This window comes from Agrobacterium sp. BT-220-3 (genome assembly GCF_025910175.1).
GTDB classification, from domain to species: domain Bacteria; phylum Pseudomonadota; class Alphaproteobacteria; order Rhizobiales; family Rhizobiaceae; genus Agrobacterium; species Agrobacterium oryzihabitans.
This window is the reverse complement of record NZ_JAPAIX010000001.1, coordinates 55857-510280: the sequence shown is the minus strand read 5'-3', so window position 1 is coordinate 510280 and position 454424 is coordinate 55857. Positions and strand designations below refer to the sequence as shown.

Genomic DNA, 454424 nt, shown 5'->3' with positions numbered 1-454424 from the left:
CGCGAACAGCGGGGCACGGTCGAGCTGGCCGTGAATGGTCATTTCCGGCACGTGCTTGTGGGTAAGCGTTAGACCATAGAGGAAATTATTGGCGCTGATCGCGTCGTCCCGGCTCTGGTCTTCCATCTGCGCAATCATCTGCTTGCCGCCGCCGGTGTAACCGGAGACCGCATTGACGCTGACGGGATAACCGTCCGGCAGGATGCCGCCAGCGCGCAGCGGACGCAGGAGGCCGATGGCGCCGGTCGGATAGCAGCCCGGATTGGCGACGAAACGGGCGGAACGGACCTTCTCGCCCTGTTCCTTGTCCATTTCGGCAAAACCGTAAGCCCAGTCCTTGTGAACGCGATAGGCGGTCGAGGTGTCGATGATGCGGACATTGTTGTTGCCGGCCACCATCGAGACAGCTTCCCGTGAGGCATCATCCGGCAGGCAGAGGATCGAAATGTCGGCGTTGTTGAGCATATCCTCGCGCATCGCCGCATTGCGGCGCTCAGCTTCGGGAATTGACAGCAGCTCGATATCGCGGCGATCAGCAAGGCGCGTGCGGATCTGCAGACCCGTTGTGCCGTGTTCGCCATCGATGAAGATCTTCGCTGTCATGTCCTTGTCCTGACTTTTCAAAGGGTTGCGAGGGTAATCGGAATCAGTTCTGTAAGTGCCGTTTTCTGTGTCAGCCAGCCTTCGCCAGCCGCTCGGCACGCAGGCCAAGCATATACATCGCAACGGTGGCTCCGGCAATGGCGGTAATATCCGCATGGTCGTAAGCGGGTGCCACCTCCACCACATCGGAACCGCGAATATCGAGCTGGCCGAGCCCGCGCAGAACGGACAATATCTTGGCGCTGGTCGGTCCGCCCGCGACAGGCGTGCCGGTTCCCGGTGCGAAGGCTGGATCGAGGCAGTCGATATCGAAGGTGAGATAGGCCGGCATGCCCGCCGTGTGCTTGACGATCAGCGAGGCGATGTCGCTTGCCCGCATCTCTTCCACCTCGTAGCCATGGAGAATGCGGATGCCGAAATCCTCCGGCGCGTGGGTGCGGATACCGATCTGGATGGAGCGGTCGGGATCGATCAGGCCATCGCGGGCGGCACGCGCCACGAAGGAACCGTGGTCGATGCGCTTGCCATCGTCAAACCAGGTGTCCTGATGGGCATCGAACTGCACCAGCGCCATTGGGCCGTGCTTTGCCACATGCGCCTTCAGAAGCGGCCAGGTGATGAAATGGTCGCCGCCGAGCGTCAGCAGGTAATCCGTCTTGGAGATGATCCGGCGCGCTTCCTTTTCGATCGTGTCGGGCGTTTTCCAGTGATTGCCGTAGTCGAGCAGGCAATCGCCGTAATCAATGGTCGGCATATGGGCGAAGAGATCGCGCGCGAAGGGATATTGCGGATCATTGTCGAAAATTGCCGAAGCCCGGCGGATCGCCTGTGGCCCGAAGCGCGCACCCGGCCGGTTGGAGGTCGCCGCATCGAAAGGAATGCCCCAGACGGCCGTCGATACGCCCTTGAGGTTCTTGGTATATTTGCGCCGCATGAAGGAAAGGACGCCCGCATGGGTCGGATCGGTCGCAGCCGATGTCAGCGCTGCGGCGGTAAAGGCATGGTCGATGGTTTTGGACGGCATTGATCACCCCATTGCGATTTGCGCCGAGGTTGCTGTCTTCCTGCTGAAAAAACAAGGGAGGAGACAATGAAAAAAGGCGGAGCCGAAGCCCCGCCTTTCGAAGTTCTGAACGAACAGTTCGGATAAGCGATTAACGCTTGGAGAACTGGAACGAACGGCGGGCCTTGGCCTTACCGTACTTCTTACGCTCGACAACGCGGCTGTCGCGGGTCAGGAAGCCACCCTTCTTCAGAACGGAGCGCAGGCCCGGTTCGAAGTAGGTGAGAGCCTTGGAAACACCGTGACGAACTGCACCGGCCTGGCCGGAAAGACCGCCGCCTGCAACCGTCGCAATGATGTCGAACTGACCGGAGCGGGCAGCTGCGACCAGCGGCTGCTGGAGGATCATCTGCAGAACAGGACGTGCGAAATACGTGGTGAAATCGCGGCCGTTGATGATGATCTTGCCAGAACCGGCCTTCACCCATACGCGGGCTACGGCGTTCTTGCGCTTGCCGGTCGCGTAGGAGCGGCCGAGGGTATCAACCTTGCGGACGTGCACGGGAGCCGAAGCTTCCGATGCCGGGGCGAGGTCTTTCAGAGAGGAAAGATCGGCCATTATCAGGCGCTCCTTACGTTCTTCTTGTTAAGCGCGGCCACGTCGAGAACGGTGGGCTGCTGTGCTTCGTGCGGATGGTTCGAGCCGGCGTAAACGCGCAGGTTCTTCATCTGGCGACGGCCGAGCGGGCCGCGCGGGATCATGCGCTCGATGGCCTTTTCAACGACGCGCTCCGGGAAGCGGCCTTCGATGATCTGGCGAGCCGTACGCTCCTTGATGCCACCCGGGTGACCGGTGTGCCAGTAATACTTCTTGTCGGAGTACTTGTTGCCGGTGAAGGCAATCTTTTCCGCGTTGATGACGATGACGTTGTCGCCATCATCGACGTGGGGGGTGTAGGTGGCCTTGTGCTTGCCGCGCAGGCGGGTTGCAACGATGGTGGCGAGGCGACCAACAACGAGGCCTTCGGCGTCGATGATGACCCACTTCTTCTCCACCTCAGCAGGCTTCTGAACGAAAGTAGACATGGATTTCACTTTCTAACGTGGACCCGTCATCCTCTTTTAAACAAGAGCATACGGGCGTTTCTTGTTGCTTGGTTTGGTCACCCGAAGGCGACCGCAAATGACCATATTCCTTTTGGAATCCGATCTGGCGCGCTTATACGGTGTGCTGGATGAAGCGTCAATATCGCGAATTTGGACGACGGTAAAAATAAACCAATAAAAACAATTGGTTATTTGTGTGGTATTATTTTACCCCACCTGCATGGTCGATTTTATCCCAGCCGCATGACCAGAACACCCGCCGCGATGATGCCGCCGGCGAGATAACGCCAGATGCTGGCGCGTTCTTTCAGGATCACGACGGAGATAACCAGCGCAAACAGAATAGAGGTTTCGCGAAGGGCCGCAACGACGGCGACGGGGGCCTTGGTCATGGCGTAGAGCGCCAGCCCATAGGAGAGAATGGAGCCGCCACCGCCGATAAGACCGCGCCACCAGTTGCGCCGGACATGCGCCGCGACGGCACTTGCTCCACGCTGGTAAAAAGCAAAACCGAACAGCAGCACGGGCGGTAGAAGCGACATCCACAGCGTATAGGAAATCGCATTGCCGGAAAGCCGTGCACCGACACCATCGACGAAGGTGTAGGAGGCGATCACGAAGGCATTGATGAGCGCAAGGATAATCGCCTTGCCGCCGCCGCGCCGCGCCTCGAAGGCGAGCGTCAATATGCCGCCGGATATGATGGCGATGCCGGCAAGCGCAAGCGGGCTCAGAACCTCGCTCAGGAAAAGACTGCTTGTCGCCGCAACGATGAGCGGCGCCACCCCGCGCATGACGGGATAAACGAGGCCGATATCGCCGATCGTATAGGCAGCCGCAACAAGCCGGAAATAGGCAAACTGTAAAAAGGCCGAGGCGATCAGAAAGGGAATGGCCACTGTCGCGGGAAACGGCAGAAAAGGCAGGAAAGGCAAAGAGCAGGCTGCAGCCCCCGCGGCAATCAGCGAGGCATCGAGCGATTTGTCGGAACCGGATTTGACCAGTGCATTCCAGCCGGCATGCAGTATCGCGCCCAGGAGCACCAGAAAAAGAATGTCAATTGTCACAATAGAGACTCGCTCGCGGGCTATTCTGGGCAACCTACAGCATCAGCTTGAAAACCGGAATCCATTTTCGATGAAGGTGATGCGCAATGCTGATCGTCTGAAAGTGGGCGCAGGGAGCCGCCGGATCGCTCTTTGCAGGATGCGGCCATTTTACGGATTGCGACACGCGTCAAGTTTCGGATTTGTGCATGTTGCGAGGCAGGGCGGGTAGCTTTTGCGTCACACGATGTCTGACCCTGCTCATGAATTCATCCGCGAAACAGCCGCACCGGCGTCGGATGCACGGCTCGCCGCTCTATGGCGGAGCGTTTTTTCCTCAAAAGATGGTCTTTTTTGCCGCCTCTTCAGGCTGAAATTCGCATTGGTTTCCGGCCCAAGGGTGTATCAATTGAATGCCGGTATTGATGCCAAAACTGAAAAGGAATTTCATGAACTTACTGAATGGTTGACTGCAACGTTTCAGATTTGGATATCGATAGATTTGCAGAATAACTTTCTGAAAATTAGATTTGCCTAATTCATCGGTGAACGGAATGAAAACAAACAGGACACGAAGTGCGCATTAAATGCACGCAAATGTTGTTATCGCAAGCATTCCTTCCGATACGCGCCATTTTGAAAACTGGATTGAAATACTCAATACAACTGCAGTTGGCGCATTTTTGTGAAATCATTTTGCGTGAAAAAAATCTGCCGTTTCAGGCAGGGAACATCGGCGTGGTCATGATTTTCAGACGGGCAGGGGTTCAAGAGAGCGACAGCGCTTCCTAGATGTGAATGACCGCCGCAGGGAACGCCGCCAGTATTGCTCATGCGGGAAACGCGATGCTTCCTGTGGCTCTCCAACCTGAAGTGCGGGCTGGGGGCCTGAAATCAACCGATGTGCCAGAGGGATAAGTTGACATGCAGCATGATACTTACGAGCCGGATTACATCAGAAAAATCCTGACGGATGTCAGCACCATCGCTTTGCTTGGCGCTTCGCCAAACCCGGACCGCCCGAGCCATGGCGTGATGCGCTTTCTCCTCTCCAAGGGTTACCGCGTTTTCCCGGTCAATCCCGGTCAGGCCGGCAAGGAGATATTGGGGCAGAAGGTCCATGCCCGGCTTGCCGATATTCCCGAGCCGGTGGATATGGTCGATGTTTTCCGCGCACCGGAATATCTGTCTGCAATCGTCGAGGAGGCGATATTGCTGCCGCAGCGCCCGAAGGTGATCTGGGGCCAGCTTTCCGTGCGAGACGACAATGCCGCGGCCAAGGCCGAAGCCTACGGCATAGACGTGGTGATGGACCGTTGCCCCGCAATTGAGTATCCGCGTCTCAATATTGTGCGATAGTTGGTACACATTGGACTTATCATTTGGCGGCAAGGCATTATGATCCCTCCAAAATTTCATTGGAGGAAACATTATGTCGAGCAGCAATCCCGGTTTTTCAACGCTGGCCGTGCACGCAGGCGCGCAGCCTGATCCGACCACCGGCGCGCGCGCGACGCCTATCTATCAGACGACGGCCTATGCCTTCCGTGATGCCGATCACGCTGCCGCGCTGTTCGGATTGAAAGAGTTCGGCAATATCTACACGCGCATCATGAACCCCACCCAGGCGGTTCTGGAAGAACGTGTCGCAGCCCTCGAGGGCGGCACGGCGGCACTCGCCGTCGCATCCGGTCACGCCGCTCAATTGCTCGTCTTCCACACGCTGCTGCAACATGGGGACAACTTCATTTCCGCCCGCCAGCTTTATGGCGGCTCCATCAATCAGTTCGGCCATGCCTTCAAGGGCTTCGACTGGCAGGTGCGCTGGGCCGATGCGACCGACCCGGCCAGTTTCGAACGGCAGATCGATGAGCGCACGCGCGCCATCTTCATCGAAAGCCTCGCCAATCCCGGCGGCACTTTCGTGGATATCGCCGCAATCGCCGATGTCGCCCACCGGCATGGCCTTCCGCTCATCGTCGACAACACCATGGCCAGCCCCTATCTGCTGCGGCCGCTGGAGCATGGTGCGGATATCGTGCTGCATTCGCTGACGAAATTCCTCGGCGGCCATGGCAATTCCATGGGCGGCATCATTGTCGACGGCGGCACCTTCGACTGGTCGGCGACGGACAGATATCCGGCGCTCTCCCAGCCCCGTCCGGAATATTCAGGCGTCGTGCTGCACCAGACCTTCGGCAATTTCGCTTTCGCCATCGCCTGCCGCGTGCTTGGCTTGCGCGATCTTGGCCCGGCGATCTCGCCCTTCAATGCCTTCCTCATCCTCACCGGCATAGAAACCCTGCCGCTGCGCGTTCAGCGCCACTCCGACAATGCGCTGGCCGTCGCCAAATGGCTGAAGGCGCATCCGAAGGTCGGCTGGGTGCATTATGCCGGGCTGGAAGACAGCGACAACTATGCCATCCAGCAGCATTATTCGCCAAAGGGGGCAGGCTCCGTCTTCACCTTCGGCATCAAGGGCGGTTATGCCGCCGGCAAGGCGCTGGTGGAAGGTCTGCAGCTTTTCTCCCATCTCGCCAATATCGGCGATACACGCTCGCTGGTCATCCATCCGGCTTCCACGACACATGCGCAGCTGACACCGGAACAGCAGACGGCGGCAGGTGCCGGACCGGATGTCGTGCGCCTGTCGATCGGCATCGAGGACGTCAAGGATATCATCGCCGATCTCGAACAATCGCTTTCGAAGATTTGAGGGCCGGGGTCATCATGACGAATTTTCTGACATTCGATGATGTCTCGGCCGAGGTGGAACACGGCGCGCCTGCGCCGGAAAGGCTGATTTCCGGCGATCCGAAATTCACCACATGGAATCTGGAGGAGGCGCCCGGCGGCATCTATGCCGGCATCTGGCAGTCCACGCCCGGCAAATGGCGTGTGGTTTATGACGAATGGGAATATTTCAGCATTCTGGAGGGCCACTCGATCCTGACCGAGGATGGTGGCGAGCCGCGCCACCTGAAGCCGGGCGACAGGCTGATCCTGCGGCCGGGCTTTGCGGGCACCTGGGAGGTCGTGGAAACGACGCGTAAGGATTATGTCATCCGGCTGTAGGGGCCGGATGATTGATAAATTCGTCAGCTAGGAGAGGCCATTTCCGAAATTGCTGTCACCAGCTGAGATCGAGCCGCTCCAGGCCGTGGAAATGATAGACATCCTTGACCCTGGGCGGCTTGGCGATCTTCAGGCCCGGCAGGCGCTTGAAAAGCAGGGGCAGGGCAAGGTTCAGTTCCAGCCTTGCCAGCGGCGCGCCGATGCAGAAATGGATGCCGGCGCCGAAGGAGACGTTGGCGCCCTCATTCCGGTCCGGCCTGAAGGCCAGCGGATCGGAGAACTTGGCCGGATCGAGATTGGCTGCCGCCAGAATGAGGCTGACCTTGTCGCCGCGTTTGAATTCCACGCCGTCGATCTCGATCGGCTCCAGAACCCAGCGCTGGAAGATATGGACGGGTGCGCAGATTCGCAGCGTCTCCTCCACCGTGCGTTCCGTGGCCGTCTCGTCGTGGAACAGGGCATCCGGGGAAATGCCGCTTTCCAGAATGATGCGCACGGAATTGCCGATCTGGTGCACGGTTGCCTCGTGCCCGGCATTCAATAGAACGATGGTGGTGGAGATGAGCTCGTCGTCGGTGAGATACTGGCCCTTATGTTCCGTGTGGATCATGTGGCTCAGGAGATCGTCCTTCGGCTCCGCCCGCCGCTCGGCAATCACGCTGCGCACATAGTCCGAGAATTCAAGGGCCGCCTTGTCGGCCAGAAGCTCGTCCTCGGGGGTGCGCTTGAACATGTACATGCCGACATAGGCATGCGACCATTTCAGCAGCTGCGGGCCCATCTCCTCGGGAATGCCGATCATCCGCGCGATCATCGTCACCGGAATGATGTCGGCATAGGAAGAGAGGAGTTCCGTCTCGCCGTTCCGTTCGAAGGCGTCGATCAGGCGGTTGGCGAGTTCCTCGATTTCCGGCTTCATCTTGTCGACATGCCGCGACACGAAGGCGCGGTTGATGAGCGTGCGCAGGCGGGTGTGTTCCGGCGGTTCCAGTTCCAGCAGCGAATGCTGCTCGGCGGCATCAAAATGCTTCACATGGTCCTGCGGCTGCGGAAGGCCTATTTCCTCGCGGCTCGCCACATGCAGGATCTGCCGTCCGAACCGGCGGTCGCGCAGAAGGGCGCTGACATGGTCGTATCCGGTGAAGAACCATTGCCGCTGTTCTTCCCAGTAGAAGGTGGGACACTCCGCATGCAGGGCGGCATAGACCGGGTTCGGGTCGTTGTAGAAGGCCGGATCGCGGGCGTTGAGCGAAACGCGGCGTGTGGCAGGGTCGATTTTGAGAAAGGGAAATGTCGCTGTCATGCCCATGGTTTATTCCGCACTTGATGCTTTTGGAAGGGCATGAAAAAGCCCTTCATCGTGTTTTCTGACTGTCACCGTGTGGTTACCTTGTCACCGGCTGGCGATGGCCGATATCCGGTTCAGTGCCGCGACCTGCCGGTCGGCATTGTTGTCCATCGGGTTTTCGTCCCGGTCGGGAGAGGGCACGACGACATTGGCTGAATTGACGTGGAGGACGGTTCTGTTGCGGCCGGCTTTCTTTGCCGCATAGAGCGCGCGGTCGGCCTCGGTCATCATCACGCTCAGGTCGGCATCCCTGATCGTGGCTTCGGATATGCCGACACTCGTCGTAACCTCGATGCTTTCGCCACGCGCAGTGATCTTCGACTGGCGCAGATTGCTGCGGATGGCTTCCGCCAGCGTCACCGTGCTGGAAGGGCTTTCCACTTCCGCCACCAGCGCGAACTCCTCACCGCCCATCCTGACGAAAAGGCCGCGATCGCCGATGACGCGCTGCGCCATCGTGCAGAAATGCACGAGAACCGCGTCACCGGACTGGTGGCCATACTTGTCGTTGATCTTCTTGAAGTGGTCGATGTCGAACAGCACCAGCGCCACATAGCGGTCGGAGGCCGGCGAGCGCTTTTTGATGCGGTCGAATTCCTCCAGAAGGCCGCGCCGGTTGAGAACGCCGGTCAGATGATCGGTCATGGCGAGCCGGTGAAGACGAATTTCCGTGTCCTCCATGATGATCTTGGCGCTGAGCATGATGATGGCCGTGAAGCCGAGCATGCCGGAAATGGAGAGCGCCGACGTCATGGGGATGGCATTTGGAATCGCGGCATTGGCCGGGATGACGATGGATGCGACAAGCGCTCCGGCAAAAGCCTGCAGTATCAGGATCGTGGCCAGTACTTTCCGGCTGCGCGTTGCGCGCGCCCTGCTGGCCAGAAGGACACCGGCGAGCATGAAATAGCCCGTGGCCGCGCTGGCATGATAGAGCAGGATGCGGGCGACCATGTCTTCGCGCACGGGCGGCACGAGCATTCCGGCGACCCACAGCAGGGCCGGAATTGCAATCCAGCCGCCGAGTTTCCGCTGCTCCAGGCATAACAGGCCCGCGAGCCAGAAACCGAAGGCGGACAGCGCCAGCGTATTGCCGACCTGAATGGATAGAAAACTGGAAATATCCCCGCGAAACGCCACCATCACCGTGCCGAAGCCTGTGGCGAGGAAGCCGGCGGCGAAGTAGAGATTATGCCGGCGGGAAGGGCGGTGCAGCCACAGCGTTCCCAAAAGCACGGCAAGGGTGAACGTTTCCGCCGCCCACAGTAGCGTGCTCGTCTTTGCATCCAGCATTGCAAAATCCTATCTGCGCCATCATGCGGTAAAAGCGGGCTCTTTCGCACGAGGTGCGTTATGCCCGCTGGAATTGTTGAGCTGCCATTTCGCCTCAGGGAGGCTCCCGTCCCCTGTTGGAAACCGGAAATTCGCGGCCGCAGTATCAGCCGCAAATACCTAACGAGTTCTTGCCGGTAAGAAGTTATATCTGTGCATGACCACCGGTTTTTATGTCTGCGCTCCGTCCCTGTGAAAAATAATGCCGTTGAGGGAGAGTGGTCCTGCGGGCGCCGGGCAGTTCGAAGTCGCTGCCCGCACCGGCGGCAAAGGCCTGCAATCGCTGTTGAGCCGTTAAGGATATGCGGCTTCGTGTCTTGAAGTACGGGGCAGGGACACTCTATGTAGGGAGAATGAAGGTTAGAAGTGATTCCGGAGCGGTTTTTCGCGAAGGGCAGAGTTTGACAAAGGACGGACATGAAAAATCCAGTTGATACCGCCATGGCTCTGGTGCCGATGGTCGTAGAGCAGACCAATCGCGGCGAACGCTCCTACGACATATTTTCCCGTCTTCTCAAGGAACGCATCATTTTCCTCACCGGTCCGGTGGAAGACCAGATGGCTTCGCTCGTTTGCGCGCAGCTGCTTTTCCTCGAGGCTGAGAACCCCAAAAAGGAAATCGCGCTCTACATCAATTCGCCGGGTGGCGTCGTGACCGCCGGCATGGCGATCTACGATACGATGCAGTTCATCCGCCCTGCGGTTTCCACGCTCTGCGTGGGCCAGGCCGCATCCATGGGTTCGCTGCTTCTGGCCGCTGGCGAGAAGGGAATGCGCTTTGCAACCCCGAACGCCCGCATCATGGTTCACCAGCCTTCCGGCGGTTTCCAGGGCCAGGCTTCGGACATCGAGCGTCACGCCCGTGACATAATCAAGATGAAACGTCGCCTTAATGAAGTCTACGTGAAGCACACCGGCCGCACGCTCGAAGAGGTTGAAAAAACCCTTGATCGCGACCACTTCATGGATGCAGACGAGGCGAAGGACTGGGGTGTGATCGACAAGATCCTCACCTCGCGCCAGGAAATGGAAGGCGCCGCCGCGAATTGAGGCGCGATGCTTTTTTGACGTTTGTTTAACCCCGGAAAGTAATTTCGGGGCTTTCAACCGGAACAGAAAGCGATATTAGTGTATATAAAGGCTGTGTTGAATTTTTATGACGTGGCCTTTGGTTTGATGGGGAATTCGTTGCAGCCGGTTGTCAGCTCCTGTATCTGATACGGCTAGTACCCCGGGAAACGAGGCGGATACGGTGATGCACCCCAAGGGCTGCCGTATCGGCGGGCGGTAAGTTGACCGCGATCCGTTTGGCGGACCTGCGGCGTGCTGGAAGGAAAGAGATATGAGCAAAGTCAGCGGCAGCAACGGCGGCGACTCTAAAAATACACTCTATTGTTCATTCTGCGGCAAGAGCCAGCACGAAGTCCGGAAACTCATTGCCGGGCCGACAGTATTCATCTGCGATGAATGCGTCGAATTGTGCATGGACATCATCCGCGAGGAGAACAAGACGTCGATGGTGAAGTCGCGCGAGGGTGTTCCCACCCCGCAGGACATCATCAAGATCCTCGACGAATATGTCATCGGCCAGAAACAGGCGAAGAAAATCCTGTCTGTTGCCGTTCACAACCATTACAAGCGCCTCGCGCACGCCTCCAAGAACGGCGATGTCGAGCTTGCGAAGTCGAACATCATGCTCGTCGGTCCGACGGGTTGCGGCAAGACCTATCTTGCCCAGACGCTCGCCCGCATCATCGACGTTCCCTTCACCATGGCGGATGCAACGACGCTGACCGAAGCCGGTTATGTCGGCGAGGACGTGGAAAACATCATCCTGAAGCTGCTGCAGTCTGCGGATTACAATGTCGAACGCGCCCAGCGCGGCATCGTCTATATCGACGAAGTCGACAAGATTTCCCGTAAGTCGGACAACCCGTCCATCACGCGTGACGTGTCGGGCGAGGGTGTCCAGCAGGCTCTTCTGAAGATCATGGAAGGCACGGTCGCTTCCGTGCCGCCGCAGGGCGGCCGCAAGCATCCGCAGCAGGAATTCCTGCAAGTGGATACGACCAACATCCTGTTCATCTGCGGCGGCGCCTTTGCCGGCCTCGACAAGATCATCTCGGCCAGGGGTGAAAAGACCTCGATCGGCTTCGGTGCCACCGTCAAGGCGGAAGACGATCGTCGCGTCGGCGAAGTGCTGCGCGAACTTGAGCCGGAAGATCTGGTGAAGTTCGGCCTCATCCCGGAATTCATCGGCCGTCTGCCGGTTCTGGCGACGCTGGAAGATCTCGACGAGGATGCGCTGATCCAGATCCTGTCGGAACCGAAGAACGCGCTGGTCAAGCAGTATCAGCGCCTGTTCGAGATGGAAGATGTGGAATTGACCTTCCACGAGGACGCGCTGCGCGAGATCGCCCGCAAGGCAATCACCCGCAAGACCGGTGCCCGGGGCCTGCGCTCGATCATGGAGAAGATCCTTCTGGATACCATGTTCGAACTGCCGACGCTGGAAGGCGTGCGCGAGGTTGTGATCTCCAACGATGTCGTCAGCGGCGTTGCTCGTCCGCTCTACATCTATGCGGATCGTCAGGAAGAAAAGACCAACGTTTCCGCCTGATAGGCTGATCCGGTCTGGTGTGAATTGGAAGGCCCGCACCCGTGCGGGCCTTTTCTGTTGGGCCAGGGTGTGAAACTTGCGCCTAACTTGGCTGAGTCCGATTTTGCGTTTGGAGCGGATTGCGCTTTGCTGATAAAGTCTTACAACTGATTTGCAGCGCGATATGACGGAAATGTGAATTACCGTCGGCGACCCGGTTCCTGGCCTTCAAGGATAACCGGAAATGTCGGGAGTAATGGCCGGCGCTGGGTTTTGTTGAATTTTACGGTCTTGCCGCTGCGCGGGGCCGTCTCTTCCGGCGACTTGAAATCGGTGTTTCGAAACTCCACTTTCAGTCTCGAGAAATGAATATGCCGGACGCCCCAAGACGTCCTGCAAAGTGTCCCGAAAGGGACCATGGAAAGGAAATGATATGACGAACATCACGTCTGCGGCATCTGGCGGTACCTATCCGGTACTTCCCCTGCGCGACATTGTCGTTTTCCCGCATATGATCGTTCCCCTGTTCGTCGGGCGGGAAAAATCCATTCGCGCGCTCGAGGAAGTCATGGGTTCGGACAAGCAGATCATGCTTGTCACCCAGATCAACGCCAGCGATGACGATCCAACCCCGGACGCCATCCACAAGGTCGGCACGGTTGCCAATGTTCTCCAGCTCCTGAAGCTGCCCGATGGCACTGTCAAGGTTCTGGTGGAAGGCAAGGGCCGCGCCCAGATCGATGAATATACCGGCCGCGAGGATTTCTACGAAGCCTCCGCGACTCCGCTGCAGGAGCCTGCCGAAGATCCCGTCGAGATCGAGGCGCTGTCGCGTTCCGTCGTTTCGGAATTCGAGAGCTATGTGAAGCTCAACAAGAAGATCTCGCCCGAGGTTGTCGGCGCTGCCGGTCAGATCGACGATTATTCGAAGCTGGCCGATACGGTCGCTTCGCACCTGTCGATCAAGATCACCGAAAAGCAGGAAATGCTGGAAACCGTCAGCGTGAAGCAGCGGCTTGAAAAGGCGCTCGGCTTCATGGAAGGCGAAATTTCCGTGCTTCAGGTCGAGAAGCGTATCCGCTCGCGCGTCAAGCGCCAGATGGAGAAGACGCAGCGCGAATATTATCTGAACGAACAGATGAAGGCGATCCAGAAGGAACTCGGCGACGGCGAAGATGGCCGGGACGAGATGGCCGAACTGGAAGAGCGCATCGCCAAGACCAAGCTTTCCAAGGAGGCCAAGGACAAGGCCGAGGCGGAAATGAAGAAGCTTCGCCAGATGAGCCCGATGTCTGCGGAAGCGACTGTCGTGCGCAACTATCTGGACTGGCTGCTGGGTCTGCCATGGGGCAAGAAGTCGAAGATCAAGACCGACCTCAACGCCGCCGAGACCATCCTCGATCAGGATCATTTCGGTCTGGACAAGGTCAAGGAGCGTATCGTCGAGTATCTGGCAGTGCAGGCGCGCGCCACCAAGATCCGTGGCCCCATCCTGTGCCTCGTCGGCCCTCCTGGCGTCGGCAAGACCTCGCTCGCCAAGTCGATCGCCAAGGCGACCGGCCGCGAATATGTGCGCATGGCGCTGGGTGGCGTCCGTGACGAGGCGGAAATCCGCGGTCACCGCCGTACCTATATCGGCTCCATGCCGGGCAAGATCGTCCAGTCGATGAAGAAGGCCAAGAAGGCGAACCCGCTCTTCCTGCTTGACGAAATCGACAAGATGGGCATGGATTTCCGTGGCGACCCGTCGTCTGCCCTGCTGGAGGTTCTCGATCCGGAACAGAACTCCACCTTCATGGACCACTACCTTGAAGTGGAATACGACCTGTCCGACGTGATGTTCGTGACCACGGCCAACACGCTGAACATTCCGGGTCCCCTGATGGACCGTATGGAAGTGATCCGCATCGCCGGTTACACGGAAGACGAAAAGCGCGAAATCGCCAAGCGTCACCTGTTGCCGAAGGCGATCAAGGAACATGCCCTGCGTCCGGAAGAGTTCTCGGTCAGCGATGACGCTCTGATGATCGTGATCCAGCAATACACCCGCGAGGCGGGCGTGCGCAGCTTTGAGCGCGAGTTGATGAAGCTCGCACGAAAGGCCGTGACCGAGATCATCAAGGGCAAGGTCAAGTCCGTGGAAGTCACCGCAGCCAATGTTCCGGATTATCTGGGCGTTCCGCGGTTCCGCCACGGCGAGGCCGAGCGCGAGGATCAGGTCGGTGTCGTCACCGGTCTTGCCTGGACGGAAGTCGGCGGTGAGCTGCTCACCATCGAAGGCGTGATGATGCCGGGCAAGGGCCGCATGACGGTGACCGGCAACCTCAAGGAAGTGATGAAGGAATCCATTTCGGCAGCGGCATCCTATGTCCGTTCGCGCGCCGTGGATTTCGGCATCGAGCCGCCGCGTTTCGACAAGAGCGACATCCACGTCCACGTTCCGGAAGGGGCAACCCCGAAGGACGGACCGTCCGCCGGTGTTGCCATGGCAACCGCCATCGTCTCCATCATGACCGGCATTCCGGTCTCCAAGGATGTGGCGATGACGGGCGAGATCACCCTGCGTGGTCGCGTGCTGCCTATTGGCGGCCTGAAGGAAAAGCTGCTTGCAGCGCTTCGTGGCGGCATCAAGAAGGTGCTGATCCCGGAAGAGAACGCCAAGGATCTGGCGGAGATTCCGGACAATGTGAAGAACGAGATGGAAATCATCCCGGTTTCGCGCATGGGCGAGGTCATCGAACACGCGCTGCTTCGCAAGCCGGAGCCCATCGAGTGGGACGGCAGCATCGAAACGCCTGTCATCGCCACCGTTGAGGGTGTCGACGAAGGCGGGCAGACGATCGCGCATTGATCAAGGCATCGACGCGGAGGCCGGAATCGGTTTTCGCAAAAGGTGATGCATAGAATCAATGCGTTAGGTGCCGGAAGGCACAGGCGGCGCTTCGGCCCGCGCAAGTGATGCCAATTTGGCACGAATATGTGGAAGGCCGGCAGAAATGTCGGCCTTTTTTGTGAAAAAAATCACAGACCCCTTGTTTTTCAGGCGATTCCAGCGCTTTTGGGTTGCTGCGCGTGGATGTAAACGTATTCTGCGCCGGCTTAATTCCGAGTCGTTTCAAACCATTGAAAGGGGTGGAAACATGAACAAGAACGAGCTCGTCTCTGCTGTTGCCGAAAAGGCTGGTCTCACGAAGGCAGATGCTGCTTCCGCTGTTGATGCCGTATTCGAAACCGTACAGAACGAACTGAAGAGCGGTGGCGACATCCGTCTCGCTGGCTTCGGCAGCTTCTCCGTTAGCCGCCGTGAAGCCTCCAAGGGCCGTAACCCTTCCACGGGTGCTGAAGTCGATATCCCGGCTCGCAACGTGCCGAAGTTTTCCGCAGGCAAGGGCCTGAAGGACGCTGTCAACTCGTAAGGTTTCCGGAAAGCCGTGACGCCCGGCGGCGGACGTGCGGCTTTTCAGGTTCACGAGGAAACATGTTTTGACGCCCTGACGCCATCATGCCGGCCCGAAAACCGGGCGGCTCTTCGAAAAGCTCTTTTCGGACAGCCCAGTTTTTCAACCGGCAGGATGATAATTGAAAGTAGGGGAGCGCGCCTGTGTAGCCCCCATCCGGTCACACGGCGTTCCGATACGCGGAATGTGCGCATAAACAAGAAAGCCCGGCCTTTATGGTCGGGCTTTTTGATTCCAACATGAAATGTCATGCCACTGTCATGTCTTTGACGCAGAAGCCATGGGGTGTTTCTGGACCCAAGGGGGATTACAATGGCGTTCCGATTTTCTCACATGGCTTTGACCGCTGCTCTGCTCACATCCGCAGCCTTTCCGGCTGTGGCCGAGCCGGTATTCAACCGCATCGCATCGTTTCCGGTGGCGAAGAACCTTCCCGCGGACAAGGACGCCAAGTCCGTCACATCCGCTGAAATCGTCACTGCCAGCGAAGACGGCAAGACGCTGATCTATTCGGACAGCCCGCTTGGCGGCATCGGCTTCATCGACATCACGGACGCCAAGGCTCCCAAGGCCAGCGGCGCTTTGCTGCTTGAAGGCGAGCCGACCTCGGTTGCCGCTGCAGGCGTCAAGGTTCTGGCCGGCGTCAATACGTCGGAAAACCGCGCCAAGCCCTCCGGCAAGCTGGTCACGGTCGATATCGCCACCAAGAAGATTGAAGCAAGCTGCGATCTCGGCGGTCAGCCCGATTCGGTTGCCGTTTCCCCCGACAAGACCTTTGCCGCTATCGCGATCGAAAACGAGCGCGACGAAGAGGTGAACGAAGGCGCCCTGCCGCAGATGCCTGCCGGTTATCTGGTCACCGTTGGCCTGAAAAACGGTGTTGCCGACTGTGCGACGCTGAAGAAGATCGAACTGACCGGCCTTGCTGAAATTGCCCCGGAAGATCCGGAGCCGGAATTCGTGTCGATCAACGCCAATGGCGAGATCGCGCTCACGCTGCAGGAAAACAACCACATCGTCATCATCGACGGCAAGACCGGCACGGTGAAGACGCATTTCTCCGCCGGCAAGGTCGATCTGGAAGGCATCGATACGAAGTCCGACGGCCAGCTGAAGTTCACTGACAAGCAGGAAGGCCGCAAGCGCGAGCCCGACGCCGTGAAGTGGCTGGACAATGACCGTATCGTCATCGCCAATGAAGGTGACTGGCAGGGCGGTTCGCGCGGCTTCACCATCTTCGACAAGACCGGCAAGCTCCTCTATGAAGCCGGCTCCTCGCTCGAACATGCGGTCGCGGCCATCGGCCACTATCCGGAAAAGCGCTCCAAGGCCAAGGGCATCGAGCCGGAAGGCCTGGAAGCGGCGACATTCGGCGACCAGAAGTATTTCTTCGTTCTTTCCGAGCGTGGCTCCATCGTCGCGGTCTACAAGGACACCGGAAAAGAGCCGGAACTGACGCAGCTTCTGCCGTCTGGCATTTCGCCGGAAGGCGCTGTCGCCATCCCGTCGCGCAATCTTTTCGTGACCGCGAACGAGGTCGATCTGGTTGAGGATGGCGGCGCCCGTTCGCACGTCATGATCTATGAGCGCGCTGAAGGCACGGCTGCCTATCCGCAGCTCGTCTCCGCCACCGTCGACGGCGCGCCGATCGGCTGGGGTGCTCTCTCCGGTCTGGTCGGCGATGCCGAGAAGCCCGGCATTCTCTATGCCGTGTCCGACTCGGTCTATGGCAACCAGCCGTCGATCTTCACCATCGATGCGACGAAGAAGCCTGCCACCATCACCAGCGTCCTGCGCATCAAGCGTGACGGTATCGCAGCCCAGAAACTCGACATCGAAGGCATCACGCTCGATGGCAAGGGTGGCTTCTGGCTCGCTTCGGAAGGCGATAGCGCCAAGCTCGTCCCGCATGCGCTCTACAACGTCAACGCCAAGGGCGAGATCAAGGCTGAAATCGCTCTGCCGAAGGAACTGCTGGCCGGTGACACCCGCTTCGGTTTTGAAGGCGTGACCATGATCGGCAAGGGCGACGACGCCACGCTGTGGATGGCCGTGCAGCGCGAATGGGGAACGGACGAGAAGGGCTTCGTCAAGCTCGTCTCCTACAATCCGAAGTCCAAGGAATGGGGCGCCGTGCGTTACCCGCTCGACAAGACCGAGGCAGGCTGGATTGGCCTTTCCGAAATCACCGCCCAGGGCGAGCATGTGTATATCGTCGAGCGCGATAACCAGATCGGCGAGAAGGCAAAGATTAAGAAGCTCTACCGCGTTGCGATCGCCGACCTGAAGCCGGGCAAGATCGGCGGGGAGCTGCCGCTGGTGGCCAAGCAGGAAGCGCATGACTTCCTGCCCGACCTCAAGGCCCAGACCAATGGTTATGTCGTCGATAAGCTGGAAGGCTTCACCTTCGACAAGGCGGGAACGGCCTATGCCGTCACCGACAATGACGGCGTCGACGATTCTTCCGGTGAAACGCTGTTCTTCACTGTCGATCTGAAGGCGATCAACTGATCCTTCCAAATGACATCGAAAATGAGAAAAGCCGGGCATGAGCCCGGCTTTTTTATGCGGCAGAGGCAACCCTTGTACGGAGGTGCCTGTCTGGCGCGATGTTTCGCAATGCAGGCCGTCAAACCGGCATTGCCACTTTGCTATCGGTCATCGGGGGATTGTCCGGGGGGACGCCAGGCAAAAGCCGCGAACCGATCGCAAAGGATCACCGCCCCATGGAATTCTTGCTTTTGGGAGTATTGTCTTTTTCCGAGTCCTGCTGGACCCAGCGGAAAAAAATATAAACAGGCAGCGCAATAAGCGCGAGTGTTACAAACGCGTCGACCATGGTTTCATCCATTATTTCTGCCGCTCATCATGAAACGGCTCGAAAACATTGCCTGAAATCCCTTTAAAAAGTCTGAATCTGCTTATTTTCCCGTATGTTGCAAGGTGGCACACAGACCGGAAGCCATTGTCGGAATGTGAAACATCCGTGCCGATTTGGACTAGGTGGAAATCGAAAAAAGCGATTCCGACGCCCAGAACGTCAATCCGGCCGCAATAGGCCAGATTGCAGCGGGCAGGGGATGATTCTCAATGCCGGAAATTCGCGGCAAAGAAAAACGTGTTCCGAACAATGTCCGGTCTAACTGCCTGGAAACTTGGAGAGTTTGGAAAATGGTGGGCGATGAGAGACTCGAACTCCCGACATCCTCGGTGTAAACGAGGCGCTCTACCAACTGAGCTAATCGCCCTTCGCGTCCTGCGGATCATGTCCGCCGCGTCGGTGGCCGTGATGTATTCGGATCGGAAAAAAACCGCAAGGGCTTTTATGAAGTTTTTTTGTTTTTTTTCCGGGTCGTATTTTCCCATGTGCGTGGCGGACGGCCAAAAGGCTGGAACTGCGGGCTTTTTGGCAAAAACAGAAGCCGCAGCCAGCGCGAACGACGCACGGGAATCTTCCTGCGGACGCCCGCGGCTGTGGACAAGATTTTTGTTTTCGTTAGGAAAAGCCCGCAAAACAAGGCGTTTGCCGGAACGCCTATCAATGGCCTTCAGGTTTTTCCCGATCAAAATGAAAAAGCTTATTCTTTTGTCGTGAAACCTGCTTGACACCCCCGCACGAACGCCGTAGTTAGCCGCTCAACGAACAGCCGAGGCTGGTTCGTACGGCGGGGCAAGGTCCTGTCCGTCAGGATAAGCGGGTGTAGCTCAGTTGGTTAGAGTGCCGGCCTGTCACGCCGGAGGTCGCGGGTTCGAGCCCCGTCACTCGCGCCATCCTGTTCCTCGGAAAAACGCAGATGAATGTCTGTGGAGCGCGGGTGTAGCTCAGTCGGTTAGAGTGCCGGCCTGTCACGCCGGAGGTCGCGGGTTCGAGCCCCGTCACTCGCGCCATTTCTCTTCCTGAAATGTCTCCTTTGAAAGCTGAATTGACGCGCTGTTTGCGCGGCTCGTTATTGTCCATTTCGGACCCTGATTCCCGCGTTCCCAAGCGCGATTTTTCCTGCCATTTATACTCAAGTTTCGATTGGTGCAGATCGTCACTTCGTTGCCATTTTGACGTAAAATTCGTGTGACTTTTTTGCGGTTGCGTCGTTCAATCGATTATTATTGTATTTGAGGGGCTTAGGTCGGAATTGTGGCCCAAATTTGCGTCAATTCCGGCAATATTGTTGCCAATCAATGCGGCAGGTGTCTTGAAATGGTGCCTAAACTCTTGCAGAGAGGGCGCGGCTGCGCTAACCACTTTGGCGTTGCAACATATTTGTCCGCTCTTTGAGACTTAATGTCACAAAGGCAGGTCCGGCACCCGGCCGGACAGGGAAGAGACCATGACTGAACTCCTCAGTTCCTACATTCCGATCGCAATCTTCATCGGTATCGCTCTCGTCATCGGCCTGGCGCTTCTCATTGCGCCCTTTGCGGTCGCCTACAAGGCGCCAGACCCGGAAAAGCTCTCTGCTTTCGAGTGCGGTTTCAACGCCTTCGACGATGCCCGCATGAAGTTCGATATCCGCTTTTATCTGGTGTCGATCCTCTTCATCATCTTCGATCTGGAAGTCGCCTTCCTGTTCCCCTGGGCGGTGTCTTTCGGCGAGATGGGCTGGTTCGGTTTCTGGTCGATGATGGTGTTCCTTCTCGTCCTCACCATCGGCTTTATCTATGAGTGGAAGAAGGGAGCGCTGGAATGGGCATGAGCCAGAACAACAGCACGCTCGTTGCGCCGCAGCCGAAGGGGATCATCGATCCCTCGACCGGCAAGCCGGTTGGCAGCAACGATGCCTACTTCACGGAAATCAATGACGAACTGGCCGACAAGGGCTTTCTCGTCACCTCGACCGACGAGCTGATCACCTGGGCGCGCACCGGTTCCCTGATGTGGATGCAGTTCGGTCTCGCCTGCTGCGCCGTCGAAGGCCTGATGCAGGCGTCCGGTCCGCGTTATGACATGGAGCGCTTCGGTGTCGCCCCGCGCGCCTCACCGCGCCAGTCGGACGTGATGATCGTCGCCGGCACGCTGACCAACAAGATGGCGCCGGCTCTGCGCAAGGTCTATGACCAGATGCCTGAGCCGCGTTACGTCATCTCCATGGGTTCCTGTGCCAATGGCGGCGGTTATTATCACTATTCCTACGCTGTCGTGCGCGGCTGCGACCGCGTCGTGCCGGTGGATATCTACGTTCCGGGCTGTCCCCCCACGGCGGAGGCGCTGCTTTACGGCGTGCTTCTGCTGCAGAAGAAGATTCGTCGTACCGGTACGATCGAGCGCTAAGGGCAAAGGACGGATTAAGAATGAGCGAAGCTCTCAACGATCTTGCTGCTTACGTTAAGGAAGCGCGCGGTTCCCTCGTGGTGTCGGCCGATATCGCCTATGGCGAACTGACGCTGAACACGACGCCTGAAAGTGTGATCGCGCTTTTGACCTTCCTGCGTGACGACGTGCAGTGCGGTTTTGTCAACATCATCGACATTTGTGGCGTTGACTGGCCGCAGCGCGAAAAGCGTTTCGATGTCGTCTATCACCTGCTGTCGCCACGCCAGAACCTGCGCGTCCGCATCAAATTGCAGGTAGCGGAAGACGAGGGCGTGCCGTCTTCGACCTCCGTTTACATGGGTGCCGAGTGGTTCGAGCGCGAAGCCTGGGACATGTATGGCATTCCGTTCGAAGGCCACAAGGACCTTCGCCGTATCCTCACGGATTACGGTTTCGAAGGCCATCCGCTGCGCAAGGATTTTCCGGTTACCGGCTTTGTGGAAGTACGTTACGATGACGTGCTGAAACGGGTTCTTTATGAACCGGTCGAACTGAAGCAGGAATTCCGCAACTTCGATTTCCTCTCCCCATGGGAAGGAACCGAATATGTTCTCCCGGGTGACGAAAAGGCCAAGCAATGAGCCAAGCCCCCGCGACAGAGCATGCGCAATGTCTTTGCGGCGCCGTCGGCTTCAACGCCGTCATCGGTGCCCGTGAATTTGGCGTTTGCCATTGCTCCATGTGCCGCCGCTGGTCCGGCGGTGCGTTTCTGGCTGTCGAATGCGCTGATATCTCCGTCGAAAACGAAGAGAACCTCGGCGTCTATTCCTCGTCGGAATGGGGTGAGCGCTGCTTCTGCAAGACCTGCGGCAGCACGCTGATGTGGCGTTCCAAGGACGGCAAGCATTTTGCCGTTTCGCTGCAGGCTTTCGACAACCCTTCCAGTTTCAAGTTCGCGTCGCAGATTTTCACGGATGAGAAGCCTTCGAGCTATTCTTTCGCCGAAACCACGCAGAACATGACCGGCCCCGAATTCATCGCCATGATCACCTCGGCGGAGCACTAGAATGACTGAGCATAACGTCCGCAATTTCACGATCAACTTCGGTCCGGAACATCCGTCCGCGCACGGCGTGCTGCGTCTGGTTCTGGAACTGGACGGCGAAATCGTCGAGCGCGTCGATCCGCATATCGGTCTTCTGCATCGCGGCACCGAAAAGCTGATCGAGACCAAGACCTATCTGCAGGCCGTTCCCTATTTCGACCGTCTCGACTACGTCGCGCCGATGAACCAGGAACATGCTTTCGCGCTCGCCGTCGAAAAGCTCCTCGGCCTCGAAATCCCGATGCGCGGCCAGCTGATCCGCGTTCTTTATTCGGAAATCGGCCGCATCCTGTCGCACATCATGAACGTGACGACGCAGGCCATGGACGTCGGCGCGATGACGCCGCCGGTCTGGGGCTTCGAAGAACGCGAAAAGCTGATGGTGTTCTATGAGCGCGCCTGCGGCGCCCGCATGCACTCGGCCTATGTTCGTCCGGGCGGCGTGCATCAGGACCTGCCGCCGGAACTGGTCGATGATATCGGCAAGTGGTGCGACCCGTTCCTCACCGTTCTCGACAATATCGAGGGCCTGCTGACCGACAACCGTATCTACAAGCAGCGTAACGTCGATATCGGCGTCGTCTCGCTTGAAGACGCCTTCGCCTGGGGTTTCACGGGCGTGATGGTGCGCGGCTCGGGCGCTGCCTGGGATTTGCGCCGCGCGCAGCCCTATGAGTGCTATTCCGATCTCGAATTCGACATTCCCGTCGGCAAGAACGGCGACTGCTACGATCGTTACCTGATCCGCATGCAGGAAATGCGCGAATCCGTAAAGATCATGAAGCAGTGCGTTGATCTTCTGTCCGGCAAGCACCGCATCGGCCCGGTCTCCTCGCTCGATGGCAAGGTGGTTCCGCCGAAGCGTGGCGAGATGAAGCGTTCGATGGAAGCGCTGATCCACCACTTCAAGCTCTACACCGAAGGTTATCATGTTCCGGCCGGCGAAGTTTACGCCGCCGTCGAAGCGCCGAAGGGCGAGTTCGGCGTTTACGTGGTCGCAGACGGTTCGAACAAGCCCTATCGCTGCAAGATCCGCGCTCCGGGTTACGCACACCTGCAGGCTATGGATTTCCTGTGCAAGGGCCATCAGCTTGCCGACGTTACAGCCGTTCTCGGCTCCCTCGACATCGTGTTCGGGGAGGTCGACCGCTGATGCGTCTGCCGCTCGCCATTCCGGCTTTTCTTGCTGCGATGTCGACCCCCGTTCTCGCCCAGACCGCGACGGACGAGGGCGGCGTATCGCTGTCGAGCGGCGGCGGTTCCACCATCAAGCAGCTTCTGTCTTCGGGATTCGAGATCAAGGCCTCGGTTCCCAATGGCAGCAAGTTCATCGTGTTCATGCAGAAAGACAAGGCGGCTTACGCCTGCGAATTCGTCACGGTGGCGAGATCGCGTTGTGAGACGTTAAACTGAAAAGGCGTGAGGAAGTATGTCCGTTCGTCGACTAGCCGAAGATCAGTTCCAGCCCGTGGCATTTGCCTTCAACCAGGAAAACACTGCCTGGGCTGAGAAGACGATCAAGAAATATCCCGAGGGACGCCAGCAATCGGCGGTCATCCCGCTGCTCATGCGTGCGCAGGAGCAGGACGGCTGGGTTACCCGCGCCGCCATCGAAAAGATCGCCGACATGCTGGATATGGCCTATATCCGCGTCATGGAAGTGGCGACCTTTTATACCCAGTTCCAGCTGAAGCCGGTTGGCACGCGCGCCCACGTTCAGGTCTGCGGCACCACGCCCTGCATGCTGCGTGGCTCGGAAGCGCTGATGGATGTCTGCCGCAAGAAGATCCACCACGATCCGCTGCACACCAATGAGAGCGGCACGCTCTCCTGGGAAGAAGTGGAATGTCAGGGCGCCTGCGTCAACGCGCCGATGGTCATCATCTTCAAGGATGCCTATGAGGACCTGACGCCAGAGCGTCTGGAAGAAATCATCGACACGTTCGAAGCGGGCAAGGGCGACACCGTCAAGACCGGCCCGCAGATCGACCGTCACGAGTCGGTTCCAGTCGGTGGACTGACGACGCTGACGGAAGAGATCAAGCCGGATCGTTCCAATCTCGACAAGCCGGCCGAAGTGCCTGCGGAAGCCGCACCGGTTCCGCCGTCCAATGCCGCCAAGCCGAAGACCGATGCGCCGGAGACCGATCCGAAGCTGAAGACGCCCGCAAACGAGCCGAAGGCTGCGGAAGCCAACGTCAAGGCCGCCGAAAAGGAAGCTTCAGGATCTGCGAAGCCGTCGCTCGATTCCAAGGATCGTCCGGCCGGCATCGAAAAGCCCGCCACGCCCGACGACCTGAAGCTTATTTCCGGCGTCGGTCCGAAGATCGAAGGCACGCTGCATGAGCTCGGCATCTTCACCTTCGCGCAGGTCGCGGGCTGGAAGAAGGCCGAATGCGACTGGGTTGACGGTTATCTGAATTTCAAGGGCCGCATCGAACGCGACGAGTGGATCAAGCAGGCCGAGGCGCTCGCCAAGGGTGGCGAAGCCGAGTATATCAGGGTCTTCGGCAAGAAGCCGCGGTAAGAGGTGAAGCATGTTAAAAGATCAGGATCGCATCTTTACCAATCTCTACGGCCTCAAGGACAAGTCCCTGAAGGGCGTGAGAGCGCGCGGCCATTGGGACGGCACCAAGCAGATCATCGAAAAGGGCCGTGACTGGATCATCAACGAGATGAAGGCATCAGGCCTTCGCGGTCGCGGCGGGGCTGGCTTCCCGACGGGTCTCAAGTGGTCCTTCATGCCTAAGGAAAATGACGGCCGCCCGCATTATCTCGTCGTCAACGCCGATGAATCCGAGCCCGGCACCTGCAAGGACCGCGAAATCCTGCGCAACGATCCGCATACGCTGATCGAAGGCTGCGTGATCGCCGGTTTCGCCATGGGCGCGCATACCGCCTATATCTACGTTCGCGGCGAATATATGCGCGAGCGTGAGGCGCTGCAGGCGGCCATCGACGAGTGCTACGATGCCGGCCTGCTCGGCAAGAACAACAAGAACGGCTGGGATTTCGACATCTACGTCCATCATGGCGCGGGTGCCTATATCTGCGGCGAAGAGACGGCTCTGCTCGAAAGCCTCGAAGGCAAGAAGGGCCAGCCGCGCCTGAAGCCGCCGTTCCCGGCCAATATGGGTCTTTACGGCTGCCCGACGACCGTCAACAACGTTGAATCGATCGCCGTTGCGCCGACCATCCTGCGTCGCGGCGCTGCATGGTTCTCGTCCATCGGCCGTCCGAACAATGTCGGCACCAAGCTGTTCATGGTGTCAGGCCATGTTGAGCGTCCCTGCACCTTCGAAGATGCGCTGGGCCTGTCCTTCCGTGAGCTGATCGAGCGCCATTGCGGTGGCATTCGCGGCGGTTGGGACAATCTGCTCGGCGTCATCCCCGGCGGCGCATCCTGCCCCATCGTTCGCGGTGAGGACATGAAGGACGCCATCATGGATTTTGACGGCATGCGCGAAGTGAAGTCTTCCTTCGGCACCGGCGGCATGATCGTCATGGACAAGTCCACCGACGTCATCAAGGCGATTGCCCGCATCGCGGCCTTCTTCAAGCATGAAAGCTGCGGCCAGTGCACGCCGTGCCGCGAAGGCACCGGCTGGATGTGGCGCGTGCTGGAGCGCATGGTCAAGGGCAATGCCCAGAAGCGCGAAATCGACATGCTGTTCGAAGTGACGAAGCAGATCGAAGGCCACACCATCTGTGCGCTCGGCGACGCCGCCGCATGGCCGGTACAGGCGCTGATCCGCAATTTCCGTCCGGAAATCGAAAAGCGCATCGACCAATATACCTACAGGGCCATGGATGATGGCGCTGTTCTGGAAGCCGCTGAATAAGCATAGAAGGCTTCGAGCGGAGCCGGAATTTTCCGGCCTCGCGACACCATGAAGCGTCTGGCAGACGACACGAGTGCCGGGCGTGATTAAGGATTTGTTGCGGACCGTGTGAGACATGGGACGAACAGGCAACAGGACGTAAGTAGGACCATGGCAAAGCTCAAGGTTGACGGTAAAGAGATCGAGGTTCCGGATCATTTCACGCTGTTGCAGGCGTGCGAGGAGGCTGGTGCCGAAGTTCCGCGCTTTTGTTTTCATGAGCGCTTGTCGGTCGCGGGTAACTGCCGCATGTGTCTCATCGAGGTGAAGGGCGGACCGCCCAAGCCTGCCGCATCCTGCGCCATGGGCGTTCGCGACGTTCGCGGCGGCCCGAACGGCGAATTGCCTGAGGTTTTCACCAACACGCCGATGGTCAAGAAGGCCCGCGAAGGCGTGATGGAATTCCTGCTCATCAATCACCCGCTTGATTGCCCGATCTGCGACCAGGGCGGTGAATGCGACCTGCAGGACCAGGCCATGGCCTTCGGTATCGCCGGTTCGCGTTACGCAGAAAACAAGCGCGCGGTTGAAGACAAATATATCGGACCGCTCGTCAAGACGGTCATGAACCGCTGCATTCACTGCACGCGCTGCGTCCGTTTCACCACGGAAGTGGCCGGCATTGCCGAACTGGGCCTCATCGGCCGCGGTGAAGATGCGGAAATCACCACCTATCTCGAGCAGGCCATGACCTCGGAGCTGCAGGGCAACGTTGTTGACCTCTGCCCGGTCGGCGCGCTCACCTCCAAGCCTTTCGCTTTCACCGCCCGTCCGTGGGAACTGAACAAGACCGAAACCATCGACGTGATGGACGCGCTCGGTTCGGCCATCCGCGTCGATACCCGTGGCCGCGAAGTCATGCGCGTCATGCCGCGTGTCAACGAGGCGATCAACGAAGAGTGGATTTCCGACAAGAGCCGTTTCATCTGGGACGGCCTGAAGACACAGCGTCTCGACCGCCCGTACGTCCGCAAGGATGGCCGCCTGCAGCCTGCAAGCTGGGGTGAAGCCTTTGGTGCGATCAAGCAGGCGGTTGCCGCAACATCCGGCAGCAAGATCGGCGCAATTGCCGGCGATCTGGCCTCCGTTGAAGAAATGTTCGCGCTGAAGTCGCTTCTGGCGTCGCTCGGCTCGGCCAATGTCGATTGCCGTCAGGATGGCGCTGCACTCGATCCGTCGCTCGGCCGCGCCAGCTACCTGTTCAACTCCACCATCGAAGGTATCGAACAGGCCGACGCCCTGCTGATCGTTGGTTCCAACCCGCGCTACGAAGCGGCCGTGCTCAACGCCCGCATCCGCAAGCGCTGGCGTCGCGGCGGTTTCCCGATCGGCGTGATCGGTGAAGCCGGCGAGCTTCGCTACAATTACGAATATCTCGGTTCCGGCGCTGAAACGCTGTCCGACTTGGCCAACGGTTCGCACAGCTTCGTCGACAAGCTGAAGTCCGCCAAGAACCCGCTGATCATCATCGGCCAGGGTGCTCTGGCGCGCGCCGATGGTGCAACCGTACTGGCTGCCGCCGCCAAGCTCGCTACCTCGGTAGGTGCTGTCACCGAAGAGTGGAACGGTTTCTCGGTTCTGCACACCGCTGCTGCCCGCGTTGGCGGTCTCGATATCGGCTTCGTGCCGGGCGAGGGCGGTGTTGCCGCCGCTGACATGGTCGCGTCCATGGACGTTCTCTTCCTGCTCGGCGCCGATGAACTCGACCTCTCCAACAAGGGCGCCAAGTTCACTGTCTATATCGGCAGCCACGGCGACCAGGGCGCGATGAACGCCGACGTTATCCTTCCGGGTGCGGCCTATACTGAAAAATCCGGTATCTGGGTCAACACCGAAGGCCGCGTGCAGCTGGGCAACCGCGCCGGTTTCGCACCGGGCGAAGCCCGCGAAGACTGGGCGATCCTGCGTGCGCTTTCCGATGTTCTCGGCAAGAAGCTGCCGTTCGATTCGCTGTCGGCGCTCCGCGGCCAGCTCTATGTCGCGCATCCGCATCTTGCGGAAACAGACGAGATTGTAGCCGGCAAGGCCACGGATATCGAAGCGCTGGCTGCCAAGACCGGCTCGCTCAACAAGTCGGCGTTTGCCTCGCCGGTTAAAGACTTTTATTTGACGAACCCGATTGCGCGCGCATCCGCCGTCATGGCCGAGTGCTCCGCATTGGCCCGCAACAATTTCCAGGCTGCGGCAGAGTAAGGGTAGGGGATTTATGGAACAGTTTTTCTGGAGCTACGTCTGGCCCGCGCTGATCATGGTCGGCCAGTCCCTGCTGCTTCTCGTTTGCCTTCTGGTGGCCATCGCCTTCCTGCTGCTCGCCGACCGCAAGGTCTGGGCGGCCGTGCAGCTGCGCCGTGGTCCGAACGTCGTTGGTCCCTTCGGTCTCTTCCAGTCCTTCGCCGACCTTTTGAAGTTCATCCTCAAGGAACCCGTCATTCCGGCGGGTGCCAACAAGGCCGTCTTCCTTCTGGCGCCGCTGGTTGCCGTAACGCTGGCGCTCGCCACCTACGCGGTCATTCCCTTCAACGAAGGCTGGGTCGTTGCCAATATCAATGTCGGCATTCTCTATATCTTCGCGATTTCGTCGCTCGAAGTATACGGTATCATCATGGGCGGCTGGGCTTCGAACTCGAAGTACCCGTTCCTTGGCGCTCTGCGTTCGGCAGCACAGATGGTGTCCTACGAAGTGTCGATCGGCCTCGTCATCGTCACCGTTCTGCTCTGCGTCGGTTCGCTGAACCTGACGGACATCGTTCTGGCCCAGAAGACCGGCCTCGGCACCATGCTCGGCCTGCCGGCCTCGTTCCTTGACTGGCACTGGCTGTCGCTGTTCCCGATGTTCATCGTGTTCTTCATTTCGGGCCTTGCCGAAACCAACCGTCCGCCCTTCGACCTTCCGGAAGCGGAATCGGAACTGGTCGCCGGTCACATGGTCGAATATGGCTCCACGCCTTACATGATGTTCATGCTCGGCGAATATGCTGCGATCGTCCTGATCTGCTGCCTGACGACGATCCTGTTCATGGGCGGCTGGCTGCCGATCGTGGATGTGTGGTTCCTCAACTGGGTTCCGGGCATCGTCTGGTTCGCGCTGAAGGGCTGCATGGTCTTCTTCATGATCGCTCTGACCAAGGCTTTCGTTCCGCGTTACCGTTATGACCAGCTCATGCGTCTCGGCTGGAAGGTGTTCCTGCCTCTGTCGCTCGCCATGGTCGTTATTGTTGCATTCGTATTGAAGCTGACGGGGTGGGCCGGTTGATGTCCGTACTCCTCGCTCAGAAATCTGGAGACTGAGATGGCAAGCCTCTCCCAAGCCGTCAATTCACTGTTCCTCAAGGAGTTCGTGGGCGCGATCCTGCTCACGATGCGTCACTTCTTCAAACAGAAGGCGACGGTGAACTATCCTTTCGAAAAGGGTCCGGTCTCTCCGCGCTTCCGCGGCGAACATGCGCTCCGCCGTTATCCGAACGGTGAAGAACGCTGCATCGCCTGCAAGCTGTGTGAAGCTATCTGTCCCGCTCAGGCGATCACCATCGAAGCCGGCCCGCGCCGCAACGACGGCACCCGCCGCACGGTGCGTTACGACATCGACATGGTGAAGTGCATCTATTGCGGTTTCTGCCAGGAAGCCTGCCCGGTGGATGCCATCGTCGAAGGCCCGAACTTCGAATTCGCGACGGAAACCCGCGAGGAGCTTTATTTCGACAAGCAGAAGCTTCTCGACAACGGCGACCGCTGGGAGCGTGAAATCGCGCGCAACCTCGCACTGGATGCGCCTTACCGTTAAGGCGCAACCGTCTTTCCGGGGGAGACCCCGGAAAACGATGAAAAGTAAAATGCCTGCGCGGTTTTCGCCGGCGGGGACGAAACGGGTGAGGGGCCTTCGGGCCATCTTTGCCCGATGAGGACAAGAAGGCACCAACATGGGTCTGCACGCTGTATTCTTTTATATATTCGCTTTCGTCGCCGTGGCGTCTGCGTTCATGGTCATCGCATCGAAGAACCCTGTTCATTCGGTGCTGTTTCTGATTTTGACCTTCTTCAACGCAGCCGCGCTGTTCCTGCTGACGGGCGCCGAGTTCCTCGGCATGATCCTGCTGGTGGTTTATGTCGGCGCCGTGGCGGTGCTCTTCCTCTTCGTCGTCATGATGCTGGATGTGGATTTCGCGGAGCTGCGCTCCGGCGTGCTGCAATATGCCCCGGTCGGCGCACTGATCGGTGTGATCCTTGCGGCTGAGCTGATCGTCGTTGTCGGCGGCAGCGTGCTTAACCCGCAGGCGGCGAAATCGATCACCATGCCGATCCCGCCGGTCACCGAGCGCACCAACACCGCAGCCCTCGGCGACGTGCTCTATACCAATTACGTCTACTTCTTCCAGCTCGCCGGTCTCGTGTTGCTGGTGGCCATGATCGGCGCCATCGTGCTGACGCTGCGTCATCGCACCGACATCAAGCGGCAGGACATCTCCACCCAGGTCGGCCGTGACCCGAAGACCGCCGTTACCACGGTCAAGGTCAAGCCGGGCCAGGGCATCTGAAGGGCGAACGGATCCAAGGAAACAGAATATGGAAATCGGTCTTTCCCACTACCTGACGGTCAGCGCGATCCTCTTCACGATCGGCATCTTCGGCATCTTCCTCAACCGGAAGAACGTCATCGTCATCCTCATGTCGATCGAGCTTATCCTGCTTGCGGTCAACATCAACATGGTGGCGTTTTCGGCTTTCCTGAACGACATTGTCGGCCAGGTCTTCGCCTTGTTCATTCTGACCGTTGCAGCCGCCGAAGCGGCCATCGGCCTTGCAATACTCGTTGTCTTCTACCGCAACCGCGGATCGATCGCCGTCGAAGACGTCAATATGATGAAGGGCTGATAAGGCTATGATCTACAAGGCTATCGTCTTTCTTCCCCTGATCGGCTTCCTGATCGCCGGCCTGTTCGGCCGTTCGATCGGCGCCAAGGCTTCGGAATATGTCACCACCGGTCTGATGATCGTGGTCGCCATCCTGTCCTGGATCGTGTTCTTCACCGTCGCGCTTGCCCATGGCGAGCCGGGCGAGGTGATCAAGGTCACCGTGCTGCGCTGGATCCAGTCCGGCGGCATCGACGTCGAATGGGCATTCCGCATCGACACGCTGACGGCCGTCATGTTCGTCGTCGTCAACACGGTCTCGACGCTGGTGCACCTCTATTCGATCGGATACATGCACCACGATCCGCATCGTCCGCGTTTCTTTGCCTATCTGTCGCTCTTCACCTTCGCCATGTTGATGCTGGTGACCTCCGACAACCTGCTGCAGATGTTCTTTGGCTGGGAAGGCGTGGGTCTGGCGTCCTATCTGCTGATCGGCTTCTGGTTCAAGAAGCCATCCGCATCTGCTGCCGCCATGAAGGCCTTCATCGTCAACCGCGTCGGTGACTTCGGCTTCATTCTCGGCATTGGCGGCGTCTTCGTGCTGTTCGGCTCGATCAATTTCGAGACCATCTTCGCTGCCGCCAGCACCTATCTGCCGGCTGAAGGTGCCGCTTCCACCGAAACCGTCATCAACCTGTTCGGCATGCAGCTGGACAAGGCCAATGCGATGACGGGCGTCTGCCTGCTGCTCTTCATGGGCGCCATGGGTAAGTCGGCGCAGTTCCTGCTGCACACCTGGCTGCCGGACGCGATGGAAGGCCCGACCCCGGTGTCTGCCCTCATTCACGCCGCAACCATGGTCACCGCCGGCGTCTTCCTCGTCGCCCGCATGTCGCCGCTGTTTGAACTGTCGCATGATGCGCTGACTGTCGTGACGCTGATCGGCGCGATCACCGCCTTCTTTGCGGCGACCGTCGGCCTCGTGCAGAACGACATCAAGCGCGTCATCGCTTATTCGACCTGCTCGCAGCTCGGTTACATGTTCGTGGCGCTTGGCGTCGGCGCTTATGGCGCGGCCGTGTTCCACCTCTTCACGCACGCCTTCTTCAAGGCTCTGCTGTTCTTGTGCGCCGGCTCGGTCATCCATGCCGTCGATGGCGAGCAGGACATGCGTTACATGGGCGGCCTGCGCAAGCATATCCCCATTACCTTCTGGACCATGACCGTTGGCACTCTGGCGCTGACCGGCGTCGGTATTCCGGGCACGATGATCGGTTTTGCCGGCTTCTTCTCGAAGGACGTCATCATCGAATCCGCTTATGCTTCGCATTCGGTTCTCTCGGGCGTCGCCTTCACGCTGCTGGTCATCGCGGCCCTGTTCACCAGCTTCTATTCCTGGCGTCTGGCCTTCATGACCTTCTTCGGAAAGCCGCGCGCTTCGGCTGACGTCATGCACCATGTGCATGAATCGCCGATGGTCATGCTGATCCCGCTCTTCATCCTCACCGTCGGCGCAATCTTTGCCGGTGTGGCCTTCGAAGGTTACTTCTTCGGCGAGGAATATGCGGAATTCTGGAAGGGGGCCTTGTTCACGCTTCCCGGAAATGAAATCCTTGAGGAATTCCACCACGTTCCGCTGTGGGTCAAGTGGAGCCCGTTCTTCGCCATGGCGCTTGGTTTCGTGACCGCATGGTACATGTATATCAAGTCGCCCGAGACGCCGAAGCGTCTGGCCGAGACCCATCGTGGCCTCTACCAGTTCCTTCTCAACAAGTGGTACTTCGACGAACTCTACGACTTCCTCTTCGTTCGTTCCGCAAAGGCGCTTGGCCGCTTCCTGTGGAAGAAGGGCGACGTCGCCGTCATCGACCATTATGGACCGAACGGCATTGCAGCGCGTGTGGTTGACGTGACCAACCGCATGGTCCGCCTGCAATCCGGTTACCTTTATCATTATGCCTTTGCGATGCTGATCGGCATCGCGGCGCTTGTCACCTGGATGATGCTCGGGAGTGCCCTCTGATGACCGATTGGCCCATTCTTTCAACGGTCACCTTTCTGCCGCTCGTCGGCGTGGTGCTCTTGCTCTTGACCAATGAGAACGGCCCCTTCGGTCGCCGCAACATTCTCAACGTCTCGCTGCTGACGACCGTTTTCACCTTCCTGGTGTCACTGTTCATCTGGATCGGTTTCGATAATTCGAACCCCGGTTTCCAGATGGTGGAAAAGCACGCCTGGTTCGGCAACATCGCCGCTTACCATCTGGGCGTCGACGGCATCTCCATGCTGTTCGTCATCCTCACCACTTTCCTCATGCCCTTCTGCGTGCTGGCAAGCTGGGATTCGATTGAAAAGCGCATCAAGGAATACATGATCGCCTTCCTGCTTCTGGAAGTCGTCATGATCGGCGTCTTCGTGGCGCTGGATACGGTTCTCTTTTACGTCTTCTTCGAAGCGACGCTGATCCCGATGTTCATCATCATCGGCGTCTGGGGCGGCAAGGATCGCGTCTACGCCTCCTACAAGTTCTTCCTCTACACGCTGCTCGGCTCGGTTCTGACCATGCTCGCCATCATGGCGATGTACTGGCAGTCCGGCACGACTGATATGACGGAACTTCTGAAATACGGCTTCCCGGCTGGTATGCAGACCTGGCTGTGGCTTGCCTGTTTCGCGGCCTTCTCGGTCAAGATGCCGATGTGGCCGGTGCACACCTGGCTGCCGGATGCCCACGTTCAGGCGCCGACCGCCGGTTCGGTCATCCTTGCCGGCGTCATGCTGAAGCTCGGCGGTTACGGTTTCATCCGTTTCTCGCTGTCGATGTTCCCGTTGGCATCGGATTATTTCGCACCCTTCGTCTTCACGCTGTCGGTTCTGGCCATCATCTACACCTCGCTGGTGGCAATGATGCAGGACGACATCAAGAAGCTGATCGCCTATTCTTCCGTTGCCCACATGGGTTACGTCACGATGGGCATCTTCGCCGCCAACGTTCAGGGCGTGCAGGGCGCGATCTTCCAGATGCTGTCGCACGGTATCGTCTCGGGCGCGCTCTTCCTCTGCGTCGGCGTTGTCTATGACCGGCTGCACACTCGCGAGATTTCGGCCTATGGCGGCCTCGTGAACAACATGCCGAAATATGCCGTTGCTTTCATGATCTTCACCATGGCCAATGTCGGTCTGCCCGGCACGTCAGGCTTTGTCGGTGAATTCCTGACGCTGATCGGCGTATTCCGGGCCAACACGCTGGTCGCGCTGTTTGCGGCAACCGGCGTCATCCTCTCGGCCGCTTATGCGCTGTGGCTTTATCGCCGCGTGATTTTCGGCGCGCTCGAGAAGGAAAGCCTGAAGGCGATGCTCGATCTGTCGACCCGCGAAAAGGTCATCCTTTATCCGCTGGTCGTCCTGACGATCTTCTTCGGGGTCTACCCGGCGCCGGTGTTCGATGCCACCGCCGCATCGGTTGATCTTCTGGTAAACAACTATACGGCTGCATTGCAGGCGGCGCAAAATGTTGCGCTCACTATGAATTGACGACAGGACCCGTTGGACATGACCGCTGAAATCCTTTTTGCCAGTCTGCACATCGCGACGCCCGAGCTGATCCTTGCGGTCGGCGCGCTGGCGCTGCTCATGATTGGCGTCTTCTCGGGCGACAAGTCGACAACGACGGTCACGGGCCTTTCCGTTGCCCTGCTGCTCGTCGTCGGTCTCTGGATCGTCTTTGCGCCCGCTTCGGGTGTGGCCTTCGGCGGCGTTTACGTCGCCGATGCCTTCGGTAACTTCATGAAGGTGCTGGCGCTGATCGGCTCGATCACCGCCATGATCCTTTCTGTCGGCCAGGGCCGTTTCGAACCGGTCGGCCGGTTCGAATATCCGGTGCTTCTGGTTCTCGCGACCCTCGGCATCCTGCTGATGATCTCGGCCAACAACCTGATATCGCTCTATATGGCGCTGGAACTGCAGTCGCTTGCGCTCTACGTCGTCTGCGCCATCAACCGGGAAAGCCTGCGCTCCACCGAAGCGGGCCTGAAATATTTCGTTCTCGGCGCGCTCTCCTCGGGGATGCTGCTTTATGGCATGTCGCTGGTTTACGGCTTCACCGGCAATACCGGCTTTACCGAAATCGCCCAGGTTCTGACGGCAGAGACCCGTTCGCTCGGCCTCGTTTTCGGTCTGGTCTTTGTTCTCGCCGGTCTGGCATTCAAGATCTCCGCCGTGCCGTTCCACATGTGGACGCCGGATGTCTATGAAGGCGCGCCGACCCCGGTCACGGCCTTCCTGTCCGCGGCCCCCAAGATTGGCGCCATGGCGATCTTCGTTCGCATTGTCATTGATGCTTTCCAGCCGGTTTTTGCCGACTGGCAGCAGATCGTCGTCTTCATCTCCATCGCTTCCATGCTGCTCGGCTCGTTTGCCGCGATCGGCCAGAAGAACATCAAGCGACTGATGGCCTATTCCTCCATCGGTCACATGGGTTACGCGCTTGTGGGTCTGGCGGCGGGTACGGAAGCTGGTGTTTCGGGCGTCATTCTCTACATGACCATCTACATGGTCATGACGCTTGGCACCTTCGCCTGCATTCTCTCCATGCGCCGCAAGGAAATCGGCAATGTGGAGACTGTCGAGGATCTGGCCGGGCTTTCCTCGACCAACCCGTTCATGGCGGTTGTGCTGACGATCCTGATGTTCTCGCTTGCCGGCATCCCGCCGCTCGCCGGCTTCTTCGGCAAGTATTACGTCTTCCTCGCCGCCATCGAAGCCAAGCTCTACCCGCTCGCCGTCATCGGCGCGATCGGTTCGGTCGTCGGCGCGTATTATTATATCCGCGTCGTCAAGGTCATGTGGTTCGATGAGGCCAAGGGCAGCTTCGAGCGTCCGGCCGGCGAACTGAAAATCGTTTATGCGCTTTCGGGACTGTTCGTCGTCGCCTTCATCGTCTTTGGCGGTGCGCTCGGCAATGCGGTCACGGTCGCAGCAAAGACGTTCTTTTGACCAATACGCACAGGCATACGGGCCGGATGTCCATCGATGACTTCCGGCACGAAGCGATGGTGGAAACACCATCGACCAATATAGAATGTTTTGCCCGGGCGCGGGCGGGCGATGGCGGCAATCTGTGGATCACCGCCATCCGCCAGACCGGCGGGCGCGGCCGTCGCGGCCGGCCGTGGGTTTCAGAGCCCGGCAATCTCTACGCCTCGCTTCTCCTGATCGATCCCGCACCGATGGACCGCATCGGGTCTTTGCCGCTTGCCTTTGCGCTGGCCGTTTACCGCGCCATCCGCGCGGTTTTGCCGACCGGCGGTGAGCCGCTCGAGATCAAATGGCCGAATGACGTGCTGATTGGTCGTCAAAAAACCTGCGGCATTTTGATGGAGGCGGAGCTTCTGCCGGACGGACGGCGCGCCATCGTCATCGGTATCGGCATCAATATCGCCCACAAGCCGGAAAACCCGCTTTATCCCGTCACCATGCTGTCCGAACACGGTGCTTCCTGTTCACCCGACGAACTCTTCGCCCATCTTTTCCGCGAAACGGCGGATGTGCTGGCGGGCTGGGATGAGGGCAGGGGTGTGGCTGGTGTCATGACAGGCTGGCGGGCAGCCGCCTGCGGTATCGGCGAACATATCACCGTCAACTTCCCCGATCGCTCGATCGGCGGGCGTTTCGTCGGAATTGATGATAATGGTTATCTGCTGCTGGACGAGGATGAGGGCGCAAGACGCTCCATCGCCGCCGGCGACGTCTTTTTCGGATGAGGTGCGCGGTGCGGGCTGGACGCCCGCGCCGAACCGCATCCCACAGGTTGGAGCTTTCCTGCAGCTCTTGAAAAGCAGGGTGGCAGACCGGCTCCGCATCGGCCCGGTCGATCAGATGGTTTAACAGGTCCGATGCTGGTAACCGGCGCGGGGCGCGGCAGATCGCCGTCGCTCGCGCGCTCTCGTGAATGGATAAGAAGAATAATGGCTAAACAGGACGAACTGGTATTTCTGCCGCTTGGCGGCGTCGGTGAAATCGGCATGAATCTGGCGCTTTACGGATACGGTCCAGCAAGCAAGCGCGAATGGATCATGGTGGATTGCGGTGTGACCTTTGCCGGTCTCGATCTGCCGGGGGTCGATCTGGTTCTGCCCGACATCAGCTACATCGCCGAGCAGAAGAAGAACCTCAAAGGCATCATCATCACCCACGCTCATGAGGACCATTACGGCGCGCTGAACGATCTGTGGCCGGGCCTCAACGTGCCCGTCTATGCCTCGGGTTTCACCGCCGGCATGCTGGAGGCGAAGCGCGCCTATGAAGGCTCCCGCGCCGAGATCCCGGTGACGCCTTTCAAGGCGGGCGATCGCATCAATGTCGGTCCCTTCGAAATCGAGGCCGTCGGCGTCAATCACTCCATCCCGGAGCCGATGTCGTTGGTCATCCGCACGCCGCTCGGCAATGTCATCCACACGGGCGACTGGAAGATCGACGAAGCGCCGTCGCTCGGTCCGTTGACGGATGAGGCCCGCTTCCGCGCCATCGGTGAAGAGGGCGTGCTGGCGCTGATGTGCGACAGCACCAACTCGCTCCGCGACGGCGTGTCTCCGTCGGAACACGAAGTCTCCGAAGGTTTGCGGCAGATCATCGAAAATGCCGAGGGCCGCGTGGCCATCACCACCTTCTCCTCCAATGTCGGGCGTATCCGTTCCATCGCGCAGGCTGCAGAAGCGGCGGGCCGCGAGGTGCTGCTGCTCGGCTCGTCGCTGAAGCGCGTCGTCAACGTCTCGCAGGATCTCGGCATCATGGAAGGTATCAAGCCGTTCCTGGCCGAAGACGAATATGGCTATATCCCGCGCAACAAGGTCGTCGTCATTCTCACCGGCTCTCAGGGCGAGCCACGCGCGGCCCTTGCCAAGCTGTCGCGTGACGAGATGCGCAATGTGGCGCTTGCCGCCGGGGACACGGTCGTGTTTTCCTCGCGCGCCATTCCCGGCAACGAAAAGGCAATCATCGAGATCAAGAACGGCCTGATAGAGCAGGGTGTCCACATCGTCACGGACAATGAGGCTCTGGTCCACGTTTCCGGCCATCCGCGCCGCAACGAGCTTCTGAAGATGTATGAATGGACGAAGCCGCAGATCGTCGTGCCGGTGCATGGCGAGGCCGCTCATCTGGTGGCGCAGAAGGAACTGGCCGAACAGGCCGGCATTTCGCAGGTGCCGAAGGTTCGCAACGGCAATGTTCTGCGTCTGGCACCCGGTCCTGCGGAAGTCATCGACGATGCACCGCATGGCCGCGTCTTCAAGGATGGCAATCTCATCGGCGATATGGACGAGATGGGCATCTCCAACCGTCGCAAGCTTTCCTTCGCTGGCCATGTGTCCGTCAATGTGGTGCTGGACAGCCGTTATGACTTCCTCGGCGATCCTGATGTCGTGCCTTTCGGCCTGCCGGAATTCGATGACGAAGGCGAGGATATGGAAGATACGCTTTATGACGCCGTTCTCGGCGCTGTGGAGAGCATTCCCCGCGCCCGTCGCAAGGATCTGGAACTGCTGCGCGAGGCGGTTCGCCGCGCCGTGCGCGCTGCCGCCAACCAGACCTGGGGCAAGAAGCCGATCGTGACGGTTTTCGTAACGAAGGTCTGAGCCGGGGAGGCGCTGTACCTTTCAAACAGCTGCGTCGCGTCATATCCGGGTTGATCCGGATATGACGTGGCAACTGTTTCCCGCTTCTTCCTGTGGCTTTTTGCGCTTCTGGCAGGGAAGTGATTCCGGTTTACGGATGAATGCGTTACAAGGAACGCACATGCAGGGAGGATGTCATGCCGCTTCTTTCGGTCTTCGCCATTTATTTCATCGTCTGGTGGACGGTTCTTTTCGTCGTGCTGCCGATCGGCCTTCGTACCCAGGCGGAAGACGGAGACGTGGCGCTGGGCACCGTCGCAAGCGCACCGTCGCGGTTCAGGGGCGGCCGCGTCGTTTTGTTGACCACCCTGATATCGGCCCTGATCTGCGGCATCTGGTACGGCGGATCCTGGTGGTTCGGCGTCAGCCTTGATGACCTGCCGAGAATTATTCCCGTTTACGACTGACGCATCGGAAGCCTGTCGGCACCCATAGCAGACGTTCTCTTCCCCTCATTCCTGTGCCTGTCACATGAATCCAGCCGACGCGCGTCCGCGCGGAGAGAGCGTCCTTTTCAGCCCAAAGACTTGGGCTGACTGGGCCCCTGTGACAAGCAAAGGAATAAGGGAAAGAGGCAGAGTAAAAATCCTCACATGTCAGCACCCCGGCGCGGCAAGCGGCGCACCGAACACTGTCATAAGGATGTCATCTCCATCGTGCACACAGCATGGACGTATCGGACGGCTGATTCACCGTCACAATTTAACCGGAATAACGAGCCGGGGGTTGGTCGCGTCTATGAATCAAAAAAAAACAAGGCTTTTCAGCCTTGTTTTTCAGGTTTCGCGTGATCTGTAACCGTTACCGGGGCAGCGAACGAGCGCGCCTAAGATCTGATCCTCCCAAGACTGACCGCGAAAACGACAAGAATTTAGACTTCCTGCCTCTTTTGTAAGCTAAAGCTAGCTTAATCACCCATGCTTGTCATCTCATTTTTTGCATATTTGTTACAGTCGGCAAAAAATTCCCTGTGGTGCAATTTGTCGCACCGGAACAAGAATAATATTTCGACCAAAGCGTTTTGACGCGAATTAGCTATCGCGAAAATGCCATGAAATCGCCTTGAGCGCTCTTTTCATGGCGGGTTTTCTTCTTGGCGGGAAACGGCTATGTACGGCGCCAATATCCCTCTATTCGGGGCGATTCCCGCGCATATGCGCGTTGTCGCCAATATCAATGGAAGCCGTCATGCGTCTTAGCCGTTATTTCATGCCCATCCTGAAGGAAAACCCCAAGGAAGCGGAGATCGTCTCCCACCGCCTGATGCTGCGTGCGGGCATGATCCGGCAGCAATCGGCTGGCATTTATTCCTGGCTGCCGCTCGGCAAACGTGTGCTGGACAAGGTCAACAGGATCATCCGGCAGGAGCAGGACCGCTCCGGCGCCATCGAGCTTCTGATGCCGACGCTGCAATCGGCCGAGCTCTGGCAGGAAAGCGGCCGTTATGATGACTACGGCAAGGAAATGCTGCGCATCAAGGACCGTCAGGACCGCCAGATGCTCTATGGTCCCACCAACGAGGAGATGATCACCGACATCTTCCGTTCCTATGTGAAGTCCTACAAGAACCTGCCGCTCAACCTCTACCATATCCAGCTGAAGTTCCGCGACGAGGTTCGCCCGCGTTTCGGCACCATGCGTTCGCGCGAGTTCCTGATGAAGGACGCCTATTCCTTCGATCTGACCAAGGAAGACGCGATCCACTCCTATAACAAGATGTTCGTGGCTTATCTGCGCACCTTCGAGCGCCTTGGCCTGCGCGCCATTCCCATGCGCGCCGATACCGGCCCGATTGGCGGCAACCACAGCCATGAATTCATCATTCTGGCTGATACCGGCGAATCCGAAGTTTTCTGCCACAAGAGCTTCCTCGACCGCGCCATCCCGGCTGAAAATACCGATTTCGACGATGTCGCGGCGCTTCAGGGCGTTTTCGACGAGTGGACGGCCGATTATGCCGCCACCTCCGAAATGCACGACGAAGCCGCCTATGACGCCATTCCCGATGGCGAGCGCCTTTCCGCGCGCGGTATCGAAGTCGGCCACATCTTCTATTTCGGCACCAAATATTCCGAGCCGATGGGCGCGAAAGTGCAGGGCAAGGATGGCAAGGAACACCCCGTCCACATGGGTTCCTATGGCATCGGGCCGACACGCCTTGTTCCCGCCATCATTGAAGCATCGCATGACGAGAACGGAATCATCTGGCCTGCTTCGGTTGCTCCGTTCGATGTTGTCATCATCAACATGAAGGCTGGCGACGAGGCCTGTGATGCGGCTTGCGAAAAGCTGTATTACTCGCTGTCCAACGCCGGCAAGGATGTTCTTTACGACGACACCGACGACCGCGCCGGCCAGAAGTTTGCCACCGCCGACCTCATCGGCGTGCCGTTGCAGATCATCGTCGGACCGCGTTCGGTCGCGAATGGCGAGGTCGAAGTGAAGAACCGCAAGACCGGCGAACGTGAAACCGTCACAATCGAGGCGGCAATGAACAGGGTGCTTGGCTAAGCACGAACGGAAAGATGGGAGCGGCCTTCATCCGAAGACCGCTCCAGTTTTAGAGCGCATGCCGCAGAGATTGGGACCGGTCTTTGAAAAGACCGATCTTGCAAGGTGAGATCAGGGAGACGAAATGGCAAAAGCCGAGGCTGACAAGGGTGCGGCTCCTTCCGCCCGGGAAAAAACCGCCCGGCCGTTTTCCGCTTTCGAGCGCATGGTGGCGTGGCGCTATCTGCGATCGCGGCGCAAGGAAGCGTTCATTTCCGTCATCGCCGGCTTTTCCTTCGTCGGCATCATGCTGGGCGTCGCGACGCTCATCATCGTCATGGCGGTGATGAACGGTTTCCGCACCGAGCTGATTTCCCGCATTCTCGGCATCAACGGCCACATGATCGTCCAGCCGATCGACCAGCCCTTCAATAATTATGATGAGCTGGCGAAGAAGTTCGCTGCCGTTCCGGGCGTCACCATGGCCCTGCCGCTGGTGGAGGGACAGACCCTTGCTTCCGGTCGCGGCGGTGCAGGCTCCGGCGCGCTGGTGCGCGGTGTGCGTCAGGAAGACATCGACAAGATCAAGGAAGTCTCAACCAACATCAAGACCGGCGATCTCGTCGGCTTCATGGCGGGCGACGGAGTTCTGGTCGGCTCAAGGCTTGCCGCGCAGCTCGGCGTGACGGCGGGTGACGATATCACCCTCATTTCGCCGGAAGGCGATGTGACGCCGATGGGTGTCAATCCACGCGTCAAATCCTACAAAATATCGGGCGTCTTCGAGATCGGTATGTCGGAATATGACGCCTCGATGATCTATATGCCGCTTTCCGAAGCCCAGCTTTATTTCAATGCCGACGGTATCGTGCAGTCCATAGAGCTTTATGTCAGCCGTCCTGATGATGTCGACGGCATCCGGCCGCTGGTGGAGCAGGCGGCCGAACGGCAGATCTATATCACCGACTGGCGACAGCGAAACCAGACCTTCTTCTCCGCCCTGCAGGTGGAAAGAAACGTCATGTTCATGATCCTCACCCTCATCGTTCTGGTGGCGGCGCTCAACATCATTTCCGGCCTCATCATGCTGGTGAAGGACAAGGGTAGCGATATCGCCATTCTGCGCACCATGGGCGCCAGTTCCGGCGCCGTCATGCGCATCTTCTTCATGACGGGGGCGGCGATCGGCACGGTCGGCACCTTTGCCGGCGTGGCGCTCGGCGTCATCGTCTGCCTCAACGTGGAATCCATCCGGCAGTTCTTCTCCTGGGTATCCGGCACGGTGCTGTTTGATCCTCAGCTGTATTTCCTCAGCCAGCTGCCGGCCGAAATGGATTTGAGCGAGACCATTACCGTCGTCATCATGGCGCTGACGCTTTCTTTCCTGGCAACGATCTTTCCAGCATGGCGGGCTTCCAAGCTCGATCCGGTGCAGGCCCTGCGTTACGAATAAGGACCGCTTCGCAATATGGCAAAAAAAACAGTGCTGCGGCTTACCGGCGTCGAGAGGACCTATGGTCAGGGCGAGACGTCGCTTTCCATTCTGCGCAAGGCCGATTTTGAACTGAAGAGCGGCGAGATGGTGGCACTTGTCGCCCCCTCGGGAACCGGCAAATCCACGCTGCTGCATCTGGCGGGGCTTCTCGAGCATCCCGATGCCGGCGAGGTCTTCATCAACGGTGCGCCCTGCAATGGGCTGGGCGACGAAACCCGCACGGCGATCCGTCGCAGCGATATCGGCTTCGTCTACCAGTTCCATCACCTGCTGCCGGAATTTTCGGCGGTGGAGAATGTAATGATGCCGCAGCTCATCGCCGGTCTGACGCAGGCTGAGGCCCGCAAGCGCGCCAGCGCGCTGCTTGACTATATGCGCGTCGGTCATCGCGGCGAACATCGCCCGGCGGAACTTTCAGGCGGTGAACAACAGCGTGTGGCCATTGCGCGCGCAGTCGCCAATGCGCCGCTTCTGCTGCTCGCAGATGAGCCGACCGGCAACCTCGACCCCGAGACCGCGCATTATGTGTTCGATGCGCTGGAAGCGCTGGTGCGCCAGTCCGGTCTTGCAGCACTGATCGCCACCCATAATCACGATCTCGCCAACCGCATGGACCGTCGCGTGACGCTCGCCGAAGGGAAGATCGTCGATTTCTGATCGTCACTGCATAGGGCGATCATTGCGACGCCCGGTGCGATCCGTACCGAACCGGTGAGTCTCTCCACCCTGCGTCGGCCAGACTGTCGCTCGCTCTTCCACAACTGATTTTTTCCGAACCCGGAGGTTTTTTTGCCTCCGGTTTTTTTGCTTTGGAGTCAGGGACTTGCCGATAACGCCAACGGAACCGCGGCCGATTCTCTCGCGTTAGCAAGAGGAACATCAGCAGAACCCTGTTGACAATAGAACGAAATGAGAACAAAGTTGGAACATAACGAGTAAGGAGAGACCAATGACTGATTTCATCCGTGACGTTGCCGCTTTCGCTTCCATCGCTGTCTTCGTTGCCAGCTTTTCGGTGATCCTCACTGCCCTGTGAAGGACGCACCGGCGCAGAAGCCTGTATAGAGGCCGCAAGGCTGTGGACTTTGAGCGCCGGAAATCGGAAAATCGCCCCCTCGATTCAGAATGACAGGACGATGTTATGGGCGATACGGTTGTGCGTGGAGAAAACTCTGACGGAACGCTGAAAACGCCGGGTTTCGTCCATCTGCGGGTCCATTCCGCTTACTCCCTGCTTGAGGGGGCGCTACCCCTCAAGAAAATCATGTCCAAGGCCGTTGCTGACGGCCAGCCGGCCATTGCCATCACCGACACCAACAATCTTTTCGTTGCGCTGGAATTTTCCGAAAAGGCGCGCGATGAGGGTCTGCAGCCGATCATCGGCTGCCAGGTATCGATCGACATGCAGGATGCGGCGGATGATCGCCGCAACCATAACAGCCACCTCGCAAAACTTCCCGCCATCGTGCTTCTGGCGGCCGATGCTGAAGGTTACGAGCGGCTGGTGGATCTGATCAGCCGTGCCTATCTGGAGGGTGAAAGCGGAGGCCAGTCCGTGCATATTACCCGCGCGTGGCTGGAGGAAGCCTCCAATGCAGGGTTGATCGTGCTGACGGGGGCCTCGGGTGGTCCTGTTGATATGGCCCTCAAGGAAGGGCATGCATCCCAGGCAAAAGAACGTCTGATAACGCTGAAGTCGCTCTTCGGTGACAGGCTTTACATCGAATTGCAGCGCCAGTCCGGTTATGACCGCGCCCATGAGCGGCGTATGATCGGGCTTGCTTACGAACACGATATTCCGCTTGTCGCCACCAATGAGGCGTTCTTTCCTTCAAAGGCCGATTACGAGGCGCATGATGCGTTGATGGCGGTGGCGCATAACGCCATCGTTTCCGATGACAGCCGGTTTCGCCTGACCCCCGACCATTATCTGAAAAGCCGCGAGGAAATGACGGCGCTGTTTGCCGACATTCCCGAGGCGCTGGAAAACACCATCGAGATTGCGCTCCGCTGCTCCTACGTGCTGAAAAAACGCGGGCCGATCCTGCCGCGTTTCACCGGCGCCAGCGACGATCCGGAGGCTGCGGAGCACGCCGAAACCGAGGAGCTTCGTCGACAGGCTGTCGAGGGGCTGGATCAGCGGCTCGCCGCGCTCGGCATGTCGCCCGGCTATACGGAGCAGGATTATCGCGAGAGACTGGATTTCGAGCTCGGCGTCATCTCGCGCATGAAGTTCCCCGGTTACTTCCTGATTGTTGCCGACTTCATCAAATGGGCCAAGCAGCAGGATATTCCGGTCGGTCCCGGCCGCGGTTCGGGTGCCGGCTCGCTCGTTGCCTATGCACTCACCATCACTGACGTCGATCCCCTGCGCTTCTCGCTGCTGTTCGAACGCTTCCTCAATCCCGAACGCGTATCGATGCCCGACTTCGATATCGACTTCTGCCAGGATCGCCGCGAAGAGGTGATCCGTTACGTGCAGCGCAAATATGGCCGCGAGCAGGTGGCGCAGATCATCACCTTCGGTTCGCTGCAGGCGCGCGCGGCCTTGCGCGACGTCGGCCGCGTGCTGGAAATGCCCTATGGGCAGGTGGACAAGATCTGCAAGCTCGTGCCCAACAACCCGGCCAATCCGACACCATTGTCGAAAGCCATCGAGGAAGAACCGCGTCTGCAGGAAGAAGCGGACAAGGAACCGGTCGTCGCCCGTCTGCTTGATATCGCCCAGAAGATCGAAGGGCTTTACCGGCACGCATCCACCCATGCTGCCGGTATCGTCATCGGCGACCGGCCGCTATCGAAGCTCGTGCCGATGTATCGCGATCCGCGCTCCGACATGCCGGTCACGCAATTCAACATGAAATGGGTGGAAAGCGCCGGTCTGGTCAAATTCGACTTTCTCGGCCTGAAGACGCTGACGGTGCTGAAGGTGGCGGTGGATTTCGTTGCCAAGCGCGGCATCAAGGTCGATCTCGCCGCAATTCCGCTCGATGACGCCAAAACCTACGAGATGTTGTCGCGCGGCGAGACCATCGGCGTGTTCCAGGTGGAAAGTGCCGGCATGCGCAAGGCGCTGATCGGCATGCGCCCGGACTGCATCGAGGATATCATCGCGCTGGTGGCGCTCTATCGTCCGGGACCGATGGAGAATATCCCGGTCTATAATGCCCGCAAGCATGGCGAGGAGGAGCTGGAGTCCATCCATCCGACCATCGACCATCTCTTGAAGGAAACGCAGGGCGTTATCGTCTATCAGGAACAGGTGATGCAGATCGCCCAGGTGCTCTCCGGTTACTCGCTCGGCGAGGCCGATCTTCTGCGCCGCGCCATGGGCAAGAAGATCAAGGAGGAGATGGACAAGCAGCGCGAACGTTTCGTTGATGGCGCCATCAAGAACGGCGTGTCGAAGCCGCAGGCCGACACCATCTTCGACCTTCTGGCGAAATTCGCCAATTACGGCTTCAACAAGAGCCACGCAGCCGCTTACGCCATCGTTTCCTATCAGACCGCTTATATGAAGGCGCATTATTCGGTGGAGTTCCTTGCGGCCTCCATGACGCTTGATATGGCGAATACGGATAAGCTCAACGATTTCCGGCAGGATGCCGGCCGCCTCGGCATCGAGATCGTCGCACCTTCCGTGCAAACCTCCTTCCGCCAGTTCGAGACGGGCGAAAACCGCATCTATTATTCGCTGGCCGCCATCAAGGGCGTGGGCGAGGGGGCGGTGGAGCACATCGTCACTGTTCGCGGCGACAAGCCGTTTACGAGCCTTGAGGATTTCTGCCTGCGGATCGATCCGAAGCAGATCAACCGGCGTGTGTTGGAAAGCCTCATCAATGCCGGCGGTTTCGATTGTTTCGGTCGCGACCGTGCCGAGATGATCGGCGGTCTGGACCGGATCATCGGTTATTCGCAGCGCGCGCAGGAAAGCCGTGTCACCGGCCAGTCGGACATGTTCGGCTCAGGCGGCGCAAGCGGTCCGGAAAAGCTCGTGCTGCCCGCCTTCCAGCCCTGGCTCGCTTCGGAAAAGCTGCTGCGCGAATATCAGGTACTCGGCTTTTACCTCACCGCCCATCCGCTCGATACCTATCGGCCGGTCCTGGAGAAATTGCGGGTACAGAATTTCGCCGATTTTTCAGCGGCGGTGAAGCAGGGCGCAACCGCCGGGCGTCTGGCCGGCACGGTCACGGGCAAGCAGGAGCGCAAGACCCGCACCGGCAACAAGATGGGAATCGTCACCTTCTCGGATGCCTCCGGCCAATATGAGGCTGTGCTGTTTTCCGAAGGGCTCGGCCAGTTCCGTGATCTGCTCGAGGTGGGCAAATCGCTGGTCATCACCGTTCAGGCCGAAGAGCGACCGGAAGGCATCGGTCTTCGCATCCAGACGGCGCAATCGCTGGAGGAGAAATCCGTGCAGATGCAGAAGGCTCTGCGCGTTTACGTGCGCGATTCCGGCCCGCTGAAAACCGTCGCCAGGCACCTCAACACGAAGGGTGACGGATCGGTCTATTTTATCGTCATCAAGGATGAAGGCAGTCGCGAGATCGAGGTGGAACTGACGGAGAAATACCGCATTTCGCCGGAAATCGCCGCAGCACTTCGCTCCGCTCCCGGCATTGTTGATGTCGAGCTGGTGTGAGGCCTCGATCGCTTGCAGCCTGCTCAGACCGGCCCTTCCCTGGTCACGGTGATGAAGTCCGTTCCAGCGCCTGTCTCCATCTGGTGACTGAGGTCGGAAACGGTGATCGAGCTGCCCGTTGAAAGCTCCTTTTCGATGCGGGCACGGATGTCGGCCGGTATGTCAAGGCGGCCGAGCACGGCGCTCAGCTGGTCGAAGCCGCCGGGAGCCTCGGTAACGGTAATGCCCAGCCGCTTGCGGGCAGCGGCCGGCAGGTGGTTTTCCAGCGTCAAGCCGTTCCATTCGGCGGTGCCCTTCGCGCGGTCCACCGAAACGGCCTCGAAGAAATGGGTTCCAAGCGCCACTTCAGGATCCTTGATGTCGATGGCGGCTTCGAACAGCGGCTTGAAATCCTGCCGCACCATGATCTGGCCGCTCAGTGGATGGTCTTCACCGGCGGAAGCATAAAGCGCCGTTACGAAAGTATCCGTCAGAAGCGGTCCGGTGGTTTTCAGGCCTTTCCAGCGCTTGAACCCGTTAATGGCGCTGATCGTCATCTCTCCGGCATAACCATCCGCTGAACCGGCATCGAAACCAAGTCGGGTCAGCAAGGCCTGAATATCCATCACCTTTTCCCGCTCACCGCGCCGGGTGATGAGGATTCGCAAGGGCGAAGATTCCTTACCCTTTGCGGTCGTTTTGAGAGCCGGCTTGAGAGAATGCGTCTTTTCATTGACGGCGACCTCGACCGCACCCAGTGCGGCATCGAATGTCGCCGGGCGCAACTCGACATCGGAGAGCAGCAGCTCGCCGTCACCGCCATCCTCTCGCGGCTCAAACAGCGCCGGATGCTGCACGAAGCGCAGCGAGACCGGCCGGTCGGTGATGATGACGTGCACGCCGCGTTGTGTGTCGCCGAAGAGTGACTTCGCGAATTTGGAGGGCAGGCGCACGCAGCCATGCGAGGCCGGATAATTCGGCACCTTGCCTTCGTGGAGTGCTACGCCCGACCATGTCAGCCGCTGCATGAAGGGCATGGGGGCGGCCGAGTAGATATTGGATTCGTGGTATTTACGCTTTTCCAGAATGGAAAATATGCCGCTCGGCGTCTCATGTCCGGCCTTGCCGGTGGAGACTTTAGATGTGGCGATGATCTCGCCGTTTTCATAAAGCGCCAGCGACTGATCGTTTTTCGAAACGACGATCTGCAGGGACTTGCTGTCGGCGGCGAGCGCCGGAAAGGCAAGAATGCTGGCCGACAACATGCCGGTCAGAAAACAGAGGCGAAGGGACATGACGCAATACACCACATGCACAAAACTTGCTTCACTCAACCACGCGAAGTTTAATGAAGTTTAAGGATGCGCCAGTTGCAGCATCACTAATTTGTGTAAAAGCTTAAATAAACGCGCGTCATTCGCTGAGAGCGGCGTCGGCATGCGCAGTCCTCACTTGCGTGTGCCGAAAGTGTAGCCGGTCTCGACGCTGCCCTTGCCGAACTTGTCGCGCAGCTTGTCCATGGCCGCTTCCGCCGCTGCCCGGCGCTCAGCCTGTCTGTCGACGAGATCGGGAGGATCGGCAAGCCCTCCATCGCGCAGATCGCTGACGCCGATACCGATCAGCCGGAACTTGGTGCCGTCGGTTTCTTTTTCCAGCAGCGAAAGACCGGTGCGGAATATCCGGTCGGCAAGCTGGGTAGGGTCATCAAGCCTGCGGTTGCGGGTGCGGCTCTTGAAGTCGGCCGTCTTCATTTTCAGCACCACCGTCTGGCCTGAAATGCCGTTCTTCTTCAGCCGCCAGGCGACTTTTTCGGACAGGGAGCGCAGGATCGGGACGAGGTCATCGTGCCGGGAAATATCGTTGAAGAAAGTGGTCTCGGACGACACGCTTTTGGCCGGGTCATTGTTGTGCACATGACGCTCGTCTATGCCGCGTGAGAGCCGGAAGAGCCTCTGCCCCATCACGCCGTAGCGGCGCATCAGATCGCCTTCCTCCATCTCCTGCAGCTGGCCCACCATGCGGATGCCGTCCGCCTCCAGCGTTGCCGCAAATGCCTTTCCCACGCCCCAGATGGTGGTGACAGGCCGCGTCGCCAAGAAGGAAAGCGCCTCGGCTTCGCCGATTACCGAAAAGCCACGCGGCTTTTTGAGGTCAGAAGCGACCTTGGCCAGAAACTTGCAATAGGACAGGCCGGCCGAGACCGTTACGCCGACCTCTTTTTCCACCCGCTTGGCGAATTTCGCCAGCACGCGCGCCGGCGGATCATGGTGCAGCCTTTCGGTTCCGGAAAGGTCAAGAAATGCCTCATCTATGGAAATCGGCTGCACGAGCGGCGTCAATTCCTGCATCATGGACCTGATCTCGCGCCCGACGCGGCTGTATTTTTCCATGTCCGGCTTGATGACCACCGCATCCGGGCAGGCTTCCAGCGCCTTGAACATCGGCATGGCGGAACGCACGCCCTGAATGCGGGCAATGTAGCAGGCGGTGGAAACCACACCGCGCTTGCCACCGCCAACGATGACCGGCTTGTCGGCAAGTTCGGGATTGTCCCGTTTTTCGACGGAGGCGTAAAAGGCGTCGCAATCGATATGGGCGATGCTGAGATCATAGAGTTCGTCATGGTAGACGAGACGCGGGCTGCCGCAGGCGCGGCAACGCCTCAGGCCCGCTGGCTGGCCCGCCAGACAGTCACGGCAAAAACCGGGATCATAGTGGTGCGACGTGGGCATGGACCGAAAACAAAACAAGAACGTTGCCGACCATACTCCGGTGGTGACCTTGGCTCAAGTGGTCGGCCTGTCAATACATGCCTGAATCCAGCCCAGGCCCGGAAAAATGGTGCCAGGCGGCGGCCACCGTCTCGGGAGAGGTATCCGTCGCGGCACAGAAGGCCATGAGGTCGGGCTCGTGGCTCATCAGGAAATCGGTGAGGCCCGCCAGAAAGCCGGGATCGTGGGCGGCCTGACGCAGCATGTTGGCCTGCAATCCGCTCAGCGCCAGAAAACGCGCCAGCATGTCCGGCTCGTTTGCCAGCCAGCCAAGTATGGCGGCCGCCGTTTCTTGCGGATCTTTGCCGGCATCGTCTTTGTTTTTTGGATCTCGCAGCATTTCTCTACCGAAGTTACCTATTTTGAAACCAAATCCATCTAGCCTTGCGCAACAAATGGACGATGGAATCGGTTCTCTGACACCCTATATGTCTGGATGAAGGTTTCAAAGCGAAACGGGGACTGCTCACCATGCCCAAGCAGGTCATGATAGTCGAAGATAACGAGCTGAACATGAAGCTCTTTCGCGACCTGATCGAGGCGTCTGGCTATACGACGATCCAGACACGCAACGGCATGGAAGCGCTGGACCTTGCCCGCAAGCACCGCCCGGACCTCATTCTCATGGATATTCAGCTGCCGGAGGTTTCCGGGCTGGAGGTGACCAAGTGGCTGAAGGAGGATGACGAGCTGCATGTCATTCCGGTCATCGCGGTCACTGCGTTTGCCATGAAGGGCGATGAGGAACGCATTCGTCAGGGCGGATGTGAGGCCTATGTGTCGAAGCCGATCTCCGTTCCGAAATTCATCGAAATCATCAAGACATATCTTGGCGATGCATAAGGCGACTGGGGAACTGTTATGACGGCGAGAGTTCTGGTTGTTGACGACATACCCGCAAACGTCAAGCTTCTCGAGGCGCGGCTTCTGGCGGAATATTTCGACGTCGTCACCGCCGAGGATGGCTTCAAGGCGCTGGCGATCTGCGACGATGAACAGGTCGATATCATCCTGCTCGACATCATGATGCCGGGCATGGACGGTTTCGAGGTGTGCGAACGCCTGAAGGCCAACCCCAAAACGGCGCATATCCCGGTCGTCATGGTCACCGCGCTCGATCAGCCGTCAGACCGCGTGCGCGGCCTGAAAGCGGGCGCCGACGATTTTCTGACCAAACCGGTCAACGACCTCCAGCTGATTGCCCGTGTCAAAAGCCTGGTGCGCCTCAAGGCCGTCAGTGACGAATTGCGGATGCGCGCCGAAACGGCAAGGCAGATCGGCATCGAGGAGATGCTGCGCAGCGATGGTCTCATGCAGACGCCAGGCCGTGTGCTCGTCGCAGATGGCCGTGCCAGCTCGCAGGAGCGCATTGTCAGGGCGCTGAAGCCGGTTGCCGAGGTCGATGCCGTCACTGAGCCGCAGGCGGCACTGCTGAAGGCAGCGAGCAACCCCTTCGAGCTCGTCATCGTCAATTCCAATTTCGAAGATTACGATCCGCTGCGATTGTGCTCGCAGCTTCGGTCTCTGGAGCGCACCCGTTTTCTGCCGCTGCTTCTGGTGGCGGAGCAGGGGGCGGACGATATGGTTTCGCGCGCACTCGATCTCGGTGTGAACGATTACATTCTCCGCCCGATCGATCCCAACGAACTTGTCGCCCGGTCGCTCACGCAGATCAGGCGCAAGCGCTATAACGAGCATCTGCGGCTCAATCTCCAGCATACGATGGAACTTGCCATCGTCGATGGGCTGACAGGTCTCAATAATCGCCGTTATCTCGACAGTCATCTCAAGATACTTTTCGACCGCGCCGCCGTTCGTGGCCGCCCGATCTCCATCTGCATGACCGACATAGACCGTTTCAAGCTGGTCAACGATACCTATGGCCATGATGTTGGTGACGAAGTCCTGCGGGAGTTTTCAGCGCGTATCCGCAGCACGGTGCGCGGCGCCGATCTCGCCTGCCGTTATGGCGGGGAAGAATTCGTGGTCGTCATGCCGGATACGCCGATGGAGCTGGCGGCAAGCGTTGCCGAGCGCCTTCGGGCAATCGTCGAGGACAAGCCTTTTTACGTGCGTTCCATCGATCGCGAACTGAGCATTACCGCTTCACTGGGCATCGCCACCAGTAAAGGTGCCTTCGGCACGCCTGACGAACTCTTGAAACAGGCCGACAGGGCGCTCTACGAAGCAAAGGGCGCCGGACGCAACCGGGTTGTGGCAGCTGCGGCCTGACGGCCCCAGACTCCACTTTACGTGGAGAATTCATGCGCCTTTTTTTCTTGTGCTGCGTACTGGCAATAGCCGCATAACGAATTTTAGGAGGGCCTCGATAGGTCCCAAGCCCCTGACGCGGCCTGTATTTTATCTTCTTGCAATGAAGGCGTGAAAGTAAGCAGGGTTAATAGAGTTCAAGTTGAAAAATACGTTGAATTCAATCTCTCAGGGAACTATAGTGTGCCAGCTTGGTATATTTAACCATGTTTTCGAGGTGATGTATCTCTGGCTTAAGAATTTGTTGATTTTTATTTTACTTCTGCGCACACTCCCTATTGAGAGTAACAGTTCTTCCGGCGGGTTTTCCGTCTTGTGATGATGGAATGATGGCGGTTGACACCGCCGCGATTTCGCTCGTCAGGGGCTGGTATTGCGTAGTTCGAATGCCCCATGATGCTCAGGTCCGCCGCATCTCCTGAATCGTGGGGTCGGTCGGCTGACGATGTCCGAATCGGTTCCTCGTGCCGTAATCACATCGTTGGCCGACCGCCTTATCCCTCAAAATCCGTCTGCTTGTAACGCGCCTTTAGAGGAGTGTTCTCTTACGCTGCATTCGTGCGACGGAAGCTTTCGCGACACAGAGGGCTTCCGGCACCCATCGCGCGTCACCTTGTGGTCTCGTCACCGGCTTGGCTTGGAATGGCGGGGAAGGGGCCTTCAGCAAATCCTGCCCTGCGATGCCCGTACGAATAAGAGTTCGGCTGGATTTGCCCTAGCGCACAAACAAAAAACGCGCCCGTTGGGCGCGCTTTTACCGGAGAACCCGATCAAGAATTACTTGATCTTGGTTTCCTTGAATTCAACGTGCTTGCGTACAACCGGGTCGTACTTCGTCTTCGTCATCTTGTCCGTGAACGTACGGCTGTTCTTGGTGGTGACGTAGAAGGTACCGGTGTCGGCTGTCGACAGCAGCTTGATCTTGATTGTTGTAGCTTTCGCCATGGTCGTCCTGCCTTTAAACAAAAGAGAAGCCACAGGCGCTTCTCACCTCGGCTAAATCTGGCGCGAAACTACGTATCGCGCCTGAAAAGTCAAGTCTGTTTTGCCCGGAAAACAAAACGGAAGGCATAAAGCACCACGTAAAGCCCGAAAAACACGGCGAGCGCCCAGGCGAAGCCATCGGTGCCGGCGACATCCATGGAAATGCCCACGGCCTGTGGTCCTGCTATCGTGCCCATGGCGTAACAGAAGATGAAGGCGGCATTGGCGGCCACGAGATCTGCACCTTTCAGGCGCGATCCGAGGTGCGTGAGGCCGACGGTATACATGCCGGATACGAGGCCGCCCCAGAACAGCAGCAGGGCCGCCACGAGGATCCAGCTGTCCACCAGCAGGGGAAGCGCCAACGTGCCGCAAACGCCCGCAAAGGCCATCAGCGCGAGCATCGTGCGCCGGTCCTTCATCCGGTCCGAAAGCAGGCCGATCGGTATCTGGAAGACCATGTTGCCGATGCCCATCACGGTCAGCAGAAGTGCGGCCTGTGATTCGTTGAAGCCTTCACGCGTCGCATAGATCGGAAAGAGCGACAGGCCGCCCGCCTGCACCGAGCCGAAGACAAAAGCCGCAGCGGACGCCATCGGCACCAGCCAGACATAACGGATGAAATGGTGGTTGGGCCGCTCGTCCAGCTCCGGGCTCTCGCCGCGCGCCAGATAGATCGGGATCGCCGCCAGCAGGATGATCGCCGCGCCGACCAGGAAGGGCAGGATGCCCTCGCTGCCGACCACGGAAAACAATAGCGGGCCGACAGCAAAGCCGACCGCAAGTCCGGTGGCGTAGATGCCGAGAACCATGCCGCGTTTTTTCGGCGGCGCTGTCATGTTGATCCAGTATTCGGAAAGGATGAACAGCGTGGTGGTTGCGCCATGGAAGACGATTCGCAGCGGAAACCACATCCAGAAGGCGTCGGCGAAATAGAAACAGAGCGCACTCAGGGCCGAAACGACGACCGCAAACAGCATCGTTCGCGCCACGCCGAAATCATGGGCGATCTTGGTGGTCACCGGCGCTGCCATCATCGCGGCGACGCCGGCCATCGCCGAGTTCACGCCGATCATGGTGGAGGAGATGCCACGCTTCTCAAGGATGATCGACAGGAGCGGCAGGCCAAGACCGATGGCGACACCGACCGCACTGATGGCGGAAATCGCGGCGATCAGTGAGGGCCAGTGAATGGCATCCGCTTCGCATTTCATTTGTGACATAACGGCCTTTATACAAACTCTTGAATGAATCGGCCGTGGCGCGTGAAATAGAGCCGCGCGGGGCTGTCAAAGGGCAGTGAGGGATCACCTATCATGAGTTTTGTGACATCTTCGAGAACCGTGCGCGTGATTTTCGGCATGTTCAGACCGGAAAGGTCATTCATGTCAAGCCATTGCACATTGTGCAACTCGTCGGAATCTCGGGTTAGCCGGGTATCCAGCCGCAATTCGTCGGCATAACAGCAAAAAAATCGGGTGTCGTAACGCCTGATATTGCCGGGCGGGGTGATGGCGCGCGCCACATATCGGAAACAGGAAAGATCCGGACCGCCCTTATCGAGCCCGATATCCACGCCGGTTTCCTCGACAAGTTCGCGGGCGGCGGCAAGCGCCAGTGCTCTTGCCCCGGCAATGCTCAGGCGGCGCGCCGCAGAGACTGTCAGGCTGTTGATGACAGCGGGGTGCAGATCGCTTGAGAAGGGCAGGGCGTGGTCGCGCGGATCGCGTTTGCCGCCGGGAAAGACGTAAGCGCCCGGCATGAAGACATGGGCGCTGCTGCGCTGGCCCATCAGCACCCGGAGAGCTGGGCCGGAACGGTCGAACAGGATAATGGAGGCGGCATCGCGCGGACGCATCTGTGTGCTCGCCGCTCCGGTATTCGTGGGACGCTGGGGCACGTGAAAGTTCCCGCCCGCGGTCAGTGGGAGGAGCCGTCTATCTGCGCCTTTGGCTGCTTTCCGTCAAAGCCGTGCATCTTAAGCGCCCATTGCAGGCCGATGACGCCACCCTTGATCGGCTGCAGCGTCAAAAGGGCAGCGAGAATGGTGATCGGCACCCAGATGGCGAAATGCACCCACATGGGAACGGAAAACACCATGTCCGTCATCATGAAACCGCCGACGGCGATATGGCCGATGATGACGATGGAGATGTAGGGCGGCAAATCATCGGAACGGTGGTGATGCATTTCCTCACCACAGGCCGCACAATTATCCACCGGCTTCAGGAAAGCGCGAAACAGGCGGCCGCTGCCGCAGGCCGGGCAGCGGTTCGCCATACCCCGCATGATGGAGCGTCCAAGCGGCCGCTCCGCACTGTTGTCGCCGAAGGTGACCGTTTCCGAGCTCTGATGTGCACTCATCCTTAAGTCCTTCTCCCGTTTCCTTCTACCGCCTGCCGCGGTCTTGTTAGCGTCGCCGGCCTAACGTCGCCTTCTGGGCGGCCGTGTTCCGGGCTTTGCGGCAGGACGCGATGTCCGCCGGCCCGCCTTGTGGAACGACCGGGTGCCGACCGGCATCTTGCGCCCAGGGCTCAGCATATCAAAACGCAGCGCACCCGCCAGTGGCACCGCTTCCGCGAGCCGCACCTGAACCGTGTCGCCGAGTTGATAACCGAGACCCGTCTTTTCCCCCGTCAGAGCCTGATGCGCCTCGTCGTAAAGGAAATAGTCGGTTCCGAGTGTAGATATAGGAACAAACCCGTCCGCGCCAAACTGCGGCAGCGCGACAAATAGTCCCGCCTTGGTGACACCGCCGACGCGGCCCTCGAACTCTTCACCCACCCGTTCGGAAAGATGATGCGCGATCAGCCGGTTGACGGTGTCGCGCTCGGCCGCCATGGCGCGCCGCTCGAAGGTGGAGATTTCGGCGGCGATATCATCAAGCGTCGCCTCTTCCTGCGGGGTGATGCCGCCTTCGCCGAGCCCCAGCGACCCCACCAGCGCACGGTGCACGATCAGATCGGCATAACGGCGGATCGGCGAGGTGAAATGCGCGTATTTCATCAGGTTGAGGCCGAAATGGCCGATATTTTCCGGGCTGTAGATCGCCTGGCTCTGGCTGCGCAGCACCATTTCGTTGACCATGATCTGGTGCGGCGTGTCGAGTGCGCGTGCCAGAATGCCGTTGAAGGAATTGGCGCGCATGGCCACACCCTTGGCCATGGATATGCCGATGGTGCCGAGGAATTCGCGCAGCACCTCCTGCTTGGAGAGCGTCGGCGCGTCATGCACGCGGTAGACCAGCGGCTGCTTTTTCTTTTCAAGCGTCTCGGCGGCGGCGACATTCGCCTGGATCATCATTTCCTCGATCAGCTTGTGCGCGTCGAGGCGTTCGGGAATGACGACCTTGTCCACCGTGCCGTCGGGCCTGAGCTGAATCTTGCGCTCCGGCATGTCGAGTTCCAGCGGCTGGCGGCGGTCGCGGCCGCGCTTCATCACGGCGTAGGCGTGCCAAAGCGGCTTCAGGATCGGCTCCAGCAGTGTGCCGGTCTTGTCGTCCGGGCGGCCGTCGATTGCTGCCTGGGCCTGCTGGTAGGAAAGCTTGGCAGCACTCTTCATCATGATGCGATGGAAGGTATGGCCCGCCTTGCGGCCTTCCTTCGAGAAGGTCATGCGTACGGCAAGGGCAGGGCGGTCGACGCCTTCCTTCAGCGAGCAGAGATCATTGGAAATGCGCTCCGGCAGCATCGGCACGACGCGATCCGGGAAATAGACGGAGTTGCCGCGCTTCAGCGCCTCGCGGTCGAGCGGCGCGCCTGATCGCACATACCAGGAGACATCGGCGATTGCGACGGTGACGATGACGCCATCAGGGTTGTCGGGCGATGTATCCGGTTCGGCATAGACCGCGTCGTCATGGTCCTTGGCGTCGGCCGGATCGATGGTGATGAGCGGCAGGTCGCGCCAGTCCTCGCGGTGCGACATGGTTGCGGGTTTGGCAGCGTCCGCTTCGGCCAGAGCATTCGAAGGGAAGATGTGCGGAATGCCGTGGGCATGGATCGCGATCATCGAGATCGCCTTTTCCGAGGCGACTGAGCCGACGACAGACAGAACCTTCGCGCGCGTCAGGCCGTAACGGCCGCTATTGCGTGAGGTTTCCACCTCGATCAGATCGCCGTCCTTGGCGTCGCCGACACCATCGGGGTCGATGACCATTTCCTCGCCGCGCCGGTCGATCGGCATCAGGCGTCCGCCGCCGCCTTCCGTCTGCTTGAACACGCCGAGCAGCGCGTTCTGGCGAGGGTCGATGAGCTTCACGACACGGGCGGTATAGGCCGGGCCGACGCTGTCCTTGGAGGGGAAGATCTTTGCCAGAATGCGGTCGCCGAGACCGGCCGCCGGGGCTTTCTTGCCGCGATCCTGCGAGGACTGGCGGATGAGCACGGCAGGTGCCGCGCCCATATCTTCCGGCCATTCCGCCGGCCTGCCAATCAATTCGCCATCCTTGTCGCGGGTGGTGATGTCGAGAACCGTAACGGGCGGCAGGCCACCCGGCCGCGTCAGCGTCTTGCGGCTCTTCTGCACCATGCCGTCGTTTTCAAGCTCCTTCAGCAGCGCCTTGAGAACAACGCGGTCGTCCCCCTTCAGCCCGAAAGCCTTGGCGATTTCGCGTTTGGAGGCCTGCTGCGGATGGTCTGCGATAAATTTCAGCAGCACTTCGCGGGAAGGCACCTCGCCATGGATGATGCCTTCACCTTCGTTCACCCGCTTGCCGCGCCCGGTGCGTCCGAAGCCGTCGCTGGCGGAACCCTGTTTCTGACGCGGCGCCTTGCTCACTCTGCTGCCTTCTTGGATTTGGCTGCGGCCTTCGGCTTGGCAGCCGTCTTGCTCTTGGTCGCGGCCTTGGCTTTCGTCGCCTTCGGCTTTGCGGCGGCATCGCCATCGGCCTTCTTGGCGGCAGGTTTCTTGGCCTTGGCGGGCTTGCCGCCGGTTCCGGTCTTGGCGATGCGCTCGGCGATCAGCACCAGGGACTCGTCCAGCGTCACCGACGCCGGGTCCTGCCCCTTTGGAATGGTGGCGTTGACCTTGCCCCAGTTGACGTAAGCACCATAACGCCCGTCGCGGACGGTAATCGGACCGCCATCAGGGTGGTCGCCCAGTTCCTTCAAGGCGGCAGGTGTGCCGCTGCGGCCGCGTCCCGGTCCCTTGCTCTGCTTTTCGGCAATCACGGTCACGGCGCGGTTGAGACCGATCGAGAACACGTCCTCGATGCTTTCAAGGCTCGCATAGGAACCGTCATGCAACAGGAAAGGTCCGTAGCGGCCGAGGCCGGCGGAAATCATCTTAGCCGTTTCCGGATGTTTGCCAATATCGCGCGGCAGATTGATGAGCGCCAAGGCCTTTTCGTGGTCGATGTCCTCAGGCTTCCAGCCCTTGGGCAGCGAAGAGCGCTTGGCTTCCTTGCCGTCGCCGCGCTGGATATAGGGTCCGAAACGGCCCGAGCGCAGCGTCAACTCTTCACCGGTCATCGGATCGGCGCCGAGCGCCTTCGGCTCGTTCGAGGCCGCAGCTTCGGCTTCCGAACCATCGGAGGTGAGCTGGCGCGTATAGTTGCATTCAGGATAGTTCGAGCAACCGACGAAAGCGCCATATTTGCCGAGCTTCAGCGAAAGATTGCCGGTGCCGCAAACCTGACAGATGCGCGGATCGGAACCGTCCTCGCGCTTGGGGAATACGAGCGGGGCCAGAACCTCGTTCAGCGCATCCAGCACGTTGGTGACGCGCAATTCCTTGGTGTCTTCGATCTGCGCGAAGAAATCCTTCCAGAAATCGCGCAGCACCTGCTTCCAGTCCAACTCACCAGCGGAAATACGGTCGAGCTTTTCTTCGAGAGCGGCGGTGAAGTCGTATTCGACATATTTGGAGAAGAAGCTTTCGAGGAAAGCCGTCACCAGTCGTCCGCGCGAATGCGGGATGAGCTTGCGCTTGTCGACAATGATATATTCGCGGTCGCTCAGCGTCTTCAGCGTCGCCGCATAGGTGGAAGGACGGCCGATGCCGAGTTCTTCCATCTTCTTGATGAGCGATGCTTCCGAATAACGCGGCGGCGGCTCGGTAAAGTGCTGGCTGGCGTTGATCTTCTGCTTGGCGAGGTTCTCGCGCGCATTGATCGGCGGCAGACGGCCTTCGTCGTCACCGTCGTCGCTCTGTTCGCCGTCTTCCTTCTGGTCGGTATACGCGGCGATAAAGCCGTCGAAGCGGATCACCGAACCGACGGCACGAAGACCGGCCTTTTCGCCGTTCTTGTCGGCAAGAATTTCCACCGTGGTACGTTCGATTTCGGCAGATGCCATCTGGCTTGCAATGCCGCGCTTCCAGATCAGGTCGTAAAGACGCAGCTGGTCGGCATCAAGGTAACGCTTCACCTGATCCGGCGTGCGGTTGAAATCGGTCGGGCGGATCGCCTCGTGCGCTTCCTGGGCGTTCTTTGCCTTCGTTGAATAGAAGCGCGCCTTTTCCGGCACATAGCGGTCGCCGAACTGCTCGCCGATGGCGCGGCGTGCGGCGTCGATCGCTTCCGGCGCCATCTGCACGCCGTCGGTACGCATATAGGTGATCAGACCGACGGTCTCGCCGCCGATATCGATACCTTCATAAAGCTTCTGCGCCACCTGCATGGTGCGCGAGGCGGAAAAGCCCATGCGTGAAGACGCCGCCTGCTGCAACGTCGAGGTCGTGAAGGGAGGGCCGGGATTGCGCTTGACGGGCTTTGCCTCGACGGTGTCGACTACATAGGTCGCACCTTCGAGCAGCGCCTTCAGGCGGTTGGCGTCCTCACCGGTCTTGATCGAGCGGCTTTGCAGGCGCTTGCCATCGGCGGAAACCAGCTTGGCTTCGAACTCGTCACCGCGCGGTGTCTTCAAAAGCGCGCTGATGTTCCAGTATTCCTCGGAGACGAAACGTTCGATCTCGGATTCACGATCGCAGACGAGACGCAATGCAACGGACTGCACGCGGCCGGCCGAGCGGGCGCCGGGCAGCTTGCGCCACAACACCGGCGACAGGTTGAAGCCGACGAGATAATCGAGCGCGCGGCGGGCAAGATAGGCGTCGACCAGTGGAATGTCGATGTCGCGTGGGTTCGCCATCGCATCCAGCACCGCCTTTTTGGTGATGGCGTTGAAGACCACGCGCTTCACCGGCTTGTCGCCGAGAACGCGCTTCTTCTTCAAAAGATCGAGCACATGCCAGGAAATCGCTTCGCCCTCGCGATCCGGGTCGGTTGCGAGAAACAGGCCGTCGGAGGATTTCACCGCGTCGGCAATGTCCTTCATGCGCTTGGCGGACGCGCTATCGACCTCCCAGGACATTTCGAAGTCCTGGTCGGGCAGCACCGATCCGTCCTTGGCAGGAAGGTCCCGGACGTGGCCAAAAGATGCAAGAACCTTGTAGCCGGGACCAAGATACTTGTTGATCGTCTTGGCTTTGGCCGGAGATTCTACGACGACGACATTCATATTTTTTTCTCTGGGAACTGGTCCGTTAACATAGCCGGGTTGCAACCGAATGCTGCAACAAGGCCTCTTTATAATTCGACATGGACAGGTAATGCGCGCGGGTCAAGAGGCAAGGCCGATTTTATCGCTCCAAGGCGGGTGCAACCTATGGATAATCTATCGTTGTATTGCAATCTTTGGTAAATTGGTTATAGTGACCAACATGATTTGAATCTACTTAATGCCGTTTGTTTCAGATTGAATTTCCAGGATAGATATATGGTCCCGAACGCGACAAACAATAATGCCGATAATGAAGGGACCAGAGAGAACTTGGCTTACATTCGCCAGATGCTGGCGGAACTGCGCCAGGTCGCCAGCCGCGAGGGAGCAGATATGCTCTGCTACCTGATCGAGATGGCCTATGTCGAAGTCGGTGACATCCAGAGCGGACGACGCAAGCTCTCAATCCGCGACGAAGAGCGAAATCCGACCCCCGGCATGCCGGTTTAGTCGCCCGGCTATATCAAGTTCCAGCAGCACCAGATGAACGGTGGCGGCGGAAAAACCCGTGTGACGGATGATATCGTCCGTTTCCACGGGCGAGGGACCGAGAGCGGCTGCGATGATGCTGCGCTCGTCGTCCCCTGGTGGTGACATCTCGATGTCGGATCTCGGTTCCTCGACCTTTCGCTCATACGGCAATTGCGGCTCCATCAGCGGCCGCAGCGCATCGAGAATATCTGAAGCCCCCGTCGTCAGCATCGCGCCTTCCTTGATCAGCCGGTTGGTGCCTTCGCAGCGTGCATCGAGTGGCGAGCCCGGCACGGCGAAAACGAGCCGCCCCGCTTCGCCGGCAAGCCGCGCCGTGATCAGCGAACCCGAACGCTCCGCCGCTTCCACGATGACGACACCGAGGGAGACGCCTGATATCAGCCGGTTGCGGCGGGGAAAATCCCGTGCGCGCGGTTCCCAGCCAAAGGGCATTTCGCTGATGGTCGCCCCGCCCTGATCGTATATGTCCTGCAGCAGCCCGAAATTTTCCTGCGGGTAGGGACGGTCGAGGCCGCCCGCCAGCATGGCGACTGTTCCGGTTGCAAGGCTTGCCCGATGTGCGGCCGCGTCTATGCCACGCGCCAGTCCCGAAGCGATTGTATAACCGGCCCTGCCGCAGTCGCGCGACAGCATCGCGGCGAATTTCGCGCCGTTGATGGAGGCATTGCGTGATCCGACAATGCCGACACAGGGTCTTGTTGCGGTGGATGCCGACCCCTTCATGGCGATCAGCGGCGGCGCGCCGTCCAGATGCCGCAAGGCGGGTGGATAGTCAGGCTCACCAATGCCGACGAAACGCGCGCCGAATCTTTCAGCCGTTTCGATTTCGCCTTCCGCTTCCGCCAGCGTGGCGATGCGCGGGCTGCGCAATGAACCGCCGCGCCTTGAAAGCTCGGGCAGGGCATCGAGCGCCTTTTCGGCACTGCCGAAATGATTGATGAGTTCGCGGAAGGTGACGGGACCGATATTGTCGCTGCGGATCAGCCGCAGCCAGGCGACCCGCTGCCGGGCGGAAAGCTCTATGCCCTGCCGTGTCGTTTCCTCATGCGGCATGACATATCCTTAAAGACTGGCCTTAGCCTTTTTGCCCGATCCGGCTTTCCGTACCGGCCAGAAGCCGCGATATGTTCTCGCGATGTTTCCACCAGGAAATGGCGCTCAGCACCGTTACCAGCAGCGCCGTCTTTTCAGGTCCGAGTATCCAGAGCGCCACGGGAATGACCAGCATGGCAAGCAGCGCTGACAGCGAGGAATAACGGGTGATGAAAGCGGTCGCGAGCCAGATCAGCGCAAAGGCCAGCATCATTAGCGGTGCTGCGCCTAAAAGTACGCCGATATAGACGGCCACACCCTTGCCGCCCTTGAAACCGAGCCACACTGGAAACAGGTGCCCGAGAAAGGCGAAGAAACCGGCGACCAGCGACGCTTCGTAGCCCCAGAGCGCATTGGCAACCAGGACGGCCGCGGTGCCCTTCAGCGCATCGAGCAGCAAAGTCGCTGCGGCGAGCTTCTTGTTGCCGGTGCGCAGAACGTTGGTTGCGCCGATATTGCCGGAACCAATTTTGCGCACATCCCCCAGCCCGGCCATGCGGGTGAGAAGGAGGCCGAAGGGTATCGAACCGAACAGATAGCCGATCAGCGCCGCAAGCGCGAGAAGGGCAGGCGCCGTCTGCCAGTCAGTCAAAGCACTCATTCAAACGTCCCCTCTGTCGCGCCGGCTGCGTGATCTCTGTCGTGTTCTTATGCCAAGGAATGAACGGCTTTGCCAGCCACATAAGTGGCCACAGCGCGACCGCTGAAACGGGCGTCCTCGAACGGCGTGTTCTTGGATTTCGACACCAGCTGTTCCCGCGTGACGAGCCATGGTTCATCGAGGTCGATCAGGGTGATATCGGCTTTCGCACCGACTTTAAGCGTTCCCGCATCCAGACCGAAGATTTTCGCCGGACGGGTGGAAAGCGCATCGATCAGCCGCATCAGCGGAACCTCGCCGCTGTGGTGGAGCCGCAGCGCCGCAACCAGCATGGTTTCCAGCCCCACAGCACCGCTTGCCGCGTCCGAAAAGGGCAGGCGTTTGGTGTCCACATCCTGCGGATCGTGCGAAGAGACGATGATGTCGATCGTGCCGTCTTTCAGCGCTTCCACCATGGCCTTGCGATCGTCTTCGGCGCGCAGCGGCGGCGAGAGCTTGAAGAAGGTACGGTATTCGCCAATATCATTCTCATTGAGCGTCAGATGGTTGATTGAGATGCCACAGGTCGCCTTGACGCCCCGCTGCCGGGCGACACGGATCGCTTCGGCCGATTCCGGCACGGAAATCTTGGCGGCGTGATAGATCGCCTGCGTCAGACCGGCAATGCGCAGGTCGCGCTCGAGAGGGATGATCTCGGCTTCCTTCGGAATGCCTGACAGACCGAGCCAGCTTGCGAAAAGCCCCTCATTCATGTCGCCGCCACCGATATATTTGTCGCGGGTCTCGAGCGCGATCACCGCACCCAGTTCGCGCGCATAGGTCATGGCGCGGCGCAGGACCAGCGTGTCGGAAAGCGCCTTGCGGCCATTGGTGAAGGCCACCGCACCGGCTTCCTTCAGCATGCCGATCTCGGTCATTTCCTCGCCCCTGAGGCCTTTGGTCAGCGCCGCCGAGGGATGAACATTGACAATCGCCTTGTCGCGCGCCGTCTTTTTCACATATTCGACCAGCGCGATATCGTCGATGACAGGATCAGTGTCCGGCATGACGATGATGCTGGTAACGCCGCCGGCCGCTGCCGCGCGCGAGGCGGATTCGATCGTTTCGCGGTGCTCGCCGCCCGGTTCGCCAACGAAGACCCGGGCGTCCACCAGACCGGGAACGGCCACCAGCCCCTTGCAGTCGCGAACCGTCGCACCTTCGGGAGCACCCTGATTGTGAGCATCCCTGCCGGACGCGAGGATCGTGCCGTCAGCACCGATGATGACGCTGCCGGCCTCGTCCAGATTGCGGGAGGGATCGACGATGCGGAGGTTCTTGAGAACGGTTACGGCACTCATACGCGCTCACCCTGATTTTGCGAGACAAGCAGGGTTTCCATGACGGCCATACGCACGGCAACCCCCATTTCCACCTGGCTTTCGATGACGCTCTGCGGACCATCGGCCACTTCGGAAGCGATTTCGACGCCACGGTTCATCGGGCCGGGATGCATGACCAGCGCATCTTCCTTCGCCGCCTTCAGCTTTTCGGCATCGAGACCGTAATAATGGAAATATTCACGCACCGAAGGCACGAAGGAGCCGGACATGCGCTCGCGCTGCAGGCGCAGCATCATCACCACATCGGCGTTCTTCAGCCCTTCCTTCATGTCGTGGAAGACCTCGACGCTCATGTCGCGGATACCGGAGGGAAGAAGCGTGGCGGGGGCGACGACGCGCACGCGCGCGCCCATCTGGTTGAGCAGGATGATGTTGGAGCGGGCAACGCGTGAATGCAGCACGTCGCCGCAGATCGCCACCGTGATGCCGGACAGTTCGCCCTTGGCGCGGCGGATGGTCAGTGCGTCGAGCAGCGCCTGCGTAGGGTGCTCATGCTGGCCGTCTCCGGCATTGACGACGGAGCAGGTGACCTTCTGCGCGAGAAGGGCTGCCGCACCGGCGGAAGAATGGCGCACGACCAGCACATCCGGGCGCATGGCGTTCAGGGTCATCGCCGTATCGATCAGCGTTTCGCCCTTCTTCACCGAGGAGTTGCCCACCGACATGTTCATGACATCGGCGCCGAGACGTTTTCCGGCAAGCTCGAAGGAGGATTGCGTGCGCGTCGAGGCTTCAAAGAACAGGTTGATCTGCGTGAGGCCCCGGAGCGTCGAGGTCTTTTTCTCGCGCTGGCGGCTGATTTTCACCGCCTCGTCGGCCTTGTCGAGAAGCAGGGTTATATCCTGATGGGAAAGCCCCTTGATGCCGAGGAGATGGCGATGGGGGAAGAAGACCATGCGGTTTGCCTCCTGACGGGCGTCGCATTTTCCCGTGAAAATGCCCGGAACGCCCGAATGCTGATCCGTGCGCTCCATTCGCTGTGAACACGCCGGTGGAGTGCCGCGGAATTCGGTCCTGCGCTCTATAGAGATTGCTTGCCGCAGGGGCAAGCACCCGTGAACCCCTGAAATGAAAACATGGCGATGTTTCCCCAGCGCGCGAGAAAAAGTGGACTATCTGACCGCGTTTGAGCGAATGTCAGATGATGCCATGCTTTCTCAAAAGCGCCTGCTCGTCGCCCGAAGCCCAGCCGAAAACTTTAGGATTCCCGTCCAGATTCTGGACAAAGTAGTGAACATCGAAATCGATTGCGACATCCGACTGGCTTTTGGGGGCAAAGGTCGCCGTCCAGGCAACATGGGCGACGCAATGATGTTCATCGATGGGAGAGAGGTGGATATTGCGTATCCGCATCTCCTTCGTTCCTATCGCCCGATAGCGCTCATAACCCTTTGTCATGACCTGCCTCAGTTGCGCGTCATTCTTTCCGGTCATCACTCCTGAAGGGGAAGCGGCGATGAAGTCTGACGCATAGAGGGATGCGACCTCTTCCATATCCATGTGGCCGTTGAGCGACCTGTTGAAAAACCGCTCGTATCGCTCGAAGAGCTTTCTTACACCGGCCTCCATGGTTTCCTCCCTGCGCAGCCTTCCAATAAGTTGCGAACCGAAAAAGCCTGCCGAAAGTTCCACGTCGGGTAATGGCTTATGCATAATATTCGACATATGCGATGATTGGGTTTCAGCCAGATCACGCAATCGCTCCAGGCGGAGTGGAATCGCCATGTGCAGAGCCCGATATTGAAGTGGCTGAGGGGGTCGTCGCTTGTCTTACATCAAGGCGCCGGACATCCTTTTTTGGGCGCTGATGGCATGCGCGGTCCTTGTGGGATTTCGATTGGAAGGCTTCTCATCCGCCATGCGGGCCACTCTTCGCCGAGGCTCGTGCGAGGCACGGTATCCGGCTTCCTCATGGCGCTGTCCCTCGGTCTTGCCGGAAACGTGTTCGGCATTTTCTAGACCGGTCCTGAAAAATGCTGAAAGCGGGGGTTTAATCGTCTCAATCGCTTCCTGTGGGCGGGATTATGCAATATCACCCCCCTATGCAATTCCAGTAAAAAACAGCTAGAAGCAGTGGATGACCCAGAATTCCCGGACAGAAGAAACGCTCGCCGAACTGAACCAGCCCAGCCTCTGGTCCGGTATCAATGCCTATCGTTCCGACCCGCTGATCGTCGACCTCACCTCTGGCCTGTCCCGCAATCTGAGAGAAGAGTTCGACCAGCTCGGGCGATACGTGACCTCGCATGAGGCGCAGGAACTGGCGCGCATGGCCAACCAGGGCGTGCCGCAGCTGCACACCCACGGCCCGCGCGGCGAACGTCTCGATCAGGTGGAGTTCCACCCCGCATGGCACGCGCTGATGCGCCGCTCCATGTCATCGGGCCTTCATTCCAGCGTCTGGGAAAATCTGGCCGAAACGCGCGGCAATGAACACAAGGCCCGCGCCACCAAGTTCTATCTGACCTCGCAGCTCGAGGCCGGGCACCTCTGCCCGCTGACGATGACCAGCGCCTCCGTCGCCGCCATCATGACCTCGCCGCGCGTGCAGAAGGAATGGGTGCCGAAGATCCTGTCGCGCAAATATGATTCCTCGCAGAAGCCGGGGCTGCAGAAAACCGCCGTGACCATCGGCATGGGCATGACGGAAAAGCAGGGCGGCACGGATGTGCGCGCCAACCGCACCACGGCGGAGCGGGTGGGCGAGGGCATCTATCGCCTGTCCGGCCACAAGTGGTTCCTGTCCGCGCCGATGAGCGACGGTTTTGTGATGCTGGCCCAGATGGGCGACGGCATGGGCTGCTTCCTGGTGCCGCGTTATCTGGAAGATGGTTCGAAGAACGGTCTGCATTTCCAGCGCCTCAAGGACAAGCTCGGCAACCGCTCCAACGCCTCTGCCGAGGTCGAGTTTACCGATGCTTTCGGTTATATTCTCGGCGATCCCGGCAGCGGGGTGCGCACCATCCTCGACATGGTGACGCTGACGCGGCTCGACTGTGCGCTCGCATCGGCCGGCATGATGCGTGCCTCGCTCGCGGAAGCTGTGCATTTCGCCCGCGGCCGTTCGGTTTTCGGCAAGATGCTGGTCAGCCAGCCGATCATGACGCGTGTTCTTGCCGACATGGCGCTGGATGTCGCCGCCGCGACGGCGCTTTCCTTCCGGCTGGCGTCGGCCTTCGATGCCGCGCGTAACAATCCGGCGGAAGCCGCCTATGCACGGGTCATGACGCCGATCGTGAAATACTGGTGCTGCAAGATCGCGCCCGCGCTGATTTACGAGGCCATGGAATGCCTCGGTGGCAACGGTTATGTCGAAGAGCGGCCAATTGCCCGCCACTATCGCGAAGCGCCTGTCAACGCCATCTGGGAAGGCTCCGGCAACGTCATGGCGCTGGATGTGCTGCGGGTTCTTCAGCGTGGCAAGGATCTGTTCGATCTCGTCTTCCAGACGCTCGAGCGGGATCTTGGGCCTGCCGGCAAAAAGACCACCGACGTCCTGCGTGCCGCAATCGCCCTTGCCGAGCGCGATGAGGGGGCTGCCCGCCTGCTGGTCGAGCAGTTCGCGCTCGCTGCGGCCGCTGCCGAGCTTTGCCGGCTGGGTGCCGGCAAGATAGCCGACGCGTTCCTGGAGACCCGTCTTGCGGGCGGCTGGCGCCACACTTACGGCATGCTCGATTCCCGCTTCGATCCAAATTATATTATCGATCTTCTGTATCCGCCCGCGTCCTGAGCGACGAAGGGGTGGATGACGGTTGTTGCATTCCCGGCGGGAGGGGGCTCGGATTTGAAAAAAAGCGGTGGCATGGAGCGTGCTTTGATCTGTCGTGACAGCGTCGCGTGTCGATGCGCGGCAATGGAGGGTGGCTGCAGATGCTGACGTTTCGTTCCGCCCGCCTGGAAGATGAGGATGCGCTTTACGCCATAAGTCTTGCAACCGGGGACGCCGGGGAAGACGCGACGCCGCTCTACCGTGACGGCCGCATGGTGGGTCATATCTATTCCGCACCTTACCTGCATCTCTGGCCCGATGCGGTATTTGTGGCGGAGGATGAGGAAGGTGTGTGCGGTTATATCGCCGGCACGCTTGATACGGCCTTGCACGAAGCGCGTCTGGAAGAGGAGTGGTGGCCGCATCTGCGCGCCCTTTACCCCGACCCCGGCGGTGACCAGCAGACATGGGACGCCGACCAGCGCCGCGCCCATTTCATCCACCACCCGCGCCGCACACCCACCTGGCTCACCGACCCGTTTCCGGCCCACATCCACATGAACCTTCTACCGCGCACGCAGGGCAAGGGCGGCGGCACACGGCTTTTGTCGCGCTGGCTGGACATGGCAAGGCAAAACAACGTCTACGGCATCCATCTTGGTGCCAGTGAGCGCAACGCTGCGGGCATGCGCTTTTGGGAAACGCGCGGCTTCAAGCGTCTCGACAGCCACGAGACACCCGGCACCGTGTGGTTCGGCATGGCGCTGGAATAGAAGCTGAGGATAACGCTATCCACGTTGCTTCAATATCGCCGCGGCGACCGCCACTTCGGTTCCGGCGAGACCGGTCGAGCAAAAAAGAGTGGTTGCATCGGCGCTTCGGTGCCACGGCGTGTTTGCAGCAATGATTGACGCCAGATCTTCGACCCGTTCTTCGTGGCTTGTTCCCGACAGAAAGAATGGAGAAGCGTAGGCTCGCATCTGTTCGGGGGAATCGGTCGCGATACGATGCGCCATTTTCGCGACATCCAGATCGATTTCATGGCCTTCAATGGTTTTGGGACCAACGGTGTTGATATGGGCGCCCGGCTTTAAATCCTTCGCACGAAGAACGGGCATTGAACTGCTTGTCGCACAAATGACGATATCGGCACCGCGAACGGCTTCTGCGACACTGTCGACAGCTTCAATATCGAGGCCGAGATACCGCTGCATCTCCTCCGCGAAAGCTTTGCGATTTGCTTCGCTGCGGCTATAGACCCGAACATGCGAGAGCCGCCGCACCGCTGCCGCTGCGACAAGTTGCATTCGTGCCTGCAAACCGCTTCCGACAACGCCGGCTGTGGTTGCATCCACGTCACTGAGGTGTCGAATGGCGACGCCGCCGATTGCGCCGGTGCGAATCGCGCCAAGCTTCTCTCCGATGACGATGCCTTCCAGCTTGGCAGTTTCCGTCGACCAGACCGCGACGATCTGCGAGTGGTGACTGCCATTGAAAGTGTCGTAGACGCGAAAGCCGGCAATCGGCGCGCTGTCCTGAACGCCTCCCACGGTAAAAACGAGATCGCCTTTACCGGGAAAGGTGACGTGGTGCCGTGGCGGCGAGATCATTCGGCCCTGCGCCTTTTGCCGCATGGCAATTTCCACCGCGTCGATGGCGATCTGCATGATGGCGCCGCCGGTCAAATCCTCATCCGTCAATATTGTCGTCATGGCGTTTTCCTTCAAGGCCTCGCAACCTAAAATAACAAGCAAAGTTGAGGTCAAGCCGCCCTTCTGAAAAATCTTCTGTTGCCTCCACCCCTGTCATCCACAGGAACCTTCTCCCCGGCCGCTCCGCTGCATTGTCCTTGTCTTCATGCTTTGTTAACCCCTTGGGTCAGGCCTTTTAAACGACGGGTAGAAAAGCATGCTGGCGACCGCAGAGGTGATTTCAGCCGACACACCGGAAAAGCGCGTCAAGGATCGCGCCGCGACCGAGAAGGCGATTTTTAACGCCGCGCGGTCGCTTCTGGCGGAAGAGGGTTTTCAGGGTTTCGGCATCAATGCCGTTGCCCGTCGCGCCGGCTGCGACAAGCAGCTCATCTATCGCTATTTCGGTGGTCTCGACGGCCTGATCGAGGCGATCGGCGAGGATCTTGGCTCCTGGGTGAAGGATCGCATTCCCGAAGATACCGGCGGCATGTTCCTTCTGACCTATGGCGATCTCATGGAAAAGCTGGCGCTTTATTTCATGGATGCGCTGCGCAGCGATCCTCTCGTCTGCAAGATCATTGCCTGGGAAGTATCGGATGGCTCGCCGCAGGTCAGGCAGCTGGCCGAAGCCCGTGCCAAATCGCTCGGCAAATGGCTGGAGCGCATGCGCGGTTCGCTGGCGGCGCCGAAGGGTGTGGATACTGCGGCCGTCAACGCCGTGTTGTTTGCCGCCATCCAGCATCTTGTCATTTCCGCTGCAACCAGCGGCCAGTTCGCCGGCGTACCGCTTAAATCCGATCGTGACTGGGACAAGATCACGACCGCCGTCAAACGGCTCGTGCGCGGCGTTTACGGCTGAAACCGCTTCGAGGGGCGGGGATACTTGTCGCCCTTGAAGGGCAGTCAGCGATTAAGGAAAAATCAGCCATGTTTTCACCGGCGGGCAACCGTCCGGCATCTCTGTCCGTTGCCTTGGGTCACACGCTTGTCCACAGACCCGGGCCGCCAGCGTTAACCATAATGACAGCTTTCATTTGCGTCGCCATGCCTGCCGGTCCAGTGTGAATTAACGAAGTGTTAACCATGCGCAATGATTGCGCATAAGGGAGCCGCAAGTGAGCCGCTGGACAGCTTTAGGCGTCATGATGACGTTTTTTGTTATGCTGCCGTTGGATATCGACGCGCCGGCGCTGAACCTTTGCCTGATGGCTCTGGTGCGCTGGGCGGTGCTTGCCGGCATCCCCGACACGGTATTTGGCGGGGAACAGGCGGCATGAAGTGGTTTCTGATCCTCTGGGCCGGTCCCGTCGCATTGCTGGGCAGCTGGTACTGGCTTTCCTACTACGACATGAGCTTCGGTTTTTATATGCTGACGCGCGAAACACATGATCTGGTGTTTCAGGTTTATGGCAATATTCTCGGCCTGCCGCCCGAAAGCCTGCCGCCGCTCGTCGCGCGCGCCATAGCGGTCGACAGCCTGATCGTTTTTGCGATCCTTGCTTTCCGCAGGAGAAAGCGGATTGCCGCCTGGTGGCGTGACCGTCAGTCGGTCGCGCGGGCGAGTGCGGAGAGCCTGTCCAGCGCGCCCTGAAGAATGAAACTCGCGGCCGCCGAATCGATGCGTTCGGCCCTCTTGGCGCGTGATACGTCCATTTCCAGAAGCGCACGCTCGGCGGCAACGGTGGAAAGCCGCTCATCCCAGAAAATGAAGGGCAGGGCAGTTTTTTCGCCCATGGTGCGCACGAAGGCGCGCGTCGCCTGTACGCGCGGCCCGGCTGAGCCGTCCATGTTCATAGGCAGGCCGATGATGAAGGCGGCCACCTTCTCCTTCTCGGCAAAGGCCAGCAGTACTTCGGCGTCCTGCGTGAATTTTACCCGCTTGAGGACGGGGCGCGGTGTCGCGAAACGCCGCGACAGGTCCGACATGGCAAGCCCGATGGTTTTAGTGCCAAGGTCGAGGCCGGCAATCGCCTGTGCGGGCTGAAGCGTTTCCGCAAGTTCCTCGATGGTGAGTATCGCCATGTCGCGCGCTGCCTTATCGTTTGCGGACGAATTCGGTGCGCAGCACCAGACCCTTGACCGTCTCGTGCCTGCAATCGATCTCTTCCGGGTTTTCGGTCAGTCGGATCGATTTGATGACGGTGCCCTGCTTGATGACCGTGTTGGTACCCTTGACCTTCAGATCCTTGATCAGCGTCACCTGGTCGCCATCCGCAAGCACATTGCCTGCCGCATCGCGGACTTCGTTGGCACGCGCGGCCTCCGCGGCCAGTTCGGAAGCGGGCCGCCATTCGCCCGTTGCCTCGTCATACACGTAATCGTCATTATCCGCGGCCATTGTCGCCTCTCTGAAATATCGGTAGTGCGGTGTTCAGGCCGTCCAGAGCGCATCCGGTTTGAACGGGACTGCTGGACGTACTCTAGACCTTTGATTTTACGCATTTTCCGGACGTAAAACCGCTACACACTTTTACTGGAAATGCTCTATGTCATAATATACGGGCAATACAAAGGAGAACTTCCCATGAAAATCACCTGGCTCGGCCATTCCGCCTTCCGCCTCGAAAACGGCAGCGCGAAGATCCTCATCGACCCGTTTTTCACCGGCAATCCCGGTTTTGCCGGGCAGGACGGAAAGACGGCGGCCGAAGGCATTACCCATATTCTCCTGACCCACGGCCACGGCGACCATGTGGGGGATACCGTCCAGCTTGCCCGCGAAACGGGCACGACAGTACTTGCCAATGCCGATCTCGCCGCCTGGCTTTCCACCAAGGGCGTGGCGAAGGTCGATATGGGCAATACCGGCGGCACCGTGCATTTCGATGGTTTTTCCGTCACCTTCACCAATGCGCTGCATTCCTCGGCCCAGATCACCGAGGATGGCGTTTCGCATTCGCTCGGCAACGCCAATGGCCTGATGCTGCATTTCGAAGACGGCCCGGCCGTCTATCACATGGGCGATACGGATATCTTTTCGGACATGAAGCTGATCAACGAGTTGCATCAGCCGGATATCGGCCTGGTGCCCATCGGTGACCGCTTCACCATGGGTGGGGCTGTGGCGGCACTGGCCTGCCAGCGCTTCTTCAAGTTCGAAAATGTCATCCCCTGCCATTACGGTTCCTTCCCGATCATCGACCAGACGCCGGAGAAGTTCGTGGCCGGCATGGAGGGGTCGGAAGCGCGCGTCCATACGCCGAAGGCCGGCGATACATTGTCCTTCTGAAGCTCCATTCAGGCATGTCGCCGCAGCAAAACCGTTCCACAGTTTGGTGCGACATGTTTTCTACCGTTGCGAATGGCGGGCATGGTCATTATAGCGGGTAGGAAAATTCCTACCGGAGTAAAACCATGTCCGTCGATCTCGCCACCGTAAAGCGCGTTGCGCGCCTTGCCCGTATCGCTGTCAGCGAAGAAGAAGCACAGAATATGCTCGGCCAGCTGAACGGCATACTCGGTTTCGTGGAGCAGCTTTCGGAAGTGAATGTCGACGGCGTCGAGCCCATGACCTCCGTGACGCCGGTGGAAATGAAAAAACGTGCCGACGTGGTGACCGACGGCAACAAGGCGGAAGACATCGTCGCCAATGCGCCCGCGACCGACCGGGACTTCTTCATGGTTCCGAAAGTGGTCGAATAGTCCGACCGCCGTTTGCCGCCCGATTTTTCCAAGATTTCGAAAGCCGTTGCCGACCATGACCGACCTGACGAGCCTGACCATTGCCGAAGCCCGCGAAAAGCTGAAGGCGAAAGAGTTTTCCGCCCTTGAGCTGACCGACGCCTATCTCTCCGCCATCGATGCGGCGAATGGCGCGCTGAACGCCTATGTCGTAACCACGCCTGAAAAGGCGCGCGACATGGCGAAAGCCTCCGATGGCCGCATCGCCGCAGGCACGGCGGGTGAACTGGAAGGCGTTCCGCTTGGCGTGAAGGACCTTTTCGCCACCCGCGACGTGCACACGCAGGCATGTTCGCATGTTCTCGACGGCTTCAAGCCGAAATACGAATCCACCGTCACCCAGAACCTCTGGGATCAGGGCGCCGTCATGCTCGGCAAGCTGAACATGGACGAATTCGCCATGGGTTCGTCCAATGAAAACTCCTGGTACGGACCGGCGATCAACCCGTGGCGTGCCAACGGTTCCGAGCAGAAGCTCGTGCCGGGCGGCTCCTCCGGTGGTTCGGCCGCAGCCGTTGCCGCGCATCTGTGCGCAGGTGCCACCGCCACCGACACCGGCGGCTCCATCCGCCAGCCCGCAGCCTTCACCGGCACCGTCGGCATCAAGCCAACCTATGGCCGCTGCTCGCGTTTCGGCATCGTCGCTTATGCTTCCTCGCTCGATCAGGCCGGCCCGATCGCCCGTGACGTGCGCGACGCGGCGATCCTGCTCAAGACCATGGCAAGCGTCGATGCGAAGGATACGACTTCCGTCGACCTGCCGGTGCCGGATTACGAAAAGGCCATCGGCCAGTCGCTGAAGGGCCTGAAGATCGGTATCCCCAGGGAATACCGCGTCGACGGCATGCCGGAGGAAATCGAAAAGCTCTGGGCCAAGGGCGTCGAGTGGCTGCGCGATGCCGGTGCCGAGGTGGTCGATATCTCGCTGCCGCACACCAAATACGCGCTGCCCGCCTATTACATCGTCGCGCCCGCAGAAGCTTCTTCCAACCTCGCCCGTTATGACGGCGTGCGTTACGGCCTTCGCGTCGACGGCAAGGACATTGCCGACATGTACGAGAAGAGCCGTGCCGCCGGTTTCGGCAAGGAAGTACAGCGCCGCATCATGGTCGGCACCTATGTGCTTTCGGCCGGTTATTACGACGCCTATTACCTGAAGGCGCAGAAGGTTCGCACGCTCATCAAGCGCGATTTCGAAAACGTCTTCCATGAGGGCGTCGACGCCATCCTGGCGCCCATCACCCCGTCTTCCGCCTTTGCGGTGGGTGATGAGGAACTCGCTTCCGATCCGGTGAAGATGTATCTTCAGGACGTCTTTACGATCACCGTCAACATGGCCGGCCTTCCGGGCCTTTCGGTGCCCGCCGGTCTTGACGGCAAGGGTCTGCCGCTCGGCCTGCAGCTTATCGGCAAGCCGTTCGAGGAAGAAACCCTGTTCAAGACGGCCCACGCGATCGAACAGGCTGCCGGTAAGTTCACCCCCGCCAAGTGGTGGTGACCCATCTAACCAGAGTTAGAAATCGGACGGGCGGCATCCAATGCCGCCCGTTTGTTTTTCATCGATTGTCCAGCTCACCCCGCACGAGTTCCAGCCCACGCGTGGTGATGCGATAAGGCTTGCCGCTGGAAGAGGCGATGGCCCTCTTCCGTTTCAGTTTGCGGAAGGTAAGCAGATCGAGGCCGCTGAAAATCCAGCCGTCGCGCGTATAGAGCGCGAGTTTCTCGATTTTGCGGTCGTCGTCTCGAGTAAGTTCAATTCTGCCACCCTGGGCGAGCAGGTGAAGAATGCGCTGTTCGGCGCGGGAAATGTCCATTTTCGGAAATCCGGTCGGCGTCTTCTAGACGCGTGAAAACAAACCCGGGTGCCGTTAAGGCATCCGGCTCGGTTTCATCTGGCCCGGCGCGCAAGAAACTTGCGGGCAGGGCCTTTACCAGGACTCCGATTGAGCGAACATAAAAACTCCAGAATTGCTTTTTTGGGTTAGCGGGCAAAATCAGCGCGGTCAAGTCCGTCGAAATTTTCGCATCCGCCGTCACCGTGGCGGTCGCCCAGATCGATATTGCGCGTCAAGGCTGCCGCTGGCCGAATCGCACCACCGATGCTTTACTCCTTAAGGCCATGGAGGGCGCGGCTTGATCGTCATTCGCAATGCATATCAGCAGGAAGCGGAGGTTCTGGCGGCCATCGGACTCAGGTCTTGGCGGCAGGCAACAATGGCGCTCGGCATCACCACGACGCTTTACGAGAATGCGGCCAGTGCCTTTTCCAATTTCACCCGCTCGTCATGGCTTGCCATCCGCGTGGCGGAATTCGGTGGTGCGGTCGCCGGATGGGCGGCGCGGGAACATTTCGACGAGACGATTTCCGATTTCTGGATCGACCCGGATTTTCAGCGGAAACGGGTCGGCAGCTTCCTTTTGGCTGACATGGAACGGCTGATAGAGGGAAGGGGTTTCGACACCATCCGTCTTGAAACCCACGCCCAGAACGAACCGGCCGTCGCCTTCTTCAGGCATCACGGCTATAGCGTTCGCTGGCTCTCCATTTCATATGCGGTAAAGCTTGATCGCGACGTGCAGTCGGTGGGTCTGCAAAAGCAGCTCGTCGAGGTCGAGAGCGGTCTTTACGGCACGGAATTCTGAGAGAGCGCGCCGAGGCCATTCACAAGCCGCATCGGCCAATCCGGCATGATGACGAGGGATGCGACAAGGCCCACCTGTACCACAATGATGGATATCAGGATGCTGCGGAACGGCTCCTTGCGCGTTTTATGCCGCAGCAGGCGTTGCGCCGAGATCGCGCCGAAGCTGCCACCGGCAAAAGCGAGCCACAACAGGGTGCTTTCGCGAACGCGCCATTCGCTGTTTCTCGCCGCCCGCTTGTCCAGCCAATAGACAAGAAAGACGAAAAGATTGAAGGCGATATAGATCGTGAGGCAGAGAGCGATCATCGTCATGGTGTGAATAGATATTGGGAACGGTAAAAAACACGTATGCTGCTGTGCCGAAAATCCGGTGCTTGGCGCGACAGGGCGCAACATGTCTTGCGCCCGCGCGCCATTTGTTCTACCCACCAGAGCCAAAGAACCCGTATATCGTGAGCTTCAGATGACCCTTGTAGACGTGCGCACTCCCGACCCGAAACGTTTCATTCCCGGCGCCACCGGCGATTGGGAAATCGTGATCGGCATGGAGGTACACGCGCAGGTTCTCTCCAATTCCAAGCTGTTTTCCGGTGCATCGACCACTTTCGGCAATGCGCCGAATGCCAACGTGTCGCTGGTGGATGCCGCCATGCCCGGCATGCTTCCCGTCATCAACGAGGAATGCGTCCGCCAGGCTGTGCGCACCGGCCTCGGTCTGAAGGCGAAGATCAACAACCGTTCGATCTTCGACCGCAAGAACTACTTCTATCCGGATTTGCCGCAGGGCTACCAGATTTCGCAGTTCAAGGACCCGATCGTCGGTGAGGGCACCATCACCATTTCGCTGGGTCCGGACCGTCAGGGCAATTTCGAGGATATCGAGATCGGCATCGAGCGCCTGCATCTGGAGCAGGACGCCGGCAAGTCCATGCACGACCAGCACCCGACCATGTCCTTCGTGGACCTGAACCGTTCGGGCGTGGCGCTGATGGAAATCGTTTCCAAGCCGGACATGCGCTCGTCGGATGAGGCCAAGGCCTATCTGACCAAGCTGCGCTCCATCGTGCGTTACCTCGGCACCTGCGACGGCAACATGGATGAAGGCTCGATGCGCGCCGACGTCAACGTCTCCGTGCGCCGCCCGGGTGAGGGTTTCGGCACGCGCTGCGAAATCAAGAACGTCAACTCCATCCGCTTCGTCGGCCAGGCCATCGAATATGAGGCACGCCGCCAGATCGCCATTCTGGAAGATGGCGGCGTCATCGATCAGGAAACCCGCCTGTTCGATCCCGGCAAGGGCGAGACGCGGTCCATGCGCTCCAAGGAAGACGCGCATGACTATCGTTATTTCCCCGATCCGGACCTGCTGCCGCTCGAATTCGACGATGCTTTCGTCGAAGCGCTGAAGGTCGATCTGCCTGAGCTTCCCGACGACAAGAAGGCCCGTTTCGTGGCCGATCTCGGCCTGTCGGTCTATGACGCCTCGATCCTCGTTTCGGAAAAGGCGATTGCCGATTATTACGAGGCCGTCGCCGCCGGCCGTGATCCGAAGGCCGCCGCCAACTGGGTCATCAACGATCTTCTCGGTGCGCTCAACAAATCAGGCAAGGACATCGAGACAACGCCGGTTTCGCCGGAACAGCTCGGCGGCATCATCGATCTCATCAAGGCCGAGACCATTTCTGGCAAGATCGCCAAGGACCTGTTCGAAATCGTCTGGAACGAGGGCGGCAATCCCGCCGAAATCGTCGAGACGCGCGGCATGAAGCAGGTGACGGATACCGGCGCCATCGAAAAGGCCGTGGACGAGATCATCGCCGCAAACCCGGATCAGGTCGAGAAGGTCAAGGCAAAGCCGACACTCGCCGGCTGGTTCGTCGGTCAGGTGATGAAGGCGACGGGCGGCAAGGCCAACCCGCAGGCGGTGCAGGCGCTGGTGAAGGCCAAGCTTGGTATCGAGGAAGAGTAAGCGGACGCTGCCTTGTGCTCTGGTAACGGCATAGAGGTTCCGTCATCCCGGCCTTGAGCCGGGATCCAGCCAGCCCAAGTCCTTGGGTTGAAAAGACTCTTTTCGCCGTGCAGACGCACGGCGGCTGGATGCCGGATCATTCTCGGGCTTGTTCCGGGGACCGGCATGACGGAAATAATGGTTTTAGCCCGGATTATCCCGATTAAACCACACAGTGGTGCGAGCCGAGGATGACGTCGAGCACAGAGGACTGACATCACTTCTGCCGGGAATTAACGCCCGGCATTTCTGTTTTTCGACGGAGCCCATCATGTTTTTCATCCGCACGGCAAGTCTGAGAGACATCGAGCCGGTACGCACCTTGCTCGCCGCGACCTGGCACGCCACTTATGACGCGATCTACGGCGCCGACAAGGTGAAGGAGCTGATTGCCGCATGGCATTCGCCGCAGGCCATGAAGGACCGTATCGAGAAAAAGGGCGGCGAGTTTCTTGTGGCCGATGATGGCCGGCGGATCGGCGGCATGGCCTATGGTTCGATGTCCACCAAGATGGCGAAGACGGCCCTGCTGCACCAGCTTTATGTGGCCCCGGAATTTCAGCGGCAGGGTGTCGGCCGCGATCTCTTCGCCGAACTCGAAACCTGCTTTCCGGATGCGGAAATCATGCGTCTGGAAGTCGAACCTAAAAATACTGTCGCAATCGCCTTTTATGAAGGCGTCGGATTTGTCGAGGTCGACCGAATCGAGCGCATGGCGGGCATCGAAGGTCTGCCCGGCATCGTTATGGAAAAGAGCCTGACCCGATGAATACGACATTGCAGAAGCTGATAATCCGCACGGCACGTGAAAACGATCTTCCGGCGCTCGCAGCCATTTTTGCCGCCGACGAGATCGGCGGGCACGGCGATACGGCCGACGAATCGGCGCAGCCTGACTATCTCGCCGCTTTCCGCGCCATCGAGGCATCGCCAAGCGAAACACTCTATGTGGCGGAACTGGATGGCGAGGTGGTCGGCACCTTTCAGACGGCCATCCTCACCAAGCTTGTTGGGCGAGGGGCAAAGTCTATGGTGATCGAGGCGGTACAGACGCGCTCCGACATGCGCGGCCGCGGTATCGGCGCGGTGATGATCAATTATTGCCTTGAGGAAGCCCGCCGTCAGGGAATGAATTCCGCCCAGCTCACCTCCAACATGGCCCGGCTGGACGCGCATCGCTTCTATGAGCGGCTGGGTTTCGAGAAGCGGCATTTAGGCTTCAGGATGAAGCTGAAATAGCGCGGATATATCTCGAAATGCTGGACAATTGACGCGGGTGGCGGCATAAGCTTGTCTTGTGCCATGCGATCTAAAATCGCTGCGGCGCATTCAAGCCCGAGGAACGCATAATGAAGACTCTCCTGACGCAAATCTTCACCTGGTGGAATGGCCAGACGATTGGAACGCGGTTTCACACCTGGCGTTTTGGCAAGAAAGTCGGTCAGGACGAGTTGGGCAACACCTATTACGAAGGCGGCACCACTTCCTGGGGCATGCCGCGCCGCTGGGTGATCTATAATGGTTATGCCGAAGCCTCGGCGATTCCGCCTGGCTGGCACGGCTGGATGCACTACCGCACCGACGTGCCGCCGAGCCAGGAAACCTACGTTGCCCGCGAGTGGCAGAAGCCGCACCAGTCGAACCTTACCGGCACATCTAAGGCGTACCGCCCTCAGGGATCGCTGGCCGTGGCTGGCGAGCGTCCGCGCGTGACCGGCGACTACGACGCCTGGACACCCGGCAATTAAGCATCTTGTGATGCGCGGTGTTGTGCAAAACACCGCGCTTGCATCCGGCCTCACCGGTTTTTGCCACATTCCGCCCTTAGGCGTTGATCCGGTCGGCAGTTCGACACAGGCAAATATTTGGAGACATATCGTATGAGGAAAATCACGCGGGATCGTTCTTTGCGTGCGCTGACAGTCTCGCTGTTTGCAGCGGTCTCTGCTGTCATCCTCATTTCGCCCGTTTCTGCTGCTCGTCTCGAAAACCGCGTGGCGGTGTTTTCCGGCATCGACAAGATCACCGGCCGCATCACTTCCTTCGATGTCTATATCGATGAGACCGTGCAGTTCGGCGCGCTTCAGGTCACGCCGAAAGTCTGTTATTCCCGTGACCAGACCGAAACCCAGAAGATCGACGCCTTCATCGAGGTGGATGAGATCACCCTCGATCGTAAGATCAAGCGGATTTTCACGGGCTGGATGTTTGCCGACAGCCCCGGCCTCAACGCCGTGGAACACCCGATCTACGACGTGTGGCTGACGGGCTGCAAGCAGGACTCGGACGTTCCCGCTCCCTCTACGGCAAGCAAATAACCTAACGTAAAGTCTTCAGAATTGCAGGCTGGGCCGGTTGACGGCAAGGTCGAGCATTTTCGCATAATCCTGCTTCGGCACGTCGATTGCGCCGAATGTCTTGAGATGCTCTGTCGTGAATTGGGTATCGAGCAGTACGAAGCCGCTCGTTCTTAGCCGCTCCACCAGATGCACGAGGCAGATCTTCGAGGCATTGGTGCGGCGGGAAAACATGCTTTCGCCGAAGAAGGCGGCCCCGAGCGAGACACCGTAAAGACCGCCGACAAGCTCCTTGCCTTCCCAGGCCTCGACGCTGTGGGCATGGCCGATCTGGTGCAGCTCGGTATAAAGCGTGCGAATGGTGGTGTTGATCCAGGTGCTCGGCCTGTCCGGCGCTTCCGCTGCACATCCGGCCATCACCGCTTCGAAGGCGGTGTTGAAGCGTATTTCGAACGGCTTCTTGCGCATCGCCTTGGCGAGGCTTTTGGAAATGTGAAAATCATTGAGCGGGATGATGCCCCGCATTTCCGGCTCGACCCAGAAAAGCTCCGGATCATCCGCCGAATCGGCCATGGGAAACAGGCCGGCGGAATAGGCGCGCAGCAGAATATCGACCGTTATGCCGTTATTTCTGCTGCGCCGCCCAGCCATATCGTCTTAGTGAGACGCGTCACCGGCCAGATATTTTTCCAGCCAGTGAATATCGTAATCGCCGTTCAGAATATCCTCATTCTGGAGAAGATCCTGGAAAAGCGGCAGCGTGGTCTTGATGCCGTCGACGACGAATTCGTCGAGCGCCCGACGCAGGCGGCGAATGCATTCGTCACGGTCGCGACCGTGAACGATCAGCTTGCCGATCATGCTGTCATAATAGGGCGGGATCTTGTAGCCCTGATAGGCGCCTGAATCGACGCGCACGCCAAGGCCGCCCGGCGTGTGGAAGTAGGTCAGCGTGCCCGGAGAGGGAACGAAGGTGCGCGGGTCTTCGGCATTGATACGGCATTCGATGGCATGGCCATGGAATTCGATATCCGCCTGCGTGACCGACAGGCCCTGGCCGGAAGCGACCCTGATCTGTTCCTGCACGAGATCCATACCGGTGATGGCTTCCGTTACCGGATGCTCCACCTGAAGACGGGTGTTCATTTCGATGAAATAGAACTCGCCGTTTTCATAGAGGAACTCGATGGTGCCAGCGCCGCGATATTTCAGCTTGCGCATGGCGCTCGCGCAGATCTCGCCGATCTTCATGCGCTGCTCGACTGTCAGTGCCGGTGAATTGGCTTCTTCCAGCACCTTCTGGTGACGGCGCTGGAGCGAGCAATCGCGTTCGCCGAGGTGAACGGCATTGCCTTCACCATCGCCGAAAACCTGCACTTCGATATGGCGCGGCTTGCCGAGGTATTTTTCCATGTAGACGGCGTCGTTGCCGAAGGCTGCTGCCGCTTCGGAGCGGGCCGTCGCAACGGCCTCTTCCAGATCGGCTTCGGTCTTCGCCACCTTCATGCCGCGACCACCGCCGCCCGCCGTCGCCTTGATGAGGACCGGGAAACCGATCGTCCGGGCGATTTCGAGCGCGTTTTCAGGCTTCACTTCGCCATCGGAGCCGGGAACCACGGGAATGCCGAGTTCCTGCGCCGTCTGCTTGGCGGTGATCTTGTCGCCCATGATGCGGATATGTTCGGCGGTCGGTCCGATGAAGGTGATGCCGTGCGCGTCGAGAATATCGGCGAACTTGGCATTTTCCGACAGGAAGCCGTAACCGGGGTGAACAGCGTCCGCACCGGTGATTTCGCAGGCCGCAACGATCTGGTGGATGTTGAGGTAGCTGTCACGCGAGGGCGGCGGGCCGATGCACACGCTTTCGTCGGCAAGGCGCACATGCATGGCGTCCGCGTCGGCCGTGGAATGCACGGCCACCGTCGGAATGCCAAGCTCCTTGGCGGCGCGCAGGACACGTAGCGCGATCTCGCCGCGGTTGGCTATGAGGATCTTCGAAACCATGCTGAACCGCCTTTATTCGATGACCACGAGGGCTTCGCCATACTCCACGGGCTGAGCGTCGTTGACGACGATTTCCACGACCTTGCCGGACTTGGGAGCCGGGATCTGGTTCATGGTCTTCATGGCTTCGACGATGAGGATGGTCTGGCCTTCCTTGACGGTTGCACCCACTTCGATGAAGGGACGTGCGCCCGGGGCAGGCGACAGGTAGACCGTGCCGACCATCGGCGAGGACACGGTGTTGGCCGGGTTGCGGGCCGGTGCTGCGGCCGCAGCCGGCGCAGCAGGTGCCGCAATTGCGGGCGCGGCGGCCGGGGCAGGTGCCGGCGCATAAGCGGCGGGCGCTGCTGCATAGACCGTGGCGGGAGCGGGAGCGGCGCGGGAAACGCGGATGCGCAGGTCTTCCTGCTCCACTTCGATTTCCGAAAGGTCGGTATCGTTGAGGATATTCGCGAGCTCGCGGATCAGTTCCTTGTCGATACCCTGTTTCTTTTCAGACATGACAAACCCTATTCTTTGTTTCTTTTTATGCCGTGATGTTCTTCAGCGCATGAAGCGCCATGATATATCCGTATGGTCCGAAACCGCAGACCATGCCCTTTGCGGCGAGTGATACCATCGATTTGTGACGGAACTCTTCCCGCGCGTGGATATTGGAAATGTGCACTTCCACGACCGGCGTGGAAATCGCGCGAATGGCGTCGTGCAGGGCGATGGAGGTGTGGCTGTAGGCGCCGGGATTGATGACGACGCCCGCCGCGCGCTCGCCAGCCTCATGCAACCAGTCCACGAGCACACCTTCGTGGTTGGACTGGCGGAATTCCACTGCGAAACCGAGATCGGCACCAGCCGCAAGACAATCATTCTCGATGTCCTTCAGCGTCTTGCCACCATAGATACCCGGTTCCCTTTTTCCCAGCATGTTGAGATTGGGGCCATTGATGACGATGATGATGTTGCTCATTCACGTTTCCATAAGAAAATCAGCGACACCTATAGACTGCGCAGCCGTCAAGGAAAAGCCCCCGCAAGCCGTAAAGCGCCGGCTTGTCCGGCATCTCACAGGGAATACAGGGGCTTTTTGCGCAATCAGGAGCAGGTGGCCTTTCCACAGCTGCGCATATTGGCGATTTTTTCCATCAGAGGGTCCGCACCCACAGCCCCGAAAACGGCTTCGTCGCCGACGATATAGGACGGCGTGCCGGTGATGCCGAGGCTGTTGGCGAGCTTGTAGGTTTCCTGAACCTGCGCGTCGTTGGGGTTTTCCGCCATCGATTTGCGGATATCGGCTTCCTTGAGGCCAAGCGACGTCGCGACCTCCATTGCGCTTTCCTCATTCGCCCGTCCGCGCCCGCCAAGCAGGGTGCGCTGGAATTCGGGATATTTGGCAGGCGCAAGCAGCTTCACGGCGTTGGAGACGCGATGCGCTGCGACCGATTCCGGACCGAGGATCGGGAATTCCTTAAGAACGACGCGCACCTTCTTGTCCGTCTTCAGAATATTGTCCATGTCGCCCATGGCGCGTTTGCAATAGCCGCAATTATAGTCGAAAAACTCGACCAGCGTGACGTCGCCGTCCGGATTGCCAAGCGCCAGATCGTATTTCGATTCGAAGATCGTCTTCTTGTTGTCGGCCACCGCTTCCGCCGCCTTGGCGTTGCGGGCCGCATATTGCTTGCGTTCAAGCGCGTCCTGAACCTCAAGCATGATTTCGGGGTTCTCGATCAGATATTGCTTGATGAACTCGCCCATTTCCTTCTTCTGCTGCTCGTCCAGCGCGTGGGCGGGCAGAGAAGCGAAAACCGTCGAAAGGGCCGTCACGCTGGCGAGAAGGGTGGAACGGAGAAGATGCGCCATATCGGTCCTCATACTGTGCGGCCAGTGCCTCATGAATATTATGATGGCAATTACCTTACTTTAAGCCAAATGCCATACGCCAAAAATAGTTGTCCGCATTATGGTCGCATGATTGTGAAGATTGTGATTCTGCGGCAAGTCTCTGAAATACGGTTCAGGAAAGAGCATGCCCTTGATAACGATGTCGAAGCGGAGCGCAGTCGAACCCTTTCACGCCATGGACATCCTGGCGGAAGCGAACCGGCGCAGGCAGGCGGGACGCCCCGTCATTTCCATGGCCGTCGGCCAGCCGTCCCATCCCGCGCCAAAGGCCTCGCTGGAAGCCGCGCAGGAGGCGCTGAAACATGGGCGCATCGGCTATACCGACGCGCTGGGCTTGCGTGAACTGCGCGAAGCGATCGCCGGCCACTACCGGCTGCGCCATCAGATCGCGGTCGATCCGGCCCGCATCGCCGTGACCACCGGCTCCTCCGCCGCCTTCAATCTTGCTTTTCTCAGCCTCTTCGATGCCGGTGATTATGTCGCGATAGCAAGGCCTGGCTATCCCGCCTATCGCAATATTCTAAAAGCGCTCGGCCTCAATGTCGTCGAAGTACCGGTAACGGCGGAAACCGGCTACACACTGACACCGGCCAGTCTGGAGCGGGCGGAAACCAGGGCGGGTTGCAAGCTGACGGGCGTGCTTCTGGCAAGCCCGGCCAATCCGACTGGCACGGTCACGGGCCGTGAGGCGCTGAAGCGGCTGGCCAGCTATTGCGAAAGCCGCGACATGGCCTTCATTTCCGACGAGATCTATCACGGTCTCACTTTTGTCGGCGAAGAGACGAGTGCGCTCGAAATCACCGACAATGCCGTGATCATCAATTCCTTCTCGAAATATTATTGCATGACCGGCTGGCGTATCGGTTGGATGGTCCTGCCGGAAAATCTGGTCCGGCCGGTCGAGTGTCTCGCCCAGAGCCTCTATATTTCACCACCCGAGCTGTCACAGCTGGCGGCAACCGCAGCCTTTTCGGCGGCGGAAGAGCTGGATGTTTACAAGGAAACATATCGCACCAACCGTGATTTCCTGATGGCGCGCCTGCCGGAAATCGGCCTGCCGCTGGCATCCCCCATGGATGGTGCTTTTTACGCCTATGTCGATACCAGCCGTTTTTCCAACGACAGCATGGATTTTGCCAAACGCATGCTGGCGGAGATCGACGTGGCGGCGACGCCGGGCATGGATTTCGACCCCGAGGAGGGCCACCGCGCTCTGCGCATTTCCTATGCGGGTTCGGTGTCGGATATCGCCGAGGCCGTAGGACGTATCGCCGGCTGGTTGAAATAAGCCACCGGATTTGCCCTCTTCGTGAGGGATCAGGCGGGTGTGCAGCCGAAGGTGCTGTTAAACGCCTTTTCGCCTTTTGTGGTGAAGGTCAGCACGCGGCCGTTTCCGCGCCGAAGCCAGTCGCGCTGCTGCATGGCTTCCAGAAGCGAAGCGCCAAGCCCCCCGCCGAGATGATGCCGGCGTTCGCTCCAGTCCAGGCAATGCAGGCAGACCGGGCGTCGGGCCTTTTCCAGCAGCGATAGATCGATGCCGAAGCTTGAAAAGAAATCACGTCCGCTGTCTGTCAGTGCAGGATCGTCTCCCGAAGTCACGAGCCCGTTTGCGGTAATGGTGGCAAGCAGCGCCACGCCGCTTTCCCCGGCCAGATGGTCGTAACAGATACGCGCTTCGCGAAGCGCCTTGTCCTTTGGTCCGGTGCGGACGCGCACCGCACCCGTGCGCTGGGCAAGGCCCATCAGCGCTTCCAGAACCTGCGCCACATCCTCGTCGGAAAGACGGAAGTAGCGATGCCGGCCCTGTTTTTCCATGATTAGCAATTGCGCGTCGGAGAGTTTCGCCAGATGCCCGCTGGCGGTCTGCAGGGTAACGCCTGCAGCCTCGGCAAGCTCGCTTGCCGTTAGCGCGCGACCATCCATCAGCGCCGTCAATATGTTGGCGCGGGCAGGGTCGCCGATCAGCGCGGCGACATTGGCGATCAAGGGTCCGTCTTTCATAGTTCGATGATAGCCGAAGCATTGGAGTAGGGCAACGGCATAAAAGGAGAGGCAGAACATGAGGAAACCGACGATGCTGACCTGTTTCATCCGCTACGAGATCGACCCCTTCAAGGTCGATGCTTTCGATCAATATGCCCGTAACTGGGGTGAAGCCATACCGCGCTGCGGGGCCGATCTGATCGGCTATTACGCCCCGAAGGAGGGATCGAACACGATCGCCTACGGTGTCTATAATATTGAGAGCCTCGCCGCTTACGAGGCCTACAGGGCGAGGCTTGCCGCCGACCCGGCCGGGCGGGAGAATTATGAATTTGCACGGCGCGAGCAATTCATCCGCCGCGAAGACAGGCTTTTCCTGCGTCTGGCGTCGGCGCCGCATGGCGGAGGTGAACGATGATCGCGGTCATCTTCGAGGTCTGGCCGGCTGAAGGCGAGAAACAGCACTATCTCGATATCGCCGCCAGCCTGCGCACCGAGCTCGAAACCATTGACGGCTTCGTGTCCGTCGAGCGGTTTCAGAGCATCAGCAATCCGGACAAGATGCTCTCTCTGTCATTCTTCAGGGATGAGGAGGCGGTAAAGGCATGGCGCAACACCGCACCACACCGCGCAGCCCAGGCGCTGGGACGCTCCGACGTCTTTTCGGACTACCGCCTGCGTATCGCCGCCGTGATGCGGGATTACGGTCTGCGGGAGAGGGAAGAGGCCCCGACTGACAGCAGGCACGTCCATGCCGCGAATGCGCAAGTGCAGCGCTGAAATGCCTTCAGTTTTTCTTCACGCCGCGCCAAGGCTTTCTGGTTCGAACTCGCTTGCGAAACCCGCTATAGATGGGTGGATTGTGGGTGGAGAATGGCCGCCAAGCGGCCGTTCGCCCGATTGGAAACGGAGAGAAGAAAGATGTCGACAGAAAAAGTGGCGATTGTGACGGCAGGTGGCAGCGGCATGGGGGCTGCCGTGGCGAAACGTCTGGCCGCGGACGGCTACAAGCTCGCAATCCTGTCGTCATCCGGCAAAGGAGAAGCGCTGGCGAAGGAACTTGGCGGTATCGGCCTCACCGGCTCCAACCAGTCCAATGACGATCTCCAGCGCCTTACGGATCTGGCGCTCGAAAAATTCGGCCGCATCGATGTGCTGGTCAACAGTGCAGGCCATGGCCCACGCGCCTCCATCCTTGATATCACCGATGAGCAATGGCACACGGGTCTTGATGTCTATCTCATGAACGTCATTCGCCCGACGCGGATCGTGGCTCCGGTCATGGTCAAACAGAAGGCAGGCGCGATCGTCAATATTTCGACCGCCTGGGCTTTCGAGCCGAGCAGCATGTTCCCGACCTCTGCCGTCTTCCGCGCCGGTCTCGCCTCCTACACCAAGATTTTCTCCGATACCTATGCGGCCGACAATGTGCGCATGAACAATGTGCTGCCCGGCTGGATCGACAGCCTGCCGGCGACGGAAGAACGCCGCGAGAGCGTGCCGATGCAGCGATACGGCAAGAGCGAGGAGATCGCCGCCACCGTGGCCTTCCTCGCTTCGGAAGGGGCCGGATACATCACCGGCCAGAACATCCGCGTCGATGGCGGCCTGACGCGGTCCGTGTAACGGGCGGGTATCCTCGCCCCTCATCCCTGTGACAAGCACAGGGATGAGGAAAGGAGAGCAGCTACAAAAAGCAGGGTCTCTCAACCGACGCAATTAGCGGCTCAAGCATAGAAATCGCTCGTTATTACACCACCAAAAGCAAAACGCCCGCAACATGGTTGCGGGCGTTTTTTAATCCAGTTTCTTCTCTCAGAAGAAGCCCTTGCGCTGCCACCAGCCGCCCTTGCGCGGCTTCGGCTCATCACCATCAGGGCTTGCGGGCGCACCGGAAGAGGTAACCACCGGCTCGGAACTGGAGACATTGCTGCCCCGGTTCGCACGGACTTTTTCTTCGCTCGCGGGTGCTTCCGGCTCAGAAGAGAGATCGGCCGAAGCTTCACCGACTTCCTCGATGGCGACATCGACGACGGTCGCTTCGACGATTGCCGGCTCAACGACCACCGGCTCGACCGTTTCGACGGCTTCTGCCTTCGGTGCCTCTTCCGTTTCCGTCTTGGCCTTGGCCTTGCGGGTGCGGCGCGGCTTCTTCGGCGCTTCCTCTTCAACGGTGTCGGCGACAACGCCTTCCACTACGGCGGCAGCTGTAGGCTCTTCGGCGACCGCAGCTACAGCGGGAACCTCTTCGCCTTCACCTTCCGTCTCGCCTTCGTCGCCGGCTTCCGCGCCTGCAGCATCCAGAGCCTCGTCTTCGGCACGATTGCGGCGACCGCCGCGCTTGCCGCGACGACGGCGCTTGCGCTTGCCATCCTCATCGGAATTTGCAGCTTCGCTTACGCCGTTTTCATCGGCTTCAGCTCCGGCGTCATCGGTTTCGACGTTATCGTCGTCATCCGAATCGTCGCCTTCGTTTCCGGCCTCGGCATCAAGCGTGTTGTTCTGTTCGTTTTGTCCGCCCTTGCCACGACGGCGACGACGACGCTTGCGCTTGCGCTTGCCGTCCTCACCATTGTCGCTTTGCTGCTGCTGGCGCGGTTCGGAGCTCTGGACCTTGACGATTTCTTCCTCGTCTTCGTCCTCTTCCACCTCGGCGACAAAATCGTCTTCCTCTTCCACGAAGTTCGGAAGCATCTGGATGAGGCTTTCGATCTTCACCGGATTTTCAACGGCTTCGCCGCGATCAATGGCGAAATGCTGCGCGCCGACGCTCGAATCGGCGGCGATGATGATCGACACGCCGAATCGGCCTTCATAATCGACGATCGTGCCGCGCTTGTGGTTGAGCAGGTAAAGCGCCGTTTCCGGCGTCGTCCTTACGGTGATGTTGTGCGTGGTATTGCGCAGCAGATATTCCTCGATGCCGCGCAGAACATGCAGCGCGATGGAGGATTCCGAGCGCACATGGCCCGTGCCGCCGCAATGCTGGCAGACCTGCGTGGTCGATTCCAGCACGGAAGCGCGGATGCGCTGGCGCGACATTTCCAAGAGGCCGAAATGCGAGATACGGCCGACCTGGATGCGTGCGCGGTCGTTCTTCAGGCAATCCTTGAGCTTCTTCTCGACAGCGCGATTGTTGCGCTTTTCTTCCATGTCGATGAAGTCGATGACGACGAGGCCGGCAAGGTCGCGAAGACGCAATTGCCGTGCAACTTCTTCCGCTGCCTCGAGGTTGGTCGTCAGCGCCGTTTCCTCGATGGAATGCTCGCGGGTCGAACGGCCCGAGTTCACGTCGATGGAAACCAGTGCTTCGGTCTGGTTGATGATGAGGTAACCGCCCGATTTCAGCGTCACCTGCGGCTGCAGCATGCGGTCGAGCTGGGCTTCGATGCCGGAGCGCGAGAAAATCGGGTGAATGTCGCGGTAAGGCTGAACCACCTTGGCGTGGCTCGGCATCAGCATCTTCATGAAGTCTTTCGCTTCACGATAGCCTTCCTCGCCGGAAACGATGATCTCGCTGATATCCTTGTTGTAGAGATCGCGGATCGAACGCTTGATGAGCGAGCCTTCCTCGTAAACGAGGCAGGGAGCCGTGGAATTCAGCGTCAGGGTGCGAACGTTTTCCCACAGGCGCATCAGATATTCGAAGTCGCGCTTGATCTCGACGCGGGTACGGTTGGCGCCTGCGGTGCGCAGAATGACGCCCATGCCCTGCGGAACTTCCAGATCGCGCGCGATTTCCTTCAGGCGCTTGCGGTCCGTCGGCTGGGTGATCTTGCGGGAAATGCCGCCGCCACGTGCCGTATTCGGCATCAGCACGGAATAACGGCCGGCCAGCGACAGATAGGTGGTGAGTGCGGCACCCTTGTTGCCGCGTTCTTCCTTGGCGACCTGCACCAGAAGGATCTGGCGGCGCTTGATGACTTCCTGGATGCGGTACTGCTTGCGCGGCTTGCGGGCGACGCGATCGGGAACCTCCTCCATGGCGTCTTCGGCGCCAACGGATTCGATCACTTCCTTTTCGTGATGATCGTCATCATCGTCGTCGTCATCATCGTCATTGCCGCGACGAAGGCCTTCGACTTCCTCGGAAATCGTATCGGTATCGACCATGGCGGCCATTTCGCCGCCGGTGCTGCCATCTTCCTCGGAAGAAGCTTCAGCGGTTTCGGCTGCGATTTCTTCAGCGGTCTTCTTCTTGGCGCGGGGGCGGCGGGTACGCTTCTTCGGCTTTTCTTCCTCGGCGGGCGCGTCTTCGGCGACAGTCTCGACGGCTGCGACGGCTGTTTCCTCGGATACGGCCTCGGCGGCGGGCGCGGCATCTTCCGTCACCACGGTCTCCGTGGCTTCGCTGACGGCGACAATGCCGACATCGGGCTGGTCAACCTGCGAAAGGTCGATGGCCGGCGCGCCGGGTTCGGGGGTGTCGGCCGATTCGAAGTCGTCGCTGCGGCGATGATCCTCGGCTTCCGCCTTCAAGAGGGCCTGACGGTCGGCAAGCGGAATCTGGTAGTAGTCCGGGTGGATTTCCGCAAAAGCGAGAAAGCCGTGGCGGTTTCCACCGTAATCGACGAATGCCGCCTGAAGGGAGGGTTCAACCCGCGTGACCTTGGCAAGGTAGATGTTGCCGCGGATCTGTTTCTTGTGCTCCGATTCAAAATCGAATTCTTCGATCCGGTTCCCACGGACAACGACTACGCGTGTCTCCTCTTCGTGGGAGGCGTCGATAAGCATTTTGTCTGCCATGTAAGCTGTGCTCCTCGGCGCAGCCTTGTTTTATACGAGAACAGGCCCGCCATGAGGACGGGCCTTTCATATGAGTGCAAGGATGTGCCGGAAATGAAGTCTCCAGCCGGGCCTCTGTAAACTGGCAGCATCCGGACCGACGGCGAGGCGCTTGGCCTGCTCCTGGTATCCGGTTCATGTGAAAACTGCTGCGACATCATTGGCCAGGCGGAACGACAATAATATATAGACCCCTTGGGGTCCGATGAATTTGCTCTCCTCAGAGCGGCGGTGGCATGACCACCGGGTAGGTCTCCGGCCACGGCCGGAATTGATCCAGTTTCAGGATAAATGTAACGACGGCAGATGATTGCCCGATTTGCAGCGCCAGCGTCTTTTTCGATTGGCAGCCGGCGGGCATCTATCCCGTCAACACTTTTAACCCTCCCGCGTGTTGTATGTTTTCTCTGTCATAATAGCAATAGGCTGGCTAAATATGCCATATTATTGGTGGAATTTCCGGGTTAATAATTGGTTCACCAACGCCTGCGATTGTGGGGCGCAAACGCGAAAACAATCGTCCGGCGTGGTCGAAACGGTGCCGTTCCCGGCGCTTTTCCGCCCCATTTATCGAAAACGACTGAAATACGGAATTTCTTGAAGACCATGAATTTCACGCGCAGCGCAGCGATATTCCGTGGGGCAGGGCCGTTTGGCGCGCGAATCGCGCGGATTGCGGGCGCCTTCTCATTTCTTGTCGCCGCATATGTTTCCGCCGCTCCCGCAGCCTTTGCCGTCGAACCGCTTGTCGTCCATCAGGCGCGCATCATCGGCGACGAGGCGCGTACCCGCATCGTCCTCGATTTTGCCGAGGAGCCGGAATTCGACGTCCACTATCTCGATTCGCCCGCCCGCATCGTCGTGGACTTTCCCGCGGTGAATTTCGCCTTTCCCGCCTCCGATTTCAAACCGACAGGCCTTTTTTCCGACATCCGCTTCGGCAGCATGGGGCAAAACAGCGCCCGTATCGTGCTGACGGCGAAAAAGCCGGTTCAGGTGGCGGTTGCAGAAACGAAGAAGGGCGAAGATGGCGCCTCTTTCCGTTTCGTGCTGGATACGGAGATCACCACCAAGGGTAAATTCGCCGAACTGGTGAAGGAGCAGCAATGGCAGGTGCCAGCGCCCGTCACCACGGCCGCGATCAGCCCCGGCGATAAGACATCGCGCCAGGCGGAATTCGTCATTGCGGTCGATGCCGGCCATGGCGGCATCGACGCCGGTGCTACGGGCGGTGTGACCGGCACGGAAGAAAAAGTCATCACGCTGAACTTTGCCAGGGAACTTGCGGAACGGCTGAACCGTGAGCCCGGCATCAAGGCGTTCCTGACCCGTGATGCCGATACCTTTCTTGCCCTCTCCGAACGCGTGACGATCGCCCGGCAGAACAATGCCAACCTGTTCATCTCGGTGCATGCCGATACCCTGAAGCAGAAGGGCATCCGTGGCGCGACCGTCTATACATTGTCCGACCGCGCCTCGGACAGGCAGGCGCAGGAACTGGCGGAGCGAGAAAACAAGTCCGACCAGATTGCCGGCGTGGCCGCCTCCACCGAGCCGCCGGAAGTCGCCGATATCCTGCTCGATTTTACCCGCCGCGAAACCCAGGCCTTTTCGGTGACGCTGGCCGAAAACATCGTGTCTTCCTTCGAGGGGCAGGTCGGCCTCATCAACAATCCGCATCGTTATGCCGGTTTCATGGTGCTGCGCGCCCATGACGTGCCCTCTGTTCTGCTGGAGCTCGGTTTTCTCTCCAATGCGGAAGACGAAAAACTGCTTCTCGATGGCGAATGGCGCAAGAAGGTGGCCGACAGGCTGGCAACGGCGGTCGGACGATACCGCGCCAAGGCCATGGCGAACGGTGGCTGAAGCGCCAGTCGGCGGTACAATGATCCTGTTGCCGCCGTGCCGCTTGCGCCCGAAAAGCTGTTCAATTCTTTGACCTTGCGGACGATTAAGGCCTCGAAGCCCTATTTTACTCACATTCGCCGCGTTACTCGGGAAGCGGATTCGGTGGCAATCCGCGAAGCGACACAGACGCGATTGCGGTGGTTGGCCCGGTAACATATCGGCGAATGCTACAGTATCCGGCTTGTCATCGAAGGTATGGTGTGCAAAACGGCACGCGATATGCAAAGATGCGCCCGTATATCGTCGGGCGTTGATGGTTACGATTCGAATTATCGGTAGCTTGGTATGATCAGACTGATTGGATATTTTTTCGGCTTGGCCAGCGTGCTCTTCCTGTGCGCCGCCGCCGCCGGTGCAATTTATTTGCACGGCGTGACGAAGGACCTGCCGGATTATGCAGTTCTGAGCACGTATGAGCCGCCGGTGACGACCCGCGTGCACGCCGGCAACGGCGCGCTGATGGCGGAATACGCCCATGAGAAGCGCCTGTTCCTGCCGATCCAGGCCATCCCCGACCGGGTGAAGGCCGCTTTCCTTTCGGCGGAAGACAAGAATTTTTACAACCATCCGGGTGTCGACGTCTTTGGTCTCGGCCGCGCCATTCTCGTCAATATCCAGAATCTCGGCTCCGGCCGTCGTCCGGTCGGCGCGTCCACCATCACCCAGCAGGTGGCGAAGAACTTCCTGCTGACCAACGACCAGACCATCGACCGCAAGCTCAAGGAAGCCATTCTTTCCTTCCGCATCGAGCAGACCTACTCCAAGGATAAGATCCTCGAGCTCTACCTCAACGAGATCTTTTTCGGCCTGAATTCCTACGGCATTGCCGGTGCGGCGCTCACCTATTTCAACAAATCGGTGACGGAACTGACGATTGCGGAGACCGCCTATCTCGCATCGCTGCCGAAGGGACCGGCCAACTACCACCCGATCCGTCGCGAAAAGGCTGCTCTGGAGCGCCGCGACTGGGTGATCGATCGCATGGCTGAAAACGGCTACATCACCGTCGCCGACGCCACTGACGCCAAAAAACAGCCGCTCGGCGTCAATCTGCGCCGTGGCGGCGCTCATATTTTCGCGTCCGACTATTTCGCAGAGGAAGTCCGCCGCCAGATCGTCGAGAAATACGGCGAGGAAGCGCTTCTCGAAGGCGGGCTGTCGGTTCGCACATCTTTCGATCCGCAGATCCAGATGGAGGCCCGCAAGGCGCTTCAGGACGGTCTCGTTCAATATGACGAGCGCCGTGGCTTCCGTGGAGCCGCCGAAAAGATCGAGACTGCCGGCGACTGGACGGCCGCCCTTGCCAAGGTGAAGGGCCTTCGCGACGTTCCTGAATGGAAGGTTGCAGTCGTGCTCGCCGTTGCTGCCGATGGCGTCGATATCGGCGTACAGGCGGATACGGAGACGGAAGACGGTGACAAGCGCACGCGCGGTCACATCTCCGCTGAAAACATGCGCTGGGCCTATCGCGATGCGACCGGCAAAAAGGCGACCGCCAAGTCGCCGGTCGGTGTTCTCTCGGTGGGAGACGTCGTTTATGCGCAGCCGCTTTCCAATTCCGGTAACGAATACCGCCTGCGCCAGCCGCCGAAAGTGCAGGGTGGCATGGTGGTGATGGATCCGCATACCGGCCGCGTTCTGGCCATGGTCGGCGGCTTCTCCTACGCGCAGTCGGAATTCAACCGCTCCACGCAGGCGATGCGTCAGCCGGGTTCCTCCTTCAAGCCGTTCATCTACGCGGCCGCGCTCGACAACGGCTATACGCCGGCATCGGTCATTCTCGATGCGCCGATCGAAGTCGTTTCGGGCGGTCAGGTCTGGAAGCCACAGAATTACGGCGGGGGTTCCGCCGGTCCGTCGACCCTGCGTCTCGGCATCGAAAAATCCAGAAACCTTATGACCGTGCGCCTCGCGCAGGACATGGGCATGAATCTGGTGGCGGAATATGCCGAACGCTTCGGTATCTACGACAAGATGCCGCCGCTTCTGGCAATGTCGCTCGGTTCGGGTGAAACCACTGTCATGCGCATGGTTTCGGCCTATTCGGTCATTGCCAATGGCGGCAAGCAGATCAAGCCGACGCTGATCGACCGCATCCAGGACCGTTACGGCAAGACGATCTTCCGGCACGAGGAGCGCGCCTGCGAGGGCTGCAACGCCACCAGCTGGCAAAATCAGGATGAGCCGGTCATCGTCGACAATCGCGAGCAGGTTCTCGACCCGATGACCGCTTACCAGACGACCTCCATGCTGGAAGGCGTCGTCCAGCGTGGTACCGCGGCAGGCAAGATCAAGGTCGATCTGCCGGTCGCCGGCAAGACGGGCACCACCAACGATGAAAAGGATGCCTGGTTCGTCGGTTACACGCCGGACATGGTCGCTGGTCTCTATATCGGTTTCGATTCGCCGGCACCTCTTGGTCGCGGCGGCACGGGCGGTTCGCTGTCGGCGCCGATCTTCGGTGAATTCATCGCCGATGCGGTCAAGCATATGGAGCCGAGCAAGTTCATCGTGCCCGCTGGCATGAACTTCGTCGCCGTCAACCGCAAGACCGGCATGGCGGCGGTTGAAGGGGAACCTGATACCATCATGGAAGCCTTCAAGCCCGGCACTGGGCCTGCTTCCAGCTTCTCGGTGATCGGCGCGGAAGGTTACATGTCGCAGGAAGATATTCTGAAGACCTCGCCGCAGGCCCAGCAGGCCATCACTGGCGGTGGCGGCGGTCTTTATTGATCCCAGTCGTGGAGTTTGGCGGGGGCGCGGGTCTTTACATCCGCGCCCCCCGCATTTATTTGAGCAACGAGTTTCAATGAAGGTGAAGAACCAGCGAAATGCGCAATGAAATCGTGAATGTAGTCGACGAAATCAAGCAGGCCATAAGCCTGCTGAGGAGGCATCTTTGACTGGGACCAGGCGATAAGACGGCTGGACTGGTTGAATAACAAGGCAGAGGACCCGACCCTCTGGAACGATGCCTCAGAGGCCCAGAAACTGATGCGCGAGCGCCAGCAGCTGGATGACAGCATCAATGGCGTGAAGGCGCTTGAGCAGCAGCTCAGGGACAATATCGAGCTGATCGAACTCGGCGAGATGGAAGGCGACGACGAAATCGTCAAGGACGCCGAGGACTCGCTGAAAGCGCTGAAGAGCGAGGCGAACCGCCGTCAGGTGGAAGCCATGCTTTCGGGCGAGGCCGATGGCAACGATACCTATCTCGAAGTGCACTCCGGCGCCGGCGGCACGGAAAGCCAGGACTGGGCGAACATGCTGCTGCGCATGTATACCCGCTGGGCGGACCGTGAAGGTTTCAAGGTCGAGGTGCTGGAAGTTCACGACGGCGAAGAGGCCGGCATCAAATCCGCGACAATCCTCGTCAAGGGCCACAATGCCTTCGGCTGGTTGAAGACGGAATCCGGCGTCCACCGGCTGGTCCGTATTTCGCCCTATGACAGCAATGCGCGTCGCCACACATCGTTCTCCTCCGTCTGGGTCTACCCAGTGGTTGATGATTCGATCCAGATCGATGTCAACGAAAGCGATTGCCGCATCGATACCTATCGTTCGTCCGGTGCGGGCGGCCAGCACGTCAACACCACCGATTCGGCCGTGCGCATTACGCATATTCCGACCGGTATCGCGGTTGCCTGCCAGCAGGAACGCTCGCAGCACAAGAACCGCGCCAAGGCGTGGGACATGCTGCGCGCCCGCCTTTACGAGGTGGAGTTGCAGAAGCGGGAAGAGGCAGCCAATGCACAGGCCGCTTCCAAGACCGATATCGGCTGGGGCCACCAGATCCGTTCCTACGTTCTGCAGCCTTACCAGCTGGTCAAGGACCTGCGCACCGGCGTGGAAAGCACAGCACCCGGCAACGTACTGGACGGTGACCTGAACGAGTTCATGGAAGCTGCTCTCGCTCACCGCATCAGCGGCGGCGCGGACGTGGAAGTGGCTGATATCGACTAAGACGCTGCAATGCGTTGATTGAAATTGCCCCTCGCAAACCCATTGCGAGGGGTTTTTCGTTGGAGGAGATGCATGAAACAGGCGCTTTATATCGTCGACGTCCAGCCAAGCTTCAATCCGCCAGCTTCGCTGGTGGCGGACATAACCGCTCTTGCCGCCACCATGCCGAGCGTCGCCAGCGTCGAGCGCCATGATGAGAGCGTGACACCTTTCGAGCGGCAACTGGGCTGGAAGCCGGGCAGGGATGACTGCTCGCTGGTTCAGGCGGATCGGATATTCATCAAGCACGGTTATGCGCCGCCAAGGGAAGCGGTCGACCATCTCCTGTCCCTGAAGGTCGAGAGGGTGCTGGTCTGCGGTATTCAGGCTGATACCTGCGTGCTGGCGGCCGGTTTCGCGTTTTTCGACGCGGGACTTCACCCTACGCTTCTGCCGTGGCTGACGGTTGGTTCAAGCCTCGACCGCAGCGGCGAACTCGGCGCCAGATTATGGAAACATCATTTCGGCGCAGTTCTTTCCGGGCCGCATGAGCTTAAACCGGACGGGCTCTAGCCGTCAGTTCGAGGCTTTCTCGATCTTCATCTCGCCAAGCTCGTCGATCAGGATCGTCCAGCTTTCCGTTTCGTTGGCCATTGGGTCGGTTTTCAGATAAACGGTCACGAACAGGCCGGGTGAGGCGGATGCGCCGTTCGAGCTTTCCGGACGAATATCCGTAACGTAGGATTTCATCTGGTTGAACTCTTCCAGCTCGACATTTTCGAGGAGATTGGGTCCGTCGGCGGTAAAGACGATGCGCTGCAGGTAGACCTTCGCCGTACCGTCCCCCTGGCGAATTGCAACCACCTTGTAATAACCGCGTGTCGGCGCAGCTGGCGGCGGCCGCAGCTGGCCGTCAGCGCCTTTCACCGGTTCCAGATTCTGCTCTTCCCACATGCCGCTGCTGACGACGAAGATCGCCGAGACCGGCAAGGCGTCGATCGCCTCCGTCTGCGCCCGTGCGGAAAGCACGGCGGTGGCGAGAAAGAGAGTGGCAAGGATCGGTGTTTTCAGGTGCATGGCTATTGTCGGTCGTTGGCGTCAATTGTTGAATTGTTCGGCGAGAACCCGGTCGGACCACGAACGGTCCGGGTCCGAGAGAATTCTGGCCGTTCTGTCCTGCGACTGCGCAATCCGCACATGGCGCACGGATTTCACCTCCGTATGGTCGGCCACCGCGTTCACCGGGCGCTTGTCACGCTCCAGAACATGAATGTCGACCGTCACCTTGTTCGGCAAAAGCGCACCGCGCCAGCGCCTTGGCCGGAACGCGCTGACGGGGGTAAGCGCCAGAAGTGGTGATTCGAGCGGCAGGATCGGCCCATGGGCGGAGAAATTATAGGCTGTCGACCCCGCAGGCGTCGCCACCATCATGCCGTCGCAGATCAGCTCTTCCAGCCGAACCTTGCCATCCACCTCGACACGAAGCTTGGCGGCCTGATGTGACTGCCGGAAGAGGCTCACCTCATTCATGGCGAGTGCCGTAAACTCGTCGCCATCGGAATCCGTCGTCGTCATGCGCAGCGGGTGAAAATCATTGCCCGTCGCCACCGCGATGCGTTCACGCAGGCCTTCCACGCGGTAGTCATTCATCAAAAAACCGACCGATCCACGGTTCATGCCGTAGACGCGTCTACCGGAATTCATGGTCTCGTTGAGGATCTGCAGCATGAAGCCGTCGCCGCCGAGCGCCACGATCACCTCGGCTTCCTCGAAAGGCGCGTTGCCGTAAGCCGTTTTCAGCTCCTCCATCGCCATCTGCGCCTCTTCTGATGCAGATGCGACGAAGGATAGTGAATGGGTAGAATGCGACATCCGCTTCCCTCGACAACGACACAAACCGCAACCGGCCTGTGACAGATGTTCTAACCTGTTGAAGCGACTTGCAATCTCCAGACCGGGACGGGCACGGTCGCTTGCAAGCCACAAGACCCGTCCTTGGTACATGAAGACAGCGGCTCGCCACAAGGCCTTTCGGGCGGGCAGGCGTTCGCCTTTCTCACCCAAGGCCGGTCCACAGCTTCTTGATTTATCGTCTCGGAGAAAGGGTTGCGATGCGGGGCGGCCTGAGGCAGTTTGCGCAAAGCAGGCGGAATGACGAATGGCAGGAGATGGGTGTGGTACTGAACTACAATATCTACGATGTCTTTACCGAGACCAGAATGGCGGGAAACCCGCTGGCGGTCATGTATGACGCGGATGATCTCGATCAGGTGACGATGCAGGCGATCGCCCGGGAAATGAACCTTTCCGAGACCGTTTTCGTCAATCGTTCGGGTAACCCGGCCCATGCGGCGTCGCTGCGTATCTTTACACCTTCGGGGGAACTGCCCTTCGCCGGCCATCCGACCGTCGGTGCGGCGGTTGCGATCGCCGAGCGTAATCGCGGCGAAGACGATGACGATATCGACATGGTCTGCGTGCTGGAGGAGCAGGTGGGCCCGGTGCGCTGTGCGGTGAAGATGCGCGCCGGCGCGGTCAGCTTTGCCGAATTCGACCTGCCGCGCAAATCCTCGCGCGTCGACCTGCCGCTCGATCATACAGCACTTGCCGACGCGCTGGGTGTCAGCGAAGGCCATCTCGGCTTTGAAAACCACGTCCCGTCGATCTGGACGGCGGGCGTGCCGTTCCTGCTCGTGCCGCTGCACAACATCGCCGCTATCAGCGACATGGATTTTGACGCCAATCTGTGGCTGCGCACCGCGCCGCTGGTCGAGGGACGCCTGGCGGCGGTCTATATCTACTGTCGCGGCGGCGTCAATCATGCGGCGAAATTCCATGCCCGCATGTTCTCGCCGGATATGGGCATTTCGGAAGACCCTGCCACCGGCTCGGCCGTCGCTGCACTCTCGGGTGCCATCCATCATTTCGACGGCCTGACCGACGGTCATTATCCCATCCTGGTGGAGCAGGGCGTGGAGATGGAGCGGCCGTCCCACATCCACCTGCGCATGGACATCAAGGACGGCGAAATCGCCCGCGCCCGCATCGGCGGCCACGCGGTTCGGGTCGCATCTGGCACATTCGAGATTTGATTTGAAGGCAACCGGCTGAACTCCAGTCTAAATCCGCCTGCGAGCCAAAATGAAAAACCCCGGTCATGACCGGGGTTTTATTGTTTCTACTCGCACCAGAGATCAGTTGAACCGACCTGCCGCATGGGCAAGCATCGTATAGACCTTGCCGGTATCGGAGGTGAGGTAGGACTGGGTAACACTCCGGTCGCGGTCGGTGCGCGCCACATCGGCGAGCAGCTTTTCGAAATCGGTGATGTAGCGGTCCACGGCGGTGCGGAATTCGGCTTCCCGCTCGTATTTGCGCTTGATCTCGTCAAACGTCGTCTGGCCCTTCAGCGTGTAGAGGCGGCGGGTGAAGACGTCGCGCTCGCCGCGCTGGTACCGGCGCCACAGTTCCACGGACGCATCGTGATCGATGGCGCGGGCAATGTCGACGGACAGCGAGTTCAGCGATTCGACCATGTGGCGCGGATTGCGGGTGTCGGCCGCACGGGTCGGCTGCTGCTCAGTGTTGGCGCGCGGTGTGGACGCTGCTGGCGTTTCCTGTGACGCGCCGCGCAGCAGATCGCTGATCCAGCCGCCACCTTCTTCGCGACGTCCGGCAGGCGCTGTTGCCGTCTGCGACGGGGCAGGTGCCTGACGGTTTTCGACCTGGCGGTTCTCAAGCGGCAGCGTACCGCGCAATGCAGGTGCGGCGGCAGTCTGCGGCTGCGCCGGGCGCTGCTGTACCGGAGCGGCTGCTGCCGGCTGCGGACGCGTCTCGGCGCGGCGCTCGGCGGCTGGCTGGGTCGCTGCGATGGCGCGGGCCACCGGTTCGGAGACTTCCATCTGGTGGGTCGAACGACCGACGAGCTGGGAAATATCCTGCAAGGCCTTGATCTGCTCGGAAACGGCGCGGCGCATGGCGGCAGCGCTTTCCTTGGCCTCTTCCGGCAGGTCGAATGCGCCGCGCTTCAGTTCCGCACGCGTCGCATCCAGCTCGCGGCGGATGTCGTGGCTGGAGCGACGGATTTCGTCCGTTGCACCGGCGAAGCGGTTGACAGCTTCCTCTACGGCCTGACGCAGCGTCTCCTTGAGGTTCGCGGCGGCGGCATTGGATTTCTCCGATGCACTGCCCAGAAGATTGTCGACTTCCGAAAGCGAGGATTCGACGCCGCCACGCAGGCGGTTGACGAGTTCGTCGGAATATTTCTGCGCGTCGGACAGCGTGCTTTCGATCGAGCGGCTGGCATCCTGACCGGCGGCAAGCAGGGCCCCCCGCATGGTCTGTGCGGCCGAGCGGGCGCGCTGTTCGGTCTCATCGAGCGAACGGCCGATATCGGTGAAGGATGCCTGCAGATTGTCGCGCAGATTGCCGGCAACGTTCTGAGAGCGTTCTTCGGCATCGTTGAGCGTGGTTTCCACAACGCCGACGACGTTGCGCATGGCGCTTTCGATCTCCTCGGAGCGCTTGACGAGACCGACGGACAGGCTGCGAAGCGCGTCCTGACGTTCTTCCAGCGTGCCGACGAGGCTCGACTGTGCCGCGTTGAGCAGTTCGGATGCCTGGCTCAACACCTTCGAATGTTCCTCGAAGCGTCCGACGATACCGGCAACCTGCGCCAGTGTCTGGCCGGAAATATTCGACAGACGGTCGATCTTTCCTTCGAGCAGACGGCTGGAGCTGGACACCATGTCGGCGGCCTGCGAGGCGCTATCGGAGAAGCGGGTCGCCGATGCGTTCAGCGCTTCGTCTGCCGTGCCGAATTCCTGCGCGGCGCGCTCGACAGCGGAGTTGAAGTTGGTTGCCGACTGTTCGACGATTTCGGCCATGCTGTTATGGGTCTGCGACAGCATGTCGGTGCTCTGGCGGGTGGCGGCAACGAGCTTGTTGGCCGCATCGCTGCCCGCACGGGCGTATTTGTCGATACCCTGCTCGACGGCATCCGCCATGGCGGTATGGGTCTGCGACAGCATATCCGTGCTCTGGCGGGTGGCCGCGACAAGCTTGCTTGCCGCATCCGTACCGGCATTGGCGTAATCGCTGATCGCCTGTTCCACCATGCCGACCATGCCGCTGTTGCTCTGCGACAGGAGTTCGGCGCTCTGCTGGGCGGCGGAAACGATCTTTTCGGCGGCTTCGCGACCGATGGTGGCGTATTCGTCGACCACCGGCTTTGCCTTCTCCTCGATGAGGCGAGACAGTTCCGCGGAACGGCTGGCCAGCATCGAGTTGAGCTCGCGGGTACGGTTGTCCAGCGCCGAGCGGATGGATTCGCCGCGTGCGTCGAGGGCTGATTCGACGCCGGTCAGTGTCTCGGAAATGACTCCGACCTGCGACCGCACGACTGCTTCAGCCTCGGCAACCTTGTTGACGATGATGTTGCCGGCCTCGGAGAAGGTCTGGGCGACAGCGGCGGCCTGGCCGGAAAGGCGCGTCTGCGCATCCGAAATGCGGTTGACGATCTCGCCGGACCGCTCCTCGATAGCCTTGGTGAAGGCCTCGTTCTGCGCCTGCACCTGCTCTGCGAATTCCGAGCCGGATTTGGCGAGAAGGGACGTGGAACGGGTAGCCTCTTCGCCGATGCTCTGGGTGGCGGAGATGACCGCGCCACGCAGGCTGACGGCGAGATCGCTCGCCTTGCCTTCAATGGTGCGGTTGACGTTTTCGAGACCGATCGTCAGCGCGCGGTCCATGGTGCCGAGGCGCTCGTCGATGCGGGCCGAGCCGGCATCGAAGGTTTCCGCCAGACGGTTGGTGCGGCTTTCGAAGGTGTCACTGACGCGTATCGCCTGCTCGTCCAGAATGCCGGTGATGCGCTGAGCCGCGTCATCGCTGGTGCGGGCAAAGGCGGCAGTCTTGTCTTCCAGCGCATCGGCAAAGCGACGGCCGGCATCTTCGATCGAGGTGTTGACGTTGCCGAGATCGCTCGAAACGCGCTCCTGCAGCGTACCGAGCGAGGTCTCGATGCGCGCGCCGGTCTCGTCGAGCCTGCCTGCGACGCTTCCAATCGAGGTTTCGATCCGCGAGGAGAGCGCATCCGTCGCGCCGCCGATTTCGCGGGCAGCTTCGCCGATCTTGACGGCGATATCGCCGGCGCTGTTGCGAAGACGCTCTTCCAGCGTCGCCGCACTGCCGTCAATCGCCTTCTGCAAGGTTTCCTGCTGGGTCTCAAGCGAGAGTTCGAGCATGCTGGCGCTCGATGCGACCGTGGTGCCGATCATCATCGCCTGCTCGGAAAGCATGTCACCCATCTGGGTGGTTGCCGAACTCAAGGTTGCGGCGAGATCCGCCTGACGCTGGTCGAGCGCGGTGCGGATATCCTCATGCGACTGCGAGAGATTGCTTTCGAGGCGGGAAACGCCTTCTTCCACCGTCTGCGCAAAACGGCTGCTGCCGTCTTCCACGACGCTTTCGATACGGTTGGCTGCGCCCGAGACGCTCTGCTCGATCAGGCCGCTATTACGCTCAAGCGAGCCGGCAATGCGTTCAGCCTGCGAACCGAGCATGGTCTCCAGCCGCTCATGCCCGCTGGCAAGTGCGTTTTCTAGCGTGAAGGCAGTCGATTCCAGTCGCTGGCCTACGCCGGCTGCTGCCAGCGAAAGCGAGGCGGTTCTGGCGTCCATGGCCTCGGCGATCCGCTCCTCGACACCCGAAATCGTCATGTCGAGCGCCATGGTGCGGCTGTCGAGCGCATCCGCGATACGTTCTTCCGCGCCGGAGACGATACCGGAGAGGGCAGCTGTACGGCTGTCCAATGCGCCGGCAATACGGTCCTCAACCCCGGAAACAGCCGTATGAATTGCGGCGGTGCGGCCATCGAGAATATCGGCGATCTTTTCTTCGACACCGGAGAAGCTCATGTCGAGCGCCATGGTGCGGCTGTCGAGCACATCCGTGATCCGCTCTTCCGCACCGGAAACGACGTTCTTGAGGGCATCCGTGCGGCTGTCGAGTGCGCCGGCAATGCGGGTCTCGGCACCGGCTACCAGCTCGCCAAGGGCGGCCGTGCGGGTGTCGAGCGCTTCGGTGATTTTTTCCTCGGCACCGGAAAACGCCATGTCGAGCGCCATGGTCCGGCTGTCGAGCGCATCTGCGATGCGTTCTTCCGCCCCGGAAACCACGGCGTTGAGCGCTGCCGTGCGGCCATCCAGCGTTTCTGCGATACGGGTCTCGGCACCGGCGACGACATCGCCGAAGGTGGCGGTGCGGCTGTCGAGCGCGCCCGCGATCTTCTCTTCAGCACTGGCGACAATGCCGGTCAGCGCGGAGGTGCGGTTGTCCAGCGTCTCGGAAAGTCTTTCCTCGACATTGGCGAAGGTCATGTCCAGCGACAGCGTGCGGCTGTCCATCGTGTCGGCAATGCGTTCCTCTACGCCGGAAATTGCGCTGGAAAGAGCGGCCGTACGGCCATCGAGAGTTTCGGCGATACGGTTTTCGGCGCCTGATACAACGTCATGAAGGGCAGCCGTGCGGCTTTCCAGCGTGTCGGAAATGCGGTCCTCGATGCCGGAAACGGCACCGGTGATGGCGGCAGCCCGGGTTTCGAGCGTTTCCGAAAGACGGCGCTCGACATCGGCGACGACATTGTTGATTGCGGCTGCGCGTTCATCAAGCATCGCGGCAAGACGTTCGGCCGTGCCGGAGACCGAGCCGGTGATGGCCAGCGAACGGCTTGCAAGTGCCTCGTCGAAACGGTCCTGGCTGGCCGAAAGCGCGCCGAACAGGGCGTTGCTGCGCTCCGCCAGTACGCCGTCGATCTTCTCGTGCGAATAGGCAAAGGCATTGGTGATGTCGGTGGTGCGCTGGCTGATCGCGTCGCTGAACTCGCGGGTGCGGGTTTCAAGCGCGCTTTCGAGCATTTCCTGACCCGTGCCCAGTGCGGTTGCAAGGGCAAGCGACTGATCGGTCATGGTGGTGCCGATGCGCTCAAGACCGCTGGTCAGCATGGTGTCGAGGGCTTCGGAACCGCCGGCAACGGTTTCGTTGATCCGGGCAAGGCTTTCCATCAGCTTGCTGTCGAGGCTGCCTGCGCGCTGGTCGAAGGCGCTGGCGAAATCTGCGACATGCTCGTCAAAGGCGGAATTGACCTGGCCAACCGTTGCCTGCAGCCGTTCCTCATAGAGGCCGGAGCGAAGATCGAGATCCATGATCGCATCGTCAGCCGTGCTCTGCAGGCTCTGGCGGAAGGAGAGACCCTTTTCTTCAAGCGTCGTGGAGAGCTTGTCGAGCACGGTATCCAGAGAACCGCCGATGATCTGCTGGCCGCGATCGATATTGCGGTTGAGTTCCAGCGTGCGGGTGGACAGCGTCTCATTGAGCTGGCGGGTACGTTCCTCCAGCGCGCTGTTGAGGCTTTCCGCACCGCTGTCGAGCGTCGAAGCATGGATGGCGAAGCGTTCGAGCAGAACTTCGCCGCGCTCATCGATCGTCGAGGTGAGGTTATGCAGGCGCATGTCGAATTCGTTCGACAGGGTCGAGCCTGATGTATTCAGCGCCTGCAGCAGGTTTTCTGTCTTGGCGGCAATCAGGCTGCCCATTGCTTCGGTGGAGGCGCGTGATTTTTCGAGCAGCGCGGCCGAGCGCGTGTCGATCATCGAGGCGAAGGCCTCACCGCTGGTGGCAAGCCGCATCGAAAGCTCTTCGCCGACGATGGAAAGCTCTTCCTTGATCTGTTCCTGCGCGCCGATAATGGACGAGCGGATGCGCTCTGCATGGTTGACGATGGCGTCGCGTTCGGCCGTCAGTTCCTGCACGAGGCTGCGGACGCGCAATTCATTGTCGGCGTAGCTGCGCTCAAGTGCATTAACTTCCGAATGGACCAGCGTTTCGAGTTCCGTCGCCCGCGCAATCGTGCGCTCGATCCCGTCATTCATCGCCGAGACTTCGCGGCGAACCGCCTGGCCGACGGACATGATCCGGTCGGACGCAACGGTTTCTGGCTCCGCAAGGCGAAGGGCGACTTCAGCCATGGAACGGGCGGCGTTGCGCAGGTCACGGGCACGCGCCATCATGATCGCGAAGGCGAAGAACAGCATCACCGGCACGATGATGCCGACGATGATGGCCATCAGGCCGGGAATTGCGGTGAGGTCGGCAAGCGAACCGATGTTCCACAGCGCATTGCCATAAAGCAGATGCGCGATGCCGAGGCCGCCGAGCGCCCAGATCACCGACATGATCGTCGCGTTTCTGAGCGCGCCGCCGATCGAGCCGCCTTCGAGCGACTTCAGGATCATGGCCGGGCTGCGCTTGGAGCCGTCATTTGCCGCTTCCAGATTGGGCGATTTCGGTGCCTGTTCGGCAGGCGCGCGTGCGGCGTCCGGAGCAGGGGTCTGTCTGCTGGCTTCCTTCAATCTGGCCTCCGGCTGCTTTGGCGCTGTCGTTTTCCGCGATTCCGGCTTTTCTTCGAAAGCACCGAGCTGCAAGGCGTCTTCCAACGCCTGAAATGCAGTCTCGTCGACAGAGTCGCTGATCTTGTTGTTCGCCATGCGGTTACGCCTCGTTACACATACGCCCGGCTTCATGCCGTTGACCACTTGCATTCAGCAAGCGGACTGCCGCCATCATGCCAGCGGAACATTATCCCTCAGGAGAGAACAATTCCGCCATTACCAAATCCCGAATTGCTGGTGGTCCAGCTTTCGGGCGAAATTACATCACTGTGCCGCAATAACAAAGCTTGAGCTCAAGCCTCGCAGGAGCGGCAGTACCGTAGTGACACATTTAGGTGTTCGAAACAATTAATGCGGATTTACGGCAGCGGCGAAGTGTCGGCTTTTTAACAGTTTTTAAACCTGAGTTTCACGCTGAACGCCTTGTTTCGCATAAGTTTAACATAAATTAACCATAGCAGAAGATTTTCGCCTGCGTCACGCCGTAATTTAAGCCGATAGCACCGGCTTCAATGCGTAAATACGACACAGATGTGACACGAAACAGGAAACGGCGAGACAAGGAATTTCAGCCATGGCAGCGGTCAGTATTGCTTTCGAAGCTCCGGATAATTGCGGCGGCGCGCCGCTCGCCACGAAGAAGCCGATCGATTTCGATCATCTCGCCCGCCAGACCATGGGCGACAAGGATCTGGAAATCGAGGTGCTGCAACTGTTCAGCCGCAATGCCCGCGCCGCCCTGCATGAAATCGCCGATGCAGACGACAAGACTGTCAGGGCGACGGCCCACCGTCTGAAGGGGGCAGCACAGGCTGTCGGTGCCTCCGCCGTGGCCACAGCCGCCGCATCTGTGGAGGATGCTGGCAAGGACAGCGCGGCGGTCGCAAAGCTCGCAGCAGCCATCGTGGAAGCGGAAAACTTCATCCTCAAGCTCTGCCGCTGAGGCGGGGTCGATCAATTTTGCGGTTTTGTGAGGCCGGTTGCGCGTGGCGCCCTTGAAGCGGGTTGCCAAGCCGAACCGGCCTTTCTATGTGTTTAGAACAGTTCTTAGATCACATTTTGGATTTCCGGCATGACAAAACTGACCATCGTTGCCTTTGACGGCACGCCCCATGAACTCGACGTGAGCAACGGTTCCACCGTCATGGAGAATGCCGTGCGCAACTCCATTCCCGGCATCGATGCGGAATGCGGCGGCGCCTGTGCGTGCGCGACCTGTCATGTCTATGTGGACGATGCATGGGCGGAGCGCGTCGGCGGGCCCGAACCGATGGAAGAGGACATGCTGGATTTCGCCTTCGATGTGCGCCCGACGTCGCGTCTTTCCTGTCAGATCAAGATGAGCGACGAGTTTGACGGCCTTGTCGTTCACGTTCCCGAGCGCCAGGGCTGAAAACCCTCGGCATTGCCTGACGCAGAAAAAGCCCCGCTCACCTGGTAGCGGGGAGCGGGGCGAGGCGGGTACGCAGCATGCAGGCGAGGGAGGAAACACCTGCGAGCCCTCAAGTGCGCACCGGGAGAACCGGAGACGGTTAAAACGCCCGACCCGCTGCGGGCAGCGACCGTTCCAAACCGTATGAGCAAGCTACAATGAGTCTCGGCGACCGCACCATGACGAGAATTCACGGGTGAGATCGGACATGACGTTACGTCATGTCCGTTGCGTCCGGTGGGTTTGGATAGGGGAGGACGAGAGGCGGATCAGCGGCGATTCTGGCCCTGTTCGAGCCGGTTTTTCAAAAGCCGCGTCATGCGGGCATCGAAATTTTTCGATTCCACCACATCAAAGCGCATCTGGTCCCTGTCGTGCTCATCCATCACCGTCTGGGTGATCTTGCCGACCATTTCCTGCAGCGTCTCGCAGTTTTTCTGCGGGCGAAGCGCCGTCAACTGTCTTTCGAGCGTGCGGGCATGGGTGCGGGCGATTTCCGCGTGGCGTTCCTCGTGGCGCTTGATATCGGCAAGCAGCGTGTCCCAGATGAAGGCCAGCTCCGCCGTGGTGCGGCGGCGATTTTTCCATTGCGGCAAAAGGATGCGGGTGTTCAGAACCACTTTCGCCGTTCCCACGCTGCAAAGCCCGTTCTTCTCGACATAGGTGAGTTCGCCGCCGAATTTGATTTCCGTCGCACCGGGATGCCGCGCGCCGGTATTGCGGGTGAGCGGACCGTGTTTCGAAAGCTGCTGATCTAGGTCGGCTGCGGTTTTGCCGCTGATCGAAAAATACGAATAGGTCTTGCGAACGATGGTTTCGGAAAAAGCCGATCCGGGCAGGGAAATGGCCAATGCGGCCGCGGCAGCGGCGCAAAGAGCGCGTGATGATTTGGTCATGACCCGGCCTTCCGGTTGAACTTGAAAAACGTTTGCTGCATAGGCGGAGCGGAACTTATAAGAATTGGCATAACACTCCGTTATTCCCGAAAGGCGCGTGTTACGTGATAACAGCCGGCAGCAATGTGTGGCAAGCGGCCCATGGTCGCTCCCTGAAACTTGATGGGCGTGGCCGTATTATGGCCATCGTCAACGCGACACCCGATTCCTTTTCCGACGGCGGCCGTTATCTCGCCCTCGATGCGGCCTTTTCCCATGCGCTGACCTGCGTGGAAGAGGGTGCGGATATTATCGATATCGGCGGCGAATCCACCCGTCCCGGCGCGGTGAACGTAACGGAAGGCGAGGAGCAGGACCGGGTGCTGCCCGTCATCGAGAAGCTTCGCCGCGAGACGGATGTTCTGATTTCCGTCGACACCTACCGCGCATCGACCGCAAGGCGCGCGATCGAGGCAGGCGCACATATCGTCAACGATGTCTTCGGCCTGCAGAAGGATGCGGAGATGGCGGGCGTGATCGCTGCCGCGCGTGCGGGCGTCTGCATCATGCATACCGGCCGCGACAGGCAGAAGCTTGCCGACGTTATCGAGGACCAGTTCGAATTCCTCAATCACTCACTGGAAATCGCCGGCGATGCTGGTATTGCCCGCGACGCCGTCGTCCTCGATCCCGGTTTCGGTTTCGCCAAGGACGAGGGGGAAAATGTCGAGCTGATGGCGCGTTTTGGTGAATTGGCGGCTTTCGGCCTCCCGGTTCTCGCCGGCACGTCGCGCAAGCGTTTCATCGGGTCGCTGACGGGTAGGGATGCGGCCCCGGAACGCGATATCGGAACAGCAGCGACAACGGCGATCCTCAGACTGGCGGGTGCTTCGATTTTTCGGGTGCACAATGTCGCCGCGACACGCGATGCGCTGGCAATCGCCGATGCGGTTCTTGCCAAAGCCTCGGCAAAGGCCGATGCCTAGATCAACAGTACCGGAACGCCATACGCCGGAAAAGCGCGGCGTCCCGGCAAAACACCCCTGCCATGGAGGCGATGCGATGAGCCGCTACACCATCATTCTGAAAAACTGTTCTTTTTTCGCCCGTCATGGCCTTCTCGAGCAGGAGGAGGTGCTGGGCCAGCGCTTTTTCGTCGATGCCGAGATGGAGGTCGAAGCGGGTGACGCTCTGGAAACCGACGATATCGAAAATACCGTCGATTACGGCGTGGCCTTCGCCGTCATCGAGAAAATCGTCGTCGGCCAGCGCCGTTATCTGATCGAAGCTCTGGCCAATGACATCTGCAAGGCTCTGCGCGAGCGTTATCCGCAAATCGTCTGGTTGCGGATCACGGTGCGCAAACCCTCCGCGCCCGTTCCCGGCATTCTGGATTATGCACAGGTGAGCGTTGAACACCGTGCCTGACAGAATGACGATCGCCGCATTGGGCCTGGGCGGCAATATCGGCGATCCCGCCGTCGCGATGGCGAGAGCCCTTGGTGAACTGGATGCACATGGCGACTGCCGCGTGCTGGCCGTCTCCGGGCTTTACCGCACGCCGCCCTGGGGCAAGACGGACCAGGCGGATTTCTTCAATTGCTGTGCGCTGGTCGAAACCTTGCTTTCAGCACCGGCGCTGCTGCAATTATGCCTCGACATCGAAAGGGGCATGAAGCGGGTGAGGACGGAACGCTGGGGTCCTCGCACCATCGATATCGATGTGCTGACCTATGGCGATGAAACTATCGTTACGGAAAGCATCGAAGTGCCACATCCGCGCATGACGGAACGTGCTTTCGTGCTGATGCCGCTTGCCGATATCGCGCCCGATCTCGAGGTCAAGGACAAGCCCGTGCGGGAATGGCTGCGGCAGGCGGACAAGACAGGAATAGTCCGCGCAAACGAAAAACGGGAGTGGTGGACACTCCCGCTCGGTGATGGGTAAGGGGCAGTTGCTCTTACGGCTTGATCGAGCCGACGGCCATCTGGTCGATGTCGCGTGCCAGCGTCACGCCGATCACCGGGATCATCTGGTCGGCGACCTTGACCGAAATGGTGATGTTCATCGAATTGTCGCTTGAGACGCGGGCGACCATCGCACCGTTGAGCTTGGCGCGGTTGATGCCGACAACGACCTTGTCGCCGCTGACCTGTCCGGAGGTGATGTCCAGACCCTTGCCGGTGGCGCCATCAAGGAACTTGCCCTCGTAAGAGTTGCCCTTCTGGCTGATGACCGCGGACATGGGCTGGCTGAAAACGCCGACGCGGCAGGTTCCGCCGAGCTTGATGCCGGTCTGCTTGTCGTCGAGCGGTTCGCCCGTCAGGTCGCAGGTGAATTTGGTGCCCTTGTATTTGCCGGCGACGATTTCGCCCGGGCCTTTCCAGCTTCCGGCAACGGAGCGGAAAAATACGTCGTCGCGATCGCGCGATGCGGCATGGACGTCAGACATGCCGAAGCCGGCGCTGACGGACAATATGGCGGCAAGTCCGCCCACAAGCGAAAAGAAGCGCGAATACATGATACTTTCCCCGGCGAAGAAGCCTGTTCGATAGGCTGCAATCTACCGGCGGAATGGTTAATGCTTGGTTTATTTCGACCTAATTTGCGGCTTCATCCGTAACCTTTTGATCCGCATATGCCCTTTGGATCAGGCTTTTCCACCGGTTTTTCCGCCACCCAGATCGGGCGTCAGGTCGGACATGAAGTCGCCTATTCCGGGTCGCTTCACCGCCCTGAACGGCAGCGGACGGCAAAGATCCATCGCTGCTATGCCGATTCGCGCCGTCATCAGGCCATTGATGACGCCTTCGCCCAGACGGGCGGAGAGTTTAGAGGCAAGACCATGGCCGAGAACCTGCTGCGCAAGCCCGTCACCCACGGCGATTGAACCCGTAACGGCGAGATGGGCGACCACGTCCCGTAACAGCCGCAGCATGCCGAGCGTACCAGGACGGCCGCCGTATAGTTCCGCCATGGCGCGCACCAGCCTTGTTACTTCGAACAGCACATAGGCGAGATCGACCACCGCGCGCGGGCTGACCGCGGTGACGACGGAGACGCGTTTGGAGGAGTTGAGGATCAGCGCGCGCGCCTGCCGGTCGAGCGGCACCAGCAATTCGCGTTCGGCAAGATCGATCAGATGCGGACCGTCAATCACATCGTTTTCGGTATCCTTCAGCGCAGCGCGCCCCTTTGCGGTCTCGGCACGGTGTGACAGGACCGCATTGAGGCGGGTGATGATGGCGCGCGCGGGCTTGGGGCTCTTGTCCAGGCTCGCCGTCTCGGCATCCGCCTTCAGGGATTGCACGGCGTTCAGCCGCATGATGCCGAAGACCTCCCGTCCGACGAGAACGAGGACCGCAAAAAGCGCGACGAGGAGGGCGATGCTTGCCGTGTAACCCAGCCAGTCGGAGCGGGAGAAAAGATTGCGGATAAGCTGATCCGCCCAAAGGCCGAAGGCGAGCGAAAACAGAACGCCGATTGCCCCGAGAGCAAGCTTGCCGAAGGAAAAGCGGCTCTTTTTCGGCGTCGCAATCGGCAGGGCTGCGGCATCGATCTCCTCCGGTGCCAGAAAGGGGTCATCCTCGTCTGGCGTCAGTGAAATCTCGGTGTCGAAGCTGCGTGGCGCACGTTTCTGCGCAACGGACGGGCGTGCCGTCTCTTCCGTTTCGAGCGTGAAAGCCGCCGGGCGGCGTGCCTGCGGATCGTTTGGTGTGGGAGCCTTCATGCGAGCTTGTCTCCAAACAGGAACTGCATGGCGCGGTCGAGCCTTATATGGGGAACGGAAAGCCTGATGCCACCGCTGCCCGGCTCGTCAATATTGGGCGGGCGGAAACGCACGACATTGACGTCGGGAAGCGTCGCCTTGTCGCCATCCCTGTCGATGCTGCGAAAAAGCGGCTCGGGATCCTCCGGCAGGTCGCCGGGAAAGATCGCAGTCTTGCGGTTGCCGTCGAAGGTCTCGCCATTAATTGTCTCACCGGCCATTGGCGTGCCAACGATGACCGGAAGGTCGTGACCATCCTGCCGCACGGTCGCTTCCCGCGTGGCGCGCACGGAAGCCAGCGCCATGACCTCGATGCCGGCGCCGTTCATGCCGATTGTAGTGATGGCGCGGTCCACCAGCCGGCGGGTCAACCGCTCCAGCCGGTCATGGCTCTCGTGATGCAGATGGTCGGCCTTGGTGGCGGCAATCAGTACCTTGTCGATGCGCCTGCCAAGCAGTGAAGACAGCAGGCTGTTGGTGCCGGGGCGGAAACAGGCGAGAACATCCCCCAGCGCCCGTTCCAGATCCTGCACCGCCTCGGGACCGCGATTGACCGCCTGGAGCGTGTCGATCAGCACGATCTGCCGGTCGAGACGGGCGAAATGCTCACGGAAGAAGGGTTTGACGACGATAGACTTATAGGCGTCGTAGCGCCGCTCCATCATGGCGCGCAGCGATCCTTTGGGCGCTTTCTCATCCGTAAGGCCGGGCAGGGGTGCGAAAGTCAGCGCCGGCGATCCTTCCAGATCCCCCGGCATCAAAAGACGCCCCGGCGGCAGAGTGGAGAGAGATCTTTCGTCGGATTTGCAGGCTTTCAGATAGGCTGCGAAACTTTCAGCCAGACGTCGCGCCGTCATCTCGTCGGCAGGGGCGTTGATATCGAGAGACGAAGCGATCGCCAGCCATTCCTGCGCCAGCTCGGAACGGATGCCGGTCCCGGCGAGCGCGACGGTCGCGTCGCTGAAGCCCTTGTAATCCTGCGACAGGAGCGGCAGGTCGAGCAGCCATTCGCCGGGATAGTCGACGATATCGATGGAAAGCTTGCCGGCGGAAAACCAACGGCCCCACCCGCTGGCGCTCTGGTAATCCAGCGTGATGCGCAGTTCGGATATTGCCCGCGTCGAATCTGGCCAGAGTCGGTCGCGCACCAGCGCCTGAATATGATCCTCATATTGAAAACGGGGAATGGCATCGTCCGGCTGCGGCTCCAGCCGCACATTCGAGACGCGCCCCGACCGCATGGCTTCAAACAGCGGCAGGCGGCCGCCGTTCAGAAGATTATGGACGAGGGAGGAAATGAAAACCGTCTTGCCCGCCCGCGAAAGGCCGGTAACGCCAAGCCGCAATGTTGGATTGGTGAGGGTGCTCGCACGATCGGCCAGATTGTCGAACGCGATGAGCGCACTGTCCGTCAGGGACGTAAGAGAAGGCGGCAATGGCAGTTTCCCTGCTGTGTTTCACGGTCACGGCTGCAATATAGGATGGCGCGGCTGCCCAAAAAAGAAGCGAGCCGGCGGATTTTCCACGACATAACTTTAGCCCGGCAATTGTTCGCGGTAGCCGCTACTTGCCCGGCGAGAGGAAATCGACGAGCCGCCAGCGATTCTTGCCATTGCCGGCGCTATCGTCATGATCGAGCACGGCAAGCCCCGATGTGGGAAAACCGGAAGGCAGGGCGGCGTGCAGCAGATCCTCGCCGATCATCGCCTCAAGCGTTGCCTCCATGGTGGGATTGTGCCCGACCAGCATCACGGACTGCACATCCGTTTGCGCGGCGATGAGGGAGAGATAGGTTTCGCTGCGCGCATTGTACATCTCATCGATATAGGCGATGTCGATGCCCTCGTTGAAGGCCCGCTGCCAGGCTTGCGTGGTCTGCCGGCAGCGAGCGGCCGTGGAGGACAGGAGCACGTCCGGACGGTAGTGCCGGTCGGCGGAAAGGTCGGCGATAATCTCCGCCTCGGCGAAACCCGCCTCGTTCAATCCTCGGTCGAAATCACGCTCTCCCGGTGCCGCCCAGGCGGCTTTGGCGTGGCGCAGAAGATAAACTCGCTTCAGGGGAGAATCTGTCAAGGGCGGGGACCGGCGTTCGAAACTCTGGAGGCACGGTCCGAATGTTACAGGATAGGCTCACGGGACCGCAAGTCCTCTTTCCTGTTAGCAAGTCGCGTCTAAGTGATCGAAGAAGAGATCGCTTCCACGCCAATAAAGGATAAAAATTAGTCATTTAGATGATTTTTATGTCAGTTTTAAAAATGCCTGAAAACTGATCTGTAGACTTGAACCGGCCTATATCATTGGAGTATACACCGCCGCATTGAGATGTTCTTCGAGGAGAATCGCGTTGAGTGAGAAGATCGATCTTAGCAAATATGTACTCTCGGAAGACGACGAGTTCATGAATGCCAGCCAGCGTGCCTACTTCCGCGCGAAGCTGGTCGCCTGGAAAAACGACATCCTTAGAGAAGCGCGCGAGACCCTCGGACATCTCGCTGAAGAAAGCGCCAACCACCCCGATCTCGCCGACCGGGCTTCTTCAGAAACAGACAGGGCTATCGAACTTCGCGCCCGGGACCGCCAGCGCAAGCTGATCTCAAAGATCGACGCGGCCCTTCAGCGGATCGAAGACGGCACCTACGGTTACTGTGAGGAAACGGGTGAGCCTATCGGCCTCAAGCGTCTTGACGCCCGCCCGATAGCGACCCTTTCCATCGAGGCACAGGAACGTCACGAGCGTCGCGAAAAAGTCTATCGCGACGAATAGGACGGAGCGTTGTCCGGTCGCCACGGTGAACCGGTCAGCCAATGGGATGCGAATGAGTAAGGGCACGGAATTGCTTCCGTGCCCTTTTTTCTGCGTTGAAATCACATCTGCCGAGAGTGTCAGCGGTCGCGAGTGACTGAAAGCTCGCCAAAGATACGCGCCATTTCCTTCTGCATGTCACCATCCGGAGTGGTGCCGGTAACCGGCGGCGAGACGGGCTGGGTCTTCGGCTGCTGTTCCGGGGCGACTGCAATTTCCGGTTCTTTCTCCGCATCCTTGCTCTTGGCGATCTCCGCCTCGAGAAAGCTTTCGAAATCGCTGGCAAGGTCATCGGAAAATTTGGGCTCGGCGTCAGAGGCGGTGACGGCTGGGTTTTCAGGCTTGGGCGGGAAGGGCGCCGGTGGCGTATTCTCTCCCGGTTTCAGCCCGGGAAGAACGCGCTCTCGCGCAGCGTCGAGAAAATCAGCGGCGGTCGATTGGTCGATAGCAGGTTCCCGAGCGGCAAAAACCGGCGGCGCAAGCACCGTCGGACGCTCCTCTGGCGCCTTCGCCTGCGCGACAACAGGCGGTGCAACCGGGGCCGGGGCAGGCACGAAAGGCTCAGCTTTTCGCTGTTCGGTTCGTTCTGCGGCCATATCCAGCGAGGCGGCGGCAATTGGCAAAACGGCGGCTGCCGGTGCGGCCACGGAGACCGGCGGCGGCACGGGGCGGGCGATCTCCCTCTCGGGCACGGCCTGCCTTACCGGCGGCGCAGGCTCACGTGCAACTGAAGGTGTTGCGGGAACCGGTTGCGGCGGGGCCAAGGGGCGCGGCGGCGGGGGCGTGGGCGATGCCGCGGCAGGCGCGGGGCGAGGCGCCGGGGCAGGCTGTTCAGGCCGTTGCGCCTGCCTTATGGGTTCTTCCGTTACGGAAGCGGGTGCAACAGCCGACACAGGCTGCTGTTGAGGCAAGGCGGGGCGGCGTTCCTGCGGGATCGACGGCTCGGCTCTTTTCTGTTCGTTTTCCTGGCGTGGCAGCGCCTTTAATTCCGGCTCCTGAACATCCCTGACGATCGGGATTGCGCCGATACCGCTTTCGATGACGATGTCAGTCGGGCCGCCGATCATCACCAGATGTTCGACATTGTCGCGACGCACCAGCACGAGACGGCGGCGCGCATCCACAGCCGTCGCATCGAGAACCTGCAGGCGCGGCTGCCGATTGCGTCCACCGCGGATAAAGGGGGCCGAGCCGCTGCGCCTGCGCAAAAGCCACAGGGCGATCGCCAGAACAAGCAGCGCCACACCCACACCGACAACAGCGACGATGAGATTGTTTCCATAGGTGCCGATAAAATCATCCATCATGGAGATCATCCCTTCAGATTTTTTCGAGCAATTAATATTGCCGTGGTTCTTATAGTGTGAACGTTAAGCAGGAAAAGACGATTTTTTTGGGCGCGATACAAGGTTTATTCATCTCGCCCCACAGGATCGCCGCATCATCCAGACAGACGCCACCAAAGTGCCATATGTTGTCCTTCAATGCTGAGGGACAATGAAGGTTGCAATTCTTCAGCCGGAGGAGCCATCAAAAATGTCCGGGAAGCTACCCATCACTACGCTTCTTGTACGAGGTTTCATTTTTGTTGTTTTCGCCTGGCTGCCGGTCTTTGCATTCCCACATCTGGCTGCAATGGCAGATGACAACGCGTCAGAAAACGCTGCAAGCATGACGGAGTTCGTAGGAGACAATCCATCCTGCATCGATTTCACGGACGGGTGCTCGGTTTGCACGGTCGCGGAGGGCAATATTGTCTGCTCCGCACCGCGCATTCAATGTCAGGTGAAGCCACTGACGTGCACTCGGCAATAGGCGTTGAGACTTTTACGTCTTTTGAGCCGTTTCTCTGTGCGTTTTTAAGCCTTTGTGTCCCAGCGGAGCTTTTTGATGGCCAAGCGAGTTGCTACAAGAAATTCTGCTGCCCGATTCCGTCTGGGAAACGTGGCTGACCGAATGACGACCTGCAGGACTGCGAGGCCAAGATGACACGGGTGCGCGAGACAAGCGACAACGACCTTCCGCTGGTGGACAGGCGTGCCCGTTCCGGCACGGTTTTGCGCATCCTGCTTCTGGCGCTGGTGCTGATCGCAGCGGCGGCCGCTTTCGTCTATTTCAAGGATTCGCTCGAAAACGAAATCGTGCTCGGCATTCTCGGCGTGCTGGCGATGATGGGCATCTTCTTTCTGGTGTCGTCGATCATCGGTTTCATCGAGGTCATGCCGCAGTCGCAATCGGACGGGCTTGCCCGCCGTTTCCTGTCGGCCCACCCGGAAGGCACGCTGATTACCGATGCCAAGGGGCATATGGTCTATGCCAACGCCACCTATTGCCGCATGAGCGGCACCACCAAGGCGAGCGATATCCAGAGCCTCGAGACGCTCCTGTCACGCAGCCGGGAATCCACCGAAGCGCTTTATCGCCTCATCAATGTTCTGCGTGAAGGCCGCGACGGTTACGAGGAATTCCGGCTGCTGAAACCGCTTGGAGATGTCGCAGGTGCGGGACCGCACTGGTACCGGCTCAAAGGCCGCGTGCTGAAGGATGCGAGCGGCGAGGGCCTGCATGTTTTCCAGATCGCCGATATCACCCCCGAGCGGGAAGATCAGGAGCGATTTTTCCGCGAATTGCAGAACGCCATCGACTATCTCGACCATGCGCCGGCCGGTTTCTTCTCCGCCGGCCGCAAGGGCGAAATCGTCTATCTGAACGCCACCCTGTCCGAATGGCTCGGCATCGATCTCGCGCAGTTTTCTCCCGGCTCGATGACGGTGTCGGATATTGTCGCCGGTGAAGGCATGGCGTTGATCGAATCGGTCCATCCTCAGGGCTCGGCAAAGCGCACGGAAATACTTGATCTCGACATGCGCCGGGTCAACGGCCAGAGCATGCCGGCCCGCCTCGTGCATCAGGTTACTGCAAAGGACGGTGCGCCGGGCGAGAGCCGGACCATCGTCCTGATGCGTCCGAAGGGGCAGGAGGATACCGAATCGTCCTCGGCCATGCGCTTCACGCGTTTCTTTAACAACACACCGATGGCGATTGCCTCGCTCGACGGCGAAGGCCGCATTCTGCGCATCAACGCGCCCTTCCTCAAGCTGTTCTCCGGCGTCGTCGGACGTGACGATATTGATCGCGGCATAGCACTCGAAACCATCATTCACGACAATGAGAAGCCGCGTCTGGAGCAGGCGCTGGCCGAAGCCAAGGACCGTCAGGGCGACATCGCCCCGTTCGATTCCCGCCATCCGAGCGACGAGGGCCGGCATTTCCGTTTCTATGTCAACGCCGTCATCGATCAGGATGACGAGGCGCCGGAAGAAGTGGCGATCGTTTATGCCATAGAGGTGACCGAGCAGAAGGCGCTCGAAACCCAGATGGCGCAGACGCAGAAGATGAATGCCGTCGGCACGCTGGCGGGCGGTATCGCCCACGACTTCAACAACGTGCTGACCGCCATCCTGCTCTCGTCCGACCATCTGCTTCTGCAGGCGCGGCCGGCCGATCCAAGCTTTGCCGACCTCATGGAGATCAAGCGCAACGCCAACCGCGCCGCGGTGCTGGTGCGACAGCTTCTCGCCTTCTCGCGCAAGCAGACCATGCGTCCGGCAATCCTCAATCTGACCGATGTGATCGGTGATCTGCGGATGCTGGTAGACCGGCTGATCTCCGGCACCAACGTCAAGCTGGAAGTGGATTATGGCCGCGATCTCTGGCCGGTGAAGACCGACCTGTCGCAATTCGAGCAGGTGCTCATCAATCTTTGCGTCAATGCGCGCGACGCCATGCCGGAAGGCGGCAAGATCACCGTCCGGACGCGAAACGTCGAGGCGAAGGAAATTGCCGCGCTTGGCCGACCCGAATTCCCGGCGGAAGACATGGTCATGATCGAAGTCGCCGATAACGGCACCGGCATTCCGCCTGAGATCATGGACAAGATCTTCGAGCCCTTCTTCACGACGAAGGAAGTCGGCAAGGGCACCGGTCTGGGTCTGTCGATGGTCTATGGCATCGTCAAGCAGTCGGGTGGCTATATCTACCCCGAATCGGAAGTGGGCAAAGGCACCGCATTCCGCATCTACCTGCCGCGCCATGTGGTGGAAGTGGTTGCCGGCCAGCAAACCGGTCAGGCGGCGCTCACGCCAGTGGCAGCCCCTGAGCCTGTGAAGGAAGAGCCGCTCGATCTGACCGGCAATTCCGCCGTCGTCCTTCTGGTGGAAGACGAGGAGGCGGTGCGGCGCGGCGGCAAGCGCATGCTTGAGACTCGCGGTTACACCGTGCACGAGGCGGGATCCGGCACCGAGGCGCTGGAGGTGATGGAAGAGCTGGAAGGCAAGGTCGACATCGTCGTATCTGATGTGGTGATGCCGGAAATGGATGGTCCCTCGCTCCTGAGGGAGCTGCGCAAATCCTATCCCGACCTGAAATTCATCTTCGTTTCGGGTTATGCCGAGGACGCCTTTGCAAAGAACCTGCCGGCGGACGCCAAGTTCGGCTTCCTGCCGAAGCCCTTCTCTCTGAAGCAGCTGGCGATCGCCGTTCGCGAAATGCTCGACGAAAAGGAATGACGGCAGCCTGCAGGGCGATGCGGCATGGGCTCGCCGTCGCTGCCGGTTGCCGCACGCCTTTTCGTCAGGTCTGAAAAACGCGCCGATACGCCTGTTTCGCATCCGCGCTACCCATACCTGCCGCTACATCGCACTTTTCCAGCGGTTTGCCTCTTCGCAAACGCAATAGTGATTGCACCGTTTCGCAAGGGGCTTAAAATCGCATCTTAACGACCTAGATATGAAGAGGCGAAGTTCTCCCTCCTGGCAAAGAACTGTCGGTTTGAGAACGGTTTGGAGAATGATGAAAGATGATCGCTAGGCCGATCTACATGCAGGGCGAGGGCGAAGGGGAAGATGGCGGTACGAACCGCGGAACTTCCGTTATTACCCGCGTCAAGCCGAAGACGAAAAGACCGAATTTGTACCGTGTTCTTTTACTGAATGACGACTACACTCCCATGGAGTTCGTCATCCATATTCTGGAGCGTTTTTTCCAGAAGGATCGCGAAGCGGCGACCCGCATCATGCTGCACGTGCACCAGCACGGCGTAGGAGAATGCGGGGTGTTTACATATGAGGTCGCAGAGACGAAAGTAAGCCAGGTCATGGATTTCGCCCGACAGCACCAGCATCCGCTGCAATGCGTCATGGAAAAGAAATGAGGATCGCAACGTGCCAACTTTTTCCCCAAGTCTCGAGAAGGCGCTGCACCAGGCACTGACCTTTGCAAATGAGCGTCATCACGAATATGCGACGCTTGAACATCTCCTTCTGGCGCTGATCGACGACGCGGATGCCGCCGCCGTGATGGGCGCCTGCAACGTCGATCTCGATGCGCTGCGCAAGACCGTCAGCGATTACGTCGACAATGAACTGACCAACCTCGTCACCGGTTACGACGAGGATTCCAAGCCCACATCCGGCTTCCAGCGGGTTATTCAGCGGGCTGTCATTCATGTACAATCGTCCGGCCGCGAGGAAGTGACTGGCGCAAACGTGCTTGTGGCCATTTTCGCCGAGCGCGAAAGCCATGCCGCCTATTTCCTGCAGGAGCAGGAGATGACCCGTTACGATGCGGTCAACTACATCTCCCATGGTATCGGCAAGCGTCCGGGCACGTCGCAGACGCGCACGCCGCGCGGCGCCGATGAGCCCGAAAGCGAAAGCAAGGCGAGCCGTAGCAACCCCGAGGAAGAGGGATCTTCCGCCAAGAAGCAGCAGGATGCGCTGAAGGCCTATTGCGTCAACCTCAACGACAAGGCGAGGAACGGCAAGATCGACCCGCTGATCGGCCGCCATGAAGAGGTCAACCGCACCATCCAGATCCTCTGCCGTCGCTCCAAGAACAACCCGCTTTATGTGGGTGATCCCGGCGTGGGCAAGACCGCCATCGCCGAAGGCCTCGCCAAGCGGATCGTCGAAGGCAAGGTGCCGGAGGCTCTCGCCAACGACACGATCTTCTCGCTCGATATGGGCACGCTGCTGGCCGGAACCCGTTATCGCGGTGATTTCGAGGAGCGTCTGAAGCAGGTCGTCAAGGAACTCGAGGAGTTTCCGGGCGCGGTTCTGTTCATCGACGAAATCCACACCGTCATCGGTGCGGGTGCCACCTCCGGCGGCGCGATGGATGCATCGAACCTGCTGAAGCCGGCCCTGTCTTCGGGCGCGATCCGCTGCATCGGTTCGACCACCTACAAGGAGTACCGCCAGTTCTTCGAAAAGGACCGCGCACTCGTGCGTCGTTTCCAGAAGATCGACGTCAACGAGCCTTCCATCGATGATGCGATCGCGATTATGAAGGGGCTGAAGCCTTACTTTGAGGATTATCATCACCTCAGATATTCCAATGAGGCGATCAAGGCTGCCGTCGAACTGTCGGCCCGCTACATTTCCGACCGCAAGCTGCCGGACAAGGCGATCGATGTGATCGACGAGACCGGTGCGGCGCAGATGCTGCTGCCGGCTTCCAAGCGCCGCAAGCTGATCACGGAGCGGGAAATCGAGGCAACCATCGCGACGATGGCCCGTATTCCCCCGAAGACGGTTTCCAAGGATGACGAGATGGTTCTCGCCAACCTCGAAAAGGAACTGCGCTCGGTCGTTTACGGTCAGGACATCGCCATCGAGGCGCTTGCCACCGCCATCAAGCTGGCACGCGCCGGCCTGCGCGAACCCAACAAGCCGATCGGCTCCTATGTCTTCTCCGGCCCGACGGGCGTGGGCAAGACGGAAGTGGCCAAGCAGCTTGCCGCCTCGCTCGGTGTCGAGATGCTGCGTTTCGACATGTCGGAATATATGGAACGCCATACCGTGTCGCGTCTGCTCGGCGCACCTCCCGGTTATGTCGGCTTCGATCAGGGCGGTCTGCTGACCGACGGCGTCGACCAGCATCCGCATTCCGTGGTGCTGCTGGACGAGATCGAGAAGGCGCATCCGGATATCTACAACATCCTGTTGCAGGTGATGGACCACGGCTCGCTGACCGACCATAACGGCAAGAAGATCGACTTCCGCAACGTCATCCTCATCATGACGACCAATGCGGGTGCTTCCGAGATGGCGAAATCCGCCATCGGTTTCGGTTCTTCGCGCCGCACGGGTGAGGATGAAGAGGCGATCAATCGTCTGTTCACGCCGGAATTCCGCAACCGTCTGGATGCGATCATTCCGTTCTCGCCGCTGCCGACCGCCGTCATCCACAAGGTGGTGCAGAAGTTCGTCATGCAGCTGGAGACGCAGCTCTCCGAGCGGAATGTCACCTTCGATCTGCATGAGGACGCGGTTTCCTGGCTGGCGGAAAAGGGTTACGACGAAAAGATGGGCGCTCGCCCGCTGTCTCGCGTCATCCAGGAAAACATCAAGAAGCCGCTCGCCAACGAAATCCTCTTCGGCAAGCTCAAGAAGGGCGGTGTCGTCAGCGTCACCGTCGGCAAGAAGGACGATGGCTCCGACGGCCTCATACTCGACGTTCTGCCCGAGACTGCGCCCGTGAAGCCGAAGCCGGAGGCGGAGCTCAAGGCCGCAAAGTCGCCGGGCAAGGCTTCGAAGGGCAAGGCGAAACCTGCCTCGAAGGCTGCCAAGGCCAATGAGGAGGCGGATGTTCTGGTTGCCGAGGCGGACAAGGCTGACGAAGAGAACAAGCCGCGCCGCAAGGCCAATACGGTGCCGAAAGTGCCGAAGAAGAAATGATCGCGGTCTTTCGATCGATAAACCGATGCCGGGCGAAAGCCCGGCATTTTCATGTATAGTGGATCAGCAATGCAGACTGCCGACAGCGATGCCATCCCCCTGCGTGGCTGGTTTTTCAGGGGAATGCGGGGCATATTTTCGTTACCCTCGCTCATTCTCATGACATCCTTTGTCGGTTTCAGCGCCTTCGCGCTGGAATCGGGCGTGGCACGCGGCGAAGCGGTGTTCATGACGCTGACGATCTGGGCCCTGCCGGCCAAGATGATCCTGATCGGCTCCATGGTCGGCGGCGCCAATCTCGCCGCCTGTTTTCTGGCCGTGACGCTGTCATCGGTGCGGATGATGCCGATGGTCGCCTCCATCGTTCCGGAAATGCGCGGCGCGAAGACGCCGACATGGATATTGCTGTTTCTTTCCCATTTCGTTGCGATCACGGCCTGGGTCTTCGCCACGCAGAATCTCTCGAAAGTGCCGCGTGAGGCGCGAGCTGCCTGGTTTGCCGGTTTCGGCATTACGCTTACCGTCGTCAACGCCGTCATCGTCGGTCTTTGTTACGGCGTCGTTGCTGCCTTTCCGCCGCTGGTCGCAGGCGTCCTGTTCTTCCTCACGCCCGTTTATTTCGTGGCGTCGATCTGGGCGTCAGCCCGCCATTCCGTCGTCAAGGTCGCCTTTGTCATCGGTGTGATCGCAGGCCCGGTCTTTGCGGTGATCGCACCTGAATTCGACATTCTCTATGCCGGCATCGGCGGCGGGACCGCGGCCTATCTGATAGATCGATTTGTCTTCCGACGCAGGATCAAACCCGTCTCACCGGAGAGCGAGCCATGATGACCGAAAACTGGTGGGCGCCCTATCTCTTCATCGCGATTGCCGGCTGGCTGGCGACCGATCTCTGGCGCTGGCTCGGCGTTCTCGCCGGCAACCGGCTGAAGGAAGATTCCGAGGCGCTTCACTGGGTGAGGGCGGTCGCCACCGCACTCGTCATGGCCGTTACCGCAAAGCTGATCGTATTCCCGACGGGATCGCTCGAAGCGTCACCGCTATGGCTGCGCATCGGAGCGGCGACGCTCGGTTTCATCGCATTCCTGTTGGCCGGCCAGCGCGTCATCGTCGGCGTGGCCGTGCCGATCCTGCTTCTGGCCGGCGGATTATTCGCGCTTGGTTTTTAATACTCCCCTTATCCGAATATTAAGCCCGTTGCCGTAATGTGCCGCTGACTAAACAGGGGCCAATTCCATGCGGCTATTTGCGGCAGAACGTTTTGTACTTGGCGTGGTCGCCACATTATTCCTCGTGGATGCGGCACTGATCGCTGTCAAAGGCATCAGGGTAGACTATGTCGGGTATTTTATATGCAGCCTGGCGGGAGCGGGCGTTTTCCTCCTCGGTCAATTCTATCGCAAGAGCGGACGTGATCTTCGCATCGCTGCCGCCCTCATTTCAGGCGGACTGTTCATCCTGTTTACGCTTGTCGCGTCCGTTTTTAACTACATGTTTCTGCCTGTCGCTTTTCCGACGATTGATCATGTGCTTTTCCGCGTGGATGCGGCCTTCGGTTACAGCTGGGCGGGTATCGTCCTGTGGGCGGCGACACACCCATGGGTCGGAACAATCCTGTTCATGGTCTATGCGACATCGCTTCCGCAGCTTCTGGTGGTCGTGATCACGCTCGGTTTTACCGGCAAGGAGCGGATGCTGCACCATTTCCTCGTCACGGGAGTGCTGGGCGCATGTGCAAGCATCGTTTTCTGGATATTCTTCCCGACATTCGGCCCTTCTGCCTATGTGCAGGTACCGCAATGGGTATCTCAGACTATCCCTCTGGCCGTCGGGAATACCTACGGGCAGGAGTTGGTCCGTCTTACAACTGAGGGCGTGGTCTATTTGTCGCCCAAAGACGTGCTGGGGCTGATCGGATTTCCGTCATTTCACATCTTCATGGCAGCAATGTCCGTCTGGTTCGTGCCGCGCCACTGGGTGGTGATGGCGGTGATCCTGCCGATCAACCTCTTGATGCCGCTGGCCGTTCTCGTCCAGGGCGGACATCATCTTTCGGATGTTTTCGGCGGTCTCGTCGCTTTTGTCATCGTCTGTGCCGGTTCGGCCCGCCTGCTCAACTGGCTTTCGTCAAGGGAACGGGCAGGGGATGCGGCAAGCTCTCCTGCTCGGATCGTCGCAGCGGAATAATCGCCACGAGTTTCGCCCGCGCGGGCTTCCGCAATAAGCCAGTCCGACAGGATGCGGGCCGAAGCTGTCATTTCTTCCGCCTCGATCAGCCAGTAATATTTGTCCGAATCGGCTGCCCGATCGAAAAGCACCGTCAATTGACCTTCGGCGATTTCGTCGTGAAGAAGTGCGGTCGGGCAAAGGCCGATACCCTGTCCATCCTTAAGCGCCGTCACCAGAAGATTGAAATCCGCAAAGATGGGGCCAGCACGCTTTGGCAGGGATAGGCCCTCAATTGCCAGCCACCCCCGCCACGCCATCTCGCTATCGTCATGCAGCAATTCTGCCCGCAGCAGGCTCGAGACGTCATCGAAGGGCCCGGATGTCGCGATGTAGGCAGGCGCGCATGTCGGATGTGTCTCGGCGCTGAAGAGCGCCACGGCTTTCTGCGCAGGGGCTGGGCCGTGTACGATCGTGAGATCGGCTTGCGTTGCGTTATCCCTGCCGGAATAGCTGATCGAAACCTGTATGTCGGGATGCAGTGCCCGGAAGCGGGGAAGGCGCGGTGTCAGAAAATGCGCCACCACCGAAGGCAGGCTTGCGAGATGGACGGTCATGCGGTCGCGGCCCTGGCTGATCCGCTGCGCGCCGGCGGCGATCTGCCGCAAACTATCCGAGACGGTAATGCCGAATTCCCGGCCCGCCGGGGTGAGCCTGACGCCTCTTGCATGGCGCTCAAAAAGGGGCACACCCAGCCACGCCTCCAGATTGCGCACATGCTGGCTGACGGCAGTCGCCGTCATGCCGAGTTCGACCGCGGCCAAAGAAAAGCTTGTTCTTCTGGCGGCGGCTTCAAAAGCGCGGAGGGTGGCGAGTGGTGGCAGTTTCATGATCCGCAAGGGTAAGTAAGACTTGGTCTGAGCGCAAGAAAAACCCATCTTGTCAGTTGGGCGTTCATGCCGCAATTTCGCGCCGACATCTACATCGCTCCGAGGATTTCATGACCCCTATGCCTGCCGCCGAGCCCTTTGACGCCGCCGCGCGCCGCGCTGTCCGTCCCGTCGTCGTTTATCCGAACGGCACGCTTGAGACACCCGACCTTGCGCTTCTGGAGAAGGCAAAGGGACCTATGGAGAAGATCGGCGAGGTCATCGTGCCGCCGCGTGACGGCCGCAGCTTCAACGTGCCGAAGGGGCATTTCTTCCGCATCGTCAGCATCGATGGGCCGCAGGTGGGGGATCTGAACCTCTGGAACGCCCATGATCTGACGGAACGCTTTTTCAGCGGCAAGACCCGCGCCCTGCATGCCACCCATGTCTGCGTCGGCAACCGGCTGTGGAGCAACCTGCCGTCCTTGCGGCCAATCGCGACCATCACCCATGATACGCTCTCATGGTATGGCTGGGACGAGGATGGTGGCGGCGTGCATGACGTGATCGGCACCCGTTGTGATCCCTATACCAACAGGCTTCTGAGCGGTGGCGATTACCACCATTGCTGCCATTCGAACCTCACCAATGCGCTGGCCTCGGCCAAGGGCCTGTCATTCGGCGAGGCGGAACCGCATGTGCATGATGTGCTGAATGTCTTCATGTGCACGGGTTTCACCCGCGACACGCATCAATATTTCATGAAGGCCAGCCCGGTGCGGCCGGGCGACTATCTGGAACTCTTCGCGGAAATCGATCTCATCGGCGCACTTTCCGCTTGCCCAGGCGGCGATTGCGGTTCCAGCCATTCCAGCGATGCGGTCCCGTGCTATCCCCTGAAGGTGGAGATATTCCGGCCGGATATGGCGGTGCTTGAAGGTTGGCCATGGCCGGAAAGGAACGCCTATCGTCCTGTGGACTGATGGTAGGTACCGCCGTCGTCATGCCGGACTAGATCCGGCATCCAGCCACGGCGCATCTGCGCCGTGAAGGGAGTCTTTTGCGCTCAATGACTTGATCTTGCTTGACCCCGGATCTGGTCCGGGGTGACGGTGTGCGGATGCCGCTGTTCTGCCAAACGCGCAGGCGTCTCGGCACCCGTCACGAAGCAAGCGCCGCCTTTATCTTCTCCGCATGGGCCTTCAGCACCTCACCATCGGCCATCGCGCCGGAATGAGGCCTCAGCGGCTCGCCTTCCTTGCGCGGAATGACGTGGAAATGCAGGTGGAACACGGTCTGGCCGGCCGCCGGTTCGTTGAACTGGGCGATGAAGACGCCATCTGCATCGAAGGCTTCCTTGGCCGCCACGGCCAGTTTCTGCACCACGGGGATGGTTCTCGCCAGCACTTCCGGGTCGGCATCGAGCAGGTTGCGGGAGCCGGTCTTGGGAACGACGAGCAGGTGGCCGGGGGCCTGTGGCATCACATCCATGAAGGCCAGCGTATGTTCGTCCTCGTAAAGCTTGTGGCTCGGAATTTCGCCGCGCAGGATTTTCGCGAAGATATTGTTGTCGTCATAAGCGCTGGCCGTCATCGGTGATCTCCTCATCGCGGACTATGCGTCCGGTTCCTGTTCCTGTCTCTCGCCCTTGCGGAAGGGCGTGTGGTCTTCCAGATAGTCGCCGATATGCTCGACTTCTTCGCGCTCGCGCTGAAGATAGTCGGCAATGGCGCGGCGCAGACCCGGGTGAACGATGAAATGCGCCGAATGGGTGGTGACGGGCACATAACCGCGCGCCAGCTTGTGCTCGCCCTGCGCACCCGCTTCCACCCGCTTCAAACCCTTCGCCAGCGCGAAGTCGATCGCCTGATGGTAGCAGACCTCGAAATGCAAAAACGGATGATCCTCGATGCAGCCCCAGTGGCGGCCATAAAGCGCATCCGAGCCGATGAAATTGATCGCGCCGGCAATATAGCGCCCCTCGCGTTTCGCCATCACCAGCAGCACATCATCGGCCATACGCTCGCCGATCAGCGAATAAAACTCCCGCGTCAGATAGGGCCGGCCCCATTTGCGGCCGCCGGTATCCATATAGAAGGCGAAAAACTGGTCCCAGATATCCTCGGTCAGGTCGCTTCCGGTCAGCCAGTCGATTTCGATGCCGTTTTCCAGCGCCGCGCGGCGTTCCTTTTTCAGCCCCTTGCGCTTGCGCGATGAAAGGGCGTCGAGAAAATCATCGTGGTCGCGATAACCGTCATTGATGAAATGAAACTGTTGGTCGGTCCTGTGCAGGAAATCGCGCGGCAGAAGGGCGGAAAGATCGCTCTCTTCCAGAAATGTGACATGTGCCGAGGAGACGCCGATCTTTTCAGTCACCTGCGCGAGACCGGAGGCCAGTAACGCCTTGAAGCGTGTCTCGTCTTCGTTTTCCGAAACGAGCAGCCGTGGCCCGGTTGCCGGTGTGAAGGGCACTGAACATTGCAGTTTCGGGTAATAGTGCCCACCCGCCCGCTCAAAGGCATCCGCCCAGCCATGGTCGAAGACATATTCGCCCTTGCTGTGGTTCTTCAGATAGGCAGGTATTGCCCCAACCAGCGCGCCGGACGCGTTTTCGAGAAGCAGATGGTGTCCAAGCCAACCGGTCTTGGCAGTCGCTGACCCGGAATCCTCCATGGAGGATAAAAATTCGTGGGAAATAAATGGGTTGTAATATTTACCTAATGTATTGCGCGATGTTCCGGAAAGCCGCTTCCAGCTTTCCGGATCGATATCCCCAAGGGACTGCGCAACGCGTATGGAATAGTCTTCTGTCATGCCGTGGCGGAGGGGTTCTCTCTCGGGTCGAAACCTTCGAATGTCATCTGGTCCGCATATTTATAGGTAGTCTCGCGCGCATTTTCATCCCTGACCGTCCAGGTAATTACCGGAAGCCCAAGTTTTCTCTGCGCCTCGATGAAGCTGTTGGGCAGATGACCCCAATGATAGGAGATGAAATCGATCCCGGTTTGCATCGCCTCGTCATGTTTGAAGAAGTCTTCCGGCTTGTCGCCCTCGGCGGTCAGCCCGAGCGGCCAGGGCGAGCCCGCCGCCTTCAGGTCCTTGAGGAGATGATGGTCGAAGCTCATCAGCGCCACATGGCCCTTGTAACCCTCGAGGTCCTCCAGCACCGCTTCGGCAAAACCGTCATCGACGCCTTCGCCCTCGCGACCTTTCAGCTCGATCACCAGCGGCACCTTGCCCGCGCAAAGCGTCAGAAGCTGCTTCAGCGTCGGGATACGGTCCTTGGTCTGGCCAACGGAGAGGAGAGACAATTCACCGGAGGTATGTTCGCGCACGTCGCCCTTGATACCCGTCAGCCGGGCCATGTCGTCGTCGTGAAAAATGACGGGCACGCTGTCGGCTGCCAGCTGCACGTCGCATTCAATGGCGAAACCGGCCTCGATGGCGCGGGAAAAGGCCGAAAGCGTGTTTTCCCAGACCGCCTTGTTCAGATCGTGATAACCGCGATGGGCGACGGGCTCGGCCGTCAGCCAGGAGAGTTTAAGGGTCATGCTTCGATTTCCAGGATGGCGTCGATCTCGACGGCGGCATTGAAGGGCAGGCAGGCCATGCCGACAGCGGCGCGGGCATGCTTGCCGGCATCGCCGAGAACATTGGCGAGAAGATTGGACGCGCCATTGATGACGAGATGCTGTTCGACGAATTCCGGAACGGAGGCAACGAAGCCATTCAGCTTGATGACGCGGCGGATTTTCGAGAGGTCGCCATTCAATGCGGCCTTGACCTGTGCGAGAATGTTGACGGCGCAAAGTTCGGCGGCGCGCTGGGCGCCTGGCACGTCAACATCGCGGCCAACAAGACCCGTCACCGCAATCTTGCCTGATTCCATCGGCAGTTGACCCGATACATAAAGAAGATTGCCGCTGATGGTGAACGGAACGTAGTTTGCGGCTGGTGCTGCCGCTACGGGAAGCGTAAAGCCAAGTTCCTTGAGGCGGCCTTCGATGACGTCCGACATTTTCGTCTCCGGTTTTGTTGTAAATCCTTCAAGAATCCGGCATTCAGAAGATGTTGATCCAAAAGCCGGGCGGTTGCTTGTACAATATGAGCGGTGAGTCCAACAGGAGATATTGCATGTTTGTCAGGACGCTTGGTTTCGTTGCCGCAACAGGGCTTATGACCGGCCTGTCGAACGCTGCCAATGCCTTGCCCGTCACGGTTCCGGATCTCGTTGCGCACCGCGCCATCTACGATCTCGAACTCAAGGATGCGTCCGACCGCTCCGGCATCGAGGGCATGACGGGCCGCATGGTCTATGAATTCACCGGCTCCGCCTGTCAGGGCTACAAGACGGACTTCCGTTTCGTGACGCAGATCAACACCGGCGACGCGGTCCGCATGACCGACCAGCAGACGACGACCTTCGAAGACCTGACAGCAAAGAAGTTCACCTTCGAGACCAAGTCCTACACGGACGACAAGCTGGACAAGGAAGTGCAGGGGGCCGCAGTCGACAGCAGTGAGGGCGTGAAGGTCGATCTGACCCGCCCGGACGCCCGTCAGGTCAGTCTCGTCACCAGCGAATTTCCGACGGAACATATGGTCCAGGTCATCGAGCATGCCAGACAGGGAAAGCGCATCTTCGAATCCCGCATTTTCGACGGTTCGGATGACGGCGATGAAAGTCTGATCACCTCCACGCTTGTCGGCAAGTCGCAAATGCCGAAGGATGGCGACGCCGAGGCCGGCAAGGCGGGCGATTTCGCCAAGGCCGCATTCTGGCCGGTGACGATCGCCTATTACAACGACAAGACGGGTACGGATGCGCTGCCGATCTACCGCATGTCATTCAAACTTTACGAAAACGGAATCACCCGCGATCTGACGATGGATTACGGCGATTTCGTTCTGACCGGCAAGCTCGCGAAGCTTGATATTCTCAAGCCGGAAACCTGCGAAAACAAGCCGGTTCGCTGAAAGGCGGGCCATTCGCGCGGTTTTTTCGCATAAATGCTTGCTTTTTATCTGTGGCGACTGTATGCGCCTCACCATTCCACACGCGAAGCTTGGGATGTTCCGGGAGAAATCCGGTTCGTTCCGCCCGGTGGTATCGATGAAAATCGGTGCTGTTCGCTTCGCGGGGGTTAAACCGGAAAAGGAGTAACAAGGCATGGCATTGCCCGATTTTTCTATGCGCCAGCTTCTGGAAGCTGGTGTTCACTTCGGCCACCAGACGCACCGCTGGAACCCGAAGATGAAGCCGTACATCTTCGGCGACCGTAACAACATCCACATCATCGACCTGGCTCAGACCGTTCCGATGCTGTCGCGCGCCCTTCAGGTCGTGTCCGACACCGTTGCCCGTGGTGGCCGCGTTCTGTTCGTCGGCACCAAGCGTCAGGCGTCCGAAATCATCGCCGACAGCGCGAAGCGTTCGGCCCAGTACTACGTCAACTCCCGCTGGCTCGGCGGCATGATGACCAACTGGAAGACCATCTCCAACTCGATCCAGCGCCTGCGCAAGGTCGACGAGATCCTGAACTCGGAAGCTTCCGGCTACTCCAAGAAGGAACGCCTGAACCTTGAGCGCGAGCGCGAAAAGCTTGAAAAGGCTCTCGGCGGTATCCGCGATATGGGCGGCGTTCCGGACCTGATGTTCATCATCGACACCAACAAGGAAAAGATCGCGATCGAAGAAGCCAAGCGTCTTGGCATTCCGGTCGTTGCGATCATCGACAGCAACTGCGATCCGGATCACATCGACTACCCGATCCCGGGTAACGACGATGCTTCACGCGCCATCTCGCTCTATTGCGACCTGATCGCCCGCGCTGCCATCGACGGTATCGCACGTCAGCAGGGCGCTTCCGGCCGCGACATCGGCGCTTCGGAAGAAGCTCCGATCGAGCCCGCGCTCGAAGACGAGGCTGGCGCCTGATCTAGGCCCTGTCTGGCGGCGATTTCTTGATCGCCGTCTCCTCGACCAGGATATGACAAGGCCGTCAAAGACCTTCAATGGGTTGACGGCCTTGTTCGTTTCATACCGCTCCGCCAGGTTTTTTAGAGAAGCGTTGGCGTCCGATGTGGTTGAAACGGAAGGCAGTCTTCATAACGCTGTCACACTTCGGCGGCACCCATCATTTCGATGCATGGAGACGCCGCAGCACTTGGGAATGCGCATGCCCCTTTCCTGAAATCCTCTCCGGTTTCAAAGGGTGTGCGGCCGGGTACAGTCATCACCCAGAACTTCGGCACGGCAAATTCCGCCGGCTGACCGATCGAACCGATAAGAGGCAAACAATGACCGAAATCACAGCCGCAATGGTGAAGGAACTGCGCGAAAAGTCAGGCGCAGGCATGATGGACTGCAAGAAGGCTCTTGCTGAGACCAATGGCGACATGGAAGCGGCGATCGACTGGCTGCGCGCCAAGGGCATCGCAAAGGCCGACAAGAAGTCCGGCCGCACGGCTGCCGAAGGTCTGGTCGGCGTTGCCACCATGGGTCACAAGGCTGTCGTTGTCGAACTCAACTCCGAAACCGACTTCGTTGCCCGTAACGATGCGTTCCAGGACCTTATCCGCGGTATCGCCCAGGTTGCCCTCACCACCAACGGCACCGTTGACGCTGTTTCCGCTGCCACCTATCCGGCAACCGGCAAGTCCGTTGCAGACAGCATCAAGGACGCCATCGCCACCATCGGCGAAAACATGACGCTGCGCCGCTCGGCTGCGCTCGAAGTCGAGCACGGCGTTGTCGCGACCTACATCCACAATGCTGCCGGCGACGGCATCGGCAAGCTCGGCGTTCTCGTTGCCCTGAAGTCGGTTGGCGACAAGGCTGTCCTGAACTCCATCGGCCGCCAGGTTGCCATGCACATTGCTGCGACCAACCCGCTCGCCATCCGCGCTGAAGAAGTCGACGCCGCCGTTGCTGAGCGCGAGCGTAACGTCTTCATCGAACAGGCCCGCGAATCCGGCAAGCCGGAAGCCATCATCGAAAAGATGGTTGATGGCCGCATGCGCAAGTTCTTCGAAGAAGTCGCCCTTCTGTCGCAGGCTTTCGTCATCAACCCGGACCTGACCGTCGGCGCTGCCATCAAGGAAGCCGAAAAGGAAGCCGGTGCGGCGATCGAAGTGACGGGCATGGTTCGCCTGCTGCTCGGCGAAGGCGTCGAGAAGGAAGAAAGCGATTTCGCAGCAGAAGTCGCCGCAGTCGCCAAGGGCTGATTATATTTACCCAATCTTGGGAAAACGGGAGGGCATCGCGTGACAACGCGGTGCCCTTCGTGTATCCGCGTTTCGGTTACATTTCCGAGGAGTCATGATGTCTTCCAAGCCGATCTACAAACGTGTTCTTCTCAAGGCTTCCGGTGAAGCCCTCATGGGCGATCAGGGTTTCGGTATCGATGTGGCGGTGGCCGACCGGATTGCCTCCGACATCGCCGAAGCAAGGGCGATGGGCGTTGAAGTCGGCGTCGTCGTCGGCGGCGGCAATATTTTCCGCGGCGTCGCCGTGGCATCCAAGGGCGGCGACCGCGTCACCGGCGACCATATGGGCATGCTGGCGACCGTCATCAACGCGCTGGCGCTCGCAACGTCGCTGCGCAAGCTCAGCATCGACACCGTCGTTCTCTCCGCAATTGCCATGCCTGAAATCTGTGAAAGCTTTTCGCAGCGTGCAGCTCTTCATCATCTCGCGCAAGGCCGCGTGGTGATTTTTGCCGGCGGCACGGGCAATCCCTTCTTCACCACCGATTCCGCCGCAGCGCTGCGCGCCGCGGAAATGGGCGCGGAAGCCATCTTCAAGGGCACCCAGGTGGATGGCATATATTCGGCCGATCCGAAGAAGGATCCGACAGCCACCCGCTTCGACGAGCTCACCCATAGCGAAGTGCTTGGCAAGGGTCTGGCGGTCATGGATATCGCGGCTGTTGCGCTCGCCCGCGAAAACCACATCCCGATCATCGTTTTCTCGATCCACGAGAAGGGCGGTTTCGCGCAGATATTGACCGGCGGTGGCCGCAAGACCATCGTGCACGACAAGTAATCAAGAAAAGATGCCGCCCCTCGGGGCGAATTCCGGCCGGAACGGCCGACAGAGATGGAGTATCAAGATGAGTGGTATTGACCTCAACGATATCAAGCGCCGCATGGATGGCGCCATCAATGCGTTCAAGAGCGATATCGCATCGCTGCGCACCGGCCGTGCTTCGGCCAACATTCTCGATCCGGTGACCATCGAGGCCTATGGCTCGCGCGTACCGCTCAACCAGGTCGCAAACATCACCGTTCCGGAGCCGCGCATGCTCGGCGTCAATATCTGGGACAAGTCGATGGTCAATGCCGTCGACCGTGCGATCCGCGAATCCAATCTCGGCCTCAACCCGATCGTTGACGGCCAGAACCTCAGAATTCCGCTGCCCGAGCTCAACGAAGAGCGCCGCAAATCGCTCGTCAAAGTGGCCCATGATTATGCCGAAAAGTCCAAGGTGGCGATTCGCCATGTTCGTCGTGACGGCATGGATGGTCTGAAAAAAGCCGAAAAGGACGGTGACATCGGTCAGGACGAAAGCCGTGGCCAGTCTGAAAAGGTCCAGAAAATGACCGACGACACGATTTCGGAAATTGACCGCTTGCTTGGCGAGAAGGAAAAGGAAATCATGCAGGTCTGATATCGCTTTGCGATAGACCTGTATTTTATTCGTTTTAATTCCGCACTGCCTGTTACTGGATCGATATGCCGACGACGACACGTTCCTCCATACCCGAGCACGTCGCCATCATCATGGATGGCAATGGACGCTGGGCAAAACAGCGCGGTCTTCCGCGCGTGATGGGGCATCGCCGCGGGGTGGAGGCCGTGCGCGAGACCGTGCGTGCGGCGGGCGATTGCGGTATCCGCTATCTCACGCTATTCGCCTTCTCGTCGGAAAACTGGCGCAGGCCGGAATCCGAGGTCAGCGACCTGATGGGCCTTTTAAAGGCGTTCATCCGGCGCGACCTTGCGGAACTTCATCGCGAAAACGTCCGTGTCCGGATCATCGGTGACCGGCAGGGGCTGAAAAACGATATACGCAGCCTTCTTGAAGAAGCCGAACAGATGACCGCGGGCAACACCAAGCTGACGCTGGTGATCGCCTTCAATTATGGCAGCCGCGATGAGATTACCCGCGCAACGATGGCGATCGCCCGCGATGTCGCCGAGGGCCGGCTGGACGTGGCATCGATCACGCCCGAGATGATTTCGGCGCGACTTGACACGTCCGGAATACCGGATCCTGATCTGATCATCCGCACCAGCGGTGAGGAGCGTCTGTCGAATTTCCTGCTTTGGCAGGCGGCCTACTCCGAATTCCTGTTCATTCCGGAATATTGGCCCGACTTCGACCGCCAGCTGTTTTTCTCCGCAATCGAGCAATATGCATCGCGTGACCGCCGCTTTGGCGCGATCGCCGAGCAGGTTGCCGTGGCAGGCGCCTGATGAGCCGTGAACTCAGACTGCGGATCGTGTCCGCAATTGTCATGGCGGCGGTCATATTGGCCGCGACCTGGTATGGCGGCATTCTGTTCCGCATCGTGGCCGGTCTCCTGGCGATCCTCATCTATTATGAATGGTCGAAGATCACCCGCCTGTCGGAAACTAATTCCACCGGCAATGCCTGGGGCTGGTTTGCGGTCGCTGTCATCGCCGGCAATACGATTTTCGGCGAGCCTTCGCTCGATCTGCCGCTGCTCTCGGGCTTTACGCTGACCGCAGCCTTGTTTCCCGTTCTGCGCGGCAGGAACTGGTGGCTGGTGGGCGGCATCGTTTACGCGGGCCTGAGCGGCATATCGCTTGCGGCCATTCGTGGCGACGAACTGACCGGTTTCGTCTCCATCCTGTTTATCTTTGCGGTCGTCTGGTCGACGGATATTCTTGCTTATTTCGTCGGACGCGCCATTGGCGGGCCGAAGCTTGCGCCGGCGATCTCGCCGGGCAAGACCTGGTCGGGCGCGATAGGTGGTGCAGTGGCCGCATTGATCGGGGGAGGCGCCGTGTCGCTCGCCTATCACGGCAGGATAAGCCTGCTCGTGCTGGGGCTTGCTCTCATCCTTTCGGTATTCAGCCAGATCGGCGACCTCTTCGAATCCTTCGTGAAACGACGGTTCCAGGTCAAGGATTCCAGCCATCTCATTCCCGGCCACGGCGGCTTCATGGACCGGGTTGACGGTCTTGTTTTCGCCTGCTTTACGGTATTCCTCATTGCTTTCGTGCATGCAGCGGCAACCGGCGACGTACCCGGCTCGGGTGGTGGTCTCTTGCCGGGATTCTAAGCGGCGCGAAAGGTCATGAAATAAAGGGCAGATTGTCATGAACACAGTAATGGCGGCGACCGGCTTTCTGACCGGCTATATAGTGCCCTTCATCCTGGTGCTTTCCCTGCTCGTTTTCGTCCATGAGATGGGCCACTACCTCGTCGGACGCTGGAGCGGCATCCGTTCCACAGCCTTTTCCATCGGTTTCGGCCCTGAGCTGATCGGCTTTACCGACCGGCACGGCACAAGATGGAAGATTTCCGCGATCCCGCTTGGCGGCTACGTGAAGTTCTTCGGCGACGAAGATGCGGCCAGCAAGCCGGATAGTTCCGGCCTGTCGCATATGTCGCTGGAGGAGAGGGCGCAGACGCTTTCCGGCGCCAAGCTGTGGAAAAGGGCGGCGACCGTTGCTGCCGGCCCAATCGCCAACTTCATTCTCGCCATCCTCATCTTCGCGGTCCTCTTCGGTGTCTATGGCCGGATGATCGCCGATCCGGTCGTGGCCGAAGTGCGTGAAAACAGCGCGGCCGCCGCAGCCGGCATACACCCCGGCGACCGTCTGATGGCGATCGACGGTGAAAAGATGACAACCTTCGAGGATGTCCGCCGTTATGTCGGTATCCGGCCGGGCACGCCGATCACCGTGACGGTCGAAAGATCGGGCGAAGAGCTTAAGCTGCCGATGGTACCGACTCGCACGGAAACCACCGACCAGTTCGGCAACAAGCTGGAAATGGGTATTATCGGTATCGTCACCGACCAAAGCAGCGGCAATTTCCGCCATATCGAATATTCGCCGTCGCAGGCGTTGCTCGAGGGCGTGCGCGAAACGGGCCACGTCATCACCGGCACCTTCAACTATATCGGCAACCTCGTCACCGGGCGCATGAACGCCGATCAGCTCGGCGGTCCCGTCCGTGTGGCGCAGGCGTCGGGCCAGATGGCGACACTCGGCATTTCGGCCGTTATCCAGCTGGCCGCCGTTCTTTCCGTGTCGATTGGTCTTCTGAACCTGATGCCTGTCCCGGTTCTGGATGGCGGGCATCTGGTGTTTTATGCAATCGAGGCCATCCGCGGCAGGCCGCTCGGCGCCGGTGCGCAGGAGGTGGCTTTCCGTATCGGCATGATGATGATTTTGGGTCTTATGGTTTTTGCAACATGGAATGATATCAGCAGCTTGATCGGCTGAGGATAGTGTTTTAACGGTTTTGTTAGGGACTTGTTTACCCTGTTTTTATGCCGAAGTGGCGAATGAGCCACTCTGGATCACGAAGTAAACAGAATTTAACGTTCTGACTTGCTTGTAGGGGAAAAGCAGGTAAAACGACGCACATGGCCGGAGTCGGGTTCCGCCCGCTGAGGGACAACGTAAAAAGGTAAGAATTGAAATGAAGGCTGGTTCAAGGTTTTTGAACGCTGTGTCGGCGGTTGCGCTGTCTGCTGGTGTTTCTTCGGTTGCGGGCCTCGGCGTGCTTGCCTCTGCTGGCGTTGCAAATGCAGCTGTCATCAGCAGGATCGATGTTCGCGGGGCCGAGAGGTCCGGTGCGGACTCCGTGCGTTCCAACATCACCATTGCGCCGGGTAAGAACTTTTCCAATTCGGACATCGATGAATCGGTGAAGCGTCTTTACGCCACCGGTTACTTCTCGAATGTCTCCATGCGCGTTTCCGGTAGCACGCTGGTCGTGACGGTGAACGAAAACCAGCTGGTCAACCAGGTGGTCTTCAACGGCAACCGCAAGATCAAGGACGACAAGCTGGCCGGCATCGTGCAGACCCAGCCGCTCGGTCCGTTCAACCAGGCTATCGTGACTGCGGATATTGCCCGCATCAAGGAAGCCTACGGTGCCATCGGTCGTAGCGACGTCGAAATCACCACCCAGACCGTTTCTGTCGGTCAGGGCCGCGTGAACATCGCTTTCGTCATCAACGAAGGTGAGCGCACCAAGATCGGCCGCATCGATTTCGTTGGCAACAATGCCTACAGCGACGGACGTCTTGCCGCCGTCATCAACACCAAGAAGTCTAACATGCTGTCGTTCCTGACGCGTAAGGACGTTTATAACGAGGACAAGCTGCGCGCCGACGAAGAGGCGCTGCGCCAGTTCTACTACAACCGCGGTTATGCCGACTTCCGGGTCGTGTCTTCCGAGGCTGTGCTGGACGAGTCCAAGAACGAATACACCATCTCGATCACCGTCGATGAAGGCCAGCGTTACGATTTCGGCAATGTCGCCGTCGAATCGACCGTGCCGGGCGTTGATGGTTCCGAATTGCAGGGTCTCGTTGAAACCCGCCAGGGCGCAAGCTACAGCGCCAAGGAAGTTCAGCAGACCATGGAAGCGATTTCCAAGCGCGTTGCCGGCGAAGGTTATCCCTTTGCCCGCGTAACGCCGCGCGGCGACCGCGACATGTCCGGCAACACCATCGGTGTGACCTACATTGTCGATCAGGGCGAGCGCGCCTATGTCGAGCGTATCGAAATCCGCGGCAACACCCGCACGCGCGACTACGTCATTCGCCGCGAGTTCGATATTTCCGAAGGCGATGCTTTCAACCAGACGGTCATCACGGCGGCAAAGCGTCGTCTTGAAGCGCTCGGTTACTTCTCCAAGGTCAATATCTCGACCGCCGGCGGCAGCGCGCCTGACCGTGTCGTCATCGTTGTCGATGTTGAAGACCAGTCCACGGGTTCGTTCGGTATCGGTGCAGGTTACTCGCAGAACGACGGCGTGCTGCTTGAAGCATCCATCGAAGAGAAGAATTTCCTCGGTCGCGGCCAGTACATCCGTCTTGCCGCCGGTGCGGGTGAAGATGATGCACGCAGTTACACGCTGTCCTTCACCGAGCCGTATTTCCTCGGCTACCGTCTGGCTGCAGGCTTCGATCTGTTCAAGAGCCAGAGCCGCAGCGAAGACTATTACGATTACGATGAGCAGGGCTTCGCGCTGCGCGTAACCGCGCCGATCACCGAGAACCTCTCGACGACGTTCAAATACACCTACAAGCAGCTCAACTACGATGGTGAGGGCGATTGGGAAACCGGCAGCAATCTTGCCGAACCCTATAAGGCTCTGATCCGTGGCGGTGACTGGACGCAGTCCATCATCTCGAACACGCTGAACTACAATACGCTCGATGACCGCAACATGCCGCGCGAAGGCTGGCAGGCTGCCCTGACGAACGAATTTGCAGGTCTCGGCGGCGATTCGGAATACTACAAGATCTACGCCAAGGCGCGCTTCTACTACACGCTGTCGGACGAGTACGATGTCATCGGCTCGCTCACCGGTCAGGCGGGTCACGTTGTTCCGACGGGCGACAATCTGCTGGTATTCGATCAGTTCAAGTTTGGCGGCCGTCAGGTTCGCGGCTTCAAGAACGATGGTATCGGTCCGCGCATTGGCAACGACTCCATCGGCGGCACGACCTACTTCGCGGCTTCCGCAGAAGTTACGGCCCCGATGCCTGGTGTTCCGGAAGATTTCGGCCTGCGTCTCGCTGGCTTCGTCGATGCCGGTACGCTGTACGGCAACAAGGTTGCAAACAGCGCAGGTGTTAAGGACGACAACTCCATCCGCGCATCCGCCGGTATCGGTGTGATGTGGGCGTCGCCCTTCGGCCCGATCCGCGTCGACTATGCCGTTCCGATCGCCAAGGAAGACTACGACGAGGAACAGCGTTTCCGGTTTGGCATGTCCAACACTTTCTGATATCGGCAGTCCAGAACTGCAACTTTGAACGTTCTGGAGTTTCCGGCTAATGGAATACAATGCCTTTTTTCCGCCCCACGATGGACTGCGATTGAAAGATATCGCAGACCGTTTTGGGGCGGAACTGTCTGACGACACGGCAGGAGAGCGGATCATAAGATCCGTTTCCCCGGTCTACCGGGCAAAGTCCGACCAGCTCTGCTATATTCTCACCCGCAAGAATCGCGATGAACTGCAGACCTGCGAGGCTGGCGCCGTCATTTGTGACGCCGCGCTAAAGGATATGGTTCCGTCCCACATGCCGGCGCTGATATCGAAAAACCCCCACACGCTCTTTGCACAGATCGGTGCCTTGCTGCATCCAGCCGCCATGCGCCCCGCGACGATTGCGCCAATGGAAGGTGAAATCTCCAGTGCCGCGCATGTCGATCCTTCCGCGAAGCTGGAAGCGGGCGTGATCGTCGAGCCGCTCGCTATAATCGGCGCCGGCGCCCATATCGGTGCGGGCACGCGGATCGGCCCGGGTGTCATTATCGGGCCGGATGTACAGGTGGGCCGCGATTGCACCATTGCCGGCGGCGCGAGCATCCTTGCTTCTCTCATCGGCAACAATGTGATCATCCACAACGGCGCCCGCATCGGCCAGGATGGCTTCGGTTACGCGCCCGGTCCGCGCGGCATGCTGAAGATCGTCCAGATTGGCCGTGTCATCATTCAGGACAATGTCGAGATCGGCGCCAATACCACCATCGACCGCGGCACCATGGATGACACTGTCATCGGCGAAGGTACGAAGATCGATAACCAGGTCCAGATCGGCCACAACGTGCGTATCGGCCGCCATTGCGGCATCGTCAGCAAAGTCGGTATCGCGGGTAGCACCCGTATCGGCGACGGTGTGATGATCGGCGGTGCGGCGGGCATCAATGGCCATATCAACATCGGCGACGGCGTGCAGATCGCGGCGATGAGCGGTGTGGTCGCGGACGTACCGGCAGGCGCGCGCTACGGCGGAACGCCTGCACGTCCGATGAAATATTTCCTGCGCGACATGGCCGAAATTCTGGCACGCGCTGAAGGGCGTGATAAAAAAACAGGAGAAAAAAAAGATGACTGAAGAAACTAAGACGACGCTCGGCGCGGCTGACATTCTGGAAGTCATGAAGCTTTTGCCGCATCGTTACCCGTTCCTGCTCATCGACAAGATCATCGAGATCGATGGTAATAATTCGGCGATTGGCATCAAGAATGTGACGGTCAACGAGCCGCATTTCACCGGTCATTTCCCGGACCGCCCGATCATGCCGGGTGTTCTGATCGTTGAAGCCATGGCCCAGACCGCAGGTGCGATCTGCGCCCGCAGCCAGGGTGAGGGTGGTTATCTCGTCTATTTCATGACCATCGACAATGCGCGCTTCCGCAGACCCGTCGTTCCCGGCGATCGTCTGGAAATCCACGTGGTCAAGCAGCGCCAGCGCGGCAATGTCTTCAAATTCCATTGCGAGGCAAAGGTGGACGGCGTGCTGGTGGCGGAAGCCGATGTCGGCGCGATGATGATCCCCGAGGACCAGCAATGAGCACGATCGCGGCTTCGGCCAGAATTCACCCGACCGCCGTTGTCGAAGACGGCGCGGTTATCGGTGAAAATGTCGTCATCGGCGCCCTGAGCTATGTCGGCGCGAAAGTCACGCTGCACGACGACGTCAAGCTGCACAATCATGCCGTCGTCTCCGGTCTGACCGTCATCGGCCGTGGTTCGGTCATCCATCCAATGGCGGTTATCGGCGGCACGCCGCAGGCGGTACGTCACGACGGCTCGGAAACGACGCTTGAGATCGGTGAACGCTGCATCATGCGCGAAGGCGTGACGATGAATGCCGGCAGCTCCGATGGCAGCGGCAAGACGATTGTCGGCGACGACAATCTATTCCTCGCCAATTCGCATGTAGCGCATGATTGCCGTCTCGGCAGCCATATCATCCTGTCCAACAATGTGATGCTGGCGGGACATGTGACCATCGAGGACCGCGCCATTCTGGGCGGCGGCTGCGCCGTGCACCAGTTCACCCGCATCGGTCGTCAGGCCTTCATCGGCGGGCTGTCGGCAGTCAATTACGACGTCATTCCCTATGGCATGTTGAACGGCAATCCCGGCATTCTCGGTGGCCTCAACGTCGTCGGCATGACACGCGCCGGTATAGACCGTGCGGATATCCACAAGGTCAGGCGCGTCTTCAAGCAGATATTCGAAGGCGAAGGCGCGATCCGCGCCAATGCGGCCGCGATCGACCGCGCGGAATATCTGGACTGCCCCCAGGTCATCGAAATCCTCGACTTCATCGGTGCGGATAGCGACCGCGCGCTCTCCTCGCCAAACCGGGGCAAGTGAGCCGTGGCAGGCGGCGGGCGTCTCGCCATCGTGGCCGGCAGCGGCCAGCTGCCGCTCTATGTGGCAGCTGCCGCGCGCGAGATGGGCGAAAACCCCTTCATTGTGCGGTTGCGCGATGATTCCCGCTTCGACTGGACGGGTTTCGACAATGCCGTGATCAGTGTCGGCGATGTCGCCGGGCTTGGTCGTCTGCTGCGTGACAACCAGGTAGACCGCGTCGTGCTTTCCGGCGCCGTTGCGCGGCGTCCGGAATGGCGTGAAATTCGCCCCACGGTTGGCATCGTGCTGAAATTGCCATCCATCGTGCGGACCCTGCTTTCGGGCGGAGATGACGCTGTTCTGCAGATGGTCATCAAGGTTATCGGCACGCTCGGCGCAAAGGTCATCGGCGCCCATGAGATCGCCCCCGGCCTGCTTGCCACGATAGGTGCTTTCGGTGCGCAGAAACCGGCCGAAGATGATCTGCGCGACATACGCAAGGCGGCTCAGGCGGCGCTTGCGCTTGGCACGCTTGATGTCGGGCAGGGTGCTGTCTCCGTCGGTGGCCGCATCGTGGCGCTGGAAGGCGTTGAGGGAACCGACGCTATGCTGGCGCGTGTCGCAGCGCTGCGCGCCGAGGGCCGCATCTCGCCCCGCCGCAGGGGCGTGCTGGTCAAGCTCTGCAAGCCACAGCAGGATATCCGCGCCGACCTGCCGACCATCGGTATCGAAACGGTGGAGAATGCGCAGAAAGCCGGGCTGGCGGGCATCGCTGTCGAAGCTGGACGGGCGCTGGTGCTCGACCGCGAAGAGATGTTGAAAGCCGCCGATCAGGCGGGCATATTCGTCTGCGGTATCGATACGTCACTGGGTGAAGACATGGTAGGCGGAGACATGGCGGGATGACGGCAACGTTGAAAGTGGCGGTCATAGCCGGCGAGGTCTCCGGCGACCTTCTGGGCGCGGATCTGATCCGTTCCCTGAAAGCCCGGTATGATGGATCCATCGAGCTGATTGGCGTCGGCGGCGAGACGCTGGAAGCGCAAGGTCTGGTCTCGCTGTTTGATTATTCCGAGCTTTCCATCATGGGGTTTACGCAGGTCCTCAAAAAACTGCCGAAGCTCATTTCGCGGATCAACCAGACTGCGCAGGCAATCATTGCCGCAAGGCCGGATGTCCTGCTGATTATCGACAGCCCGGATTTCACCCATCGCGTCGCGAAAAAAGTCCGCAAACAATTGCCGCATCTGCCGGTCGTCAATTATGTCTGCCCGAGCGTGTGGGCGTGGAAGGAATATCGCGCCACCGCGATGTTGTCCTATGTCGATCACGTTCTCGCCCTGCTACCCTTCGAGCCGGAGGCGATGCGGCGTCTCGGCGGCCCGCCGACAACCTTTGTCGGCCATCGCCTGAGCGTGGATCACGATGTGCTCTCCGTGCGGCAGAGACGGGTGGAGCGGCCGCTTCCCGCCAATGGCGAACCGAAAACCATTCTTCTCCTGCCGGGGTCACGCTCCACCGAAACGACGCGGCTGATGGAGCCGTTTCAGGAGGCTGCAAAAGCCTATGTCGAGCGCAACGGCCCGACGAGGTTTCTGTTGCCCACCGTGCCGCGGCAGGAGGCCCGCATCCGCGAATTGGCGGCGGCATGGCCGCAGGAAATCAGGCCAGAAATCGGCATTGATCCCGCTTTTAAATGGAATGCTTTCGCTGCTGCCGACGCGGCGATTGCGGCCTCTGGCACCGTTATTCTCGAACTCGCGCTCGCCGGCGTGCCAACCATCTCGGTTTACAAGACCGACTGGATTTTCACGATGCTGAGCAAGCGGGTGAAAACCTGGACGGGCGCGCTTCCGAACCTGATCGCCGATTATGTCGTCGTGCCGGAATATTTCAATGAGGTGGTACGGGCAGGGTCGATGCTGCGCTGGGCCGAGCGGCTCTCATCCGACACCACCGAGCGTTGGGCGATGCTGGAAGGTTATGCCCTGGTACAGGAGCGCCTGCGCACCGATGTGCCCCCGGGCGAAACCGGCGCCCTTATCCTTCTCGATGTTCTGAACAGCCGCAAACAGCGAGGCTGAGCCGGCAGCGATCTTGTCTGGCTCTTACTGGACGTCGGGCCGGACAGGGTGCTGCTTCTTCTCGATGGTCGTATCCAATAAAAAAGGCCGGCGGATAAAACCCGCCGGCCTTTTGATATTGGACTATTTCCCGGCTTAACGCTTGGAAACCGGAACGTAATCGCGCTTGCCGGCGCCCGTGTAGAGCTGACGCGGACGACCGATGCGCTGCTGCGGGTCTTCGATCATTTCGTTCCACTGCGCGATCCAGCCGACGGTGCGTGCAAGTGCAAACAGCACGGTGAACATGGTCGTGGGGAAGCCGAGCGCCTTCAGCGTGATACCCGAATAGAAGTCGACGTTCGGGTAAAGCTTCTTTTCGACGAAATAAGGATCGGAAAGGGCGATCTTTTCCAGTTCCAGCGCGACCTGCATGATCGGATCGTCGGAGTTGCCGGTGGCTTCCAGCACTTCGTACATCGTCTTCTGCATGATCTTGGCGCGCGGGTCGTAGTTCTTGTAGACGCGGTGGCCAAAGCCCATCAGGCGGAACGGATCGTTCTTGTCCTTGGCGCGGGCGATGTATTCGGGAATACGATCAACCGTGCCGATTTCGTTGAGCATGTTGAGCGCCGCTTCGTTGGCGCCGCCATGTGCGGGACCCCAAAGGCAGGCGATGCCCGCTGCAATACAGGCGAAGGGGTTCGCACCCGACGAACCTGCAAGACGCACCGTGGAGGTGGACGCATTCTGCTCGTGATCGGCATGCAGGATGAAGATGCGGTCCATGGCGCGGGCCAGAACCGGATCGACCTTGTACTCTTCGCAAGGCACGGCAAAGCACATGTGCAGGAAGTTGGAGGCGTAATCGAGATCGTTCTTCGGGTAAACGAAGGGCTGGCCGATATGGTACTTGTAGGCCATGGCGGCGATCGTCGGCATTTTCGCGATCATGCGCAGGGAGGCGACCATGCGCTGGTGCGGATCGGTAATGTCGGTCGAGTCGTGATAGAAGGCCGAGAGAGCACCGACCGTGCCGCACATGACGGCCATCGGATGCGCGTCGCGACGGTATCCGGTGAAGAAGCGGCTCATCTGCTCATGCACCATGGTGTGGCGTGTAACGCGGGTGTCGAAGTCCTTCTTCTGTGCAGCCGTCGGCAATTCGCCGTAAAGCAGCAGATAGCAGGTTTCCAGGAAGTCGCCCTGTTCGGCGAGCTGCTCGATGGGGAAGCCACGATGCAGCAGAACGCCCTCGTCACCATCGATATAGGTGATCTTGGATTCGCAGGAGGCCGTCGACGTGAAACCCGGGTCATAAGTGAAAGAGCCCGTGTGCTTGTACAGCGTGGCGATATCGACGACGCTTGGTCCAATCGTGCCTTCCCTGACCGGGAGTTCGACCTGTTTTTCGCCAAGTGTCACTGTAGCGCTTTTTTCCGTCATACTGATCCTCCGAAAACATGCGGGTGGGGGCGTTGAGACACGCCCCGCGGTTAAGCGTCTACCGATTAGCTATATGATCCTTGCGCAGATGCCAAGCTATCCGAAGGTCAAATTGTGCATTGCGGCAAACGCAATCGGGTTGCTCCGGGCTTTCCCGGCGATAGCAATTCAATCTCGGTCAACGCACCGTTAAAGGAAAGGATTGCAATCCCTCGCGCCTGCCTGCAAACCTGTTTCCAGTGCGGCAAGGGGCGGCGCAGATTGCTTGGTCAAGGGGAAAAACAGCATTTCGGATATGCCGAAACGTTGCAGGGCAGCTTGCCCGGCACGCGCGATATTCTGTTTCCTCTTCGCCGGACAAGCGATGCCACGACATACGATACGCCCGCCATCGTTCCTGCCCGAAATCTCAAACATACCCTCACGGAAAAAATAGCCGCATGGGTGGCTGAAGAGCGCGCTTTCGGCCACGATTTTCTTTTCATTCCCGTCTTTATCGGTTGTGGCGCGGTCCTGTGGTTTTCTCTTGATGCCGCGCCGTCGTCGCTGGTTCTGGCTCTCGCTTTTGTGCTTGTCGCAGGTCTGGCGCTCATCGTCAGATATACTACCGGCTTCATGTCGGTGGCCTGCAGTCTTTGCACTTTTGTTTTGCTCGGCATGCTTCTGGCCGATTTTGAGACCCGGCGGGCGGGAACGGTGGTGCTGGACACGCCCGTCACCACCACCATCACCGGTACGGTTGCGCGCCGGGAGGTCGATGCGCGCGGCTACCGGCGATATGTGGTTCGGCTGACGGCGACGGAAGCGCCGACATTGTCACGTCCGCCACAGACGATTTCGGTGCTTTCACGCGGCGGCGGGCAACCGGCGGCACTTGGCGCCACCATTCGCGGCAAGGTGCGCCTTTCGCCGCCATCCGGCCCGGCCTTGCCGGGACTGAACGACTTCGCCTTCGCCTCCTATTTCAAAGGAGTAGGGGCGACCGGTTTCTTCTACAAACCGCCGCAAACGCTTCCGCCACTCGCGGGTGACGTCAAGGCCGAAACTGGCTGGCTCGAACGGGCCGATATGTGGCTTTACGGACTTCGCAGCGCGATTGCCGAGCGCATACGCTTAACCATCGGCGATGATGCCGGCGCCTTCGCCGCCTCCATCGTCACCGATGAGAGACAGGCAATATCGGCGGAGACGATGGAGGCGCTGCGGCTCTCCGGCCTTGCCCATATCGTTGCGATATCGGGGCTTAACATGGCGCTGGCGTCTGGCATTTTCTTCGTTGGCCTGAGACTGGCTTTCAGCCTGTTTCCGGCCTTTGCACAGCGCTGGCCCGTCAAGAAGATCGCGGCCTTCGCAGCATTGCTGATGACGCTCGCCTATTATCTCATTTCCGGCTTTGCCGTCTCGGCCGAACGCGCCTGGCTGATGATGTCGGTGATGCTGATCGCGGTTCTGTTCGACCAACCGTCACTCAGCCTCAGAAATGTTGCTCTTTCCGCTCTGGTCATTCTTATCTTTTCGCCATCGGAAATCATGGGGCCGAGCTTCCAGATGTCATTTGCGGCCACCATTGCGCTTGTTTCCGCCTATGCCTTCTGGAGCCGCTGGCGCATTGATCGCGACCGTCTGTTCATCGGGCGCAAACCGGCATGGATGGCGGTAACGGGAACGGTGGGCGCGGTCATCGGCGGTGTTGTCACGACGTCTCTGATCGGTGGCCTTTCGACGGCGATCTATTCGGCCGAACATTTTCACCGTGTCACCACCTATGGACTTTTCGCCAATCTGGCCGCCATGCCGCTCATGTCATTGATCGTCATGCCATTCGGCCTTCTCGCCATGCTACTGATGCCCTTCGGGCTCGATGCGCCGTTCCTGAAGATAATGGGGTATGGCATGGCTCTCGTCATCGAGGTTGCCAATGAGGTGGCGTCGTGGGGCGGCAGCGCGGCGACGGGCCGCCCGCATGGCTGGTTCATCGGTATTGCCTCGCTGGGTTTCCTGTTGCTGACTTTGTTGCGCAGCCGGTTGGCCCTTCTCGGTATCCCGGTTCTGCTTTTCGCTTTCGGCCTGTCGGCGGCAACAGCCTCCCGCGATCCGCCGGATCTGCTGGTGCACGAGGACGGCGAGCTGGTGGCGATGGTGGAGGATGGCAAGGTCTTCACAACCAAAGCGCGGCCACCGGACTTTGTTTATGGCCAGTGGCAGAGAGCGCTGTTGCTGCCGGAAAAACCCGTGCCACCGGTGCTTCTGGCGGCGGAGGCAACCGTGAGCAATGCCGTCTCGGGCCCCAAAACGAAGCTGACGCCTAAAGAGATCGCGGCGGTGACAAGGGAGATGACCGCTGCACTGAGAGATGCCGAGACTGGTGTTTTTACCTGCAGGAAAGGCGTATGGTGCGCAGCGCGCGCCGGCAGCGGCGAGTGGATCATCGTTCTGGAAGACGGCCGCTTTGCCGGGACGGCCTGCGATATCGCCGATATCATTGTTGTTTCCCGCAGAACCTCTTTCTCACAGTGCCGCTCCGGCGCGTTCCTGCTCAATCGTAACATACTGCGACGTATCGGCTCGGTGGAAATAGACTTTGCCAATATGGACCAGGCAGGCGTGGTGGGACGGCTGCGTGCCGCAATCTCCGGAACGGACAGGCCGTGGAGCGAACATCGTTATTACGACTGGAAAAGCGGCCGTTTTGATCACGAGGTGCCGGACGCCGTCAACAGGCTGCTGGCGACGTCAGAATGAGCCGCCAGCTTGGTTCATCAGGCCTTGGCGCGCAGATCCTCGGTCAATTGGCCGATCCCGCCGATTTCCTCTTCATGCGCCGTGTCGCGCCAGGTCTCCTTCAAACCGGCCTCATACCACTCACGCATGGCGGGCAGGGCGAGCAGCCTTTCGTAATAGCTCTTCGCCGCGGGCGAAAGATCCGCCCCGTAGGTCTGGAACCGGAATGCGACCGGGCAGAAGAAGGCGTCGACCGCCGTGAATTTCGCGCCGGCAAGATATGGTCCGCCAAATTTCGCAAAACCTTCGCTCCAGAGCGCATCGATGCGTTTGATATCGGCCGCAAGTCCGGCATCGCCACCTTTCGGCTTTACCCTTATGCCGACCGACATGGGATAGAGATTACGCAGCGAGGAGAAGCCCGCATGCATCTCACTGGCCGCCGAGCGTGACCAGCCTCTTGCCTGCTTGTCGCTTGCCCAGACGCCCTGATGTCTTTCGGCAAGATATTCCGCAATCGAAAGCGTTTCCCATACCGTGAAGCCTTCGTCGACGAGGCAGGGCACTTTGCCGGTTGGTGAAAACGAGGAAAAGGACACGCCTTCACCGAACGGAACCAGTTTTTCATCGAAGGCGATACCAAGCGTGCGCATCAACACCCACGGCCGCAACGACCAGGAAGAATAGTTCTTGTTGGCTACATAAAGATCGTACATGGCGTATCTCCCGGATATGACGCGCATTTCTATACCTGCCGGACGTCCACGGAATATCGAAAATAATCCATGGCTCCCATAAGCCGTATTGATGAATGGCAGGGCGCGAGCATGGACGGCAGTACCCCGTCAATATCACCACTTGGAGACGGCGGAAATTCATCACGCGACGCGATGGCGAAAATTCAATCTTATAAAAACGTTGGCAGAAGTTCCGGCGCTGATCGCGGTCAATTGCGCATGCATCGCTTCGCTATATAGACGGAAATATCGGTATGAAAATTGGATCAGTTTCTAAAAGGCGTCGATCCTGAAGGTCGCAGAGTATCGCTTTCTACCGCAAAATCATGGCCTGCTCCGGACCAGCCTTCACACTTATGCAACAGACGTCACCTTCCGATGACGCCTGCTGAAAACTGAACCATGTCCGGTCCCTTATGATCAATGATAGCGGCGGATCAGCCCAACCAGCTTGCCCTGAATCTTAACCCGGTCCGGTCCGAAGATGCGGGTTTCATAGGCTGGGTTTGCTGCCTCCAGCGCGATGGATGCGCCCTTGCGGCGGAAGCGCTTCAGCGTTGCTTCCTCGTCATCCACCAGCGCCACGACGATATCGCCCGGATTGGCGGTGTTGCCGTTGCGGATGATGACGGTATCGCCGTCGAAAATGCCGGCCTCGATCATCGAATCGCCCTTGACCTCAAGCGCGTAATGTTCGCCGGTGCCCAGCATGTCCACCGGAACGGCAACATCATGGGTGTTGTTCTGGATGGCGGAAATCGGCACGCCGGCGGCGATGCGGCCCATGACCGGCACGGTGACAGCCCCGCCGAAATCATTGGCAGGCGCCTTGGGGGCAGGGGCGGGTTCCGGCGCCTTCGGTTTGCCGAGACTGCCTTCGATGACGCTTGGCGAAAAGCCGCGCTGCGGCCTTGCCCCGGGCGTATAGGCCTCCGGCAGCTTGATGACTTCCAGCGCCCTCGCTCTATTAGGTAGCCGGCGAATAAATCCGCGCTCTTCGAGGGCGGTGATCAGCCTGTGGATGCCGGATTTCGAGGCAAGATCGAGTGCGTCCTTCATTTCATCGAAGGAGGGCGGCACGCCGGACTCTTTCATTCGTTCATGAATGAAGAGAAGCAATTCCTGCTGTTTGCGCGTGAGCATGAGGAAAACACCCTTGAGAATCGTAGTGGAAGTCGCGAAACAAATACAGAACGAACACTATATGTTCCATATGTGTTCTGCAATCCCCTAAAATTTCGTGAAGCAGCTATCTGTTGTTTTGATGATTTGCCTCATTGCCCGCATTTGTGCTTTTCTTCGGTCCGAACCGTTGCGGCCTGGGACTGGCCACGCCGCCAGCAGGAAAAAATAATGACGAAACCCGCAAGCGTCGATCATCTCGTTCTGCCCGTGCAGGCTCTCGGAATCGCTGAAAAGCGCCTTGGCGCTCTCGGTTTCACGGTTGCACCGGAGGCTCTTCATCCCTTCGGCACGCAGAACGCCTGTGTTTTTTTCGCTGACGGAACCTATCTGGAACCGCTCGCGATTGCTAATTCGGCTAAATATAATGCCTCCGTGGAGAAGGGGGATGTGTTCACCGGCAGGGATCAGGCCTTCCGGCAGCGTGATAGACAGGAGGGTTTTTCGGCGCTCGTGGCCCGAACCGATGATGCCTTTGGCGATCATGACAGGTTTGCGATCTCCGGCCTCTCGGCAGGCGATGTCTTCGAGTTTTCGCGGCCTCTCCGGATGCCGGACGGTTCGCAGGGTGAGGCGGCGTTTCGGCTTGCTTTTGCGGCGAGCGGATCGGCTGAGGATTTCTTTTTGTTCAGTTGCCAGCGGCTACAGGCCCTGCCGGGCGACCGCACTGCGCTGGAGCGTCATGCCAACGGGGTCTCTGGCCTCAGCGAAATAGTCCTGTTTTCCGGCGGCGATGCAAAGGCGGCGCGCCTGATCGAAACGGTGTTTGGCTGTGAAGGCACGATATCTCCGGATGGTGATATGGTTTTCGTGACCGGCAATGCGCGCATCAGATTGACCGGAAAACCGGTTTTCGGCGGGCATGCCATGAGTGCTTCGGATTGGAGCGACGGCGGATTGTGCGGCGCGGGCATCGTCTTTCTGTCACACGATCTTGCCGTGACAGAAGCGGTGCTTGCTGCTAATGGCGTGTCCTGCGCAAAAGCGGGCGGCCGCCTGGTGGTGCCCGCGGCACCCGGTCAGGGCGTAACATTCGCCTTCGAGGAAAAATGATGAGCGTTACGAACAATCTCAAAGTCACCGCCGGCGATGGCGCCAGCAAGGTTTTCTTCTCCAATTCTGAGCGGTTTTCGCTGATTGCCGGCCCCTGCCAGATGGAAAGCCGGGAACATGCCTTCATGATCGCCGGTGTCCTGAAGGAGCTTTGCGACAAGCTGGGAATAGGGCTTGTCTACAAATCCTCTTTCGACAAGGCGAACCGCACCTCGCTTTCCGGCAAACGCGGCATCGGCCTTGAGAGCGCGATGCAGGTTTTCGCCGATCTCAAGAAGGAATTCGGCTTTCCGGTTCTGACCGACATTCACACCGAAGAGCAATGCGCCATCGTGTCCGAAGTGGTGGACGTGCTGCAGATCCCGGCCTTTCTCAGCCGCCAGACCGATCTTCTCGTCGCCGCCGCCAAGACGGGCCGTGTCATCAACGTCAAGAAGGGCCAGTTCCTGGCGCCCTGGGACATGAAGAACGTGCTTGCCAAGCTCAATGAGAGCGGCAATCCGAATGTGCTCCTGTGCGAGCGCGGCGCTTCCTTCGGATACAACACGCTGGTTTCCGACATGCGCTCCCTGCCCATCATGGCATCGCTTGGCGCGCCGGTCGTGTTTGACGCGACCCATTCGGTGCAGCAGCCGGGCGGGCAGGGTGGCTCCACGGGCGGCCAGCGCGAATTCGTCGAGACTTTGGCGCGGGCGGCCGTTGCGGTGGGCGTGGCCGGCCTCTTCATCGAGACCCATGAGGACCCGGACAATGCGCCGTCCGACGGCCCCAACATGGTCCACCTGAAGGACATGCCGAAACTCCTCGAAAAGCTTCTGGCTTTCGACGCCATTACCAAAGCCTGAGGGCTGGCCGCTGCGGCGGGCGCCGTTCGCGCCAATCGATTTTAATGGCGGGCGGGCCGTTTCCGCCGTCCGCCGTCATTGTAATTTCTTCGCCATCGTCTAAGACAGGCGACGGAAAATATCTGTTCCATTCCCAAGGGAGAGACCATGACTGCCATTACCGATATCATCGCGCGCGAAATCCTCGACAGCCGCGGCAATCCGACCGTTGAAGTCGACGTTTATCTCGAAGACGGCTCCATGGGCCGCGCCGCCGTTCCGTCCGGCGCCTCCACCGGCGCGCATGAAGCGGTTGAGCTGCGTGATGGCGGCAAGCGTTATCTCGGCAAGGGCGTGGAAAAGGCGGTTGAAGCCGTCAATACCGAAATCTTCGACGCCATCGGCGGTTTCGATGCCGAAAACCAGATCCAGATCGACCAGACAATGATCGCGCTCGACGGCACGCCGAACAAGTCGCGCATCGGCGCCAACGCCATCCTCGGCGTTTCGCTCGCCGTTGCCAAGGCTGCCGCTGAAGCCTCCGGCCTGCCGCTTTACCGTTATGTCGGCGGCCCCAACGCACATCTGCTGCCGGTTCCGATGATGAACATCATCAATGGCGGCGCGCATGCCGACAACCCGATCGACTTCCAGGAATTCATGATCCTGCCGGTCGGCGCAGAAAACATCCGCGAAGCCGTGCGCATGGGTTCGGAAGTCTTCCATACGCTGAAGAAAGAACTGGCCGCGCAGGGCCATAACACCAATGTCGGCGACGAGGGCGGTTTCGCACCGGGTCTCGAAAGCGCGCCCGCCGCGCTCGATTTCATCATGAAGTCGATCGAAAAGGCCGGTTACCGCCCGGGCGATGACATGTTCGTCGGTCTCGACTGTGCATCGACCGAATTCTTCAAGGACGGAAAATACGTTCTTGAAGGCGAAGGCCGCACGCTCGAGCCAGGCGCAATGGCTGAATATCTGGCTGAACTCGTTGCCAAATATCCGATCATTTCCATCGAAGACGGCATGGCTGAAGACGACTGGGAAGGCTGGAAGACGCTGACCGATCTCGTTGGCAACAAGTGCCAGCTCGTCGGCGACGATCTCTTCGTCACCAATTCCGCACGCCTTCGCGACGGCATCAAGATGGGTGTGGCCAACTCCATCCTCGTCAAGGTCAACCAGATCGGTTCGCTTTCCGAGACGCTGGATGCGGTCGAAACGGCGCACAAGGCCGGCTATACCGCGGTCATGTCGCACCGCTCCGGCGAGACGGAAGATTCCACCATCGCCGATCTCGCAGTCGCCACCAACTGCGGTCAGATCAAGACTGGCTCGCTTGCCCGTTCTGACCGGCTCGCAAAGTACAACCAGCTGATCCGCATCGAGGAAATGCTGGGCCCGCAGGCCGCTTACGCCGGCCGTTCGATCCTGCGCGGTTAATTCCGGCAATATTGGTTGTGATGCGGCCCGCCGCCTTGGCGGGCTCATTCAGGGGCGAGCGGTAGCATCCGCATTCCGTCACCCCGGACCCGATCCGGGGTCCAGCGCGATCAAGTCCTTGATCGCGAAAGACTCTCCCCACAGCGCAGACGCGCTGTGGCTGGATGCCGGATCAAGTCCGGCATGACGAGGGTTCTTTTGACGTCGCTGCCATTCTTAGCCCGCCCTCCGGCGGGCTTTTTTGCGCCTATTAGCCAAAGACAATTTAAGGTCAACGGATAGTTAAACAATCAGCCTTAATCTCGAGACTCAAAGGTTATGCGTTTTAAGGCTTCTCTCCGGCATGTGGACCAGACATCATAAAAAGAGACGATTCGGCCGTTTGATCGTTCCGGCCATCACGATCGCTTTTCTTTCATATTTCGGCTATCATTCCATCCATGGCGACTTCGGCCTTCAGGCGACGGAGCGGCTGGAGCGGCAGCGTATCACCCGTACCGCGGAGCTTGCCAAGCTGACCCAGGCCCGTGTTGCGCTGGAGCGGCAGGTGGAATTGCTGAGCGACGGCTCGCTGGAACGGGACATGATCGATGAGATTTCCCGTTACCAGTTGAATATGTCCCGCACGGACGAAATCGTCATCATGAACACCTATTTCTAATTAACCGAAATCAAGTTAATTAATCTTTTGTGATTTATTCACAGCATCTTAGCGTGAATATGTGCCATGCGTTTAAAGCATTGCTGCATGGCATTTTCTTGCATATGGTACGCGCCACTCTATCCATTCAAACGGCAACTCAGGGAGGGATGAATGGCGCCGCGAAAAACCGCGTCCGTATCCGGCCGAAAGACAACGGCAAAGGCTTCAACCGAATTCACCGGTAAGAACAGCCCGGACTTTTCGAAGGAAGAAGAGCTTCACGCCTACCGTGAAATGCTTTTGATCCGCCGTTTCGAGGAAAAGGCCGGCCAGCTCTATGGCATGGGCTTCATCGGTGGTTTCTGTCACCTCTACATCGGTCAGGAAGCTGTCGTTGTCGGCATGCAGATGTCGCAGAAGGAAGGCGATCAGGTCATCACCGCTTACCGCGACCACGGCCACATGCTTGCTCTGGGCATGAGCGCGCGTGGCGTCATGGCCGAGTTGACCGGCCGCAAGGGCGGCCTGTCGAAAGGCAAGGGCGGCTCGATGCACATGTTCTCCAAGGAGAAGCATTTCTACGGCGGCCACGGCATCGTCGGTGCGCAGGTTTCTCTCGGAACCGGTCTCGCTTTCGCCAACCGCTATCGCGGTAACGACAATGTCTCCGTGACCTATTTCGGTGACGGCGCCGCCAACCAGGGTCAGGTCTACGAGAGCTTCAACATGGCCGCTCTCTGGAAGTTGCCGATCATCTATATCGTTGAAAACAACCGCTACGCCATGGGCACGTCGACCGCCCGCGCCACCGCCCAGTCGAACTATTCGCTGCGCGGCCAGTCCTTCGGCATTCCCGGCATCCAGGTGGATGGCATGGACGTGCGCGCCGTCAAGGCCGCCGCCGATCAGGCGCTGGAACATTGCCGTTCCGGCAAGGGTCCGATCATTCTGGAAATGCTGACCTACCGTTACCGTGGTCACTCCATGTCCGACCCGGCGAAATACCGTTCGAAAGACGAAGTGCAGAAGATGCGCTCCGAACATGACCCGATCGAGCAGGTCAAGGCACGGCTTCTGGAGCAGGGCTGGGCAAGCGAAGACGAACTCAAGGCCATCGACAAGGATGTCCGTGATATCGTCGCCGACAGCGCAGACTTCGCCCAGAACGACCCAGAGCCGGATGTATCCGAACTCTACACCGACATTCTGCTCTGATCGGGAAAGGGAAACCCATGCCAGTAGAAATTCTTATGCCCGCCCTTTCCCCGACCATGGAGGAAGGCACGCTTTCCAAATGGCTTAAAAAGGAAGGCGACAAGGTCACCTCCGGCGACGTGATCGCCGAGATCGAGACCGACAAGGCGACCATGGAAGTGGAAGCCGTGGATGAAGGCGTCATCGGCAAGCTGCTGATCGATGCCGGCACCGAAGGCGTCAAGGTCAATACGGCTATTGCCGTGCTTCTCCAGGATGGCGAAAGCGCCGACGACATTTCTTCTTCCGCCAAGAAAGAAGAGCCAAAGGCCGAAGCCGCAAATTCCGATTCGGATGCGGCAGGTGGCAAGACCCGCGAAGCAACCGAGGAGCCGAGCGCTGCCAAGGAAGCCGCCAAGGTTCCGGCAGCACCCAAGATCGAAGTCGCTGCCGATCCGGATATTCCGGCCGGTACGGAAATGGTGATGACGACGGTGCGTGAAGCGCTGCGCGACGCCATGGCCGAAGAAATGCGCGCCGACGAAAAAGTTTTCGTCATGGGTGAAGAAGTCGCCGAATATCAGGGCGCCTACAAGATCACCCAGGGCCTGTTGCAGGAATTCGGCGAGCGCCGCGTCATCGATACCCCGATCACCGAACACGGTTTTGCCGGTATCGGCGTCGGTGCGGCGATGACGGGTCTGCGGCCCATCGTCGAATTCATGACCTTCAACTTCGCCATGCAGGCGATCGACCAGATCGTCAACTCGGCGGCGAAGACGCTTTACATGTCGGGCGGCCAGATGGGCGCACCGATGGTGTTCCGTGGCCCCTCGGGTGCCGCTGCCCGCGTCGGCGCTCAGCATTCGCAATGTTACGCCGCCTGGTACAGCCATATTCCGGGTCTCAAGGTCGTCATGCCCTATACGGCTGCCGACGCCAAGGGTCTCCTGAAGGCAGCCATCCGCGATCCGAACCCGGTCATCTTCCTTGAGAATGAAATTCTCTACGGCCAGAGCTTCGAAGTTCCGAAGCTCGATGATTTCGTGCTGCCGATCGGCAAGGCGCGCATTCATCGCAAGGGCAAGGATGCGACCATCGTTTCCTTCGGCATCGGCATGACCTATGCCATCAAGGCGGTTGCGGAGCTCGAAAAGCTCGGCATCGACGTCGAACTGATCGATCTGCGCACCATCCGCCCGATGGATCTGCCCACCGTCATCGAATCGGTCAAGAAGACCGGTCGTCTGGTCACGGTCGAGGAAGGTTTCCCGCAGTCATCGGTCGGTGACTTCATCGCCAACCAGGTCATGCGCGCCGCTTTCGACTATCTCGATGCGCCGATCCTGACGATCGCCGGCAAGGATGTTCCGATGCCTTACGCGGCAAACCTCGAAAAGCTGGCTCTGCCGAACGTCGATGAAGTCGTTCAGGCCGTCAAAACCGTCTGCTACAAGTAAGGGGAGGCGTTTCGATGCCGATAAACATCACCATGCCTGCCCTTTCTCCGACGATGGAAGAGGGCAATCTGGCCAAGTGGCTGGTCAAGGAAGGCGACAAGGTCGCACCCGGTGACGTGATCGCCGAGATCGAGACCGATAAGGCGACCATGGAAGTGGAAGCCGTTGACGAAGGCACGGTCGCCAAGCTGGTCGTTCCCGCAGGCACCGAAGCGGTCAAGGTCAACGCCCTGATCGCCATTCTCGCCGCCGATGGCGAGGATGTGGCCGAGGCGGCGAAGGGCGGCGCTGCCGCTCCCGCCAAGGCCGAGGCTCCGAAGCAGGAAGCTGTAAAGGCTGAAGCGCCGAAGGAAGAATCTGCCCCGGCCAAGGCTGAAAAGCCAGCCGCCGATCAGGCTGCCGCATCGTCCACGCCGGCTCCGGTCGCAAAGTCCGGCGAGCGCATCTTCGCTTCGCCGCTTGCCCGCCGTCTCGCCAAGGAAGCCGGTCTCGACCTTTCGGCCGTTTCCGGTTCCGGCCCGCATGGCCGTATCGTCAAGACCGATGTGGAAAAGGCTGCGGCTTCCGGTGGTGCGAAGGCCGCACCAGCTGCTGCTGCATCCGCAGGCGCACCGGCTCCGGCCCTCGCCAAGGGCCAGTCGGACGAAGCCGTTCTCAAGCTGTTCGAACAGGGTTCTTACGAGCTGGTGCCGCATGACGGCATGCGCAAGGTCATCGCCAAGCGTCTGGTCGAATCCAAGCAGACGGTTCCGCATTTCTACGTTTCGGTGGATTGCGAGCTCGATACGCTTCTGGCGCTGCGCGCCCAGCTCAACGCCGCTGCCCCCGAAAAGGACGGCAAGCCGGCCTACAAGCTTTCGGTCAACGACATGGTCATCAAGGCGCTGGCTCTTGCGCTGCGTGACGTGCCTGACGCCAACGTCTCCTGGACGGAAAGCGCCATGGTCAAGCACAAGCATTCGGATGTCGGCGTTGCCGTTTCCATTCCGGGTGGCCTGATCACGCCGATCATCCGCAAGGCGGAAGAGAAGTCGCTCTCCACCATCTCCAACGAGATGAAGGACTATGGCAAGCGTGCGAAAGAGCGCAAGCTGAAGCCCGAGGAGTATCAGGGCGGTACGACGGCCGTGTCCAATATGGGCATGATGGGCGTCAAGAGCTTCTCCGCCGTCATCAACCCGCCGCATGCCACCATTCTGGCGGTCGGCGCGGGCGAAGAGCGCGCTGTCGTGAAGAATGGCGAGATCAAGATCGCCAACGTCATGACGGTCACGCTTTCCACCGACCACCGCTGCGTCGATGGCGCGCTCGGAGCCGAACTGATCGGCGCCTTCAAGCGCTACATCGAAAACCCGATGGGCATGCTGGTTTGATCGGAGAGTGAGATGGTGAAGTCGGTCCTCTGCTTTGGCGATTCCCTGACATGGGGATCTGATGCGGAAACGGGTGGCCGGCACAGCCATGACGATCTTTGGCCGAGCGTCTTGCAAAAGGCGCTCGGGCCTGATGTGCATGTGATCCACGAAGGGCTGGGCGGCCGCACCACCGCCTATGATGACCACACCGCTGATTGCGACCGCAACGGCGCAAGGCTTCTGCCGACACTTCTGCACAGTCATGCGCCGCTCGATCTGGTCATCATCATGCTCGGCACCAACGACTTGAAGCCGGCGATCCATGGCTCGGCCATCGTGGCGATGAAGGGTGTGGAGCGGCTGGTGAAACTGGTGCGAAACCATGTGTGGCAGGTGCCGGACTGGGACGTGCCGGATGTTTTGATCGTCGCGCCGCCGCAACTGTGCGAAACGGCCAACCCTTTCATGGGCGCGATCTTTCGTGATGCGATCGATGAATCGGCCATGCTGGCTTCGGTTTACCGGGACCTTGCCGACGACCTCGATTGCGGTTTTTTCGATGCCGGCTCCGTTGCCCGCACGACGCCGGTGGACGGCGTTCATCTCGATGCTGAAAACACGAGGGCCATCGGCCGCGGGCTGGAGCCCGTCGTCCGCATGATGCTCGGACTTTGACAACAATTCTCGTTTCGGAACGGCATGCCGTGACCCGATAAGACAAGGCAGGACACCTATGGCTCAATCTTATGACGTCATCATCATCGGTTCGGGACCGGGCGGTTATATTGCCGCGATCCGTGCAGCCCAGCTCGGCATGAAGGTTGCGGTGGTCGAGCGCGAACACCTTGCCGGCATCTGCTCCAACTGGGGCTGCATTCCGACCAAGGCGCTGCTGCGCACCGCCGATGTCATGCATACCGCCACCCACGCCAAGGATTACGGCCTGACGCTCGAAGGCTCGATCAAGCCTGACGTGAAGGCGATCGTCGCGCGTTCGCGCGGCATTGCCGCGCGCATGAACAACGGCGTCGGCTTTTTGTTCAAGAAGAACAAGGTCGATATCATCTGGGGTGAAGCGAAAATTACCAAGCCGGGCGAAATCGTCGTCGGCAAGTCCACCAAGCCGGTGGTTCAGCCGCAGGGTCCCGTGCCGAAGAACACGCTGGGCGAGGGCACTTACACTGCCAAGCACATCATCGTCGCTACAGGCGCCCGCCCGCGCGCGCTGCCCGGCATTGAGCCGGATGGCAAGCTGATCTGGACCTATTTCGAGGCGATGAAGCCGGAAGAACTGCCAAAGTCGCTGCTCGTCATGGGCTCGGGCGCGATCGGCATCGAGTTCGCCAGCTTCTACCGCACCATGGGCGTCGACGTTACCGTCGTCGAAATCATGAGCCAGGTGATGCCGGTCGAGGATGCGGAAATTTCCACCTTCGCCAAGAAGCAACTCGAAAAGCAGGGCATGAAAATCCATCTGGAAACCAAGGTTTCCAAGGTGGAGAAGGGTGCGAACTCCATCACCGCGACGCTCGAGAAGAAGGACGGTTCTTCCGAGAAGATCACCGCTGACCGGATGATTTCGGCCGTCGGCGTCGTCGCCAATATCGAAGGTATCGGCCTCGAGGCAGCGGGCGTGAAGACGGATCGCGGCTTCATTGTCATCGACGGTTACGGCAAGACCAACGTACCTGGTATCTATGCCATCGGTGATGTCGCCGGCCCGCCGCTGCTTGCTCACAAGGCAGAGCATGAGGCCGTCATCTGCGTCGAAAAGATCGCCGGTCTGCCGAATGTCCACCCGATGGACAAGCTCAAGATTCCCGGCTGCACCTATTGCAACCCGCAGGTCGCCTCGGTCGGTCTCACCGAAGCCAAGGCGAAGGAACAGGGCCGCGATATCCGCGTCGGCCGCTTCTCCTTTGCAGCAAACGGCAAGGCCGTGGCGCTCGGCGAAGATCAGGGCATGGTCAAGACCATTTTCGACAAGAAGACGGGTGAGTTGCTCGGCGCGCACATGGTTGGTGCGGAAGTCACCGAACTCATTCAGGGCTTCGTTGTTGCGATGAACCTCGAGACCACTGAAGAAGACCTGATGCACACGATCTTCCCGCATCCGACCATTTCGGAGTCGATGAAGGAAAGCGTGCTCGACGCCTATGGGCGTGTGCTGAACGCATAAGTGCTCCGTGATACCCGGCATTGTCTAACCTTGCCGGGTGTCCCATATGTCTCGATGCAGGCCGCTCAAGGGGCCGGTTCTTTCAGGGAGCGTGGGAATGGAAAGTGTAGGCTGGATTGCAGCAATCATCATCGGCGGTCTGGCCGGCTGGCTTGCAGGAAAACTCATGGACATGCGTTTCGGCATCTTCATGAACATCGTTCTTGGCATCGTCGGTTCGGTCGTCGCGGTTGCGGTACTGAGAACCTTCGACGTTTTCGTCCAGGACAGCAGGCTCGGTTATTTCGTAACGTCCTTCATCGGTGCCAGCCTGTTGCTGTTTGTGGCAAAGCTGGTACGTCGCTGACAAGGCTTCGTGCCCGGAAGGGGCTTACGCTTTTTCTGGAATTGTTCTAAAGCATCGCGTCAATAAGTGTGATGGTCGCGGCAAGCGATAGAAGCAGGTTTCTTATGGTCACTATTCTCGACAGGACTTCGTCCGAAGAAAAGCGTATCCGCCACCCGGAAAAGGCCCATCGGCCGGATACCGAGGTGATGCGCAAGCCGGAATGGATTCGCGTCAAGGCGCCGACATCCAAGGGCTACCACGAGACGCGCGAACTGGTGCGCAGCCACAAGCTGGTAACGGTATGCGAGGAAGCCGGCTGTCCGAATATCGGCGAATGCTGGGAGAAGAAACACGCGACCTTCATGATCATGGGTGAGATCTGCACCCGTGCCTGCGCCTTCTGCAACGTCGCGACCGGCAAGCCCAATCCGCTCGATATGGATGAGCCGGAAAACGTCGCCAAGGCCGTCAAGCAGATGGGCCTTTCCCACGTCGTCATCACGTCGGTAGACCGTGACGACCTCGCCGATGGCGGTGCTGAGCATTTTGAGAAAGTGATCTGGGCGATCCGTGCGGCATCTCCCAATACGACCATCGAAATTCTGACACCCGACTTCCTGAAGAAGCCGGGTGCGCTGGAACGGGTCGTTGCCGCCAAGCCCGATGTCTTCAACCACAACATGGAAACTGTTCCGGGCAATTACCTCACGGTTCGCCCCGGCGCGCGTTATTTCCACTCCGTGCGCCTGTTGCAGCGCGTCAAGGAACTGGATCCCACCATGTTCACCAAATCAGGCATCATGGTCGGCCTCGGTGAAGAGCGCAATGAAGTGCTGCAGCTGATGGACGATCTGCGCAGCGCCGACGTGGACTTCCTGACCATCGGCCAATATCTGCAGCCGACCCGCAAGCACCACAAGGTCGAGGCCTTCGTGACGCCGGAGGAATTCAAGTCCTACGAGACCGTGGCTTACACCAAGGGCTTCCTGATGGTGTCTTCCAGCCCGCTGACCCGCTCTTCCCACCATGCCGGCGACGATTTCGAGCGCCTGCGCGCGGCCCGCGAGAAGAAGCTTCTGGCGGCTGCAGAGTAAGAGGCGGGTATTGCGCACCAGCGGTGCAATCACTCTCCGCCGTCATCCTCGCCCCTGAGGCGAGGATCCATAAGCTGCTGAAGAGGTGGATCCTCGGGTCGAGCCCGAGGATGACGCCGAATGGAGGTGAGGCTTGTGATGAAACCCCAGCCACCTGTTCCGGCTTTCACCTGAACTCAGACCACAGCCTTCTCCGGCCGATGCGCCCGCATGCACAATATAACGCTCAGCACCACCGAGCAGATCGCCACGACCTCGATCAGTGTGGGGCCACGGCCTTCCCATAGAAAACCGTAAAGCAGCGCAAACAGCGTTTCGAACAGGATCATCTGCCCGACCATGGTGAGCGGCAGCATGCGGCTCATGCGGTTCCAGAAGGCATTGCCGAGAATGGAGGCGGTGAAGCCGAGACCAGCGGCGATGGCCATGAAGTGCAGCCATTCCCCTGAACTATGGCTTTCACCGCCGAAAGCGAAGGCCGGGATTGCGAGCACCAGCGCGAGCCCGCCCGTCACCACGCCCGTCATCATGTTCCAGTCATCGGCGCTCACATCATGAAGACGCGACAGCCAGCGGGCATTGCCAACCGCAAAGGCCGTCCAAGAGGCGAGCGCGCCCAGCGCACAGGCCAGTCCCACGAGACGCGAGACATCCAGCCCCGCATCGTTTTCCGTCAGCGATTGCCAGGAAATGCCGATAATGCCGATAGCGCCGAAGGCAAGCGACGGCCACAGCCGCCTGAGCGACACCGCGCCGTGATCGCGACTGCCGATGATGGTGACGGCAACCGGCAGGAAACCGATGATGATCGAGGTGAAGGCGACACCGCTCAATTTCACCGCCGTCGATATAAAGACATAATAGGCGATGTTGCCGATCATGCTCAGCCAGCCGAGCGCGATCCACTCCCGCGCGCCGAAATGGGCCGACACCCGTTTCAGGCGCGGTCCGATGATGATCAGCGAAATCAGCCCGTAGGTCAGGTAGCGGGCCGTCGACAATTGCAGGGCGGAAAAATCCGGTACGAGTTTCGGGGCAAGGAATATCCCTCCCCACAGCGCACCCGCCAATATGCCGTAAAAAACCCCGAGGCTTGTCTTGTTCATGTCATGTCACATCCGCATTCACGATTATCCGCGATGTGCCACAGCCCATTGCGGCTGTCTTGACAAAAACTCCTGACCCAAGATGTCTGGTGGTTTCAGTGCAGTCCGAAGGCCCGGCGATAGGCGGCGGGCGTTTCGCCCATCGCGTTGCGCATGGCGCGCGTCAGCGCCGTCTGGTCGGAAAAACCGGCCTGCAAGGCAATTTCGGCAATCGGCAGCGTGGATTGGCGCAGCAATGCGCAGACCTTGTCCATGCGCAACTCGGCAAGCCAGCGGTGAGGGGAGAGGCCGAACTCTTCGAGAAACAGCGCATGCAGGCGGCTCTCGCTGATTGCGGCACAGGCTGCGAGCATCTCGATGGTCCAGGGGAAGAATGGTTCCGCCTTGACGACGGCAGCGAGCGCTTGCAGGCGGCGGCGGATATCGGTTTTTTCAGTCGCAAGGCTATCGACCAGCAGCGGCGCCCAAAGCCCGGCAATATCGTCGCGCGGCCCATCCGATCCGATGACGCTGCGCATATAGGCGATCAATTGCCTCGTATCCTGCGCAACATCGAGAAAAGGCGCGTGGGCGAATCGCTCAAGCGTCTGCTCTGGAACCGTGCCTTCGTCGATATCGACCACCAGCGAGTGGTTGCTTGCCGTCGCTTCCTGGGTGTGCAGAGCGCCGCTATGAATGAAGACACCGCGCCCGGTGGAAAGTTCGTCCTGCCGTCCCGCCACGTCGATCTGCAGACGCCCAGACAGCGGAAGAACGATCTGCACGAAGCCGTGCCGTTCCTTCGGTCTTTCTTCCCTGTAGGTTCTGATATCGGCGGTTGCGGCCATCATGACGCTGTCGTTTCCATCGTGCAAAGAAATGGCCGCATCGAAAAGCGGCCATTTCCATTTTTTGATTATGACATCGTCTTGAAGATTGGGCCAGCCGGCTTTATCGGTCAGCCTTGCTTGCGCCTAACAGTCTTCCTTGGCGGTCGATTCGCCGCGTTTGCGCTTGCGCAGAACCGGCTTGTTCTCTCTCGCTTCGCATTTCGCGACGTCGATCAGGTAGGCAAGCACGGGCATGCCGTTCATCGATGCGAGTTGCTTGGCGGATTCGAGAAGGTTGATGATGTTGGAAAAATCGTCCATCGGCTCACTCAGTGGCTCAAAGCGGTTATGGGCTCGAAGCGGTTATGTCGGGTCTGAACCCAAAGATGAATACGCAGGGCAAAATCGGGAGGTCCCGGCGCGTTTGCATCCAATGGGTGTAATATTAGTGGCAATTAAATAGCAATCCCTGCGAGGGAGTTGCAATAGTCAATTTTCCGTAACTGCCATGCGCAACCACGATATCGCTCAAGCGGGAGATATCGCATTGGCAGCACCATGTTCCAGCGGTCAGAACGAGGTTTACGCGATGCCGCACTATCTTGATAGAGCCGAAGACGCAGCAAAGATCATTGCGAGTGCAAAACGCATCATGGTCGTCGGCTGCTCGGGCGGCGGCAAGTCGACGCTTTCGCAGAAGCTCGCAGCCGCCTTCGGACTTCGCTACATTTCCATGGATCGTGAAATTTTCTGGCTGCCCGGCTGGCAGGCGCGCCCGCGTGAGGAACAGCGGCAGAGGATAGCCGCCATCATCACCGAAGAGCGCTGGCTGATGGATGGCAGCAATCCATCGTCTTTCGACATGCGGCTTCCGATATCCGACATTGTCCTCTGGGTGCGCATGCCGCGCTGGCTCTGCCTGTGGGGCGCGATCAGCCGGGCGATCAAGGGTTATGGCAAGGCGCGACCCGAAATGGCGGAGGGATGCCCCGAAAGGATTGACGTCGATTTCCTGCGCTATATCTGGAATTTCGAACGCCGCCACGCCCCGATCTTCGAGCAGAATTTCGCGCTTTATGGGCAGGGTGTGCCGGTATTTCAGCTGAAAAGCCGAAAACAGTTTCGTCGCCTTCTTGATCTTCTGCATATCGAGGATTAACTGCCGCTCATGCCACAGTTCGAAACGCATCGCCTTGTAAAACACTCACCTGACCGCATGTACGACCTCGTCGCCGATGTGGAGAAGTATCCGCAGTTTCTGCCGCTTTGCGAGGCGCTGACCGTCCGCTCACGCAAGGAACGGGACGGAAAGGTGTTGCTGGTGGCGGATATGACGGTCGGCTACAAGGCCCTCCGCGAGACCTTCACCACGCAGGTGCTGCTGAACCCTGCCGAGCGCGCCATCGATGTCAAATATATCGACGGACCTTTCAAATATCTCGACAATCGCTGGCGTTTCGAAGCCACCGAAGATGGTGGTTCGGCCATTCATTTCTTCATCGACTATGAATTCAAGAACCGTCTGCTCGGTGCGGTCATGGGCTCGATGTTCGACAGGGCATTCCGCATGTTCGCGGAAGCCTTCGAAACCCGCGCCGATAAAATTTACGCGGATCCGGCCTGATCAAGGGCAATCAGCATCTCAAGCGCTGTCCTGACCGTCGCAAGACGGATTTCCGTGCGGCCAATCTCGCCGTAACGCATTTCATGATGCAGGATTTTGCCGCTGCGTGCCCTGGCGGCCAAATGCACCAGCCCCACCGGTTTATCAGCCGAACCGCCGCCCGGACCGGCAATGCCGGTTACGGCCACGGAAAAATCCGCCCGTGAACGGAACAGGGCGCCATGCGCCATCTGCAACGCGGTCTGCCGGGATACCGCGCCGAATGTCGTCAGCGTCTCTGCCCCAACCCCAAGCATGTCCATCTTGGCCTGGTTCGTATAGGTGACGAAACCGCGGTCAACGACAGCGGAAGAGCCGGCAATTTCGGTCAGCGCACCGGCGATCAGGCCGCCCGTGCAGCTTTCTGCCGTGGAGACCATGAAGCCGCCGGCGGTAAAGTCGGAAATGATCCGCCGTGCCAGCTCTTCTATATCCGCGGGAAACAGGCTCATAGCGGTCTGCCCGTGTAGACCACGGTGGCAGTGGCAATCGCTGCGATACCTTCCCGACGCCCAACAAAACCGATCGTCTCGTTGGTGGTCGCCTTGACCGAGCAGCGCTCCAGCGCGATGCCAAGCATGTCGGAAAGCGCCTCCCTCATGGCCTGCCGGTGCGGACCGATGCGCGGTGCTTCGGCAATCAGCGAAACATCGGCATTCATGATTGTGCCGCCATTGTCACGCACCACCTTGGCCGCGTGTTCGAGGAAGATGCGCGAAGCGGCACCTTTCCATTGCGGATCGGAGGGCGGGAAATGGTCGCCTATGTCGCCCGCACCGCAGGTGGCGAGCAGGGCATCCGTCAGCGCATGCAGCGCCACATCGGCATCCGAATGGCCCTTGAGTTTCTGGTCGTGCTCGATGAACACGCCGCACAGCGTCACACCGTCGCCGGGCTCCAGCTGATGCACATCGTAACCATTGCCGGTGCGCACGTCAGGCATTGCATGGGAAAGCTTTTCATCAGCCATGGCGATATCCCGCTTCAGAGTGAGTTTCACATTGTCGACCGAGCCTTCGGTCAGCGTCACGGCCAATCCCGCCCATTCGGCGATCGACGCGTCATCGGTAAAATCCGTCTTGCCCGCAGAGGCGGCAGCGCGATGCGCGGCAAGAATTTCCCCAAAGTCGAAACTCTGCGGTGTCTGCGCCGCATAAAGGCCCTGCCTGGAAACCGTTTCCACAACGAGATCGCCTGCGCCGCGCTTCAGCGTATCGGTGACGGGCAGGGCTGGCAGAACGCCGACTGCGCCCGCCCTGTGCAGGGCCATGATGCGCTCCAGCATGTCCACGGCGACGAAAGGCCGCACCGCATCCTGGATCATCACATGCGTCAGGTCCTGCGAAGCCAGCGCCGCCAGTCCGGCCAGCACCGATTGCTGGCGTGTCGCGCCGCCCGTGACGGTGACGATCCGTTCTCCGGCATTCAGCCGTTCAAGGATCGGCGACAGGAGCGCTGCGTCGTCCGCATGGATGACGACGGCGATCGGGGAGGTGTCTGCCCAGCCAAGAAAGATCGACAATGTATGCTCGATCACGGCCTTGCCGCCGATCGGACGATATTGTTTCGGACCTTCCTCGGGGGAGCCGGCCCTTTCGCCGCGTCCTGCGGCGACGATGACGATGCCGAGTTTCATAGTACTTTCCTGCATTGGTCTTATGCTTTGTGCGCAACCCTTAATGGTTGACAGTCCTGCTCTAGCGTTTCAAAACCCGGATGGCCAGCCCGATAAGATGCGCATTCACCCTGCATGCCGCAGGATCGCCCGTCATTGCATGTCACGAACCTGCACAATTCGCCGCCGACCGCAAAACAGGCAGGCAACCACGCAGCAAATAAAAGATGCAACCCTCTAAAAGTGCTTGGCAACTGCGCAAACACTGTCTAAAAATAATGCAAATAACCCTTCTGCATGAAAGATCATCAGTTGCCCCTTCCACAGTTGTCAGAACCGTTTAGCATCGGCTCAGTCAAGATCCGTAATCGCGCGGTGCTGGCACCCATGTCAGGCGTGACGGATATGCCGTTCCGGCAGCTTGCCTGGCGGTATGGCGCGGGCCTCGTCGTCACGGAAATGGTGGCAAGCCGCGAACTCGTCGCTAACAGGGGCGAATCCTGGGCGCGGCTGAAAAATGCCGGCATGGTTCCGCATATGGTCCAGCTTGCCGGGCGCGAAGCACACTTCATGGCTGAGGCGGCGAAGATCGCGACCGACAATGGCGCGGGGATAATCGATATCAATATGGGCTGCCCGGCCAAGAAGGTGACGGGCGGTTATTCCGGTTCGGCTCTGATGCGCGATCCCGATCACGCCCTGTCGTTGATCGAGGCGACCGTCGGCGCGGTCGATGTGCCCGTGACGCTGAAGATGCGGCTCGGCTGGGATGAAAACACCATCAATGCGCCGGAGATCGCCCGTCGCGCCGAGGAAGCAGGCGTTCAGCTCATCACCATTCACGGCCGTACCCGCATGCAGTTTTATGAGGGACGGGCGGACTGGAACGCCATTCGCGCCGTGCGCGAGGTGATTTCCGTGCCGCTGATCGCCAATGGCGATGTCGAGACCGCAGAAGATGCGCGCGAAATCCTGCGCCGGTCCGGCGCGGATGCCGTCATGGTCGGTCGCGGCGCGCAGGGCCAGCCCTGGCTGCCGGCGGTGCTGGCGGGACATGCTGCGCCGCATCGCGCGGAGATTGCCGATATCGCTGTCGAACATTACGACATGATGCTGGAATTTTATGGAAGGGAAGCCGGTCTCAGGCATGCCCGCAAACATCTGGGCTGGTATCTCGACCGTTTCGCGCCTGAGATCGCCACGCCCGACAAGGCTAAAATCATGACATCGCGCGATACGGGGGAAGTGGCGGATCTGCTGCGCTCCGCCCTTTGCGACACTGCGGGCAAAGAAGCCGCAAGGAAGGCCGCATGAGCGCTGACAAACACAGCCCGGCAGATGCGAATCCGCTCGCCATGGCGGTTCTGAACGCGGTGCAGAACCCCGTCATCCTGGTGGATGCCGAAGGTTTCATCGCTTTTGCCAATTGGGAAGCCGAAGCCTTTTTCGGGGCGAGCGCCTCCCATCTCGCGCGCTACCGCGTTTCCACCTTCATTCCCTTCGGCAGCCCGTTGCTGGCACTGATCGATCAGGTGCGGGAGCGCCGTGCGCCGGTCAATGAATATCGCGTCGATCTGAGTTCGCCGCGTCTCGGCCAGGACAAGCTGGTTGATCTCTACGTTGCACCCGTTGTCAGCGAACCGGGATCGGTGGTCGTCGTCTTCCAGGAAAGGTCGATGGCCGACAAGATTGACCGGCAATTGACCCACCGGGCGGCAGCGCGCTCCGTTACCGGCCTTGCCTCGATGCTGGCACATGAGATCAAGAACCCGCTTTCGGGTATTCGTGGTGCCGCCCAGCTTCTGGAGACATCCGTTGCCGACGAGGATCGGGCGCTGACGCGACTGATCTGCGACGAGACCGACCGGATCGTTTCGCTGGTCGATCGCATGGAGGTGTTTTCCGACGAGCGGCCGGTGGACCGCGTGCCGGTCAACATTCATTCCGTGCTCGACCATGTGAAGGCGATCGCCAAGGCCGGTTTTGCCCGCAACATCAAGATTTCGGAAAATTACGATCCGTCGCTGCCGCCTGTTTATGCCAATCGCGACCAGCTGGTGCAGGTCTTCCTCAATCTGGTGAAGAATGCGGCTGAAGCCGTGGGCAACCAGCCGGATGGCGAAATCGTGCTGACGACGGCCTATCGTCCCGGCATGCGGCTTTCGGTTGCCGGCAGCCGTGAGCGCATCTCGCTGCCGCTCGAATTCTGCGTGCATGACAACGGCCCGGGCGTTCCGGCCGATCTCCTGCCGCATCTTTTTGATCCCTTCATCACCACCAAGACGAATGGTTCGGGCCTTGGTTTGGCGCTTGTCGCCAAGCTTATCGGCGCCCATGGCGGCATTGTCGAATGCGACAGCCAGAACCATCGCACGACCTTCCGCGTATTGATGCCCGTCTCGCCGGAAGTGGCGCTGGACGACAGCACTTTGCCGAACTCGACAGGAAATGACCCATGACAGCTACTATCCTCGTCGCCGATGATGATGCCGCAATCCGCACGGTTCTGAACCAGGCGCTGAGCCGTGCCGGTTACGACGTACGCATTACCTCCAATGCCGCAACGCTCTGGCGCTGGGTTTCGGCGGGCGAGGGCGATCTGGTGGTGACCGATGTCGTGATGCCGGATGAAAACGCCTTCGATCTTCTGCCGCGCATCAAGAAGGCGCGCCCGGACCTGCCGGTTCTGGTGATGAGCGCGCAGAACACCTTTATGACGGCAATCAAGGCCTCGGAAAAGGGCGCTTACGATTACCTGCCCAAGCCCTTCGACCTGACGGAGCTGATCGCCATCATCGGCCGCGCTTTGTCGGAGCCGAAGCGCAAACCGGCCAAGCTGGATGACGACATGCAGGACGGCATGCCGCTGGTTGGCCGCTCGGCGGCGATGCAGGAGATCTATCGCGTTCTGGCCCGTCTGATGCAGACCGATCTGACGCTGATGATCACCGGCGAATCCGGCACCGGCAAGGAGCTGGTGGCGCGGGCGCTGCATGATTACGGCAAGCGCCGCAATGGCCCCTTCGTCGCCATCAACATGGCGGCTATCCCGCGCGATCTGATCGAATCGGAACTTTTCGGCCATGAGAAGGGTGCCTTCACGGGTGCGCAGAACCGCTCGACCGGCCGTTTCGAGCAGGCCGAGGGCGGCACGCTGTTTCTCGACGAAATCGGCGATATGCCGATGGACGCCCAGACGCGCCTGCTGCGCGTGTTGCAGCAGGGCGAATATACGACGGTGGGCGGGCGCACGCCGATCCGCACCGATGTTCGCATCGTCGCCGCCACCAACAAGGACTTGAAGCAGTCCATCAACCAGGGTCTTTTCCGCGAAGATCTCTATTATCGCCTGAACGTGGTGCCGCTGCGGCTGCCGCCGCTGCGCGACCGGGCCGAAGACATTCCCGATCTTGTGCGCCATTTCATCCAGACGGGTGAGAAGGAGGGTCTGGAAGGCAAGCGTTTCGAGACCGAGGCGCTGGAGGTCATGAAGGCCTATGCCTGGCCGGGCAACGTGCGCGAACTGGAAAACCTAATCCGCCGGCTGATGGCGCTTTATCCGCAGGAAGTCATCACCCGCGAGATCATCGAGCAGGAATTGCAGTCTGATGTTCCAGATAGCCCGCTCGACAAGATGGCCGTCCGTACCGGCTCGCTCAGCATTTCGCAGGCGGTCGAGGAAAACATGCGGGATTATTTCGCAAGTTTTGGTGATGGCCTGCCGCCGCCCGGTCTTTACGACCGCGTGCTGCGTGAGCTGGAATATCCATTGATCCTCGCCGCCCTGACTGCGACACGCGGCAACCAGATCAAGGCTGCCGATCTTCTTGGCCTCAACCGCAATACGCTGCGCAAGAAAATCCGCGAGCTTGGCGTTTCCGTCTATCGCAGTTCCCGTCCAAGCTGAGAATGTTGACAAGGCCGCATTTGTCGTTGCATTTTCGCCACATTGTGTTGCTTGGAAAACACTAGAAGGGAGAGAGATTCGCCAATTTGCGGCGAGCCTCACCTGACTTCGGAAATGTGGTGCTGGCTGGCCAGCGATTGGGAGTAGTGCATGCGGAAACCCGCCGCCGAAAACACCGTTGCCGACGACGCAGCGGGAATGGTGGTTGCCGATCGCAGGATGTCTTTCGCTCTGCCGGGGCTGGTGCTCGCCGGCATTGCTCTTGTTTGCGCTATTGTGACACTTTTCGTGCTGCTGGGCGTCACGCCCATTGCACCGACATCGAATGTCGTCATCGCCTCGGTGGTCATCAATTCGATCTTCGTGATCGGGCTGATCTTTCTCATCGGCCGGGAAATCAACCGCCTGCTGAAGGCGCGCAAAAAGGGCAGGGCAGCAGCGCGATTGCATGTGCGCATCGTCGTGCTTTTCTCCATCGTGGCGATTACGCCCGCCGTTCTCGTCGCCATCTTCGCCAGTCTGACGCTGAATGTCGGTCTCGACCGCTGGTTTGCGCTGCGCACCCAGTCTATCGTGGATTCTTCCAGCAATATTGCCCAGGCCTATATGATGGAGAATGCCGGTTATCTTCAGGGACAGACACTGTCGATGGCCACCGACCTTGATCGCAACCGGGCTCTTTTCTATCTCGATCGCACCGGTTTCGTTGATCTCATGACCCGCCAGGCCAAGGGCCGCGGCCTGCTTGGCGCGTTTCTTGTGCAGGAGGACGGCGACGCCGTCGCGCAGGCCGACATCAAGACGGAAAAGCCGCTTCCAGCCATTCCGCATGATGCGCTTGAAAAGGCCGCAGCCGGCCAACCAACCCTTATTCCGCCTGGTATCACCAACCTCGTCGGCGCCATCATCAAGCTCGAAGGCATCAGCGGCACCTTCCTTTACACCGTGCGCGCCGTCGATCCCAAGGTGATGGGCGCGATGCGGCTGATGGAAGAGAACCGTGCCGAATACAAGGCAATGGAGGCGGGCCGTGCGCCGCTGCAGATCGCCTTCGCCATCCTTTATCTCGGTTTCGCGCTGATTGTGCTTCTCGCCGCCATCTGGACGGCGATTGCTGTCGCCGACCGTATCGTGCGCCCGATCCGCCTTCTCATCAGCGCCGCCGACAGTGTCGCCACCGGCAACATGCATGTGCTGGTTCCCGTGCGCGCCGTCGACGGCGACGTCGGCCGCCTGTCGCGGACCTTCAACAAGATGGTTTCGGAACTGCGCAGCCAGCAGGAGCAGATCATCGAGGCTAAGGACGATATCGACGACCGCCGCCGCTTCATCGAAGCCGTGCTATCGGGTGTCACCGCCGCCGTTATCGGTGTTGATGAAAACCGCAGGATCACTATCGTCAATCCCTCAGGAGAAGAGTTCCTGGCGCAGACCTCCGAGCAGCTGATCGGCGCGCAGCTTTCGGAGATCGCGCCTGAAATCGAACAGGTCGTGACCGAGGCCAATACTTGGGCGCGTGGCAACTTCCGCAAGCAGATCAACATTATGCGGCGCGGCAAGGAACGGACACTCAATGTCCAGGTGACCCGCGAGGATGCCCGTGACAGCCGCGATAGCTACGTCATCACGCTCGACGATATCACAGATCTCGTCATCGCCCAGCGCTCGACCGCATGGTCGGACGTCGCGCGGCGTATTGCTCACGAGATCAAGAACCCGCTGACGCCGATCCAGCTTTCCGCCGAACGCATCAAGCGCCGTTTCGGCAAGCAGATTGACGAGAGCGACCGCGCCATTTTCGATCAGTGTACGGACACCATCGTCCGGCAGGTCGGTGATATCGGCAGGATGGTGGATGAATTCTCGGCCTTTGCGCGCATGCCGAAGCCGACGAAGGAGAAGTCGGACCTGCGTTCGATTTTGAAGGACGCGGCATTCCTGCGCGAAATCAGCGCCGCGGACACCAAATTCTCAACGGAACTGGGCGACATTCCGCTGGAGGGCATGTTCGATGCCCGCATGCTGGGACAGGCGTTCGGCAATCTCATCAAGAACGCGACGGAAGCCATCGAGGCGGTGGAAGGCGAAAAGCGGCCGGGCAAGATTCTGGTGCGCGCATCCTTCGACGAGGCCAATTCCCGTTTTGTGGCTGACATCATCGACAATGGCCGCGGCCTTCCCGTCGAGAACCGCCACCGCATTCTCGAACCCTATATGACGATGCGGGACAAGGGCACGGGCCTCGGCCTCGCCATCGTCAAGAAGATCATCGAAGAGCATGGCGGGTATCTTGAACTTCACGATGCTCCGCCGGAGTTCGACCATGGCCATGGCGCCATGATCCGAGTGCTGCTGCCCTATATCGAGGCGGTCGGCGGCGAAAATAACAAGGAAGCAGCATATGGCGTCTGATATTCTGGTCGTGGATGACGAGGCGGACATTCGCGAAATCGTAGCGGGCATTCTCTCCGATGAGGGCCACGAGACGCGCATGGCGTTCGACAGCGACAGTGCGCTGGCCGCAATTTCGGAGCGCGTGCCGCGCCTGATCTTTCTCGATATCTGGATGCAGGGCTCAAAGCTCGACGGTCTGGCGTTGCTCGATGAGATCAAGAGCCGCCATCCCGAAATTCCGGTTGTCATGATTTCCGGTCACGGCAACATCGAAACCGCCGTCAACGCCATCAAGCGCGGTGCCTTCGATTTCATCGAAAAGCCCTTCAAGGCAGACCGCCTGATCCTGATCGCCGAGCGGGCGCTGGAAAACTCCAAGCTGAAGCGCGAGGTCCAGGAACTCAAGAAGCGCACCGGCGATGCCGTTGAACTCGTCGGCGCGTCACTTGCAGTTTCCCAGCTTCGCCAGACCATCGACAGGGTAGCGCCCACCAACAGCCGCATCATGATCCTCGGGCCGTCCGGTTCCGGCAAGGAGCTGGTTGCGCGCATGGTGCACAAGAAATCCTCGCGCGCCACCGGACCCTTCGTGGCCCTGAACGCCGCGACGATCACCCCGGACCGCATGGAGATCGCGCTCTTCGGCACGGAAGGCCTGCCGGGGCAGCCACGCAAGGTGGGCGCTCTGGAAGAGGCCCATCGTGGCGTTCTTTATCTCGACGAAGTCGGCGAGATGCCGCGTGAGACGCAGAACAAGATCCTGCGCGTTTTGGTCGATCAGCAGTTCGAGCGCGTCGGTGGCGGCAAGCGGGTCAAGGTGGATGTACGCATCATTTCCTCGACCGCCCACCACCTTGAAAGCCTGATCGCCGAAGGCCAGTTCCGCGAGGATCTCTATCACCGTCTCGCCGTCGTGCCGGTGAAGGTTCCGGCGCTGTCCGAGCGGCGCGAGGATATTCCCTTCCTCGTTGACATGTTCATGCGGCAGATTTCCGAACAGGCCGGCATCCGCCCGCGCAAGATCGGCGACGATGCCATGGCGGTTCTCCAGACGCATGACTGGCCGGGCAATATCCGCCAGCTCCGCAACAATATCGAACGGCTGATGATCCTCGCGCGTCCCGAGGGCGGCGAGGCGCCCATCTCGGCCGACATGCTGCCGGCCGATATTGGCGACATGCTTCCGAAGATTTCGGCGCAGGGCGACCAGCACATCATGACCCTGCCGCTGCGTGAAGCCCGCGAAATGTTCGAACGTGACTATCTGGTCGCCCAGATCAATCGCTTCGGTGGCAATATTTCGCGCACGGCGGAATTTGTCGGCATGGAAAGATCAGCGCTGCATCGCAAACTGAAATCTCTCGGGGTATAAGAAACCAAGGCGCATCGCCGTAACCGATTATTCCGTCAGAGAGACAGCATGAAAGTCATCATTTGCGGCGCAGGGCAGGTGGGTTACGGCATTGCCGAACAATTGTCGCGTGAGGATAATGAGGTATCGGTCATCGATACCGCCGCGCCGCTCATTACCGCCATCACCGAGACGCTGGATGTGCGCGGTTATGTCGGCCATGGGGCGCATCCCGACATGCTGGCGAAGGCGGGTGCCGACCAGGCCGACATGATCATCGCCGTGACCCTGCATGACGAGATCAACATCGTCGCCTGCGAGGTGGCGCATGCGCTCTTCAGCGTTCCGACCAAGATTGCCCGCATCCGCGACCAGAGCTATCTGAAGCCGGAATATGCCGATCTCTTCAGCCGCGAGAACATGTCGATCGACGTCACGATTTCCCCGGAAGTCGAAGTCGGCAAGATGGTGCTGCGCCGCATCGCCTTTCCGGGCGCCACCGATGTCGTGCGTTTCGCCGACGATACGATCTTCATGCTGGCGATCGAATGCATGGAGGACTGCCCGGTCATCAACACGCCGCTGCAGCAGCTTTCCAACCTGTTTCCGGACCTGATCGCGACGGTGGTGGGCGTCTACCGCAACGGCATCCTCAAGGTCGCGCATTCCTCCGAGCAACTGCGGGTCGGTGACCTTGCCTATGTTATCTGTCAGCGCCAGCATGCCCGCCGCACCTTGAGCCTCTTCGGCCATGAGGAACAGGAGGCGCAGCGCATCGTGATCGCGGGTGCAGGCAATATCGGCCACTTCGTTGCCCGCAAGATCGAGGAGTTGCAGCCGAAGACGCGGGTAAAGATCATCGAGGCGGATCGCGACAGGGCGATTGCCGCATCGGAACAGCTCAGCAACACCATCGTCATGCATGGTTCGGCGCTTGATCAGAAAATTCTGATGCAGGCCGATATTCAGGATGCAGATCTGATCGTGACGCTCACCAATAACGACCAGACCAATATTCTGGCAGCGGTGATGGCCAAGCAGCTCGGCTGCAAATCCAACCTCGCCCTGCTGAACAGCTCGTCCTTCCATGAGGTTGCGGCTTCACTCGGTCTCGATGCCTATATCAACCCCCGGGCCGTCACCATTTCACGCGTGCTCCAGCACGTGCGCAAGGGGCGCATCCGTTCGGTTTACGCCGTCCAGCGCGGGTCGGCGGAGGTGATCGAGGCGGAGGCGCTGGAGACATCGCCGCTGGTGGGGCAGTCCTTCCGTGACATCGACATGCCTGATGGCGTGCGCATCGGCGCGATCTATCGCGACGGTGTGGTGATCCGCCCGGACGGCAGCACGAAAATCAAGGCGAAGGACCGCGTCGTGCTGTTTGCATCCGCCGATGCGGTGCGCGACGTGGAACAACTTTTCCGTGTTTCGATACAATATTTCTGACTGTCCCGAATTGAACATGCGGGTCAATACTCGTACTCATTCGGCTGTTTTGACCGTTGCGGAACGGAACATGATTTGATACCAGAGTTTGAGGTCGGCGAAGCGGGGGACAAGACTTGGCCGGCTTATTATTGATGGATTATTTTCCGGTATCCCTGCCGGCAAAAAAGAAAGAAGCGGCGCCATGGCGGAACGTTCTCAAAACCTTCAGGATCTCTTCCTCAATACCGTTCGTAAGCAAAAGATCTCGCTCACGATTTTTCTGATCAACGGCGTCAAGCTGACCGGCGTTGTCACCTCCTTCGACAATTTCTGCGTGCTTTTGCGCCGTGACGGTCATTCGCAGCTGGTCTACAAGCATGCGATCTCCACCATCATGCCCGGCCAGCCGATGCAGATGTTCGAGAGCGAAGAAGGCGCAGCCTGATCAGGCTCCTGCGACGGTATCTTCACCATAAGCTGACCCGGACCGGGAACATTTCCGGTCTCGTCAGGTTTATTCCCAAGGCCGTCCGCGCCGATGCGGTCGGCCGCGATGTTCTTTCTGGATAAGGCTGAGCCCATTTCGACGCGAGACACCTCGAACGAATCGATCATTCCGGAGCAGGAGAAGCGCCGCGACGACATGCGCGCCGTGGTTCTCGTACCGGTTCTCAAGCAGCAACGCGAAAACCGCGACGCGGCGGCGGCCCCGGCTACCGCCAGCCGGTCTGTCGAAGCAAAGCTTGAGGAAGCAAAGGGTCTCGCGCTCGCCATCGACCTGGAGGTGACTCAAGGCCTGATCGTGCCGGTCAACCAGCCGCGCCCCGCAACGCTCTTCGGAACAGGCAAGATCGAGGAAATCGGCCATCTTCTGGATGAGACGGATTCCGGCCTCGTGATCGTTGATCATCCCCTGACGCCGGTGCAGCAGCGCAATCTCGAAAAACAGTGGAATTGCAAGGTCATCGACCGCACGGGTCTGATCCTCGAAATCTTCGGCCGCCGCGCCTCCACCAAGGAAGGTACGCTGCAGGTCGATCTTGCGCATCTGAATTACCAGAAGGGCCGCCTCGTCAGAAGCTGGACCCACCTTGAACGCCAGCGCGGTGGTGCAGGCTTCATGGGCGGTCCGGGTGAAACGCAGATCGAGGCCGACAGACGCTTGCTGCAGGATCGCATCGTCAAGCTTGAGAAGGAGCTTGAGCAGGTGGTTCGCACCCGCCAGCTTCACCGCGCCAAGCGCCGCAAGGTGCCGCATCCGATCGTAGCACTGGTCGGCTACACCAACGCCGGTAAATCCACGCTGTTCAACCGCATCACGGGTGCCGGTGTTCTGGCGGAGGACATGCTGTTCGCTACGCTTGATCCGACATTGCGCCGCATGAAGCTGCCGCATGGCCGCACCGTCATTTTGTCGGATACGGTGGGCTTCATCTCCGATCTGCCGACGCATCTTGTCGCCGCTTTCCGTGCAACGCTTGAAGAGGTGCTCGAAGCCGATCTCGTTCTGCATGTGCGCGACATGTCCGATCCTGACAATGCCGCCCAGTCGGCCGACGTGCTGCGCATTCTCGGCGATCTCGGCATTGACGAGAAGGAAGCCGAAAAGCGTATCATCGAGGTGTGGAACAAGGTTGACCGTCTCGAGCCGGAAGCGCATGACGCCATCATCGAGCGCGCCGAAGGCCGCTCCAACATCCGCGCCGTTTCGGCCGTCACGGGCGAGGGCGTCGATGCCCTGATGGACGAGATTTCGGCGCGTCTGTCCGGCGTCCTGACGGAAACGACCGTTGTCCTCTCCGTCGAGCAATTGCCGCTGATCTCCTGGGTCTACAGCAACTCCATCGTCGATAACCGTGAAGACCATGAGGACGGCTCGGTTGCGCTGGATGTACGCCTATCGGAAGCGCAGGCCTCCGAACTGGAACGGAAGCTTGGCAAGGCGACCATCCGCGAGCGCGAAGACTGGGAGCAGTAAGCGCTTGGACCCCGGACTAAATCCGGGGTGACGGTTGCGGATGCTGCGCTGCTGCCAGATGCATTCCCCAATCATAAGGGAGGTGCTGTGCCTTCCCGGGTTCACTGCATATCCGACTGATCAGCACGAGACCGTATCGAGCGACCGTTCGATGCGTTTTGCCGCCTGCCACAGGTCTTCCATTCTCTCAAGGCTCGCTTCTTCAAGCGTCTCGCCGTTTTCGGTGAGCGACGTCTCGATGTGATTGAAACGCCTGCGGAATTTCGTATTGGTGCCGCGAAGCGCATTTTCCGGATCGGCCTTGACGTGGCGGCCGATATTGACCAGCGCGAAAATGAGATCGCCGAGTTCGTCCGAGACCTTCTCCGGCTTTCCCTCCGCCAGCGCCTCACGCAGTTCGGCGATTTCCTCCTCGATCTTGTCGAGAATGGGAGCGGGATCCGACCAGTCGAAACCGGCGCGTGCGGCCTGTTCCTGCAGCTTCAGGGCCTCAGTGAGCGCCGGCTGGCTGCGCTGCACGCCGCCCAGAAAGCCCGCCTTGAAATCCTCGGTAATACCCCGGCGCGCACGGCGCTCCGCACGCTCGCGTTTTTCCTCGGCCTTGATCTGGTCCCATTGCAGCTTGACGCTGTCAGGCGTATCGGCGTCCGATACGGCAAAGACATGCGGATGGCGGCGGATCATCTTTGAGGTGACGGCCTCAACCACGTCACCAAAGGCGAATTCGCCCCTTTCCTCGGCAATGCGGGAATGGAAGACCACCTGCAGCAACAGGTCACCCAGTTCGTCGCAAAGATCGTCCATATCCTTGCGCTCGATGGCGTCGGCGACTTCGTAGGCCTCTTCGATCGTATAGGGCTTGATCGTCTCGAAGGTCTGGACGACATCCCAGGGGCAACCGGTTTCGGGCTGGCGCAGGGCTTGCATGATCTCGATCAGGCGGGAAATATCCTTCGAGGCTTCCATATGTCTCAAACCTTCATTCTTTGTTTTCATGCTTTTCCAGAGGGAAAACCGTCTGGAAAAGCTCTAGTTCAGCGGAATATCGTTGCTGCTCTTCGATGACTGATAGCTGGTGGACAGATCGTCATAGGCGGCCTTGATCCGGGCTGTCTGCGCCTTCAGCGCGGTTTTCAGCGGATCGTCTTCGCTCTCCACCAGATCGGCGATGAAGAAAGAGTTCCAGAAGGCGTTGTTGCGGCGATATCCGCCCGGCTCCAGCCCGAAAACTTCCTTCAAGATCTTAAGGTCGTGCGGGATCGCGAAAGCATCGCGGGAATCCTCGTGGCTGAAGAAGGAATAGAAATTGTCGAAGCCGGCCCAGGTGATGGCGGACATGCACATGGTGCAGGGTTCGTGGGTCGAAAGGAAAATCAGCTCCTTCGTGTTCGGCTTTTCTCCCAGCTCGTAAAACCGCTTCAGCGCATGCACTTCGCCGTGCCAGAGCGGGTTTTCGAGCTCGTTATTCGTCTCCGCGATCACCAGCGACAGGTCGGATTTGCGCAGGATAGCCGCACCGAAAACCTTGTTGCCGAGGCTGACGCCGCGCGCCGTCAAGGGCAGGATATCGTGTTCGATGACATCGAGAAGACGGGCGGCGATGCTGGAGCTTGTCAAGGGTCTGATCCTTCGTCCCGCCTTAGGGAAAAGCGGTTTTTGCCTGGAGAAATCGACGAAAATTGTCTCTCCTTGTTCGGCGCGAGCACCTCGTTTGTCAAGGGATTCTCATGGGATTTCGAGGCCTTTGACAGGGGCGTAACAGGTGTGCCGGTTTGTTTTCCTCCAAAACGGGGGTCTTCGAGAAATAAAAATCCAGGTGTCGGAAAGGCTTGAATTTCTGTTTCTTCAATCTTGTGCGGCAATGCGGGATAAATGCCCGATGCACAACGAACATGAGTTTTCCGCCGCCGGCGACCGCCTTTCGACCTTCCCCGCTTTCTTCCGGGTTGAGGGCAGGCAGGTGGCTGTTTTCGGAAATGGTGATGAGGCTTTCGCAAAGGTCAGGCTTCTTGCCAACACCAATGCGCATATCGTCGCCTATGCCGATGAGCCGGAAGAGGATTTCGCGCGCTATCTGCGTGAGAAGGGCATTGATCATCGGGCGCTTGGCTTTTCCAGCCGGCTGATCGATGGCGCAACGCTGGTTTTTGCCGCAACGGGCGACGACGTGCTGGACCGCGAGATTGTCTCAGCCGCGCGCGCAAAGAAAATCCCTGCCAATGCGGTGGATCAGCCGGAATTCTGCGATTTCTTCACGCCGGCACTCGTCGCCCGTGCGCCTGTCGCCATCGCGATCGGCACCGAAGGGGCAGGGCCGGTTCTTGCCCAGATGATCCGTGCACGCATCGACCAGATGCTGTCGCCGTCGCTCGGCAAGCTTGCGCGTCTTGCCGTGCAATATCGTGACGCGGCCGAGCAGAATGTCCCCAAGGGTGCCTTGCGGCGCAATTTCTGGCGCCGGTTCTTCTCCGGCCAGGTCGCGGATGCGGTCGCTCTAGGCGATACATCCTCCGCTCGTGAAGCCGCTGACCGGTTGCTGCAATCGCCCGAGCGCAGCGAAGGACGCGTCTGGCTTGTCGGTGCTGGCCCGGGTGCGGAAGATTTGCTGACGCTGCGTGCGCAGCGCGTTCTGATGGAAGCCGACGTCATTGTCTATGATGCGCTGGTGCCGCAGGCAATCGTTGACATGGGCCGCCGCGACGCCGAGCGGCTGTCCGTCGGCAAGCGCAAGGGTTGCCACAGCAAGTCGCAGGACGAAATCAACCGCCTGCTGGTGCGCCTGGGCAAAGATGGCAGGCGCGTTGTCCGTCTCAAATCCGGTGATCCGCTGGTCTATGGCCGCGCAGGTGAGGAAATGTCGGCGCTGCGCGATGCTGGTATCGGTTACGAGATCGTTCCGGGCATTACGTCGGCTTTCGCCGCCGCTGCGGATTTCGAATTGCCGTTGACGCTGCGCGGTGTCGCTTCGTCACTGATTTTCACCACCGGCCACGACCTGACCGGCGATGTCCTGCCGGACTGGGCGCGGCTTGCCGTCTCCGGTGCGACGATTGCCGTCTACATGGGCCGCAGCGTTGCAGCGTCGGTCGCGACAAGGCTGATCGAGGCAGGTCTCGGTGTGGAAACGACGGTCGCCGTCATCGAAAATGCCAGCCGCGCGGATCGCCGTCTGCTGCATGGCACATTGAACGATCTGCCCGACCTCGAGCATCGCGATGAGCTGACCGGCCCGGTCATGGTCATCATCGGCGATGCGGTGGCGGGCGCCAATTTCGACAGATCCGAGGCGCTTGCGCTTGCTGTGAAGCCGGCTAGCCTCAAAAGGGAGTATGCAAATGGTTGACAAGGTTTTGACCGCCAACCGTCTGGGCGATGGCATCGCCGTCTGGCTCGACGCCAATGGCGAATGGACGGAGAACCTGCAGGGCGCAATCGTCGCGCGCCATGCGGAGGCTGTCGCCTCGTTCGAAGAAATCGGCAAGCGCGACTTCTCCGCCAACAAGGTCGTTGACGTCGCCATCGTCGATGTCGTGGAGGAGAATGGCAAGCTCTGGCCGACGCGGCTTCGCGAGCGCATTCGCGCCGCTGGCCCCACCATGCACTATGCCGCCGGTTACAAGCCGGCCGATGCAGCATTCATCGCAGTCTGAGGAAGAAGATGTACCGTTACGACGAGTTCGATCACGCATTTGTTGAAGGCCGCGTGGCGCAGTTTCGCGATCAGGTCGAGCGCCGGCTGTCCGGCGAGCTGGCCGAGGACGCATTCAAGCCGCTGCGCCTGATGAACGGCGTCTATCTCCAGCTGCATGCTTATATGCTGCGCGTCGCCATTCCCTACGGTACGCTGAATTCGAAGCAGATGCGGATGCTGGCCCATATCGCTCGTAAATACGACCGGGGTTACGGCCACTTCACCACCCGCCAGAACATCCAGTACAACTGGCCGCGCCTGTCCGACACGCCGGATATCCTGTCCGAACTGGCAAGTGTGGAAATGCATGCGCTGCAGACCTCCGGCAACTGCATTCGCAACGTGACCGCCGATCATTTCGCCGGTGCTGCCGCAGACGAAGTCGCCGATCCGCGTCCTTATGCGGAAATCCTGCGCCAATGGTCTTCCGTGCATCCGGAATTCTCGTTCCTGCCGCGTAAGTTCAAGATCGCGGTGACGGGCGCCGAGCGCGACCGCGCCGCCATTCAGGTTCACGATATCGGCCTGCACCTGAAAAAGAACGACAAGGGCGAGATCGGTTTTGCCGTTTATGTCGGCGGTGGGCAGGGCCGTACGCCGATGATCGCCAAGAAGATCCGCGACTTCCTGCCGGAAGAGGATCTGCTGTCCTACACCACGGCGATCATGCGCGTTTATAATCTGCACGGCCGTCGCGACAACAAATACAAGGCGCGTATCAAGATACTCGTGCACGAAACCGGTGCGGAAGAACTGGCCCGCCAGGTTGAGGTGGAATTCGCGGAACTGAAAAACACCGAATTGAAGCTGCCGGATGCGGATATCGCGGCCATCACCGCCTATTTCGCGCCGCCAGCATTGCAGAACCGTCCCGAAGGCTGGGAAAGCCTCGCGCGCTGGAAACGGGCGGATGAGGGTTTTGCCCGCTTCGTCGAGCAGAACGTCGCGCCGCACAAGCATCCCGATTACGGCATGGTGACGATCTCGCTGAAGCCGATCGGTGGCATTCCGGGCGATGCGACCGACGAACAGATGGAACTCGTCGCCGATATTGCCGCCGAATATGCCTTCGACGAAATCCGCATCAGCCACGAGCAGAACATCATCCTGCCGCATGTGGCGCTTGCCGATCTCGAGCCCGTCTATCGCGCCCTTGTGGGCGCGGGGCTCGCCACCGCCAATGCCGGGCTCATCACCGATATCATTGCCTGTCCCGGGCTGGACTATTGCGCGCTTGCCAATGCGCGCTCCATTCCGGTGGCGCAGGAAATCTCCACCCGTTTCGGCGCACCGGAGCGTCAGGCGGAAATCGGCGAATTGAAGATCAAGATTTCCGGCTGCATCAATGCCTGCGGCCACCACCATGTCGGCCATATCGGCCTTCTCGGCGTGGAAAAAAAGGGTGCCGAACTCTACCAGATCACGCTTGGCGGATCGGGTGATGAAAACACCTCCATCGGCGAGATCATCGGCCGTGGTTTTGAGCCGGAAAAGGTGACGGACGCGGTGGAAACCATCGTTGACACCTATCTGGGCTTGCGCCTTTCGAAGGAGGAAAACTTCCTCGAAGCCTATCGCCGCGTCGGACCGCAGCCATTCAAGGATGCGCTCTACGGTTCCGCTGCAGAAGCCGCCTGAGGAGATTGCCATGACGAAAATATGGAACCGCGACGGCTTCGTGGAAAACGATCCCTGGGTGATTGAAACGGAGGAAGTGAAGGCGACAGCCGAGCAAAAGCCGGTACTGCCGCTTGCCGATTTCCTCGTGCGTGCCGCTGAAAGCAACGATATCGGCCTCGGCGTTCTGATCGCTCCGGCTGACGATGTCACCCAGCTTGAGCCCTATCTGGACCGCGTCGACCTTGTCGCCGTCAGCTTTCCGGCCTTCAATGACGGCCGTGGTTTCAGCCACGCCTCGCTGCTGCGCAGCCGTCTTGATTTTGCGGGCGAGGTGAGGGCGGTTGGCGATGTGCTGATCGACCAGGTGCCGCTGATGCTGCGCACGGGCTTTACCAGCTTTGCGGTGACGAACGCGACGGCGATCCGCCGTCTCTCCGAAAATCGCCTCCCGGAAATTTCGGTCTATTACCAGCCGACGGCCCGCCCGGCTGCTGGCGGAGAGGCTTATAGCTGGCGTCGTCGTGCGGCCGGTTGACGCATGATGCGAGAAATATGAGTTTTAAATACATATTTCCTGCGCACATGGCAGTATTGACATTCTCATGCCTTCAAACGGCGACAAAAATGGTATAATTGCCCGGTCGGAGAATGTCGCTTATCGAATAGGAATGGACGGAACCTGAAATGAACGCGCCAGCCAAGACGGAAGATTTCGCGATCAAGATACCTGATGGTGTTTACGCCGAGACGGTTTTATCGGTGGAGCACTATACCGATCACCTGTTCCGTTTCCGCATGACACGTCCGGCCGGCTTCCGTTTCCGTTCCGGCGAATTCGCCATGATCGGCTTGATGGTTGGTGAAAAGCCGATCTATCGCGCCTATTCCATCGCCAGCCCCGCCTGGGACGAGGAACTGGAATTCTTCTCGATCAAGGTTCCGGATGGTCCGCTGACCTCGCATCTTCAGGCGATCAAGCCCGGGGATACCGTTTTGATGCGCAAGAAGCCGACAGGCACGCTGGTTCTCGATGCGCTGACACCCGGCAGACGGCTTTATATGTTCTCGACCGGCACCGGCATCGCGCCTTTCGCGAGCCTGATCCGCGACCCGGAAACCTATGAGAAGTTCGAGGAGGTCATCCTCACCCATACCTGCCGCGATGTGGCCGAGCTGAAATACGGCTTCGATCTGGTTGAGGAAATCCGTAACCACGAATTCCTGAACGAGATCGTCGGCGACAAGCTCAAGCACTATGCAACGGTCACCCGCGAAGATTACCCCTTCAAGGGCCGTATCACCACGCTGATCGAAAACGGCAAGCTGTTTGCGGATCTGGGTGTTCCGGCACTCGATCCCGAGATCGATCGCGGCATGATCTGCGGTTCTTCGGCCATGTTGAAGGACACCAAGGAACTGCTTGAAAAGGCCGGCCTTACCGAAGGCGCCAACAACAAACCCGCGGAGTTCGTGATCGAGCGCGCTTTCGTCGGATGACGTCGAATTTCTTTTGCAGACGAATAAAACAGGAGGCCGCAAGGCCTCCTTTTTGTTTCAGGGGTCGGTTGCGGTGTTGGGGCGGCAATTCAACGGGCTGGAACATCCTGCGGCGATCGCGCGTTAGCTTTCAAACGAAACCGAACCGACGAAGTCGCCCAATGAAAAAAACTGGAACAATCCGCACCTCAATCATCGCCGTCACGGCGGGATTTTTCGCCGCGATGCCTGCAGCCGCCGACGAAAGCTCCTTCCTGTCGTCGCTGGAAGGCAAATGGACTGGCAAGGGAACGGTGATCACCCGCATCGGCATGCCACCCATCAATGTCAATTGCACATTGAGTTCCGACGCAAAGGCGACGGCGTTGCGCATGTCGGGCACCTGTCGTGGTCTCGTGGTTGTAAGACGCGCTATCGCTGCTGATCTTGCCGCCACCGGCGCGCGTTACAGCGGCACCTATACCGGCCCCTCCGGTCGTCCTTCGGCGCTGGCCGGCAACCGCCAGGGAAATGCGATCAATCTCACCGTCCGCTGGAACCGCGAAATCAATGGCGACCGCGTCGCGGCCATGACCATCGAAAAGGTCGGTGACAACGGCCTGCGGCTGCGCACCACCGACAAGGACGGCAGGACCGGCAAGACGGTGGTGACAAGCGATATCCGGCTTGTGCGCTGATCGGCGTCCCTTAACCGGTCCCGGAATGGTACTGTCTCAGGAGACGTTGGCAATATCCGCCACGGTTTTATTGCGCCCGCTATTCTTGGAACGGTAAAGTGCCGCATCGGCGCGGGCATAGGCTGATGAAAAGTCTTCGCCCGGACGTATCGACGTCAGCCCGAAACTGGCGGTCACGGGAACATCCGCTGGAAAATCCAAAAACAGCGCAGGCACGCCCTGGCGGATTTTTTCAACCAGCGCCGTTGCCTCCGCAATGTCCGGGCGGGCCATGAACAGCGCAAATTCCTCTCCGCCCATTCGTCCCGCCATATCATCGGCACCGACGAAACCGCGAATATGATCGGCAAAACGACGGATCACCTCGTCGCCCGTCGCATGGCCGAAACGGTCGTTGATCGCCTTGAAGCGGTCGAGGTCGGTCACGACCACGATTCCTCGTTCGCCGCGGGGCCGGGCCGTCCTTGCCATGACGCCTTCCTCGAAACCGCGACGGTTGAAGAGGCCAGTCAGGAAATCATATCGCGCCTGCCGCTGCAGTTCGCCGGCAAGATCGGCCGAGACTATCAGAAGCGTCAGGATACCGCTTGCGATCATGCCGGTCGGCGTACCGATCGACAGGACGATGATGAAGGCCGCGTCGGAAATCTCACCGCCGGATCGCGCAAGCCAGGCGGCGACTGCAACGCTCGTGATATAAATGCCAAAGACGGTCATGGCCCAGCGGACGGTTCGCCCGACGCCCGTCGCCCGCCTCAACGTATGCACGATGATGCCGACCAACGCCGCATCGGCAATGGCCGTCATCATTCGCGAGGCCATGCGCCATTCCACGAGCTGGAAAGCCCAGACCACAAGAATGAACAGGGTGGAAATGATCCATACGATCGCAACACTATTGCTGTTGCGTTTTGCCCGCAGACGAAAACCCCAAGCCAGCAGTGCGAAACTGCCGATCGAGGCATGGCAGGCGAGCATGGCCGTCAGCGATTGATGATCGGGAAACAATCCGCCAACAATGCGCAGCCCGTGGCCGATGGCTGACGACATGAAGGACAGGGCCCAGATCATGGCGTGTTGCTTCAGCCCGAAATGCCGCCAAGCGACCAGCAGCGCCACGCCAAAAAGCAGGCTCACGACAACGATGCTCAGCGATGTGACGACGGTAGAAAGCATAGCCGGATTTAAGGGCCGCGGATGAACAAAGCTTTACGGCGAAAGCCCTTATATCTTCGCCTTCGCATGAATTTCAATCCCGCTTCTTTACCCGTGCATGGAGCATTTCCAGGAAAAGTGGCCACCGGTTTTCCGTCCGGAAATGCGACAAAATAAAAAGTTAGGGTGTTTTTCGTGATCCGAAGAAAAGCGAAAACGCTCAAACGAGGCTGTCGGCAATGCAGATGCTTAGCTGAATTCGAGCAGCAGAGGGCAATGATCCGAGACTTCCGGCTGTCTCACGACATTGAAGTGATCGACCTTCACGGCCGGGTTGACCAGCATGTAATCCGCATAACGGTTCTGTTTGGCGTAATGTGATGTCCGCGTGTCGGTGAAGCCGCGTGTCGTGACGAGTTCGACAAGATCCAGCTCTTTCAGCACCGCGAATGTCTCGCTGTCAGGCAGAACATTAAAATCGCCGCAGACGATGACCCTGTCGCCATCTTCCATAATGTTTTTGACAAGCTGAACGAGGCGCTTTGCCTGCGCCAGACGGGCAGGGCTGTCGTATTTGCCATCGAGGTCCCGCAGCCCGTGCATATGGGCGATGACGGCTGGCTGGCCGGCCACGAAATCAAAGACACGGATGGCATGGCCGGTGCGTGACCTTGGGTGATCGCCGTATCCGTCGGCGGAGAAAGCGCCGTGCACGAAACCCTGGGTCTGCGCGACAATGGCAATGGATTTGCGCACGAAGGTCGCCAGCCCCCATTGGGAGGGATAACTGATCTCACCATGAAAGAGATCGCCCTGCGCCGCCGGGCAGAAGATTGCCAGATGATCAGGCAAGGCTTCGGCGACGTCACGCAGAAAATTCGCCCGCTGCGGCAGGTCAATGCCGTGATCGCGATAGGTCAGCCACTCCTGCGTGGCCGCCGGAGTATGAATGACTTCCTGCAGGCACAGAATATCGGGGGCGGATGCAGTGAGATAAGAAACAAGCTCGTCGTGGAGTTTGCCACCCCAGCCGTTCAGGCAGATCAGACGCATTTCCTCTCCATGGCCAAGGATTTCACGAACCGGTTTAGCATGGAACGAGGAGCGATCAATCGTGCCTCCCTTTCCTCGAAGCCGGAAACCTTGCAGGTGAGATATGAAAGAATGGATCGTTCTTTACGCAGGCTGCTGAGCCTCTCGACCCTCATCCTCGGGCTTGACCCGAGGATGAGGGTGAGTGTCTGGAGATATTTGCCCATTACTCTAGGCCCGGATTGCTCCGGGCCTTCGTATGTTGGTTTGTACTGATGCCTTATTCAGCGGCTTCGGCGTAAGCTTCCATCGGCGGGCAGGTGCAGATGAGGTTGCGGTCGCCATAGACATTGTCGATGCGGTTGACCGGCGACCAGTACTTGTCGATGCGGAAGGCGCCGGGCGGGAAGCAGCCCTTTTCGCGGCTATAGGGACGATCCCACTCGCCGACGAGGTCTTCCACCGTATGCGGGGCGTTCTTCAGCGGATTATTGGTCTTGTCCGCACGGCCTTCCTCGATGTCGCGGGCTTCCTCACGGATCGCCAGCATGGCATCGCAGAAACGGTCGATTTCCGCCTTGGTCTCGGATTCCGTCGGCTCGATCATCAGCGTGCCGGCAACCGGCCAGCTCATGGTCGGCGCGTGGAAACCGCAGTCGATGAGGCGCTTTGCAACATCGTCCACCGTCACACCGCAGCTATCCGCCAAGGGCCGGGTGTCGATGATGCACTCATGCGCCACACGTCCCGTTTCGGACTTGTAGAGCACGTCGTAAGCGCCCTTCAGCCGCTCAGCAATGTAGTTGGCGTTGAGGATCGCAACCTTGGTCGCCTGCGTCAGCCCTTCGCCGCCCATCATCAGGCAATAGCTCCAGGAGATTGGCAGGATCGAGGGCGAGCCGAAGGGGGCAGCCGAAACCGCACCCTCGCGACCGTCCGTCGAAGGATGGCCGGGAAGATAGGGGGCAAGATGCGCCTTGACGCCGATCGGCCCCATGCCGGGGCCGCCGCCGCCATGCGGAATGCAGAAGGTCTTGTGCAGGTTGAGATGCGAAACATCAGAACCGATATCACCGGGACGGGCAAGGCCGACCATGGCGTTCATATTGGCGCCGTCGAGATAGACCTGACCGCCATGCTTGTGGGTGATCTCGCAGATCTCGCGAACCGTCTCCTCGAACACGCCGTGGGTGGACGGATAGGTGATCATGCAGCACGAGAGGTTTTCCGCATACTGCTCTGCTTTTGCACGGAAATCATCGATATCGATGTCGCCATTGTCCCGCACCTTCACCGGCACGACTTTCATGCCGACCATCTGCGCCGAGGCAGGGTTGGTGCCATGCGCCGAGGTGGGAATGAGGCAGACGTCACGATGGGTGCCGCCATTGGCGAGGTGGTAGTTGCGGATGGTCAGAAGCCCGGCATATTCCCCCTGCGCGCCGGAATTTGGCTGCATGGAGAAGGCGTCATAACCGGTGACCGAGCACAGCTTTTCGGAGAGATCGTCGATCATTTCCTTGTAGCCGAGCGCCTGATTGGCCGGTGCGAAGGGGTGGATGTCGGAGAATTCCGGCCAGGTGATCGGCAGCATCTCCGCAGTTGCGTTCAGCTTCATGGTGCAGGAACCGAGCGGGATCATCGAGCGGTCGAGCGCGAGATCACGGTCCGAAAGGCGGCGGATGTAACGGGTCATCTCGCTTTCGGCACGGTTCATGTGGAAGATCGGATGCGTCATGTACTGGCTGGTGCGCAGCAGCTCTTTCGGAAGGCGATATTCCGGCTCGAAATCCGAGATCGAGAAATTGCCGCCAAATGCGCGCCACACGGCTTCCAGCGTTGCCGGGCGTGTGCGCTCGTCAAGGCTCATGCCGATCTTGGTCGCGCCCACCTTGCGCAGGTTCACGCCTTCGGCAACAGCCGAGCGCAGGATGACGCCCTGCATGTGACCGACTTCGACGGTGATCGTATCGAAGAAGGTCTCCGGCTCGATGGTGTAGCCGAGCTTTTCCAGCCCCTTGGCCATCAGCACGGCCTTCTGGTGGGTTTGCTGGGCAATCGCCTTGATACCCTGCGGGCCATGGAAGACGCCATACATCGAGGCCATAACGGCCAAGAGCACCTGCGCCGTGCAGATGTTGGAGGTGGCCTTTTCGCGGCGGATATGCTGTTCGCGTGTCTGCAGCGACAGGCGATAGGCGCGGTTGCCACGCGCATCGACCGAAACGCCGACCAGACGGCCGGGCATGGAGCGCTTATGCGCATCCTTCACGGACATATAGGCAGCATGCGGGCCACCGTAACCGACCGGAACGCCGAAACGCTGCGAAGTGCCGATGGCGATATCCGCGCCCATTTCACCTGGAGACTTCAACAGCGTCAGCGCCAGGAGATCGGCTGCAACGGCGGCGATGGCGCCGGTCTGGTGCAGGCGGGAAATCAGACCGGAGAAATCGCTGACATGGCCGTGGGTGCCCGGATACTGGAAGATCGCGCCGAACACGTCGACCGGGTCGAGATCGGTGAACGGGTTGCCGACGATCACCTTCCAACCAAGCGGGGCCGCGCGGGTCTCGATCAGCGCGATGGTCTGCGGATGGCAATTGGCATCCACGAAGAAGGCGGTCGCCTTGGACTTGGCGACGCGCTGGCACATGGCCATGGCTTCGGCAGCCGCCGTCGCTTCATCGAGCAGCGATGCGTTGGCGACATCGAGGCCGGTCAGATCGCAGACCATGGTCTGGTAGTTCAGCAGCGCCTCAAGACGGCCCTGGCTGATTTCCGGCTGGTAGGGCGTATAGGCGGTGTACCAGGCCGGATTTTCCAGAATATTGCGCTGGATGACCGGCGGCGTGATCGTGCCGTAATAACCCTGACCGATCAGCGAGGTCAGCACCTGGTTCTTGTTGGCCGTTTCGCGCAGGCGGTCGAGCGCCTCGCGTTCGGTCAGCGCAGCACCCCAGGTCAGCGGTACCTTCTGGCGGATGGAGGAGGGAACGGTGGCGTCGATGAGGGCGTCGAGGCTCTTGTAGCCGATGACCTTCAGCATCTCCGCCATTTCCGACGGCGACGGCCCGATGTGACGCCGGTTGGCGAAATCATAGGGCTGATAGTCGGTGAAATGGAATTCTGTGGGCGTCGTCATTACGCGATCAGCTCCTTGTAGGCTGCCTCGTCGAGCAGCGTATCGGCATCTGCGGCGTTTGAGAGCTTCAGCTTGAAGAACCAGCCGGCACCCTGCGGATCGGAATTGACCAGCGAGGGATCGTCGACAATGGCCTGGTTGATTTCCACCACTTCGCCATCCAGCGGACAATAGACATCGGAAGCCGCCTTGACGGATTCAACGGTCGCCGCGTCGCCATCCTTGGAGAAGGTGGCGCCCACTTCCGGCAATTCGACAAAAACGAGATCGCCAAGCTGTTCAGCGGCGTGGCTGGTGATGCCAACGGTGGCGATATCGCCTTCGAACTTCAGCCATTCGTGTTCTGCGGTAAATTTCAGCATCGTATTTTCTCCGGAGATGGGATGAAGATTATCGTTTGTAGGTGGGCTTGATGAAGGGCAGGGCAGCGACGGTGACGGGCAGATATTTGCCGCGCACTTCCGCAAAGGCAGCCGTGCCGGGAGCAGCGTGGGAAACAGGCACGTAACCCATGGCGACGGGACCTTCAACCGAAGGACCGAAACCGCCCGAGGTCACTTCACCGATCTCTGTCTTGCCTTCGGCATCCGCAAACAGCTTCGAATGGCCGCGCACCGGCGCCTTGCCTTCCGGCTTCAGGCCGACGCGACGGCGCGATGTGCCGTCTTTCAGCTCGCCGAGAATGCGTTTCGCACCCGGAAAACCGCCTTCGCGATCGCCACCGGCGCGGCGCGCCTTCTGGATCGCCCATTCGAGCGAAGCTTCGATGGGGGAGGTCGTGGTGTCGATGTCATTGCCATAAAGACAAAGGCCGGCTTCCAGACGCAGGCTGTCACGCGCGCCAAGACCGATCGGCTCGCAATCGGGATGTTCGAGCAGGGCCTTGGCAATCTCTTCCGCCTTTGCGGCGGGCACGGAAATCTCAAAACCGTCCTCACCGGAATAACCGGAGCGGGAAACGATGCAGGGAACATCGTGCAGCGGAACTTCCAGCACGTCCATGAACTTCATTTCAGATACGCCTGCCCACAGTTCGGCCAGAACTGCTTCAGCGCGCGGTCCCTGAAGAGCGATCAGCGCCCGATCATCGAGCAGGGTAATTTCACACTCATCGGAAAGATGCGCCTTCATATGGGCGACATCGGCGTCCTTGCAGGCCGCGTTGACGACGACAAAAAGATGATCGCCGCGATTGGTGATCATCAGGTCGTCCAGGATGCAGCCGTTCTCATCGGTGAAGAAACCGTAGCGCTGGCGGCCTTCCTTGAGACCGAGAATATCGACAGGCACCAGCTTTTCCAGTGCAAGCGCTGCGTCGGGATTGTTGCCGGACTTCGCCTTCACGATCACCTGGCCCATGTGGGATACGTCGAACAGGCCGGCGGAGGTACGGGTCTGAAGATGCTCCTTCAGAACGCCCGCCGGATATTGCACCGGCATGTCGTAACCGGCGAATGGCACCATGCGGGCGCCAAGCGAAAGATGCAGGGAATGCAACGGCGTGATGTCAAGCTCGGCGGTATCGTCCAAGGACGCCTCCAGGGTTGCGCGAAAAACCGCGCGGGCTCAGGTCATGGCGTGAAAAACACGCCGGGTTCAAGAGCCCCCTCTGTCCTTGTCGCCTGAGATTGTTATCCCTTCGGCGAGCCGTCCTTATGAAAGGTGGCTTCTCTCCAGAGTTCCGTCATCACCGCTGGTCCTTTTGCCTGAGAGTTTCCGGGGCGGTTGCTCCTTCGGCACCGCATTGAAGCGGCTTCTCCCAATGGTGATGCGACGCTCATTATCTGCGAAGCCCCGCTGTTGGCAAGGACCAAATGACGCATCTGAACAGATTCTTGCTCCATCTGCGCCATCGCCACCGAAAGACGCAGTCAATCGTTTGGAGGCGGTGTGCCATCAGTCTGATTTTTTCTCCGGCAGGCCCTTTCGTTTTGTCGATGCCAGTTCATCAAGTTCCTTTTCTGTCATGGACTTCTCCATGCTTTTTGAAGCACCTTGTAAACTGGATTTTTTGACTTCGCCGCGTTTTGCGGCCAGTGCCGCACCTGCTGCTTTCTGTTGCGCTTTCGACTTGGCTGGCATGTTGGATCCTCCTTCCGGAACGGTCTTGTCGCGAGGGAAATGTTGCGCTCCAACGATGGTTCCCTTCGAGAGGTTGGGGCTGCGGCAAAATTCCCCTTTGAAATCGGCGAGAAAGAGGGGTATCGCGAGAATATGGACGTAAATCGAAAACGACGGCTGGCAGGGGTGGAGAAAATGCTTCGCATTTTCTGTGCAGCCCTGATGTTGTCGCTCGGTTTCGCGCACAAGCCTGCACTTGCCGCCGCCCCGGAAGTCGTGCTCGATGAGAGTTACCGGCTGCCGGACGGAACCTTTGCCGAGATTTGTCTGGGCCACAGCGGTGGGGTGAATGCCTCGCATGCCAAGGATGGCCCCGCCCATTCCAGCGACGCAATCCTGTTTTGTGAGGCGTGCCTGCTGGCCTCATCCATTCTTGTACCGGTCCCCGATGCGGCGGGCTGGCTCAGAACAGAATTCGCCTGGCTCGAAAATCGCTTATCCGCGGAGTGGACTTTCCGCTCGGTCCTGACGATCCGCAAACCGGCTGCACGCGGCCCGCCATCCCTGTCCGCCTGATCTCCTCGTTTCACAGGATCATCGCCGCCGGCTGGCGGCAAGCAATGGCTGCACTGCTTTATTGGCATCAGTCGCAAGGACAAGACACATGAAAACCACCAAGATCATCACCTGCACTCTGTTCATGGCCTCCGTCTCGACGGCACAAGCTTTCGCTCACGCGACCTTCGTTGACGGTTCGGCCGAACAGGACAGTACCATCGTTGCGGCACTTCAGGTGCCGCATGGTTGCGATGGCGGACTTGCCACCACCGAAGTGCAGATCAAGCTGCCGGAAGGCTTCATTTCCGCCAAGCCACAGCCAAAGGCCGGCTGGGAACTGGAGATCATCAAGGGCGACTATCAGAAGGCCTACAAGAACCACAGCAAGGAGATCAAAAGCGGGCCGGTCGAAATCCGCTGGAAAGGCGGCAACCTGCCGGACGAGTTCTACGACACCTTTGCCGTGCAGGGAAAAATTTCCGGCATAGAGGCGGGGCAGGACCTGCCCTTCAAGGTGACGCAGCTTTGCGGCGACAAGGGCAAGGTTTCGTGGGATGAGGTGGCGGCCGCTGGTGTCGATCCTCATTCGCTGAAAAGCCCGGCTCCGACCATCCGTGTTACCGAAAAGGCCCATGCTGGCGGACATGATCACTCTGCCATGGCTATGGCCATGGATATGGATGTCGTAAAGGCCGGCAGCCTCGAACTCTCCGCCGGCACGACAAAGGCGATGCTGCCGGGTCAGCCCGTTGGCGGCGGTTACGTGACGATCAAGAATACCGGTGACAGTGACGACAAGCTGATTGGCGTCGAATCCCCAGCCGCCGGCCGTGCCGAAATTCACGAAATGGCCATGGTCAACGACGTCATGAAGATGCGCAAGCTGGATGACGGCGTCGTCATTCCCGCCGGCCAGACCGTGGAGTTGAAGCCGGGCGGCCTGCACATGATGTTCTTCAACGTGAAGAAGCCTTTTGCCGAAGGCGACAAGGTGCCGGTAACACTGATCTTTGAAAAGGCCGGCAAGGTCGAGATCGTGCTTTCCGCCGGCTCGGCCAAGGGCGATGCTCACCAGCATAATTGATAACTAAAAAACGGCTACCGGAACGCGTGACAAGTCCGGTAGCCGCAAGCTTTTTAGATTATGTCCTTGCTTTCAGCGCCGTGACGGAAAAGGCGTGATGGCCATCGCCTCCGTGATTTTTCCGGCATTCGGTGAGAAATATTTAGAAAAACAGCCTGACATCAGCCTGAATGCAAAAGCGGAACATTAGATGTGTCAGATATAAGAGGTAAGATTAGAATATTCACATATCGATTTGATTTGGATTGATATTTTCCGCATGGGTTGCGGCGTTGTTTTCCTCATAGGCTTCCACGGCCTGATCGAGTGTCGCCTGTCGTTCGTGACGCTGGCTGGCGACTGTCAGGAAATAAAGCGTCAGGGCGGGCGGCTTGATCGCCGTCATCAGGGATCTGAGCTGGAAGTCGTCTCCATGTTCCGCCTTGCGCGCCAGTTCGTGAATGGCCTCTTCAACCTCAGTTCTGCGCGGTACGCGCTGCGAAGGCTTCACGGCCTCAAGCGCATAGGCAGCCGTATTTGCTGAAACGGAAAGAACCTGTGTCATCCAACCTCCGGCCATCTTCGCCGACCTCTTAAAGAACGGAGATTAGCATCTGCGCCTTGTTGGAAGGCTAAATCGCGCAGCTGTAATTTAATCGTATTTTAATGGACGAAAGTGCCGGACAAAGGGGTTTCGCGTGCCGTTTCTATGGTCTAGAAATGCATCGGACAGCCCGGTCCGGCAATTTCCTCCGGAGACAATCCCTCATGGTGAATATCGTTCTCGTCGCCGCAGGCGGCGCAATCGGTTCCGTATTCCGTTATCTGGTCGGTGTCTGGAGTGTGCGGCTGGCGGGGCCGAACTTTCCCTGGGGAACGCTGGCGGTCAATGTGGCCGGGTCGTTCCTGATCGGTCTTTTGGTCGAGCTTGTGGCAAGGCGTCTCAATGCGTCGATGGAAATGCGGCTGTTCCTCGTCACCGGCGTGCTCGGCGGGTTCACCACCTTTTCGTCCTTTTCGCTCGATGCGGTTGCGCTTTTTGAACGCGGCGCGCTCGGTCTTTCGGCCGTTTACGTCATTACAAGTCTTGTGGTTTCCATAGCCGCGGTTTTCGCCGGGCTGGCCTTGGGCCGCAGTTTGTTCTAAAGGCTTGATCCAAACGGCGCGCCGGAGATATGGGCGTGCGATCAAGACAGAGAGACTGGAAATTTCATGGCAGGTATCGAGCATATCAAGGTCGAGGCCGACGAGGCCGGTATGCGCCTCGATCGCTGGTTCAAGATTCACTATCCGGGTTTGGGTTTCGGGCAATTGCAGAAGCTGTTGCGCTCCGGACAGGTGCGCGTGGATGGCGGCCGGGTAAAGACGGATGCGAGAGTGCAGCCGGGACAGATGGTGCGCGTGCCGCCGGTCGATTCCGACCTCAGGGTCAAAAGCGGACCGATCGGGTCGAGGGACCTCAAACATTCCGAAGACGCAGAGCTTCTGGCGCGCATGCTCCTGCATGAGGACGACAAGGTTTTTGTTTTCAACAAGCCGGCCGGCATTGCCGTTCAGGGCGGCTCCGGCGTCAACCGCCACATCGACGGACTTCTGGAGGCCTGGACCAGCCCGAAGGGCGAAAAGCCGCGTCTGGTGCACCGCCTCGACCGCGACACCTCCGGCGTGTTGGTGGTCGCCCGCACCCGGGGCGCTGCGCAGAAGCTGACGGCCGCCTTCCGCGAGCGGGATACCAAGAAGACCTATTGGGCACTGGTCAAGGGCGTTCCGCGCAAGCATCAGGACAAGATTTCCACCTGGCTGGTCAAGGAACAGACGGCGGACGGCGACCGCATGCGCATTGCCAAGCACGGCGAGGAGGGGGCGGATCACGCCATTTCCTATTACCGTGTCATCGATACCGCCGCGCAGAACCTCGCCTGGCTGGAGATGGAGCCCTATACCGGCCGTACCCACCAGCTGCGCGTCCACGCCCTGCATATGGGACACCCGATCATCGGCGATCCGAAATATTATATCGACGATCCGAACTGGGACTTTCCGGGCGGCATCCAGAAGCGCCTGCATCTGCATGCGCGCCATATCGACATTCCGCATCCGAATGGCGGCCGGCTTCGCGTCAGCGCGCCTTTGCCGCCGCATATGGTACAGACTTGGAACTTGCTCGGTCTAGACGTGGCCGATGGCGACAGGGAAGACTAAAAGTTGATGAAACTCGTTCTTTTCGATTGCGATGGCACGCTGGTGGATAGTGCGGGTCTCATCCATGCCGTCATGTCCGATACCTTCGCCGATTTCGGAAAGCCGCGTCCGGATATCTCGCAGACCAAGGCGATCATCGGCCTGACGCTCGATATCGCCATCGCCCGCATGCTCGGCAAGACGCATGTGGATGACGAGGCGCTGGCGATGACGCAGCGCTACAAGGAAATCTATCATCCGGTCCGCGCCCGTCCGGGCATGATCGAACCGCTTTTCGACGGCATCGCCGCGCTGATCGACACGCTTTCGAAGCGGGACGATGTGCTGATCGGAGCGGTCACCGGCAAAGGCCGTCGCGGCCTGACCCATATTCTCGAAACGCATGGTTTTACCGATCATTTCATTGTGTCGCGCACGGCGGATGATTGTCCTTCCAAACCACATCCGGCCATGGTGATGGAATGCTGCCATGAAACCGGCATGGTTCCGGCCGACACTGTCGTCATCGGCGATGCGATCTACGACATGCAGATGGCCAAGGCTGCGGGCGCGAAAGCAATTGGCGTCGCCTGGGGATATGCGTCGGTCGATGACCTCTGGAAGGCCGGCGCCGATGCGGTTGTCAGCCACCCGTGCGAAATTTCGGCCTATGTTCCCGCCGATATTCCTGAATGACCCTTTCTATTCGACTGATGAGGACGTGCCATGCGTGATCTCCTGAACGACCTTACGGAGGGCCTGAGCCATCCCGATCCGATCCTGCGCGCGCAAATCCAGATGCAGAAGCCTTTGCCGAAGCGCTTCTATAAGGATGTCACCGTCGCGGAAGCCGAAGATGGCGGCTTCACCATCCTCCTCGATGGCAAGCCGTTGCGCACACCCGCCAAGAAGCCGCTCATCGTGCCGTCAAAGGCGCTTGCCGGCCTGCTTCGCGATGAATGGGATGCGCAGAAGGACGTCGTCAATCCGGTGGTCATGCCCGTATCCCGGCATGTGAACACGGCCATTGACGGTGTCGCCAACGACACCCAGGCCGTTTTTGAGGATATACTCCGGTTCTCCTCATCCGATCTTCTGTGCTACCGCGCCGGCGATCCGGCCGCACTGGTTCAACGCCAGACGGACCATTGGGATCCTGTGCTTGACTGGGCAGCCAATGTGCTTGGCGCGCGCTTTATCCTTGTTGAAGGCGTCATGCATCGCGAGCAGCCGAAGGAGGCCATCGCCGCCTTTTCCGTCACGCTCAGAAAATACGATAAGCCGATCGCGCTTGCCGCCCTGCACACCATGACGTCGCTGACCGGCTCCGCCATTCTGGCGCTGGCGCTGGCGGAAGGAGAGCTGACGCTCGAGGAAACCTGGGCGCTGGCACATCTTGATGAGGACTGGACCGCCGAGCAATGGGGCGAGGACGAGGAGGCGCTGGAGCGCCGCACCGTCAGGCTCATCGACATGCGCGCGGCCCTCAATGTTCTCGAGGCGCTGAAGAGCGCGTCTTAACGCTTTTCTAACCCTGATATCAGAACATGCGGTTACCTCACGTTAGGGGAGCCGCAGATCATGATCATAATGCTGAAACGCCTTGGCATCGTTGTGCTGGCGTGTTTCACGCTCATGTCTTTCAGGCTTGAACCGGAAGCGACCAATGCCGACCGGCTGCTTTACGATGTGCGCGGCGCATTTGTCGCGGCAAGGCCCGATGTCGCGCCGGCGCTGATGCAATCCATTCATGCGCAGGTGCAAAACGCCATCAAGACGACGGCGCGCGGCGAAATCAGACCGCGCGTGGTGCTGACCATCCGCCTCGCTTCCGTCACGCGCGGCCCATTTCTCTTCGGAGAACGGGCATCCGCCAAGGTCATCGTGCGCGCCGCCGCCGTGGCGACGGGTGAGGTAATCGCCGAAGCCAAATTCACCGCTACCGTCGTCAGCTTCGACAACCGGTCGATCGAGCAGGAACTTGCCTATGGCGTTGCGGAACGTGTCATCCGCGAGTTCCGGCTGAGCCGGCCCGGTCCGACAACGCTCGCGACGGCATTGTTTCCGTGAACCGCAGCGGAAACCTGAAGATAAAAGAGAGCAGGGAATCCTGCTCCAAGACTGACTACAGACACCGAGAGCCTACACCGGCTTTTTAAGAAGACCGGTGGCCAGGGCTTGGAAGGCCTCGACAGCCTTCGGCAGAACTTTCTCGGGCTTGTCGCTGGCAGCAATCCACAGCGCGGCATTGAGCGCGGCGCCACTTAGAAGTCGGGCCGCAGCTTCCGCGTCGACTGGTTTGAGGATTCCCTGCTCGATCAGCCGTTGTACCGTCCGCTTTGTTACCTGCAGGCAATTGTTCTGGCTGGGCCATTGCGACGGATCGCCGAGTACCGCCGGCCCGTCGAGCAGAACGATACGTTGCACTTCCGGATCAAGCGCCATCTCGATATAGGCGACACCTTCAGCCAGCAAACCCTGCCAATCGTCTCCCGCGCGTGCCCCGATTTCCTGGGCGCGTGACGCCATTTCAGAATCAATCTGATTGACGGCTGCGGCCAGAAGGCCCCGTTTATCCCCGAAATTATGATAGAGCGCGCCCCGCGTCAGACCGACTTCTGCGGTCAACTCGTCCATGGATGCAGCCGCATATCCTTTTTCGGCAAAGATCTTGCGCGCAGCTGCGATCAGCCTTGCGCGGTTCTCCTCCATTGTCTCGGCCCGTCGTCTCGCCATCGGCTCCTCAAATTCACATGCATCACGTATATGAACTTGACATACGGCGTGTATGTCAGCTATTTCACATACACACCGTATATGGAATGAGGCAGCTTGTGAAGCTTTGAAAAGCTCTGTTGCGCTCATCGGTGCAAATTCAATCATGAAAAAGAGAGATTCAAAATGACTGAGCGCGAAGCAATTTTTCCCGCAAACAGACACGCTCTTTACGAGGAGCATGGTTACTCGGCCGCTATCCGGTCCGGCGACCTTGTATTCGTTTCAGGCCAGGTTGGCAGCCTTTCCGATGGGACGCCAGAGCCCGATTTTGAACGTCAGGTCCAGCTGGCTTTCTCAAATCTCAAGGCGACGCTGGAAGCGGCCGGCTGCACATTCGACGATATTGTCGATATAACGACGTTCCACACGGACCCCGAAAACCAGTTCGGGACCATCATGGCCGTCAAGCAGCAGATTTTCAGCAAAAAGCCTTACCCGAACTGGACGGCAATCGGCGTCAACTGGCTCGCCGGTTTCGATTTCGAGATCAAGGTCATCGCCCGCATACCGGCAGGCGCATAATTCCTATGTCGGGAAACCTCTGCGAGACGGTGTTCTGAAAACGCCGTCAAGCCGCCGTTCTTCTACCCTTCAACCAAGCCGCTCGGCATGCCATCTCAAATGGTCATCCATGAAGGTGGAGATGAAATAATAGGAGTGGTCATAACGCTCGTGCATGCGCAGTGTCAGGCCGATCTCCGTGCCCTTGATCGCTTCTTCGAACAACCAGGGCCGCAGCCCGTTTTCAAGGAAACTATCGGCTTTGCCCTGGTCGATCAGGAATTCAGGAAAACGGGCGCCGTCCTCGACCAGCGAGCAGGCGTCATATTGCCGCCATGCGGCCGGGTCCGTGCCGAGATATTTTTCCAGCGCCGGTTCGGACCAGTCGGCGGAGGAGGGCGCGACGATGGGAGCAAAGGCGGAGCAGCTTCTGAAGCGGTCGGGGTTCTTCAGGGCAATGGTCATGGCGCCATGCCCTCCCATCGAATGGCCGAAAATGGCCTGGCGGCTCATATCCGCGCGGAAATGCTGGCCGATGAAGGCCGGCAGCTCTTCCGTCACGTAGCTGTACATGCGGTAATGCTCGGACCATGGCTCCTGCGTGGCGTCGAGATAAAAACCGGCGCCCTTGCCCATCTGCCAGTTGGTCAGCTCGTCAGGCACGTCATTGCCACGCGGGCTGGTATCCGGGCAGACGACGATGAGCCCGAGTTCGGAAGCCATGCGGCGATATTCACCCTTTTCCATGACATTGGCGTGGGTGCAGGTGAGGCCGGAGAGATACCAGACAACCGGGCAGGGCTCCTGGATCGCCTTTGGCGGCACGTAAACCGCAAAGGTCATCTCGCAGTTCAGGGTTTCGGATGCGTGCGAAAATACGCCCTGCATGCCGCCAAAGGCCGTATTTTGCGAAATGATGTTCATGAAGCCATTCCCTTGAGAAGATTTCCGTTCAGCCTGCAAGCGAGACTGCGGCATTGACCGCCGCCGCAACCAGAACCGTGTTGAAGAAAAAGGAGACGATGGAGTGCAGCAGCGTGACCTTGCGCATGGCGGTCGTGGTCACCCCCACATCCGATGTCTGTGCCGTCATGCCGATCACCACCGAAAAATAGAGGAAGTCGTAACCGCAAGGCTCTTTCGTTGCCGGAAAATCCATGCCGCCGCGATGCTGGCGCTTGCCGTCTACCGTGGTCGGCCTCCAGTAAAGATGAGCGTAATGCATGGCCGTCATGGTGTGGATCGTCAGCCATCCGAAGATCACGGAGGCGAAGGCGATGAGCAGCGTCCAGACAGTTTCGCCGCTATGGTTGAGCGCCTGAAACAGCGACACGACGGCGACGCCGACCGCAAGCAGCGTGATTGCAATGATGGCGATTGCGGGCAGGTCGTCGCTGTCAGCGTGGGCTTTCAGATGCTGCGCCGTCAGTCCCGGCAGGTGAAAGGCGGCAAGCGTCAGATAGGTCAGGAAAAACAGAACCGCAGCGACCTCGATGGCGAGCGACGGTGCCAGCGTCAAGGCAAGGGCAAGGCCCAGGGCTCCAGCCAGAAAAGCGATGACGAAGGGTTTATGGCGGCGATAGACGTTGCTTCTCGGGGTGGCCGGGGTCATGGGCTGCGCCTTTCTGTTTGCGCGCTCATTTTTTGACACGGCGGCAGAAACGGTCAAGCGTCTCCAGAAAGGCGGAACGGTCGCGCGGCGAAAAAGCCGCATTATATCCCTTGCTCTCGCCGGTTTCGCGCAAATGAGCGCCAAGATCGCGCATCGCCGTCGCCATGCCGATATTGGACGGATCGAAAACGCGGCCCGTCGGCCCCGTCACCAGCGCGCCCTTGGCAACGCAACGCCCGGCCAGCGGCACATCGGCAGTGATGACGATATCGTTTTCACCCGCATGGTCGGCGATCCAGTCGTCGGCGGCATCGAAACCCGCAGATACGATGACGTTTTTCACCATCGGATCCCGCGAGGGGCGCAAACCGGAATTGGCGACGAAGGTCACTTCCAGCCCATGCCGTTCCGCCACCTTCAGTATCTCCGGTTTCACGGGGCAGGCATCGGCATCGACATAGATCTGCGGATTTTGCGACATGGATACTCTTTGCGGATAATTTCTGCGTCGCTTTTAAGGGTAAACGCCCCGATTACCAAGCCCGTTATCTTCGAAAATATGGCGCGAGGCACAACAGGGCAGACGCTTGCGGCCACCACGCAATTCGCATACGTTCACTTTATGTTCTTTCTTGAGGGGGTGTCACATGCTGGAAGAATTCATCGTGCAGGCAAAAACCAACACCTATGTGGGCGGCGGCGACAAATCCCCGACACCCACTCGCCCCGGCGCGCAAGATCTGGCCTATCAGGACGGGGACTGGCGTTATCTCGATAGCTATTTCGGCGGAACCGACTTCATCGGCCAGGAAGTCGTCTGGCATCGGGGTGTTCCGCTGTGGGCCATGAGCTATTACGGCCGCATCATCCGCCCCGAGACGATGGACGCCGGTGTGGCGGGCAGGGTGATCCAGCGCTCGCTTTCTGCGCTTTACGGGGAAGGGCGCTTCCTCGGCGGCTTCACCCATCAGGTCGAAGACATGATCTATGTCGACACCAATGAGGGTGAGTTCCGGTCTTTCACTGGCGTCGAACGGATTTATCGGGAAGGTATAGAGGCCTACCGGCTTGACTATCATGGCGGGATCATAAAGCCGTAGAGCAGAGGAATTGCCGTGGACAGGGACTGCAATGGCAAATGGCGACGCTCAATATTTCAAGGCGACACTCTATTTTGACAACGAACCCGCGATCTCGGGTTTGACTCTGACTGAGGCATGGGGCGAGGAAGGATATGAATGCGAACCGTTGAGCGAAAAGGGCGTCTTTGACGGCCTGCGCGGGTCGACCAGGGTTTTTGTTGGCGCGCCCGAGCCGGTAATGGCACCGGTTCCACCGGCCCAATATCCGGCGGTCGCGCAGACCAATATCGACTGGTCAAAGACCTTTTGCGTCGATGCGAAAGCGGCATATGACGATTTCCGCCATGCGACGCACCAATGCGAGTTCAGGTTCCTCATCATGGCGGATGAGAATGATCCCGAAATCGCGCATAACGAAATAGTCTCAACCCTGCTCGGCATCCATCAGGTCGCTCCGATGCGGGCCGTTGCGCTGCATTATCTCGATATGATCGTTGGCCGCACCAATCTTGACGACTATCTCAACTATGCAAACAGTCATCTGGATCAACCGCAGCAAATGGCGGAGATGCTGGCCTTCGGAGCCTTTGTGACGGAGGAGGCAGGAGCAATCAGATCATGGACAACGGGTCTGGAACATTTCGGCCAGACGAACCTGATTCTTGACACTTCGAAGGTAGAGGCGACCGAGGTGCTTCTCACCATATTCGGCCTCGGCCATCTCGTCGTCAACGGGAGGCGCTTTGCAGCCGGTGAAGCCATCACGTCCTATGATCTTCTCGCTCGGTTCGAAGCTGCGGAGCTGGACGGACGGCCCATGCTGCGCATCGTCAGGCATGAGGCCGGCGAGAATACCCCGTCATAACGTGCAGAGCGAGCGGACGGGACGATGACGGATCATCGTCCCATTGCATCTTTCAAATCAGCCAGGCTGCTTTGTCTTGCGCAGATAGGGAAGAACCGTGTCGTAGGAGCCGAAACGGGCAATCGCATCCTCGTTTGAAACGGCGGCGGTAATGATGACATCCTCGCCCTGCTTCCAGTTGGCCGGCGTCGCCACCTGGTGTTTCGATGTCAGCTGGATGGAATCGATAGCGCGGAGGATTTCCTCGAAGTTGCGGCCAGTGGTCATCGGGTAGGTGAGGACCAGCTTGATCTTCTTGTCGGGGCCGATGACGAAGACGGAGCGCACGGTGGCGTTGTCTGCCGGTGTGCGGCCTTCGGAGCTTTCGCCAGCGCCTGCCGGCAGCATGTCATAGAGCTTGGCCACCTTCAGGTCCTTGTCGCCGATCAGCGGATAGTCGACGTTGAAGCCGGTGGCCGTGCGGATGTCGTTCTTCCACTTCTCATGGCTCTCGACCGGATCGACCGAAATGCCGATGATCTTGACGCCGCGCTTTTCGAATTCCGGCTGCAGGCCACCCATCGCGCCGAGCTCCGTTGTGCAGACCGGCGTGAAATTCTTGGGATGCGAAAACAGGACCGCCCAGCCGTCGCCGATCCAGTCGTGGAAGCTCACCGGGCCATGCGTGGTCTCGGCGGTGAAATCGGGTGCGATGTCGTTGATACGAAGGCTCATCTTTGGGTTTCTCCCTAATGATTTGAACTGAAATACTGAAGTTTTTCGGCAATCCGTGTCCGGCGCAGGAGCTTAGAGTTTTTGCGTGAATTGGCCAGCCTTTTCATCGGATGCGCGTCGTCTCCTTGATTGATATAGGTGGGTAAAGCCGCACGCCAATGACATATCCCGGCAATGTGTGCGAATTGTCTTCGCGCAGGCATCCGCCAATTCTGATGCCGCATACCTGACGCCGGAACGGCCCAACATATGCCGAATTGCAGGGACAGACTTCGCCCGGCAATTCCCAGCCGTTTCCCAAAAGACGCGATGGAGAACAGCAATGACGATCACGATCACCGCTTTCGAAAATTCACCCGATGGCGGCAAGGGTCTGGCGCGCGATATGCGCGTGCGCTGGGCATTGGAGGAGGTGAGGGCGCCTTACGACGTGCGTCTCGTTTCCTTCAAGGCAATGCGGGAGCCTGCGCACCTGGCGCTTCAGCCATTCGGACAGATACCGACCTATCAAGAGGGCGATCTTGCGCTGTTCGAATCCGGCGCGATCGTGTTCCACATAGCCGAACGACATACCGGACTGTTGCCGGTGGATGCGGATGCACGGGCGCGCGCGATAACATGGATGTTCGCAGCCCTCAGCACGATGGAGCCGCCAATCGTCGAGCGCTTTGTTGCCGGATACGTGGAAAGGGACAGGAGCTGGCACGATGAACGCCTGCTCTTGGTCGATGAACGCATTCGCAAACGGCTTCGCGAATTATCCAGGCGCCTCGGCGAGGCGGACTGGCTCGACGGCGCATTCAGCGCGGGTGACCTTATGATGGTGTCGGTTCTACAGAGGATAAGAAGTTCAGGCATCCTCGACGAATATCCGAACCTTTCAGCCTATGTGGCCCGTGGCGAGGCGCGCCCCGCCTATCAGCGCGCCTTCGCCGATCAACTGGCGGTTTTCAAGGCCGCCTCGTCACGCTGAACTTTTCCGCATCTCACCAGAATATCATCAGCGACGGTGGCGAGTGGTGCCGTGGCGTCGATGATCGTCGCATTACCAGAATGCTTCCAGGCTGCCGGCTACCCAATCCGGCCGAGTGGAAAGCGAGGAGAGGGGGCCTTCTTCATTTCTGGATTATGCGTCTGGAACCTTTGCTGCGTGGGCAGCATGCCATTCGGATTTCAAAATCGCATAGATGAATTCGTCTCCCCACTGCCCATTGAAACGATCGTTTTGGACAAGATGTGCTTCCCTGCGCATTTTCAGCCGTTCGACAATCCCGATGGAGCCATGATTGAGCGTGTCGAGCCGTGCAAAAATCCTGTGGCACCCCAGCTGATTGAAACCGAGATCCATGATGGCGCGCACAGCTTCTGTCGCATAACCCTTGCCGGAGAAAGAAGGGTTGAAGATATAACCGACTTCGAGTTGCAGAGCATCTTTACTGGCGATTTTCAGGAGTACTTCGCCAAGCAGCATCGCATCCTCTTGACGCACGACCGCCAGTCGCAAAGTGTCGCCATCTTTCGAGAAAGGAGCTGAAAGCAATTCGGCAAACTGCACTGCAAGCGCATCTGGCAGAGGCGGAGATGTGTAGAGAAACCGATAGACGTCGTCGCGCCCATGGTAATCGGCGTAGGATGACAAATCGTCGGGCTGGAACGGACGCAGGGTGAGACGATCGGTATGTATGGGCAAGAGGATTGCAGTGTTCATTGGTACTCGCATTCAAAGGCGGAAGACCAAGGCTATTTGGGATCCGGAACGAGAGAAACAAGTCCGCAATTCATTCGCTCTTGCGGGTGCGCTATCGGCTGACGCCGGGCAAGCTGGCAATCCGCTTGTCGTTAGGGTGCTTCCATTCTTGCGAGCGCCTTATATCCAATAGTCGCATAAGATAGATTATGGAACTAAATTGCCTTTGGAAGCCTCGCGTTTCAAGCCTTAAGACCTTTCAGAAACCTCAGGCGATCGTCCTGTTGCGGGCCAAAATATCCGCCAGATCGTTCCCTGCGATACCTGAGTGTCCCTTGCACCACGATATGTCCACATTGGGATTACGAAGCAGCAAGCGATCCACATTCCGCCACAAGGTTCCATCTGGTATCTGCCGTTTCCGCGCTCGCGAATTGGGGTTGATGCGTTTCCACCCGTTGGTCCTCCAGATTTCGCGCCAGCGATGACAACCCTCGACGACATGGGCGGAGTCCGTCCAAAGCCTGGCCGTCCGGCCTGGCGCATGGGCATCCAGCCACAAAAGCGCATTCATGACCGCCATCACTTCAAACGCATTATTTGTCAGTCCGGTTTCCATTCCTCGCGCGGCATGAAACTGCTGCTCGGCTTCAAACACGACGAATGCCCAGCTTCCCAATTGTGCAACCGGGTCGTATGAACCATCCGTGTAAATTTCAAGTGCTGCGGTCATCGAACTCGTTTTCCCGCATCAACGCGGCATTCGTGCAAAACCTTTCGCCAGAATTGGTCCGGTTGGTCTGCCTGTCGGCGATCCGCCTGCCTGCTCAAGTGTAATTTCGTAGAGCTGGTCGCTTCTCGGTGTTGGCAATACCGGCCCTTCAAGACGTGCGGATCGAACACCGTCGATCAGGCCGAGCGAAACGGGCCCAACCTCTCTGGATGGCAACGTCCATAGCTGGATCGTCTTGTCCTGCGGCACGGCAAAATCAGCCAGCATCCGCAAGGTCGCCTTTTCGTTTCCGAAATCCTCGACCACGGCTTGAACCTCTCCCGCCTCGTTGAGAAGGACTGCGATCACCAGCGGCTCCGCTGTGCGCGTCAGACTGAAGGTCAACCCGGCCGCAAGAACGACGGTTGCGGCAATGGCGGAAATCGCAATCGATCGCCATCCGTTTCGTTTATTGTCGTTTGCGGTGCGGATAGGCCTATTGGTCGTGGATTTCTCCTGCGGCGGCAAACGGCTTTCGATATTGTTCCATAATTCACCGTTGACGGCGGCAGGCTCAACGCCGGTATCGAGCGGCAGAAAGCGCTCGCGGCTTTTAGCGATTGCCGCCCGCAATTCGCCGTCGCGTTCCATGGCCGCTTCGATAGCTTCAGCGTCCGACGCCTCAAGCAGCCCCAATACATAGTCATCGGCGATGGCGGGAATGTCTTTGCGATCGAATCTCATGCCATGCACTCCCGGAGTGCCGAAAGCCCTCGCCTTATCCAGGATTTCGTCGTCCCGAGCGGAGCACGCAACCGGCCGGCAATTTCGCCGTGGGAATATCCGGCGACGTAAGCCATTAAGATGCCTTGTCTTTTTGTCTCATCAAGTGCACCGAGACATTCATAGAGGCGCGAGTTCCTGTCGAGTTTCTGCCATGCGGCAATCACCTCGTCCGCCTGTTCACTGTCGCGAAGCGTTTCAACATCCTGCACGGCGAGTTCACGCCTGCCGTCGCGCAGAAGATTGAGCGCCCGGTTTCTGACGATGGCGTAAATCCAGCCGCGTGCCGAACCATGGTCCGCTTTATACTGGTGCGCATGCGTCCAGATGCGCACGAAGCTCTCCTGCACCACCTCCTCCGCCAGTTCCCTGCGCTTGACGATACGCTCTGCCACCGCGATCAACCGCCCTGCCTCACGGTCGAAAATAGCGCGCAATGCGTTTCGGTCGCCCCTAGCACAGGCGGCGAGCGCCCTGTCGAGATCGTCCGGCACGGAGCCCATACGCATGCAAAACCTTTCGAGTTCAGACCGCAAGCCACAGTTGGCTTTGGCATAATACCCATAGCGCGACGATATGGATGCATGCGGCAGATATTTTTTTGCCTGCTGCATCCAAACGCATCATCCCGCGTGTCTTTATTGTTGGAAGCGTCGAAAACCAAAGGCTGGACGGCTTCCAAACGGATCAACGCACGGGAGAAAGACATGAAACCTATCCTCTTCACTCTGATCGCCTCGGCCGCTTTCGCAGCAACGGCGAGCGTCGCAATTTCAGCACCGGTCCTTGGATTGACCGGCGACAAGACGCTGGTGATGTTCGATACCGAAAAGCCGGCCGTCACCAAGACGATGGATGTCACCGGCGTCGACAAGCTCGTCGGAATCGATTTTCGCCCGGGCAGCAAGACCGTCATCGGCGTAACGCCGGATCATCGCATCGTCTCCATCGATCTTGAGACCGGCGCGGCAACCGAAGTGGCCAAGATGGACAAGATGCTGACCGTAACCGAAGCCCCGGTCGTCGTCGATTTCAACCCCATGGCGGATCGTCTGCGCTTCATGACCGGCACGACCAATCACCGCGTTCATCCCGATACGGGCGCGGTCACGGTCGATGGCGCACTCGCCTTCGAAGACGGCGACATGCACAAGGGAGAGACACCCAATATTGTCGCCGCCGCCTATACCAATTCCATCGGCAAGCCGGAAAAAACGGCCATGTACAATATTGATGCCACCATCGGCGCACTGGTCCAGCAGACAAAGCCGAACGACGGCACATTGAAAGCCATCGGCAAGCTTGGCCTCAAGGAGAAGCCGGCGACTTACGCATTCGATATCCACGGCGAGGAAGGCGGCAAGAACACTGCCTATCTGGCCGCAGGCAATAGTCTCTACACCGTCAATCTGGAAACCGGCGCGGCAACCGAAGTCGGTACAATCACGGGTGCAGACAAGGGCCTGCGCGACATGACGGTTCTTCCCGCAATGTGATTTGCAATCGCGGGCTCTGAATAACTCAAAAAAAGAAGGCTGGCCCCGTTTTCGGACCAGCCTTTTTTATTAAGCCGTTCTGGCCGGTCACATCTTCGGAAGCAGAACCTTGTCGATGACGTGAATGACGCCGTTCGACTGCTTGACATCCGCGATGGTGACATGCGCCACGCCGCCCATCTCGTCGGTCAGCGTGATCTTGCCCATGCTTTCCTTGGCTTTCAGAATGCAGCCGCCAACGGTCTTGACGTCATGCGTACCCTTGTCGTCCTTGATCATCTTTTCGATGGTCTTGGACATGGCATCGGCTGCCACGACATGGCAGGTGAGAATCTTCGTAAGCTGGGCCTTGTTTTCCGGCTTCAGCAAGGTTTCAACAGTGCCCTTGGGCAGCGCCGCAAAGGCTTCGTTGGTGGGAGCAAAGACCGTGAAAGGCCCCTTCCCCTGAAGCGTTTCAACAAGGCCCGCGGCCTTGACCGCTGCGACCAATGTTGTGTGGTCCTTGGAATTCATCGCATTTTCAACGATGTTCTTGTTGTCATACATGGCAGCGCCGCCCACCATTGGATTGGCGGCAAATGCGCTGGCGGAGATGGCGGACACGATTGTTGCGAGTGCAAGCGTGCGTATCGTGGACCTGATCATCGTAATTTCCTCTTGTTCGGTTGCCCCGACGCTCGATACGCGCCTCCTCGGGCTGGCACTCCATAATCGGAGCAAGACAAGATACGAGACGGTCACGGAAAGAGTTTCAGCCGATCCGATTCTTTGAAAACTTATTCTCGCCCTACAGGGTGCGCCGCCCCCTCGCCCATCAGATCGACCCCAATGAAACGCGCTTCTCAAGCTCGGCCGCCTCTTCCTTGCGTTCGCTGTAGCGGTCCGTGAGATAGGCTGAGGCGTCACGCGTCAGCAGGGTGAATTTCACCAGCTCTTCGCAGACGTCGACAACACGGTCGTAATAGGATGACGGCTTCATCCGGCCTTCAGCATCAAATTCCTGATAGGCTCTGGCCACCGATGACTGGTTGGGAATGGTGATCATCCGCATCCATCGTCCGAGAATGCGCATCTGGTTCACGGCATTGAATGACTGGCTGCCGCCGGAAACCTCCATCACGGCGAGCGTCTTGCCCTGTGTCGGGCGGACCGATCCGACAGAAAGCGGAATCCAGTCGATCTGCGACTTCATGATGCCGGTCATCGCGCCATGGCGCTCCGGGCTCACCCACAGCTGACCTTCGGACCACAATGACAGCTCGCGCAGTTCCTGTACCTTCGGGTGGCTCACGGGCGCTTCATCGGGTAGTGGCAGGCCTTTCGGATCGAATATCCGGACCTCGCACCCGAACCTTTCAAGCAACAGTCCTGCTTCAAAGGCGAGTAAACGGCTGTAGGATACCTCGCGAAGCGAGCCGTAGAGGATGAGGATGCGGGGCTTGTGGGTCGAGGAGGCCGGACGCAGTGCATCGAGATTGATCTCGTGCAGATGCTCGCCTTTCAGTGCGGGGAATGTGTCAGGCAATTCGCTTTCCTTCCTGATCGAGGACCTGCTCGCCATCCTCCTTGAAGAATGGCCCCTTGAAGCTGTCTGGCAGGATATCAAGCACGACCTCGGAAGGGCGTGCGAGCCTGGTGCCGAGCGGTGTCACCACGAAGGGACGATTGATGAGGATCGGCGTGCCGATCATGGCATCGAGCAACTGGTCATCGGTAAGGTCCGGATTGTCGAGACCCAGTTCGGCATAGGGCGTCCCCTTCTCGCGGATGGCTGCTCGAACGCTCAGGCCAGCATCCGCGATCATCGTCGCGAGTTCTTCACGCGTCGGCGGCTCCCGCAGATATTCGATCACCTTCGGTTCGATCCCGGCGGCGCGGATCAGCGCCAGCGTGTTGCGCGACGTCCCGCAGGACGGATTGTGATAGATAGTGATATCCATGCTCATTGCCTTTCGGTGATTGTCTTTCGGGAAGCATTGGGGCGGGAAACAGCGGGGGCAGCCTCATACCAGTCCTTCGAGCGGTTGACGATCCAGACGACCGAGAGCATGACCGGAACCTCGATGAGAACGCCGACAACGGTTGCCAGCGCCGCGCCCGATTGAAAACCGAACAGGCTGATGGCGGCCGCGACCGCGAGTTCGAAGAAGTTGCTGGCGCCGATCAGCGCAGATGGACCGGCAACGCAATGCCGTTCGCCGGTCATGCGGTTCAAAAGATAGGCAAGCCCGGAGTTCAGATAGACCTGGATCAGGATCGGGATGGCGAGCAGACCGATGACGGCCGGCTGCGCGATGATCTGCTCGCCCTGAAAAGCGAAGAGAAGAACCAGCGTTGCAAGCAGCGCCACCAGCGAAAACGGATGCAGCCTGGCAAGAACGCGATCCAGCACCTCTGAAGTGCCATCCGCCATGAGCCGCTGCCTGATGACCTGCGCGAGAATGACGGGCACGACGATATAGAGCGCAACGGACAGAACGAGCGTGTCCCATGGAACCGTGATTGCCGACAGACCAAGCAGCAGACCCACAATTGGAGCAAATGCGATGACCATGATCGCATCATTGAGCGCGACCTGCGAGAGCGTGAACAGCGGCTCGCCCTTTGTCAGATTGCTCCAGACGAAGACCATGGCCGTGCAGGGTGCTGCTGCAAGAATGATCAGCCCGGCAATGTAGGAATCGATCTGGCCGGCGGGAAGATAGGGGCGGAAAAGCCAGCCGATGAAAAGCCAGCCCAGAAGCGCCATCGAGAACGGCTTGACGGCCCAGTTGATGAACAATGTGACGCCGATGCCCCGCCAGTAGCTGCCGACCTGCGCAAGAGACCGGAAATCGATCTTGAGCAGCATTGGAATGATCATCAGCCAGATCAGTATCGCGACGGGGATATTGACCCTGGCGATCTCTGCCGCACCGATAGCCTGGAAGGCGCCGGGCATCAGATGACCGAGGGCGACACCGACGATGATGCACAGAAACACCCAGACGGTGAGATAACGTTCGAACATTGACATCATGCGGACTTTCGTTGCGTCGTTGCTGAGGAAGGAAAGCGCCCTGCTGTCGTTCCCTCGCCTTTGCCTATGGGGGAAAATAGAGCGAGCGGAATCGCGCGTACGCAGGGTGCGCACGTTAAGGACATCGTCGATCATGGTCTTGATCCGTGGTTAGGTCGGCGGCCTGGTAGATTTCACGAGCGGCTGGCCTCCGGGCTGCAGCAGGGTGTGAGTTCGGCGATGAGCGGAGCACAGAGTTCCGTCGAGCCGCCGCAACAATCCTTCAGCAGAAACAGGGTCAGTGCACGCAGGCCATCAAGATCGGCCCGGTAGATGATCGACCGGCTTTGCCGCTCGCTCTTGACCAGCCCTGCCCGCGACAGTGTGGCAAGATGTGCCGACATCGTGTTCTGGGGAATGTCGATGAGACGCGCCAGTTCACCCGCCGGAACACCTTCCGGCTCGTGGCGCACGAGAAGCCGGAACGTTTCCAGTCGAGTGGATTGGGCCAAGGCGCCGAGCGCCGTTATCGCAATGCTGTTATCCATATATCTAGAATAACGGATATATTACATCTGTCAACAGCGGGGCTTTCGATATCTGCCTCATGGGCGGCGGCAGGTCAGAATGAAGCGCCGATAAACATAGGTGCGCAGCCTGTTGCGCAGGTTGGCATTCTTCCGCTGCGCTTTTGCGATCGGGTCATGGGAGTGGAGTTCGATGTTGGTAAAACCGGCATCAGTCAGAAGCGGCGTCAGCATTGCGGGCCGCAGCCCCTGCCCGAACGGAAGCGCCTTCATGATTACGGCGTGGTGATCGCTCTGGGCGCCGTCATAGTTCCTGTCGGCTCCCGCCAGGCGGTCGATAAGCCAGATCAACTGGCTAGCAAAGCGCCCCGCCGGTTTTGGCCTTGCCCAGTCACCATCGAAGAACAGCAGGCGACCGCCCGGACGAAGCAGCCTGAACCACTCGCGGAAGGCCGTCTCGGGCTTAGTCAACGTCCAGACCAGGTGCCGGCAGATGATCGCATCATAGGACTGGTCGGGTTCCATGGTGTTTTCAGCATCCGCCATGATGAAACGCAGCCTCGTTTTTCCGGCATGTTTCGCTCGCGCCACGGACAGCATCGCTTCTGAAAAATCCAGCGCCGTGACGTCGTGGCCGAGATCGTGAATGAGCCGTGTCACCTCGCCCGTGCCGCAGGCCAGTTCAAGGATGCGCTTCGGTTCCGTGCCCAGCAGATCCCTGATCGGCTTTTGCCATGCGTCGGCCTCCGGGCCGGCCGCAATCCTGTGTCCAAAGGCCAGATCGAAAGTCTCGGATCTTTTCGACCAATAATCCCGAATTTCCTCCTTCAGATCGAAATTGCCGCCATCCATCGTTTGATCCTCTATGTGCTGCATCTTGTTTTTGTATTGATGAAATGGTCAGTCGGACGTGTCGAACAGAGCGTTGAGCGTGGCGACCGTCATGGCGATTGCGACGCCCGGCCAGATCATCAGGCTCGGATGGTCGAAGATAAAAACGCGATATTCGAAGAGCATGGAGCCCCAGTCGGGCTTTGATGGATCTGCTCCAAGGCCGATAAAGGCGAGCGAGGCGTAAGCTGTGACCGCAAAACCCGCCTGATTGCCGGTATGGGTCACCATCAGCGGCAGAATGTTCGGCAGAAGATGGCGGATGATCATCCGGAATGGCGGCACGCCCAGGGCTTCCGCCGCATGGACAAAGGTTTGCCCAAGCACGCGCTGGCTGAGGGAATGGGCAAAGAGGGCCGTCGGCCCTATGCCGGCAAGGCCAAGCGCCAGTCCCGCCGTCATCGGCGTGAGACCGAAAACCGCCGCCGTTGTCAGCGCGATGATCAGCGTCGGAACGGTGATGAAGAATTCGCAGCAGCGCAGCAATGCGCGCTCCTTCCAGCCCCCCAGCACCGCAGCGCTGGTGCCGAGCAATGTGCCACCGGTAAAGGCGATGAAGCCGACCGAAAAAACCACCAGCGCCGTGCGCCATCCCCCCGCCATGATGCGGGAAAAAAGGTCGCGGCCGAGGTGATCGGTTCCAAGCAGATGGCTCGCCGTTACACCCGAATGACGGGCAAGAATATCCACCGCATCCGGATCATAGGGCTGCCAGAAGGTGCTCAGGAGCAGAAACAAGAGCAATGCGGCAAGTGCAAGATATCGGATCATCAGGCAAGCCGCGGATCAAGAAAGCGTTGAAGTATCTGAACGATCAGGTTCATGACGAGCAGCCACAGCGCAATGACCATGACATAGGCCTGCAGGACCATCTGGTCGCGAACCGCGATGCTCTGCACGAGAAACTGGCTGAGACCCGGAAGATTGAAGAGAATTTCCATGGTCGCCGTCGAGCCGATCACCCAGCCCGCCTCGGAGCGCACCGCCGAAAGCAAGGCGTAGAACGCGCCGCGATGCGCGTGACGCCAGAGCGCCTGCCGGCGCGAAAGTCCCTTGGCGAGAGCGGTGCGGAAATAGGGCTGCCGCATGGTTTCAATCATGTCTCGCCGATAGACGCGCGCAAAGACGGCGGCCGAATGCGAGGCTATCAACATGACGGGCAGCACGATCGCAATAGCGTCGGTCGCGAAAGGACGGATCCATCGCAGCTGGACGCCGAGAACCCAGAGCAGAACGAGCCCCAGCCAGAAGCCCGGAACGGCCTGGACGAAGACTGAAAATATGCGGCTTGCACGATCGGCAATGCCACCCGGCCGCGCCGCCGCGAAGAAACCGATCGGCACCGCAACGACGATGGCGATCAGCATGCCGGAAAGGCCGAGCAGGAGCGAAACGGGAAGACGCTCGCGAAACTCCGCAAAAACGGGTTCGCCGGTGCGGAAGGACCGCCCCCAGTCACCGGTGACGAAATCCGCAAGCCAGTGCAGATAACGCAGAAGAAGGGGGCGATCGAGGCCCCATTCTTCCTTAAGCGCAGCAACGGTTTCACCCGTTGCCGAAAGATTCCATACACGGATGGCAATTTGCACCGGATCGGCAGGCATCAGGGCAATAAGCGTGAAGGATGCGAGCGACAGCGCAAGCATTGCCAACGCCGAGCGTATGCCGAACCGGAGCAATTGCATCAGAATTACCTGGCCTCGCCGATATCGGCGCGCAGGACATAATAGTCCGAACCCCAGGGCTCATAATTCTGCAGCCGCTTCGAGAGACCCACATACCAGACCGGAGAAACCAGGAAGGAGGCCGGGACGTCCTTGAACAGTTTTGCCTGAGCATCGAGAGCAATTGCAGCCCGCTCTTTGGCCTCGCCCGCCACAGCAAAGCGATCAAGGATGGCGTCGAAATCCGCAGAGGCATATTTCGCATAGTTGAGCGAAGCGCCGCTGCGCAGCATCGAATTGAGGAAGAAGGCCGGATCGCCATTCGGCGCGGTGTGTTGCGCCCAGAGCGCGATATCGAACTCGCCGGCGGCCGCCACATCCTGAATGTTTTCCACAACCTTCGTGTCAAGCTGGATGCCAACCCTGGCAAGCTGCGCCTTTACGACAGGCAGCATGGTAACGAGGTCCGGACGCTGCGGATAGGTGATGGCGAGAAGGCGCAGCGGCGCGCCGTCCTTCGTGCGGTTCCCTGCCCCGTCCCTGACCCATCCGGCTTCATCGAGAAGCGCTTCGGCTTTTTTTATGTCGGTCGGACGCGGCTGTTTTCCGGCGAAGGGGAAGTAGGCGGCATAGGCGCCGGTAGCCGGTTCACCGCCGTTAATGGCGGCCGCCAGTTCCCTGCGATCGAAAGTCAGGTCAAGCGCCTCACGCACCTTGATATCGGTGGTAATCGGCCTTTTGGTATTGAGGAAGGCGAGATATTGATAACCGACCGGAAACGACTTGATCGTCAGATCCGGATTGGTTTGCAGCCGCTTCACGACTTCCGAGGGCAGCCCGAAGGCGAGGTCCAGCTCACCCGCCTCCAGCGCAAGTGTCATGCTCTGCGCATCACCGAACCTGCGAAAGTCGACCGGAGAACGGGAACCGGCGTCAGCAAAATGGGTGTTCGGCGCGAGTTTCAGCGATGTATCCGCCTTGAAATCCGCGATCTGATACGGTCCGGTGAACAGAGCACGGCCATCGGCGGCAGTCGTATAGGCAACCAGCGGCCACTCCGCAAACAGCGCCTGCAGGAAGGACACCGGTTTCTCCGTCGTGATATCGAGCGTCAGTGCATCGACTGCCTTGAAGCCAAGCTTTCCACCTGTCGCAAGCGCCGCCTTGTTGGTTGCGAAAGTATGCTCGAATCCGGCCGCAAGGGCTGCTGCCGTTACGGCAGAACCATCGGAGAAGGTACGGTCCGGTTTCAGCGTCACGGTCCAGGTCAAGTCGCCGGTGCGTTCTGCTTTCTCGGCAAGGTCAGGCACAAGCCGTCCATCTTTGTCGACGGTAAAGAGGTTCTCTCCCACACCGTGACTGACGAGCGCCCAGCCATTGGAACCCTTTGCGGGATCAAGGCCACTTGTGATGTAGGTGGCGCCGACGCGCAAGGGTTCGGTGGCCAGCGCATTGCCCGCCACTCCCGTAATGAAAGCCGCGAGCCCGGCTGCCGCCAGACGCGAAATGCTCTTTGCCGACATTATGTTTCCTCTCATGCTATTCGGATAGATTGCGCAGCCGCTGCTTGCGGCCGGTCGGGTGATAGGCGAAATCGTCGACGACACACCCGCCAAGCAGGTGTTCGGCAACGATGCGATCGACAGCCTCCTCGGTAACGCCGCCGTAATAGGTGCCTTCGGGAAAGACCTGCATGACCGGTGCAAGGTTGCAGGGGCCAAGACAGGTCGATTTGGCCGTCATGGTGCCATCGCCGGTAACCCGAAGCTTCTGCCGTTCCTGCTGGTTGCGCAGATGTCCCCAGATCGCGTCAGCACCGGCCGAATTACACGGGGCGCCCTGACAGACGAGCACGCGGCGCTTCTGCGCAGGCACCAGCGACCCCTCGCCCGCCGGACGTACCGAGGATGAAAGATCGAGCGCCTGCGCCGTTCCGGCGAGGTCTTCGAGAAGGCGCGCCATGAGGGTGCTTGCGGTAGGGCTCGCGGTTATCGAGAGCGACGGCCACGGGCGCGGGTCCGCTGCCCGCCATCGTTTCAGGGTCTTGGTCAGCCAGTTTTGAAAGCTGGGCTCGAGTGGCAGCATGAGCGGCACGAGGAGGAGATTGCCGACACCCTCATCGATGAGCGCACCGAGCGCTTCGCGCAGGGACGGCGTGCCCTGTTCGGTGAATGCAACGCGAACGGTTCTCGCTCCGCGCAGCTGGCCAGCCAGCGTCGCGAGACGCTGCATGTCCTGGTGCGGCGCCGCTGCGAAAGCCGATTTGGCGACGAGCAGCACGGCGTCTGGCTGAGAGGGCTCTCGATGGATTGGTTGAGTTTCGGTTGTCACAATGCCTCATTCACGAGGCGGCAACGAAAATGACGGGCCTCCGGCCGAAATGCCGGAAACAGCCATCATTCCCATGGCACCCCCCGACCACGGAATTACAATATGTCAGGCAGGTCTCCTGGCTTGCGGGTCAAAGCCACCTCACCCGTCTTCCCGGCATTGTTGCCAGTGACTTCGTGGGCGATTGGCTCACCGCTTACAGTTGCGGGACAGCTCCGGGTCTTCACCGGATTCCCTCTTAGCTTCCACCGGGTGGCGGAAGAACCATGACGGAGCGAACCTACACTGCCGCAGGCCGCTGTCAACCGCCTGCGCCGCAAGTGAACACGCTACGCAAGTCTCCTTCGTCCAATCAATTGTTACGTTATAAAGTTACATACACTTGGTTTTATTTGCTGGTCAAGCCCATGTTTTACGATGCGATATCGAATTGGCGCACCCACCGCCGTCATCGCGCGGAAACCAAAAATAAAAAGGAAGATATGATCTATATAAAATATAATTATATCAATGCTTAAAGAAAACAACATAAAGTAATTTATAATTCACCGGAGGCCTCCCGGCGTCGCAATTCAAGCTCTTCACTGTAGCGCCTGAGGGTGTGGCTCTCCGTCAGCAGGCCAACCGGGCGGTTTTCTATCTTGTCGTTGACGACAACCAGCGCTTCGCTTTCCGTGGCATCGAAAGCCGCCGCCGCCTGCCGCGCATTCATCGTCGGCAGCAACACATCATTCTTGTAGTGAAGATAGGTTTCGAGACTGATCTTGCTCGGGTCGCGATCCATCGGATCGGCGTAGATTTCCGGTACGAGGACGATGCCGGCATAGCGCCCGTCATCATGCGTCATGATCACCCGCTGCGTTGATCCCAGTGGAAACTTCTCCTTGAAGGCTGGAAGCCCCATGCTGACATTGGCCTTGCGTATATCGGCACGCATCATCTTGCCCACGGTCAAGTCGCGGATCCAGCCAATGTCATGGGCGCTGCGAATGCTTTCGCCTCTGAGGTGGAAGCGCCAGGTGGCGAAGGAGTAACCGAAGGTGGTGCGCACCACGAGCGAGGTGGTGATGACGGCGGCAAGCACCAGAGCCGTGATCTGGAAGTCTCCGGTCAATTCCAGCGCCAGAAACGTCATCGTCAGCGGACCGCCGATAATGGCGGCGGCAAAGGCGCTCATGCCGATCACGGCATAGACGATGGGTGCTGTCGAGCCATAACCGATATAGGGGGCGCAAAGCGCGAAAATCTTTCCGAGCAGGGAGCCCATGAACAGCGAGGCGAAAAACAGGCCGCCACGGAAATTAGAACCGATGGAAATGGCGCTGGCCGCCGCCTTAAGCACGAATAGCCCGGCCAGCCCGTAGATCGTCAATTCGGCATCGATATTGAGATGCAGCGCACCATGGCCACTGGACAGGACCTGCGGTGAAATAAGCGCGAGGGCACCGACAGCCACGCCCCCCATCGCCGGACGCAGCCAGCCCGGAATGGCGCTTTTGCGCGCCGTCTCTTCGATGAAGGACACCGTCTGCATCAGCGCGATTCCGATCGCCGCGCACACGACGCCCAGAAAGATGGCGGGCACGTAGTCCGCCGGCGTTACACGGCTGGCATCGACGATATCGATGGAGAGGCCGTGGCCGCCAATAAGCCCGATGACGGTGGCTGCGACGAGCGCCGATACGATGAGCGGCGCAAGCGTCACGACGGTATAGGTGCCGATGATGAGTTCGATGGCGTAAAAAGCTCCTGTCAGAGGGGCGTTGAAGGCCGCCGCTATCGCACCCGCAGCACCACAGCCAACGAGGATACGCATGTCCCCTCGCCTCAGTTTCAGCTTGATGCCGATCTTGGAGGCGACGCCACTGGCGATCTGCGTATAACCCGCCTCCAGCCCCACTGATGCACCAAAGCCGTTGGAGACGATGTTCTGCACGCAGACGATGATGCTGTCCGTCAGCGACAGACGGCCGCCATGCAGCGCATTCGCCTCGATCGGGTCGACCATCGGTTTTTTGCGAGTTTTGGAGAGAATGAAGATGATGATGCCAAGCACGATGCCGCCGATGATCGGCCCGGCCAGTACGATCGGGCCGGAGAGATCGCTGCTGCTCAAGCGCTCGACGCCATAGACCAGAACATGCAGCGCCGTGCTCAAGGCGCCGATCAGCGCCACCAGGAGGCCCGCAGCGATGCCGATGAGAACGGCGAGAGCCACCAGCCCCAGTTCTCCGCGCCGGAACATCGCCCGCAGGCGGCTGGCGCGCAGATTGTCGAAGAAGCTCGCCATACTGGGTGCACGGAAAGGCCGGGTCGACATGCTGTTCCTTTTCAGGCGGTATTAGGGCGCTTCAATCTCGATCTCGACTTCGAAACGCATCTGATCGTAAGCCGGTTCAACATGATCAGGCGTTTCACGCATCACCGTGTCATAATCGAGCGGAATGTGCATATGGGTCAAGATCGCCCTTTTGGGTGCAAATCTTTCAATCCATCCGAGCGCCTGTTCCAGCGAAAGATGGCTGGGGTGATAGCGGTGTTGCAGCGCATCGATGACGAGAATATCGAGGCCGGCAAGCTTCGGCAGGGTCTCAATCGGAAAATCGCTGACATCGGTGCAATAGGCGACATCGCCGATCCGAAAGCCGAGCGAATGCACGTCGCCATGCTGCTGCATATGCACTCTGAAAGGTATCGGCCCGCCTGCCCCGTCGACGATCAACGTCGCGTCGATATCGGCGATGATCCGCGGCTCCACGATGGGCGGATAGCTGCTGCCCGGCGGTGTCTCAAGGCAATAGGCAAAACCATCCCAGATGCGCGCCATGGTGACGGGGTCGGCATAGATCGGAATGCGGTTTTTCTGGATGGCGAAATAGATGCGCAGATCGTCAATGCCGTGCAGGTGGTCCGCATGGGCATGGGTGTAAAGCACGGCATCGACCGCCTCCACCTTCGCCGCGATCATCTGCTCGCGAAAATCAGGGCCGGTATCGATGACGACGGTGGTCTTGCCGCCATCGGGTCCGATCTGCTCCACCATGAAGGCCGTGCGCGTGCGCCGGTTTTTGGGGTTCTCGGGGTCGCAGGCGCCCCAGTCGCCGTTGATGCGCGGTACGCCGGGTGACGACGCGCATCCGAGAACCGTGAAGCGGCGACGGTAGATTGCCACGCCTACACCCTTGTCATTTTCGAAAAGCAGCGGAAGGCATTCTCTGTGGTGATTTCAGCCATGCGCTCGAAGGAAATGCCATGCACCTCAGCCAGAACCTCAGCCGTGTTGACCACATAGGAGGGCTCATTGCGTTTGCCGCGCCAGCGCTTCGGCGCAAGATAGGGCGCATCCGTTTCAACGAGCAGCCTGTCCAGCGGCACTGTAGCGGCGATGTCGCGGATATCCTGCGATTTCGGGAAGGTCAGAATGCCGGAAAAGGACACGTAACCGCCAAGTTCAACGCCCGTTTTCGCGAGATCAGGACCGGCGGAAAAGCAGTGCAGGATGAAGGGAAACGCCCCCTTCTCACTCTCCGCGCGCAAAATCGCAGCCATGTCCTCATCGGCACTACGGCTGTGGATGACAAGCGGAAGCTTCGTCCTTCTTGCCGCCTCGATGTGGCGAAGGAGGCCGGTCTTCTGGTCTTCCGGCTTCTGCGTATCGTAGAAATAATCCAGCCCCGCCTCGCCGATCGCCACGATCTTGTCGTGGCTCTCGGCAAGCCGCACGAGGTCGTCGGCCGAAATATCCAGCTCCTCGGCCGCGCTGTTGGGATGTGTGCCGACCGAGCAGAAGACCGACGGATATTTTTCCGTGATTTTCAAAAGCTTCGGCAGGCGGCGCACCCGTGTCGAGATCGTCACCATCTGGCTGACGCCCGACGCGTGGGCGCGGGCGATGATATCGTCGCGCTCAGCCTCAAAATCGGGAAAATCCAGATGGCAATGCGTATCGATCAGCATGGGTGTCGCCTTCACGCTTCCGGTGCGACGTAACGCGGGAAGACGGGCTTGGGTGCCTCAAGCGGCGTGCCCGGAACCAGACGGCCCGCTTCGCCGAGTGCTGCAAAATCACGTTTATCGGCAGGGGCCGCAACGAGATCAAGCAGCTTCTCGCAGGACTCCGGCATGAAGGGCTGCAGGAGAATGCCGATCTGGCGCACGACTTCCGCCGTAACGTAAAGCACGGTGCCCATACGCTCCGGATCGGTCTTCTTCAGCGCCCACGGCTCCTGCGACGCGAAATAGCGGTCGGTTTCCGAGACGACGGCAATGATGGCCGCAAGCGCGCGATGGATGAGCTGCTTGCCCATCTCCTCGCGGCAAATCTCAAGCAGCCCGTCGGCGGAGGCGAGCATCGCCTTGTCTTCATCCGTCAACGCGCCGGGCGTCGGGATCTGGCCGTCGCAATTCTTGACGATCATCGACAGCGAACGGCTCGCCAGATTGCCGATGCCATTGGCAAGATCGGCATTGATGCGGGTGGCGATGCCCTCTTCGCTGTAGCTGCCATCCTGGCCGAAGGAGACTTCGCGCAGGAAGAAGTAGCGGACCTGATCGAGACCGAAATGGCTGACCAGATTGACCGGATCGACGACATTGCCGAGCGACTTCGACATCTTCTCGCCCTTGTTGAGCAGGAAGCCGTGCGCATACACCCGCTTGGGCAGCGGCAGCTTGGCGCTCATCAAAAAGGCCGGCCAATAGACCGCGTGGAAGCGGATGATGTCCTTGCCGATGATATGCACGTCGGCCGGCCAATATTTCGCGCGCGGACCGTTCTTGTCTTCGATGTAACCCGTCGCGGTAATGTAGTTGGTCAGCGCATCGACCCAGACATACATGACGTGCTTCGGGTCGTTCGGAACCTTGATACCCCAATCGAAGGTGGTTCGGGAAATCGACAGGTCCTTGAGGCCGGATTTGACGAAAGAAATGATTTCATTGCGCCGTTCCGCCGGACCAATGAAATCCGGGTTATCCTCGTAGAGCTTCAGCAGCTTCTCCTGATATTCGGAGAGCTTGAAGAAATAACTTGCCTCTTCCACCCATTCGACGGGCGTGCCCTGCGGCCCGTAACGAACGCCGTCGGCGCGCACTTCCGTCTCGTCCTCGCCGTAATAGGCCTCGTCGCGCACGGAATACCAGCCGGCATAGCTGTCCTTGTAGATGTCGCCGCTATCGGCCATCAGGTTCCAGATATTGCGCGAAGTCTCGTGATGACGCTCTTCCGTGGTGCGGATGAAATCGTCGTTCGAGGCGTTGAGCAGTTTGCCCATTTCGCGAAACTGGTCGGAGTTGCGCTGCGCCAGTTCTTCGGGCGAAATGCCTTCTGCCCGCGCCGTCTGCTGCATCTTCTGGCCGTGTTCGTCGGTGCCGGTCAGGAAGAACACATCCATTCCGTCCAGGCGCTGAAAGCGTGCCATGGCGTCCGTCGCGATCAGCTCATAGGCATGGCCGATATGCGGCTTGCCGTTAGGATAGGAGATCGCGGTGGTGATGTAGAAGGGTGTCTTGTCTGTCATGACGGTCTATCGACTTTACAGGCTGTTTTTTGGATAGACCGCTCTTAAACCATTGTTCGCAGCAGCGAAAGAAAAAGCGTACGTTTTGTACGATGGCTCGCAGACAAAGTGGAGTTGGCGAGCGCTTGGCATTCGCACTACCGTCACCCCGGACTTGATCCGGGGTCCAGCAGCGATCAAGTCCTTGATCGCGAAAGACTCATTCTCCACCGCGCAGACGCGCCGCGGCTGGATGACGGATCAAATCCTGCATGACGGAGGAGACGTTTCCGTATCGGTAAAATCGTACGTTTCGGACGATTTCCTGTCTTCAAACGCCGCGAATATCTTCCAGAATGGAAAGCACCATCTGCTTCTTGTCGAGATTATAGGCTTGCGCCACGGTAATGCGTTCCGAAAGCGTAGACGAAAGCCGCGCATGTCTTTCCGCCGCAGCGATATCGCCCGCCATCGCCGCCGACCGCGCCCGATCCATCAACTCTTCCGTCACGTGCTCCATGAAGAAGCCGAGAACGATATCGCCATCCTTCTGCGCCAGAACTTCGGCGAGTTTGTGCATCTGCTTGCGCACCCCCGGCCCCTCCGCCGTCATGACCGAGGCGAAGGCCTCGACGATATCGGAGCCGCCGTAATTCATCAGCTTGAGCGCCTGCGCGACGCTGCCCTTGGAGCCGGCAAGCAGGGCATCGCGTTTTTCGCCGGTGGCATTGATGCCCAGATGCTCGAGGGACTGCACCATATCTCCATCCGAAAGCGGCAGCAGCCGGAGCGGCATGCAGCGCGAGCGTATGGTCGGCAGCAATTTGCCCGGCGCATGCGACAGGACAAGGAACATCGCCCGCTTGGGCGGCTCTTCCAGTATCTTCAGGATGGCGTTTGCGGCATTGCGATTGAGATCGTCAGCCGGATCGATGATGACGATCCGCCAGTTGCCGGTGCCCGATGTCTGCGAGAAGAAATGCCCTGCCCGCCGCACCTCATCCACCGTGATGGCGGATTTCACCCGGCCGGTCTTTTCATCCACCGGGCGGGTGAGATGCAGGAGATTATGCGACGCGCCGGAGGTGATCTGTCGGCTGACGAGCGATTCCGGATCGGGATCGGCCAGGAAATCCGGTGCGGAGGCAGGATCGGGATGGGTGAGCACGTGATTGGCAAAACGGAAGGCGAGCGTCGCCTTGCCGATGCCTTCCGGCCCCTCGATCAGAATGGCATGGTGGCCCTTGCCGGAGCGATAGGACTGCGCCAGAAACGCCTCCGCCTCGCCATGGCCGAAGAGCTTCGTGTTCTGCTGTGGCGCGATTGCGCCGTCGAGAACGCCCTGAACCTCACTCATGCCTGGCACTCGCCGCAGTCCCAAGCCGCTCAAGCATAGGCTCCACGAACGACATGACGTCTCCGGCGACCTTTTCTTCCGGCTGGTCGGCATTGACGATCCGACAGCGACGCGGCTCTGCAAGCGCGATATCCAGATAGGCTTCCCGCCGCTTCTCGTGGGTCTCAATTTCCTCTTTTTCGAACCGGTCTGGCGCAGCGCCCTCATCCGCACGTTTCCTGGCGCGGGCCAGCCCCTTTTCGGCGGCGATGTCGAAGATCAGCGTCAGTTCCGGCACGACGCCGTCGATCGCAACCCGTTGCAGCGTCTCGATGAAATCCGGCTCCAGATTGCCGGTCGTGCCCTGATAGACACGGGAGGAATCAAGAAACCGGTCGCAGAGCACGATCGCGCCCTTCTCCAGTGCCGGGCGAATGACCTCCTCGACATGATCATTGCGCGCCGCCGCAAACAGAATCGCCTCCATGCGTACGCCGAAGGATTCCGCCGCACCGGAAAGCAGAACGTGGCGAACGGCCTCCGCCCCCGGCGAACCGCCCGGTTCGCGCGTCACAACCACCTCGAAACCACGGCCGCGAAGCGCCTCGGCAAGCGTGCGAATCTGCGTCGACTTGCCGGCGCCTTCGCCGCCTTCGAAGCTGATGAACAATCCGGTCTTTTCGGCCAATGTCACGTCCTGTGAGGAATTCTCAGAAATATTGAAATGCCTGTTTACAGCATCGAAGCGAAAAGTGTGAAGCGCTTTTCAGAAAATCCGGTGGCTGAACAAAAGCATAGGAAAGCTGTGGTTTGCGGAAGAGGCCTCAAAGCCAGAACAGCAGCAATTCCTTGAGCGCACCTGCCGCATTCTGGGTCAGCGTGCCCTTGCCGACGGCTGCCTTGGTATAAAGCGGCACTTCCCGCAACAGCCGTTCGCCTGAAAAAACCTTGAGCGTTGCGACATTCGCGCCAACGTCGAGTGGTGCATTGAGCGGCCAGCGATAGACGATCCGCCCCGAAATACGTTCCGGATTATTGGCCGGCACCAGCACGCTGACATCCTCCTTCGGCGAAAGATCGATATGGGAGACATCGCCGCCATAGACGCTGACGGAGCCAACGGCTTCATCCCTCGCAAAAAGATGGCGTTTTTCGAAGGCCGTCAGCCCCCAGTCCACCACCCGGCGAGCCTCTTCCTGCCGCGTCTTGTCATCGACGATTCCCGCCATCGCCAGATAGACCCGGCGACCCTCACGTTCCGCCGAAACGACGGCCGCAAAGCCGCTGCCTTCCGCAAAACCGAGGCCAAGACCGTCTATGCCGTTGCCCAATAGCGAGTTCTTGTTGCGCTGGAAAATGCGGTTCCATTCGAAATCCGGCTTGACGAAAAGCCCGTAGCGATCCGGATAGGTATCGTGCAGATGCTGGGCGAGACGGACCATATCCCTGGCGCTCGTCTGGTTGCCCGGATCGGGAAGGCCCGTTGAATTGGCAAAAGTGCTGCGGTTCATGCCAAGCTCGCCCGCCCGCACTGTCATGCGCTTGGCAAATGCCGGGTCGGAACCCGCCATGCCCTCGGCGATGATGATGCAGCCGTCATTGGCGTTCTGCACGATAATCCCGGTCAGGAGATCATTGATGCTGACGGAGGATTTCAGCGCTGCGAACATGGTCGAGGTTCGCGAGGGCGCGCCACCCGTGCGCCAGGCATATTCCGATACCGGATAAGGCGTCTCGGGCGTCACCTGCCCTTTCGACAGCGCATCCAGAACCACCTCCACCGTCATCAGCTTGGCAAGTGAAGCGGGCGGAAAGGACTGGTTTTCGTTCTGGGAAAGAAGCACCGTGCCGGTCTCGGCATCGATCATATAGGCCTGTTCGGCCTTGGCGATGAAAGGTGCAGTTTGCGATTGCGCCGGATTACCACTGAAAAACGCAAACGCCGCCGCTGCCGCGACCGGGAGAAAAGAGCGATGAATGGCCTTGCGCATGAAACCGCCCAGCTTTCCCTGCCGCAACCCGCCGCTCGCGACGAAAACGCAAGTCAGCCATAAACTCTTCATACCGTCAGCGTGTTTTCGCCTGCTGACGCTTCACATGGGCGAGTATGGAATCCTCATTCAGCGCTCCACGATCGACGAGCACGCTCTCGAACGCACGTGAGGTCCTGGAAACTGTAGCAGATTCCTCGGAATAAGCGGCTGCATATTTGGAAGATGGGGTTGGCACGCGCAGATAATTGCCGCCGGGTGCTGCCGGCTCACGCATGAAATTGCCTTCCGGGCGCTCGGCCAGGAACGGACCGATTTCCGGCAGGATTGCAAATTGTTCGAAGGCCGGTGCCGGGCCATTGACCAGCGGCATGGCCTGGAGCGCCGCATTCCTCTTGGAACCCACCAGCGCCGTCTGCGTGGAACCGCCGTAATTGGGGTTGGACGTCGGAGCCGGCACGAAATTCGGGGAAGCCGAAGCCACCATGACGCCGGTCGCAATCTGCCCTTCCGGCGCAACACCCGGCGAACGCGAGCCCTTCGGAATATAGGACGCCATCAGATAAGGCATGTCGTGCCCATCAAGCGGCGCGCGGCCGGCATATTGCACCCGCACATTCGCCGTTCCGGTTGCCTTCATATCAAGAAGGTCAGCCGTCTTGCTGGAAACGTCGATCAGGCGGCCCTCATGGAAGGGTCCGCGATCGTTGACGCGCACCAGAACCGAAGCGCCGTTCTCCATATTGGTGATGCGCGCATAGCTCGGCAGGGGAAATGTCGGATGTGCGGCGGAAAGATGTTCCTTGTCGTAGACCTCGCCATTCGCCGTCAGGCGACCGTGGAAAGCGGAACCGTACCAGGACGCAAGTCCGGTCTTGTTGTAACCCGGCTCTTCTTTCGGAAAATAACGACGGCCCTTGACGGTATAGGCGTTGCCGACAAGCTCGCGCCCGCCGCCTTTGGGGATGCTTTTTCCGTCTGCCACACGCGGGCTGGCTTTGACGCCATATTCGGATTCGGAAAAATATTCCTTGCTGCGCTTTGGCTTCGGCTTGGTATCGGAGGTGGTTGAACACGACGCTGTCGCGGCGCAAAGCACGGAAATTGCTAGCCACTTCGCACCCGATCTGGTGCTGATGCCGAGTTTCTTGACCGTAGAATTCAAATCGTCTGCCCCACGCTGCTTACAGGCTCGGAGAACCGTACCCTCTTCCGCTTCGATTGCTTTGCCCCTGCCATCGAAGCACCTAACAGTCGCTTAATCTTGTGCATAACGTGGCGAAAATGCGAACGACTTCTGCAAAATCGATAAAATTGTAACGAACGTGGTTAATGATTTATGTCTTTTGGAGGGCGTTGAATACGCGCTTTACCCCTCATAGAAGCCCTTTCCTGCTTCAGGTCCCCTACGGAACAAACGGATTGTCACCGCGTTTCCTCCCCGCAAACAACCAAGCTTCCGCCGGTTTTCGGCTGAGGGAGGAAACATGATCAAGTCATTAAAAGCTACGGGTCTAGCGCTCGGTATCGCCCTGGTGTCCATTACCGCCCCTATCCCGGCAGGCGCGCAGGACATGGAGTTGAGAATCGGCCCCGATGGCGTCCGCCCGGTCATCCGAGATCGTGACAGGGACGTGGACCGCCGTGGCCCGCCCCGCATGCGCGGCTGCAGCGAACGCGAAGCCCGCGCCGCCGCCCGCGAGGCCGGCCTCCGCGACCCGGAAGTCGTGCGCGTCACTCCCGGCCGGGTCGTGGTCCAGGGCTTCACCCGTCGAGGGCCGGACCGGATCACCTTCGCGAATGAACGTGGTTGTCCGGAAATCTGACGACATATGAAGTTTGGAGCCCGCCGAAAAGGCGGGTTTCTTCTTCCCTGATGATGATGCAAGGCCATTTCCGAGATCAATTGATGCTTCTGCGCCTGTAATGAGCGATCACGAGCCATGCTGTACCGAGTGAAACAACGCCTGCGAAGAAGCTCGTCAAAGCAAGATAAACCGGACGCGATTTTAGCTGTGCCGTTTTCTCGCTCAGGGTATTGATGATCGTCGAAACAGATGACGATGATACGGGTTCCCACCCTTCTTCAATGCGGGCTAACCTTGCTCCATAAACGAAAAGGCTGAGTTCCGGTGCTCCTGGGTCAAGGTTTTCGGCAGAAAGTCCGATTTCCGTATAGTTGAATGAGCCACCTCTCATACCCTTGGTCCACTCATCGCACCGCCAGCATCCGCCCTCACCTTTGCTGCGCCAGTCTTCAACCCACTCCCAAACATTACCGCCCTGTTGGCGAGTGCCGTAGTAACTTTCCGATGCTGCAAATGCATCAACCCTGCTCACGAAGTAAGGCGTCCCCTCGCCTAACTGTTCACGTAAAGTATAGTTCGCCCCCGTCAGCATTCGCTCCGACGCCGGTTTCGGGGGGATGTCTGATTTTGTTGGATACTTGAAATATCGGCGAAGCTCAGCGTTGTAGTAAGCCGCCTTGTACCACTCATCGTCGCTTGGAATAAAAAATTTGGCGCCGAGGTTTCGAGTCGGCAAGCGCGAGCTATCAAATGACGCCATTGGGGCGGGAAAGACGCGGGTGTCATATGCACCGGTCTTTTCGTCTCCTTCAGTGGTACCCAGCTCCTGTCTGCCGGTCGCAGCGCGACCGTAATGCAGCCAGTTTGCCATACGGGCAAGATCAAACCACGAGACATAGGTTACAGGCCTTGTCTCCCAGCCTGGCTTTGATCGATATCTGGCTTTGCCATCTTCGGATATTTTCTCCAAGCCACCAACAACTCCGGTCTGCATATCGGCCTTGAAGAGGCCAAAAGTGTCGCCTTCGCTCGCAACCGCGTTCAGGAATTCCGCATATTCCTGATTGGATAGCTCGTACTTTCCTATGTCAAAATCATACTCGACGCGCCCGCGGCCCGTTCTCGGATCATCCGGATTTCCTGTGTCGCCGACACGGACAAACTCGTATTGTTTAAACGGGGCGTCAGGAGATTTTACGAATTCTGGCACCAGCGGGCTAATTCGCGAGGCCACCCGAAAGCCGATGCTGGAGATGGTCACATCAGGATATTCTGTATCCACATATTCCGACCTGACAGCCGCGGCAGGTAGCAGCAACGATCCTCCCAGCGCTATGCGCTGGCCTCCGATCGGATCCTCTACCCATTCCAGGGCATTGCCTGCTTGTCCCACCGTTCCGCTGGCAGAACGTGCCGTATCGGCCTCCCGTGCCGATATCAGGTGCGGGAACGGCGCAGCCCAATGGCCATTGAAGTAATTTGCGGATGATGGCCCAACACCGGCGGGCGGCAATTCATTTCCGGTGACATAGCGGCGCAGCTTGCTTTCGGCAGGGTCGAAGAACGCGGCCTGACGCCACTCTGCACAATTTGGCAACCAGTATTGTGCGCCCTTATTTCTTACCCATTTCGCGGTATCATATGCGCCGTTGGAATCGTCACCTTCCGTGGCACCTAAACCAGCAGGTTTCAGCGGCTCTCCGTAGTGCATCCAATTCGCATATCTGACAGTGGAGTACCAGCTCACGAATGTCACTGGAAGGTCAGCATATCCGGGTTTTGGTGCATACCTAAAGCCTCCGCGCTCGCCCTCTCTTAATATCCCACCCCAAAAATGTGTCTCCATCATCGGTGAAAACAGCCGATAGGGGTCATCCAGGGCGGCCACCGCATTCAGAAATTCGGCATATTCAGTATTTGTGGTTTCTGATTTCGCCATCGCGAAGTCGCCGCTAACGCGGCCACACGATGATCCATCGCCACCATCGCGTATCACCACCATCTGAGATGCTTTTGCGCTCGATTCACTACCGTTGAAGGTCAGATAAAACAAAGCAATAAAAGCCGAATATGCAAATATATTCATTAATATCTCGAATATATATCAAAATAAAATAATAAAAATCTGGGTGAACTAGTAACCCAAAAGGGTTACGATAGTCAACGCCCAAGAATTGCCTTCCATTTCGTTGGAAAACCGTGGAGCAGGATCGGATCGTTATTGATTTTTCCACTGTCATCAACATCGACCACCCGAACGAGTGGCTGGCGCCTTCTGATGCGGTGAAATGCGTCAATGCGCTTACATTCGCCGCATCGATAGTACAAAACGTCACGGAAACCGTTGGGACAGATGATCCGGAACCGTTTGAGTACAAAGGTTGAATAGGAAAAGTATGATGTAAAATGGCAGATGGGGTGGGATTCGAACCCACGGTACGCTCTCACGCACGCCGGTTTTCAAGACCGGTTCCTTAAACCACTCGGACACCCATCCATCGGTGGTGAGGCTTTATAGCGGTTTGAAAATGGCCGTCAATCCCGCTGGCGCAAGCCCGCGTCCTCCTCCTGTTGCCAAGCTGTAAATCATTGCCCAGGCGTCGTCGCCGGCGGCAATAAAGAGCCCTCGCCTGAAGGAATCGCGGGGATTTGCTGGCCCGAATCGAACAGCGTCAGGCTGAGAACGATTGCAACAAGCACCAGCAACAGTGCCACGAAGAGAATTCCGGATTTATCCATGCGTCTGCTCATGTCCGGTTATGTTAGGGTCGAATATGTGCAATTCGAGGCAACATCAAGAATCGGGCAACCTGCCGGGGGATTGTCGGATCGCTTTTCCCGTTTTGCAATGGCCAAACCGCTGAAGCAGTCAGGCGGGACCGCACCGACCTGAAGCTCCCAGCTCAATAGTTGTCGAAGAACCATCTCTCAAAATCTCACCCATTGAGCAAAATTTATGCGTCGGCGTACTGTTTGGGACGGAAGTGGCCTATCGCGTCAGCAATATTGTCGCTTATATAAGCACATCGCTCCCGGGCATTGCCCAACTTTCCCCGAGCGATCAACCTGCCCCGCCCGTTTGCGGGGCTTTTTTCTTTGATACAGTGGAAAAATAGGACCATCGGTGAAAGGCTGGGTGGTACAAACTGCACCTCTTCGCCGGCTCGATGCGTCAGACGCCGATACTCGGCCCGCCGTCGCCGTGCCGTCCGCCACCCTTTAAAATATCCTCGAAAAGATTGAGCAGCGCCGGCGGCAATGTGTCGGAGAGTTCAGCGATGATTTCGTTGGCCCTATTATAGGAGTAGATGGCGCAAAGCGTCAGCACCAAAAGCAAAATCCACGGCCAGATCGGCTTGCGCCTCTGCGGCGCCCCGTTCGGTTGTTGCGATATGGTCATGCCAGCACCTTCCGTTCAGGCCTTCACGCGCGGTTCGCCTCCCGGCGCATAGGCGGTTTTCTGCAGGAAACGGAATATGTTGCCGCATTGGCCGCAGCGGATCATGAAATCCGTGGGGTCGCCGGAGGCGCGCTCGGTGCGGAAGCCGCGCGGCATTTCATCGACGCGAAAATCGACGTTGGGCCGGCCCTTTTCATCGGATTCCGACACCTCGGCAAAACCCTGATGGCCACATTTGGAACATTCGAGCTTCCGGGAATATCTGTCACGCGCTGCCATATGCCGTCCTTTGCTTGCATCCCATCAGGTAGCAGCGGCAAAACATCATTTCAATGGCGATCGCCGCAGGTTAAAGCTTTGCCCATCTATTTCCACCCGGGGAAATGCGGCCGATGGCAAGAACGAATCTGGAAGCTCATGCATAACGGAAGCCCCCTGCTTTCATCGTCCCTGATGCGGCGCGTCGTGGTGATCGCCGTCATCATTCTCGTTTTCGTCGCTGCCCTCAATTTCGGCATCAAATGGTATGGCGACCGAATTCTCCAGGCGGGCCACACGACGGCAACCGATGAGGTGCAGATAACAATCGGCAACGATCGGCTGAAGCTTGCCAAAAACACGCTGCGGGTGCCCTCCGAACGTCAGGACGGAGAGCGCGAGCGGGTTGATCTCTATCTGACTTGGCCGGAGCTTGAGGGATATGAAGACGCCAATCGGGCCGCCTTTGATGACCCGGCAAAGGCGGCTGGGCTGATTTTTATCCAGCTGTCGCAGAGCACCATGTCCGAGGACATGTCTGGCCGTTTCGGGCCAATTTATTCCCGGCTGACGGAAGGAGAGCCGGTCCCGTTGAAACATGGCCTGATGTTGCACCGTCTGCGCGCCGATTCCGGTTACGGCAAGGAAGTCATATTGACCGGGAAGCGTGAAGGCGAAAACGACTACGTCGTCCGCTGCCTCCTGCCGCAGACACCGCAGGAGGCGACAGGCAGTGACTGCCAGAGGGACATCCACGCCGGTCAGGACCTCAGCCTGTTCTATCGTTTTTCAGCCAGCCTGCTGCCGCAATGGGCAAAGCTCGACGCGGATATAAAACATTATGTCGAGCAGCGCCTCGTAAAAGACTGAAATCCGTGACACGGCACGGGACAGATTGCGGGCGAAAAGTCGCATTTTATGGAAACCGGATACCTTTCATAAACCACTTGGTAACGCCATCCCGATAAAGTTTCTTCCCGGAGCATTCGGGCGGGGCGTGTCCGAGCGGAACAGAAATATGCGATTGAAGAGTTCAGCAGTGTTGAAAAGTCTATCCGGGGCACTTTCGCGCAATGTAGGCGCGGCGTCTTTTGTAAGGTTTGTTGCGTTGACCCTTGCTGCGGCGTTCATAACCGCAACATCCGTGGGAACCGCACAGGCGGATCCGAAATATGCGGGCATCGTCATTGACGCCAAGACCGGCAAGGTTCTCTATGGCGAGGATCCGGACGGTCTGCGTTATCCCGCATCGCTCACAAAGATGATGACGCTTTATCTGACCTTCGAAGCGCTGAATACCGGACGTATCTCGCTCGATTCCAAGGTTCCGGTCTCGGCCAACGCCGCCAAGGAGCCTCCTTCCAAGCTCGGCGTTCGCGCCGGCGGCTCGATCACGGTCGAGCAGGCCATTCTGGCGCTCGTCACCCGCTCCGCCAACGATATGGCGACAGCGCTTGGCGAATATCTCGGCGGTTCGGAAGACCGTTTCGCCCGTATGATGACGGCCAAGGCCCGTGCGCTTGGCATGACCCGGACGACCTATCGCAATGCCAACGGCCTGCCCAACACGGCGCAGATGACGACGGCACGCGACCAGGCACGCCTCGGCATCGCCCTTCGCCAGCACTATCCGCAATATTACGGTTATTTCTCCACCCGCACCTTCAATTTCGGCAAGCAGGTCATCGGCAACCACAATCGCCTCGTCGGAACGGTAAGAGGCGTGGACGGCATCAAGACCGGTTACACCCGCGCCGCCGGCAGCAATCTCGCGACATCGGCGCAGCTTGACGGCCGCTCCATCGTTGCTGTCGTCCTCGGTGGACGCTCCAGCGCCGCCCGCGACGCCACCATGCGCAAGCTTGTTGCTACCTACCTGCCGCAGGCATCGCGTGGCGGAAACAGCAATCTCATCGCACAGACACGGTCCGCGCCGGTTGAAGAACCCGTCGCAGTGGCAGCAGCCGTTCCTTCCGTGGCAGTTGCCGCAACCGCAGCTGGCCTGCCAAACTCCGGCCCGGTGCCGCAGACCCGTTACGAGGAAGCACCTGTCACGGCCTTCGCCGGCTCCTCTTCCAATGCGGCCGTAAAGGCCATGGAGGCCGCCACCTGGCAGAAGGGCAAGGATCCGATTTCCCAGGCGCCCGTCGCACCCGATCGCAAGTTGATTACCAATTCCACCAAGGTGGACAATATCGTCACCGCATCGACAGCACCTTCCGTATCGTCTGCTCCTTCGGTCTCCGCAAGGGCAGAGGTTGCGCAGGGCGGCTGGGTGATCCAGATCGGTGCATCGCCGGACGAGAATTCCGCTCGCGGCCTGTTGCAGAGCGCACAGGAAAAAGGTGGGGCCGCTCTCCGCTCTGCAAAACCCTTCACGGTTGCCTTCAGCAAGGACGGCTCCCAGATCTACCGCGCCCGTTTCGGCGGCTTCGATGGCCAGAACGCCGCGGTAAATGCATGCAATGCATTGAAAAAGAAAGGCGTCAGCTGCTGGGCGTCGCTCCAGTAACGAACGTTTCCGCAGGCGGTGGCTTTTGTTCAAAACACCGCCTGACTCCTCGAATTGTGTAATGTGTAGCGAGGCTTTCCAAGATGGCAGTCAACGAGAATTATTCGGACATTGCGTCTGGCAACGGGCACGGCAGTCTGTCGGTTCTGCATCCCATTCACGAGGCGGCAATGCGTATCGCCGATCTCGGTCTCAATCGTTCCAAGGCAAAGACGCGCGATCTCGTCAGCCTGCTCCTGTCGCACGGCGCCCGCGCCTGGCGGGCCAACCAGCCGGAAGCCAGCATCCACCTTCATGTCGCGCGCCGTTCGGGACGGGCGCCTGTCCATATGCGAATTCGGTAAGAACCGGACATAGTCGGTAACACGCAAAGAAAAACCCCGCGGAGCACAGGCTTCGCGGGGTTTTCTGTTGAAGGGCGTAAGGAAACGAGGCGGCTTACGCCTCGCTCTCCGGTGCCTCCGGCGTATTCGGCAGATTGTCGTCCGCCTCTTCGCCATTGCCGTTTTCGGCTTCGTCGTCGCCTTCCGGCTCGTTGATGCGCTCCACGGAAACCACCTTCTCATCCTTCGCGGTGGAGAAGATCGTGACACCCTTGGTCGCGCGGCTTGCGATGCGGATGCCGTTGACCGGCACGCGGATGAGCTGGCCGCCATCGGAAACCAACATGATCTGGTCGCCTTCGTCGACCGGGAAAGCGGCGACGAGTTCGCCGATCTCGGCTGTCTTCGAGGTGTCGGTGGCGCGAATGCCCTTGCCGCCACGACCCGATGTGCGGAAATCGTAGGAAGACGAACGCTTGCCGAAGCCCTTGACGGAGACCGTCAGCACGAACTCTTCGCGTGCCTTCAGCTCCTGATAACGCTCTTCGCTGAGCTCGCCCTCTTCGGTGACTTCCTCGCCGACGAGTGCAATATCTTCCTCGTCAACGCCTGCGGCACGACGCTCGGCTGCCGAGCGCTTGAGATAGGCGGCGCGCTCCCACGGTTCAGCTTCCACATGGCCGACAATGGTCATGGAGATAATGCGGTCGCCGTCAGCCATGTTGATGCCGCGCACGCCGACGGAGTTGCGGCCGGCAAAGACGCGCACATCGTCCACGGGGAAGCGGATGCACTGGCCAAGAGCCGTTGTCAGCAACACATCGTCCTGATCCGTACAGGTTTCGACGGAGAGGATTTCATCGCCCTCCTCGTCAAGCTTCATGGCGATCTTGCCGTTGCGGTTGACCTGCACGAAATCGCCGAGCTTGTTGCGGCGAACCGTGCCGCGTGTCGTCGAGAACATCACATCAAGCGTTTCCCAGGTCGTCTCGTCCTCGGGCAACGGCATGATGGTGGTGATGCGCTCGCCGGGTTCCAGCGGCAGCATGTTGATGAGGGCCTTGCCCTTGGATTGCGGCGTACCGATCGGCAGGCGCCAGACCTTTTCCTTATACACGATGCCGCGCGAGGAGAAGAACAGCACCGGCGTATGCGTATTCGCAACAAAGAGACGGTTGACGAAATCCTCGTCACGCGTCGCCATGCCGGAACGACCCTTGCCGCCGCGACGCTGCGCCCGGTAAGTGGTCAGCGGCACACGCTTGATGTAACCGAGATGCGAAACGGTAACGACCATATCCTCGCGGGCGATGAGGTCCTCATCGTCCATATCGGGACCGCCTTCGACGATCTCGGACCGGCGCGGCGTGCCGAACTCGTTGCGGATGGAGATGAGCTCCTCCGTGACGATCTGCATGATGCGCAGGCGCGAAGACAGGATTTCAAGATATTCGCTGATTTCCGCGCCGATCTTGTTCAGTTCATCGCCGATTTCATCGCGGCCAAGCGCGGTGAGACGGGCAAGGCGCAATTCGAGAATGGCGCGCGCTTGCTCTTCGGAGAGATTATAGGTGCCGTCTTCGTTGATGCGGTGACGCGGATCGTCGATCAGACGGATCAGGCTTTCCACTTCCTGCGCCGGCCAGCGCCGGGTCATCAACTCCTCGCGGGCCGTAGCCGGATCTGGAGCGTGACGGATGACGCGGATGACCTCGTCGATATTGGCAACCGAAATCGCCAGACCCACCAACACATGCGCGCGGTCGCGCGCCTTGCGCAGCAGGTACTTCGTGCGGCGGCTGACGACTTCCTCGCGGAAGGACACGAAAGCGCGCAGCATGTCGAGCAGCGTCATCTGCTCCGGCTTGCCGCCGTTCAGCGCCACCATGTTGCAGCCAAAGGACGTCTGCAGTGGCGTGTAGCGATAAAGCTGGTTCAGGATGACATCGGCATTGGCGTCGCGCTTCAGCTCGATGACGACGCGGTAACCCTGGCGGTCGGATTCGTCGCGCAGGTCGGAAATGCCCTCGATGCGCTTTTCCTTGACCAGTTCCGCCATCTTCTCGATCATCGACGACTTGTTCACCTGATAGGGAACTTCGGTGATGATGATCTGCTCGCGGTCACCGCGCATCGGCTCGATGGTCGCACGGCCGCGCATGATGACCGAACCGCGGCCCGTCTCGTAAGCCGAGCGGATGCCGGAACGGCCCATGATCAGCGCACCGGTCGGGAAATCCGGGCCGGGAATGATCTGCATCAGTTCCGGCAGTTCGATCGCCGGATTTTCGATCAGCGCGATACAGCCGTCGATGACCTCGGACAGATTGTGCGGCGGAATATTGGTGGCCATGCCGACGGCGATGCCGCCTGCGCCGTTGACCAGCAGGTTCGGGAACTTCGCCGGAATGACGACAGGTTCCTGCAGGGTGCCGTCATAGTTGTCGCGGAAATCGACCGTTTCCTTGTCGAGATCGTCGAGCAGCGAATGGGCGGCCTTTTCGAGACGGCATTCGGTGTAACGTTCGGCCGCCGGCGGATCGCCGTCGATGGAGCCGAAATTGCCCTGCCCGTCGATCAGCGGCAGACGGAGAGACCAGTCCTGCGCCATACGCGCCAGCGCATCATAGATCGCCGAATTGCCGTGCGGATGGAATTTACCCATCACGTCACCGGTGACGCGGGCGCATTTGACGTATTTCTTGTTCCAGTCGATGCCAAGTTCGGACATGCCGTAAAGAATACGGCGATGAACCGGCTTCAGACCATCACGGACATCGGGAAGCGCGCGGGAGACGATGACGCTCATGGCGTAATCGAGATACGACCGCTGCATTTCCTCCATGATGGAAATCGGTTCAATGCCTGGCGGAAGTTTTCCGCCGCCGGGGGGGCTCTGGTCAGTCAAAACGGATCACATTCTCTGTTAAGAATCGGATGGATTTTTATAGCGGAAACAGCCACGTTAAGCCAATTTCCCGGCGAGTTTTGAACAGTCTTTTGCGTCATTTGCAAGACATACACCGCTTTTCGCCATTTAGGTCGGCAAAAGCGCCGCCGCTCCCTTTTAAAGCGGGCGCGACTTGCGTAGGCTCAAGCACAAAAAGGCAATAAGCGGGGAAAAAATGGCCAGCAGCGAAACGCTCATCAACGCGCTTACCACACTTCTGGTCACGCTCGATCCGCCGGGCCTCGCGCCCGTATTTCTTGCGCTCACCACCGGCATGACGCGTGGCCAGCGCAGTCAGGTGGCGCTTCGCGGCTCGCTGATCGCCTTCGGCATTCTTGCCGTCTTTGCGCTGTTCGGCCTTACCATCCTCAACCTGCTCGGCATTTCACTCGGTGCCTTCCGCATCGCCGGTGGCCTGCTGCTGTTCTGGATTTCCTTCGAGATGATTTTCGAGAAACGCCAGGAGCGCAAGGAAAAGACCTCCGAGATTGCCATCACCAAGGACCACCTGCACAATCTGGCGGTCTTTCCGCTCGCTTTGCCGCTGATCGCTGGGCCGGGCGCTATCTCCGCCACGGTGCTGCTGGCGGGAACGATGAAGACGACACTCGAAATGGTCGTTCTCATTCTCATCCTCGCTTTCGCCATGGCCCTCGTCTACGCCGTCCTGATCGTGTCTGAACGCATGGACCGCTTTCTCGGCAATACCGGCCGCGCCATCCTGACGAGGCTGCTTGGCGTCCTGCTCGCAGCCCTTTCCGTGCAATTCGTCGTCGACGGAATAAAGTCGGCCTTCGGCTTCTGAGCTACCGCCCATCTTGATGCCCGTGCAACAAAAACCCGCAACGGGCAGACATTGCGGAAAATCCACCCTTTAAATCCGACACCTGCCTCGGCTAAAAGACGCATGTCTTCCGGATTCGAAAGTTTTCTCCATGCGATCCACGCTGCGCCGCCTCATTCCGGATGCCGCTCCCGTCAGTCACAGGGAAAGGCTGCGTGCCGCAACCGGCGCCTTTGTCGGCATTCTGCTGACCGGGCTTCTGGGCAGCCTCGCTTTCCGCTTCGATCCAACCTTGCCCGCCATGATCGCGCCAATGGGCGCTTCGGCAGTACTTCTCTTCGCCGTGCCCTCCAGCCCGCTGGCGCAACCCTGGTCGATCCTCTGCGGCAATCTCGTTTCGGCTTTCGTGGGCGTGACGGTGGCGCTCCTCGTTCCGGATATTTTCCTTGCCAGCGCGCTCGCCATCGGCCTTGCCATTGCCGCCATGATGGCGCTGCGCTGCCTGCACCCGCCAAGCGGCGCGGTGGCGCTGACGGCCGTTCTCGGCGGCCCCGCCGTGCACGGCCTCGGCTATGGTTTTCTCCTCTGGCCCGTCGCCGGAAACTCGCTGATCCTTCTCATCCTCGCGCTCGCCTATAACAATGCCACGGGTCGCGCCTATCCGCACGGTCTGAAGCTGGGAAAGGCGAGCCATGGGACGGCAGACCCGACGCCGATCCAGAAAATCGGCTTTTCCTCCACCGATCTCGATGAGGTGCTGAAGGAATATGACGAGGTTCTCGATATCGACCGCGACGAGCTGGAAACCATCCTGCGCAGGACCGAACTGCGCTCCTTCCGCCGCCGCGCCCTTCATCTGGATTGCGAAAGCGTCATGTCACGCGATGTCGTCGGCGTCGCCCCTGATGATAGCCTGCGCCACGCCCATGCGCTGATGCGCAACCGCCATTTCAAGGCTCTGCCCGTGACCAACGACAGGGCTGAAATTGTCGGCATCGTCACGCAGACGGATTTTCTGGAAAAGGCCAGCTGGAGAAACGGCCGCCCCTCCATCGGTTTCCTGCAGCGCCTGCGCCTCATCCTCTCGGGCGCAAGCGCGCCAAACGATACGGTCAAGGACATCATGACATCGCCGGTCAGAACCGTGCGGCCGGAGACTGCGATCGAGGAAGCCATTATCCGCTTTGCGGAGGAAGGGCTGCATTACCTGCCGGTGATCGATGCCAACGGCAAGATGGTCGGCATTGTATCGCAATCCGATGTCATGGTTGCGATGCTGGCGGATAAGGCTGCGGCATAAACAGCCGCAACCTCGAAGCGGGCACAGCCTCGCCATGCCCGCCTTCATTCATTCACATCCACTTAGAACGGAATATCGTCGTCCATGTCGTTGGAGAAGCCGCCGGAAGGCTGGCTGCCGCCACGGGAAGCACCGCCACGCGCCGGCTGCTGTTCATAACCGCCGCCATAGTTGCCGCCCCCGCTGCCGTAATCGCTACCGCCGAAGTCTCCGCCGCCGCTGCGGGCACCACCGCCGCCCTCACCGCGACCGTCAAGCATGGTCAGCGTGGAGTTGAAGCCCTGCAGCACGATTTCGGTGGAGTAACGGTCGTTACCGGTCTGGTCCTGCCACTTGCGTGTCTGCAGCTGGCCCTCGATATAGAGCTTGGCGCCCTTCTTCACATATTGCTCGACGACCTTGCACAGGCCCTCGTTGAAAACAACGACCGTGTGCCATTCGGTTTTTTCCTTGCGCTCGCCGCTGTTGCGGTCCCGCCAGCTCTCGGAGGTGGCGATGCGCAGGTTGGCGATCGGACGGCCGTCCTGGGTCCGGCGGATTTCGGGATCGGCGCCAACATTTCCGATCAGAATTACCTTGTTTACGCTACCAGCCATCTCGTCATCCTGTCTGCCAGCCGTCATGACCGGCAATTGCATTTCAAAAAATTCCGCACACAATAACCATCGCGGCCGCCAAAAGGCACCGCAACAGGGGAACTATCCACAGCGAATAATCTTGAGCTCCGCAGAGGAATATTCGCGCTTGCAATTTGTTCCTTTTTTGTTCTATTGAATCGCGAAATTCGAGTCAAGTGAGCCGAAAAGCCGCCGACTATAGGGAATAGACCTCGACACGTCCGGCTGCGTCACTACATAAGGGCGCGCTGCCATCAAGCCTGTTATTTTTGTCCGAGCCTTGTCATGAGTGAACTGAAGACGATTTCCATCCGTGGTGCCCGTGAGCATAATCTCAAGGGCATTGATCTGGATCTGCCGCGCAACAAGCTGATCGTCATGACCGGGCTCTCCGGATCGGGCAAGTCTTCGCTTGCCTTCGACACGATCTATGCCGAGGGCCAGCGCCGTTATGTCGAGAGCCTCTCGGCCTATGCGCGCCAGTTCCTCGAGATGATGCAGAAGCCGGATGTCGACCAGATCGACGGCCTGTCACCGGCGATCTCCATCGAGCAGAAGACCACGTCGCGCAATCCACGTTCCACGGTCGGCACGGTCACGGAAATCTACGACTATATGCGCCTGCTGTTTGCGCGTGTCGGCGTGCCCTATTCGCCGGCCACGGGCCTGCCGATCGAGAGCCAGACGGTCAGCCAGATGGTGGACCGTATCCTCGCCTTCGAGGAAGGCACGCGCCTTTATATTCTCGCGCCGATGGTGCGCGGCCGCAAAGGCGAATATAAAAAGGAACTTGCCGATCTCATGAAGAAGGGCTTCCAGCGCGTCAAGGTGGATGGCCAGTTCTACGAAATCGCCGACGTGCCTGCCCTCGACAAGAAATACAAGCACGATATCGACGTGGTGGTCGACCGCGCTGTCGTGCGCCCGGATATGGCTGCACGCCTTGCCGACAGTCTTGAGACCTGCCTGAAACTCGCAGACGGTCTGGCGGTCGCCGAATTCGCCGACAAGCCTCTGCCGCCCGAGGAAACCTCGGCCGGCGGCTCAGCCAACAAGTCTCTCAACGAGACCCATGAGCGCGTGCTGTTTTCGGAAAAATTCGCCTGCCCCGTCTCCGGCTTCACCATTCCGGAGATAGAGCCGCGGCTTTTCTCCTTCAACAATCCGTTCGGCGCCTGCCCCAGCTGTGACGGCCTTGGCTCGCAGCAGAAGGTAGATGAAAACCTGATCGTGCCGGAGCCCGCCCGTACCCTGCGCGACGGCGCCATCGCTCCCTGGGCGAAATCCTCTTCGCCCTATTACAACCAGACGCTGGAAGCACTCGGAAAGGCTTTCGGTTTCAAGCTTTCGAGCAAATGGTCGGATCTTTCGAAGGAGGCACAGCACGCCATCCTTCAGGGCACCGATGACAAGATCGAATTCAACTATCAGGACGGCGCCCGCTCGTACAAGACGGTGAAGAATTTCGAAGGTATCGTGCCCAATCTGGAGCGCCGCTGGAAAGAGACTGACAGCGCCTGGGCGCGCGAGGAAATCGAACGCTATATGTCGGCCGCCCCCTGCCCGGCCTGTGCGGGTTTTCGCCTGAAACCCGAAGCGCTCGCCGTCAAGATCAACAAGTTGCAGATCGGCGAAGTCACCCAGATGTCGATCCGCATGGCGCGCGACTGGTTCGAGACCCTGCCGGAGACGCTGAACGCCAAGCAGAACGAGATTGCGGTTCGCATCCTCAAGGAAATCCGCGAGCGCCTGCGCTTCCTCAACGATGTCGGGCTGGATTATCTCAGCCTGTCGCGCAATTCCGGCACGCTTTCCGGAGGCGAAAGCCAGCGCATCCGTCTGGCCTCTCAGATCGGCTCCGGCCTCACCGGCGTTCTCTATGTTCTGGATGAGCCGTCCATCGGCCTGCACCAGCGTGACAATGCCCGCCTGCTCGATACGCTGAAGCATCTGCGCGATATCGGCAATACCGTCATCGTGGTCGAACATGACGAGGACGCCATTCTGACGGCGGATTATGTCGTCGATATCGGCCCGGCCGCCGGCATTCATGGCGGTCAGGTGATCGCCGAAGGCACGCCGCAGGAGGTGATGGCCAATCCGAAGTCACTGACCGGCAAATATCTCTCCGGCGAACTCGGCGTCGCCGTGCCGGCTGAGCGCCGCAAGCCCAAGAAGGGCCGCGAGATCAAGGTTTTTGGCGCACGCGGCAACAATCTGAAGAATGTGACTGCGGCGGTGCCGCTTGGCGTCTTCACCGCCGTTACCGGCGTTTCCGGCGGCGGCAAATCCACCTTCCTGATCGAAACGCTCTATAAATCGGCGGCGCGCCGGGTGATGGGCGCCCGTGAAATTCCAGCTGAACACGACCGCATCGACGGTTTCGAATTCATCGATAAGGTGATCGATATCGACCAGTCGCCGATCGGCCGCACGCCGCGCTCCAACCCCGCCACCTATACCGGCGCATTCACGCCGATCCGCGACTGGTTCGCCGGCCTGCCGGAGGCGAAGGCGCGCGGTTACGCGCCGGGCCGTTTCTCCTTCAACGTCAAGGGCGGTCGCTGCGAGGCCTGCCAGGGCGATGGCGTCATCAAGATCGAGATGCACTTCCTGCCGGATGTCTATGTCACCTGCGATGTCTGCCATGGCAAACGCTATAATCGTGAGACACTTGACGTCACCTTCAAGGGCAAGTCCATCGCCGACGTGCTGGATATGACGGTGGAAGAAGGTGTTGAATTCTTCGCTGCCGTTCCGGCCGTGCGCGACAAGCTGCAGGCGCTGTTCGATGTCGGCCTCGGTTACATCAAGGTCGGCCAGCAGGCCAATACGCTCTCCGGCGGCGAGGCGCAGCGCGTCAAGCTCGCCAAGGAACTATCGAAACGCTCGACAGGCCGCACGCTTTACATTCTCGACGAACCGACGACGGGTCTCCATTTCCATGACGTCAACAAGCTCCTGGAAATGTTGCAGGCGCTGGTGGATCAGGGCAATTCCGTCGTGGTGATTGAACACAATCTCGAAGTCATCAAGACGGCGGACTGGATCATCGATATCGGCCCCGAAGGCGGCACTGGCGGCGGCGAGGTGGTGGCAACCGGCACGCCGGAAGATATCGTCAAGAACGAGCGGTCCTATACGGGGCACTTCCTGAAGGAACTTCTGGAACGCCGGCCGGCCGGAAAACGTGAGGCTGCGGAGTAATTCCCGGATATTGCTGGGGACGACCTCTTTCCCTCCGTCATCCTTGCCCTCAAGGCGAGGATCCACAGCCGACGAAAACATGGATTCTCGCCTCAAGGGCGAGGATGACGTTGGAACAAACACTTAGAATTGGGAGGAACAGCATATGTCGACATCAGGCACGATCCGCACCGGTATCGGCGGCTGGACCTTCGAGCCGTGGGAAGGCACGTTCTATCCGGAGAAATTGCCGAAAAAACGCCAGCTCGAACATGCCAGCCGGCAATTGACGGCAATCGAGGTGAACGGCACCTATTATAGCAGCCAGAAACCCGCGACTTTCGCTAAATGGGCGGCAGACGTGCCGGAGGATTTCATCTTCTCCCTGAAGGCAAGCCGCTTCGTCACCAACCGCAGGGTTCTGGCCGAGGCTGGCGAATCGATGACGAAGTTCCTGACCCAGGGCCTGACGGAACTTGGCCACCATCTCGGCCCGATCCTTTGGCAATTCGCACCGACAAAAAAATTCGACGCGGATGATTTCGGTGCGTTTCTGGCGCTGCTGCCCGAAAAACAGGACGGCATCCGCCTTCGTCATGTGGTCGAAGTGAGAAACCCGACATTTCAGGTGCTGGAATTCATCGAACTGCTGGAAAAACATAAGATCGCCGTCGTCTGCGCCGATCATCACGACTATCCGATGCTGCCGGATGTGACGGCCGATTTCGTCTATTGCCGCCTGCAAAAGGGCGAAGACGATATCGAGACCTGCTACCCGAAGGCCGGGATCGATCATTGGGCAAAACGGGTCAAGACCTACGCGGCGGGCGGCGTGCCCGATGACCTGCCGCTGATCGCGCCCGACAGACAAGTCGAAAAGACCCCGCGCGACGTCTTCGCCTTCTTCATCACAGGAGGCAAGGTCAATGCACCGAACGGTGCGCAGGCGCTGCAAAAAGCGGTTTGAGCTTCCCGCCCTCCCCTCTAGTTTGCGTCTGGTAGAACTGGGCTAGAACCGGTGGTATTGCGCTGCGGCCACGGTTGCCGTCTTATAACCGTCATATCGCAGCGGCAAGAATGTCGGCCTGGATCGCAAGACCTCCATCGCGTCGAAGGGTTGGCCGGGAATGGGAATGATAGAAACGGAACGTCTGCGCCTTCACCACTGGCGGGACGATCATTTTGAAGCCTTCGCCGCGATGCACACCGACCCGGACGTGATGGCCGACTATGGTGGGCCGGTGAGCCATGCCGAGAGCAGAGAGAAGTTCGAGCGTTATCGCGCGGCCGAGCGCGAGCACGGCTTTGCCCGCTGGGCGGTGGAAAGTCCCGATGGCGTCTTTCTCGGATATGCAGGCGTAATGCCGCGTCTGTCCGAAGACCATCCGCTCGGCAGGCACCACGAAATCGGATGGCGGTTTACGCGGCCGGCCTGGGGAAACGGCTACGCGACCGAAAGCGCGAGGGCGGCGCTGGCGCATGCGGCTGATGGCGCATGTCTCGCTCAGATCATCGCATATACAAGTCCCGATAATATCCGGTCCCAGGCCGTTATGACGCGTCTTGGCCTCAAACGTGAACCTTCGCTGGATTTTTCTGCTCCCGGCCATATGGACAGGGAGTGGCACGGGTTGGTCTGGATCGTTCCCTCTGAGGCTTTCCGTCGCCCGCAAAAGACGCTGCCCCTCACAGCCTCGTCAGTATGAAAATAGAACGAACACCGTTGCCAGCCCTCAGCCAGCCAGCTCTTTCGTCGGATTGAAATCGATGGCTGCGAAAGCCGCCTCGATCACCTCGGTTCCGGCCCCCGGCCGGGTAGCGTCGCTGGAAAGGATTTGCCGGAAGCGGCGCGCACCCGGCATGCCCTGAAACAGGCCGACCATGTGGCGGGTAACGTGGTTGAGACGCCCGCCCGCCGCGATATAGTCAGCCGCATAGGCCATCATGGCGTCGCGCAACCCCATCCAGTCAGGTTGCCGGGCTTCTTCGCCATAGATGCGATGGTCGACATCGGCAAGGATGGACGTGTTGTGATAGGCCGCGCGGCCAAGCATCACGCCATCCATATGCTGTAGATGGCCGCAGGCCTGATCGAGATCGGCGATGCCGCCATTGATGCCGATGAAGATGTCGGGATTTTCCCGCTTCATGCGATAGACGAGATCATAATCGAGCGGCGGCACCTCACGGTTTTCCTTCGGCGAAAGCCCCTGCAGCCAGGCTTTTCGCGCATGGATCCAGATGGCATCCGCACCGGCAGCGACAATGCGCGCCAAAAAATCCGGCAGCACCGCTTCCGGCTCCTGATCGTCCACACCGATGCGGCATTTCACCGTGACCGGCACCTTCGCAACCGTCTTCATCGCCGCAACGCATTGCGCCACGGTCTCCGGCTCGCGCATCAGGCAGGCGCCGAAAGTGCCGGATTGCACCCGGTCCGAAGGGCAGCCGACATTGAGGTTGATCTCGTCATAACCGTAGTCACCGGCGATCCGCACCGCCTCCGAGAGCTTGCCCGGATCTGATCCCCCCAGTTGCAGCGCCACCGGATGTTCCTGGCGGTGATGGCTGAGCAGCCTGTCGCGCTGACCATGGATCACGGCGTCAGCGACGATCATTTCCGTATAAAGCAGCGCGCGCTTCGACAATTGCCGGTGCAGAAATCTGCACCTCGTGTCGGTCCAATCGATCATCGGGGCCACGGCGAAGATTTTTTCGCCGTTTGCGAGCGCTTGTCTATACATGGGGTAACCTCTTTGCGCCGGCTTCTACAGCAAAGGGCGGCAAAAAGCCAGTTTTGCGATCGACGCCATTTTTGAACTGGAAATCGCCCCGGAATCTTGGGACAAGAATTCCACCTTAAAAGACGACAGGAAATCCCATGGCCACGACAGTCATCCCCGCCCCGAAACCCGTTCTTCTGCCTGTCGAAGGCACAGGTGACACCTTCCCCGTGCGGCGGGTCTATTGCGTCGGCCGCAATTATGCCGATCACGCCATCGAGATGGGCCATGATCCCTCGCGTGAGCCACCCTTTTATTTCCAGAAAAACCCGGACAATCTCCTGCCCGCAGGCCAGGATTTCCCCTACCCTTCGCTGTCTTCGAACGTGCATTACGAGGTCGAATGTGTCGTGGTATTGAAAAGCGGCGGCGCAGATATTCCGGCAAGCGAAGCGCTGAGCCACGTCTGGGGTTATGCCGTCGGCATCGACATGACGCGCCGCGATCTGCAGGACGGCCTGAAGAAGATGGGACGTTCCTGGGAAGGCGCCAAGGCGTTCGAATATTCCGCACCGGTCTCCGCCATCGTTCCGGCGGAAAAGATCGGCCACCCTGCCACGGGCGCGATCTGGCTCGATGTGAATGGTGAGCGCAAGCAGACGGGCGATCTTGCCCAGATGATCTGGAAGGTGCCGGAGGTGATTGCCGAGCTTTCCAAACTGTTCACGCTTGCCGCCGGCGACGTCATCATGACCGGCACACCGGCGGGCGTCGGCCCCATCGTGCGCGGTGACCGCATCGAATGTGGCGTGGAGGGTGTCGGCACCCTGTCCGTCACCGTCGCCTGATCATCTTCGGCGAATAATCCAGAGGAGGAAAATTGCCATGCCGCTTTATCGCCTCGGCGACCGGGTGCCGCAAACCCCAGCCCCGGATCGCTATTGGGTAGCGCCCGATGCGAATATCATCGGCTCGGTGGCACTCGGTGAGGATGTCGGCATCTGGTTCGGCGCGACGCTACGCGGCGATAACGAACCGATCCGTGTCGGGCGCGGAACGAACATTCAGGAAGGCGCGATGGTGCATAGCGATCCCGGTTTTGCCGCAACGATCGGCGAAATGTGCACCATCGGCCACCACGCCATCGTACATGGCTGCACCATCGGCGACAATTCGCTTGTGGGCATGGGCGCAACGATCCTGAATGGCGCGAAGATCGGCCGCAACTGCCTGGTCGGCGCCAATGCGCTGGTGACGGAAGGCAAGGAATTTCCCGACAATTCCCTGATCGTCGGATCACCGGCCAGAGCCGTCAGGACACTTGATGAAGAGGCCGTTTCCGGCCTTCGCCGCTCGGCGGAAAAATACATCGAGAACTGGAAGCGTTTTTCGAAGGATCTGGCGATCATCGAAGAATGACAGGGCGGCGAGCAGCAATGCTCGCCCCTCGTTAATGGCGCGCCCGGCCTAAGCCGCGCAGGCGGCGCAAAGACCGCGAATTTCGATCGTGGTCTTTTCCGCCTTGAACTTGCTGTCCTTCACCCAGCGCTCAAGGCGGTGGTCAATCTCGTGATCGTGGAACTCCGTTACCTGCCCGCAGGATTCGCAAATGGCAAAGGCCACCGTTCCATGGTGGTGCGAGCAGCACTCGGCCTCGGTGTGAGTGCAGGCGACAAAGGCGTTGAGGCTTTCGAGCCGATGCACGAGACCGTATTCGACAAGCTTCTCCAGCGCCCGGTAAACCTGCAGCGGCGCGCGAAAACCATCGTCGCGCAGCTTGTCGAGGATCATATAGGCGCTGAGCGGTGCATGGGCATTCGACAGGGCATTCATGACCAGCGACTGGTTCTTGGTAAGGTTCTGCGCATTCATGACTTGCCTCCTTCATCCGCGGAGCGGGAAAAACCCGGCGCCGGCAACAGGCTTATAACGAACAGGATCACGGCGGCAACCACGATGGACGGCCCGGACGGCGTATCATAGGTCAACGAGCCGAACAGGCCGCCAATGACGGCAACCGCGCCGATCAGCGAAGCGACCACCGCCATCACCTCGGGCGTTGCCGAAAAGCGTCTGGCGGTCGCCGCCGGTATGATGAGCAGCGATGTGATCAGCATGATGCCGACCACCTTCATCGCGATGGCAATCACCAGCGCCATCAAAAGGGTAAAGATGAACTTTGCGCGTTCGGGGTTCAGCCCCTCCGCCTCGGCCAACTCGTTATTGACGGTAGAGGCCAGAAGCGACCGCCACAGGAAGACCATGGAGACGACAACCACCAACCCGCCGCCCCAGATCAACGCGATGTCGCTGCGGGTAACGGCCAGAATATCGCCAAACAGGAACGAGACGAGATCGATGCGCACCCAGCTCATGAAGGCGACGATGACGAGACCGATCGCAAGCGCCGAGTGGGACAATATGCCGAGAAGCGCGTCGGCGGACAGGGCCTGCCGCCGCTGCAGAAAGATCAGCAGGATCGAAACGGCGGATGCCACCAGAAAGACGCTGATAATGAGGTTGAGCTGCAACAGCAGCGAGAGCGCCACACCAAGCAGCGCCGAATGGGCCATCGTATCGCCGAAATAGGCCATGCGCCGCCAGACGACGAAGCAGCCGAGGGGACCGGCGGTGAGAGCAACGCCGATGCCCGCGAGCATCGCGCGAACGAAGAAATCGTCAAACATGCCGCTCTCCCTGCTGATGATTTGAAGTGGCATGGCCGTCATGCTCATGGCCGCAACCGCATTCGCCGTGGTCATCATGATGGTGACCGTCATCGGGGTGGCAATGATCGGTCACCGAGCCATCCGCATGCTGCACCCGGCCATCGGGCAGATGGGTGTGATCGTGATGGTGGCTGTAAACGGCAAGGCCCTTGGCCGCAGCGCCACCGAACAGACGCATATATTCCGGGCTTTGGCTCACGGCTTGCGGGGTTCCGCGGCAGCAGACATGGCCGTTCAGGCATATCACGGTGTCGGTTTCAGCCATCACCACATGCAGGTCATGCGAGATTAACAGAATTCCACAATGACTTGAATTTCTGATATTTTTTATCAATTCATAGAGCGCGATCTCGCCCGAGAAATCGACACCTTGAACGGGTTCGTCCAGAACCAGCAGATCCGGCTTCCGCGCAATGGCACGGGCCAGAAGCGCGCGCTGGAACTCGCCGCCGGAGAGATGCTGCACTTCCGCATTGGCCAGATGCGAGATGCCCGTGGCATTCAGCGCCGCATCGATTTCGCGCGCGGACAACGGCCCGGTCAGCGTCATCAGCCGGCGCACCGAAAGCGGCATGGTCCAGTCCACGGAAAGCTTCTGCGGCACATAACCGACCCTCAGACCAGCAATGCGCGACACCTCGCCTTCGCTCGGCTTCAACACGCCGATAGCCATTTTAGCGCTGGTGGATTTTCCCGAACCATTGGGACCGATCAGCGTGACGATCTCGCCCTTGCTGACGGAAAACTCCACGCCGCGCACAAGCCAGCGGCCGTTGCGCTGCACGCCGGCATTGGAAAGGGAAACCAGTATCTCGTTACCCTTGGGGGCGGAATGAAGCATGGGATTGTCCGATCGGGGATGTTGCTTACCGCTATTGCATACGTTATAGAGTTACGCAATAAATGTAATAACATAACTATACTTCTTCAAGTGGAGTGCATTTCATGAAATCGATCCTGATCCCGCTCATGGCATCGGTGGCAATAGCGGCAGCCGCTTCCGGCGCCACGGCCGCGCCCAATGTCGTGGTCTCGATCAAGCCCGTCCATTCGCTCGTCGCGGCGATCATGCAAGGTGTGGGCGAACCGCAGCTGATCGTCGATGGCGCGGCCTCACCACATACCTATAATCTAAGGCCATCCAATGCCCGCACGCTGGAAAAGGCCGATCTGGTTTTCTGGGTCGGGCCGGGACTGGAAGCCTTCCTCCAAAAGCCGCTGGAGGCGCTTGCCAGCAAGGCAACGGTTGTGGAACTGGAAGACGCAAAGGGGCTGGAAAAACTGCCCTTCCGTGAAGGCGGCCCTTTCGAGGCGCATGACCACGGCGAGGAAGGCCATGGAGAACATGAGGACCATGCCGAAGAGGCAGGCGCCCATGATCATGGAAACGACCATCGTCATGACGACCGTGAGCACGGCGCATATGACACGCATCTCTGGCTGGATCCCGCCAATGCCAAGGCCATGGCCCAGGAGATCGAAACCGCGCTGATCACGGCCGATGCCGGCAATGCCGCGATCTACCAGGCGAATACGAAAAAGCTGATCGATGACATCGACGCGCTGGACACCGAGATCGCGGACACGATCAAACCGGTGAAGGACAAGCCCTTCATCGTTTTCCACGACGCCTACCAGTATTTCGAGCACCGTTACGGCGTGAAGACGGCGGGATCGATCACCGTCAGCCCAGAAACCCTGCCCGGCGCGGATCGCGTCAGCCAAATGCAGGAAAAGGTCCGCCAACTTGGCGCGACCTGCGTTTTCGCCGAACCGCAATTCGAGCCAAAACTGATCTCGGTCATCACCGAAGGCACGGCGGCAAAGTCTGCGACGCTTGATCCCGAAGCGGCCACGCTGGAACCCGGTCCCGATCTCTATTTCAAGCTGATGCGCGGCATTGCCGGCTCATTAAAGGATTGCCTGTCCTGATGCGTTTAACGACGAGCGGTAGTCCTCCGCCTCCGTCATTCCGGCGTTGAGCCGGAATCCAGCCGACGCGCGCCTGCGCGGAGACAAAGACTCTTTTCAGCCCAAGGACCTTGGCTGGCTGGATGCCGGATCAAGTCCGCCATGACGGAAGGTAATCGTGAAAAAGTGCAACGAGGTCGAAGTGCGGAGCGGTTAGTTAGGGCTTCGGCGCCATCTCCGACCAGACCGGCCCGCTGACGCTTTGCAGCGTTTCCGGCGGCGCGCCGCTGATGCGCGCCAGAAGGGCCTTGGCAAGCTCCCTGCCCGCCAGCTTGATGTCTTCGTTGACGGTGTGGATCTGCGGCTTGATCCAGTTCAGGAATTCGGCGGATTGTTTTGACACGATGTCGATATCCTCGCCAATCCTGACACCGGCCGCCTCAAAACCCGCCACGAGCGCAATGGTGCTGCTGCCGCTGATGGAAACGATACCATCAGGGCGATCGTCCGACCGCATCAGCCGCTCGCCAAAATCACGGATTTTCTCCAGCGGCGTTTCAATGGTAACGGCATCGATTGGAAATTCGGAGAGGCCGAAATCCCTGATTCCCCGGTTGAAACCCTTGCGGGCGTGATCATGGAAGGAAAAGCGCGATGGCGGCACGATGATGGCGATCCTCTTTCGCCCGCATTGCGCCAGCCGCTCGACGGCCTCATAGGCATAGGCCTCGTTGTCGAAATCGTGATAGGCATGTTCGATGTCCATATCGGACCGCCCATGGGTAACGAAGGGCATGTTGCGCTCCGTCATCAGTCGGACGCGCGGATCGTTCGGCTCAATTTTGGAGATAATGACCCCATCCGCCGAGCCCGTCTCGAGAATGTAGCGGATCGGCACCATGGAATCCTTGGCGTGGGTATGGGGGGTGACGACCAGGTGATATTGCGTCGCCGACAGTATCTCGGTGATGCCGAACACCATCTGGCTGGTGAAACCCATCAATTCCTCGTCCACGCTCAGCACCAGAGCGATGACATTGGTCTTGCCGGTGCGCAGGCGCACGCCGGCGCGGTTCGGCTGGTAGCCGATCTGACGGGCGATCAGCCGCACACGTTCCTTGGTTTCAGCCCCGATATCCGGAGCATCCTTCAGCGCGCGTGACACGGTGGTGATACCCAGACCCGTCATGAAGGCGATGGTCTTCAAGGTCGGGCGTTCGCCCGTCGTGGCGGGCGTATCGCCCCTGCCGGATTTGCCTGTATCGTTCATGTCATTTCGCCACGCTTTACCGAACGGTAATCATAGATAGCTTTTGCGCTGTTGCAAAGGCAAACGTCAGAGGCCGCCTACGTGCCCAATCCCTGCACCGCAGATTATGGCTACAACGATATAGGTTCGGAAAAATTCTCCTGAAGCGTGCAATGCATTTCCGACTAGGAGTTACAGAATGACGACCATTCCGCAGGAAAAAATCCTAATAATTAAGATTATAAAACATACAAAAATATCTGATTTATAATAAGAAATATGGACTTCATGAAAATACCTTTCCTTGCTGGTTACCATATCTCATCGGCAATCGCCCAGACCTCGGTAAGTTTCATTCCGAAGGCATGACGGAACGATTGTTTTACGGTAACGTTGCCGGAGGGAGGAGATCGTCAGGCCATGCGAGCTGGCAGCAGCCGGCGTGCGGGCATCCATCTTCCCCAGATTCCGACACAAGCCTGCATCACAATGCAGGCCCATCCGCTTCGAATTCGTATTATGCAGGGTCCGATCATGATTTCTTCCTCCACGCCCGAAACCGTCATCGATCTGGCCGGGCCGTGGCGCCTGGCATCCGTGGAAGGAGACCATGCGACCGAACTTTCCGTCCCCGGCGATATTCATAGCGCACTCAAAAATGCCGGCATCATCCCCGACCCCTATCACGGCGCCAATGAACATGCGGTGCAATGGGTCGCAGAGCGCGACTGGATCATCGAGCGGACATTCATCCTTGATGATGCCGATGCCAGCTGGTATCTCGATATCGACTATCTCGATACGGTCGCCATCGTCTTCGTCAACGATGTCCCGGTCTTGAGTTCAGACAATTGCTTCCGCCGTTACCGTCCCGATGTGTCGCGCGCCTTGCGCCCCGGTGAAAACACCGTTCGCATCCATTTCCATTCCAACATCGCTGCAGGCGCGGAGCGGCAGGCACGGCAGCCATTTTATGTTCCCTATCACCCAGGCAACTCGCCGATTGCCAACGGCAACATGCTGCGCAAGCCGCAGTGCCATTTCGGCTGGGACTGGAACATCGCGATTGCACCGCTCGGCCTTTACGGGAAAATTCTGCTGAAGCGCCTCGATACGGCCCGCGTCGAACATGTCGTCACCTCGCAGCACCATGTCGAAGGCGGCGTCGAGTTGCATGTGGCCGTCACGCTGTTTGCCGAAGGCCCGGCGAGCCTGCCGCTCTATCTTTCCCTCAACAATGACAGGCTGCGGCTCGATTGCGGCGTCGGTGCGGGCGAGACGGTAGTGCGCCACGTCTTCTTCGTGGAAAATCCGGCACTCTGGTGGCCGGCGGGCAGCGGCGAGCAGACGCTCTACACGCTGACGGTGGAACTGCCGGATGAAACAGTCACCCGCCAGATCGGTTTCAGAACGATCGAACTTCTGACGGACAAGGATGAGGCCGGCAGCCGCTTTGCCTTCCGCATCAACGGCCGGGAAATTTTCTGCCGCGGCGCCAACTGGATTCCAGCAGACGCGCTCTATTCGCTGACCAGTCGGGAAAAGACCGAGGACCTCTTATGTTCGGCAGTCGAGGCCAACATGAACATGATCCGCGTCTGGGGCGGCGGGTTCTATGAGGAAGACTGGTTCTACGATCTCTGCGACCGTCTCGGCCTTCTGGTCTGGCAGGATTTCATGTTCGCCTGCAACCTTTACCCCTGCAGCGAGGACTTTCTCGACAATGTCGAACACGAGGTCGACTATCAGGTGAAACGCCTGTCCTCGCACCCGTCCATCGCGCTCTGGTGCGGCGACAACGAGCTGGTGGGCGCGCTGACCTGGTTCGAAGAGCCCCGCAACAATCGCGACCGCTATCTTGTGGCCTACGACCGCCTGAACCGCACCATCGAACGGGCACTGAAAAAAGCCGCCCCGGAAGCGCTCTGGTGGCCCTCCAGCCCGGCTTCAGGCTACCTCGATTATGGTGACGCCTGGCATGCGGATGGTTCCGGCGACATGCATTATTGGTCCGTCTGGCACGAAAACAAATCGTTCGATAATTATCGTTCGGTGAAGCCGCGCTTCTGCTCCGAATTCGGTTTCCAGTCCTACACATCCATGCCCGTTATCCGCACCTATGCGGAAGAGAAGGACATGAACATCGCCTCCCCGGTGATCGAACTGCACCAGAAGAATGTCGGCGGCAACGAGCGAATAGCCGGCACCATGTTCCGTTATTTCCGCTTCCCCAAGGATTTCGAAAATTTCGTCTATCTGAGCCAGGTTCAGCAGGCACTGGCCATCCGCACGGCGGTCGATTACTGGCGCTCGCTGAAACCCCATTGCATGGGAACGCTCTACTGGCAGCTCAACGACACATGGCCGGTCGCCTCATGGTCGAGCCTCGATTATGGCGGCGGCTGGAAAGCGCTGCATTATGCCGCCCGCCGTTTCTTCCAGCCGGTCGCGGTCTCGGCCATTCCCTCGCAAGATGGACGCTTGGTGAGCTTTTCCATGGTCAACGACACGGAGGAAGATGTCGAGATCGACATGAATATCGTCGCCCTCAATCTGGACGGTACCCGCGTGCCGCTGAAATCCGCCAACGGCACCTGCGGCACGGAAAAGGCTGCGGCGCTGACTGAAATAGACATGGACAGCCTGCCTGATGGCGCGATCCTTGCCTGGAACTTCATCGCCTCCAACGGCATGACCGGCGAGGGCCACCATGTGCGCGACACCTACAAGGCTCTGGAGCTTCAGCCCGCCGGCCTGACCTTTTCGGTCAGCACGCTGAAAAACGGCCAATTCGAGATTGATGTCACGGCCACGGGGCTCGCCCTCTTCGTCATGCTGGAAGCCGATCAGCCCGGGCGTTATTCGGACAATCTGTTCGATCTCTCGGCCGGCGAAACGCGCCGCATCATCTTCACGCCGAAGGCGGGCGGCGCTCAGCCGCATTTCCGCATCTTCGATCTTCATACCTGCCAATCCTCGCATTGAAACCATGCGTCGAAAGGCTTAACCATCCCCTCGAGAAAGCAGGCATTCGCGCCTGTCTTCATCGGTTCAAAGGGTTGCGGGTTCTCCGCAACCAGTCATCAGCAAGTGGAGGAAGACCCATGGTTTGGCAACCGGCCGAAAACCGATACAAATCCATGAAATACAATCATTGCGGAAAGACCGGCCTGAAACTACCGGCAATCTCGCTCGGGCTCTGGCACAATTTCGGCAACGACACGCCGCACCAGACGAAGCAGGCCATTTGCCGCCGCGCCTTCGATCTCGGCATTACCCATTTCGACCTCGCCAACAATTACGGCCCGCCGCCCGGCAGCGCCGAAACCGCCTTTGGCGAAATTCTGAAGACGGATTTTGCCGGTTATCGCGACGAGATGATCATCTCGTCCAAGGCCGGTTACAATATGTGGCCCGGCCCTTACGGCGAATGGGGCAGCCGCAAATATCTGATCGCCTCCTGTGACCAGAGCCTGAAGCGCATGGGTCTGGACTACGTCGATATCTTCTATTCCCACCGTTTCGACCCCAACACGCCGCTTGAGGAAACCTGCGGCGCCCTGGACCAGATCGTGCGATCCGGCAAGGCGCTTTACGTCGGCATCTCGTCCTACAATTCGAAGCGCACCCGCGAGGCCGCCGTCATCCTGAAGGACCTCGGCACGCCCTGCATCATCCACCAGCCGAGCTATTCCATGATCAACCGCTGGATCGAGGAAGACGGTCTCGTTGATACGCTGGAAGATCTGGGCATCGGCTCCATCGTCTTCTCTCCGCTGGCGCAGGGCATGCTGACGACGAAATATCTCGGCGGCGTGCCGGACGGCAGCCGTGCATCGCAGAGCAAGTCGCTCAACCCGGCCTTCCTCAATGAGCGCAATGTCGAAAACATACGCGCGCTCAACAGCATTGCCGAACGGCGTGGCCAGACGCTGGCGCAGATGGCCATCGCCTGGGTGCTTCGCGGCGGCCGCATCACCTCGGCACTGATCGGCGCTAGCCGTGTCGAGCAGGTCGAGGATTGCGTGAAGGCGCTCGATAATCCCGATTTCTCCGCAGAGGAGCTTGCGGAAATCGACCGTTACGCCAGGGATGCGGACATCAACCTCTGGGCAAAATCCGCCGAACGCGTTTGATGAAGAAGCGACCGCCCGGTTATTCCGGGCGGTCCGACCCACTCGATAAACTCAAAACGAAAGATTAACTTCCGCCCCTAAGCATTAACAACCATTACATAAATGTAATTTTAAATTCAGTTTCCGTTCATTCGTTTATTCGTAAGTTCTCCTCATCGAAACACGAGAGGAAACATTCATGAAAAAGTTCGTCACCATTCTTCTGGCCGCCACTGTTCTTGCTGCTCCGATGGCCCAGGCGCAGAGCCGCCACGACGATCGCCATCGCGGCGTTACCGTCGAGCGTCAGGTCACCACCAAAAAGGTCATCGTCAAGAAGCACCGCTGGGATCGCGGCCAGCGCCTGTCTGCGGGCGAACGCCGCCACACGGTCGACCGCCGCGACTATCGTCGCTACCGTCTTGCCGAGCCGCGCCGCGACCAGCGCTGGGTGCGCGTCGACAACCAGTTCCTGCTCATCAACGCCGTCAGCGGCCTGATCGTCGGCCTCGCTGCCGCACGCTAATCCGGGCCTCGATGAAATGAAAAAGGCCCGCTTGCGCGGGCCTTTGTCGTCTATCGTTTTAGCCGATCAGAAAATGTCGGCGCCGCTACCCCACGGGCCATGCGGCTTGTCGACGCCGTCGGTGCGCTCGAAACCATGCGCGCCGAAGAAGTCGCGCTGCGCCTGGATGAGGTTGGCGCTGCCACGGGCGCGACGATAGGCGTCGAAATAGCCAAGAGCCGAAGCGAGAGCCGAAACAGGCAGACCCGAGAGAACCGCGTAGGAAACGACACGGCGCAGAGCAGCGTCGGTGTCCTTGACGATGCCGGAGAAGGCAGGCGTCACGATGAGGTTGGCCACATGCGGGTCCTTGGTGAAGGCCGAGGTGATCTCATCGAGGAATTCCGAGCGGATGATGCAGCCAGCGCGCCAGATGCGGGCGATGGTCGGCATCGGCAGGTTCCAGTTAAACTCCTTCGATGCGGCAGACATGATTGCGAAGCCCTGTGCATAGGCACCAACCTTGGCGGCCAGAAGCGCGCTTTCCAGATCGGCGATGAAGGCCTTTCTGTCAGCGGGCGTTGCTGCGACGGTCGGCAGGCCGAAGATCTTCTCGGCAGCTTCGCGCTCGTCCTTCTGCGAGGAGAGAATGCGGGCAGCCACGGCCGCCTCGATGGCGGTTGCGGCGACGCCCATATTCTGCGCCTCGATGACCGACCACTTGCCGGTGCCCTTCTGGCCGGCCTTGTCGAGGATCAGATCGACCATCGGCTTGCCGGTGATCGGATCGGCGGCGCGCAGAACCTTCTCGGTGATTTCGATCAGGTAGGAGTTGAGGCGGCCCTTGTTCCATTCGGCGAACACGTCGGCGATTTCGACTGCGCTCATCTTCAGGCCGTCACGCAGGATTCCGTAGATTTCGGCGATCATCTGCATATCGGCATATTCGATGCCGTTGTGGATGGTCTTGACGAAATGGCCGGCGCCGTCATTGCCGAGCCATGCCACGCACGGATCGTCATTATACTTGGCGGAAATGGAGGTCAGCACCTTCTCGACGCGCTTCCAGCTATCCTCGGTGCCGCCGACCATGATCGACGGTCCATGGCGCGCGCCTTCTTCACCGCCGGATACGCCCATGCCGATAAAGGTTAGGCCGCTGTCCTTGAGGTTATCAAAACGGCGGATCGTATCGCGGAAATTCGCATTGCCCGCGTCGATCATGATGTCGCCGTTCGAGAGGTGCGGCTTCAGGATTTCCATCTGCTGGTCAACCGGATCGCCGGCCTTGATCATGATGATGATCGGGCGCGGAGGGCGAATGGCGGCGACGAATTCCTCGATGGTTTCGCATGGAATGATCTGGCCTTGCAGATCGCCAGCGTCAGCGTAGAATTTTCGTGTAACTTCCGGGGTTCGGTTGAATACGGCAATCTTGTTGCCCTTTTCCGCGATGTTCAACGCCAGGTTCGAGCCCATGACGCCGAGACCGATCAAACCGATTTCTGCCTGTTCCACGGATGTGCCTCCATCTTGCTTTTAGGTGGTCGTGTTGTGGCACTGTAATGAACAAACGGCAAGGCTAGGGGCGACTGAAACGATTAAATTTTGATGACGCAAATCAGCTTTGCATATTTGCGACAGGTCGAGGCAAGCTCAGAACACCGCTAGGAAGAACGCGGCCGGTCGTCTCCGTCATCGAGCGCCCGCCAGGCCGCCCCATCCATATCCTCATATTGCCCTGATCGCACCGACCAGAGAAAGGCAAAGAGCCCGAGCGCACCAAGAAACAGTGCGACGGGGATGAGATAGATCAGCATGTTCATGCCGCTTGCGCCCCCTCGCCCGTAAATTCCGTCATCACCGCCTCATTCCTCGAAACTGGCTCGGCCTTTCCCGCAAGACGCAGGGCATTGGCAACGACGATCAGCGACGATGTCGACATGGCGATGGCGGCGATCATCGGCGTCGCGTAACCGGCAATCGCAATCGGCACGGCGATGACATTATAACCAATGGCGAGAGCGAAATTCTGCCGGATGAGCCGTCCGGCCAGACGCGATGTCTCGATTGCGACGGGAACGGCATTGAGATCCTCATGCATGAAGACGAAGTCGGCGGCCTGCCGACCAATATCGGCGGCGGTGGCAGGCGCCATGGAAACGTGGGCTGCAGAAAGCGCAGGTGCATCATTGATGCCATCACCCACCATCAGTACCTTTCGCCCCTCGCCTGCCAGCGCCACACAACGCCCCGCCTTGTCTTTCGGCGACAGGTCCGCGTTCCATTTGGTTATCCCCAGACGATGCGCCATGGCTTTGACCGCGGCTGCCCGGTCGCCGGACACGATTTCCTGCACCAGTCCCCGCGCAGATAGGCCGCGCAATGCCTGCATTGCACCGGGTCGCGGATTGTCCTCGAAACCGAACGTCGCCAGATGCCGGCCGTCGAGCGAGAGCACCACTTCCGAGCGCGCATCGTCATTTTCCGGCTGTGTGTCTTGCGGGCAGGCAAACCGGCGATTGCCAAGCCGATAGGTTCCCGCCGCCGTCTTTGCCTCGACGCCGGAACCGGGAATTTCTCGCACCGCGTCGTAGACCGGTAAAGTTCCGGCATAGGCGGCATGCAGGGCTTTAGACAGCGGGTGGCGCGAATGGGCAGCGAGGCCGGCGGCAATCGCCATCGTTGCTGGCTTCACATCGCCGGTTTCCACCAGCCTCGGTTTTCCAACCGTCAGGGTGCCTGTCTTGTCGAACAGCACGGTGTCGATTTCGGCCAGTCGCTCCATCGCCGAGCCTTCCTTGACCATGATGCCATGCCGGAAAAGCCGCCCTGCCGCCACCACCTGCACCACCGGAACGGCGAGACCAAGCGCGCAGGGGCAGGTGATGATGAGAACCGCAATCGCGATCAGCATAGCCTGTTTCCAGTCACCGCCAAAAATGCCCCAGCCGAGGAAGGTCACGAGAGCAAGAAGATGCACGACGGGCGAATAATAGCTCGCGGCGCGGTCGGCGATGCGCCGGTAACGCGCCCGCCCACCTTCCGCCGCCTCCATCAGCCCGATCACTTCGGAGAGAAACGAATCCTTTGCCGATGCGGTCACCCGCGCCGTCAGCGAACCGGTGAGATTGAGCGTACCGGCCTGAAGCAGATCGCCCGCCTCCACCCGGCGCGGCGCGCTTTCGCCGTTGACGATGGACATGTCGAGATCGCTGCTGCCGCTGATGACCATCGCATCCACGGCCACGCGGTCACCCGCGGCAATTGCAATCGCCATGCCGGGCAGCACATCGGCAAGCGGACGATATTCCCGCGTTCCGTCCTCACTGACCACGGTCGCGCCGCGCGGCGAAAGCCGGGCCAGCCCGGCAATGGCCGAACGCGCCCTGTCGCGCATGATATGGTCAAGCGCGCGGCCGATCAGCAGGAAGAACAGCAGCGATACGGTTGCGTCGAACCATGCGTGTTCGCCATGATGAATGGTTTCCCAAAGCGACACGGCATAGGAAAGCGTGATGGCGAGCGCAATCGGCACATCCATATTGGTGCGGCCATGCTTCAGCGCATTCCACGCCGACTGATAAAAGAAACGCCCGCCATAGATCAGCGCCGGCGCGGCGATCATCGCCGATATCCAGTGGAACATATCGCGCGTCGCCGCATCGGCCCCGGACCAGACGGAGACGGACAAAAGCATGATATTGGCCGAAGCAAAGCCACAGAGCGCCACCGCCCTGATCAGCTGCGAACGCAATGCGTCGGAGGCATCCTGTCCACTCGCGAAAAGATGCGTGCGGTAACCCGTTTCAAGGATCGCACGGGCGAGATCGGCGGGGTCAGTCCTGATGCCGTCGATCTCCTCCCTCCAGACAATCGCCACCCGTTTGGACGACAGGTTCACACGCGCCTGTTCCACTTGCGGCAGACGGCGGAGCGCGGTCTCAACGGTGGTGATGCAGGCCCCGCAATAAACGCCCGGCACGCTGAGGTCGGTCTGGCGCAGCCCCTGCCCCAGATCGCGGCTTGCCAGCATCAGCTCCTCTGATGAGGGTGGGTTGACCGGCTCGCCAAGTTGTATCGATCCTTCCGTTCCGGGTGCGCAGCAACTCATTTGCGCCCCCGGATGACGGCGATCCGCGTGCCCTCGTGCACGATGATCCTGCCGTCCTTGACGGCGGTGACCTCGACGATCCACTGGCCCGGCAACATGTCGTGCTTGGCCGTGAAGGCACCGGTGGAAACCGGCGTCAGCTCCATGTCGAAATTCTGGTGTTCACCCACCGGCCGGCGGAAATGCGCCGTTACCGTGTCCGTATCCACAGGACCAGTATCGGGATGAAACACCTCGTAGCGCACGGTGTTTTCATCCACCACCAGCTTGCCCTTGATGCCGGTCGCAGCCCTTGCCTTGGCGGCTTCGGCCTTGGCGTTGAACTGCTGGCTGGCGACATAGGTATTGGGCACCACCAGCCCGCTCCAGCTGGTAACGGCATTCCACGCCATCACCATGTTGACGGTGATGATCGTGCCGAAGAACAGCACCATCACGCCGAGCATATGCCAGCCGGTGAAAACGAAGCCGGATGCCTGGCTTTTATTGGTTGTCATTTCTTCACTCCCGGAGCGTTGAAGACGGCATCGTAACGGGCCGTCTCATGGCCGCCCGTATCGCTGACGATGAATCCGAAGTTTTCCGCAGCCCGCGCCACATCCCCGCCCGGCAGGGTGACGAAGACCTTCAGCGTCGTCGCCTCGTCCGGCTCCACCATCACCTCGAAGCTGCGTGAGGCTGCATCCGACACGCCGTTGATCTTCATCACCGCATTCGGAATGCCCTCGATGGTCAGGCTTATCGTGCGCGGTTGCGGCACCATGTTGAGGATGCGGACCGTGTAGCCGTTGCGGACGGAGCCGCTCGATTCCAGCACATATTGCGGATTGCGGTCATGAAGGACATTGAGCGCCAGCCGCTCGCGCGTCACCAGCGCCACCAGCAGGCCGATGCCGACGGCAGCCCAGATCGCCGTATAAAGAAGCGTGCGCGGACGGAAGACGATGCGCCAGTCGAAATGGCGAATGCTGTTTTTGAAACTGTCATCCTCATTGCGCACATTGGCGGGACGGATCGCGTGCCGGCCGTTGCCGGTCGCAAGCGCCATGTTGGACTGGTATTCGGACAGCGTCGCATAGGCGATCAGCCCGCGTGGCTTGCCGATCTTGTCCATCACCCCGTCGCAGGCATCGATGCAGAGCGCGCAGGTGATGCATTCCAGCTGCTGGCCGTCCCTGATGTCGATGCCCATGGGACAGACCGCCACGCAGGCATTGCAATCGACGCAGTCGCCGATGCTCTCCCCTGCTGCAGTGGCCTTTTTGGCGTGTCTTGAGCGTGGCTCCCCGCGCCAGTCATTATAGGTCACGACCAGTGAATTCTCATCCAGCATCGCCGCCTGGATACGCGGCCAGGGACACATATAGGTGCAGACCTGCTCGCGCATCAGCCCGCCGAAAACGTAGGTCGTGGCGGTGAGGATCGCGACGGTCGAATAGGCGATCATCGGCGCCTGCCCGGTCACGAACTGCATCGCCAGCGTCGGCGCGTCGGCAAAATAAAAGATCCAGGCGCCACCGGTCAGAACGCCGATCACCAGCCAGATCGCATGTTTCAGGACGCGTTTGCGCAGCTTTTCGAATGTGAAGGGCGCGGCATCCAGCTTCATGCGGGCGTTCCTGTCACCCTCGATCGCCCGCTCTACGACCAGAAACAGGTCCACCCAGACGGTCTGCGGACAGGTATACCCACACCATGCGCGACCCACCGCGGAGGTGACGAGAAACAGCCCCAGCCCCGCCATGACCAGCAGTCCGGCGACGAAAAAGAACTCCTGCGGCCATATCTCGATGAAGAAGAAATAAAAGCGCCTGTTGGCGATATCGATCAGCACCGCCTGATCGGGCGCATAAGGTCCCCTGTCCCAGCGCAAAAACGGCGTCAGATAATAGATGCCGAGGGTGACGAGCATCACCAGCCATTTGAACCGGCGGAACCGGCCCTCGGCCCGCTTGGGGAAAATCTTCTTGCGCGCCTCATAGAGGGGTTTACGCGTCTTTGCCGAATTGACGGCTTCCGCCTCCAGCCTTTCAACGGACTGTTGCGGGCGATCTTGTCCGGCGCGATAGATGTTCATGTCAGGAGTCCATTTTTATCTCCTTGCTTTCTCCCATCTCACCGGCAAAACATCCTTGACTTACATCAAGCGACGACAAAGTGGCGCAGTGAGAGGACTGCACCGTAAAGGGAGGATGCGATGCCTGTCATGCAGTCGAGAATCATTCATCTGTCGATCGAAAAACCGTGGAGCCATGTCTATGATTTCACGTCCGATCCGCAGACCATGCCGCGTTGGGCCGCCGGTCTTGCAGGCGGCCTCAGACCGCAAGGCGAAGACTGGATTGCCGATGGCGGGCCGCTCGGTGAAGTGCGCGTCAATTTCGCGCCGACAAACGAATTCGGCGTGGTAGACCATGTCGTCACATTGCCCGATGGCCTGAAGGTCTATAACGCGCTGCGGGTGACGCCGAATGGCAGCGGCGCTGAAGTCAGCTTCACGCTGCTTCGCCTTCCGGGCATGACGGACGAAGATTTCGAACGGGATGCGCAAATGGTCCGGGCAGACCTCGAAACATTGAAGTCGCTGCTCGAAACGGAATGATGGAGAAAACAATGACCACGAATACGAACGACCGGCGGATCGATTACGTCGAGTTCAATGTGACCGATATCGAGCGCAGCAAGGAATTTTACGGCGGCGCTTTCGGCTGGTCCTTCAAGGATTATGGCCCGCAATATTGCGAATTTTCCGACGGCCGGCTGACCGGCGGTTTCACCACCACAGCACCGGTCTCCGCCAGGGGCGGGCCGCTTGTCATTCTCTACGCCGCCGATATCGAGGATATGCAACGGCGCGTCGAGGCAGCCGGTGGACAGATCAGCGTCGCGATCTTCGCCTTTCCCGGCGGACGCCGCTTTCACTTCACCGATCCTGATGGATACGAGCTGGCCGTCTGGTCGGATCGATAAGAAAAGGGCCGCATAGCGGCCCGTCTATTGAAACCTCTCCACGTCATCCTCGGGCTTGACCCGAGGATGACGTGGAGTATGTGGGAAGGTTAGTTATTCGTCTTGGGCCGGGGCCGCATCACGCGGCCCTTTCCTTTTCCTGTTTAGCAATCACTCACCACCGCCCAGCGAATGCACGAAGATCGCAAGCTGCTTGACGGTGGTATCGCCGAGACGCGCACCCCAGGCGGGCATGACGCCGTGCTTCGGCGAACGTATCTGCGAGACAATGCCCTCTTCGCCATGGGACTTCAGCCAGATGGCGTCGGCAAGGTTAGGTGCGCCGAATTCCCGATTACCCCTGGCATCCTCACCGTGGCACGAGGCGCAATTATCAGCGAAAAGCTGCTTGCCCGGTTCCACCAGCGCCGGATTGGCGGGCTTGCCGGTGAGGCTGACGACATAGGCGGCGACTTCGCGGATTTCGTCCGACTTGAGGATGTCGCCGAAGGCCGGCATTTCCGAAGCGCGTGTATCCGCATCGTCGGCAAAACGAATGCCGTGCTTCACCGTCGTATAGATATCCTCGACGCTCCCGCCCCACATCCAGTCGTCATCGTTGAGGTTGGGATAACCCTGCCCGCCCTCGGCACCGGAACCGTGACACTGGATACAATTGACCTTGAAAGCGGCGGCACCGCCGGAAAGGGCAAATTGTCTCAGGGTCGGATCGGCCTGTATTTCGGCGAGTGAGGAGCTGGCGATCCTGTCGACGTAAACGCTCTGCGTCTGCTTCGCGTCAGCCATATCGGCGGCAATCTCGCCGCGGCTGCTCCAGCCGAGCAAGCCTTGTGTCGCGCCGTTGATCAGCGGCCATGCCGGAAAGGCGATGGTATAGCCGATTGCCCAGATGATGGTGGCGTAGAAGGTCCAGACCCACCAGCGCGGCATGGGGTTGTTCAACTCGCGGATACCGTCCCATTCGTGGCCGGTGGTTTCGACGCCGCTGATGTCATCAATGTGTTTTTCGGACATATCCTAGTCCTCCCTGAGCGGAATGCTGGCGGCATCGTCCGCGGCCTTTTTCGAGCCGGGGCGAAGGGTGAAAACGACGACGCCGGCGAAGAACAGGGTCATGGCAAGCAGACCCCAGCTGTCGGCAAAGTGGCGCATGGCCGTATAGGTTTCCATCGTTTCGCCTCCTCAGCGATATCCGGCGGCATCGTCATAGGTCGAGAAATCGACCAGCGTGCCGAGCATCTGCAGATAGGCGACCAGAGCATCCATTTCGGTGAGCTTTGTCGGATCGCCGTCGAAATCGCCCACCTTCGCCTTCGGATAACGCGCCAGGAGTTCCGACGAATCCGCATTCGGGTCAGCCTGGGCGGCAAGATCGGCGGCGGATTTCTCGATCATCTCGTCGCTATAGGGCACACCGACGGCGCGGTTAGCCTTCAGCTCCATCGAGATATCGGTGATCTTCAGCTGCGTGGTTTTCAGAAACGCATAGGACGGCATGATCGATTCCGGCACCACCGAGCGCGGATCGGCCAGATGCTGCACATGCCATTCGTTCGAATAACGATCCCCGACGCGCGCGAGGTCAGGCCCCGTGCGCTTGGAGCCCCACTGGAACGGATGGTCGTACATGGATTCCGCCGCCAGGCTGTAATGCCCGTAACGCTCCACCTCGTCGCGGAACGGCCGGATCATCTGGCTGTGGCAGACGTAACATCCCTCGCGGATGTAGATGTTGCGCCCGGCAAGCTCCAGCGGCGTGTAGGGTCGCATGCCTTCCACCTTCTCGATGGTGTTTTCGAGATAGAAGAGCGGTGCGATTTCCACGATGCCGCCAATCGAGACGACCAGCAGGGAGCCGACCAGAAGCAGCGTGGCGTTGCGTTCGATGACGCCGTGTTTGTCGAGTATGGACATCGGCCCCTCCTTATTCAGCAGGCTGTAGCGAACGGGTTTCGGCGGGCTGCGCCGAAGCCTCGGCATCCGTGTGAACGCCTTCGTCGCGTTGATGACCGAGGATGGTCATCGTGACGTTGTAGGCCATGATCAGTGCCCCGCTGAGGAACATCAGGCCGCCCAGTGCACGCATCACGTAATAGGGGAACAGCGCCGCGACCGATTCCGCGAAGGAATAAACGAGGAAGCCCTGCGTATCGTATTCGCGCCACATCAGCGCCTGCTGGATGCCGGCCACCCACATGACGGCGGCGTAAATGACGATGCCGAGCGTGGCGAGCCAGAAGTGCCAGTTGACCAGTTGCAGGCTGTAGAGACGCTCCCTGCCCCAGAGTTTCGGCGTCAGGTAGTAGATCGCGCCGAAGGTGATCATGCCGTTCCAGCCAAGAGCACCCGAATGCACATGGCCGATGGTCCAGTCGGTATAGTGGCTGAGCGAGTTGACGGCCTTGATCGACATCATCGGCCCCTCGAAAGTCGCCATGCCGTAGAAGGCCACCGCCATCACCATCATGCGCACGATGGGATCGGTGCGGATCTTGTCCCAGGCGCCCGAAAGCGTCATCAGGCCGTTAATCATCCCGCCCCAGGACGGCATCCACAGCATGATCGAGAACACCATGCCGAGCGTCTGCGCCCAGTCCGGCAGCGCCGTATAGTGCAGGTGGTGCGGACCGGCCCAGATATACATGAAGATCAGCGCCCAGAAGTGGATGATCGACAGGCGGTAGGAATAGACCGGGCGGTTCACCTGCTTGGGAATGAAATAATACATCATGCCGAGGAAGCCGGCGGTCAGGAAAAAGCCGACGGCGTTATGGCCGTACCACCATTGCGTCAGCGCGTCCTGCACACCCGAGAAAGCCGAGTAGCTCTTCACCCCGAGGAACGACACGGGTATCGCCAGATTGTTGACGATGTGCAGCATGGCGATGGTGACGATGAAGGCGAGATAAAACCAGTTCGCCACATAGATATGCGGCTCCCTGCGCATCAGGATCGTACCGAGGAAGGCAACGAGATAGGCGACCCAGACAATTGTCAGCCAGATATCGACATACCATTCCGGCTCGGCATATTCGCGGCCCTGCGTGATACCAAGCAGGTAGCCGGTGGCGGCCATGACGATGAAGAGATTATAACCCCAGAAGACAAACCAGCCGAGATTGCCGCCGAACAGGCGTGCACGACAGGTTCTCTGCACAACGTAAAATGACGTCGCGATCAGCGCATTTCCCCCGAAAGCGAAGATCACCGCGGAGGTGTGCAGCGGCCGCATGCGGCCGAAGTTAAAATAAGGCGCGATGTTGAGATCGGGAAAGGCAAGCTGCAACGCGACCACGACCCCGACCAGAAAACCGACGACGCCCCAGAACACGGTGGCGATGACACCGTATTTCACCACCTCGTCGAAATACTCCGACTTGAGGCGCGCGCGCGCAGCCTGATCAACCGGCGCGAAGGAAACGCGGCGCAGCAGAAGCACCGTGCTGACCAGAAGCGTAAAAAACAGCACCCACATATGGGCGGCGAAAAGACTGTCGTGAGCGAAAGCCGCCCCGAGCAACGCGAGAAAGGCCCCGAGGGCCACGATCGCGGTTTCTAACGTGTAATTCATTGTTGGTTTCCCCCAACGTGCAAGCGACCGACGAAAGGCACGGCGCGCGCTTGACTAAGCGGAAACGGGCCTTTGCGTCGGTTGGAGCATTGCCACCGGCGTGGGAAAGCCACCTTGATTCAGATCAAGAAAGCAAAGCTGTCGCAGCGGGAGAAAAACGGTGCAGTTACGGACAGGCAATCTCACTGCAAAAAGGCCGGGCTGCGAGTTGGTCCCTGCTTAAGAGGCGGGCGCTATCAGCCCTTCATCTTCAATGGCAGTCCGGCAGCAACGAAATAGACCTCGCCGACAATTGCGGCGACGCGCTGATGCAGCCGCCCGGCATGATCGCGAAATTCCCGCGCCATGCGGTTTTCCGGCACGATGCCGAGACCAACCTCGTTGGAGACCAGAATGAGTCTCGCCCTCGTGGAAGCGATCGCCGCCTCAAGCCCGGCGAAGGCGGGCTCGATATCGGCATTTTCCATCATCAGATTGGTGAGCCACAATGTCAGGCAGTCGATGAGGATGACATTGTCCGACGCATCGAGCCACGTAAGCACCGCAGCGATATCGACCGGCGCCTCGTGGGTTGTCCATTCCCCGCCGCGCCGCGCCTGATGGTGATCGATGCGATCGCGCATTTCATCATCCCACGCCCGGCCGGTGGCGAGATAATGCAGATGCCCGCCGGCGGTCCCCGCAAGCTCTTCGGCGAAACGGGACTTGCCCGACCGCGCACCGCCAAGAATGAAAACGGAGCGGTTTTTATCTGTCATGGGAAACCTGAAAGAGAGGATGGAGCGGACCGGCGTCTTTGCGATGGTGCAAGCCAGAGGCGGCGCGGACATGAAGGGAACGATTCGTAGAAAAAGGCATCCCCCGGTTGCTCATGCCGGACTGCCGCTGATACCGGGCCGGAGAGATCAAAACCTGTCCGCAGGATGCGGATCATATCAAAGTCCTGACAACTCCGGGCGCCGGAAACACCGGTCCTCATGAAAGGCTAGGTGCGAAAGGCGGCCCTGTCAATCGGGACGCGATATGGCCGGAAAATCAAAGCGGAACCGGTACGCAAAACCTTACCCGGAACCGGCAGACCTGCTGTCCGCGAGAGGATTGATAAAGCCACTTGGTTACCGGAACGTTAGCAGAAAATAAAATGATCAAGCTGCAACGCCGCGGCAGAATATCGGCTGACGGAGGCCGCTGCCATTGCCTTGGCATGGCCTTCAAATCAATATGCTTTCGAAGATTCGCAAACAGCAAGGTGGCCTGCCCGTGATGACCATCATGGACTATATTTCGATCGTCGTTTTCATAGTGCTGTGGGCCGTCTATACGCATGTCACGACGGGAAGGACGCTGTTTTCGAGAACCAGCCTCAATCAGGCCATGGCCGAGCGCCGGCGTGAGTGGATCATGAACTCCCTCAAACGCGACCTGAAGATGATCGACACGCAGATCATGGCCGGCCTGCAGAATGGCACCGCCTTTTTCGCCTCCACCTCCATCTTCGCCATCGGCGGATGTTTCGCTCTTCTGGGCGCGACCGAGCAGGTGGAATCGGTGTTTCGCGACATGCCTTTCGTGCACTATGCCGGACGCACGGCCTTCGAGCTGAAGGTCATCGGGCTCACCTGTCTTTTCGGTTATTCCTTCTTCAAGTTCGGCTGGTCCTACCGTCTGTTCAACTATTGCACGATCCTATTCGGCGCCATTCCCATGGTCCACGACGTCAATTCGGACCGTGAGGCGGCGGAGCGCGCGGCTGAAAACGTCATAAAGATGAACATCATCGCTGCTAAGAACTTCAATGACGGCCTGCGGACGATCTTTCTGTCCATCGGTTATCTCGGCTGGTTCATCAGCCCCTATGTCTTCATTGCCAGCACCGTCATCATCATCGTGGCGCTGTTGCGCCGTCAGTTCTTTTCCGAGGCGCGCCGCGCCATCATGGAAGAAACCCGGCCTTGAAATAGCCGCACTTCAAGGGCCAAGCCCGAGTGAATATTGGCCCTCCAAAAAGCTGAAAAAGCGGGAACCATGGACACAAACACAGCCGCAAACGAAAACCGCCGCAAAGGCCGCATCGGCGGTCTCGATACATTGCGCGGGCTGGCGCTCATCGCCATGGCATCCTATCACTTCACGTGGAACCTGGAATATTTCGGCTATCTCGAACCCGGCACGGCGACCACCGGCCTCTGGAAGCTCTATGCGCGCGGCATTGCAAGCTCGTTCCTGTTCCTGGCCGGCTTCAGCCTGTTTCTCGCCCATGGCAAAGGCTTGAACTGGTCGTCCTTCGGCAAGCGTTTTGCGATGGTGGCCGGCTCGGCGCTGCTCATCACCATCGCCACGTATTTCGCCTTTCCGGACAGCTTCATCTTTTTCGGCATCCTGCATAATATCGCCGCCGCAAGCCTCGTGGGCCTGCTGTTTCTGCGCGCGCCGGCGCCCGTAACGCTGCTTTTCGCAGTGATTGCCTTTGCGCTGCCGCAGTATGTCCAGTTTGACCTGTTCAACAGCAAGTGGCTGGCCTGGATCGGCTTCTCCACCATGCCGCCGCGCTCGAACGACTATGTGCCACTCCTGCCATGGCTTGCGCCCTTTCTTGCCGGGCTCGCTGTCTCGCAGTTCGTCACGCCGCGCGACTGGCTGGATCGTTTTCGCAGCCCCAGTTCACCACGCAATCTGATAGCAAGCGCCGGCCGTCACAGTCTGGCCTTCTACCTTATCCACCAGCCGGTGCTGATTGGCCTCGTCTACGTCCTGTCGCAGGCGGCTCCGCCTCCACCGGTCGATCAGGTGGAGCTTTACAAATCAAGCTGCGAAAAGAGCTGTGTCGAACAGCCGAACGGGCTGGAATTGTGCCAGCGTTTCTGCGGCTGCACGCTGGAAAAGCTGCAGGCGGAAAACCTCTTCGACACGATGATGGAAGGCAAGCTCAGCGCCGATCAGCAGACCAAGGTCAGCGAAGTGGCGCAGCAGTGCACGGTTGAGGCGCAGTAGGGAAAAGTTGCGGGGTCATAGAGGGACGGCGTGTTGTCCTACACCCGACGTCATCCTCGGGCTTGACCCGAGGATCCATCGACGTCGCTGTGGACCCTCGGGTCAAGCCCGAGGGTGACGAAGGAGAGGTCTCGACCTCTAAAAGCGCGCCTTAAGCGCGACAGCCAGGGCCCTCGTTCAAGTCCCCACGCCGATTTCGGCAAGCCGGGTCAGACAGGCTTCCTCGACATTGTCGAGTTCAGCAAGGGTCTCTTCGATGTCCTTGCGTTTTTGTCTGAGATCGGCGCGCTTTTCATCGACCTTCTTCATCAGAAGCACCAGTTGGCCCGATTCGCCGGGCGGCTCCTTGTAGACGTGAATAATCTCGCGAATTTCGGAAATCGTGAAACCGATACGGCGGCCGCGCAGAATCTCTTGAATAAGACGGCGATCCGCGGCCCTGAAAAGCCTCGTGCGCCCGCGACGCTCAGGGTGAATCAGCCCCTCATCCTCGTAAAATCGCAGGGTGCGGGTGGAAACACCGAATTCGCGTGTCAGTTCGGTTATGCTATAATACTTGTCCAAGGGCCTATCCGATTCATAATCGGATAATATTATTTGACCTTCACGTAAAAGTCAATTTTTGCCTGCCCCGCCTATCCGGAAATACCGTACCACCAGGTCGCGATACCGAGAAAGGCAAAAAAGCCGACAATGTCAGTCACCGCCGTGACGAAGACCGCCGAGGAGACGGCGGGGTCGGCCCCGAACTTGTCGAGAACCAGCGGAATGAGAATGCCTGCCAGCGCTGCCGCCAGCATGTTCAGACACATGGCGGTGGCGATGATGCCGCCAATATGCACATCCTGAAACCAGATACCGGCAACGACACCGATGGCGCAGCCGAACAGCATGCCGTTGAGGATGCCCACACCCGCCTCACGCCGGATGATGCGGGCGGCGTTGTGAATATCGAGGCTCTTGGTCGCCAGCGCCCGCACCGACACTGTCATGGTCTGCGATCCGGCATTGCCGCCCATGCCGGCGACTGCCGGCATCAGGATCGCCAGCGCGATGATCTGCTGGATGGTCGCATCAAACAGGCTGATCACCGAGGCGGACAGAAAGGCGGTCAGGAGGTTGACTGCAAGCCACGGCACGCGGGAGCGCGAGGTACTGACAATGCTGTCAGACAATTCTTCGTCGCCCACGCCGCCCAGTCTGAGCAGATCCTCTTCCGCCTCTTCCTGAATGACGTCGACCACGTCATCGATGGTGAGCACACCGACCAGCCGGCCGTTATTGTCAACGACGGCGGCGGAGAGAAGGTCATATTGCTCGAAAAGCTGCGCCGCCTCTTCCTGGTCCATCTCGGCCGGAATGGAGTGGTTCGTCTCGTGCATGATCGTTTCGATCTTCACCTGACGTTTGGCGCGCAGCACCTTGTCGAGATCAAGCGCACCAACCAGTTTGAAGGTGGGGTCGATGACGAATATCTGCGTGAAAGAATCCGGTAGCTCCTCCTCCTCGCGTAGATAGTCGATGGTTTGCCCGACAGTCCAGAACGGCGGCACGGCGACGAATTCCGTCTGCATGCGGCGGCCCGCCGAGCTTTCCGGATAATCCAGCGCCCGCATCAGCCGCACCCGTTCGGTGAATGGCAGTTGCGAAAGAATATCCTCGCGGTCCTCGTCGTCGAGATCCTCGAGAATGTAGACCGCGTCGTCCGAATCCAGCTCGCCGATACCGGCGGCGATCTGCTCGTTCGACATCTGGTCGACGATATCGAGACGGATGCCTTCATCCACCTCGGTCAGTGCCGTCATGTCGAAATCGGAACCCAATAGCCGAACCAGCGCATGGCGCTGTTCCGGCAGGATGGATTCGAGCACGTCACCAAGTTCCGACTCGTGCAGCCGCGCCACGTTCTTGCGCAGGAAAAGCAGGTCGCGGTCAGCGATCGCCGCCCCGACCATCGTCAGAAAGTCCGAGCGAACGGACCCGTCTTCGGCGTAGATATCGGAAGGTGCCTCTGCCGGCCTCAACTCTTCGGGCGCGACAAGATCGTCGTCACGGTCTGTCATCTGGCGTCCTCTTGTATTCAAATGCCGCAGTGCACGAATGCGCAGGCAGAATGGCGTTAAAAAGTATATTGTCAACAACCGGATAGGCGGAAAACAACAAGCCTCCCGACTGCGACGCAAATGTCATGAACCGCCGCTTTGCGAGACCGCGATTTAAGGACGCAACACTACTCGATGGCGCGCCAGACGTGCATGACGCCGCAATTCTCTCAACGCGTTGCACACCCCTGCCGTTCCACGGAGATAGCCGGAAGAGACCTCTTACCGTTCCCGGCAGCAGCAAGATAGAGATTGACATATGTCGTCCATAGGCGATTCTGAAACAGCTTTTTTACATAGGATCGGCCGCAGCGACCACGCGGTCGCGAACGCGATTTCGGGAAAGCCAAAGCAATGAGCAAGACGGATTTCATCGGCAAGGCATCGTCTGCCGCAGGTGGCTGGGGTGCGCTTAAAAGCGTCGGCAAACGGCTTCTGGAAACAGGAGCGCCGATTTCCGGCGCACGTACGCTGCTGAAGGCAAACCAGCCGGATGGTTTCGACTGTCCAGGCTGCGCCTGGGGCGATCCCGAACACGGCTCCTCCTTCGAATTCTGCGAAAATGGCGTCAAGGCAGTCGCGTGGGAGGCGACGGAGGCCCGCGTGCCGCCGGATTTTTTTGCCGCCCATACCCTGTCCGAACTACGCGGCTGGTCCGACTATGATCTGGAAAAACAGGGCCGCCTGACCAACCCGATGCGCTACGACCGGGCGACCGACAAATATCTTCCCGTATCCTGGGACGATGCCTTTGCCGAAATCGGCAGGATCCTGAACAGCCTCGACAGCCCGGACCGGGCGGAATTCTACACGTCCGGCCGCGCCTCCAACGAGGCAGCGTTCATCTATCAGTTGATGGTACGGCTCTATGGCACCAATAATTTCCCCGACTGTTCCAACATGTGCCACGAGGCAAGCGGCGTTGGCCTCAAAGCGTCGATCGGCGTCGGCAAGGGCACGGTGCTGCTGGAGGATTTCGAACAGGCGGACGCCATCTTCGTGATCGGCCAGAACCCCGGCACCAACCATCCCCGCATGCTGGGCGATCTGCGCCGTGCCGCCCTTCGCGGCGCCAAGATCGCCGTCCTTAATCCTATCCGTGAAAAGGGTCTGGAACGCTTTGCCGATCCGCAGGACAAGATCGAGATGATCACCGGCGGCAATACCAGGATCGCCACCAATTATTACCAGCCCCGGCAGGGCGGAGATATGGCCGCCGTGCGCGGCATGAGCAAGGCGGTCTTCGCCGCCGATGATGCCGCAAGGGCGGCGGGAGAACCCGCCATCATCGATTACGATTTCCTCGCCGAACACGCGGTGGAATTCGAGGCCTATCGCGCCGCCGTCGAGGCAACCGACTGGGAAACCATTCTCGACCAGTCCGGCCTGACGCGCGCCCAGATCGAAGAAGCCGCCAGCATCTACATGAATGCCGGTTCGGTCATCGCCACCTGGGCCATGGGTGTCACACAGCACCGGCACTCCGTCATCATCATTCGCGAAATCACCAATTTCATGCTGTTGCGCGGCAATATCGGCCGGCCGGGCGCCGGCCTTTGCCCCGTTCGCGGCCATTCAAACGTGCAGGGCGACCGCACCGTAGGCATCGACGAGAAAGCGCCGCCTGCCCTTCTCGACGCGCTGGAGAAGGAACTCGGCGTTTCCATGCCGCGCAAGCCCGGCCACAACACAGTGGAGGCTGTCGCTGCCATGCTCGATGGCAAGGCTCAGACCTTCATCGCGCTCGGTGGCAACTTCCTGCGGGCGACGCCCGACAGCCCGCTGATCATCAAGGCTTTTGAGAAGCAGAAACTCACGGTGAATATCGCCACCAAGCTCAATCATTCGCATCTGGTGCCGGGCGAAACCTCCTTCGTGCTGCCCTGCCTCGGGCGAACGGAAATCGATCGCAATTCAGCAGGCCGGTCGCAGATCGTTACGGTCGAGGATTCCATGAGCATGGTGCATGGTTCCGGCGGCATCAACCCGCCGGCCTCGGACGAACTGCGCTCGGAAGTCGCCATCGTTGCCGGCATAGCGGAAGCCACCCTTGGCAATGCGCATGTCAACTGGAAGGCGCTCGCCGATGATTACGATCTCATTCGCGACATGATCGAGCGGGTCATTCCCGGCTTCGACAATTTCAACGAGCGCGTCCGCGTGCCGCGCGGTTTTCATCTGCGCAACACGGCGGCCGAACGGCAGTGGAACACGCCGGCGAAAAAGGCGACCTTCTACACAGGCCCGCTTCCCGAACAGACAGAGCACCAGCAGGCGCTCAGCCGCGACAATCTTTTCGTGCTGCAGACCTTCCGCAGCCACGATCAGTACAACACCACGATTTACGGCATGGACGATCGGTATCGCGGCGTCTATGGCGAACGCCACGTCATCTTCATGAACCCTGCGGATATGGAAGCGCTCGGCGCCCATTCCCGCCAGCGTGTCGATGTCATCGGCGAATATGGTGATGGCGTGGAACGCATCGCGGAAAACTTCCGGCTCGTGCCCTACAATATCCCGCGCGGCAGCGTCGGCGGTTATTATCCGGAACTGAACGTGCTGGTGCCGCTGTCGAGCTATGGCGAAGGCAGCTTCACGCCGACATCGAAATCGGTGCTGGTTTCCGTCCGCCTGCTTGCCGATGCTCCCTTGAAGGCGGATGCTTCCTGATGGATGAAGAGCAATCCGCTGCCGCCTTCATGGCGGCGGTGGAGCAGATCCAGCAGGCATCCTCCTCGGTTCTTACCGCGACGGGTGCGGCGATCCTCTTGGCGATCTGTCAAGACATTGCCACCGACAGCCGCAGCATCGCAAACCGGCTGGGCCTTGCGCACGCTCTCGTTCTGCGCGAAATCGCAGCGCTCACGCCTCGCTTCGTGCGGGTGACGAAACGAGACGCCCGCACCCAACGCAGCTTTCTGGAGGCGACGGCGGAAGGACAGGCGCTTGCCGCGTTGCCCTCCCGAAACTGAAACGAACGGAGCATTCCTTGGCAATCAGGCCGATCCTGCCCTACCCTCATTCAGGCCTTTCCGAGACTTGCGGGCCAGTCACCGTTTTTGACGATCATCTGCAGGACCTGGTCACAGACCTGACCGACACGATGCGCGCCGCCCCCGGCGTCGGCATTACCGCGGCCCATATTGGCGTAAGGCAGCGCGTCTTCGTGCTCGAACTGACACCGGGAACAGTCCTCACCTACATCAACCCCGAAATTCTCAGCCAGTCCGCGAAAACCATGCGGCATATGGAAGGCAGCGTCTCGATGCCGGGCTTCACCGATGAGGTGGAGAGGCCATCCGAGATCGAGTTAAGGTTTCAGGACGCGGCAGGTGTGGAACATAACGAAACTGCCGAAGGCTTTCACGCCATCTGCATCCAGCATGAGATCGACCAGCTCGACGGCGTCTTCTGGCTGAAGCGGCTTTCGAAGCTCAAGCGCGACCGGCTGGTGAAAAAATGGGAAAAATCCCGCAAGCCGTAACGATCAGCCGGCAACCGACAGCACAAATTCCGCCTCGCCCTTCAGCGTGTTGCTGACGGTGCAGATATCCTCCGCCGCATGCGCCAGTGCCGCGCGGGTCGCCTCATCGAAATCGCCGGCAATCTCGATCTTGATATCGAAACGGACGATACGATAGGGCTCCTCTGCGGATTTCTCACCGGCAACGTCAACGGCAACGCCTTCGAAGCGGTCCAGCATGCCCATGTGGCTCGCCGCGATGCGGGCGCTGATCGCCAGACATGCGGCAAGCGACGAATAAAGAAGATCGAGCGGGTTGAAGCCCGGCTCCGAGACGCCGGTCACGATCTCAAGAGCACCGCCGGTCCTCGTCGAAATGGCTGGGCGACCAAGCCGCCCGACCCTGGCTGTCGCGCCAACCGGCCTCATCTTCACTTTCGCACCGCCCACCATTCAAAAAATCCTGATTTAATCGCACGCAACCGATCGCATGGAACAAAAACCTATCTGGCGCTTTTTACTCACACAACGGTGAACGACCGTTGAACCTTTATTTTACAGGGAGCTGGGACATATGGTTACATCTACGCTCGTCAGCATTCTGATCACCTTCCTGGTGATCGTGCTCGTCTTGTGGCTCATCGCACGACTGCCCGTGGGCGGCGGCGCGAAACAGATCGCGCAGATCATCGTCATCATTATCGGTATTATTTCGCTGCTGAAATATCTCGCCGTCTTCTGATGTCCCGGCATAGCGCGAACAAAAAAGGCGGCGAAAGCCGCCTCTTTTTTGCGTTACTGGCGCGGCTCGAACTGATAGGCTTTTTTAAGGGTAATGTCCCGAACGCTGCCGATGCCAAGAAACGGCGTGTTGTCCGCATCAAAAAGCGCCCTTCCCTTCGCCACGATCCAACGGGCCGAACCATCGGGCAGATTGACCCTGTAGCGCTGATCAAAGAAGACGCCGGTGGTGATACTGTCGAAAATCGCCTGCGCCACCTGATCGCGCATTTCGACATCGATTCTCTCGAGAACATCCTCGATCGTCACACCCCGCGACGCGACGGTTTCGGAAAACCCATGGCATTCTGCGGTGACCGCATCCATGATCAACCTGTTGTCGGAAATGCTCCACATATAATAGCCGAGCGCATTGTCTGAATCCGTTTTGTCCCCTTGCACGAAAACCCCCAGACATTTTTCCTGACAAAAGCTAACATCAGACCTCTAATATTCCACCCCTCGTTTTTGTAGGGGGAACCGCCCGACTACTGCAGCGTGCATCGATATCCACCGAAATTTGATGATGACCGTGACCGGATGCCGGCCTCCAGGCGGCGATAAATTCTGAAAAGATATCGTAAAGCCGTTCGCCTGCACCTACATAGCTTTGCGCTAAAATTTCGAAGGAGGCTAATATGCTGCGAACCGCCCTTACCCTTGGACTGCTGTCGGCAACCGTTTTTCTTGCTGGGTGCCAGACATGGGAAAGTCCATATCGAGGAAGCGGATGGCGGATGGATCAGGTCATGGATGGCGATCCTTATCGCGTCGGTGACGGCAACCATCAGGACAACGGCACCGCCTCGAATATCATTCGACGCTAGGCTGTCAGAACATCGCGTCCGGTCGGCGGCAAATCGATTATTTGCCGCCCCCAAATTCTCATAGTCGCCTGTGGATAAGAGACAAATGCGGCACGCATAGTCGGCACCAACGGAATTCTTGTTCTGGGAAGTGTGCTGGCAACCGATTGGCTAAAATAGAAAAAACCCGCCGAAGCGGGTTTCTTTGGTGCGGTCGAGAAGACTCGGAAAATTGACCTAAGTATATGATTTTATTTAATGTAAATGGTCCAATGCAGTGCATTTAACGGCAATATAAAACAACTGGTTACCGATCTGTGGTCCAACGTTTTCTATGTCCTGCTCGGTCAACGGTCGTTCCCCTTTACTACAATCTCTCCACAGAAAATGGGCTTTGTGGATAACCGTTTGCCTGTCCAATAATTGGGTTGGGAATGACGGGTGCATATCAATGGCCATCGCTCCCAAAAATACTCACGCCCGATTCCAGATATCTGTTCTTGACTCTCTGCTAAAATGAGAACATTCGTAGAACAAACGAAGGAATTGAAATATGGCCGACGCTGAAAAGATAATTGTCGTGCAGTTCAAAAATAGCCGTGGCGGTGTTGTTCCGGGCGAGATGCGGCAGGCGTCCAATCAAGCCTCCGCCGAGAAAATCGCAGGCGCAATGGCCCCTCGTCATGTGGGCGTTGCCGCTTATGCTGTGACGGTGGATGAGGAAAGCGGCACCATGGCAAACCCGCGTCTGCTCGTCTCGCACGGGCAAATTGCCGACTTGATGCCAGACTGATTTAACCGGCGCGGGGGCGCGCGTCTTTCAAAACAGGGAAAGATTTTGACACTCTGAGACAGGAGAATGAGAACGTGCGCCCAGAAAGACAGGAACCGGAAGCCGATCCGGTGGACCACATCATTGGATGGCACGATGGAGATAGCCGCGCTGCAATAGAGACCCTGATGGACGACATCCAGCATTTGCGGTTGCAGCTTGCGCTAGCGACGGCAGCAATGGGTAGAGGATTTACGAGAGGCTGGCTACCGAATGAAAACCGGGATGACAGCAAACGATAACGGCTACGAGTACAAGGAACTCGACAGAGAAAAAATATGGGTCATCTGCGAGGATTGCGAGATTCTTCGGTCGTTTGATGGCAAGGCGGTAAAAGCCGAGTTTACCGCCACCCCGGCCGCAAGCCCGCTCCGCATGATCGCACAGAAACTTATAGGCTGCCCGAAATCGAAGGAAGACTTCGGACCGCGATGCAGGATCAGCTACTATTGGACCTCCGAGGAACGATCAGCGAAAGCGGCGCAAGAAGAAGAGTCTGCCGGTGTGCGAGTGTTCGATCTACGCTCTTGGGAAGTTGTTGTAGCAGGTTGTGGATCGTGCAAGCATGTGACGGAGTTACCACGCTGGAAGCTATTAAAGATGGTCGGGGGTAATACGCCCCTCAAGGAATTACAGCCACGTCTGAAGTGCCGGAAGTGCGGCGAGAAGGGCGGCTCCTACATCACAATTGCAAAATTGCCGAGGTGAGCATGTGTAATCTCTACCGAATGGAAGACAAAGATTGGGTTTCGAAGTGGGCTCAGGACGCCGAAAGCCTGATCAACCTGATGCCGGCCTATCAAATGAACCCCGACCAGATGGGGCCGATTGTTCGAAACACGGCGGCCGGCCAGAAGCAGCTCGTGCATGCGCGCTGGGGCCTGCCTTCGCCGATCTTCATCCAGAAGAAGGCCGCCGAAGCAAGAGCGGACAAACTGAAGGCCAAGGGCAAGGCCGTCGATATGGATGAACTCATCCGAATGGAGCCTGACCGTGGCGTGACGAATGTGCGCAAGCTCAACCTGCCTCACTGGACGCGATGGTTCGGCGTCGAACACAGATGCATCGTCCCGGTCACAAGCTTCGCCGAACCAGACCCGGCCAGCAGACAGGAAGGCGGCAATGTGCCTAACGCCTGGTTCGCTCGAGACGAGGCAAAATCACTCATGTTCTTCGCGGGCATCCACGTGCCGCAATGGAAAAGCGTCCGCAAGGTGAAGGACGGGCTCACAACCGACGATCTCTATGGCTTCCTGACGACCGATCCGAATGATCTCGTTAGGCCCATCCACGAGAAGGCCATGCCCGTTCTTTTGTTGACGAAGGAAGAAACTGACGTCTGGATGCGGGCGCCTTGGGATGAGGCAAAGCACCTCGCCCGCCCACTGCCAAACGATGCCTTGATTGTGTTGTCACGTGAACCTTATGGCTCAACGATTGTTTCGCGAAGCGGAGAACCAGTCGAGCAAGGAAGGCTTTTATAACCGGCGGCCACCGCCAGATGAATGCATGTCGATGAGGAGAGCAAACCCACTATTCGGATAGAGGAGGAGGAAGATGCATATTCGCCCCTACATTCTCGAAAATCATGGTGTCTACCCAAAGGGATTTCTGGAAGATGGCGATTTCTTCGGAGTGCAGAAGGCCATTCACGAAGATTTAGATAAGCGCCTGGTCGCCGAAGTTGATAGGGAATCCAACCTCACCGCCTATTCGGGATATGTTGCCATGGAACTCTGGGCCGATGACGACGACATTCCGACCGGAGCGAGGATTCAGGTGTTGTTCAGCGAGCGCAAAGGCATCGCCGCCATTCTCTACGACCACCCCAACATTTCTGATGCCTTCATCGAGTGGGTGTTTTGCACGTCTCCTGACGAAGCTTTATCAGAATGGAAAAAGAAAGTCCGCTGGCCGCTGATTGAGACGTCGCGGGGTCCAATGGACATAACCGGAGACGCCTACCTGTGAGCGACCAGACCAATAAAGCCGGCGACGGCATTCACGAGAACCACTGGTGCGAGCATCCCGGGTGCAAGGAATGGGGCGGCTTTGGTTTCAGCCGGTCGAAGGCTGAGAAATCAACATGGCACTGCTGGGAGCACTACCCGCACAAGGATGAGCCTAAATCGGTCTCAGTTCCCCGGTGAAGCCTTTTCACGCTCCATACGGTCTACCCGCTGACGAAGGTCTAGTATCACGTCACGCGCGCCGTACACCGATCCTTGTGCCTGCTTCAGTTCATCAAGCTGGCGCTGCTGATCGGCATCGATGTTCGTCTGGCTCGTCCAAACCCTTTCAAGCTCTGCGCGAGGGACTTGCGCATCACGAATATCCTTGATCGATCCTTCCATTCGATTGCGGTCCTCAGCGCCTCTAGCCTGCCGCCAGTCCATCTCCTGACGCGTGACCACCTTTTCAGCCAAAACCGCTACGGCGCTCTCAAGCCTCGATGTGGACGAATTGATGGGCCAGTAAGCCAGCCCTCCAATCACGGTGCAGAAGGTGATAGCTACGCCGATTGCTGACCATTGAGGCTTGTTCCGCTCTGAGAGGTTGGACGAGAGAGCGGCTATGGAACTGCGCATCTCATTGGCGATGGCTGACATGCCGTTCTCAACCTGCTTGAACCCGGCGCGCATCTCTGTCTCGAGATCGCTTTGGCGCCGCCCGAGATTGGTGACGCGCTCGCCAAGCTGTGCGGTAACAGCATCGGTGTAACTGCGCTCAATGTTACCGTTGTTCGCCATATCGTCGTTTCCTGCCATTATCCCAGCCTGCATGCGAGAAAAAGAAAACCCCCGGCCGGTCAGGTCGAGGGCGGATTTCGTGGGTGTCGTCAATTAACTCTGGTGCGTCCCTTAATCCGGTCTTGCACCTCAAGAAGCACCATATTCAGCAAGTATATTAGCAGGCCTATGTTCGCCTGTTCCGCCAACAGCAACGCGGCCTTAAGGTGATCCTCAATCGCCATCAGTTTTGAGTTGTCCATTTTCAAATCTCCTAAAGTAATGGAGATTCTAAATGTTGCAGAATACTAGATCAGGGTGATGTCTCTTTTGCCAATTCATCGTCTGAAAAGACAACAGTGGCCAGTTCAATCAAGCCCTTCGTGCCAGTCCATGAGGCGTTGCCGCTTGGACCGATACCAGCTCGCATTGTCGTCATGCCGGTCGGAATTGCTCCAGACGCCACGGTCTTGATAGCGCCACCGTTCACGCATGATCCGAAGTTTCCGGACTGCACGCGAACGGCGTTCTTGACCGCTGTGCTGGATGCAGCACTCGCGCCGGTGTCCATGAGGTTCGTATTGCCGCCGATGACAGTACCGGCGGTCACAACATGACCCCCGATGTACAGAGTGCCGCCAATGTTCCACCAGTAGTTTGACCGGGCCATGTTATTGGCGGTCCCGTCATCAACGAAGGCGAGTGTTTCCGTGCTGCCACTTCCCAAAGCTGCCGCCCTAGTTACACCGCTTGACAGAAGGGTAAACGCGGAAGGAACCGTAAGGGATGCTGCGTGGCCTGTAGACGAAGATGTGAGCGCGCCAGCAGAAACGGCAGCAGCAATCGTCGCATAAGCCGTACCGTTCACGTATGCGCGGTTGTTGGTGTAATCGATTGCTGCCAATACCTGCCGGTGCCACCAGCCGCCGCTGAGGCACTGGAGGGTTGGCGTGTAAGCGGAATATTGAAGACCTGATGCCCCGCGAGACTTGGCGCGGACGCGAACATTGACGTTGCGGATACCGGGAACACGGCCGGTGATAATCTCACCCGGCATTTGCCCTTCTGATGGCAGGAGTTCATAGACCGTCCACGCGCCGCCGAGATCGGCATCCTGAATCTCGAGATCATAGCCGGGGGCATAGGTCGGGGGCACAACGAAAGAATAGTTGTTGCCGACGATCTGGAAGTTGACAGGAGTGGCCGGCGCTGACGCATAGAGAGACGCGATATAGGGCTGCAACTGCGCACCCTTGGCGCCTGCCTTCCGTTGACCGGCTGCCGTGAAGTGAACACCTGCGCCACCAACACCGCTATCGTCATCACCAGTGACGGCGCCCGCAAAGATCACGCGGGGAAGATCAAGCGCCAGTTCGCGATGAGCAAGATCGATGTTCCGCTTACCGACCGGCGAGCTGGCCGTGATCAGCATCCGGTGGATGATGACTTCCGCCTGCTCCGCGCCGGGGATGGCGCGCAAACCGTTTACCAGAGCGGTGAAGGTCGACTTATAAACGTCCTTCGAAATCGCCGTGTCATTCTCACCCTGCAGCCAAGACAGGATGACCTTTGCTCCGGGGTAAAGAGCCAGCGCCTTTGTCACGCGATCAATCATATCCTGATAGGAAATACCGGCGTTGCCGCCGCCTGTCTTTGCGGGGTCCCAATAAGGATTTCCGGTCCCAGCGCAAAGACCCGTGGATGGCACTGCAACAGGCAGAACGACGATTTTCTTTCCTGATGCCAACCGTCGAGAAATAAACTTCACTATCTGAATTGCCGGAGATGGATTGCCGCCCCAACCATTACCGACACCGAACAGCGTTGCGGATGGCGGCTGAACAGGAGCGCTTACGGCAGTCGCTCCAGCAGACAGTACAACGGCGTTATCTGGGAAGCGGTCAAGCGTAGCATCGGGAGTTGCGCCGGAACCGTTGACTTGGTTGCTTTGCCCAGCCGCAATGATGACTACGTCGGTGGCAATGTCGGGAGTGACAATCAGCGTCGGCGGCACCAGCGGCCAATTATTCAGGATCGCGCGAGATGGCATTGGTCTATCCTATGAAGGGCGGCGAGCGAAGCAGTTGACGTAGACACCGGCTGGAGCAAACCCGAACAGCGTTAAGACGAGCCCCAGCAAGGCTGTAGCGAGCGTGGGGAGCGTGATGGACTTCACCACCTGCTGAACGACGAACTGTGTCTGTGCGGTCGTTGTTGACCCCTGAACGATGGTGGCGACGTTGATGTAGCTGGCACCGGATGGCGTTTCAGCGATTGCGGCGCAGATCGGGGCAACATCGAATGCCGGGGAGAAAGCCCACGTTGCGACACCAGAAGCCCCAGCAACTTGAATGCGCTTGCATTGCACGGCCGGCGGCAGATCGCTTTCGTTGGCCTTCCCTGCCAGTTCTGATTCCACCATGGACATATCAGCCTTGGCCGGAAGAGCAGTTTCCACGTTTCCGAGGCGTGCGGATAAAGCGCTCAATGCGGCCTCGGTCACCGCAGCGCCATAACCGAGCGCCGACATTACAGGCCACCGATGACCGAGTTCATGGGTGCAGGCGTGCCGCCGCTGATCGCAACGCGCAGGACAGAGCCTTGCGCAACGCCGATTGCAACGGAACCTGTCGCCGTGAGAGCCACATCGGCTGTGTTGGCAGCATTGCGGACTGGATACCATGTCACGCCGTCCAGACCTAGATATTGCAGCGTGGCTGTGGCGCCGTTGAAGTTCGATGACTCGACGCGCCAGATATAGTCGCCGCCGGAGATGGGGCCGACCTGAGCGCCTGTTGCGGTGGCGCCGGACAGCAGCGTGTATTGCTTTTTGTCGCTGACAGATCCGCCATCAGCCCCGACCGCGATAACTACCTGCGCACCGCGGCGCGTGCCCGCCTCGTCGGTCCACGTGCCTCCGTCGTTCTTTTTCTCGAATGCCATTACTTCGCTCCTGTGAGTTCGTCATGGCGCGCGCACTCGCCGACGGTCCAAACCTTGGCGCCGCAAATCCCGGCAACCGTTTCATCAATTGCATCCTGATCCTTGGGAGAGGCACCACGAGCGCCCACGAGAGACGTCCCGAAGATCGAACGGGCCGACTGGTTCAGCCGCTCTTTACTGGCAGCGACCTGTTGCGTTGAGGTACACGCCGCCACGCTCACGGCACAGGCGACGATTGACGCGAGCCTTGTCAGCTTCATTGGTGAGTTCTCCGATTGCCTTGTTGGTTGCGGCGTCGAGTTCCGCACGTTCGATCAGGCGGGCCTCTTCCTTGGCTCTGGGAAGCCACCAGACGGCGTTGATGGTGGTGAACAGCAGGCAGGCCACAATCGCGCCTGCAGCCGCTCCTATGGCGAAGCTGATCTTGCCGGTGATCATGCTGCTCTCACGCGCTTGACCAGGTAAATGAAGCCGAGAATCCCGCCGCCGATCATCAGCGCAGCAAGCGCCCATTGGACCGGGCCAGAGCCGGCGAAAATGGCGCCGGCAGCCGAGAGGAACCCGCCGAGCGGGCCCCATGCTTCAGGTTTCTTGATCACTTCGACAAGGCCCGTGTCTCGGACGTCAGCTTTTGCTTTTCCTTCCTCCGGCACATTCACGGGCTTGACCATCTCAGCACTGAGAGTGGCCAAGCGGACAGCATTCCCGACGACACCGAGCTGGTCCTTCCACTGGCCTTTTGGATCCTTGCCAGTGACACGGATCGTCCATCCGCGGCCATTAACCGGAAAGCCAGTTTGGGGATTGGTGAGGCTGCGCAGATAGGCCATGCGCTCGTCGCAGTATGCGTGGATTAGCTTTGAAATGCCGCCGGGATAGGACTTCACCGCCGCCACGGTCTGCTCACCCACCGCTCCATCTTCACGAACCCGGAGAATTCGCTGGAGGCGACGGACAGCGGTGGACGGGCCAGAGTTCACCCCGAAGTCAAAAGCCGCGTAGTCGAGACCCTTGGGTAGCAGATCGCCACCGCTTTGAACCCAATAAGACCGGCGATAGATCTCGGTGGCTTCCTCAATCGTCATCGCCCTGACCTGCTCGGCCGTGACAGAAGTGACGCCGCGATGAGCCGCAAGTGTCTTGTGGGTGATGCCGAATTTGGTCGGGCCGCCCCGATCCGTCTTTGCATTGACGTAGCCGCCCTCATGACCAAACATAAGGTCGAGAGCGACGGGAAGGGTTTCCCGAGCCATGGTGTTCTCCTGATTGTGGGTTATTGGTGCCGGGTTAGGCTACCGGCCAAGCGATGCGTGCAATCTCGTCAAGAAACTTCTCGACGGTCGGCTGCGGCCGCTGGCCTGCCTGCACCTTTGCAAGCTCGCCGTAAGCGTAGGACCAGACGTTATCCCGCCACGCGACGAAGGCCTGAGCTTCTGCCGCCCATTTCGGTTTGGTTGACGCCGTGTAGGATGCCAGCGTCACGCCGTCGCGAAACTGCTTCTCGCGGGCAGTTGCATCGACAAGGTTCTGTATGGCGTTCTCGTAGTCAGTGATAGTTGGGGTGACTTCAGGATGATCTACGACGGCAATCTCACCGTCCAGCCATTTGCGAGAACCAGCATTGGCAACGAACTCCAACCAATCATTTTCACTGATCTCTATCGCGCTCTCAGGAATTTTGTCGCCATGAACCTCTGGCGAATAAAATCCAAGCGGGAAGCCATCACTATTAAACGTAGCGAATTTTCTCAACCTCACCTCCCAATAGCAAACCATCGGACATTGGCAACAGACAGCTGCGCCCCGCCCGCCCTGCACCAAATAGTTTGACTGGATAATCTGGATCCACCCCAATCCCAAGACTGATAGACGATCGGACTATGCGATCCGCTCACGTAATCCGTGAGGATGACTGGAAAGAAACCAGATATCGCGTTCGGAAACGCCTGTGGGTAGACGACGACAGCGCCACCAAAGGAGTCTAGCGATGGGACAAAGCCCCACTGGAGAATTTCCTCCAGATCGCCAGATTTTATCTTCATGCCGCCGTTCGCATCGTCGCCCCATTTTACGATGCTGTTGCCCGCAAGGTCGAGTTTTTTAATGGTCCCAAACACACCCGGACCAATGCCAATCGGGATATCGTCAGTGCCAACGGTGATTTCAGACAGACTGTCGAGGTTGCCATTCGACAAAGAAGCCAGCAGCCGGCGCATGGCCTCAACCGCCGCGATCGTCGGAGACGTCAGTTCGACTTTATAGGGTGCGTCAGTCTGGGCAGGACCGGGCCAGTCGTCGGCAAGCAGCAGTTCCGTGTCGCTGATGATCTGCTCGATGACGATCGGGCGGCCAACATGAATGCCGTACTTGTCACCGGCCTTGATCGGCGTCAGGCCAGCCACTTCCGTCAACCAGCCCGTGTCCGTTCCGATAACCGTGCGCGAGCCGACGGTGGCCGTGGACAAGCCGTCGCCGTACCATGTGGTGTTAGCCATTATTCGGATTCTCCATCAGCGGCTTCTACGAAGGCGGCATAACCCTCACTGCGCGCCGAGCGCAGATCGGCTTCAAGGCCGTTTATCTTGTCGAGAAGGATCTGGTTTTCCTGCTTTTGCATCGAAAGATGCTGGGAGAGCAGCAAAGTGCGCTGCTTTAAGAAGCCTTCGCGCACTTCTGCTTCATGCAAGGCGACGAGAGCGTCGACCTGCATTGTGTTGCCGGTAGTCATGGGATTTCCTCAGCGCTTGAAGGTGGATGCGATCAACGTCGTCCGATCAACCGAACCAATGAACGGGCCGCCGGATACGGTTACTCTGAATGTTGTGGAAGGTTGACCGAACGACGGGGTGTAGAGAACGATGTCACTCCCAACATACCGGAACCCGCTGGCATCATCCGTCGAGTTGAAGATGCAGAAGTTGCTCACCTCGCCACCGTTGGTGATATTCTGCGTGACAATCTGCGACTTCCCGTTGACCGTTCCACCAGAGATCAGTTTGCTTGATATATCAAGGCGCACAGTTGGGGAGCCAACGCCGTGACTGACAGTGACATCGAACGTCCCTGTGTCATTTCTTGAATTGGCGTCTACTCTTGTAATCGCGCCAGGTTCGATGTTGGATGTACCGACCGTCAACGTGCCGATGTAGGCGTTCGAAATATCGACATTGCCCAGAACTGCCGACAGAGCCGATAGCTGATTGACCCTCACCTCATCGAGATAGAGCACGCCCGACTGGAAAACGAACGGCCGCTTTATCGTCAGATCGTCGTCGCTGATCATCAGAACCTGACCGGCCTGCATCACAATGCGCGTAGGTAGAGATGGGTTGGACGGCACGTCCATGAGAAAAACAGCAGACCGATACGTTTCGTCATCAACCGCAGCCGTAATGCCGTAGCGGGCCGCATAGCCCGCTGGAGCAGCAATCGCAGCCCAAGCGATGTTGATCGATGCTGTGTTGCCACCCAGCGCCGCTGTAAGGCTTTCCACCTTGCCCGCGACGGCCATGGTTTCATTCACGGCAAGCTGGATATCCTCGCGATATTCAGCGCGGGCCGCGCCAAGTTCCACAGACAGTTCTCTGGCGAGATTACGGGTGTCCTTATAGGCAACCGTCGCCATTTCCATCTGCGCCGCAATCAGGCCGTCTATGGCGTCCTGTGCGGTTCTGGTGCTGTTGCGGAGCCATCCGAGCGCTTCTTCAATGTTTGACAGATCGATCTCTGCAAACACCGTCTGATTGCCGGTGATGTTGGCCGAAGTAATCCAAGCCGTGAATGTCTTAAACCTGTCTGGCACCGTCCTGATCGTGGCTCGAGCGTTGTAAAACACACCCGAAATCACATCCTTTGAGGTCTGGTAAACGCCAGCCTCCGGGTCTTTGCAGACGTCGGTATAGACAATCGTCTGACCGCTGATGCGATACTCGAAGATGACCTCAACAATAGACGGGTCTTGCGGCGGATCCCAGGTGAACCGGAGAACAGGCGTCTGGAATCCTTCGGCACCTTCGATCATACCGGTTTCGACCGTGAAGTTCTGAACGGTCGTGAGGATCGATGGATTGATAGGCGGCGTCGGCGGTATAACCACCGGGCCGGGATCAATGCCGCCATCATCGTAGATGTCAGCGCTGGTCTCCGACAGCTTCAGAGTGATGTTGAAGCTCTCGTCGCAAATCCACTCCGAGATCATCCATGTGCGGCCATTCCAGACGATCCATTCGCCCTCTTGCACCTTCAAGCCGACGCGGAGACTGACAGGCAAAGCAGCCGTGCCACCCATACGGTTCTGGCGGTACCGGATCGTCAGGAGGTATTGGGCGATATCCGGGTCTGTGACCTGCAAAAAGTCGTTGCTTGTCTGCCGGTTGCGACCGTCAGCGGCCACGTCGGCGTTCGAGTAGACCGGCTTCAGGCTCTGCGGGTTCCAGTTATCCTCGATCGAAAGGAACTGACCGGAGAGATGGTTATACCGCTCGAAAGCAGACTTCTTGAACTGGTATTCACTGTCCCTGCCGATATCGAGATCGTCTTTGGTGATCTCCATCACCGGTATTTGCGGTGCGCCAGCAATCACGCCAGACAGGCCACGACGGTTGAGACCGTAGCCTGCCATCGCATCCTCAAATTCCTTGAGGATTTCCGTGTGATCGTCAGCGCCGGTTACCCACAGACCGCATTCATACGTTGGCTTCCCGGCCTTGATGGTGTCGCAGACGTTCATCGCGACGAAGTACGTTGACAGATCCAGTTGACCGAGCGACTTGCCTTCACCAATCAACGTTCGGCCCGAATTTAGCGCCATGAGGCCAAGCTGATAGTTCAGCCGGTGCACAGCCGGGTTGCGCGTGAATACCCACGTCGCCGGATTGTTAATGCGCTGCGGGCCCGAACCGCCGGCAACCGTCGAATCCTTGCGAGGGTCATACTCACGCAGACCACGCATAACGAATTCGAACTCGGGTTTGCCCTTCTCGAACAGTGCGCTGTCATAAAGGCGCTCGACAATCACATAGCAGAGACCAGCATTGACGCTCGTGTTCTTCCACACGTTGCCAAGAGTTGCCGTGTCTGCGACCAGCTTAGCGTCAACCGGCTGGCCGGGTCTGCCATCGTAGAAGCGGATCGATATCTTGTCGCTGAATCCGTCGACGTGATAGTGAGCGGCTTCACCGCCGACGTTGCCGACCTGGATCAGCGCGCGGCGTTCGCCATAGACGAAGCAATAGTTTTCGAGGCCATCACACCAGCCATTTGCGAGAGCAAAGACCTCGGCGTTGTACTTGTTGCCCTGCCCCCACTTTGCGTAATAAAGCCGCTGGCCTTTCGTCTTGCCATCGCCAAAAAGCGCTTGAACGTCGATATCGCCGCCATACTGCGTCTCACCCTGCACGGCAGTATAGCTGCGCTTCTTCGGGCGCTTGAGGTAGCTGAATGCGAGACTAGTGCCGAACGCCAGCGCGCCGCCGATGAAGCTACCAATTGTGGCGATTGTCGATGCAGCTAAGGCGGTACTAGAGAATAGTGCAGTGGCGATAGCGCCGCCGATAGCCGAAAAAATTGCCATTGACGATTATCCGATGTGAAAGGCGGCGATGACTTCCCCGAGGCCGAAATCCTGACGGCCGTCCGGTGTTTTCGTAACGAAGCGAAGGCCGATGCAGATACCGACATGCTCGGCACCATCATCCAATCGCAGAATGACAAGATCGCCCAGCCTTGCTTCAGCAGCACCCTTAGAGGGCTGATCCAGTTCGGCCTCGAAGAACGTCACCAGCGACTTGTGTTTGCGCTTCCTGAGGGCTCTCTGGGCACCTGCGAGCGTGCGATAGCTGCCGAGATACTTCTTGGCCGTCTCTGCTCCTGTAAGCGCATCAATCATCGCGCAGCCCAAAAAGAAGCAATCGGCTGTGCCATAGGCATACGGCTTCGCCAGCGCCGCGGTGAGCGTAGCTTCAACAATACGGAACCGGTTCATGCGGTCAGACCGAAACGATGTTGCCGTCGCGAACGATTAGCGTCGAGATGTAGGCGTTCGAGATATCGATCTTATCGAGGTAGAGAACTCCGTCCTTAACGACGAAAGGCGCTTTGACCTGATTGGGGTCAGCAAGAGCCTCAGCCTGTTGGCGACGGAAATTACGGATCATCTCCTCCAGATAATCGACCGTGCCAGCCTTGATGCCGTCGACAGTGACCAATGGCTGTCCTTCGTGGTCCTTGAACACACCGACGGAAACATGCTCTGCCTGCTTATGATGAAACATCATCTGACTTCTCCTCAACCTTGCCGTTGGCCCCATTCCTCAGGAATGCTGGCGTTGGTGGCCACATATTCGAGGCCGGTGTCTGTAGGGCTATTGTCGAACTGTTGTTCTGCGATGGAGCGCTTGACGCCCGTGGAGCCGCGCGCCGAGCGTCCCGGCGGCTGCAGGTCTATTTCCATCGTCAACGTGCGCTCAGATCCCGATACAGCACCTTTGTTGTAACGCACCTGGTCGATCTCATAGATGGACGATGCCAGGATGCCCAAGACCTCGTTCGTGTTGGGCACGCCGCACAGGTGGGCGATTATCGTCGGCGCGTTTTGATAATTTAATTGCTCGATAATCGTCATCGCATCATCCGGGTCGTTAACCGGGATGTTCGAAAACGTGAGCGTCCTCGTGCTTACTGCCGTTCCTACAGCGGAAGTCATTGACCCCATACTGAGAAACCGGTTGGGCTTGTAGACCAAACCGTTGAAGGTGAAGTCGCGCCCTCCCATGTGATATCCCTTTGGCGGCAAGCCGGGTATGTCAAACCGAACCAGATCAAGGCGAGCAATGCCCCCCTTGTCGATCTGTGCTGATACTGCTGGATCAAGGCTCATGAGAAGAATACCTCAGTCGCGCTGAACGACGTTTCCCTACTGCCAAGAGATTTTGAAGCTTGTGCACTGCCGGGATCGATCAACATGACACACGCTGGCTTTTCGAGGTGCCCCGTGCATGTGGCGTTGAAGTTCTGCGTGTCGAGCGGATACATGATTTGAACGGCCGCAAACCCGCCAGAACTCGCTACGGCGGGTTCGACTATCCGGTGAAGCGATCGAATAAGCAGAGTTTTCCTGACCTCGATGTAATCGCCGGGCGAGAAGATGAACCCCGCCGGCAACCCGCCGAGATACAACGTGTTTGCGCTCACAGACTGAAAGAACACCTGGCCGTTGAACGCACCGCCTCCGGCTTTCGTGCCGGATAGAGGCGCGCCTGTATCCATCGCGATTGGTCGAGGGCGCCAGACGTCATAACCAAGAAACGTTGTGCCTCGGGCATCTGCCTTCATCATGAACGCATCAAAAAGACCGGACTGGACCGGGAGCAGAGTTCCCGTGGAATACTTGGCAGTCCAGTACGGAGTTCCAAAAGCCTGAACTTCCGTGCGCCGGCCTTCCATGCGGTTGGCGGAAACAGGGCTGACCGGGACGAAGTCAACCTGATTCCACGGTATCGCGGGAAGTGCTATTGGATCAGGCATTCTGACTTCCTCCGTTCTGGTAGCGGTCGGAACTGTTTCTCTTGTCTTGCTTCATAATTTGGACGGTCTGGTTGGCGGTGTTCCGCATCACCCTGCCCTCCAGGTCCGGCGACAGTTCGATGACAACTCTCGACTCCCCGCCGGCTTGAGACGATGCTGACTGACCTTTGGTGTGGTCAATTACGGTCTCGTCTGGGTGCATCATCGCCCAGAACCCGCCCTTGCCATCGAGGCCGCCCGCGCGCGCGCCGGAGCCGGTGTAACCCCCACCATCGAAGCTGGGGCGAGCGATAGGAACAGGACCGACCGATGGAAGCTTCGCAAATCCGCCTGTGCCGCCGCCGAATAATCCGCCGAAGAGAGAGCTTAGAAAGCCCCCACCGCCACTACCACTGGAAGCCTTGTTCACGCTGAACATCGCGTCGAGCAAATCATCCTGGATCCGGCTGATCACCTTATCGAGCGCGTTCAGTGCGATATCAGCCCATTCGTCCCAACTAATCCGTCCATCGTCCATGGCCGAGCGGATGTCATCGAGAACACTCCCGACGGAATCCTTGTATTCGTCCATGGTGTCGATCTGGCGGTCCCGAGCTTCCTGCTCGGCGTCGATCTGAGTGATGAGGCTGGCAATCGCCTCCCTCTCCTGATCTGTTGCCGCTGCTCCAGCCTGACGAATGGCGGCGGCCGATCGCTTGGCAGTTTCCGTTGCTCCTACAAGGCTCAGTTCTTCCTTCAGTTCGTCAATGAGGTCAGCAACGGACTGGCGCTCGCGCTCTGCCCTATTGACGGCCGCGTTTCTAGACCGGCTTCCCTTGCGAGCTTCACGCTCGGCGTTGAGCTGGTACTGGCTTTTGGTATTCTCTGCACGCTCGTTCTGAAGCTGCATTTCGTCTTTGAAAGGCGTCCGCTCGAAAGCATTCAGGGTATTGAGCGGCCCGAGCTGGCTCAAGATGTCCTTTGTAGCCTGAGCGTTGAGTGCAGCGGCGATATTTGCCGCTCTGGCGTATTGATCAGCGACACCCCCTACTGCTGTTGCGAGTTCATTGGCGTGACCAACAGCTTGACCTGTCATGCGAGCGAACTCAGCCGCATCGACAGAGGCCTTGTAGGCGTCTCTCTGTACGGACTGCAGCTCCGGCGACAGCTTCGCTCCTGAATTGGCCGCGTCAGTCAGCGAATCCCCGAGGCGCATCGCGGCTTGTGCAATTTCAACCGGGCCTTGAGCGTTGGAGAGATCGTCCATCGCCTGGGTGACTTTGCGACCTTGCTCAGCAGTAAGGCCGAACTCATTCGCTAGGTTCTGGACTTCGGCAGCATAAGCGTCAAATCCGTCTGTCTGCATTCGTGGCAACTTCGCCAACAGATCGAACTTTTCTATAGACTGATCTAGCGGCTGAATTGTTCCTTCCAAGGCGGATTTAACGTCACCCATGGCCTTGGCAAAATCGAGTTCAGCAATCTTCCTAAGCGCGTCGTAAACCCGGCTGGCGCCCTCGGCCTGCGCTCCGAACTTCTCCACCAAGTCGGATGCAGAAAGCAACGAGTTAGCGACAGCTTCGGCATAGCTGTCTGTGGCTTTTGCCAAGCGAGACATTGATGTCTCTAGCGTGTCGGAATTCTCAGCTGCCGTGAGAAAGTTTGCGGCCAATGGAAGCAAAGCGCCAGCCGCAGCACCTGCCAAGATGCCGATTGGGCCAAGACCGAGCGCCAAGTCCGGCAACTGAATCGCGATCGCCTGCAACCAGTCGCCGGTCGCAGAGGCTTGCTGAGCGACTTGCGACAGCTGCATTGACGTCATGCGCATCTGCTGGCTGGCGAACGTAGACTGCTTTGCTACCCCGTTGAAGCCCTTCGCCATTGTGTCGGTGGCTTTGCCTACCCGACGCTCTGCATTCTCCGCAGTCGCTGCGATGCTATCCAGATCCTTCTCGCCAGCCTTCAGGCTGCGGGAGTCCGCCGCAAGAACGAGCGTTGCGAAATCAGCCATTCGGATTTACCTGTCTCTAGGATAAGTTGAACGCCCAGCAGGAGGGGATCATGAACGATGCATTGAAGGCGCTCATTGCGGCGGCATGCGTATGCATAATCGCAGCGACGAGTTGGTATCTTTACAAAGAGCGCCAATCATATGTTGCGGAGCAAAATCGGCGACAGAGCCTTTCCGATATTGCCACAACGCGAGACATCGACAGGCTGCGAGAACTTGCCATCAAGAAACAGAAAGAACTAGCCGCGGTACGGATCACGCCGCAACGATGTGCTGATATCGCGAATAGGACCATTCCAGACAAGGCGGGAGAACCGCCCAAGACTTACGAGTTCGTTGAAGAACTAAAGCTGTGCGATGACTTCAAGCGCTTGGGTGCCTACGAGAGACATCAATTGGATTTGATCGGCGTATTCTAAAACAAGAAAGGCGGCTTGCGCCGCCTAACTCACTGTTTTCATGCGTGTCACCGTGGTGGTGACATTATGCCGATGGCTGGAACGCGGATGCGATAGGAACCAGCCGAAGCTTGCCCTGCCCCATCTTCTCGGTCGTGTAGATCCTTGCCTTGTGGAGCAGGCCGTTCCGCATGCAGATGCGGGCTTTGTCAGGATCGAACAGACGAACAGCGGAGTTACCTCGATCCGCTTTCATGCCGCCGTCGATGCAGCACCCCATTTCAGCAAGACGGTTCCCGAGCCACACAGTGGATCCACGAAGGCGCGGTGGGAGATTGAAATCGTCCCAGATGCGCTTTGCGGTGACGCCGTGGCGCAGAAGCAGGTTCCGCTCCGCCAGTTTGGCTGTGATCATCGTTTCAGCCATCTGGCCGGCGATGAGCGGCATTGCCTTCTCGATCTCCGTCACCTTGTGGGCCAGCATCTTGGCGATGCCATCGGTGCGCCGGATCAATTCCAGCACGTCGTCAGGGATGCCAGCCGAGACTTTGCCTTCCATCTTTTCCCGCGCTGCCGTGTTGCACCACATGTGGAACTCTGGGGAAAGATACTTCGCGTAGGCGAAGGCGATTTGCCAATGCGCCCAACTTCCTGGCTTTCTGCCGCCGACCTTCGTTACGACGAGTTCAGTCCCAGAAATTCTGGGATTGAGAATATCCGTCACAAACGTAATGAAGCGCTTTGCGTCGGCTGACGCCAGCCAGTTCGACGGCTGCCGAGCAGGATCACTGCCGTTTGCCTTCCACATATCGGTAAGCGAAAGCATGTCACCCTTATCGGTAATGACATGCCCATTATAGTTCAGTCTGGTAATCTCGGAATTGCCCATGCTATGGGTTCTCCTGTTGGCTGGCCTGCGCTAACAGCGCCAGTGGACCTAAGAGAAGGGGCGGTCGGCAACGTGGGGGTCCAATCCAAGTGCCTTCCGCCCCGCCGTGTTTAGCGCCACGGCCCACCCGCTAAGGTGATTTGCTTTTTTACCATTCCAGCCTGTGGATATCGGTAAGAAACTACGGCTTTCCCCAATCAATGTTTTTCTTGGGGATAAAATCAGTCTCAATCGAAAGCCTAGTCCAAGGCTTGCCAAATCAGAGAAAATTTTTGTCAGGAACGAATTGAGAACGCAACAGATCAGCGCACTCTCTCCGTGTCATTTTGGCGCTATACAGCGTGATCCACAGGCTAAGACGCTGCTCTCGCCTTTCGCTTCACTACTCCCGCTCCATCGGCGGAATGCTCAGAGGCTCCTTGCCAGAGTTAAACCCAGACAGATAAGCCGCCGACATCTTTCGGATCAGGCGAAACTCCCAAGGCTGAAGCTCGAGGTCGTTTGCTGCCGCGAAAGCTACCAGCTCTTGCCAGTCCGGCGTTCCAAGGCCCATTCCATTCGAGCGGATCGGGCCGAGTTCTTTCAGGGCATCAAGCAGATATTCCCCCGCCTCAAGGTCTGGCATCGGTGGCATAACGCCTGAGACGAGGTATTTCTGCCCCCGGCTCATCTTCTCGTTTGTGATCGTGGATGCCAGCCAGCCGAGTTGCTGTGCAGCTAAGACTAACTGGCGCTCTCGTTTCCCAGGATTGCCGCGCGATCAGTCGCGAAGTCCCTCACCTGCTCGACAAAAGATTTCTGCGCCCGATTGCCGTTGACCACCTGCAGGTTCAGGAACCATTCGACGTCATCAGGTGCTTTCGCTGCCTTGTTGCCGCGGCTGATGTTCTCGAAGCCGACGACCAGAGGCGCGAAGTCCTTCACGAGATTGGCGTGGATGGATTCGACCGTGACAGGCTCGCCGGCCGATCGATCTTCCTTCATGCGGGCGCGCTGGCTTTCGAGGATAGACGTCTGGCCTGTTGCTCCCTCGATGCCGAGAACAAGAACCCGGCAGGGCTTCGCCTTGTCGTCATCGTCATAGAGCAGCTTGCCAGTGCCGGGGTGTTTCAGGTGAAGCGCGCGGGGCTTCTCAGATGCCTTGCGGCTGTCGAACTGTGTGAAATCCATCAGGGAGCCTCTGCGATCACGCTGTCATAGTTCGCGCGGATGCTGAATGTGTATCCGGCGTAACTGGTGGTAGAACGCTCATTGCGCTGCCAGTCGTGGCAAATGCCCGTGATGTATTCGACATCGCCGCTGGCGCCAGGCTCCACGATCTTGAACGAGTAGAGGTTATGCGGGCCTTCCTTGGCCGCCGCCTTAACAGCTGCCTGCCCTGCATCTGCCTTGATCTCGCGCATGGAGATGGCCGTGGCGGAGCCAGTCTTGGCACCCTTGGCGCCCATGATCCAGCCGCTTTCCAGATCCGGCACGTCGATGATGGCGTTCGTGCCGCCGACCGGGCCGATGGACTGGATGCCGTTGACCTTGATTGCGCCTGTGGTGAACAGCGCCTCATAGCCAGCTTCGTCAAAAGTCGCTGGTGCGCCCGCCTTGAAAAAAAGCGTGTGGCCGATGTCGGAAGTAGACATGCCTTTATCCTTTCAGAGTTAGGAAGCTTCGTAGTCGATGATGACTGGCGTTCGCCAATCCGCGTCTTGAGGGAAGCCCTCTTGAATGTTCGGTGGCGCGATGATGACGATCTCGCCGTCTATGATCGGGATGCGCCGTCCCATAGGGTAATAAGCCGCGATCTGATCGGCCTTCATGTTCCCGTCTTTGCTCTTCTTGCCCTGCTCGGTGACAACGGTCGCGACGATACGGCCTTTGTTGATGGTCGCTTGCCCTTCTAGGGTGTCGTCTCGACTGGAAACGCGCACAATCTCGAATCTGAGATAAGGCTTTGCTCCATCGAAAGAGACGTTCGGGATTGCCACCTTCCAAGTCCCTGCGGCCCCCACAAAATCAGTTGCAAGGGTCAACTCGATATTCGTCTGGTTCATTTTTTCAGCCTTGCTGCATTGGCCGTCACGAACTGCGGCCACTGAGCGACGGCCGAGCTAAGGAAGTGTGTCCCGGCCTGCTCATAGGTGCGCCCCAGGCTATCCTTGCCAGAGAACCCAAGCTCTATCCTGCGGGCATAGGGAGCCGTCCACGCGAACTGTGCGATATCGCCTATTTCCATCTGACTGAGCGTGACAACGTAGCTGCTGGCGTCTGGAGCGCCCATGGTGCCGTTCAACCCGCTGGCAAGACTATTCCGCAGGTTGCCAGTATCGACGGGTATCCTTCCGCCCTTTGCGCGGGGGAGCTGCGCAGCGTCAACAACATCCTGCACCGATTCGGCAAACACGTTCCTCATCTGCAGCTTGGTCATATTGGCGAACTGCCTGACCGATGCAGAGAGGGTTTGCTTCACCATTACCTGATGTACCTTATCCTGATGCGCTCAAAGCAACGGCATCTGATGGTCTGTTTCGCAGACGCTCCAAGCGATGTGTCGCCGGGGAACATCAGCCGAGAACCGTCGGGAGCGACGAATGGCGCCGACAGACCGGTTACCTTCTGGCCTTCCATCGCTATGTGATCCGGCCGAGTGCGCTTATCGCCGGTCGCGTCCCACGACCGTTCTATCTGGTCTTCTGTTACCGCGCCGCTTTCGAGAAGCTGAAGATAGCCCTCATGCCGTCCGGCACGAAGCGCAGTCAGTGTCTCGTTCTCCGCGATCAGGTCAGCCCTGAACATCAAGGCCCGAGATTTGTGATCGGCCATCAGCGTGGCAATCAATTCGGCCTTTGTGACCTTGACCGTGCGCCGCTTGTTGTAAGCCGCAAGCGCCGCGTCCCAGCCATTCCGCCGCACAGCCTCAACAACAGCCGTATAGCGCTTGTCGCGGAGCTTCATGCCCAGATAATCGCCTAGCCCCTCACGGTCTCCTGTGAGCAGCGCATTGCGTATCTTGAGCGTCGTTTGTGCTTGGGCGGGTGTCAGCCCGATCAAACCGTTCTCGCGAAGGCCAGTGACCTTGCTTTTCCGACCGACCAGATCGAGCGCGATGGCCTGCGGCGTCCTATTCTGCGAGATGCCTTCCACGATGGTCTCGCGAACGGCCTGCCTCACTCCTTCGGTAATGGAGGTGATGAGGTTTGCGACGTGTGATCTTGCCCAGAGTTCGGCGCGGTCATGTCTTCCATTGAAGCCAAAAACCGCTGAACCGCCCGAAAAGGGTCTGGTATCTTCGGAAGTGCGGCCAGCGCCGCCACTCCTCCCCTGTAGTAGGCGTCAGAAAGCGCTCGGTCCAAGGGCTGGAAGAATACCGGATCGACACGGAGAGCCGCGATAGCCGCCTCAATGTTGCCGTTCTGGATATGCCCGATCACCGTCTGCAATTGCGCCTGGGAGGTTATCCGGCCAATGGCATCAAGGAACGCCTTGCGGACCTCTGGCTCCAGCGCGCCGAGGATGGCCTGAACTTCTGATGGAAACGCCATTCGGCCCTCTAACTCGCGATGATCAATTCATAGTAGACGGTCAAACCAGCCGGCGACAACGGCCGGCACTGCTTAATCACATGCTCTTTGCCTGCGATGACAATCCTATCGCTCTCGGCAATCTCTATTGGCAACCCTTGTGTAGAAACGTACACCATGCGATCTCCCTTCTGGATAAGGGTTCCGTCGATTTTCGACATGTCTATCTCCAGCGTGACTAGCGTGCACGGGTAATCGGTGTCGGTCAGCACCGGATCGTATGACGGGCCGGACTGGACTGTCCTGCGGATGGCGCCAGCAGTGCCGAAGCGCGCTATGAGCCTTTCGGCAGTCGCTCTGGGTTTGGCGTAGTCGAAGGTTGCCATTCAGCACCCCACAGACCAGATCCCGATGTAGGGCAGGTCTTCGTCTTTGAGGAAGGGCGCCAGCATCCCATCTACAATGGAAATCAGCGGCGTGATTGAGGTTGCCGTGCCGTCGCTCTGGGCATTGGCATACTGCACCTCAAGCGACCCGACCTTTTCTCGCACAACAGCGCCTGACGCCGAGCCAACCACGCTGAGGCTGCCGGGGTTGGTGGCCTCCTGCCATGCCGCCTGATATGAGGCGTTTATGACGGCGATCGGCACTACATTTGACGGCAGCAGCTTGCCATTCACGATAGCCCCTTCACGCGGCCACTGGCGCTCCTGCGTGGCGTCTACAACAGACCCGAGGAACCGAGAGCCATACACCGCATCGATATACTGGCTCCCACGGTTGCGGAGAACGGCAGGCGCTGGCGCATCAGCGGGGAGAACATATCCGTTATCGGATACCCAAGTGGAGAACCCACCGTCATCACCATAGCCTGCCATGTCTCGTTACTCCGTCTTCAGCGTGTCGACGTGCGCTGCCTTGTCTTCGTCGGACAGTGCGTTGAAGATTTCGGCGTCATCCTTGCGGAGCGATTTCACTTCCTTGCCGTCGGCGTCATAGATCGCCCACCAGCCGCCGCCCTTGTCCTTGGCCTGGAAAGGGGCCTTGGCTTCGGCAGGGTTGACGATCGCCGTCTTGGCGCCGCCCTTGTCCTTGGCTTTGCCGTCGGTTTCGGTATCGGAGCCATCGATCACGTCATAGCGACCAGCCCAGCCGATCGGCTCTTCCTTGACCGTCAGTTCAGTGCCGATCTCGATTTCCTTCGCGTCGGCTCCATAGATGCCCGACGACGTGGCGCCGGTATAAGGCGCCTTGATCCGAATTTTCATTGGATTGTCTCCTGTTGAGAAGGATCAGCCCCGCCCGAAAGCGAGGCCGGTCATCAGGTGTTGGTGGAGTAGAACACGCCTGACTTGCCGTTGATGTCCGCACGGATTTCGATACCCATCGCTCCCATGATGAGGAACTGGTAGTTGTCCGTGGGGTTCTGGCGGGTCTTGGCGGTGGTGTTCACGGCCATGCCGACGAGCGGGCGGATGTACTCGGAGCTGGGTACGAAGCCGAAGAACTCGTTGCCCGACAGTTCGAAGCTGACTTCGATCTTGCCGATGCGACGGTTGGTCAGCAGGTATGCCAGCAGCGTGCCGCCCTTGAAGCCGGAAGAACCGGAATAGGACATATCCAGGCGCCGGCCGATATCGGGCGACACATAGAGATTGACCTTGCCGGTGACCAGGTTGGCGTCGAGCATCGCGCCCATGGTCTGGGTGAAGAATGCATCGATCTGGTCAGCGGTCGCAGTCGTCAGGTTGATGTTGGCACCGGAAGCACCGATGTTCAAAATCTTCGAGAACGGCGACGTGCGGATGCCGTAGGCTGTGTAGCCCTGGAAGACGATCGAGGAGTCGCCGTTCAGTGCGTAGAGCGCCATGTCGCGGCGGATCTTCGCAGTGTGAGCTTCCTGGTCGTCTGCCAGCGCGTCGAAGTTTTCCGACTGCAGCGTGTTCCATTCCCGCCACTCGCGACCATAGGCCGTGGAGAAGATCGGAACAGGCGTGCCGCGGTAGTCGTAGTTGACCTTGTCCAGCGGTACCGGCACCTGACCGGACATGGAGCGGACAACAACGCCGGCATCGCCAGAGACGCGGTTCAGCACGACAAGCTTGCCGATATTGACCGGCTTGGCGAGAGGCATGAGGTCGGCCATCCACGCCTGACCTTCGTCAGCACGCATGACACGGCGGGTGATGCCATCGAGTTCGAGCCACGCGTCACGCGGCAGGACTGCGGAGGCGTTCTGCACCGCCGCCATCTGGTTTTCCATGTTGTGGAACCAGTCGCGATCGGCGTTGACTTCATCCCACCACGCGGCATGCGGCCGGGAGTTGGCGATGAGCTGGGAAGAAAAATAGCGCATCCGGGTTCTCCTTATGCCTGGACCGTGCCGGGCTGAGCCTTGCGGGCTCGCACCAGCTGGTCAGCGCCAGACGTGTTGTTGTAGGCCTCTTCGGCCACCATCTTGACGTTCTGACCAGTCGTCGCGGGGACGAACTTGCCAGCGGCATTGGTGGTCAGATTGGCACCGCGAGTCACGTTGGTGGCCGTTGGCACACGAACGTTGAAGAATTGCTCATCGAGCTGTTCCATGCCGATGACGCGGTCATTCGCCGGCCATGCGGTGTCAACATCCTTCATCGCCAGGTAGTTATCCTGCGCGATGTAGATTTTGCCTGCCGCATTTGCGCCCGCCTGAGCGAAGTTGGCGCCGGATTCAACCAGAGCCGTGCCTGGCAGAACGGCGGTGGTGCATAGGCGCTCCTGCACCTGGGGGGTGGCCTCAGTGTAGGGACCTGCGAAGATTTTATTGAAGCGAGCCATGATTATTCGCCCTCCGGTGCCTTGTGAGCGGCCTTTTCAGCACCGCTGCCCTTGAATGCGGAATTGAGGCCGGTTGCCTTACCGACTTCGGCCTTTGGCGCCAGTTCCTTGAGCGCGTTCAGCGTCAGTTCCTTGGCGACGGGTTCGGTGAGCAGGTTCGCTTTGACAACCTTTTCGACCAGTTCAGCCTTTTCGGCTTCGTCCTTGGCCTTCTGATTGGCGACCAGCGCTTCATGCTGATCCAGAACCGGCTTGAGAGCCGCTGTCACAGCGTTGGAGATCGTTTCACCGATCTTCCCCATGCCTTCCGAGAGGGTCTTGACCTCATCGGAAAGCGCCTTGAACTGCTCATCAGAGACAGACATTTCGTCTTCCTTTCGATTGGTTGAGGATTCCCGCTCGGAAAAGCCAAGGGCTTCCAGTATCGCGGCTTTCATTCGATCCAGAACGCCAGCCTTTTGCCGACGGTCCAGAGCACGGGCGAGATGTTCCACTGCCCAATCTAGGTCACGATCCGCGTCATCGACGGCGGAGTTAATGACCTCGATTTCTTCTTGCTCGCCTTTGGAGTTGACCATCATGCCGACGCCTTCCGCAGGCGTAGCCGCACCATCCTCATCAAGAAGGATTGCGTCATGGTCGAACTCTATCTCGCGAGCGATATTCTTGTACGGCACATCGCCGTTTGCAGCCTCAAGGAGAGCAAACAGGCCTGTCGATGTGTGCACAGGCTCGCCCTTCTCGATCGCGTTCAGGACCCGCTTGCCACCCTCTGAGCGGCTTGCCATCTCAACATCGATCACCTTGTCGAGAAACACCCGGCCGTTCTCCCGACGCAGGTTCTCATTCCATGCGCCGATCCAGCCGAGGTTGATGCCCTCAGGGTCTTTTGCGGAGACAAACTTGCCGTTGATGGTCGGATGGCCAAGAGGCGCCGGCGTGCGCTCAAGACCGGCGAAACTCTTCTCGATCTCGTCGGCCGGATACATGATGCCATTCATCACGATGTTATCGGGCAGCGTTGCGCTGGGCACGATCACCACATCACGACCGTTGCGCTTTTCATGGCGCACCGACTTCGTGTTGGCGACCGAGCGAATATTCACTCGGACGTGGGGCATTGTTGATTAATCCTCTTCCGTGGGAGGCGGGTTGCCGAGCGCCGCTTGCGTCTCGTCCTCGGTATCATCCCGGTATTTTTGTGCGTCGGTCAGTGGCTCATAGCCAACTGCTGCGCGGATCTCGTCATCGGTGAAGACGTAGGTCGAGTTGCCCATCTTCTGGTTTGTGTCGGCCATCTTGTTGGCGCGATCGACCTTCTCTGTCATCGAGCTTTCCGTTAGGTCAGCCTGATCGATGAACCAGTCCTTCTTCGGCAAAATCCCCCATGTCACCAACCTGGTGACAAAGTCCATGATGTTGGGATGGGTGATGTTCACCCGCCGCGCCATGTTGGTCTGGTTCCACTCGTTTGCGTCTTCCGTGGATGCGCGTTCGCCGGTCTGCATGCCGACGAGGATCTTCACGGGTGCGCCAACGGATGCTGCGAATGACTGCAAAGCCGCACCAAAGAAATGCTCCGGGCTGGGCAGGGTGACGCCGAGCGTCTTTGCCTGCATGCCCTGCAGCATCAGCATCTGGTCGAACCCCTTCTGGAAGTCGGCCACCTGCTCATTCATCTTGTCGGCCACATCCTGCACCGTGACGCCCATGGCCTTGGCCATTTCGGCAATCTTCACATCGGCCGGCATTTCCAGAACCGGGGAACTCTTGGCGTTCTTCCAGAACCCCTCACCGCCTGCGCCCTTGATCTTCTCAAGGTCGATTAGGTCGTTATAGCCAGGCTCAAGAAGCGATCGACCGTTTACGGTCCCATCGTCCGACCAGATCAACACCCGGTCAGGATGGATGCGAAGGCTGCGCTTGTTCGGGTTGTCCGTTTCTACAGCCGCCTCGTTGAACTCGTACATAGTCGGCTCGCCGTAGGTTTCCGACGTCGTGTCCGTGTTCCAATCCGACACCTTCAACTGGCCAGCCCAAACCGGGTCGATGCGATAGAGGCCTTTGAGACCTCCACCCACGCGGTCAACGGGCTGGTCGAACCTTTTCCCGTCCCTCAGCCTCAGGATGACGCCGGAGTAGCCCCCGACCATTGCCTTCCGGTCAGCTTCAGCCAGTTTTGCCCACAGACGCATGGAGGCGAACTTGAGGCGGATTTCCTTCTCTAGTTCCGTTTCCTTGCTCTTGCCCATCTGTGAGCCGTCGCGCTCCTGCTCAAGCAAGTATGGCGTATCCTGCCATGTCTTGAGTGCCGTCTTGTCGACTGCAGCCGCGGCTATGCCGTTGCGGCAATAAATCTTGTGAAGCAGATCAAAGGTGAGGACGTCGGGATAGCCGAAGTCCTTGTAGTGGTCGTGCTTCGCCCCCGCAAAGAAGCCGGGGAACATAGCGCCCAGCTGGCGCACTGCTCGGTTCGCCAGCATCACAACATTGCTCATCGGTGCCTCTTATCGGTGACGTGATGTCAGGAACATCGCCACGCCAGAGCTTGCGATGTTCACGTTATCGGCTGCGATCAGAGCGTCAGCCAGGTTGTGCGATTTGACGCCCAGATCCTTCTTGAGCTTCACCTTCGGCACGACACGCTTCTTGCCCTCAGTCTCAACCCACCAAGGCACGCAGAGCTCGGTAAAGAGCGCGTCGAGCTTTTCCTTGCCCATGGTCGAGGAGAACGACAGGACGTCCTCTGTGCGTATCGCCTGCCCTCTGGTGACGGCATTGAACGTCAACATGGCTCGGCGGGCCGTGTTGGCCCATGCCTGTGCCTTGAGGTTCAGATATTCGTGCTTGTTGAGTGGGCTGTTGCTGTTAAGCGTGTCGCTCGGTTCGTCCGGGTCCATGACCGCACCGCCGGCATGGAAGGCGAAATGCTCAACACTCGCCGCGTTCTCTTCGTTCTGCTCATCGATATAGCCGCCGACGAAAGCGCCAACTCCGATGGTATCGTATGAAACCGTAGCGCCGGCATGCTTTGCTTTTGCCCATACCCGCTTGGCATTCTGAACAAGCTGATCTTTGCCTGATGACCAGTCTTCAGCGTCCGTGAACACGCCATCGATCTTGTCGGCCGTCGCGCTCTTGTCCTCGCCGTCGTCGGCAGGGTCGAAGCCGATGATATTCCGTCCGGTCAACTCGATCTTGAGTACCTTGTGAGCGTCCACGCAGGCATCAAGCCAGCGGCGCTTGAAGATCGATAGCTCGCTGTCACCGAGCGGCACGCCGCCATAGATGTGCTCGAATAGCTCAGGGTCGCGCTCTCGCATCGCTGCAATGTCGCGCTTGGCCTTCTCCGAGAGGAACGGGTTCTCGGTATAGTCGATCTTGTGCACCACGCAGTGTGGTGGTGGGTTGATGACGAAGTTCTTCCAGACGTAATCCGTGACCATCTTCGGGTTAAAGAGAAGGATCGCCAGGCTGTCTTCCTTGCGGATCGTCGGGGCAATGACGGCCCACTGGTCGGCCGTAAGCTTTTCGGCTTCTTCCACCCAGAGGATGTCGATATCGGACGTTCCCTTGATTTCCTCAAGGTTGCGCTCGATCCCGTAAAATATGAACTCCGCGCCGGTCGCGATGTGAATGATAGTCGTCTTCTGGACGTCGAAGGCATGCTGCAGGCCGAGGTGACCGATGGCCCACTTCAGTTCGGTATAGACGGACTCCTGAATGCGGTTCTGAAAGCGGCGAATGCACATGATGCGCATCTTGACCCTGACATGGTCAACAAGGCGGACGAGCTGGCAAGCTGTGTCTCTGGTCTTTGAGCTGGATCGACCGCCATGCAATACGGCTATGTCGTTTTCACCCAAGAATGCCTTTTCCCAGAAGTCAAAGAGCGCGGGGTTGGTTAGGTAGCTATCCGCCTCTAACTCTTTTTGCCGCGCATTACTTGACGCCATGTCTTGTCTTCCGCCTGCTTCCAGTCTCCTGGCTCACCATTCTCTGTCTTGGTCGGCGCATAACTGCCCTGCATCTTGTTTGCCTCTGCAATGGCTGCAATGGCCGTACGGCGGTCGTCGGTTGTGCATGCGTCGTGAATAGCCTTGAGGCTCAAAAGCCTGTCAGCGGCGCTCCATTCGGCTTTCTCTGCCACTCTATTCTTGATCTCGGCAACGCGAGCCTTCACCACATCATTTAACATCAACCGTGATGCGTTCTGCTGGTGAGGTTTGAACCCGGCCTCGGCATATGCTTCCGTGGCGCTCTTGCCTGTAGCTACCGCTTGAGCGAAGGCTTCGTGTTTAGCGTTCCGAAGAACTGGCATCGCTTGCTACTTCCTCTCCCGCTCTTGCTCGGTGGTGGTCATGGGGTCACATCATCCTGCCGGGCATGAACGGAACGTCGCCTGAACTGGTGGTATGAACATAGCCGCCAGCCGATGGCAGCTTTATCGAGCCGGGGAGCAGCGATTTAGGCGCTACCCATTGGCCACCATGTATCTGAAACTTCTTCACAACCCGCCCGATCTTGCAACGGCGGTGGAGGCGGTTAACGACGTTCTCCGTTTCCTTGCTCATCTCATCTCGGAGTTTGAACATGGTCATCGGTTCGGTCATCGCTCTCTCCATGTGGGCGGGGGAATGGGGTTAGGATCGGCTGCCATCGGCAAAATTGATCGTCATCCGGTAACTTTCGCTCATGGTCCCGAGAATTGTTTCTGTTAGACCTTCAACAAGCTTCTCGGCAGATACGGCTTTTAGCACCGCCGATTTGATTTCCTCCCGCCTTGCATCGACCGCTTCGATAACAGCGGCACGGGCAAGATTTCGGATCTGATCCCCCACAAGCCATGCCAGATAAGGCATCTTTTGGCGGCTATGGTAGTCTGGCTTCCCGCCGTGCTGGTCCACTTCCATTTCCAGCGCGGACTTCACAAGCGCATCAATCGCCTCTGGGGCGTCCTTGAATGCTCTGATGATTTGCGCTTGGAGAGTGGTCTGAACTAGGGCTTCAATCTCGTTGTTCATTTGGCGTGTCCTTTGTCGGAAGGATGAACGAGCGGGGCCGACACCCCACTCACCCGTTGCGCAACATCGTGACCTGTCGGGGTCATCTCCTGAAACGTATTCAGCCCCACCTAGTTACGGGCGGGGCTGGTGATAAGTGCCGGGATCACCCGCGATCAGATCGCGTCGATACCCGGTCTTGAGGACCAAGCCGAAGCCGGTCAACTGGTTGCAGAGGCGGGAATTGAACCCGCGATATTCCGGTTATGAGCCGGAGGCCTTACCACTTGGCTACTCTGCGTTATTGATGCCCTAGTCGGCCCGCATGCGGCGTCTGTCTACGAGGACTTCCCCAGACCCGTTACCCGACTGCGAAGGTTAGAGCCGATCGTCGGCTGTTGCAGGAGGGAACGGCCAGGCACGAACCCCAACCTTCACGAGCTATGCCCGCCTTCCTGATGTCACCGGGGAGGCCGAAACCTCACACGCATACGCGCTCCCGAGTGTCCTTATGCCGCCTCGCGCTTTCGAGCTTCACGCTCACGCCGCCTAGCGTTTTGCGCGTCTGCCCAACTGAAGTCCCGAAGATCGGCGTCGAAGTCTAGAGAAGGCCTTGCGTCATCTGCGCGCCAAACTCCGATGTTGGACTTTTTATCCCCGATTTCAGGGTGATTTGGCAAGGCGCTTTCATCGTCAAAATCTTTATGCTGCAATGGCTTGCGGTCAAAAGCTAATGCAATCTGTTTAATCGCTGCGTTTTTCCGCCAATCACCGGCCTGTCTCGATATGCCCTCGACGTTCCGACACCACTTAGCGAACGCCTGTCCACCGGCCTCCGATTTGGCCCATGCCCACAGCGCGCGCCGCTTCTTCTCGCACGGCACAAGCTTTATGACCTCCATGGCGGCTTCCCAGAGACCCATGTCATTGGTCGAGTTGCGGAGCCTCTTCGGATCGAGCCATGCCCAGTTGTTGGCGTGCTTGTCTTCCGCCGACCAGCCGTTGATATCGGCGGTGTCGTGGATGTAGCCGTAGTTGATGGCCTTGTCCTGTGCCGGTCGTGCAGTGTCGGGAAGTTTGGCGTCCACTTCTGCCGCCTTGATGAATAGCTCGATGATCTGTCCTTCGTTCATTGCAGGCTCCCCATGTCGGCGGCATCGCGAATGGCTTGTGAGGCTTGATCCATGAGTCCGTTGCGCTTGAGCACCAACGTTAGCTCCCCGATCTGCCGGAGATTGTTTTGGCGCGCGTTTTGGAGGGCGTTATTTTCACGCCGAAGCTGGTTGATTTCCTCACGCTCGATGACTGCATAAATCTTCTCGATGACAGAGGCGTCTTCGATCTCACCGTCAAAAACTTCATCAACGATCTTGGCTAAAAGTGCTTTTTTCACGCCGATCTCCTGTCATCCAAAAGGTCCGGTTGCTTTGCCATTGCGCCGAACGTCCGCTTCATTCTCTCGTATACCATGCCAGCAATCGCAAATCTCTTTGGAACTATGCCGTCCATGTCCAAAGACCAGTACTGAATCCAGCCCAGCGGCAGTCGGTCAAAGAACTGAAACCATGCATCAACGTCGGTTGTCACCAGTTGGGGAAAGTTCTTTTCGGCAAGCAAGACCAGATCACTCACAGCCCACAAAGCGCACTCATTGATGTTGGCTTTCGAGTTTGCCGTCTCTGCAAGCGTCATTACGACCATGCGGGCATTGTTCGGTCCATGTTTCTCGATGATGCGCTGAACCGTAGCAACTGCTCTTGTCTCCCCCGGCCCCGGAACCACGTTCGCCGGAACTATGCGTATTCCAAATTCCGCGAGTAGTGCTTCGGCTGCCGGGTGATTGGTCATTCCGCCCTCGCCTTTCCGCTATGAAGCGCCTGCCAGTTCTCCATCTCGGCGTCAAAGGTGCCGTTGTCGATCATGGCTTGGATTTTGTTATAGGCGTGAAGCGCGGTGGTATGATCGCGTCCACCGGTCCACCTTCCGATCTGCGGGAATGACAAGTCCGGTCTTTCGGTCTTGATTGAGTGAATGATGACCTGTCTGGGGAATACTATCCTCCTTGCCCTAGCCGCACCCTTTACTTCACCAACAGTGACGCCGTGGAAGCGTTTCAGCCAGTCGAAGGCTATCTCAGCCATGCTGCGGTCGCGGGCTATCTCGACCGATCCTCCGGCATATGGGCAGTATTCGCCAACCCATGCGATGCAGAGGGATTTGAAGGTTGTGAAGTGCAGCGGGATGATTTGGCCTTCTGGCGCGACCTGAACCAATCGTGGCTTTGGCATCTCTATAGCCTTCGGCGCGGGCGCAACGGATTTCAACCGCATTGCCTTCCGCACTCTATCGGCCTCTCTGGCCTTTGCAGCTTCGTGCCATGCTCTTTGCGATGGGGTTAGGGTGGCGTGGTTGTTCATTTCACCACCTCCAGCTTCCGCTTCGACGGTGGCCTGCGTGGCCCATGCCCGCTGCCTAATTCGTGGCTGTCATGTTTGTGGCCTACTGGATCGGCGCCAAGCTGCTGCTGCACCTTCTCCACGCCCGTCTCGACCTCCATCTTGTAGACGCGATCATTCGGCGTGTGGTCGCAAACCACGAAGAACTCCACCGGCTCGTCGCTGTAGACCGTGAACAGGCCTTGGGCGTCCATGTTGATGACGATGCGGTTCATGCCGGAATCCTTTCCACGCTGATCTCTTTGCCCTTGCTGAAGATGCGCTCTGCCTGAGCCCGACGTACCTGCTTGATGCTAGCGCCTTCGATCTCGCGAGAGCAGACGAGATGCCCGTTGAAATATGCCAGCACATGCCGAAGGGCTGCTTTCGTCGCTGCGAGTTCATCCGGGTAGCCTTCGGGCTTGTCGCCCTGCCCCATGATCGGTTTAGGCTTGGCATCACGAGCAAATCTCACCATTGCCCACCACTGGCCGCCGCGCTGGACTGCATAACCGGAAAACTCGTTCATGCCGCCTCTCCTTTCGTGATCTTCTCCACCATCTCAATCCGCCGGCCGATCCAACGCATGCAGTTCACGGCCATGCTGTTGCCGAGCGCCTTGTATCGAGGCCCGTCTGGTGACGTGTCTTTCTTGCCCCATGGGACGTTGGTGAAATTGTCGGGGAAGCCTTGGAGGCGTTCGCATTCGATCGGGGTCAAGCGGCGGACGGCCCAATCCTGCGCTACATAGGATTGCTGCTTCATTCCCGGCTCTGCCGCGAGAGCTCCAACGACCTGGCCGTCACCACCGAAGAGACGAACCTCGTCACGGGTGTTCTGAGCGAAAGCCACAGCCGGAGGGTGGGCCCCCGATGCGAGAGGATGGCAGGGGTCGCCAATCTGAGGATTGCTGTAATTCGCCTTGCTGGTGATCTGTGTCGTGTCGAATGCCACAGCCTGAACCTCTGCACGAGCTTCAAGCGTGTACAAAATGCCTTCCTGCACTCCGACTCCGTCCGGCCCGCTGTTCGGGTTCTCGCGCAGCGCACCGGCCTGTATGGCGATCGGCAACAGCGCTCCTTGCTCGTGAGGCATCCACGCTGCGCTTGCCGCCATTCCCGCGGTAATCGGGAACGCCACCATCGTCTCCGTCTCGTAATCAAGCCGGCCCATCCCGCCTGCGTTCAGGCAATGTGGCACATTGCCTGTCGAGGTGATCAGTCCTCCGTCGAGGTCGAAGTCTGTTCCGAGTCCGCCACCGCCTGTAGGGCGGCTTGCAATTGTGGGGGCAACTCTTTTCCCCGGTTCCCGGCGCGGCGCAGAATCCCCGCGCATGCCTTGGGGCTCAAGTAATACTGCGGCGGCACGTCGCCAGTCTCCAAGATATCCGACAACGAACACACGCCGGCGTCGTTGAGGGACAGCCCGTCCAAAGCCGTCCACTCGGACATATTGAGCGTCAAGAACTCGGTAGGCGAACCCATACCCGCATTCCCGAACGAATGAGAGAAAGGTCGCAAAATCGCTTTCTTCAATCCATTCGTCTCCGGCTTCGCGTCCTTCAATTCCTGACTGAATACCGCCTTCACCGTCCTCTTCATCCGTGACAGAGGAAACGACACCGGGGACGTTTTCCCAGACGATCCAGCGGGCGCGCAGGCGCCGAGCCAGGCTGAGATACTCAAGGGCGAGGTTACCGCGCGGGTCATCCAGTCCGAGACGCTTTCCTGCGACCGAGAAAGACTGGCAGGGTGTTCCTCCCACAAGAAGGTCGATTGGTCCTGCATCCGCGCCGATCTGCGTGAAGTCGCCATAGTTCGGTACCCCGTTCTTTGCCAGTGGTTCTCCTGGCATGTTCGATCCGTAGTGATGAGCGAGGACAGCAGAGGGGAAAGCCTCGATCTCGCTGAAGAATGCCGCTTTCCAGCCTAAAGGTGCCCACGCTTGAGTTGCTGCCTCAATTCCAGAACAGACAGAGCCATAAATCATGATGCGGCCCTCTGTTTCTTCCAGTTGAGATACATCATCTCGAATTCCTCGAATGTGGCATCGTGCTTCATTGCGTTGGCACGGTTGCTGATTACCTGAACGTTCCCCGGCTCATAGCCGCGAGAACTATCAACCCGATCTAGAGAGGGCGAATTGGGCGTCTGCTTGCCAGGGGTCAGAAAGAGAGGGATGCCCAGCAAAGGGCAAACATCAGGGATCGAGATGTCTTCCCGAGATATCGTGAATGTTTGGCCGCGAAGCTTGGAGCGCTTCTTCGCCTCCCAGAACATTTTCATTTCAGGCGATTTGGATTCGCCATGAGTAATCAAAGACGCGCGTCTGGCTTCCGCTCCATAGCATCCGCAACTGACGATCCGAGACTTTGGGTTTGGGTTTGTCAGGTTCTGCGCCCCGACAACCTTCTCCGTTCCGCAATCGCAAACAACGACCCACCGGGTACGCTTGTTGACAGACGCACTCCTGCCGGTAACGACAAGCCTTCCGAAACGCTGTCCAGTGAGATCGACTAAGCGCATCGGGTAACCTCCCAACCGAGTGGATGCCAAGCCATGGTCGCGGCTTCGATACCGCTGCACACTGAGCCGTACCTCATGGGAAAAGCCACCTGCTATTCTGCGCTCTGGCATACTCCGGTCCAAAGCTGGTGCTTGAGCCGTTCCATTGGATGGGGTGGGTCATGCAGACGCTCCAATCTTGCCTTGAAGCATTGCGAGAATTTCGCAGCTCTCGCTATTCATCGTGGCCGAGTGGTAGACGTACCATTTGTCCCAAGCCTCCACCCCTTCCGAGCCATCGAACTTGAGCCAGTAGAAATGGCTCTCGTCACGGTTAAGCATGAGCGCGTAACCCTCCGGCATAGACCGAATGCCAAGAGATTTGTCCCGTCGCGTCGATCCCATCGCCTCGTGCTCGGAAACATGAGTTTCCAATCGTTCCTGAATGGTCATTGAATCCATCCTTCCCGTAGTGCCTTGGCGACTAGCGCCGTGCTTTTGTGGACCTTGGCTTTGCGGCGGGCGTCATCGAGGCGGGACATCACTGCAACACGGCTTAGGTCGAGGATGATGGCCTGCTCATCGTAGGTCTTGCCGATCGACAGCAAGCGGACACACTCAAGTTCGTTTTCGGTGAGAGGGCATTCGGTCATTCGAGCCATCCTTTACGCAGCACGAAGGCGACGAGGCCGTGCATGTTGTGGGTGCCGGTCTTGTCTTTGGCAGCGCTGATATGGCGGTTCACCGTGATGCGCTTGCGGTCGATGATGGCGGCTATTTCCTCGCCATCCTTCCCATCAGCCAGCCAGCGAACAATGCTGAGTTCGAGTTCGGAGAGCGGGCAATCACACATGGGGTGGCTCCCATACTTCGAGAAGCGATGCGAACCAGCGAGATCCGACGCCACGCTCTTTCTTCTTCCACATGTTGATCGACATGATGTGGTCCACATCCTTGGCGATGCAGCGGTAGCCCTGCTTGGCGAGTTCGTCCGTTATCTGCCGCTGTTTGACGGCGTGGACGAGGTAATCTCTGGGCTTTGGCTGGTATGGGATAGATTTGGGCCGGTTGGCCGCATCCAGCCTCGCCTGCTCAGTCCGAACCATGACGGCAAGCTCTGGAGCCTTGGGGCAAAAGCTCTTGCTGGCTTCCTCAATCTTGCCGGCGCGAAGGTTGTTGACAGTGTTGAAAACCGCCTCCGCCGAGCAGTCTGCCAGGGCGAAGCAGTAATCCTCCATTGTCCCGCGCTCGTCGGTCACGCCGCGTGGCGGCAGAGCGCGCCACAGGACCGTGAGAGCTTCAATGACTTGAGGACGGAAGTGTGTTTGTGCGGTCATAGTACATCTCCATCACTTCACGTCCGAAGTCGGCCATATTGCCCCGCTGGCGCTCTCGCGTCGGCTGCGGATCGTCTGCCCATCGTTCTTGGTTGAGCCATGTTGTTGGATGCGGGATGAATTGTTGCTCTCGGCTCTGGTAATAAGGGATCTGGCGCTGAAGGCCGGTCATGACCTCTTCAAAGCTGGCGAGCTTCAGGGCTTTTTCGAAGGCCTTACGCGCTGCACCCTTGCCGATCCGGCGGGGGTAGGATTTCCAGAACTGTTCGAATTGCTCGATTTGGTGCGGGGTCATGCTGCCACCTCGCCCGCTTCTTCCCAAGCAAGTTCTACCTTCACCATGCCGTTCTTCTCGACCGGCCCGTGAGGCGTGGCGCTGATGATAAATTTGCTATCGTCAATGCCTATGGCATCCGAAATTCCGTCCAGCGCCGCCTTGTGGGCCGCTATGAGGTTGTCGGCGTCGTAGTGGCGCTTGCTGGGCGGATAGAACGACAGCTTCACGTTGACGGCTGTCGCGTTGATTTTGCCTATGCCAGCTTCCAGCACGAGATGATGAGCGGTTCGCTTCGCTGCCTTCTTGGCGCGTGCGACCTGCATGAAATGGTATCGAGCGTTCGGGGACAGGCGTTTGTCTGGCCACGGGAGAAAGATTTCTGCGGTTTTCAATTGTCATCCTCCAGAATTTTCTCGGCCCAGACGATGCGGTCGCCGGCCTTAGTTCTCCATCTCTTCGCCAGGTACAGCCGCGCTGAACGAGGCAATCTTTTCATCCAACAGAGCCAGACGGGCACGGAGCTCCCGAGCCTCGATTCTGGCTTGCTCTCTTTCGGCTTCTCTAAGGGCATCCATTTCCTCGCTATCGATGCGCTTGGCCGTGCCCTCGTAAATCGAGCGTGCTCGGCGCTGCGTGAACTCTTTTGAGACGCGGGGAGCTACGAACCTGACCGCGTGGTAGAAAACATTGTCCAGCTTCCCGTAGCGACTGGTCGGCCATGCGGCTCTGAACATGTCTCTGGCTTCGAAAACGGCACTCATTACTTTCTTCCTGCTCGAAACTCGTTTGGGTTGATGTCCCAAGTCCTTGTCGTAACTTCCCAACACCTTGTCGTTCCTCTGTGCGAAGTTGGCCTCGTTCAACGGAGGCGCTGATGCACATGCACAGAGGCACTGAAATCGAGGGAGACAACGGAACTGACGCCAATCAGTCTGATGTCTCCCTGTCCGCCGCACTCGACGGGTTTGTTCCCTTTGAAGTTCCCCTCGCCGCAGTCATCGCAAGGCTGCGGGGGAGGACTTTGGTAAGAGTGCTGGCCGCCCATCGGGAGCGGGATGAAAGCGACCAGCGCTGAGCGTCAGGGGGACGTGCCGCTCAGATTGTTGAAGGTTATTTCTTCCTAGTCGCCGCCAGGTGGGCCATCACGGCAGCCACCACGAGCGATGCAACAAATGCCGAAAAGGCCACAGATGCCCATACGAGGAGCTGCTGTTGATCAGGGTGCATGGAGGCGGTCATTCGTCCTTCTCCCGATATCCAGCCTGCCGGAAGCATTCGCAGGCAAACCAGTAGACAAAGCATCCAAATGAAGCTGCAATGGTTGGCACCACGACAAGCCACAGAAGGTAATTCAGGATTATGGTCTGGGCGGATGGGAAGATGCTCATGGCTTCCTCCATCCGAAAGGCTGCTTGCCATTTTTGATAAGGACCGCATCAATCCGCTGGAAAAGCTGCTCATGGCTGATCCGCTTGGGATGACCACGGAAGCCAACCTTCTCCATCGAGAAGAACCGGCGACCGTGGTAAATCACGTTGTATCCGTAACCGGCCATGAGGTGCTTGAGGTAATCCAGATCGGTGCAGAAGCCCCGTTCGAACTTCCTTGGCTCACCGTTCTTCGCAATCCATTCCTCAGTCATTGCGTTTATTTCGCTGCGGTCCGGGATGAAGCGGTTGGGGGATTGGAGTGATGTGTCCATCATGCGCCACCGCCTTCCGCTTTCGCGATAGCTTCATCAGCCATCGACACCCAGCAATCCCAGCCTGCCTTGCGATCCATCTCATCCATCTTGGCCTCGGTAACGAGGCGCTTCGTCGCTTCCAGCAACTGTGGGAACGAGCCGTCTCGGCGCTGGCGCTCGGCAAATATCGCTTTCGCCACCTCAATGGTGATCTGACGCCAGCCAAATGCCTTGGGCATTGCCGTGGTGATCGCAGCAGCCGTCTTCATGATATCAGCCGGGATGTTTTCCTCGGCGGCTATCGTTTCAATGTGGTCGAGGTGCACCTTAGGACCGGAAGTCATGCGCCACTCCTGATCTTGTCATTGAGTGCTTGGAGGCCGGACATTTGATCGAAGTGACGCTTTGCCATCGCCGAAGACGCTATGACCTCACGCGATATGGCTCCGATGCGTTCGAAGTGGTCGTCGCCGTCGTCGGTGAGCGTGAGCTTCGGCATGTTGATCCCGAGGCGCTTCACCCACTCGACGTCCCAACGCCGATTGCAGGCATCACACCGAGCCGTCGTCGGACTGTCACAGTAGAATCCGTATTCACTCGGGCAGGCTGGGCAGGGAACTCGGGTCATGCTGCGTTCTCCGGCGCTCTGCCAAACACGTCAGGCAGCAATTCATGACGCGAAATTCCGGAAACTGCTTCAATCTCTATTGCCCGTCGCGGCGTAATCTGGCCGCGCTCCCAGCGAAGGACCGTCGACTTGTCGACAGCCGGAGTGAATAGCTTGCCGAATGCCTCAAGGGTCATTCGGTCGTTGCCTTCGCGAAATTTGGTGATTGCCGATGTCTGTTCCATGGCTGACATTAGTTGCATAAGTTGCAACTTGACGCAACAGAAAAAGTTGCACGCCGCAATAACGATCAAACTTTTTGAAAATCGTAAAGTTGCAACATGAGCAACATCACCGCGATTCACGCCAATAAGACGCCGCGCCGCATCCACTTCATTCCAGAGTGGGCGGAAAAGCGCGGGCTTAAGCAGAAAGATATCGTTGAGGAACTCGACGTTGACAAAGGCCTTGTCTCGAAGTGGTTCAACAAAGGTGTCCTACCGAAGCCTGAGTATCTTGATAAGCTCTGCATTCTTTTCCAGCTGGAAGAAGTCGGCTCTCTTTTCCGAGATCCAGAGGACGATTGGTTATCTCAGTTCTTCCGCGACAAAACCGAAGAGCAGAAAGAGAAAGCCGTCCAGATGCTCAAGTTGATGTTCGAGGACATTAAAACCGGCACTGATGGATGAAACTACCACAGCCTCCCCGAGAACGCGCCGCCCGCGCCCTAGCCCGCTTCAATGAAGTGCCGGAGAACATCGCCTTCGAACAGCGGCCGATGTGGGAGAGCTTCTTGCCGGAGGTGGACGCTGTCCTTGAGGCGGCGTTCGGCGCTGACGAGCTTGAACGGATGAAACGGGACGAGGTGAAGAAGCAGTGAGTGCAACAAATCGTGATCTTGGGCCGTTTTTATTAATGGTTTGGAACCGATTGAAAAGATAATCTGAAAACATGAGCGATAAAGAAGCAAAGATCGTTATAGCAGCGTTCACCGAAAATCAGGTGGAACGGCTTACCGGTGTATCAGTGTTGCAATTGCGGCATTGGGATCGGAGCGGATTCTTTGTGCCAAGTTTGGCTTACGAAGACCGGAGCCAACCCCTCAGCCGGCTGTATTCGTTCCGCGATCTTGTTTCACTGAAGATTCTAAACTCCCTTAGAAATGAGCATAAGGTTTCTCTACAACATCTTCGCCAGGTCAAGGAGACGTTGGCGCATGTAGGCGAAGATTTGTGGGCAAAAACAAAGCTTTATGTACTCAATAAGCGAGTGGCATTCGATAATCCTGAGACAAAAGCAAAAGAAGAAATCCTTAGTGGACAGGGAGTGATGGAAATCGCTCTTGAAGTCGTAACCGGGGACATGAAACACGCTGTCGACGCCATGCGTAGCCGGGATGAAACCCAGGTCGGGAAAATTGAAACTAAAAAGGGGATTGCGAGAAGCAAACCCGTCATCGCGGGAACTCGTATTCCCGTTAGTACAATCAAGGCTTTTGCCGAAGAAGGCTATTCCGTTGAGGACATTGGGAAGGAGTTCCCAACCCTGACCGAAGCCGACATTGTCGCGGCCATAAATTTTAAAGATGCTGCGTGAGTCCTAAGAACCCTACGATGACATTTCTGTTAGACGCGGGCGTTCCGGTCTCCGTAGGGAAAACGATTCAAAGTCATGGCCACGATGTGATTTCCTACCACGACGTACTGGAAGACGGGGCGCCCGATTTGCTTGTCTGCGAAACTGCGATCAAGAACGAGGCAATTCTTGTCGCAGTTGATTTAGATATGCGCCGAATAGCAAACCGCTACGGGAACAACCCCCGCCTGTCAGGCTTGAATTTGCTTCACTTGGGATGCAAAGAAGTTCTGGCCGCGAAACGGCTGGAACAAGCGATCGAGATGATTGAGAGCGAATGGCTATTCAAGCTCAAGAAACCGACGCGCAGGCTTTGGTTCGAAATCACGGGGCAATACCTCAAGACCATGAGATGACCCGCTCCGGCGGGTTTCTTTTTTCCAGCCCTTTACCAGCCGTTTACACTTCTATGGCACGCTGGAACCAAGCGCGAAATGTATCAAGTACGCGCGCCTTTCCTCCTAACTAGCCCGCCACTCTCGGCGGGTTTCTTTTTGCTCAGAAATTTCTCCACCCAACGGATTCATCAGGATTCATGTGCAGCCACATATACAGCGTGGTTAAGCGCTCCCTTTCAATCTTGATCCATTGGTCCTCATGCATAGCCGCGCATCGCTCGACAAGCTGTTGCTGCCGTTCGTTCATTCGATCCATTTTAGTTTTCAGATATTCGATCATCATCTCTCTCCGTTGGGTACACCTCCCCCTTTCGCTTACTGCCCCCATCTCTGGGCTGCGAACCGGGCAGGACATTTTCAATCACGGTATAGCCAGAGTACCGTTCTCCTCTCGGAAGGTGGTCAGCCCCTGCCCCGCTACTGAACCGAAAGACCGAAACCGTTATGCCGGTATCGAGAAAACCAGTTTGGCGTAGCCCCTGTGTCAGGTTCCGGCGAACCGGATGGGTTTGATTGCTCTAGTTATTCCTCAGCTCATGTCAGCATTCGGACGGTTGAAGCTTCTTTCGAAGTAAGACCCGCCGTGATTTCCGCCTCAGCCTGGGAGACGTCACCGCTTGGGATTGATTTGCCGGATTGATCGGCGGCGCGGGACAAGCCCTTAAAAAACCGCTGCCTTTACGCCTTCGAGCACATCATCTTGGCGGGAACCTCCGATCAGACCCAAGATTTTGTGCTTTTCAGCGCCTGACAGCAATCGTTTCGGTTGCGAAATTATACCATTCTGGTAAAACAACCGTCGAAGCAACGCATGCCATCAGCCCCGGTCGGATCATCCCGCCGGGGCTTTCTTTTTGCTCTCATATGCACGATGGCGCAACAAATAAGTTGCATGTTATTCAACTTTCTTTCGCTGACCCCATTGCAATAAGTTGCACGTTATGCAACATTCTTCCTCACAAGCCCACCGAATGAAGCTCCCACGGGACGACGAAACGGAAGGGCGGGAACACCCCGGATGAGGACGAGACGATGACCACAACGATCAATGGCAAGACCTTCAAAGTGAAAGAGACCAACGGTCGCTACTTTTACTTCTCGACCCGCTCTGGTCGTTGGCTTCCCGTCAAGAAATCTGAGGTGTCGCTGTGAAGGGAGAGTTCGTAACTCCGCTTAGAGATTTTGGCTGCGCCGAGGTGCTTGAGCTTATCGACGGCGAACAGAGGGTTGGCATCGTTTGGAAGCATGAAAGTGAAGCTTCCCAATATCATTGGGCTGTTGGTGATGGCTCGATTTCCTGCGGTTTATCTCCCGGTTTGGAAGAGGCGAAATCTTCTCTTTTGGGGGCTTGCTCATGAAAATAGAGAGCATCGGCATTCGCCACGCACCACTCTCAAATCGCATCGTCCTAGCTAGATTTGGCAAAGACCCGCATGTGGCTTTGGAAAGCAGGGACGCGATGGATGATTTCCTAAAAGCGATCATTTCCTACGCATTCGATGGGCAAATGCCTGTTCCGGGAAAGGCGATGGAAATCAAATTTGGCGGTGGCGACGAACAATTCTCCATGACCGTCAAACGGCTTGAGGCGCAACCATGATCGCATTCGGCATCCGTCTCCGGGCGGATCTCCAATTCGATCTCAACCACTGAGGATGAGCAAATGGCATGGGTAACTCGATACAGGATTGAAGACGGCGCCCGTGTTTTCAACGGAACCGAGTTCACGACCGACGAATGCGACGTGTTTGAGTATCGCAGCGAAGGTGAAGCGAATGACGATGCTGACAAGTACGGCGGCGAGGTCGTCAAGTTCGAGCGCTATGCCGCCCACGCTGATCCGTCTTCTTACGCCATTCGTGTTTCCAACCCCATCGTCCACGGCGCAGTCATCGGTCGTCTGGAAGCTGCGGAGTGATGACCATGAGCGCGTTTCCGAAAGACGGCTCAACCTTCGTTGTCGAGTGCATCGACAGAACAGCCTACCGCTGGGCCAAATACAAGCCTCAGGGCGCAAAGCAGATGGGAAGGACAGGTCGCTGGCAGAAGATGGTCATCAACGGCGACTGGCACCGCTGGGAGAATTGCGACGAGCCTGTCGGTGAGATTTCGCCGCCTGCCGAGGACGGCCCGATCTCCAAAGCTTTCAAGCAATATGGCGCGCTAGACCAGTGGCGTCATGAAGTCGGAAAACTTCATTCGCAGGTGGCCAGCAAGGACGCACAGATTGTCGTCCTGACCGAGCGCCTGCAAGCAATCATCGATTGGTGCGACCTCGCAATGAAGAACTCCGACGAGTTCGACAGCCACGGTGTTCGCAATCTGGATGGACCGATTTTCGATGCGGCCCGGAACGTCCTCGCAGCCGCCGAATAGCCGCCCCGCATAGGGCTTCAGACAAGGGATAGGGAAGATGAAGAATGCAAGGCAAGAAGCGTGGTGCGCTCACACGATGACAGCGAAAGAAGGCGATGGGATTGTCTGCTGCGATTGCGGGCGTCGGTTCAATGACCGTGAGCATGTTGAGCGCGTGCAGCAACATGAAGTCGAAACAGGTTTTGTTCATCACGATGAACCACCACCAAGTAACCACAGCACAGCGGGAGAAGAAGATGAGCAAGCATACTCCGTGGGGCGTCAACCGCCTATCCAGCATGTTTCCGCAGTCGGGTCAGGTCCAAACACAACGAAATGGCCGATGGGTTCGCGCTGTGGCCACCCCTTATCGAAAGAACGTTTTTGAGGCCATCCGCGCCGCGTGGTGGGTTTTCACCGGAAAAGCGGAGGCCGTCGTTTGGCCCGAAGCCGGCGATCTGGAAGACGCAATCGACCCGAGAAACATGCGCAAGTACTAACCAACCCCCCGGCTTTGTCAGAGTAACCCGAGATATGAAGGGGCAGGAAATGACCGCAGATAGCAAGATCGATAATGGCGACCCGGCCCTTATGGGTATCGAAGATCAAATGAACGAAAGCGGCGGACAATGGCAACCATGTACAGGCTGCTACGACACTGAGGACGGCCACCCCACGCAAAAATACGATTATAGCCCTGCGCTCCAAACACCTATTGGCTGCGGTTGCAGTGAGTGCGGAGGCCTTGGTGCTGTGTGGTGGTACATGAGCGATCAAGATGTTGATGAGTGGGAAAAGATTTGTGATAGCGCGGTTTCAGAGGCCGATTTTCTGCACGTTCTCAAGCAAGCCGTTTCCACCATTCAGGATTACCTCGCTTACAAGCATGATGGCGATCCTTGGGTGGAAGACGCCCGCGTAATGGGCGAGATGGACATCAACGCCTTCGGTTCTGATGGTCGCCTAGATGCTGCACTTGCAGTCATTGCCAAAGCAGAAGGCCGCTCGTGATGCCCTCCGCTTTCTCCACCACCAACACACAAGAAGCGGATGAGCGCGAGGCTTACATCGAAGCGCTCAATAAAAGCGCGGCTTCCAACTTCCGCAAAATCAAATTCATCGAGTTCGTGACGCTGGTTCTCGTGACCTGCACGCTCATGTTCGCAATCTCGCTGGCTTCGGAAAGCTACCTCAAGGCGGATGCGCTCGTAAATCAGGAAAGGTCCGTGGCATGGAAGTGATCGGCAGCATTTCGAATAAAATCGTTGGTCGCTGGGCTTGGTGGCAGAAGGCGCTCAAGGGCGACTTCGGCCCCATGCACGAAGGGCAGCCCGAGCAAGGTTTTTACCGGACCAGGTTCAAAGGCGGCAAATGGGAGCCTGTCGCTATCTGGGTCGATGACGATACCGGTAACTGGTTGGCATATCGTTCTGGCCGAGAAGTCGATGCTGGCGAGGTTTGGAATTTCTGCCGGACGCATCCTATCAGTCGCGCTGACTATGACGCCGCGATGGAGGGAAAGCCGTTCCCGGACGAAGATGCTGTTGTCGCCGAGCAGGTAGCTGCAGCCGGCCATAACTCTGGCGGTGTAGACCAGACAGAAGAACTTCGCGACCAGATTGCGAATGCTCTCATGGGTATGGACGCCTACAAAACGATCAGCGATGACGCGACGGCCGGCAAAGCGCTGTCGCTCCGAAACCGCCTCAATGAGCTTTCCAATCAGGCCGACAAGGTGCGTGTGAGGGAAAAGGCACCTCACCTCGAAGCCAGCAAGGCTGTTGATGAAAAGTGGCAGCCGCTGGTGAAGAAGGCCAAGGAAGGCGCCAACAAGGTCCGTGACGCCATCGGCGCTTTCGAGACTGCAAAGCTTCAAGAGCAACGTAGGCGCGAACGTGAATCTGAAACCGCCCGCCTTGCCGCAGAGAAGGCCACCAGCGAGCAAACGGCTGATGTGGCGGTAATTGACGCGCCGAAGGTCGAAACCGCGCCAGCGTCTATAAAGCCGACCTACGGCAAGGCAGCAAGCGTTCAGGTGAAAAACGTCCTCAAGGATGTCACTGACTGGAAGGCGCTAGCAATCTACATGTGCGACCACCCTGTCATGCAGGACACGCTTCGACAGTTGGCACAGCGGGCCATCGACGCCGGACGCACTAACATCCCAGGCATCACCGTTGAAGAGAAGGCGAACGTACGATGAATGCTCCGGTAAAGCAAAACATGCCAGCTTTGGTTGGTGGCGGCCACGTAATGGCAATCGTCCCACAGACGTTCGAAGAGACGTTTCGCGTGGCAAAGGCTGTCTACCTTGGCGGCTTGGCCCCTTCCGCTCTGGTGGGCAAGCTGGAGGGCGATGCAGCTATAAGCGCGGTAACCGTCGCCATTATGTCGGGTGCTGAACTTGGCCTGAAACCCATGGTAGCCCTGCGCAGCTTCACCGTCATCAACGGCAAGCCAGCCCTTTATGGAGACGGCCTTATCAACGTCGTTCGCCAGTCTGGCAAGGTCGCTTATCTTCGCACGGGGTGCGATGTTCGCGATGGCCAGATGGTTGGTTGGTGCGAGGCCAAGCGCAACGACACGGACGAAGATAAGCGTGTCGAATTCAGCCAAGAAGATGCGATCCGCGCTGGCCTATGGCAGACAGAAGCTGTGGTCACCAAATGGAATAAGTGGGACAAGAAGAACGAGCAGAAGCCGAACGATAGTCCATGGTGGCGCTTCCCGCAGCGCATGCTTGCCTGGCGCGCAGCAGGATATTGTCTCCGAGAGCTTTTTGGTGACGTGCTTGGCGGTATTCGTGACGAGTTCGAAGCGCGTGAAATCGCTGATGCGGAAGATATGCGCGATATCACGCCGAGCGAACGCCCATCTCCTCCTATGCCTCCACAGCCGCCGGAACCTCCAGTGGAAGATGCCGAGGTTATGGATGTCACAAATGAGACATCCGATAGCGACCCATCATCGCCCATTGAACCAACAGAGTTCTTCCAAGAGCTTGAAGAGGCTATGGCCGGCGCTATGGACGAAGCGACCGTTGAAGAGGTCTGGTCTAACCTTGATCCAGAAGGGAATTTTGACGGCGACGACATTAACCTAGACATCGCTCACAAGATCAAACAGCGCCGCCTTGCGCAGATCAACGGGGGCTGACCATGACCACTCGCGTCTCTGTCACTATCGCCTCGCCCGCAGATCGACAGAAGGTGGCCCGCTGGGCTGCTGATACGGAAAATGGCACTGTTGTCACCTTCCGTAAGAAAAGCCGGTCCACGGAGCAATCTGCCAAAATGTGGGCCATGCTGCATGAAGTGTCCGAACAGGTCGAGTGGTACGGCCAGAAGATCGACGCCGAAGACTGGAAGGATATGTTCACGGCTTCGCTTCGGCATGCCCGTGTTGTTCCAGGCATCGACAAAGGCACATTCGTTCCGCTCGGCATGCGCACCTCCACGATGACCATCGAAGAGATGACGAACCTGATCGAGCTTATCTACGCTTTCGGTGCCGACAACAACGTGACGTTCAAAGAACCGAAACCCGAAAACACCAATTCCGACGATGAACTCCCTGCCCCGTCGTCGGATAACGCTGGCATGACGCCAGCAAATGAGGCCGGAGCGGATGATGTCCCCGCCTCCGATGCTCCGGCCTCGACCATTTACCCAACGGATCGCGCGGATCTGATCGAGTGCGCCAAGGAAATGCTTTGGCTGGCATCTGATCCCAACGCTGTTGAACCAGCCAACCGGGAAGACGCGCTGATTCACAGCAAGACGGAATGGGAAGGCAAGCTGAAGGATTTGCACGACCAGATCGGATCGATCTTCGTCAGCGCCAAAGCCGTGGCAAACGGCAAGCGTACCCTTCTGCAGGCTCGCCAGTTCCTTTCCGAGGTTCTGGACTGCAAGGCGTCTGACCTGGGAGGCGTCGATGGCTGAGAAAAAGACACTGTGGGCTGTCTACACCAACTCAGATTTGACCGAAGGCCGAGGTCGCCAGTTCGTCAAGCACTTCTGCGAGGTGCGCGCGACTGCAGAACGGTTGGCCGTCGGCGGCTACGTGCAAGGGACCAAATGCCCGGTTGAGCCGATTGAGGCTTTGGTTGTCGAAGGTAAACACTTCTTGCCCGCTTCGATCATCAACATTGTGCCCCCGTCTGTGGATGATGAGGCTGCTCAGCGCCGAATGGACATGCGGGAACTGGCGATCGAGAAAGCGAAGTCACTTGGACTTTCGGACGAGGAAATTCAGTCGATCATGAAAGGCGGTGACAAATGAACCGCCTCATCCGCCGCACAATCCACCTTTGGCAGTCATGGAAAACCAAGCGCGCCCTAGACCGGGAATACCGCTGGATGAGCGCGATAGACGCCGAGATCCGACAAGCAAAGCAATCCCACGGCAAGACAGGACGTGTCCGCGACCTGCAGCGCCGTAAGCGGGACATGATGACACGCGCGCTGGGAGGGCAGAGGTGATGGCCTTCGAAATCCGAAAGACCGAATTTCAGCCGATCCCGAAGCGCAAGCCGCAGAAGAGCAAGGACTATCTCTCGTTCCTGCACCAGCTACCGTGCGTCGTTACCGGCGTTCGCATTGTCGAGGCCGCGCATCTTTCATCAGCGGCCCTGCAATACGGCCACTATGGGCGCGGGAAAGGCAGCAAGGCTCCTGACCGATGGGCGCTTCCGCTTTCGCCCGAACAGCACCGCCGGCAGCATTCCGGTAACGAGATGGCCTACTGGCGGTCCGTCAACATCAACCCGCACGTCCTTGCGCTGACAATCTGGGGCCTGTTCTCGGAAATGGGCGATGACGCCGAGCCTTTTGCGGCTGCGATCATCAACCAGCAGCTAGCAGCGAATGACCGTTTACCGACGAGGGATTTGCCATGACCACATTGGAAGAGATCAAGAAGGCGCTGGAAGATGTGACGCCAGAACGCGTGGAACGCCTATGGTGGTTCCTTCATATCCTAGCAAAGTCCACCGGCACCACGAATGCTGAAGACGATAAGTGGAACTGGATCAACGCCTTTTGCACAGACTACGAGGATGACACGTTCAACCTTGCGGCCAAGCTCGGCTTCATCAGCGTCAGACACGACAGCTTCATGGAAACATCGACAGCGCGGATCACGAAAGCCGGAATGGCTCTCGTGGCTCATTTCGACAAAGCTCCATCGGCCGCGCTTACCTCCCCCCTCGAAAGCTTGCAGCGCGAGAACGAGGCTCTACGAGCTAACGTCACAAGAACCAGAAAATTTTCCTTAGATATGGGTGAGGCGTGCGATCTTGCTGAAATCGATGCAGATCACCTTCGTTCCCGCGCCGAGGCAGCAGAGGCCGAGGTGAAGCGTCTGATCTCTCCGGTAACACTTGCCTGCCGGTGCACCAAGGTCGCGCAGGACGAGACCTGCCCTGTCGGCTACCCATCGCTGCTCTGTGAGACGTGCGACGGCAAAGGCGTTCTGCCTTATATCGAATTGGACGGCCTGGAACTCTGGGAAATCGTCTTAGGCGTTAACGACGATGTGGCCGGCGAAATCACGGACGAGCAATACGACCAGATCGCTAAGGCCATCAACGACGTATTCATTTCGCCATTGCGCGCCCGCACCGCCCTCGCCAGCAAAGGAGGCGAACACCATGCAGAGTGAAAAAGACGCGCTGATTGAGCTTTACGCGGGTGATGCCTTCAAGAACCGGAATAATACCGATTTAACGATTGGGGTCTGGCGTCAGCATTTCGTTGAGTTCGCTGACAAACTGGCCGCCCTGTCCGCTGCGGAGCCGGTAAGCTATCAGAGGAAAACGGTCTATGGCTGGCGCGAGGTAGACGCCGCAGATATCCCTCACTATCGCAGCGTAGGTCAGGAAATTCGCGGCCTCTACACCGCCCCTCTCGCGCCATTCGTGGCCGTGGAGGCTTTGGAGTGGAAGGATGTGCCAGACACCAGTGGTGAATGGGTTGCGGCCGTTGGCGCAATGGGCAACGCCTATCGATGCGAAGTGTTTTCGACGGAAAGCGGGAATAAGTGGCGCGTATGGAGCGATGCAATTCGCGCGGACCTGCCGACGCCATTTGAAGCGCTCGAAGAAGCCAAAGCCGCTGCCCAAGCCGACTACGAGGCCCGCATCCGCTCCGCCCTCGCCGCACAGGTGCAGGACGTAACCGGGTTGAAGCTTGTCGGGGAGGTTGTCCCATACCGAGGCGCGCTCTCGTCCTTGACTAACGGCAGAGACTTGCAGCTGAACACCCATGTTTCTCATTTAGAGATAGGAACAAAGCTTTATGCCGCAGCACCCGCAAAGCAGGAGGGCTGAGACGTGGCGCGACATCACACACAAATCAACGAACTGCATGTCTGCGACAATTGCGGTGCGGTTCTGGCGCTTGGGAGATACGCCCCACTTTTTAAGCTTGGGAAAAATTCTGCGAATTGCCGCGCAGATATGCGCCAAATACCTACAGAAGAAGCCGAAAAGATGCTCTCAGAGAGGATTTCAAAGCAGGAGGGCGGCGAATGAGCGATATCGTTGAGCGCCTGCGGTCCGGCCGATCCGACGACAGCCATTTCATTTGGACTGTCACACCAACTCATATCGAAGCTGCCGACGAAATCACCCGCCTCCGCAAACTCCTATCCGAAGCAGAGAAGCGCGAGAAGGAGGCAAGGGCCGGATGGGCGTTTGCTGAAGGCGATCTGGTCCGCAAAAAATCCGGCTCATGGTGGGAAGGCCGAGTCGTCGGCACATATTCCACCGAGCAGACGCCGCGCGGTTATGCCGTCCAACTGGATAAACCTTTCGGCCCGGTCCAGATTTACCCGGAATCGGCTCTTGAAAGCGCCCTGCAATCGGAGGAGCGGTGATGGTGAAGCTGACTAAGCCGCAATTGGAACTGTTGAGGGATGTTGCGAATGGCAAAACTCACTGCGTTCAGGAATACCGGCCGGGGCAAGCCCTCGTTTCCAAAGGCTATTGCATCTGGGCCACCATGTCTCGCCTAGAGATCACCGACGCCGGCCTTGCGGCGCTTGAAAGGAGCGAGGGATGACGGCGGAAGCCAGAACAATCGCCAGAAGATCGAGAGCCAGCGAAAGAGCTATCACAGCCGCCCTCGCCGCGATGAAGTCTGCAGGCCTGCCTGTTGATAAGCTGTGCGTAAACGGTGGACAAGTCGAGATCCATGTCCATGCCGTTGAGGGCGCGGGCGAAGCAGAAAATGATGGAGGCCTCAAAGATTGGTGAGGCATCAAATGAAAATCGACTATCCGGGCCTGATCGAGCAGAAGCTTCCTTCGGGCACGGTCATTTATCGCGTGAGACCAAAAGGCCAGCACAGCAAGCGCATTCAGATCAGCGGGGAGTTCGGCTCGGACGAGTTTATCCGGCAATACTGGATTGCCAGGCGCGGAGAAAAGCCGGAGCCGGAAAAGAAAGCATCCGAACAGGAAGCACCGAAATCCATCGGCTGGCTCGTTCAAAGCTATTTTGAATACCTTGAGGAGCGGGTGAAGGCCGGGACCACCAGCGCGAAGACGATCAAAAAGAAGCGCAACCTGCTGAACCGCCTGATTGTCGAGCCTAACAAGAAGATGCTCATTCCCCGCGAAAAGCTCATCGAGATGCAGGACAAGATGGGATCGACACCGGCGCAAGCAGACGCACTGATGGAAGCGGTAAGCGTCATGTATGATTGGGCAGTCGAACGGAAATACATATCTGAGAATACAGCGAAGGGAATCAAGCAGATATACCGCAAGGGCGACGGCGCTACGCCGTGGAAGGCGGCGGATGTCAAAAAATTCTTTGCCACCCACAAATACGGCAGCAAGCCCTATATTGCGATGAATGTTCTGCTGTGGACAGGTTGCCGAATCGAGGACCTGACGATTCTCGGACGCAAATTCGAATGCGTGCTTGACGGGATCGAGGCGCTTCGCTGGACACCGCTGAAACGTGGATCGTCGGAAGTGTCCCTGCCCTTGTTTGCTCCGCTGAAGGCAGCAACGCGGTCAGCGACCGTTCAGGGCAACACATACGTTCTCGGCAGAGGTGGCAATCCATACGCCAGCGGCGACGCAATGTCCGCAATGTTCAAGCACTGGTGCCGGGATGCAGGCCTGAATGAACTGTCCGCTCACGGCGTCAGGAAGGGTCTTGCAGAGGTTCTTGCGGAGATGGGTTGCACCCAATACGAGATCATGGCGATACTCGGTCATTCCGAAGCCAAAACGAGTGAAGTTTACACACGCAGGGTGGAAAGATGGAAGCTTGCTCAGGGTGCTATGGAGAAGGTAACCGCGACTGGCGCTTGGTTCTGATTGGTCCAATGCCGGTCCAATTTTGGACCGGTATCATTGAAACATCTCAACAATTTCTTGTTGAATGGTGCGGTCGAGAAGACTCGAACTTCCACGGGTTGCCCCACAGCGACCTCAACGCTGCGCGTCTACCAATTCCGCCACGACCGCATCGTGGTAGGCGTCGACTTGCGCCGACGGGGGTGCATGTAGCAAAAGGATTTTGGGTGCACAAGAGCGTCGTGACAGTTTTTTGAAATTAAAAATCGCCCCGGCCCACCCTATATGCAGGAAGCCCGGAAATGCTGGGGTTGCCGCCTCGTCGTCATTTTGCGAGAAGGCTGTGGAAAGGACTTTTTCATGCTCACACGCACGGATATCGAGACAAATATGTTGCCCGCCGCCGGCTCACCGCCCGTCCGCTGGCGAATCTCGGAAGGTCTCGTGCCTTACGAGGTGGCAATAGAGGAGATGGAACGGGAAGTTGCCGCCATCGCCAGCGGCGAAGCAGATGAACTCGTCTGGCTTCTGGAGCATCCGCCGCTTTACACCGCCGGCACCAGCGCCGACGCCGTCGACCTCATAGAGCCGGATCGTTTTCCTGTCTTCGCCACGGGCCGTGGCGGCGAATATACCTATCACGGGCCGGGACAGCGCGTCGTTTATGTCATGCTCGATCTGAAGCGGCGGCGACAGGATGTCCGCGCCTATGTGGCGGCGCTGGAAGACGTCATCATCCGCACGCTCGACAAGATGAATGTGCGCGGCGAGCGGCGCGAGGACCGGGTTGGCGTCTGGGTCAGGCGGCCGGAGAAACCTCTTTTGCCAGATGGCAGCATGGCTGAAGACAAGATCGCGGCACTCGGCATCAGGCTGCGCAAGTGGGTGAGCTTCCACGGCCTGTCGATCAATGTCGATCCCGACCTCACGCATTTTTCCGGTATCGTTCCCTGTGGCATCAGCGCCTATGGCGTCACCAGCCTTGTCGATCTCGGATTGCCGGTTATGATCGGCGATGTCGACGTTCTGCTGCGTGAAGCCTTCGAGGAGGTTTTCGGCGCGGCAGTGCCCGAAGCCGGCTCCGGCGGCTGAAACCGCCGCAACCTTTGCCGCCTGCCGGTGTTTCCACCATCGATCACCACAAGAGGAGGAACGACCATGTTCACAACGTCCGCCTATGCCTGCGATGACGGTTCTTCGCCGATGAAGCTCGCGACCATCAAGCGTCGCGATCCCGGCCCGCGCGATGTCGAAATCGAGATTGAATTCTGTGGCGTCTGCCATTCAGATATCCACACGGCCCGCAGCGAATGGCCGGGCTCCCTCTACCCCTGCGTTCCCGGCCACGAAATCATCGGCCGCGTTGGCCGGGTGGGCGCGCAGGTCACTAAATTCAAAGCGGGTGACCGGGTCGGTGTCGGCTGTATCGTTGATAGCTGCCGGCAATGCGCAAGCTGCGCCGAAGGGCTGGAGCAATATTGCGAAAACGGCATGACCGGCACCTATAATTCGCCGGACAAGGCCATGGGCGGCGGCGCGCATACGCTTGGCGGTTATTCCGCTCATGTCGTCGTCGATGACCGCTATGTCCTCAACATTCCCGAAGGGCTCGATCCGGCAGCGGCGGCTCCCCTGCTCTGCGCGGGTATCACCACCTATTCGCCGCTGCGCCACTGGAACGCAGGACCCGGCAAGCGTGTCGGCGTCGTCGGCCTCGGCGGCCTTGGCCATATGGCCGTCAAGATAGCCAATGCGATGGGCGCGACGGTGGTAATGATCACGACGTCACCCGGCAAGGCGGAAGACGCCAAGAAGCTAGGCGCCCATGAAGTTATCGTCTCGCGCGATGCCGACCAGATGAATAAGGCTGCCGCAAGCCTCGACCTCATCATCGATGCGGTTGCCGCCGACCATGACATCAACGCCTATCTCGCGCTGCTGAAACGCGATGGCGCGCTGGTGCAGGTCGGAGCGCCTGAAAAACCGCTCTCGGTGCATGCCTTCAGCCTCATCCCCGGCCGCAAGACCTTTGCCGGCTCGATGATCGGCGGCATTCCCGAGACCCAGGAAATGCTGGATTTCTGCGCGGAAAAAGGCATCGCCGCCGAAATCGAGATGATCGACATCGATCAGATCAACGACGCTTATGAACGCATGATAAAAAGCGATGTGCGTTATCGCTTCGTCATTGATATGAAGAGCCTGCCGCGCCAGAAGGCTGCCTGACCCTTCGAGGGGGGCGTCTTCTGGCGCTCCCATTTCCTCGTTGGACCTTTTGGTTGAAAGCGCAGCCCGACCCATGACCAGCCAGACCGGTTTCAACGATGTCGCCAAGGGCATGACCATCATGGCGGGCTGCATGTTCGTGCTGCCGGTCATGGATGCCATCGCCAAGTACATGGCGGTCAGTGGCGGCATGTCGCCGGCGCAGGTCACCTTCTACCGTTTTTTCTTCCAGGTACTGTGCACCCTGCCCCTGCTGGTGCTGGTCTCGCCCAAAGCGCTGTTCAGCGCCAGACGACCGTGGATGAACTGCCTGCGCGGCGTGCTGCATGCCTCAGCCAGTTTGATGTTCTTCGCCGCCGTCAAATACATGCCGCTCGCCGATGTCTTCGCGATCTATTTCGTCGAGCCCTTCATGCTGACGATGATGTCGGCCCTGTTCCTTGGTGAAAAAGTCGGCTGGAAGCGCTGGACGGCGATTGTGGTGGGGTTTGGCGGCGCGCTGATCGTCATTCAGCCGAGTTTTGAGATCTTCGGCTGGACGTCGCTCCTGCCGGTCGCCTGCGCTTTTCTCTACACGCTCTACCTGTTCCTGAACCGCGCCATCGGCGATGCCGACAGCCCGCTCGTCATGCAGACAATGTCCGGCATTGCCGGAACGGTGTTCATGGGAGCGGCCCTTCTGGCCGGTGATGCATTCGGCGACAAGGATTTCGCCGTCTCGCTTCCGCAATCCGGTTTCGCCCTTACCCTGCTCATCCTGCTGGGTTCGATATCCGGCTACATGCATCTCCTGATCGTCCGGGCCTTCAGAATGGCGCCGCTCTCTCTGCTGGCGCCGTTCCAGTATTTCGAGATCATCTCGGCGACGATTCTCGGTTACGCGCTGTTTTCGGATTTCCCGACGCCATCGAAATGGCTCGGCATTCTCATCATCGTCGCATCCGGCCTGTTCATCATCTGGCGGGAACGCAAGCAGGCGCAGACTGCACTGCCACTCGACGGGAAATGACGGCTGCGCCGATCGCCTTCAGGTGCCGGAGGGCAGCGGTCCCTCGTCGTGATGGTCCTGCGCCTCCACGAGGCTGCCGAGCAGCCAGAGGGAGACCTCCGCCGCCTCTCCGGCCGATTTGAAGCGATATGAGCCGCTATATTTCGGCGTGTCGAAAAAGGTCACGACGAAACCGTCGCCGCTTTCCAGACTTTCGACCCTTATCCGCTCGGGATCGATCATCATGCACACATAATGAGACCCCATATTGCGCATGAAGCCTGCCTTGTTGTCGTGAAGGCGCACGAAGGCCGCACCGCCACCCACCGTCATATGCAGGCTTCTGATCGCCTCGTTCGGAAAGGCGCGGGCGAAATCCATGATCGCTTGTCCCACATCATGGCTGTTATCCTCTTCCGTCGCCCGCGTCATGCGCCAGGCATAAACAGCAAAGACCGAAAGCAGCACGAAAACGATAATCCAGATCGCAATACTCACCCGGGACGCTCCCTCAGCACCGAAACATCACGATTCGCGAATCGAAACGATGCGAACCCGGTTTCGGTTCATAAAGATCGTGGCTTGCGTGAAGTGTGGCTTCCTGAAATCGGCGTCGATTCATTCGCATCGCGCGCGGCTTGGGGAATCAGAAACGCTTGAGGAAAGACGCCTTTGCCAGCAGCCATTGCCGGCGTAGCTGCGACAGTTGCAACTCGCCTTCGAACACGCCCGCTCCCGCCTTTCGGGCGGCGAGGATGACCGGGCCTGACAAAGCGACGGGCAGATAGGCAGCAAAGACAGTTCTGGAAATCTTCACGCGTCTTGCCTTTTCAATATGGTCCAAAGCATGCGCCGCGAAAATCTCGATGGCGATACCGATGCGTTGCCTGTCCTGGCCTTCAAGAAACGTCTCCCGATCAAGCCCGGCAGCCGCCAGCATGTCGGCAGGAATATAGACCTGCCCGCGCCGCCGGTGCAGCGGCATCAGGAGCAGGATGCCGGCCATGGCCTGCGCCACCCCCGCATGTCCCGCCGCCTCCGCGCTCGAAGACGCATCTTCGGGTGAAAGCACAAGGCTCGCGAGTTGAATGAGGGCGGAGGCGGTTTCCCCGGCATAACCTTCAAGCGCGTTGCGATCCTCAAACAGATCGTCATAGAGATCGAAGATGCGCGCTTCGATCATATTGGAGAGCACCGGCCGCGGCAGGCGATATTGCTCGATTGCGGTCAAAAGAGCGGCGGCAACGGGATGAGACTGGCTGTCACCATGCGGATTGCCGTCAAGAAGATCGCGCCACCATTGCATGCGCACTTCGCCGGGCAGCGCATCGCGAACGGAATCGCGGATGCGGGCGATTTCGGCGTTGAAGGCATAGAGCGCAGCCAGAGACGCACGCTTGTCGGCCGGCGACAGAAGGCATGCGAGATAGCGGTCGCGATCGGTGTCGCGCAGCGTCGCGAGGCAGACGTCAAGATCTTCTGTGGGTGCCATGGTTCCCCGCGCGAAACGTCCTGTCAGCCTTCGACGGCAATCAGCGCCGCAGCCACGGCGCGCGATTCCGAAAGCATGATATTATAGGTGCGCACGGCAGCCCCCGTACTCATGGGATCAACCGAAATGCCCGCATCCCTAAAGGCCGCGCGCAATTCCTTCGGCAAAACCCGCATGCCATCGCCCGTGCCGATCAGAAGCACTTCGATATCCTGCGCTTCAGCCAGAACCTTGTCGAAATGCTCGAGCGTGAATTCCTTCGCATCGACCGGGCTCCAGCCGTAAATGCCGGAAGGCAGGAGCAGGAGCGAGCCGCGATGCGACATGTCGGCAAAGCGGAAACCGCCATTGCCATAGGCATCGATGGGCGCCCGGCCGGGAAAATGGGCCGGGCGTATTTCAATCCCGCCGGCCATCAGACGGCAGGCTTGCCGCCGATGGCGTTGCCGGACTTCTCATCCTTCTCGTCTTCCGCATCCTTGCTATCAGGACGCAGCTTGAAGGCGATCAGCACCGGAGCCGCGATATAGACCGAGGAGAACACGCCGATACCGACGCCGAACAGCATGGCGAAGGTGAAGGAACGGATGACCTCGCCACCGAAGAGGTAGAGTGCCAGAAGCGCCAGAAGGACAGTCAGACCAGTCAGGATCGTGCGCGACAGGGTCTGGTTCAGCGACGCATCGATGATCATCGACAGCGGCATCTTTTTGTACCGCCTCAAATTTTCACGGACACGGTCATAGATGACGACGGTGTCGTTCAGCGAATAACCAATGATCGTCAGGATCGCCGCGATACTGGTGAGGTTGAACTCTATATCCAGGAAGACGAAGAGGCCGATGGTGAAGACCACGTCATGAACCATCGAGATGACCGCGCCGAGTGCAAACTGCCACTCGAAGCGAACCCAGATGTAGACCATAATCGCCGCCATGGCGAGCACAACGCCGATCGTGGAGGTGAAGGTCAGGTCACCGGAAACGGCAGGACCGACGACTTCCACGCGGCGGAAGTCATATTTGTCCTCAAGCTCGCCACGCACCATGGTGATGGCGGACTGCTCGGCATTTTCACCGCCGTCCTGCGCCTGAATGCGGATGAGAACATCCTGCGGTGTGCCAAAGTTCTGCGCCTGGATTTCACCGAGGTTCAGCTGGTTCAGACGATCGCGAATATCGGCGAGATCGGCCTCACCCTGCTTGGCGCGCACTTCGATAACCGAACCGCCCTGGAAGTCGATGCCGAGGTTCAGGCCCTTGGCAACGAAACCGCCGACACAGGCGAGCATGATCACGCCAGTGATCATGAACACCACGCGGCGATAGCGCATGAAGGGAATGTCGCGGCCATCGAACATGGCGGTACGCACACCCTTTGGCAGATGTTTCGGGCGGCTGCGGCGAACCCAGTAGCCGAACATCCATGCCGTCAGCGTATAGGCCGTGAAGACGGTGGTGATGATGCCGACGGCGAGCGTAACGGCAAAACCCTTGACCGGACCGGTGCCCATGTAGAAAAGCACGCTCGCCACGATCAGTGTCGTCAGGTTGGCGTCGATAATGGTCGCAAAGGCGCGGGTGAAGCCGTTATCCAGTGACTGGATCAGCGGTTTGCCGCTCTTCACCTCTTCGCGTATTCGCTCATAGATCAGAACGTTGGAATCCACCGCCATGCCGATCGTCAAGACGATACCGGCAATACCGGGCAAGGTCAGTGTCGATCCGATCACACTGAGGACCGCAAGCAGCATGACGACGTTGACGATGAGAGCGATATTCGCGAGCAGGCCGAAGAAGCCGTAGAAGACGAACATGAAGATGAGGACGCCGACGGCGCCGATGGCGCTTGCCGTCAGGCCGGCGGTGATGGAGTCGTTACCAAGGCTCGGACCGACGGTGCGTTCTTCGACCACGGTCAGCGTGGCCGGCAGCGCACCCGCGCGCAGCAGCACCGCAAGGTCATTGGCGCCCTGAACCGAGAAGTTCCCGGAAATCTGTCCCGAACCGCCGATGATCGGCTCGCGGATAACAGGTGCGGAAATGACCTGGTTGTCGAGCACGATGGCAAAAGGCTTGCCGACATTCTGCTGCGTCGCCTGCGCAAAGCGCTGCGCGCCGCGGCTGTCGAAGCGGAAGGTAACGACCGGTTCGTTGGTCTGCTGGTTGAAGCTTGCCTGCGCGTCGACGAGATTGTCGCCGGAAACCAGCGCACGGCGTTCCACCAGATAGGGAACCGGCGGATCATCCTGCGAATAGAGAACTTCAGAGGTCGCGGGCGGACGGCCGTTCATGGCTTCCTGCACCGGCATGGTGGTGTCGACCATGCGGAAGGACAGCTTTGCCGTCTGGTTGAGGAGCGATTTCAGGCGCTGTGGGTCCTGAAGGCCAGGCACCTGCACGATGATGCGGTCGGAACCCTGACGCTGGATGAGCGGCTCGGTGGTGCCCACTTCGTCAACGCGGCGGCGCACGACTTCGATGGACTGCGACACGGCCGAAGACAGGCGGTAATCGATGCCTTCATCCGTGAGGTTGAGCCGCAGCAGATTGTCGCCGCCGTCGTTCATCGTCACTTCGGTGATGGAACCGCCGACCAGCGTTCCGGCGGACACCGGCTGCGTCAGGTCGCGAAGCGCGTTCTTGGCGGCTTCGTATTGTGCCGGGTCGCTGATGCGAACCTGGATCAGCTGGCCGTTGCCGGTCAGCCCCGAATAGCGGATGTTGGCGTCGCGAAGCTGGGTGCGCACATCGCCGACGATCGTTTCAAGCCGTTCCTTGACAATGTCGGAACGCTCGATCTTGAGCATGATGTGCGAGCCGCCCTGAAGGTCGAGACCGAGCGTTACCTTGTTGTCCTTGTACCAGGCAGGCATGCCCTCCAGCTGTTTGTCCGAAAACAGGTTGGGAGACGCGATAAAGACGCTTGCCAGCACAAGCAGCCAGATGAAGACTGTTTTCCAACGGGAAAAATGAAGCATTTCGATCTCGGTCAGGGTTGGGGTTGCGCTGATGACGCAACCCGTCAAATTCGGAAGCGGACGTTCAATTATCCGGCAGGATCAGGAAGCGGCTTCCGTCTTGACCACTTCGCCCTTCACGCGTACTTCGGCAATGTAGGCACGAGCGGCACGGATTTTCACGCCTTCTGCGATTTCGACTTCGAGTTCATTGTCGTCGATGACCTTGGTCACCTTGCCGACGATGCCGCCGCCGAGAACGACCTGATCGCCACGGCGAATGCTGGTCAGCGTCTCCTGACGCTTCTTCATCTGCGCGCGCTGCGGACGGATCAGGAAAAAGTACCAGACCACCATAAGCGGCGCAAACAGGAAAAGCATTTCAAGGCCAGACCCGAAGGCCGATGCGCCGCCCGTTGCGTCCTGGGCAAAAGCTTGACTAATGAACATATAAAACTCCTCAACGATTACGGCACGACCTCGTATGCCGCCCCAGCTTTCAAGCCGCCGGAATATAGTGGGGAACGCCGGGATTGCAACAGATGCAGGGACCCCGCCGTACCGATTCCGGACCTCTTAACCTTTATGGGCCGGAAACGCCATGCTAGGCCGGGCCGAAAACATCGTTTTGAACACCAGATAAGCGGAAGAAACACCATGATTCGAGAAGAGACGGCCACCCTGCTTCTTGCCGAACTGCGTAGGCTGAACGTTGCCGTGGAACGGCTGGCTGGCCCGGCGCCGGCCATAAACGATTGGAATGCGGCGGATTGTTTCGTCTGGTCGCCGGTCAACTTCTTCCTCCAGCCGGTCTCGCGGCCCAACCGCATCGCGCTGAAGCTCATTCGCGGCGTCGATCATGTACGCGACATCCTGCATGAAAACACGCTGCGTTTCGCCGATGGTTTTCCGGCCAACAACGTGTTGCTCTGGGGCGCGCGCGGCATGGGCAAATCCTCGCTGGTCAAGGCCGTTCACGAAGATGTGCGCGCCGCAAGCGGTGTTCCCCTGAAGCTGGTCGAGGTACACCGCGAGGATATCCACACCCTGCCCGCTTTGCTCGACATATTGAAGGCCTCCGGTGAACGCGTCATCGTCTTCTGCGACGACCTCTCCTTCGATCACGACGACACGGCCTACAAATCCCTGAAGGCGGCGCTTGACGGCGGCATCGAGGGACGGCCGGACAACGTCCTGTTTTACGCCACCTCCAACCGCCGCCACCTTCTGCCGCGCCACATGATGGAAAACGAGCAGTCGACGGCCATCAACCCCTCGGAAGCGGTGGAAGAGAAAGTCTCGCTCTCGGATCGCTTCGGCCTCTGGCTCGGCTTCCACAAATGCGGACAGGAAGACTATCTGACGATGATCGACAGCTATGCCGCGCATTTCGATCTGGGGCTCGATCGCGAAACCCTTCATCACGAGGCGCTGGAATGGGCGACCACACGCGGCGGCCGCTCCGGCCGCGTCGCCTGGCAATATATTCAGGATGCCGCAGGCCGCCTGAGAAAATCGATCGACCGATAGGCTGCGATCAAAGGGCCCGGAGCGAATTTGTCCCGCACGGGTCAGGCCTTAAAGCGCCTCATCCACCCTCAGTCCCGCACGTCTGACAATGCGTGCGGGAACGCCGACGACGGTGCAGTCGGACGGAACGTTTTTTATGACAACCGCATTCGCACCCACTTTGGCATTGTCACCCACGGTAATGTCTCCCAGCACCTTGGCGCCGGCATTTATCGTAACGTTGTCCCCAATCTTGGGTGCGCCGGCCGAGCTGGTGTAACCGATGCTGACCTGCTGGTTTATCCAGCAATTGGCGCCGATCGACTCGGCCGATATGATCGTTGCAAACCCATGCTGGATGAACAGGCCGGGGCCGATATCGGGGGTGAGAATGTGCAGCGTATTTTCAGGCCGTGCCAGAAACTTGAAAAAACGAGCCCTCGGCAGCCGATAATAAAAAAGGTTGCGAAACTCGGTTGTGCCGGTCAGCAATCTCACTGCATCAAGCATGAGATCACCCCGCTGCGTCGATGACCTCCGAAGAAGTTTTTCGCTCCACGCCTCGATGTCCCGGAAGATCGCGTTTCCGGGTTTTGCCATAAAAAGCAGGACCAGGTGCGGCGTAACGGACAGGGCCGATACTGCAAAACAGATTTTTTTAAAAATGATCACAATAAAATCCTTAAATAATAAAAAGGTAATTTATCGTCTCGAGCGCAACTTGCAACAGAGTATCGATGCCGTGCCTGCGAGACGGCAATTGTTGCTGCTGACGTGAACACGCGTGTCGTTAAGGCTACAGAGGGTGTCGTATTCCCGAACGTCACCTCGCCCGCCACATGGTTTGCTGCAGGCATCCGGCACCATCCCGTCAATTCAGCGAGGTGGAACCGGAAAACCGGCGAAATGCCGGTGATTGCGGCGGCGGACGATCAGGAGGTGCGGCGTCTTTTCGAAACGCTCCATGTGCTCCCCTTTCCATCCCTGCGCCGAGAGATCGCATGCGAGCCGTCACCGGTTCGTCCGTGCAGTTCGACAATATCCTGCCTGCGGAGGAGCGGGTCGGCATTGATGTTCAAACCCAAGGAGGAGATGGATATGAGCAGGAACAGAGGCGTCGTTTATCTGAAGCCGGGCCAGGTCGAAGTCCGAGACATCGACGACCCGAAGCTGGAGGCGCCGGATGGCCGCCGCATCGAGCACGGTGTCATTCTCAAGGTTATTTCCACGAATATCTGCGGTTCCGACCAGCATATGGTGCGCGGCCGCACCACGGCAATGCCGGGCCTCGTCCTTGGCCATGAAATCACCGGTGAAGTCATCGAAAAAGGTGTCGACGTCGAAATGCTTGATATCGGCGATATCGTCTCCGTGCCCTTCAACGTTGCCTGCGGCCGCTGCCGCTGCTGCAAGTCGCAGGATACCGGCGTCTGCCTGACCGTGAACCCATCGCGCGCCGGTGGCGCTTATGGCTATGTCGATATGGGCGGCTGGATCGGCGGACAGGCCCGTTATGTCACCATCCCCTATGCCGACTTCAACCTCCTGAAGTTTCCCGACCGCGACAGGGCGATGGCCAAGATCCGCGACCTCACCATGCTGTCCGACATTCTACCCACCGGCTTCCATGGTGCAGTCAAGGCGGGCGTCGGTGTTGGCTCGACGGTCTATGTCGCGGGCGCCGGCCCGGTCGGTCTTGCGGCTGCCGCCTCCGCCCGTATCCTCGGTGCCGCCGTCGTCATGATCGGCGATTTCAACAAGGATCGCCTAGCGCATGCCGCAAGGGTCGGTTTCGAACCCGTCGATCTTTCCAGGGGCGACCGGCTGGGCGACATGATCGCGCAGATCGTCGGCACCAATGAGGTGGACAGCGCCATCGACGCCGTCGGTTTCGAGGCACGCGGCCATTCCGGCGGCGAACAGCCGGCCATCGTTCTCAACCAGATGATGGAGATCACCCGCGCTGCCGGCTCTATCGGCATTCCCGGTCTTTATGTCACCGAGGATCCGGGTGCGGTCGACGCCGCGGCAAAACAGGGCAGCCTGTCTTTGCGCTTCGGTCTCGGATGGGCAAAGGCGCAGTCTTTCCATACCGGCCAGACGCCGGTTCTGAAGTATAACCGTCAGCTCATGCAGGCCATCCTGCATGACCGTCTGCCTATTGCCGATATCGTCAACGCCAAGATCATCGCACTCGATGACGCCGTGCAGGGATATGAAAGCTTCGATCAGGGCGCGGCAACCAAGTTCGTTCTCGACCCGCATGGCGATCTCCTGAAGGCCGCCTGAGCCTCCCTCAATCAGGTCCTACGACGAAATGCCCGCGACACATACCGTCGCGGGCTTTTTTTGCGACGAGACTATGTCTCCAGCCGGAGATATCAAGCTTCGATTTCAACAAGTGCTTCAAGCTCGGCCTTCGCTTCGGCAGAAAGATAGGGCCTGAACAGGCTGGAAACCTGCTGCAGCCCCCAGTCCAGCTGCTGCTGTCCGAATTCGCTGACGCCTTCCTGCAGGTTGAGATAGGCCGCCCAATAGGTCGAAACGATCCATAGGTTCGTCAGGACCGCATCGTGCTCGCTTTCGGGAATATCCACCAGACCTGCTTTCTGCATACGGCTGACAATGTCACCGACCGCCAGCCGCATGGCAGCACTTATGGTCCTGACCGGCTCCACCAGCGCCGGTGCAAGCGCAACCAGGCCGACGAGGTCGCGAAACAGAAAGCGGTAACTCCACACCAGCGAGAACCATTGTCGCAGAAAGCCGGCATAGGTGGCCGCTGCCCCCTCGTCTGCCCCATCAACGGTTGCGACAAGCACCATCGCATCGGCTTCGAACCGCGCAAACAGCGCGAGGACCAGCAATTCCTTCGTACGGAAATGATAATAAAGATTGCCCTCGTTGATATCGACCGCAAGCGCGATTTCGGCAGTCGTTACGCGATCAGGCCCGCGATCGTTGAACAGGTCGAGGGTGGCATCCAGAATCCTGTCGCGCGTGTGCCGTTTCCGTGGTCGCTTTGCCTCGTTGCTCTTCATAAAATCCTGCCTCGCCATTGAAACCTAAGGCATGCACCTTAAATATCTAAAATAAGGTATGCACCTTAACAGCAAAATCCCGTTGTTCAAACGTGAATTGAAGGAGCTGTCAATGACCGGAACCAGCCTCCACACACCGTCCACATCATCTGCCGCAGCAGAACCCATATCGAAACTCGCCGCCGCGCGTCTGGCAATCTCCCTTGTGCGTAACCCGCTAAAGGCGCTGCCACCGGATATTTTCAGCGAACCGGCGGTCTTCACCCGTCTTGGCGGCACAATGCGTGTGCACCTCGCCGACCCCGTGCTGATCCACGAAGCCCTGGTCAAGAACGCCCATCTGCTCGGAAAGGGCGAGGATGTACGCCGGGTGCTCGGCCCCGCGCTTGGGCAGGGTCTCCTGACGGCCGATGGCGACCACTGGAAATGGCAAAGGCAATCCGTATCCGCCGCCTTCCGGCATGAAAAACTGCTGGAGCTGCTGCCGGTCATGATCGAGACGGCGCGGCGCACGGAAACACGCTGGCGCTCCCCCTCCATCGGTGACATCGATATCGGCCATGAAATGATGCGAACCACATTCGACATCATCGTCGAAACCATGATGTCCGGTGGATACGGCATCGATATCGCGCGCGTCGAACAGAGCATCACCGACTATCTGAGACCGACAGGCTGGACTTTCGCTCTCGCCATGCTGGGTGCGCCGGAATGGCTGCCCCATCCCGGCCGGCGCAAATCCCGCGCCGCCGTCGATTATCTGCGCGCCAGCCTTGCAAAGGTCATCGCCGGGCGGCGAAAGAACCCGACCGGGAGAACCGACCTCGTCTCCATGCTGCTGGAAGCCCGGGATCCGGAAACCGGACGCATGATGAGCGACACGGAAATCATCGACAATCTTCTGACCTTCATCACCGCCGGCCATGAAACGACGGCGCTCGGCCTCGCCTGGACGTTCCACCTGCTGTCGCAAAACAGCGATGTGGAAACGAGGGTCATCGAAGAAATCGAAGCCGTCACCGCCGGAGAGCCGGTCACGGCAGACCATATCGCCGGGTTGACCTACACCCGGCAGGTGTTTTCGGAGGCAATGCGGCTTTACCCGCCTGCCCCGGTCATCACCCGCACGACGTTGCAGGATTTCAGGCTCGGCGAGCACGATATTCCGGCCGGAACCGTTCTCTATGTACCGATCTATGCCGTCCACCGGCACACGGCGCTATGGGAGGAACCCGAACGCTTTGACCCGTCACGTTTTGAGCCCGAAAAGGTCAAGGCGCGCCACCGCTATGCCTACATGCCCTTCGGAGCCGGCCCACGCATCTGCATCGGCAATGCCTTTGCCATGATGGAGGCCGTGGCGATCCTTGCCGTTCTCCTGCAGACGGTTCACCTTGAAAACAGGTCCGCGGCTGCGGCGGAGCCGCTGATGAGAGTGACATTGCGACCGGAAAACCGCCTGATGATGCAGATCAAGCACCGAAAAAACAAATTGCCCGCGACGTGAACCACCGCGGGCAATTTTAATCCTGAAGAAACCCACCTGTCACCAAATGGTGACGATCAGAGATCAACGTCGAGGATCGCCATGGAGAAGTTGTACGAACGGTCGCCATCTTCGTCATCGATGTAGACGACGCCGAGAAACTCTTCGCCAAGATAAACTTCGGCAGAATCGTCCTTGCGGGGACGCGCCTTCACAACCATCTTTTCATTGAAGGTGCGCTTGAAATAGGCGTCGAGTTTTTTGATTTCGTCGGCTTTCACCACTATTCTCCTGTGCGGTTCGCGTTGCGCCGCTTTTGGCATGGGACAAAGGCCAAAGTAAAGTGAAAGCGGCACATTGCCCCGTGTCTTTCACAGGCCATGGCTTTCACGCGTCGTGTTCCACATGGACGATTAAGACCATATCGGACCCGTCAGATATCGGCTCCGATGACCTGGTCCATCAGGCGCGAGGGTTCCGAACACCCTGCTTCTCCCACCACCCGCGCCGGCACACCGGCAACGGTGGTCTTCGGCGGGACCGGTTTCAGCACCACCGAACCGGCGGCGATGCGCGAGCAGCTGCCGATCTCGATATTGCCGAGGATTTTCGCGCCTGCGCCGATCATCACGCCATTGCCGATCTTCGGATGACGGTCCGCCCCCTCCTTGCCGGTGCCGCCAAGTGTCACGCCATGCAGGATGGAAACGTTGTCGCCGATCACAGCTGTCTCGCCAACCACCAACCCGGTGGCATGGTCGAGGAAGATGCCCTTGCCGATGCGTGCAGCCGGATTAATGTCCGTCTGGAAAATGCTCGACGAGCGGCTTTGCAGATAAAGCGCCAGATCCCGGCGACCCTTCTGCAGCAGCCAATGGGCAAGGCGATGTGTCTGGATGGCCTGAAAGCCCTTGAAATAGAGCAGCGGCTCCATGAAGCGCGTGCAGGCCGGGTCGCGATCGTAAACGGCCTGAATATCGACACGCAGCACGCTTCCCCATTCCGGCCAGTCATCCAGCATGTCCTGGAACGTCTGGCGCAGAAGAACGGCCTGCATATCGGGATGATCGAGGAGTTCGCAGATACGATAGATCACACATTCTTCGAGAGACCGGTGATTGAGGATCGTCGAATAAAGGAAGGCGGACAGCAGCGGGTCCTGCGCTGCGGCGCTACGCGCTTCATGCAGCAGGCTGCCCCAGATCGGATCGACGATCGCCAGCTGTTCGGGCTGACGGGCCTCGGTACGTGCGACCATGAATGGTCTCCTCGTTTGCAGTGGTCGTTCTTTATACAGAAAAAGACGTGTATAAGAAATGGGATTCGAATGACGACTTTAAAGGCGGCAAGGCTTCAGTTTTTCTTCATGCAGCGTGAAAAAGCGTTTCTTGCCGCCCCCGGTCAAAGGCTGCGGTAAAATTCCAGAACAGCCGCCTTGAACACCCGGTCGCCAACGGCGAGCATGTGGTCACGGCCGGGAATGTCGATCGCCCGCGCATGCGGCATGATCGCCGCAAGTTCGGCCCCCGATCCAGCGATATCGTCACTCGTTCCGACCGCAATCAGCGTCGGGGCATCGATCTTTGCGGCCTGTTCGCGGGTTACGAGAACCCGCGATGTCTCGATACAGGCGGCCAGCGCCAGCCGGTCGCTTTTCGTCTGGTCGGCAAAGGCGCGGAACATGCGGCCGCGCTCATGCGTGACGACATCGAGCGAGGGCGCCAGCAGCGCCTCAGCGATCGGATCCCAGTCACCCACGCCCTCGACCATGCCGATGCCGAGCCCGCCGAAAACGAGCGAGCGGACACGCTCCGGATGGGCCATGGCCAGAAAGGCGGAAATGCGCGCACCCATGGAATAACCCATCACATGGGCTTCCGCGATACCGAGATGATTGAGCAGCGCCACCGCATCACCGGCCATGACGGACGGATAATAGGCTTCCGGATCATGTGGCTTGTCGCTTGCACCATGGCCGCGATTGTCGATGGCGATCACCCGGTAACCCGCATCTCCGAGCGTTTTCAGCCAGCCGGGATGCACCCAGTTGACATTGGCGCTAGAGGCAAAGCCGTGAATCAACAGGACCGGATCGCCCGCCGGATCGCCTTCGTCAAAATAGGCAAGGCGAAGGCCGTCATGGGAAAAATCGGAAAATTGCGGCGTGTTGAGATTCATCAAGGACATCCTTTTTGCCGGACCATATGGCAGGAAATCGCAATTTTGAACATGTTTTCCTGACGATTTTTATGGAGATGCAATGCGTTTGAGGCTACATATCCGCAGCAATGAGCCCATGATCGAGGACGATCTGCGGCTTAACCACGATATTGCATTTGGAGACGAACATGGCCGGGCATTCCATTCCCCACTTCCAGAACGATGGCGGACACAGCGTAATCGAGATCGGCGTCAAGGAATTCATGTGCACCGGCGCTTCGGTGCCTTTCGATCATCCCCACATCTTCATCGATATGGGCGACGACAACGAGAAGGTCTGTTCCTACTGCTCTACCCTTTACCGCTACAATCCGTCGCTGAAGGCCGAGCAGACCAACCCTCCGGGCTGCGTCTTCCATGTGAAGGCCGCCTGAGCTTCCACCTCTTCTGATCGGGGCGCATCATGCCCATCACATCCGTAGCCATTGTCGGTGCCGGTATCGCCGGTCTCACCGCGGCTCTTTCTTTTGCCCGGCACGGCGTCAGCTCAGACATCATCGAACAGGCCGGTGAACTGGCGGAAGTCGGCGCCGGCCTGCAGCTGTCGCCCAATGCCGCCCGCCTCCTCGCCGAACTCGGCGTGATGCCGGAGATCGAGGCACGCTGGACGGAGCCGGTCAGCGTCGATCTTGCATCGGGAAGAACGCTTGCCCCGCTATTATCGCTGCCCATGGGCGCAGTGGCCCGCACACGCTGGGGGGCACCCTACGGCGTCCTCCACCGCTCGACGCTGCAACGCGCACTTCTCGATGCGGTGACCCGCAATCCACTCTGCCGCCTGCATCTCGGCAAACGCATGGAAAATGCGACGCTGGATGGGATTGCCGCAACCACGTTTCGTGATCACGACCTGATCGTCGGCGCGGACGGCGTGTGGTCGGCGGCCCGTTTTGCCGTCCCCTCTGCCCCCGTCGCCACCTTCTCCGGCAATGTCGCCTGGCGCTTCACGGTCGCTGCAAAAAATGTGCCTTCCGCCATCAACAAGAGCGCCGTCACCGCCTATCTTGGTTCGGGCGGCCATATCGTTGCCTATCCGCTGAAGGAAGTCGGCGGCTTCAACATCGTTGCCATCGCGCTCGGTGCCGATCCCGGCGCGACATGGCGGGCCGAATCGAGCGGGCAGCAGAAAGCCATGCTGTTCGCGCAATTTCGCGACTGGAGCCCGGATATCGTCCGGCTCCTGTCATCGTCGGAAAATCCGACCTTCTGGCCGCTTTATCAGGCCGGTCCCGGACGCTGGCACAATGGCCGCGATACGGTGCTGATCGGCGATGCCGCCCATGCGATGATGCCCTTTGCGGCACAGGGAGCGGCTATGGCCATCGAGGACGCATTTGAACTGGCGGGCACGCTTGCCGGAACGACCCTGCCCGTGCCGCAAGCCCTTGCCGCCTTCGAGGCCCTGCGCCTTCCGCGCATAGAAAAGGCCCGCAAGCGGGCCTCTCTCAATCGTTTTGCCTATCACGCCACGGGTCCTGTCCGTCTTGCCCGGGACTTCGTCTTTTCGACACGTCCGACGGAAGCCTTTCTGAAAGACTTCGACTGGCTTTATGGCTACCGCGCCAAGGGCTGAGGTTAGACCCCAGCCGCCGCCGCAAACCCGGCCTCGAGATCCTTCTTGAGGTCGGCGATATCTTCCAACCCGATCTGCAGACGAATGACCGGACCTTCCGACGGGCCTTTGGCAATCGTCCTGTCAACAAGCGATACGGAAACGGCAAGCGATTCGTATCCGCCCCAGGAATAACCGAGCCCGAAGAACGTCAGTGCATCGAGGAATGCCGCAGCCGTCTGGTTGTATTTGCCCTCCTGCGCTTTCAGCACGAAGGAAAACACGCCGCTCGCGCCCTTGAAATCGCGCTTCCAGAGTTCGTGCCCGGCAAAGCTCGGCAAGGCCGGGTGCAGAACGCTGATAACATCGTCGCGGCCTTCCAGCCAGGTGGCGATATCGAGGGCGCTCTCCTGATGGTGCGCCAATCGAATGCCCATGGAGCGCATGCCGCGCAGGATCTGATAGGCGTCATCCGGCGTCACGCAGATGCCGAGATTGGTATTGGCCTGATAAAGCGCCTTCCAGTGCTTCTCATTGGCCGAGACGAACCCCATCAGGACATCGGAATGTCCGGAGGGATATTTGGTGGCGGCGTGGATGGAAACATCGACGCCGAAATCGAGCGGCTTGAAATAGAGCGGCGTCGCCCAGGTATTGTCCATTGTCACGACGCAATCGTGCCTGTGGGCGATCTCGGTGACCAGCCGGACATCCTGTATCTCGAAGGTGTTGGAACCTGGCGCTTCCAGATGCACGAGCTTCGTATTCGGCCGAATGAGCGCCTCGATGCCTGCCCCGATCGCCGGGTCATAATACTCCACGTCCACACCGAGCTTCTTCAGCATCGTGTTGCAGAAGCGGCGCGTTGGAAAATAGACGGAATCGACGACCAGCGCATGATCGCCCGCGCCGAGATAGGCAAGGAAAGGCACGGTGATCGCAGCAAGACCGGATGGTACGAGAATCGTTCCGAACGAACCCTCCAGCTCGTTGACGAGATTGCACAGCGCATCCGTCGTCGGCGTTCCGTGGGTCCCGTAGGTATATTTCTGGTTTTCAGTCGAAAGCGTCTCGGCGTCGGGGAAAAGTACGGTGGAGCCGCGCACGATCGGGGGGTTGACGAAACCGAAACAGTCCGCGGGATCGTTGCCGCCATGGGTCAGGCGCGTATTCACACCTGCGGCGGAAAGCAGGTCATTTTTCTTGGTCATTTCAGATCAGCTTTCGAAGGGATATTGACGCAAGCGACAATGCTAAGAGCGAACGGCGAGGTCAAGTCCCGCAAAGCATCGCCGGCGCGTCGATTGCTGCACAGCAAAGCAGCATACAAGAAGTATACAAAATTCGTGCAAGTGCAAATTTTCGCAAAAATATGCTTATATTTTCACCCTTTGCACACTTCCCGACCAAAATTTGGAAAATTCCGTTTTATAGGCACAATTATTGCCGGCACGTCTTGACCCCGCTGCCAATTGCGATTGTGATAGAAAAAGCGGATCGAAAAGGTCTTGCTGAAGGGGGAGCTGGGGTAAAACAAAGATGCCGGTCCCCTTCCATTGACGATAACAAACAAAGGTTGGGAAAAATGAAAAAGGCAATTCTGTCAGCCGCTATCGGCGCAGCAGTTTTGGGAGGAGCCTCGGTCGCTTCGGCTGCGACGCTTCAGGATGTGAAGTCGAAAGGTTTCGTCACCTGCGGCGTGAGCGCGGGCATTCCGGGATTTTCAAATCCCGACGACAAGGGCGAATGGTCCGGTATCGACGTGGACTATTGCCGTGGTATTGCCACAGCGGTTTTCGGTGATCCTTCCAAGGCGAAGTTTGTCGCCCTTTCGAGCAAGGACCGCTTCCCGGCCCTGCAGTCTGGCGAAGTCGACGTTCTGACCCGTAACACCACCTGGACGATCAGCCGCGATACATCGCTCGGCTTCAACTTCCGCACCGTCAACTATTATGACGGCCAGGGCTTCATCGCCAAGAAGGGCCTCAACGTGAAGTCCGCGCTTGAGCTTTCCGGCGCCGCCGTCTGCGTTCAGACCGGCACGACCACCGAACTCAATCTCGCCGACTACTTCAAGACCAACAATCTTCAGTACAACCCGGTCGTTTTCGAAAAGGAAGCCGACGCAACCTCCGCCTATGATTCCGGCCGTTGCGACGTCTACACCACCGACCAGTCGGGTCTTTACGCCATCCGCCTCAAGCTGAAGAACCCGGACGACAACATCGTTCTGCCTGAAGTCATCTCCAAGGAGCCGCTTGGACCGGCCGTTCGCCAGGGTGACGACCAGTGGTTCGACATCGTGACCTGGGTTCACTACGCCATGGTCAATGCCGAAGAACTGGGCATCACCTCCAAGAACGTCGATGAGCAGAAGACCAGCGCCAACCCGGATATCAAGCGCCTGCTCGGCACCGAAGAAGGCACCAAGATCGGTACCGACCTCGGCGTGACCAACGACTGGGCTTACAACATCGTCAAGCTGGTGGGTAACTACGGCGAAGTCTTCGACCGCAACGTCGGTGCCGGCTCGCCGCTGAAGATCGAGCGTGGCCAGAACGCGCTCTGGACCAAGGGCGGCCTGCAATACGCACCGCCGGTCCGTTGATCGACCCCATCCTCGGCTAGATCATGCAGGGAGGCTGGGCAACGCCCAGCCTCCATTTGAAATTATATAAATAAGCTCGCAAAGAGCATATAAAAGGGAAAGGTGCCTATGGCAGGCAACGCGGTCAGTTCGCAACGATCGCGCGCGCAAAGCGCGTCGTCACTTATCTATGATCCACGCATACGCGGCATATTCTATCAGGTTCTGACAGTCGTCATCCTGACCGCCTTCGTCTGGGTCATCGTGACGAACACGATCACCAATCTTCAACGGGCAAATATCTCATCCGGCTTCGGCTTCCTCAACGGAAGAGCCGGTTTCGATATCGGCCAGTCGCTCATCGCCTATACCAGCGATGCGACCTATGGCCGGGCGCTGCTCGTTGGCATTCTCAACACGATCCAGGTCGCATTTTTCGGCATCATCGCCGCCTCGATCATCGGTTTCATCGTCGGTATCGCGAGACTTTCGAGCAACTGGCTGATCTCGAAGCTCGCGCAGGCCTATGTGGAAATCTTCCGCAACATCCCGCCCCTGCTTGTCATCTTCTTCTGGTACAAGGGCGTCATTTCCGTCCTGCCGCAGGCGCGCGATTCTCTGGAATTTCCGCTCGGAAGCTACCTCAACAATCGCGGTTTCTTCTTTCCCAAGCCCCTCTGGGGCGAAGGCACGTGGCTCATTCCGCTCGCCTTCCTGGTAGCCATCGTCATCAGTTTCTTCGTTTACCGCTGGGCAAAAGCGAGGCAGGAAAAAACCGGCCAGCAGTTCCGCACCGGAATCACGGTCACGCTTCTCATCATCGGCCTGCCGCTCGCGACATTCCTCGCGCTTGGCTCACCGCTGACATTCGACTATCCGATTGCCGGGCGGTTCAACCTCTCGGGCGGCGCGGTCGTCGCACCTGAATTCATGTCGCTGTTTCTGGCGCTCTCCTTCTACACCGCCTCCTTCATCGCCGAGATCGTTCGCGGCGGCATCAAGGCCGTGGCAAAGGGGCAGACCGAGGCAGCGGAAGCACTGGGCCTTCGCCAAAGCACGACGACACGTCTGATCGTCGTTCCGCAGGCAATGCGCATCATCATTCCGCCGCTGACGAGCCAATATCTCAACCTCACCAAGAACTCCTCGCTGGCAGTCGCTGTCGGTTTCGCCGACATCGTCTCCATCGGTGGCACGATCCTGAACCAGACGGGACAGGCGGTCGAAGTCGTTGCGATCTGGCTGGTCATCTATCTCTCGCTGTCCCTGCTCACGGCCGTGGTCATGAACTGGTTCAATGCGAAAATGGCGCTGGTGGAGAGATAATCGATGACGATCAGCAATCACGCTTTCGTGCGACACACCATTGAGGATGCCAAACCCGCGCCATCGAGCGCGGTCGGCATCGGCCATTGGCTTCGCACCAAACTCTTCGCCACGCCGAAGGACACCGTCCTCACGGTTATTGCGATTGCGTTCCTTGCCTATCTTCTGCCGCCAGTCATCGACTGGCTGTTCATAGATGCGGTGTGGACCGGTAGCGATCGCATCGCCTGCCTCACTGCCTCCCAGGGCGGTGCTCTTCCGGACGGCCAGTCCGGCGCGTGCTGGGCTTTCGTTTCGGCCAAGCTCGGGCAATTCGTCTTCGGTCGCTACCCGCTCGACGAGCGCTGGCGTCCGATCCTCGTGATGGTGACATTCGCCATCTTGCTCGTGCCCATGCTCATCCCGAAGGCGCCGTTCAAGCGTCTGAATGCGCTGGCGCTTTTCATCATCCTGCCCTTCATTGCGTTTTTCCTGCTCATCGGCGGCGTCTTCGGCTTGCCTAAGGTGGAGACGCAGCTCTGGGGCGGCCTGATGGTGACCCTGATCCTGTCGTTCTTCGGGATCACGGTGTCGCTGCCCTTCGGCATTCTCCTGGCGCTTGGTCGGCGGTCGAACCTGCCTGTCATCAAGATGCTGTGCGTGCTCTTCATCGAAGTTATCAGAGGCATTCCGCTGATCACCGTGCTGTTCTTCGCCAGCATCATGCTGCCGCTGTTCCTGCCCGACGGCTGGACCTTCGACAAGTTCCTGCGCGCACTGGTCGGTGTGTCGCTGTTCTCCTCGGCCTATATGGCGGAGGTGATCCGCGGCGGCCTGCAGGCCATTCCGAAGGGACAATATGAAGGGGCGGATTCGCTCGGCCTGAACTACTGGCAGAAGACGCGGCTGATCGTGCTGCCGCAGGCGCTGAAGCTCGTCATTCCGGGCATCGTCAACACCTTCATTGGGCTTTTCAAGGACACGTCGCTGGTCTCGATCATCGGCATGTTCGACCTGCTCGGCATTGTCACACTCAACCAATCGGATGCGAACTGGGCGACACCCGTCACGGCGATGACTGGCTATATTTTCGCAGGCTTCGTATTCTGGATATTCTGCTTCGGCATGTCGCGTTATTCGCTGTTCATGGAACGGCACCTCGACACCGGGCATAAACGATAAGGGACGCTCAAATGGCAGAAACCCAAGCAAAAAAACTGACCGTTTCGGCTACGGACGTGGCAATCGAAATCGTCGGCATGAACAAGTGGTACGGCGACTTCCACGTGCTGCGCGATATCAACCTAAAGGTGATGAAGGGCGAGCGCATAGTCATCGCCGGTCCTTCGGGTTCGGGCAAGTCGACCATGATCCGCTGCATCAACCGGCTGGAAGAACATCAGTCGGGGCTGATCAACGTCGATGGTATCGAACTCACCAACGACCTGAAAAAGATCGACGAGGTGCGGCGCGAGGTTGGCATGGTGTTCCAGCACTTCAACCTGTTCCCGCATCTGACGATCCTCGAGAACTGCACTCTGGCGCCGATCTGGGTTCGCAAGACACCCAAGAAGGAAGCCGAGGAAATCGCGATGCACTATCTGAAGCGCGTCAAGATTCCCGAGCAGGCCCACAAATACCCCGGCCAGCTCTCCGGCGGCCAGCAGCAGCGCGTGGCGATCGCCCGCTCGCTTTGCATGAAGCCGAAGATCATGCTGTTCGACGAACCGACATCAGCGCTCGACCCTGAAATGGTCAAGGAAGTGCTCGATACCATGGTCGGCCTTGCCGAAGACGGCATGACGATGCTGTGCGTGACCCACGAAATGGGCTTCGCCCGCCAGGTCGCCAACCGCGTCATTTTCATGGACCAGGGCCAGATCGTCGAACAGAATTCGCCCGCCGAATTCTTCGACAATCCCCAGCACGAGCGCACCAGGCTGTTCCTCAGCCAGATCCTGCACTAAGGCTGCGATCACCAAAGAATCATCAAACGGGGCCTTTCAGGCCCCGTTTTTTTTGCAGAAGTAGTACGCCACACTCACCGTCATCCTCGCCCTTGAGGCGAGGATCCATGGGCGGCTGGAGAGTGGATCCTCGCCTCAAGGGCGAGGATGACGGCAGGCACGTTCTACCTCATCACTGCCTCACTGTTAGGTTCCAATCCAGCCAACAGCCGCGCTGAGTCGTCATCTTGCGGCATTGACCCCAAGCAAAAAGGCCTCGAAAACAGCGACACTCCGACGCTTTAACCATTTGTTACGAAACAAGAATCCTTGTTTTTCAGGGCTTGTAGCGGCCCATGTCATTTTTTTGTCAAATCATGCATTTTTCCGCTTGCGGACCAACCGGAGCCTGACTATAAGGGCGCCACACCACAAGCGCACGCGCCCTTCGTCTATCGGTTAGGACGTCAGATTTTCATTCTGAAAAGAGGGGTTCGACTCCCCTAGGGCGTGCCACTTGCCTTCGTGTTCTCCCTTCAAGACATGCAATAGCGTAATTTACCAGAATCGTTTTTCGGTCGAGCATCCGCGTATTTTCCGTCGCGACGATGGCGATGCTGGAACCGATTGCCGACACGTACGTTAAAATGCTGTCCCCCCGATGGAAGGCGAGCCGGGCGAAATGCCAATGGGCAAATTATACGGCTTGCCTTTCCCTCCTCCCGGATTTCCGTGCTGCCAGACCGACGGTCGATCGAAGCCAGCTAAGGCTTCATTAATCGCGTCATTGGTTTGACCCAGCAAAAAACCGCTCCTTATCAGTCAGCGATAGAGCCGTTATTTCAAAGCTTTGGCCTCTCCCATCACGGTTTTCCACAGCGCTCCCGCCCCGCGTAAAAAAACTCGTCATGAAGCGAAAAAAATCGATTTTTCCGCTTGCGGACCACCGGGAGCCTGACTATAAGGGCGCCACACCACAAGCGCACGCGCCCTTCGTCTATCGGTTAGGACGTCAGATTTTCATTCTGAAAAGAGGGGTTCGACTCCCCTAGGGCGTGCCACTTGCTTTTCCCATAAAATCATCATTCTACATAAAATTCCTCACGCGATACGTGAGAATGAAGACCCGCATCGTTGCCGTTCGTCCGTCCGCTGTTTCCCTGAAATTGAAGCTCGATCCGCAGCCCCTTCAGGGCGCGAAAGCCGCGTCCAGAACCCGCAACTGCACACGCCTCTGGCCCTGCCAGAGATCGGCGCCCACCGTGCCCGCGACATGGATGGACCTGCCGCGCGCATTCAGCAGCATCTGCCCTAGAGGAGCCTCTGCGGCGCGAAATGCGATGCCGTCCAGCCGCGAGCCGTCCATGGCCTCGAGCGTGATCTTGACGTGGGCGGTGCCGACGAGGCGCACATCGCGCAGCCTGTGGGCGGGCACGGCAAAGATCGGCTGGGAATGGCCGGAGCCATAAGGACCTGCCTGCTCCAGCTGATCGACCAGCTGCAATGTCGCGCCGGACGCGCCAATCGCGCCGTCGATCTTCAGCACGCTGCTTTCCACCAGCTCGTTCACGGTCTTTGCCGCCGCTTCCTCGAAGAAAGTCCTGAGCTTGCCGAGATTGGCGCGCTCCACCGTCAGGCCGGCAGCCATGGCGTGGCCGCCGCCCTTGACCAGCAGTCCCGCATCCACGGCAGCCCGCACCATCCGGCCCATATCGAAACCGTTGATCGAGCGGCCGGAACCCGTGCCCTTGCCGGAGGGATCAAAAGCAATTGCAAAAGCCGGACGGCGGAAACGGTCCTTCAGCCGCGAAGCGAGCAGGCCGACAATACCCGGATGCCAGTTTTCCCGGGCGGTGACGATGACACCGGCACCAGACCCGTCGCCATATTCGAACAGGGCTTCCGCTTCTGCTTCCGCCAGCATCGCGGCTTCCATGGCCTGCCGCTCGCGGTTCAGCTCATCCAGCCTCTCGGCGATGACTTCAGCCTGTGACGGGTCTTCTATGGTCAGGAGGCGGCTGCCGAGCGCGGCATCGCCGATACGGCCGCCGGCATTGATGCGTGGCCCGATCAGGAACCCGAAATGATAGGGCGTCACCGGCCCGCCCAGCCCTGCCTTCTTGAACAGCGCCGCGAGCCCCGCATTGTTCATATGGCGCGCCGCAATCAGCCCCTTCACCACATAGGCGCGGTTCAGTCCCTTCAGCGGCACCACATCGCAAACGGTGGCGAGCGCGACGATATCGAGGAGCGACAGTAGATCGAGCGTGAAGGCCTGCCGGTTGCGCCTGTCTTTCAGCAGCCTGAGGGTAGCGACCAGCACCAGAAACACCACGCCGGCGGCGCAGAGATGCCCCTGCCCCGAAAGATCGTCCTCCCGGTTGGGATTGACCAGCGCGACTGCCGGCGGCAGTTCCGAGCCAACCTGGTGGTGATCGATCACCACCACATCGGTGCCCGCATCCTTCGCGGCCTGCAGCGATTCATGGCTGGTGGAGCCGCAATCGACCGTCACGATCAGAGTGGCGCCATTGGCGGCAAGCTGCTGCATCGCCGCCGGGTTCGGCCCGTAGCCTTCAAAAATCCGGTCAGGAATGTAGATTTCCGGTGTGAGCCCGAAATGCGCAAGAAAACGGTACATCAAGGCGGAAGAGGCAGCGCCGTCGACATCGTAATCGCCAAAGATCGCCACTTTTTCGCCGGTCTCGATGGCGCGCACGAGCCTTTCGGCCGCCTTTTCGCAATCGGTCAGCATATGCGGATCGGGCATCAGGGAACGGATCGTGGGATCAAGGAATGTCAGGGCGTCATCGACGCCCACCCCGCGCCCGGCCAGCACCCGTGCAATCAGTTCGGGAATGGCATGGACCTGCGACATGGCCAGCGCACGGTTCTGTCCGGCTTGATCCAGCCGTGAAACCCAGCGCTGTTCTGTCGCCGACCGCTCCACGCTCAGAAATGCGCGGGCCACGGTATCGGCCGGCTCCATCATTGCCATCCTGTCCATCGTCCTGTCGTGTGCGTGCGCATCCGCGCCTTTCTTACACCGGGCTAAATGGCGATGGCGGGTTTTTCAAGCAAAAACGCCTGCGTAGGGTTTCACACCGAAAAAATCGAGAAGAACGGGCTGACGATCGACACGGCGCCGACCAGCAGCAGCAGTGAAAACACCGCAAGCGAACACCAGTTGCGCTCATAGTCGGCAATATCGAATTCCATGCTTCGAATATTGTCATTGGCATTGTGAGGCCGTGCCCGATGATGGGTGGCCAGAACGCCTTCGCGCTTGTTGTCCTTGAAAAGGATAATCGATGTCACGGCCACGCCTCCCTCGCTTGGTGAACATGATTAACCATAGAGGCGAATCGCGTTGCATTCCAGTGAGTTTGGAGAGGCTCGCACAAATTTTATAGGCGTTACCGGTTCAAATAAAAGCCAAACAGGTTTCGCTGAAACTTCTGTTCGGTCATCCTCGGGCTTGACCCGAGGACCCACCGCCACAAGAAACTGGATCCTCGGGTCGAGCCCGAGGATGACGTCGCGTTTGACGAGAGGCTGTCGTGTCCGGCATCAGACACGACGCCATCTTTTCTGATTTATCAGGTCCGCTCGATGCGGATGACCTGCGGTTCGCTGACGAGATATTTCTCGTTCTTGATCGCCTTCACGGCCTTGCGGATCGCATCTTCCATCGTTGCATGGGTAACGAGGATGATCGTCTGCGGCGCGCCTTCCACATGCACGCGCTGGCGCTGCACGATGGATTCCAGCGAGATGTTGTTGTCCGCCATGCGGCTGGCGATGGAGGCGAAGACGCCGGCCTGATCCTTCACCGTCAGGCGAATGAAATACCCGCCCTCATGGCTCTTCATCTTGGCGCGACGATATTCCGTCAACGACTTCGCCGGGCGGCCGAGCACCGGGACCTGCTGGGCACCGGGACGGCTCTTGGCGATATCGGCGATGTCGCCGAGCACGGCCGAGGCCGTGGCGTTGCCGCCCGCACCCGGACCGACCATCAGCAGCTCGCCGAGAATATCGGATTCGATTGCGACCGCATTGGTCACGCCATCAACCTGGGCAATGACGGAATCGAGGGGAACCATGGTCGGATGCACCCGCTGCTCGATGCCGGATTCGGTCACCTGCGCCACGCCGAGAAGCTTGATGCGATAGCCGAGGTCGGCTGCCGCCTGGATGTCCTCGCTGGAGATGTTGGTGATGCCTTCCAGATAGATGTCATCGGCCGAAATCTTGCTGCCGAAGGCAAGCGTGGTCAGAATGGCAAGCTTGTGGGCGGTGTCGTTGCCCTCGATATCGAAGGCCGGATCGGCTTCCGCATAACCCAGCCGCTGCGCTTCCTTCAGACAGGCCTCGAACGAAAGTCCTTCCTTCTCCATCTTGGTCAGGATGTAGTTGCAGGTGCCGTTCATGATGCCGTAGATGCGCGACACATGGTTGCCGGTGAGAGACTCGCGCAGCGCCTTGATGACGGGAATACCGCCGGCCACAGCCGCTTCGAAATTGAGGAGCGCGCCCTTCTCTTCGGCAATCGTCGCCAGTTCCACGCCGTGCTTGGCAAGCAGAGCCTTGTTGGCAGTCACCACATGGAGACCGCGCGCGAGTGCGGAGCGGACGGCATTTTCCGCCTGCCCGGAAGCGCCACCGACGAGTTCGACGAATACGTCGATATCGGCCTCGCTCGCCATCTGCTCGGGCGTGTCGAACCAGGTAATACCCTTGAGATCGATGCCGCGGTCGCGCGAACGGTCACGCGCGCTGACGGCAATAATCTCAATCGCGCGTCCGCAGGTGTTTGCAAGTTCGTTGCTTCTCTGCTGGAGGATGCGCACGAGCGAAGCGCCGACAGTGCCGAGCCCCGCTATGCCGATTCTCAATGAATCTGCCATGGGTATGTTCCTGATTTGCTGATGATGGTGGCGGCCGGGACCCGGCCGCCTTCGGTTGCCCTTATCTGTGGGCGTTGAGCGAAACGACATTGTGCATCGTTTCGTCTGCGCTCGACAGGAAACGCTTCAGATTGCGCGCTGCCTGACGAATTCGATGCTCGTTTTCCACGAGCGCGAGGCGGACGTAATCATCGCCCATCTCGCCAAAGCCGATGCCGGGGGCAACGGCGATATCTGCCTTCTCGACGAGGATCTTGGAAAACTCAAGGCTGCCGAGATGACGGAACTTTTCCGGAATTTTCGCCCAGGCAAACATCGTCGCCGCCGGCGGCGGAACCTCGAAACCTGCCTTGCCGAAAGTATCGACCATGACGTCGCGGCGGCGGCGATAAACACTGCGCACTTCCGCAATGTCGGAGCCGTCACCGTTCAGCGCATGCGTCGCCGCAACCTGGATCGGCGTGAAGGCGCCGTAGTCGAGATAGGACTTCACGCGGGTCAGCGCCGCGATCAGCCGCTCGTTGCCAACGGCAAAGCCCATGCGCCAGCCGGGCATGGAGAAGGTTTTCGACATGGAGGTGAATTCGACCGCAACGTCGATCGCGCCCGGAACCTGCAGCACGGAAGGCGGCGGGTTGTTGTCGTCGAAATAGATTTCCGAATAGGCAAGGTCGGACAGCACGATGATCTCGTGCTTCTTCGCAAACGCGATCACGTCCTTGTAGAAATCGAGCGAGGCAACATGCGCCGTCGGGTTAGACGGGTAATTGACGATCAGCGCAAGCGGCTTTGGAATGGAGTGGCGTACAGCCCGCTCCAGAGGCCCGAAGAAGCTTTCATCCGGCTCGACATTCATCGAACGGATAACGCCGCCCGCCATCAGGAAGCCGAAGGCGTGGATCGGATAGGTGGGGTTCGGACACAGGATCACGTCACCGGGCGCCGTGATGGCCTGCGCCATATTGGCGAAACCTTCCTTGGAACCGAGCGTGGCGACAACCTGCGTATCCGGGTTCAACTTCACGCCGAAACGGCGGGCATAATAGGCTGCCTGCGCGCGGCGAAGGCCGGGAATGCCCTTGGACGAGGAATAACGATGGGTGCGCGGATCCTGAACGACCTCGCAAAGCTTGTCGACGATCGCCTTGGGGGTCGGAAGGTCGGGATTGCCCATGCCGAGATCGATGATATCGGCCCCGGCCGCTCGCGCGCTCGCTTTCAAACGGTTGACCTGTTCGAAGACGTATTGCGGCAGACGCCGGACCTTATGAAACTCTTCCATCTCTTTCCTCATGGGAATGGACCGGTTCTTCCGGTCCATAACGAAGGTTCGTTTTTGTTTTTAAACGCCGCCGACACGAACCGATCCGGCAGGCGTTATTCATTGTAGCGCAAAGCACGGGAAAACCTACAGGGCTTTTCTCGGTCTGCGCGGCATCGCGATCATCCGCCCGTGCCTTCGGCACGGCCTTTTCGGCCCCTCCAGCAAGGCGGATCGCGCAACATGATCAGGAAACCTGCATAACGCCAGATTCTTGGAAAATGCAAGGCAAGCCATGCTCAAGAACGGCCATTCCTGGCGATCAGCCGCGCTCGCCCTTCACAATTGCCGTGCGGATGACCGAAAGCACGCGCTCCGGCTTGATATCCGTGCAGACCAGCTGGCTTGGATGCCCGTCCCAGTCGCCCGGCGGAAAGGCGCGGCCATCCGGCTTCTGGATCGTCTGGCCATCGGCAAGACCGCCGCAGACCACACGTACCGGGCCGCTGCGGGTCTCAAACAGTTCGGGTGCAACGAGATAAACGCAGGCGCAGCTATCATGCACCACCATGCCGTCGCCCGTGCGTGTCTTGTAGAAATCGATGTAGAATTGCGACAGGTCGGAAAGCAGCTGCACCGGCTTGCCGCCGGCCTTGGCCATCTCCGCCATGAAGGCGCTGGTCATCACCGTTTTTGTCGTCACGTCGAGACCGACAACCACCACCCGCCAGGGGGCCGTGAAGACGAGGTCGGCCGCTTCCGGATCGCCGTGAATATTGGCCTCGGCCGCCGGCGAAACATTGCCGTTAATGTCGAAGGCGCCGCCCATGACGATCACCTGCTTCACCAAGGCCGCAAAATCCGGCTCCTCGCGCAGCGCCAGCGCCAGATTGGTCATGCGGCCGACGGCAATCAGGGTTACCTCGCCGGGATTGGCCTTGACCGTCTCGATGATGAAGCGGTGCGCCGGACGCAGATCGAGCGGCAGATCGACGGTCTCGGGGATGTCGATATCGCCAAGACCATTTTCGCCGTGGATGAATGTCGGCCAATGGCCTTCCTTGCGGGCGGGATCGAAGGTCACGCCCGCGCCCCTGGCGACCGGTGCCGTCATCTGCCATTCCCGTTTCAGGAAAAGCGCATTGCGGGTGGTGATATCGATGGGCGCATTGCCGAAGACCGTGGTGACGCCGATCAGATCGATATCGGGGTGGCGATGCAGGAACAGAAGCGCCATCGCGTCATCCACACCGGGGTCCGTATCGAATATCACTTTATGCATAATGCCCTCATCCGTATGTCCTGAGCCTCACCGCCACTCCTGGCGATGCGCCACGGAAACATACCCATAAGCGGCAACACCGCAATCCCCCCGACTGCAGCAGATCAGAGAGAAAAATATTGCGTGGCGGTCTTTTCGGTGAAAGAAGAGGTCCTCTCCCTTCCGCCTGCCCGGACATGCCAAGTGCAAGACATCGCCCTCAACGTTTTCCTCGTCCTTTTCTGCGTCGCCATCTTTGCCGGATTTATCGATTCCATTGCCGGCGGCGGCGGTCTCATCACCATTCCGGCCATGCTGATCATGGGAATTCCGCCGCTCGACACGCTCGGCACCAACAAGCTGCAATCGCAGTTCGGCTCGGCCTCCGCCACGCTTGCCTATGCAAGGCGCGGCCATGTCAATCTCAGGGAGCAATTGCCGATGGCCATCATGGCCATGTTCGGCGGAGGGCTCGGCGCTGTCACCGCCGCCTTCGTGCCGTCGGATCTCCTGCGCACCATCATGCCGTTTCTGCTGATCGCCATCGCCCTTTATTTCGCCTTCAAGCCGCAGCTCAGCGATATCGATAGCCACCGCCGTATCACGCCCTTCGTTTTCGGCCTGACGGTCGCACCGCTGGTGGGCTTTTATGACGGCGTTTTCGGCCCCGGCGCGGGTTCGTTCTACATGCTGGCCTTCGTGGCGCTTGCCGGGTTCGGCATGCTGAAGGCAACCGCCCATACCAAGCTTCTGAACCTCGGTTCGAACTTCGGCGGTTTCGTTGTTTTTGCAATTGGCGGCGCGGTTCTGTGGAAGCTCGGCCTTGCCATGGGTGTCGGCCAGTTCGTCGGCGCGCAGATCGGATCACGCTTTGCGATGAAGAACGGCGCAAAGATCATTCGCCCGCTGCTGGTTCTCTCCTGCCTGGCCATGGCGACGAAGCTTCTTGTGGATGCCTCATCCGCATGGTCGATCGCCACGATCTGGGATACGATTTTTCCGAAATGACAGGGAGCGGGAGCGTTTCCGTCCAAACCGGAAACGCATTCATTCTCAAGCGCTGGCGCGGCCACGTCTGCGGTCGGCGATTTCCCTGATCACCACCATCGCACCGACGAGCTTGTAGGTGGAGGAATAGCAGGGCGACATTTCCAGCGACTTCACGATCGTGTTGCCGTTATGGTCTTCCGCATAGGTATATTTCGACGTGTCGCCCTTGAAGCAATTGTCGAGTTTCTCACGCAGGTCGTTCTGGAAACGGTGGACGCCGACAAGCTCGGCAATATGGCAGCCGACAAGACCCTCCGGCGCGTTGCGCTGGAAGGCGTCGAGAGCGTTGGCGAAGGATACCCGGTAGCCGGGGGAAACGATGACAACGGGCTCGTCGAGATCGTTGAGCATGTCCTCATCGAGGACCAGATGCCTGTGGTGCCACTCCAGAGTGTCCTCGTCCTCGTCGCCGATGACCTTTGACTTGAGCGGCATGCCGACATACCGGTCAACCAGAGTTCTCAGAAGCTCGGAGTTGCGCTGCACGCAGCCGAGATCTTCCGCCTCATGGTTGAGGAGATCAATGGCGAATCGAAACTGCTCGCGAATGTCCTCGGAACTTCCAGTCTGACGCCCGACAACCCGCTCGAGAAGCTGCTCCAGTTCACGCTCCAGCACCGCGATCTTGTCGGCCTCGTTCTTACCAACGGCAGATTGCAGTTCCGTGTAACGCAGCCAGAACAGCTCAATCAAATCTTTCAACCCAACTCTCCCTGAACGGGCAAACACACACCGTTCCCGATCCGAACGGATGGACCCTTTATCCCCTTATTGTAGCGTCCGCGCCTTTAAAAATGAGGTAACGAAGCGCGCAAACGCCGCAGGGATTGTTGTCCAAAATATCACAGCCGCCGCTATTTTTTCAATTTCGATAATCCATGAGCGAAAAATGAGGTTCCACTAATATGGAAAAATATCGAAATATACAAATTCGCGGCCGAACTTTGTGGAAATCAAGCGCAAACAGGGACGCGGCAAACGCCTCAGATCTGGTGTTTGACGTCCCACCGGTCGTGATACCAGAGCCATTGGCCGGGATATTCGCGGACCCAGCTTTCCACCTTGTCGTTCAGAAGCTGCGCTGTCGCCTGGATGTCGACATTGCCCTTTTCATCGCGCGGGATCTCGACCTTCGGCTCGATTTCCAGCCGGTACCGATTATCCGGCAGACGGATGCAGCGGGCGGGATAGACATCGCAGTTGAACTGCCGCACCAGCTTGGCAAGCAGCGGATTGGTGCGAACCTCAAGGCCGAAGAACTTCGTCGTCAGCCCCTTGCTGAACTTCTGGTCGACGAGCACGCCGACACCGCCGCCCCTTTCCAGCTGCCGCGCAAGCGCGAAGGACGAGCCGGCATGCGACGGCACGAGATTGCCCATGCGTTCCTTGCGGAACTTGAACACCTTGTCGGCCACAAAAGGATTGTTCGGCGGCCGGAACAGCACGGTCACATCCAGACCGAAGGCGGAACTGGCCACCGGCAACAGTTCGAAATTGCCGCTATGGGCGGTAAAGACGATGAAGGGCCGCGGATTGTCGCGCAGTTCGAGAAAAGTCGGAATGCCCTCGACCTGAATACGGCCGGGCTCGTTTTTCTCCGGATCGAAATCGAACAGCCGGTCGAGAAAGACATATTCCGCCGCAAGCCGACCCATATTGGCCCAGCTGTCCATGGCAATGGCGAGGCGCTCCTCCTCGGATTTTTCCGGAAAGGCGCGAGCGAGATTATACAGCATCAACCGGTGGCGGCCGGTTTTCGGCCCCACGAAGCGCGCCAGCCGGTCAGCGGCGCGAATGCCCGCATCCGCCGGAAAAAGCTTCAGCAGGTTGAGAAGGCCGAAGGCAAATGTCGCAATCAGCCATTGCCGGAAATGGTCCAGTTTCAGGACGATCCGCGTGAGGAATAATTTCACGATGGTCAATCCATCCGCAGAACGATCTTGCCGAACACCTGGCGCGTTTCCATGCGTTCCAGCGCCCGGTCGATATCATCGAAGGTGACTTCGGTGTCGATAACAGGGTGAACGATGCCACGCGCCATCTTCTGCATGGCATTGGCCATGTTTTCCATGCGGCAGCCGAAGGAGCCGAGCAGCTTCAGCTGCTGCTGGAACAGCATCATCAGATTGATATCGGTGGAGACGCCGGAGGTGGAACCGCAGGTGACGAGGCGGCCGCCGCGTTTCAGCGAGAACATCGAGGCGACGAAAGTGTCCTTGCCGACATGTTCGAACACCACGTCGACACCCTTCTTTTTCGTCAGCTTGCGCACGACGCCTTCGAAACGGTCTGTCCGGTAGTTGATGACGTGATCGGCGCCAAGCGCCTTCGCCCGTTCGATCTTGTCGTCGGAACCGACCGTCGTGATCACGGTGCAGCCCATCTTCTTGGCAAGCTGGATCGCCGCCGTACCGATGCCCGAGCCGCCCGCATGCACGAGGATGGTTTCGCCGGGCTCAAGCTTGGCATTGTCGAACAGCATGTGCTCAACCGTGCCGAAAGTCACCGGGGCAAGCGCCGCGCCGATGGCATCCACGCCATGCGGAGCCGGAACGAGCTGGCGGGCGGGAATATTGATCTTTTCCTGCGCAAAACCGTCGAGATGGAAACCGTGCACGCCCTGAACATGTTCGCACAGATTGTCACGGCCTTCGCGACAGGGCTTGCAGAGCCCGCAGGTGCGCGCGCCGTAGACCGCGACGAGCTGGCCCGGCAGCACATTCGACACGCCGGGACCGATGGCTTCGACCACGCCGGAGGCCTCGGCACCGATGGTCAACGGCATCTTGCGCTTGGCAAAAGCCATGCCGCGCCAGCCCCACACATCGATGTGGTTGAGCGCCACGGCCTTGACGCGCAGTGTCACCTCGCCCGGTCCCGGTGCATCCGGTTCGGGCAGGTCCACTTTTTCGAGCTTCCGGTCGTCGACGAGTTGAAGAGCGCGCATGTTTCAGTCCTTCGCCCGAAGGCGTTTATCTCAAGAGTAATTCCAGCAAAACTCTGTAACGGTTTTGCGGTCGGAATGCGTAATCAAAGAAGCGAGAGCGTTTCCGGACGTCCGTTCGGGCCGGAAACGCTTCTGTCTGGCGGAACCGATTATGCCGGTTCCCGTGTCATGACAAGGCTTGCATTCTGCCCGCCAAAGCCGAAGGAGTTGGAAAGCACGGCATTCACCGTCGCGTCCCGCTTCACATTCGGCACCACGTCGAGCGAAATGGTGGGATCGGGATTGTTGTAGTTGATCGTCGGCGGCAGGGTGCCGGTCAGCATGGTCTGCAGCGAGAATACCGCCTCAACCGCACCCGCAGCCGTCAATGTGTGCCCGATCATCGACTTGTTGGACGACAGCGGAATATTCTTCAGGCCCTCACCGAAGACGGCAAGCATCGAGCCATATTCCATCTTGTCGTTCTCCGGCGTCGAGGTGCCGTGGGCGTTGATGTAGCCGATATCGCTTTCAGCCACGCCTGCATCGGCCAGCGCCGCGCGGATCGTCGCAATCGCGGGTCCGCCATCGGGTGAGGAACGTGTGCGGTGGAAACTGTCGGCCTTTTCACCGGCACCCTTGATGATGCCGAGAACCTTGGCGCCGCGTGCGACGGCGGCTTCGAGCGATTCCAGCACCAGCGTGGCTGCACCTTCGGCGATCACGAAACCATCGCGATCCTTGCTGAACGGCTTGGAAGCCTTTTCCGGCGGGTCGTTCTGGGTCGACAGCGCCGACAGCAACGAAAAGCGGATCAGCGCCTCGGCGCTCACCGAACCGTCGGTCGCAACCGTCAGTGCCCGCTCGGTGCGGCCCTGACGGATAGCCTCGACGCCGAGCTGGATTGCAGTCGCGCCGGATGCACAGGCGGTCGAGAGTGTTACCGGCAGGCCGCGGGTGCCGAAACGCTCGGAAAGACGTTCGGAAATCGCGCCGAAAAGTGCAGCTTCCTGGAACGCCGGATCGGGACGCTGACGGAAGGCCGTCAGGAAACGTTCATAGGCGTCACCCGGCTGGGCGGCCGGCGGAGACCGGTCTGCAAGCTCGAAACGTGCACTCCATTCCGGCTCGATCGGCGGCGCTGCCAGAAACAGCGGTCCGTCGAAATCGCCGGAGATACCGGCCTGCGCAAGCGCCTCGATGGTCGTCTCGCGCGCAAAGGCATAGGAGCGTTCGACGGAATTCGGTGCGGGAACGTCGATGAAATCGACCGTGCCGCTGATACGGGTGGAAAGCCCCTCCGTGGGGAAACGGGTGATCTTGTGGATACCCGATTTGCCTGATGTCAGCGCCGCCCAGTTATCGGCAAGCCCCTGCCCCAGCGAGGTGATGATGCCCATGCCGGTGACGGCGACGATCGGGCGACCGAGATGATCCTTGAAATTGGAAGTCATGGTCTTTTCTCCTCAAACGTCACGGGACAGAACGGCGACACCTTCGCCGCGCACATGGCCGACGGTGGTGACGACCGCTTCGCTGGCCGCCTCGCCCATCGGCTTTTCCGCGCCGGCATCGAAAGCCGGAACCTTCGCGCCGCTTTCAAGCGTCAGGGCAGCCAATGCGAGCCCAAGCGGAAACTGCGCCTCAAGCCCATGGCCGGTGACACCGCCAAAACCACGAATGACGGCCTGCGGCAGAGCCTTTTCGAGAATATCCTTCTCGCGCTGGGTAACCTCGTCATAACCGCTTGCGCCGGAAAACACGACGGTCGCCGCACTATCCTTTGCCGGAGCGAGGAGACGCTCCATACGCTTCTCCATCTTACCTTCGTCACGGCTGCCGCGATCGCCCTCGATGGCGTCGATGCGGGCATAGATCCGGGCGCCACGTTCCTGGGCGTGCTTGCGCGATTCCAGCACGAGGAAGGCACCGAGCGAGCCGGAAATCATACCGCCACCGTCCTGGTCACCACGCGACCACAGCGGCTGCCAGCCCCCCTGCGCATGTGCGCCGATGGCTTCGAACAGCAGGATCATGTCGGGACGCTCGGCCGAGAAGGCGCCACCCACCAGCGCGTGGCTGGATTCGCCGGAGCGGATGCGGTGAAACGCGGTTTCAACGGCGGAAATGCCGGCCGCTTCCTCGCCCATGAAAGTGCGCGAAGAGCCGGTAACCTTGTGCACGATGGAAATATTGCCGGCCATCAGGTTGGAAAGCTGGGCGAGAAACAGCGTCGGACGCAGTTCGGTCGTCAGCTTCTCGTTCAGCAGCTTTTCGCGGTCATTGCGCTTCAGCGCCTCGTCGACGATCAGCGTATCGACATTGATGTCGCGCTCGCCGCCGCCGGCAGCAACGATCATGTCCATGGTGGCGCAGGCTTCGGCATTTTCCTTCAGCCCGGCATCGTCGAGCGCCAGACCAGCGGCGAACACGCCGAGACGCTGCCAGTTTTCCATCTGGCGCTGGTCGCCGCGCTTGGCGATCTGCGCGGACCAGTCGATTTCCGGCATGGGGTGAACCGGATAGGGTTTGAACTTTTCGGTCTCGACCACTGTCTCAGGCGCCGCCGTTCCCGAAAGAAGCGCGACATGCGCCTGGCTTCCGACGCCGTGACAGGTCACGATGCCGACCCCTGTTATCACCACATCATTGTCAGATTTCATCGTCTGTCATCCTTTGCAGCCGGCCCCATCGAAACGGTCGCGGCTATCCAACAGCGGTTGCGAACAACCACTTCATGCGTTGCGGAATAAAGCGCGCGGTGCGGATTGGCAATGGTGAAGGCCCGATCCGCTGTCGCGAGCCCACGATTTTCATGCTTCGAAACCAGGCCGGTGGGAAAACGTCCTGCATCGAAGGGCCGGAAACGCTTATTTCTGTGCGTCCGCGGCGATTGCCGCCATCAGGCCGACTTCCTCGGCCCGCTTCTTCACGATGGGACCGAGCGGAATGTCGCTGAAGGGCATGGTCCTGAGTTTCAGCTGCGCATCGCAGACCTTCTTGCCGCCGGAAGTGATCTTCGCCTTGGTGACGGCGAAACCGGAACCGTCATGCTCCAGCACCGCCTCGATATCGAGAACGGCACCCGGCTCCACGAAGGTCCGCATCTTGGCGCCATCGACCGACATCAGGAACGGCATGGACGCAAAATCGCTGAATGCCAGAACCATCATGCCGGAAGCCTGCGCCATGGTCTCGATCAGAAGCACACCCGGAACCAGCGGCATGCCGGGGAAATGTCCCTCGAAAACCGGGCTCTTGTCGGGAACGACGGACTGCGCCTTCAACGTGCGCGTCGCCATGTCCACGGCCTCAACCTTGTCGATCATCTGAAAATATTCAAGCAGCATCCGTCCGGCCCGTTTCTGGTCGGTTGCGACCCGCCTCTAAAGGCAGGGTCCAGAAAGAGAAATGCCCGCGTGACGCGGGCATCGTCGCCTCAGCCCTTGGCTGCGCGCAATTCGTCGATCTTGGCGCAGAGGTTCTTCAGCACGAAATATTCTTCGGTGGAAACCTTGCCTTCGTTGACTTCCTGAGTCCACTGCTCGAGCGGAATCTTGATGCCGAATTCCTTGTCGATGGCGAAAACGATATCCAGAAAGTCGAGGCTGTCGATGCCCAGATCGTCGATCGTGTGGCTCTCCGGCGTAATGGTTTCGCGGTCGATTTCGCTGGTTTCGGCGATAATGTCGGCAACCTTGTCGAATGTAGCTGTCACGCCCATAATCCTTATTGTCGTTCGTATGAATTATCCTGTCTGACGCACCACATAGGCAAGTCGCACAAAAAAGCCAATGGTTTCGTGACGTAACTTTGAAATTTGCCCTGAAACTGTTGCCTAAACAGCAACCGAATGGCGGCCGCGTCCATTGCCGAGATAGGTGTCGAAGATTGCCGCGATATTACGGACGAAAGGCTTTCCCGCCTCCGTCACCGCAAAAATATCGGCGTCCAGCTGCACGACGCCATCCCTGTCGATTGCGGCAAAATGCTGCGCCTGCGTTCTCACCGACTGGCTGACCTTGCCGAAGCGATGCCGCAAATCCGCAAGATCAATCGAGAAATCGCACATCAGCCGTTCGATGACATGCGAACGCAGATGATCATCCTCTGAGAGCTCTATCCCTTTGACGACGGCAAGACCGCCCTCGCCCGCGAGACGCTGATATTCCCCCGTCGCCACCATGTTCTGCACATAGCCCTGCGGCAGCCGGCCGATCGAGGACGCGCCAAGCCCGATCAGCGCATCGGCCGTATCGGTGGTGTAGCCCTGAAAATTCCGCCGCAGCTCTCCCGCCTCCGCCGCCTGGCAGAGCGTATCGGCCTGCTTGGCGAAATGGTCGATCCCGATTGCCCTGTAACCCGCCTCGCCAAGCATCGCCGCCGCCATCGTCATCTGGCGGTAACGCTCGGCAATATCGGGAAGCGCCTGTTCGGGGATCAGCGACTGGTGCTTTTTCATCCAGGGAACATGGGCATAACCGAAAAGTGCGACCCGGTCCGGATCGAGCGAGACGATCTGCACCACCGTCTTTCGCAATGTCTCGCAGGTCTGGAATGGAAGCCCATAGAGAATGTCGCAATTGACGGAATGAACACCCCTCGCCCGCACCGCATCTACCACCGATTGCGTCTGCTCGAAGCTCTGTATCCGGTTGATGGTTTTTTGCACTTTGTCATCAAAGTCCTGAACGCCGAGGCTTGCACGCGTCATGCCGATGGCGGCAAGCGCATCGTATCGGCCGTCGTCCAGGTCGTTCGGGTCCATCTCCACGCTGATTTCCGGTGCCAGTCCAAAGGTGAAATGACGTCTCAGACAATCCATCAGGCTCACCATGTCCTCAGGTCTCAACATAGTGGGCGAACCGCCGCCGAAATGCACCGCGCTTACCACAGCATCGGGGGAAACCAGTGCTCCAACAGCTGCTATCTCCCGCTTAAGTGCCTCAAGATAAACGGCAATCGGTTCGTATTTCAGCGTGTGCTTGGTGTGACAGGCACAGAACCAGCACAGCCGGTCGCAATAGGGAATGTGCAGGTAAAGCGATATCCGATTCCTGTGGCCGAGCTCGCCCAACCATTGCCGGTAGGTGACGTTATCGACCGCTTCGTGAAAATGCGGGGCTGTCGGATAGCTCGTGTAACGCGGAACGGCACCTGAATATTTGCGAAGAAGTTCGGTATTCATCACCCGATTTGCCTTTTATCAAGAAAATGTCGATTTCCTCTCTTTCAGTAACGGCTGCGACAGTTTGCAACTTTGACTTCAATCAAATTGCGCCTTAAGTTCTTGCTAAAGTAGACGCTGGGGCGACGGCTACGCGGCGCAAGCCTTCGAAGAGACCGGATTTTAAACCCGCGGTCGCAATCGTTCCGAAAAAGCCAGCATTGGAAAAGGCTTATGGACACGCTGCAGAAGACCATCCACAATTCGGAAGATCCCGTCGTGTGCCGCTCCTGCGAGGCACGTCACGGCGGTCTTTGCAGCACGCTGACGCCACAGCAACTCTGCGACCTCAACCGCCACTCCAGCCGCAAAAAGCTGGAAGCGGGCAATGAGCTGCTGGGCCAGGGCGAACTCGTCACCTCCTACGGCAATATCCTCAATGGCGTGGTCAAGCTCTCGAAAATGATGTCGGATGGCCGCCAGCAGATCGTCGGCCTGCAGTTCGCACCGGATTTTCTCGGCCGCCCGTTCATGGCGGAAAGCAAGATGACGGCGGAAGCCGCAACCGATGTGGAAATCTGTCTTTTCCCGCGCCGCATCGTCGATCGGATGATTTCAGAAGTTCCGGACATGGAGCGCAAGCTTCACAGCCAGTCTCTGAAGGAACTGGATGAAGCGCGCGACTGGATGCTGACGCTTGGGCGTAAATCCGCGCAGGAAAAGGTTGCCAGCTTCCTTTATATGATCGCCACCCATATCGACCCGGAAAACGACGATAAATCCTCCTTCGACCTGCCGCTGTCACGCGCCGATATCGCCGATTTTCTCGGCCTCACCATCGAAACGGTGAGCCGGCAAATGACCAAGCTGCGCAAGGAAGACATCATCCGCATCGAGAACAACCGCCATATAACGGTGCCAGATCTCGATGCACTGAGCGACGCCGCCGGCAACGACTGACCGGCATCCCGCAAAGTTTTCATCGGCCCTGAAGGGCTGGCGTTCCGATGGTGATGTAAGGCGCCCGCGCCTGAGCGGGTGCGAGCGCAAAACCGGCAAGAACCAGCAAAGCAGCGATGCATCTCATGATATTTCACCCTGTATGCCGCCTTTTCAGCGGCCTGTTTGTTATGTCTGCACAATAGTCGGCAAACTTCATCCATCCGCTTAACAACTTGGGTAAGCGGATGGTTCAAATGCAGGGTAAAGAAGGGGTTATGATCGCCGCGCCGAGATGGCCCGTCAGCCGTAAATATCGCTGTAGAAACATCGGCATCGCGGCTTGTTTCTTCTCCCCGGCGGGGAGAAGAAGCAGGACGCACGCGCTCGCTCCATATGCAGCCTCCTGGCTCATATGAGGCCGCCGTTTATGAGGCAGGTCTCGTCAGTTAAATGATTGTATATGCTCGGGATAATCCCCGTGTCCGCACATCAGGCGCGGAGGAACCTCACTGCGAAGCAGCAGGCGTCGCAACCGGCTTCTGGTTTTCGCCAAGCGCCCGCAATTCCGCGACCCGGCGCTTGTATTCGGCTTCCGAAATCTGGCCGTTGCGGCGTGCCGCACCGAGGCGGGAGAGGTTTGATTCCATTGTGGAGGCCTCGTCGTCGCCCATCTGGGTGCCGGCGGCCGTCATCGGCGCTGAGAAGGTCGGATAGGTGCCGGTGTCGCGCTTCTGGCTCACCGCATTGTCGCTGACCGGGCGCGGGCCGACGATTTCGGCTGTCGGGCGGCGCATATGGGCGGGAGCGACGATCGGCTCCGGCGCCTTGCAGGCGGCAAGCGTTGTGACGAACATTGCGCCGGAGAGCGAAAGAACGGCGATTCTTGCGGCGTTTTCCGCATATGTTCCCCATGTGCCCATCTGCTTGCCCATCGTCATGTTCCGCCTGTAAGGATATCTGCCGATATCGAATTCGACTGCGGTTCGGCCCTTTGCGGCCTCCCCTTGCTGGTGGAACTTGTATTCGTTTTCATGCAGAATGTGCAAACACAAATTTGGTGGAGGATGACGCATGGCAGGTGTTGACGGCGGGCCTAAGAAAAAGGGCGGCAAAACGCCCGGTTTCGATGCCAGGGCCGCCGAAGCCTACCTGATCCGCGATCCCGAAACCTTCGTGGTCAACATCGCCCGCGCGCTGGAGAATCTCGGCAAGGCCGCGTCCGAATGGCTTGCTCCCCGAGAGCGTGGCGAAATTCCCCAGACGAGCGCCGATCCGGTGACCGATCTCGTCAAGACGCTGTCCGATGTCGCCGAATATTGGATGGCGGAGCCCAAGCGCTCCCTTGAAGCGCAAACCCATCTTCTGTCGAGCTACTACGATCTCTGGGCGAAGTCGGTGGCGCAATTTTCCGAGGATACCGATTCTGCCTCGGCAAAAAGTGCTGAAACCGGCTCTGCGGAGCGCAGGAACAGACGCTTTGCCGATGCGGACTGGCAGGCCAATCCGTTTTTCGATTTTCTCCTCAAAGCTTATCAGACCACCGCCGGTTTCGCCGACCGGATGGTGACGGAAGCCGAGGGGCTGGACGAACACACCCGCACCAAGGCGCTGTTTTACATGCGCCAGGTGACGGAGGCGCTCTCGCCGGCCAATTTCGTCTTTACCAATCCGCAGGTCTTCCGCGAGACGGTCGCCTCCAGCGGCGCCAACCTCGTCAAGGGCATGGCGCAGCTGGCGGAAGATGTCGCGGCCGGCCATGGTCACCTGAAACTGCGCCAGACGGATTACAGCAAATTCGTCATCGGCCAGAATATCGCCGTTACCCCCGGCAAGGTTGTTGCCAGAAGCCCGCTCTGCGAAATCATCCACTACGCGCCGACGACGAAAAAGGCCTTCAAACGGCCGCTGCTCATCGTGCCGCCATGGATCAACAAATTCTACATCCTCGATCTCAACCCGCAGAAATCCTTCGTCGGCTGGTGCCTGGACCAAGGCCACAGCGTCTTCATGGTCTCGTGGATCAACCCCGATGCGCAACTGGCCGAAAAAGGCTGGGAGGACTATATCCGCGAAGGCATCGATTTCGCCCTCGACACCATCGAGGAAAGGACCGGCGAAAAGGAGATCAACGCCATCGGCTATTGCGTCGGCGGCACGCTTTTGTCCTCGGCACTGGCGCTGCATGCGCAGGAAGGCAATGAGCGTATTCGTAGCGCGACGCTTCTCGCCGCCCAGACGGATTTCGTGCATGCGGGCGACCTCAAGGTTTTCATCGACGAAGGCCAGCTTGCGGCGCTCGACAGGCACATGCAGGCAGTCGGTTATCTCGACGGATCGGTCATGGCGACCGTGTTCAACATGCTGCGTGCGTCTGATCTCATCTGGCCTTATGTGGTCGATAATTACCTGCGCGGCACGGAACCCCTGCCCTTCGATCTCCTCTACTGGAATTCCGATTCGACGCGCGTGACCGCCGCCTGCCATTCCTTCTATCTGCGCAATTGTTATCTCGACAACAATCTCGCCCGCGGGCTGATGCGCGTGGCGGACAAGCGGATCAATCTCGGCGACATCACAATCCCGGTCTATGATCTTGCCACCCGCGACGATCATATCGCGCCGGCGAAATCGGTCTTCACGGGCGCAGCACTGTTCGGCGGCCCGGTGGAATTCGTGCTCGGCGCGTCCGGCCACATAGCAGGCGTCATCAACCCGCCGGAACTTGAAAAATACCAGTACTGGACAGGCACATCACCATCCGGAGACTTAGATGCCTGGCAGGCCGCCGCCACCGCCCATAAGGGCTCCTGGTGGGTGCACTGGCAGAACTGGATCGAAAGCCAGAGTGCTGAAAAGGTGAAGGCGCGGAAGCCGGAAGACGGCAAGCAACCGGTAATCGGCGATGCCCCGGGAACCTATGTTCTTTCTTAAAATATCGGCGCAAAAGTGACCCATACGCGACAGCCCCCCTCCCTCATTCCTGTGCTTGTCACAGGAATCCAGTCGACGCGCGTCGGCGCGGAGGAGAGGAGTTCTTTCAGCCCAAGGACTTGGGCTGGCTGGATCCCTGTGACAAGCACAGGGATGAGGAACGGAAGCGAATCGCGAAAAAGAAGAATTCTTTACCGACGCACCCAAGCGCGAACCTTTGTATTATGCCAATGAATCAAAAGTGTTTTTATAAAAATCCTGTGCTCCAAAACGCGCAAGCCCACCCACCTCTCATCTTTCTGGCCCCATGCTCTTCACGCCCCCGCTTGTTCCCGCCACGCTGATCGCCCGCTATAAACGTTTCCTCTTCGATGCCGTTCTGGAAGACGGTACGGAGATTACCGGTTCGTGCCCCAATACCGGCTCGATGCGCGGGCTCACCGCACCGGGATCGCGCATCTGGCTGTCCGAACATGACAGTCCCACCCGCAAGTACCGGCACATGCTGGAAATGGTCGAGGCCGACGACACCGTGGTCGGCATCAATACTGGCATGCCGAACCGGCTGGCGGAAGAAGCCATCATCAACGGGCGCATCCCGCAGCTGATGGGATATTCGACGATCCGGCGCGAACAGAAATACGGTCGCAATTCCCGTATCGATTTCCTTCTTTCGCAAATCGGCCGGCCGGATGCCTATGTGGAGGTGAAGAACGTGCATTTCATGAGGGAAAAAGGTCTGGCCGAATTCCCTGATACCACCACCAAACGCGGCGCCAAGCACCTTGAGGAACTGGGAGACGCGGTTGAAGCCGGTCACCGCGCGGTGATGCTCTACCTCATCCAGCGAAATGATTGCGACCGCATGCGCATCTGCGACGATCTGGACCCGGTCTATGCCATGGCATTCAACCGGGCCATGGCGCGTGGTGTCGAGGCCTATGCGGTGAAATGCGAGGTCTCTCCGGCACAAATTTCGGTCAGCGGAACGGTTGCGATGGACGAATGGCGTCCCGCTGCTTTATGAACGAAGATGTAAAAAGACAGAAAGCACGATCATGGTCACCTATATCGACGCGGCATCCGCTCCCTTGAAGAATACCGGCGTCATCCGCCTCTACACGGCGGAGGATTTCACGGGAATGCGCAAGGCGTGCCAGTTGACGGCGCGTTGCCTCGACGAGCTGGCCGCAATCGTCAAGCCGGGTGTTACGACGGATGCCATCGACCGTTTCGTGTTCGAATTCGGTGCCGACCATGGCGCGTTGCCGGCAACACTGAACTATCGCGGTTATACGAAGTCCGTCTGCACCTCGATCAACCACGTGGTCTGCCATGGCATTCCGGACGAGAAGCCACTGCGCGAAGGCGACATCGTAAATATCGACGTGACCTATGTACTGGATGGCTGGCACGGCGATTCGAGCCGCATGTATCCGGTCGGCCAGATCAAGCGCGCCGCCGAGCGCCTCATGGAAGTGACCTACGAGTGCCTGATGCGCGGCATCGCAGCGGTAAAGCCCGGTGCGCGCACCGGTGCGATCGGCGCGGCCATACAGGCCTATGCCGAGGCCGAGCGATGCTCGGTGGTGCGTGACTTCTGCGGCCACGGTGTCGGACGCCTGTTCCATGACACGCCCAATATCCTGCATTACGGCCGCCCGGACGAAGGCCCGGAAATCCGCGAGGGCATGATCTTCACCATCGAGCCGATGATCAATCTCGGCAAGCCGCATGTGAAGGTGCTCTCCGACGGCTGGACGGCGGTGACACGCGACCGCTCGCTCTCCGCACAATACGAACATGCCGTCGGCGTCACGGCCACCGGCTGCGAAATCTTCACGCTGTCGCCGGGTGGCTTCGACCGTCCGGGCCTGCCGCCGCTCACATAAGGCCAGACCGCCTATGGCAAAACGCCCCGCCCCGCCTTCCGCCGATCTTTCAACAACATCCGGCTTTCAGGCGGGAAAGGGCGAGCTTTTCGACGGGCAGGATGAGCGCGGCTTTTTTGCCGAACCGCAAAGCGCGCTCAAAAAAACCGCCGAACCGATCATGGCGGAGCCGGACGCGGAAATCGCCCATTATCACGGCCACCGCGACCGGCTGAGAACGCGCTATCGCGACGGCGGCGACACCGCACTTGCCGATTACGAACTGCTGGAACTTCTGCTTTTCCGGCTTATCCCGAGGCGCGATACCAAACCCATCGCCAAGGCGCTGATCGCCCGTTTCGGTACCCTCGGCGGCGTGCTCGGCGCGCCGCTGCCGCTGTTGCAGGAGGTGAAGGGCGTGGGCGAGGCCGTGGCACTCGATCTGAAGCTCGTCGCCTCGGTTTCGCAGCGCATGCTGAAAGGTGAGATTCGCAACAAGCAGGTTCTCGGTTCCTGGTCGTCTGTCATCGATTATTGCCACGCCGCCATGGCCCATGAGACACGCGAACAGTTCCGCATCCTGTTCCTCGACAAGCGCAATGTGCTGATCGCTGACGAGGTACAGGGCCTGGGAACCGTCGACCACACACCGGTCTACCCCCGGGAAGTCGTTCGCCGCGCGCTTGAACTTTCATCTACCGCCTTGATTTTAATCCATAATCACCCAAGTGGAGACCCCACCCCCTCGCGTGCGGATATCGAGATGACCAAAACCATCATCGATACGGCAAAGCCGCTCGGCATCGCCGTGCACGACCACATCATCATCGGCAAGGACGGCCATGCAAGCTTCAAAGGGCTTCGGCTGATCTGACATTGACTGACGCTGACGCGAAGATTCTTTCTCGCCTGCAACCCATAAGAGCGGCATCAATACAAAATTAATACCTATAAATTAGCATTTCCGAAAATAATAAATCAAGGCATCGAACCTTGGTGCCTGGAGAAACGGGGGTGCTTTATGCGTAATGCAATGCGTTTCCTTCGCGATCGGTCCGGCTCGAACGCTGTCGAGTTCGCCATCGTCGCGCCGATCTTCTTTCTCGTCCTGCTGACCATGATCGCCTACGGCATCTACCTGATGGCGGCCTATTCGGTGCAGCAGATCGCCGCTGATGCGGCACGAACGGCGGTTGCCGGGCTGAACACGACCGAACGCCAGCAGCTCGCCCGGGATTTCATCACCAAGAGCAGCCTCAACTACGCTTTCATGGACAAGAAGCGTTTCACGGTGAATGTCTCCACCGATCCCGCCAATGCCAACCAGTTCACGGTCAAAGTCGAGTATGACGCCCGCGATCTGCCGATCTGGAGCCTCTACAGCTACACCCTGCCCGAGCCGGTCATCCGGCGTTTTTCCACCATCCGGATCGGAGGAGCATGACATGCTGACCATCTCTTCTTTGCTCTCCCGTTTCGCCAAGGACCGCAGGGGCAACATCGCCATATCGGCCGGGCTCACCGCGCCGCTTTTCATCGGTATATTGGCGCTCGGTGTTGATTATGGCTACCTGACCCTGCAGAAGCGGCAATTGCAACAGACCGCTGATCTTGCAGCCATTTCGGCGGCGGCCAATGCGGCCGATCCCGAAAAGGCGGTCCAGCAATATTTCGCCCTCAACGGCATGGACCTCGGGGTCAAAACGCCAAACGGCCTGTTGACCGCAACCGGTCTTGAACCTTTCGACCCCTTGAACGAATTTGCCAAAAGCAACGGTTATGCCGAGATCGTAAAAGGTCACTACGAACCCGACGCTACGCTTCCAGTCGACCAGCGATTCGTTGACAATGCCCTGCCCACCAATGCGGTGAAAGTGAACATCGTCGAAAAAGGCCAGATATTCTTCGCCTCCGCTTTTACAACGGCGCCCAAGGTCTCAGCGGTCGGAACCGCCTCGTCCCAGAAGATCGCCGCATTTTCGGTGGGATCGCGGCTCGCAAGCCTCGACGATGGAATCCTGAACAGCCTGCTCGGCGGCCTGCTCGGCACCACGGTTTCGCTCAAGCTCATGGATTATCAGGCGCTGCTCGCTGCCGATGTCAACGCATTACATGTCGTCGAGGCGCTGGCCGTCGATCTCAAACTCACCGCCGGCACCTACAAGGATGTTCTGAAAACGGAAATCACCTATGGCCAGTTCCTGAATGCGCTGACGAAGACCACCGGCCTGCAGCCGGCTGTCGCCACCATTCTGACTGCGCTGCAAAAAACCGTCAACAAGAGCAATATCAAGCTCAAGCTTGAGGAAATCCTCAATCTCGGGCCGTTCTCCGACAAGCTGATCGGTAGCGGCGAAAACCTCAAGGTCACCGCCGGCGTCTTCGATCTCATCAATGCCGCCGCCGTGGCGGGCAATGGCGGCAACCAGCTGGCGCTTAATCTCAACGCCAACCTGCTGGGTCTCGCCTCGGTCAAGGCAACGCTTGCCATCGGTGAACCACCTGTCGAAACGCCGTCACTCGCCGTCGGCGGTCCGGGCACCGTGGTCCGTACCGCGCAGACCCGGCTGGCGGTCAATGTCGTGGTCGATGGGCTTCAGGCGATTGCCGGCCTGAAGGTCAATGTTCCGCTCTATGTGGAAGTCGCCCATGCCGAAGCACGGCTTGCCGATATTCGCTGCACGGGCGGCGGACAGGGAACCGTCGATGTCGAGGTCGTCCCCGGCGTCGCGGAAATCGCCCTCGGTAATGTCGATACCTCGGCCTTCGCCAATTTCGGCAAGGACCCGCGCGTCACCAAAACAGCGATCGTGGATTCTGCATTGCTCGCCATCAATGGCAGCGCTCTCATCAACGCCACCAACATGAAGAAAACCAAGCTGACTTTCACGCAGTCGGATATTACCCAGGCAAAGATCAAGAGCGTCTCCACCAAGGACACCGTTACCACTCTCGTCAGTTCCCTGCTGAAGAACCTCGATCTGGATATCAGGCTCCTCTTCCTCAACCTCGATCTGGGAGGGCTGGCGGGAATCCAGGCCGCACTTGCCAATACGCTTTCCGTGGTCACGGCCCCAGTCGATCAGCTGCTCTACAACGTGCTTCTGGTTCTCGGCGTCAAGATCGGCGAGGCCGATGTACGGGTCACGGATGTTCGGTGCCAGCAGCCGGCGCTGGTGCAGTAATTCAGCACCGCGCATGAAAAAGCCGCCGGATGGTCTCCCGGCGGCTTTTTTCGTTTAAGGCTTTAATATCAGGCGTTGGCAATCGCCAGGCGCTTCTCGTCCCGGCCGCTCTTCATGCGCTCCGACAGAAGGAAGGCCAGTTCCAGCGCCTGATCGGCGTTGAGACGCGGATCACAATGGGTGTGGTAACGGTCGGACAGCGAATCCGCCGTCACGGCGCGCGCGCCGCCCGTGCATTCCGTCACGTCCTTGCCGGTCATCTCGATATGGATGCCACCCGGATGCGTGCCTTCGGCGCGGTGAATCTGGAAGAAGCTTTCGACTTCCGACAGGATGCGCTCGAACGGACGCGTCTTGTAGTGGTTGAGCGTGATCGTATTGCCATGCATCGGATCGCAGGACCAGACGACCTTGCGGCCTTCCTTCTCAACCGCACGGATGAGCTTCGGCAGGCTGTCCGCCACCTTGTCATGACCGAAACGGCAAATCAGCGTCAGGCGTCCGGCCTCGTTCGCCGGGTTCAGCGCATCGATCAGCTCGATCAGATTGTCCGGCGTCAGAGACGGACCGCATTTCAGGCCGATCGGGTTCTTGATGCCACGGAAATATTCCACATGCGCATGGTCAAGCTGACGCGTGCGGTCACCGATCCAGATCATGTGGCCGGAGGTGGCATACCAGTCGCCCGAGGTGGAATCGACGCGGGTGAGCGCCTCTTCGTAACCCAGCAGCAGGGCCTCATGGCTGGTGAAGAAATCGGTCTCGCGCAGGCTCGGATTGTTCTCCGCGCTGATGCCGATCGCCTTCATGAAATCCATGGTTTCGGAAATCCGGTCGGCCAGCTTGCGGTAACGGTCCGCCTGCGGGCTGTCCTTGATGAAGCCAAGCATCCACTGATGAACGTTTTCCAGGTTGGCATAACCGCCCATCGCGAAAGCGCGCAACAGGTTCAGCGTCGCCGCCGACTGGCGGTAGGCGTCAAGCTGGCGCTCCGGGCTCGGTATGCGCGAACCTTCGTTGAATTCGATACCGTTGATGATGTCACCGCGGTAGGACGGCAGCGTCACGCCATCGAGCACTTCCACGTTGGAAGAGCGCGGCTTGGCGAACTGGCCGGCAATACGGCCAACCTTCACGACGGGCAGCTGCGCGCCATAGGTCAGGACGACGGCCATCTGCAGGAAAGCGCGGAAGAAGTCGCGGATATTGTCCGCGCCATGCTCGAGGAAGCTTTCAGCGCAATCGCCACCCTGCAGCAGGAAGGCGTTGCCTTCGGCCACATTGGCAAGCTGCTTTTTCAGGCGACGGGCTTCACCGGCAAAAACCAGCGGCGGATAGGTCGCAAGTGTGGCTTCCGTCGCCGCAAGCGCCGCCGCGTCAGGATATTCGGGAACCTGCTGGATTGGCTTCTGCCGCCAGCTGCCGGGGGTCCAATTCTGTGCCATGTTCTTACCCTTTTCTCGCCCGCGCGATTTTCGCGCGGCCGCCTCGAAAAATTGAGCGGCTTATAGCTCCATGCATCGCCTTTGCATAGCCGATCCCGGCGCCATACCGCTCAATCCGCCCGTTTTGAGCGTCGCAAGCGCATAAAAGTCAATTCAAACGATTTAACAAACCCGCCCCCACCCGAAAATCATCTGTTTCGGGGGCGACGGGCAATTTTGACGCGCGATTATATCACGCTTGCGTCAGGGCTACACGCGCTCGCCGTTCACAACGCGGTAGCTCGGCGAATACATCGTCACCAGCTCCTCGGCGGCTGTGGGATGAACCGCCATGGTGCGGTCGAAATCATCCTTGGTGCACCCGGCTTTCAGCGTGATGCCGAGAAGCTGCGCCATCTCGCCCGCCTCGTGGCCGAGAATATGCACGCCCACAACCTTGCGGTCGCTGGCATTGACGATCAGCTTCATGATCATCTTTTCCTGACGGCCGGAAAGCGTTGCCTTCATCGGGCGGAACTGCGCGCGATAGACTTCCAGCTCCGGGTATTTCTTGCCCGCTTCCTCTTCGGAAAGTCCGACCGTGCCGATTTCCGGCTGCGAGAACACCGCCGTCGCAATCAACTCGTGATCCGGCTTGGTCGGGTTGTTCTTGTATTCGGTTTCGATGAAGCACATGGCCTCGTGGATCGCCACCGGCGTCAGCTGTACCCGGTCGGTGACGTCACCCAGAGCGAAGATATTCGGGACATTCGTGCGCGAATAGTCATCAACGATGATAGCGCCCCGCGCATCCACCTTTACCCCGGCATTTTCAAGGCCAAGACCATGGGTATTGGGATCGCGGCCGAGCGCCAGCATCACCAGGCCGACATGCAGCGAGTTGCCCTGCTTCGTGCGCGCCACAAAGCCGCCCGTACCATCCTTGCTGACTTCCTGAATGACGTCTTCAAGAATGATGCGAATACCCTTTGCTTCCATCGCTTCATGGAGGCCCTTGCGCATGTCCTGATCGAAGCGCGAAAGGATTTCCTTGCCGCGATAGATCAGCGTCGTTTCAACACCAAGCCCGTGGAAGATATTGGCAAATTCGACCGCGATGTAACCGCCGCCGGCAATCAGGATCGACTTCGGCAATTCTTCCAGATCGAAAGCCTCGTTGGACGAGATCGTCAGCTCATGGCCCGGCAGCGCCTTGTGCTCGTTCGGCGTGCCGCCGACGGCAATCACGATGCGCTCGGCCGTGAACGTCTCGCCGGTCTTGGTGAGCTTCACGGTATGGGCATCGACCAGTTCCGCCCGGCTGTCGAAAATATCGGCCTTGGCGTTTTCCAGACCCTTGCGGTAGAGCCCTTCGAGACGGGTGATTTCCTTGTCCTTCGCCGCGATCAGCTTCTTCCAGTCAAAGCTGCGCTCACCGACGCTCCAGCCGAATCCTTCCGAATCCTCGAAATGCTCAGGGAATTGCGAGGCGTAGACGAACAGCTTCTTCGGCACGCAGCCGCGAATGACGCATGTGCCGCCATAGCGGTATTCTTCAGCAATCCCCACGCGCTTGCCGAGCGAAGCCGCCACACGGCCGCTGCGAACGCCGCCGGAGCCGCCACCGATGACGAAAAGATCGTAGTCATAAGCTGTCATAGTCAAAACCCCTGATCAAAACCACGCCATCAGCCTTGAGGCGGACAGTGGTATCTTCACGGCACATATAGGTGCTGCGACGCACAAATGAAAAGCCCGGTCTTGCGGCCGGGCTTTGAATATTTCTGAACTGTCCGTTCATTCAATCAGGGCTTGGGAGCCGGAGCGCCGCCCGTGGCGTTCTGATCGGCCGGAAGCGGCTTCAGATCGGCGCCGGCAACCTTCTGCAGCTCAGTCATGCTGGAGGCGTTGAGGTCGCGGTTGATGCCGGCGGCCCAGATATCGGCGGCCTTCATCAGCTCGCGCGTGGCGATCGGACCGTCCTTCAGAAGCTTCTTGCCGGCTTCGCTGCTGTAGAAGGTGGAGATGGCGTTCAGCTCTTCAACGGTGAAGGCGCGCGCATAGGTGAGCGCAGCCTCACGTTCCAGATCGGCGCGGCGCGGCGCAAGCTCGAGCGCCTTGGCATCGACGGTTTCGGTGATGGCGTCCTGCACATTCGGCGATGCCTGAATGAGTTCGGCCTTCAGACGCTCCGCCAGACCCGGCAGGATGTCGTCGAAACGGTCGGTTACGCCAAGAGAGGCGATCGCCTGCCGTGCGGCAGCAATGTGCGCTTCCGAAATTTCCTGAGCGCGTGCGGCAGTACCGAACACGATGCCGGAAATAAGGATCGAAGCAGCGGCAGCTTTGCCCAGTCCCGCTAGTTTGATCATGAAAATCTCGCTCCTGTTATACTGCCTGCATCACGCGGGCGCCTTCAGGTCCCGCGATAATGGCAAGCGATGCCAAATTTATGAAAAGTCCGTGCTCGACAACACCGGGGATAGTGTTCAGCTCGCGTGCAAGCGCTTCTGCATCAGGAATACGGCCAAAAGATGCGTCGAGAATAAGGTGTCCGCCATCCGTCATGAAGGCGCCGTCGCCAGACGAGCGCATCGTCAGCGTGCCCGAAAGGCCGGACCGCGCCGCCAGCTTCTCGATGGCGATCCGTGTCGCCACCTGGCCGAACGGGTTGATTTCGATGGGCAGCGGAAAGGCGCCGAGCGTCTCCACGACTTTGCTCTGGTCGGCAATCACGATCACGCGGGCAGATGCCGCCGCCACGATCTTTTCGCGCAGAAGCGCGCCGCCGCCGCCCTTTACAAGCCGCAGCGCATGGTCCACCTCATCGGCGCCGTCAATGGTCAGATCAAGTTCCGGCAACTCGTCGAGGGATTTCAGCGGCACGCCGAGTTCCACGCAGAGCCGTGCGGTGCGCTCGGAGGTCGGTACGCCCTCAACTTTCAGACCGGCTGCAACCTTTTCGGCCAGCAGCCGCACGAATTCCTCAGCCGTTGAACCCGTGCCGATACCAAGCCGCATCCCGTCTTGAACATGGGACAATGCGGCCTCGGCGGCCTTGATCTTCATCTGGCGGGCATCCATGTGCCTGAAACTCCGGTAGCTTTGTCGTCGCCGTGCTGTTTACACGGGTCGAAAGCCAAACGAAAGCCTTTTTCAAAGCAACGAACAGAACGTTGTGGTGCGGTTGCAAAGACAAGGCCGTTTGCCTAGGCTTGGCGTCAATGAAAGCACCGATATCTTCACCAGAAGCATACCCAAGAGGCCCGTTTCCGTGACATCCCGCCCGCTCTCCCCACTCGCCATTTTCGATCTCGACGGCACGCTTGTCGACACCGCCGCCGATCTCGTCTCGAGCCTCAATCACACCATTGCCGCCGCCGGCCTTGCCCCCGTCACCTATGAAGACCTCACCCATCTCGTCGGCCAGGGCGCGCGCGTGATGATCAGGCGAGCTTTCGCCCTCCGTCAGGTGGAATTGCCGGAAGCCGAGCTGGAACCGCTCTATGAGCGCTTCATCACCCATTACCGCGCCGAAATGCCCGGCGAAAGCCGCCCCTATCCCGGCATCATCACTGTGCTGGATGCGCTGTCGGCCTCAGGCATCACGCTTGCCGTCTGCACCAACAAGACCGAAATTCTCGCTTTGCCGCTGCTCGAAAAGCTAGGCCTCACCCAATATTTCGCCGCCATCACCTGCGGCGATACGTTCGAATTCCGCAAGCCGGATGCCCGCCATATTCTCGGTACCATCGAAAAGGCTGGCGGCGATGTCCAGCACTCCATCATGGTCGGCGACAGCATCAACGATATTCTCGCCGCAAAGAACGCCGCCGTCCCGTCGATCGGCGTGACCTTCGGTTATTCGGATGTGCCGATGGTTGAACTGAAGCCGGATGTGGTGATCGACGATTTCACTGAATTGACGCCGGCGCTGTTCGAAGAACTGGTTGCGAAGGGTGCAGCGGCCGCCTGAGAGTCTGGAGCAGACAAGTAAAGCGCCAGAGAACGGCGATTCCGACGTCAATGAGAGCTGAACAACCTCTCTTCCGTCATGCCGGACTTGATCCGGCATCCAGCCACGGCGCGTCTGCGCCGTGAAAGACTCTTTTGCGATCAAGGACTTGATCGCGCTGGAACCCGGATCAGGTCCGGGGTGACGGAGTACGGTTGCCGTTAACGCCAAATGTAGCTGGCGGACTCCAGCACCAAACAAATTGGGCGGGCCTTTCCTTCAAACAAAAAAGCGCCGTTTCCGGCGCTTTTTTTCTCGATGCTATTCTCATCAGATCGACGCGGCCCGCGCCTTCGTCGTCACGGCGAACGCCTTCTGCACGTAGCTGTCGCGATCATAGACGTCGTCGAAGAACTGCACCTTGCCGTCCTTGTCCGGCCAGGCGGTGAAGTAGGCCACGTAGACCGGAATCTTCTCCGGCACCTGCACGGCGCGGTTCTTGCCAGACGCGATCTGCTCGCCGACCTTTTCGACGCTGGTGCCGAGAACGGCAGCCGCCATGCGGCGCGGCTCGACCAGGCGGATACAGCCGTGGCTCAGCGCCCGCATGTCGCGGTTGAAGAAGCTCTTGGCAGGCGTATCGTGCATGTAGATGGCATGCGCATTGGGGAACAGGATTTTCAGGTCGCCCAGCGCGTTGTCGCTGCTCGGCGGCTGGCGAACGGACACGGCATTGGTCGAACCATACCAGTTGACGCTGGTGGAAGAGACCGCACGGCCGCCCACCTGAACCTCATAACCCAGCCGGTCGAGATAGGACGGGTCGCGGCGCAGCTTCGGCAACATCTCATTGATGATGATCGACTGCGGCACGCCCCAATAGGGGTTGAACTCGACGGTCTGGATCTCGTCCTGGAAAAAATAGGTCTGGTTGGCCTTGGAGCCGACCACGACCTTCATGCCGAACTGTTCTTTGCCCTCATTGTGATAATAGGCCATGAAAGCGGGCTGGTTGATGAAGACGTAGCGCTGGCCGAGATCGGCCGGCAACCAGCGGACCTGCTCCATCGCCACCTGTACCTTGGCAATCTTCGCGTCATTGCTTTCGCCGACCATGGCGCGCACGGTGGCGCGGCCGATGACGCCATCCGGCTTCAGGCCGTTTGCGCTCTGGAAGGCCTTCACGAGATCAACGAGATCGGGCGTGTAGTCCGGCGTCTGCTGATAGCCGGAAATGATCGCCGCATGCTCCGCCTTGAAGGCCGGAGAAGCGCGATGTTCGATGGCCTTGACGACATTGGCCATATCAGCGCTGCTATTGCCGGGCTTCAGCACCAGATCGGCCGGAACGCGGACGACATGCGCCGCATCGCCTTCGCCACGCAGGCGCGCAAGTTCCGCCTTCAGCGCAAGATACTCAGTGCTGGATGGTTCGCGGCTGCGCAGATAGGCGCCGACATCGGGGCTGAGGCCCGCAAGCTTCAGCACCGGTGTGAGGTTCACCGTCTTGCGCTTGAAATCATGGTAGCCCGACAGCCGGTTCGGATCGACGCGGCCACGGGTGGTGTCCTGCACATAGGCCAGAACCTTGGCAGAAAGCGCCAGCTCGAACTGCATCTGCGCCCGCTGATAGGCGTCGGAGGTAGAGGCGGAAGCCGTCTCCACAGGCGTGCCGGAGGCGGTCGTTCCGGAAACATTCGCACTGGGAGCACCGTTGCCGATGCTGGCGGTCACATCCCGCGCGGGGGCGGAAATGCTGTAATCGGCCGGATCGAGGCCACTTTCGCCGACCGTGTCGAAAAACGCGATGACGGCGTTGGCGCGCTCGGTCAGCTCGCCTTCGGAAACCCACAGCGTCTTGCCGCCCGCGCCGTAATAGGCCTCGAGCGCCTTGGCGATTTCGGGCGTGGCGCTGAACTTCAGATTGGCAAGACCCTCGCCGAAATTCGCCGTGTTCACCGCACGAGCGGCATCCGCCTTGTAGTCATAATAACGCGGGCCGGAAACGCGCGGAAGGGGCTCGGGATCGGAGGCATCGGCGCTCGGTCCTGAAACCGGTGGCGATGTAACGATGCCGGCCGGCGGCAGCTCACCGCGATCACGCGCGACCTTGCCCGGGCCGCCACGCAGAAGGTCCATCAGCGTCACCGCGCCGGCGCTGCCGGGAAGAGCGGTGGAGACGGAAAGACCGAGAGCCAGCACCAGCGCTGCCGATGATTTTCCAGAAGTGACTTGCAATTTTATCCTCGTAGCACCCCAGCACCGCCAGTCAAACGGCGGGCATCAGTTTCATGCTTGTCTAGCCGATCGACGGCCCGTTGAAAAGAAAACGCCCAAAGCCCACAACCATGCCGAAATGAACCTTATGATACAGCCAAAGCCGTAAAAACGTAATTTCCAGAATTGGCGAGAATGGTTAAATTTCTATTTATTTCATTAACTTTGCCAGAGGCAGCCGCGCGCCCTGCCCGCCCCTGAAACGCCGGTTTTCCGGCCATTTCATGACGTAGTAAAAATGACACGCAGCAGCCTTTTTCTCGCTTGGGCGATCCGCACCCCATAATCGCTTTTGTACGACCGGAAATATCTGCCTCTGCCGCATTGCAGCGCTTTCATTGCCGGCGCGATGATTCTATATATCGGCCGCGCAAGGCGGGCGAAGGCGCCGTTTTGGCGGAGGAAAACAAGTAAAAAGGCAAGATTGATGACAGCCACACGGACGGAAACCGATACATTTGGACCCATTGAAGTTCAGGCCGATCGCTATTGGGGCGCGCAGGCGCAGCGCTCGCTCGGCAACTTCAAGATCGGCTGGGAAAAGCAGCCCGCCTCTGTCGTTCGTGCGCTGGGCATCGTCAAGCAGGCAGCCGCCCGCGCCAACATGGCGCTGGCAGGCCTCGACCCCAAGGTCGGCGACGCCATTATCGCCGCCGCACAGGAAGTCATCGACGGCAAGCTGACCGAGCATTTCCCGCTCGTCGTCTGGCAGACCGGTTCCGGCACACAGTCCAACATGAATGCCAATGAGGTGATTTCCAACCGCGCCATCGAGATGCTCGGCGGCGAAATGGGCACCAAGAAGCCCGTTCACCCCAATGACCACGTCAATATGAGCCAGTCCTCAAACGACACCTACCCGACGGCGATGCACATCGCCTGCGTGGAAGAAATCGTTCACCACCTGCTGCCGAGCCTCAAGCACCTGCACAAGGCGCTGGAAGCCAAGGTCAAGCAGTTCGAGAAGATCATCAAGATCGGCCGCACCCACACGCAGGATGCGACCCCGCTGACGCTAGGCCAGGAATTCTCCGGTTATGCCGCGCAGGTCGCCTCGGCGATTGCCAATATCGAACTCACCCTGCCCGCGCTCTCCAAGCTCGCCCAGGGCGGCACGGCTGTTGGTACGGGCCTCAATGCCCCCATCGGCTTTGCTGAAAAGGTCGCAGACGAGATTTCCAAGATCACCGGCCTGCCCTTCGTGACCGCGCCGAACAAGTTCGAGGCGCTCGCCTCGCACGATTCCATGGTCTTCTCGCACGGCGCGATCAACGCTGCAGCCGCTGCACTCTTCAAGATCGCCAACGACATCCGCTTCCTCGGCTCCGGCCCACGCGCCGGTCTCGGCGAATTGTCGCTGCCGGAAAACGAGCCCGGCTCGTCTATCATGCCGGGCAAGGTCAACCCCACCCAGTCGGAAGCACTGACGCAGGTCTGCGCCCACATCTTCGGCAACAACGCAGCGCTTTCCTTTGCCGGTTCGCAGGGCCACTTCGAGCTCAACGTCTATAACCCGATGATGGCCTACAACTTCCTGCAGTCGGTCCAGCTTCTGGGCGATGCGGCCGTCTCCTTCACCGACAATTGCGTCGTCGGCATCGAGGCCCGCGAAGACAATATCAAGAAGGGCGTAGAGAACTCGCTGATGCTCGTCACTGCGCTGAACAGCAAGCTCGGCTACGACATCTGCGCCAAGATCGCCAAGACCGCGCACAAGAACGGCACGACCCTGCGCGACGAGGCCGTTGGCGGCGGATACCTCACCAACGAGGAATTCGACCAGTATGTGCGCCCGGAGAACATGATCGGCCCGAAATAATCGGTTTGGATTCTGGTGGAATGCAGAACGGGCCTTCGGGCCCGTTTTTGCTTTGGGCATGAGAAGTGACGGTGCAAGCCGAAGCTGATTCAATATCCACTTTGGCGAGGTGGATTATGGGGCGATTCTTAAGTGATGATTTTCGATTGCGGTGTTTAAACATGCGCCTCAATGGTAGGGCTGATACTCAACTAAGCTTCAATCTGAGCGGGGATTACATTGAGATATACGGGAATTATCCTGAGCCTCGTACTGGCTCTAGCGTCGTGTAATACACGTTCGCCCTACAATACCCCAGAAATACGCCGCGTCATCTCGGCCGGGAGCGCATTGGGCAAGTGCTTGGAGCGGACCACAAAAGCATATCTCGTTTCAAACAAAAATCCGCAAAAAGTCGCCTCAATGCTCGATAACGCATGCATCGCGGAACGAAAGGCCGAGATGGATGCCAAGCGCGCGGCTGGTATTCCGGTGAATTATTTTGATTATGGAAAAGGGCGACACGAAGTCTCATTATATTGGGCAACCCACACGTCGCTTGCAGCAGAATAAGAATACGCGATCAACACCTGTCAACCTCCGCATAGCAGTCAACGCCTGAAGCTGATGGCGACAAACTTTACTACGCAAAGATCATTATACCGCGCCGTGGCTGGATGCCGGATCAAGTTCTTCATGACGGAAGAGAGCTATTCGATTTCCGCAATAAAAAAGGGCCGCAAAAGCGGCCCTCTTCATCTCATTCAAACCGTCAAACCAGCCGGCTCTGTTCCACCGCAGCTTCGATAAAGCTCGCAAAAAGCGGATGCGGGTCGAGCGGACGGCTCTTCAGTTCCGGGTGGTACTGAACGCCGATGAACCACGGGTGGTCAGGATATTCCACCGTTTCCGGCAGGACACCATCCGGAGACATGCCGGAGAAGACGAGACCGCATTCTTCCAGCCGGTCCTTATAGTCCACATTCACCTCGTAGCGGTGACGGTGGCGCTCGGAAATGTCAGTGGTGCCGTAGATATCGGCGATCTTGGTGTCTTTCTTCAGCGCCGCCTTGTAGGCGCCGAGACGCATCGTGCCACCGAGATCGCCCTTGGAGGAACGCTTCTCCAGCTCGTTGCCCTTGACCCATTCGGTCATCAGGCCGACGACCGGCTCGGACGTCGGACCGAATTCGGTCGAAGAGGCATTTTCGATGCCGGCAAGGTGACGGGCCGCTTCCACGACCGCCATCTGCATGCCGAAGCAGATGCCGAAATAGGGCACATTGCGCTCACGCGCAAACTGCGCCGCCATGATCTTGCCTTCGGAACCGCGCTCGCCGAAGCCGCCAGGCACTAGAATGCCGTTGACCTTTTCGAGATAGGGCGTCGGATCTTCTTTTTCGAAGACTTCCGACTCAATCCACTCGAGCTTCACCTTGACGCGGTTGGCAAATCCACCGTGATGCAGCGCCTCGATCAGCGACTTGTAGGCGTCCTTGAGGCCGGTATATTTGCCGACGATCGCAATCGTTACCTCGCCTTCCGGCGTGCGGATACGGTTGCAGACCTCTTCCCACTGTTCCAAACGCGGCTTCGGCGCAGGCTCGATGCCGAAAGCGGCCAGCACTTCCGAATCGAGACCTTCCTTGTGGTAGGCGATCGGAACGTCATAGATGTTTGCAACATCCAGCGCCTGGATGACGGCGGAAGGACGCACGTTGCAGAACAGCGAAAGCTTGCGGCGTTCCGCTTCCGGGATTTCCCGGTCGGCGCGCACCAGCAGGATGTCGGGATGAATGCCGAGCGCCTGCAGTTCCTTCACGGAATGCTGGGTCGGCTTGGTCTTCAATTCGCCAGCTGCCGGAATGTAAGGCATCAGCGTCAGGTGAAGATAGATCGCCGTGCCGCGCGGCAGGTCGTTGCCGAGCTGACGGATCGCCTCCATGAACGGCATCGCCTCGATGTCACCAACCGTGCCACCGATCTCGCAGATGACGAAGTCGTAATCGTCATTGCCTTCGATGACGAAGTCCTTGATCTCGTTGGTAACGTGCGGGATCACCTGAACGGTTGCGCCGAGATAGTCGCCGCGGCGTTCCTTGTCGATGATGTTCTTGTAGATGCGGCCGGTCGTGATGTTGTCGGTCTTGGTGGCCGAACGCCCCGTGAAGCGCTCGTAGTGGCCAAGGTCGAGGTCCGTCTCGGCACCGTCATCCGTCACGAACACTTCGCCGTGCTGTGTCGGGCTCATGGTGCCGGGATCGACGTTCAGATAGGGGTCGAGTTTACGAAGCCGCACCCGATAACCACGGGATTGCAACAAAGCTCCGAGTGCTGCCGCGGCGATGCCCTTACCTAGAGAGGAGACCACGCCGCCTGTGATGAATACATATCGCGCCATGGGATTCACCGGATACCTTTTTACCTCTGATTCCGCCAGCCCAAATTTCATGCTGTTGCAAATTCGCTGTTGACGAATTGGCAATGGGATACGGCGAAATGCACACAAAAGAAAACCGGCAGGCTTTTGGCCTGCCGGAGCGTTAAATCGAAACCGGGCTTATTGACCGGTCGGTACTGCGTTCGGATCGGCGGGCTGCGCCGGTGCCGGGGCGGCAGTGCCGGACGCGGCAGGAGCCGGAGCCGTCTGCGCGGGCGCTGCTGCGCCATTATTGGTCGGAACGCCATTTCCAGCCGGAGCCGGTGTTGCGGGCGTCGTCGCCGGGCCGAGCGTGTCGAGAATGCCGTTGCCCTGGCCTTGCGTTGCCGGAATACGGTTCAGAATATCGGTCGGGCGCGCTTCGTAGCGGGTCAGAAGACCAAGCCCGAGCGACGTCAGGAAGAACAGCGCGGCGAGGATGCCCGTCGTGCGGGTCAGCGCATTGGCCGTTCCGCGTGCGGACATGAAGCCCGAACCGCCGCCGATACCGAGGCCGCCGCCTTCGGAACGCTGGATCAGGACCACGCCGACGAGCGCCAGCACGATCATGAGGTGAATAACAATCAAAACGGTCTGCATGACAATCCATTCCATGCCCCGCGCGGAGCACTACAAAGAAGGTTTCGCGGCTCTTTACATGAGGCGAAGGTTTATTCCAAGCCCCTTTCCCGCCACTGTGACAGGAAAGCTTGTCTCAGGCCGTCAGTTGCTCATATGCCGCATAGATGGAAAGGAAGTCGGAGGCTTTCAAGCTCGCGCCACCGATCAGCGCGCCATCGACATTCTCGACGCCCATCAGTTCCAGCGCATTGGCGGGCTTCACCGAGCCGCCATAAAGAATGCGCATCGTCTTGCCTTCTTCGCCGAAACGCTTGACGAGTTCGTCGCGCATGAAGGCATGGGCCTCGCGCACGTCCTGCGTGGTCGGGGTAAGACCCGTACCGATCGCCCAGACCGGCTCATAGGCGATGACGGTGTTTTCGGCGGTTGCCTCGTCCGGCAGGGAGCCGGCCAGCTGCCGCTTGAGGATATCGAGTGTCTGGCCCGCCTTGCGCTCATCCGCCGTCTCGCCGATGCAGACGATGGCGATGAGATCCGCCTGATGCGCGGCAACGGCCTTGGCGCGCACCAGATGATCCGTCTCGGCATGGTCGGTGCGACGCTCTGAATGGCCGACGATCACATGGGTGCCGAAGCAATCGGCAATCATCTCTGCGGAAATATCACCCGTATGCGCGCCGGAAACGTTCTGGTGGCAATCCTGACCGCCGATCATCAGCGGGCTGTCGTCGCAGAGCGCGGTCGCGACATAAAGGAGCGTGGATGGCGGGCAGATCAGCGCGTCCACCTTTTCGGACAGCGCGCCCTTGACGCCCTCTGCCATGGCCTTGATCTGATCGAGCGAGGCACGGGTGCCGTTCATCTTCCAGTTTCCGGCTACAAGCGGTCGAACATTCGGCGTCATGCGTATCCCATTCCCTTTGTCTCGAGTGCCGCCATTGGCGGCCCCCTTCCCTCAGCCAGTCACGGCCCCATAATCGCGACAGAAAGCCTGCCGGAAATCCCGGGATATTCCTTTAAACGCAGCCGACAACAAATGGTACAAAAAAGCGGCCGGAAGGTTCAAAACGGCGGTCAATTTCGTCAATTTCGCCGGCGCTGACCCAAATCGGAGCCTCAGCGGCTCAAAATCCAGTTCAAAACCGCCCGCCAGTCGGTCATGCGCACCGGCGTCCCGTGGCTGCCTGTTTCGAAACGGGTGAAGCGTGCTGGCTCACCTGCCTTCAGCAAGGCACGAAAGATCATTGCCTGCTGATCGGCCGAATAGACCTTGTCGGCGCTGCCATGCGTGAACCAGACCGGCTTTTTAGCCCTGGCAAAGGCGCTCTTCGGAAAATCGGGATCGACCGCACCGCCAAGGATCGCCATGCCCTTGAGATTGGCGACAGCAGCCTTGTCGCGGCTGATACCGTAGCAGATGAAACTGCCCATGGAGGCGCAGGTCAGCACCACCGGCCTGCCGCCCGATTTGCGGGCCGCATCGGCAATCAGCGCGGCGACATCGGCAACGCCCTTTTCATCGAAGGACCGCACGCTCGGCACGTAATAGGTGCCGCCATTGGCAACAGCGAGGTTTTTCAGCCGGTTGAAATTGCCGCCGAACGTATAGTCGTTCATGCCGAGCCGCCGGTCGCCGCCGCGCCCGTGTATGAAGATCACCGTGAAGGCCTGCCCGGAAGATGGCCCGACGCGACCGACCTCAAGCGCCCTGCCCTCGACGGTCAGGGTTTCCAGCGCCTGCGCGCTCTTCGGCGCCATATCCACATATTGCCGCTTCACCCGGCGTTCCGGCACCTCGTCGCGGCCGTTGATGTCGCGCATCTCCTGATAATCGATCACCTCCGACGCGCCGCCATCTCCGGTGGAAAGCACCGTCTGACTGGAAAAAAGCTCGTCCTTGAAGGGGCGCAGCGGCCCGTCCGCCGCCCAGGCACCGCCCGGCATCGCCGCAACAGTCAGGCAGAAAAGAGTACAAAACGTGAAATGAGCTGTGGACATGCCTTGGTTAACCGTTCATTCGTGGCTGCGAGACTTGCCATTGCAAGGCCGGCAGCGCAATCCTCCTGTTGCGAAACCCTGACACAATCGTGGCATAAGGTGCGCCGCGTTCGGCCACACGCCTTACACGTTTGGCGCTATAATCGCCCCTATTGGCATACTGATTCGCTTGGCGAAATTCTGACGACACGAATTTTGAACTTGGACATGATGGACGACAGCAACGATCTCTTCTCCGGTCTTCCGGCAGCACGAAACAGCGAAACGGAAACGAATGATGACGCGGTCAAACCCGTGAAGGCCCCGTCGACAGTTCCCGCCAACGCGAACGTGCAGCCGAAACCCGCAGCCGTTGCGGCCGCCACACCGCCTGCGCCACCCGCACCCGTGTCTCCCTCCGGTGACGATTACGGCGCCTCGTCGATCCGCGTGCTTGAAGGGCTGGAGCCGGTGCGCATGCGGCCCGGCATGTATATCGGCGGCACAGACGAGAAGGCGCTGCACCACCTCTTTGCCGAAGTCATCGACAACTCCATGGACGAGGCCGTCGCCGGCCACGCCAATTTCATCGAGGTCCATCTCGACGCCGAAGGCTTCCTGACCGTCACGGACAATGGCCGCGGCATTCCGGTGGAAAACCACCCGCAGGTGCCGGGCAAGTCGACACTCGAAGTCATCATGACCAAGCTGCATGCCGGTGGCAAGTTCGACGGCAAGGCCTATGAGACGTCGGGCGGCCTGCACGGCGTCGGCGTTTCCGTGGTCAATGCGCTGTCCGATCTTCTGGAAGTAGAAGTGGCGCGTAACCGCAAGCTTTATCGCCAGCGTTTTTCGCGCGGCGCGCCGATCGGTGGCCTCGAGGAACTTGGTGACGTGCACAACCGTCGCGGCACCCGCGTGCGTTTCCATCCCGATCCGCAGATCTTCGGCGATCACGCCAAGTTCGAACCGGCGCGCATTTTCCGCATGGCCCGCTCCAAGGCCTATCTCTTCGGCGGCGTCGAAATCCGCTGGAGCTGCGATCCCGGTATGGTGCCGGCCGGCGGCGAAATCCCCGAAAAGGCCGTTTTCCATTTTCCCGGCGGTCTGAAGGACTATCTGGCCGCCACGCTCGGCAAGGAATTCACCGTCACGCGCGAGATTTTCTCGGGCCGCACCGAAAAGACCGGCGGCCACGGCGCGCTGGAATGGGCGGTGACCTGGTATGGCGGCGATACGCAGATCCATTCCTATTGCAACACCATCCCGACGCCCGAAGGCGGCACGCATGAGGCCGGTTTCCGCATCGCGCTCACCAAGGGCCTGAAGAATTATGCGGAGCTGACGCAGAACAAGCGCGCCAAGGAAATCACCACCGACGACGTGATGATTTCGGCCGCCGGCATGCTCTCGGTCTTCATCCGCGAGCCGGAATTTGTCGGACAGACCAAGGACAAGCTCGCCACCGTCGAAGCCCAGCGCATCGTCGAAAACGCACTGCGCGATCCCTTCGACCATTATCTTGCCGGCAATCCGGGCGAAGCGGCCAAGCTGCTCGACTGGGTGATCGAACGCGCCGAAGAGCGCCTGCGCCGCCGCAAGGAAAAGGAAGTCAACCGCAAGACGGCGGTGCGCAAGCTGCGCCTGCCCGGCAAGCTGGCGGACTGCGCCCAGAACACGGCGGAAAATGCGGAACTTTTCATCGTCGAGGGTGACTCGGCGGGCGGCTCGGCCAAGCAGGCGCGTAACCGCGCCAATCAGGCCATCCTGCCGCTGCGCGGCAAGATCCTCAACGTCGGCAGCGCCAGCCGCGAAAAGCTCTCCGCCAACCAGCAGATCGCCGATCTCATCCAGGCGCTCGGCTGCGGCACCCGCACCAAGTACCGCGAAGAGGATCTGCGTTACGAGCGCATCATCATCATGACCGATGCCGATGTCGATGGCGCTCACATCGCCTCACTGCTCATCACCTTCTTCTATCAGGAAATGCCGGAACTCATTCGCGGCAACCACCTCTATCTGGCGGTGCCGCCGCTTTACGTCATTCGCCAGGGCGCAAAATCCGCCTATGCGCGCGACGACGCCCACCGCGCCGAGCTGATGGAAACCGTCTTCAAGGGCAAGAAGGTTGAAATCGGCCGCTTCAAAGGCCTCGGTGAGATGATGGCCGCGCAGCTGAAGGAAACCACCATGGATCCCGAAAAGCGCACCCTGCTGCGCGTCGAGATCGACGACGTGGATTTCGAAGGCACCCGCGAAGCCGTCGACAATCTGATGGGCACCAAGGCCGATGCCCGCTTCCGTTTCATTCAGGAACGGGCGGCCTTCGCTGATAATCTGGATATCTGATCGTCCGGATGAACTTTTGAAAGGCAGCGCATGGCGCTGCCTTTTATGTTGATGTGGAGGCAACATCATGCGGATTGTGCTGACGGGCAGTTCCGGTCGGGTCGGCCGCGCGATTTTCAGTGCGCTGGCCGGCAGGCACGATGTCATAGGCATGGATCGCTCCCCCTTTTCCACCACTCATATCGTCGGCGATTTTGCGGACGAGGCACTCCTGCGCTCTACTTTCAAACAGGCGGATGCGGTGATCCATACGGCAGCGCTCCACGCTCCGCATGTCGGCATTGTCCCGGACACGGAATTCCAGCGCATCAATGTCGAGGGAACCCGCATGGTGGCGCAAGCGGCAATGGTCGCGGGCGTGCCGCGGCTGGTCTTCACCAGCACCACAGCGCTTTACGGGCACGCGGTTTCTGCAGGGTCCTGCACCTTCATCGATGAAGAGACGCCGCCCCGGCCGAAAAGCATCTATCATCGCACTAAACTCGAAGCGGAGCAGATGCTCGAGGCGATGGCGGGCCCGCATCTCGCCGTGCGCGTGCTTCGCATGTCCAGAAGTTTCCCGGAGCCCGCCGACGTGATGGCGGCTTACCGGCTGCATCGCGGCGTCGATATGCGCGATGTCGCCGATGCCCATGTACTGGCGCTGACCAATGCGGGAGACGATTTCCAGCGCTATATCATATCGGCAACCACCCCGTTTTCCGCCGATGACTGCGACAGCCTCGCCGGGGATGCCGCTTCCGTTCTCCGGCAGCGGACCCCGGCCCTCGCCGACGCTTTCACGCAAAGGGAATGGGCGCTGCCTGAAACGATTGACCGGATCTATTCACCCGCTCGCGCCGCCGAGCGTCTGGGCTGGACATCCCGCTTCGGTTTCGGCGAGGTACTTGCACAATTGGACCGGCGCAGTCTGGAGGTCCTGCCAGAGGGCGCCAATATCAGCAGGAAATCCGAATAGGCGTCCGGCCCTATGCCGCGACATCCTCACGAACGCCCAGAATGCGATCGATCAGGCCCCATTCCAGAGCTTGCTCCGCCGTCATGAAAAAATCCCGGTCCATGGCCGTTTCGAATTTTTCATAGCTGTGTTTGCAATGTTCGGAATAAAGCCGCGTCATGCGGTGCTTGGTCAGCCGCATCTCCTCGGCATGGATCAGCATGTCCGACGCCTGTCCCTGGAAACCACCCAGCGGTTGATGAATGTGGATGCTGGCATTGGGAAGGGCGCTCCGCTCGCCCGGTTCACCCGCCATCAGCAGAAACGATCCCATGGAGCGGGCCGTTCCCATGCACAGTGTATGAACGGGTGCGCGGATATAATGCATGGTGTCATACATGGCGAGACCGCTGGTCACCACACCGCCCGGCGAATTGATATAGAGATGGATCGGTTTCTTGGGGTTTTCCGCCTCGAGAAACAGCAATTGTGCGCAGACCAGCGCCGAAACCGTATCGTTCACCTCGCCGTTGAGAAAAATGATCCTTTCCCGCAAAAGCCGGGAATAGATATCGAAAGACCTTTCTCCCCGTGACGATTGTTCGACTACCATAGGGACGAGTTGCATCGCTTCGCGCATCGGCGAACTCCTGTCGTTTGACAATGTAAGGGAATGTGGCGGATCAGGCGGCGAGCTTGATCGGCGAACCATTGTGGTTTGCGGCAGCCTTTGTCATCCGGCCGGGCTTCATGCTGGGCAGGTCATGAATGACCCGCAAACTGGTGCCGCCCCGGTCATTCGATGCGATCCTGAAGGTGACGGTGCTTTCCAGAAATGGCGGGATATCCTCCCGCAGCCTGTAGCAAACTTCCTGACCGGGCGTGACATTGATCGCCTCGGGTTCCGCCAAAGCCTCCTTCGGCAACCAGTGTTCGCGAAACGCCGGAATGCTGATCGCGCGCCAGACCTTTTGTGGTGGCTCATCGAGATCATATTCAAGCTCGAGACCGTTTTTCATCGCTTCGGGTGTTTGCCTGTTCATTGGTCCATATCCTTCAGCAAGAGCTTGAGAGCATCAATGCGCTGTGGCCAGTAGGCGCGGTATTTTCCAAGCCATGCCGCAATGCGGGTCAGCCCATCCGGATCGACCTCGTAATTGACGAAACGACCCTGCCGCCTCTCAACCACCAGCCCCGCCCCGCGCAGTACCGAAAGGTGCTGCGACATGGCCGGCTGGCTGATTTCCATGCCATCGCGCAAGGCGGAGGCGTTCATGGCGCCATCCGCCAGCTTTTCGAAAATTGCCCGTCGGGTCGGATCGGCAAGCGCCCGGAAAATATCATTCTCTGTCATGAGAACACATAAGCACACACTTATATGATTCGCAAGCCCCTGTCTTCGTTCGGCAAGCCGGCCCCAGCCCGGCCCTCCTCGAATAATACTTGTCTTACCAAGTATTACCGCCAGAATTTCTGCCCGCCTTATCGATTCTTAAACGTTCAACCGGTAACTCATACACCTGCGCGAAATGGTCTCGCTGTCTCTCGCCGGCCGGTCCGGCATGTCCTTGCATCCCCCTATGAAGCAATAGCTAGCGCCGTGCTCCGATGCCGGTGTTTTGGAGAATGAGGATGTTTTTGAAAACCGCTACCGCCCGCAACATGTTCGCCATCGTTTTCGCGGGTGTCTTGACGACCGTCGCGACTGCCGGTGTGCTTTTATGGCTTTCCTATCGGGCGGTGGAAGAACGCTCGATCTCCGAGATGCACAACGCCGCCAATACCAGCGCCGCCAACGTCGAAACCTTCTTTGCGCATGCAACGACGCTGGGCGCGAACATGCGCTCGGCACTCCATACCGAGAAGGAAACCGGCAACCCGAGCCGCGAGTCCATCGATCGCCTGTTCAAACGGCTTCTCCAGGACAGCCCCTTTGCCGTGGGCATCAGCACCGGCTGGGAACCCAACGCCTTTGACGGCAGGGACAAGGAATTCGCCAACGCACCGGGCCATGACGCGACCGGCCGTTTTGTACCCTATTATGCCCGCAAGGACGGAAAGGTGATCGAAGAGGCGCTTGTCGACTACGAGACCCCCGGAGCCGGCGACTACTATCTCGTGCCGCGACGGACCGGCAAGGACCTCATGACCGAGCCTTACGTCTATCCCATCAACGGCAAGGATGTCTTCATGACGTCGTTCATGGCGCCGCTGATGTTTGACGGCAAGTTCGGTGGCGTGATCGGTGTCGACATCGCGCTCGACTCCCTGTCGTCCGACCTCGCAAAGCTGAAACCGCTTGGAGAGGGATATATCGCGCTTCTCAGCAAGGACGGCAGTATCGTCAGCCATCCCGATACCAAAACACATGGCAAAGCCCTGAAGGATTCCGGCCTGGACGCGGCCGCATGGCAGGCCATGATCGATAATCCGGGTGTTGCCCGCGAACTGACGGATGCCGCCGGCATCCGCCACATGATGCTGGCCGTGCCCGCCCATGTCCTGCCGGATACGACCTGGTTCACCATCGTCTCGGTACCGAAATCGGTGCTTTTCGCCCATCTCTCGACGCTTGCCCTCACCTCCATTGCCGTCATCGCCATCGCTGCCGGGCTCATGGTCGCGATAGGCTGGTTGCTTGCCGCCCGCTTTGGCAAGCGTCTCAACAGGGTCATCTCCGCAACCAGCCAGATTGCAGAGGGACAGACGGATGTGGATTTGTCCGAAGCCCGCCACCGCGACGAAATCGGCGAAATGGCCCGCTCGCTTGCCGTATTGCGCGATGCGACGATCGCCAAGGTGCGTCTTGAAGACGAGGCCGAGCGCAACCGGGCGCTTTCCGATGAGGAACGGGCGGAACGCGCAGCGGAAGCCGCCGAACGCGACCAGCAGACGCGCGCCGCGGTGGAGGCGCTGGCCGAGGGCCTGCAGAAGCTCGCCGATGGCGACATGACCCACCGTATCGAAAAGACCTTCGCGGGATCGCTCGATCAGGTTCGCCATGACTTCAATGCCTCGCTCGAAAAATTGCAATCGGCACTTTCCGCCGTCAACAGAAACGCCGAGGCCATCCGGTCAGGCTCCGAGGAAATCCGCACGGCTTCCGATGATCTTGCCAAGCGCACCGAGCAGCAGGCCGCCTCCGTGGAACAAACGGCGGCTGCACTGGAGGAGATAACCACATCTCTCAAGGATGCGACGCTGCGCGCCGACGAGGCAGGCCAGCTGGTGGAACGTACCCGCACGGGAGCGGCGAAATCCGGCGAGGTCGTGCGCCGCGCCGTCGAAGCGATGAGCGGCATCGAAAGCTCGTCGCGCGAGATTTCCAACATCATCGGCGTCATCGACGAGATTGCTTTCCAGACCAATCTTCTGGCGCTGAATGCTGGCGTCGAAGCGGCACGTGCCGGCTCGGCCGGCAAGGGCTTCGCCGTTGTTGCTCAGGAGGTGCGCGAGCTTGCGCAACGCTCCGCCAATGCCGCCAAGGAAATCAAGGCGCTCATCACCAAGTCCGGCGAGCAGGTCCATATGGGCGTCAGCCTTGTCGGAGAAACCGGCGCGGCGTTGGCGGAGATCGTTGACCAGGTGCAGGAGATCGACCGCAACGTGACGGCGATCGTCCGCTCGTCGCGTGAGCAGACGACCGGACTGAACGAGATCAGCTCGGCCGTGAACTCCATCGATCGGGGCACCCAGCAGAATGCCGCCATGGTCGAAGAACAGACGGCCGCCAGCCACGCGCTTGCAAACGAGGTGGCAGCGCTGAACCGGCTGATCGCGCAGTTCCGGTTAAGCGAGGGCGAGGTTTCATCCGCTCGACCGGTCCAGACCGGCGGGGCCAGCCAGCATCCTGTCCTCTCGGGCGCCCGCGCCCTCGGCAACAGACTAGGCAGGGCTTTCGCCGCGAAATAGGCTGCCACAGGGCTGCAAGAGACCCGAAGGGTTGCCAAGGGTTTGAAACGCTGAATTGCCATGGCATTTTGCAACCTTGTATGAACGCATTCTGCCCTCGCGCGTTTTCACCCGGCCTGATAATCTTCAGGCCGGGGAGCGATCAAAACAAGTGACTGCATTTACGGTCTTCATTGCCATTCTTCTGCTGGTTATCGGATCCAGCCTGTTTGTCGTCTTCGGCAAGCAGCGGGAAAAGGCCATTCCCAAACTCCCCTCCACCGCCCTGCCGGTTGCGGAGGATGAAACCAGGCTTGACCGGCACTGGCAGTCGATAAGGAACGGCTGGAGCGAAAAAAACGCGCTCTGCCTGCTGCATTCCAACCTTGATGCCTTTGCGGTGCGCGTGGCGGCCGCACGGGCGGCAGGGCGCAGCCTCGATCTCATGTATTACATGTGGAATGCCGATCTGACCGGGCGGCTGATGATGCGTGAAGTTATCGCCGCCGCCGACCGTGGCGTGCGTGTAAGGCTGCTTCTGGATGATCTCGGCGTTTCGATCTCCGACCGCATCTTCCACGCCATCGACAGCCACCCCAATATCGAGCTGCGGCTCTTCAATCCCACGAGAGCGCGGGAAAACATCCTCTATCGCAGCCTGGAACTCATCCTTCGCTTCCGAAGCGTCAACCGGCGTATGCACAACAAGGCATGGATTGCCGACGGACGCGCGCTCATCGTCGGCGGGCGCAATATTGGCGATGCCTATTTTGATGCCGCCGAGCGGGCGAATTTCCACGATTTCGATGTGCTCGGTTTCGGCAGGATCGTTGCCGATGCCACCGAAATTTTCGATGACTACTGGAACAGCGCCGTCTCCGTGCCGGTGCGCTCGCTGCTGGCGCGACGACCGAGCAAGCTTGCCAGATTGCGACGCGAACTTGACGCCCTGCCGCAAAGTGAAGCCGCCAAGCCCTATCTGGAACGCGTCGAAAGCCAGTATGGCAGCGGCCATTTCCTGATGTCGGATCGCCTTCACTGGGTCGATACCGCCGATGTGCTTGCCGATCCGCCCGAGAAAGCGGCGGGAAAACGCCGCAAGGGCCATAACTTCCTGATGGAAAGCCTGCTGCCGCTGATGCAGGCGGCAAGCGAGAGCCTGCACATCACCTCCCCCTATTTCATTCCCGGCAAACAGGGCGTGGACATTTTCCTGAATCTGGCCGAGCGCGGCGTGTCGGTCGCCATCCTCACCAATTCGCTGGCTGCGACCGATGTGGCCGCCGTTCATGCCGGTTACGCCCGTTATCGAAAACCGCTTCTGCTGGGTGGCGTGAACCTGCATGAATTACGCTCCCAGGCGGACCAGGGCAGCTTCACGCTACGTGGTTCGGGACAGGCGAGCCTGCACACCAAGGCCTTCACGCGCGACGGCAAAACCGGCTATATCGGCTCGCTCAATTTCGATCCGCGCTCCGCCTCGCTCAACACCGAAATGGGCGTTGTCTTCAACTCGGCCCCGCTGGTTGCCCGCATGGACGAGATATTCTCAGATGAAATCCGCCGCATGATGAGTTTCGAGCTGGGTATGGACGATGACAACCGTCTCCTCTGGATGACGGAAGAACAGGGTCAGCCAAAAATATACCGGCGCGAACCCGATGCTGCCATCAGCCGTAGGATCATCGCCGGTATCATGCGCATCCTGCCGCTTGAATCACAGCTTTGAGAATGAACGCCGGTCAGGCTGCGGGTCTCACCCCGGCCTTGGCCAATTGTATCTGCACCAGCGTATCGAGGTTCTGGTTCACGCGGCAGTAGAATTCCTCGTCGATGAAGGGCCGCAGCATGAAATCATTGCCGCCCGCCTTCAGGAACCGGGCCGACAGCAGCCGGTTGGTGGAAGAGGAAACGCCGATAATGCGCAGCTCATGCGAACCGCGCACGGTGCGAATGCGCCGCGTCAGTTCGAAACCGTCAATATCCGGCATGTTATAGTCCGTCACCACCAGCCCGATGTCGGGATTGGCCTTCAATATTTCGAGCGCCTTGGCGCCGCTATCGGCAAGGCTGACGCGGAAATTATAACGTTTCAGACGGCTGGAAAGCAGCGCCCGCGCCGTCGGGCTGTCATCGACGATCAGCACATGGTGGCGGTGGTTGGTGAGGAACCGGCAGACGGATTCCGTCAGCATGTCCACGGCAAAGATATTGTCTTTCAGAATATAATCGACCACATCCTTGGCGATCAGCGTCTCGCGGGTCGCCTCGTGGAAGGTGCTGGTGAAAACGATGGTCGGAATCGAAAGGTCGATCAGATATTCCAGCGCCTCGCCCTTTTCCGCCCCCGGCAGGTTGATGTTGGAAATTGCCAGCGTCACCGGTTCGGGCGAATGTTCATAGCAGGCCTGCAGCTCTTCAAAAGAGCGACACACCTCCACCGTTACGCCCAGCATCTCCTTCAGGCGCATGCTCACCATCTGGGTGAAAACGTTGCTGTCTTCCGCAAGCAAAATGCGGTTGTTGGTAAAAGGCACGCCCGAATATTGCATGCCCGTGATGCCGAGAAAATTCATCCTGCCCCAGTCCCCCGTCGTATTTAAGGGAAAATAGCAGGCGCATTTTGCAGAATAATTAATGACACTTTTGCCGGCAAACGAGTTACGCACATGCTTACCTAAACGGAAATACGGCCCGCAAGGGCCGTATTGTCAGTGCGGATAGAAGCGGCCTCAGGCGCGCAGCAGCGCATTCTCCGTATCGAACGGGCTTTCTTCCACCACTTCGGCATCATAAAGCGTGCCGAGAATGCGGATTTTCAGCTTCGTGCCGATTGCCGCATATTCCGGTTTGAGCATGGCGAGCGCAATCGACTTGCCGATGCGCCAGCCAAAACCGCCGCTGGTGACACGGCCGGCAAGAGCGCCGCTCTCGTCGGAGATCGCTTCAGACCCACGCGCATCCACATCCGTATTGCCGGTAACGGTCAGCGTCGAGAACACCCATTTCACCCCGGCCTCCTTGTAGGCCACCAGCGCATCGCGGCCGATGAAGCTCTTTTCCGGACGCAGGAAGCGGTCAAGGCCGGATTCATAGGCGTTATATTCCACCGAAAGCTCGCGCCCCATATTGCGATAGGACTTTTCAAGCGACATGGACACCATGGCCCGGATGCCGAACGGCTTGATACCGAATTCGGCGCCCGCTTCCATCAACCGGTCGAAAATGTAGTTCTGCATCTCGATCGGATGGTGCAGTTCCCAGCCAAGTTCACCGACGAAATTGACGCGCAGCGCATGCGCCGTCGCAACACCGACGGAAATCTGCTTTGCCGTCAGCCACGGGAAATCCTTGTTCTCGAGGCTGGTGCGGGTCAGTTTTTTCAAAAGATCGCGCGACTTCGGACCGGCAAGCACCAGCACGCCGTATTTCTGGGTGATCGGCTGCAGCACCACGGAACCGTCGGTCGGGGCAAGCCGGCGCAGCACGTCGTGGTCATGCGCCTCCAGACCACCGGCCGAAACCAGATAGAACCGGCCCGGAGCCCATTCATAAACGGTGAATTCCACCTTCACGCCGCCATTCGGCGTCAGAAGATGCGTCAGTGCGATGCGGCCGCGCTTCTTCGGCACGATGTTGGCCAGAATGCTGTCCAGCCAGGCACGCGCACCCGGGCCGGATACTTCCATCTTTGCGAAGGCCGACATATCAAGCACGCCGACATTCTGGGTGACGTTCTTCACCTCATTGCCGACATGTTCGAAATAATTCGAACGGCGGAACGACCATTTCTCGACGATACGGCCATCATCCAAAGCCGGTGCGTGGTTGTGGCTCGTGATGACATCGGCACCCACGCCAAGGTCTTCCTCGCGCAGCGCATAACCTTCCGGCGCATACCAGTTGGCGCGCTCCCAGCCATAAACGGAGCCGAACACGCCGCCAAGCTTCTTCAGCCGGTCATAGACCGGTGTCGTCTTCAGCGGACGCGCGGCGGAGCGCTCTTCGTCCGGATAATGCATGGTGAAGACATTGGCATAGGCTTCTTCGTTCTTGGCGATGAGATAGCCTTCCGTTGCGTAAGGCCCGAAGCGGCGCGGATCGACACCCATCAGGTCGAGCGTCGGCTCGCCATCGACGATCCATTCGGCCAGCTGCCAGCCAGCACCACCGGCGGCGGTGATGCCGAAGGAATGGCCTTCGTTCAGCCAGAAATTCTTCAGGCCCGGTGCGGGGCCGACAATCGGGTTGCCGTCAGGAGTATAGGCGATAGCGCCGTTATAGACCTTCTTGATGCCCACTTCGCCGAAGGCCGGAACGCGCACCATCGCCGTTTCGATATGCGGCATCAGGCGGTCCAGCTCCTCCTGGAAGAGCTCATATTCGCTGTCATCGGAAGGGCCGTCGACATAACAGACCGGTGCACCGACTTCGTAAGGACCGAGGATCAGGCCGCCTGCCTCCTCGCGCATGTACCAGGCCGAGTCGGATTCGCGCAGCACGCCCATTTCCGGCAGGCCCTGACGGCGGCGCTCCTGAATGGCCGGGTGCGGCTCGGTGACGATATATTGATGCTCGACCGGAATGACCGGAATATTGATGCCGACCATCTCGCCGGTCTTGCGGGCGAAGGAGCCCGTACAGGAGATGATATGTTCGGCGATGATCTCGCCCTTGTCGGTCGTCACCTTCCAGTGACCGTCTTCCAGCTGCTCGATGGCGGTGACGGTGGTATTGCGATAGATCGTCGCCCCACGGTCACGCGCGCCCTTGGCCAATGCCTGCGTCAGATCGGCAGGCTGGATATAGCCGTCATCGGGGTGCTGGATGGCACCGAGCAGGCCGTCCGTCTCGCAGAGCGGCCAGATTTCCTTCACCTGTTCCGGCGTCAGCATGTTGACACGCACGCCGATGGTCTCGGCAATACCGGCATAATACATATATTCGTCCCAGCGATCCTTGGTGCGGGCGAGACGGATGTTGGAGACCTTGGAGAAGCCGACATTCATGCCGGTCTCTTCCTGAAGCTCCTCATAGAACTTCACGGAATATTTGTGGATCTGGCCGACGGAGTAGCTCATGTTGAACAGCGGCAGGAGACCGGCCGCATGCCAGGTGGAGCCAGACGTCAGTTCTTTGCGCTCAATGAGAACGCTGTCGCTCCAGCCCTTTTTGGCAAGATGATAAAGCGTCGAGACGCCGACAACGCCGCCACCGATCACCACCGCCCGTGCATGTGTCTTCATTTCCAGAACCCCTAAAAAGCGCCAGCATAACCTGCCGTGCCGCCAAATCGATGGGAGGAATATGAAGCGACCGGCCGCCGTTCAGCCGCCTGATTGCGACATGGCCATAGGGTGCTGCGACAGGGGAGAAAATGCCTGCGCCAGACTGGCTTTCACACCGCCGACGCCCTTGCGAGCAGCGGCGAAGGTTTCAGGAATATTCGGTGCAAAACAGTTCGAGGATGTCGACCCGTTCAGAACAGGCAATTCAAGGATCGACTTCAGCGACTACCTGTTCTGAAGCTGCATTTGCAGCCCCCGGACATCCGGGCCGTCCAGCTTCAAACCTTTGAGGACGTCATTGCCGGGAACGATAATCGTGTCCCTGAACATTGGGCCTCCCGGCAGATTGTGTATCCCGCCGCCGCCACCCGGCGGAGGAGGTGGCGGAGGATTACCACCACCGCCGCAGGGCGGAATGCGATAGATGCAGTCGGCCGTGAATTGCTCAATGCCTCCGGCAGTTACAGAGGGACTAGCCGCATCCTGCGCATTTGCCAGAAACGGAAAAAACACACCGAAGAGAAAAATGGTCTTTCTCATTTCGCAACCTCCTGCGAAGATGCACAAATCTTCGCGCGATCTTTCACATCCTTGCCGGCAGCGGCTCTTGCCGCGGCGTCCAGCCACGCTGGCGTACTGTTGCGCATACCTATGGAAACGCTCTTGAAGCCGATGACGAGCGGTCGCGCAAATTGGCGGTCGGAAAAGAGGCCGGAACTGTTTATGCTGCTAATGCTGTTGTCTTTGCCCGACATATCCTCGGCGTTAACCTGCCCGCCCTGCGGCTGACTGGTCGCCGCCGCAGCCGCGTCAGCCATTTCCTTTGAGGTATCCCTCTTGACACCCCGCGCATCGAGAAAGGCCGAGCGGCCCCGGCCATTGGTCACCTTCACCCCACGCGTCAAAAATGCCTGGCGCACAACCAGCAAGCGGATATCGTAAATATAGCGCGAACCACAATCTTCAGTTTCTGCGGTTCTCAAAATGTCACGGCTGAGAATATAGGACAGTTTTTCGCGAAGATATTCGTCGGCGCAATAGACCTTGGTATTTTCATCATCGCAAAAGCTCATCAGCGCGCTTTGCGCATGAAAAGGGTTGATCGCGTAGGTCTGGACGTTCTGAAGCTCGATCTCCTCGATATCCGCCCGCGCACCGCCAAAGGCGATATTGCGCAGAACCCCCGCCATGCCTTCTTTCCGTTCTATCTTGATGACCGGAAAGAGCGCATCCTTCACCTGCAAGCCCGACGTCGTTCCTTCGGTTGTGACCTCAGTGCGGGGCTGAGACACCGTCAGCCCCTTTTTATCGTCCAGCCACGTGCTGTCACCAAAATAGGGCGCGTCCGATTTGACCGCCAGATATCCCCTCAAATTCGGTATTTGAGTGATCTTGACGTAGCGCCCGATAAAGGATTCGCTTTCCAGATCGCGCGGCAAGGACTTGAACTTGTGGCCTGAATCCACAACCTCCGCAATGATATCCCCCACATAAATATCCTCCTGCGGCGGATAGACCGGCTCTATTCCCAGTCTGCGGATAGACTCGTTCCAGCGTTTCGGCAGGTAATCGTCGGTCACATCCGCCTCGCCCATCAGGAAAAACAGACCCGCGGAGCCGATAACGATGCCTGCCGCCAGCAAGGACGCCCTGGCGGCATGGGGTTTTCCCCATGCCCAAAAACTTCTCAGCTTTTCCATCAGAGACGCTTTTACGGGAACTTGGCCCGGAGGCTGGGCAGGCTGGGCAGGCTGGGCAGGCTGGGCAGGCTGGGCAGGCTGGGCAGGCTGGGCAGGCTGGGCAGGCTGGGCAGGCTGGGCAGGTTGGGCATTCTCATCGACTGGATCCGGCATGTGAACCCCGACAGAAAAATAAACTAAAGAATAACCACAATATATCTACTTAAAGTTTATTCAGCAATACAGTCATTACGGGTATTTCGATTATATTTTTGCGACAGGCGGCGGGCAGATCGCTGCGAAATCCGCAGGCGATACATCCCTCAGCAGCCAGGCCGGGTTTTGCCAGCCACCCGTCCCGCGTCCACCATTGTCGCACATCGACAGGGCTACGGCGCAGTCGCCAGAACCCTGCCGATGCAGCCCACCTTCATTTATCCTTGCCAACCAGCTTTGGTGTCGCCTTCGTTTCCGAAACGGTCTTGTCGCCCACCCCGGCGACATCTTTTTCCGCCGTTCCAGAGGCGGGCGATGCGGCGCCTGTATGCGCGGCCACCGCCTTGTCGCCCTCCTCCGAAAGCAGCGCCGCCAGCATTTGCGGGTTGGCGTCGCCTTCCACGTGGATATTGAGGTTACGCTGCGGGAACGGAATATCGATCCCCTCCTCGCGGAAGCGTTTGAGGATGGCGATCCTCAGCGCGTTTTTCACGCCAAGCCCGTTTGACAGATCTGCAAGGTGGAAACGCAATTCGAAATCCAGCGAAAAATCGCCGAAGCGGAGGAATTCCACATGCGGCTCGGGGTTGCGCAGCACCGGCGGCTGGGCGCGCACCAGCTCCAGCAGAATATCCATGACCTGCTGCGGATCGGAATCGTAAGCCACGGAAACCGGAATTTCCGCGCGCATGATGCGGTTGCGGTGCGTCCAATTTCCGACCGAGGAATTGATGAATTCGGAGTTCGGCACGATGATCGACTGGCCACGGAAGGTCTCGATCTCGGTCGCGCGCACGGAAAGCCGCTTGACGGTGCCTTCCGTCGTGCCTGTCACCACCCAGTCGCCCACCTTGAAGGGACGCTCGACCAGAAGGATGAGGCCGGAGACGAAGTTCGAGACGATGTTCTGGAGGCCGAAACCGATACCGACGGAAAGAGCGGAGGCGACCAGCGCCAAGCTGGAGAGGTTGAGGCCGGCGGAGGACACACCGAAGATGGCCGCAACCGCGATGCCGAGATAGCCGATGCCTGTTTTGACCGAGTTGCGCACCCCGGCATCCACCTGCCCGCGCGCCATGACGTTGTTGTCCAGCCACTTCTGGAACCAGCGCGTGATGATGTAGCCGATGGCGAAGACGAGGACGCCGCCGAACAGGCCGATCAGCGAGATGGAGGCATTGCCGACGGTGATGCCGGTCAGCAGGCGATAGGCCCAGCTTTCAATGTCGCCCGGCTGGAACCCCCAGGAAAACAGGATGAGCGGCACGCCGAAGGCAAGGGCCACGGCATAGATGCCAAGCCCCGCGGCAAGACCGGCCTGATCGAGCGCGACAGGACCGAGACCGAAACGACGCCCGAGATAACGGCCGGCAAGGGATTCCGCAAAGGCCCCCTGCCTCGAAATCGCCTTGCCCGAGAGAATGCCGATATACATCGTTGCAAGCACCGCGCCCGTGGCGACGATCTGCGTGGCAAGGAAGCGCGCCAGCCCGACATAACCCGTGAGGCAGGCGGCGATGAGCACGAGGCCGCCGACACGCAGCAGGATGACGAGCCAGCGCGGCAGGCGCTGGTTGGCGGTCTCGTAATCCTGCCCCTCGCCGATCACCGGGCGCAGGAACGAAACGGTGAGCAGGATGATGCCGATGATGATGGAGGCGACGAAGCTCTTGGCGACGGTGACGATCAGCGGCGAATAAAGCGTCTCGCTGATCGTGCCAAACAGATAGTCGAGGCCGTTGACCAGCGCCATCAACAGCACTGCGGAAGACAGCGTATGCGCGCCCTTGTTGGAAACCTGCAGCAGCCGCCATTCCGGCTGCGTCGGCGCAAAGATCGCATAGCTCAGACGCGACACGAAATAAACGAAGCCGGTGATCGCCATGGCCCCGAACAGGATCGGCGCTATGTCGGAGCGAAGCACGTTGAAATTATCGAGGAAGAACGCCGAGGTTACCAGGAACAGGAAAAGCGAGAGCGACTGCACCATGGTTGACCAGAAGGCCACCGAAAGCCGCCGAAGATAGGAGGGCTCGCCGGTAAAGGCGCGCCTGTCCATGCGGCTGCCGAAAAAGCGATAACCGCCCACCAGAAACAGCAGCGCCGCCATGATCGACAGCACCACGGCCCCGAACATCGGCAGGCGCTTGTAATGCCAGACGAAGCCCGCCCAGCTGCTGAACGCATTGTTGAGGTTCGTCAGTTCGGTCAAGAAGGCGGAAGACGCATCGCCCAATGTCTGGGCGGAGACTTCCGTGCGTTTGAACAGGGTGGCGGCGAAAAGCGCACGGCGCACCGCGGTGATATTGTTGGAGATCTGCGCGGCATTGGTGGCGGTGCTCTCCACCTCGCCGGCAATCGCGTTCACCTCCGCCCGCTCCGCCGTCAGCCGGGCGCGCTCTTCGGTCACCATGCTCGCTTCCGGCGGCTGGCCATCGGCAGGTGGCTCGCCAAGCGCCTCAAGGCGCGTCTTTATCTGGTCGAGACGGGTGCGCAGCTTGGTGTTGGTGGCGGAGGCATCGGCCGCAATGGTATCTGCGCGTCCCTTCAGGTCCACCAGCTGCGCGTCGTCGCTGCCGCCCGCCTCCACCTGCTTGGCGATCGCCGAAACATCGGCCTTCCATTTTTCCAGATCCGTTCTTGCCTGCTCGACGGCGGAGGCCTGGATCACGACCGGTGCGGACGGCGTTGTCCCTTCCTGTGCGGAGACAGGCATTGCCGACAGGAAAAACCCGCCAAGCAGGGAAAGCACCATGGCCATTATCGCGGCCATGGCGGTCTTTCGCCGCCGGCCGGACGCCTGCCCGCCCATCACGCGCCTGTCGTTTATCAATCCGCCAACCATCAACCGCACATCCATGCCTTTCGTCTCTAAACACCGCCTCAGGCTATTTACCGCCTGCAGCGAGGAAAACCACCCGCATAAAGCGAGGTTTTCGGGTGTCTGCCTTGCTTTTCACCACGAGAATCATCACCTTTGATAGTGCAGCAAACATGGGAGGAAATCATGGAATCTGCTGGTATTGGCTGGATCGCAGCTATCATCATCGGTGGTGTCGCCGGGTGGCTCGCCGAACAATTCATGAAAAGCAATATGGGTGTTTTCATGAACATCCTTCTTGGAATCGTCGGCGCGATCGTCGCCAACGCCATATTGTCGGTTTTCGGAATCGTTTTGACCGGCTGGATCGGTTACCTCATCGCCGGCTTCATCGGCGCCTGCATCCTCATCCTTATCGGTCGAGCGTTCAGACGCGGATGAGGAAAATGAAAAATCCGTAAAAGCCCGGATTTCCAGACTTTTCCAGCGCGACTGAAATTTTTTCGTCACAAAAATCGAAGAAATTTCATTTCCGCGCTGGACAAGCCCAAACTTCCCCTTTATAGCCCCCCTCACACCGCCACACGGTGTCGGTCGGGTGATTAGCTCAGTTGGTAGAGCAGCTGACTCTTAATCAGCGGGTCGTAGGTTCGAGCCCTACATCACCCACCAAATTCTCTTAAAATGACAAGACGTTGCGATGCTTACTTGAAGCATCGCCTTAGCGTATGCGAGTAGGCAATCGCGCTCTCGGCAATGCCTGCGCGAGAGGTGCCACCCGTCACCGAAGACACCGGGCATCCCCGTCAGCCCCCCCCGCAAAGTCTACAACTTCGTTTCCGTCACGCTTTTTGCGCCGATGAATCGCGGCTCCAATGGTCGACCGGCAATACGGCTGCCGAATTCCTCGGTGAAAGGAACCGGCGCGGCCTGCTTCACCGCATTGATGGCGGAATCGATAAAGGCCTGCCGTCTCGGGCTCTCCTCCTGCGGGCGCGAGGCAACGACGACGACCTTGCCCCTTATCTCCCCGTCCTTGTGCAGAATGAAGCGCAACGTCACCACAAGACCCTCGGTATCTGCCGGCGGCACCCAGCAGGCGTAGATCGCATCGAACATTTCATTGAGGTTGCTGGCCGGCGTCGGATCCTTGCATTGCCGCGACTGGCCTGAAGCCTGCGTCAAAGCACCCCCAGCCAAGATGGCCAAGGCCACGAGCCCCGACAGATGAAAGCCGCGCGACATCAAAAACAAGCGATTGAACAAATCAAATATCCTTTATCGAAGAAGTCCCGCCTCGGTGGCCGCCGCTCATAATTTTTTTAAATCTTTGCCGTCAGTAAAAAAACTTGAAAGCGCCGCGCATCGGAAGTGTCCGAACACATAAATTCACTGTCACGACGAAATACATCATTAATTAATAGATAAAAACAACATTAAAACAAATAAATCTGAAATTTATACGGCGATAAAAATCAACTACATGAAAACATGCTAATTAAAAAAACGAAAAAAAGCAAAATAGACGAAATCATAATTTTGAGAATTCAGGATATATTTATGTGTTATCAAATATCGTAATATCTTCAGAATACAATGCCATAAACACGACTTCGTCCCTTAACCAAAGCTCGCAGTTTGCATTGCAAGCCGCCTGTTTGGCTGTATGCATTGCCCTGCCAGAACATTGGGCAAAGGGGGACTTCATGAAATCGAAATGGGTAATGGCGGCATTTTTCGGCGCGGCGATGACGGTTGCGGGTGCGGCACAGGCGGAAGACCTTGTCTTCACGCTGAAGAACGGGACAAGCTCCGTTCTCAACGCCTTCTACACGTCGCCGGTGGGCGTCAATGACTGGGAAGACGACGTTTTCGGAAAGAAGGCGCTTGGTCCCGGCGAAGAGATGGAAATCACCATCGCCGACGGCCGCAGCGTCTGCAAATACGACATGCGCTTCGAATTCCAGGGCGACGCGCTGGAAGACCTCGAGGATACGCAGAACCTCTGCGAACTCGGCGAATATACCATCACCGAGTAACATCTCCGGTAATGGCGGCCCTGCCCGACAGAGGCAGGGCTCGCACAGGCACAACGGCGTTCAACGCCAGCTTTTCAGCAAACTCGACAAAACGATAAATATCGGCGTCACAGCACTGCCGATCTCCCCAAAGCCGTCTCAATCATCCCTATGATTGGCGTCATGAGATTGATCATCAACATATTGCTGTTCGTCCTCGGCGCAGTCGGGAGCGGGGTATGTGCGTTTTTGTTGTCGGCGGCGCTTGCCGATTCCGGACTTCTCGGTTCCTGTTTTGAGGGTAACTGCGCCTATGCGGCGCTTTTTATGGTGCTGCCCGTCGCGTGGTTCGTGCTTTTTGCGCTTTACGTCATGGCCCTGCTGGTCTGGAGGCGAAAGCCGTTCCGCAATGGAAGGCTCTGAAAAAGCGCATGGCAGCATCACCGCTACCGCGCGTTCGTTGACAGCGATCAAGACTTGCCGGTAACGTCCGCCTGCTGGGGGATTCGCTGCCAGTGATATGGGAGCCTTAGGGCATACCCGATATCACCGGCCTCTGAATGTGCATGTTCCGATTTGCGTTTCGCGTAACGATCGGCATGACGGAAAACAGGGAGACCAAACGATGCGGGCGGCTATTAATTCTCCATCGCTTTCTATCGACACCATGGACTATCAGGCCGAGTGCCAATTCGCGCTGGAACCCTCCATTCAGGGGCTGATTGAGAAAGCGGAACATGCCGGCTGGAACCGCCAGCAGGCCGCGCTCGCCATCGTCGCGCTCGCCAGCGAACATCTGACCGATCTGTTGTCGGCAGGAATTCCCTTACCGGATCAACGCCCCCTGTCCTGATATCCCCCCGCCAGCCGCGGCGGATCAGCGCCCGGCATCCCTGGCACCTCATTCCGAAAATCGATCGAGCAGACCGGAGCGTCGCCGTCCCATCCACGGATATTCGGCACTCCGCGGTCTCTACCCGCGACGTTGTGGCGGCGGCCAGCTATTGCTCCGGTCCGCACAAGCCGCCCGCCGGCGATCCTGCCACACTGTTGACATAAGCGGCCATTAATGAGAACATAAAGTGAACATTATGGAGGTCAGCGATGAACACAGCAGACGCAACCATAAAAAATGCCCTCTCGGTCGTCGCCCGGTCCCGCGATATGCGCGAGCGCGCGCTTGAGCGCCGCCGCGAATTGCAGCGGCGAACGGAAGTCATCATAACCCGGCCGCTCTACGTGCTGAAAAAGAACGAAGGGCCAAAGCAATTGTCGTTGAAACTCGACAGCTAGACGGTGTCATCAGAAATGGGGGGGCCGGGTTTCAGGAAACAGCACCGCGAAAGCGAAGATCGCTCGTCCACCCTGCCTCGCAAAAACAAAATCCCGTGCGGATCACATCACGCACGGGATTTTCAGAATGAAGAGGTCATTGTCTCGTCTTATTGCATGCGCTGCATTGCAGCTTCTGGCTCACCGGTCGTTGCAACCGTTGCCGCGGGAAGGCGATCGGTCTTTTTCAGGATGACGACTGGCTTTTCCACCGGATCAGTGGGTGGAACGATGCTTGCGGTTTTGAATTCACGGTCGACGGCAGGAACGGACGCGTTGATCTTTTCATGACCGGCGCATTCCGCAAGCGCTGCACTGGCGGAAAAACCAAAGACAGCGGCGATAATGAGAACTGATTTCATGTCATTCTCCCTTCGCTTTTATGGCGATCTCCAGTCTAGGTGGAGACGACCCTGATTGAAAATCACACTTTAGAGACATCTAAAGCTCTGAATCATTTCGGCAGTCGTCGTCTTTGATGGGCGGTGGAGCACCAATACTGTCCTGGCGCCCTTATTTTTTCCGCACATCCAGCGGATTTCGGCAAAGCGGCCTGCGAAATATCATCGCCACATAACTTCCTTTCAGGGAAATCAGGCTTGGTGTGTAAGTCGAGGCCTTTGCTGCGTTGGCGGCCTTTATCGTTCTTCCTTCAGAGGAATTCTGCTGCATGGCACGCCTCCTTCCATGAGCGATAACGAAAAAACACTCGTCTTGTTCCGATCACGGTTTCGTTGGTGTGCGCGGGAGAAACAAACGCGTCGCCGCGTGTTTCTTCTCCCCGTCGGGGAGAAGATGGCCCGAAGGGTCAGATGAGGGGGCAAGCTCTCCGCACACCTCTACCCTCTACCCTCTACCCTCTACCCTCTACCCTCTACCCTCTGCCGCGACCTTCTCCCCGGCGGAGAAAAGAAACAGGCGGCATCCTGCCCGTGACATCGACTGCCTTAGCAATGCCTCGCGCTTGAAAATTTCGCCCAAAACCTCTATATGACCCAGCGCGAGGACGACCTCGGCCATCATGGCGACAGCATGCGGGACGGCCCGGTCACATACCGGAGAATAAATTGCGTTCCCTGCAAGATCGTATCCGCCACGCTCTCAGCTTTGAAATCATCGGCCTTCTGCTCGTCGTGCCGCTGGGCGCGCTCATCTTCGGCATGCCCATGGAGGATATCGGCATCGTTGGCCTCGTCAGCGCCACGCTCGCCACGGCCTGGAACTACATCTACAATCTGGGATTCGACCACGCCATGCAGCGGCTGAAAGGCACGACGCTGAAGACGCCGGCCATCCGCGTCGCCCATGCGTTGCTGTTTGAACTTGGCCTGCTGATCGTGCTGATGCCCTTCATCGCCTGGTATCTCGGCATCACCCTCGCCCACGCGCTGGTCATGGATATCTCGTTCGCGCTGTTTTACGTGGTCTATGCCTTCGTCTTCAACTGGAGCTACGACCGGCTTTTCCCGCTCCCGGAATGGCAATCGCAGGACGCCGTCTGAACAGCGGCGCTGCCGGCAGGAAACGGCTGCGTTTCAGCGCAGCGATGCCTTGAAAAAGCTGACGACATCCGCGTTGAAGCTGCGGTGAAACGCCATTCGGTCAAAGCCGGAAGCATCGCTGCAGATCTGCGGCACGGCTTTTTCCATCTCGGCGGGGCAAGGTGCGATAAACGAAAAGTGCCCCGCACCCGTCACCGTCCGATAATCCGGTTTCACCGGCAGATCATCGCGCAGCCTGACAATATCCTGCGGCATGACGCCATCGCCACCGCGCTCCGAACTCCAGAGCTGGACGGGGACCTTGATGCCGAGCAGATCGCCGGCACGGGGAAAGGCGTTCAGAGGGTCTGCAACGACCACGGCGTTCACGCGCGCATCGTGAATCCGTTCTTTCGCAGCGGCGCTCTTGTCCCGCATCTGCGCACAAAGCGCCGCTTGTTCATCCGGACACGGCAGCCCGGCATTTGCGAAGTCCGGCACAGCACCGGCAAGCACCAGTGCGGTATATCCGCCCCGCGAAAATCCGAAGACGCCGATCCGCCCGGCATCGATGGAACCGGCCTCTTTCCAGTTTGCCAGCATATGGTCAAGCAGGCGCACAATGTCTGCCGGCCGGTCGGTCAGCGCCGAGAGTTCGCCTGCCCGCTTCATGTCAATCGCGTTGTCGCCGGGATGATTGAGCGCTGCGACAATGAAACCGGCATTCGCCAGCGCCGCCGCCGTATCCCTATGGCTGAAATAGGTGCCGGCGAAACCATGGGAAATGACGACAAGCGGATATTGCCCCTCAATGATCGGGCAATCGCGCACGGCAGGCAGCACGAAAGGACCGATCCGTATCTCCACCGGCGCTGCCGCACAGGGTGACCAGACGGCAGCCCGGATCGGGGCTTTGCCGTCAGCGGATGGAACCTCGATCAAGCGCAGGCCCGCCGCCATGGCGGCACCGGTACCGAAGAGCGTGGAAACAAGCAGAAGGCAAAACGGCACCAGAAATCGCATGATGAACCTGCAGATCGAGAGATTGCACGCAAGGCAAGCCTATGGAGCGGCCTCACCGCACCATAGGCTGATTTCTTAAATCCGGTATGACCGCCGCGAGGCTTAAAGCGACTTCAGCGTCCAGGCCACGATCTCGCGGGTGGCGGCGGCAAAGGCCTGATCCAGCGCCTTCACGAAATTGGCGTTGCCGGAACCGCTGACACGTGCACTGGCGCGAAACACCTCCTGCGCCTTTACCGTGCCATTGCGATCATTCAGGAGCTTCACCGATATTTCGATATTCGCGACATTTTTCGCCGTATCCACCTCGAAGGCGCGGATATCGCTCACGACCTGATAGTCGATTGCCAGCCCCTGCCCCGGCCGGCCGACGCCGCCGAGCTTGCCGGTATCCTCGAAGGCTTCCACGAGCTTGGACTGCACCATGCGCGGCAGGCGGTCACTCCATTGCGAATTGCCGAGATATTGCACCTCCGAGCCCGAAAGACGCACCACGATGTTTTCGCTGTCGAGTGCCTTGAGCGCGGTCGGATCGGCGATCAGCAATTGCCGGTTTTTGAGCGAGGGTCCCTGCATCACCGTTGCCGAAGACACGGAAAGGTCGAACGTGTCGTTCTTCGGCGCACCCGCGCAGCCTGCCAATGCCACGGCAAGCAGCGGGGCCAGAAGCAGGGCGCGGCGTTTGTGGCCGTTCATCAATCGTGTCATTGGCCCATACCCCTCTTAGCGCCTTGTTCTGCCGTCATATTGTTTCACGGTTTCGCCGCCGAAAATCAACCGCTGCGGATCCCGGTCGATATTGGTGATGGCATTGTTCAGATTGTCGACGGTCACCCGCGTGCTGCCGATCAGCGCCTGGAAATCCTTCAGGCCCGAGCTGGAGAAACGGGTCAGGTTGTCGGCAATCGGCCCGATGCGGGCATTGAGATTGTCGGCCACGGCCTTGAACGATGTGAGCGTTTCACGCGCCTTGGCAAACAGCGAATTGGCGTCATCGGTGCCGAGCATGCCGTCCACCTTGGCGAGAATGCCGTCGACGCGGCTGGAGGCAAGGTTCAGCTTGCGGCCCATATCGGTGAAGTCGGAAACCGCCTGATCGATATCGGCGCGGCGGGCACCGACGTCATCGGCGATCCGTTTGAAGTTCGCCACAGCGTCACGCGCATCGGCGGTCGCCGCGGAAACATCCCCCACCACAGTGCTGACCTTGGCGGGGTCGACGGAGGCCAGAAGCTCATCCGCGCGCTTCACCACGGTCTGCACTTCGGTGCTCGCCGCCTCGAAATTGCGCGCCGTGCTCTGCACCGTTTCCATGATGCCCTGAATATCGCTGGAAGCGGAAGCAACATCCTTCGTCACCTTGTCGACATTCGACAGGATGGAATCGATCTTGCCGGCATCCACGGCCTTCACCAGATCCTCGATGGCCGTCAGCGTGCCGTCGAGGCGCACGGAGACCGATTGCACGGTGGTGGAAAGCGAGCTGAGGCTTGCAATGAAATTCTTGATGCCGTCGGAATTCGCCGCCAGCGCATCGGAGAATTTCTCGGCATTGCGCACCGTCTGCGTCAGCGGGCCACGCGCATCCTGCACGAAGCCCTGCAATTCGCCGATGGCGCCATCGGCACGCTTCAGAATCTTGTCGGCGGTGGCAAGAAGGTTGGTGACGCTGGAAAGGTCGGCCGTCAGCTCGGCGGGAACGCCGCTTTCGACAGCCTTCTGCAGAATGCGCTCGCCATCCTTGTTGCCGCCGGAAAGCTCGATATAGGCAGCGCCCGTCAGGCCCTGAATTTCAAGCACGGCGCGAGTGGACGGGAAAACCGGGGCATCGGCCTGCACCTCGGTGAATGCGATGGAATAGGCCGGGTCGTCGCGGTCGATGGCAAGGCCGCGCACGGTGCCGACAGGAATGCCGTTGAAACGCACCGGAGAGCCGACGGAAAGACCGTTTGCGGAGCCGGGAATACGCACGACAAGCTGCGCCGTCGGACCACCACGGCCGAATTCCGCCATCCAGTAAACGAAGCCGAATGCGGCGGCGATCACGATCAGCGTGAAAATTCCGACTATGGTGTAGTTCGCCTTGGTTTCCATGCTTCTTGTTACTCCACCGGATTTTCGTGTCTGCCGTCCGGAAGAACGACAGAGCGCGCCCGTTTGCCGCGGAAATAGGACTGCACCCATGGGTCGTCACAGGCAAACATGTCCTGCAATGTCCCTTCCACCAGCACCTTCTTCTGGCCGAGAACCGCGATGCGGTCACAGACGGAGAACAGGCTGTCGAGGTCGTGCGTCACCATATAGACGGTCAGGCCGAGCGAATCGCGCAAGCGCGCGATCAGCATATCAAATTCCGCCGCCCCGATGGGATCGAGGCCGGATGTCGGCTCATCGAGGAAAACGAGGTCGGGATCAAGCGAGAGTGCGCGCGCAAGCGCCGCGCGCTTGATCATGCCGCCGGAAAGCTCGGACGGGTATTTATCGCCCGCATCCGGTTTCAGCCCCACCATCTCGATCTTGAGATAGGCAAGCTCATCCATGAGCTTTTTCGGCAGGTCCAGATATTCGCGCATCGGCAGCTGGATGTTTTCCTTCACCGTCAGGCCGGAAAACAGCGCCCCCTGCTGGAACAGCACGCCAAGACGCTGGTCGAGCATCATGCGGTCGTCTTCACTCGCCTTGTCGTAATCCTTGCCGAGAATGCGGATCGCACCCGCCTGCCGCGGCAGGAGCCGCAAAATCGCACGCATCAAGACGGATTTGCCCGCCCCGGATGGGCCGATGAAGCCCAGGATTTCGCCGCGATAAACATCCAGATCAAGGTCTTCGAGCACATTCCGACCGTTGAAACCGACGGTCACGCCCTCGACGGAAAGCACCACCTCGCGGCCGTCTTTTCCGGTTTTGGTCTCATGCGGTTTCTGGTCCAGGGTTTCCAACGCGCCCTCCTTAAAAATCGATGGCTGCGTAGAAGATGGCGAAAAGACCATCCACCAGAATGACGACGAAGATCGACTTCACCACCGAGGAGGTGACGTGCTGACCAAGCGATTCCGCCGAACCGCCCACCTTCATGCCCTCCACCGCCGCAACGATGCCGATGATGAGCGCCATGAACGGCGCCTTGATCATGCCGGCGGCAATGGTCGATTCCTCGACAGCGCCGTGCAGGCGCGACAGGAACACTTCGAAAGTGATGCCGGAATAGAGCAACGCCACGATAGCAGCACCGAAAAGGGCTGCAAAATTGGCAAGAATGGTCAAGAGCGGCAGCGCGATAGTCAGCGCCACCAGCCGCGGAAACACCAGCACGCCGACCGGGTTGAGACCGATCACCTTCAGCGCGTCGATCTCCTCGCGCATCTTCATCGAGCCGATTTCCGCCGTGATCGCGCTGCCGGACCGGCCGGCGATCATAATCGCGGTCAGCAGAACGCCGATTTCGCGCAATTGCAGAATGCCGACCAGATCGACGACGAAGACTTCCGCACCGAAATATCTGAGCTGGAACGCGCCCTGCTGGGCAATGATCGCGCCTATCAGGAACGACATCAGCATGATGATCGGCACGGCGCGCACGCCCATATGGTCGATCTGGTTGACGATCGCCGCAGGCGACACGCCTCGGCCGCGACCGAGCTTCATTTGCGCGCCGCGCACGGCGGAGCCGAGAATATACATGCCGGCGAGGAAATCCGCGCCGTTCTGAACCACGGCCTGGCCGATCGGCGCGAAAATACGCTCCACCAGCCCCGGCCTGGCGACGGGCTCGGCCTCCATCTCCGCCTTGTCAGGCAATTGGCCGATGACGTCTTCGATCCGGTCGTTGCCGGTCAGCGTAACGGTTGCGCCGTTTGCCTCAAGGTCCCTGCGCAGACGCTGGATAATCCACGCGCCTGTCGTGTCGATGGCCTCCACGGAGGAAAGATCGATGTCCACGGGGCCGGCAGGTTTGCTTTTTTCAATCCTGTCGAGGCTCTCGAAAATGCCGGAAAGATTGCTGTTGCGCCAGGAGCCGGTCATGACATAGCGCGAGCCGCCGCCGGAGACGCTGTCGTCCTCGGTGATTGCGGCCGGGTTCGCCTGTTGCCGTGTGTCCTGTTCTTGCATAATGCTCCGAGCGAGTGCAGCCGTCACGAGATTCTTAAAGGTTTCATAACGTTTCGGTCTCCGGCAAGCCACAGTGACGGCCGACAATTCGTGATAAATTTGGCGTCATGTGTCTTTTGTCGCCCAATCGGAAGTGAAAAAACATGCCCCGTTACCTGCAAGCCACAACACAACGCTTCCCCGTCGCCGGCAGCTTCACCATTTCGCGCGGCACCCGCACGCATGCGGATGTCGTAACGTGCTCCATCCGCGATGGTTCCTTCACCGGCCATGGCGAATGTGTGCCCTATCCGCGTTATGGTGAAAGCATCGACGGCGTCATTGCCGATATCGAGGCTATTGCGGAGCAGATCGCCGACGGCCTGACACGGCAGGAACTCCAGCAGGCGATGCAACCGGGCGCCGCCCGCAATGCCGTCGATTGCGCGCTGTGGGATCTCGAGGCCAAGATCAGCGGTAAAAGCGCTGCCGAGCGCATCCTCGGACGGGCTGCAGAACCGCTCGTCACCGCCTACACCATCTCGCTGGCCGACCCCGAGACCATGGCCGCGAAAACGGCGGAAAATGCAGGCCGCCCGCTGCTGAAGATCAAGACCGGCACGGCGGACGACGAAGCGCGCCTGCGCGCCGTGCGTGCCGCAGCCCCGCAAGCGCGCATCATCATCGACGCCAATGAGGGCTGGAATGATTATAATATCGAATATTATCTGAGGCTTGCGGCGGAACTGAAGATATCGCTGATCGAACAGCCGCTTCCCGCCGGCAAGGACGCCATCCTCGCCCGCATTGACCATCCGGTGCTGATCTGCGCCGACGAAAGCGTGCATTCCACCCGCGACCTCGCAGGCCTGCGCGACCGTTACGATGCGATCAACATCAAGCTCGACAAGACCGGCGGGCTGACCGAAGCGCTCGTCATGAAGGCGGAAGCGGAGCGCCTCGGTTTCACCATCATGGTCGGCTGCATGCTCGGCACCTCGCTCGGCATGGCGCCTGCGGTGCTGGCGGCGCAGGATACAGCCTTTGCCGATCTCGACGGGCCGCTGCTGCTGGCTGAGGACCGTGAGCCCGGTCTGGTTTATGAGGGTTTGCTGGTTTATCCCGCACGGCCGGAATTGTGGGGTTAAGTCGTGGATATTGGAAGCAGTGAGACAAGGTGATCCACAACGTCGCCCCTTGTTTCTTCTCCCCGCCGGGGAGAAGGTGGCCCGAAGGGTCGGATGAGGGGGAGAGGTCAACGATGGGCCGAGAGCAAGCCCCCTCATCCCGCTGCCGCGACCTTCTCCCCGGCGGGGAGAAGACGAAAGACGCACCCGCTCGCCTTAAATGACGGAAGGGCTCATCTATGAGGAAGGCGTGGTTATCCGGCCCCGCCGGAATTGCGGTAGTATCGCTCAGGCACCGCAAGCCAAGGCGGCATCTTCCGCGTGCCTCACCCAAAGAGTCACAGGGAAGATTGTAGAACCTCTCCTCCGTCATGCCGGACCTGATCCGGCATCGAGCCAAGGCGTGCCTGCGCGGTGAGAGGAGTCTTACGCGATCAAAGACTTGATCGCACTGGATCCCGGCTCAAGGCCGGGATGACGGTGTGCGGATATTTATTGCCACTCATGGCAGGCGGTATTCCATCCGAGCCTAACGTCAGCGCCCGTCAAACGCCCCCAATTCAGGCCGCGTGCTTTCCAATCAGCCCCGGAATATTCACCGGTTCCATCTCGTCCGAAGCATGTTCGGCGGTGACATCGCTCGTCTGCATCCAGGTGATCAGCTCAAAGCTGCCATCGGCATTTTCGGCAATCGCCGTGCAGCTTTCCACCCAGTCGCCGGTGTTGATGTAACGAATGCCGTCCATGTCTTCCATGACAGCATGGTGAATGTGCCCACAGATGACGCCGTCGACATTGTTGCGGCGTGCCTCGTCGGCGACCACGCGCTGGAATTCGCCGATGAAGTTGACGGCGTGCTTCACCTGCAGCTTGGCCCAGGCCGAGAATGACCAGTAAGGCAGGCCGATGCGGCGGCGCACGGCGGCAATGGCGATGTTGATCGCAATCGCCGCGTCATACGCCCAGTCTCCGAGATAGGCGAGAAGGCGGGCGTTGCGCACCACCACGTCGAACTCGTCGCCATGGATGACCAGATATTTCTTGCCGTCGGCAGCCTCGTGGATCACGCGCTCGGCCACTTCGATGCCGCCGAAATGCATGCCCGGAAATTCCCGCAGGAATTCGTCGTGGTTGCCAGGAATATAAACGATGCGCGTGCCCTTGCGGGCCTTGCGCAGGATTTTCTGCACCACGTCGTTGCAGCCCTGCGGCCAGTACCAGCTGCGGCGCAGGCGCCAGCCATCGACGATGTCGCCGACCAGAATGATCGTCTCGGCCTCGTGATATTTCAGGAAGTCGAGCAGATAATCCGTCTTGGCCGCCTTGGACCCAAGATGGACATCCGAAATGAAAAGCGTTCTGAACTGTCTGGTTTCGATTTGACCGGCCACGGATTTCATCCCCCTGTTCGGTTGCGTCCCTGCGGCTTTCTTACCTCTCAGAACCAGACTCGTGTTTCAGCAACATGACAGACGTCGGATTTTATATGAAATATGACGAATGGCTTCACGAAAACGCGAATAAGTCATGCCTGTATTTGCATGAATGCGCGGCAAATAACGGCTGTACCACGGGGAAGTTTGTTGTATTCAGGGGGCCGGAATGAAACCAGATATGACGGTGGAAGAATGACCTCTCACGATAAGAACAATACGCCCGCCAACACGGCAAAGGCCGACATCGAGGAACAGGCGCTCTTTTTCCACCGCTATCCGCGTCCCGGAAAGCTGGAAATCCAGGCCACCAAACCGCTCGGCAACCAGCGTGACCTGGCGCTCGCCTATTCGCCGGGCGTTGCCGCCCCCTGCCTCGCCATCCATGAAAATCCTGAGATGGCGGCGGAATACACCGCCCGTGCCAATCTTGTCGCGGTCATTTCCAACGGCACGGCGGTGCTTGGTCTTGGCAATATCGGCCCGCTTGCCTCCAAGCCGGTCATGGAAGGCAAGGCCGTCCTCTTCAAGAAATTCGCCGGCATCGACGTCTTCGACATCGAGATCGACGCACCCGGCATCAATGACATGGTCTCCACCATCGCGGCGCTGGAACCCACCTTCGGCGGCATCAACCTTGAGGACATCAAGGCGCCGGAATGTTTCGAGGTGGAACGCCAGCTGCGCGAAAAGATGAACATCCCCGTCTTCCACGACGATCAGCACGGCACGGCGATCATCGTCGCCGCCGCCGTCACCAATGCGCTGGAACTCGCCGGAAAATCGCTCTCGAGCGTCAAGATCGTCGCCTCGGGTGCAGGTGCGGCAGCCCTTGCCTGCCTCAACCTTCTCGTCGCCATGGGCGCGAAGAAAGAAAACATCTGGGTCCACGACATTGAAGGCCTCGTTTATGACGGCCGCAACACGCTGATGGACGAGTGGAAGGAAGTTTACGCCCAGAAGACCGACAAGCGCGTCCTGGCCGAAACCATTGACGGCGCCGATGTCTTCCTCGGCCTTTCCGCCGCCGGCGTCCTGAAGCCGGAACTGCTGGAGCGCATGGCGGAAAATCCGCTGATCCTCGCGCTTGCCAACCCCAACCCGGAAATCATGCCGGAGGCGGCGCGTGCGGCCCGGCCGGATGCGATGATCTGCACCGGCCGTTCGGACTTCCCGAACCAGGTCAACAACGTTCTCTGCTTCCCCTATATCTTCCGCGGCGCGCTGGATTGCGGCGCAACCACGATCAACGAGGAAATGAAGATGGCCGCCGTGCAGGCCATCGCCGAGCTTGCCCGTGAGGAAGTTTCCGAAGTCGCGGCAAAAGCCTATAGCGGTGAAACGCCGATTTTCGGCCCGAACTACCTCATTCCCTCGCCCTTCGATCCGCGCCTCATCCTGCGCATCGCCCCGGCGGTTGCCCGCGCGGCTGCGGCAAGCGGCGTCGCCGCCCGGCCGATCACCGATTTCGAAGCCTATCTCGACCAGCTGAACCGTTTCGTCTGGCGCTCCGGCTTCATCATGAAGCCGGTCTTCAATGCTGCCAAGGCCGCCGAAAAGAAGCGCATCATCTTTGCCGAAGGCGAAGACGAGCGCGTGCTGCGCGCAGCCCAGGTGCTGCTGGAAGAAGGCACCGGCATTCCGATCCTCATCGGCCGTCCGCAGATCATCGAAACACGCCTGAAGCGCTTTGGCCTGCGCATCCGTCCGCATACGGATTTCGCCGTGGTCAATCCGGAAGACGATCCGCGCTACCGCGATTACGTGGATGATTATTTCGCCCTCGTCGGTCGCGCCGGCATCAACCCGGAAGCGGCCCGTACCATCGTGCGTACCAACTCCACCGTCATCGGCGCGCTTGCGGTGAAGCGCAATGAGGCGGATGCGCTGATCTGCGGCCTCGAAGGCCGTTATGACCGCCACCTGCGCGACGTGAACCAGATCATCGGCAAGCAGGAAGGCGTGCGTTCCTTCGCCGGCCTCAGCCTGCTCATCACCCAGCAGGGTGCGCTGTTCCTCACCGACACTTTCGTCAATTACGATCCGACATCCGAGGAAGTGGCTGAAATGGCCATTCTCGCGGCCAAGGAAATCCGCCGCTTCGGCATCACGCCGAAGATCGCGCTCGCCAGCCATTCCAATTTCGGCTCGCGCGATTCCGAAAGCGCCCGCAAGATGCGCCGCGCCCTGAAGATCGTGCAGGAAGCCGCACCGGAACTGGAAGTGGACGGCGAAATGCAGGGCGGCTCGGCGCTTTCGGAAGCGCTTCGCAAGCGCGCCATGCCGAACAGCGTGCTGACCGGCGAGGCGAACCTCTTGGTCTTCCCGAACCTCGATGCCGCCAACATCACCCTCGGCGTCACCCGCACCCTGACGGAAGGCCTGCATGTCGGCCCGATCCTGCTCGGCACGGCCCTGCCCGCCCATATCCTGTCGCCCAGCGTCACCTCGCGCGGCGTGGTCAACATGGCGGCCTTTGCCGTGGTGCAGGCATCGCATCCTTCGGTGTGATGCGGGCCGCATTAACGCAATTTTGAACATGCTGTTGCCGCATTGCGGCAACAGCTTATGTTATCTTCCTGAAACACGGATTTCGTGAAGTATAACGCCCCTGCCACCGGCCGGGGACATCGAACGGATCGAACAATTGACCCGGCGCCAAAGCCGCATCATCGGCCTCCTGCTTCCCCTCGTCTTCATCACTCCGGCCGCCACTTTTGCGGATCAGGTCTGTGACACTCTCTATGCGCAATTGCGCGAGCCGCCGCGCGTCATCGGCAACACGGCCGAGGTGCGCCGCTATGCCAATGCGCTCACCCGCCAGAACATAGAAATCCGCAGGATCAAGAACGATCTGCGCCGGTACGGCTGCTCGTCAGGCAGCGTCATCGTTTATGGCAGCCCCAATGCCGGGCTCTGCGCCGAGATCGGCGATGCCCTGGTCGATGCGCAGAGCGAGCGCGACGCCATCATCCGCGACCGTGACGATGCGATGGCAGCGCAGCGCAGCGACGACGGCGACATCAGACGCCAGCGCATTCTCGCCGCACTCGACGCCAATGGCTGCAGCCCCCTCCCGGAAACGGAAGCACAGCTGCCGCCGGCTCCGGATGTCACCCGCTACCCCGATGCCTTTCGCCAGCAGGAAAATCAGCCGGGACAGGCCGGGCTTTCGCCCTATCCCGGCTCCGCCGGGGAAAGTGGGCTTAGAACCCTCTGCGTGCGCACCTGCGACGGCTCGTTTTTCCCCATTGCCGCCAATGCCTCGCCGCTTGATTTTCGCGCCCAGGCCGAGCAATGCCAGAAAATGTGTCCCGGCACGCAAACCGAGCTATATTTCCATTCCATGACGGATCAGGAAACATCCGACATGGTCTCGGCCGAAACCGGAAAACCCTATAAGGACCTGCCAACCGCCTTTGCCTATAAAAATGCCTCGGCAAAGGCACCGGGCTGTGCCTGCAACATGGCCGCCTATCACGACGAGATGCAGAAGCAGGAGGCCGCCACACGGCCGGAGGCTGAAAAACCCTATTCTGGCATCACCACTATCCCATCACCACAAGGTGACAAGCCAGAAAAACCGACCGAGCCGCAACAGGCCGCAAAGCCGCCGGAACAACCGGTACCGGAACGGGACTACGATCCAAACAACAGCAAGGTCCGTGTCATCGGCCCGAAATTCCTGCCCGATCAGACTGGTCGGATCGACCTGAAGAACCCCGCGCTGAAGGGCATACAGCCGCAACAATAGCGTGCTGTAGGGCCTCCCCCCTTAGGGCGGTCAGTTATGGAGCGAGCGCGTGCAGCTTGTCTCTTCTCCCCGACGGGGAGAAGAAACAGGCGGCAACGCTTTGCCTCTCACAGGCGAGCCCCCGCCTCCCTTTACCGCCCGCCCCACCGGTTACGAAACACCAGTTCCTCCAGCGGCAGGCGCTGACGCCAGCCCTTCACCGCCAGTTCCGGCTCGGTGTAAAGCTCATCGACGCGGCCGAGGCATAGCCAGGCGACGATTTCGATATGGTCGGGGATTTCCAGAATGGCGCAAATATCGCTGTCGTGGAAAATGCTGACCCAGCCGACGCCGATGCCTTCGGCGCGGGCCGCCAGCCAGAGGTTCTGGATGGCGCAGACGGTCGAATAGACATCCGTGCGCGGATTGTGGGTGCGGCCCAGCACCACCTTGCCGCCACGCGTCGGATCGCAAGTGACGCAGATGCTGAGCGGCGCCTTGCGAATGCCCTCGAGCTTCAGGCTGCTATAAAGCGCCTGCTGCTCGCCTTCAAACATCGCCGCCGCCTCCTCATTGGCGCGGCGGAACGCCACCCAGGCCGCCTGTCTGACCGCGCCGTCGGTCACAAGCGTGAAATTCCACGGCTGCATGAAGCCGACCGAGGGGGCGGAATGCGCCGCCTTCAGCAAACGCTCCACCACATCATCCGGCAGCGGATCGGGCAGGAACTGATCGCGCACATCGCGGCGGGTTTCTATGGCACGGTAAATCGCCTCGCGCTCGGCGCTGGAAAACGGGCGGGCAGGCGAAAGCGCGTCATCTGACGGGTTGCGCGCAGACGGATCGATCGGCATCGTTTATCCCCAACAATGCGAAGGCCGGATGAAACACCCTGCCTTTTTCAACAACCTGCCGCCGTCCGCGCGGTGCGGTCTATCCTGTCAGGCCGGTCTTCTGACTAGGCTTCATCCGCCCCTCTCGCCTTCCCGAATAACTTCAGTGGCATTAAGAAAAAGGGCATCCACCTCACAGCGTTGGGCACGTTCCGGTCTTTCACCGGATTCCCGATTCTCCCGCCATAAACGGCGGGCACCTGACAAAAGAGCTATGGGCAAGAAACCTTGCCAATGCAAGCATCCTGCGGGATAGCGCGACAATGTGTCCGCAGCACACACCTCCGTCATACCGGCCTTGAGCCGGTATCCAGCCAGCCCAAGTCCTTGGGTTAAGACGAGTCTTTTCACCGCGCAGACACGCGTCTACTGGAGTCCGGCTCAAGGCCGGAATGACGGGTCCTCCTTTACCGCATCACTCCACGGGGAAATAACGCACATACGCAAACTCATCCCCATCCGGTGACCAGTTGGGTGAATTCATCGTTCCCTGCCCGCCAAACAGCTCGAACAGCGTCTCCACATTGCCGCCATCCATGTCCATCAACCGCACGCGCACATCAAGATCGCGCGGGTGGTCGAAGACATCGGCGTCGTAGGAGACGAAGACCACCTTGTCACCCCTGGGGGACGGGTGCGGGAACCAGTCGCCATAAGCGCTGTCGGTGATGCGCTCGACGCTGGAGCCATCCACCCGCACGCGCCAGATCTGCATCAGCCCGGTGCGGCTGGAATTGAAATAGATCCATCCGCCATCCGGCGAATAATCCGGCCCGTCATTACGGCCCTCACCATGGGTAAGGCGCGTTTCAACACCGCTGTCTATATCCATGGAATAGATATCGAAAACCTGATCGCGAATGCCGCAATAGGCAAAGCTTTTCCCATCCGGCGACCAGCCATGCCAATAGGACGGAAGGTTCCTTGTCATCAGCCGCGGCGTGCCGCCCGTCGATGGCAAAAGGTAGATGGCGCTCTTGCCGAATTCCACCTTGTCTGAAATGGCATAGAGCGAACCATCAGGCGAAATGCCGTGGTCGTTGTTGCAGAGCGTGGCAAAGCCGGTATCGACTTTCTCCGGCGCAGCATCACCGGCAAGAGACAGGCGATAGAGCAGCCCTTCGGCGTTCAACAGCAGATATCTGCCGTCCGGCGACCAGTTCGGCGCCTCGAACAGCTCGGATGTCTGCCACACCACCCGCATCTGCCGGGTGCGGATGTTGAAGATTTCGATTGAGCTGCGCATGCTGCCTCCCGGGCCTGTCGATAGTCTGGATCGGAACGGCGCGACGCAGATATTCCATTTGCATCCGCCACCACCGTGATTATGATCCTAGGGCCGCAGGCACCGTCCTGCAAATTCAAATCGGAAAAAACGCCAGCGCTCCGGCACCGCCCGCACCGCTTCCCGTTTCTCCCAGATCCGAGGTTCCGCGATGAATACCATCGCCGATCACGGCATCCGGTTCGGCCGGATCGCCGCAATGCTTCCTGTCAAGAATATCGAAAAAGCCCGTGATTTTTATGTCGGCGTGCTGGGTTTCGAAAAGACCTTCGAAAACGGCAATCCCGTCGGTTTCATGATCCTGAAACAGGGCAATGCCGAGCTGCACCTGACATTGCAGCCCACGCACAAGCCGGCACCCTTCAATGTCGCGCATATGCTGGTGAGCGACGTCGACGCGCTGCACGCGCTTTGCAAGAGCCAAGGGCTTCGCATCATCAAGGGCCTGCAGGACAAGGATTATGGCCTGCGTGCCTTCGTTTTCGAAGACCCGGATGGCAACCGCATCGATGTGGGGCAGGTCATTTAAGGTGAGTGAGCGGCGCGGGGTTTTCTCCGCGCCGTTGATAGGCCGTCAAAAGGCTCCTCACACGCAACGTCATCCTCGGGCTTGCCCCGAGGATCCACCGTTCCAACCGCGTGTGGATCCTCGCCTCAAGGGCGAGGATGACGGAGTAAGGGAATTAAACGCACCTTCCAAAACCAACGGCACGGCTCCTCCGCACCGCCAATCAATCACCGATCCCGAAACCGGTTGGTAATCGGATAACGCCGGTCACGGCCGAAATTCTTCTTGGTGATCTTCACGCCCGGCGCCGATTGCCGGCGCTTGTATTCGGCGAGATAGAGCAGATGCTCCACCCGGTGTACCGTCGCCACGTCATGGCCGCGCGCCAGAATCTCCTCAACCGACATTTCCTTCTCGACGAGGCACTCCAGAATGTCATCCAGCACCGGATAGGGTGGCAGCGAATCCTGGTCGGTCTGGTTGGGACGCAATTCGGCCGACGGCGCCTTGGAGATGATGTTGGCGGGGATCACCTCACCCGAAGGCCCGAGCGCACCCGGCGGCACATGGCCGTTGCGCCAGGCGGAAATGGCGTAGACCTGCATCTTATAGAGGTCCTTGATGGGATTGAAACCGCCATTCATGTCGCCGTAGAGCGTGGCATAACCCACCGACATTTCCGACTTGTTGCCCGTCGTCACCACCATCGAGCCGAACTTGTTCGAGACGGCCATCAAAATGGTGCCGCGTGTGCGGCTTTGCAGGTTTTCCTCGGTAATGCCCTCTTCGGTGCCCTCGAAAAGATCTGACAGTGCCGAGAGGAAACCTTCCACGGGCTCGACGATCGGCACGATATCGTAACGGCAGCCAAGCGCTTTCGCACAATCGGCCGCGTCCTTCAGCGATTCCTCCGAAGTATAACGGTAAGGCAGCATGATGCAGCGCACCCGCTCCTCGCCCAGCGCATCAACCGCAAGGGCCGCACAGATCGCCGAATCGATGCCGCCAGAGAGGCCGAGAACCACGCTCTTGAAGCCGTTCTTGTTGACGTAATCGCGAAAGCCCAGCATGCAGGCGCGGTAATCCGCTTCCTCGCCTTCGGGAATTTTCGAGAAGGGTCCGCTTTCGCAGCGCCATCCCTCTTCCGTACGTTTCCAGTCGGTGACGGCAAGCGTCGCCTCGAACTGGCTCATCTGGAAGGCAAGCGTCTTGTCGGCATTAAAGCCGAAGCTCGCGCCGTCGAACACCAGCTCATCCTGCCCGCCCAGCTGGTTGGCGAAGACGAGAGGCAGGCCGCTTTCGATAACCTGCCGCAGCGCCACCTGGTGGCGCACGTCGAGCTTGCCGCGATAATAGGGCGAACCATTCGGCACCAGCAGGATTTCCGCGCCGCTTTCGGCGAGCGTTTCGCACACGCCCATCTCGTTCCAGATTTCCTCGCAGATCGGAATGCCGATCCTGACACCCCGGAAATTATAGGGACCGGAGATCGACCCCTCGGCGAAAACACGCTTTTCGTCGAACTCGCCGTAATTCGGCAGGTCGATCTTGTCGCGCAGCGCAATGATCTTGCCGCCATCCAGAATCGCCACGGAATTGTGCCGGCCCGTCTCGCCCTGGCGCGGAAAACCGATGACGATGCCCGGCCCGCCATCGGCAGTCTCCGCTGCCAGTTCTTCCACCGCCTTCAGGCAGGCTTTCAGAAAAGCCGGCTTCAGCACCAGATCTTCCGGCGGATAGCCGGATATGAACAGCTCGGTCAAAAGCAGAAGATCGGCACCCTGCGTTGCCGCATCGGCCCGTGCCTCGCGCGCCTTGGCGAGATTGCCCGCCACGTCGCCAACAGTCGGATTGAACTGCCCGACGGCAATTCTGAGATGGTTCTTGATGTCGTGTCTGTCGCTCATGGCTTTTCAATACCGCGCCCGTGTCCGCTCCGCAACGCGGCAATTGCATGCCGCGCCACCTTCACGTGCCAGCCACAGGGCACATTCGCGCCTTCGGTCCGCATTCACGCTAAGGTTATCGCTGTACCTGCCAGGTTGCGCAAAGTTCATGTCGCGTTCATCGCGCTTATGTGACAGTTACATGACACTTTTGCGACACACGATTCACCTCCCCGGATCGGCCGTGCCGCCTGCAATACCGGAGTATGAGTTTGAGACATTCGGCGCCAAAAACAACGGCTTCCGAAAAGGCTGGTTTTGTCTTTTCGCCTGCATGGACGCGGAGCCTTTTAAAGCTTTCGGGCACGGCCTATACGCTTGCCAATCTGACCTTTTCGTCAGTCGTGCTTGTCGTTGCGCTGGAATGGATCGCCCGTGGTTCCCTCACGGATGTCGGCGCTTTCCTCACCTCATCCGCCCGCCCGGGCATCACTACCATTGCCGCCGTGCTGCTGCTGCTTGTGGCGCTGGATTCGATCCTTGGCCGTCGTTACCTGTCGCTGATCGCGGTTGCGCCGCTTTGCCTGCTGACGGGCCTTATCTCCGCGCAGAAACAGACCTATCTTTCCGATCCGCTTTACCCTTCCGACCTGCTGTTCGGCCGGCAGATCCTCGAGCTTCTGCCCACCATGCTGAAAGCCCAGCCGCTGACGGCCGTGCTGGTTGGCCTTGGCCTTTGCGCCACGGTTGCGGCCCTTGCCGCTCTCTGGCTGCTGGCACGCCGCCACTCGCCGGGCCTGAGCTGGCGTGAACGCTTCGCAGGACTGGCGCTGGCGCTGCCGCTTCTGGCCAGCCTCGCCTCCCTGATGGACTATTCGCATTATTCCTGGGTGCGCGATCGCCTCAACATCATTCCCATGATGTGGGACCAGCAGGAAAATTACCGCCATAACGGTTTCCTGATGGCTTTTGCCTTCAACATTCCGATGGCGAATGTCTCGGCACCGCAAGGTTATGGTGAAAACAGCATCGCCGACCTTACGGCGCAACCCGCCGCTTTCGCCGCCAACAAGGGCGATTATCCTGATGTCATCATGCTGATGAGCGAATCGCTCTGGGATCCGACCCGGCTTGAAAAGGTGAAACTCTCGGCAGACCCGATGCCGACCATCCGCGCCAAGCAGTCCGGCAACGTGTTCTCGCCGGAATTCGGCGGCATGACGGCGAATGTGGAATTCGAGGCGCTGACCGGCTTTTCCAACGCCTTCCTGCCCTATGGCAGCATTCCCTACCAGCAATATATCCGCCGCCCGGTGCCCTCGCTTGCCAGCTTTTTCCGCGGCGAAGGTTATTCCGCCATCGCCATGCATCCGTTTCAGGAATGGTTCTGGAACCGCAAGCAGGTCTACAGGAATTTCGGCTTCGAGGAATTCCGCTCGGAAGAGACATTGCCGCCCATGGAAAAGCGCGGCAACTTCGCCTCTGACGATGCGTTGATGGAAGAGATCATGGCGACGGCCGAGCAGGCCCGCAACCCGCTCTTCCTCTTCGCCGTCACCCTGCAGGGACACGGCCCATACGAGGCAGGCCGTTATGCCGCCGACACCATCGGCGTGGAAGGCGATCTCTCCCCCTCGGCATCGCAGGCGCTCACGACCTATTCGCAGGGCGTGGTGGAAGCTGACGAAGCGCTTCTCAAACTGATGCGCTGGGCCAAGAAGCGCGACCGTGAGACCATCATCGTCCTCTTCGGCGATCATCTGCCACCGCTTGGCCAGACCTTCGTCGAAAGCGGCTACATGCCCGGCATGGTGGCCAGCCGCCGCGCGCCGCTGGAGGTCATGAAAAAGGAACACGAGACGCCGCTCGTCGTCTGGTCCTCGAAAAAAGGCGTGCGCAAGAATATCGGCACGATCAGCCCGGCGCTGTTGCCCTACCATGTTCTGAAGACCGCCGGCTTTTCCGATCCCTTCTACACCGGAACGCTCGGCGAGGTTCAGCAGGCATTTTCAGTCATCGACCGGCACATGCTGGTCGGTACGGACGGCGAGGCCCTGCCCGACTGGTCCATCGCCCCGAATTCCATTCCCGACGTGGTGCGCGATTACCGCCTGCTGCAATTCGACATGATGTTCGGCGAACAATATAGCCGCGAGCGCTTCTTCCCCGGTTTCAACTGGGTCAATGAGGGCACGCCCTCCGTCTGATGTTTTGGCGTGGGACGCGTGAACCGCATGGTGGTGGAAATCGTTTGAATTCCATCGCCATGCGGGTTTATCTCGAAACCCGTACCGAACCATCCGCAAACGGAGAAACACCGTGACCGATATCTCCGATTATATCGTTTCGCATTTCAAGCGCTCCTCCCGTGAAATCGGTGAGGTGGAACGCCGCATTCTGGAACTCTCGCACCAGAAAAAGCTGGTTTCGAGCGACATCAATGCGGAGTTTTCGGCCGGTGCAAGTCTCGGCGACAGGCTGGCCGACAATATAGCCAAGGTTGGCGGCTCCTGGGGTTTCATTCTCAGCTTTTGCCTGTTCCTGGTGTTCTGGGCGGTCGTCAACACCATCGTGCTGGCAACGCGGGCCTTCGACCCCTACCCCTTCATCTTCCTCAACCTTCTGCTCTCCATGCTCGCCGCCATCCAGGCGCCGATCATCATGATGTCACAGAACCGGCAGGCCGCCCGCGACCGCTTCGAGGCCGCCAAGGATTATGAGGTGAACCTGAAGGCAGAGCTTGAGGTTCTCTCCCTGCATGAAAAGATCGATGTGAAGGTGCTGGCCGAACTTGCGGCACTGCGGCAGGACCTCGCAAGCCTCCACCACCATGTCACCCGGAAAGAGGACTGACAAAGGTAAAATTTTTCCCCAATTTTCCCCGCGTCGACAGGCGCTGTTATCCTCTGTTCAGTCCTGCCGGGTGGATGCCAGACGTGGCGCAAACCGGGGACGGTTCTGATGGGGACGGTGGCGCGTTCGTGACGACAGAATCATTTCGCAAAGTGCGGTGCACTGCCCTTTGCGAGATTCGGCATAGTGAAAGGCCCGGCTGCGCAACGCATCCCACCCACACCAACCCACTGAAAGCGCAGCCGGGCAATCGCCCAACGCACCCTGACAATCCCCCGTTCGGCAGCGCCGTGCGGGATGAAGTTGTTGGGTTTTAGAGCTTAGTGGACGGAGGCGCGTGTGGCTTTACCCCCCTCTGCCCTGCCGGGCATCTCCCCCTCAAGGGGGGAGATCGGCAAGAAGCTCTTTTACAACTCCATTCGCAAGCGTTGAGTTGGGCGAAGCCATGCCGCAGATCGATCTCCCCCCTTGAGGGGGAGATGTCCGGCAGGGCAGAGGGGGGTAAAGCTCCACGCACCCCCGCTCCGCTATGAATCGCACAACCTCCTGAAAGTTCACACCCAGTTACGAATCCGTCAGATTCTTGCGCTACAGATTGACGCAGGCGTTTGTTGCATTGCACTCTTGCGGGCAAGGCTGACTGGGGAATCACTCCCAATCGTCAAAATGGCATCACGACCATTTCGCGGCGACGCCACACCGGACACCACCGTTCGGTCAACGCAATGCATTCTACCGGGGTTTTTCATGCACCAGTTCGATCTGATAGTTGTCGGCAGCGGTCCGGCCGGAAGACGGGCCGCCATTCAGGCCGCCAAGCTCGAGAAGAAGGTTCTGGTCATCGAGAAGGGCAGCCGCGTCGGCGGCGTTTCCGTGCACACCGGCACCATCCCTTCGAAGACCCTGCGCGAAACCGCGCTCAACCTCACCGGCTGGCGCGAGCGCGGCTTTTATGGCCGCTCCTACCGCGTCAAGCAGGAGATCGACGCGGACGATCTGCGCCGCCGCCTGCTCATCACGCTCGATCACGAAGTCGAGGTGCTGGAACACCAGTTCGCCCGAAACCGCGTTCAGCACATTCGCGGCACGGCCAGCTTCGTCGACGCCAACACCATGAAGGTGGTGAAGAGCGACGGTGAAATCATGACCGTCACCGGCACCTCCATCCTGCTGACCATCGGCACCCGCCCCTACCGGCCGCCGCATATCCCCTTCGATGGCGAGGCGGTGCTCGATTCGGATGAAATTCTCGAAATCAAGGAACTGCCGCGCTCCATGGTCGTGGTCGGCGCGGGCGTCATCGGCATCGAATATGCCACGATCTTCAGCGCGCTCGACACGCAGGTGACGGTGGTGGAGCCGCGCGAAACCATGCTGGAATTCATCGACAAGGAAATCGTCGAGGACTTCACCTATCAGCTGCGTGACCGCAACATGAAGCTGATCTTCGGCCAGAAGGCGGAAAAGGTGGAGCGCGACGAGACAGGCAAGTGCCTGGTCACGCTCGGCAATGGCCGTGTTCTGAAAGCCGAGACGGTGCTGTTTGCCGCCGGCCGCGTCGGCGCAACCGATACGCTCAATCTTTCGGCCTGCGGCCTTGAGGCCGACAGCCGCGGCCGCCTGAAGGTCGATCCTGAAACCTTCCAGACCTCGGTGCCGAACATCTATGCCGCCGGCGACATCATCGGTTTCCCGAGCCTTGCCTCCACCTCGATGGAACAGGGCCGCATCGCCGCCCGCCACGCGGTGGGTGCCCCGGCCGGCGAACCGCCGCAATTCTTCCCCTACGGCATCTATGCCGTGCCGGAAATCTCCACCTGCGGCCTGACGGAAGAAGAAGTCATCGAACGCGGCATTCCCTATGAGTGCGGCATCGCCCATTTCCGCGAGACCTCACGTGGCCACATCATGGGTCTAGACAGCGGGCTCTTGAAGATGATCTTCTCGCTGAAAACCCGCCGCCTGCTTGGCGTCCACATCGTCGGCGAAGGTGCGACCGAACTGGTGCATATCGGCCAGGCGGTGCTGAACCTGAAGGGCACTGTGGAATATTTCGTCGAGAATACGTTCAATTACCCCACGCTTGCCGAAGCCTACAAGATTGCCGGACTGGATGCGTGGAACCGCATGGGTGAGCTGAAGAAGGATTGAGTAGAGTATTCAGCGGGGGGCAAAATGCCATAGGGCGCTTGCGGCAAGTTCGCAGCATCCCCACTCCGTCACCCCGGACTCGATCCGGGGTCCAGCCGGCCCGAGTCCCTGGGCTGAAAAGACTCTTCCCGCCGCGCGGACGCGCGTCGGCTGGATGCCGGATCAAGTCCGGTATGACGGAGGAGAGGTTTTCACCGCTACTTCCCCGTAGAAGTAAAGCCCGCCGCCGCCATACCAAAACCTCTGCGCCGTCATCCTCGGGCTTGACCCGAGGATCCATAGCGCCGGGTTGTGGATCCTCGGGTCAAGCCCGAGGATGACGGCGAGTTTTCAGCCATCCCACCACAGACGGAACCGCACTCACCACCGAATACTATATCGCGCACTAACCCCCGGCCGGAAATGGTCCGCATAACCCTGATCCAGCGTTCCCCGCACCGTCAGATTATCGCCGATCTTCTGCTCCACCGCGACACCGCTGCTGAACTCGTTGAAGCTGTTGCGGCTCGCGCCCGTCAGCACGAAGGCGGTGCCGGTTTCGGAGCGGGAAAGGCGCAGCGATTGGGAAACATCGAGGCCGTTCCACTGCTGCGCCGTGCCATCATAGCGAACGGTGAAATTGCGGTTCGCCTCTATATCCAGTTCGGGCGTGACGATGCGCTTCTGCTGCGAGGTCATGGAAACGCTGCTCGATCCCGTCAGTGCGTTGAAGATGACGCCGACATCGCGGGCAAGCGAGACGCCGGGCAGCTGCTCCGCCAGCAGCGTCACGTTACCCCAAAGCCGCACCGGCGTATCCACCACCTGCCCCGTCCTTGAGGCGTTCATGCCCATTTCCAGCCCCGCCCTGATCGGCGTATCGACCGGCAGCTTGGCGCCGATGCGCGCCGTATAGGAACGGTCGGAATTCTTGACTGGCTTCCAGATCAGCCCTGCCTCATCGGCATGGGCGGCCGTGCCGGTGACGGCAAACAGGGAAAACAACAGGGCAAAGCCCGTTCGTGGCGACATATCTTGTCCCCTGGCAAATTAAGGGCGCACCGGGAGAACCCGGCAGGCACGGTAAAAGCGGAGGCCAATGGTTTTGGCAGCGATGTCGGCCGCACGGAAGCGGCCCATGTTTCCTTCACGGCTGCACCCGGCAGCCAAGGCAAATCATGCTGCGCAGGGTGCCAGATGAACGGGAGATGAACAAGAGCAGATGCAGCAAAAATTCATGCTGCACCGCATTGTGATCAGGGAGCAGCAAAAAAAGTTTTTTGACGGCTCGATCCGTAAGTGCGTCCCCCACCCCTCATTCCTGTGCTTGTCACAGGAATCCAGCCGACGCGCGTCTGCGCGGCGAGAGACTTCTTTCGGCCCAAAGACTTGGGCTGTCTAGATTCCTCTGACAAGCACAGGAATGAGGAAGCGAAAAAACCGGGATGACGAGGTACGGATGTTTTCAGTCTTGCCAAATCTCAAAAACGAAAAAGGCCGCAGCTTTCGCCGCGGCCCTTTGTTCGATCAGCTGTCGCTGAAGAAGATTATTCGGCGTCGCCTTCAGCGGCCTTCTTCTTGGCCGGAGCCTTCTTCTTCGGAGCGGCTTCTTCGCCTTCAGCGGCGTCGTCAGCCTTGGCAGCGGCCTTCTTCTTGGCCGGAGCCTTCTTCTTGGTTTCCGTTGCTTCTTCGCCGTCGTCAGCCAGAAGCTCTTCCTTGGAAACGGTCTTGTCCGTTACCGAGATTTCGGAGAGCAGCTTGTCGATGACCTTTTCTTCGAAGATCGGAGCGCGCAGCGAAGCGGAAGCGCCGGGCGTGTTGCGGAAGAAATCGAGGATTTCCTTCTGCTGGCCGGGGAACTGCTGCAGCTGCTGGAACAGCGCGCGCTGCATTTCTTCTTCGGTCACTTCAACGCCGGCCTTTTCGCCGATTTCGGAGAGAACGAGGCCGAGACGAACGCGACGTTCAGCGAGCTTGCGATATTCTTCGCGGGCTTCTTCTTCGGTCGTGTCTTCGTCAGCAAAGGTCTTGCCGGACTGGGCGAGATCGGTGTTGATCTGGCGCCAGATGTTGTCGAACTCGGCGTCGACGAGACCAGCCGGCGTGTCGAACTTGTACATTTCGTCCAGCTGGTCGAGGATCTGACGCTTGACCTTCTGGCGGGTGACGTTGCCGTACTGACTTTCGATCTGGCCCTTGACGATTTCCTTCAGCTTTTCAGCCGATTCGAGACCGAGCTTCTCTGCCAGTTCGTCGTTGATTTCGACGGCAGCAGCAGCAGCGACTTCCTTGACGGTGATGTCGAAGGTGGCGTCCTTGCCGGCCAGGTTCGCAGCCGGATAATCGGCAGGGAAGGTCACGGTGATGGTCTTTTCATCGCCAGCCTTGACGCCGACCAGCTGGTCTTCGAAGCCGGGGATGAAGCGGCCGGAGCCGAGAACCAGTTCGGCATCTTCGGCAGCGCCGCCATCGAAGGCTTCGCCGTCAACCTTGCCGAGATAGTTCATGGTAACGCGGTCGCCATCGGCAGCCTTGCCCTTCTTGGCCTCAAAGGTGCGGGCGCTTTCAGCGATCTTGAGGATCTGCTCGTTGATTTCGTCTTCGGAGACTTCAACAACTTCGCGGGTAACCTTGATGCCGTCATTGGCCTTCAGTTCGATGGCCGGAATGATTTCATAGGCAACGGTGAATTCGAAATCGGATTCGGCCGACAGGATCTTTTCAGCTTCCTGCTCGTCTTCGGTCATGGAGATGGCCGGCTGCGTTGCAGACTTCTCGCCGCGGCTGGAAAGGATTTCAGACGGCTTTTCACGAACCAGCTCGTTTACGAGGTCGGCCATGATGGACTTGCCATACATCTTCTTCAGATGACCCATCGGCACCTTGCCGGGACGGAAGCCGTTGATGCGAACCTTGTCCTTGGCGTCAACCAGGCGCTCGTCCAGACGGGCCTTCATGTCGGCGGCCGGAATAACGACCTTGAGTTCGCGCTTCAGCCCTTCAGCGAGCGTTTCGATAACCTGCATTTTCCTAACCTTCACATCATGGCGGCGGTGCTCAGACAGCCGTTGGTTTACTTTCGAGCACTGCGCCGGAAACTTCGCTCCCCGGCCGTGGCTTCCATTATTTCTTCACACAAAGCGCCTGCCCGACGAAATTGCGCCAGCGCCCAAGATAAGGGCGCAAGGGGATGATGAACCCCAAAGCCCTTGCATCATCAAAGATGCACCCTGGCGCAAGCGTGGCACAGCCATGCTTTGCTAGTGGTGCGGGTAGAGAGACTCGAACTCCCACGCCGAAGCGTTGGTACCTAAAACCAATGCGTCTACCAATTCCGCCATACCCGCACGTTGGGCGGCGGTATGTCACAATGTTCAGAAAGGGTCAAGCACGCCTTGTCACCGCCTTTCGTTTCATCCGGACTTTTATTGGTCCCAGCTCCGGAAGTAAGGACCCCCGCCGCGCTTTTGCCCGCGCCGGAAGGGAACGGACCCGCGAAGGACAGGAAAACGGCCGCGCTCCTCTTGCCTCCGCACCGCCTGGCAGCAGCCGAAAGGACAGCCACGCCGCATGCGTGGAAGCACATAACATTTATGCGGCTACATGACATTATATATAGGGCGTTCCGCATGGGCTTCCGTGAGGGCCATGCGGAACGCCCCGGATCAGGGACCGTAACGGCCCTGCCCTGCCGCCGACATATTGTAATCACCCACGCATTCGCCCGATCGCACGGCTTTACATCCGCCCGATCGGATCGCTTCACCAAAAGCACACAAAATGGTCACAAATTATGCATGAATCGCCGCAATCGGGTCGATTTACGGGCTTGCATTGCATCCTGCGCATAGGTGGCATCTTGCATTGTCTGTTTTTGTTTTGATTAAACCGATTATATTCATGGTCATACAGACATCGAGTTCAGCCCCGGTCCAAAGCCTCCCAAGACTGGCCGTGGAGACTGAACAGCACGAAGAGGAAGATGACCATGAACATTGCACGCTCGCTGACCAACTGGCGCAAGTATCGTCAGACCGTAACCGAACTCGGCCGTATGACCGACCGCGAACTGAGTGACCTCGGCATTGGCCGTCAGGACATCCGCCGCGTCGCCCGTACCGCCGTCGGCATCTAATACGCCCCGCCGCTTGAATGCGGCGGATGCGAGACTACCCTTTCAAAAGGCCTGAGGCTCCCCGCCTCTGGCCTTTTTTCGTTTTGGGCAATGCCTTGAGATCGAACCAGCCCCCACACTCTGGAAGGCGCTGGAAGGAAACCGATCAAAAATGCATCGGCAGGCCGGTCGCGTAGCGTGATTTTGAGAGCCTGAAGGCGCCATCGACACTCTCTGACATCGAAAAAGGCCCGCTTACTGTCGCCAAAGGCCAAGAAGCCCTCCAAAAACGCCCGAAAGACAGGCATTTCCGCTCATATTTTGCTCAGATGATACTCAAAGCCGTAAAATTAGCCGACATAGTGCACAAATGCATGGCAGTAGCCTAAATTCTGCACTGCACAACATAGCTGAATGTCTATATATAAACCTCAACAGCCGAGAGCACAGAAACACTGAGCCGGCAGACGAATTCACAAAGAAAGATTGAGGAAACGACCATGAACCCTATCCGCATCGCAAAGAACTGGATCTCCTACCGCCGCACGATCAACGAACTCGGCAGCCTCTCCAACCAGGCTCTGAGCGACATCGGTCTGACCCGTTACGACATCCGTAACGTAGCAGCCCGTTCGTTCCGCTAAGGCGTAAACGGTCGTCCCGCTGCCCGACCTCCAGGGCGCGACGATCGAGCGACAGGTTTTAAGAAAACGGCGCCTCTGGCGCCGTTTTTGATTCTCGCGGTATTTGCGGGGAATTGGTTCTCCGTCGCGGCTTATACCGAGCGCCAAAGGCGACCGATAAAGTCTCGGCAGCGCGGCACATGTCTTCTCCCCGCCCGGGGAGAAAGTGGCCCGAAGGGTCGGATGAGGGGGCAAGCTCTCCACATCTCTCTACCCTCGCCCCCTCATCCCGCTGCGGCGACCTTCTCCCCGACCGAGGAGAAGAAACAAGCGGCGACCGCTCGTCCCACAAACGCTTGCCCATATCTCGGGCTTCGCCAAAACTCCGGCCGCCGCCTGCCCCTGGTTATCTCCCACCCGCAAAAACATTTGGCTGCCCCGGCCATGCATGCTAGTGCATCGGCAAACAATGCCGCGTCCTTCGGGGCCCGTGCAAAACAATCACTCGAAAGACAGCCGCCGGACGGGAGCCCTTGGCAACCGCGCGGCTCATGGACGCCAGCATGCAAGACAAGACCACTTCTCCCATTCACGTCGTGGGCGGCGGACTGGCCGGTTCGGAAGCCGCCTGGCAGATTGCTGAGAGCGGCGTGCCCGTCATCCTGCACGAAATGCGCGGCGTGCGCGGCACGGATGCACATAAGGGCGATACGCTGGCGGAACTGGTCTGTTCCAATTCCTTCCGCTCCGACGATGCGACAGCGAATGCGGTCGGTGTCATTCACGCCGAAATGCGCCTTGCGGGCTCGCTGATCATGGCCTGCGCCGACAGGCATCAGGTGCCGGCCGGCGGCGCGCTCGCCGTAGATCGCGACGGGTTTTCTGAAGCAGTGACGAAAGAGCTAGAAAATCACCCGCTGGTGACAATCGTCCGCGAAGAGGTTTCCGGCCTGCCGCCAAAGGAATGGGGCAACAGCATCATCGCCACCGGCCCGCTCACCTCGCCGGATCTGGCCGCAGCCATCCAGTCGCAAACGGGTGCGGATGCACTCGCCTTTTTCGATGCCATCGCGCCCATCGTGCATCGCGACAGCATCAACATGGATATCTGCTGGTACCAGTCGCGCTACGACAAGGTCGGCCCCGGCGGCACGGGCAAGGATTACATCAACTGCCCGATGGACGAGGAACAATATAACGCCTTCATCGATGCGCTGATCGCCGGCGATACGGTGGGTTTCAAGGAATGGGAAGGCACACCCTATTTCGACGGCTGCCTGCCGATCGAGATCATGGCCGAACGTGGCCGCCAGACGCTGCGCCATGGCCCGATGAAACCCATGGGCCTGACCAACGCCCATAACCCGACCGTCAAGGCCTATGCCGTCGTCCAGCTGCGACAGGACAATGCGCTTGGCACGCTCTACAACATGGTCGGTTTCCAGACCAAATTGAAATACGGCGTCCAGGCGGATGTGTTCCGCATGATACCGGGCCTCGAAAATGCGGAATTCGCAAGGCTTGGCGGCCTGCACCGCAACACCTATATCGATTCCCCGATCCTGCTCGACAACTCGTTGAAGCTGAAATCCCGGCCGGACCTGCGCTTCGCCGGCCAGATCACCGGCTGCGAAGGTTATGTGGAAAGCGCCTCGGTAGGCCTTCTGGCCGGCCGCTTCGCCGCCGCCGAACAGAAGGGCGAGGCCCCAAGCCTGCCGCCCGCAACCACCGCACTCGGCTCGCTTCTCAACCACATCACCGGCGGCCACCTCTCTTCGAATGATGAGCCGGGCAAGCGCTCCTTCCAGCCGATGAACATCAATTTCGGCCTTTTCCCGGAACTGGAACCCGGCTCCATCGTCAAACCGGAAGGCGTCAAGCGCTTCCGCGGCAAGGACAAGACGATCATGAAACGCCAGCTGGTTGCAGCGCGGGCGTTGAGGGATTGTGCGGAGTGGTTGAAGGAGGGCGAAGCCGCCACGACCGCTGGTATCGTTCAAAGCCCCTGATAGACATGGTATTGGAGCGCCAAGAGCAACTTACCCAATGTTCCCGTCAGCGGACGTTCCAGAACTTCCAGTCAGAATTGCCCTTCTGATACTTATAGTGCCGCGAGAAATAAGGGTTGACCGTCGTCACATATTGGAACTCGAGGGTCGTATTGCTGAGAAACGAAAAGAGCGGTCGATATTTGTAACGGCCCGAAATCACGATGACGGCCTCTTCCTCCTTGAAGTTCCCCGCCTTCAACATCTTATCCCATTTCACGTTTTCGGCGGAGCCGAAGAAGTTGTAAGGCGCAAATTCGGTGACGGCGACACCCCCCACCAGCCTGGCACTTCGCAAGGTCAAATCGAGCTTTTCGGGGTCGAGAGGCCGGCCGGCGGCGATGACAAAGGTTTTGACGCCCGTCCGAACACGCTCTTCGAATTCCGGGAAACGGGCGGACCAGCGGGCTGTATTGTCGACGACCGTTACGAATCGATCGTAACTCAACCAACCCCGACCGGTTTCGATCATCACCGCCAGAAGGACGACCAGCATTGGCAACAACAGGGAAAATTCCACGGCAGCCACGCCCGCGCGAGATCGCATCATGGTGGTGAAAATGGATTGCAACCGGACGACCATCATTCCGTCACCCGATTTGCGGTGATCGCCAGAGAGAGATTTTGCAATTGCGGCCGGTTACCCCCACCTTGGACCAGCAAACGGGTGGTGGGAAGAATGAATCGCCAATTATAACCGAGTGCCAGAAGATATTGCCCGGTCTTCCTGTCTGGCGCCTGAAACTTGTTTTCGATCGGAAACGTCAGCGGCGCGGCGGTGAAGTCCGCATCCGGGATGGGAATGAGCGCTATTTTCATATCCTTTTCCGTTGTACCAAGCAGGAAATTTGAGGCTATTACCCGCCTGAGCTCTGCCTCGGTGACCGCTTTCTGGCTTACCGCAGCCTTGCGCAGCAATTCCCCGCCAGCATTGGCCGCGGTCGCCAGATTGAGACTAAGCAACAGGGCCAATCCGACTTCGAAAATACCGAAGACCAGCAAAAAATAGACCGGCATCAGCAAGCCGAACTCGACGGCGGTTGCGGCCCGGATATCGGCGACGCAGGACCTGAGCAGGCAACAACAACGGAGGGAGACAATATTACTTCGGCGAGTCGACATACTTCACCTCGAAAGCCGTAATGATGCCGCCGATGCTGTCGCTTTTCCCGCCTGCGGCAATCGTTAGTTTGTAGACGGAATAGGTATCAACCGTGATCGAGTAGCTTCTGCGCTCCCAGAAGACCTTGTCCTCTTGACCCATTTGAATGATCTTCTTTTCAGGGCCTAATTGCGGGCGCTGGACCTGCAGGAAGATATCGATGTCGTTGGTGCCCCCATAGGCGTCGTTGCGGCCATTATACCAGACCGAAACCTCGTATTCTCCGGGATGCAGTTCAACAATTTTGAAAATGGAGCTGTTAGCGTCTCTTCTCTTCTGCCCATCCCAATTGCTGTCGAGTTCGACCACGTATTTGGTCGGCGGTATTTTCTGGACACTCAGCATAGATGCTTTCTGCGGGTCATCCGTCTTGGCCGGGCACTGGTTGGCTTGCTGGGAACTAGACCCGCCCTTGTCGTTTTCTTTCTGCTGGTCGACTTCCTTTGATTTGTCGTTCTTTTTTGTATCCTTGGGATCTGTCGATGTGGTGCCGCAAAGGGCAGCATCGCCCCTCTCAGGCTCCTCATAGCCTTGCCAGCCGTGTCTTTTGCGGCATTCGGCATTGCTCCAGTCCTGAAGCTCGATGCCTGGACCAGCACCGCCATCCCACCCAAGCTCTTCGTAGCTATAAACGCCCCAGCAACCGTTAGGGGTAGTGGGGCTTTTGCCGTGTTTGAGAATGCGGTTGGCACCATTCAGCACATCGAATGTGTTATTGACGATCACTTCACCGTCATAAGGATAGGGGGGAATACCGCCACACCGATAAGTCAGCTCGTAGTCCATCTTTTCGACGTCGAACATCCCACCCAACATCGTTTTGTAGGTGAATTTAGCGTTGATGTTCGTGGTCAACCAATCGATTTTCACCTCCCGGCTCACCACCTTCTGATTGGTGGAACGGATGAGCGCATCGAAGGTATCGAGCACGTTTTTACGGCGCGCCTCATCAAGGGGTACATTCGTCCGTGTCGGTTTCGTGGAGCGCTCGCAGGCTTGTGCGATCACCCGTTTTGACTGACTGTAATAGGCCAGCCCCCGGCCGCCTTCGAAAAGCATGCCGAAAGTCAAAAGGAAAACCGGCATGAGCAATGCCGTAATAATGGCGAAATTTGCCCGCCGATCCCTCAGAAACGAGCGGAAGCCATTCGTCAATGCGTTCAATATTCTTCCAATATGCAACATCTAAAACTATCGCTTTTCGTCCAACCGCCACGGATCACCCGAGTTCCTTCCACCCGGACAGACAAAGGCCTGCAGCCGGACGAAACACCCGGACCGCAAGAAAATAAATTCAGCAAAACCGCTGATGCAGGCCGCTCTCATGGCGGCGCGACACAAATGGCCGGAACCAATCGGGCTCAGGAGATTTAAAACATCTTCTCGGGCTGGCGGCTGGGGGCAACCGCAGGCCAATTGCATTCGTCATTCTATATGGCGAATTAAACACTGGATTCGTAAATTAAAGATCACTTCAAAATCAAAAATAATATGCAAAATCATATTCTTAATTCGAATATTTATAATACATTATTATCGAAAAAATGAATTGAACACGACAGGTAGAAATTCGATTGCAGGGACACAACTTCCCCGATCCGCGCTTCTTTGCAGCAGCTTTGAAAGGATCTTTCATTTTGTGTGCGACAGATACACGAAAGACCTCTTGCCCCTCCCGCCTAGCTCGGGCAAAAAGCCCTTTCCAATCATGAGACAACGCCAGGAGATCGAAAATGGACGTTCGCGCCGCAGTTGCCATTCAGGCCGGAAAGCCGCTTGAGGTCATGACCGTTCAACTCGAAGGCCCCCGCGCCGGCGAAGTGCTGGTTGAGGTCAAGGCGACCGGCATCTGCCATACAGACGATTTCACGCTGTCGGGCGCGGATCCCGAAGGTCTGTTCCCGGCCATCCTCGGCCATGAAGGCGCCGGTATCGTTGTTGATGTCGGCCCCGGCGTCACCTCGGTCAAGAAAGGCGACCATGTCATTCCACTCTATACGCCGGAATGCCGCGAATGTTATTCCTGCACCTCGCGCAAGACCAATCTGTGCACCTCCATCCGCGCCACCCAGGGCCAGGGCGTGATGCCTGACGGAACAAGCCGGTTCTCGATCGGCAAGGACAAGATCCATCATTATATGGGCTGCTCGACCTTCTCGAACTACACCGTTCTGCCCGAGATCGCGTTGGCCAAGATCAACCCGGACGCTCCCTTCGACAAGGTCTGCTACATCGGCTGTGGCGTGACGACCGGCATCGGCGCCGTCATCAACACCGCCAAGGTGGAGATCGGCTCCACCGCCATCGTCTTCGGTCTCGGCGGAATCGGCCTCAATGTCCTGCAGGGTCTGCGCCTTGCGGGCGCCGACATGATCATCGGCGTGGATATCAATCCGGACCGAAAGGCCTGGGGCGAAAAATTCGGCATGACCCATTTCGTCAACCCGAAGGAAGTGGGCGACGACATCGTGCCCTATCTCGTCAACATGACGAAGCGCAATGGCGACCTGATCGGCGGCGCGGACTATACGTTCGACTGCACAGGTAACACAAAGGTCATGCGCCAGGCGCTGGAAGCCTCGCATCGCGGCTGGGGCAAGTCTGTCATCATCGGCGTTGCCGGCGCCGGCCAGGAAATCTCCACGCGTCCGTTCCAGCTGGTCACCGGCCGCAACTGGATGGGCACGGCCTTCGGCGGCGCACGTGGCCGCACCGATGTGCCGAAGATCGTCGACTGGTACATGGAAGGCAAGATCCAGATCGACCCGATGATCACCCACACCATGCCGCTTGAAGACATCAACAAGGGCTTCGACCTGATGCACAGGGGCGAAAGCATCCGCGGCGTCGTTGTTTATTGATCAATTGATATGATCAGGCCCCGCCTTTGATCAGACAAACACAAGGGCAGGCGCGCGGGCGCGGCTGTCCTTCATGCAAATGTGATTGTCCTCCCGCACCCTGCTCTCACTGTGATTAACGGGACGGTAAATCTATCGTCGTAAGCCGATACTGCGTGGAGTTGAAAACGCTCCACGGGCCAGAACGACGCCAGACAGCGGGAGCGACCTCTGAGAATCGTGCCGATCGACAACGGAAACCGCGTCGCCGCCGTTGCGCTTTTGACGAAGGGTTTCCCGGAAAAAAGCGAGGCCTTCTGGTCTCGCGGGCTGTCGTTCGTCAGCGCACATCACGCGCGGCTAAATTTCGGCGAGATCGGGCAATTGCTGATGAAGGGCGATGATGCCGTCGGTGTGCTTTTGACGATCAAAAGCCGCCTGCCCGACGAAGACAGGATGGTCGTCAATCTGTCGAGCTGGTATGTCGAGCCTTCCAGCCGGTGGTTCGCGCCACGCATGCTGCAAATGGCCTCGTCCTCGCAGGAAGAAACCTTCACCGACCTCACCCCTTCCCCGGAAGCCTGCAAGCTGAACGAAAGGCTGGGGTTCTCGACGGTGACGGATTATACGCTCTTTTATCCGCTGCTGCCAAAGGCGCTGGGCCCGGCAAGGGCGCGGCTTCGCCCGCTTGCCGACGTGCCCCCGGGCGCGCTGCCGGCGGCGATGCGTGACATGCTGGAGGATCATGCGCGTTTCGGCTGCATGGTGGCGGTTATGGAGGCGGATGGACGTCATCATCCCCTGGTGTTCTTAAAAACCATGACCAAGCGGCTGCCCACCGCCCGCCTCATCTATTGCGAGGACAGACAGCTCGCGCAAAGGCACATCTCCGCGATCGCCCGCCATCTTCTTCGCAAGGGCCGGCTCGCCATGACCATGGCGGCCTCTGACGAGGAGCGCGACGCCGGCGGATTTGCCGTTCTCAAATCCGCGCCAATGCAAGTAAAAGGCGCATGGAACCCACGGTTTATTAACGAAACATACTCAGAATTGGTGTTATTGCCACCCTGGGTATTGGGACGCTCTTGAAAAGACCGCGTTGAACCTTGCCTGCAAAGAAGAAAAGGCGCTTCGGCCACTCTATCCCGAGAGCGCGAACGAGCGGAGAACAAGCATGGTTTCAGCGCAACTCAGGGAAGCGGATGTGTCAGAGACCATCTATTCCTACCTCTCGCAGCGTTTTCCGGCTCACGCACCATTTGCGGCCGATACGCAATTGCTCGAAGGCGGCGTGATCGATTCGCTCGGCTTTCTCGAGCTGATGATCTTTCTCGGCGAAGGCTTCGGCATCATTCTCAGTGACGAACATTTCACGCCGGGCAATCTCGGCACGCCGGCGGATCTGATCGCCTTCGTCATGCAGGAACGCCGGAAATGACACCCCACGTGCTGCTGCACCACCTGCTCACCGCGCGGGCTGAAAGCAGCGGTGAGGCGCTAGTCTTCAAAGAAAAATCATTGAGCTACCGCGAGTTTTCGCAGGCGGCCGCACGTTGCGCGGCAGCCTTGCAGGATGCAGGTGCGGAGCGTGGTGACCGCGTCGTCGTCTTTCTGCCACGCGGCATCGAGGAATGCTGGTCGATCTTTGGCGTGAGCATGGCCGGCGGCGTTTTCGTGCCGGTCAACGCGCTCCTGAAAGCGCAGCAGATCCGCCATATCGTCAGGGATTGCGGCGCGAAAATCGTCATCAGCAGTGCTGCGATGACGGATGAGCTGAAAGCGGCGCTGGAAGATCTGCCGCATGTCAAAGTGCTGCAGGCGGAAGATATGGATAACCGCCCGGCCGCGCCCGCCAAAGCCTCGGCGGCAATCGGCGAGGACCTCGCGGCGATCCTTTATACCTCCGGCTCCACCGGCTCGCCCAAGGGCGTGATGCTGTCGCACCGCAATCTTCTCGCCGGTGCGCGCATCGTGCGCACCTATCTTGAGATCACCGAAAAAGATCGCATCCTCTCCATCCTGCCCTTCAGTTTCGACTATGGCCTGAACCAGCTGCTGACGGCGGTGGAACAGGGTGCAACGACGATCATCTCCACCTTTAGGCTGGGCGACGATATCGTCAGGGATCTGCGTGACCATGCCATTACCGGGCTTGCCGGCGTTCCGACCGTCTGGGCGATCCTGACGAGAGCAGCGCCATTGCTGACGAAGACGCCGCTGCCGCATCTGCGTTACATTACCAATTCCGGCGGGCGCGTGCCGCAGGAAACCGTGAGGGCGATGCGCGAAAAGCTGCCGGACACCAAAATCTACCTGATGTATGGCCTCACCGAAGCCTTCCGCTCCACATTCCTGCCGCCGGAAGAGATCGACCGCCGCCCGACCTCCATCGGCAAGGCCATTCCGGAATGCGAAATCTTCATCGTCACCGCTGAGGGACAGCGCGCCAAACCGGGCGAACCCGGCATTCTCGTCCATCGCGGCCCGACCGTCTCGCTGGGTTACTGGAACCGGCCGGAAGATACCGCCAAGGTGCTGCGCCCTCACCCTTTCATTCCGGCTGAACGCGGCGGCGAGACCGTCTGTTATTCCGGCGATCTGGCGGTGGAAGACGAAGACGGCTTTTTCAGCTTCGTTGCCCGCAATGATGCGATGATAAAATCCTCCGGTTATCGCATCAGCCCGACCGAGGTGGAAGAAAGCCTGATGTCGACAGGCCTCTTCCAGCAGGTTGCGGTCATCGGCCTGCCGGACCCCTTTGCTGGCGAAAAGGTGCATGCCGTGGCAACCGCCGCCAATGAGAATATCGATGTTTCGACAGCGCTCAAGAAAGCCGCCGAAATGCTCGCCCCCTTCATGATTCCGCGCGCCATAGAACTGGTCGACCGGCTTCCGGTCACGGCCAATGGCAAGGTGGATTACCGCGCGCTGGTGCGCGAACGGACGGACAATGGCGCCCACGGATAAACCCCAAAGCCACGGCCCGGCCCTTGCCGCCGCGCAATTCGCAGTCAACGAAAACGATCTCGTCATCGGCGGCCTTGCGGTGCGCGATATCGTTGCCGAGACCGGAACGCCGTGCTTCCTCTATGACGCGAGCGCCATGCGCCGCGCCTATCGGGATCTCGCAACCGCGCTCAGCGGTTTTGCCGATATCTTTTATTCGGTGAAGGCCAATCCCTTGCCCGCCATCATCTCGCTTTTCCGCGAAGAAGGCGCCGGCGCGGAAATCGCCTCCGTCGGTGAATATCGCGCCGCCATCAAGGCGGGCATGCCGCTGGAAAAGATCATCTTCGCCGGCCCCGGTAAACGCGCGGCCGAATTACTGGAAGTGATCAAGGGCGGCATCGGCGAAATCCATATCGAAAGCGCCGAGGAAATCGCCCGCATCGAGGCAATCGGCAGGCCGGTCAAGGCCTCCATCCGCATCAATCCGGTGCCGGATGCGCAGGCCGGCGCCATGCGCATGGGCGGCAAGGCCACCGCCTTCGGCTTCGATGAGGAAGAGCTGGAAAACGTCCTGCCCTTGTTCAGGGACAGCAGACATATCGATCTCGTCGGCATCCATATTTACGGCGGCACGCAGATCCTCGACGCGGACATGCTTGTCTCTCAATGGAGACACTCGATCTCCCTTGCGGCGCGCATGGCGGAAATGCTCGGCAGGCCGCTTCAGACCATCGATCTCGGCGGCGGCCTCGGCATCCCCTATTTCGCCGGAGAAACGCCGCTCGATCTTGCAGCGGTCAGCGCCGCCATTCCCGACCTCAAGGCCTTGATGCAGGCGCATCCGCTGATCGCCGACGCCCATGTCATCGTCGAACCGGGCCGTTTCCTGGCAGGCCCCGGCGGCGTCTATGTGGCGGAAGTCAATTCGGTAAAGACCTCGCGCGGCACCACCTTCGTGGTAACGGATGGCGGCATGCACCACCATCTGGCGGCCTCCGGCAATCTCGGCCAGATCGTCAAGCGCAACTACCCCATCGTCACACCGGCCATGATGCAGGCGGATTACGACGAGACGGCAACCATCGTCGGCCCGCTCTGCACACCGCTCGACACGCTCGCCCGCAATGCGACCCTGCCGAATCTGAAGGCCGGCGATCTCCTCGCCATCCTGCAATCGGGAGCCTATGGCGCCAGTGCCAGCCCTTCGGGTTTTCTAAGCCATCCGGCGGCGAAGGAAGCGCTGGTGGAAGATGGTGCGTTTGAGGTGATTGGGCGCTGAGGATGTGTTGTCGCGAAACCCGTAGCCGGTTTCTTACGGACGCATATCTGGCTGCTGATATTGGAGCCTCCTCCAACCTCCCTCATTCCTGTGCTTGTCACAGGAATCCAGTCGGCGCACGTCTGTGCGACGGGAGGAATCTTTTCAGCCCAAGGACTTGGACTGGCTGGATTCCTGTGACAAGCACAGGAATGAGGGAGGAGAGAGCATTGCCGAAGACAGAACACTTCGAGTTTGCCGCACCTCTCTCCCGATCACTCCCGCAACAACCTGTCGCCCACCGCAAACTTGGATTTCAGCAGACACTCATCATATTCCGCCTCGGCATCGGAATCGAAGACGATGCCGCCGCCGACGTTGAAGACCGCGCGGCCGCCATCGAACAGCATCAGCGTGCGGATCGCCACCGAAAAACGCATTTCTCCACTCGGAGACATGAAGCCGATCGCACCGCAATAGGCGTCGCGCGGCGTCTGCTCCAGCTCACGCAGGATCTTCATCGCCCACATTTTCGGTGCGCCGGTCACCGAGCCGCAGGGAAACAGCGCCGCAAAAATATCCTCTACCGTCACACCGGGCAAAAGCTTCGCCCGCACATGGCTGACCATCTGGTGCACGGTGGGATAGGTCTCGATATCGAACAGTCGCGGCACATCGAGGCTGCCGACCTCGGTGATGCGGGAAATATCGTTGCGCAGGAGATCGACGATCATGCGGTTTTCGGCGAGCGTCTTTTCATCCTCAAGCATCGCCGCGATGATCGCCCGGTCCTCTTGCGCATTCGCGCCACGCGGCATCGTACCCTTCATCGGATGGGTCTCGATGAAACCCTCGCGATCCACCGAGAAAAACAGCTCCGGTGAGCGTGACAGGATAACCGGGCCGCCGAGATCGACCAGCGCGCCATATTTGACCGGCTGGCGCTCGACCAATGACCAGAAGGCCGTCAGCGGATCGCCGCTCCAGCCCGCATGTATCGGCATGGTCAGATTGCCCTGATAACAGTCGCCCCGGCGCAGATGCCCGTGCAGCCGCTCGAAGCGCTGGCAATAGTCTTCAAGGCTCCATGCGGGCACAGGATCGGACAGAAAGGCATCCGCATCCGGCAGGTCTGTAGGCCGCGCGAACCGACCCTCATCCGGCTGCGGGCCGGAAAAGACGCCGAATCGTAAAAACGGCACGTTGCGGGGCTCGGCCGCAAAAGGCGCAAGTTTAGGCTCGAACAGGAAACCGGCCTCGTAGGACATATAGCCGGCAAGATATTTCCCGTCGCGACGCAGCTGCTCCATGCGCTTCAGCGCCGCAAAAAATGCCTCAGGCTCGTCCGCGACGATGATCTCTTCCGGCTCGGTGAAGGCTGTCACCGTGCCGGTCGTGTCATCCCGGAAAAGAACGTAAGGCGCATGTGCCAATGAAAGCGTCCGAAACAGGAGAGAGGGTCGGGAAGCGTCAGACGGGGTCTATGTCGCCGCGCGCCCACATCTCTATGGTTTCCGCATAAAAATCGGCGAAACGGCCTTCCTCGATCGACTTGCGGATACCCTGCATCAGCTCCTGATAATAGGCAAGGTTGTGCCAGGAGAGCAGCATGCCGCCCAGCGCCTCGTTGGAGCGCGTGAGGTGATGCAGATAGGCGCGGGAATAATCGCGCGAGGCCGGGCAGTTGGACTGCTCGTCGAGCGGGCGCATATCCTCGGCATGGCGGGCGTTGCGGATATTGACCCTGCCACGGCGGGTAAAGGCAAGCCCGTGGCGGCCGGAACGGGTCGGCATCACGCAGTCGAACATGTCGATGCCACGCGCCACCGATTTCAGGATATCGTCAGGCGTGCCGACGCCCATCAGGTAACGCGGCTTTTCGGTGGGCAGCACCGGCAGGGTGATGTCGAGCATGCCCAGCATCACATCCTGCGGCTCGCCGACGGCAAGACCGCCGACCGCATAGCCCTTCAGATCAAGCTGCTTCAGCCCTTCGGCGGAACGGACGCGCAGATCCGGCTGGTCGCCGCCCTGCACGATGCCGAACATGGCCTTGCCGGGCTGCTCGCCGAAGGCGACACGGCAGCGCTCGGCCCAGCGCAACGACATTTCCATCGCCCGCTCGATTTCCTTGCGCTCTGCCGGCAGCGCGATGCATTCGTCGAGCTGCATCTGGATGTCGGAATCAAGCATGCCCTGAATTTCGATGGAGCGTTCCGGCGACATGTGGTGCAGCGAGCCGTCCACATGGCTCTTGAAGGTCACACCCTGCTCATCCAGCTTGCGCAGGCCGGAAAGCGACATGACCTGAAACCCGCCGCTATCGGTGAGGATCGGATGCGGCCAGCGGATCAGCTCATGCAGGCCGCCAAGGCGGGCAACACGCTCAGGACCCGGCCGCAGCATCAGGTGATAGGTATTGCCGAGAATGATATCGGCCCCCAGTTCGCGCACCTGATCGAGATACATGGCCTTGACGGTGCCGACCGTGCCGACCGGCATGAAGGCAGGCGTGCGGATGACGCCGCGCGGCATGGCGACTTCGCCGAGGCGTGCGCCGCCGCTCGTGGCTTTCAGGGTGAAGGTGAATTTGTCGTGCATCAGTTTTTCCGGAACAACAGGCTGGAATCGCCATAGGAATAGAAGCGGTATCCGGTTTCGATGGCGTGCTTATAAGCGTCACGCATCGTTTCGAGACCGCAGAAAGCCGAAACGAGCATGAAAAGCGTCGATTTCGGCAGGTGGAAATTCGTCATCAGAATATCGACCGCGCGGAAGCGGTATCCCGGCGTGATGAAGATGCCGGTGGCATCGGACCATGGGTGGATAACACCATTCTCATCGGCCGCACTTTCGATCAGGCGCAGCGATGTCGTGCCGACGCAAACGATGCGTCCGCCGCGCGCCTTTACCGCATTCAGCCGGTCGGCGGTTTCCTGCGACACATGGCCGATCTCGAAATGCATCTTGTGATCGTCGGTATCGTCGGACTTCACCGGAAGGAAGGTGCCTGCCCCAACGTGAAGCGTCACGAAATGCCGCTCGATACCCACCCTGTCCAGCGCGGCAAACAGATCGGGCGTGAAATGCAGCCCGGCGGTGGGGGCGGCAACGGCTCCCTTTTCGCGGGCGTAAATGGTCTGGTAGTCGGTCTGGTCCTGCGCATCTTCCGGCCTCTTGGCGGCGATATAAGGCGGCAGGGGAATATGGCCGACGGAGGCGATCGCCTCGTCCAGCACCGGGCCGGAGACGTCGAACAGCAGCGTGATCTCGCCCTCCTCGCCCTTTTCCTCGACGGTGGCTTCCAGATGGGCAAGGCCGCAGGCATTGTCGCGCTCGTAACCGAAACGGATGCGGTCGCCCTGCTTGATGCGCTTGCCGGGACGCGCGAAAGCCTTCCAGCGGGATTGATCGGCGCGCATGTGCAGTGTGGCCGAAACTGCCGTCTCCGGCGCACCTTCGCGCAGCCTGACACCCTCGAGCTGGGCGGGAATGACGCGGGTGTCGTTAAAGACAAGCGCATCGCCGGGCTTCAGGAAGGACGGCAGGTCGAAGACGCGGTGGTCTTCCATACGGTTTTCATTCGGATCGACCACCAGCAGACGCGCGCTGTCGCGCGGGTTCGCCGGGCGAAGGGCGATATTCTCCTCGGGCAGATCGAAATCGAACAGGTCTACGCGCATTGCAAGGGCTTCCAGAAATTCGATGACACGGCACGGTGTTTTGCATCCCGACGCATCCGCCCCCTCATTCCTGTGCTTGTCACAGGAATCCAGTCGACGCGCGTCTGCGCGACGAGAAGAGTCCTTTCAGCCCAAAGACTTGGACTGGCTGGATTCCTGTGACAAGCACAGGAATGAGGGAAGAAGAGAACGACGCGACGGATGGCAGGCTCCAAACCTGTCGCCCCGCCGCCTGCATCACGTACCGTCAATAAACATCAAAACCCGCCCCGCATAAACTGCGAGACGGGTCGAACTGCAATTTCCGATGATCAGGCCGCAGAAGCGAGCTTGATGGAAACGATCGAATCGGGATCCTTCACCGGCTCGCCGCGCTTGACCTTGTCGATGGCTTCCATGCCTTCGATGACCTGGCCCCAGACGGTGTACTGCTTATTGAGCCAGGGCGAATCGGTGAAGCAGATGAAGAACTGCGAGTTGGCGGAGTTCGGGCTCTGCGAACGGGCCATGGAGCAGGTGCCGCGCACGTGCGGAATGGCGGAGAATTCAGCCTTCAAGTCCGGCTTGTCAGAGCCGCCCATGCCGGCGCGGGCCGGGTTGAAGCTTTCCGCACCCTTCTTGCCGAACTTCACGTCGCCCGTCTGGGCCATGAAGTCTTCGATGACGCGGTGGAAAACGACGCCGTCATAAGCGCCTTCAGAAACGAGTTCCTTGATGCGGGCAACGTGGCCCGGAGCAACTTCCGGAAGAAGCTGGATCACGACCTTGCCGGTCGTCGTTTCCATGATGATGGTGTTTTCCGGATCCTTGATCTCGGCCATGATTATTCTCCTCTGTTCGGGCTCTATTGCCCTACCTTACTTCTTGCCGACGGTGACCTTGATCATCCGGTCGGGGTTGGAAACTTCGCCATTGCCGCCGGCGCCGCGCTTGATCTTGTCCACGGCTTCCATGCCGGACACGACCTTGCCGACCACGGTATATTGACCGTTCAGGAACGGACCGTCGGCAAACATGATGAAGAACTGCGAATTGGCGGAATTCGGATCCTGCGAGCGGGCCATACCGACCACGCCGCGCGTGAACGGCACCTTGGAGAATTCAGCCGGAATATCCGGCAGGTCGGAGCCGCCGGTGCCGGCACGCTGGGCGCTGAAGCCCTTCTCCATGTTGCCATACTGCACGTCGCCGGTCTGCGCCATGAAGCCGTCGATGACGCGGTGGAAGGCAACATTGTCATAAGCGCCCTTCTTGGCCAGCGCCTCGATCTGCGCCACGTGTTTGGGCGCGACATCAGGCATCAGCTCGATGACAACGGGACCGTCCTTCAGCTGGACGGTCAGGAGTTCGGCGGCAGATGCAAGGGTGCTGGCGGCAAGCGCGCCCGCAAACAGGGCGCCGGCAAAGGCAAATCGAACGAGTTTCATCGGATTGGCTCCAGAATGTGAGGCTGAAGTCAGCGCTTCAGCTTGGCGTTGAGGGCTTCAAGCACGGTTTTGGGCACGAAGGCGTCCACATTGCCGCCCATGGCGGCGATCTGCCGGACCAATGTGGCTGTAATGGGTCGCGACGAAGTGCCGGCGGGCAGGAATACGGTCTGGATATCAGGCGCCATCTGGCGATTCATGCCAGCCATCTGCATTTCATAATCAAGATCGGTGCCATCACGCAGGCCGCGCAACAAAAGACGCGCGCCGTGCTGACGGGCGGCATCGACAACCAGATTATCGAAGGAAACGACTTCCATGCGCGCCGCCTCGCCCGGCAGGGTCTCGGAAAGGGCCTGGCGTATCAGCGCCGCCCGCTCCTCGAAACTGAACATCGGCGCTTTTCCGGGATGGATGCCGACGGCGACGATGACTTTGGACGCCACGTTCAGTGCCTGGATAAGCACATCCAGATGTCCGTTGGTCATCGGATCGAAGGATCCTGGATAAAAGGCAATCGTCATATCGCTCTCAGGTGGTGGGCGTTATGTGCCGCCTTTTGTCA

General features: G+C 59.1%; 465 protein-coding genes, 10 tRNA genes, 2 pseudogenes and 3 riboswitches (1 of these 480 only partly in view). Of the genes and pseudogenes, 233 read left to right on the top strand and 244 right to left on the bottom strand.

The features are described 5' to 3' along the window. The 5 genes from argC to OK142_RS02665 form a co-directional block, all read right to left on the bottom strand. Window positions 1-603 carry the 5' portion of an N-acetyl-gamma-glutamyl-phosphate reductase gene (gene argC / locus OK142_RS02685; RefSeq protein ID WP_082184135.1) on the bottom strand. Its footprint begins 330 nt before the window's first position, so 603 of the gene's 933 nt are visible here — the first part of the coding sequence; its start codon is at window positions 601-603; its stop codon lies beyond the left edge, outside the window. 70 nt (window positions 604-673) lie between these two features. Next, window positions 674-1627, bottom strand: coding sequence for an agmatinase (speB, locus tag OK142_RS02680; protein ID WP_498680927.1), 954 nt, complete (start codon window positions 1625-1627; stop codon window positions 674-676). 130 nt (window positions 1628-1757) lie between these two features. Then, window positions 1758-2225, bottom strand: a complete 468-nt coding sequence (rpsI, locus tag OK142_RS02675; RefSeq protein ID WP_003496509.1) for a 30S ribosomal protein S9 — start codon at window positions 2223-2225, stop codon at window positions 1758-1760. A gap of 2 nt (window positions 2226-2227) precedes the next feature. Further along, window positions 2228-2692 carry a 50S ribosomal protein L13 gene (rplM, locus tag OK142_RS02670; RefSeq protein WP_035242586.1) on the bottom strand — a complete coding sequence of 155 codons (465 nt, stop codon included), beginning with the start codon at window positions 2690-2692 and terminating at the stop codon, window positions 2228-2230. A gap of 251 nt (window positions 2693-2943) precedes the next feature. Then, window positions 2944-3780 (bottom strand): EamA family transporter, encoded by an 837-nt coding sequence (locus OK142_RS02665; RefSeq protein WP_498680924.1) that lies wholly within the window; start codon window positions 3778-3780, stop codon window positions 2944-2946. Between the two features lie 226 nt (window positions 3781-4006). On the opposite strand from OK142_RS02665, the gene OK142_RS02660 reads away from it, so the two are divergent. The 4 genes from OK142_RS02660 (at window position 4007) to OK142_RS02645 (ending at window position 6834) form a co-directional block, all read left to right on the top strand. Further along, window positions 4007-4297, top strand: coding sequence for a hypothetical protein (locus OK142_RS02660; RefSeq protein ID WP_498680922.1), 291 nt, complete (start codon window positions 4007-4009; stop codon window positions 4295-4297). A 386-nt stretch (window positions 4298-4683) separates the two neighbouring features. Then, on the top strand, window positions 4684-5118 hold the full coding sequence (locus OK142_RS02655) for a CoA-binding protein (protein WP_003496500.1): 435 nt from the start codon (window positions 4684-4686) through the stop codon (window positions 5116-5118). A 73-nt stretch (window positions 5119-5191) separates the two neighbouring features. Continuing rightward, window positions 5192-6475 (top strand): O-acetylhomoserine aminocarboxypropyltransferase, encoded by a 1284-nt coding sequence (locus OK142_RS02650; protein WP_003496498.1) that lies wholly within the window; start codon window positions 5192-5194, stop codon window positions 6473-6475. Window positions 6476-6489: 14 nt separating this feature from the next. Beyond that, complete coding sequence (locus OK142_RS02645) at window positions 6490-6834, top strand: cupin domain-containing protein (protein WP_498680919.1); 345 nt, start codon at window positions 6490-6492, stop codon at window positions 6832-6834. A gap of 55 nt (window positions 6835-6889) precedes the next feature. Here OK142_RS02645 and OK142_RS02640 read toward each other — a convergent pair whose 3' ends face one another. Together OK142_RS02640 and OK142_RS02635 are read right to left on the bottom strand one after the other, a co-directional pair. Next, on the bottom strand, window positions 6890-8143 hold the full coding sequence (locus tag OK142_RS02640) for a cytochrome P450 (RefSeq protein ID WP_498680917.1): 1254 nt from the start codon (window positions 8141-8143) through the stop codon (window positions 6890-6892). 84 nt (window positions 8144-8227) lie between these two features. Beyond that, complete coding sequence (locus OK142_RS02635) at window positions 8228-9475, bottom strand: GGDEF domain-containing protein (RefSeq protein ID WP_003496493.1); 1248 nt, start codon at window positions 9473-9475, stop codon at window positions 8228-8230. A 456-nt stretch (window positions 9476-9931) separates the two neighbouring features. Here OK142_RS02635 and clpP point away from each other — a divergent pair, with 456 nt between their 5' ends. From clpP to OK142_RS02610, 5 genes are all read left to right on the top strand, one after another. After that, on the top strand, window positions 9932-10564 hold the full coding sequence (gene clpP / locus OK142_RS02630; RefSeq protein WP_003496491.1) for an ATP-dependent Clp endopeptidase proteolytic subunit ClpP: 633 nt from the start codon (window positions 9932-9934) through the stop codon (window positions 10562-10564). Between the two features lie 292 nt (window positions 10565-10856). Further along, entirely contained in the window at window positions 10857-12134 is a 1278-nt protein-coding gene (clpX, locus tag OK142_RS02625; protein ID WP_003496489.1) for an ATP-dependent Clp protease ATP-binding subunit ClpX, read from the top strand. A 412-nt stretch (window positions 12135-12546) separates the two neighbouring features. Next, entirely contained in the window at window positions 12547-14964 is a 2418-nt protein-coding gene (lon, locus tag OK142_RS02620) for an endopeptidase La (RefSeq protein ID WP_003496483.1), read from the top strand. 289 nt (window positions 14965-15253) lie between these two features. Continuing rightward, window positions 15254-15529 carry a DNA-binding protein HupB gene (hupB, locus tag OK142_RS02615; RefSeq protein WP_003496481.1) on the top strand — a complete coding sequence of 92 codons (276 nt, stop codon included), beginning with the start codon at window positions 15254-15256 and terminating at the stop codon, window positions 15527-15529. A gap of 354 nt (window positions 15530-15883) precedes the next feature. Further along, the gene (locus tag OK142_RS02610; protein ID WP_498680910.1) at window positions 15884-18082 is read left to right on the top strand and encodes an esterase-like activity of phytase family protein; all 2199 of its coding nucleotides are present in this window, start codon (window positions 15884-15886) and stop codon (window positions 18080-18082) included. A gap of 205 nt (window positions 18083-18287) precedes the next feature. On the opposite strand, the gene OK142_RS02605 is transcribed toward OK142_RS02610, so the two are convergent. Both OK142_RS02605 and OK142_RS02600 read right to left on the bottom strand, forming a co-directional pair. Continuing rightward, the gene (locus tag OK142_RS02605; protein ID WP_003496477.1) at window positions 18288-18422 is read right to left on the bottom strand and encodes a hypothetical protein; all 135 of its coding nucleotides are present in this window, start codon (window positions 18420-18422) and stop codon (window positions 18288-18290) included. A gap of 321 nt (window positions 18423-18743) precedes the next feature. Continuing rightward, window positions 18744-18819: transfer RNA gene (locus OK142_RS02600), tRNA-Val, on the bottom strand. A 41-nt stretch (window positions 18820-18860) separates the two neighbouring features. Between OK142_RS02600 and OK142_RS02595 the strand changes: the two genes are divergently transcribed. From OK142_RS02595 to dnaE, 26 genes are all read left to right on the top strand, one after another. After that, window positions 18861-19166, top strand: a complete 306-nt coding sequence (locus tag OK142_RS02595; protein ID WP_498680907.1) for a hypothetical protein — start codon at window positions 18861-18863, stop codon at window positions 19164-19166. A 99-nt stretch (window positions 19167-19265) separates the two neighbouring features. Beyond that, window positions 19266-19342: transfer RNA gene (locus OK142_RS02590), tRNA-Asp, on the top strand. A 40-nt stretch (window positions 19343-19382) separates the two neighbouring features. Then, window positions 19383-19459, top strand: a tRNA-Asp gene (locus OK142_RS02585). 437 nt (window positions 19460-19896) lie between these two features. Continuing rightward, a complete protein-coding gene (locus tag OK142_RS02580) occupies window positions 19897-20262 on the top strand; it encodes an NADH-quinone oxidoreductase subunit A (RefSeq protein ID WP_003496469.1) in 366 nt (121 codons plus the stop codon). Beyond that, complete coding sequence (locus tag OK142_RS02575) at window positions 20253-20837, top strand: NuoB/complex I 20 kDa subunit family protein (RefSeq protein ID WP_003496467.1); 585 nt, start codon at window positions 20253-20255, stop codon at window positions 20835-20837. The genes OK142_RS02580 and OK142_RS02575 overlap by 10 nt, the downstream gene beginning before the upstream one ends. A gap of 20 nt (window positions 20838-20857) precedes the next feature. Then, window positions 20858-21460 carry an NADH-quinone oxidoreductase subunit C gene (locus tag OK142_RS02570; protein WP_035217676.1) on the top strand — a complete coding sequence of 201 codons (603 nt, stop codon included), beginning with the start codon at window positions 20858-20860 and terminating at the stop codon, window positions 21458-21460. Beyond that, window positions 21457-21885, top strand: coding sequence for a GFA family protein (locus tag OK142_RS02565; RefSeq protein ID WP_003496463.1), 429 nt, complete (start codon window positions 21457-21459; stop codon window positions 21883-21885). The genes OK142_RS02570 and OK142_RS02565 overlap by 4 nt, the downstream gene beginning before the upstream one ends. A 1-nt stretch (window position 21886) precedes the next feature. Next, a complete protein-coding gene (locus OK142_RS02560; RefSeq protein ID WP_003496461.1) occupies window positions 21887-23077 on the top strand; it encodes an NADH-quinone oxidoreductase subunit D in 1191 nt (396 codons plus the stop codon). Next, window positions 23077-23337 carry a hypothetical protein gene (locus tag OK142_RS02555; RefSeq protein WP_003496459.1) on the top strand — a complete coding sequence of 87 codons (261 nt, stop codon included), beginning with the start codon at window positions 23077-23079 and terminating at the stop codon, window positions 23335-23337. The genes OK142_RS02560 and OK142_RS02555 overlap by 1 nt, the downstream gene beginning before the upstream one ends. Before the next feature lie 16 nt (window positions 23338-23353). Next, window positions 23354-24451 (top strand): NADH-quinone oxidoreductase subunit E, encoded by a 1098-nt coding sequence (locus OK142_RS02550; RefSeq protein ID WP_313614095.1) that lies wholly within the window; start codon window positions 23354-23356, stop codon window positions 24449-24451. 10 nt (window positions 24452-24461) lie between these two features. After that, window positions 24462-25766 (top strand): NADH-quinone oxidoreductase subunit NuoF, encoded by a 1305-nt coding sequence (gene nuoF / locus OK142_RS02545; protein WP_003496455.1) that lies wholly within the window; start codon window positions 24462-24464, stop codon window positions 25764-25766. A gap of 150 nt (window positions 25767-25916) precedes the next feature. Beyond that, window positions 25917-27998: an NADH-quinone oxidoreductase subunit NuoG gene (gene nuoG / locus OK142_RS02540; RefSeq protein ID WP_498680903.1), complete on the top strand. Its 2082-nt coding sequence runs from the start codon at window positions 25917-25919 to the stop codon at window positions 27996-27998. A gap of 13 nt (window positions 27999-28011) precedes the next feature. Beyond that, window positions 28012-29058 (top strand): NADH-quinone oxidoreductase subunit NuoH, encoded by a 1047-nt coding sequence (gene nuoH, locus OK142_RS02535; RefSeq protein WP_003496451.1) that lies wholly within the window; start codon window positions 28012-28014, stop codon window positions 29056-29058. A 36-nt stretch (window positions 29059-29094) separates the two neighbouring features. Next, on the top strand, window positions 29095-29586 hold the full coding sequence (nuoI, locus tag OK142_RS02530) for an NADH-quinone oxidoreductase subunit NuoI (RefSeq protein ID WP_003496449.1): 492 nt from the start codon (window positions 29095-29097) through the stop codon (window positions 29584-29586). 136 nt (window positions 29587-29722) lie between these two features. Further along, window positions 29723-30337, top strand: coding sequence for an NADH-quinone oxidoreductase subunit J (locus OK142_RS02525; protein ID WP_082184146.1), 615 nt, complete (start codon window positions 29723-29725; stop codon window positions 30335-30337). Between the two features lie 28 nt (window positions 30338-30365). After that, a complete protein-coding gene (nuoK, locus tag OK142_RS02520; protein WP_003496445.1) occupies window positions 30366-30674 on the top strand; it encodes an NADH-quinone oxidoreductase subunit NuoK in 309 nt (102 codons plus the stop codon). A 7-nt stretch (window positions 30675-30681) separates the two neighbouring features. Beyond that, entirely contained in the window at window positions 30682-32679 is a 1998-nt protein-coding gene (nuoL, locus tag OK142_RS02515) for an NADH-quinone oxidoreductase subunit L (protein ID WP_313613646.1), read from the top strand. Next, a complete protein-coding gene (locus OK142_RS02510; RefSeq protein ID WP_082184148.1) occupies window positions 32679-34190 on the top strand; it encodes an NADH-quinone oxidoreductase subunit M in 1512 nt (503 codons plus the stop codon). Before nuoL ends, OK142_RS02510 begins: the two co-directional genes overlap by 1 nt. A gap of 18 nt (window positions 34191-34208) precedes the next feature. Beyond that, on the top strand, window positions 34209-35651 hold the full coding sequence (gene nuoN / locus OK142_RS02505) for an NADH-quinone oxidoreductase subunit NuoN (protein ID WP_498680899.1): 1443 nt from the start codon (window positions 34209-34211) through the stop codon (window positions 35649-35651). A 26-nt stretch (window positions 35652-35677) separates the two neighbouring features. Continuing rightward, window positions 35678-36418, top strand: coding sequence for a biotin--[acetyl-CoA-carboxylase] ligase (locus tag OK142_RS02500; protein ID WP_313613649.1), 741 nt, complete (start codon window positions 35678-35680; stop codon window positions 36416-36418). 204 nt (window positions 36419-36622) lie between these two features. Continuing rightward, window positions 36623-38290: a ribonuclease J gene (locus OK142_RS02495; protein ID WP_003496433.1), complete on the top strand. Its 1668-nt coding sequence runs from the start codon at window positions 36623-36625 to the stop codon at window positions 38288-38290. A 140-nt stretch (window positions 38291-38430) separates the two neighbouring features. Beyond that, on the top strand, window positions 38431-38736 hold the full coding sequence (locus tag OK142_RS02490; RefSeq protein WP_003496431.1) for a DUF1467 family protein: 306 nt from the start codon (window positions 38431-38433) through the stop codon (window positions 38734-38736). Window positions 38737-39517: 781 nt separating this feature from the next. Next, window positions 39518-40840 (top strand): proline--tRNA ligase, encoded by a 1323-nt coding sequence (proS, locus tag OK142_RS02485; protein ID WP_498680896.1) that lies wholly within the window; start codon window positions 39518-39520, stop codon window positions 40838-40840. A 124-nt stretch (window positions 40841-40964) separates the two neighbouring features. Then, window positions 40965-42272, top strand: a complete 1308-nt coding sequence (locus OK142_RS02480; RefSeq protein ID WP_498680894.1) for a lipoprotein-releasing ABC transporter permease subunit — start codon at window positions 40965-40967, stop codon at window positions 42270-42272. Between the two features lie 15 nt (window positions 42273-42287). Further along, window positions 42288-42971 carry an ABC transporter ATP-binding protein gene (locus tag OK142_RS02475; protein ID WP_003496425.1) on the top strand — a complete coding sequence of 228 codons (684 nt, stop codon included), beginning with the start codon at window positions 42288-42290 and terminating at the stop codon, window positions 42969-42971. Window positions 42972-43455: 484 nt separating this feature from the next. After that, a complete protein-coding gene (dnaE, locus tag OK142_RS02470) occupies window positions 43456-46956 on the top strand; it encodes a DNA polymerase III subunit alpha (protein WP_498680892.1) in 3501 nt (1166 codons plus the stop codon). A gap of 23 nt (window positions 46957-46979) precedes the next feature. Here dnaE and OK142_RS02465 read toward each other — a convergent pair whose 3' ends face one another. The 3 genes from OK142_RS02465 to OK142_RS02455 form a co-directional block, all read right to left on the bottom strand. Next, entirely contained in the window at window positions 46980-48230 is a 1251-nt protein-coding gene (locus tag OK142_RS02465) for a L,D-transpeptidase family protein (protein WP_498680890.1), read from the bottom strand. 153 nt (window positions 48231-48383) lie between these two features. Continuing rightward, window positions 48384-49667, bottom strand: coding sequence for a DNA polymerase IV (locus tag OK142_RS02460; protein ID WP_498680888.1), 1284 nt, complete (start codon window positions 49665-49667; stop codon window positions 48384-48386). Window positions 49668-49737: 70 nt separating this feature from the next. Next, complete coding sequence (locus OK142_RS02455) at window positions 49738-50046, bottom strand: DUF3572 domain-containing protein (protein WP_498680886.1); 309 nt, start codon at window positions 50044-50046, stop codon at window positions 49738-49740. A gap of 131 nt (window positions 50047-50177) precedes the next feature. Here OK142_RS02455 and OK142_RS02450 point away from each other — a divergent pair, with 131 nt between their 5' ends. Further along, a complete protein-coding gene (locus tag OK142_RS02450; RefSeq protein WP_003496409.1) occupies window positions 50178-50549 on the top strand; it encodes a response regulator in 372 nt (123 codons plus the stop codon). Window positions 50550-50567: 18 nt separating this feature from the next. Then, window positions 50568-51938, top strand: coding sequence for a PleD family two-component system response regulator (locus OK142_RS02445; RefSeq protein ID WP_498680883.1), 1371 nt, complete (start codon window positions 50568-50570; stop codon window positions 51936-51938). Window positions 51939-52754: 816 nt separating this feature from the next. On the opposite strand, the gene rpmG is transcribed toward OK142_RS02445, so the two are convergent. The 6 genes from rpmG to topA form a co-directional block, all read right to left on the bottom strand. Further along, window positions 52755-52922, bottom strand: a complete 168-nt coding sequence (gene rpmG / locus OK142_RS02440) for a 50S ribosomal protein L33 (protein WP_003496403.1) — start codon at window positions 52920-52922, stop codon at window positions 52755-52757. 89 nt (window positions 52923-53011) lie between these two features. After that, window positions 53012-54175 carry an MFS transporter gene (locus tag OK142_RS02435; RefSeq protein WP_003496401.1) on the bottom strand — a complete coding sequence of 388 codons (1164 nt, stop codon included), beginning with the start codon at window positions 54173-54175 and terminating at the stop codon, window positions 53012-53014. Between the two features lie 17 nt (window positions 54176-54192). Next, the gene (locus OK142_RS02430; protein WP_082184155.1) at window positions 54193-54819 is read right to left on the bottom strand and encodes an NUDIX hydrolase; all 627 of its coding nucleotides are present in this window, start codon (window positions 54817-54819) and stop codon (window positions 54193-54195) included. Window positions 54820-54881: 62 nt separating this feature from the next. After that, window positions 54882-55325 carry a DUF983 domain-containing protein gene (locus tag OK142_RS02425; RefSeq protein WP_035242571.1) on the bottom strand — a complete coding sequence of 148 codons (444 nt, stop codon included), beginning with the start codon at window positions 55323-55325 and terminating at the stop codon, window positions 54882-54884. Between the two features lie 60 nt (window positions 55326-55385). Next, window positions 55386-57740, bottom strand: coding sequence for a ribonuclease R (gene rnr / locus OK142_RS02420; RefSeq protein ID WP_498680881.1), 2355 nt, complete (start codon window positions 57738-57740; stop codon window positions 55386-55388). Beyond that, window positions 57737-60421: a type I DNA topoisomerase gene (gene topA / locus OK142_RS02415; RefSeq protein WP_498680879.1), complete on the bottom strand. Its 2685-nt coding sequence runs from the start codon at window positions 60419-60421 to the stop codon at window positions 57737-57739. Before topA ends, rnr begins: the two co-directional genes overlap by 4 nt. Before the next feature lie 258 nt (window positions 60422-60679). Between topA and OK142_RS02410 the strand changes: the two genes are divergently transcribed. Beyond that, window positions 60680-60913, top strand: a complete 234-nt coding sequence (locus OK142_RS02410; protein ID WP_080600295.1) for a hypothetical protein — start codon at window positions 60680-60682, stop codon at window positions 60911-60913. Here OK142_RS02410 and dprA read toward each other — a convergent pair. The 5 genes from dprA to OK142_RS02385 all read right to left on the bottom strand — a co-directional run bounded on the left by dprA (window position 60866) and on the right by OK142_RS02385 (window position 65599). Next, entirely contained in the window at window positions 60866-62008 is a 1143-nt protein-coding gene (dprA, locus tag OK142_RS02405) for a DNA-processing protein DprA (protein ID WP_498680878.1), read from the bottom strand. The two genes, OK142_RS02410 and dprA, sit on opposite strands and share 48 nt — an antisense overlap. Before the next feature lie 22 nt (window positions 62009-62030). After that, window positions 62031-62648 carry a glycerol-3-phosphate 1-O-acyltransferase PlsY gene (gene plsY / locus OK142_RS02400; RefSeq protein WP_003496394.1) on the bottom strand — a complete coding sequence of 206 codons (618 nt, stop codon included), beginning with the start codon at window positions 62646-62648 and terminating at the stop codon, window positions 62031-62033. Between the two features lie 47 nt (window positions 62649-62695). After that, on the bottom strand, window positions 62696-63988 hold the full coding sequence (locus OK142_RS02395) for a dihydroorotase (RefSeq protein WP_498680877.1): 1293 nt from the start codon (window positions 63986-63988) through the stop codon (window positions 62696-62698). After that, entirely contained in the window at window positions 63985-64926 is a 942-nt protein-coding gene (locus OK142_RS02390; RefSeq protein ID WP_498681716.1) for an aspartate carbamoyltransferase catalytic subunit, read from the bottom strand. The genes OK142_RS02395 and OK142_RS02390 overlap by 4 nt, the downstream gene beginning before the upstream one ends. A 241-nt stretch (window positions 64927-65167) precedes the next feature. Continuing rightward, entirely contained in the window at window positions 65168-65599 is a 432-nt protein-coding gene (locus tag OK142_RS02385; protein ID WP_498681715.1) for a DUF6841 family protein, read from the bottom strand. Between the two features lie 508 nt (window positions 65600-66107). On the opposite strand from OK142_RS02385, the gene OK142_RS02380 reads away from it, so the two are divergent. Then, window positions 66108-67760 (top strand): acyl-CoA dehydrogenase family protein, encoded by a 1653-nt coding sequence (locus OK142_RS02380; protein WP_003496378.1) that lies wholly within the window; start codon window positions 66108-66110, stop codon window positions 67758-67760. A 140-nt stretch (window positions 67761-67900) separates the two neighbouring features. Continuing rightward, window positions 67901-68512, top strand: a complete 612-nt coding sequence (locus OK142_RS02375; protein WP_498680876.1) for a GNAT family N-acetyltransferase — start codon at window positions 67901-67903, stop codon at window positions 68510-68512. Window positions 68513-68527: 15 nt separating this feature from the next. Here the strand turns inward: OK142_RS02375 and OK142_RS02370 are convergent, their stop codons facing one another. Further along, on the bottom strand, window positions 68528-69451 hold the full coding sequence (locus OK142_RS02370; protein WP_498680875.1) for an ornithine cyclodeaminase family protein: 924 nt from the start codon (window positions 69449-69451) through the stop codon (window positions 68528-68530). Window positions 69452-69647: 196 nt separating this feature from the next. Between OK142_RS02370 and OK142_RS02365 the strand changes: the two genes are divergently transcribed. The 3 genes from OK142_RS02365 (at window position 69648) to OK142_RS02355 (ending at window position 71024) form a co-directional block, all read left to right on the top strand. Further along, on the top strand, window positions 69648-70292 hold the full coding sequence (locus OK142_RS02365; RefSeq protein ID WP_216331235.1) for a TetR/AcrR family transcriptional regulator: 645 nt from the start codon (window positions 69648-69650) through the stop codon (window positions 70290-70292). Between the two features lie 256 nt (window positions 70293-70548). Then, a complete protein-coding gene (locus tag OK142_RS02360) occupies window positions 70549-70710 on the top strand; it encodes a hypothetical protein (protein WP_158001526.1) in 162 nt (53 codons plus the stop codon). Continuing rightward, window positions 70707-71024, top strand: coding sequence for a DUF6105 family protein (locus OK142_RS02355; RefSeq protein WP_313613906.1), 318 nt, complete (start codon window positions 70707-70709; stop codon window positions 71022-71024). The genes OK142_RS02360 and OK142_RS02355 overlap by 4 nt, the downstream gene beginning before the upstream one ends. Here the strand turns inward: OK142_RS02355 and ruvX are convergent. Next, the gene (gene ruvX, locus OK142_RS02350; RefSeq protein ID WP_003496367.1) at window positions 70976-71455 is read right to left on the bottom strand and encodes a Holliday junction resolvase RuvX; all 480 of its coding nucleotides are present in this window, start codon (window positions 71453-71455) and stop codon (window positions 70976-70978) included. The two genes, OK142_RS02355 and ruvX, sit on opposite strands and share 49 nt — an antisense overlap. A 13-nt stretch (window positions 71456-71468) precedes the next feature. Next, the gene (locus tag OK142_RS02345; RefSeq protein ID WP_003496365.1) at window positions 71469-71771 is read right to left on the bottom strand and encodes an alkylphosphonate utilization protein; all 303 of its coding nucleotides are present in this window, start codon (window positions 71769-71771) and stop codon (window positions 71469-71471) included. A gap of 186 nt (window positions 71772-71957) precedes the next feature. Here OK142_RS02345 and OK142_RS02340 point away from each other — a divergent pair, with 186 nt between their 5' ends. The 3 genes from OK142_RS02340 to gatA all read left to right on the top strand — a co-directional run bounded on the left by OK142_RS02340 (window position 71958) and on the right by gatA (window position 74612). Continuing rightward, the gene (locus OK142_RS02340; protein ID WP_498680874.1) at window positions 71958-72662 is read left to right on the top strand and encodes a metal-dependent hydrolase; all 705 of its coding nucleotides are present in this window, start codon (window positions 71958-71960) and stop codon (window positions 72660-72662) included. 125 nt (window positions 72663-72787) lie between these two features. Next, window positions 72788-73075: an Asp-tRNA(Asn)/Glu-tRNA(Gln) amidotransferase subunit GatC gene (gene gatC, locus OK142_RS02335; RefSeq protein ID WP_003496362.1), complete on the top strand. Its 288-nt coding sequence runs from the start codon at window positions 72788-72790 to the stop codon at window positions 73073-73075. 55 nt (window positions 73076-73130) lie between these two features. Next, on the top strand, window positions 73131-74612 hold the full coding sequence (gene gatA / locus OK142_RS02330; RefSeq protein ID WP_082184166.1) for an Asp-tRNA(Asn)/Glu-tRNA(Gln) amidotransferase subunit GatA: 1482 nt from the start codon (window positions 73131-73133) through the stop codon (window positions 74610-74612). Between the two features lie 58 nt (window positions 74613-74670). Here the strand turns inward: gatA and OK142_RS02325 are convergent, their stop codons facing one another. Further along, the gene (locus tag OK142_RS02325; protein ID WP_003496358.1) at window positions 74671-74928 is read right to left on the bottom strand and encodes a YjhX family toxin; all 258 of its coding nucleotides are present in this window, start codon (window positions 74926-74928) and stop codon (window positions 74671-74673) included. A 319-nt stretch (window positions 74929-75247) separates the two neighbouring features. Here OK142_RS02325 and OK142_RS02320 point away from each other — a divergent pair, with 319 nt between their 5' ends. Beyond that, entirely contained in the window at window positions 75248-75757 is a 510-nt protein-coding gene (locus OK142_RS02320) for a GNAT family N-acetyltransferase (RefSeq protein ID WP_003496356.1), read from the top strand. On the opposite strand, the gene OK142_RS02315 is transcribed toward OK142_RS02320, so the two are convergent. Beyond that, complete coding sequence (locus tag OK142_RS02315) at window positions 75739-76071, bottom strand: DUF1294 domain-containing protein (RefSeq protein WP_498680873.1); 333 nt, start codon at window positions 76069-76071, stop codon at window positions 75739-75741. The genes OK142_RS02320 and OK142_RS02315 overlap by 19 nt on opposite strands. A gap of 151 nt (window positions 76072-76222) precedes the next feature. Here OK142_RS02315 and gatB point away from each other — a divergent pair, with 151 nt between their 5' ends. The 5 genes from gatB to OK142_RS02290 all read left to right on the top strand — a co-directional run bounded on the left by gatB (window position 76223) and on the right by OK142_RS02290 (window position 80085). After that, entirely contained in the window at window positions 76223-77728 is a 1506-nt protein-coding gene (gatB, locus tag OK142_RS02310) for an Asp-tRNA(Asn)/Glu-tRNA(Gln) amidotransferase subunit GatB (RefSeq protein WP_137037491.1), read from the top strand. A 310-nt stretch (window positions 77729-78038) separates the two neighbouring features. Further along, window positions 78039-78536 carry a GNAT family N-acetyltransferase gene (locus OK142_RS02305; RefSeq protein WP_216331244.1) on the top strand — a complete coding sequence of 166 codons (498 nt, stop codon included), beginning with the start codon at window positions 78039-78041 and terminating at the stop codon, window positions 78534-78536. After that, window positions 78533-79006 carry a GNAT family N-acetyltransferase gene (locus OK142_RS02300; protein WP_498680872.1) on the top strand — a complete coding sequence of 158 codons (474 nt, stop codon included), beginning with the start codon at window positions 78533-78535 and terminating at the stop codon, window positions 79004-79006. Before OK142_RS02305 ends, OK142_RS02300 begins: the two co-directional genes overlap by 4 nt. Before the next feature lie 110 nt (window positions 79007-79116). Continuing rightward, on the top strand, window positions 79117-79515 hold the full coding sequence (locus tag OK142_RS02295; protein WP_003496348.1) for an NADH:ubiquinone oxidoreductase subunit NDUFA12: 399 nt from the start codon (window positions 79117-79119) through the stop codon (window positions 79513-79515). 132 nt (window positions 79516-79647) lie between these two features. Then, the gene (locus tag OK142_RS02290) at window positions 79648-80085 is read left to right on the top strand and encodes a DUF2155 domain-containing protein (protein ID WP_035217582.1); all 438 of its coding nucleotides are present in this window, start codon (window positions 79648-79650) and stop codon (window positions 80083-80085) included. 15 nt (window positions 80086-80100) lie between these two features. Here OK142_RS02290 and aat read toward each other — a convergent pair whose 3' ends face one another. From aat to OK142_RS02265, 5 genes are all read right to left on the bottom strand, one after another. Continuing rightward, entirely contained in the window at window positions 80101-80715 is a 615-nt protein-coding gene (gene aat / locus OK142_RS02285; RefSeq protein WP_498680871.1) for a leucyl/phenylalanyl-tRNA--protein transferase, read from the bottom strand. Window positions 80716-80721: 6 nt separating this feature from the next. Further along, a complete protein-coding gene (gene accC / locus OK142_RS02280) occupies window positions 80722-82068 on the bottom strand; it encodes an acetyl-CoA carboxylase biotin carboxylase subunit (RefSeq protein ID WP_059752741.1) in 1347 nt (448 codons plus the stop codon). A gap of 12 nt (window positions 82069-82080) precedes the next feature. Further along, window positions 82081-82569, bottom strand: coding sequence for an acetyl-CoA carboxylase biotin carboxyl carrier protein (gene accB, locus OK142_RS02275; protein WP_020012377.1), 489 nt, complete (start codon window positions 82567-82569; stop codon window positions 82081-82083). 25 nt (window positions 82570-82594) lie between these two features. Then, a complete protein-coding gene (gene aroQ, locus OK142_RS02270) occupies window positions 82595-83032 on the bottom strand; it encodes a type II 3-dehydroquinate dehydratase (protein ID WP_498680870.1) in 438 nt (145 codons plus the stop codon). Between the two features lie 125 nt (window positions 83033-83157). Then, complete coding sequence (locus OK142_RS02265) at window positions 83158-83925, bottom strand: DsbA family protein (protein ID WP_035242563.1); 768 nt, start codon at window positions 83923-83925, stop codon at window positions 83158-83160. Window positions 83926-84097: 172 nt separating this feature from the next. On the opposite strand from OK142_RS02265, the gene OK142_RS02260 reads away from it, so the two are divergent. Continuing rightward, entirely contained in the window at window positions 84098-85255 is a 1158-nt protein-coding gene (locus OK142_RS02260; protein ID WP_498681714.1) for a pyridoxal phosphate-dependent aminotransferase, read from the top strand. Between the two features lie 29 nt (window positions 85256-85284). On the opposite strand, the gene OK142_RS02255 is transcribed toward OK142_RS02260, so the two are convergent. After that, window positions 85285-85968, bottom strand: coding sequence for an ArsR/SmtB family transcription factor (locus tag OK142_RS02255; protein ID WP_082184665.1), 684 nt, complete (start codon window positions 85966-85968; stop codon window positions 85285-85287). A 73-nt stretch (window positions 85969-86041) separates the two neighbouring features. On the opposite strand from OK142_RS02255, the gene OK142_RS02250 reads away from it, so the two are divergent. The 3 genes from OK142_RS02250 to OK142_RS02240 all read left to right on the top strand — a co-directional run bounded on the left by OK142_RS02250 (window position 86042) and on the right by OK142_RS02240 (window position 87576). Beyond that, the gene (locus OK142_RS02250) at window positions 86042-86368 is read left to right on the top strand and encodes an NIPSNAP family protein (RefSeq protein WP_137038619.1); all 327 of its coding nucleotides are present in this window, start codon (window positions 86042-86044) and stop codon (window positions 86366-86368) included. Beyond that, window positions 86365-86730: an antibiotic biosynthesis monooxygenase family protein gene (locus OK142_RS02245; protein ID WP_498680869.1), complete on the top strand. Its 366-nt coding sequence runs from the start codon at window positions 86365-86367 to the stop codon at window positions 86728-86730. Before OK142_RS02250 ends, OK142_RS02245 begins: the two co-directional genes overlap by 4 nt. A 141-nt stretch (window positions 86731-86871) precedes the next feature. Next, window positions 86872-87576: an SDR family oxidoreductase gene (locus tag OK142_RS02240; RefSeq protein WP_498680868.1), complete on the top strand. Its 705-nt coding sequence runs from the start codon at window positions 86872-86874 to the stop codon at window positions 87574-87576. A gap of 189 nt (window positions 87577-87765) precedes the next feature. Here the strand turns inward: OK142_RS02240 and OK142_RS02235 are convergent, their stop codons facing one another. Then, entirely contained in the window at window positions 87766-90696 is a 2931-nt protein-coding gene (locus OK142_RS02235; protein ID WP_498680867.1) for an Rne/Rng family ribonuclease, read from the bottom strand. 645 nt (window positions 90697-91341) lie between these two features. Between OK142_RS02235 and OK142_RS02230 the strand changes: the two genes are divergently transcribed. From OK142_RS02230 to OK142_RS02215, 4 genes are all read left to right on the top strand, one after another. After that, window positions 91342-92601, top strand: coding sequence for an N-acetylmuramoyl-L-alanine amidase (locus OK142_RS02230; protein WP_498680866.1), 1260 nt, complete (start codon window positions 91342-91344; stop codon window positions 92599-92601). Window positions 92602-92928: 327 nt separating this feature from the next. Beyond that, window positions 92929-95376 (top strand): penicillin-binding protein 1A, encoded by a 2448-nt coding sequence (locus OK142_RS02225; protein ID WP_003496311.1) that lies wholly within the window; start codon window positions 92929-92931, stop codon window positions 95374-95376. Between the two features lie 98 nt (window positions 95377-95474). Then, window positions 95475-96606, top strand: a protein-coding gene (gene prfB, locus OK142_RS02220; RefSeq protein ID WP_164056184.1) for a peptide chain release factor 2 whose coding sequence is annotated in 2 segments (ribosomal slippage) — window positions 95475-95543 and window positions 95545-96606 — 1131 coding nt in all. Because the reading frame shifts where the segments join, the coding sequence is not laid out codon by codon here. Window positions 96607-96678: 72 nt separating this feature from the next. After that, window positions 96679-97158, top strand: a complete 480-nt coding sequence (locus OK142_RS02215; RefSeq protein ID WP_498680865.1) for a hydrolase — start codon at window positions 96679-96681, stop codon at window positions 97156-97158. A gap of 3 nt (window positions 97159-97161) precedes the next feature. Here OK142_RS02215 and OK142_RS02210 read toward each other — a convergent pair whose 3' ends face one another. Beyond that, a complete protein-coding gene (locus tag OK142_RS02210) occupies window positions 97162-97662 on the bottom strand; it encodes a hypothetical protein (RefSeq protein WP_498680864.1) in 501 nt (166 codons plus the stop codon). 21 nt (window positions 97663-97683) lie between these two features. After that, window positions 97684-98457: an NAD kinase gene (locus tag OK142_RS02205; protein ID WP_035242560.1), complete on the bottom strand. Its 774-nt coding sequence runs from the start codon at window positions 98455-98457 to the stop codon at window positions 97684-97686. A gap of 302 nt (window positions 98458-98759) precedes the next feature. Here OK142_RS02205 and OK142_RS02200 point away from each other — a divergent pair, with 302 nt between their 5' ends. Continuing rightward, window positions 98760-99677: a PhzF family phenazine biosynthesis protein gene (locus OK142_RS02200; protein WP_082184666.1), complete on the top strand. Its 918-nt coding sequence runs from the start codon at window positions 98760-98762 to the stop codon at window positions 99675-99677. A gap of 102 nt (window positions 99678-99779) precedes the next feature. Here OK142_RS02200 and OK142_RS02195 read toward each other — a convergent pair whose 3' ends face one another. After that, window positions 99780-106130: an apolipoprotein A-IV repeat region-like domain-containing protein gene (locus tag OK142_RS02195; protein WP_498680863.1), complete on the bottom strand. Its 6351-nt coding sequence runs from the start codon at window positions 106128-106130 to the stop codon at window positions 99780-99782. A 478-nt stretch (window positions 106131-106608) separates the two neighbouring features. On the opposite strand from OK142_RS02195, the gene OK142_RS02190 reads away from it, so the two are divergent. Together OK142_RS02190 and OK142_RS02185 are read left to right on the top strand one after the other, a co-directional pair. Next, window positions 106609-106977: an Hpt domain-containing protein gene (locus OK142_RS02190; protein WP_003496294.1), complete on the top strand. Its 369-nt coding sequence runs from the start codon at window positions 106609-106611 to the stop codon at window positions 106975-106977. Between the two features lie 129 nt (window positions 106978-107106). Continuing rightward, on the top strand, window positions 107107-107427 hold the full coding sequence (locus OK142_RS02185) for a 2Fe-2S iron-sulfur cluster-binding protein (RefSeq protein ID WP_003496292.1): 321 nt from the start codon (window positions 107107-107109) through the stop codon (window positions 107425-107427). A 308-nt stretch (window positions 107428-107735) separates the two neighbouring features. On the opposite strand, the gene OK142_RS02180 is transcribed toward OK142_RS02185, so the two are convergent. Beyond that, window positions 107736-108362 carry a DUF922 domain-containing Zn-dependent protease gene (locus OK142_RS02180; RefSeq protein WP_498680862.1) on the bottom strand — a complete coding sequence of 209 codons (627 nt, stop codon included), beginning with the start codon at window positions 108360-108362 and terminating at the stop codon, window positions 107736-107738. Between the two features lie 179 nt (window positions 108363-108541). On the opposite strand from OK142_RS02180, the gene folP reads away from it, so the two are divergent. From folP to folK, 3 genes are all read left to right on the top strand, one after another. Continuing rightward, on the top strand, window positions 108542-109327 hold the full coding sequence (gene folP, locus OK142_RS02175) for a dihydropteroate synthase (protein WP_137038621.1): 786 nt from the start codon (window positions 108542-108544) through the stop codon (window positions 109325-109327). Window positions 109328-109403: 76 nt separating this feature from the next. Beyond that, a complete protein-coding gene (folB, locus tag OK142_RS02170; RefSeq protein WP_003496285.1) occupies window positions 109404-109769 on the top strand; it encodes a dihydroneopterin aldolase in 366 nt (121 codons plus the stop codon). A 4-nt stretch (window positions 109770-109773) separates the two neighbouring features. Then, complete coding sequence (gene folK, locus OK142_RS02165; RefSeq protein ID WP_498681711.1) at window positions 109774-110289, top strand: 2-amino-4-hydroxy-6-hydroxymethyldihydropteridine diphosphokinase; 516 nt, start codon at window positions 109774-109776, stop codon at window positions 110287-110289. A 13-nt stretch (window positions 110290-110302) separates the two neighbouring features. Here folK and OK142_RS02160 read toward each other — a convergent pair whose 3' ends face one another. The 4 genes from OK142_RS02160 to OK142_RS02145 all read right to left on the bottom strand — a co-directional run bounded on the left by OK142_RS02160 (window position 110303) and on the right by OK142_RS02145 (window position 114151). Further along, on the bottom strand, window positions 110303-110863 hold the full coding sequence (locus OK142_RS02160) for a hypothetical protein (protein WP_003496282.1): 561 nt from the start codon (window positions 110861-110863) through the stop codon (window positions 110303-110305). A gap of 129 nt (window positions 110864-110992) precedes the next feature. Next, window positions 110993-112072, bottom strand: coding sequence for a TIGR01620 family protein (locus tag OK142_RS02155; protein WP_498680861.1), 1080 nt, complete (start codon window positions 112070-112072; stop codon window positions 110993-110995). Beyond that, complete coding sequence (locus tag OK142_RS02150) at window positions 112069-113547, bottom strand: YcjX family GTP-binding protein (RefSeq protein ID WP_498680860.1); 1479 nt, start codon at window positions 113545-113547, stop codon at window positions 112069-112071. The genes OK142_RS02155 and OK142_RS02150 overlap by 4 nt, the downstream gene beginning before the upstream one ends. Before the next feature lie 127 nt (window positions 113548-113674). Next, window positions 113675-114151 (bottom strand): SixA phosphatase family protein, encoded by a 477-nt coding sequence (locus OK142_RS02145; RefSeq protein ID WP_051032443.1) that lies wholly within the window; start codon window positions 114149-114151, stop codon window positions 113675-113677. Window positions 114152-114455: 304 nt separating this feature from the next. On the opposite strand from OK142_RS02145, the gene dksA reads away from it, so the two are divergent. Beyond that, a complete protein-coding gene (gene dksA / locus OK142_RS02140) occupies window positions 114456-114875 on the top strand; it encodes an RNA polymerase-binding protein DksA (RefSeq protein WP_003496274.1) in 420 nt (139 codons plus the stop codon). Window positions 114876-114994: 119 nt separating this feature from the next. Here the strand turns inward: dksA and OK142_RS02135 are convergent, their stop codons facing one another. Then, window positions 114995-116230, bottom strand: coding sequence for a flagellar biosynthetic protein FliO (locus OK142_RS02135; RefSeq protein ID WP_498680859.1), 1236 nt, complete (start codon window positions 116228-116230; stop codon window positions 114995-114997). Between the two features lie 669 nt (window positions 116231-116899). Here OK142_RS02135 and cckA point away from each other — a divergent pair. The 6 genes from cckA (at window position 116900) to OK142_RS02105 (ending at window position 124840) form a co-directional block, all read left to right on the top strand. Further along, complete coding sequence (cckA, locus tag OK142_RS02130; RefSeq protein WP_003496270.1) at window positions 116900-119482, top strand: cell cycle histidine kinase CckA; 2583 nt, start codon at window positions 116900-116902, stop codon at window positions 119480-119482. Window positions 119483-119772: 290 nt separating this feature from the next. After that, a complete protein-coding gene (gene clpS / locus OK142_RS02125; RefSeq protein ID WP_035242552.1) occupies window positions 119773-120126 on the top strand; it encodes an ATP-dependent Clp protease adapter ClpS in 354 nt (117 codons plus the stop codon). Window positions 120127-120136: 10 nt separating this feature from the next. Then, window positions 120137-122653, top strand: coding sequence for an ATP-dependent Clp protease ATP-binding subunit ClpA (gene clpA / locus OK142_RS02120; RefSeq protein ID WP_498680858.1), 2517 nt, complete (start codon window positions 120137-120139; stop codon window positions 122651-122653). Window positions 122654-122722: 69 nt separating this feature from the next. Beyond that, window positions 122723-123481: an AzlC family ABC transporter permease gene (locus tag OK142_RS02115; protein WP_003496261.1), complete on the top strand. Its 759-nt coding sequence runs from the start codon at window positions 122723-122725 to the stop codon at window positions 123479-123481. Then, a complete protein-coding gene (locus tag OK142_RS02110) occupies window positions 123478-123822 on the top strand; it encodes an AzlD domain-containing protein (protein ID WP_003496258.1) in 345 nt (114 codons plus the stop codon). The genes OK142_RS02115 and OK142_RS02110 overlap by 4 nt, the downstream gene beginning before the upstream one ends. 67 nt (window positions 123823-123889) lie before the next feature. Continuing rightward, on the top strand, window positions 123890-124840 hold the full coding sequence (locus OK142_RS02105; RefSeq protein WP_216331260.1) for a phosphatase PAP2 family protein: 951 nt from the start codon (window positions 123890-123892) through the stop codon (window positions 124838-124840). On the opposite strand, the pseudogene OK142_RS02100 reads toward OK142_RS02105, so the two are convergent. After that, a pseudogene (locus tag OK142_RS02100) lies at window positions 124828-125709 on the bottom strand (LysR family transcriptional regulator); the annotation flags it as partial. The gene OK142_RS02105 and the pseudogene OK142_RS02100 sit on opposite strands and share 13 nt — an antisense overlap. A gap of 110 nt (window positions 125710-125819) precedes the next feature. Between OK142_RS02100 and OK142_RS02095 the strand changes: the two are divergent. Then, the gene (locus OK142_RS02095) at window positions 125820-126671 is read left to right on the top strand and encodes an urea carboxylase-associated family protein (protein ID WP_498680857.1); all 852 of its coding nucleotides are present in this window, start codon (window positions 125820-125822) and stop codon (window positions 126669-126671) included. A 178-nt stretch (window positions 126672-126849) separates the two neighbouring features. On the opposite strand, the gene OK142_RS02090 is transcribed toward OK142_RS02095, so the two are convergent. The 4 genes from OK142_RS02090 to OK142_RS02075 are packed head-to-tail and all read right to left on the bottom strand — an operon-like array spanning window position 126850 to window position 129706. Continuing rightward, a complete protein-coding gene (locus tag OK142_RS02090; protein ID WP_498680856.1) occupies window positions 126850-127281 on the bottom strand; it encodes an HIT family protein in 432 nt (143 codons plus the stop codon). A gap of 21 nt (window positions 127282-127302) precedes the next feature. Next, window positions 127303-128502 carry a GNAT family N-acetyltransferase gene (locus tag OK142_RS02085; protein ID WP_498680855.1) on the bottom strand — a complete coding sequence of 400 codons (1200 nt, stop codon included), beginning with the start codon at window positions 128500-128502 and terminating at the stop codon, window positions 127303-127305. Continuing rightward, window positions 128499-129239 (bottom strand): glycerophosphodiester phosphodiesterase, encoded by a 741-nt coding sequence (locus OK142_RS02080; RefSeq protein WP_003496248.1) that lies wholly within the window; start codon window positions 129237-129239, stop codon window positions 128499-128501. The genes OK142_RS02085 and OK142_RS02080 overlap by 4 nt, the downstream gene beginning before the upstream one ends. Then, window positions 129236-129706, bottom strand: coding sequence for a RidA family protein (locus OK142_RS02075; protein ID WP_003496246.1), 471 nt, complete (start codon window positions 129704-129706; stop codon window positions 129236-129238). The genes OK142_RS02080 and OK142_RS02075 overlap by 4 nt, the downstream gene beginning before the upstream one ends. Before the next feature lie 116 nt (window positions 129707-129822). Between OK142_RS02075 and OK142_RS02070 the strand changes: the two genes are divergently transcribed. The 14 genes from OK142_RS02070 (at window position 129823) to lpxB (ending at window position 144149) form a co-directional block, all read left to right on the top strand. Continuing rightward, the gene (locus OK142_RS02070) at window positions 129823-130665 is read left to right on the top strand and encodes a cell envelope integrity EipB family protein (protein ID WP_498680854.1); all 843 of its coding nucleotides are present in this window, start codon (window positions 129823-129825) and stop codon (window positions 130663-130665) included. Window positions 130666-130858: 193 nt separating this feature from the next. Further along, entirely contained in the window at window positions 130859-131626 is a 768-nt protein-coding gene (rpsB, locus tag OK142_RS02065; protein WP_003496241.1) for a 30S ribosomal protein S2, read from the top strand. A 362-nt stretch (window positions 131627-131988) separates the two neighbouring features. Continuing rightward, window positions 131989-132915, top strand: coding sequence for a translation elongation factor Ts (tsf, locus tag OK142_RS02060; protein WP_035217511.1), 927 nt, complete (start codon window positions 131989-131991; stop codon window positions 132913-132915). Between the two features lie 97 nt (window positions 132916-133012). Continuing rightward, window positions 133013-133735 (top strand): UMP kinase, encoded by a 723-nt coding sequence (pyrH, locus tag OK142_RS02055; protein ID WP_003502561.1) that lies wholly within the window; start codon window positions 133013-133015, stop codon window positions 133733-133735. 67 nt (window positions 133736-133802) lie between these two features. Further along, entirely contained in the window at window positions 133803-134360 is a 558-nt protein-coding gene (gene frr, locus OK142_RS02050; protein WP_003496224.1) for a ribosome recycling factor, read from the top strand. A 65-nt stretch (window positions 134361-134425) separates the two neighbouring features. Then, window positions 134426-135169 carry an isoprenyl transferase gene (locus OK142_RS02045; RefSeq protein WP_313610966.1) on the top strand — a complete coding sequence of 248 codons (744 nt, stop codon included), beginning with the start codon at window positions 134426-134428 and terminating at the stop codon, window positions 135167-135169. Then, window positions 135169-136002: a phosphatidate cytidylyltransferase gene (locus OK142_RS02040; protein WP_082184191.1), complete on the top strand. Its 834-nt coding sequence runs from the start codon at window positions 135169-135171 to the stop codon at window positions 136000-136002. Before OK142_RS02045 ends, OK142_RS02040 begins: the two co-directional genes overlap by 1 nt. A gap of 49 nt (window positions 136003-136051) precedes the next feature. Then, a complete protein-coding gene (rseP, locus tag OK142_RS02035; protein ID WP_003496218.1) occupies window positions 136052-137173 on the top strand; it encodes an RIP metalloprotease RseP in 1122 nt (373 codons plus the stop codon). A 199-nt stretch (window positions 137174-137372) separates the two neighbouring features. Beyond that, on the top strand, window positions 137373-139697 hold the full coding sequence (gene bamA, locus OK142_RS02030) for an outer membrane protein assembly factor BamA (RefSeq protein ID WP_035242544.1): 2325 nt from the start codon (window positions 137373-137375) through the stop codon (window positions 139695-139697). A gap of 49 nt (window positions 139698-139746) precedes the next feature. After that, window positions 139747-140814, top strand: coding sequence for a UDP-3-O-(3-hydroxymyristoyl)glucosamine N-acyltransferase (lpxD, locus tag OK142_RS02025; RefSeq protein ID WP_498680853.1), 1068 nt, complete (start codon window positions 139747-139749; stop codon window positions 140812-140814). Beyond that, window positions 140807-141274 carry a 3-hydroxyacyl-ACP dehydratase FabZ gene (gene fabZ / locus OK142_RS02020; RefSeq protein ID WP_080600365.1) on the top strand — a complete coding sequence of 156 codons (468 nt, stop codon included), beginning with the start codon at window positions 140807-140809 and terminating at the stop codon, window positions 141272-141274. Before lpxD ends, fabZ begins: the two co-directional genes overlap by 8 nt. Further along, the gene (gene lpxA / locus OK142_RS02015) at window positions 141271-142086 is read left to right on the top strand and encodes an acyl-ACP--UDP-N-acetylglucosamine O-acyltransferase (RefSeq protein WP_003496208.1); all 816 of its coding nucleotides are present in this window, start codon (window positions 141271-141273) and stop codon (window positions 142084-142086) included. The genes fabZ and lpxA overlap by 4 nt, the downstream gene beginning before the upstream one ends. A 3-nt stretch (window positions 142087-142089) precedes the next feature. After that, window positions 142090-142971, top strand: coding sequence for an LpxI family protein (locus OK142_RS02010; protein ID WP_498680852.1), 882 nt, complete (start codon window positions 142090-142092; stop codon window positions 142969-142971). Next, window positions 142968-144149, top strand: a complete 1182-nt coding sequence (gene lpxB, locus OK142_RS02005; protein ID WP_498680851.1) for a lipid-A-disaccharide synthase — start codon at window positions 142968-142970, stop codon at window positions 144147-144149. The genes OK142_RS02010 and lpxB overlap by 4 nt, the downstream gene beginning before the upstream one ends. Before the next feature lie 135 nt (window positions 144150-144284). Here the strand turns inward: lpxB and gltA are convergent, their stop codons facing one another. After that, window positions 144285-145574 carry a citrate synthase gene (gene gltA / locus OK142_RS02000; protein ID WP_003496202.1) on the bottom strand — a complete coding sequence of 430 codons (1290 nt, stop codon included), beginning with the start codon at window positions 145572-145574 and terminating at the stop codon, window positions 144285-144287. A gap of 261 nt (window positions 145575-145835) precedes the next feature. Here gltA and OK142_RS01995 point away from each other — a divergent pair, with 261 nt between their 5' ends. Then, window positions 145836-148316 (top strand): ComEC/Rec2 family competence protein, encoded by a 2481-nt coding sequence (locus tag OK142_RS01995; protein WP_498680850.1) that lies wholly within the window; start codon window positions 145836-145838, stop codon window positions 148314-148316. 17 nt (window positions 148317-148333) lie between these two features. Here OK142_RS01995 and OK142_RS01990 read toward each other — a convergent pair whose 3' ends face one another. Both OK142_RS01990 and lexA read right to left on the bottom strand, forming a co-directional pair. Next, window positions 148334-149011 (bottom strand): glutathione S-transferase family protein, encoded by a 678-nt coding sequence (locus OK142_RS01990; protein WP_498680849.1) that lies wholly within the window; start codon window positions 149009-149011, stop codon window positions 148334-148336. 441 nt (window positions 149012-149452) lie between these two features. Beyond that, window positions 149453-150175 (bottom strand): transcriptional repressor LexA, encoded by a 723-nt coding sequence (lexA, locus tag OK142_RS01985; protein ID WP_082184195.1) that lies wholly within the window; start codon window positions 150173-150175, stop codon window positions 149453-149455. A gap of 210 nt (window positions 150176-150385) precedes the next feature. Here lexA and OK142_RS01980 point away from each other — a divergent pair, with 210 nt between their 5' ends. The 11 genes from OK142_RS01980 to lipA all read left to right on the top strand — a co-directional run bounded on the left by OK142_RS01980 (window position 150386) and on the right by lipA (window position 161787). Then, entirely contained in the window at window positions 150386-151267 is an 882-nt protein-coding gene (locus OK142_RS01980; RefSeq protein WP_498680848.1) for a VOC family protein, read from the top strand. After that, a complete protein-coding gene (kdsA, locus tag OK142_RS01975; RefSeq protein WP_498681708.1) occupies window positions 151267-152112 on the top strand; it encodes a 3-deoxy-8-phosphooctulonate synthase in 846 nt (281 codons plus the stop codon). The genes OK142_RS01980 and kdsA overlap by 1 nt, the downstream gene beginning before the upstream one ends. 147 nt (window positions 152113-152259) lie before the next feature. Further along, window positions 152260-153534 carry a phosphopyruvate hydratase gene (eno, locus tag OK142_RS01970; protein ID WP_313611260.1) on the top strand — a complete coding sequence of 425 codons (1275 nt, stop codon included), beginning with the start codon at window positions 152260-152262 and terminating at the stop codon, window positions 153532-153534. Window positions 153535-153877: 343 nt separating this feature from the next. After that, complete coding sequence (locus OK142_RS01965; RefSeq protein ID WP_004441601.1) at window positions 153878-154195, top strand: FtsB family cell division protein; 318 nt, start codon at window positions 153878-153880, stop codon at window positions 154193-154195. A 153-nt stretch (window positions 154196-154348) separates the two neighbouring features. Beyond that, window positions 154349-155392 carry a pyruvate dehydrogenase (acetyl-transferring) E1 component subunit alpha gene (gene pdhA, locus OK142_RS01960; RefSeq protein WP_003496181.1) on the top strand — a complete coding sequence of 348 codons (1044 nt, stop codon included), beginning with the start codon at window positions 154349-154351 and terminating at the stop codon, window positions 155390-155392. 17 nt (window positions 155393-155409) lie between these two features. Continuing rightward, window positions 155410-156831 (top strand): pyruvate dehydrogenase complex E1 component subunit beta, encoded by a 1422-nt coding sequence (locus OK142_RS01955; RefSeq protein ID WP_035217464.1) that lies wholly within the window; start codon window positions 155410-155412, stop codon window positions 156829-156831. A 14-nt stretch (window positions 156832-156845) separates the two neighbouring features. After that, on the top strand, window positions 156846-158204 hold the full coding sequence (locus tag OK142_RS01950; protein WP_498680847.1) for a pyruvate dehydrogenase complex dihydrolipoamide acetyltransferase: 1359 nt from the start codon (window positions 156846-156848) through the stop codon (window positions 158202-158204). Window positions 158205-158216: 12 nt separating this feature from the next. Then, a complete protein-coding gene (locus OK142_RS01945) occupies window positions 158217-158861 on the top strand; it encodes an SGNH/GDSL hydrolase family protein (RefSeq protein ID WP_313609176.1) in 645 nt (214 codons plus the stop codon). Between the two features lie 58 nt (window positions 158862-158919). After that, window positions 158920-160365 carry a dihydrolipoyl dehydrogenase gene (lpdA, locus tag OK142_RS01940; RefSeq protein ID WP_003502607.1) on the top strand — a complete coding sequence of 482 codons (1446 nt, stop codon included), beginning with the start codon at window positions 158920-158922 and terminating at the stop codon, window positions 160363-160365. A gap of 97 nt (window positions 160366-160462) precedes the next feature. After that, a complete protein-coding gene (locus OK142_RS01935) occupies window positions 160463-160711 on the top strand; it encodes a GlsB/YeaQ/YmgE family stress response membrane protein (protein ID WP_003496176.1) in 249 nt (82 codons plus the stop codon). 104 nt (window positions 160712-160815) lie between these two features. After that, a complete protein-coding gene (gene lipA, locus OK142_RS01930; protein WP_137037519.1) occupies window positions 160816-161787 on the top strand; it encodes a lipoyl synthase in 972 nt (323 codons plus the stop codon). Window positions 161788-161963: 176 nt separating this feature from the next. Here lipA and OK142_RS01925 read toward each other — a convergent pair whose 3' ends face one another. The 3 genes from OK142_RS01925 to OK142_RS01915 all read right to left on the bottom strand — a co-directional run bounded on the left by OK142_RS01925 (window position 161964) and on the right by OK142_RS01915 (window position 164023). Then, a complete protein-coding gene (locus OK142_RS01925; RefSeq protein ID WP_498680846.1) occupies window positions 161964-162893 on the bottom strand; it encodes a DMT family transporter in 930 nt (309 codons plus the stop codon). A 95-nt stretch (window positions 162894-162988) separates the two neighbouring features. Further along, window positions 162989-163723 (bottom strand): helix-turn-helix transcriptional regulator, encoded by a 735-nt coding sequence (locus OK142_RS01920; protein ID WP_082184674.1) that lies wholly within the window; start codon window positions 163721-163723, stop codon window positions 162989-162991. A gap of 123 nt (window positions 163724-163846) precedes the next feature. Next, window positions 163847-164023 carry a hypothetical protein gene (locus OK142_RS01915; RefSeq protein ID WP_003496171.1) on the bottom strand — a complete coding sequence of 59 codons (177 nt, stop codon included), beginning with the start codon at window positions 164021-164023 and terminating at the stop codon, window positions 163847-163849. Between the two features lie 268 nt (window positions 164024-164291). Here OK142_RS01915 and OK142_RS01910 point away from each other — a divergent pair, with 268 nt between their 5' ends. Both OK142_RS01910 and OK142_RS01905 read left to right on the top strand, forming a co-directional pair. Beyond that, on the top strand, window positions 164292-164861 hold the full coding sequence (locus OK142_RS01910; RefSeq protein ID WP_498681706.1) for a P-loop NTPase family protein: 570 nt from the start codon (window positions 164292-164294) through the stop codon (window positions 164859-164861). A gap of 9 nt (window positions 164862-164870) precedes the next feature. After that, on the top strand, window positions 164871-165326 hold the full coding sequence (locus tag OK142_RS01905) for a type II toxin-antitoxin system RatA family toxin (protein ID WP_035242538.1): 456 nt from the start codon (window positions 164871-164873) through the stop codon (window positions 165324-165326). On the opposite strand, the gene OK142_RS01900 is transcribed toward OK142_RS01905, so the two are convergent. Then, complete coding sequence (locus OK142_RS01900; protein ID WP_216331277.1) at window positions 165308-165817, bottom strand: CinA family protein; 510 nt, start codon at window positions 165815-165817, stop codon at window positions 165308-165310. The genes OK142_RS01905 and OK142_RS01900 overlap by 19 nt on opposite strands. After that, a complete protein-coding gene (locus OK142_RS01895; RefSeq protein ID WP_498681705.1) occupies window positions 165814-167001 on the bottom strand; it encodes a bifunctional 2-C-methyl-D-erythritol 4-phosphate cytidylyltransferase/2-C-methyl-D-erythritol 2,4-cyclodiphosphate synthase in 1188 nt (395 codons plus the stop codon). The genes OK142_RS01900 and OK142_RS01895 overlap by 4 nt, the downstream gene beginning before the upstream one ends. Before the next feature lie 276 nt (window positions 167002-167277). Here OK142_RS01895 and dusB point away from each other — a divergent pair, with 276 nt between their 5' ends. The 8 genes from dusB to hflX all read left to right on the top strand — a co-directional run bounded on the left by dusB (window position 167278) and on the right by hflX (window position 178038). After that, window positions 167278-168294: a tRNA dihydrouridine synthase DusB gene (gene dusB / locus OK142_RS01890; RefSeq protein WP_498680845.1), complete on the top strand. Its 1017-nt coding sequence runs from the start codon at window positions 167278-167280 to the stop codon at window positions 168292-168294. After that, window positions 168291-169439 (top strand): two-component system sensor histidine kinase NtrB, encoded by a 1149-nt coding sequence (locus OK142_RS01885; protein WP_003496156.1) that lies wholly within the window; start codon window positions 168291-168293, stop codon window positions 169437-169439. The genes dusB and OK142_RS01885 overlap by 4 nt, the downstream gene beginning before the upstream one ends. Continuing rightward, entirely contained in the window at window positions 169436-170887 is a 1452-nt protein-coding gene (gene ntrC, locus OK142_RS01880; RefSeq protein WP_003496154.1) for a nitrogen regulation protein NR(I), read from the top strand. The genes OK142_RS01885 and ntrC overlap by 4 nt, the downstream gene beginning before the upstream one ends. 150 nt (window positions 170888-171037) lie before the next feature. Next, on the top strand, window positions 171038-173299 hold the full coding sequence (locus OK142_RS01875) for a sensor histidine kinase NtrY-like (protein WP_003496152.1): 2262 nt from the start codon (window positions 171038-171040) through the stop codon (window positions 173297-173299). Next, a complete protein-coding gene (gene ntrX, locus OK142_RS01870; RefSeq protein ID WP_003496149.1) occupies window positions 173289-174653 on the top strand; it encodes a nitrogen assimilation response regulator NtrX in 1365 nt (454 codons plus the stop codon). Before OK142_RS01875 ends, ntrX begins: the two co-directional genes overlap by 11 nt. Window positions 174654-174701: 48 nt before the next feature. Next, a complete protein-coding gene (gene trkA, locus OK142_RS01865; protein ID WP_003496147.1) occupies window positions 174702-176078 on the top strand; it encodes a Trk system potassium transporter TrkA in 1377 nt (458 codons plus the stop codon). 184 nt (window positions 176079-176262) lie between these two features. Continuing rightward, complete coding sequence (gene hfq / locus OK142_RS01860; protein WP_003496145.1) at window positions 176263-176505, top strand: RNA chaperone Hfq; 243 nt, start codon at window positions 176263-176265, stop codon at window positions 176503-176505. A 108-nt stretch (window positions 176506-176613) separates the two neighbouring features. Continuing rightward, window positions 176614-178038 carry a GTPase HflX gene (gene hflX / locus OK142_RS01855; protein ID WP_313609165.1) on the top strand — a complete coding sequence of 475 codons (1425 nt, stop codon included), beginning with the start codon at window positions 176614-176616 and terminating at the stop codon, window positions 178036-178038. A 120-nt stretch (window positions 178039-178158) separates the two neighbouring features. Here hflX and mazG read toward each other — a convergent pair whose 3' ends face one another. Together mazG and OK142_RS01845 are read right to left on the bottom strand one after the other, a co-directional pair. Beyond that, a complete protein-coding gene (gene mazG, locus OK142_RS01850) occupies window positions 178159-179004 on the bottom strand; it encodes a nucleoside triphosphate pyrophosphohydrolase (RefSeq protein WP_313609180.1) in 846 nt (281 codons plus the stop codon). Between the two features lie 63 nt (window positions 179005-179067). Beyond that, complete coding sequence (locus tag OK142_RS01845; protein ID WP_003496123.1) at window positions 179068-179655, bottom strand: deaminase; 588 nt, start codon at window positions 179653-179655, stop codon at window positions 179068-179070. Window positions 179656-179917: 262 nt separating this feature from the next. On the opposite strand from OK142_RS01845, the gene cysG reads away from it, so the two are divergent. The 6 genes from cysG (at window position 179918) to OK142_RS01815 (ending at window position 185523) form a co-directional block, all read left to right on the top strand. Beyond that, window positions 179918-181381 carry a siroheme synthase CysG gene (cysG, locus tag OK142_RS01840; protein ID WP_498680844.1) on the top strand — a complete coding sequence of 488 codons (1464 nt, stop codon included), beginning with the start codon at window positions 179918-179920 and terminating at the stop codon, window positions 181379-181381. Continuing rightward, complete coding sequence (locus OK142_RS01835) at window positions 181374-181688, top strand: DUF2849 domain-containing protein (RefSeq protein WP_082184209.1); 315 nt, start codon at window positions 181374-181376, stop codon at window positions 181686-181688. Before cysG ends, OK142_RS01835 begins: the two co-directional genes overlap by 8 nt. Before the next feature lie 8 nt (window positions 181689-181696). Then, window positions 181697-183367, top strand: a complete 1671-nt coding sequence (locus OK142_RS01830; protein ID WP_498680843.1) for a nitrite/sulfite reductase — start codon at window positions 181697-181699, stop codon at window positions 183365-183367. Window positions 183368-183377: 10 nt separating this feature from the next. Continuing rightward, on the top strand, window positions 183378-183884 hold the full coding sequence (locus OK142_RS01825; protein WP_003496115.1) for a DUF934 domain-containing protein: 507 nt from the start codon (window positions 183378-183380) through the stop codon (window positions 183882-183884). 149 nt (window positions 183885-184033) lie between these two features. After that, window positions 184034-184846: a ferredoxin--NADP reductase gene (locus OK142_RS01820; protein WP_003496113.1), complete on the top strand. Its 813-nt coding sequence runs from the start codon at window positions 184034-184036 to the stop codon at window positions 184844-184846. A 161-nt stretch (window positions 184847-185007) separates the two neighbouring features. Continuing rightward, the gene (locus tag OK142_RS01815; RefSeq protein ID WP_003496111.1) at window positions 185008-185523 is read left to right on the top strand and encodes a hypothetical protein; all 516 of its coding nucleotides are present in this window, start codon (window positions 185008-185010) and stop codon (window positions 185521-185523) included. Window positions 185524-185559: 36 nt separating this feature from the next. Here OK142_RS01815 and OK142_RS01810 read toward each other — a convergent pair whose 3' ends face one another. From OK142_RS01810 to OK142_RS01785, 6 genes are all read right to left on the bottom strand, one after another. Beyond that, window positions 185560-186660 (bottom strand): GGDEF domain-containing protein, encoded by a 1101-nt coding sequence (locus tag OK142_RS01810; RefSeq protein ID WP_498680842.1) that lies wholly within the window; start codon window positions 186658-186660, stop codon window positions 185560-185562. 267 nt (window positions 186661-186927) lie between these two features. Next, window positions 186928-187731 (bottom strand): endonuclease/exonuclease/phosphatase family protein, encoded by an 804-nt coding sequence (locus tag OK142_RS01805; RefSeq protein WP_498680841.1) that lies wholly within the window; start codon window positions 187729-187731, stop codon window positions 186928-186930. Between the two features lie 259 nt (window positions 187732-187990). Further along, complete coding sequence (gene gcvP / locus OK142_RS01800) at window positions 187991-190855, bottom strand: aminomethyl-transferring glycine dehydrogenase (RefSeq protein WP_498680840.1); 2865 nt, start codon at window positions 190853-190855, stop codon at window positions 187991-187993. Beyond that, entirely contained in the window at window positions 190855-191217 is a 363-nt protein-coding gene (gene gcvH / locus OK142_RS01795; RefSeq protein ID WP_003502678.1) for a glycine cleavage system protein GcvH, read from the bottom strand. Before gcvH ends, gcvP begins: the two co-directional genes overlap by 1 nt. A gap of 28 nt (window positions 191218-191245) precedes the next feature. Continuing rightward, complete coding sequence (gene gcvT / locus OK142_RS01790) at window positions 191246-192385, bottom strand: glycine cleavage system aminomethyltransferase GcvT (protein ID WP_498680839.1); 1140 nt, start codon at window positions 192383-192385, stop codon at window positions 191246-191248. Window positions 192386-192539: 154 nt separating this feature from the next. Further along, window positions 192540-192627: riboswitch (glycine riboswitch) on the bottom strand. Window positions 192628-192751: 124 nt separating this feature from the next. Beyond that, the gene (locus tag OK142_RS01785; protein WP_003496099.1) at window positions 192752-192937 is read right to left on the bottom strand and encodes a DUF3008 family protein; all 186 of its coding nucleotides are present in this window, start codon (window positions 192935-192937) and stop codon (window positions 192752-192754) included. A gap of 132 nt (window positions 192938-193069) precedes the next feature. Between OK142_RS01785 and OK142_RS01780 the strand changes: the two genes are divergently transcribed. Both OK142_RS01780 and OK142_RS01775 read left to right on the top strand, forming a co-directional pair. Then, window positions 193070-193492, top strand: coding sequence for a hypothetical protein (locus OK142_RS01780; RefSeq protein ID WP_216331296.1), 423 nt, complete (start codon window positions 193070-193072; stop codon window positions 193490-193492). 88 nt (window positions 193493-193580) lie between these two features. Then, window positions 193581-194558 carry a copper chaperone PCu(A)C domain-containing protein gene (locus tag OK142_RS01775; protein WP_498680838.1) on the top strand — a complete coding sequence of 326 codons (978 nt, stop codon included), beginning with the start codon at window positions 193581-193583 and terminating at the stop codon, window positions 194556-194558. A 223-nt stretch (window positions 194559-194781) separates the two neighbouring features. Here the strand turns inward: OK142_RS01775 and OK142_RS01770 are convergent, their stop codons facing one another. Then, window positions 194782-195102, bottom strand: a complete 321-nt coding sequence (locus OK142_RS01770) for a hypothetical protein (protein ID WP_003496089.1) — start codon at window positions 195100-195102, stop codon at window positions 194782-194784. A 203-nt stretch (window positions 195103-195305) separates the two neighbouring features. Here OK142_RS01770 and crcB point away from each other — a divergent pair, with 203 nt between their 5' ends. The 5 genes from crcB to OK142_RS01745 all read left to right on the top strand — a co-directional run bounded on the left by crcB (window position 195306) and on the right by OK142_RS01745 (window position 198788). Further along, entirely contained in the window at window positions 195306-195683 is a 378-nt protein-coding gene (crcB, locus tag OK142_RS01765) for a fluoride efflux transporter CrcB (RefSeq protein ID WP_003496087.1), read from the top strand. Between the two features lie 66 nt (window positions 195684-195749). Further along, window positions 195750-196739, top strand: coding sequence for an RluA family pseudouridine synthase (locus OK142_RS01760; RefSeq protein ID WP_003496085.1), 990 nt, complete (start codon window positions 195750-195752; stop codon window positions 196737-196739). Window positions 196740-196745: 6 nt separating this feature from the next. Beyond that, window positions 196746-197414, top strand: coding sequence for an HAD family hydrolase (locus OK142_RS01755; protein WP_498680837.1), 669 nt, complete (start codon window positions 196746-196748; stop codon window positions 197412-197414). Between the two features lie 30 nt (window positions 197415-197444). Continuing rightward, the gene (locus OK142_RS01750) at window positions 197445-198239 is read left to right on the top strand and encodes an ATP12 family chaperone protein (protein ID WP_498680836.1); all 795 of its coding nucleotides are present in this window, start codon (window positions 197445-197447) and stop codon (window positions 198237-198239) included. A 60-nt stretch (window positions 198240-198299) separates the two neighbouring features. Next, the gene (locus OK142_RS01745) at window positions 198300-198788 is read left to right on the top strand and encodes a hypothetical protein (protein WP_035242530.1); all 489 of its coding nucleotides are present in this window, start codon (window positions 198300-198302) and stop codon (window positions 198786-198788) included. Between the two features lie 72 nt (window positions 198789-198860). Here OK142_RS01745 and OK142_RS01740 read toward each other — a convergent pair whose 3' ends face one another. Then, a complete protein-coding gene (locus tag OK142_RS01740; RefSeq protein WP_313608912.1) occupies window positions 198861-199454 on the bottom strand; it encodes a TetR/AcrR family transcriptional regulator in 594 nt (197 codons plus the stop codon). 165 nt (window positions 199455-199619) lie between these two features. Here OK142_RS01740 and OK142_RS01735 point away from each other — a divergent pair, with 165 nt between their 5' ends. Next, window positions 199620-200018, top strand: coding sequence for a RidA family protein (locus tag OK142_RS01735; RefSeq protein ID WP_003496079.1), 399 nt, complete (start codon window positions 199620-199622; stop codon window positions 200016-200018). A gap of 69 nt (window positions 200019-200087) precedes the next feature. Here the strand turns inward: OK142_RS01735 and fghA are convergent, their stop codons facing one another. The 3 genes from fghA to OK142_RS01720 are packed head-to-tail and all read right to left on the bottom strand — an operon-like array spanning window position 200088 to window position 202090. Next, window positions 200088-200921 carry an S-formylglutathione hydrolase gene (gene fghA / locus OK142_RS01730; RefSeq protein WP_498680835.1) on the bottom strand — a complete coding sequence of 278 codons (834 nt, stop codon included), beginning with the start codon at window positions 200919-200921 and terminating at the stop codon, window positions 200088-200090. Window positions 200922-200949: 28 nt separating this feature from the next. Beyond that, the gene (locus tag OK142_RS01725) at window positions 200950-201609 is read right to left on the bottom strand and encodes a DUF1345 domain-containing protein (RefSeq protein ID WP_313608907.1); all 660 of its coding nucleotides are present in this window, start codon (window positions 201607-201609) and stop codon (window positions 200950-200952) included. A 25-nt stretch (window positions 201610-201634) separates the two neighbouring features. After that, window positions 201635-202090, bottom strand: a complete 456-nt coding sequence (locus OK142_RS01720) for a YaiI/YqxD family protein (RefSeq protein WP_003496076.1) — start codon at window positions 202088-202090, stop codon at window positions 201635-201637. Between the two features lie 166 nt (window positions 202091-202256). On the opposite strand from OK142_RS01720, the gene OK142_RS01715 reads away from it, so the two are divergent. Next, entirely contained in the window at window positions 202257-202709 is a 453-nt protein-coding gene (locus OK142_RS01715) for a DUF5680 domain-containing protein (RefSeq protein WP_498680834.1), read from the top strand. A 31-nt stretch (window positions 202710-202740) separates the two neighbouring features. Further along, on the top strand, window positions 202741-203556 hold the full coding sequence (locus tag OK142_RS01710; RefSeq protein WP_003496074.1) for a hypothetical protein: 816 nt from the start codon (window positions 202741-202743) through the stop codon (window positions 203554-203556). Between the two features lie 57 nt (window positions 203557-203613). Here OK142_RS01710 and OK142_RS01705 read toward each other — a convergent pair whose 3' ends face one another. Next, window positions 203614-204270 carry a peroxiredoxin gene (locus OK142_RS01705; RefSeq protein ID WP_003496073.1) on the bottom strand — a complete coding sequence of 219 codons (657 nt, stop codon included), beginning with the start codon at window positions 204268-204270 and terminating at the stop codon, window positions 203614-203616. A gap of 322 nt (window positions 204271-204592) precedes the next feature. On the opposite strand from OK142_RS01705, the gene OK142_RS01700 reads away from it, so the two are divergent. After that, window positions 204593-205243 (top strand): glutathione S-transferase family protein, encoded by a 651-nt coding sequence (locus tag OK142_RS01700; RefSeq protein ID WP_498680833.1) that lies wholly within the window; start codon window positions 204593-204595, stop codon window positions 205241-205243. 153 nt (window positions 205244-205396) lie between these two features. Here OK142_RS01700 and OK142_RS01695 read toward each other — a convergent pair whose 3' ends face one another. The 4 genes from OK142_RS01695 to OK142_RS01680 form a co-directional block, all read right to left on the bottom strand. Continuing rightward, window positions 205397-205978, bottom strand: coding sequence for a GNAT family N-acetyltransferase (locus tag OK142_RS01695; RefSeq protein ID WP_498680832.1), 582 nt, complete (start codon window positions 205976-205978; stop codon window positions 205397-205399). Window positions 205979-206225: 247 nt separating this feature from the next. Further along, window positions 206226-206690 (bottom strand): ribonuclease H family protein, encoded by a 465-nt coding sequence (locus OK142_RS01690; protein ID WP_498680831.1) that lies wholly within the window; start codon window positions 206688-206690, stop codon window positions 206226-206228. A gap of 18 nt (window positions 206691-206708) precedes the next feature. Further along, on the bottom strand, window positions 206709-207413 hold the full coding sequence (locus OK142_RS01685; protein ID WP_498680830.1) for an anti-sigma factor: 705 nt from the start codon (window positions 207411-207413) through the stop codon (window positions 206709-206711). Next, on the bottom strand, window positions 207410-207955 hold the full coding sequence (locus tag OK142_RS01680) for a sigma-70 family RNA polymerase sigma factor (protein ID WP_082184235.1): 546 nt from the start codon (window positions 207953-207955) through the stop codon (window positions 207410-207412). The genes OK142_RS01685 and OK142_RS01680 overlap by 4 nt, the downstream gene beginning before the upstream one ends. Before the next feature lie 204 nt (window positions 207956-208159). Here OK142_RS01680 and OK142_RS01675 point away from each other — a divergent pair, with 204 nt between their 5' ends. Further along, complete coding sequence (locus OK142_RS01675) at window positions 208160-208948, top strand: DUF4394 domain-containing protein (RefSeq protein ID WP_498680829.1); 789 nt, start codon at window positions 208160-208162, stop codon at window positions 208946-208948. An 87-nt stretch (window positions 208949-209035) separates the two neighbouring features. On the opposite strand, the gene OK142_RS01670 is transcribed toward OK142_RS01675, so the two are convergent. The 10 genes from OK142_RS01670 to OK142_RS01625 form a co-directional block, all read right to left on the bottom strand. Next, complete coding sequence (locus tag OK142_RS01670) at window positions 209036-209593, bottom strand: fasciclin domain-containing protein (protein ID WP_003496063.1); 558 nt, start codon at window positions 209591-209593, stop codon at window positions 209036-209038. A 169-nt stretch (window positions 209594-209762) separates the two neighbouring features. Then, complete coding sequence (gene arsH / locus OK142_RS01665; protein ID WP_498680828.1) at window positions 209763-210509, bottom strand: arsenical resistance protein ArsH; 747 nt, start codon at window positions 210507-210509, stop codon at window positions 209763-209765. Continuing rightward, window positions 210466-210888 (bottom strand): arsenate reductase (glutaredoxin), encoded by a 423-nt coding sequence (gene arsC, locus OK142_RS01660; protein WP_082184237.1) that lies wholly within the window; start codon window positions 210886-210888, stop codon window positions 210466-210468. The genes arsH and arsC overlap by 44 nt, the downstream gene beginning before the upstream one ends. A 2-nt stretch (window positions 210889-210890) precedes the next feature. After that, window positions 210891-211964: an ACR3 family arsenite efflux transporter gene (arsB, locus tag OK142_RS01655; protein WP_498681702.1), complete on the bottom strand. Its 1074-nt coding sequence runs from the start codon at window positions 211962-211964 to the stop codon at window positions 210891-210893. Between the two features lie 176 nt (window positions 211965-212140). Then, window positions 212141-212494: an ArsR/SmtB family transcription factor gene (locus tag OK142_RS01650; RefSeq protein WP_003496055.1), complete on the bottom strand. Its 354-nt coding sequence runs from the start codon at window positions 212492-212494 to the stop codon at window positions 212141-212143. A gap of 57 nt (window positions 212495-212551) precedes the next feature. Then, on the bottom strand, window positions 212552-213325 hold the full coding sequence (locus tag OK142_RS01645) for a class I SAM-dependent methyltransferase (protein WP_498680827.1): 774 nt from the start codon (window positions 213323-213325) through the stop codon (window positions 212552-212554). A 48-nt stretch (window positions 213326-213373) separates the two neighbouring features. Next, entirely contained in the window at window positions 213374-214135 is a 762-nt protein-coding gene (locus OK142_RS01640) for an ABC transporter permease (RefSeq protein WP_003496050.1), read from the bottom strand. Next, complete coding sequence (locus tag OK142_RS01635) at window positions 214135-215049, bottom strand: ABC transporter permease (RefSeq protein ID WP_498680826.1); 915 nt, start codon at window positions 215047-215049, stop codon at window positions 214135-214137. Before OK142_RS01635 ends, OK142_RS01640 begins: the two co-directional genes overlap by 1 nt. 5 nt (window positions 215050-215054) lie before the next feature. Continuing rightward, window positions 215055-216551: an ABC transporter substrate-binding protein gene (locus OK142_RS01630; protein ID WP_498680825.1), complete on the bottom strand. Its 1497-nt coding sequence runs from the start codon at window positions 216549-216551 to the stop codon at window positions 215055-215057. Between the two features lie 16 nt (window positions 216552-216567). Continuing rightward, window positions 216568-217359: a (2Fe-2S) ferredoxin domain-containing protein gene (locus tag OK142_RS01625; RefSeq protein ID WP_498680824.1), complete on the bottom strand. Its 792-nt coding sequence runs from the start codon at window positions 217357-217359 to the stop codon at window positions 216568-216570. A 91-nt stretch (window positions 217360-217450) separates the two neighbouring features. Then, window positions 217451-217644: riboswitch (cobalamin riboswitch) on the bottom strand. On the opposite strand from OK142_RS01625, the gene OK142_RS01620 reads away from it, so the two are divergent. After that, a complete protein-coding gene (locus OK142_RS01620) occupies window positions 217626-217877 on the top strand; it encodes a hypothetical protein (RefSeq protein ID WP_498680823.1) in 252 nt (83 codons plus the stop codon). (Overlaps the previous riboswitch by 19 nt.) A gap of 20 nt (window positions 217878-217897) precedes the next feature. Here the strand turns inward: OK142_RS01620 and OK142_RS01615 are convergent, their stop codons facing one another. The 8 genes from OK142_RS01615 to OK142_RS01580 all read right to left on the bottom strand — a co-directional run bounded on the left by OK142_RS01615 (window position 217898) and on the right by OK142_RS01580 (window position 227349). Continuing rightward, window positions 217898-219679 (bottom strand): chloride channel protein, encoded by a 1782-nt coding sequence (locus OK142_RS01615; RefSeq protein ID WP_082184241.1) that lies wholly within the window; start codon window positions 219677-219679, stop codon window positions 217898-217900. 21 nt (window positions 219680-219700) lie between these two features. Continuing rightward, complete coding sequence (locus tag OK142_RS01610) at window positions 219701-220531, bottom strand: MBL fold metallo-hydrolase (protein WP_498680822.1); 831 nt, start codon at window positions 220529-220531, stop codon at window positions 219701-219703. A 2-nt stretch (window positions 220532-220533) separates the two neighbouring features. After that, window positions 220534-221316: a TatD family hydrolase gene (locus tag OK142_RS01605; protein ID WP_498680821.1), complete on the bottom strand. Its 783-nt coding sequence runs from the start codon at window positions 221314-221316 to the stop codon at window positions 220534-220536. An 11-nt stretch (window positions 221317-221327) separates the two neighbouring features. After that, on the bottom strand, window positions 221328-222878 hold the full coding sequence (gene metG, locus OK142_RS01600; RefSeq protein WP_498680820.1) for a methionine--tRNA ligase: 1551 nt from the start codon (window positions 222876-222878) through the stop codon (window positions 221328-221330). Between the two features lie 310 nt (window positions 222879-223188). Next, the gene (locus tag OK142_RS01595) at window positions 223189-224214 is read right to left on the bottom strand and encodes a DNA polymerase III subunit delta' (RefSeq protein ID WP_498680819.1); all 1026 of its coding nucleotides are present in this window, start codon (window positions 224212-224214) and stop codon (window positions 223189-223191) included. Next, window positions 224207-224881, bottom strand: a complete 675-nt coding sequence (gene tmk, locus OK142_RS01590) for a dTMP kinase (protein WP_498680818.1) — start codon at window positions 224879-224881, stop codon at window positions 224207-224209. Before tmk ends, OK142_RS01595 begins: the two co-directional genes overlap by 8 nt. A gap of 136 nt (window positions 224882-225017) precedes the next feature. Further along, window positions 225018-226184 (bottom strand): D-alanyl-D-alanine carboxypeptidase family protein, encoded by a 1167-nt coding sequence (locus tag OK142_RS01585; RefSeq protein WP_498681701.1) that lies wholly within the window; start codon window positions 226182-226184, stop codon window positions 225018-225020. A gap of 76 nt (window positions 226185-226260) precedes the next feature. After that, window positions 226261-227349: a septal ring lytic transglycosylase RlpA family protein gene (locus tag OK142_RS01580; protein WP_082184248.1), complete on the bottom strand. Its 1089-nt coding sequence runs from the start codon at window positions 227347-227349 to the stop codon at window positions 226261-226263. Between the two features lie 322 nt (window positions 227350-227671). Here OK142_RS01580 and OK142_RS01575 point away from each other — a divergent pair, with 322 nt between their 5' ends. After that, complete coding sequence (locus tag OK142_RS01575; protein ID WP_003496021.1) at window positions 227672-228010, top strand: hypothetical protein; 339 nt, start codon at window positions 227672-227674, stop codon at window positions 228008-228010. A gap of 76 nt (window positions 228011-228086) precedes the next feature. Here the strand turns inward: OK142_RS01575 and OK142_RS01570 are convergent, their stop codons facing one another. Then, complete coding sequence (locus OK142_RS01570) at window positions 228087-230078, bottom strand: formylglycine-generating enzyme family protein (RefSeq protein WP_498680817.1); 1992 nt, start codon at window positions 230076-230078, stop codon at window positions 228087-228089. A 113-nt stretch (window positions 230079-230191) separates the two neighbouring features. On the opposite strand from OK142_RS01570, the gene OK142_RS01565 reads away from it, so the two are divergent. Next, on the top strand, window positions 230192-230377 hold the full coding sequence (locus OK142_RS01565) for a hypothetical protein (protein WP_498680816.1): 186 nt from the start codon (window positions 230192-230194) through the stop codon (window positions 230375-230377). 22 nt (window positions 230378-230399) lie between these two features. Here OK142_RS01565 and OK142_RS01560 read toward each other — a convergent pair. The 4 genes from OK142_RS01560 to OK142_RS01545 all read right to left on the bottom strand — a co-directional run bounded on the left by OK142_RS01560 (window position 230400) and on the right by OK142_RS01545 (window position 231671). Further along, a tRNA-Ser gene (locus OK142_RS01560) sits at window positions 230400-230489 on the bottom strand. Window positions 230490-230578: 89 nt separating this feature from the next. After that, window positions 230579-230731, bottom strand: a complete 153-nt coding sequence (locus tag OK142_RS01555; RefSeq protein ID WP_003496017.1) for a hypothetical protein — start codon at window positions 230729-230731, stop codon at window positions 230579-230581. Window positions 230732-231164: 433 nt separating this feature from the next. After that, a complete protein-coding gene (locus OK142_RS01550; protein WP_498680815.1) occupies window positions 231165-231392 on the bottom strand; it encodes a hypothetical protein in 228 nt (75 codons plus the stop codon). A gap of 15 nt (window positions 231393-231407) precedes the next feature. Beyond that, window positions 231408-231671 (bottom strand): hypothetical protein, encoded by a 264-nt coding sequence (locus tag OK142_RS01545; protein ID WP_082184251.1) that lies wholly within the window; start codon window positions 231669-231671, stop codon window positions 231408-231410. A gap of 138 nt (window positions 231672-231809) precedes the next feature. Here OK142_RS01545 and OK142_RS01540 point away from each other — a divergent pair, with 138 nt between their 5' ends. The 3 genes from OK142_RS01540 (at window position 231810) to OK142_RS01530 (ending at window position 234506) form a co-directional block, all read left to right on the top strand. After that, window positions 231810-232520 (top strand): hypothetical protein, encoded by a 711-nt coding sequence (locus tag OK142_RS01540; RefSeq protein ID WP_498680814.1) that lies wholly within the window; start codon window positions 231810-231812, stop codon window positions 232518-232520. A gap of 148 nt (window positions 232521-232668) precedes the next feature. Further along, window positions 232669-234162, top strand: coding sequence for an SPOR domain-containing protein (locus OK142_RS01535; protein WP_498680813.1), 1494 nt, complete (start codon window positions 232669-232671; stop codon window positions 234160-234162). An 83-nt stretch (window positions 234163-234245) separates the two neighbouring features. Next, on the top strand, window positions 234246-234506 hold the full coding sequence (locus OK142_RS01530) for a hypothetical protein (protein WP_003496006.1): 261 nt from the start codon (window positions 234246-234248) through the stop codon (window positions 234504-234506). A 94-nt stretch (window positions 234507-234600) separates the two neighbouring features. Here the strand turns inward: OK142_RS01530 and gyrA are convergent, their stop codons facing one another. After that, window positions 234601-237393 (bottom strand): DNA gyrase subunit A, encoded by a 2793-nt coding sequence (gene gyrA / locus OK142_RS01525; protein ID WP_498680812.1) that lies wholly within the window; start codon window positions 237391-237393, stop codon window positions 234601-234603. A 217-nt stretch (window positions 237394-237610) separates the two neighbouring features. Here gyrA and OK142_RS01520 point away from each other — a divergent pair, with 217 nt between their 5' ends. After that, window positions 237611-238240, top strand: coding sequence for a MarC family protein (locus OK142_RS01520; RefSeq protein ID WP_003496002.1), 630 nt, complete (start codon window positions 237611-237613; stop codon window positions 238238-238240). Between the two features lie 130 nt (window positions 238241-238370). Further along, window positions 238371-239519 carry an HPP family protein gene (locus tag OK142_RS01515; RefSeq protein WP_498680811.1) on the top strand — a complete coding sequence of 383 codons (1149 nt, stop codon included), beginning with the start codon at window positions 238371-238373 and terminating at the stop codon, window positions 239517-239519. Window positions 239520-239581: 62 nt separating this feature from the next. Here OK142_RS01515 and OK142_RS01510 read toward each other — a convergent pair whose 3' ends face one another. Further along, on the bottom strand, window positions 239582-240157 hold the full coding sequence (locus OK142_RS01510; RefSeq protein WP_498680810.1) for a single-stranded DNA-binding protein: 576 nt from the start codon (window positions 240155-240157) through the stop codon (window positions 239582-239584). Between the two features lie 264 nt (window positions 240158-240421). Here OK142_RS01510 and uvrA point away from each other — a divergent pair, with 264 nt between their 5' ends. From uvrA to OK142_RS01495, 3 genes are all read left to right on the top strand, one after another. Then, window positions 240422-243343 (top strand): excinuclease ABC subunit UvrA, encoded by a 2922-nt coding sequence (uvrA, locus tag OK142_RS01505; protein WP_137037564.1) that lies wholly within the window; start codon window positions 240422-240424, stop codon window positions 243341-243343. 145 nt (window positions 243344-243488) lie between these two features. After that, window positions 243489-244289, top strand: a complete 801-nt coding sequence (locus OK142_RS01500; RefSeq protein WP_498680809.1) for a DUF72 domain-containing protein — start codon at window positions 243489-243491, stop codon at window positions 244287-244289. 166 nt (window positions 244290-244455) lie between these two features. Then, the gene (locus OK142_RS01495) at window positions 244456-245028 is read left to right on the top strand and encodes a GNAT family N-acetyltransferase (protein WP_498680808.1); all 573 of its coding nucleotides are present in this window, start codon (window positions 244456-244458) and stop codon (window positions 245026-245028) included. 27 nt (window positions 245029-245055) lie between these two features. Here OK142_RS01495 and dusA read toward each other — a convergent pair whose 3' ends face one another. Further along, the gene (gene dusA, locus OK142_RS01490) at window positions 245056-246066 is read right to left on the bottom strand and encodes a tRNA dihydrouridine(20/20a) synthase DusA (RefSeq protein WP_498680807.1); all 1011 of its coding nucleotides are present in this window, start codon (window positions 246064-246066) and stop codon (window positions 245056-245058) included. Window positions 246067-246203: 137 nt separating this feature from the next. Between dusA and OK142_RS01485 the strand changes: the two genes are divergently transcribed. Together OK142_RS01485 and OK142_RS01480 are read left to right on the top strand one after the other, a co-directional pair. Next, a complete protein-coding gene (locus tag OK142_RS01485) occupies window positions 246204-246893 on the top strand; it encodes a fumarylacetoacetate hydrolase family protein (RefSeq protein WP_082184260.1) in 690 nt (229 codons plus the stop codon). Between the two features lie 37 nt (window positions 246894-246930). After that, the gene (locus tag OK142_RS01480; RefSeq protein WP_498680806.1) at window positions 246931-247464 is read left to right on the top strand and encodes a gamma carbonic anhydrase family protein; all 534 of its coding nucleotides are present in this window, start codon (window positions 246931-246933) and stop codon (window positions 247462-247464) included. A 48-nt stretch (window positions 247465-247512) separates the two neighbouring features. On the opposite strand, the gene zur is transcribed toward OK142_RS01480, so the two are convergent. From zur to znuC, 3 genes are read right to left on the bottom strand one after another with little or no spacing between them, the layout of a single operon-like run. Further along, window positions 247513-247917 (bottom strand): zinc uptake transcriptional repressor Zur, encoded by a 405-nt coding sequence (gene zur, locus OK142_RS01475; protein ID WP_003495988.1) that lies wholly within the window; start codon window positions 247915-247917, stop codon window positions 247513-247515. After that, on the bottom strand, window positions 247914-248732 hold the full coding sequence (gene znuB, locus OK142_RS01470) for a zinc ABC transporter permease subunit ZnuB (RefSeq protein ID WP_498680805.1): 819 nt from the start codon (window positions 248730-248732) through the stop codon (window positions 247914-247916). The genes zur and znuB overlap by 4 nt, the downstream gene beginning before the upstream one ends. Beyond that, window positions 248725-249615 carry a zinc ABC transporter ATP-binding protein ZnuC gene (gene znuC / locus OK142_RS01465; protein ID WP_498680804.1) on the bottom strand — a complete coding sequence of 297 codons (891 nt, stop codon included), beginning with the start codon at window positions 249613-249615 and terminating at the stop codon, window positions 248725-248727. The genes znuB and znuC overlap by 8 nt, the downstream gene beginning before the upstream one ends. 104 nt (window positions 249616-249719) lie before the next feature. Between znuC and znuA the strand changes: the two genes are divergently transcribed. After that, a complete protein-coding gene (gene znuA / locus OK142_RS01460; RefSeq protein ID WP_498680803.1) occupies window positions 249720-250706 on the top strand; it encodes a zinc ABC transporter substrate-binding protein ZnuA in 987 nt (328 codons plus the stop codon). A 196-nt stretch (window positions 250707-250902) separates the two neighbouring features. Here the strand turns inward: znuA and OK142_RS01455 are convergent, their stop codons facing one another. Beyond that, window positions 250903-251955, bottom strand: coding sequence for a LacI family transcriptional regulator (locus tag OK142_RS01455; RefSeq protein ID WP_137037571.1), 1053 nt, complete (start codon window positions 251953-251955; stop codon window positions 250903-250905). Between the two features lie 498 nt (window positions 251956-252453). On the opposite strand from OK142_RS01455, the gene OK142_RS01450 reads away from it, so the two are divergent. The 3 genes from OK142_RS01450 (at window position 252454) to OK142_RS01440 (ending at window position 256575) form a co-directional block, all read left to right on the top strand. Continuing rightward, window positions 252454-254919, top strand: coding sequence for a beta-mannosidase (locus tag OK142_RS01450; RefSeq protein ID WP_498680802.1), 2466 nt, complete (start codon window positions 252454-252456; stop codon window positions 254917-254919). Between the two features lie 119 nt (window positions 254920-255038). After that, entirely contained in the window at window positions 255039-256070 is a 1032-nt protein-coding gene (gene mgrA / locus OK142_RS01445; protein WP_216331337.1) for an L-glyceraldehyde 3-phosphate reductase, read from the top strand. A 178-nt stretch (window positions 256071-256248) separates the two neighbouring features. Further along, the gene (locus tag OK142_RS01440; protein WP_003495974.1) at window positions 256249-256575 is read left to right on the top strand and encodes an RcnB family protein; all 327 of its coding nucleotides are present in this window, start codon (window positions 256249-256251) and stop codon (window positions 256573-256575) included. 66 nt (window positions 256576-256641) lie between these two features. On the opposite strand, the gene gnd is transcribed toward OK142_RS01440, so the two are convergent. From gnd to ccoG, 5 genes are all read right to left on the bottom strand, one after another. After that, on the bottom strand, window positions 256642-258072 hold the full coding sequence (gene gnd, locus OK142_RS01435; protein ID WP_003495972.1) for an NADP-dependent phosphogluconate dehydrogenase: 1431 nt from the start codon (window positions 258070-258072) through the stop codon (window positions 256642-256644). A gap of 149 nt (window positions 258073-258221) precedes the next feature. After that, window positions 258222-258380 carry a cbb3-type cytochrome oxidase assembly protein CcoS gene (gene ccoS / locus OK142_RS01430; protein WP_003495970.1) on the bottom strand — a complete coding sequence of 53 codons (159 nt, stop codon included), beginning with the start codon at window positions 258378-258380 and terminating at the stop codon, window positions 258222-258224. Next, a complete protein-coding gene (locus tag OK142_RS01425; RefSeq protein ID WP_498680801.1) occupies window positions 258377-260668 on the bottom strand; it encodes a cation-translocating P-type ATPase in 2292 nt (763 codons plus the stop codon). The genes ccoS and OK142_RS01425 overlap by 4 nt, the downstream gene beginning before the upstream one ends. After that, complete coding sequence (locus OK142_RS01420; protein ID WP_498680800.1) at window positions 260665-261165, bottom strand: FixH family protein; 501 nt, start codon at window positions 261163-261165, stop codon at window positions 260665-260667. Before OK142_RS01420 ends, OK142_RS01425 begins: the two co-directional genes overlap by 4 nt. Then, complete coding sequence (ccoG, locus tag OK142_RS01415; RefSeq protein WP_498680799.1) at window positions 261162-262745, bottom strand: cytochrome c oxidase accessory protein CcoG; 1584 nt, start codon at window positions 262743-262745, stop codon at window positions 261162-261164. Before ccoG ends, OK142_RS01420 begins: the two co-directional genes overlap by 4 nt. A gap of 120 nt (window positions 262746-262865) precedes the next feature. Between ccoG and OK142_RS01410 the strand changes: the two genes are divergently transcribed. Further along, window positions 262866-263270: an SRPBCC family protein gene (locus tag OK142_RS01410; RefSeq protein ID WP_498680798.1), complete on the top strand. Its 405-nt coding sequence runs from the start codon at window positions 262866-262868 to the stop codon at window positions 263268-263270. A gap of 11 nt (window positions 263271-263281) precedes the next feature. Further along, window positions 263282-263638 (top strand): VOC family protein, encoded by a 357-nt coding sequence (locus OK142_RS01405; RefSeq protein ID WP_216331346.1) that lies wholly within the window; start codon window positions 263282-263284, stop codon window positions 263636-263638. 150 nt (window positions 263639-263788) lie between these two features. On the opposite strand, the gene ccoP is transcribed toward OK142_RS01405, so the two are convergent. The 5 genes from ccoP to cobU all read right to left on the bottom strand — a co-directional run bounded on the left by ccoP (window position 263789) and on the right by cobU (window position 267967). Continuing rightward, window positions 263789-264652 (bottom strand): cytochrome-c oxidase, cbb3-type subunit III, encoded by an 864-nt coding sequence (gene ccoP, locus OK142_RS01400; RefSeq protein WP_498680797.1) that lies wholly within the window; start codon window positions 264650-264652, stop codon window positions 263789-263791. A gap of 3 nt (window positions 264653-264655) precedes the next feature. Further along, on the bottom strand, window positions 264656-264808 hold the full coding sequence (locus tag OK142_RS01395; RefSeq protein WP_006316283.1) for a CcoQ/FixQ family Cbb3-type cytochrome c oxidase assembly chaperone: 153 nt from the start codon (window positions 264806-264808) through the stop codon (window positions 264656-264658). Between the two features lie 12 nt (window positions 264809-264820). Next, window positions 264821-265552, bottom strand: a complete 732-nt coding sequence (ccoO, locus tag OK142_RS01390) for a cytochrome-c oxidase, cbb3-type subunit II (RefSeq protein ID WP_498680796.1) — start codon at window positions 265550-265552, stop codon at window positions 264821-264823. A gap of 10 nt (window positions 265553-265562) precedes the next feature. Beyond that, window positions 265563-267209: a cytochrome-c oxidase, cbb3-type subunit I gene (ccoN, locus tag OK142_RS01385; RefSeq protein ID WP_498680795.1), complete on the bottom strand. Its 1647-nt coding sequence runs from the start codon at window positions 267207-267209 to the stop codon at window positions 265563-265565. Between the two features lie 236 nt (window positions 267210-267445). Then, on the bottom strand, window positions 267446-267967 hold the full coding sequence (gene cobU / locus OK142_RS01380) for a bifunctional adenosylcobinamide kinase/adenosylcobinamide-phosphate guanylyltransferase (protein ID WP_498680794.1): 522 nt from the start codon (window positions 267965-267967) through the stop codon (window positions 267446-267448). Between the two features lie 505 nt (window positions 267968-268472). On the opposite strand from cobU, the gene OK142_RS01375 reads away from it, so the two are divergent. Beyond that, complete coding sequence (locus tag OK142_RS01375; RefSeq protein ID WP_035242798.1) at window positions 268473-269165, top strand: DUF599 domain-containing protein; 693 nt, start codon at window positions 268473-268475, stop codon at window positions 269163-269165. 69 nt (window positions 269166-269234) lie between these two features. Then, window positions 269235-270200: a heparan-alpha-glucosaminide N-acetyltransferase gene (locus OK142_RS01370; protein ID WP_498680793.1), complete on the top strand. Its 966-nt coding sequence runs from the start codon at window positions 269235-269237 to the stop codon at window positions 270198-270200. Window positions 270201-270377: 177 nt separating this feature from the next. Here the strand turns inward: OK142_RS01370 and OK142_RS01365 are convergent, their stop codons facing one another. Further along, the gene (locus OK142_RS01365) at window positions 270378-270764 is read right to left on the bottom strand and encodes a MerR family transcriptional regulator (protein ID WP_003495942.1); all 387 of its coding nucleotides are present in this window, start codon (window positions 270762-270764) and stop codon (window positions 270378-270380) included. A gap of 71 nt (window positions 270765-270835) precedes the next feature. Further along, window positions 270836-272263 (bottom strand): magnesium transporter, encoded by a 1428-nt coding sequence (gene mgtE / locus OK142_RS01360; protein WP_003495940.1) that lies wholly within the window; start codon window positions 272261-272263, stop codon window positions 270836-270838. Window positions 272264-272656: 393 nt separating this feature from the next. Here mgtE and OK142_RS01355 point away from each other — a divergent pair, with 393 nt between their 5' ends. From OK142_RS01355 to OK142_RS01345, 3 genes are read left to right on the top strand one after another with little or no spacing between them, the layout of a single operon-like run. Beyond that, window positions 272657-274975, top strand: a complete 2319-nt coding sequence (locus OK142_RS01355; protein WP_498680792.1) for an FdhF/YdeP family oxidoreductase — start codon at window positions 272657-272659, stop codon at window positions 274973-274975. Next, on the top strand, window positions 274975-275277 hold the full coding sequence (locus OK142_RS01350; protein WP_498680791.1) for a hypothetical protein: 303 nt from the start codon (window positions 274975-274977) through the stop codon (window positions 275275-275277). Before OK142_RS01355 ends, OK142_RS01350 begins: the two co-directional genes overlap by 1 nt. A 17-nt stretch (window positions 275278-275294) precedes the next feature. After that, entirely contained in the window at window positions 275295-275789 is a 495-nt protein-coding gene (locus tag OK142_RS01345) for a peptide deformylase (protein ID WP_498680790.1), read from the top strand. Window positions 275790-275792: 3 nt separating this feature from the next. Here the strand turns inward: OK142_RS01345 and OK142_RS01340 are convergent, their stop codons facing one another. After that, window positions 275793-276221 carry an OsmC family protein gene (locus tag OK142_RS01340; RefSeq protein WP_498680789.1) on the bottom strand — a complete coding sequence of 143 codons (429 nt, stop codon included), beginning with the start codon at window positions 276219-276221 and terminating at the stop codon, window positions 275793-275795. A 121-nt stretch (window positions 276222-276342) separates the two neighbouring features. Between OK142_RS01340 and OK142_RS01335 the strand changes: the two genes are divergently transcribed. Continuing rightward, window positions 276343-276510 (top strand): Thivi_2564 family membrane protein, encoded by a 168-nt coding sequence (locus OK142_RS01335; RefSeq protein ID WP_003495928.1) that lies wholly within the window; start codon window positions 276343-276345, stop codon window positions 276508-276510. Between the two features lie 53 nt (window positions 276511-276563). On the opposite strand, the gene OK142_RS01330 is transcribed toward OK142_RS01335, so the two are convergent. Then, window positions 276564-276950: a PAS domain-containing protein gene (locus OK142_RS01330; protein WP_003495926.1), complete on the bottom strand. Its 387-nt coding sequence runs from the start codon at window positions 276948-276950 to the stop codon at window positions 276564-276566. 957 nt (window positions 276951-277907) lie between these two features. On the opposite strand from OK142_RS01330, the gene OK142_RS01325 reads away from it, so the two are divergent. The 4 genes from OK142_RS01325 (at window position 277908) to OK142_RS01310 (ending at window position 280157) form a co-directional block, all read left to right on the top strand. After that, window positions 277908-278147: a hypothetical protein gene (locus tag OK142_RS01325; protein WP_498680788.1), complete on the top strand. Its 240-nt coding sequence runs from the start codon at window positions 277908-277910 to the stop codon at window positions 278145-278147. Between the two features lie 264 nt (window positions 278148-278411). Then, complete coding sequence (locus tag OK142_RS01320; RefSeq protein WP_498680787.1) at window positions 278412-278894, top strand: hypothetical protein; 483 nt, start codon at window positions 278412-278414, stop codon at window positions 278892-278894. 2 nt (window positions 278895-278896) lie between these two features. After that, window positions 278897-279670, top strand: a complete 774-nt coding sequence (locus OK142_RS01315) for an SOS response-associated peptidase family protein (RefSeq protein WP_498680786.1) — start codon at window positions 278897-278899, stop codon at window positions 279668-279670. A 73-nt stretch (window positions 279671-279743) separates the two neighbouring features. Further along, complete coding sequence (locus tag OK142_RS01310) at window positions 279744-280157, top strand: hypothetical protein (RefSeq protein WP_498680785.1); 414 nt, start codon at window positions 279744-279746, stop codon at window positions 280155-280157. A 164-nt stretch (window positions 280158-280321) separates the two neighbouring features. On the opposite strand, the gene OK142_RS01305 is transcribed toward OK142_RS01310, so the two are convergent. From OK142_RS01305 to OK142_RS01230, 16 genes are all read right to left on the bottom strand, one after another. Beyond that, window positions 280322-280936, bottom strand: coding sequence for a hypothetical protein (locus OK142_RS01305; RefSeq protein WP_498680784.1), 615 nt, complete (start codon window positions 280934-280936; stop codon window positions 280322-280324). A gap of 89 nt (window positions 280937-281025) precedes the next feature. After that, window positions 281026-281178, bottom strand: coding sequence for a hypothetical protein (locus tag OK142_RS01300; RefSeq protein ID WP_498680783.1), 153 nt, complete (start codon window positions 281176-281178; stop codon window positions 281026-281028). Window positions 281179-281228: 50 nt separating this feature from the next. Next, window positions 281229-282965 (bottom strand): sialate O-acetylesterase, encoded by a 1737-nt coding sequence (locus tag OK142_RS01295; RefSeq protein ID WP_498680782.1) that lies wholly within the window; start codon window positions 282963-282965, stop codon window positions 281229-281231. 9 nt (window positions 282966-282974) lie between these two features. Then, the gene (locus tag OK142_RS01290; RefSeq protein ID WP_498680781.1) at window positions 282975-283445 is read right to left on the bottom strand and encodes a hypothetical protein; all 471 of its coding nucleotides are present in this window, start codon (window positions 283443-283445) and stop codon (window positions 282975-282977) included. After that, window positions 283445-283858: a hypothetical protein gene (locus tag OK142_RS01285; RefSeq protein WP_498680780.1), complete on the bottom strand. Its 414-nt coding sequence runs from the start codon at window positions 283856-283858 to the stop codon at window positions 283445-283447. The genes OK142_RS01290 and OK142_RS01285 overlap by 1 nt, the downstream gene beginning before the upstream one ends. A 174-nt stretch (window positions 283859-284032) precedes the next feature. Beyond that, a complete protein-coding gene (locus tag OK142_RS01280; RefSeq protein WP_498680779.1) occupies window positions 284033-284296 on the bottom strand; it encodes a hypothetical protein in 264 nt (87 codons plus the stop codon). Next, a complete protein-coding gene (locus tag OK142_RS01275; protein WP_498680778.1) occupies window positions 284293-285111 on the bottom strand; it encodes a glycoside hydrolase family 108 protein in 819 nt (272 codons plus the stop codon). Before OK142_RS01275 ends, OK142_RS01280 begins: the two co-directional genes overlap by 4 nt. Before the next feature lie 34 nt (window positions 285112-285145). Then, window positions 285146-285610 (bottom strand): hypothetical protein, encoded by a 465-nt coding sequence (locus OK142_RS01270; RefSeq protein ID WP_498680777.1) that lies wholly within the window; start codon window positions 285608-285610, stop codon window positions 285146-285148. A gap of 2 nt (window positions 285611-285612) precedes the next feature. Next, on the bottom strand, window positions 285613-286353 hold the full coding sequence (locus OK142_RS01265; protein WP_498680776.1) for a gp53-like domain-containing protein: 741 nt from the start codon (window positions 286351-286353) through the stop codon (window positions 285613-285615). After that, window positions 286353-286586: a hypothetical protein gene (locus OK142_RS01260; RefSeq protein WP_498680775.1), complete on the bottom strand. Its 234-nt coding sequence runs from the start codon at window positions 286584-286586 to the stop codon at window positions 286353-286355. Before OK142_RS01260 ends, OK142_RS01265 begins: the two co-directional genes overlap by 1 nt. Before the next feature lie 9 nt (window positions 286587-286595). Then, window positions 286596-289430 (bottom strand): phage tail protein, encoded by a 2835-nt coding sequence (locus OK142_RS01255; protein ID WP_498680774.1) that lies wholly within the window; start codon window positions 289428-289430, stop codon window positions 286596-286598. 6 nt (window positions 289431-289436) lie between these two features. Then, on the bottom strand, window positions 289437-289841 hold the full coding sequence (locus OK142_RS01250) for a DUF6950 family protein (RefSeq protein ID WP_498680773.1): 405 nt from the start codon (window positions 289839-289841) through the stop codon (window positions 289437-289439). Between the two features lie 4 nt (window positions 289842-289845). Continuing rightward, complete coding sequence (locus tag OK142_RS01245; RefSeq protein WP_498680772.1) at window positions 289846-290133, bottom strand: hypothetical protein; 288 nt, start codon at window positions 290131-290133, stop codon at window positions 289846-289848. Between the two features lie 11 nt (window positions 290134-290144). Continuing rightward, complete coding sequence (locus OK142_RS01240) at window positions 290145-290735, bottom strand: DUF2163 domain-containing protein (RefSeq protein ID WP_498680771.1); 591 nt, start codon at window positions 290733-290735, stop codon at window positions 290145-290147. Next, complete coding sequence (locus OK142_RS01235; RefSeq protein ID WP_498680770.1) at window positions 290732-291382, bottom strand: hypothetical protein; 651 nt, start codon at window positions 291380-291382, stop codon at window positions 290732-290734. The genes OK142_RS01240 and OK142_RS01235 overlap by 4 nt, the downstream gene beginning before the upstream one ends. Next, window positions 291375-293372, bottom strand: coding sequence for a hypothetical protein (locus tag OK142_RS01230; RefSeq protein WP_498680769.1), 1998 nt, complete (start codon window positions 293370-293372; stop codon window positions 291375-291377). Before OK142_RS01230 ends, OK142_RS01235 begins: the two co-directional genes overlap by 8 nt. Before the next feature lie 50 nt (window positions 293373-293422). Here OK142_RS01230 and OK142_RS01225 point away from each other — a divergent pair, with 50 nt between their 5' ends. Further along, window positions 293423-293791: a hypothetical protein gene (locus OK142_RS01225; protein ID WP_498680768.1), complete on the top strand. Its 369-nt coding sequence runs from the start codon at window positions 293423-293425 to the stop codon at window positions 293789-293791. 64 nt (window positions 293792-293855) lie between these two features. Here OK142_RS01225 and OK142_RS01220 read toward each other — a convergent pair whose 3' ends face one another. The 35 genes from OK142_RS01220 to OK142_RS01050 form a co-directional block, all read right to left on the bottom strand. Beyond that, window positions 293856-294659 (bottom strand): KilA-N domain-containing protein, encoded by an 804-nt coding sequence (locus OK142_RS01220; protein ID WP_498680767.1) that lies wholly within the window; start codon window positions 294657-294659, stop codon window positions 293856-293858. 382 nt (window positions 294660-295041) lie between these two features. Next, complete coding sequence (locus OK142_RS01215; protein WP_498680766.1) at window positions 295042-295284, bottom strand: phage tail assembly chaperone; 243 nt, start codon at window positions 295282-295284, stop codon at window positions 295042-295044. Window positions 295285-295382: 98 nt separating this feature from the next. After that, a complete protein-coding gene (locus tag OK142_RS01210; protein WP_498680765.1) occupies window positions 295383-295829 on the bottom strand; it encodes a hypothetical protein in 447 nt (148 codons plus the stop codon). Next, the gene (locus tag OK142_RS01205; protein WP_498680764.1) at window positions 295829-296293 is read right to left on the bottom strand and encodes a hypothetical protein; all 465 of its coding nucleotides are present in this window, start codon (window positions 296291-296293) and stop codon (window positions 295829-295831) included. Before OK142_RS01205 ends, OK142_RS01210 begins: the two co-directional genes overlap by 1 nt. A gap of 18 nt (window positions 296294-296311) precedes the next feature. Then, the gene (locus OK142_RS01200; protein WP_498680763.1) at window positions 296312-296704 is read right to left on the bottom strand and encodes a phage tail terminator-like protein; all 393 of its coding nucleotides are present in this window, start codon (window positions 296702-296704) and stop codon (window positions 296312-296314) included. Beyond that, on the bottom strand, window positions 296701-297123 hold the full coding sequence (locus tag OK142_RS01195) for an HK97 gp10 family phage protein (protein ID WP_498680762.1): 423 nt from the start codon (window positions 297121-297123) through the stop codon (window positions 296701-296703). The genes OK142_RS01200 and OK142_RS01195 overlap by 4 nt, the downstream gene beginning before the upstream one ends. Then, window positions 297123-297821 (bottom strand): phage minor head protein, encoded by a 699-nt coding sequence (locus tag OK142_RS01190; RefSeq protein ID WP_498680761.1) that lies wholly within the window; start codon window positions 297819-297821, stop codon window positions 297123-297125. Before OK142_RS01190 ends, OK142_RS01195 begins: the two co-directional genes overlap by 1 nt. Then, window positions 297818-298192, bottom strand: coding sequence for a hypothetical protein (locus OK142_RS01185; protein WP_498680760.1), 375 nt, complete (start codon window positions 298190-298192; stop codon window positions 297818-297820). The genes OK142_RS01190 and OK142_RS01185 overlap by 4 nt, the downstream gene beginning before the upstream one ends. Window positions 298193-298200: 8 nt before the next feature. Beyond that, window positions 298201-298557: a hypothetical protein gene (locus OK142_RS01180; RefSeq protein ID WP_498680759.1), complete on the bottom strand. Its 357-nt coding sequence runs from the start codon at window positions 298555-298557 to the stop codon at window positions 298201-298203. Continuing rightward, on the bottom strand, window positions 298558-299049 hold the full coding sequence (locus tag OK142_RS01175; RefSeq protein WP_498680758.1) for a DnaT-like ssDNA-binding protein: 492 nt from the start codon (window positions 299047-299049) through the stop codon (window positions 298558-298560). Between the two features lie 6 nt (window positions 299050-299055). Continuing rightward, window positions 299056-299439, bottom strand: coding sequence for a hypothetical protein (locus tag OK142_RS01170; RefSeq protein ID WP_498680757.1), 384 nt, complete (start codon window positions 299437-299439; stop codon window positions 299056-299058). 53 nt (window positions 299440-299492) lie between these two features. Next, complete coding sequence (locus tag OK142_RS01165) at window positions 299493-300527, bottom strand: major capsid protein (protein WP_498680756.1); 1035 nt, start codon at window positions 300525-300527, stop codon at window positions 299493-299495. Between the two features lie 11 nt (window positions 300528-300538). After that, the gene (locus OK142_RS01160) at window positions 300539-300988 is read right to left on the bottom strand and encodes a hypothetical protein (protein ID WP_498680755.1); all 450 of its coding nucleotides are present in this window, start codon (window positions 300986-300988) and stop codon (window positions 300539-300541) included. A 2-nt stretch (window positions 300989-300990) separates the two neighbouring features. Further along, a complete protein-coding gene (locus tag OK142_RS01155; RefSeq protein WP_498680754.1) occupies window positions 300991-302109 on the bottom strand; it encodes a hypothetical protein in 1119 nt (372 codons plus the stop codon). A 6-nt stretch (window positions 302110-302115) separates the two neighbouring features. After that, window positions 302116-303486, bottom strand: a complete 1371-nt coding sequence (locus tag OK142_RS01150) for an anti-CBASS protein Acb1 family protein (protein WP_498680753.1) — start codon at window positions 303484-303486, stop codon at window positions 302116-302118. A 9-nt stretch (window positions 303487-303495) separates the two neighbouring features. Further along, a complete protein-coding gene (locus OK142_RS01145; RefSeq protein ID WP_498680752.1) occupies window positions 303496-304944 on the bottom strand; it encodes a PBSX family phage terminase large subunit in 1449 nt (482 codons plus the stop codon). Next, entirely contained in the window at window positions 304911-305309 is a 399-nt protein-coding gene (locus OK142_RS01140; RefSeq protein WP_498680751.1) for a terminase small subunit, read from the bottom strand. The genes OK142_RS01145 and OK142_RS01140 overlap by 34 nt, the downstream gene beginning before the upstream one ends. Window positions 305310-305355: 46 nt before the next feature. Continuing rightward, window positions 305356-305601 (bottom strand): hypothetical protein, encoded by a 246-nt coding sequence (locus tag OK142_RS01135; RefSeq protein ID WP_498680750.1) that lies wholly within the window; start codon window positions 305599-305601, stop codon window positions 305356-305358. Window positions 305602-305631: 30 nt separating this feature from the next. Then, on the bottom strand, window positions 305632-306012 hold the full coding sequence (locus OK142_RS01130) for a hypothetical protein (protein ID WP_498680749.1): 381 nt from the start codon (window positions 306010-306012) through the stop codon (window positions 305632-305634). 205 nt (window positions 306013-306217) lie between these two features. Continuing rightward, window positions 306218-306292 (bottom strand) — tRNA-Ile (locus OK142_RS01125). Between the two features lie 208 nt (window positions 306293-306500). Continuing rightward, a complete protein-coding gene (locus tag OK142_RS01120; protein WP_498680748.1) occupies window positions 306501-307124 on the bottom strand; it encodes a hypothetical protein in 624 nt (207 codons plus the stop codon). Beyond that, window positions 307121-307384 (bottom strand): hypothetical protein, encoded by a 264-nt coding sequence (locus OK142_RS01115; RefSeq protein WP_498680747.1) that lies wholly within the window; start codon window positions 307382-307384, stop codon window positions 307121-307123. The genes OK142_RS01120 and OK142_RS01115 overlap by 4 nt, the downstream gene beginning before the upstream one ends. Beyond that, window positions 307381-307839, bottom strand: coding sequence for a hypothetical protein (locus OK142_RS01110; protein WP_498680746.1), 459 nt, complete (start codon window positions 307837-307839; stop codon window positions 307381-307383). Before OK142_RS01110 ends, OK142_RS01115 begins: the two co-directional genes overlap by 4 nt. Beyond that, window positions 307836-308408, bottom strand: coding sequence for a helix-turn-helix domain-containing protein (locus tag OK142_RS01105; protein ID WP_498680745.1), 573 nt, complete (start codon window positions 308406-308408; stop codon window positions 307836-307838). The genes OK142_RS01110 and OK142_RS01105 overlap by 4 nt, the downstream gene beginning before the upstream one ends. Next, complete coding sequence (locus OK142_RS01100; protein WP_498680744.1) at window positions 308405-308662, bottom strand: hypothetical protein; 258 nt, start codon at window positions 308660-308662, stop codon at window positions 308405-308407. Before OK142_RS01100 ends, OK142_RS01105 begins: the two co-directional genes overlap by 4 nt. Then, window positions 308659-308955 carry a hypothetical protein gene (locus tag OK142_RS01095; RefSeq protein WP_498680743.1) on the bottom strand — a complete coding sequence of 99 codons (297 nt, stop codon included), beginning with the start codon at window positions 308953-308955 and terminating at the stop codon, window positions 308659-308661. The genes OK142_RS01100 and OK142_RS01095 overlap by 4 nt, the downstream gene beginning before the upstream one ends. Continuing rightward, a complete protein-coding gene (locus tag OK142_RS01090; protein WP_498680742.1) occupies window positions 308952-310415 on the bottom strand; it encodes a DNA cytosine methyltransferase in 1464 nt (487 codons plus the stop codon). The genes OK142_RS01095 and OK142_RS01090 overlap by 4 nt, the downstream gene beginning before the upstream one ends. Next, window positions 310412-310951, bottom strand: a complete 540-nt coding sequence (locus OK142_RS01085; protein WP_498680741.1) for a hypothetical protein — start codon at window positions 310949-310951, stop codon at window positions 310412-310414. The genes OK142_RS01090 and OK142_RS01085 overlap by 4 nt, the downstream gene beginning before the upstream one ends. Before the next feature lie 159 nt (window positions 310952-311110). Further along, window positions 311111-311383 carry a hypothetical protein gene (locus OK142_RS01080; protein WP_498680740.1) on the bottom strand — a complete coding sequence of 91 codons (273 nt, stop codon included), beginning with the start codon at window positions 311381-311383 and terminating at the stop codon, window positions 311111-311113. Next, complete coding sequence (locus OK142_RS01075; protein ID WP_498680739.1) at window positions 311380-311583, bottom strand: helix-turn-helix transcriptional regulator; 204 nt, start codon at window positions 311581-311583, stop codon at window positions 311380-311382. Before OK142_RS01075 ends, OK142_RS01080 begins: the two co-directional genes overlap by 4 nt. Then, on the bottom strand, window positions 311580-311783 hold the full coding sequence (locus OK142_RS01070) for a helix-turn-helix transcriptional regulator (RefSeq protein ID WP_052817744.1): 204 nt from the start codon (window positions 311781-311783) through the stop codon (window positions 311580-311582). The genes OK142_RS01075 and OK142_RS01070 overlap by 4 nt, the downstream gene beginning before the upstream one ends. Continuing rightward, window positions 311776-312267 (bottom strand): hypothetical protein, encoded by a 492-nt coding sequence (locus OK142_RS01065; RefSeq protein ID WP_498680738.1) that lies wholly within the window; start codon window positions 312265-312267, stop codon window positions 311776-311778. The genes OK142_RS01070 and OK142_RS01065 overlap by 8 nt, the downstream gene beginning before the upstream one ends. Beyond that, entirely contained in the window at window positions 312230-312562 is a 333-nt protein-coding gene (locus OK142_RS01060; protein ID WP_498680737.1) for an LvrA C-terminal domain-related protein, read from the bottom strand. Before OK142_RS01060 ends, OK142_RS01065 begins: the two co-directional genes overlap by 38 nt. After that, complete coding sequence (locus tag OK142_RS01055) at window positions 312559-312936, bottom strand: RusA family crossover junction endodeoxyribonuclease (protein WP_498680736.1); 378 nt, start codon at window positions 312934-312936, stop codon at window positions 312559-312561. Before OK142_RS01055 ends, OK142_RS01060 begins: the two co-directional genes overlap by 4 nt. Window positions 312937-312984: 48 nt before the next feature. After that, a complete protein-coding gene (locus tag OK142_RS01050; RefSeq protein ID WP_498680735.1) occupies window positions 312985-313305 on the bottom strand; it encodes a hypothetical protein in 321 nt (106 codons plus the stop codon). A gap of 113 nt (window positions 313306-313418) precedes the next feature. Here OK142_RS01050 and OK142_RS01045 point away from each other — a divergent pair, with 113 nt between their 5' ends. Continuing rightward, window positions 313419-313619 (top strand): hypothetical protein, encoded by a 201-nt coding sequence (locus OK142_RS01045; RefSeq protein ID WP_065115690.1) that lies wholly within the window; start codon window positions 313419-313421, stop codon window positions 313617-313619. 35 nt (window positions 313620-313654) lie between these two features. On the opposite strand, the gene OK142_RS01040 is transcribed toward OK142_RS01045, so the two are convergent. From OK142_RS01040 to OK142_RS01015, 6 genes are all read right to left on the bottom strand, one after another. Next, window positions 313655-313783 (bottom strand): hypothetical protein, encoded by a 129-nt coding sequence (locus OK142_RS01040; protein ID WP_498680734.1) that lies wholly within the window; start codon window positions 313781-313783, stop codon window positions 313655-313657. Continuing rightward, on the bottom strand, window positions 313780-313932 hold the full coding sequence (locus tag OK142_RS01035; protein ID WP_498680733.1) for a hypothetical protein: 153 nt from the start codon (window positions 313930-313932) through the stop codon (window positions 313780-313782). Before OK142_RS01035 ends, OK142_RS01040 begins: the two co-directional genes overlap by 4 nt. After that, on the bottom strand, window positions 313929-314249 hold the full coding sequence (locus OK142_RS01030) for a hypothetical protein (protein WP_498680732.1): 321 nt from the start codon (window positions 314247-314249) through the stop codon (window positions 313929-313931). Before OK142_RS01030 ends, OK142_RS01035 begins: the two co-directional genes overlap by 4 nt. Next, a complete protein-coding gene (locus OK142_RS01025) occupies window positions 314246-314572 on the bottom strand; it encodes a hypothetical protein (RefSeq protein ID WP_498680731.1) in 327 nt (108 codons plus the stop codon). The genes OK142_RS01030 and OK142_RS01025 overlap by 4 nt, the downstream gene beginning before the upstream one ends. Next, a complete protein-coding gene (locus tag OK142_RS01020; RefSeq protein WP_498680730.1) occupies window positions 314569-314727 on the bottom strand; it encodes a hypothetical protein in 159 nt (52 codons plus the stop codon). The genes OK142_RS01025 and OK142_RS01020 overlap by 4 nt, the downstream gene beginning before the upstream one ends. Window positions 314728-314852: 125 nt before the next feature. Further along, entirely contained in the window at window positions 314853-315080 is a 228-nt protein-coding gene (locus tag OK142_RS01015) for a hypothetical protein (RefSeq protein ID WP_498680729.1), read from the bottom strand. 96 nt (window positions 315081-315176) lie between these two features. Here OK142_RS01015 and OK142_RS01010 point away from each other — a divergent pair, with 96 nt between their 5' ends. The 4 genes from OK142_RS01010 (at window position 315177) to OK142_RS00995 (ending at window position 316826) form a co-directional block, all read left to right on the top strand. After that, complete coding sequence (locus OK142_RS01010; RefSeq protein WP_498680728.1) at window positions 315177-315524, top strand: helix-turn-helix domain-containing protein; 348 nt, start codon at window positions 315177-315179, stop codon at window positions 315522-315524. Beyond that, window positions 315521-315715, top strand: a complete 195-nt coding sequence (locus OK142_RS01005; RefSeq protein WP_498680727.1) for a hypothetical protein — start codon at window positions 315521-315523, stop codon at window positions 315713-315715. The genes OK142_RS01010 and OK142_RS01005 overlap by 4 nt, the downstream gene beginning before the upstream one ends. 71 nt (window positions 315716-315786) lie before the next feature. Further along, window positions 315787-316431, top strand: coding sequence for a DUF433 domain-containing protein (locus OK142_RS01000; protein WP_498680726.1), 645 nt, complete (start codon window positions 315787-315789; stop codon window positions 316429-316431). A 17-nt stretch (window positions 316432-316448) separates the two neighbouring features. Next, a complete protein-coding gene (locus OK142_RS00995; RefSeq protein WP_498680725.1) occupies window positions 316449-316826 on the top strand; it encodes a DUF5615 family PIN-like protein in 378 nt (125 codons plus the stop codon). Between the two features lie 142 nt (window positions 316827-316968). Here the strand turns inward: OK142_RS00995 and OK142_RS00990 are convergent, their stop codons facing one another. Then, window positions 316969-317148 (bottom strand): hypothetical protein, encoded by a 180-nt coding sequence (locus OK142_RS00990; protein WP_498680724.1) that lies wholly within the window; start codon window positions 317146-317148, stop codon window positions 316969-316971. A 1074-nt stretch (window positions 317149-318222) separates the two neighbouring features. On the opposite strand from OK142_RS00990, the gene OK142_RS00985 reads away from it, so the two are divergent. The 17 genes and pseudogenes from OK142_RS00985 (at window position 318223) to OK142_RS00905 (ending at window position 327557) form a co-directional block, all read left to right on the top strand. Further along, a complete protein-coding gene (locus tag OK142_RS00985; RefSeq protein ID WP_498680723.1) occupies window positions 318223-318468 on the top strand; it encodes a hypothetical protein in 246 nt (81 codons plus the stop codon). A gap of 63 nt (window positions 318469-318531) precedes the next feature. Then, complete coding sequence (locus OK142_RS00980; protein ID WP_498680722.1) at window positions 318532-318786, top strand: hypothetical protein; 255 nt, start codon at window positions 318532-318534, stop codon at window positions 318784-318786. Between the two features lie 5 nt (window positions 318787-318791). Next, window positions 318792-319244 (top strand): hypothetical protein, encoded by a 453-nt coding sequence (locus tag OK142_RS00975; RefSeq protein WP_498680721.1) that lies wholly within the window; start codon window positions 318792-318794, stop codon window positions 319242-319244. 101 nt (window positions 319245-319345) lie between these two features. Next, window positions 319346-319723: a hypothetical protein gene (locus tag OK142_RS00970; protein WP_498680720.1), complete on the top strand. Its 378-nt coding sequence runs from the start codon at window positions 319346-319348 to the stop codon at window positions 319721-319723. 49 nt (window positions 319724-319772) lie between these two features. After that, window positions 319773-320234, top strand: a complete 462-nt coding sequence (locus OK142_RS00965) for a hypothetical protein (RefSeq protein WP_498680719.1) — start codon at window positions 319773-319775, stop codon at window positions 320232-320234. Further along, entirely contained in the window at window positions 320231-320464 is a 234-nt protein-coding gene (locus tag OK142_RS00960; RefSeq protein ID WP_498680718.1) for a hypothetical protein, read from the top strand. Before OK142_RS00965 ends, OK142_RS00960 begins: the two co-directional genes overlap by 4 nt. Next, window positions 320455-321426 (top strand): hypothetical protein, encoded by a 972-nt coding sequence (locus tag OK142_RS00955; protein WP_498680717.1) that lies wholly within the window; start codon window positions 320455-320457, stop codon window positions 321424-321426. The genes OK142_RS00960 and OK142_RS00955 overlap by 10 nt, the downstream gene beginning before the upstream one ends. Next, a complete protein-coding gene (locus OK142_RS00950) occupies window positions 321423-322379 on the top strand; it encodes a recombinase family protein (RefSeq protein ID WP_498680716.1) in 957 nt (318 codons plus the stop codon). Before OK142_RS00955 ends, OK142_RS00950 begins: the two co-directional genes overlap by 4 nt. Before the next feature lie 53 nt (window positions 322380-322432). Next, the gene (locus tag OK142_RS00945; RefSeq protein ID WP_498680715.1) at window positions 322433-323167 is read left to right on the top strand and encodes a recombination protein NinB; all 735 of its coding nucleotides are present in this window, start codon (window positions 322433-322435) and stop codon (window positions 323165-323167) included. Beyond that, a complete protein-coding gene (locus tag OK142_RS00940; RefSeq protein WP_136883152.1) occupies window positions 323160-323507 on the top strand; it encodes a hypothetical protein in 348 nt (115 codons plus the stop codon). The genes OK142_RS00945 and OK142_RS00940 overlap by 8 nt, the downstream gene beginning before the upstream one ends. 199 nt (window positions 323508-323706) lie before the next feature. Beyond that, window positions 323707-324123 carry a DUF968 domain-containing protein gene (locus OK142_RS00935; RefSeq protein ID WP_498680714.1) on the top strand — a complete coding sequence of 139 codons (417 nt, stop codon included), beginning with the start codon at window positions 323707-323709 and terminating at the stop codon, window positions 324121-324123. Further along, window positions 324120-324887, top strand: a complete 768-nt coding sequence (locus tag OK142_RS00930; protein WP_498680713.1) for a hypothetical protein — start codon at window positions 324120-324122, stop codon at window positions 324885-324887. Before OK142_RS00935 ends, OK142_RS00930 begins: the two co-directional genes overlap by 4 nt. After that, the gene (locus OK142_RS00925) at window positions 324877-325554 is read left to right on the top strand and encodes a hypothetical protein (RefSeq protein ID WP_498680712.1); all 678 of its coding nucleotides are present in this window, start codon (window positions 324877-324879) and stop codon (window positions 325552-325554) included. Before OK142_RS00930 ends, OK142_RS00925 begins: the two co-directional genes overlap by 11 nt. Window positions 325555-325919: 365 nt before the next feature. Further along, a pseudogene (locus OK142_RS00920) lies at window positions 325920-326102 on the top strand (hypothetical protein); the annotation flags it as partial. Further along, complete coding sequence (locus OK142_RS00915) at window positions 326102-326287, top strand: hypothetical protein (RefSeq protein ID WP_498680711.1); 186 nt, start codon at window positions 326102-326104, stop codon at window positions 326285-326287. The pseudogene OK142_RS00920 and the gene OK142_RS00915, both read left to right, overlap by 1 nt. Then, entirely contained in the window at window positions 326284-326481 is a 198-nt protein-coding gene (locus tag OK142_RS00910; protein WP_498680710.1) for a hypothetical protein, read from the top strand. The genes OK142_RS00915 and OK142_RS00910 overlap by 4 nt, the downstream gene beginning before the upstream one ends. Before the next feature lie 8 nt (window positions 326482-326489). Then, window positions 326490-327557 (top strand): tyrosine-type recombinase/integrase, encoded by a 1068-nt coding sequence (locus OK142_RS00905; protein WP_498680709.1) that lies wholly within the window; start codon window positions 326490-326492, stop codon window positions 327555-327557. 65 nt (window positions 327558-327622) lie between these two features. Here the strand turns inward: OK142_RS00905 and OK142_RS00900 are convergent. Next, a tRNA-Leu gene (locus OK142_RS00900) sits at window positions 327623-327707 on the bottom strand. 189 nt (window positions 327708-327896) lie between these two features. Here OK142_RS00900 and lipB point away from each other — a divergent pair. The 3 genes from lipB (at window position 327897) to OK142_RS00885 (ending at window position 330771) form a co-directional block, all read left to right on the top strand. After that, window positions 327897-328628 carry a lipoyl(octanoyl) transferase LipB gene (gene lipB, locus OK142_RS00895; RefSeq protein ID WP_498680708.1) on the top strand — a complete coding sequence of 244 codons (732 nt, stop codon included), beginning with the start codon at window positions 327897-327899 and terminating at the stop codon, window positions 328626-328628. A 66-nt stretch (window positions 328629-328694) separates the two neighbouring features. Then, window positions 328695-329762 carry an NAD(P)-dependent alcohol dehydrogenase gene (locus tag OK142_RS00890; protein ID WP_082184282.1) on the top strand — a complete coding sequence of 356 codons (1068 nt, stop codon included), beginning with the start codon at window positions 328695-328697 and terminating at the stop codon, window positions 329760-329762. 73 nt (window positions 329763-329835) lie between these two features. Then, window positions 329836-330771, top strand: a complete 936-nt coding sequence (locus tag OK142_RS00885; protein ID WP_498680707.1) for a DMT family transporter — start codon at window positions 329836-329838, stop codon at window positions 330769-330771. An 18-nt stretch (window positions 330772-330789) separates the two neighbouring features. Here OK142_RS00885 and OK142_RS00880 read toward each other — a convergent pair whose 3' ends face one another. From OK142_RS00880 to yajC, 5 genes are all read right to left on the bottom strand, one after another. Continuing rightward, window positions 330790-331248 carry a hypothetical protein gene (locus OK142_RS00880; protein WP_003495917.1) on the bottom strand — a complete coding sequence of 153 codons (459 nt, stop codon included), beginning with the start codon at window positions 331246-331248 and terminating at the stop codon, window positions 330790-330792. 148 nt (window positions 331249-331396) lie between these two features. Further along, window positions 331397-332242, bottom strand: a complete 846-nt coding sequence (locus OK142_RS00875; protein ID WP_498680706.1) for a phytoene/squalene synthase family protein — start codon at window positions 332240-332242, stop codon at window positions 331397-331399. 23 nt (window positions 332243-332265) lie between these two features. After that, window positions 332266-332658 (bottom strand): Mth938-like domain-containing protein, encoded by a 393-nt coding sequence (locus tag OK142_RS00870; protein WP_216331365.1) that lies wholly within the window; start codon window positions 332656-332658, stop codon window positions 332266-332268. Continuing rightward, a complete protein-coding gene (gene secDF, locus OK142_RS00865) occupies window positions 332658-335222 on the bottom strand; it encodes a protein translocase subunit SecDF (RefSeq protein ID WP_498680705.1) in 2565 nt (854 codons plus the stop codon). The genes OK142_RS00870 and secDF overlap by 1 nt, the downstream gene beginning before the upstream one ends. An 81-nt stretch (window positions 335223-335303) precedes the next feature. Beyond that, complete coding sequence (gene yajC / locus OK142_RS00860) at window positions 335304-335651, bottom strand: preprotein translocase subunit YajC (protein ID WP_003495911.1); 348 nt, start codon at window positions 335649-335651, stop codon at window positions 335304-335306. 207 nt (window positions 335652-335858) lie between these two features. Here yajC and OK142_RS00855 point away from each other — a divergent pair, with 207 nt between their 5' ends. Next, complete coding sequence (locus OK142_RS00855; protein ID WP_498680704.1) at window positions 335859-336731, top strand: ATP-binding protein; 873 nt, start codon at window positions 335859-335861, stop codon at window positions 336729-336731. Between the two features lie 48 nt (window positions 336732-336779). Here OK142_RS00855 and OK142_RS00850 read toward each other — a convergent pair whose 3' ends face one another. After that, a complete protein-coding gene (locus tag OK142_RS00850; protein WP_498680703.1) occupies window positions 336780-337382 on the bottom strand; it encodes a serine O-acetyltransferase in 603 nt (200 codons plus the stop codon). 426 nt (window positions 337383-337808) lie between these two features. On the opposite strand from OK142_RS00850, the gene fdhA reads away from it, so the two are divergent. Continuing rightward, window positions 337809-338999, top strand: coding sequence for a formaldehyde dehydrogenase, glutathione-independent (gene fdhA, locus OK142_RS00845; RefSeq protein WP_035242797.1), 1191 nt, complete (start codon window positions 337809-337811; stop codon window positions 338997-338999). 92 nt (window positions 339000-339091) lie between these two features. Here fdhA and OK142_RS00840 read toward each other — a convergent pair whose 3' ends face one another. Beyond that, on the bottom strand, window positions 339092-339751 hold the full coding sequence (locus tag OK142_RS00840; RefSeq protein WP_498680702.1) for a TetR/AcrR family transcriptional regulator: 660 nt from the start codon (window positions 339749-339751) through the stop codon (window positions 339092-339094). 112 nt (window positions 339752-339863) lie between these two features. On the opposite strand from OK142_RS00840, the gene OK142_RS00835 reads away from it, so the two are divergent. Further along, the gene (locus OK142_RS00835; RefSeq protein ID WP_498680701.1) at window positions 339864-341258 is read left to right on the top strand and encodes a cytochrome P450; all 1395 of its coding nucleotides are present in this window, start codon (window positions 339864-339866) and stop codon (window positions 341256-341258) included. Between the two features lie 56 nt (window positions 341259-341314). Here OK142_RS00835 and OK142_RS00830 read toward each other — a convergent pair whose 3' ends face one another. The 3 genes from OK142_RS00830 to OK142_RS00820 form a co-directional block, all read right to left on the bottom strand. Continuing rightward, window positions 341315-341518, bottom strand: a complete 204-nt coding sequence (locus OK142_RS00830; RefSeq protein ID WP_003515356.1) for a DUF3126 family protein — start codon at window positions 341516-341518, stop codon at window positions 341315-341317. Window positions 341519-341670: 152 nt separating this feature from the next. Next, window positions 341671-342495 (bottom strand): serine O-acetyltransferase, encoded by an 825-nt coding sequence (cysE, locus tag OK142_RS00825; RefSeq protein WP_082184288.1) that lies wholly within the window; start codon window positions 342493-342495, stop codon window positions 341671-341673. 143 nt (window positions 342496-342638) lie between these two features. After that, window positions 342639-343415 (bottom strand): alpha/beta fold hydrolase, encoded by a 777-nt coding sequence (locus OK142_RS00820; RefSeq protein WP_216331368.1) that lies wholly within the window; start codon window positions 343413-343415, stop codon window positions 342639-342641. A gap of 170 nt (window positions 343416-343585) precedes the next feature. Between OK142_RS00820 and OK142_RS00815 the strand changes: the two genes are divergently transcribed. Next, window positions 343586-343831 carry a zinc-finger domain-containing protein gene (locus tag OK142_RS00815; protein ID WP_003495891.1) on the top strand — a complete coding sequence of 82 codons (246 nt, stop codon included), beginning with the start codon at window positions 343586-343588 and terminating at the stop codon, window positions 343829-343831. 29 nt (window positions 343832-343860) lie between these two features. Next, complete coding sequence (locus tag OK142_RS00810) at window positions 343861-345030, top strand: FAD-dependent monooxygenase (RefSeq protein WP_498680700.1); 1170 nt, start codon at window positions 343861-343863, stop codon at window positions 345028-345030. A gap of 2 nt (window positions 345031-345032) precedes the next feature. Here OK142_RS00810 and OK142_RS00805 read toward each other — a convergent pair whose 3' ends face one another. Then, window positions 345033-346220: a cystathionine beta-lyase gene (locus OK142_RS00805; protein ID WP_498680699.1), complete on the bottom strand. Its 1188-nt coding sequence runs from the start codon at window positions 346218-346220 to the stop codon at window positions 345033-345035. A 374-nt stretch (window positions 346221-346594) separates the two neighbouring features. On the opposite strand from OK142_RS00805, the gene OK142_RS00800 reads away from it, so the two are divergent. The 6 genes from OK142_RS00800 (at window position 346595) to OK142_RS00775 (ending at window position 351908) form a co-directional block, all read left to right on the top strand. Beyond that, a complete protein-coding gene (locus tag OK142_RS00800; protein WP_003495880.1) occupies window positions 346595-347617 on the top strand; it encodes an amino acid ABC transporter substrate-binding protein in 1023 nt (340 codons plus the stop codon). 108 nt (window positions 347618-347725) lie between these two features. After that, window positions 347726-348922, top strand: a complete 1197-nt coding sequence (locus OK142_RS00795) for an amino acid ABC transporter permease (RefSeq protein WP_003495878.1) — start codon at window positions 347726-347728, stop codon at window positions 348920-348922. 3 nt (window positions 348923-348925) lie between these two features. After that, window positions 348926-350083 carry an amino acid ABC transporter permease gene (locus tag OK142_RS00790; protein ID WP_082184291.1) on the top strand — a complete coding sequence of 386 codons (1158 nt, stop codon included), beginning with the start codon at window positions 348926-348928 and terminating at the stop codon, window positions 350081-350083. A gap of 11 nt (window positions 350084-350094) precedes the next feature. Next, window positions 350095-350868: an amino acid ABC transporter ATP-binding protein gene (locus OK142_RS00785; RefSeq protein ID WP_003495874.1), complete on the top strand. Its 774-nt coding sequence runs from the start codon at window positions 350095-350097 to the stop codon at window positions 350866-350868. Window positions 350869-351288: 420 nt separating this feature from the next. Next, a tRNA-Glu gene (locus tag OK142_RS00780) sits at window positions 351289-351363 on the top strand. A gap of 470 nt (window positions 351364-351833) precedes the next feature. Then, window positions 351834-351908, top strand: a tRNA-Glu gene (locus OK142_RS00775). Window positions 351909-352036: 128 nt separating this feature from the next. On the opposite strand, the gene recJ is transcribed toward OK142_RS00775, so the two are convergent. The 5 genes from recJ to OK142_RS00750 all read right to left on the bottom strand — a co-directional run bounded on the left by recJ (window position 352037) and on the right by OK142_RS00750 (window position 358300). After that, entirely contained in the window at window positions 352037-353845 is a 1809-nt protein-coding gene (gene recJ / locus OK142_RS00770) for a single-stranded-DNA-specific exonuclease RecJ (RefSeq protein ID WP_498681700.1), read from the bottom strand. A gap of 101 nt (window positions 353846-353946) precedes the next feature. Beyond that, window positions 353947-354171 (bottom strand): hypothetical protein, encoded by a 225-nt coding sequence (locus OK142_RS00765; protein WP_498680698.1) that lies wholly within the window; start codon window positions 354169-354171, stop codon window positions 353947-353949. A gap of 275 nt (window positions 354172-354446) precedes the next feature. After that, entirely contained in the window at window positions 354447-355757 is a 1311-nt protein-coding gene (locus OK142_RS00760; RefSeq protein ID WP_003495869.1) for a homoserine dehydrogenase, read from the bottom strand. Window positions 355758-355818: 61 nt separating this feature from the next. Continuing rightward, the gene (locus tag OK142_RS00755; protein ID WP_003495867.1) at window positions 355819-357039 is read right to left on the bottom strand and encodes an LL-diaminopimelate aminotransferase; all 1221 of its coding nucleotides are present in this window, start codon (window positions 357037-357039) and stop codon (window positions 355819-355821) included. A 301-nt stretch (window positions 357040-357340) separates the two neighbouring features. Next, the gene (locus OK142_RS00750; RefSeq protein WP_498680697.1) at window positions 357341-358300 is read right to left on the bottom strand and encodes a nucleoside hydrolase; all 960 of its coding nucleotides are present in this window, start codon (window positions 358298-358300) and stop codon (window positions 357341-357343) included. Between the two features lie 183 nt (window positions 358301-358483). Between OK142_RS00750 and OK142_RS00745 the strand changes: the two genes are divergently transcribed. Further along, a complete protein-coding gene (locus OK142_RS00745) occupies window positions 358484-359287 on the top strand; it encodes a TSUP family transporter (RefSeq protein ID WP_035242795.1) in 804 nt (267 codons plus the stop codon). 45 nt (window positions 359288-359332) lie between these two features. Here the strand turns inward: OK142_RS00745 and OK142_RS00740 are convergent, their stop codons facing one another. The 8 genes from OK142_RS00740 to hemN all read right to left on the bottom strand — a co-directional run bounded on the left by OK142_RS00740 (window position 359333) and on the right by hemN (window position 367443). Next, window positions 359333-360031: a hypothetical protein gene (locus tag OK142_RS00740; RefSeq protein ID WP_498680696.1), complete on the bottom strand. Its 699-nt coding sequence runs from the start codon at window positions 360029-360031 to the stop codon at window positions 359333-359335. 281 nt (window positions 360032-360312) lie between these two features. Then, on the bottom strand, window positions 360313-361242 hold the full coding sequence (locus OK142_RS00735) for a lipid A biosynthesis lauroyl acyltransferase (RefSeq protein ID WP_035242794.1): 930 nt from the start codon (window positions 361240-361242) through the stop codon (window positions 360313-360315). Window positions 361243-361247: 5 nt separating this feature from the next. Beyond that, on the bottom strand, window positions 361248-362276 hold the full coding sequence (locus tag OK142_RS00730; RefSeq protein WP_082184294.1) for a zinc-binding dehydrogenase: 1029 nt from the start codon (window positions 362274-362276) through the stop codon (window positions 361248-361250). Window positions 362277-362425: 149 nt separating this feature from the next. Next, window positions 362426-363709: a beta-ketoacyl-ACP synthase gene (locus OK142_RS00725; RefSeq protein WP_498680695.1), complete on the bottom strand. Its 1284-nt coding sequence runs from the start codon at window positions 363707-363709 to the stop codon at window positions 362426-362428. A gap of 12 nt (window positions 363710-363721) precedes the next feature. Next, window positions 363722-364918: a beta-ketoacyl-ACP synthase gene (locus tag OK142_RS00720; protein ID WP_035242476.1), complete on the bottom strand. Its 1197-nt coding sequence runs from the start codon at window positions 364916-364918 to the stop codon at window positions 363722-363724. A gap of 207 nt (window positions 364919-365125) precedes the next feature. Then, window positions 365126-365605 carry a 3-hydroxyacyl-ACP dehydratase FabZ family protein gene (locus OK142_RS00715; protein ID WP_082184297.1) on the bottom strand — a complete coding sequence of 160 codons (480 nt, stop codon included), beginning with the start codon at window positions 365603-365605 and terminating at the stop codon, window positions 365126-365128. Window positions 365606-365694: 89 nt separating this feature from the next. Continuing rightward, a complete protein-coding gene (locus tag OK142_RS00710; RefSeq protein ID WP_003495848.1) occupies window positions 365695-365979 on the bottom strand; it encodes an acyl carrier protein in 285 nt (94 codons plus the stop codon). Between the two features lie 114 nt (window positions 365980-366093). After that, entirely contained in the window at window positions 366094-367443 is a 1350-nt protein-coding gene (gene hemN, locus OK142_RS00705; protein WP_498680694.1) for an oxygen-independent coproporphyrinogen III oxidase, read from the bottom strand. Between the two features lie 213 nt (window positions 367444-367656). Between hemN and fnrN the strand changes: the two genes are divergently transcribed. Next, window positions 367657-368382: a transcriptional regulator FnrN gene (gene fnrN, locus OK142_RS00700; RefSeq protein WP_137037638.1), complete on the top strand. Its 726-nt coding sequence runs from the start codon at window positions 367657-367659 to the stop codon at window positions 368380-368382. A gap of 488 nt (window positions 368383-368870) precedes the next feature. On the opposite strand, the gene OK142_RS00695 is transcribed toward fnrN, so the two are convergent. Beyond that, window positions 368871-369296: a hypothetical protein gene (locus OK142_RS00695; protein ID WP_253204058.1), complete on the bottom strand. Its 426-nt coding sequence runs from the start codon at window positions 369294-369296 to the stop codon at window positions 368871-368873. Window positions 369297-369435: 139 nt separating this feature from the next. Here OK142_RS00695 and OK142_RS00690 point away from each other — a divergent pair, with 139 nt between their 5' ends. The 6 genes from OK142_RS00690 (at window position 369436) to OK142_RS00665 (ending at window position 376351) form a co-directional block, all read left to right on the top strand. Beyond that, the gene (locus tag OK142_RS00690; RefSeq protein WP_498680693.1) at window positions 369436-371295 is read left to right on the top strand and encodes a PHA/PHB synthase family protein; all 1860 of its coding nucleotides are present in this window, start codon (window positions 369436-369438) and stop codon (window positions 371293-371295) included. Window positions 371296-371602: 307 nt separating this feature from the next. Next, window positions 371603-372322 carry a DNA/RNA nuclease SfsA gene (gene sfsA, locus OK142_RS00685; RefSeq protein ID WP_216331375.1) on the top strand — a complete coding sequence of 240 codons (720 nt, stop codon included), beginning with the start codon at window positions 371603-371605 and terminating at the stop codon, window positions 372320-372322. Window positions 372323-372353: 31 nt separating this feature from the next. Then, window positions 372354-373187, top strand: a complete 834-nt coding sequence (gene map / locus OK142_RS00680; RefSeq protein ID WP_003495840.1) for a type I methionyl aminopeptidase — start codon at window positions 372354-372356, stop codon at window positions 373185-373187. A 13-nt stretch (window positions 373188-373200) separates the two neighbouring features. Continuing rightward, the gene (radC, locus tag OK142_RS00675) at window positions 373201-374040 is read left to right on the top strand and encodes a RadC family protein (RefSeq protein WP_498680692.1); all 840 of its coding nucleotides are present in this window, start codon (window positions 373201-373203) and stop codon (window positions 374038-374040) included. 147 nt (window positions 374041-374187) lie between these two features. Then, window positions 374188-374610 carry a TadE/TadG family type IV pilus assembly protein gene (locus OK142_RS00670; protein ID WP_035242473.1) on the top strand — a complete coding sequence of 141 codons (423 nt, stop codon included), beginning with the start codon at window positions 374188-374190 and terminating at the stop codon, window positions 374608-374610. A 1-nt stretch (window position 374611) separates the two neighbouring features. Beyond that, window positions 374612-376351 (top strand): TadG family pilus assembly protein, encoded by a 1740-nt coding sequence (locus tag OK142_RS00665; protein WP_216331378.1) that lies wholly within the window; start codon window positions 374612-374614, stop codon window positions 376349-376351. A 68-nt stretch (window positions 376352-376419) separates the two neighbouring features. Here the strand turns inward: OK142_RS00665 and OK142_RS00660 are convergent, their stop codons facing one another. The 4 genes from OK142_RS00660 to rpiA all read right to left on the bottom strand — a co-directional run bounded on the left by OK142_RS00660 (window position 376420) and on the right by rpiA (window position 380859). Continuing rightward, window positions 376420-377796, bottom strand: a complete 1377-nt coding sequence (locus OK142_RS00660; RefSeq protein ID WP_035223251.1) for a class II 3-deoxy-7-phosphoheptulonate synthase — start codon at window positions 377794-377796, stop codon at window positions 376420-376422. A gap of 249 nt (window positions 377797-378045) precedes the next feature. After that, on the bottom strand, window positions 378046-379434 hold the full coding sequence (gene gor, locus OK142_RS00655) for a glutathione-disulfide reductase (RefSeq protein WP_498680691.1): 1389 nt from the start codon (window positions 379432-379434) through the stop codon (window positions 378046-378048). A 146-nt stretch (window positions 379435-379580) separates the two neighbouring features. Continuing rightward, a complete protein-coding gene (locus OK142_RS00650) occupies window positions 379581-380147 on the bottom strand; it encodes a DUF2059 domain-containing protein (RefSeq protein WP_003495829.1) in 567 nt (188 codons plus the stop codon). Between the two features lie 16 nt (window positions 380148-380163). Next, a complete protein-coding gene (rpiA, locus tag OK142_RS00645; protein WP_003495827.1) occupies window positions 380164-380859 on the bottom strand; it encodes a ribose-5-phosphate isomerase RpiA in 696 nt (231 codons plus the stop codon). A gap of 190 nt (window positions 380860-381049) precedes the next feature. Between rpiA and OK142_RS00640 the strand changes: the two genes are divergently transcribed. Further along, window positions 381050-381751 (top strand): phosphoglycolate phosphatase, encoded by a 702-nt coding sequence (locus OK142_RS00640; RefSeq protein ID WP_498680690.1) that lies wholly within the window; start codon window positions 381050-381052, stop codon window positions 381749-381751. A gap of 309 nt (window positions 381752-382060) precedes the next feature. Here OK142_RS00640 and OK142_RS00635 read toward each other — a convergent pair whose 3' ends face one another. Beyond that, window positions 382061-383968 carry a L,D-transpeptidase family protein gene (locus OK142_RS00635; protein WP_498680689.1) on the bottom strand — a complete coding sequence of 636 codons (1908 nt, stop codon included), beginning with the start codon at window positions 383966-383968 and terminating at the stop codon, window positions 382061-382063. Window positions 383969-384434: 466 nt separating this feature from the next. On the opposite strand from OK142_RS00635, the gene fumC reads away from it, so the two are divergent. Then, window positions 384435-385826 (top strand): class II fumarate hydratase, encoded by a 1392-nt coding sequence (fumC, locus tag OK142_RS00630; protein ID WP_137037645.1) that lies wholly within the window; start codon window positions 384435-384437, stop codon window positions 385824-385826. A gap of 342 nt (window positions 385827-386168) precedes the next feature. Then, window positions 386169-386378 (top strand): hypothetical protein, encoded by a 210-nt coding sequence (locus OK142_RS00625; RefSeq protein ID WP_498680688.1) that lies wholly within the window; start codon window positions 386169-386171, stop codon window positions 386376-386378. Window positions 386379-386577: 199 nt separating this feature from the next. Here the strand turns inward: OK142_RS00625 and pyrG are convergent, their stop codons facing one another. From pyrG to OK142_RS00605, 4 genes are all read right to left on the bottom strand, one after another. Next, complete coding sequence (gene pyrG, locus OK142_RS00620) at window positions 386578-388206, bottom strand: CTP synthase (RefSeq protein WP_035223457.1); 1629 nt, start codon at window positions 388204-388206, stop codon at window positions 386578-386580. Between the two features lie 159 nt (window positions 388207-388365). Beyond that, on the bottom strand, window positions 388366-388824 hold the full coding sequence (gene secG, locus OK142_RS00615; protein ID WP_035223455.1) for a preprotein translocase subunit SecG: 459 nt from the start codon (window positions 388822-388824) through the stop codon (window positions 388366-388368). Window positions 388825-388939: 115 nt separating this feature from the next. Next, on the bottom strand, window positions 388940-389710 hold the full coding sequence (tpiA, locus tag OK142_RS00610) for a triose-phosphate isomerase (protein ID WP_498680687.1): 771 nt from the start codon (window positions 389708-389710) through the stop codon (window positions 388940-388942). Window positions 389711-389922: 212 nt separating this feature from the next. Further along, window positions 389923-390804, bottom strand: a complete 882-nt coding sequence (locus tag OK142_RS00605; RefSeq protein WP_498680686.1) for an alpha/beta fold hydrolase — start codon at window positions 390802-390804, stop codon at window positions 389923-389925. Between the two features lie 207 nt (window positions 390805-391011). On the opposite strand from OK142_RS00605, the gene parE reads away from it, so the two are divergent. After that, entirely contained in the window at window positions 391012-393132 is a 2121-nt protein-coding gene (gene parE, locus OK142_RS00600; protein ID WP_003495810.1) for a DNA topoisomerase IV subunit B, read from the top strand. A 67-nt stretch (window positions 393133-393199) separates the two neighbouring features. After that, on the top strand, window positions 393200-394090 hold the full coding sequence (locus OK142_RS00595; RefSeq protein ID WP_498680685.1) for an NAD-dependent epimerase/dehydratase family protein: 891 nt from the start codon (window positions 393200-393202) through the stop codon (window positions 394088-394090). A gap of 10 nt (window positions 394091-394100) precedes the next feature. On the opposite strand, the gene OK142_RS00590 is transcribed toward OK142_RS00595, so the two are convergent. Genes OK142_RS00590 through OK142_RS00580 form a run of 3 tightly spaced genes read right to left on the bottom strand, consistent with a single transcriptional unit; the run spans window position 394101 to window position 395423 of the window. Continuing rightward, window positions 394101-394709, bottom strand: a complete 609-nt coding sequence (locus OK142_RS00590) for an ATP-dependent Clp protease proteolytic subunit (protein WP_035242465.1) — start codon at window positions 394707-394709, stop codon at window positions 394101-394103. Between the two features lie 43 nt (window positions 394710-394752). Further along, window positions 394753-395112, bottom strand: a complete 360-nt coding sequence (locus OK142_RS00585; RefSeq protein WP_082184313.1) for an SRPBCC family protein — start codon at window positions 395110-395112, stop codon at window positions 394753-394755. After that, window positions 395109-395423: an ArsR/SmtB family transcription factor gene (locus OK142_RS00580; protein WP_003495802.1), complete on the bottom strand. Its 315-nt coding sequence runs from the start codon at window positions 395421-395423 to the stop codon at window positions 395109-395111. Before OK142_RS00580 ends, OK142_RS00585 begins: the two co-directional genes overlap by 4 nt. 278 nt (window positions 395424-395701) lie before the next feature. Here OK142_RS00580 and OK142_RS00575 point away from each other — a divergent pair, with 278 nt between their 5' ends. Beyond that, window positions 395702-397981, top strand: a complete 2280-nt coding sequence (locus OK142_RS00575) for a methyl-accepting chemotaxis protein (RefSeq protein ID WP_498680684.1) — start codon at window positions 395702-395704, stop codon at window positions 397979-397981. A gap of 151 nt (window positions 397982-398132) precedes the next feature. Beyond that, window positions 398133-399689 carry a phospholipase D family protein gene (locus OK142_RS00570; RefSeq protein WP_498680683.1) on the top strand — a complete coding sequence of 519 codons (1557 nt, stop codon included), beginning with the start codon at window positions 398133-398135 and terminating at the stop codon, window positions 399687-399689. A gap of 13 nt (window positions 399690-399702) precedes the next feature. Here the strand turns inward: OK142_RS00570 and OK142_RS00565 are convergent, their stop codons facing one another. Together OK142_RS00565 and OK142_RS00560 are read right to left on the bottom strand one after the other, a co-directional pair. Then, window positions 399703-400536: a response regulator gene (locus tag OK142_RS00565; RefSeq protein WP_003495796.1), complete on the bottom strand. Its 834-nt coding sequence runs from the start codon at window positions 400534-400536 to the stop codon at window positions 399703-399705. A 156-nt stretch (window positions 400537-400692) separates the two neighbouring features. After that, entirely contained in the window at window positions 400693-403206 is a 2514-nt protein-coding gene (locus OK142_RS00560; RefSeq protein WP_080834580.1) for a GcvT family protein, read from the bottom strand. A 61-nt stretch (window positions 403207-403267) separates the two neighbouring features. Between OK142_RS00560 and OK142_RS00555 the strand changes: the two genes are divergently transcribed. Then, window positions 403268-403486, top strand: a complete 219-nt coding sequence (locus OK142_RS00555; protein ID WP_498680682.1) for a hypothetical protein — start codon at window positions 403268-403270, stop codon at window positions 403484-403486. Here the strand turns inward: OK142_RS00555 and OK142_RS00550 are convergent. From OK142_RS00550 to OK142_RS00540, 3 genes are all read right to left on the bottom strand, one after another. Beyond that, the gene (locus OK142_RS00550; RefSeq protein WP_216331388.1) at window positions 403474-403788 is read right to left on the bottom strand and encodes a hypothetical protein; all 315 of its coding nucleotides are present in this window, start codon (window positions 403786-403788) and stop codon (window positions 403474-403476) included. The genes OK142_RS00555 and OK142_RS00550 overlap by 13 nt on opposite strands. Beyond that, on the bottom strand, window positions 403785-404843 hold the full coding sequence (locus OK142_RS00545; RefSeq protein ID WP_498680681.1) for a hypothetical protein: 1059 nt from the start codon (window positions 404841-404843) through the stop codon (window positions 403785-403787). The genes OK142_RS00550 and OK142_RS00545 overlap by 4 nt, the downstream gene beginning before the upstream one ends. Window positions 404844-405357: 514 nt before the next feature. Further along, the gene (locus OK142_RS00540; protein ID WP_498681697.1) at window positions 405358-407955 is read right to left on the bottom strand and encodes a mechanosensitive ion channel family protein; all 2598 of its coding nucleotides are present in this window, start codon (window positions 407953-407955) and stop codon (window positions 405358-405360) included. Here OK142_RS00540 and OK142_RS00535 point away from each other — a divergent pair. From OK142_RS00535 to OK142_RS00525, 3 genes are all read left to right on the top strand, one after another. Beyond that, on the top strand, window positions 407897-408124 hold the full coding sequence (locus tag OK142_RS00535) for a hypothetical protein (RefSeq protein ID WP_498681751.1): 228 nt from the start codon (window positions 407897-407899) through the stop codon (window positions 408122-408124). The two genes, OK142_RS00540 and OK142_RS00535, sit on opposite strands and share 59 nt — an antisense overlap. A gap of 26 nt (window positions 408125-408150) precedes the next feature. Beyond that, window positions 408151-408405, top strand: a complete 255-nt coding sequence (locus OK142_RS00530; protein WP_035223217.1) for a GlsB/YeaQ/YmgE family stress response membrane protein — start codon at window positions 408151-408153, stop codon at window positions 408403-408405. A 155-nt stretch (window positions 408406-408560) separates the two neighbouring features. Continuing rightward, window positions 408561-408636 (top strand) — tRNA-Lys (locus tag OK142_RS00525). A gap of 153 nt (window positions 408637-408789) precedes the next feature. Here the strand turns inward: OK142_RS00525 and tolA are convergent. After that, a complete protein-coding gene (gene tolA / locus OK142_RS00520) occupies window positions 408790-409149 on the bottom strand; it encodes a cell envelope integrity protein TolA (RefSeq protein ID WP_498680680.1) in 360 nt (119 codons plus the stop codon). A gap of 521 nt (window positions 409150-409670) precedes the next feature. On the opposite strand from tolA, the gene OK142_RS00515 reads away from it, so the two are divergent. The 4 genes from OK142_RS00515 to OK142_RS00500 all read left to right on the top strand — a co-directional run bounded on the left by OK142_RS00515 (window position 409671) and on the right by OK142_RS00500 (window position 411275). Continuing rightward, window positions 409671-410003 (top strand): hypothetical protein, encoded by a 333-nt coding sequence (locus tag OK142_RS00515; RefSeq protein ID WP_003495781.1) that lies wholly within the window; start codon window positions 409671-409673, stop codon window positions 410001-410003. Window positions 410004-410153: 150 nt separating this feature from the next. After that, a complete protein-coding gene (locus tag OK142_RS00510) occupies window positions 410154-410405 on the top strand; it encodes a hypothetical protein (protein WP_003495780.1) in 252 nt (83 codons plus the stop codon). Window positions 410406-410607: 202 nt separating this feature from the next. Further along, entirely contained in the window at window positions 410608-410835 is a 228-nt protein-coding gene (locus tag OK142_RS00505; protein WP_035242455.1) for a hypothetical protein, read from the top strand. 251 nt (window positions 410836-411086) lie between these two features. Further along, the gene (locus OK142_RS00500; RefSeq protein ID WP_498680679.1) at window positions 411087-411275 is read left to right on the top strand and encodes a hypothetical protein; all 189 of its coding nucleotides are present in this window, start codon (window positions 411087-411089) and stop codon (window positions 411273-411275) included. 149 nt (window positions 411276-411424) lie between these two features. Here OK142_RS00500 and OK142_RS00495 read toward each other — a convergent pair whose 3' ends face one another. Together OK142_RS00495 and OK142_RS00490 are read right to left on the bottom strand one after the other, a co-directional pair. Beyond that, window positions 411425-411676, bottom strand: a complete 252-nt coding sequence (locus tag OK142_RS00495) for a hypothetical protein (RefSeq protein WP_003495777.1) — start codon at window positions 411674-411676, stop codon at window positions 411425-411427. Between the two features lie 151 nt (window positions 411677-411827). Next, the gene (locus tag OK142_RS00490) at window positions 411828-411986 is read right to left on the bottom strand and encodes a hypothetical protein (protein WP_167373899.1); all 159 of its coding nucleotides are present in this window, start codon (window positions 411984-411986) and stop codon (window positions 411828-411830) included. A gap of 395 nt (window positions 411987-412381) precedes the next feature. Between OK142_RS00490 and OK142_RS00485 the strand changes: the two genes are divergently transcribed. Continuing rightward, window positions 412382-412816 (top strand): PACE efflux transporter, encoded by a 435-nt coding sequence (locus OK142_RS00485; RefSeq protein WP_082184317.1) that lies wholly within the window; start codon window positions 412382-412384, stop codon window positions 412814-412816. A gap of 33 nt (window positions 412817-412849) precedes the next feature. Here OK142_RS00485 and OK142_RS00480 read toward each other — a convergent pair whose 3' ends face one another. The 5 genes from OK142_RS00480 to OK142_RS00460 all read right to left on the bottom strand — a co-directional run bounded on the left by OK142_RS00480 (window position 412850) and on the right by OK142_RS00460 (window position 417928). Continuing rightward, complete coding sequence (locus OK142_RS00480) at window positions 412850-413818, bottom strand: alpha/beta hydrolase family protein (RefSeq protein ID WP_498680678.1); 969 nt, start codon at window positions 413816-413818, stop codon at window positions 412850-412852. 102 nt (window positions 413819-413920) lie between these two features. Next, window positions 413921-414526, bottom strand: a complete 606-nt coding sequence (locus OK142_RS00475) for an ABC-type transport auxiliary lipoprotein family protein (protein ID WP_498680677.1) — start codon at window positions 414524-414526, stop codon at window positions 413921-413923. A gap of 15 nt (window positions 414527-414541) precedes the next feature. After that, a complete protein-coding gene (locus tag OK142_RS00470; RefSeq protein ID WP_003495770.1) occupies window positions 414542-415912 on the bottom strand; it encodes an MlaD family protein in 1371 nt (456 codons plus the stop codon). An 8-nt stretch (window positions 415913-415920) separates the two neighbouring features. Beyond that, a complete protein-coding gene (locus OK142_RS00465) occupies window positions 415921-416757 on the bottom strand; it encodes an ABC transporter ATP-binding protein (protein ID WP_003495768.1) in 837 nt (278 codons plus the stop codon). Window positions 416758-416767: 10 nt separating this feature from the next. Further along, window positions 416768-417928, bottom strand: a complete 1161-nt coding sequence (locus tag OK142_RS00460) for an ABC transporter permease (protein ID WP_003495766.1) — start codon at window positions 417926-417928, stop codon at window positions 416768-416770. Window positions 417929-418071: 143 nt separating this feature from the next. Between OK142_RS00460 and dgcA the strand changes: the two genes are divergently transcribed. Next, entirely contained in the window at window positions 418072-419055 is a 984-nt protein-coding gene (gene dgcA / locus OK142_RS00455; protein WP_498680676.1) for an N-acetyl-D-Glu racemase DgcA, read from the top strand. Between the two features lie 539 nt (window positions 419056-419594). On the opposite strand, the gene OK142_RS00450 is transcribed toward dgcA, so the two are convergent. Next, the gene (locus tag OK142_RS00450; protein WP_498680675.1) at window positions 419595-420434 is read right to left on the bottom strand and encodes a UDP-2,3-diacylglucosamine diphosphatase; all 840 of its coding nucleotides are present in this window, start codon (window positions 420432-420434) and stop codon (window positions 419595-419597) included. 228 nt (window positions 420435-420662) lie between these two features. Here OK142_RS00450 and OK142_RS00445 point away from each other — a divergent pair, with 228 nt between their 5' ends. Next, window positions 420663-422978: an NADP-dependent malic enzyme gene (locus tag OK142_RS00445; RefSeq protein ID WP_498680674.1), complete on the top strand. Its 2316-nt coding sequence runs from the start codon at window positions 420663-420665 to the stop codon at window positions 422976-422978. Between the two features lie 136 nt (window positions 422979-423114). Next, window positions 423115-424221: a DUF2865 domain-containing protein gene (locus OK142_RS00440; protein WP_498680673.1), complete on the top strand. Its 1107-nt coding sequence runs from the start codon at window positions 423115-423117 to the stop codon at window positions 424219-424221. 131 nt (window positions 424222-424352) lie between these two features. Here OK142_RS00440 and bluB read toward each other — a convergent pair whose 3' ends face one another. Next, a complete protein-coding gene (bluB, locus tag OK142_RS00435) occupies window positions 424353-425054 on the bottom strand; it encodes a 5,6-dimethylbenzimidazole synthase (protein ID WP_498680672.1) in 702 nt (233 codons plus the stop codon). A gap of 73 nt (window positions 425055-425127) precedes the next feature. Further along, window positions 425128-425312, bottom strand: a riboswitch (cobalamin riboswitch). Window positions 425313-425508: 196 nt separating this feature from the next. After that, the gene (locus OK142_RS00430; protein WP_003495754.1) at window positions 425509-426339 is read right to left on the bottom strand and encodes a TolB family protein; all 831 of its coding nucleotides are present in this window, start codon (window positions 426337-426339) and stop codon (window positions 425509-425511) included. A gap of 190 nt (window positions 426340-426529) precedes the next feature. Between OK142_RS00430 and OK142_RS00425 the strand changes: the two genes are divergently transcribed. Then, the gene (locus OK142_RS00425) at window positions 426530-426907 is read left to right on the top strand and encodes a bleomycin resistance protein (protein ID WP_137037703.1); all 378 of its coding nucleotides are present in this window, start codon (window positions 426530-426532) and stop codon (window positions 426905-426907) included. Between the two features lie 206 nt (window positions 426908-427113). Here OK142_RS00425 and OK142_RS00420 read toward each other — a convergent pair whose 3' ends face one another. Next, window positions 427114-428793 (bottom strand): NAD+ synthase, encoded by a 1680-nt coding sequence (locus OK142_RS00420; RefSeq protein ID WP_498680671.1) that lies wholly within the window; start codon window positions 428791-428793, stop codon window positions 427114-427116. A 245-nt stretch (window positions 428794-429038) separates the two neighbouring features. Here OK142_RS00420 and OK142_RS00415 point away from each other — a divergent pair, with 245 nt between their 5' ends. The 3 genes from OK142_RS00415 to sthA all read left to right on the top strand — a co-directional run bounded on the left by OK142_RS00415 (window position 429039) and on the right by sthA (window position 433776). Beyond that, complete coding sequence (locus tag OK142_RS00415; RefSeq protein WP_444559599.1) at window positions 429039-430979, top strand: LTA synthase family protein; 1941 nt, start codon at window positions 429039-429041, stop codon at window positions 430977-430979. Between the two features lie 112 nt (window positions 430980-431091). Continuing rightward, a complete protein-coding gene (locus OK142_RS00410) occupies window positions 431092-431625 on the top strand; it encodes a DUF1003 domain-containing protein (RefSeq protein ID WP_003495745.1) in 534 nt (177 codons plus the stop codon). 747 nt (window positions 431626-432372) lie between these two features. Next, a complete protein-coding gene (gene sthA, locus OK142_RS00405; protein WP_003495743.1) occupies window positions 432373-433776 on the top strand; it encodes a Si-specific NAD(P)(+) transhydrogenase in 1404 nt (467 codons plus the stop codon). Between the two features lie 360 nt (window positions 433777-434136). Here the strand turns inward: sthA and OK142_RS00400 are convergent, their stop codons facing one another. The 3 genes from OK142_RS00400 to OK142_RS00390 all read right to left on the bottom strand — a co-directional run bounded on the left by OK142_RS00400 (window position 434137) and on the right by OK142_RS00390 (window position 437102). Then, complete coding sequence (locus tag OK142_RS00400; protein WP_003495742.1) at window positions 434137-434787, bottom strand: hypothetical protein; 651 nt, start codon at window positions 434785-434787, stop codon at window positions 434137-434139. 515 nt (window positions 434788-435302) lie between these two features. Then, window positions 435303-436781, bottom strand: a complete 1479-nt coding sequence (gene tig, locus OK142_RS00395; protein ID WP_498680670.1) for a trigger factor — start codon at window positions 436779-436781, stop codon at window positions 435303-435305. A 238-nt stretch (window positions 436782-437019) separates the two neighbouring features. Then, window positions 437020-437102: transfer RNA gene (locus tag OK142_RS00390), tRNA-Leu, on the bottom strand. 641 nt (window positions 437103-437743) lie between these two features. On the opposite strand from OK142_RS00390, the gene OK142_RS00385 reads away from it, so the two are divergent. The 3 genes from OK142_RS00385 (at window position 437744) to trmFO (ending at window position 440501) form a co-directional block, all read left to right on the top strand. Beyond that, complete coding sequence (locus OK142_RS00385) at window positions 437744-437890, top strand: DUF1127 domain-containing protein (protein WP_065115811.1); 147 nt, start codon at window positions 437744-437746, stop codon at window positions 437888-437890. 479 nt (window positions 437891-438369) lie between these two features. Further along, window positions 438370-438513, top strand: coding sequence for a DUF1127 domain-containing protein (locus OK142_RS00380; RefSeq protein ID WP_003495735.1), 144 nt, complete (start codon window positions 438370-438372; stop codon window positions 438511-438513). A 530-nt stretch (window positions 438514-439043) separates the two neighbouring features. Beyond that, window positions 439044-440501, top strand: a complete 1458-nt coding sequence (trmFO, locus tag OK142_RS00375) for a methylenetetrahydrofolate--tRNA-(uracil(54)-C(5))-methyltransferase (FADH(2)-oxidizing) TrmFO (RefSeq protein WP_498681696.1) — start codon at window positions 439044-439046, stop codon at window positions 440499-440501. Window positions 440502-440547: 46 nt separating this feature from the next. Here the strand turns inward: trmFO and OK142_RS00370 are convergent, their stop codons facing one another. The 3 genes from OK142_RS00370 to OK142_RS00360 are packed head-to-tail and all read right to left on the bottom strand — an operon-like array spanning window position 440548 to window position 442887. Next, complete coding sequence (locus tag OK142_RS00370) at window positions 440548-441126, bottom strand: TadE/TadG family type IV pilus assembly protein (RefSeq protein ID WP_498680669.1); 579 nt, start codon at window positions 441124-441126, stop codon at window positions 440548-440550. Continuing rightward, window positions 441123-441662, bottom strand: coding sequence for a TadE/TadG family type IV pilus assembly protein (locus tag OK142_RS00365; RefSeq protein WP_498680668.1), 540 nt, complete (start codon window positions 441660-441662; stop codon window positions 441123-441125). Before OK142_RS00365 ends, OK142_RS00370 begins: the two co-directional genes overlap by 4 nt. Further along, the gene (locus tag OK142_RS00360) at window positions 441643-442887 is read right to left on the bottom strand and encodes a TadE/TadG family type IV pilus assembly protein (protein ID WP_498680667.1); all 1245 of its coding nucleotides are present in this window, start codon (window positions 442885-442887) and stop codon (window positions 441643-441645) included. Before OK142_RS00360 ends, OK142_RS00365 begins: the two co-directional genes overlap by 20 nt. 548 nt (window positions 442888-443435) lie before the next feature. Here OK142_RS00360 and OK142_RS00355 point away from each other — a divergent pair. The 5 genes from OK142_RS00355 (at window position 443436) to OK142_RS00335 (ending at window position 448770) form a co-directional block, all read left to right on the top strand. Continuing rightward, window positions 443436-444563: an S-(hydroxymethyl)glutathione dehydrogenase/class III alcohol dehydrogenase gene (locus tag OK142_RS00355; RefSeq protein WP_498680666.1), complete on the top strand. Its 1128-nt coding sequence runs from the start codon at window positions 443436-443438 to the stop codon at window positions 444561-444563. A gap of 309 nt (window positions 444564-444872) precedes the next feature. Further along, window positions 444873-445631, top strand: coding sequence for a hypothetical protein (locus tag OK142_RS00350; protein ID WP_498681694.1), 759 nt, complete (start codon window positions 444873-444875; stop codon window positions 445629-445631). A gap of 85 nt (window positions 445632-445716) precedes the next feature. Next, the gene (locus OK142_RS00345; protein ID WP_003495720.1) at window positions 445717-445980 is read left to right on the top strand and encodes an acyl carrier protein; all 264 of its coding nucleotides are present in this window, start codon (window positions 445717-445719) and stop codon (window positions 445978-445980) included. After that, entirely contained in the window at window positions 445977-447509 is a 1533-nt protein-coding gene (locus OK142_RS00340; protein WP_498680665.1) for an AMP-binding protein, read from the top strand. The genes OK142_RS00345 and OK142_RS00340 overlap by 4 nt, the downstream gene beginning before the upstream one ends. Continuing rightward, window positions 447493-448770 carry a type III PLP-dependent enzyme gene (locus OK142_RS00335; protein WP_498680664.1) on the top strand — a complete coding sequence of 426 codons (1278 nt, stop codon included), beginning with the start codon at window positions 447493-447495 and terminating at the stop codon, window positions 448768-448770. The genes OK142_RS00340 and OK142_RS00335 overlap by 17 nt, the downstream gene beginning before the upstream one ends. 254 nt (window positions 448771-449024) lie before the next feature. On the opposite strand, the gene OK142_RS00330 is transcribed toward OK142_RS00335, so the two are convergent. From OK142_RS00330 to coaD, 6 genes are all read right to left on the bottom strand, one after another. Next, window positions 449025-450182, bottom strand: coding sequence for an aminodeoxychorismate synthase component I (locus OK142_RS00330; RefSeq protein ID WP_498680663.1), 1158 nt, complete (start codon window positions 450180-450182; stop codon window positions 449025-449027). A 37-nt stretch (window positions 450183-450219) separates the two neighbouring features. After that, window positions 450220-451350, bottom strand: a complete 1131-nt coding sequence (gene tgt / locus OK142_RS00325) for a tRNA guanosine(34) transglycosylase Tgt (protein WP_003495713.1) — start codon at window positions 451348-451350, stop codon at window positions 450220-450222. Next, window positions 451350-452432, bottom strand: coding sequence for a tRNA preQ1(34) S-adenosylmethionine ribosyltransferase-isomerase QueA (gene queA, locus OK142_RS00320; protein WP_271045928.1), 1083 nt, complete (start codon window positions 452430-452432; stop codon window positions 451350-451352). Before queA ends, tgt begins: the two co-directional genes overlap by 1 nt. A gap of 311 nt (window positions 452433-452743) precedes the next feature. Then, window positions 452744-453253, bottom strand: coding sequence for a peptidylprolyl isomerase (locus OK142_RS00315; protein ID WP_003495709.1), 510 nt, complete (start codon window positions 453251-453253; stop codon window positions 452744-452746). 36 nt (window positions 453254-453289) lie between these two features. Further along, entirely contained in the window at window positions 453290-453859 is a 570-nt protein-coding gene (locus tag OK142_RS00310) for a peptidylprolyl isomerase (protein WP_498680662.1), read from the bottom strand. 29 nt (window positions 453860-453888) lie between these two features. After that, complete coding sequence (coaD, locus tag OK142_RS00305) at window positions 453889-454383, bottom strand: pantetheine-phosphate adenylyltransferase (protein WP_498680661.1); 495 nt, start codon at window positions 454381-454383, stop codon at window positions 453889-453891. Window positions 454384-454424: the final 41 nt, after the last annotated feature.

Coding starts and splice junctions, on each gene's coding strand:
- OK142_RS02635 (WP_003496493.1), bottom strand. CDS start 9,475: ATGCTGGATGCAAAGACGAGCACGCTACTGTGGGCGGCGGAAACGTTC.
- sfsA (WP_216331375.1), top strand. CDS start 371,603: ATGCTCTTCACGCCCCCGCTTGTTCCCGCCACGCTGATCGCCCGCTAT.
- OK142_RS01070 (WP_052817744.1), bottom strand. CDS start 311,783: ATGTGTGATTGCCCGCTCTCCGAACTCGAACTCAGCATTGTTCGCTGG.
- OK142_RS01405 (WP_216331346.1), top strand. CDS start 263,282: ATGACCACGAATACGAACGACCGGCGGATCGATTACGTCGAGTTCAAT.
- OK142_RS00875 (WP_498680706.1), bottom strand. CDS start 332,242: ATGGCACCCACAGAAGATCTTGACGTCTGCCTCGCGACGCTGCGCGAC.
- radC (WP_498680692.1), top strand. CDS start 373,201: ATGGCAAAACGCCCCGCCCCGCCTTCCGCCGATCTTTCAACAACATCC.
- OK142_RS01325 (WP_498680788.1), top strand. CDS start 277,908: ATGGCCGACGCTGAAAAGATAATTGTCGTGCAGTTCAAAAATAGCCGT.
- gatA (WP_082184166.1), top strand. CDS start 73,131: ATGACCGACCTGACGAGCCTGACCATTGCCGAAGCCCGCGAAAAGCTG.
- OK142_RS01075 (WP_498680739.1), bottom strand. CDS start 311,583: ATGACCGAATGCCCTCTCACCGAAAACGAACTTGAGTGTGTCCGCTTG.
- OK142_RS00905 (WP_498680709.1), top strand. CDS start 326,490: ATGAAAATCGACTATCCGGGCCTGATCGAGCAGAAGCTTCCTTCGGGC.
- OK142_RS02650 (WP_003496498.1), top strand. CDS start 5,192: ATGTCGAGCAGCAATCCCGGTTTTTCAACGCTGGCCGTGCACGCAGGC.
- tgt (WP_003495713.1), bottom strand. CDS start 451,350: ATGCACGACAAATTCACCTTCACCCTGAAAGCCACGAGCGGCGGCGCA.
- fabZ (WP_080600365.1), top strand. CDS start 140,807: ATGACTGAAGAAACTAAGACGACGCTCGGCGCGGCTGACATTCTGGAA.
- OK142_RS02565 (WP_003496463.1), top strand. CDS start 21,457: ATGAGCCAAGCCCCCGCGACAGAGCATGCGCAATGTCTTTGCGGCGCC.
- OK142_RS02570 (WP_035217676.1), top strand. CDS start 20,858: ATGAGCGAAGCTCTCAACGATCTTGCTGCTTACGTTAAGGAAGCGCGC.
- OK142_RS00750 (WP_498680697.1), bottom strand. CDS start 358,300: ATGCATAAAGTGATATTCGATACGGACCCCGGTGTGGATGACGCGATG.
- recJ (WP_498681700.1), bottom strand. CDS start 353,845: ATGGCAATGATGGAGCCGGCCGATACCGTGGCCCGCGCATTTCTGAGC.
- lpdA (WP_003502607.1), top strand. CDS start 158,920: ATGGCTCAATCTTATGACGTCATCATCATCGGTTCGGGACCGGGCGGT.
- OK142_RS00430 (WP_003495754.1), bottom strand. CDS start 426,339: ATGCGCAGCTCAATCGAAATCTTCAACATCCGCACCCGGCAGATGCGG.
- OK142_RS01045 (WP_065115690.1), top strand. CDS start 313,419: ATGCACATGCACAGAGGCACTGAAATCGAGGGAGACAACGGAACTGAC.
- OK142_RS01295 (WP_498680782.1), bottom strand. CDS start 282,965: ATGCCATCTCGCGCGATCCTGAATAATTGGCCGCTGGTGCCGCCGACG.
- OK142_RS01510 (WP_498680810.1), bottom strand. CDS start 240,157: ATGCAATTGCCGGTCATGACGGCTGGCAGACAGGATGACGAGATGGCT.
- nuoK (WP_003496445.1), top strand. CDS start 30,366: ATGGAAATCGGTCTTTCCCACTACCTGACGGTCAGCGCGATCCTCTTC.
- OK142_RS01440 (WP_003495974.1), top strand. CDS start 256,249: ATGAAAAAGTTCGTCACCATTCTTCTGGCCGCCACTGTTCTTGCTGCT.
- OK142_RS01670 (WP_003496063.1), bottom strand. CDS start 209,593: ATGATCAGGTCCACGATACGCACGCTTGCACTCGCAACAATCGTGTCC.
- OK142_RS02500 (WP_313613649.1), top strand. CDS start 35,678: ATGTCCATCGATGACTTCCGGCACGAAGCGATGGTGGAAACACCATCG.
- OK142_RS02575 (WP_003496467.1), top strand. CDS start 20,253: ATGGGCATGAGCCAGAACAACAGCACGCTCGTTGCGCCGCAGCCGAAG.
- OK142_RS02580 (WP_003496469.1), top strand. CDS start 19,897: ATGACTGAACTCCTCAGTTCCTACATTCCGATCGCAATCTTCATCGGT.
- nuoH (WP_003496451.1), top strand. CDS start 28,012: ATGGAACAGTTTTTCTGGAGCTACGTCTGGCCCGCGCTGATCATGGTC.
- tig (WP_498680670.1), bottom strand. CDS start 436,781: ATGCAGGTTATCGAAACGCTCGCTGAAGGGCTGAAGCGCGAACTCAAG.
- OK142_RS01605 (WP_498680821.1), bottom strand. CDS start 221,316: ATGCTGATCGATACGCATTGCCATCTGGATTTTCCCGATTTTGAGGCT.
- OK142_RS00915 (WP_498680711.1), top strand. CDS start 326,102: ATGGTGAAGCTGACTAAGCCGCAATTGGAACTGTTGAGGGATGTTGCG.
- OK142_RS00575 (WP_498680684.1), top strand. CDS start 395,702: ATGTTTTTGAAAACCGCTACCGCCCGCAACATGTTCGCCATCGTTTTC.
- OK142_RS02460 (WP_498680888.1), bottom strand. CDS start 49,667: ATGCCCACGTCGCACCACTATGATCCCGGTTTTTGCCGTGACTGTCTG.
- fumC (WP_137037645.1), top strand. CDS start 384,435: ATGACAGCCACACGGACGGAAACCGATACATTTGGACCCATTGAAGTT.
- OK142_RS00760 (WP_003495869.1), bottom strand. CDS start 355,757: ATGGCAGATTCATTGAGAATCGGCATAGCGGGGCTCGGCACTGTCGGC.
- OK142_RS00470 (WP_003495770.1), bottom strand. CDS start 415,912: ATGGAAACCAAGGCGAACTACACCATAGTCGGAATTTTCACGCTGATC.
- OK142_RS02215 (WP_498680865.1), top strand. CDS start 96,679: ATGAAACAGGCGCTTTATATCGTCGACGTCCAGCCAAGCTTCAATCCG.
- OK142_RS02110 (WP_003496258.1), top strand. CDS start 123,478: ATGATGACCGAAAACTGGTGGGCGCCCTATCTCTTCATCGCGATTGCC.
- OK142_RS01155 (WP_498680754.1), bottom strand. CDS start 302,109: ATGCCCCACGTCCGAGTGAATATTCGCTCGGTCGCCAACACGAAGTCG.
- OK142_RS01100 (WP_498680744.1), bottom strand. CDS start 308,662: ATGAACCGCATCGTCATCAACATGGACGCCCAAGGCCTGTTCACGGTC.
- OK142_RS01495 (WP_498680808.1), top strand. CDS start 244,456: ATGATAGAAACGGAACGTCTGCGCCTTCACCACTGGCGGGACGATCAT.
- OK142_RS00890 (WP_082184282.1), top strand. CDS start 328,695: ATGTTCACAACGTCCGCCTATGCCTGCGATGACGGTTCTTCGCCGATG.
- OK142_RS00365 (WP_498680668.1), bottom strand. CDS start 441,662: ATGTCGACTCGCCGAAGTAATATTGTCTCCCTCCGTTGTTGTTGCCTG.
- fghA (WP_498680835.1), bottom strand. CDS start 200,921: ATGAACATCATTTCGCAAAATACGGCCTTTGGCGGCATGCAGGGCGTA.
- OK142_RS02105 (WP_216331260.1), top strand. CDS start 123,890: ATGCGGCTATTTGCGGCAGAACGTTTTGTACTTGGCGTGGTCGCCACA.
- OK142_RS00935 (WP_498680714.1), top strand. CDS start 323,707: ATGGCCTTCGAAATCCGAAAGACCGAATTTCAGCCGATCCCGAAGCGC.
- OK142_RS01235 (WP_498680770.1), bottom strand. CDS start 291,382: ATGCCTGATCCAATAGCACTTCCCGCGATACCGTGGAATCAGGTTGAC.
- arsH (WP_498680828.1), bottom strand. CDS start 210,509: ATGGCGAGCAGGTCCTCGATCAGGAAGGAAAGCGAATTGCCTGACACA.
- OK142_RS02550 (WP_313614095.1), top strand. CDS start 23,354: ATGTCCGTTCGTCGACTAGCCGAAGATCAGTTCCAGCCCGTGGCATTT.
- OK142_RS02660 (WP_498680922.1), top strand. CDS start 4,007: ATGTCTGACCCTGCTCATGAATTCATCCGCGAAACAGCCGCACCGGCG.
- topA (WP_498680879.1), bottom strand. CDS start 60,421: ATGAATGTCGTCGTCGTAGAATCTCCGGCCAAAGCCAAGACGATCAAC.
- OK142_RS01185 (WP_498680760.1), bottom strand. CDS start 298,192: ATGGCGTTTCCATCAGAAGTTCAGGCCATCCTCGGCGCGCTGGAGCCA.
- dusB (WP_498680845.1), top strand. CDS start 167,278: ATGAAAGATCATCAGTTGCCCCTTCCACAGTTGTCAGAACCGTTTAGC.
- arsC (WP_082184237.1), bottom strand. CDS start 210,888: ATGGATATCACTATCTATCACAATCCGTCCTGCGGGACGTCGCGCAAC.
- OK142_RS02315 (WP_498680873.1), bottom strand. CDS start 76,071: ATGACGATGATCGCTCTCTGCCTCACGATCTATATCGCCTTCAATCTT.
- OK142_RS01020 (WP_498680730.1), bottom strand. CDS start 314,727: ATGCCGAAGCTCACGCTCACCGACGACGGCGACGACCACTTCGAACGC.
- OK142_RS01060 (WP_498680737.1), bottom strand. CDS start 312,562: ATGACCCCGCACCAAATCGAGCAATTCGAACAGTTCTGGAAATCCTAC.
- OK142_RS02240 (WP_498680868.1), top strand. CDS start 86,872: ATGTCGACAGAAAAAGTGGCGATTGTGACGGCAGGTGGCAGCGGCATG.
- OK142_RS01170 (WP_498680757.1), bottom strand. CDS start 299,439: ATGAAAATTCGGATCAAGGCGCCTTATACCGGCGCCACGTCGTCGGGC.
- OK142_RS00415 (WP_444559599.1), top strand. CDS start 429,039: ATGAGTTTGAGACATTCGGCGCCAAAAACAACGGCTTCCGAAAAGGCT.
- pyrG (WP_035223457.1), bottom strand. CDS start 388,206: ATGGCGCGATATGTATTCATCACAGGCGGCGTGGTCTCCTCTCTAGGT.
- OK142_RS01315 (WP_498680786.1), top strand. CDS start 278,897: ATGTGTAATCTCTACCGAATGGAAGACAAAGATTGGGTTTCGAAGTGG.
- OK142_RS01165 (WP_498680756.1), bottom strand. CDS start 300,527: ATGCGCTATTTTTCTTCCCAGCTCATCGCCAACTCCCGGCCGCATGCC.
- OK142_RS01135 (WP_498680750.1), bottom strand. CDS start 305,601: ATGACCGAACCGATGACCATGTTCAAACTCCGAGATGAGATGAGCAAG.
- dusA (WP_498680807.1), bottom strand. CDS start 246,066: ATGTATAGACAAGCGCTCGCAAACGGCGAAAAAATCTTCGCCGTGGCC.
- OK142_RS01140 (WP_498680751.1), bottom strand. CDS start 305,309: ATGCCAGTTCTTCGGAACGCTAAACACGAAGCCTTCGCTCAAGCGGTA.
- folK (WP_498681711.1), top strand. CDS start 109,774: ATGACGATCGCCGCATTGGGCCTGGGCGGCAATATCGGCGATCCCGCC.
- OK142_RS01965 (WP_004441601.1), top strand. CDS start 153,878: ATGTGGACCAGACATCATAAAAAGAGACGATTCGGCCGTTTGATCGTT.
- bluB (WP_498680672.1), bottom strand. CDS start 425,054: ATGCCGATCGATCCGTCTGCGCGCAACCCGTCAGATGACGCGCTTTCG.
- speB (WP_498680927.1), bottom strand. CDS start 1,627: ATGCCGTCCAAAACCATCGACCATGCCTTTACCGCCGCAGCGCTGACA.
- OK142_RS01015 (WP_498680729.1), bottom strand. CDS start 315,080: ATGGAACAGACATCGGCAATCACCAAATTTCGCGAAGGCAACGACCGA.
- rpiA (WP_003495827.1), bottom strand. CDS start 380,859: ATGGATGCCCGCCAGATGAAGATCAAGGCCGCCGAGGCCGCATTGTCC.
- uvrA (WP_137037564.1), top strand. CDS start 240,422: ATGAGTGAACTGAAGACGATTTCCATCCGTGGTGCCCGTGAGCATAAT.
- OK142_RS00810 (WP_498680700.1), top strand. CDS start 343,861: ATGCCCATCACATCCGTAGCCATTGTCGGTGCCGGTATCGCCGGTCTC.
- OK142_RS01615 (WP_082184241.1), bottom strand. CDS start 219,679: ATGTCGACCCGGCCTTTCCGTGCACCCAGTATGGCGAGCTTCTTCGAC.
- OK142_RS02395 (WP_498680877.1), bottom strand. CDS start 63,988: ATGAGTGCCGTAACCGTTCTCAAGAACCTCCGCATCGTCGATCCCTCC.
- OK142_RS02095 (WP_498680857.1), top strand. CDS start 125,820: ATGACCCCTATGCCTGCCGCCGAGCCCTTTGACGCCGCCGCGCGCCGC.
- OK142_RS02325 (WP_003496358.1), bottom strand. CDS start 74,928: ATGGACATTTCCCGCGCCGAACAGCGCATTCTTCACCTGCTCGCCCAG.
- OK142_RS01105 (WP_498680745.1), bottom strand. CDS start 308,408: ATGAACAACCACGCCACCCTAACCCCATCGCAAAGAGCATGGCACGAA.
- OK142_RS01420 (WP_498680800.1), bottom strand. CDS start 261,165: ATGACAACCAATAAAAGCCAGGCATCCGGCTTCGTTTTCACCGGCTGG.
- OK142_RS00995 (WP_498680725.1), top strand. CDS start 316,449: ATGACATTTCTGTTAGACGCGGGCGTTCCGGTCTCCGTAGGGAAAACG.
- OK142_RS01150 (WP_498680753.1), bottom strand. CDS start 303,486: ATGAGCAATGTTGTGATGCTGGCGAACCGAGCAGTGCGCCAGCTGGGC.
- OK142_RS01540 (WP_498680814.1), top strand. CDS start 231,810: ATGCATAACGGAAGCCCCCTGCTTTCATCGTCCCTGATGCGGCGCGTC.
- parE (WP_003495810.1), top strand. CDS start 391,012: ATGATGGACGACAGCAACGATCTCTTCTCCGGTCTTCCGGCAGCACGA.
- znuB (WP_498680805.1), bottom strand. CDS start 248,732: ATGTTTGACGATTTCTTCGTTCGCGCGATGCTCGCGGGCATCGGCGTT.
- OK142_RS00450 (WP_498680675.1), bottom strand. CDS start 420,434: ATGAAATCCGTGGCCGGTCAAATCGAAACCAGACAGTTCAGAACGCTT.
- OK142_RS00445 (WP_498680674.1), top strand. CDS start 420,663: ATGACCTCTCACGATAAGAACAATACGCCCGCCAACACGGCAAAGGCC.
- OK142_RS01260 (WP_498680775.1), bottom strand. CDS start 286,586: ATGACTACCGGCAACACAATGCAGGTCGACGCTCTCGTCGCCTTGCAT.
- OK142_RS02355 (WP_313613906.1), top strand. CDS start 70,707: ATGAAGTGGTTTCTGATCCTCTGGGCCGGTCCCGTCGCATTGCTGGGC.
- OK142_RS01535 (WP_498680813.1), top strand. CDS start 232,669: ATGCGATTGAAGAGTTCAGCAGTGTTGAAAAGTCTATCCGGGGCACTT.
- queA (WP_271045928.1), bottom strand. CDS start 452,432: ATGCGCGTAGACCTGTTCGATTTCGATCTGCCCGAGGAGAATATCGCC.
- ntrX (WP_003496149.1), top strand. CDS start 173,289: ATGGCGTCTGATATTCTGGTCGTGGATGACGAGGCGGACATTCGCGAA.
- OK142_RS00360 (WP_498680667.1), bottom strand. CDS start 442,887: ATGTTGCATATTGGAAGAATATTGAACGCATTGACGAATGGCTTCCGC.
- OK142_RS01195 (WP_498680762.1), bottom strand. CDS start 297,123: ATGGTGAAGCAAACCCTCTCTGCATCGGTCAGGCAGTTCGCCAATATG.
- OK142_RS02070 (WP_498680854.1), top strand. CDS start 129,823: ATGTTTGTCAGGACGCTTGGTTTCGTTGCCGCAACAGGGCTTATGACC.
- OK142_RS00595 (WP_498680685.1), top strand. CDS start 393,200: ATGCGGATTGTGCTGACGGGCAGTTCCGGTCGGGTCGGCCGCGCGATT.
- OK142_RS00785 (WP_003495874.1), top strand. CDS start 350,095: ATGGCAGAAACCCAAGCAAAAAAACTGACCGTTTCGGCTACGGACGTG.
- OK142_RS02645 (WP_498680919.1), top strand. CDS start 6,490: ATGACGAATTTTCTGACATTCGATGATGTCTCGGCCGAGGTGGAACAC.
- OK142_RS02430 (WP_082184155.1), bottom strand. CDS start 54,819: ATGCGTCCGCGCGATGCCGCCTCCATTATCCTGTTCGACCGTTCCGGC.
- ccoO (WP_498680796.1), bottom strand. CDS start 265,552: ATGTCCATACTCGACAAACACGGCGTCATCGAACGCAACGCCACGCTG.
- OK142_RS00535 (WP_498681751.1), top strand. CDS start 407,897: ATGGCCATTATCGCGGCCATGGCGGTCTTTCGCCGCCGGCCGGACGCC.
- OK142_RS02490 (WP_003496431.1), top strand. CDS start 38,431: ATGCGTTACAAGGAACGCACATGCAGGGAGGATGTCATGCCGCTTCTT.
- OK142_RS01695 (WP_498680832.1), bottom strand. CDS start 205,978: ATGAACACTGCAATCCTCTTGCCCATACATACCGATCGTCTCACCCTG.
- eno (WP_313611260.1), top strand. CDS start 152,260: ATGACTGCCATTACCGATATCATCGCGCGCGAAATCCTCGACAGCCGC.
- OK142_RS01280 (WP_498680779.1), bottom strand. CDS start 284,296: ATGATCACCGGCAAGATCAGCTTCGCCATAGGAGCGGCTGCAGGCGCG.
- dnaE (WP_498680892.1), top strand. CDS start 43,456: ATGGGCGATACGGTTGTGCGTGGAGAAAACTCTGACGGAACGCTGAAA.
- lpxD (WP_498680853.1), top strand. CDS start 139,747: ATGGAATACAATGCCTTTTTTCCGCCCCACGATGGACTGCGATTGAAA.
- OK142_RS02345 (WP_003496365.1), bottom strand. CDS start 71,771: ATGGCCGCGGATAATGACGATTACGTGTATGACGAGGCAACGGGCGAA.
- OK142_RS01925 (WP_498680846.1), bottom strand. CDS start 162,893: ATGAACAAGACAAGCCTCGGGGTTTTTTACGGCATATTGGCGGGTGCG.
- OK142_RS01230 (WP_498680769.1), bottom strand. CDS start 293,372: ATGGCTGATTTCGCAACGCTCGTTCTTGCGGCGGACTCCCGCAGCCTG.
- OK142_RS01240 (WP_498680771.1), bottom strand. CDS start 290,735: ATGAGCCTTGATCCAGCAGTATCAGCACAGATCGACAAGGGGGGCATT.
- OK142_RS02340 (WP_498680874.1), top strand. CDS start 71,958: ATGAAAATCACCTGGCTCGGCCATTCCGCCTTCCGCCTCGAAAACGGC.
- OK142_RS02605 (WP_003496477.1), bottom strand. CDS start 18,422: ATGGATGAAACCATGGTCGACGCGTTTGTAACACTCGCGCTTATTGCG.
- OK142_RS02250 (WP_137038619.1), top strand. CDS start 86,042: ATGCTGACCTGTTTCATCCGCTACGAGATCGACCCCTTCAAGGTCGAT.
- OK142_RS00695 (WP_253204058.1), bottom strand. CDS start 369,296: ATGGGCAAGCAGATGGGCACATGGGGAACATATGCGGAAAACGCCGCA.
- OK142_RS00990 (WP_498680724.1), bottom strand. CDS start 317,148: ATGATCGAATATCTGAAAACTAAAATGGATCGAATGAACGAACGGCAG.
- OK142_RS00805 (WP_498680699.1), bottom strand. CDS start 346,220: ATGACCAAGAAAAATGACCTGCTTTCCGCCGCAGGTGTGAATACGCGC.
- OK142_RS00540 (WP_498681697.1), bottom strand. CDS start 407,955: ATGGGCGGGCAGGCGTCCGGCCGGCGGCGAAAGACCGCCATGGCCGCG.
- OK142_RS01425 (WP_498680801.1), bottom strand. CDS start 260,668: ATGAGTTGCTGCGCACCCGGAACGGAAGGATCGATACAACTTGGCGAG.
- OK142_RS01750 (WP_498680836.1), top strand. CDS start 197,445: ATGCGTGATCTCCTGAACGACCTTACGGAGGGCCTGAGCCATCCCGAT.
- OK142_RS01905 (WP_035242538.1), top strand. CDS start 164,871: ATGCCACAGTTCGAAACGCATCGCCTTGTAAAACACTCACCTGACCGC.
- OK142_RS01825 (WP_003496115.1), top strand. CDS start 183,378: ATGACGAAAATATGGAACCGCGACGGCTTCGTGGAAAACGATCCCTGG.
- OK142_RS01770 (WP_003496089.1), bottom strand. CDS start 195,102: ATGACACAGGTTCTTTCCGTTTCAGCAAATACGGCTGCCTATGCGCTT.
- OK142_RS00650 (WP_003495829.1), bottom strand. CDS start 380,147: ATGATCAAACTAGCGGGACTGGGCAAAGCTGCCGCTGCTTCGATCCTT.
- OK142_RS01335 (WP_003495928.1), top strand. CDS start 276,343: ATGGTTACATCTACGCTCGTCAGCATTCTGATCACCTTCCTGGTGATC.
- OK142_RS01785 (WP_003496099.1), bottom strand. CDS start 192,937: ATGCCAGCCAAGTCGAAAGCGCAACAGAAAGCAGCAGGTGCGGCACTG.
- OK142_RS01920 (WP_082184674.1), bottom strand. CDS start 163,723: ATGATGGCCGCAACCGCCGATATCAGAACCTACAGGGAAGAAAGACCG.
- OK142_RS02375 (WP_498680876.1), top strand. CDS start 67,901: ATGCTGACGTTTCGTTCCGCCCGCCTGGAAGATGAGGATGCGCTTTAC.
- aroQ (WP_498680870.1), bottom strand. CDS start 83,032: ATGAGCAACATCATCATCGTCATCAATGGCCCCAATCTCAACATGCTG.
- OK142_RS00710 (WP_003495848.1), bottom strand. CDS start 365,979: ATGGGCGTGACAGCTACATTCGACAAGGTTGCCGACATTATCGCCGAA.
- tsf (WP_035217511.1), top strand. CDS start 131,989: ATGACCGAAATCACAGCCGCAATGGTGAAGGAACTGCGCGAAAAGTCA.
- OK142_RS02655 (WP_003496500.1), top strand. CDS start 4,684: ATGCAGCATGATACTTACGAGCCGGATTACATCAGAAAAATCCTGACG.
- OK142_RS01285 (WP_498680780.1), bottom strand. CDS start 283,858: ATGGCATTCGAGAAAAAGAACGACGGAGGCACGTGGACCGACGAGGCG.
- hflX (WP_313609165.1), top strand. CDS start 176,614: ATGTTCTTTCTGGATAAGGCTGAGCCCATTTCGACGCGAGACACCTCG.
- OK142_RS01375 (WP_035242798.1), top strand. CDS start 268,473: ATGACCATCATGGACTATATTTCGATCGTCGTTTTCATAGTGCTGTGG.
- OK142_RS01595 (WP_498680819.1), bottom strand. CDS start 224,214: ATGAGTGAGGTTCAGGGCGTTCTCGACGGCGCAATCGCGCCACAGCAG.
- OK142_RS00800 (WP_003495880.1), top strand. CDS start 346,595: ATGAAAAAGGCAATTCTGTCAGCCGCTATCGGCGCAGCAGTTTTGGGA.
- lipA (WP_137037519.1), top strand. CDS start 160,816: ATGGTCACTATTCTCGACAGGACTTCGTCCGAAGAAAAGCGTATCCGC.
- mgrA (WP_216331337.1), top strand. CDS start 255,039: ATGGTTTGGCAACCGGCCGAAAACCGATACAAATCCATGAAATACAAT.
- OK142_RS01035 (WP_498680733.1), bottom strand. CDS start 313,932: ATGAGCATCTTCCCATCCGCCCAGACCATAATCCTGAATTACCTTCTG.
- OK142_RS01895 (WP_498681705.1), bottom strand. CDS start 167,001: ATGAAACTCGGCATCGTCATCGTCGCCGCAGGACGCGGCGAAAGGGCC.
- OK142_RS00380 (WP_003495735.1), top strand. CDS start 438,370: ATGAACCCTATCCGCATCGCAAAGAACTGGATCTCCTACCGCCGCACG.
- OK142_RS01090 (WP_498680742.1), bottom strand. CDS start 310,415: ATGATTTATGGCTCTGTCTGTTCTGGAATTGAGGCAGCAACTCAAGCG.
- OK142_RS02295 (WP_003496348.1), top strand. CDS start 79,117: ATGAAGACTCTCCTGACGCAAATCTTCACCTGGTGGAATGGCCAGACG.
- OK142_RS00310 (WP_498680662.1), bottom strand. CDS start 453,859: ATGAAACTCGTTCGATTTGCCTTTGCCGGCGCCCTGTTTGCGGGCGCG.
- OK142_RS01220 (WP_498680767.1), bottom strand. CDS start 294,659: ATGGGCAATTCCGAGATTACCAGACTGAACTATAATGGGCATGTCATT.
- OK142_RS01820 (WP_003496113.1), top strand. CDS start 184,034: ATGAACGCGCCAGCCAAGACGGAAGATTTCGCGATCAAGATACCTGAT.
- gcvP (WP_498680840.1), bottom strand. CDS start 190,855: ATGACGACGCCCACAGAATTCCATTTCACCGACTATCAGCCCTATGAT.
- OK142_RS00400 (WP_003495742.1), bottom strand. CDS start 434,787: ATGTCGCCACGAACGGGCTTTGCCCTGTTGTTTTCCCTGTTTGCCGTC.
- rpsB (WP_003496241.1), top strand. CDS start 130,859: ATGGCATTGCCCGATTTTTCTATGCGCCAGCTTCTGGAAGCTGGTGTT.
- ccoP (WP_498680797.1), bottom strand. CDS start 264,652: ATGTCCGAAAAACACATTGATGACATCAGCGGCGTCGAAACCACCGGC.
- OK142_RS02610 (WP_498680910.1), top strand. CDS start 15,884: ATGGCGTTCCGATTTTCTCACATGGCTTTGACCGCTGCTCTGCTCACA.
- OK142_RS01740 (WP_313608912.1), bottom strand. CDS start 199,454: ATGGCGAGACGACGGGCCGAGACAATGGAGGAGAACCGCGCAAGGCTG.
- ccoG (WP_498680799.1), bottom strand. CDS start 262,745: ATGAACATCTATCGCGCCGGACAAGATCGCCCGCAACAGTCCGTTGAA.
- OK142_RS01835 (WP_082184209.1), top strand. CDS start 181,374: ATGGTTGACAAGGTTTTGACCGCCAACCGTCTGGGCGATGGCATCGCC.
- OK142_RS01225 (WP_498680768.1), top strand. CDS start 293,423: ATGAACGATGCATTGAAGGCGCTCATTGCGGCGGCATGCGTATGCATA.
- OK142_RS01065 (WP_498680738.1), bottom strand. CDS start 312,267: ATGACCGCACAAACACACTTCCGTCCTCAAGTCATTGAAGCTCTCACG.
- OK142_RS01775 (WP_498680838.1), top strand. CDS start 193,581: ATGAAAACCACCAAGATCATCACCTGCACTCTGTTCATGGCCTCCGTC.
- OK142_RS02555 (WP_003496459.1), top strand. CDS start 23,077: ATGCGTCTGCCGCTCGCCATTCCGGCTTTTCTTGCTGCGATGTCGACC.
- OK142_RS00510 (WP_003495780.1), top strand. CDS start 410,154: ATGATTGGCGTCATGAGATTGATCATCAACATATTGCTGTTCGTCCTC.
- lon (WP_003496483.1), top strand. CDS start 12,547: ATGACGAACATCACGTCTGCGGCATCTGGCGGTACCTATCCGGTACTT.
- folP (WP_137038621.1), top strand. CDS start 108,542: ATGGCCATCGTCAACGCGACACCCGATTCCTTTTCCGACGGCGGCCGT.
- lpxA (WP_003496208.1), top strand. CDS start 141,271: ATGAGCACGATCGCGGCTTCGGCCAGAATTCACCCGACCGCCGTTGTC.
- OK142_RS01640 (WP_003496050.1), bottom strand. CDS start 214,135: ATGATCCGATATCTTGCACTTGCCGCATTGCTCTTGTTTCTGCTCCTG.
- OK142_RS01950 (WP_498680847.1), top strand. CDS start 156,846: ATGCCGATAAACATCACCATGCCTGCCCTTTCTCCGACGATGGAAGAG.
- OK142_RS00755 (WP_003495867.1), bottom strand. CDS start 357,039: ATGGAAGAGTTTCATAAGGTCCGGCGTCTGCCGCAATACGTCTTCGAA.
- OK142_RS01500 (WP_498680809.1), top strand. CDS start 243,489: ATGTCGACATCAGGCACGATCCGCACCGGTATCGGCGGCTGGACCTTC.
- OK142_RS01635 (WP_498680826.1), bottom strand. CDS start 215,049: ATGCAATTGCTCCGGTTCGGCATACGCTCGGCGTTGGCAATGCTTGCG.
- OK142_RS02155 (WP_498680861.1), bottom strand. CDS start 112,072: ATGAAGGCTCCCACACCAAACGATCCGCAGGCACGCCGCCCGGCGGCT.
- OK142_RS01205 (WP_498680764.1), bottom strand. CDS start 296,293: ATGTCTACTTCCGACATCGGCCACACGCTTTTTTTCAAGGCGGGCGCA.
- gatB (WP_137037491.1), top strand. CDS start 76,223: ATGACCCTTGTAGACGTGCGCACTCCCGACCCGAAACGTTTCATTCCC.
- OK142_RS01780 (WP_216331296.1), top strand. CDS start 193,070: ATGGACGTAAATCGAAAACGACGGCTGGCAGGGGTGGAGAAAATGCTT.
- OK142_RS01275 (WP_498680778.1), bottom strand. CDS start 285,111: ATGGCTCGGGAAACCCTTCCCGTCGCTCTCGACCTTATGTTTGGTCAT.
- OK142_RS01025 (WP_498680731.1), bottom strand. CDS start 314,572: ATGACTTCCGGTCCTAAGGTGCACCTCGACCACATTGAAACGATAGCC.
- frr (WP_003496224.1), top strand. CDS start 133,803: ATGAGTGGTATTGACCTCAACGATATCAAGCGCCGCATGGATGGCGCC.
- OK142_RS01000 (WP_498680726.1), top strand. CDS start 315,787: ATGAGCGATAAAGAAGCAAAGATCGTTATAGCAGCGTTCACCGAAAAT.
- OK142_RS01145 (WP_498680752.1), bottom strand. CDS start 304,944: ATGGCGTCAAGTAATGCGCGGCAAAAAGAGTTAGAGGCGGATAGCTAC.
- OK142_RS02255 (WP_082184665.1), bottom strand. CDS start 85,968: ATGAAAGACGGACCCTTGATCGCCAATGTCGCCGCGCTGATCGGCGAC.
- OK142_RS02230 (WP_498680866.1), top strand. CDS start 91,342: ATGAATTTCACGCGCAGCGCAGCGATATTCCGTGGGGCAGGGCCGTTT.
- OK142_RS00815 (WP_003495891.1), top strand. CDS start 343,586: ATGGCCGGGCATTCCATTCCCCACTTCCAGAACGATGGCGGACACAGC.
- OK142_RS02135 (WP_498680859.1), bottom strand. CDS start 116,230: ATGATCTCCATGATGGATGATTTTATCGGCACCTATGGAAACAATCTC.
- OK142_RS01175 (WP_498680758.1), bottom strand. CDS start 299,049: ATGGCAGGCTATGGTGATGACGGTGGGTTCTCCACTTGGGTATCCGAT.
- OK142_RS01945 (WP_313609176.1), top strand. CDS start 158,217: ATGGTGAAGTCGGTCCTCTGCTTTGGCGATTCCCTGACATGGGGATCT.
- OK142_RS02305 (WP_216331244.1), top strand. CDS start 78,039: ATGTTTTTCATCCGCACGGCAAGTCTGAGAGACATCGAGCCGGTACGC.
- OK142_RS01620 (WP_498680823.1), top strand. CDS start 217,626: ATGACGGAGCGAACCTACACTGCCGCAGGCCGCTGTCAACCGCCTGCG.
- OK142_RS00885 (WP_498680707.1), top strand. CDS start 329,836: ATGACCAGCCAGACCGGTTTCAACGATGTCGCCAAGGGCATGACCATC.
- yajC (WP_003495911.1), bottom strand. CDS start 335,651: ATGTTCATTAGTCAAGCTTTTGCCCAGGACGCAACGGGCGGCGCATCG.
- OK142_RS01350 (WP_498680791.1), top strand. CDS start 274,975: ATGGATGAAGAGCAATCCGCTGCCGCCTTCATGGCGGCGGTGGAGCAG.
- OK142_RS02465 (WP_498680890.1), bottom strand. CDS start 48,230: ATGTCCCTTCGCCTCTGTTTTCTGACCGGCATGTTGTCGGCCAGCATT.
- OK142_RS01245 (WP_498680772.1), bottom strand. CDS start 290,133: ATGATGTTTCATCATAAGCAGGCAGAGCATGTTTCCGTCGGTGTGTTC.
- kdsA (WP_498681708.1), top strand. CDS start 151,267: ATGAGCGTTACGAACAATCTCAAAGTCACCGCCGGCGATGGCGCCAGC.
- OK142_RS00965 (WP_498680719.1), top strand. CDS start 319,773: ATGACCGCAGATAGCAAGATCGATAATGGCGACCCGGCCCTTATGGGT.
- OK142_RS00335 (WP_498680664.1), top strand. CDS start 447,493: ATGGCGCCCACGGATAAACCCCAAAGCCACGGCCCGGCCCTTGCCGCC.
- OK142_RS01710 (WP_003496074.1), top strand. CDS start 202,741: ATGGCAAATGGCGACGCTCAATATTTCAAGGCGACACTCTATTTTGAC.
- OK142_RS00840 (WP_498680702.1), bottom strand. CDS start 339,751: ATGAAGAGCAACGAGGCAAAGCGACCACGGAAACGGCACACGCGCGAC.
- OK142_RS01410 (WP_498680798.1), top strand. CDS start 262,866: ATGCCTGTCATGCAGTCGAGAATCATTCATCTGTCGATCGAAAAACCG.
- OK142_RS01050 (WP_498680735.1), bottom strand. CDS start 313,305: ATGAGTGCCGTTTTCGAAGCCAGAGACATGTTCAGAGCCGCATGGCCG.
- nuoG (WP_498680903.1), top strand. CDS start 25,917: ATGGCAAAGCTCAAGGTTGACGGTAAAGAGATCGAGGTTCCGGATCAT.
- ruvX (WP_003496367.1), bottom strand. CDS start 71,455: ATGGCGATACTCACCATCGAGGAACTTGCGGAAACGCTTCAGCCCGCA.
- OK142_RS02365 (WP_216331235.1), top strand. CDS start 69,648: ATGCTGGCGACCGCAGAGGTGATTTCAGCCGACACACCGGAAAAGCGC.
- OK142_RS00420 (WP_498680671.1), bottom strand. CDS start 428,793: ATGAGCGACAGACACGACATCAAGAACCATCTCAGAATTGCCGTCGGG.
- OK142_RS00950 (WP_498680716.1), top strand. CDS start 321,423: ATGAATGCTCCGGTAAAGCAAAACATGCCAGCTTTGGTTGGTGGCGGC.
- arsB (WP_498681702.1), bottom strand. CDS start 211,964: ATGTCAATGTTCGAACGTTATCTCACCGTCTGGGTGTTTCTGTGCATC.
- OK142_RS01915 (WP_003496171.1), bottom strand. CDS start 164,023: ATGGACGATTTTTCCAACATCATCAACCTTCTCGAATCCGCCAAGCAA.
- OK142_RS02450 (WP_003496409.1), top strand. CDS start 50,178: ATGCCCAAGCAGGTCATGATAGTCGAAGATAACGAGCTGAACATGAAG.
- OK142_RS02425 (WP_035242571.1), bottom strand. CDS start 55,325: ATGAGTGCACATCAGAGCTCGGAAACGGTCACCTTCGGCGACAACAGT.
- OK142_RS00355 (WP_498680666.1), top strand. CDS start 443,436: ATGGACGTTCGCGCCGCAGTTGCCATTCAGGCCGGAAAGCCGCTTGAG.
- OK142_RS01715 (WP_498680834.1), top strand. CDS start 202,257: ATGCTGGAAGAATTCATCGTGCAGGCAAAAACCAACACCTATGTGGGC.
- OK142_RS02090 (WP_498680856.1), bottom strand. CDS start 127,281: ATGACGGCCAGCGCTTATGACGACAACAATATCTTCGCGAAAATCCTG.
- OK142_RS00580 (WP_003495802.1), bottom strand. CDS start 395,423: ATGACAGAGAATGATATTTTCCGGGCGCTTGCCGATCCGACCCGACGG.
- OK142_RS01685 (WP_498680830.1), bottom strand. CDS start 207,413: ATGAGATTCGATCGCAAAGACATTCCCGCCATCGCCGATGACTATGTA.
- zur (WP_003495988.1), bottom strand. CDS start 247,917: ATGAATGCGCAGAACCTTACCAAGAACCAGTCGCTGGTCATGAATGCC.
- OK142_RS02080 (WP_003496248.1), bottom strand. CDS start 129,239: ATGACCCTTAAACTCTCCTGGCTGACGGCCGAGCCCGTCGCCCATCGC.
- OK142_RS01530 (WP_003496006.1), top strand. CDS start 234,246: ATGGCAGTCAACGAGAATTATTCGGACATTGCGTCTGGCAACGGGCAC.
- OK142_RS00940 (WP_136883152.1), top strand. CDS start 323,160: ATGGCTGAGAAAAAGACACTGTGGGCTGTCTACACCAACTCAGATTTG.
- OK142_RS01455 (WP_137037571.1), bottom strand. CDS start 251,955: ATGAACGATACAGGCAAATCCGGCAGGGGCGATACGCCCGCCACGACG.
- OK142_RS01550 (WP_498680815.1), bottom strand. CDS start 231,392: ATGACCATATCGCAACAACCGAACGGGGCGCCGCAGAGGCGCAAGCCG.
- OK142_RS01255 (WP_498680774.1), bottom strand. CDS start 289,430: ATGGCAATTTTTTCGGCTATCGGCGGCGCTATCGCCACTGCACTATTC.
- OK142_RS01200 (WP_498680763.1), bottom strand. CDS start 296,704: ATGAACCAGACGAATATCGAGTTGACCCTTGCAACTGATTTTGTGGGG.
- OK142_RS01290 (WP_498680781.1), bottom strand. CDS start 283,445: ATGTCGGCGCTCGGTTATGGCGCTGCGGTGACCGAGGCCGCATTGAGC.
- nuoF (WP_003496455.1), top strand. CDS start 24,462: ATGTTAAAAGATCAGGATCGCATCTTTACCAATCTCTACGGCCTCAAG.
- rpmG (WP_003496403.1), bottom strand. CDS start 52,922: ATGGCGAAAGCTACAACAATCAAGATCAAGCTGCTGTCGACAGCCGAC.
- cckA (WP_003496270.1), top strand. CDS start 116,900: ATGACACGGGTGCGCGAGACAAGCGACAACGACCTTCCGCTGGTGGAC.
- OK142_RS00930 (WP_498680713.1), top strand. CDS start 324,120: ATGACCACATTGGAAGAGATCAAGAAGGCGCTGGAAGATGTGACGCCA.
- folB (WP_003496285.1), top strand. CDS start 109,404: ATGAGCCGCTACACCATCATTCTGAAAAACTGTTCTTTTTTCGCCCGT.
- OK142_RS00550 (WP_216331388.1), bottom strand. CDS start 403,788: ATGAGAAAGACCATTTTTCTCTTCGGTGTGTTTTTTCCGTTTCTGGCA.
- OK142_RS00795 (WP_003495878.1), top strand. CDS start 347,726: ATGGCAGGCAACGCGGTCAGTTCGCAACGATCGCGCGCGCAAAGCGCG.
- OK142_RS01720 (WP_003496076.1), bottom strand. CDS start 202,090: ATGTCGCAAAATCCGCAGATCTATGTCGATGCCGATGCCTGCCCCGTG.
- OK142_RS02640 (WP_498680917.1), bottom strand. CDS start 8,143: ATGGGCATGACAGCGACATTTCCCTTTCTCAAAATCGACCCTGCCACA.
- OK142_RS02595 (WP_498680907.1), top strand. CDS start 18,861: ATGTATTCGGATCGGAAAAAAACCGCAAGGGCTTTTATGAAGTTTTTT.
- OK142_RS00500 (WP_498680679.1), top strand. CDS start 411,087: ATGAACACAGCAGACGCAACCATAAAAAATGCCCTCTCGGTCGTCGCC.
- OK142_RS00425 (WP_137037703.1), top strand. CDS start 426,530: ATGAATACCATCGCCGATCACGGCATCCGGTTCGGCCGGATCGCCGCA.
- trmFO (WP_498681696.1), top strand. CDS start 439,044: ATGGACGCCAGCATGCAAGACAAGACCACTTCTCCCATTCACGTCGTG.
- OK142_RS02210 (WP_498680864.1), bottom strand. CDS start 97,662: ATGCACCTGAAAACACCGATCCTTGCCACTCTCTTTCTCGCCACCGCC.
- OK142_RS00585 (WP_082184313.1), bottom strand. CDS start 395,112: ATGAACAGGCAAACACCCGAAGCGATGAAAAACGGTCTCGAGCTTGAA.
- OK142_RS00910 (WP_498680710.1), top strand. CDS start 326,284: ATGACGGCGGAAGCCAGAACAATCGCCAGAAGATCGAGAGCCAGCGAA.
- OK142_RS01555 (WP_003496017.1), bottom strand. CDS start 230,731: ATGGATAAATCCGGAATTCTCTTCGTGGCACTGTTGCTGGTGCTTGTT.
- OK142_RS01935 (WP_003496176.1), top strand. CDS start 160,463: ATGGAAAGTGTAGGCTGGATTGCAGCAATCATCATCGGCGGTCTGGCC.
- OK142_RS01250 (WP_498680773.1), bottom strand. CDS start 289,841: ATGAACCGGTTCCGTATTGTTGAAGCTACGCTCACCGCGGCGCTGGCG.
- proS (WP_498680896.1), top strand. CDS start 39,518: ATGCGTCTTAGCCGTTATTTCATGCCCATCCTGAAGGAAAACCCCAAG.
- OK142_RS01080 (WP_498680740.1), bottom strand. CDS start 311,383: ATGACCATTCAGGAACGATTGGAAACTCATGTTTCCGAGCACGAGGCG.
- OK142_RS02560 (WP_003496461.1), top strand. CDS start 21,887: ATGACTGAGCATAACGTCCGCAATTTCACGATCAACTTCGGTCCGGAA.
- tpiA (WP_498680687.1), bottom strand. CDS start 389,710: ATGACGCCGAATGTTCGACCGCTTGTAGCCGGAAACTGGAAGATGAAC.
- OK142_RS00385 (WP_065115811.1), top strand. CDS start 437,744: ATGAACATTGCACGCTCGCTGACCAACTGGCGCAAGTATCGTCAGACC.
- clpS (WP_035242552.1), top strand. CDS start 119,773: ATGATCGCTAGGCCGATCTACATGCAGGGCGAGGGCGAAGGGGAAGAT.
- hupB (WP_003496481.1), top strand. CDS start 15,254: ATGAACAAGAACGAGCTCGTCTCTGCTGTTGCCGAAAAGGCTGGTCTC.
- OK142_RS01520 (WP_003496002.1), top strand. CDS start 237,611: ATGGCCAGCAGCGAAACGCTCATCAACGCGCTTACCACACTTCTGGTC.
- OK142_RS01300 (WP_498680783.1), bottom strand. CDS start 281,178: ATGGACAACTCAAAACTGATGGCGATTGAGGATCACCTTAAGGCCGCG.
- OK142_RS02390 (WP_498681716.1), bottom strand. CDS start 64,926: ATGGTCTTCTTCCCCCATCGCCATCTCCTCGGCATCAAGGGGCTTTCC.
- OK142_RS02495 (WP_003496433.1), top strand. CDS start 36,623: ATGGCTAAACAGGACGAACTGGTATTTCTGCCGCTTGGCGGCGTCGGT.
- lipB (WP_498680708.1), top strand. CDS start 327,897: ATGCTCACACGCACGGATATCGAGACAAATATGTTGCCCGCCGCCGGC.
- OK142_RS02190 (WP_003496294.1), top strand. CDS start 106,609: ATGGCAGCGGTCAGTATTGCTTTCGAAGCTCCGGATAATTGCGGCGGC.
- rplM (WP_035242586.1), bottom strand. CDS start 2,692: ATGTCTACTTTCGTTCAGAAGCCTGCTGAGGTGGAGAAGAAGTGGGTC.
- OK142_RS02225 (WP_003496311.1), top strand. CDS start 92,929: ATGATCAGACTGATTGGATATTTTTTCGGCTTGGCCAGCGTGCTCTTC.
- OK142_RS01355 (WP_498680792.1), top strand. CDS start 272,657: ATGAGCAAGACGGATTTCATCGGCAAGGCATCGTCTGCCGCAGGTGGC.
- dprA (WP_498680878.1), bottom strand. CDS start 62,008: ATGCCGCATGAGGAAACGACACGGCAGGGCATAGAGCTTTCCGCCCGG.
- OK142_RS02045 (WP_313610966.1), top strand. CDS start 134,426: ATGCCGACGACGACACGTTCCTCCATACCCGAGCACGTCGCCATCATC.
- OK142_RS01095 (WP_498680743.1), bottom strand. CDS start 308,955: ATGAACGAGTTTTCCGGTTATGCAGTCCAGCGCGGCGGCCAGTGGTGG.
- OK142_RS00370 (WP_498680669.1), bottom strand. CDS start 441,126: ATGATGGTCGTCCGGTTGCAATCCATTTTCACCACCATGATGCGATCT.
- ntrC (WP_003496154.1), top strand. CDS start 169,436: ATGACAGCTACTATCCTCGTCGCCGATGATGATGCCGCAATCCGCACG.
- OK142_RS02445 (WP_498680883.1), top strand. CDS start 50,568: ATGACGGCGAGAGTTCTGGTTGTTGACGACATACCCGCAAACGTCAAG.
- OK142_RS01755 (WP_498680837.1), top strand. CDS start 196,746: ATGAAACTCGTTCTTTTCGATTGCGATGGCACGCTGGTGGATAGTGCG.
- OK142_RS01650 (WP_003496055.1), bottom strand. CDS start 212,494: ATGGATAACAGCATTGCGATAACGGCGCTCGGCGCCTTGGCCCAATCC.
- rseP (WP_003496218.1), top strand. CDS start 136,052: ATGGCGGCGACCGGCTTTCTGACCGGCTATATAGTGCCCTTCATCCTG.
- OK142_RS02245 (WP_498680869.1), top strand. CDS start 86,365: ATGATCGCGGTCATCTTCGAGGTCTGGCCGGCTGAAGGCGAGAAACAG.
- pdhA (WP_003496181.1), top strand. CDS start 154,349: ATGGCGCCGCGAAAAACCGCGTCCGTATCCGGCCGAAAGACAACGGCA.
- OK142_RS00820 (WP_216331368.1), bottom strand. CDS start 343,415: ATGAATCTCAACACGCCGCAATTTTCCGATTTTTCCCATGACGGCCTT.
- cysE (WP_082184288.1), bottom strand. CDS start 342,495: ATGGTCGCACGTACCGAGGCCCGTCAGCCCGAACAGCTGGCGATCGTC.
- OK142_RS01900 (WP_216331277.1), bottom strand. CDS start 165,817: ATGAGCCTGTTTCCCGCGGATATAGAAGAGCTGGCACGGCGGATCATT.
- rpsI (WP_003496509.1), bottom strand. CDS start 2,225: ATGGCCGATCTTTCCTCTCTGAAAGACCTCGCCCCGGCATCGGAAGCT.
- OK142_RS01005 (WP_498680727.1), top strand. CDS start 315,521: ATGAAACTACCACAGCCTCCCCGAGAACGCGCCGCCCGCGCCCTAGCC.
- OK142_RS01955 (WP_035217464.1), top strand. CDS start 155,410: ATGCCAGTAGAAATTCTTATGCCCGCCCTTTCCCCGACCATGGAGGAA.
- fnrN (WP_137037638.1), top strand. CDS start 367,657: ATGGACACGCTGCAGAAGACCATCCACAATTCGGAAGATCCCGTCGTG.
- plsY (WP_003496394.1), bottom strand. CDS start 62,648: ATGAGTGCTTTGACTGACTGGCAGACGGCGCCTGCCCTTCTCGCGCTT.
- OK142_RS01180 (WP_498680759.1), bottom strand. CDS start 298,557: ATGGCAACCTTCGACTACGCCAAACCCAGAGCGACTGCCGAAAGGCTC.
- gatC (WP_003496362.1), top strand. CDS start 72,788: ATGTCCGTCGATCTCGCCACCGTAAAGCGCGTTGCGCGCCTTGCCCGT.
- hemN (WP_498680694.1), bottom strand. CDS start 367,443: ATGAATACCGAACTTCTTCGCAAATATTCAGGTGCCGTTCCGCGTTAC.
- OK142_RS02195 (WP_498680863.1), bottom strand. CDS start 106,130: ATGGCGAACAACAAGATCAGCGACTCTGTCGACGAGACTGCATTTCAG.
- coaD (WP_498680661.1), bottom strand. CDS start 454,383: ATGACGATTGCCTTTTATCCAGGATCCTTCGATCCGATGACCAACGGA.
- OK142_RS00475 (WP_498680677.1), bottom strand. CDS start 414,526: ATGACACGATTGATGAACGGCCACAAACGCCGCGCCCTGCTTCTGGCC.
- OK142_RS02085 (WP_498680855.1), bottom strand. CDS start 128,502: ATGACAGAAGACTATTCCATACGCGTTGCGCAGTCCCTTGGGGATATC.
- OK142_RS01885 (WP_003496156.1), top strand. CDS start 168,291: ATGAGCGCTGACAAACACAGCCCGGCAGATGCGAATCCGCTCGCCATG.
- OK142_RS01645 (WP_498680827.1), bottom strand. CDS start 213,325: ATGGATGGCGGCAATTTCGATCTGAAGGAGGAAATTCGGGATTATTGG.
- OK142_RS02510 (WP_082184148.1), top strand. CDS start 32,679: ATGACCGATTGGCCCATTCTTTCAACGGTCACCTTTCTGCCGCTCGTC.
- OK142_RS01875 (WP_003496152.1), top strand. CDS start 171,038: ATGCGGAAACCCGCCGCCGAAAACACCGTTGCCGACGACGCAGCGGGA.
- OK142_RS01760 (WP_003496085.1), top strand. CDS start 195,750: ATGGCAGGTATCGAGCATATCAAGGTCGAGGCCGACGAGGCCGGTATG.
- dgcA (WP_498680676.1), top strand. CDS start 418,072: ATGCCCCGTTACCTGCAAGCCACAACACAACGCTTCCCCGTCGCCGGC.
- OK142_RS00545 (WP_498680681.1), bottom strand. CDS start 404,843: ATGGGCGAGGCGGATGTGACCGACGATTACCTGCCGAAACGCTGGAAC.
- OK142_RS01990 (WP_498680849.1), bottom strand. CDS start 149,011: ATGTACGATCTTTATGTAGCCAACAAGAACTATTCTTCCTGGTCGTTG.
- OK142_RS00660 (WP_035223251.1), bottom strand. CDS start 377,796: ATGGCACAGAATTGGACCCCCGGCAGCTGGCGGCAGAAGCCAATCCAG.
- trkA (WP_003496147.1), top strand. CDS start 174,702: ATGAAAGTCATCATTTGCGGCGCAGGGCAGGTGGGTTACGGCATTGCC.
- nuoN (WP_498680899.1), top strand. CDS start 34,209: ATGACCGCTGAAATCCTTTTTGCCAGTCTGCACATCGCGACGCCCGAG.
- OK142_RS00985 (WP_498680723.1), top strand. CDS start 318,223: ATGAAAATAGAGAGCATCGGCATTCGCCACGCACCACTCTCAAATCGC.
- accB (WP_020012377.1), bottom strand. CDS start 82,569: ATGTCTGAAAAGAAACAGGGTATCGACAAGGAACTGATCCGCGAGCTC.
- OK142_RS01735 (WP_003496079.1), top strand. CDS start 199,620: ATGACTGAGCGCGAAGCAATTTTTCCCGCAAACAGACACGCTCTTTAC.
- OK142_RS01450 (WP_498680802.1), top strand. CDS start 252,454: ATGCAGGGTCCGATCATGATTTCTTCCTCCACGCCCGAAACCGTCATC.
- OK142_RS01215 (WP_498680766.1), bottom strand. CDS start 295,284: ATGCCAGACCTTGAGGCGGGGGAATATCTGCTTGATGCCCTGAAAGAA.
- OK142_RS00980 (WP_498680722.1), top strand. CDS start 318,532: ATGGCATGGGTAACTCGATACAGGATTGAAGACGGCGCCCGTGTTTTC.
- OK142_RS01305 (WP_498680784.1), bottom strand. CDS start 280,936: ATGGCGAACAACGGTAACATTGAGCGCAGTTACACCGATGCTGTTACC.
- OK142_RS00565 (WP_003495796.1), bottom strand. CDS start 400,536: ATGAATTTTCTCGGCATCACGGGCATGCAATATTCGGGCGTGCCTTTT.
- OK142_RS00665 (WP_216331378.1), top strand. CDS start 374,612: ATGCTGACCATCTCTTCTTTGCTCTCCCGTTTCGCCAAGGACCGCAGG.
- cysG (WP_498680844.1), top strand. CDS start 179,918: ATGCACAACGAACATGAGTTTTCCGCCGCCGGCGACCGCCTTTCGACC.
- OK142_RS02435 (WP_003496401.1), bottom strand. CDS start 54,175: ATGAAATGCGAAGCGGATGCCATTCACTGGCCCTCACTGATCGCCGCG.
- OK142_RS01910 (WP_498681706.1), top strand. CDS start 164,292: ATGCCGCACTATCTTGATAGAGCCGAAGACGCAGCAAAGATCATTGCG.
- OK142_RS01160 (WP_498680755.1), bottom strand. CDS start 300,988: ATGGCTCGCTTCAATAAAATCTTCGCAGGTCCCTACACTGAGGCCACC.
- OK142_RS01010 (WP_498680728.1), top strand. CDS start 315,177: ATGAGCAACATCACCGCGATTCACGCCAATAAGACGCCGCGCCGCATC.
- OK142_RS02160 (WP_003496282.1), bottom strand. CDS start 110,863: ATGTATTCGCGCTTCTTTTCGCTTGTGGGCGGACTTGCCGCCATATTG.
- OK142_RS02410 (WP_080600295.1), top strand. CDS start 60,680: ATGGTCCCGAACGCGACAAACAATAATGCCGATAATGAAGGGACCAGA.
- OK142_RS01320 (WP_498680787.1), top strand. CDS start 278,412: ATGACAGCAAACGATAACGGCTACGAGTACAAGGAACTCGACAGAGAA.
- secDF (WP_498680705.1), bottom strand. CDS start 335,222: ATGCTTCATTTTTCCCGTTGGAAAACAGTCTTCATCTGGCTGCTTGTG.
- OK142_RS02475 (WP_003496425.1), top strand. CDS start 42,288: ATGGCAAAAAAAACAGTGCTGCGGCTTACCGGCGTCGAGAGGACCTAT.
- OK142_RS02115 (WP_003496261.1), top strand. CDS start 122,723: ATGCAGACTGCCGACAGCGATGCCATCCCCCTGCGTGGCTGGTTTTTC.
- OK142_RS02525 (WP_082184146.1), top strand. CDS start 29,723: ATGGGTCTGCACGCTGTATTCTTTTATATATTCGCTTTCGTCGCCGTG.
- aat (WP_498680871.1), bottom strand. CDS start 80,715: ATGGCTGGGCGGCGCAGCAGAAATAACGGCATAACGGTCGATATTCTG.
- OK142_RS02385 (WP_498681715.1), bottom strand. CDS start 65,599: ATGGAGGCCGGTGTAAGAAAGCTCTTCGAGCGATACGAGCGGTTTTTC.
- gor (WP_498680691.1), bottom strand. CDS start 379,434: ATGACAGCTTATGACTACGATCTTTTCGTCATCGGTGGCGGCTCCGGC.
- ccoS (WP_003495970.1), bottom strand. CDS start 258,380: ATGAACATGCTGATCTATCTCATCCCCGTCGCACTGTTTCTTGGTGCG.
- OK142_RS00725 (WP_498680695.1), bottom strand. CDS start 363,709: ATGACTTCCAATTTCAAGGATCATCTCGGTCGCCCGATCGTCGCCGTC.
- OK142_RS01395 (WP_006316283.1), bottom strand. CDS start 264,808: ATGGAAACCTATACGGCCATGCGCCACTTTGCCGACAGCTGGGGTCTG.
- lexA (WP_082184195.1), bottom strand. CDS start 150,175: ATGCTCACGCGCAAACAGCAGGAATTGCTTCTCTTCATTCATGAACGA.
- OK142_RS00720 (WP_035242476.1), bottom strand. CDS start 364,918: ATGAAATCTGACAATGATGTGGTGATAACAGGGGTCGGCATCGTGACC.
- mgtE (WP_003495940.1), bottom strand. CDS start 272,263: ATGACAGACCGTGACGACGATCTTGTCGCGCCCGAAGAGTTGAGGCCG.
- OK142_RS00855 (WP_498680704.1), top strand. CDS start 335,859: ATGATTCGAGAAGAGACGGCCACCCTGCTTCTTGCCGAACTGCGTAGG.
- pyrH (WP_003502561.1), top strand. CDS start 133,013: ATGTCTTCCAAGCCGATCTACAAACGTGTTCTTCTCAAGGCTTCCGGT.
- OK142_RS00670 (WP_035242473.1), top strand. CDS start 374,188: ATGCGTAATGCAATGCGTTTCCTTCGCGATCGGTCCGGCTCGAACGCT.
- OK142_RS00690 (WP_498680693.1), top strand. CDS start 369,436: ATGGCAGGTGTTGACGGCGGGCCTAAGAAAAAGGGCGGCAAAACGCCC.
- OK142_RS01805 (WP_498680841.1), bottom strand. CDS start 187,731: ATGCGTCTGATCTGCCTGAACGGCTGGGGTGGCAAACTCCACGACGAG.
- OK142_RS01675 (WP_498680829.1), top strand. CDS start 208,160: ATGAAACCTATCCTCTTCACTCTGATCGCCTCGGCCGCTTTCGCAGCA.
- OK142_RS01745 (WP_035242530.1), top strand. CDS start 198,300: ATGATCATAATGCTGAAACGCCTTGGCATCGTTGTGCTGGCGTGTTTC.
- OK142_RS00835 (WP_498680701.1), top strand. CDS start 339,864: ATGACCGGAACCAGCCTCCACACACCGTCCACATCATCTGCCGCAGCA.
- OK142_RS02235 (WP_498680867.1), bottom strand. CDS start 90,696: ATGGCAGACAAAATGCTTATCGACGCCTCCCACGAAGAGGAGACACGC.
- OK142_RS01340 (WP_498680789.1), bottom strand. CDS start 276,221: ATGGTGGGCGGTGCGAAAGTGAAGATGAGGCCGGTTGGCGCGACAGCC.
- OK142_RS01480 (WP_498680806.1), top strand. CDS start 246,931: ATGCCGCTTTATCGCCTCGGCGACCGGGTGCCGCAAACCCCAGCCCCG.
- OK142_RS00340 (WP_498680665.1), top strand. CDS start 445,977: ATGACACCCCACGTGCTGCTGCACCACCTGCTCACCGCGCGGGCTGAA.
- OK142_RS02370 (WP_498680875.1), bottom strand. CDS start 69,451: ATGACGACAATATTGACGGATGAGGATTTGACCGGCGGCGCCATCATG.
- OK142_RS00555 (WP_498680682.1), top strand. CDS start 403,268: ATGAAGCGACCGGCCGCCGTTCAGCCGCCTGATTGCGACATGGCCATA.
- OK142_RS01085 (WP_498680741.1), bottom strand. CDS start 310,951: ATGCGCTTAGTCGATCTCACTGGACAGCGTTTCGGAAGGCTTGTCGTT.
- OK142_RS01370 (WP_498680793.1), top strand. CDS start 269,235: ATGGACACAAACACAGCCGCAAACGAAAACCGCCGCAAAGGCCGCATC.
- clpP (WP_003496491.1), top strand. CDS start 9,932: ATGAAAAATCCAGTTGATACCGCCATGGCTCTGGTGCCGATGGTCGTA.
- OK142_RS02075 (WP_003496246.1), bottom strand. CDS start 129,706: ATGTCGGACGTCATCGAAGGCCGCCTCAAGGAACTTGGCTTTACGCTT.
- OK142_RS00955 (WP_498680717.1), top strand. CDS start 320,455: ATGGAAGTGATCGGCAGCATTTCGAATAAAATCGTTGGTCGCTGGGCT.
- OK142_RS02205 (WP_035242560.1), bottom strand. CDS start 98,457: ATGTCGCATTCTACCCATTCACTATCCTTCGTCGCATCTGCATCAGAA.
- OK142_RS01680 (WP_082184235.1), bottom strand. CDS start 207,955: ATGGGCTCCGTGCCGGACGATCTCGACAGGGCGCTCGCCGCCTGTGCT.
- OK142_RS01265 (WP_498680776.1), bottom strand. CDS start 286,353: ATGGCTAACACCACATGGTACGGCGACGGCTTGTCCACGGCCACCGTC.
- OK142_RS01545 (WP_082184251.1), bottom strand. CDS start 231,671: ATGGCAGCGCGTGACAGATATTCCCGGAAGCTCGAATGTTCCAAATGT.
- OK142_RS00345 (WP_003495720.1), top strand. CDS start 445,717: ATGGTTTCAGCGCAACTCAGGGAAGCGGATGTGTCAGAGACCATCTAT.
- OK142_RS02380 (WP_003496378.1), top strand. CDS start 66,108: ATGACCCAGAATTCCCGGACAGAAGAAACGCTCGCCGAACTGAACCAG.
- OK142_RS00505 (WP_035242455.1), top strand. CDS start 410,608: ATGCGGGCGGCTATTAATTCTCCATCGCTTTCTATCGACACCATGGAC.
- OK142_RS00715 (WP_082184297.1), bottom strand. CDS start 365,605: ATGCTGCTTGAATATTTTCAGATGATCGACAAGGTTGAGGCCGTGGAC.
- OK142_RS00730 (WP_082184294.1), bottom strand. CDS start 362,276: ATGCGCGCTCTTCAACTCGTCGACGACCGGAAGCTCGAAAAAGTGGAC.
- crcB (WP_003496087.1), top strand. CDS start 195,306: ATGGTGAATATCGTTCTCGTCGCCGCAGGCGGCGCAATCGGTTCCGTA.
- OK142_RS01120 (WP_498680748.1), bottom strand. CDS start 307,124: ATGAACGAAGGACAGATCATCGAGCTATTCATCAAGGCGGCAGAAGTG.
- znuC (WP_498680804.1), bottom strand. CDS start 249,615: ATGCTTCATTCCGCCCCCAAGGGTAACGAGATACTGGTTTCCCTTTCC.
- OK142_RS00495 (WP_003495777.1), bottom strand. CDS start 411,676: ATGAAATCAGTTCTCATTATCGCCGCTGTCTTTGGTTTTTCCGCCAGT.
- OK142_RS01030 (WP_498680732.1), bottom strand. CDS start 314,249: ATGATGGACACATCACTCCAATCCCCCAACCGCTTCATCCCGGACCGC.
- OK142_RS01575 (WP_003496021.1), top strand. CDS start 227,672: ATGATCAAGTCATTAAAAGCTACGGGTCTAGCGCTCGGTATCGCCCTG.
- mazG (WP_313609180.1), bottom strand. CDS start 179,004: ATGGAAGCCTCGAAGGATATTTCCCGCCTGATCGAGATCATGCAAGCC.
- OK142_RS01515 (WP_498680811.1), top strand. CDS start 238,371: ATGCGATCCACGCTGCGCCGCCTCATTCCGGATGCCGCTCCCGTCAGT.
- ccoN (WP_498680795.1), bottom strand. CDS start 267,209: ATGAATTACACGTTAGAAACCGCGATCGTGGCCCTCGGGGCCTTTCTC.
- OK142_RS00560 (WP_080834580.1), bottom strand. CDS start 403,206: ATGAAGACACATGCACGGGCGGTGGTGATCGGTGGCGGCGTTGTCGGC.
- OK142_RS01130 (WP_498680749.1), bottom strand. CDS start 306,012: ATGAACAACGAGATTGAAGCCCTAGTTCAGACCACTCTCCAAGCGCAA.
- map (WP_003495840.1), top strand. CDS start 372,354: ATGGTCACCTATATCGACGCGGCATCCGCTCCCTTGAAGAATACCGGC.
- OK142_RS01210 (WP_498680765.1), bottom strand. CDS start 295,829: ATGGATTTCACACAGTTCGACAGCCGCAAGGCATCTGAGAAGCCCCGC.
- OK142_RS01310 (WP_498680785.1), top strand. CDS start 279,744: ATGCATATTCGCCCCTACATTCTCGAAAATCATGGTGTCTACCCAAAG.
- OK142_RS00590 (WP_035242465.1), bottom strand. CDS start 394,709: ATGCGCGAAGCGATGCAACTCGTCCCTATGGTAGTCGAACAATCGTCA.
- secG (WP_035223455.1), bottom strand. CDS start 388,824: ATGCAGACCGTTTTGATTGTTATTCACCTCATGATCGTGCTGGCGCTC.
- OK142_RS01630 (WP_498680825.1), bottom strand. CDS start 216,551: ATGTCGGCAAAGAGCATTTCGCGTCTGGCGGCAGCCGGGCTCGCGGCT.
- znuA (WP_498680803.1), top strand. CDS start 249,720: ATGAAATCGATCCTGATCCCGCTCATGGCATCGGTGGCAATAGCGGCA.
- metG (WP_498680820.1), bottom strand. CDS start 222,878: ATGACAGACAAGACACCCTTCTACATCACCACCGCGATCTCCTATCCT.
- OK142_RS02455 (WP_498680886.1), bottom strand. CDS start 50,046: ATGCTGCGAGATCCAAAAAACAAAGACGATGCCGGCAAAGATCCGCAA.
- hfq (WP_003496145.1), top strand. CDS start 176,263: ATGGCGGAACGTTCTCAAAACCTTCAGGATCTCTTCCTCAATACCGTT.
- fdhA (WP_035242797.1), top strand. CDS start 337,809: ATGAGCAGGAACAGAGGCGTCGTTTATCTGAAGCCGGGCCAGGTCGAA.
- gltA (WP_003496202.1), bottom strand. CDS start 145,574: ATGACGGAAAAAAGCGCTACAGTGACACTTGGCGAAAAACAGGTCGAA.
- OK142_RS02300 (WP_498680872.1), top strand. CDS start 78,533: ATGAATACGACATTGCAGAAGCTGATAATCCGCACGGCACGTGAAAAC.
- OK142_RS01700 (WP_498680833.1), top strand. CDS start 204,593: ATGACGATCACGATCACCGCTTTCGAAAATTCACCCGATGGCGGCAAG.
- OK142_RS00460 (WP_003495766.1), bottom strand. CDS start 417,928: ATGCAAGAACAGGACACACGGCAACAGGCGAACCCGGCCGCAATCACC.
- OK142_RS01570 (WP_498680817.1), bottom strand. CDS start 230,078: ATGAATATATTTGCATATTCGGCTTTTATTGCTTTGTTTTATCTGACC.
- OK142_RS00515 (WP_003495781.1), top strand. CDS start 409,671: ATGAAATCGAAATGGGTAATGGCGGCATTTTTCGGCGCGGCGATGACG.
- OK142_RS00925 (WP_498680712.1), top strand. CDS start 324,877: ATGCAGAGTGAAAAAGACGCGCTGATTGAGCTTTACGCGGGTGATGCC.
- nuoL (WP_313613646.1), top strand. CDS start 30,682: ATGATCTACAAGGCTATCGTCTTTCTTCCCCTGATCGGCTTCCTGATC.
- OK142_RS02185 (WP_003496292.1), top strand. CDS start 107,107: ATGACAAAACTGACCATCGTTGCCTTTGACGGCACGCCCCATGAACTC.
- OK142_RS00870 (WP_216331365.1), bottom strand. CDS start 332,658: ATGGCCGGCGGGATTGAAATACGCCCGGCCCATTTTCCCGGCCGGGCG.
- OK142_RS02480 (WP_498680894.1), top strand. CDS start 40,965: ATGGCAAAAGCCGAGGCTGACAAGGGTGCGGCTCCTTCCGCCCGGGAA.
- OK142_RS00315 (WP_003495709.1), bottom strand. CDS start 453,253: ATGGCCGAGATCAAGGATCCGGAAAACACCATCATCATGGAAACGACG.
- OK142_RS01690 (WP_498680831.1), bottom strand. CDS start 206,690: ATGACCGCAGCACTTGAAATTTACACGGATGGTTCATACGACCCGGTT.
- OK142_RS02040 (WP_082184191.1), top strand. CDS start 135,169: ATGAGCCGTGAACTCAGACTGCGGATCGTGTCCGCAATTGTCATGGCG.
- OK142_RS01485 (WP_082184260.1), top strand. CDS start 246,204: ATGGCCACGACAGTCATCCCCGCCCCGAAACCCGTTCTTCTGCCTGTC.
- lpxB (WP_498680851.1), top strand. CDS start 142,968: ATGACGGCAACGTTGAAAGTGGCGGTCATAGCCGGCGAGGTCTCCGGC.
- OK142_RS00530 (WP_035223217.1), top strand. CDS start 408,151: ATGGAATCTGCTGGTATTGGCTGGATCGCAGCTATCATCATCGGTGGT.
- gcvH (WP_003502678.1), bottom strand. CDS start 191,217: ATGCTGAAATTTACCGCAGAACACGAATGGCTGAAGTTCGAAGGCGAT.
- OK142_RS00480 (WP_498680678.1), bottom strand. CDS start 413,818: ATGCGATTTCTGGTGCCGTTTTGCCTTCTGCTTGTTTCCACGCTCTTC.
- OK142_RS01830 (WP_498680843.1), top strand. CDS start 181,697: ATGTACCGTTACGACGAGTTCGATCACGCATTTGTTGAAGGCCGCGTG.
- OK142_RS01725 (WP_313608907.1), bottom strand. CDS start 201,609: ATGACCCCGGCCACCCCGAGAAGCAACGTCTATCGCCGCCATAAACCC.
- clpX (WP_003496489.1), top strand. CDS start 10,857: ATGAGCAAAGTCAGCGGCAGCAACGGCGGCGACTCTAAAAATACACTC.
- accC (WP_059752741.1), bottom strand. CDS start 82,068: ATGGTTTCGAAGATCCTCATAGCCAACCGCGGCGAGATCGCGCTACGT.
- OK142_RS00790 (WP_082184291.1), top strand. CDS start 348,926: ATGACGATCAGCAATCACGCTTTCGTGCGACACACCATTGAGGATGCC.
- nuoI (WP_003496449.1), top strand. CDS start 29,095: ATGGCAAGCCTCTCCCAAGCCGTCAATTCACTGTTCCTCAAGGAGTTC.
- OK142_RS01040 (WP_498680734.1), bottom strand. CDS start 313,783: ATGACCGCCTCCATGCACCCTGATCAACAGCAGCTCCTCGTATGGGCA.
- OK142_RS01585 (WP_498681701.1), bottom strand. CDS start 226,184: ATGCGCAAGGCCATTCATCGCTCTTTTCTCCCGGTCGCGGCAGCGGCG.
- OK142_RS01980 (WP_498680848.1), top strand. CDS start 150,386: ATGACGAAACCCGCAAGCGTCGATCATCTCGTTCTGCCCGTGCAGGCT.
- OK142_RS00605 (WP_498680686.1), bottom strand. CDS start 390,804: ATGTCCACAGCTCATTTCACGTTTTGTACTCTTTTCTGCCTGACTGTT.
- OK142_RS01110 (WP_498680746.1), bottom strand. CDS start 307,839: ATGACCAATCACCCGGCAGCCGAAGCACTACTCGCGGAATTTGGAATA.
- OK142_RS02290 (WP_035217582.1), top strand. CDS start 79,648: ATGAGGAAAATCACGCGGGATCGTTCTTTGCGTGCGCTGACAGTCTCG.
- OK142_RS02180 (WP_498680862.1), bottom strand. CDS start 108,362: ATGACCAAATCATCACGCGCTCTTTGCGCCGCTGCCGCGGCCGCATTG.
- OK142_RS01815 (WP_003496111.1), top strand. CDS start 185,008: ATGAAAAAAACTGGAACAATCCGCACCTCAATCATCGCCGTCACGGCG.
- cobU (WP_498680794.1), bottom strand. CDS start 267,967: ATGACAGATAAAAACCGCTCCGTTTTCATTCTTGGCGGTGCGCGGTCG.
- OK142_RS00490 (WP_167373899.1), bottom strand. CDS start 411,986: ATGCAGCAGAATTCCTCTGAAGGAAGAACGATAAAGGCCGCCAACGCA.
- bamA (WP_035242544.1), top strand. CDS start 137,373: ATGAAGGCTGGTTCAAGGTTTTTGAACGCTGTGTCGGCGGTTGCGCTG.
- OK142_RS00975 (WP_498680721.1), top strand. CDS start 318,792: ATGAGCGCGTTTCCGAAAGACGGCTCAACCTTCGTTGTCGAGTGCATC.
- OK142_RS02265 (WP_035242563.1), bottom strand. CDS start 83,925: ATGGCGCATCTTCTCCGTTCCACCCTTCTCGCCAGCGTGACGGCCCTT.
- sthA (WP_003495743.1), top strand. CDS start 432,373: ATGCACCAGTTCGATCTGATAGTTGTCGGCAGCGGTCCGGCCGGAAGA.
- OK142_RS01705 (WP_003496073.1), bottom strand. CDS start 204,270: ATGAGCCTTCGTATCAACGACATCGCACCCGATTTCACCGCCGAGACC.